Origin of the sequence: Pseudomonas sp. HN11 (genome assembly GCF_021390155.1) — a bacterium.
Taxonomy (GTDB): Bacteria; Pseudomonadota; Gammaproteobacteria; order Pseudomonadales; family Pseudomonadaceae; genus Aquipseudomonas.
The window spans coordinates 1,097,405-1,558,777 of sequence record NZ_CP089985.1 but is presented as its reverse complement, the minus strand read 5'-3'; the positions used below and the strand labels follow the sequence as shown (position 1 = coordinate 1,558,777).

414 protein-coding genes, 1 tRNA gene and 8 pseudogenes (1 of these 423 running past the window's edge) are annotated in these 461,373 nt (G+C 60.1%); 197 read left to right on the top strand and 226 right to left on the bottom strand.

All coding sequences use genetic code 11. The features are described from left to right. Positions 1 to 6: 6 nt before the first annotated feature. A complete protein-coding gene (locus tag LVW35_RS07085; RefSeq protein ID WP_010212198.1) occupies positions 7 to 246 on the bottom strand; it encodes a sulfurtransferase TusA family protein in 240 nt (79 codons plus the stop codon). A 94-nt stretch (positions 247 to 340) separates the two neighbouring features. Between LVW35_RS07085 and LVW35_RS07080 the strand changes: the two genes are divergently transcribed. Next, positions 341 to 1,774 (top strand): M48 family metalloprotease, encoded by a 1,434-nt coding sequence (locus LVW35_RS07080; RefSeq protein ID WP_233894454.1) that lies wholly within the window; start codon positions 341 to 343, stop codon positions 1,772 to 1,774. Positions 1,775 to 1,838: 64 nt separating this feature from the next. On the opposite strand, the gene LVW35_RS07075 is transcribed toward LVW35_RS07080, so the two are convergent. The 4 genes from LVW35_RS07075 to rpoE all read right to left on the bottom strand — a co-directional run bounded on the left by LVW35_RS07075 (position 1,839) and on the right by rpoE (position 5,692). Next, a complete protein-coding gene (locus tag LVW35_RS07075; RefSeq protein WP_233894452.1) occupies positions 1,839 to 3,278 on the bottom strand; it encodes a DegQ family serine endoprotease in 1,440 nt (479 codons plus the stop codon). Positions 3,279 to 3,512: 234 nt separating this feature from the next. Then, complete coding sequence (locus tag LVW35_RS07070; RefSeq protein ID WP_233894450.1) at positions 3,513 to 4,475, bottom strand: MucB/RseB C-terminal domain-containing protein; 963 nt, start codon at positions 4,473 to 4,475, stop codon at positions 3,513 to 3,515. A 15-nt stretch (positions 4,476 to 4,490) separates the two neighbouring features. Further along, complete coding sequence (locus LVW35_RS07065) at positions 4,491 to 5,078, bottom strand: sigma-E factor negative regulatory protein (protein WP_016975168.1); 588 nt, start codon at positions 5,076 to 5,078, stop codon at positions 4,491 to 4,493. A 32-nt stretch (positions 5,079 to 5,110) separates the two neighbouring features. Continuing rightward, positions 5,111 to 5,692: an RNA polymerase sigma factor RpoE gene (gene rpoE / locus LVW35_RS07060; protein WP_003172477.1), complete on the bottom strand. Its 582-nt coding sequence runs from the start codon at positions 5,690 to 5,692 to the stop codon at positions 5,111 to 5,113. Between the two features lie 463 nt (positions 5,693 to 6,155). Here rpoE and nadB point away from each other — a divergent pair, with 463 nt between their 5' ends. Further along, complete coding sequence (nadB, locus tag LVW35_RS07055) at positions 6,156 to 7,772, top strand: L-aspartate oxidase (RefSeq protein ID WP_233894448.1); 1,617 nt, start codon at positions 6,156 to 6,158, stop codon at positions 7,770 to 7,772. Here nadB and LVW35_RS07050 read toward each other — a convergent pair. Together LVW35_RS07050 and LVW35_RS07045 are read right to left on the bottom strand one after the other, a co-directional pair. Beyond that, on the bottom strand, positions 7,741 to 8,190 hold the full coding sequence (locus tag LVW35_RS07050; RefSeq protein WP_233894446.1) for a hypothetical protein: 450 nt from the start codon (positions 8,188 to 8,190) through the stop codon (positions 7,741 to 7,743). The genes nadB and LVW35_RS07050 overlap by 32 nt on opposite strands. After that, positions 8,174 to 8,428 carry an FAD assembly factor SdhE gene (locus LVW35_RS07045; RefSeq protein ID WP_032877270.1) on the bottom strand — a complete coding sequence of 85 codons (255 nt, stop codon included), beginning with the start codon at positions 8,426 to 8,428 and terminating at the stop codon, positions 8,174 to 8,176. Before LVW35_RS07045 ends, LVW35_RS07050 begins: the two co-directional genes overlap by 17 nt. A gap of 140 nt (positions 8,429 to 8,568) precedes the next feature. Here LVW35_RS07045 and ygfZ point away from each other — a divergent pair, with 140 nt between their 5' ends. Beyond that, positions 8,569 to 9,510 carry a CAF17-like 4Fe-4S cluster assembly/insertion protein YgfZ gene (gene ygfZ, locus LVW35_RS07040; RefSeq protein ID WP_233894445.1) on the top strand — a complete coding sequence of 314 codons (942 nt, stop codon included), beginning with the start codon at positions 8,569 to 8,571 and terminating at the stop codon, positions 9,508 to 9,510. 36 nt (positions 9,511 to 9,546) lie between these two features. Further along, positions 9,547 to 10,368: an HDOD domain-containing protein gene (locus LVW35_RS07035; RefSeq protein WP_233894444.1), complete on the top strand. Its 822-nt coding sequence runs from the start codon at positions 9,547 to 9,549 to the stop codon at positions 10,366 to 10,368. On the opposite strand, the gene LVW35_RS07030 is transcribed toward LVW35_RS07035, so the two are convergent. Continuing rightward, complete coding sequence (locus tag LVW35_RS07030; RefSeq protein ID WP_233894443.1) at positions 10,362 to 11,753, bottom strand: sensor histidine kinase; 1,392 nt, start codon at positions 11,751 to 11,753, stop codon at positions 10,362 to 10,364. The two genes, LVW35_RS07035 and LVW35_RS07030, sit on opposite strands and share 7 nt — an antisense overlap. Then, positions 11,746 to 12,417 carry a response regulator gene (locus LVW35_RS07025; RefSeq protein WP_233894442.1) on the bottom strand — a complete coding sequence of 224 codons (672 nt, stop codon included), beginning with the start codon at positions 12,415 to 12,417 and terminating at the stop codon, positions 11,746 to 11,748. The genes LVW35_RS07030 and LVW35_RS07025 overlap by 8 nt, the downstream gene beginning before the upstream one ends. 234 nt (positions 12,418 to 12,651) lie before the next feature. On the opposite strand from LVW35_RS07025, the gene LVW35_RS07020 reads away from it, so the two are divergent. The 7 genes from LVW35_RS07020 (at position 12,652) to LVW35_RS06990 (ending at position 25,341) form a co-directional block, all read left to right on the top strand. Then, complete coding sequence (locus tag LVW35_RS07020) at positions 12,652 to 13,944, top strand: OprD family porin (protein ID WP_233894441.1); 1,293 nt, start codon at positions 12,652 to 12,654, stop codon at positions 13,942 to 13,944. Positions 13,945 to 13,971: 27 nt separating this feature from the next. Beyond that, positions 13,972 to 14,961 (top strand): Bug family tripartite tricarboxylate transporter substrate binding protein, encoded by a 990-nt coding sequence (locus tag LVW35_RS07015; protein WP_233896422.1) that lies wholly within the window; start codon positions 13,972 to 13,974, stop codon positions 14,959 to 14,961. A 59-nt stretch (positions 14,962 to 15,020) separates the two neighbouring features. After that, the gene (locus tag LVW35_RS07010) at positions 15,021 to 15,479 is read left to right on the top strand and encodes a tripartite tricarboxylate transporter TctB family protein (RefSeq protein WP_233894440.1); all 459 of its coding nucleotides are present in this window, start codon (positions 15,021 to 15,023) and stop codon (positions 15,477 to 15,479) included. Between the two features lies 1 nt (position 15,480). Next, complete coding sequence (locus LVW35_RS07005; RefSeq protein WP_012722750.1) at positions 15,481 to 16,995, top strand: tripartite tricarboxylate transporter permease; 1,515 nt, start codon at positions 15,481 to 15,483, stop codon at positions 16,993 to 16,995. Further along, the gene (locus LVW35_RS07000; RefSeq protein WP_233894439.1) at positions 16,988 to 18,016 is read left to right on the top strand and encodes an AbrB family transcriptional regulator; all 1,029 of its coding nucleotides are present in this window, start codon (positions 16,988 to 16,990) and stop codon (positions 18,014 to 18,016) included. The genes LVW35_RS07005 and LVW35_RS07000 overlap by 8 nt, the downstream gene beginning before the upstream one ends. A gap of 125 nt (positions 18,017 to 18,141) precedes the next feature. Then, a complete protein-coding gene (locus tag LVW35_RS06995) occupies positions 18,142 to 21,549 on the top strand; it encodes a YncE family protein (protein WP_233894437.1) in 3,408 nt (1,135 codons plus the stop codon). Positions 21,550 to 21,690: 141 nt separating this feature from the next. Continuing rightward, a complete protein-coding gene (locus tag LVW35_RS06990) occupies positions 21,691 to 25,341 on the top strand; it encodes a YncE family protein (protein WP_233894436.1) in 3,651 nt (1,216 codons plus the stop codon). A gap of 118 nt (positions 25,342 to 25,459) precedes the next feature. On the opposite strand, the pseudogene LVW35_RS06985 reads toward LVW35_RS06990, so the two are convergent. After that, positions 25,460 to 25,747, bottom strand: a pseudogene (locus LVW35_RS06985) (autotransporter outer membrane beta-barrel domain-containing protein); the annotation flags it as partial. A 134-nt stretch (positions 25,748 to 25,881) separates the two neighbouring features. On the opposite strand from LVW35_RS06985, the gene LVW35_RS06980 reads away from it, so the two are divergent. After that, complete coding sequence (locus LVW35_RS06980; protein ID WP_233894434.1) at positions 25,882 to 29,448, top strand: YncE family protein; 3,567 nt, start codon at positions 25,882 to 25,884, stop codon at positions 29,446 to 29,448. A gap of 70 nt (positions 29,449 to 29,518) precedes the next feature. On the opposite strand, the gene LVW35_RS06975 is transcribed toward LVW35_RS06980, so the two are convergent. From LVW35_RS06975 to ung, 5 genes are all read right to left on the bottom strand, one after another. Beyond that, positions 29,519 to 30,741 (bottom strand): IS3 family transposase gene (locus LVW35_RS06975; protein ID WP_233892000.1). Its coding sequence is split into 2 segments (ribosomal slippage): positions 29,519 to 30,390 and positions 30,390 to 30,741, totalling 1,224 coding nucleotides; the frame shifts between segments, so codons are not numbered across the junction. A 106-nt stretch (positions 30,742 to 30,847) separates the two neighbouring features. Next, positions 30,848 to 33,106: an autotransporter outer membrane beta-barrel domain-containing protein gene (locus tag LVW35_RS06970; RefSeq protein WP_233894432.1), complete on the bottom strand. Its 2,259-nt coding sequence runs from the start codon at positions 33,104 to 33,106 to the stop codon at positions 30,848 to 30,850. 251 nt (positions 33,107 to 33,357) lie between these two features. Next, positions 33,358 to 35,430, bottom strand: coding sequence for a hypothetical protein (locus LVW35_RS06965; RefSeq protein WP_233894430.1), 2,073 nt, complete (start codon positions 35,428 to 35,430; stop codon positions 33,358 to 33,360). 199 nt (positions 35,431 to 35,629) lie between these two features. Beyond that, positions 35,630 to 37,633, bottom strand: a complete 2,004-nt coding sequence (locus tag LVW35_RS06960) for a hypothetical protein (protein ID WP_233894428.1) — start codon at positions 37,631 to 37,633, stop codon at positions 35,630 to 35,632. Positions 37,634 to 37,802: 169 nt separating this feature from the next. Beyond that, positions 37,803 to 38,495 carry a uracil-DNA glycosylase gene (ung, locus tag LVW35_RS06955; RefSeq protein ID WP_233894426.1) on the bottom strand — a complete coding sequence of 231 codons (693 nt, stop codon included), beginning with the start codon at positions 38,493 to 38,495 and terminating at the stop codon, positions 37,803 to 37,805. A gap of 137 nt (positions 38,496 to 38,632) precedes the next feature. Here ung and LVW35_RS06950 point away from each other — a divergent pair, with 137 nt between their 5' ends. Next, positions 38,633 to 39,745, top strand: a complete 1,113-nt coding sequence (locus LVW35_RS06950) for an enoyl-CoA hydratase/isomerase family protein (protein ID WP_233894424.1) — start codon at positions 38,633 to 38,635, stop codon at positions 39,743 to 39,745. Between the two features lie 47 nt (positions 39,746 to 39,792). Here LVW35_RS06950 and LVW35_RS06945 read toward each other — a convergent pair whose 3' ends face one another. Continuing rightward, the gene (locus tag LVW35_RS06945) at positions 39,793 to 40,155 is read right to left on the bottom strand and encodes a hypothetical protein (protein ID WP_233894422.1); all 363 of its coding nucleotides are present in this window, start codon (positions 40,153 to 40,155) and stop codon (positions 39,793 to 39,795) included. A 262-nt stretch (positions 40,156 to 40,417) separates the two neighbouring features. Here LVW35_RS06945 and LVW35_RS06940 point away from each other — a divergent pair, with 262 nt between their 5' ends. The 5 genes from LVW35_RS06940 (at position 40,418) to LVW35_RS06920 (ending at position 44,383) form a co-directional block, all read left to right on the top strand. After that, the gene (locus LVW35_RS06940; RefSeq protein ID WP_233894421.1) at positions 40,418 to 42,040 is read left to right on the top strand and encodes a methyl-accepting chemotaxis protein; all 1,623 of its coding nucleotides are present in this window, start codon (positions 40,418 to 40,420) and stop codon (positions 42,038 to 42,040) included. Positions 42,041 to 42,104: 64 nt separating this feature from the next. After that, positions 42,105 to 42,317: a cysteine-rich CWC family protein gene (locus LVW35_RS06935; protein WP_233894420.1), complete on the top strand. Its 213-nt coding sequence runs from the start codon at positions 42,105 to 42,107 to the stop codon at positions 42,315 to 42,317. Continuing rightward, entirely contained in the window at positions 42,317 to 43,009 is a 693-nt protein-coding gene (locus tag LVW35_RS06930; RefSeq protein ID WP_233894419.1) for a 16S rRNA pseudouridine(516) synthase, read from the top strand. The genes LVW35_RS06935 and LVW35_RS06930 overlap by 1 nt, the downstream gene beginning before the upstream one ends. Positions 43,010 to 43,314: 305 nt before the next feature. Beyond that, a complete protein-coding gene (locus LVW35_RS06925; RefSeq protein ID WP_233894418.1) occupies positions 43,315 to 44,199 on the top strand; it encodes an alpha/beta fold hydrolase in 885 nt (294 codons plus the stop codon). Between the two features lie 110 nt (positions 44,200 to 44,309). Then, positions 44,310 to 44,383 (top strand) — tRNA-Gly (locus LVW35_RS06920). 227 nt (positions 44,384 to 44,610) lie between these two features. Here LVW35_RS06920 and LVW35_RS06915 read toward each other — a convergent pair. Beyond that, the gene (locus LVW35_RS06915) at positions 44,611 to 44,850 is read right to left on the bottom strand and encodes a DUF6124 family protein (RefSeq protein WP_095015065.1); all 240 of its coding nucleotides are present in this window, start codon (positions 44,848 to 44,850) and stop codon (positions 44,611 to 44,613) included. Between the two features lie 468 nt (positions 44,851 to 45,318). On the opposite strand from LVW35_RS06915, the gene LVW35_RS06910 reads away from it, so the two are divergent. Together LVW35_RS06910 and LVW35_RS06905 are read left to right on the top strand one after the other, a co-directional pair. Next, on the top strand, positions 45,319 to 45,612 hold the full coding sequence (locus tag LVW35_RS06910) for a type II toxin-antitoxin system RelE/ParE family toxin (RefSeq protein WP_068937614.1): 294 nt from the start codon (positions 45,319 to 45,321) through the stop codon (positions 45,610 to 45,612). Between the two features lie 2 nt (positions 45,613 to 45,614). Then, positions 45,615 to 45,923: an addiction module antidote protein gene (locus LVW35_RS06905; protein ID WP_016975142.1), complete on the top strand. Its 309-nt coding sequence runs from the start codon at positions 45,615 to 45,617 to the stop codon at positions 45,921 to 45,923. Here LVW35_RS06905 and LVW35_RS06900 read toward each other — a convergent pair. Continuing rightward, positions 45,916 to 47,082, bottom strand: coding sequence for an MFS transporter (locus LVW35_RS06900; protein ID WP_233894417.1), 1,167 nt, complete (start codon positions 47,080 to 47,082; stop codon positions 45,916 to 45,918). The two genes, LVW35_RS06905 and LVW35_RS06900, sit on opposite strands and share 8 nt — an antisense overlap. Next, positions 47,079 to 48,242: an MFS transporter gene (locus LVW35_RS06895; RefSeq protein ID WP_233894416.1), complete on the bottom strand. Its 1,164-nt coding sequence runs from the start codon at positions 48,240 to 48,242 to the stop codon at positions 47,079 to 47,081. The genes LVW35_RS06900 and LVW35_RS06895 overlap by 4 nt, the downstream gene beginning before the upstream one ends. Before the next feature lie 95 nt (positions 48,243 to 48,337). Between LVW35_RS06895 and LVW35_RS06890 the strand changes: the two genes are divergently transcribed. The 4 genes from LVW35_RS06890 (at position 48,338) to LVW35_RS06875 (ending at position 50,696) form a co-directional block, all read left to right on the top strand. Beyond that, entirely contained in the window at positions 48,338 to 49,255 is a 918-nt protein-coding gene (locus LVW35_RS06890; protein ID WP_233894414.1) for a LysR family transcriptional regulator, read from the top strand. A gap of 32 nt (positions 49,256 to 49,287) precedes the next feature. Then, the gene (locus tag LVW35_RS06885; protein ID WP_233894413.1) at positions 49,288 to 49,608 is read left to right on the top strand and encodes a hypothetical protein; all 321 of its coding nucleotides are present in this window, start codon (positions 49,288 to 49,290) and stop codon (positions 49,606 to 49,608) included. Between the two features lie 79 nt (positions 49,609 to 49,687). Beyond that, entirely contained in the window at positions 49,688 to 50,188 is a 501-nt protein-coding gene (locus tag LVW35_RS06880; RefSeq protein WP_233894412.1) for a methylated-DNA--[protein]-cysteine S-methyltransferase, read from the top strand. 82 nt (positions 50,189 to 50,270) lie between these two features. Then, positions 50,271 to 50,696 carry a low affinity iron permease family protein gene (locus tag LVW35_RS06875; RefSeq protein ID WP_233894411.1) on the top strand — a complete coding sequence of 142 codons (426 nt, stop codon included), beginning with the start codon at positions 50,271 to 50,273 and terminating at the stop codon, positions 50,694 to 50,696. Between the two features lie 54 nt (positions 50,697 to 50,750). Here LVW35_RS06875 and LVW35_RS06870 read toward each other — a convergent pair whose 3' ends face one another. From LVW35_RS06870 to fos, 3 genes are all read right to left on the bottom strand, one after another. Beyond that, positions 50,751 to 51,278, bottom strand: coding sequence for a DUF4142 domain-containing protein (locus LVW35_RS06870; RefSeq protein WP_233894410.1), 528 nt, complete (start codon positions 51,276 to 51,278; stop codon positions 50,751 to 50,753). Between the two features lie 119 nt (positions 51,279 to 51,397). Beyond that, the gene (locus tag LVW35_RS06865; RefSeq protein WP_233894409.1) at positions 51,398 to 52,039 is read right to left on the bottom strand and encodes a LysE family translocator; all 642 of its coding nucleotides are present in this window, start codon (positions 52,037 to 52,039) and stop codon (positions 51,398 to 51,400) included. Positions 52,040 to 52,092: 53 nt separating this feature from the next. After that, positions 52,093 to 52,503 carry a fosfomycin resistance glutathione transferase gene (fos, locus tag LVW35_RS06860; RefSeq protein WP_233894408.1) on the bottom strand — a complete coding sequence of 137 codons (411 nt, stop codon included), beginning with the start codon at positions 52,501 to 52,503 and terminating at the stop codon, positions 52,093 to 52,095. A 103-nt stretch (positions 52,504 to 52,606) separates the two neighbouring features. On the opposite strand from fos, the pseudogene LVW35_RS06855 reads away from it, so the two are divergent. Together LVW35_RS06855 and LVW35_RS06850 are read left to right on the top strand one after the other, a co-directional pair. After that, positions 52,607 to 52,848 (top strand): annotated as a pseudogene (locus tag LVW35_RS06855) (CopG family ribbon-helix-helix protein). Beyond that, positions 52,838 to 52,933, top strand: a pseudogene (locus LVW35_RS06850) (type II toxin-antitoxin system RelE/ParE family toxin); the annotation flags it as partial. The pseudogenes LVW35_RS06855 and LVW35_RS06850, both read left to right, overlap by 11 nt. A 47-nt stretch (positions 52,934 to 52,980) precedes the next feature. Here LVW35_RS06850 and LVW35_RS06845 read toward each other — a convergent pair. The 6 genes from LVW35_RS06845 to LVW35_RS06820 all read right to left on the bottom strand — a co-directional run bounded on the left by LVW35_RS06845 (position 52,981) and on the right by LVW35_RS06820 (position 59,184). Further along, entirely contained in the window at positions 52,981 to 54,312 is a 1,332-nt protein-coding gene (locus LVW35_RS06845) for an MFS transporter (protein ID WP_233894406.1), read from the bottom strand. 59 nt (positions 54,313 to 54,371) lie between these two features. Further along, positions 54,372 to 55,313, bottom strand: coding sequence for a hydroxymethylglutaryl-CoA lyase (locus LVW35_RS06840; RefSeq protein ID WP_233894405.1), 942 nt, complete (start codon positions 55,311 to 55,313; stop codon positions 54,372 to 54,374). Beyond that, a complete protein-coding gene (locus tag LVW35_RS06835) occupies positions 55,310 to 56,503 on the bottom strand; it encodes a CaiB/BaiF CoA transferase family protein (protein ID WP_233894404.1) in 1,194 nt (397 codons plus the stop codon). Before LVW35_RS06835 ends, LVW35_RS06840 begins: the two co-directional genes overlap by 4 nt. Before the next feature lie 89 nt (positions 56,504 to 56,592). Next, the gene (locus LVW35_RS06830; RefSeq protein ID WP_233894403.1) at positions 56,593 to 57,501 is read right to left on the bottom strand and encodes a LysR family transcriptional regulator; all 909 of its coding nucleotides are present in this window, start codon (positions 57,499 to 57,501) and stop codon (positions 56,593 to 56,595) included. Continuing rightward, positions 57,501 to 58,175: an NAD(P)H-binding protein gene (locus LVW35_RS06825; protein ID WP_233894402.1), complete on the bottom strand. Its 675-nt coding sequence runs from the start codon at positions 58,173 to 58,175 to the stop codon at positions 57,501 to 57,503. The genes LVW35_RS06830 and LVW35_RS06825 overlap by 1 nt, the downstream gene beginning before the upstream one ends. A 601-nt stretch (positions 58,176 to 58,776) precedes the next feature. Next, on the bottom strand, positions 58,777 to 59,184 hold the full coding sequence (locus tag LVW35_RS06820; RefSeq protein ID WP_233894401.1) for a hypothetical protein: 408 nt from the start codon (positions 59,182 to 59,184) through the stop codon (positions 58,777 to 58,779). Here LVW35_RS06820 and LVW35_RS06815 point away from each other — a divergent pair. Next, a complete protein-coding gene (locus LVW35_RS06815; protein WP_233894400.1) occupies positions 59,168 to 60,355 on the top strand; it encodes an MFS transporter in 1,188 nt (395 codons plus the stop codon). The two genes, LVW35_RS06820 and LVW35_RS06815, sit on opposite strands and share 17 nt — an antisense overlap. Here the strand turns inward: LVW35_RS06815 and yiaY are convergent. Then, positions 60,322 to 61,470, bottom strand: coding sequence for an L-threonine dehydrogenase (yiaY, locus tag LVW35_RS06810; RefSeq protein WP_233894398.1), 1,149 nt, complete (start codon positions 61,468 to 61,470; stop codon positions 60,322 to 60,324). The genes LVW35_RS06815 and yiaY overlap by 34 nt on opposite strands. A gap of 123 nt (positions 61,471 to 61,593) precedes the next feature. On the opposite strand from yiaY, the gene LVW35_RS06805 reads away from it, so the two are divergent. After that, complete coding sequence (locus LVW35_RS06805) at positions 61,594 to 62,610, top strand: DUF4917 family protein (RefSeq protein WP_233894396.1); 1,017 nt, start codon at positions 61,594 to 61,596, stop codon at positions 62,608 to 62,610. 43 nt (positions 62,611 to 62,653) lie between these two features. On the opposite strand, the gene LVW35_RS06800 is transcribed toward LVW35_RS06805, so the two are convergent. Continuing rightward, positions 62,654 to 63,181, bottom strand: coding sequence for a helix-turn-helix domain-containing protein (locus LVW35_RS06800; RefSeq protein WP_233894394.1), 528 nt, complete (start codon positions 63,179 to 63,181; stop codon positions 62,654 to 62,656). A 105-nt stretch (positions 63,182 to 63,286) separates the two neighbouring features. Here LVW35_RS06800 and LVW35_RS06795 point away from each other — a divergent pair, with 105 nt between their 5' ends. The 6 genes from LVW35_RS06795 (at position 63,287) to LVW35_RS06770 (ending at position 70,366) form a co-directional block, all read left to right on the top strand. Beyond that, a complete protein-coding gene (locus LVW35_RS06795; RefSeq protein ID WP_233894393.1) occupies positions 63,287 to 64,069 on the top strand; it encodes an aldolase in 783 nt (260 codons plus the stop codon). 27 nt (positions 64,070 to 64,096) lie between these two features. After that, positions 64,097 to 64,969 carry a dihydrodipicolinate synthase family protein gene (locus tag LVW35_RS06790; RefSeq protein WP_233894392.1) on the top strand — a complete coding sequence of 291 codons (873 nt, stop codon included), beginning with the start codon at positions 64,097 to 64,099 and terminating at the stop codon, positions 64,967 to 64,969. Positions 64,970 to 65,171: 202 nt separating this feature from the next. Continuing rightward, positions 65,172 to 65,711, top strand: coding sequence for an RNA polymerase sigma factor (locus LVW35_RS06785; protein WP_233894391.1), 540 nt, complete (start codon positions 65,172 to 65,174; stop codon positions 65,709 to 65,711). Then, positions 65,708 to 66,679, top strand: a complete 972-nt coding sequence (locus LVW35_RS06780) for a FecR family protein (protein WP_233894390.1) — start codon at positions 65,708 to 65,710, stop codon at positions 66,677 to 66,679. Before LVW35_RS06785 ends, LVW35_RS06780 begins: the two co-directional genes overlap by 4 nt. Positions 66,680 to 66,807: 128 nt before the next feature. Then, positions 66,808 to 69,360 (top strand): TonB-dependent receptor, encoded by a 2,553-nt coding sequence (locus LVW35_RS06775; protein ID WP_233894389.1) that lies wholly within the window; start codon positions 66,808 to 66,810, stop codon positions 69,358 to 69,360. 103 nt (positions 69,361 to 69,463) lie between these two features. Continuing rightward, complete coding sequence (locus LVW35_RS06770; RefSeq protein WP_233894388.1) at positions 69,464 to 70,366, top strand: DMT family transporter; 903 nt, start codon at positions 69,464 to 69,466, stop codon at positions 70,364 to 70,366. Here the strand turns inward: LVW35_RS06770 and LVW35_RS06765 are convergent. From LVW35_RS06765 to LVW35_RS06750, 4 genes are all read right to left on the bottom strand, one after another. After that, a complete protein-coding gene (locus LVW35_RS06765) occupies positions 70,354 to 71,556 on the bottom strand; it encodes a class I SAM-dependent methyltransferase (protein WP_233894387.1) in 1,203 nt (400 codons plus the stop codon). The genes LVW35_RS06770 and LVW35_RS06765 overlap by 13 nt on opposite strands. Positions 71,557 to 71,749: 193 nt before the next feature. Beyond that, positions 71,750 to 72,367, bottom strand: a complete 618-nt coding sequence (locus tag LVW35_RS06760) for a TPM domain-containing protein (RefSeq protein ID WP_233894386.1) — start codon at positions 72,365 to 72,367, stop codon at positions 71,750 to 71,752. A gap of 28 nt (positions 72,368 to 72,395) precedes the next feature. Next, entirely contained in the window at positions 72,396 to 73,121 is a 726-nt protein-coding gene (locus LVW35_RS06755; protein WP_233894385.1) for a TPM domain-containing protein, read from the bottom strand. A gap of 18 nt (positions 73,122 to 73,139) precedes the next feature. Continuing rightward, complete coding sequence (locus LVW35_RS06750; RefSeq protein WP_233894384.1) at positions 73,140 to 73,751, bottom strand: LemA family protein; 612 nt, start codon at positions 73,749 to 73,751, stop codon at positions 73,140 to 73,142. Positions 73,752 to 73,989: 238 nt separating this feature from the next. Between LVW35_RS06750 and bglX the strand changes: the two genes are divergently transcribed. Continuing rightward, positions 73,990 to 76,281, top strand: a complete 2,292-nt coding sequence (gene bglX / locus LVW35_RS06745; protein ID WP_233894382.1) for a beta-glucosidase BglX — start codon at positions 73,990 to 73,992, stop codon at positions 76,279 to 76,281. 90 nt (positions 76,282 to 76,371) lie between these two features. Here bglX and LVW35_RS06740 read toward each other — a convergent pair whose 3' ends face one another. The 5 genes from LVW35_RS06740 to LVW35_RS06720 form a co-directional block, all read right to left on the bottom strand. After that, a complete protein-coding gene (locus tag LVW35_RS06740; RefSeq protein ID WP_233894380.1) occupies positions 76,372 to 77,529 on the bottom strand; it encodes a phospholipase D-like domain-containing protein in 1,158 nt (385 codons plus the stop codon). A 1-nt stretch (position 77,530) separates the two neighbouring features. Further along, positions 77,531 to 78,115 (bottom strand): YceI family protein, encoded by a 585-nt coding sequence (locus LVW35_RS06735; RefSeq protein ID WP_233894379.1) that lies wholly within the window; start codon positions 78,113 to 78,115, stop codon positions 77,531 to 77,533. Positions 78,116 to 78,194: 79 nt separating this feature from the next. Then, positions 78,195 to 78,509, bottom strand: coding sequence for an amidase (locus tag LVW35_RS06730; RefSeq protein ID WP_233894377.1), 315 nt, complete (start codon positions 78,507 to 78,509; stop codon positions 78,195 to 78,197). After that, positions 78,506 to 79,579: a serine hydrolase domain-containing protein gene (locus tag LVW35_RS06725; protein ID WP_233894375.1), complete on the bottom strand. Its 1,074-nt coding sequence runs from the start codon at positions 79,577 to 79,579 to the stop codon at positions 78,506 to 78,508. Before LVW35_RS06725 ends, LVW35_RS06730 begins: the two co-directional genes overlap by 4 nt. Before the next feature lie 93 nt (positions 79,580 to 79,672). Next, positions 79,673 to 80,470: a hypothetical protein gene (locus LVW35_RS06720; RefSeq protein WP_233894374.1), complete on the bottom strand. Its 798-nt coding sequence runs from the start codon at positions 80,468 to 80,470 to the stop codon at positions 79,673 to 79,675. A 314-nt stretch (positions 80,471 to 80,784) separates the two neighbouring features. Here LVW35_RS06720 and olsB point away from each other — a divergent pair, with 314 nt between their 5' ends. Together olsB and LVW35_RS06710 are read left to right on the top strand one after the other, a co-directional pair. After that, the gene (gene olsB, locus LVW35_RS06715; RefSeq protein ID WP_003172415.1) at positions 80,785 to 81,540 is read left to right on the top strand and encodes an L-ornithine N(alpha)-acyltransferase; all 756 of its coding nucleotides are present in this window, start codon (positions 80,785 to 80,787) and stop codon (positions 81,538 to 81,540) included. Then, positions 81,540 to 82,331, top strand: coding sequence for a lysophospholipid acyltransferase family protein (locus tag LVW35_RS06710; RefSeq protein WP_233894372.1), 792 nt, complete (start codon positions 81,540 to 81,542; stop codon positions 82,329 to 82,331). Before olsB ends, LVW35_RS06710 begins: the two co-directional genes overlap by 1 nt. An 84-nt stretch (positions 82,332 to 82,415) precedes the next feature. On the opposite strand, the gene LVW35_RS06705 is transcribed toward LVW35_RS06710, so the two are convergent. After that, positions 82,416 to 83,000: an acyl carrier protein phosphodiesterase gene (locus LVW35_RS06705; RefSeq protein ID WP_233894370.1), complete on the bottom strand. Its 585-nt coding sequence runs from the start codon at positions 82,998 to 83,000 to the stop codon at positions 82,416 to 82,418. 154 nt (positions 83,001 to 83,154) lie between these two features. Between LVW35_RS06705 and LVW35_RS06700 the strand changes: the two genes are divergently transcribed. From LVW35_RS06700 to LVW35_RS06690, 3 genes are read left to right on the top strand one after another with little or no spacing between them, the layout of a single operon-like run. After that, complete coding sequence (locus LVW35_RS06700; protein WP_233894368.1) at positions 83,155 to 83,481, top strand: ArsR/SmtB family transcription factor; 327 nt, start codon at positions 83,155 to 83,157, stop codon at positions 83,479 to 83,481. A gap of 13 nt (positions 83,482 to 83,494) precedes the next feature. Next, positions 83,495 to 84,661 carry an MFS transporter gene (locus LVW35_RS06695; RefSeq protein ID WP_233894366.1) on the top strand — a complete coding sequence of 389 codons (1,167 nt, stop codon included), beginning with the start codon at positions 83,495 to 83,497 and terminating at the stop codon, positions 84,659 to 84,661. 29 nt (positions 84,662 to 84,690) lie between these two features. Next, entirely contained in the window at positions 84,691 to 85,746 is a 1,056-nt protein-coding gene (locus tag LVW35_RS06690; protein WP_233894364.1) for an alkene reductase, read from the top strand. Positions 85,747 to 85,979: 233 nt separating this feature from the next. Here the strand turns inward: LVW35_RS06690 and LVW35_RS06685 are convergent, their stop codons facing one another. Further along, entirely contained in the window at positions 85,980 to 86,612 is a 633-nt protein-coding gene (locus LVW35_RS06685) for a TetR family transcriptional regulator (RefSeq protein ID WP_233894362.1), read from the bottom strand. Positions 86,613 to 86,898: 286 nt separating this feature from the next. Here LVW35_RS06685 and LVW35_RS06680 point away from each other — a divergent pair, with 286 nt between their 5' ends. The 5 genes from LVW35_RS06680 to LVW35_RS06660 all read left to right on the top strand — a co-directional run bounded on the left by LVW35_RS06680 (position 86,899) and on the right by LVW35_RS06660 (position 96,254). Further along, complete coding sequence (locus LVW35_RS06680; RefSeq protein ID WP_233894361.1) at positions 86,899 to 88,047, top strand: efflux RND transporter periplasmic adaptor subunit; 1,149 nt, start codon at positions 86,899 to 86,901, stop codon at positions 88,045 to 88,047. 3 nt (positions 88,048 to 88,050) lie between these two features. Then, positions 88,051 to 91,212, top strand: coding sequence for an efflux RND transporter permease subunit (locus LVW35_RS06675; RefSeq protein ID WP_233894359.1), 3,162 nt, complete (start codon positions 88,051 to 88,053; stop codon positions 91,210 to 91,212). Beyond that, complete coding sequence (adeC, locus tag LVW35_RS06670; protein ID WP_233894357.1) at positions 91,209 to 92,666, top strand: AdeC/AdeK/OprM family multidrug efflux complex outer membrane factor; 1,458 nt, start codon at positions 91,209 to 91,211, stop codon at positions 92,664 to 92,666. Before LVW35_RS06675 ends, adeC begins: the two co-directional genes overlap by 4 nt. A gap of 262 nt (positions 92,667 to 92,928) precedes the next feature. Then, a complete protein-coding gene (locus LVW35_RS06665) occupies positions 92,929 to 94,626 on the top strand; it encodes a molecular chaperone HscC (protein ID WP_233894355.1) in 1,698 nt (565 codons plus the stop codon). Between the two features lie 11 nt (positions 94,627 to 94,637). Further along, entirely contained in the window at positions 94,638 to 96,254 is a 1,617-nt protein-coding gene (locus LVW35_RS06660) for a J domain-containing protein (protein ID WP_233894354.1), read from the top strand. Here LVW35_RS06660 and LVW35_RS06655 read toward each other — a convergent pair. Beyond that, positions 96,235 to 96,396: a hypothetical protein gene (locus LVW35_RS06655; protein WP_233894352.1), complete on the bottom strand. Its 162-nt coding sequence runs from the start codon at positions 96,394 to 96,396 to the stop codon at positions 96,235 to 96,237. The two genes, LVW35_RS06660 and LVW35_RS06655, sit on opposite strands and share 20 nt — an antisense overlap. Here LVW35_RS06655 and LVW35_RS06650 point away from each other — a divergent pair. Together LVW35_RS06650 and LVW35_RS06645 are read left to right on the top strand one after the other, a co-directional pair. Then, complete coding sequence (locus tag LVW35_RS06650) at positions 96,395 to 97,645, top strand: OprD family porin (protein WP_233894350.1); 1,251 nt, start codon at positions 96,395 to 96,397, stop codon at positions 97,643 to 97,645. The genes LVW35_RS06655 and LVW35_RS06650 overlap by 2 nt on opposite strands. A gap of 83 nt (positions 97,646 to 97,728) precedes the next feature. Further along, positions 97,729 to 98,628 carry a polysaccharide deacetylase family protein gene (locus tag LVW35_RS06645; RefSeq protein ID WP_233894348.1) on the top strand — a complete coding sequence of 300 codons (900 nt, stop codon included), beginning with the start codon at positions 97,729 to 97,731 and terminating at the stop codon, positions 98,626 to 98,628. A 48-nt stretch (positions 98,629 to 98,676) separates the two neighbouring features. Here LVW35_RS06645 and pcaC read toward each other — a convergent pair whose 3' ends face one another. From pcaC to pcaR, 11 genes are all read right to left on the bottom strand, one after another. Beyond that, entirely contained in the window at positions 98,677 to 99,075 is a 399-nt protein-coding gene (pcaC, locus tag LVW35_RS06640; RefSeq protein WP_003189316.1) for a 4-carboxymuconolactone decarboxylase, read from the bottom strand. 10 nt (positions 99,076 to 99,085) lie between these two features. Further along, positions 99,086 to 99,877, bottom strand: a complete 792-nt coding sequence (gene pcaD, locus LVW35_RS06635; RefSeq protein ID WP_233894346.1) for a 3-oxoadipate enol-lactonase — start codon at positions 99,875 to 99,877, stop codon at positions 99,086 to 99,088. 10 nt (positions 99,878 to 99,887) lie between these two features. Then, positions 99,888 to 101,243, bottom strand: coding sequence for a 3-carboxy-cis,cis-muconate cycloisomerase (locus tag LVW35_RS06630; RefSeq protein WP_233894344.1), 1,356 nt, complete (start codon positions 101,241 to 101,243; stop codon positions 99,888 to 99,890). Between the two features lie 10 nt (positions 101,244 to 101,253). Then, entirely contained in the window at positions 101,254 to 102,549 is a 1,296-nt protein-coding gene (locus tag LVW35_RS06625) for an MFS family transporter (protein ID WP_028619273.1), read from the bottom strand. Positions 102,550 to 102,716: 167 nt separating this feature from the next. Beyond that, a complete protein-coding gene (pcaG, locus tag LVW35_RS06620; protein WP_233894343.1) occupies positions 102,717 to 103,283 on the bottom strand; it encodes a protocatechuate 3,4-dioxygenase subunit alpha in 567 nt (188 codons plus the stop codon). Position 103,284: 1 nt separating this feature from the next. Continuing rightward, positions 103,285 to 103,989: a protocatechuate 3,4-dioxygenase subunit beta gene (gene pcaH, locus LVW35_RS06615; RefSeq protein WP_233894342.1), complete on the bottom strand. Its 705-nt coding sequence runs from the start codon at positions 103,987 to 103,989 to the stop codon at positions 103,285 to 103,287. Positions 103,990 to 104,006: 17 nt separating this feature from the next. Then, a complete protein-coding gene (gene pcaF, locus LVW35_RS06610; RefSeq protein WP_233896420.1) occupies positions 104,007 to 105,209 on the bottom strand; it encodes a 3-oxoadipyl-CoA thiolase in 1,203 nt (400 codons plus the stop codon). Next, positions 105,206 to 105,985 (bottom strand): CoA-transferase subunit beta, encoded by a 780-nt coding sequence (locus LVW35_RS06605; protein WP_233894341.1) that lies wholly within the window; start codon positions 105,983 to 105,985, stop codon positions 105,206 to 105,208. The genes pcaF and LVW35_RS06605 overlap by 4 nt, the downstream gene beginning before the upstream one ends. After that, positions 105,985 to 106,842: a CoA transferase subunit A gene (locus LVW35_RS06600; RefSeq protein WP_010212331.1), complete on the bottom strand. Its 858-nt coding sequence runs from the start codon at positions 106,840 to 106,842 to the stop codon at positions 105,985 to 105,987. Before LVW35_RS06600 ends, LVW35_RS06605 begins: the two co-directional genes overlap by 1 nt. 149 nt (positions 106,843 to 106,991) lie before the next feature. Then, a complete protein-coding gene (locus LVW35_RS06595; protein WP_233894340.1) occupies positions 106,992 to 108,332 on the bottom strand; it encodes an MFS transporter in 1,341 nt (446 codons plus the stop codon). Positions 108,333 to 108,477: 145 nt separating this feature from the next. After that, positions 108,478 to 109,320, bottom strand: coding sequence for a pca regulon transcriptional regulator PcaR (pcaR, locus tag LVW35_RS06590; RefSeq protein WP_233894339.1), 843 nt, complete (start codon positions 109,318 to 109,320; stop codon positions 108,478 to 108,480). A gap of 558 nt (positions 109,321 to 109,878) precedes the next feature. Here pcaR and LVW35_RS06585 point away from each other — a divergent pair. Together LVW35_RS06585 and LVW35_RS06580 are read left to right on the top strand one after the other, a co-directional pair. Then, positions 109,879 to 110,079: a hypothetical protein gene (locus LVW35_RS06585; RefSeq protein WP_003189295.1), complete on the top strand. Its 201-nt coding sequence runs from the start codon at positions 109,879 to 109,881 to the stop codon at positions 110,077 to 110,079. A 312-nt stretch (positions 110,080 to 110,391) separates the two neighbouring features. Beyond that, complete coding sequence (locus LVW35_RS06580; RefSeq protein WP_028619266.1) at positions 110,392 to 111,867, top strand: inorganic phosphate transporter; 1,476 nt, start codon at positions 110,392 to 110,394, stop codon at positions 111,865 to 111,867. Between the two features lie 149 nt (positions 111,868 to 112,016). On the opposite strand, the gene ccoM is transcribed toward LVW35_RS06580, so the two are convergent. Continuing rightward, a complete protein-coding gene (gene ccoM, locus LVW35_RS28955; RefSeq protein ID WP_003172387.1) occupies positions 112,017 to 112,133 on the bottom strand; it encodes a cytochrome c oxidase subunit CcoM in 117 nt (38 codons plus the stop codon). A gap of 143 nt (positions 112,134 to 112,276) precedes the next feature. Then, positions 112,277 to 112,438 (bottom strand): hypothetical protein, encoded by a 162-nt coding sequence (locus LVW35_RS06575; protein WP_095015015.1) that lies wholly within the window; start codon positions 112,436 to 112,438, stop codon positions 112,277 to 112,279. Positions 112,439 to 112,569: 131 nt separating this feature from the next. Here LVW35_RS06575 and LVW35_RS06570 point away from each other — a divergent pair, with 131 nt between their 5' ends. The 3 genes from LVW35_RS06570 (at position 112,570) to LVW35_RS06560 (ending at position 115,175) form a co-directional block, all read left to right on the top strand. Further along, positions 112,570 to 113,436, top strand: coding sequence for a LysR substrate-binding domain-containing protein (locus tag LVW35_RS06570; RefSeq protein WP_233894338.1), 867 nt, complete (start codon positions 112,570 to 112,572; stop codon positions 113,434 to 113,436). 90 nt (positions 113,437 to 113,526) lie between these two features. Continuing rightward, a complete protein-coding gene (locus tag LVW35_RS06565) occupies positions 113,527 to 113,997 on the top strand; it encodes a RidA family protein (RefSeq protein ID WP_233894336.1) in 471 nt (156 codons plus the stop codon). Next, positions 113,994 to 115,175, top strand: a complete 1,182-nt coding sequence (locus LVW35_RS06560; RefSeq protein WP_233894334.1) for an aminotransferase class V-fold PLP-dependent enzyme — start codon at positions 113,994 to 113,996, stop codon at positions 115,173 to 115,175. Before LVW35_RS06565 ends, LVW35_RS06560 begins: the two co-directional genes overlap by 4 nt. Here the strand turns inward: LVW35_RS06560 and LVW35_RS06555 are convergent. Further along, positions 115,172 to 115,513, bottom strand: a complete 342-nt coding sequence (locus LVW35_RS06555; RefSeq protein ID WP_233894332.1) for an aspartate-semialdehyde dehydrogenase — start codon at positions 115,511 to 115,513, stop codon at positions 115,172 to 115,174. The two genes, LVW35_RS06560 and LVW35_RS06555, sit on opposite strands and share 4 nt — an antisense overlap. A gap of 219 nt (positions 115,514 to 115,732) precedes the next feature. On the opposite strand from LVW35_RS06555, the gene rapA reads away from it, so the two are divergent. Continuing rightward, positions 115,733 to 118,579, top strand: a complete 2,847-nt coding sequence (gene rapA / locus LVW35_RS06550; protein WP_233894330.1) for an RNA polymerase-associated protein RapA — start codon at positions 115,733 to 115,735, stop codon at positions 118,577 to 118,579. Between the two features lie 166 nt (positions 118,580 to 118,745). Here rapA and LVW35_RS06545 read toward each other — a convergent pair whose 3' ends face one another. Then, positions 118,746 to 120,092 carry a spinster family MFS transporter gene (locus LVW35_RS06545; RefSeq protein ID WP_233894328.1) on the bottom strand — a complete coding sequence of 449 codons (1,347 nt, stop codon included), beginning with the start codon at positions 120,090 to 120,092 and terminating at the stop codon, positions 118,746 to 118,748. A 251-nt stretch (positions 120,093 to 120,343) separates the two neighbouring features. On the opposite strand from LVW35_RS06545, the gene LVW35_RS06540 reads away from it, so the two are divergent. Both LVW35_RS06540 and LVW35_RS06535 read left to right on the top strand, forming a co-directional pair. Then, entirely contained in the window at positions 120,344 to 120,709 is a 366-nt protein-coding gene (locus tag LVW35_RS06540) for a YkgJ family cysteine cluster protein (protein ID WP_038849758.1), read from the top strand. A 140-nt stretch (positions 120,710 to 120,849) separates the two neighbouring features. Then, complete coding sequence (locus LVW35_RS06535; RefSeq protein WP_233894326.1) at positions 120,850 to 123,114, top strand: putative bifunctional diguanylate cyclase/phosphodiesterase; 2,265 nt, start codon at positions 120,850 to 120,852, stop codon at positions 123,112 to 123,114. 56 nt (positions 123,115 to 123,170) lie between these two features. Here the strand turns inward: LVW35_RS06535 and LVW35_RS06530 are convergent, their stop codons facing one another. Next, positions 123,171 to 124,262 (bottom strand): hypothetical protein, encoded by a 1,092-nt coding sequence (locus tag LVW35_RS06530; RefSeq protein WP_233894324.1) that lies wholly within the window; start codon positions 124,260 to 124,262, stop codon positions 123,171 to 123,173. Positions 124,263 to 124,512: 250 nt separating this feature from the next. Continuing rightward, positions 124,513 to 124,824, bottom strand: coding sequence for a DUF2288 domain-containing protein (locus LVW35_RS06525; protein WP_233894323.1), 312 nt, complete (start codon positions 124,822 to 124,824; stop codon positions 124,513 to 124,515). A 341-nt stretch (positions 124,825 to 125,165) separates the two neighbouring features. Between LVW35_RS06525 and LVW35_RS06520 the strand changes: the two genes are divergently transcribed. From LVW35_RS06520 to LVW35_RS06480, 9 genes are all read left to right on the top strand, one after another. Continuing rightward, positions 125,166 to 126,293 carry a branched-chain amino acid ABC transporter substrate-binding protein gene (locus LVW35_RS06520; protein WP_028619258.1) on the top strand — a complete coding sequence of 376 codons (1,128 nt, stop codon included), beginning with the start codon at positions 125,166 to 125,168 and terminating at the stop codon, positions 126,291 to 126,293. A 227-nt stretch (positions 126,294 to 126,520) separates the two neighbouring features. Then, on the top strand, positions 126,521 to 127,444 hold the full coding sequence (gene livH / locus LVW35_RS06515) for a high-affinity branched-chain amino acid ABC transporter permease LivH (protein WP_028619257.1): 924 nt from the start codon (positions 126,521 to 126,523) through the stop codon (positions 127,442 to 127,444). Further along, positions 127,441 to 128,694, top strand: coding sequence for a high-affinity branched-chain amino acid ABC transporter permease LivM (locus LVW35_RS06510; RefSeq protein WP_233894322.1), 1,254 nt, complete (start codon positions 127,441 to 127,443; stop codon positions 128,692 to 128,694). Before livH ends, LVW35_RS06510 begins: the two co-directional genes overlap by 4 nt. Further along, complete coding sequence (livG, locus tag LVW35_RS06505; protein ID WP_005785832.1) at positions 128,691 to 129,458, top strand: high-affinity branched-chain amino acid ABC transporter ATP-binding protein LivG; 768 nt, start codon at positions 128,691 to 128,693, stop codon at positions 129,456 to 129,458. Before LVW35_RS06510 ends, livG begins: the two co-directional genes overlap by 4 nt. A gap of 1 nt (position 129,459) precedes the next feature. Continuing rightward, positions 129,460 to 130,161 (top strand): ABC transporter ATP-binding protein, encoded by a 702-nt coding sequence (locus tag LVW35_RS06500; protein ID WP_095184030.1) that lies wholly within the window; start codon positions 129,460 to 129,462, stop codon positions 130,159 to 130,161. Between the two features lie 159 nt (positions 130,162 to 130,320). After that, the gene (locus LVW35_RS06495; protein WP_233894321.1) at positions 130,321 to 130,617 is read left to right on the top strand and encodes a BufA1 family periplasmic bufferin-type metallophore; all 297 of its coding nucleotides are present in this window, start codon (positions 130,321 to 130,323) and stop codon (positions 130,615 to 130,617) included. 23 nt (positions 130,618 to 130,640) lie between these two features. Next, the gene (bufB, locus tag LVW35_RS06490; protein WP_233894320.1) at positions 130,641 to 131,519 is read left to right on the top strand and encodes an MNIO family bufferin maturase; all 879 of its coding nucleotides are present in this window, start codon (positions 130,641 to 130,643) and stop codon (positions 131,517 to 131,519) included. Beyond that, positions 131,516 to 132,292, top strand: a complete 777-nt coding sequence (locus LVW35_RS06485) for an HvfC/BufC N-terminal domain-containing protein (protein WP_233894319.1) — start codon at positions 131,516 to 131,518, stop codon at positions 132,290 to 132,292. Before bufB ends, LVW35_RS06485 begins: the two co-directional genes overlap by 4 nt. Then, entirely contained in the window at positions 132,289 to 132,774 is a 486-nt protein-coding gene (locus LVW35_RS06480) for a DoxX family protein (protein WP_233894318.1), read from the top strand. The genes LVW35_RS06485 and LVW35_RS06480 overlap by 4 nt, the downstream gene beginning before the upstream one ends. Here the strand turns inward: LVW35_RS06480 and LVW35_RS06475 are convergent. Beyond that, on the bottom strand, positions 132,771 to 133,679 hold the full coding sequence (locus tag LVW35_RS06475; RefSeq protein ID WP_233894316.1) for a LysR family transcriptional regulator: 909 nt from the start codon (positions 133,677 to 133,679) through the stop codon (positions 132,771 to 132,773). The two genes, LVW35_RS06480 and LVW35_RS06475, sit on opposite strands and share 4 nt — an antisense overlap. Positions 133,680 to 133,784: 105 nt before the next feature. On the opposite strand from LVW35_RS06475, the gene LVW35_RS06470 reads away from it, so the two are divergent. From LVW35_RS06470 to LVW35_RS06460, 3 genes are all read left to right on the top strand, one after another. After that, positions 133,785 to 134,384, top strand: a complete 600-nt coding sequence (locus LVW35_RS06470) for a short chain dehydrogenase (protein ID WP_233894315.1) — start codon at positions 133,785 to 133,787, stop codon at positions 134,382 to 134,384. A 96-nt stretch (positions 134,385 to 134,480) separates the two neighbouring features. Further along, on the top strand, positions 134,481 to 135,152 hold the full coding sequence (locus tag LVW35_RS06465; RefSeq protein ID WP_233894314.1) for a COG3650 family protein: 672 nt from the start codon (positions 134,481 to 134,483) through the stop codon (positions 135,150 to 135,152). A 106-nt stretch (positions 135,153 to 135,258) separates the two neighbouring features. After that, entirely contained in the window at positions 135,259 to 136,872 is a 1,614-nt protein-coding gene (locus LVW35_RS06460) for an NAD(P)/FAD-dependent oxidoreductase (protein ID WP_233894313.1), read from the top strand. A gap of 107 nt (positions 136,873 to 136,979) precedes the next feature. Here the strand turns inward: LVW35_RS06460 and LVW35_RS06455 are convergent, their stop codons facing one another. Next, positions 136,980 to 138,074 carry a PLP-dependent cysteine synthase family protein gene (locus LVW35_RS06455; protein ID WP_233894312.1) on the bottom strand — a complete coding sequence of 365 codons (1,095 nt, stop codon included), beginning with the start codon at positions 138,072 to 138,074 and terminating at the stop codon, positions 136,980 to 136,982. A gap of 216 nt (positions 138,075 to 138,290) precedes the next feature. On the opposite strand from LVW35_RS06455, the gene nhaA reads away from it, so the two are divergent. Then, positions 138,291 to 139,466, top strand: coding sequence for a Na+/H+ antiporter NhaA (nhaA, locus tag LVW35_RS06450; RefSeq protein ID WP_233894311.1), 1,176 nt, complete (start codon positions 138,291 to 138,293; stop codon positions 139,464 to 139,466). Between the two features lie 310 nt (positions 139,467 to 139,776). Here nhaA and LVW35_RS06445 read toward each other — a convergent pair whose 3' ends face one another. From LVW35_RS06445 to dinG, 6 genes are all read right to left on the bottom strand, one after another. Beyond that, a complete protein-coding gene (locus tag LVW35_RS06445) occupies positions 139,777 to 140,241 on the bottom strand; it encodes a glycine zipper 2TM domain-containing protein (RefSeq protein WP_003189251.1) in 465 nt (154 codons plus the stop codon). Positions 140,242 to 140,510: 269 nt separating this feature from the next. Further along, positions 140,511 to 141,158: a pyridoxamine 5'-phosphate oxidase gene (gene pdxH / locus LVW35_RS06440; RefSeq protein ID WP_233894310.1), complete on the bottom strand. Its 648-nt coding sequence runs from the start codon at positions 141,156 to 141,158 to the stop codon at positions 140,511 to 140,513. A gap of 27 nt (positions 141,159 to 141,185) precedes the next feature. Continuing rightward, positions 141,186 to 142,343: an OmpA family protein gene (locus LVW35_RS06435; RefSeq protein WP_233894309.1), complete on the bottom strand. Its 1,158-nt coding sequence runs from the start codon at positions 142,341 to 142,343 to the stop codon at positions 141,186 to 141,188. A gap of 139 nt (positions 142,344 to 142,482) precedes the next feature. Then, a complete protein-coding gene (locus LVW35_RS06430) occupies positions 142,483 to 143,628 on the bottom strand; it encodes a serine hydrolase domain-containing protein (protein ID WP_233894308.1) in 1,146 nt (381 codons plus the stop codon). A gap of 82 nt (positions 143,629 to 143,710) precedes the next feature. Continuing rightward, positions 143,711 to 146,008, bottom strand: coding sequence for a beta-galactosidase (locus LVW35_RS06425; RefSeq protein ID WP_233894306.1), 2,298 nt, complete (start codon positions 146,006 to 146,008; stop codon positions 143,711 to 143,713). An 89-nt stretch (positions 146,009 to 146,097) separates the two neighbouring features. Next, positions 146,098 to 148,242: an ATP-dependent DNA helicase DinG gene (gene dinG / locus LVW35_RS06420; protein WP_028619241.1), complete on the bottom strand. Its 2,145-nt coding sequence runs from the start codon at positions 148,240 to 148,242 to the stop codon at positions 146,098 to 146,100. A 99-nt stretch (positions 148,243 to 148,341) separates the two neighbouring features. On the opposite strand from dinG, the gene LVW35_RS06415 reads away from it, so the two are divergent. Continuing rightward, positions 148,342 to 148,806, top strand: coding sequence for a CopD family protein (locus tag LVW35_RS06415; RefSeq protein ID WP_233894305.1), 465 nt, complete (start codon positions 148,342 to 148,344; stop codon positions 148,804 to 148,806). A gap of 102 nt (positions 148,807 to 148,908) precedes the next feature. On the opposite strand, the gene LVW35_RS06410 is transcribed toward LVW35_RS06415, so the two are convergent. Both LVW35_RS06410 and LVW35_RS06405 read right to left on the bottom strand, forming a co-directional pair. Then, positions 148,909 to 149,667, bottom strand: a complete 759-nt coding sequence (locus tag LVW35_RS06410) for a collagen-like protein (protein WP_233894304.1) — start codon at positions 149,665 to 149,667, stop codon at positions 148,909 to 148,911. Between the two features lie 160 nt (positions 149,668 to 149,827). Beyond that, positions 149,828 to 150,179 (bottom strand): annotated as a pseudogene (locus LVW35_RS06405) (OmpA family protein). Positions 150,180 to 150,369: 190 nt separating this feature from the next. Here LVW35_RS06405 and LVW35_RS06395 point away from each other — a divergent pair. Genes LVW35_RS06395 through LVW35_RS06380 form a run of 4 tightly spaced genes read left to right on the top strand, consistent with a single transcriptional unit; the run spans position 150,370 to position 152,041 of the window. Continuing rightward, the gene (locus LVW35_RS06395; RefSeq protein ID WP_233894302.1) at positions 150,370 to 150,867 is read left to right on the top strand and encodes a DUF6231 family protein; all 498 of its coding nucleotides are present in this window, start codon (positions 150,370 to 150,372) and stop codon (positions 150,865 to 150,867) included. 4 nt (positions 150,868 to 150,871) lie between these two features. After that, a complete protein-coding gene (locus LVW35_RS06390) occupies positions 150,872 to 151,342 on the top strand; it encodes a YchJ family protein (RefSeq protein ID WP_233894301.1) in 471 nt (156 codons plus the stop codon). 19 nt (positions 151,343 to 151,361) lie between these two features. After that, entirely contained in the window at positions 151,362 to 151,844 is a 483-nt protein-coding gene (locus tag LVW35_RS06385) for an LEA type 2 family protein (protein WP_233894300.1), read from the top strand. Further along, positions 151,841 to 152,041 (top strand): SEC-C metal-binding domain-containing protein, encoded by a 201-nt coding sequence (locus LVW35_RS06380; protein WP_003189235.1) that lies wholly within the window; start codon positions 151,841 to 151,843, stop codon positions 152,039 to 152,041. The genes LVW35_RS06385 and LVW35_RS06380 overlap by 4 nt, the downstream gene beginning before the upstream one ends. Positions 152,042 to 152,155: 114 nt before the next feature. Here LVW35_RS06380 and LVW35_RS06375 read toward each other — a convergent pair. Further along, a pseudogene (locus tag LVW35_RS06375) lies at positions 152,156 to 152,794 on the bottom strand (sensor histidine kinase); the annotation flags it as partial. 73 nt (positions 152,795 to 152,867) lie between these two features. Here LVW35_RS06375 and LVW35_RS06370 point away from each other — a divergent pair. The 11 genes from LVW35_RS06370 (at position 152,868) to pdeM (ending at position 166,402) form a co-directional block, all read left to right on the top strand. Further along, complete coding sequence (locus LVW35_RS06370) at positions 152,868 to 153,512, top strand: glutathione S-transferase N-terminal domain-containing protein (RefSeq protein WP_233894298.1); 645 nt, start codon at positions 152,868 to 152,870, stop codon at positions 153,510 to 153,512. 101 nt (positions 153,513 to 153,613) lie between these two features. Further along, complete coding sequence (locus LVW35_RS06365) at positions 153,614 to 156,052, top strand: penicillin acylase family protein (protein WP_233894297.1); 2,439 nt, start codon at positions 153,614 to 153,616, stop codon at positions 156,050 to 156,052. 117 nt (positions 156,053 to 156,169) lie between these two features. Next, positions 156,170 to 157,174 (top strand): ligase-associated DNA damage response exonuclease, encoded by a 1,005-nt coding sequence (locus LVW35_RS06360; protein ID WP_233894295.1) that lies wholly within the window; start codon positions 156,170 to 156,172, stop codon positions 157,172 to 157,174. Beyond that, entirely contained in the window at positions 157,171 to 158,805 is a 1,635-nt protein-coding gene (locus LVW35_RS06355) for an ATP-dependent DNA ligase (RefSeq protein ID WP_233894293.1), read from the top strand. Before LVW35_RS06360 ends, LVW35_RS06355 begins: the two co-directional genes overlap by 4 nt. 230 nt (positions 158,806 to 159,035) lie before the next feature. Beyond that, positions 159,036 to 159,815 carry a transporter substrate-binding domain-containing protein gene (locus tag LVW35_RS06350; protein WP_057723170.1) on the top strand — a complete coding sequence of 260 codons (780 nt, stop codon included), beginning with the start codon at positions 159,036 to 159,038 and terminating at the stop codon, positions 159,813 to 159,815. 57 nt (positions 159,816 to 159,872) lie between these two features. Then, entirely contained in the window at positions 159,873 to 160,601 is a 729-nt protein-coding gene (locus tag LVW35_RS06345) for an ABC transporter permease (RefSeq protein WP_233894291.1), read from the top strand. After that, entirely contained in the window at positions 160,598 to 161,308 is a 711-nt protein-coding gene (locus LVW35_RS06340) for an ABC transporter permease (RefSeq protein WP_078047226.1), read from the top strand. The genes LVW35_RS06345 and LVW35_RS06340 overlap by 4 nt, the downstream gene beginning before the upstream one ends. A 9-nt stretch (positions 161,309 to 161,317) precedes the next feature. Then, positions 161,318 to 162,436 (top strand): succinylglutamate desuccinylase/aspartoacylase family protein, encoded by a 1,119-nt coding sequence (locus LVW35_RS06335; RefSeq protein WP_233894289.1) that lies wholly within the window; start codon positions 161,318 to 161,320, stop codon positions 162,434 to 162,436. A gap of 13 nt (positions 162,437 to 162,449) precedes the next feature. Next, the gene (locus tag LVW35_RS06330) at positions 162,450 to 163,214 is read left to right on the top strand and encodes an ABC transporter ATP-binding protein (RefSeq protein ID WP_233894288.1); all 765 of its coding nucleotides are present in this window, start codon (positions 162,450 to 162,452) and stop codon (positions 163,212 to 163,214) included. 57 nt (positions 163,215 to 163,271) lie between these two features. Beyond that, complete coding sequence (locus tag LVW35_RS06325; protein ID WP_233894287.1) at positions 163,272 to 165,752, top strand: ligase-associated DNA damage response DEXH box helicase; 2,481 nt, start codon at positions 163,272 to 163,274, stop codon at positions 165,750 to 165,752. Continuing rightward, complete coding sequence (pdeM, locus tag LVW35_RS06320) at positions 165,752 to 166,402, top strand: ligase-associated DNA damage response endonuclease PdeM (RefSeq protein ID WP_233894286.1); 651 nt, start codon at positions 165,752 to 165,754, stop codon at positions 166,400 to 166,402. The genes LVW35_RS06325 and pdeM overlap by 1 nt, the downstream gene beginning before the upstream one ends. A 3-nt stretch (positions 166,403 to 166,405) precedes the next feature. On the opposite strand, the gene LVW35_RS06315 is transcribed toward pdeM, so the two are convergent. After that, entirely contained in the window at positions 166,406 to 166,603 is a 198-nt protein-coding gene (locus tag LVW35_RS06315; protein WP_010212420.1) for a hypothetical protein, read from the bottom strand. A gap of 108 nt (positions 166,604 to 166,711) precedes the next feature. Further along, positions 166,712 to 167,278 carry a dCTP deaminase gene (gene dcd, locus LVW35_RS06310; protein ID WP_010212421.1) on the bottom strand — a complete coding sequence of 189 codons (567 nt, stop codon included), beginning with the start codon at positions 167,276 to 167,278 and terminating at the stop codon, positions 166,712 to 166,714. 389 nt (positions 167,279 to 167,667) lie between these two features. Between dcd and LVW35_RS06305 the strand changes: the two genes are divergently transcribed. Continuing rightward, positions 167,668 to 167,877: a cold-shock protein gene (locus tag LVW35_RS06305; protein ID WP_002554837.1), complete on the top strand. Its 210-nt coding sequence runs from the start codon at positions 167,668 to 167,670 to the stop codon at positions 167,875 to 167,877. Positions 167,878 to 168,088: 211 nt separating this feature from the next. Here LVW35_RS06305 and rpoS read toward each other — a convergent pair whose 3' ends face one another. The 8 genes from rpoS to LVW35_RS06265 all read right to left on the bottom strand — a co-directional run bounded on the left by rpoS (position 168,089) and on the right by LVW35_RS06265 (position 175,291). Then, the gene (rpoS, locus tag LVW35_RS06300; protein ID WP_025855149.1) at positions 168,089 to 169,093 is read right to left on the bottom strand and encodes an RNA polymerase sigma factor RpoS; all 1,005 of its coding nucleotides are present in this window, start codon (positions 169,091 to 169,093) and stop codon (positions 168,089 to 168,091) included. A 105-nt stretch (positions 169,094 to 169,198) separates the two neighbouring features. Further along, on the bottom strand, positions 169,199 to 170,035 hold the full coding sequence (locus LVW35_RS06295) for a peptidoglycan DD-metalloendopeptidase family protein (protein ID WP_233896418.1): 837 nt from the start codon (positions 170,033 to 170,035) through the stop codon (positions 169,199 to 169,201). A gap of 209 nt (positions 170,036 to 170,244) precedes the next feature. Beyond that, positions 170,245 to 170,880 (bottom strand): protein-L-isoaspartate(D-aspartate) O-methyltransferase, encoded by a 636-nt coding sequence (locus tag LVW35_RS06290; RefSeq protein ID WP_010212427.1) that lies wholly within the window; start codon positions 170,878 to 170,880, stop codon positions 170,245 to 170,247. Positions 170,881 to 170,921: 41 nt separating this feature from the next. Beyond that, on the bottom strand, positions 170,922 to 171,671 hold the full coding sequence (gene surE, locus LVW35_RS06285) for a 5'/3'-nucleotidase SurE (RefSeq protein WP_233894285.1): 750 nt from the start codon (positions 171,669 to 171,671) through the stop codon (positions 170,922 to 170,924). After that, positions 171,659 to 172,717 carry a tRNA pseudouridine(13) synthase TruD gene (truD, locus tag LVW35_RS06280; protein ID WP_233894284.1) on the bottom strand — a complete coding sequence of 353 codons (1,059 nt, stop codon included), beginning with the start codon at positions 172,715 to 172,717 and terminating at the stop codon, positions 171,659 to 171,661. Before truD ends, surE begins: the two co-directional genes overlap by 13 nt. Next, on the bottom strand, positions 172,714 to 173,187 hold the full coding sequence (gene ispF, locus LVW35_RS06275) for a 2-C-methyl-D-erythritol 2,4-cyclodiphosphate synthase (RefSeq protein ID WP_012722614.1): 474 nt from the start codon (positions 173,185 to 173,187) through the stop codon (positions 172,714 to 172,716). Before ispF ends, truD begins: the two co-directional genes overlap by 4 nt. Before the next feature lie 54 nt (positions 173,188 to 173,241). Beyond that, entirely contained in the window at positions 173,242 to 174,093 is an 852-nt protein-coding gene (fghA, locus tag LVW35_RS06270; RefSeq protein ID WP_233896417.1) for an S-formylglutathione hydrolase, read from the bottom strand. Between the two features lie 85 nt (positions 174,094 to 174,178). After that, the gene (locus LVW35_RS06265) at positions 174,179 to 175,291 is read right to left on the bottom strand and encodes an S-(hydroxymethyl)glutathione dehydrogenase/class III alcohol dehydrogenase (protein ID WP_233894283.1); all 1,113 of its coding nucleotides are present in this window, start codon (positions 175,289 to 175,291) and stop codon (positions 174,179 to 174,181) included. Positions 175,292 to 175,400: 109 nt separating this feature from the next. Here LVW35_RS06265 and LVW35_RS06260 point away from each other — a divergent pair, with 109 nt between their 5' ends. Continuing rightward, positions 175,401 to 176,300 carry a LysR substrate-binding domain-containing protein gene (locus tag LVW35_RS06260; protein ID WP_233894282.1) on the top strand — a complete coding sequence of 300 codons (900 nt, stop codon included), beginning with the start codon at positions 175,401 to 175,403 and terminating at the stop codon, positions 176,298 to 176,300. Here the strand turns inward: LVW35_RS06260 and ispD are convergent. From ispD to rpsB, 23 genes are all read right to left on the bottom strand, one after another. After that, a complete protein-coding gene (gene ispD, locus LVW35_RS06255; protein WP_233894281.1) occupies positions 176,297 to 177,004 on the bottom strand; it encodes a 2-C-methyl-D-erythritol 4-phosphate cytidylyltransferase in 708 nt (235 codons plus the stop codon). The genes LVW35_RS06260 and ispD overlap by 4 nt on opposite strands. Continuing rightward, entirely contained in the window at positions 177,001 to 177,279 is a 279-nt protein-coding gene (ftsB, locus tag LVW35_RS06250) for a cell division protein FtsB (protein ID WP_003231201.1), read from the bottom strand. The genes ispD and ftsB overlap by 4 nt, the downstream gene beginning before the upstream one ends. A 171-nt stretch (positions 177,280 to 177,450) precedes the next feature. Continuing rightward, a complete protein-coding gene (gene eno, locus LVW35_RS06245) occupies positions 177,451 to 178,740 on the bottom strand; it encodes a phosphopyruvate hydratase (protein ID WP_233894280.1) in 1,290 nt (429 codons plus the stop codon). Positions 178,741 to 178,897: 157 nt separating this feature from the next. Next, positions 178,898 to 179,743, bottom strand: a complete 846-nt coding sequence (gene kdsA / locus LVW35_RS06240) for a 3-deoxy-8-phosphooctulonate synthase (protein ID WP_135308366.1) — start codon at positions 179,741 to 179,743, stop codon at positions 178,898 to 178,900. A gap of 5 nt (positions 179,744 to 179,748) precedes the next feature. After that, complete coding sequence (locus LVW35_RS06235) at positions 179,749 to 181,380, bottom strand: CTP synthase (protein ID WP_010212443.1); 1,632 nt, start codon at positions 181,378 to 181,380, stop codon at positions 179,749 to 179,751. A 273-nt stretch (positions 181,381 to 181,653) separates the two neighbouring features. Continuing rightward, on the bottom strand, positions 181,654 to 182,973 hold the full coding sequence (gene tilS / locus LVW35_RS06230) for a tRNA lysidine(34) synthetase TilS (protein ID WP_233894278.1): 1,320 nt from the start codon (positions 182,971 to 182,973) through the stop codon (positions 181,654 to 181,656). A 159-nt stretch (positions 182,974 to 183,132) separates the two neighbouring features. Next, a complete protein-coding gene (locus LVW35_RS06225; RefSeq protein WP_016976871.1) occupies positions 183,133 to 184,080 on the bottom strand; it encodes an acetyl-CoA carboxylase carboxyltransferase subunit alpha in 948 nt (315 codons plus the stop codon). Between the two features lie 138 nt (positions 184,081 to 184,218). Beyond that, positions 184,219 to 187,740: a DNA polymerase III subunit alpha gene (gene dnaE, locus LVW35_RS06220; protein ID WP_233894276.1), complete on the bottom strand. Its 3,522-nt coding sequence runs from the start codon at positions 187,738 to 187,740 to the stop codon at positions 184,219 to 184,221. 72 nt (positions 187,741 to 187,812) lie between these two features. Further along, a complete protein-coding gene (gene rnhB / locus LVW35_RS06215) occupies positions 187,813 to 188,445 on the bottom strand; it encodes a ribonuclease HII (RefSeq protein ID WP_233894274.1) in 633 nt (210 codons plus the stop codon). Next, entirely contained in the window at positions 188,442 to 189,581 is a 1,140-nt protein-coding gene (gene lpxB / locus LVW35_RS06210) for a lipid-A-disaccharide synthase (RefSeq protein ID WP_233894272.1), read from the bottom strand. Before lpxB ends, rnhB begins: the two co-directional genes overlap by 4 nt. A gap of 2 nt (positions 189,582 to 189,583) precedes the next feature. Continuing rightward, entirely contained in the window at positions 189,584 to 190,360 is a 777-nt protein-coding gene (lpxA, locus tag LVW35_RS06205) for an acyl-ACP--UDP-N-acetylglucosamine O-acyltransferase (RefSeq protein WP_233894270.1), read from the bottom strand. Beyond that, entirely contained in the window at positions 190,357 to 190,797 is a 441-nt protein-coding gene (fabZ, locus tag LVW35_RS06200) for a 3-hydroxyacyl-ACP dehydratase FabZ (protein ID WP_016976866.1), read from the bottom strand. The genes lpxA and fabZ overlap by 4 nt, the downstream gene beginning before the upstream one ends. Positions 190,798 to 190,908: 111 nt before the next feature. Continuing rightward, positions 190,909 to 191,964 carry a UDP-3-O-(3-hydroxymyristoyl)glucosamine N-acyltransferase gene (gene lpxD / locus LVW35_RS06195; protein ID WP_233894268.1) on the bottom strand — a complete coding sequence of 352 codons (1,056 nt, stop codon included), beginning with the start codon at positions 191,962 to 191,964 and terminating at the stop codon, positions 190,909 to 190,911. 3 nt (positions 191,965 to 191,967) lie between these two features. Next, positions 191,968 to 192,471: an OmpH family outer membrane protein gene (locus LVW35_RS06190; RefSeq protein WP_003219314.1), complete on the bottom strand. Its 504-nt coding sequence runs from the start codon at positions 192,469 to 192,471 to the stop codon at positions 191,968 to 191,970. A gap of 45 nt (positions 192,472 to 192,516) precedes the next feature. After that, positions 192,517 to 194,904, bottom strand: a complete 2,388-nt coding sequence (gene bamA / locus LVW35_RS06185) for an outer membrane protein assembly factor BamA (RefSeq protein WP_038849191.1) — start codon at positions 194,902 to 194,904, stop codon at positions 192,517 to 192,519. Positions 194,905 to 194,978: 74 nt separating this feature from the next. Next, on the bottom strand, positions 194,979 to 196,331 hold the full coding sequence (gene rseP / locus LVW35_RS06180) for a sigma E protease regulator RseP (RefSeq protein ID WP_233894266.1): 1,353 nt from the start codon (positions 196,329 to 196,331) through the stop codon (positions 194,979 to 194,981). A 40-nt stretch (positions 196,332 to 196,371) separates the two neighbouring features. Further along, complete coding sequence (gene ispC / locus LVW35_RS06175; protein ID WP_233894264.1) at positions 196,372 to 197,562, bottom strand: 1-deoxy-D-xylulose-5-phosphate reductoisomerase; 1,191 nt, start codon at positions 197,560 to 197,562, stop codon at positions 196,372 to 196,374. After that, positions 197,559 to 198,365: a phosphatidate cytidylyltransferase gene (locus LVW35_RS06170; protein WP_233894262.1), complete on the bottom strand. Its 807-nt coding sequence runs from the start codon at positions 198,363 to 198,365 to the stop codon at positions 197,559 to 197,561. The genes ispC and LVW35_RS06170 overlap by 4 nt, the downstream gene beginning before the upstream one ends. Next, complete coding sequence (gene uppS / locus LVW35_RS06165; RefSeq protein WP_056857537.1) at positions 198,366 to 199,121, bottom strand: polyprenyl diphosphate synthase; 756 nt, start codon at positions 199,119 to 199,121, stop codon at positions 198,366 to 198,368. It lies immediately after the preceding gene. A gap of 17 nt (positions 199,122 to 199,138) precedes the next feature. Further along, on the bottom strand, positions 199,139 to 199,696 hold the full coding sequence (gene frr, locus LVW35_RS06160) for a ribosome recycling factor (RefSeq protein WP_034109101.1): 558 nt from the start codon (positions 199,694 to 199,696) through the stop codon (positions 199,139 to 199,141). After that, positions 199,693 to 200,436, bottom strand: coding sequence for a UMP kinase (gene pyrH / locus LVW35_RS06155; RefSeq protein WP_003189161.1), 744 nt, complete (start codon positions 200,434 to 200,436; stop codon positions 199,693 to 199,695). Before pyrH ends, frr begins: the two co-directional genes overlap by 4 nt. Positions 200,437 to 200,647: 211 nt before the next feature. Then, positions 200,648 to 201,511 (bottom strand): translation elongation factor Ts, encoded by an 864-nt coding sequence (tsf, locus tag LVW35_RS06150; protein ID WP_233894260.1) that lies wholly within the window; start codon positions 201,509 to 201,511, stop codon positions 200,648 to 200,650. A 191-nt stretch (positions 201,512 to 201,702) separates the two neighbouring features. Continuing rightward, positions 201,703 to 202,440, bottom strand: coding sequence for a 30S ribosomal protein S2 (gene rpsB, locus LVW35_RS06145; protein WP_003189158.1), 738 nt, complete (start codon positions 202,438 to 202,440; stop codon positions 201,703 to 201,705). Positions 202,441 to 202,827: 387 nt separating this feature from the next. On the opposite strand from rpsB, the gene map reads away from it, so the two are divergent. From map to dapC, 3 genes are all read left to right on the top strand, one after another. Beyond that, positions 202,828 to 203,610, top strand: coding sequence for a type I methionyl aminopeptidase (map, locus tag LVW35_RS06140; RefSeq protein ID WP_012722594.1), 783 nt, complete (start codon positions 202,828 to 202,830; stop codon positions 203,608 to 203,610). A 62-nt stretch (positions 203,611 to 203,672) separates the two neighbouring features. Then, the gene (locus tag LVW35_RS06135; RefSeq protein ID WP_233894258.1) at positions 203,673 to 206,375 is read left to right on the top strand and encodes a [protein-PII] uridylyltransferase; all 2,703 of its coding nucleotides are present in this window, start codon (positions 203,673 to 203,675) and stop codon (positions 206,373 to 206,375) included. A 43-nt stretch (positions 206,376 to 206,418) separates the two neighbouring features. Next, a complete protein-coding gene (gene dapC / locus LVW35_RS06130; RefSeq protein ID WP_233894256.1) occupies positions 206,419 to 207,618 on the top strand; it encodes a succinyldiaminopimelate transaminase in 1,200 nt (399 codons plus the stop codon). Between the two features lie 12 nt (positions 207,619 to 207,630). On the opposite strand, the gene LVW35_RS06125 is transcribed toward dapC, so the two are convergent. Continuing rightward, on the bottom strand, positions 207,631 to 209,274 hold the full coding sequence (locus LVW35_RS06125; RefSeq protein WP_233894254.1) for a Na+/H+ antiporter: 1,644 nt from the start codon (positions 209,272 to 209,274) through the stop codon (positions 207,631 to 207,633). Positions 209,275 to 209,542: 268 nt separating this feature from the next. Here LVW35_RS06125 and LVW35_RS06120 point away from each other — a divergent pair, with 268 nt between their 5' ends. The 4 genes from LVW35_RS06120 to LVW35_RS06105 all read left to right on the top strand — a co-directional run bounded on the left by LVW35_RS06120 (position 209,543) and on the right by LVW35_RS06105 (position 212,599). Beyond that, complete coding sequence (locus tag LVW35_RS06120) at positions 209,543 to 209,851, top strand: arsenate reductase (RefSeq protein ID WP_231501198.1); 309 nt, start codon at positions 209,543 to 209,545, stop codon at positions 209,849 to 209,851. 33 nt (positions 209,852 to 209,884) lie between these two features. After that, positions 209,885 to 210,919, top strand: a complete 1,035-nt coding sequence (gene dapD, locus LVW35_RS06115) for a 2,3,4,5-tetrahydropyridine-2,6-dicarboxylate N-succinyltransferase (RefSeq protein WP_233894253.1) — start codon at positions 209,885 to 209,887, stop codon at positions 210,917 to 210,919. A gap of 64 nt (positions 210,920 to 210,983) precedes the next feature. After that, a complete protein-coding gene (locus tag LVW35_RS06110) occupies positions 210,984 to 212,189 on the top strand; it encodes an aminotransferase class V-fold PLP-dependent enzyme (protein WP_233894251.1) in 1,206 nt (401 codons plus the stop codon). After that, on the top strand, positions 212,186 to 212,599 hold the full coding sequence (locus LVW35_RS06105) for a SufE family protein (RefSeq protein WP_233894250.1): 414 nt from the start codon (positions 212,186 to 212,188) through the stop codon (positions 212,597 to 212,599). Before LVW35_RS06110 ends, LVW35_RS06105 begins: the two co-directional genes overlap by 4 nt. Positions 212,600 to 212,650: 51 nt before the next feature. On the opposite strand, the gene tcdA is transcribed toward LVW35_RS06105, so the two are convergent. Further along, positions 212,651 to 213,460, bottom strand: a complete 810-nt coding sequence (gene tcdA, locus LVW35_RS06100) for a tRNA cyclic N6-threonylcarbamoyladenosine(37) synthase TcdA (RefSeq protein WP_442799609.1) — start codon at positions 213,458 to 213,460, stop codon at positions 212,651 to 212,653. 217 nt (positions 213,461 to 213,677) lie between these two features. Here tcdA and LVW35_RS06095 point away from each other — a divergent pair, with 217 nt between their 5' ends. From LVW35_RS06095 to LVW35_RS06080, 4 genes are all read left to right on the top strand, one after another. Further along, positions 213,678 to 216,269: a glycosyltransferase gene (locus tag LVW35_RS06095; RefSeq protein WP_233894246.1), complete on the top strand. Its 2,592-nt coding sequence runs from the start codon at positions 213,678 to 213,680 to the stop codon at positions 216,267 to 216,269. A gap of 109 nt (positions 216,270 to 216,378) precedes the next feature. Next, positions 216,379 to 217,530, top strand: coding sequence for a succinyl-diaminopimelate desuccinylase (gene dapE / locus LVW35_RS06090; protein WP_122773998.1), 1,152 nt, complete (start codon positions 216,379 to 216,381; stop codon positions 217,528 to 217,530). After that, on the top strand, positions 217,530 to 218,339 hold the full coding sequence (locus tag LVW35_RS06085; RefSeq protein ID WP_233894244.1) for a putative RNA methyltransferase: 810 nt from the start codon (positions 217,530 to 217,532) through the stop codon (positions 218,337 to 218,339). Before dapE ends, LVW35_RS06085 begins: the two co-directional genes overlap by 1 nt. A 54-nt stretch (positions 218,340 to 218,393) precedes the next feature. Further along, positions 218,394 to 218,771 carry a hypothetical protein gene (locus tag LVW35_RS06080; RefSeq protein ID WP_095014947.1) on the top strand — a complete coding sequence of 126 codons (378 nt, stop codon included), beginning with the start codon at positions 218,394 to 218,396 and terminating at the stop codon, positions 218,769 to 218,771. 75 nt (positions 218,772 to 218,846) lie between these two features. Here LVW35_RS06080 and LVW35_RS06075 read toward each other — a convergent pair whose 3' ends face one another. After that, entirely contained in the window at positions 218,847 to 219,056 is a 210-nt protein-coding gene (locus LVW35_RS06075; protein ID WP_003219353.1) for a cold-shock protein, read from the bottom strand. Positions 219,057 to 219,238: 182 nt separating this feature from the next. Between LVW35_RS06075 and plsB the strand changes: the two genes are divergently transcribed. From plsB to LVW35_RS06060, 3 genes are read left to right on the top strand one after another with little or no spacing between them, the layout of a single operon-like run. Next, positions 219,239 to 221,743: a glycerol-3-phosphate 1-O-acyltransferase PlsB gene (plsB, locus tag LVW35_RS06070; protein WP_233894242.1), complete on the top strand. Its 2,505-nt coding sequence runs from the start codon at positions 219,239 to 219,241 to the stop codon at positions 221,741 to 221,743. Between the two features lie 51 nt (positions 221,744 to 221,794). Continuing rightward, entirely contained in the window at positions 221,795 to 222,196 is a 402-nt protein-coding gene (locus LVW35_RS06065; RefSeq protein ID WP_233894240.1) for a YbaY family lipoprotein, read from the top strand. 39 nt (positions 222,197 to 222,235) lie between these two features. Beyond that, complete coding sequence (locus LVW35_RS06060) at positions 222,236 to 222,925, top strand: DUF4197 domain-containing protein (RefSeq protein ID WP_233894239.1); 690 nt, start codon at positions 222,236 to 222,238, stop codon at positions 222,923 to 222,925. 472 nt (positions 222,926 to 223,397) lie between these two features. Here the strand turns inward: LVW35_RS06060 and LVW35_RS06055 are convergent, their stop codons facing one another. From LVW35_RS06055 to LVW35_RS06045, 3 genes are read right to left on the bottom strand one after another with little or no spacing between them, the layout of a single operon-like run. Continuing rightward, a complete protein-coding gene (locus LVW35_RS06055) occupies positions 223,398 to 223,991 on the bottom strand; it encodes a LysE family translocator (protein ID WP_233894237.1) in 594 nt (197 codons plus the stop codon). Between the two features lie 2 nt (positions 223,992 to 223,993). Continuing rightward, positions 223,994 to 227,059 carry an efflux RND transporter permease subunit gene (locus LVW35_RS06050; RefSeq protein ID WP_233894235.1) on the bottom strand — a complete coding sequence of 1,022 codons (3,066 nt, stop codon included), beginning with the start codon at positions 227,057 to 227,059 and terminating at the stop codon, positions 223,994 to 223,996. A 6-nt stretch (positions 227,060 to 227,065) separates the two neighbouring features. After that, positions 227,066 to 228,166, bottom strand: a complete 1,101-nt coding sequence (locus LVW35_RS06045) for an efflux RND transporter periplasmic adaptor subunit (RefSeq protein ID WP_233894233.1) — start codon at positions 228,164 to 228,166, stop codon at positions 227,066 to 227,068. Positions 228,167 to 228,259: 93 nt separating this feature from the next. On the opposite strand from LVW35_RS06045, the gene LVW35_RS06040 reads away from it, so the two are divergent. Further along, positions 228,260 to 228,913: a TetR/AcrR family transcriptional regulator gene (locus LVW35_RS06040; RefSeq protein WP_233894231.1), complete on the top strand. Its 654-nt coding sequence runs from the start codon at positions 228,260 to 228,262 to the stop codon at positions 228,911 to 228,913. 44 nt (positions 228,914 to 228,957) lie between these two features. On the opposite strand, the gene LVW35_RS06035 is transcribed toward LVW35_RS06040, so the two are convergent. Continuing rightward, positions 228,958 to 229,740, bottom strand: a complete 783-nt coding sequence (locus LVW35_RS06035; protein ID WP_233894230.1) for a class I SAM-dependent methyltransferase — start codon at positions 229,738 to 229,740, stop codon at positions 228,958 to 228,960. A gap of 96 nt (positions 229,741 to 229,836) precedes the next feature. Here LVW35_RS06035 and LVW35_RS06030 point away from each other — a divergent pair, with 96 nt between their 5' ends. Continuing rightward, positions 229,837 to 230,457 (top strand): energy transducer TonB, encoded by a 621-nt coding sequence (locus tag LVW35_RS06030; RefSeq protein ID WP_233894229.1) that lies wholly within the window; start codon positions 229,837 to 229,839, stop codon positions 230,455 to 230,457. Between the two features lie 3 nt (positions 230,458 to 230,460). Here LVW35_RS06030 and LVW35_RS06025 read toward each other — a convergent pair whose 3' ends face one another. The 7 genes from LVW35_RS06025 to ppc all read right to left on the bottom strand — a co-directional run bounded on the left by LVW35_RS06025 (position 230,461) and on the right by ppc (position 237,661). After that, the gene (locus LVW35_RS06025; RefSeq protein ID WP_233894228.1) at positions 230,461 to 231,159 is read right to left on the bottom strand and encodes an extensin-like domain-containing protein; all 699 of its coding nucleotides are present in this window, start codon (positions 231,157 to 231,159) and stop codon (positions 230,461 to 230,463) included. A 3-nt stretch (positions 231,160 to 231,162) separates the two neighbouring features. Then, complete coding sequence (locus tag LVW35_RS06020) at positions 231,163 to 231,990, bottom strand: isocitrate lyase/PEP mutase family protein (protein ID WP_233894227.1); 828 nt, start codon at positions 231,988 to 231,990, stop codon at positions 231,163 to 231,165. A gap of 26 nt (positions 231,991 to 232,016) precedes the next feature. Next, positions 232,017 to 232,877, bottom strand: a complete 861-nt coding sequence (locus LVW35_RS06015; protein WP_233894226.1) for a DUF72 domain-containing protein — start codon at positions 232,875 to 232,877, stop codon at positions 232,017 to 232,019. Then, complete coding sequence (locus LVW35_RS06010; RefSeq protein ID WP_233894225.1) at positions 232,877 to 233,167, bottom strand: hypothetical protein; 291 nt, start codon at positions 233,165 to 233,167, stop codon at positions 232,877 to 232,879. The genes LVW35_RS06015 and LVW35_RS06010 overlap by 1 nt, the downstream gene beginning before the upstream one ends. A 160-nt stretch (positions 233,168 to 233,327) precedes the next feature. Continuing rightward, complete coding sequence (tsaB, locus tag LVW35_RS06005; RefSeq protein WP_233894224.1) at positions 233,328 to 234,014, bottom strand: tRNA (adenosine(37)-N6)-threonylcarbamoyltransferase complex dimerization subunit type 1 TsaB; 687 nt, start codon at positions 234,012 to 234,014, stop codon at positions 233,328 to 233,330. Between the two features lie 89 nt (positions 234,015 to 234,103). Then, entirely contained in the window at positions 234,104 to 234,751 is a 648-nt protein-coding gene (gene adk, locus LVW35_RS06000) for an adenylate kinase (protein WP_010212617.1), read from the bottom strand. Positions 234,752 to 235,033: 282 nt separating this feature from the next. Next, positions 235,034 to 237,661 (bottom strand): phosphoenolpyruvate carboxylase, encoded by a 2,628-nt coding sequence (gene ppc / locus LVW35_RS05995; RefSeq protein ID WP_233894223.1) that lies wholly within the window; start codon positions 237,659 to 237,661, stop codon positions 235,034 to 235,036. 185 nt (positions 237,662 to 237,846) lie between these two features. Between ppc and LVW35_RS05990 the strand changes: the two genes are divergently transcribed. The 3 genes from LVW35_RS05990 (at position 237,847) to LVW35_RS05980 (ending at position 239,730) form a co-directional block, all read left to right on the top strand. Next, positions 237,847 to 238,191: a pilin assembly protein gene (locus LVW35_RS05990; protein ID WP_233894222.1), complete on the top strand. Its 345-nt coding sequence runs from the start codon at positions 237,847 to 237,849 to the stop codon at positions 238,189 to 238,191. Positions 238,192 to 238,463: 272 nt separating this feature from the next. Next, the gene (locus tag LVW35_RS05985; RefSeq protein WP_233894220.1) at positions 238,464 to 238,889 is read left to right on the top strand and encodes a DUF4398 domain-containing protein; all 426 of its coding nucleotides are present in this window, start codon (positions 238,464 to 238,466) and stop codon (positions 238,887 to 238,889) included. Between the two features lie 55 nt (positions 238,890 to 238,944). After that, a complete protein-coding gene (locus LVW35_RS05980; RefSeq protein WP_233894218.1) occupies positions 238,945 to 239,730 on the top strand; it encodes an OmpA family protein in 786 nt (261 codons plus the stop codon). Between the two features lie 44 nt (positions 239,731 to 239,774). Here the strand turns inward: LVW35_RS05980 and LVW35_RS05975 are convergent, their stop codons facing one another. The 18 genes and pseudogenes from LVW35_RS05975 to LVW35_RS05890 form a co-directional block, all read right to left on the bottom strand. Continuing rightward, on the bottom strand, positions 239,775 to 240,035 hold the full coding sequence (locus LVW35_RS05975; RefSeq protein ID WP_233894217.1) for a hypothetical protein: 261 nt from the start codon (positions 240,033 to 240,035) through the stop codon (positions 239,775 to 239,777). A 177-nt stretch (positions 240,036 to 240,212) separates the two neighbouring features. After that, positions 240,213 to 240,447 (bottom strand): annotated as a pseudogene (locus LVW35_RS05970) (hypothetical protein). Positions 240,448 to 240,555: 108 nt separating this feature from the next. Continuing rightward, complete coding sequence (locus LVW35_RS05965) at positions 240,556 to 240,738, bottom strand: hypothetical protein (protein WP_233894216.1); 183 nt, start codon at positions 240,736 to 240,738, stop codon at positions 240,556 to 240,558. A gap of 110 nt (positions 240,739 to 240,848) precedes the next feature. Next, positions 240,849 to 241,175, bottom strand: coding sequence for a hypothetical protein (locus LVW35_RS05960; RefSeq protein WP_233894215.1), 327 nt, complete (start codon positions 241,173 to 241,175; stop codon positions 240,849 to 240,851). After that, the gene (locus LVW35_RS05955; RefSeq protein ID WP_233894214.1) at positions 241,172 to 242,077 is read right to left on the bottom strand and encodes an alpha/beta hydrolase; all 906 of its coding nucleotides are present in this window, start codon (positions 242,075 to 242,077) and stop codon (positions 241,172 to 241,174) included. The genes LVW35_RS05960 and LVW35_RS05955 overlap by 4 nt, the downstream gene beginning before the upstream one ends. A gap of 154 nt (positions 242,078 to 242,231) precedes the next feature. Beyond that, positions 242,232 to 243,508 (bottom strand): annotated as a pseudogene (locus LVW35_RS05950) (flavohemoglobin expression-modulating QEGLA motif protein). A gap of 21 nt (positions 243,509 to 243,529) precedes the next feature. After that, a complete protein-coding gene (locus tag LVW35_RS05945) occupies positions 243,530 to 244,078 on the bottom strand; it encodes a hypothetical protein (RefSeq protein WP_233894213.1) in 549 nt (182 codons plus the stop codon). Between the two features lie 16 nt (positions 244,079 to 244,094). Beyond that, complete coding sequence (locus LVW35_RS05940; RefSeq protein ID WP_233894212.1) at positions 244,095 to 244,811, bottom strand: TetR/AcrR family transcriptional regulator; 717 nt, start codon at positions 244,809 to 244,811, stop codon at positions 244,095 to 244,097. Between the two features lie 106 nt (positions 244,812 to 244,917). Beyond that, the gene (gene lysS, locus LVW35_RS05935; RefSeq protein ID WP_233894211.1) at positions 244,918 to 246,417 is read right to left on the bottom strand and encodes a lysine--tRNA ligase; all 1,500 of its coding nucleotides are present in this window, start codon (positions 246,415 to 246,417) and stop codon (positions 244,918 to 244,920) included. Positions 246,418 to 246,479: 62 nt separating this feature from the next. After that, a protein-coding gene (prfB, locus tag LVW35_RS05930; RefSeq protein ID WP_100215725.1) for a peptide chain release factor 2 occupies positions 246,480 to 247,575 on the bottom strand; the annotation gives its coding sequence in 2 pieces (ribosomal slippage) (positions 246,480 to 247,502 and positions 247,504 to 247,575; 1,095 coding nt in all). A 326-nt stretch (positions 247,576 to 247,901) separates the two neighbouring features. Then, the gene (locus tag LVW35_RS05925) at positions 247,902 to 248,903 is read right to left on the bottom strand and encodes a diguanylate cyclase (protein ID WP_233894209.1); all 1,002 of its coding nucleotides are present in this window, start codon (positions 248,901 to 248,903) and stop codon (positions 247,902 to 247,904) included. A gap of 51 nt (positions 248,904 to 248,954) precedes the next feature. Continuing rightward, on the bottom strand, positions 248,955 to 249,965 hold the full coding sequence (locus tag LVW35_RS05920; protein WP_233894208.1) for a chemotaxis response regulator protein-glutamate methylesterase: 1,011 nt from the start codon (positions 249,963 to 249,965) through the stop codon (positions 248,955 to 248,957). Continuing rightward, on the bottom strand, positions 249,962 to 252,226 hold the full coding sequence (locus tag LVW35_RS05915) for a hybrid sensor histidine kinase/response regulator (protein WP_233894206.1): 2,265 nt from the start codon (positions 252,224 to 252,226) through the stop codon (positions 249,962 to 249,964). The genes LVW35_RS05920 and LVW35_RS05915 overlap by 4 nt, the downstream gene beginning before the upstream one ends. Next, on the bottom strand, positions 252,223 to 252,924 hold the full coding sequence (locus LVW35_RS05910; protein ID WP_233894204.1) for a chemotaxis protein CheW: 702 nt from the start codon (positions 252,922 to 252,924) through the stop codon (positions 252,223 to 252,225). Before LVW35_RS05910 ends, LVW35_RS05915 begins: the two co-directional genes overlap by 4 nt. Next, entirely contained in the window at positions 252,921 to 254,180 is a 1,260-nt protein-coding gene (locus LVW35_RS05905) for a CheR family methyltransferase (protein WP_233894202.1), read from the bottom strand. Before LVW35_RS05905 ends, LVW35_RS05910 begins: the two co-directional genes overlap by 4 nt. Further along, positions 254,177 to 254,689: a chemotaxis protein CheW gene (locus tag LVW35_RS05900; protein ID WP_233894200.1), complete on the bottom strand. Its 513-nt coding sequence runs from the start codon at positions 254,687 to 254,689 to the stop codon at positions 254,177 to 254,179. Before LVW35_RS05900 ends, LVW35_RS05905 begins: the two co-directional genes overlap by 4 nt. Further along, positions 254,689 to 256,311, bottom strand: a complete 1,623-nt coding sequence (locus LVW35_RS05895; protein WP_233894199.1) for a methyl-accepting chemotaxis protein — start codon at positions 256,309 to 256,311, stop codon at positions 254,689 to 254,691. The genes LVW35_RS05900 and LVW35_RS05895 overlap by 1 nt, the downstream gene beginning before the upstream one ends. A gap of 145 nt (positions 256,312 to 256,456) precedes the next feature. Next, entirely contained in the window at positions 256,457 to 257,164 is a 708-nt protein-coding gene (locus LVW35_RS05890; RefSeq protein ID WP_233894197.1) for a tellurite resistance TerB family protein, read from the bottom strand. A 191-nt stretch (positions 257,165 to 257,355) separates the two neighbouring features. Between LVW35_RS05890 and LVW35_RS05885 the strand changes: the two genes are divergently transcribed. The 8 genes from LVW35_RS05885 to LVW35_RS05850 all read left to right on the top strand — a co-directional run bounded on the left by LVW35_RS05885 (position 257,356) and on the right by LVW35_RS05850 (position 267,464). After that, positions 257,356 to 258,267: a LysR family transcriptional regulator gene (locus tag LVW35_RS05885; RefSeq protein ID WP_233894195.1), complete on the top strand. Its 912-nt coding sequence runs from the start codon at positions 257,356 to 257,358 to the stop codon at positions 258,265 to 258,267. Between the two features lie 133 nt (positions 258,268 to 258,400). Next, positions 258,401 to 259,858, top strand: a complete 1,458-nt coding sequence (locus LVW35_RS05880) for a gamma-aminobutyraldehyde dehydrogenase (RefSeq protein WP_233894193.1) — start codon at positions 258,401 to 258,403, stop codon at positions 259,856 to 259,858. Positions 259,859 to 260,005: 147 nt separating this feature from the next. Continuing rightward, entirely contained in the window at positions 260,006 to 261,157 is a 1,152-nt protein-coding gene (gene ydcS, locus LVW35_RS05875; protein WP_233894191.1) for a putative ABC transporter substrate-binding protein YdcS, read from the top strand. A gap of 134 nt (positions 261,158 to 261,291) precedes the next feature. After that, a complete protein-coding gene (locus tag LVW35_RS05870) occupies positions 261,292 to 262,326 on the top strand; it encodes an ABC transporter ATP-binding protein (RefSeq protein WP_233894190.1) in 1,035 nt (344 codons plus the stop codon). Between the two features lies 1 nt (position 262,327). Continuing rightward, positions 262,328 to 263,257 carry an ABC transporter permease gene (locus tag LVW35_RS05865; protein ID WP_178925761.1) on the top strand — a complete coding sequence of 310 codons (930 nt, stop codon included), beginning with the start codon at positions 262,328 to 262,330 and terminating at the stop codon, positions 263,255 to 263,257. Next, positions 263,247 to 264,056, top strand: a complete 810-nt coding sequence (locus tag LVW35_RS05860; protein ID WP_233894188.1) for an ABC transporter permease — start codon at positions 263,247 to 263,249, stop codon at positions 264,054 to 264,056. Before LVW35_RS05865 ends, LVW35_RS05860 begins: the two co-directional genes overlap by 11 nt. A gap of 21 nt (positions 264,057 to 264,077) precedes the next feature. Then, positions 264,078 to 265,502 carry a gamma-aminobutyraldehyde dehydrogenase gene (locus LVW35_RS05855; RefSeq protein WP_233894187.1) on the top strand — a complete coding sequence of 475 codons (1,425 nt, stop codon included), beginning with the start codon at positions 264,078 to 264,080 and terminating at the stop codon, positions 265,500 to 265,502. A gap of 336 nt (positions 265,503 to 265,838) precedes the next feature. Continuing rightward, positions 265,839 to 267,464 carry a glucan biosynthesis protein D gene (locus LVW35_RS05850; RefSeq protein WP_233894186.1) on the top strand — a complete coding sequence of 542 codons (1,626 nt, stop codon included), beginning with the start codon at positions 265,839 to 265,841 and terminating at the stop codon, positions 267,462 to 267,464. A 43-nt stretch (positions 267,465 to 267,507) separates the two neighbouring features. Here LVW35_RS05850 and LVW35_RS05845 read toward each other — a convergent pair whose 3' ends face one another. From LVW35_RS05845 to LVW35_RS05835, 3 genes are all read right to left on the bottom strand, one after another. After that, on the bottom strand, positions 267,508 to 267,693 hold the full coding sequence (locus LVW35_RS05845; RefSeq protein WP_233894185.1) for a hypothetical protein: 186 nt from the start codon (positions 267,691 to 267,693) through the stop codon (positions 267,508 to 267,510). Between the two features lie 270 nt (positions 267,694 to 267,963). Continuing rightward, on the bottom strand, positions 267,964 to 269,070 hold the full coding sequence (locus tag LVW35_RS05840; RefSeq protein WP_233894184.1) for an NADH:flavin oxidoreductase/NADH oxidase: 1,107 nt from the start codon (positions 269,068 to 269,070) through the stop codon (positions 267,964 to 267,966). A 127-nt stretch (positions 269,071 to 269,197) separates the two neighbouring features. Next, on the bottom strand, positions 269,198 to 271,099 hold the full coding sequence (locus tag LVW35_RS05835) for a potassium transporter Kup (protein WP_233894183.1): 1,902 nt from the start codon (positions 271,097 to 271,099) through the stop codon (positions 269,198 to 269,200). A gap of 289 nt (positions 271,100 to 271,388) precedes the next feature. On the opposite strand from LVW35_RS05835, the gene rimO reads away from it, so the two are divergent. The 5 genes from rimO to tsaA all read left to right on the top strand — a co-directional run bounded on the left by rimO (position 271,389) and on the right by tsaA (position 275,383). After that, entirely contained in the window at positions 271,389 to 272,729 is a 1,341-nt protein-coding gene (gene rimO, locus LVW35_RS05830) for a 30S ribosomal protein S12 methylthiotransferase RimO (protein ID WP_003231334.1), read from the top strand. 101 nt (positions 272,730 to 272,830) lie between these two features. Continuing rightward, complete coding sequence (locus LVW35_RS05825; protein ID WP_233894182.1) at positions 272,831 to 273,304, top strand: GNAT family N-acetyltransferase; 474 nt, start codon at positions 272,831 to 272,833, stop codon at positions 273,302 to 273,304. 71 nt (positions 273,305 to 273,375) lie between these two features. Next, positions 273,376 to 274,086, top strand: a complete 711-nt coding sequence (locus LVW35_RS05820) for an rRNA pseudouridine synthase (RefSeq protein ID WP_233894181.1) — start codon at positions 273,376 to 273,378, stop codon at positions 274,084 to 274,086. 70 nt (positions 274,087 to 274,156) lie between these two features. Next, the gene (locus LVW35_RS05815; protein WP_010212675.1) at positions 274,157 to 274,618 is read left to right on the top strand and encodes a DUF1456 family protein; all 462 of its coding nucleotides are present in this window, start codon (positions 274,157 to 274,159) and stop codon (positions 274,616 to 274,618) included. A gap of 69 nt (positions 274,619 to 274,687) precedes the next feature. Continuing rightward, positions 274,688 to 275,383, top strand: a complete 696-nt coding sequence (tsaA, locus tag LVW35_RS05810) for a tRNA (N6-threonylcarbamoyladenosine(37)-N6)-methyltransferase TrmO (protein ID WP_233894180.1) — start codon at positions 274,688 to 274,690, stop codon at positions 275,381 to 275,383. 73 nt (positions 275,384 to 275,456) lie between these two features. Here tsaA and LVW35_RS05805 read toward each other — a convergent pair whose 3' ends face one another. Then, a complete protein-coding gene (locus tag LVW35_RS05805; RefSeq protein WP_233894178.1) occupies positions 275,457 to 276,236 on the bottom strand; it encodes a ferredoxin--NADP reductase in 780 nt (259 codons plus the stop codon). Positions 276,237 to 276,359: 123 nt separating this feature from the next. On the opposite strand from LVW35_RS05805, the gene LVW35_RS05800 reads away from it, so the two are divergent. After that, positions 276,360 to 277,286 carry a LysR family transcriptional regulator gene (locus LVW35_RS05800; protein ID WP_010212678.1) on the top strand — a complete coding sequence of 309 codons (927 nt, stop codon included), beginning with the start codon at positions 276,360 to 276,362 and terminating at the stop codon, positions 277,284 to 277,286. A 3-nt stretch (positions 277,287 to 277,289) separates the two neighbouring features. Here the strand turns inward: LVW35_RS05800 and LVW35_RS05795 are convergent, their stop codons facing one another. From LVW35_RS05795 to LVW35_RS05785, 3 genes are all read right to left on the bottom strand, one after another. After that, positions 277,290 to 277,652: a diacylglycerol kinase gene (locus tag LVW35_RS05795; RefSeq protein WP_003172176.1), complete on the bottom strand. Its 363-nt coding sequence runs from the start codon at positions 277,650 to 277,652 to the stop codon at positions 277,290 to 277,292. Between the two features lie 75 nt (positions 277,653 to 277,727). Then, complete coding sequence (erdR, locus tag LVW35_RS05790) at positions 277,728 to 278,378, bottom strand: response regulator transcription factor ErdR (protein ID WP_233894177.1); 651 nt, start codon at positions 278,376 to 278,378, stop codon at positions 277,728 to 277,730. A 138-nt stretch (positions 278,379 to 278,516) separates the two neighbouring features. Continuing rightward, a complete protein-coding gene (locus LVW35_RS05785; RefSeq protein WP_233894176.1) occupies positions 278,517 to 279,236 on the bottom strand; it encodes a tRNA-uridine aminocarboxypropyltransferase in 720 nt (239 codons plus the stop codon). A 179-nt stretch (positions 279,237 to 279,415) separates the two neighbouring features. Between LVW35_RS05785 and LVW35_RS05780 the strand changes: the two genes are divergently transcribed. Further along, complete coding sequence (locus LVW35_RS05780) at positions 279,416 to 279,856, top strand: PA3611 family quorum-sensing-regulated virulence factor (protein ID WP_010212685.1); 441 nt, start codon at positions 279,416 to 279,418, stop codon at positions 279,854 to 279,856. A gap of 277 nt (positions 279,857 to 280,133) precedes the next feature. Then, the gene (locus LVW35_RS05775) at positions 280,134 to 281,246 is read left to right on the top strand and encodes a TIGR00730 family Rossman fold protein (protein WP_233894175.1); all 1,113 of its coding nucleotides are present in this window, start codon (positions 280,134 to 280,136) and stop codon (positions 281,244 to 281,246) included. A gap of 138 nt (positions 281,247 to 281,384) precedes the next feature. Here LVW35_RS05775 and recX read toward each other — a convergent pair whose 3' ends face one another. The 11 genes and pseudogenes from recX to LVW35_RS05720 all read right to left on the bottom strand — a co-directional run bounded on the left by recX (position 281,385) and on the right by LVW35_RS05720 (position 288,632). Beyond that, the gene (gene recX / locus LVW35_RS05770) at positions 281,385 to 281,852 is read right to left on the bottom strand and encodes a recombination regulator RecX (protein ID WP_177005311.1); all 468 of its coding nucleotides are present in this window, start codon (positions 281,850 to 281,852) and stop codon (positions 281,385 to 281,387) included. 8 nt (positions 281,853 to 281,860) lie between these two features. After that, a complete protein-coding gene (gene recA / locus LVW35_RS05765; protein WP_233894174.1) occupies positions 281,861 to 282,919 on the bottom strand; it encodes a recombinase RecA in 1,059 nt (352 codons plus the stop codon). 84 nt (positions 282,920 to 283,003) lie between these two features. Next, complete coding sequence (locus LVW35_RS05760; RefSeq protein WP_078047145.1) at positions 283,004 to 283,504, bottom strand: CinA family protein; 501 nt, start codon at positions 283,502 to 283,504, stop codon at positions 283,004 to 283,006. An 81-nt stretch (positions 283,505 to 283,585) separates the two neighbouring features. Further along, positions 283,586 to 284,047, bottom strand: coding sequence for a lysis system i-spanin subunit Rz (locus LVW35_RS05755; protein ID WP_233894173.1), 462 nt, complete (start codon positions 284,045 to 284,047; stop codon positions 283,586 to 283,588). Beyond that, on the bottom strand, positions 284,035 to 284,592 hold the full coding sequence (locus LVW35_RS05750) for a glycoside hydrolase family 19 protein (protein WP_100491395.1): 558 nt from the start codon (positions 284,590 to 284,592) through the stop codon (positions 284,035 to 284,037). Before LVW35_RS05750 ends, LVW35_RS05755 begins: the two co-directional genes overlap by 13 nt. 58 nt (positions 284,593 to 284,650) lie before the next feature. Then, positions 284,651 to 284,836: pseudogene (locus LVW35_RS05745) on the bottom strand (MFS transporter); the annotation flags it as partial. 388 nt (positions 284,837 to 285,224) lie between these two features. Beyond that, positions 285,225 to 286,187: a hypothetical protein gene (locus tag LVW35_RS05740; protein ID WP_068936980.1), complete on the bottom strand. Its 963-nt coding sequence runs from the start codon at positions 286,185 to 286,187 to the stop codon at positions 285,225 to 285,227. A 38-nt stretch (positions 286,188 to 286,225) separates the two neighbouring features. Next, positions 286,226 to 286,384, bottom strand: coding sequence for a zinc finger domain-containing protein (locus tag LVW35_RS05735; protein WP_080589265.1), 159 nt, complete (start codon positions 286,382 to 286,384; stop codon positions 286,226 to 286,228). Further along, positions 286,378 to 286,935 carry a hypothetical protein gene (locus LVW35_RS05730; RefSeq protein ID WP_233894170.1) on the bottom strand — a complete coding sequence of 186 codons (558 nt, stop codon included), beginning with the start codon at positions 286,933 to 286,935 and terminating at the stop codon, positions 286,378 to 286,380. The genes LVW35_RS05735 and LVW35_RS05730 overlap by 7 nt, the downstream gene beginning before the upstream one ends. Positions 286,936 to 286,956: 21 nt before the next feature. Next, positions 286,957 to 287,301 carry a phage holin family protein gene (locus LVW35_RS05725; protein WP_233894169.1) on the bottom strand — a complete coding sequence of 115 codons (345 nt, stop codon included), beginning with the start codon at positions 287,299 to 287,301 and terminating at the stop codon, positions 286,957 to 286,959. Between the two features lie 596 nt (positions 287,302 to 287,897). Beyond that, positions 287,898 to 288,632, bottom strand: a complete 735-nt coding sequence (locus tag LVW35_RS05720; RefSeq protein WP_233894168.1) for a LexA family transcriptional regulator — start codon at positions 288,630 to 288,632, stop codon at positions 287,898 to 287,900. 267 nt (positions 288,633 to 288,899) lie between these two features. On the opposite strand from LVW35_RS05720, the gene LVW35_RS05715 reads away from it, so the two are divergent. The 5 genes from LVW35_RS05715 to LVW35_RS05695 all read left to right on the top strand — a co-directional run bounded on the left by LVW35_RS05715 (position 288,900) and on the right by LVW35_RS05695 (position 294,324). Beyond that, positions 288,900 to 289,388 carry a Panacea domain-containing protein gene (locus LVW35_RS05715; RefSeq protein ID WP_233894167.1) on the top strand — a complete coding sequence of 163 codons (489 nt, stop codon included), beginning with the start codon at positions 288,900 to 288,902 and terminating at the stop codon, positions 289,386 to 289,388. Continuing rightward, complete coding sequence (locus LVW35_RS05710) at positions 289,381 to 289,752, top strand: hypothetical protein (RefSeq protein WP_046034443.1); 372 nt, start codon at positions 289,381 to 289,383, stop codon at positions 289,750 to 289,752. Before LVW35_RS05715 ends, LVW35_RS05710 begins: the two co-directional genes overlap by 8 nt. Positions 289,753 to 289,920: 168 nt before the next feature. Beyond that, entirely contained in the window at positions 289,921 to 292,512 is a 2,592-nt protein-coding gene (gene mutS, locus LVW35_RS05705; RefSeq protein WP_233896415.1) for a DNA mismatch repair protein MutS, read from the top strand. Between the two features lie 142 nt (positions 292,513 to 292,654). Next, on the top strand, positions 292,655 to 292,978 hold the full coding sequence (fdxA, locus tag LVW35_RS05700; RefSeq protein ID WP_233894166.1) for a ferredoxin FdxA: 324 nt from the start codon (positions 292,655 to 292,657) through the stop codon (positions 292,976 to 292,978). Positions 292,979 to 293,101: 123 nt separating this feature from the next. Next, positions 293,102 to 294,324, top strand: a protein-coding gene (locus LVW35_RS05695) for an IS3 family transposase (protein ID WP_233892000.1) whose coding sequence is annotated in 2 segments (ribosomal slippage) — positions 293,102 to 293,453 and positions 293,453 to 294,324 — 1,224 coding nt in all. Because the reading frame shifts where the segments join, the coding sequence is not laid out codon by codon here. 461 nt (positions 294,325 to 294,785) lie between these two features. Here the strand turns inward: LVW35_RS05695 and apbC are convergent. Then, a complete protein-coding gene (gene apbC / locus LVW35_RS05690) occupies positions 294,786 to 295,880 on the bottom strand; it encodes an iron-sulfur cluster carrier protein ApbC (protein ID WP_233894165.1) in 1,095 nt (364 codons plus the stop codon). A 171-nt stretch (positions 295,881 to 296,051) separates the two neighbouring features. On the opposite strand from apbC, the gene metG reads away from it, so the two are divergent. The 4 genes from metG (at position 296,052) to LVW35_RS05670 (ending at position 300,274) form a co-directional block, all read left to right on the top strand. After that, positions 296,052 to 298,103: a methionine--tRNA ligase gene (gene metG, locus LVW35_RS05685; protein ID WP_233894163.1), complete on the top strand. Its 2,052-nt coding sequence runs from the start codon at positions 296,052 to 296,054 to the stop codon at positions 298,101 to 298,103. A gap of 188 nt (positions 298,104 to 298,291) precedes the next feature. Further along, entirely contained in the window at positions 298,292 to 299,278 is a 987-nt protein-coding gene (gene rsxB, locus LVW35_RS05680) for an electron transport complex subunit RsxB (protein WP_267924881.1), read from the top strand. 67 nt (positions 299,279 to 299,345) lie between these two features. Next, the gene (gene nth / locus LVW35_RS05675) at positions 299,346 to 299,984 is read left to right on the top strand and encodes an endonuclease III (RefSeq protein WP_233894159.1); all 639 of its coding nucleotides are present in this window, start codon (positions 299,346 to 299,348) and stop codon (positions 299,982 to 299,984) included. 107 nt (positions 299,985 to 300,091) lie between these two features. After that, positions 300,092 to 300,274 carry a PA3496 family putative envelope integrity protein gene (locus LVW35_RS05670; protein WP_233894158.1) on the top strand — a complete coding sequence of 61 codons (183 nt, stop codon included), beginning with the start codon at positions 300,092 to 300,094 and terminating at the stop codon, positions 300,272 to 300,274. Between the two features lie 85 nt (positions 300,275 to 300,359). Here LVW35_RS05670 and LVW35_RS05665 read toward each other — a convergent pair whose 3' ends face one another. The 3 genes from LVW35_RS05665 to LVW35_RS05655 form a co-directional block, all read right to left on the bottom strand. Further along, positions 300,360 to 300,992, bottom strand: coding sequence for a response regulator transcription factor (locus LVW35_RS05665; protein WP_010212736.1), 633 nt, complete (start codon positions 300,990 to 300,992; stop codon positions 300,360 to 300,362). A gap of 621 nt (positions 300,993 to 301,613) precedes the next feature. After that, positions 301,614 to 302,831: an argininosuccinate synthase gene (locus tag LVW35_RS05660; RefSeq protein ID WP_012722490.1), complete on the bottom strand. Its 1,218-nt coding sequence runs from the start codon at positions 302,829 to 302,831 to the stop codon at positions 301,614 to 301,616. Between the two features lie 129 nt (positions 302,832 to 302,960). Further along, positions 302,961 to 303,869: a flagellar protein MotY gene (locus tag LVW35_RS05655; protein ID WP_233894156.1), complete on the bottom strand. Its 909-nt coding sequence runs from the start codon at positions 303,867 to 303,869 to the stop codon at positions 302,961 to 302,963. Positions 303,870 to 304,025: 156 nt separating this feature from the next. On the opposite strand from LVW35_RS05655, the gene pyrC reads away from it, so the two are divergent. Together pyrC and rnt are read left to right on the top strand one after the other, a co-directional pair. Further along, the gene (gene pyrC / locus LVW35_RS05650; RefSeq protein WP_233894154.1) at positions 304,026 to 305,072 is read left to right on the top strand and encodes a dihydroorotase; all 1,047 of its coding nucleotides are present in this window, start codon (positions 304,026 to 304,028) and stop codon (positions 305,070 to 305,072) included. Continuing rightward, positions 305,069 to 305,740 carry a ribonuclease T gene (rnt, locus tag LVW35_RS05645; protein WP_233894153.1) on the top strand — a complete coding sequence of 224 codons (672 nt, stop codon included), beginning with the start codon at positions 305,069 to 305,071 and terminating at the stop codon, positions 305,738 to 305,740. Before pyrC ends, rnt begins: the two co-directional genes overlap by 4 nt. Positions 305,741 to 305,804: 64 nt before the next feature. Here the strand turns inward: rnt and LVW35_RS05640 are convergent, their stop codons facing one another. Next, on the bottom strand, positions 305,805 to 306,407 hold the full coding sequence (locus tag LVW35_RS05640; protein WP_233894152.1) for a peroxiredoxin: 603 nt from the start codon (positions 306,405 to 306,407) through the stop codon (positions 305,805 to 305,807). A 244-nt stretch (positions 306,408 to 306,651) separates the two neighbouring features. Between LVW35_RS05640 and LVW35_RS05635 the strand changes: the two genes are divergently transcribed. After that, a complete protein-coding gene (locus tag LVW35_RS05635) occupies positions 306,652 to 306,870 on the top strand; it encodes a bacterioferritin-associated ferredoxin (protein WP_010564137.1) in 219 nt (72 codons plus the stop codon). 201 nt (positions 306,871 to 307,071) lie between these two features. Next, entirely contained in the window at positions 307,072 to 307,542 is a 471-nt protein-coding gene (bfr, locus tag LVW35_RS05630) for a bacterioferritin (protein ID WP_017738288.1), read from the top strand. A 51-nt stretch (positions 307,543 to 307,593) separates the two neighbouring features. On the opposite strand, the gene LVW35_RS05625 is transcribed toward bfr, so the two are convergent. The 3 genes from LVW35_RS05625 to LVW35_RS05615 all read right to left on the bottom strand — a co-directional run bounded on the left by LVW35_RS05625 (position 307,594) and on the right by LVW35_RS05615 (position 311,452). Next, positions 307,594 to 308,816, bottom strand: a protein-coding gene (locus LVW35_RS05625; protein WP_233892000.1) for an IS3 family transposase whose coding sequence is annotated in 2 segments (ribosomal slippage) — positions 307,594 to 308,465 and positions 308,465 to 308,816 — 1,224 coding nt in all. Because the reading frame shifts where the segments join, the coding sequence is not laid out codon by codon here. Positions 308,817 to 308,927: 111 nt separating this feature from the next. After that, positions 308,928 to 309,266, bottom strand: a complete 339-nt coding sequence (gene grxD, locus LVW35_RS05620; protein ID WP_012722486.1) for a Grx4 family monothiol glutaredoxin — start codon at positions 309,264 to 309,266, stop codon at positions 308,928 to 308,930. A gap of 77 nt (positions 309,267 to 309,343) precedes the next feature. Beyond that, complete coding sequence (locus LVW35_RS05615; RefSeq protein WP_233894151.1) at positions 309,344 to 311,452, bottom strand: molybdopterin oxidoreductase family protein; 2,109 nt, start codon at positions 311,450 to 311,452, stop codon at positions 309,344 to 309,346. Between the two features lie 434 nt (positions 311,453 to 311,886). On the opposite strand from LVW35_RS05615, the gene argF reads away from it, so the two are divergent. Continuing rightward, entirely contained in the window at positions 311,887 to 312,807 is a 921-nt protein-coding gene (gene argF / locus LVW35_RS05610) for an ornithine carbamoyltransferase (protein ID WP_233894150.1), read from the top strand. Further along, positions 312,804 to 313,910: an ABC transporter ATP-binding protein gene (locus LVW35_RS05605; protein WP_233894149.1), complete on the top strand. Its 1,107-nt coding sequence runs from the start codon at positions 312,804 to 312,806 to the stop codon at positions 313,908 to 313,910. The genes argF and LVW35_RS05605 overlap by 4 nt, the downstream gene beginning before the upstream one ends. Before the next feature lie 7 nt (positions 313,911 to 313,917). Here LVW35_RS05605 and ybaK read toward each other — a convergent pair whose 3' ends face one another. After that, positions 313,918 to 314,388 (bottom strand): Cys-tRNA(Pro) deacylase, encoded by a 471-nt coding sequence (ybaK, locus tag LVW35_RS05600; RefSeq protein ID WP_233894148.1) that lies wholly within the window; start codon positions 314,386 to 314,388, stop codon positions 313,918 to 313,920. Between the two features lie 327 nt (positions 314,389 to 314,715). Between ybaK and LVW35_RS05595 the strand changes: the two genes are divergently transcribed. The 11 genes from LVW35_RS05595 (at position 314,716) to LVW35_RS05545 (ending at position 326,933) form a co-directional block, all read left to right on the top strand. After that, entirely contained in the window at positions 314,716 to 315,573 is an 858-nt protein-coding gene (locus LVW35_RS05595; protein ID WP_233894147.1) for an MIP/aquaporin family protein, read from the top strand. Between the two features lie 75 nt (positions 315,574 to 315,648). Next, a complete protein-coding gene (gene glpK / locus LVW35_RS05590) occupies positions 315,649 to 317,154 on the top strand; it encodes a glycerol kinase GlpK (protein ID WP_016970742.1) in 1,506 nt (501 codons plus the stop codon). Between the two features lie 83 nt (positions 317,155 to 317,237). Continuing rightward, positions 317,238 to 317,993 (top strand): DeoR/GlpR family transcriptional regulator, encoded by a 756-nt coding sequence (locus tag LVW35_RS05585; protein ID WP_017738297.1) that lies wholly within the window; start codon positions 317,238 to 317,240, stop codon positions 317,991 to 317,993. A gap of 176 nt (positions 317,994 to 318,169) precedes the next feature. After that, positions 318,170 to 319,708, top strand: a complete 1,539-nt coding sequence (glpD, locus tag LVW35_RS05580; RefSeq protein ID WP_233894146.1) for a glycerol-3-phosphate dehydrogenase — start codon at positions 318,170 to 318,172, stop codon at positions 319,706 to 319,708. Positions 319,709 to 320,012: 304 nt separating this feature from the next. Then, positions 320,013 to 320,939 carry a glutamate/aspartate ABC transporter substrate-binding protein gene (locus LVW35_RS05575; protein WP_010212760.1) on the top strand — a complete coding sequence of 309 codons (927 nt, stop codon included), beginning with the start codon at positions 320,013 to 320,015 and terminating at the stop codon, positions 320,937 to 320,939. 193 nt (positions 320,940 to 321,132) lie between these two features. Then, a complete protein-coding gene (locus tag LVW35_RS05570; protein ID WP_071488705.1) occupies positions 321,133 to 321,879 on the top strand; it encodes an amino acid ABC transporter permease in 747 nt (248 codons plus the stop codon). Next, a complete protein-coding gene (locus tag LVW35_RS05565) occupies positions 321,879 to 322,550 on the top strand; it encodes an amino acid ABC transporter permease (protein WP_233894144.1) in 672 nt (223 codons plus the stop codon). Before LVW35_RS05570 ends, LVW35_RS05565 begins: the two co-directional genes overlap by 1 nt. Further along, entirely contained in the window at positions 322,547 to 323,281 is a 735-nt protein-coding gene (locus tag LVW35_RS05560) for an amino acid ABC transporter ATP-binding protein (RefSeq protein ID WP_233894142.1), read from the top strand. Before LVW35_RS05565 ends, LVW35_RS05560 begins: the two co-directional genes overlap by 4 nt. Positions 323,282 to 323,347: 66 nt before the next feature. Continuing rightward, on the top strand, positions 323,348 to 325,249 hold the full coding sequence (locus LVW35_RS05555) for a sensor histidine kinase (protein ID WP_233894140.1): 1,902 nt from the start codon (positions 323,348 to 323,350) through the stop codon (positions 325,247 to 325,249). Then, the gene (locus tag LVW35_RS05550; RefSeq protein WP_267924880.1) at positions 325,246 to 326,595 is read left to right on the top strand and encodes a sigma-54-dependent transcriptional regulator; all 1,350 of its coding nucleotides are present in this window, start codon (positions 325,246 to 325,248) and stop codon (positions 326,593 to 326,595) included. The genes LVW35_RS05555 and LVW35_RS05550 overlap by 4 nt, the downstream gene beginning before the upstream one ends. Next, positions 326,595 to 326,933, top strand: coding sequence for a GlpM family protein (locus tag LVW35_RS05545; RefSeq protein WP_028619050.1), 339 nt, complete (start codon positions 326,595 to 326,597; stop codon positions 326,931 to 326,933). The genes LVW35_RS05550 and LVW35_RS05545 overlap by 1 nt, the downstream gene beginning before the upstream one ends. 120 nt (positions 326,934 to 327,053) lie before the next feature. On the opposite strand, the gene LVW35_RS05540 is transcribed toward LVW35_RS05545, so the two are convergent. The 6 genes from LVW35_RS05540 to LVW35_RS05515 are packed head-to-tail and all read right to left on the bottom strand — an operon-like array spanning position 327,054 to position 334,302. After that, a complete protein-coding gene (locus tag LVW35_RS05540) occupies positions 327,054 to 328,451 on the bottom strand; it encodes a sigma-54-dependent transcriptional regulator (RefSeq protein ID WP_233894139.1) in 1,398 nt (465 codons plus the stop codon). Next, complete coding sequence (locus LVW35_RS05535) at positions 328,441 to 330,210, bottom strand: HAMP domain-containing sensor histidine kinase (RefSeq protein WP_233894138.1); 1,770 nt, start codon at positions 330,208 to 330,210, stop codon at positions 328,441 to 328,443. Before LVW35_RS05535 ends, LVW35_RS05540 begins: the two co-directional genes overlap by 11 nt. Next, complete coding sequence (locus tag LVW35_RS05530) at positions 330,210 to 331,334, bottom strand: GNAT family N-acetyltransferase (protein WP_233894137.1); 1,125 nt, start codon at positions 331,332 to 331,334, stop codon at positions 330,210 to 330,212. Before LVW35_RS05530 ends, LVW35_RS05535 begins: the two co-directional genes overlap by 1 nt. A gap of 16 nt (positions 331,335 to 331,350) precedes the next feature. Beyond that, positions 331,351 to 332,217: an alpha/beta hydrolase gene (locus LVW35_RS05525; RefSeq protein ID WP_233894136.1), complete on the bottom strand. Its 867-nt coding sequence runs from the start codon at positions 332,215 to 332,217 to the stop codon at positions 331,351 to 331,353. Beyond that, complete coding sequence (locus tag LVW35_RS05520; protein ID WP_233894135.1) at positions 332,214 to 333,608, bottom strand: aspartate aminotransferase family protein; 1,395 nt, start codon at positions 333,606 to 333,608, stop codon at positions 332,214 to 332,216. The genes LVW35_RS05525 and LVW35_RS05520 overlap by 4 nt, the downstream gene beginning before the upstream one ends. Beyond that, positions 333,601 to 334,302: an MtnX-like HAD-IB family phosphatase gene (locus tag LVW35_RS05515; protein ID WP_233894134.1), complete on the bottom strand. Its 702-nt coding sequence runs from the start codon at positions 334,300 to 334,302 to the stop codon at positions 333,601 to 333,603. Before LVW35_RS05515 ends, LVW35_RS05520 begins: the two co-directional genes overlap by 8 nt. Positions 334,303 to 334,530: 228 nt before the next feature. Here LVW35_RS05515 and LVW35_RS05510 point away from each other — a divergent pair, with 228 nt between their 5' ends. Then, a complete protein-coding gene (locus LVW35_RS05510; protein WP_233894133.1) occupies positions 334,531 to 335,301 on the top strand; it encodes a MipA/OmpV family protein in 771 nt (256 codons plus the stop codon). 55 nt (positions 335,302 to 335,356) lie between these two features. Beyond that, positions 335,357 to 336,223 (top strand): fatty acid desaturase, encoded by an 867-nt coding sequence (locus LVW35_RS05505; protein WP_233894131.1) that lies wholly within the window; start codon positions 335,357 to 335,359, stop codon positions 336,221 to 336,223. A 94-nt stretch (positions 336,224 to 336,317) separates the two neighbouring features. Here the strand turns inward: LVW35_RS05505 and LVW35_RS05500 are convergent, their stop codons facing one another. From LVW35_RS05500 to LVW35_RS05480, 5 genes are all read right to left on the bottom strand, one after another. Continuing rightward, entirely contained in the window at positions 336,318 to 336,722 is a 405-nt protein-coding gene (locus tag LVW35_RS05500) for an EamA family transporter (RefSeq protein ID WP_233894129.1), read from the bottom strand. Next, complete coding sequence (locus tag LVW35_RS05495) at positions 336,719 to 337,099, bottom strand: transporter (protein ID WP_010212789.1); 381 nt, start codon at positions 337,097 to 337,099, stop codon at positions 336,719 to 336,721. Before LVW35_RS05495 ends, LVW35_RS05500 begins: the two co-directional genes overlap by 4 nt. Further along, positions 337,096 to 338,016, bottom strand: a complete 921-nt coding sequence (locus LVW35_RS05490; protein WP_233894128.1) for an arginase — start codon at positions 338,014 to 338,016, stop codon at positions 337,096 to 337,098. The genes LVW35_RS05495 and LVW35_RS05490 overlap by 4 nt, the downstream gene beginning before the upstream one ends. 96 nt (positions 338,017 to 338,112) lie before the next feature. After that, positions 338,113 to 338,766 carry a DsbA family oxidoreductase gene (locus LVW35_RS05485; protein ID WP_233894127.1) on the bottom strand — a complete coding sequence of 218 codons (654 nt, stop codon included), beginning with the start codon at positions 338,764 to 338,766 and terminating at the stop codon, positions 338,113 to 338,115. 55 nt (positions 338,767 to 338,821) lie between these two features. Beyond that, positions 338,822 to 339,841 (bottom strand): alpha/beta fold hydrolase, encoded by a 1,020-nt coding sequence (locus LVW35_RS05480; protein ID WP_233894126.1) that lies wholly within the window; start codon positions 339,839 to 339,841, stop codon positions 338,822 to 338,824. Between the two features lie 179 nt (positions 339,842 to 340,020). Between LVW35_RS05480 and metR the strand changes: the two genes are divergently transcribed. Continuing rightward, a complete protein-coding gene (gene metR / locus LVW35_RS05475) occupies positions 340,021 to 340,938 on the top strand; it encodes a transcriptional regulator MetR (RefSeq protein WP_233894125.1) in 918 nt (305 codons plus the stop codon). Here metR and LVW35_RS05470 read toward each other — a convergent pair. Genes LVW35_RS05470 through LVW35_RS05460 form a run of 3 tightly spaced genes read right to left on the bottom strand, consistent with a single transcriptional unit; the run spans position 340,935 to position 343,155 of the window. Beyond that, on the bottom strand, positions 340,935 to 341,438 hold the full coding sequence (locus tag LVW35_RS05470) for a GNAT family N-acetyltransferase (RefSeq protein ID WP_233894124.1): 504 nt from the start codon (positions 341,436 to 341,438) through the stop codon (positions 340,935 to 340,937). The two genes, metR and LVW35_RS05470, sit on opposite strands and share 4 nt — an antisense overlap. After that, positions 341,435 to 341,845 (bottom strand): NUDIX hydrolase, encoded by a 411-nt coding sequence (locus LVW35_RS05465; RefSeq protein WP_233894123.1) that lies wholly within the window; start codon positions 341,843 to 341,845, stop codon positions 341,435 to 341,437. Before LVW35_RS05465 ends, LVW35_RS05470 begins: the two co-directional genes overlap by 4 nt. Then, positions 341,842 to 343,155, bottom strand: coding sequence for an HD domain-containing phosphohydrolase (locus LVW35_RS05460; protein ID WP_233894121.1), 1,314 nt, complete (start codon positions 343,153 to 343,155; stop codon positions 341,842 to 341,844). The genes LVW35_RS05465 and LVW35_RS05460 overlap by 4 nt, the downstream gene beginning before the upstream one ends. A gap of 218 nt (positions 343,156 to 343,373) precedes the next feature. Between LVW35_RS05460 and LVW35_RS05455 the strand changes: the two genes are divergently transcribed. The 4 genes from LVW35_RS05455 to LVW35_RS05440 all read left to right on the top strand — a co-directional run bounded on the left by LVW35_RS05455 (position 343,374) and on the right by LVW35_RS05440 (position 349,443). Continuing rightward, positions 343,374 to 345,245 (top strand): putative bifunctional diguanylate cyclase/phosphodiesterase, encoded by a 1,872-nt coding sequence (locus LVW35_RS05455; protein WP_233894120.1) that lies wholly within the window; start codon positions 343,374 to 343,376, stop codon positions 345,243 to 345,245. 67 nt (positions 345,246 to 345,312) lie between these two features. Next, positions 345,313 to 346,242 (top strand): cytochrome-c peroxidase, encoded by a 930-nt coding sequence (locus tag LVW35_RS05450; RefSeq protein ID WP_442799666.1) that lies wholly within the window; start codon positions 345,313 to 345,315, stop codon positions 346,240 to 346,242. A gap of 10 nt (positions 346,243 to 346,252) precedes the next feature. Then, positions 346,253 to 348,067 carry a DAHL domain-containing protein gene (locus LVW35_RS05445; protein ID WP_233894118.1) on the top strand — a complete coding sequence of 605 codons (1,815 nt, stop codon included), beginning with the start codon at positions 346,253 to 346,255 and terminating at the stop codon, positions 348,065 to 348,067. Further along, the gene (locus tag LVW35_RS05440; RefSeq protein ID WP_233894117.1) at positions 348,064 to 349,443 is read left to right on the top strand and encodes an ATP-binding protein; all 1,380 of its coding nucleotides are present in this window, start codon (positions 348,064 to 348,066) and stop codon (positions 349,441 to 349,443) included. Before LVW35_RS05445 ends, LVW35_RS05440 begins: the two co-directional genes overlap by 4 nt. A 20-nt stretch (positions 349,444 to 349,463) precedes the next feature. Here the strand turns inward: LVW35_RS05440 and LVW35_RS05435 are convergent, their stop codons facing one another. The 3 genes from LVW35_RS05435 to LVW35_RS05425 form a co-directional block, all read right to left on the bottom strand. Next, positions 349,464 to 349,736 (bottom strand): type B 50S ribosomal protein L31, encoded by a 273-nt coding sequence (locus LVW35_RS05435; RefSeq protein WP_071488679.1) that lies wholly within the window; start codon positions 349,734 to 349,736, stop codon positions 349,464 to 349,466. A gap of 101 nt (positions 349,737 to 349,837) precedes the next feature. Then, the gene (locus LVW35_RS05430; RefSeq protein WP_233894116.1) at positions 349,838 to 351,163 is read right to left on the bottom strand and encodes an APC family permease; all 1,326 of its coding nucleotides are present in this window, start codon (positions 351,161 to 351,163) and stop codon (positions 349,838 to 349,840) included. 115 nt (positions 351,164 to 351,278) lie between these two features. Next, positions 351,279 to 352,094: a carbon-nitrogen hydrolase family protein gene (locus tag LVW35_RS05425; RefSeq protein WP_233894115.1), complete on the bottom strand. Its 816-nt coding sequence runs from the start codon at positions 352,092 to 352,094 to the stop codon at positions 351,279 to 351,281. A gap of 93 nt (positions 352,095 to 352,187) precedes the next feature. Between LVW35_RS05425 and LVW35_RS05420 the strand changes: the two genes are divergently transcribed. From LVW35_RS05420 to LVW35_RS05405, 4 genes are all read left to right on the top strand, one after another. Next, positions 352,188 to 352,952 carry a helix-turn-helix transcriptional regulator gene (locus LVW35_RS05420; protein WP_233894114.1) on the top strand — a complete coding sequence of 255 codons (765 nt, stop codon included), beginning with the start codon at positions 352,188 to 352,190 and terminating at the stop codon, positions 352,950 to 352,952. Between the two features lie 28 nt (positions 352,953 to 352,980). Beyond that, entirely contained in the window at positions 352,981 to 354,600 is a 1,620-nt protein-coding gene (locus tag LVW35_RS05415; RefSeq protein WP_233894113.1) for an FMN-binding glutamate synthase family protein, read from the top strand. 272 nt (positions 354,601 to 354,872) lie between these two features. Next, on the top strand, positions 354,873 to 356,000 hold the full coding sequence (locus LVW35_RS05410; protein WP_233894112.1) for an OpgC family protein: 1,128 nt from the start codon (positions 354,873 to 354,875) through the stop codon (positions 355,998 to 356,000). 65 nt (positions 356,001 to 356,065) lie between these two features. Then, complete coding sequence (locus LVW35_RS05405; protein ID WP_233894111.1) at positions 356,066 to 362,581, top strand: NEL domain-containing protein; 6,516 nt, start codon at positions 356,066 to 356,068, stop codon at positions 362,579 to 362,581. A gap of 3 nt (positions 362,582 to 362,584) precedes the next feature. Here the strand turns inward: LVW35_RS05405 and LVW35_RS05400 are convergent, their stop codons facing one another. Continuing rightward, on the bottom strand, positions 362,585 to 364,003 hold the full coding sequence (locus tag LVW35_RS05400) for an amino acid permease (protein WP_233894110.1): 1,419 nt from the start codon (positions 364,001 to 364,003) through the stop codon (positions 362,585 to 362,587). A gap of 368 nt (positions 364,004 to 364,371) precedes the next feature. On the opposite strand from LVW35_RS05400, the gene LVW35_RS05395 reads away from it, so the two are divergent. Beyond that, the gene (locus LVW35_RS05395; RefSeq protein ID WP_233894109.1) at positions 364,372 to 367,491 is read left to right on the top strand and encodes a transglycosylase domain-containing protein; all 3,120 of its coding nucleotides are present in this window, start codon (positions 364,372 to 364,374) and stop codon (positions 367,489 to 367,491) included. Here the strand turns inward: LVW35_RS05395 and LVW35_RS05390 are convergent. Then, the gene (locus tag LVW35_RS05390) at positions 367,453 to 372,060 is read right to left on the bottom strand and encodes a hypothetical protein (protein ID WP_233894108.1); all 4,608 of its coding nucleotides are present in this window, start codon (positions 372,058 to 372,060) and stop codon (positions 367,453 to 367,455) included. The two genes, LVW35_RS05395 and LVW35_RS05390, sit on opposite strands and share 39 nt — an antisense overlap. Positions 372,061 to 372,473: 413 nt before the next feature. On the opposite strand from LVW35_RS05390, the gene LVW35_RS05385 reads away from it, so the two are divergent. Continuing rightward, positions 372,474 to 373,001, top strand: coding sequence for a PadR family transcriptional regulator (locus LVW35_RS05385; protein ID WP_233894107.1), 528 nt, complete (start codon positions 372,474 to 372,476; stop codon positions 372,999 to 373,001). Positions 373,002 to 373,003: 2 nt separating this feature from the next. Next, complete coding sequence (locus LVW35_RS05380) at positions 373,004 to 373,771, top strand: siderophore-interacting protein (RefSeq protein WP_233894106.1); 768 nt, start codon at positions 373,004 to 373,006, stop codon at positions 373,769 to 373,771. On the opposite strand, the gene LVW35_RS05375 is transcribed toward LVW35_RS05380, so the two are convergent. Next, positions 373,772 to 374,395, bottom strand: coding sequence for a Pr6Pr family membrane protein (locus LVW35_RS05375; protein WP_233894105.1), 624 nt, complete (start codon positions 374,393 to 374,395; stop codon positions 373,772 to 373,774). It abuts the gene before it with no gap. Between the two features lie 4 nt (positions 374,396 to 374,399). Further along, positions 374,400 to 374,633 (bottom strand): VF530 family DNA-binding protein, encoded by a 234-nt coding sequence (locus LVW35_RS05370; protein WP_012722427.1) that lies wholly within the window; start codon positions 374,631 to 374,633, stop codon positions 374,400 to 374,402. Positions 374,634 to 374,774: 141 nt separating this feature from the next. Here LVW35_RS05370 and LVW35_RS05365 point away from each other — a divergent pair, with 141 nt between their 5' ends. Further along, the gene (locus LVW35_RS05365) at positions 374,775 to 376,793 is read left to right on the top strand and encodes a TonB-dependent receptor (RefSeq protein WP_233894104.1); all 2,019 of its coding nucleotides are present in this window, start codon (positions 374,775 to 374,777) and stop codon (positions 376,791 to 376,793) included. 382 nt (positions 376,794 to 377,175) lie between these two features. Then, positions 377,176 to 379,593 (top strand): glucose/quinate/shikimate family membrane-bound PQQ-dependent dehydrogenase, encoded by a 2,418-nt coding sequence (locus LVW35_RS05360; RefSeq protein WP_233894103.1) that lies wholly within the window; start codon positions 377,176 to 377,178, stop codon positions 379,591 to 379,593. Positions 379,594 to 379,654: 61 nt separating this feature from the next. Here the strand turns inward: LVW35_RS05360 and LVW35_RS05355 are convergent, their stop codons facing one another. Then, entirely contained in the window at positions 379,655 to 382,045 is a 2,391-nt protein-coding gene (locus LVW35_RS05355; RefSeq protein WP_233894102.1) for a putative bifunctional diguanylate cyclase/phosphodiesterase, read from the bottom strand. Between the two features lie 772 nt (positions 382,046 to 382,817). On the opposite strand from LVW35_RS05355, the gene LVW35_RS05350 reads away from it, so the two are divergent. Next, positions 382,818 to 384,077, top strand: coding sequence for an IS256 family transposase (locus LVW35_RS05350; protein ID WP_233891656.1), 1,260 nt, complete (start codon positions 382,818 to 382,820; stop codon positions 384,075 to 384,077). 107 nt (positions 384,078 to 384,184) lie between these two features. On the opposite strand, the gene LVW35_RS05345 is transcribed toward LVW35_RS05350, so the two are convergent. The 8 genes from LVW35_RS05345 to LVW35_RS05310 are packed head-to-tail and all read right to left on the bottom strand — an operon-like array spanning position 384,185 to position 391,765. Then, positions 384,185 to 385,360: an ABC transporter substrate-binding protein gene (locus LVW35_RS05345; RefSeq protein ID WP_233894100.1), complete on the bottom strand. Its 1,176-nt coding sequence runs from the start codon at positions 385,358 to 385,360 to the stop codon at positions 384,185 to 384,187. Further along, complete coding sequence (locus LVW35_RS05340; RefSeq protein WP_233894098.1) at positions 385,357 to 386,331, bottom strand: CobW family GTP-binding protein; 975 nt, start codon at positions 386,329 to 386,331, stop codon at positions 385,357 to 385,359. The genes LVW35_RS05345 and LVW35_RS05340 overlap by 4 nt, the downstream gene beginning before the upstream one ends. Continuing rightward, a complete protein-coding gene (locus LVW35_RS05335; RefSeq protein ID WP_233894096.1) occupies positions 386,328 to 386,627 on the bottom strand; it encodes a hypothetical protein in 300 nt (99 codons plus the stop codon). Before LVW35_RS05335 ends, LVW35_RS05340 begins: the two co-directional genes overlap by 4 nt. 13 nt (positions 386,628 to 386,640) lie before the next feature. Continuing rightward, on the bottom strand, positions 386,641 to 387,390 hold the full coding sequence (locus tag LVW35_RS05330; RefSeq protein WP_233894094.1) for an SDR family NAD(P)-dependent oxidoreductase: 750 nt from the start codon (positions 387,388 to 387,390) through the stop codon (positions 386,641 to 386,643). A gap of 13 nt (positions 387,391 to 387,403) precedes the next feature. Beyond that, entirely contained in the window at positions 387,404 to 388,165 is a 762-nt protein-coding gene (locus LVW35_RS05325; protein ID WP_233894093.1) for an SDR family NAD(P)-dependent oxidoreductase, read from the bottom strand. Positions 388,166 to 388,175: 10 nt separating this feature from the next. Beyond that, on the bottom strand, positions 388,176 to 389,516 hold the full coding sequence (locus LVW35_RS05320) for an MFS transporter (RefSeq protein ID WP_233894092.1): 1,341 nt from the start codon (positions 389,514 to 389,516) through the stop codon (positions 388,176 to 388,178). 36 nt (positions 389,517 to 389,552) lie between these two features. Beyond that, complete coding sequence (locus tag LVW35_RS05315) at positions 389,553 to 390,431, bottom strand: polysaccharide deacetylase family protein (RefSeq protein ID WP_010212857.1); 879 nt, start codon at positions 390,429 to 390,431, stop codon at positions 389,553 to 389,555. Between the two features lie 11 nt (positions 390,432 to 390,442). Next, positions 390,443 to 391,765, bottom strand: coding sequence for an amidase (locus LVW35_RS05310; protein WP_233894091.1), 1,323 nt, complete (start codon positions 391,763 to 391,765; stop codon positions 390,443 to 390,445). 338 nt (positions 391,766 to 392,103) lie between these two features. On the opposite strand from LVW35_RS05310, the gene LVW35_RS05305 reads away from it, so the two are divergent. The 6 genes from LVW35_RS05305 (at position 392,104) to cmoB (ending at position 398,587) form a co-directional block, all read left to right on the top strand. Beyond that, positions 392,104 to 393,093: a GntR family transcriptional regulator gene (locus tag LVW35_RS05305; RefSeq protein ID WP_233894090.1), complete on the top strand. Its 990-nt coding sequence runs from the start codon at positions 392,104 to 392,106 to the stop codon at positions 393,091 to 393,093. 92 nt (positions 393,094 to 393,185) lie between these two features. Next, positions 393,186 to 395,606, top strand: a complete 2,421-nt coding sequence (gene lon, locus LVW35_RS05300) for an endopeptidase La (protein WP_233894089.1) — start codon at positions 393,186 to 393,188, stop codon at positions 395,604 to 395,606. Positions 395,607 to 395,807: 201 nt separating this feature from the next. Further along, positions 395,808 to 396,197: a protease inhibitor I42 family protein gene (locus LVW35_RS05295; RefSeq protein ID WP_233894088.1), complete on the top strand. Its 390-nt coding sequence runs from the start codon at positions 395,808 to 395,810 to the stop codon at positions 396,195 to 396,197. Between the two features lies 1 nt (position 396,198). After that, entirely contained in the window at positions 396,199 to 396,855 is a 657-nt protein-coding gene (locus tag LVW35_RS05290) for a lysoplasmalogenase (protein WP_233894087.1), read from the top strand. A gap of 35 nt (positions 396,856 to 396,890) precedes the next feature. After that, positions 396,891 to 397,634 (top strand): carboxy-S-adenosyl-L-methionine synthase CmoA, encoded by a 744-nt coding sequence (gene cmoA, locus LVW35_RS05285; RefSeq protein WP_233894085.1) that lies wholly within the window; start codon positions 396,891 to 396,893, stop codon positions 397,632 to 397,634. Further along, positions 397,631 to 398,587 (top strand): tRNA 5-methoxyuridine(34)/uridine 5-oxyacetic acid(34) synthase CmoB, encoded by a 957-nt coding sequence (gene cmoB, locus LVW35_RS05280; protein WP_233894083.1) that lies wholly within the window; start codon positions 397,631 to 397,633, stop codon positions 398,585 to 398,587. Before cmoA ends, cmoB begins: the two co-directional genes overlap by 4 nt. Before the next feature lie 3 nt (positions 398,588 to 398,590). On the opposite strand, the gene tadA is transcribed toward cmoB, so the two are convergent. The 10 genes from tadA to lptF all read right to left on the bottom strand — a co-directional run bounded on the left by tadA (position 398,591) and on the right by lptF (position 408,957). Next, a complete protein-coding gene (gene tadA, locus LVW35_RS05275) occupies positions 398,591 to 399,088 on the bottom strand; it encodes a tRNA adenosine(34) deaminase TadA (RefSeq protein ID WP_233894082.1) in 498 nt (165 codons plus the stop codon). Beyond that, a complete protein-coding gene (locus LVW35_RS05270) occupies positions 399,088 to 400,470 on the bottom strand; it encodes a multicopper oxidase family protein (protein WP_233896406.1) in 1,383 nt (460 codons plus the stop codon). Before LVW35_RS05270 ends, tadA begins: the two co-directional genes overlap by 1 nt. Before the next feature lie 103 nt (positions 400,471 to 400,573). Beyond that, positions 400,574 to 401,317, bottom strand: coding sequence for a pyridoxine 5'-phosphate synthase (gene pdxJ, locus LVW35_RS05265; RefSeq protein ID WP_233894080.1), 744 nt, complete (start codon positions 401,315 to 401,317; stop codon positions 400,574 to 400,576). 51 nt (positions 401,318 to 401,368) lie between these two features. Continuing rightward, positions 401,369 to 402,058 carry a DNA repair protein RecO gene (gene recO, locus LVW35_RS05260; RefSeq protein ID WP_233894079.1) on the bottom strand — a complete coding sequence of 230 codons (690 nt, stop codon included), beginning with the start codon at positions 402,056 to 402,058 and terminating at the stop codon, positions 401,369 to 401,371. 162 nt (positions 402,059 to 402,220) lie between these two features. Beyond that, the gene (era, locus tag LVW35_RS05255; RefSeq protein WP_233894078.1) at positions 402,221 to 403,123 is read right to left on the bottom strand and encodes a GTPase Era; all 903 of its coding nucleotides are present in this window, start codon (positions 403,121 to 403,123) and stop codon (positions 402,221 to 402,223) included. Then, the gene (rnc, locus tag LVW35_RS05250; protein ID WP_233894077.1) at positions 403,116 to 403,805 is read right to left on the bottom strand and encodes a ribonuclease III; all 690 of its coding nucleotides are present in this window, start codon (positions 403,803 to 403,805) and stop codon (positions 403,116 to 403,118) included. The genes era and rnc overlap by 8 nt, the downstream gene beginning before the upstream one ends. A gap of 150 nt (positions 403,806 to 403,955) precedes the next feature. Next, on the bottom strand, positions 403,956 to 404,810 hold the full coding sequence (gene lepB, locus LVW35_RS05245; RefSeq protein ID WP_028618987.1) for a signal peptidase I: 855 nt from the start codon (positions 404,808 to 404,810) through the stop codon (positions 403,956 to 403,958). A 5-nt stretch (positions 404,811 to 404,815) separates the two neighbouring features. Beyond that, complete coding sequence (gene lepA, locus LVW35_RS05240; protein ID WP_003188853.1) at positions 404,816 to 406,615, bottom strand: translation elongation factor 4; 1,800 nt, start codon at positions 406,613 to 406,615, stop codon at positions 404,816 to 404,818. A gap of 151 nt (positions 406,616 to 406,766) precedes the next feature. Next, complete coding sequence (lptG, locus tag LVW35_RS05235; protein ID WP_233894076.1) at positions 406,767 to 407,846, bottom strand: LPS export ABC transporter permease LptG; 1,080 nt, start codon at positions 407,844 to 407,846, stop codon at positions 406,767 to 406,769. Beyond that, positions 407,839 to 408,957 carry an LPS export ABC transporter permease LptF gene (gene lptF, locus LVW35_RS05230; RefSeq protein WP_042571699.1) on the bottom strand — a complete coding sequence of 373 codons (1,119 nt, stop codon included), beginning with the start codon at positions 408,955 to 408,957 and terminating at the stop codon, positions 407,839 to 407,841. Before lptF ends, lptG begins: the two co-directional genes overlap by 8 nt. A 283-nt stretch (positions 408,958 to 409,240) precedes the next feature. Between lptF and LVW35_RS05225 the strand changes: the two genes are divergently transcribed. From LVW35_RS05225 to rlmF, 6 genes are all read left to right on the top strand, one after another. After that, positions 409,241 to 410,731: a leucyl aminopeptidase gene (locus LVW35_RS05225; protein WP_233894075.1), complete on the top strand. Its 1,491-nt coding sequence runs from the start codon at positions 409,241 to 409,243 to the stop codon at positions 410,729 to 410,731. Positions 410,732 to 410,785: 54 nt separating this feature from the next. After that, on the top strand, positions 410,786 to 411,214 hold the full coding sequence (locus LVW35_RS05220; protein ID WP_233894074.1) for a DNA polymerase III subunit chi: 429 nt from the start codon (positions 410,786 to 410,788) through the stop codon (positions 411,212 to 411,214). Between the two features lie 7 nt (positions 411,215 to 411,221). After that, positions 411,222 to 411,599, top strand: coding sequence for a DNA polymerase III subunit chi (locus LVW35_RS05215; RefSeq protein ID WP_233894073.1), 378 nt, complete (start codon positions 411,222 to 411,224; stop codon positions 411,597 to 411,599). A 166-nt stretch (positions 411,600 to 411,765) separates the two neighbouring features. After that, positions 411,766 to 412,716, top strand: a complete 951-nt coding sequence (locus LVW35_RS05210; RefSeq protein ID WP_233894071.1) for a hypothetical protein — start codon at positions 411,766 to 411,768, stop codon at positions 412,714 to 412,716. 136 nt (positions 412,717 to 412,852) lie between these two features. Then, positions 412,853 to 415,699, top strand: a complete 2,847-nt coding sequence (locus LVW35_RS05205) for a valine--tRNA ligase (protein ID WP_233894070.1) — start codon at positions 412,853 to 412,855, stop codon at positions 415,697 to 415,699. A 227-nt stretch (positions 415,700 to 415,926) separates the two neighbouring features. After that, the gene (gene rlmF / locus LVW35_RS05200) at positions 415,927 to 416,943 is read left to right on the top strand and encodes a 23S rRNA (adenine(1618)-N(6))-methyltransferase RlmF (protein WP_233894069.1); all 1,017 of its coding nucleotides are present in this window, start codon (positions 415,927 to 415,929) and stop codon (positions 416,941 to 416,943) included. Between the two features lie 67 nt (positions 416,944 to 417,010). On the opposite strand, the gene LVW35_RS05195 is transcribed toward rlmF, so the two are convergent. Next, complete coding sequence (locus LVW35_RS05195) at positions 417,011 to 417,292, bottom strand: HU family DNA-binding protein (RefSeq protein ID WP_003188840.1); 282 nt, start codon at positions 417,290 to 417,292, stop codon at positions 417,011 to 417,013. A gap of 396 nt (positions 417,293 to 417,688) precedes the next feature. Here LVW35_RS05195 and yejK point away from each other — a divergent pair, with 396 nt between their 5' ends. Next, a complete protein-coding gene (gene yejK / locus LVW35_RS05190) occupies positions 417,689 to 418,693 on the top strand; it encodes a nucleoid-associated protein YejK (protein ID WP_010212893.1) in 1,005 nt (334 codons plus the stop codon). Continuing rightward, positions 418,693 to 419,043, top strand: a complete 351-nt coding sequence (locus LVW35_RS05185) for a glutaredoxin family protein (protein ID WP_233894068.1) — start codon at positions 418,693 to 418,695, stop codon at positions 419,041 to 419,043. The genes yejK and LVW35_RS05185 overlap by 1 nt, the downstream gene beginning before the upstream one ends. On the opposite strand, the gene LVW35_RS05180 is transcribed toward LVW35_RS05185, so the two are convergent. The 5 genes from LVW35_RS05180 to LVW35_RS05160 are packed head-to-tail and all read right to left on the bottom strand — an operon-like array spanning position 419,044 to position 422,805. Next, positions 419,044 to 420,021, bottom strand: coding sequence for a FecR family protein (locus LVW35_RS05180; protein WP_233894067.1), 978 nt, complete (start codon positions 420,019 to 420,021; stop codon positions 419,044 to 419,046). Then, the gene (locus tag LVW35_RS05175; protein ID WP_233894066.1) at positions 420,018 to 420,596 is read right to left on the bottom strand and encodes an RNA polymerase sigma factor; all 579 of its coding nucleotides are present in this window, start codon (positions 420,594 to 420,596) and stop codon (positions 420,018 to 420,020) included. Before LVW35_RS05175 ends, LVW35_RS05180 begins: the two co-directional genes overlap by 4 nt. 8 nt (positions 420,597 to 420,604) lie before the next feature. Continuing rightward, a complete protein-coding gene (locus LVW35_RS05170; protein ID WP_233894065.1) occupies positions 420,605 to 420,931 on the bottom strand; it encodes a DUF3325 domain-containing protein in 327 nt (108 codons plus the stop codon). Beyond that, positions 420,932 to 422,506 carry a PepSY-associated TM helix domain-containing protein gene (locus LVW35_RS05165; protein WP_233894064.1) on the bottom strand — a complete coding sequence of 525 codons (1,575 nt, stop codon included), beginning with the start codon at positions 422,504 to 422,506 and terminating at the stop codon, positions 420,932 to 420,934. Beyond that, a complete protein-coding gene (locus tag LVW35_RS05160) occupies positions 422,503 to 422,805 on the bottom strand; it encodes a DUF3649 domain-containing protein (protein WP_233894062.1) in 303 nt (100 codons plus the stop codon). The genes LVW35_RS05165 and LVW35_RS05160 overlap by 4 nt, the downstream gene beginning before the upstream one ends. Positions 422,806 to 422,975: 170 nt before the next feature. On the opposite strand from LVW35_RS05160, the gene LVW35_RS05155 reads away from it, so the two are divergent. The 3 genes from LVW35_RS05155 to fecA all read left to right on the top strand — a co-directional run bounded on the left by LVW35_RS05155 (position 422,976) and on the right by fecA (position 426,830). Then, positions 422,976 to 423,464, top strand: a complete 489-nt coding sequence (locus tag LVW35_RS05155; RefSeq protein ID WP_233894060.1) for a sigma-70 family RNA polymerase sigma factor — start codon at positions 422,976 to 422,978, stop codon at positions 423,462 to 423,464. After that, positions 423,461 to 424,402 carry a FecR domain-containing protein gene (locus LVW35_RS05150; protein WP_233894058.1) on the top strand — a complete coding sequence of 314 codons (942 nt, stop codon included), beginning with the start codon at positions 423,461 to 423,463 and terminating at the stop codon, positions 424,400 to 424,402. The genes LVW35_RS05155 and LVW35_RS05150 overlap by 4 nt, the downstream gene beginning before the upstream one ends. Before the next feature lie 91 nt (positions 424,403 to 424,493). Continuing rightward, on the top strand, positions 424,494 to 426,830 hold the full coding sequence (gene fecA, locus LVW35_RS05145; protein ID WP_233894056.1) for a TonB-dependent Fe(3+) dicitrate receptor FecA: 2,337 nt from the start codon (positions 424,494 to 424,496) through the stop codon (positions 426,828 to 426,830). On the opposite strand, the gene LVW35_RS05140 is transcribed toward fecA, so the two are convergent. Beyond that, complete coding sequence (locus LVW35_RS05140; RefSeq protein WP_233894054.1) at positions 426,831 to 427,703, bottom strand: LysR family transcriptional regulator; 873 nt, start codon at positions 427,701 to 427,703, stop codon at positions 426,831 to 426,833. A gap of 106 nt (positions 427,704 to 427,809) precedes the next feature. On the opposite strand from LVW35_RS05140, the gene LVW35_RS05135 reads away from it, so the two are divergent. After that, positions 427,810 to 429,324, top strand: coding sequence for an MFS transporter (locus LVW35_RS05135; protein WP_233894052.1), 1,515 nt, complete (start codon positions 427,810 to 427,812; stop codon positions 429,322 to 429,324). Positions 429,325 to 429,378: 54 nt separating this feature from the next. On the opposite strand, the gene LVW35_RS05130 is transcribed toward LVW35_RS05135, so the two are convergent. Continuing rightward, positions 429,379 to 429,789, bottom strand: a complete 411-nt coding sequence (locus tag LVW35_RS05130) for an HPF/RaiA family ribosome-associated protein (protein ID WP_016978251.1) — start codon at positions 429,787 to 429,789, stop codon at positions 429,379 to 429,381. 212 nt (positions 429,790 to 430,001) lie between these two features. After that, positions 430,002 to 430,949 (bottom strand): LysR substrate-binding domain-containing protein, encoded by a 948-nt coding sequence (locus tag LVW35_RS05125; protein WP_233894050.1) that lies wholly within the window; start codon positions 430,947 to 430,949, stop codon positions 430,002 to 430,004. Between the two features lie 137 nt (positions 430,950 to 431,086). On the opposite strand from LVW35_RS05125, the gene LVW35_RS05120 reads away from it, so the two are divergent. From LVW35_RS05120 to LVW35_RS05110, 3 genes are all read left to right on the top strand, one after another. After that, complete coding sequence (locus LVW35_RS05120; protein ID WP_233894049.1) at positions 431,087 to 432,463, top strand: L-serine ammonia-lyase; 1,377 nt, start codon at positions 431,087 to 431,089, stop codon at positions 432,461 to 432,463. 62 nt (positions 432,464 to 432,525) lie between these two features. Then, a complete protein-coding gene (locus LVW35_RS05115) occupies positions 432,526 to 433,815 on the top strand; it encodes a serine/threonine transporter (protein ID WP_233894047.1) in 1,290 nt (429 codons plus the stop codon). Between the two features lie 217 nt (positions 433,816 to 434,032). Next, entirely contained in the window at positions 434,033 to 434,347 is a 315-nt protein-coding gene (locus LVW35_RS05110) for a DUF3509 domain-containing protein (RefSeq protein WP_028618965.1), read from the top strand. Here LVW35_RS05110 and LVW35_RS05105 read toward each other — a convergent pair. Further along, entirely contained in the window at positions 434,344 to 434,832 is a 489-nt protein-coding gene (locus LVW35_RS05105; protein ID WP_016978246.1) for a phosphate-starvation-inducible protein PsiE, read from the bottom strand. The genes LVW35_RS05110 and LVW35_RS05105 overlap by 4 nt on opposite strands. A gap of 274 nt (positions 434,833 to 435,106) precedes the next feature. Between LVW35_RS05105 and LVW35_RS05100 the strand changes: the two genes are divergently transcribed. Continuing rightward, the gene (locus tag LVW35_RS05100; protein ID WP_016978245.1) at positions 435,107 to 435,367 is read left to right on the top strand and encodes a YebG family protein; all 261 of its coding nucleotides are present in this window, start codon (positions 435,107 to 435,109) and stop codon (positions 435,365 to 435,367) included. Positions 435,368 to 435,456: 89 nt separating this feature from the next. On the opposite strand, the gene LVW35_RS05095 is transcribed toward LVW35_RS05100, so the two are convergent. Next, entirely contained in the window at positions 435,457 to 436,170 is a 714-nt protein-coding gene (locus tag LVW35_RS05095) for a dienelactone hydrolase family protein (protein WP_233894045.1), read from the bottom strand. A gap of 247 nt (positions 436,171 to 436,417) precedes the next feature. On the opposite strand from LVW35_RS05095, the gene LVW35_RS05090 reads away from it, so the two are divergent. Continuing rightward, positions 436,418 to 437,725, top strand: a complete 1,308-nt coding sequence (locus LVW35_RS05090; RefSeq protein ID WP_233894043.1) for an acetamidase/formamidase family protein — start codon at positions 436,418 to 436,420, stop codon at positions 437,723 to 437,725. Positions 437,726 to 437,733: 8 nt separating this feature from the next. On the opposite strand, the gene LVW35_RS05085 is transcribed toward LVW35_RS05090, so the two are convergent. Then, positions 437,734 to 438,753 carry a Leu/Phe/Val dehydrogenase gene (locus LVW35_RS05085; RefSeq protein ID WP_233894041.1) on the bottom strand — a complete coding sequence of 340 codons (1,020 nt, stop codon included), beginning with the start codon at positions 438,751 to 438,753 and terminating at the stop codon, positions 437,734 to 437,736. A 187-nt stretch (positions 438,754 to 438,940) separates the two neighbouring features. On the opposite strand from LVW35_RS05085, the gene LVW35_RS05080 reads away from it, so the two are divergent. Continuing rightward, positions 438,941 to 439,744, top strand: coding sequence for a SirB1 family protein (locus LVW35_RS05080; protein WP_233894039.1), 804 nt, complete (start codon positions 438,941 to 438,943; stop codon positions 439,742 to 439,744). Here the strand turns inward: LVW35_RS05080 and LVW35_RS05075 are convergent. From LVW35_RS05075 to hmgA, 4 genes are read right to left on the bottom strand one after another with little or no spacing between them, the layout of a single operon-like run. Beyond that, positions 439,741 to 441,108, bottom strand: a complete 1,368-nt coding sequence (locus LVW35_RS05075) for an MFS transporter (RefSeq protein WP_233894038.1) — start codon at positions 441,106 to 441,108, stop codon at positions 439,741 to 439,743. The genes LVW35_RS05080 and LVW35_RS05075 overlap by 4 nt on opposite strands. 38 nt (positions 441,109 to 441,146) lie before the next feature. Beyond that, on the bottom strand, positions 441,147 to 441,788 hold the full coding sequence (maiA, locus tag LVW35_RS05070) for a maleylacetoacetate isomerase (RefSeq protein WP_233894036.1): 642 nt from the start codon (positions 441,786 to 441,788) through the stop codon (positions 441,147 to 441,149). A 12-nt stretch (positions 441,789 to 441,800) separates the two neighbouring features. Then, positions 441,801 to 443,087: a fumarylacetoacetase gene (gene fahA / locus LVW35_RS05065; RefSeq protein WP_233894034.1), complete on the bottom strand. Its 1,287-nt coding sequence runs from the start codon at positions 443,085 to 443,087 to the stop codon at positions 441,801 to 441,803. Between the two features lie 3 nt (positions 443,088 to 443,090). Next, on the bottom strand, positions 443,091 to 444,374 hold the full coding sequence (gene hmgA, locus LVW35_RS05060) for a homogentisate 1,2-dioxygenase (protein WP_233894033.1): 1,284 nt from the start codon (positions 444,372 to 444,374) through the stop codon (positions 443,091 to 443,093). A 120-nt stretch (positions 444,375 to 444,494) separates the two neighbouring features. Here hmgA and LVW35_RS05055 point away from each other — a divergent pair, with 120 nt between their 5' ends. Next, on the top strand, positions 444,495 to 445,274 hold the full coding sequence (locus LVW35_RS05055) for an IclR family transcriptional regulator (RefSeq protein WP_233894032.1): 780 nt from the start codon (positions 444,495 to 444,497) through the stop codon (positions 445,272 to 445,274). A gap of 1 nt (position 445,275) precedes the next feature. Here the strand turns inward: LVW35_RS05055 and dacB are convergent, their stop codons facing one another. The 8 genes from dacB to LVW35_RS05015 all read right to left on the bottom strand — a co-directional run bounded on the left by dacB (position 445,276) and on the right by LVW35_RS05015 (position 453,570). Beyond that, complete coding sequence (dacB, locus tag LVW35_RS05050; protein WP_233894031.1) at positions 445,276 to 446,721, bottom strand: D-alanyl-D-alanine carboxypeptidase/D-alanyl-D-alanine endopeptidase; 1,446 nt, start codon at positions 446,719 to 446,721, stop codon at positions 445,276 to 445,278. Between the two features lie 51 nt (positions 446,722 to 446,772). After that, positions 446,773 to 449,196, bottom strand: a complete 2,424-nt coding sequence (locus tag LVW35_RS05045) for a TonB-dependent siderophore receptor (protein ID WP_233894030.1) — start codon at positions 449,194 to 449,196, stop codon at positions 446,773 to 446,775. An 83-nt stretch (positions 449,197 to 449,279) separates the two neighbouring features. Further along, the gene (locus LVW35_RS05040) at positions 449,280 to 449,570 is read right to left on the bottom strand and encodes a GIY-YIG nuclease family protein (protein ID WP_233894029.1); all 291 of its coding nucleotides are present in this window, start codon (positions 449,568 to 449,570) and stop codon (positions 449,280 to 449,282) included. 37 nt (positions 449,571 to 449,607) lie between these two features. Further along, on the bottom strand, positions 449,608 to 450,078 hold the full coding sequence (locus tag LVW35_RS05035) for a nuclear transport factor 2 family protein (protein ID WP_233894028.1): 471 nt from the start codon (positions 450,076 to 450,078) through the stop codon (positions 449,608 to 449,610). A gap of 107 nt (positions 450,079 to 450,185) precedes the next feature. Then, positions 450,186 to 450,818, bottom strand: a complete 633-nt coding sequence (locus LVW35_RS05030; protein ID WP_233894027.1) for a DUF1120 domain-containing protein — start codon at positions 450,816 to 450,818, stop codon at positions 450,186 to 450,188. A gap of 257 nt (positions 450,819 to 451,075) precedes the next feature. After that, the gene (locus tag LVW35_RS05025; protein WP_233894026.1) at positions 451,076 to 451,699 is read right to left on the bottom strand and encodes a DUF1120 domain-containing protein; all 624 of its coding nucleotides are present in this window, start codon (positions 451,697 to 451,699) and stop codon (positions 451,076 to 451,078) included. Between the two features lie 210 nt (positions 451,700 to 451,909). Beyond that, complete coding sequence (locus tag LVW35_RS05020; protein ID WP_233894024.1) at positions 451,910 to 452,545, bottom strand: response regulator transcription factor; 636 nt, start codon at positions 452,543 to 452,545, stop codon at positions 451,910 to 451,912. A 200-nt stretch (positions 452,546 to 452,745) separates the two neighbouring features. Next, on the bottom strand, positions 452,746 to 453,570 hold the full coding sequence (locus LVW35_RS05015) for a response regulator (RefSeq protein WP_233894022.1): 825 nt from the start codon (positions 453,568 to 453,570) through the stop codon (positions 452,746 to 452,748). Between the two features lie 406 nt (positions 453,571 to 453,976). Here LVW35_RS05015 and LVW35_RS05010 point away from each other — a divergent pair, with 406 nt between their 5' ends. From LVW35_RS05010 to LVW35_RS04975, 8 genes are all read left to right on the top strand, one after another. Then, positions 453,977 to 454,615, top strand: coding sequence for a DUF1120 domain-containing protein (locus LVW35_RS05010; protein ID WP_233894021.1), 639 nt, complete (start codon positions 453,977 to 453,979; stop codon positions 454,613 to 454,615). Between the two features lie 38 nt (positions 454,616 to 454,653). Then, positions 454,654 to 455,277 (top strand): DUF1120 domain-containing protein, encoded by a 624-nt coding sequence (locus tag LVW35_RS05005; protein WP_233894020.1) that lies wholly within the window; start codon positions 454,654 to 454,656, stop codon positions 455,275 to 455,277. A 33-nt stretch (positions 455,278 to 455,310) separates the two neighbouring features. After that, positions 455,311 to 455,934 (top strand): DUF1120 domain-containing protein, encoded by a 624-nt coding sequence (locus LVW35_RS05000; protein WP_233894019.1) that lies wholly within the window; start codon positions 455,311 to 455,313, stop codon positions 455,932 to 455,934. Positions 455,935 to 456,013: 79 nt separating this feature from the next. Further along, positions 456,014 to 456,643, top strand: coding sequence for a DUF1120 domain-containing protein (locus LVW35_RS04995; RefSeq protein WP_233894018.1), 630 nt, complete (start codon positions 456,014 to 456,016; stop codon positions 456,641 to 456,643). Positions 456,644 to 456,645: 2 nt separating this feature from the next. Next, positions 456,646 to 457,383: a fimbria/pilus chaperone family protein gene (locus LVW35_RS04990; protein ID WP_233894017.1), complete on the top strand. Its 738-nt coding sequence runs from the start codon at positions 456,646 to 456,648 to the stop codon at positions 457,381 to 457,383. Positions 457,384 to 457,476: 93 nt separating this feature from the next. Beyond that, entirely contained in the window at positions 457,477 to 459,927 is a 2,451-nt protein-coding gene (locus tag LVW35_RS04985; protein WP_233894016.1) for a fimbria/pilus outer membrane usher protein, read from the top strand. 11 nt (positions 459,928 to 459,938) lie between these two features. After that, positions 459,939 to 461,066 (top strand): DUF1120 domain-containing protein, encoded by a 1,128-nt coding sequence (locus tag LVW35_RS04980; protein WP_442799665.1) that lies wholly within the window; start codon positions 459,939 to 459,941, stop codon positions 461,064 to 461,066. Positions 461,067 to 461,074: 8 nt separating this feature from the next. Further along, positions 461,075 to 461,373, top strand: partial view of a DUF1120 domain-containing protein gene (locus tag LVW35_RS04975; protein ID WP_233894014.1) — the beginning only. Its footprint extends 316 nt past the window's final position; only the first 299 of its 615 coding nucleotides appear in the window; it begins with the start codon at positions 461,075 to 461,077; its stop codon lies off the right edge, out of view.

Here is a 461,373-nt window from a genome sequence, read left to right as displayed (position 1 = left end):
AACGGTTCAGGCCTTGCGCAACCAGTAACGGTATACGCCGGCGGCGTCTTCTTCATGCAACAAAGTATGGCCGGCCAGCTTGGCAAAGGTGCGGAAGTCACGCTGGGAGCCCGCGTCTGTGGCGATCACTTTGAGCACTGCGCCACTGGCCAGACGATTGAGCTCCAACTTGGCCTTGAGCAAGGGCAGCGGGCAATTGAGGCCGCTGGCATCGAGTTCGGCATCAAAGGCGACAGCGTCGGTCATGGCTTACTCCGGACAAGCATTGGGGATGCTTAGAATATCTGGTCCGAAGCTCAGTGTCCGGCTACAGTAAGCTCTTTGTCGAAAGGCCCTGTGCATGACTTTTTTGCGCCCTACCCTGCTGACGCTGGCTTGCCTGCTGGCCTCCCCAGGCTTCGCTGACGACCTGCCGTCACTCGGCGACGCCAGTTCTGCCATTGTCTCGCCACAACAGGAATACCAGTTGGGTCGCGCCTGGCTGGCCTACCTGCGGAGCCAGGTCTCGCAACTCAACGATCCACAGCTCAAGGATTACGTCGAAACCAGCGTCTACAAGCTGGTGGAGACCAGCCAGGTCAACGACCGGCGCCTGGAATTCATCCTGATAAACAGCCCGCAATTGAACGCCTTTGCTGCGCCTGGCGGGATTGTCGGGGTCAACGGCGGCCTGTTTCTCAATGCCCAGACCGAAGGAGAATACGCCTCGGTACTGGCCCACGAATTGGCGCACTTGTCCCAACGCCACTTCGCCCGTGGCGTGGAAGCGCAGCAACGCATGCAGCTCCCGATGATGGCTGCCCTGCTGGGCGGCATCATTGCCGCCGCAGCGGGCGCGGGTGATGCAGGTATTGCCGCAATCGCCGGCACCCAGGCTGCAGCGATCCAGGAGCAGCGCCGCTTCTCGCGCCAGAACGAACAAGAGGCGGACCGTATCGGCATCCTCAACCTGGAAAAAGCCGGTTACGACCCGCGCTCGATGCCAACCATGTTCGAACGCCTGATGCGCCAGTATCGGTTCGATGCCAAGCCACCGGAATTCCTGCTGACGCACCCGGTCACCGAATCACGGATCGCCGACACCCGCAACCGCGCCGAGCAAGCCAAGCCCGGCGGCAAGGAAGACAGCCTGCGCTATCAACTGATCCGCGCGCGGGTGCAGTTGCAGTACGAAGACACCTCAGGCCTGGCCGCCAAACGCTTCCAGGCACAGTTGGACGAGAACCCGAAGAACGATGTGGCGCGCTATGGCCTGGCTATTGCCCAGATCAAAGGTTCTCAGTTCAAGCAAGCGCGGGAGAATCTCACAGCATTACTGGCCAAGGCGCCGAATGACATTACCTACAATTTGGCGCTGATCCAGCTTGAGATAGACAACAACCATCTGCCTGATGCCCAGCAACGTACAGATCGAATGCTGATCCAGTACCCCGGCAACTATCCCCTGAATCAGATCCGGGTCGACCTGCTGCTCAAACAGAACCGCACCGCTGAGGCAGAGAAAGCCCTGGATGGCTTGCTCAAATCCCGCCCTGACGACCCCGACGTCTGGTATCAAGTCGCTGAGACACGCGGACTCTCCGGCAATATCATCGGCCTGCACCAAGCCCGCGCCGAATACTTTGCGTTGGTAGGTGACTTCCAGCAGGCCATCCAGCAGTTGGATTTTGCCAAGCGTCGTGCCGGCAACAACTTCCCATTGTCGTCACGCATCGATGCCCGCCAGCGAGAGCTGATCGAACAGGAACGCCTGGTCAAAGGGATGATGAGCTAAACCGCTCGCCCAAAAAAAGCCCCGCCTTCATTCAACGAAGGCGGGGCTTTTTGTTTCCAACGACTTACTCGGCGAGCTTGAACGTGATGAAGCTTGCACGCCCCTGACGCAGCACGCGCATCGATACCGTACGATTCTTTGGCAACGCCTTGGCGATGTCGGTGAATTGCTTGGTGCTGTCAATGGCCTGGTTGTTCAGGTGGGTGATGACATCACCCGGCTGCAGGCCAATAAGGGACGCAGGACCGTCCTGCACTTCCTTGATTACCACGCCACTCTTGAGGTCGAAGGTTTTCTTCTGCTCATCGGTCAGCTCGGCCACGGCAATACCCAGGCGGTTGCTGCTGCGCTCCGCTCCTGGCTTGGCGTTGCCCAGGGCATCCAGGGTTGCGCCCTCTTCAGGGATGGCACCGACCGTCAGCTCAACGGTCTGGCGCTTGCCTTCACGGATCACTTCCAGCTTGGCTTTGCTGCCAGCCTTGAGTGCGCCCACCAAGTGCGGCAGGTCGGCCGACATGACAATCGGCTGGCCGTTCATGCTCAGGATCACGTCGCCGACTTGCAGGCCGCCTTTGGCTGCCGGGCCGTCGTCCTGGATCTGCGCGACCAGCGCACCGGCCGGCTTGTCGAGGCCGAACGATTCAGCCAGGTCTTTGTTCACTTCCTGGATCACCACCCCCAACCAGCCACGACTGACCTTCCCGCCGCTTTTCAGCTGATTGGAAACGTCCATGGCCACGTCGATCGGGATAGCGAACGACACGCCCATGAAACCGCCGGAACGGGTGTATATCTGCGAGTTGATCCCCACCACTTCACCCGCCAGGTTGAACAGCGGACCACCCGAGTTACCCGGGTTGATCGGCACATCGGTCTGGATGAACGGGACGTAATTTTCGTTCGGCAGGCTGCGACCGATGGCGCTGACGATGCCTTGGGTCACGGTGTGGTCAAAACCAAACGGCGAACCGATGGCAACGACCCACTGTCCGGCTTTGAGGTCCTGGGATTTACCCAGTTTCAACACCGGCAGGTCTTTGCCTTCAATTTTCAGCAGCGCCACGTCGGAACGCGGATCGGTGCCCACCAGTTTGGCTTTCAACTCACTACGGTCAGCCAGGCGCACGAGAATTTCGTCAGCGTCTGCAATCACGTGGTTGTTGGTGAGGATGTAGCCATCCGGCGAGATGATGAAGCCCGAGCCCAGAGACTGAGCCTCACGCTGGCCACCACCGCCTCCACGGGGTGCGCGTGGCTGCGGCATGCCGCGCTCGAAGAACTCGCGCAGCATCGGCGGCAGGCCTTCCAGGTCCGGCATCTGCTGGTTGGAGACTTTGCGATCCGGCAGTTTTTGCGTGGTACTAATGTTCACCACGGCCGGCGAGGCTTGCTCAACCAATTGGGTGAAGTCAGGCAGCTCGACCGCTTGCGCGGGCACGGCCTGACCCAGCACCAACACCGTGGCGACTATGGATAGGTAAGACTTCAAACGTGGTATCGACATACAGCTCCCGTTACGACGAGCAGGGTTGAGCGACAAGGTTCAAGAAACGCCGAAAACTGCGACCGACATCTTTGTTCCGTGAACAAAACAAGGCCAGAGCCAACAAGCCCTGACCTATAAAAAACATAAGAGATTTTTGCAAGTGAAAATGCTGATCCAGACATTTCATGCTCTCGGCAGCCAACCTGGCATGCAAATACAGTGAAACGTCAGGATGAACATAGGATTAACGACTCACGGCTGGGCGGCTGGCTTTTTTTCGCCGCGCACCGACAACGCGATACGTTCTGCGGTGCCAATAGGGAGTTCGCCCACAACGGTCACCATCATTTCGCCATCCACCGTATTAAGGCGACGGGACACAGCAACCGTTGGGCCCAGCTGAGTGCGGGTTTCCGTGACGCTTGCATCGCTGATCGGTTCGAGGAATATCGAAAAGCGCGCCAGACCGTCCCCATACATAAGGCTGTCGACTGTGGCCTTGGTCTGGATGTCTTTGCGGGCGCTGGTATTTATCAATTGAAAGCCCGGCGGCAACCACTCCAAATGCCAGGCCTGGGTCGACTGCACCTCGGGGGCTTTGTCATTGGCGACAGATATAGGTGTGCATTCGCTGCTGGGTTGCAGATCGCGATCATCCGGCACGACCGATGTATTGAGTCGCGTGAACTGGAAGCGCTCCAGCAACTGCCCTTGGTCGTTGAGCAAAAGGGATTTGAGCGGCAGCGCCGTTTCACGATCCAGATGCAGTTCAAAACCGTAGCGGTACTGGTCACGCGGCGTGATCGAGACGATCACCGCATTACGCCCGGCCACGCGAGATTTGCCGATGACGGCCAGTTCATAGAATTGATTGAGTTTTTGCGGATCAAGCGCACGGGACGGTGCATCACGCGAGTTGCCGAGGCCTGCGACAAGGGTGCCGCTGACACATTGGGCCCGGCCATCCAACCGCACGACTTCCTGGGCAGAACCATCGAGCTGCAAGAGCCGCTCACGGACCTGACCATTCCGGGCACGATGCCAGATGTCATGGGTAGAGAAACTGCCGTTACGTTCGTAGACAAACGTACCTTGAAAGCTTTGCTGCTGCTCTGCACGCCCAAGTCGAGTCAGCCAGTCTTGGGCTTCATCGGCATGGGCGGGGAGTGCAAACCAACCACTGAGCAAAAGCGTAAGGAGCGGTATGGCTCGCATAGAGCTCCTTACGGATTAGCGGTTTTCCAGACTGGCCGCGCGAGCGTATGGCAAAGCGGTTTCAGTGCCTTTCAGAGCAGATTCCTGTGCATGCTGGCGCAGGTAGCCCGGAAGACGCTGGTCCTGCCAGCCGGATTGCCCCTGCAGTACACCATTGGCCATCGGACCGGTGGTATCAGAGCTTTCCTTGTAGCCGGCCAGTACCGCTGGGCCTTTGACTTGAGGTCCAGCCATCACCGGCTGCTGAGTCTGCTGGGCCAGTTCGGCACCGGCGATTTCATCCTGGTTGTACAGGCGAACACCGGCCAACACGGCAACAGTCACCGAGGCAGCCACTGCCAGGCGACCCAGGCTACGCCATGGACCACGAGCAGCTTTTGCCGGAACGGCTTCATCAGCCAGCGCGGCAGAAACGGCCGCAGCAATATCCAGACGAGGGATTAGAAGATCCTTGTGCATCACCGCCCGAGCGACTTGGTAACGAGACCAGGTATCACGGGTTTCGGCGTCATCAAATGCGTTGAGCACTCGACGAAGTTCCAGTTCATCCGCTTCGTTATCCATCACTGCGGACAGCGATTCCTGCAGGGCATCACGACTCATGGCGGTTCCTCTCTTGGCTGTCGCCGCTGTCTTTAGTTCTCTTGCAACAACGGTTGCAAGGCTTTATCGATGGCTTCCCGGGCCCGGAAAATCCGTGACCTTACAGTCCCCACCGGACACTGCATGACGCTCGCAATGTCTTCGTAACTCAGACCATCGAATTCACGTAAAGTTAACGCCGTACGCAAATCTTCTGGCAGTTGCTGAATTGTGCGATGGACGGTGCCTTCGATCTCGTCGCGCAGCAATGCACGCTCCGGCGACTCGAGATCCTTGAGGCCGTGATCACCATCGTAAAATTCTGCATCTTCTGAACTTACATCGCTATCCGGTGGGCGGCGTCCGCGAGACACCAGATAGTTCTTCGCCGTGTTAATGGCGATTCGGTATAGCCACGTGTAAAACGCACTGTCACCGCGAAAGTTACCAAGTGCACGGTAAGCCTTGATAAAGGCTTCCTGTGCAACGTCCTGCGCTTCATGGGTGTCGTGCACAAACCGCACGATCAACCCGAGAATTTTGTGCTGGTATTTCAGCACTAGCAGATCAAAAGCTCGCTTATCGCCGCGTTGAACGCGCTCGACCAGCTGCTGATCCTCTTCCTGGGTTAGCATGAACACTCCTCGTTGTACTGAAAGGAGGCTTGCATAACTAAACGATCAGGCTTGCAAACATAGACTCGGTCTTTTCGCAAAAGTTCTCCCCCTTCAAGCAAGTTTCCGGCACGCACTGATTTGGCACACACGAAAAACGCAGTACGGGCATGGCCGACTGCGCGAATAATCTTGTCGTCGGTTTTCTGACGCGTCCAATGCTCCCGACGGGCCAATAAACTCAACGTTTTCCCAGCTTTCGGGCAACCTGCTATTGAGTCGGGGCTTATGCAAAAAGTTCCCATCTCAATAACCTGGCGATTTTACCCCAGCTGTGCACCGTAATCTCACATTGCCACGAATGCCCGGCTATTGTGCCGTTCCACCCCTCTATATACTAGTGGCCCGTGTGACCCTTTGATTCGCCGATCCAGGCGTCCTGTTTGCGCCACCTCTTCGGATCGCTTTTTGCGGAATCCCTCAAATGAGCCAACAGTTTCAACACGATGTCCTGGTGATCGGCAGCGGCGCGGCAGGTTTGAGCCTTGCGCTGACCCTCCCCAGCCACCTGCGCATTGCGGTACTGAGCAAGGGCGACCTGGCCAACGGCTCGACATTCTGGGCCCAGGGCGGTGTCGCCGCCGTGCTGGACGACGCCGACACGGTGCAATCCCACGTCGAAGACACCCTCAACGCCGGTGGTGGCCTGTGCAATGAAGAGGCGGTGCGCTTCACCGTCGAGCACAGCCGCGAAGCCATCCAATGGCTGATCGATCAAGGCGTGCCCTTTACCCGCGACGACCACGCCGGCAGCGACGACGGCGGTTTTGAATTTCACCTGACCCGCGAAGGCGGCCACAGCCACCGCCGCATCATCCACGCCGCAGACGCCACCGGCGCCGCCATCTTCAGGACCCTGCTCGACCAAGCACGCCAGCGCCCCAATATCGAATTACTGGAACAGCGCGTCGCCGTCGACCTGATCACCGAAAAACGCCTGGGCCTGGACGGCGAGCGCTGCCTCGGCGCTTATGTGCTCAACCGCGCCAGCGGCGAAGTCGACACCTACGGCGCGCGCTTCACTATTCTCGCTTCCGGCGGCGCGGCCAAGGTCTACCTCTATACCAGCAACCCCGACGGCGCCTGTGGCGACGGCATCGCCATGGCCTGGCGCTCGGGCTGCCGGGTGGCGAACCTGGAGTTCAACCAGTTCCACCCTACTTGCCTGTATCACCCGCAAGCCAAGAGTTTCCTGATCACCGAAGCCCTGCGTGGTGAAGGCGCCCATCTGAAACTGCCCAACGGCGAACGCTTCATGCAACGCTTCGACCCGCGCGCCGAACTGGCCCCGCGCGATATCGTCGCCCGCGCCATAGACCATGAAATGAAACGCCTGGGCATCGACTGTGTCTACCTGGACATCAGCCACAAGCCCGAAGCTTTCATCAAGACCCATTTCCCGACCGTCTATGAGCGCTGCCTGGCGTTCAACATCGACATCACCAAAGGCCCGATTCCCGTGGTGCCGGCTGCGCACTACACCTGCGGCGGCGTGATGGTCGACAGGCACGGCCGCACCGATGTACCGGGCCTGTATGCCATTGGCGAGACCAGTTTCACCGGCCTGCACGGCGCCAACCGCATGGCCAGCAATTCGTTACTCGAATGCTTCGTCTATGCGCGCTCGGCGGCGACGGACATTCTCGAACAATTGTCACGCATCCCGGTGCCGGCCGCCCTGCCCCGCTGGGACGCCAGCCAAGTGACCGATTCGGATGAAGACGTGATCATTGCCCACAACTGGGACGAGCTGCGCCGTTTCATGTGGGACTATGTGGGGATCGTGCGCACTAATAAACGCCTGCAGCGCGCACAGCATCGGGTGCGCTTGCTACTGGATGAGATCGACGAGTTCTACAGTAACTATAAGGTCAGCCGCGATCTGATCGAACTGCGCAACCTGGCCCAGGTTGCCGAACTGATGATTCGTTCAGCCATGGAGCGCAAGGAAAGTCGCGGCCTGCATTACACCCTCGACTACCCGCAGATGCTGCCCGAGGCGCGCGACACTATCCTGGCGCCAACCACCTACGGCGGCTGAACTTCAGGCGCACCCGCAGGCGCCGATGCACATCGGCTGCCTGCGCATCCGTCGGCACACAGATCGAACGTACCCACCACGTCCCCGGCACCCGATAGCGCAGCACCACGATCAGCGGCAGCGCAAGGCTGTCGGGACGCAGCTGCACACTGTGCCAACCCCGCTCAGCACTGTACAACTGCCAGCCATCCGCATCGCGACGCAGGCCACGAATCGACGAACGGTGAGTCAGCAAGATATGGCGCGGTAAAACCCAGGCGGCATGCGCCAGGCACAACAACATGCCGAGGCTCGAACCAGACAGATCAAGAAACAAAAGCGCACCCAGCGCGAACACCTGGGCAAGCAGATACGCCGCCAGCAACAGCCGTGAGGCCCGCCAGCGGCATTCGAATGAAGGGCTACTTGGGTTGGACACGATCCAGAATCATCCGGACCATGCGCTGCAACTCCGGATCTTCTGACTCCGCGCGCTCCATGAACCAGCCGAACATGTCCTGGTCTTCGCAGGTCAGCAGTCTGACGTAGAGGTCGCGGTCCACCTGATCGAGCGTTGCGTAGACCTCTTTGGTGAAAGGTACCAGCAACACATCCAACTCCAGCATGCCACGACGGCTGTGCCAGTAGAGGCGATTGATTTCTACATCTTCGACCATGGAGCACTCCTCAAATAGGCGACAAGTATACAGGCCCGACGGCACCGGAACAGTCGGCTTTGGTCGCCCCATACGGAAACTATCCATTTGCCGGGCGCCCCTCTATGATGCACCTATGACTTTTTGACCTGCGATGACCCATGGCTGACTCTGCTTTCTTCTGCCCCCTGTCCCACGAAGGCGTTCTTGCCGTCCGCGGCGCCGACGCGGCCAAATTCCTTCAAGGCCAACTCACCTGCAACCTCAATTACCTGAGCGACACCCAGGCCAGCCTCGGTGCGCGCTGCACGCAAAAAGGGCGCATGCAATCGAGCTTTCGCATTCTGCTGCAAAGTGACGGCGTGTTGCTGGCTATGGCCATCGAGCTGCTGGAGCCGCAACTGGCAGACCTGAAAAAATACGCTGTGTTCTCCAAATCCAAACTCGCCGATGAAAGCGCCGCCTGGGTTCGTTTCGGCCTGGCAAATGCCGACAAGGCGCTGTCCGGCCTTGGCCTGGAGCTGCCAGCCGAGACTGACAGCGTCGTCCGCGACGGTGCCTTGATCGCCGTGCGCGTGTCCCCTGGCCGTGCCGAACTCTGGGTGCCCGCCGAGCGGGCCGACGCTGTGCGCAGCCAACTGGCTGGACAGCTACAACAAGCCGACTTGAATGAATGGCTGCTGGGTCAAATCCGCGCAGGCATCGGTCAGGTCATGCCACAGACCCGCGAACTGTTCATCCCGCAGATGCTCAACCTGCAGGCCGTGGGCGGCGTGAGTTTCAAGAAAGGTTGCTACACCGGCCAGGAAATCGTCGCGCGCATGCAGTACCTGGGCAAACTGAAACGTCGGTTGTACCACTTGAGCCTTGATGGGCTTGAAATGCCCGAGCCAGGCACACCGCTGTTTTCCCCCAGCCATAACAGTTCAATCGGCGAAGTGGTGATTGCGGCAAAAGCTGATCGTAGCGTTGAACTTCTGGCCGTATTGCAAGCCGAAGCTGCCGATAGTGGCGATGTGCATGTAGGCACGTTGGAAGGCCCCGGTTTGCACTTGCTTGACCTGCCTTACACGCTCGATCGTGATCGAGAGATCCAGCGCTGATCGCCGTACCTTTTTGCAACACCCTAGAGAGCATGAATGAACAAGCTGGCGGAAAAAGTCCAACAGGCTTTAGTGAGGGCCATCGATAACGATGACCTGGTTCTGCCGACATTGCCGGAAGTGGCCCTGAACATTCGTCAGGCCGCTGAGGATCCGGAAATCAGCATCAGCCACTTGAGCAAGGTGATCGGTCGCGATACCGCGCTGTCGGCGCGCCTGATCAAAGTGGTCAACAGCCCGTTGTTGCGCGCCACCCAGGAAGTCACCGACCTGCACACCGCCATCACCCGGCTGGGCACCAACTACAGCAGCAACTTGGCGATCGGCTTGGTGATGGAACAGATCTTCCATGCCCGCTCCGATGTGGTCGAACAAAAGATGCGTGAGGTATGGCGTCGCAGCCTGGAAGTGGCGGGCGTGAGTTACGCCTTGTGTCGCAGCCACAGCCAGCTCAAGCCAGACCAGGCGGCCCTCGGCGGCCTGGTGCACCAGATCGGCGTATTGCCGATCCTGACGTACGCAGAAGATCACTACGAGCTGCTCGCGGATCCGGTCAGCCTCAACCACGTGATCGAAAGCATCCATCCACTACTGGGTGACAAACTGCTGAGTGGCTGGGACTTTCCGGAAATGCTGGCCAAACTGCCCGGTCAATACCTGGACCTGGAGCGCGATTCGGCGAGCCTCGACTACATCGATCTGGTGCAGGTCGCCGTGCTGTATTGTCATCGCGGCACCGATCACCCTCTGGCGAGCGTTCCAGTCTCCACCTTGCCGGCGATCAAGAAACTGCGGGTCGACCCCTACAGCGACGTACTGCGTGCCGAGCTGGATGAAGCGCGCTCGATGTTCTACTGATCACCCGCGATAAAACTCACCCGCACCTTCAGTCCAGCCTGTTCGCCATCGTGCAGGCTGATCTGCGCCAGGTGTGCCCGGCAGATTTCACCGACAATTGCCAACCCCAGCCCCGAACCCATGCCCTGCTGACTGCGGCGGTAGAAACGTTCGAACACCCGGTCTCGTTCGTCCTGCGGGATGCCTGGACCATCATCTTCCACTTCCAGCACCGCCGGCGCGGTCACCCGCAGGATCACATTGCCCCCCGGTGGCGTGTGGGCCAGGGCATTGTCCACCAGGTTGCTCAGCAACTCATTCAACAGGGTTGGCTCACCACGCAACCACACCGGCTCGTCGGCTTCCAGCGCCAGCGCTACGCCGCGTGCGTGGGCCAGTGGCGCCATCGCCATGCCCAGCTCCCGGGCCAACTGGCTGAGGTCAAGTAACTGCGCGCCACCCTCGGCAATGGCACGGGCACCGTTTTCGATACGTGCCAGTGATAACAGTTGATTAGCCAGATGAGTCAGGCGGTCAGTCCCCTGGGCCGCCGTTTCCAGAGTGCTGCGCCAGGTTGCGGGATCCTCGGCGCGCAAACCCAGTTCCAATCGTGCCTTGAGCGCTGCCAGTGGCGTGCGCAATTCATGGGCTGCATCGGCAATAAACTGCGCCTGCCGTTCGAACTGGCCGCGCAGGCGTTCGGTGAAGTGGTTGAGGGAGCGCACCAGCGGCCCGAACTCATGCTGCACTTCTACCAAAGGCAGCGGGCGCAAGTCGTCAGGCTGACGCTCTTCAACAGCCGTGCGCAGACGCTCCAGCGGCCGCAATGCCGCACTCACGGCAAACCAAACCAGCAACAACGCACCGATGGCGAGCATCCCTAAACGCAGCAAGGTGTCGGCCATCAAGCTGCGCGCCATGCTCACACGCGCTTCATCGGTTTCGGCCACGCGGATTTCCGCCATACCGTTCATGTTCGGTTCGGAAACGGCCTTGAGCAAACTCACCACACGCACTTCCTGACCCTGATACACGGCGTCATAGAAGCGCGCCAGTGCCGGATAGTCATCGGTACGCGGCGTGCCTGGCGGTGGGCCGGGCAGGTTTTCGTAGCCAGAGATCAACTTCTGATCGATGTCATTGACCTGGTAATAAATACGCCCGGCACTGTCGTAGGCGAAGGTATCAAGGGCAACGTAGGGCACGTTGGCGCTCAAGGTGCCGTCCACCTGGGTCAAGCCGGCGGCGATAGTACGCGCCGAGGCCAGCAGCGTGCGGTCGTAGGCGGTGTCGGCGGCCTCGCGCCCATTCCAGTAGGCGCTCATGCCGCTGGCCAACATCAATAACACCAGCAACAACGCCAGGTTCCACAGCAGGCGCCAGCGCAGACTGCTGGGCTTATGCATCACGGGCTTCCAGCAAGTAGCCGAGGCCACGGAACGTCACGATGGCGATGGGCTGGCCATCGAGCTTTTTGCGCAGGCGGTGCACGTAGATTTCAATAGCGTCCGGGCTGGCCTCTTCGTCCAGGCCGAATACCTGGGAGGCCAACTGTTCCTTACTCATGACCCGACCTGGCCGGGCGATCAGCGCTTCCAGCACCGCTTGTTCACGGGAGGTGAGCGTCATCAGCTCGCCGCCCACGGTGAAACGTCGGGTGTCGAGGTCATAGACCAACACGCCACAGGCCTGCTGACGCTCACCGCCCAGCACGCTACGTCGTAGCAAGGCCTTGACCCGCGCTTCCAGCTCCGTCAACTCGAAAGGTTTGGCGAGATAGTCATCAGCCCCCAGATTCAGGCCGTGCACGCGGTCCTTCACATCACTGCGCGCCGTTAGCATCAGCACCGGCAAGTTTTTCCCACGGGCGCGTAAACGTGCGAGCACCTCAAAACCATCCATGCGGGGCAGCCCCACATCGAGGATCGCCGCCGCATATTCCTCGCTGCCGAGGGCCAGGTCCGCCGCCACGCCATCGTGCAGCACGTCGACGGTCAAACCCGTGCTCTTGAGCGCTTGCGCGACACTTTCGGCGAGTTGCAGATGGTCTTCAACCAGCAGGACACGCATGGATTTCTACCTCATTCAGGGGTGGTCGGCGCCACGCTTTGCCGGGCAGTTTACAGGCGCCGCCTGCCCTGTGAAGCCCGAAAACATTGAAAGGCGACTGAAAGGTTAGTGAAAGCTTCGCCCTTTAGCATCCAGCTACGGTGGTCTATGACCGCCGAGCGGCCTCAGTGTCGCGCGCGAAAAACGCCTTGAAGCGTTTTCGACAAAATAAGAACAATAACGGAGTACACAACGATGCTGTCGACACAGCCACAGGCCCTCTCGCCTGTTCGTTTTTCTCGTCTGACCCGGACCGCCCTCGCCAGTGCCGCTACCCTTGCCGGCTTTTCGCCGCTTAGCCAGGCTGCCTTCTTCGAAGACAGTAGCGCGACTCTGGAAACCCGCAACATGTACTTCAACCGCGACTTCCGCGATGGCACCAGTGCCCAGCAATCCAAGCGCGACGAGTGGGCCCAAGGCTTCATGCTCAACCTGCAATCGGGCTACACCGACGGCACCGTCGGCTTTGGCGTGGATGCGCTGGGCATGCTCGGGGTCAAGCTCGACTCCAGCCCCGACCGCACCGGCACCGGCCTGCTGCCCACCCATGACGACGGCCGCGCCGCCGACGAGTACTCCAAGCTGGGCCTGACCGGCAAAGTAAAGATCTCGGCCACTGAGTTGAAAATCGGCTCACTGATCCCCGAATTGCCGATCCTCAAGCCCAATGACGGCCGCATCCTGCCGCAGACCTTCAACGGCGGCCTGATCACCTCCAAGGAATTCAAGAACCTGGTGTTCACCGGGGGCCGTCTGGACAAAGCCAAGGACCGCGACGACAGCAATTACGAAGACATCGCCCTCAACAACAAGAACAGCCGTTTCGTCAGCGGCGCCACCGGCAGGCACTTCAACTTCGGTGGCGCCGACTACAAGTTCGCCGACAAGATCACCGGCAGCTACCACTTCGCCCAACTCGATGACGTATACCGCCAACATTTCCTCGGTCTGGTGGCCGCGCGCCCGATGGGCCCCGGCACCTTCGCCACCGACCTGCGCCTGGCCATCAGTGATGACGCAGGCGCAGCCCGTGGCGGCAAGATCGACAACACCTCCCTCAACGGCCTGTTCAGCTATGCCCTCAATGGCCACAAGCTCAGCGCCGGTTACCAGCACATGTCCGGCGACAGTGCTTTCCCGTATGTGGATGGCAGCGACCCGTACCTGGTCAACTTCGTGCAGATCAACGACTTTGCCGGTGCCGAGGAGCGTTCCTGGCAAGCGCGCTATGACTACGACTTCGCCAAGCTGGGCATTCCCGGCCTGAGTTTCATGAGCCGTTACCTGTCGGGTGACAACATCAAGCTCAAGAACGGCGAGACTGGCAAGGAGTGGGAGCGCAACACCGAGATCAAGTACGTGGTGCAGACCGGCACCTTCAAAGATGTGGCCGTGCGCCTGCGCAACGCCACCTACCGTTCCAACTATTCAGCCCGTGATGCGGATGAAATGCGCCTGCTGGTCAGCTACAGCATCGCGCTCTGGTAGTAGTCACCCATAACAACAAAGACGGAGATCACCATGACCCTTTCACTGCGTAAATTGGCTCTCACCGCCGGCTGCATGCTGTTCGCCGGCCAACTGCTGGCCGCCGACGAACCCAAGCGCCCGGAATGCATCGCCCCGGCTTCGCCTGGCGGTGGTTTTGACCTGACCTGCAAACTGGCGCAGAGCGCGCTGGTCAACGAGAAGCTGCTGAGCAAGCCGATGCGCGTGACCTACATGCCCGGTGGCGTGGGCGCGGTGGCCTACAACGCCGTGGTCGCCCAGCGTCCTGCCGATGCCGGCACGCTGGTGGCCTGGTCCAGCGGTTCGCTGTTGAACCTGGCCCAGGGCAAGTTCGGTCGCTTCGATGAAAGCGCCGTGCGTTGGCTGGCAGCGGTCGGCACCAGCTACGGTGCCATCGCGGTGAAAGCCGACTCGCCCTACAAGACCCTCGACGATCTGGTCAAAGCCCTGAAGAAAGATCCGGGCAGCGTGGTAATTGGTTCCGGCGGCACCGTCGGCAGCCAGGACTGGATGCAAACCGCCCTGATCGCCAAGGCCGCCGGGATCAACCCGCGTGAACTGCGTTACGTGGCCCTTGAAGGCGGCGGCGAAATCGCCACCGCCCTGCTCGGCGGCCATATCCAGGTGGGCAGTACCGACATCTCCGACTCCATGCCGCACATCCTCAGCGGCGACATGCGCCTGCTGGCGGTGTTCTCCGAACAGCGCCTGGATGAGCCGGAAATGAAGGACATTCCGACCGCCAAAGAGCAAGGCTACGACATCGTCTGGCCAGTGGTGCGTGGCTTCTACCTCGGGCCAAAAGTCAGCGATGCCGACTATGCCTGGTGGAAAGAGGCGTTCGACAAACTGCTGGCCTCCGACGAGTTCGCCAAGCTGCGTGACCAGCGCGAGCTGTTCCCGTTCGCCATGACCGGCCCGGAGCTCGACACCTATGTGAAGAAACAGGTGGCTGACTACAAAGTGCTGGCCAAAGAGTTCGGCCTGATCCAGTAATCGTCCCCTGTCGCGCGGCCGCGCCCTTTTGAACGAGGGGCGTGGCCCAGGAGTTCTACATGCTCTTACAACGCATTTTTGCCGCCGTGCTGCTGTTGGCCTGTGCCGGCTTGGCACTGATGGCCTGGCCGTATCAGGCGTCGTTTTCCTACGAGCCGGTGGGGCCTCGCGCCTACCCGCTGCTGATGCTCGGGCTGATGAGCCTGGCACTGATCTACATGCTGTTCCGCCCACAGCCGACCAAGCACACCCAGGAAGAACCCGCGCTGGACCGCGAAACCCTGATCAAGATTGGCGTGTGCGTCGGCCTGTTGATCGTCTTCGCCGGCACCTTTGAACCCCTGGGTTTCATCCTCAGCAGCATGCTGATCGGCATCCCGATGGCGCGCTTGTACGGTGGTCGCTGGTTGCCGAGCGTGGTGATCGTCACGTTGATGGCCATCGGCTTGTACCTGCTATTCGACAAAGCCATGGATGTACCGCTGCCCCTCGGCCTGCTCGACGTTCTGGAGAACTGACATGGATACTTTCGGCTACTTGGGCCAGGGCTTCGGCGTTGCACTGTCCCCTTACAACCTGGTGACCGCGTTGTGCGGCACACTGATCGGCACCGTGGTCGGCCTGTTGCCAGGCCTGGGCCCGATCAACGGCGTTGCGCTGTTGATCCCCATCGCGTTCGCCCTCGGCCTGCCGCCGGAATCGGCGCTGATCCTGCTGGCAGCCGTGTACCTGGGTTGCGAATACGGCGGCCGTATCAGCTCGATCCTGCTGAACATCCCGGGCGAAGCCTCCACCGTGATGACCACCCTTGATGGCTACCCAATGGCCCGCAAAGGCCTGGCCGGTGTGGCACTGTCGTTGTCGGCATGGAGCTCGTTCATCGGCGCGTTTATCGCCACCTGTGGCATGGTGCTGTTTGCGCCGTTGCTGGCCAAATGGGCGATTGCCTTCGGCCCGGCGGAATATTTCGTATTGATGGTGTTCGCGATTGTCTGTCTCGGCGGTATGGCCGGTGACAAGCCGTTGAAGACCTTTGTTGCAGCGCTGATCGGTCTGTTCCTGTCGGCGGTCGGCATCGACGCCAACAGCGGCGTGTACCGCTTTACCGGCGACAACATCCACCTCACCGACGGCATCCAGTTTGTGGTGTTGGTGCTGGGCCTGTTCTCCATCAGCGAAATCCTGTTGCTGCTGGAAAAAACCCACCGTGGCCAGGAAGCGGTAAAAGCCACCGGACGCATGATGTTTAACCTGAAGGAAGCTGGCGCGGTGTTCGTCGTGAATATCCGTTGCGGCCTGCTGGGTTTCATCATGGGCGTGTTGCCGGGTGCTGGCGCGACCTTGGCCTCGGCCGTTGCCTACATGACCGAAAAACGCTTGGCCGGTGCCAGCGGTAAATTCGGCCAAGGCGACATGCGCGGCCTGGCGGCGCCGGAAACCGCCATCGGCGCGTCCGCCTGCGGTGCCCTGGTGCCCATGCTGACCCTCGGCGTACCCGGTTCGGGCACCACGGCGGTGATGATCGGCGCGCTGTCGCTGTACAACATCACCCCGGGTCCGCTGCTGTTCCAACAGCAACCCGACATCGTCTGGGGCCTGATCGCCTCGTTGTTCATCGCCAACATCATGCTGGTGATCCTCAACATCCCGATGATCCGCATCTTCACGCGCATCCTCGCCGTGCCGAACTGGGCGCTGGTGCCGGTGATCGCGATCATTACGGCGATTGGTGTGTACGCGGTTCACGCCACCACCTTCGACCTGTTCCTGATGGTCGGTATCGGCATCTTCGGCTACATCCTGCGCAAGCTCGACTTCCCGCTGTCGCCGGTGCTGCTGGGCTTTATCCTCGGCGGCTTGATGGAGCAGAACCTGCGCCGTGCGCTGTCGATCTCCAACGGTGACCTGCAGATCCTCTGGTCGAGCCCGATCACCTTTGGTGTGTGGGTACTGACCGCGCTGATGCTGGCCTTCCCGCTGATCCGCATCTACCGTAAACGTGCCCTGCAGCGTCGTGCCGTGGCCGATGTCTGAGGTCACCTTTAAACATTGGTGGGGAACACCGCTGGTCGGCCTGGCCGGCGGCTACCTGGCCAGCCTGATCGGCTGGCCTTTGCCGTACATGGTCGGCTCATTGCTGGCGATCATCCTGGTGCGTTGCCTTACGCCGTGGCAATTGGCGGAGATTCCCGGCGGGCGTAAATGCGGCCAATGGGTCATTGGGATTGGGATCGGGCTGCACTTCACCCCGGTGGTGATCGAACAGGTGATGAGCCACTTCGGGCTGATCTTCTTCGGCGCGCTGGTCACCAGTTTGTCGAGCGTGGTTGGCGTGTGGTTGATGCGGCGCAGCGGTGAAGACCGCGCCACGGCGTTTTTCTCCAGCATGCCGGGCGGTTCCGGTGAGATGGTCAATCTCGGCGCGCGCAATGGCGCAGTGCTCAGCCGTGTCGCGGCAGGGCAGAGTCTGCGGGTGCTGGTAGTGGTCTTGTGTGTGCCGGCGATCTTCAAGTATCTGCTGGAAGGCGGTGCGCCGCAGTTTCATCCCGCGCCCGTAAGCTGGCCTTGGTTGCTAGCGCTGTTTCCGCTGGGTGCGCTGGTTGCCTTGGGCTGGCAGCGCTTGCGTCAGCCGAACCCTTGGTTGTTCGGGCCGTTGCTGGTGAGTGCGACGGCCAGTGTCGTGTGGAATTTGCATATCGGCCTGCCCGACGGTGGCAGCCAGATCGGCCAATGGCTGATCGGCAGCGGCTTGGGCTGCCACTTCAACCGGCAGTTCTTTCGCCGCGCGCCTTCGTTCATGGGACGCACGTTGATTGGTACGGCGTTGACCATGGCGCTGGCGACGTTGGCTGCGGTGGGGTTGAGTGCGCTGACCCATCTGGATTTGCGCTCGCTGACCCTGGGCATGATGCCCGGCGGCATTGCCGAGATGAGTCTTACGGCAGAAACCCTGCAACTGTCGGTGCCGTTGGTGACGGCGATGCAGGTGATGCGGTTGTTGTTTGTGTTGTTTTTGGCGGAGCCGTTGTTCAGACACTGGAACAGGCAGCCCTGACCGAGGCTGGCGCGGCTCGCAACGAGCCGCGACCGTCAGTCTGAACTGTCAAATCTCACAGTTGTTCCGCCCCCTCTCCAAGTGTTCTAAATCGTCTCGCGCCTCACCCTCCGGAGATGATCATCATGCGCCCAACGCGAAATGCCCGCCCTCCCGTCGCGCTACTGGCTCCGTATATCCCCGGTTTGAAAGTCCCGGTGGTCGGCTTCGGCGGCGGCGTCAACAGAGCCTTGCTTGAGTCCCATGGCGACGACGGGCTTATCTGCATCCTGAGAAGCTATGCCAGCCAGGCGGAAGGTGACTTCATTGCGCTGATCTGCGCCAACCCCGACATACCGGTCGATTCCCATACAGTCACGGAACAGGAAGCCCGCGAGGAAAAAGCGATTGTCTTGCGCATTCCTTTGGCACGCCTGTCGGATGGCACGGCAGGCCCGGTTTACATGGTCGTCACGCACCTGGATTCGCGCAGCGAAGAAACCCAGCGCCTTACCCTCAAAACAGACCGGGTGGCACCGACCGGTAACGACCCCATCGTGGCACCGCCCTGGGTCAACGAGCGCCTGCCGCGCCCGCAACCCGCCCAGACCCTCATCGATTCAGCGGCAGCCCAGCGGGGTGTTGCCGTGAGCATCGGTTTTTACCCAGTCGATACCACCTTGCCCACCAATACCCACCGCGCAGTGCGTGACCGGATCCGGCTGATCATCGGCAGTGAAATCGTCGAGCATCTCGTCACCGAAGGCCAGACCGGCAATCGAAACCCGATCACGGTGATGGTGAATTACAGCACCTGGCTGAAGATCGGCAGCGGCCGGCATGCCTGCGCTTATGACGTATTGGACGAAGTGGGCAATTACACGCCCGGTCGCTCGCCGTTAGAAATAATTGAGGTACGTCTGAATCCAAACGAGCAATTGCTGGACCCAGGACATATCGTCGAGGCGCCCGGCGGCACACTGGATGCCGACAAGCTTGCAGGTAAAAGCGCAACGTTGCGGTTCCCCATTGCCGGTAAAGGCTGGGCAAGCGGCGACACACTGCGGGCCAGCCTCAGGGGGCGCACCCTGGCCGGGGTGGATGTGGAAAAAATCTACAGCGCCCCTGTTGGTTCAACCGCCGTTCAGTACCTCGATATTGCATGGCCAAACGCAGACCTGAGTCTACTGATTGGCGCCCAGGCTCGGCTCAGTTACGAGCGCCTTCGCTCAAATCAACCTGGCGTGCCTTCGGAAAACGCCTTCATCCAGGTAACGGGTACGCCGGTTGATACCGGGCTGGACGCGCCTCAGGTGCCGGCAGCCAACGGTGGTGTGCTCAACCCGCTGATCGATCCCGTCAGAGTCATAGTCATTTCCTACATGGGCCAGCACCCTGATGATTGCGTGACACTGGTATTGGACGGCAAGTATGCCAATGGCCATGGGTTTTATCAGGAACATCGCCTACCGGCGGGCACGGACGACATCATTTTCGACCTCGCCAACGGCCAGGACGGTGATATTCGCCAGTTGGAAAGCGGCACGCTACGCCTCTATTACTACATCAACCTGCCCGGACAGCGTCCGCCCTCAAAGGACCTGAACCTGCTGATCGGCGAGCCAATGGAGGCGTTACCCAAGGTCCAGGTGCTCCAGGCGCCGGAACCCGACCTGACCTTTGACCCAGACATTTCCCGCACCAATGCCAATGTCACTGTCAGGTGGCACGTCGCATTTGTGCTGGGCGCAACGGTGGTGCTGTACTTCGAAGGCAGCGCACTGGGCGGCAGTGCGCCACCCATGCGGCGGCTGATCACCGACGCTGGGTTCGGCGAGGATTTGAAGTTTGTGGTCCCGCGCGTCTATGTGCTGGCCAACCTCAACCGTTCGGCCCGGATCTACTACAACGTCGAACGGCCCGGGCTACGCACACTGTATTCACAATCGCTGGTGATGAAGGTAGGGAGCGCGTTGCAACTGGACGTGCCACTGATCCTGCAAAGCACGGTCACCGGCCCCGCGACGGCAACGCTCAACCCCTTGCATGTGCTGCCGCCGGCTGCACCGGTGGTCACTCTGCGCGTTCGCTATCCCATGCTGGCGGGGGATGATATTCAGCCGTTCTTCAAGGGCACATTCGGCCTGGGCACTCCGCAGATCGCGCCAAAACCCGCCGACCCGGCGTTGGGTTATGTCGACTTCTCATTCTCCAACCAGGTGATTGCCGCCAATCTCGGCCAGCTAGTCGGGGTGTCCTATATCGTCACGCGGGGCGGCGCGAGCACGTCGTCGCAAATCTTGAGCCTCACAGTAGAAAAACTGCCCGCTCAACTCCTCGACCGGGTCAGCGTGCCGCAGGCGCTGGCGGGTGTGATTGATGTCAGCAAAGCTCACAGCGTGCAGGTGTTGGAGTGGCCCTTCATGCGCAACGGGCAACCGGTGTGGATAGACATCAAAGGCGCCGCCAACCTGCCTTTGCGCGAAGGCACGCCACTGACTGCGGCAGAATTCGCGGCCACGCGCGTGGAACATAGCCTGCCTGCGAGCTATCTGCGTTCCCTGCCCAACCGCAGTACGCTCACCGTGGAAACCCGCATCTCACTCAATGGCAGCTCCCACAAAGACTTCGCGGTCAAGCTGGGCACGGTCAGCTACCGGATCGAGAACACCAAAGGGGTCATGGCCAATATCCGCGCAGCCGGCACTCCCACAAACCTGGCACTCAGTGCCGACGGCACGCGGCTATACCTGACCCAAGCCACCACACCCCGATCCGTGGCGGTGATCGACACACAAAACTACCGGGTCATCCACACGATTACAGGCATAGGCTCACCGCTCTGGTTGGCCTTGCACCCCGACGGCAGCCGCCTGTATGTGCCGGATAACAGCACCGCTGCCAATACACCGGTTCGCGTGATCAGCACGCTGAACTACTCGACGATCCACACACTCACAGGCTTCTCCACCGTACACGGACTCACGCTGAACAAGGCGGGCACGCGCCTTTATGTGGCGGACTACGGCGCGTCAGAGATGGTGATTATCGACACGATCAGCCACAATGTGGTCAGCCGCGTGCCCACCCCCCGACCCAGTGCCATCGCGCTGAGCCCGGACGGAACCCGTGCGCATATCGCCGGCGTGTTTGATTGGCGGGCCTTCAACCTGGCGAACAACGCCCAGCTCAGCCAAGTCAACACCGTCTCGGCACCCCGGCAAATCGCCCACAGCCCGGTGCTGCAACGCGTCTATATCAACCAGCCCGACCGAGGTACCGTGTTGATCGGCAATACCGCAACGCTGCAGATCAGCCAGACCTTGAGCGGTCTGAATCGCCCATACGGCGTAGCCTTTCACCCGAAACTGGAGCGCGCCTATATCACCCAAAGCGGCGCCGACTTGCTGACCCTCGTGGATACACGAGCGCAGAGCGTGATCGGCACTTATGCTGGATTCAGCCAGCCACGAGGCGTGGTGGTATCACCGGACGGCGTCTATGCCTATGTGGCAAATGCACGTAATAACACTGTGTCGGTAGTCGTGCTATGAACCGAGAGAGCCGTTGGTCGGCACTGTCATTTCTCACAGCTAGGCAGAGTGGCAGGGGAGGCGTTGAATCGAGGCTGCGACTCAATTCAACGATGGATTACGGGTCGTGCTCTTGATTAACACTCAGACAGGTATCCCGTCATGACACATGATCAAAATCTCCCGCCAGCCCTGACCTGTGACTGCACATCTACGGAGCCTGCACCCGTTCAAACTACGCTGCCAGCCCTGCCGCATGGTTGCGTGCCCACAGTGCAGCGCAGAAGACCGAGCAAAAAAGCTGGAGGTCGCCTGCCTGACCGGCCAGATGTCGGAGGCTGCCCACCAGGTTTTCACAGGCCCCCTTCAACACGGCTGCCATTCGCGGATCTATACCCTTATATTCCTAACCTGACCCCCATACCTGGCACTGACGGCGCCCTCAATAAAGCCGCCCTGACGGTCAGCGCCCTCGGCGTCATCTACACCCTCCAAGCGTGGTTTGGACAGGCTGAGAATGACTTTGTCTGGGTTGAGCTCAATGGTTTGCAGGTCGCCAGCTACACCGTCTCCGATACTGATGCAGCCATCGGCAAGGACGTTACCCTGAACATTGAGTCCGTCCGGTTTATCGATCAGACGAACAACACGTTGCAAGGCTTCGTCAGGCGCCTTAGTGGCACCACGGATCAGACCGACGCCTTGAGCGTCTGGGTGGACCAAAAGGAGCCAGGGGGCCTCGACCCACAGGCCAGTACACCCACCATCAATGAAAACCTGGCGCGTGTGCGCTTCGAAGATCCAACCATCGAAGCCTTCGGCATCATCACCTCAACGGCCGCTCAACTGGGCATCAAGGTGATCATTGATAAATACCCGGTGAACCCGCTGGTGGATCAGGTCTACCACCGCAAAGAAGGTGATGTGATCTTCATCAGTATTGGCGGTGTGATCGACACCCACATAGTCAGCAATTTTGAGGCCTCCGGCAACGCGCCCATCGTTATCACCATCAACTACGGCATTTGGCTACAGGTGACGCCCGGGGTAAACATTCTTGAATGGTTTGCAAGGGATAAGGCCGGTAATCAGTCCATCGGCTTTTCAGTTCCAAGGCTCATACAAAACAATGTGGGCGGGGGTACCGGTCCGTTGCTGCCTGAGGGACTGGTGGTTGAATCTGATTACGACGCAGGTTCAGACGAAGACTTCATTGACACAGATTCACAATCGAGCGACCTGAACTTTGAAATACAAATCAGAAATCATGGTTGGGTTGCCAACGACGAGGCACTCGTCACCTATCTCGGGCTGACCGCAACAGGCGAGACCTCAAAACACACCGAAACAGTTAACGTTCCACAGCCAAATGCGCTGCGAATTTACGTTCCTCTGCCGTTGATGTTTGCCAAAAAGCTTGCGGGCGGCCGCTTGCTGATTACTTATGAACGCGTGCGGGCGGGTGAAGCGAATACGCCCTCCAATGCCGTCGTTTACAGTATGCGCGGCACACCTGTCGACAACAGTCGGCCGGCCCCTATAGTCAAAGGACTCGTGGGCGGAGTCTTGCCGGTAGATACCGATCCAGTAGAAATTACCGTGCCTTTCTTCGGGCAAGATCCCAGTGACAAGGTCGACCTGATCATCGAAGGCAAAGCCCTCGATAGTACGCCTGTTTATGCGAAATACACTGAGATCGCGGGCACTGGACCGATCGACTACTTCCTGGACTATGCCAGCGTCTTCGCCGTCCTGGAGGGATCCACCTTCACGGCGTATTACGTGGTCAATGGCGACTTCACCCGCCCCTCGAAATCAGTGACCGTCCAGGTGGGTGACATTACGGTGACGCTGCCCCCTCCCACATCAGCAGAAGCACCACCGCCTGACCATGTGTTTGACGAGCTCGTCAGCAAAGGCAACCTGAAGGCACTCGTCCATCCACATTCGAGCATTGCCCTGAACGATGAGGTCAGAATTGTTGCCACTGGCAGCAAACCAGGTGGCAGTACAACCACCGCGTGGCTGAAAGTGACGCCCGCCTGGCATAACTCATCGCTGCCCTTCACGATTGCACGCTTGGTTGTGTTGGCGAACAAAGAAAGCACCATGACACTGCACTGGGAAGTCAGGACGCTGCCTACCGATACACCGCTTAAATCCCTGCCATTGGTCGTCAATGTAGGCGCGAGATTGCAATTGACCGAGTGCCCCAGCCTGCTCGAAAGCACTTACGTGGCGCCTTGTGTCGCGCAACTTAACGCGCTGCACGTCTGGACGCCTTCGCCTCGTATTGTCACGTTCAGGGTCAAGTACCCGATGAACCCCGCAGACCTTGTGACGCTGGTGGTACAGAACAAGCCAGGCGTAGGCATGCCCGCAATTCCTCCCAAACCCGGTATCCCGGATGCCGGCCATGACTACATCACGTTTGCCTATATCAGTGATTTTGTCGCGGCTTACGTGGGTGAGTCCTTCACCGCGCATTTTGAAGTGAAGCGCAACAACGATATTATTGAGTCTGCCAAACTGACCGTTAACGTGGATGCGCTGTCAGAACAAACACTTGATTTGGTGAGCGTTCCTGAAGCGCTAGGAGGGCTGATCGATACCAGCCAGCCTAACCACGTCGAAGCGAAAGCCTGGCCCTTCTTCAAACAGCAGCAACCTGTCTTCATTCACCTGCAGTGCGTGGAGAGTCTGTTTTTGCGTCAAGGCATCAAAGTCAGCGCAGCAGAGTTCACAGCCAGGCGCACGCTTGATCTGATCCCGCAGGACTATCTCGACAAACTCAATGATGGTGGCACCCTGAGGGTGCTTGCCAGCGTATCCATGGATGAGACAGGGCTTGAAAGCAACGCTATCGCGCTGAAACCAGTGTCGTACGGCATTCAGCGCAAGGCTTCCATTGTCAAACACATCCCGGTTGGGCTGGGTCCACACCGGATCGTCATAAGGCCCGATAGCCAAATCGCATTTGTATTGAACATTGGCTCGGGTTCAATCAGCGTCATTGATATTCAAGCCGCCAATGTCGTTCATACGCTTGCAGTGCCCAGGTGCTGGGGGATTGCTTTGAGTGCCGACGGAACAAAACTGCTGGCAAGTTATTACCACGAGATCTTGGTCCCAGGGAGTTACATCCGTGTATTTGACGCCCATACCTATACACTGCTTGCCCATATCCAACTGGGTCGTCGGTTACCTCAGGATATCACGACAACCTCTGGGCAACCCTCCTGGGGGTACGCTGCAATTGCTGAGTGGATCAATTCCTATTACGAACATCGGCTCGTAAAACTCAACCTGCAAAACCATACGGTCCAAGCAGTTTCCCCCACTGCTCCATCGCAAATCTCGAGGGTTTTCATGACCCCCGAGAATATCCTATTTGCTGACTTTGGGGCATTCGGGATGCGTCGGTACGATACTGCCTCCGATTCATGGATCACTTCAGCACCGTTTCCCGGGGCCGTCGCCGATCTTGCTTTTTCGCAAACCGGCGAAAAAGGCTTTTATGTCAAAGGTACCGAATTGGGGGTTTTCAATCGAAAACTCAATACCCTGCTTCTTAAGGTGACGACATTCGACAACGCAAGGATGGTTGCTACGCACCCCATCGCCGAGAAGATTTATGTCGGTGATTTTGATAGCGATGAAGTCACCATTCTCGACACCACAAACGACAAGCCTGAACCCATCAGTGTGTTGCAGGGATTCCACGGCCCTATGGATGCTGAAGTCGCATCCGATGGCAAACATATGCTGGTAGCAAACGGTAAGGCCGACTTCGCGACACTGGTCAAGTTGTAAGTCACGCACGCGCCTCTGAGGGGGCGCTTGTTCTTTCACGAGGTATTCAAGGAGATGGAAAAAAACCGTACTGGCGTACGGTTTTTTTATGCATCATCAGGCGTGCAACTGCATCACCTTAGAAGTCGAAGCGCAACCCCACATTCACCCCCAGCGGCTGCTTGATATTCTGCCCAACGCTGCGCTCCAGATCCGCATGCAGCTTCAGGTTCTGCGATACCGACATCGCCACACCCGCACCCAGTTTCAAGCGCGAACCCGAGAGGTCATTGTTGAACGCATTGTCGTTGACGAGCACCTTGTTGCTCTGGTCGAACTCATGGGCCACTGCGGCTTTCAGGTACGGCTGCACCACACTGCCGCTTTCCAGCTGGAAGTTGCCGCCACCGGTTACACCCAGTTGGGTCGTTACCGTCTGTCGGCACTGTCATTTCTCACAGCTAGGCAGAGTGAGAGGCAGGGCATTGAATTTAGGCTGCGACTCAACGCAGGGGTGATACGAGTCGTGTCCTTAATTAAGACTCAGACAGGTATCCCACCATGACCGACTCTCAATCTCCCGAATCTTCTCTACACGACGGCTGCGAACCAACGGTCGCGCGCATTAAACGTAGCAAGTCATCGTTGGGACGCTTACCTGACAAACCTGCTCCAGACGGATGCGCCCCACCAAGCGGGACTGACGGTCGATACCCCTTTGCTGAATTGACTCCGTACATTCCAAACCTCACCCCTATACCTGACACCGATGGCGCCCTCAACAAGGCAGCACTGACGGTCAGCTCGCTGGGCGTCATTTACATTCTTTATGCCTGGGTTGCACAGGCCGAAGGTGACTACGTCTGGGTGAATCTCAACGATACAGAGGTGGCTCACTATACCGTCAGCAAAGAAGACGCCGAGATCGGCAAAGACGTTTTCCTCACGATAGACAGCGTTAGATTTATCGACCAGGCGAATAATAAACTTCAAGCGTTCGTCAAACGCCTGAGCGGCACCACTGACGAGACTCGGGCATTGAGTATCTGGGTAGATACAAAAGAACCCGCAGGCCTGGACCCTCAGGTAAGCACCCCCATCATTAATGAAAACATGGGGGTCATCAGGTTTGTAGATCCAAGCATCGAAGCCTTTGGGATCATCAGCCAGGCAGCTGCCCAATTAGGTGTCGAGATCCTCATTGATAAATATCCGTTGAATCCGCTGGTGGATCAGGTGTACCACCGCAAAGAAGGCGATGTGATCTACGTGAGTATCGGCGGGAGGATCGTGCCTCACACGGTGAGCAGCCTTGAAGCTTCCGGTACCACGCCCATTGCTATAACCATCTATGACGGCACCTGGCAGCAAGTGACACCCGGCGTGAACATTTTGGAATGGTATGTAAGGGATAAGGCAGGTAATCAGTCCATCGGTTTTTCCGTTCCAAGATTCATACAAAACAATGCAGGTGGTGGATCCAACCCTTACCTGATTGAGGGGCATGTCACTGAGTCCGATTACGATGATGAGTTAAATGAAGAGTTTATCAATGTCGATGCACAAACGAAGGATTTGAACTTCGAGGTACCGATTAGAAACCATGGCTGGCTCGCCAATGACGAACTACTTGTCACCTACACTGGGCTTACCTCGACCGGTGATACGCTGACGCACACCGAACCCTATACAGTGCTGCAGCCCACCCTGATCCGCGCCAACATTGCTCTGCCATTGGGCTTCGTCCAAAAACTGACAGGGGGCCGTTTGCTGGCCGCCTATAAGCGCATTCGGTCGGGAACGACTGATACGCCTTCCCAGGCCGTAATTTACGGCATGAGGGGCACGCCGGTTGACAACCGTCGCTTGCCGCCTGTTGTACATGGCACCGTGGGCGGTGTACTGCCGGTAGATACCAACCCGGTAGAAATAACCGTACGCGGTTTCGGACAGGCTCCCGGAACCAGAATCGACTTGATCATCGAAGGCAGAAGCCTCGTCGGCGTCCCCGTGTATTTGCGGTACACGGAGATCGCAGGCGCCGGAGACACCCATTTCTTCTTGGACTACTGGCCATTCAGCGAATTGGAAGGTTCCTCGTTCGAGGCGTTTTACATCGTCGACAACGACGCCGCCCGCCCTTCACAATCGGTGATCGTACGAGTCGGTAGCATTCAAATCCTGTTACCCGCCCCCAGGTCACAAGAAGCACCACCGCCAGACCATGTATTTGACGAGCTTGTGAGTAAAGGCAATCTCAGAGCCCTTGTCGACCCGCATTCCGCTATTGCCTTGGACGACGAGGTTCGAGTAGTTGCCACGGGCAGCAAGCCGGGCGGCAGCATTACCACCGACTGGCTGAAAGTAACATCGGTTTGGTTTGGCACTGTGCTGCCTTTCACCATTGCGCGCAATATTGTCCTGAACAATAAAAATGGAACCATGACACTGCATTGGGAAGTCAGGAAAAGGCCCACGGACATTCCGCTCAAGTCTCTGCCGCTGATCGTTAACGTAGGGGCAATGTTGCAGTTGAACAAGCACCCAACCCTTCTGGAATCGACGTACTTATCACCCGGCGTGGTGCAGCTCGATACAAACGATGTACTACCGCCACGTCCGAGGATTCTCACATTCCGGGTGGAATATGATACGCAGCCCCAAGACCTTGTAACACTGTTCATACTCGGCAAACCGGGACTTGGAACGCCGAACATTCCGAGCAAACCTGGCATCCCGGATACGGGCCACACCTACATCACATTTACGTGGAGTAGTTCATTGGTGGCTGCGTACCTGGGTGGATCGTTCACAGCTTATTTTGAAGTGCTTCGCAATGGACAACCCTTAGAGTCACCTCCACTCACCGTTAACGTGCTGGCATTATCGAATCAAACGCTGGACGTGGTGAGTGTGCCAGAAGAGAAAGATGGGGTTATTGATGCGAGCCAGTCCGCCAACGTCAGGATCGACGAGTGGCCATTCTTCAATCGGCAGCAAGCGGTTTTCATTCGCCTGAGGAGTTCTTCCGATCTGTTCCTGCGACAAGGCATCAAGGTAAGCGCTGCTGAGTTTGCGGCCAAGCGCACGCTTGACCTTATACCTGAGGCCTATAGGCAAAGTCTGCCCCAAGGCAGTGTGCTGACCGTCGAAGCGAGTGTTTCGATGGATGAACTGGGCGTGGAAAGCAGCGCGATCAAGCTGAAACCGGTTGAGTACGTGGTGGATCGGCAGCCCGTAATTTCTAAACATATTCCTGTGGGTGCGGGCCCGCACCAGATTGTTATAACGCAGAACAGCGTGACGGCGTTTGTGTATAACGCAGGTTCAAAAACCATCAGTGTTATTGATATAAACACAGCCGCCGTCGTAACGACCATAGTCTTGTCGTACTCCAGTGGAATCGCTTTAAGCAATGACGGCAAAAAACTAATAGTCAGCAGGGCCTACCCACATTCCTTTTATTTTTACGACGCGGCCACCTTCGGCTACGTTGGTTATAGCAATACCAGTTATTACTACGCCCAAAACATTACCGCAACTAACGGAACGAACACTTCAGCTTATGCTACAGGCTATTATTATTATAACTCCAGATACACCTACTACCTGCTTAAAGTCAACACTTTGACCCATGCTATCCTCACATACATCTCTTCAGTATCTTCCGCAGGACGACTCTACACATCGCCCGAAAATGTCCTTTACATCAACTCAGGCACAAGCGGCATACGCCGACTGGATACGGCGTCGGACACGTACATAACCGGGGCGCCCTTTAGCAATCCCGTTAACGACATTGCCTTTTCTAATAAAAGTGAAAAAGCCTTCTTTGCAGCCGTTACTAACGTGGGTATGTTTAATCGCCTGCTCAACAACATGACGCACTTGAAATCAGGCTTTACCAATGCTTTGGGAGTGGCAACGCATCCGTCTCAGGAACAACTTTATGTGGCGGACTTCGGTACCGATACAGTCAGAGTTTTGGATGCCTCCACCAACGAACTAAAAGACGTGGCCACGCTGCGAGGGTTCAACGGTCCCAGGGCGCTAAAAGTGACGCCCAATGGCCAGCACCTGTTAGTCTCAAGCGATAGGGCAAACGTCGTTACGCTGGTTGATCTTTAATCCACTCCCTGGCTGCACTCCTCGAGGATAGCCTGTCTAGTCCTGAAATAGGTTTACACCTGTTTCAGTCTCAAAACGCTCGATGCACCGCATCGGGCGTTTTGTATTTCAGGGACATGTGTGGCCTTTCCCCGTTGTAGATCAGCACCGACTCACCCACCATCTTCACTGCATCCGCCAGATTTTTAGGGCGATACAGCAGAAACTCGGTCTTCAAAATGCCGTTTATCCGTTCCGCCAGAGCATTCTGGTAGCAGTCATAGCCGTCGGTCATCGAGCATCTGATGCCATGACTGGCGTGCAAGCGCTGATAAAGCTCAGAGCAGTATTGGGCTCCGCGGTCTGAATGATGGATTAGTGGAAGCGTGGTTTGGCGTTCACCAACTGCCTTTTCCATCGCTTTGATCACCGACTCGGTATGCAAACTCGCATGCACATGATGGCCTACGATCTTGCGCGAGTAAGCGTCTGTCACCAGGCTCACATAAGCCACGCTTTCCTGTGTCGGCAGGTAGGTTATGTCTGCAACCCACACCTGCTCTGGCCTGTTGGGTACGATCTGCTTCTGGCCCGCTTTGAGCAGGTTAGGATGGCGGCGAAAGCGGTGATGGCTGTCCGTCGTTTTGTGGTAAGCCCGTTTGCGCACAACCAGTTCTCGAGCGTTGCGCAGGATGCTGAACAGGCGGTCTCTGCCGACCTGCACTGATGCGCCAAATTCGACGCTCATCAGGTAATGCAGCTTGCGCGTGCCGATCCGTGGCTGGCGTCGGCGCTTTTCAAGAACAAAGTCCATCACCTCTTGATCTTGGCGAGCCCTCGCGTCGAAAGCCCGATTTCGTTGGTAATATGCTTGGCGCGAAATGCCCATGAACAGGCAAGCCCTGGTGATGCTCAGGTCTTGGATTTGCCCTTGCGAGAGGACTTGCCGGGTCGCTTTTTTACGACAGAAACACCGTAGTCATTCTTCAGAACATTCACGACGGCTTCGAAGAACTGCGCTTTCTGGTTGCTTAGCGCCAACTGCTCTTCGAGCTCTTTGATCCGCTGCTCGGGTGTTAGCGGGAGGGGTGGCTCAGTCATGGACCTGCTCCTCGGTTCTCGAATTGAGGCGCCCTGACTCCAGTCCTGCCGGCCGTGCTTGCGCAGCCAGACCAGTACCGTGGACCGGCCCTGAATGCCGTAGCGCCGTTGAGCCTCTTTATAACTCAACTCGCCCTTTTCGACCTGGTCTACGACCGATAATTTAAAGGCTAGCGTGTAGTCACGCTGGCTTCGCCTTTTGCCCGCATCCATTGGCTCCTCCTGAAGATAGGTCAGAAGGTGTAAACCTTATTCAGGACGGGACAGCCAGTGCAAAAAAGCCCCGTACTTAATTCAGTACGGGGCTTTTTTCTACGCGTTAAAAGTCATACCGCAACCCCACATTCACCCCCAGCGGCTGCTTGATATTCTTCCCGGTGCTGTGCTCCAGATCCGCATGCAGCTTCAGGTTCTGCGACACCGACATCGCCACACCCGCACCCAGTTTCAAGCGCGAACCCGACAGGTCATTGTTGAACGCATTGTCGTTGACAAACACCTTATTGCTCTGGTCAAACTCATGGGCCACGGCGGCTTTCAGGTACGGCTGCACCACACTGCCGCTTTCCAGCTGGAAGTTGCGGCCAGCGGTTACACCCAGTTCACCGATCACCGAACTCGAACGATCACCCTTGGCGTGCAGGCCATTGTCGAGGGTGTAGCTCTGCGCCTGAGTGATTACCGCAGCCATCTGGCCGTATGGCTCAACGAAGAAGCCGTCATCCAGCGTGATATGGCGACCCACTTCAGCGGAAGCACCCACAGCATTTTGCGTGTAGTTGCCCTTGGCTTTCTTGCCGTCGCTCATGGCCACGCTGGACTCATTGTGCAAGCGGTTGAACTTGAGCACGCCATCAAAGTAGAAGCCGCTCTCGCTATCCAGCCAGGTCGCGTAGCCACCTACGTAGTAGCTCTTGATATCGGCCTTGCTGCCGCGATCCAGGTCCAGATCCGAGGTGCTGTGACCGGCCATGGCGCCGATCAGCCACTGGCCGTCACCTGCTTGCACCGGAGCATCGGCACCGATGGTAAAACCGCGCTGGGACTGGTTGTAGCCCAGGCCAGTCTTGTCGTTGGACACCTCGTACTTGTTGCCGTAGGCGCGGGTCCACAAGCCAGCGGACTGGCCCTCGCTGAAGCGAAGTTCACCCATGCGGGTACGCAGGTTGGTCATTTCACCCAGCAAAACACTCGGTGCCGCATTGAATAGCGACAGCACGGAGTTGGTACTCGGGCTGATCACTTTGTTGTCCGGGTCCAGGTACCAGTCGTGGTCGGCATTGTCGCCGATCAGGCCGTAGGAATAAGTGCCCACATCAACACGATCACCCAGAAGGCTGAAGGTGGCGCCGCCGTCGGCAGTGTGAACCACATGCAGACGATCATCAGACAAAGGGTCGGCTCCGGTACTGGCGATCAGCAACTTGTGGGCGCCAGACGAAGTGCCGGTCACATTGAGGAAGTCGCCAGTCAACGTAGAGAAATCCGCCTTCATCATGAAGGTACCGCCAGTGCCATTCAGGTTGGTCACATCCAACTGATGAAACGCCTCTGAATCACCGAACTTAACGTAACCGCCATTCATCGACAGCTCCTTAAGCTCCTCCTGGCCATCGACCAGCACCCAAGTGGCATCACTGTTGACGGCCAGCTTGTCGACGTTTTCCAGGCGGCCGGTGAGTACCGCACCGTTGTTCAGACCCACGTTGGCGGTGCCGCCGCTGTTAATGATATCGCCAGTCATGGAGGCGAAATCCAGGTTCAGGTCCAGCGCACTGCCGGCGCCTACCTGAATGTTGCCGGCCAGGTTGCTGTTGTTGACCAATACGTCAGCGGAGCCGCCGTTGATCACCTCCAACATGTTGCCGTTGCCACCCTCCAGCGTGGTGCCATTGACGAGCGTGATTGGCGTAGTACCAACCCCCGGTGAATCCACCACGATGGCGGCACCGGTTTCCCCAACTACCCGGGTGCCCTCAAGGTGAAAGCCGGCGGGTGTAGTCCCATCAGCAGTGCGAAACACATAGAGACCATTGGTGCCGCCGGTGATGCTGCCGCCTTGGGCGGTCAGGTTGCCGTCGATTGCCAGCATGCCAAACTCGCCGCCAATGACATCCGTGTTCGTCATCTGCAGCGTACTTTCCCGCCCCAGATTGACGCCATAGGTGGCGCCTTCTATCCGGCTGTTGGACACCTGGGCGTGACTGCCTACACCATCTTGCTCGCCCACGATCATCCCAATGCCGCTGGCGCTGGAAATTTGAGCATCGCGAATGGTTGCCTGGCTGCCGTACAACCGGACGCCGTGTTCGGAGCCCGCCACAACCTCGCCGCCATTCATTTCAAAGGTCGAATTCTGCGACAGGATGCTGAGAATCGAACCACCGTTGGAGGTCAGTTTGGCACCATCCTTCAGGGTGTAGCGATCAAAGGGGCTACCTGCATCAATGACAAGCTGCTGATCTGCGCCCAGGTCTACGGCGTACACGTGAGTTGCCGCCAGCGAAAAAGGAGCGATCGCCATGATTTTGATCGCGGCAGACAAGCGCGAACGTTTGAAAAGTACGTTGGTATTCATTGGGTAGAACCTCTAGTCGGATGACTGAACAAGCCAATCGATTACAGGACTCATCGACTCGGGCTTCAGAGGCGCAGAGATTACGTACCCGCAGAGGAACTTCATGTAGGCCGAATCTACGACCTTGTAGGACTTTCCTTAATGATGGATGGGCACAGCGTTGACGCGAACCGTCAGGGCAAAACCGATAACCCTTGAGGCATTGACCTCAAGGGTTATCGGGAACGACTCAGTGCATCCGGAACAGCGTTTCAGCCACAAGTACCACCGCCCAGGCGCTTGCGGGTGACGTACAAAATGGAAGGATCGGACTGTCCCGGAGTACCGCCCGCTCCGAGCACTTTGTAGTAAGCCTCGACACGCCCCTCGGTGACGGGAGAGATATAGGTGGTGAAGGGCACCGTAAACTCTTCGCCAGGGTGCCCGGCAAAGTGATCGAGGGTGACGGTCACGGGAGGGAACTCATGGTTGAGCACTTCAACGGTCGAGTAGAAGTCATCAGGCCCATAGAACACCCACACCAGGCTCACTTTGTCACCGATCTTCAACTTGCCTGGGCTGATGATTCTGGTTTTGATACCTGATGCAACGCCATGATCGCAATTCATGAAGCGGGAGCCGTCGCCAATACCGGAATCTATCGAATCTGGGTATTCAAGCGCAGCCAAATCTCCAATCACGAATGCTTTCACATCGATCGCGGTTGGCAAGGAGTCGATGAAGTTATTGTTGGTTCCGTTATTGAGGCTGTAATAGGCATCGTGCACACCGTTACCGGCCAGGGCAATGCCTGCTGCGGGAACCGTAATACTGAACTGTGTAGCCGTCTCGTCCGCCACGGTGACGGTGTAAGGCGGTGTCAGCATGGGCATGCCTTTCAAGTAAATCTGAATTCGATGACCCGCCGCTGCGCCGGTATACACATCAAAAGTAACCGTGGCATTACCCATATCACCCGGGCCGATTTCGTTGGTCAGGCCGCCAGCCGAGGTGAGTGTAAGCAGGCCGAGGTTAGGGTTGACCGGCCCAGGACCGCCCGGATCAGGTATCAGGCCCGGTGCTGAAAGATCCACTGGTACGTCGATTGTGGCGGAATTCGGGGAGGGACTACCGCTTCGAACAACATTGTAAAAGACCGGGGCAGTATAGGGTGCAGCCTCGCCTCCAAACGCCAAATCGAGCCATGGTATTGGAATGTCTTTAGGGAATATGAAGTTGGTTAGCTTGTGATAGAGCAGTCGCCCGTTAAAGCTGACAACGATTTCATCGCCAACTTCAGCATTATCGAAGCCCGTGATTCGAACATAAGCGCGATTCAACTGAGCATCTTCCCGATCCAGCGGCGCTTCAGGCACGACAGGCGGCTGCAGGTTTGAAGGGCTGGGGTCAACGGAAAGCGTTATGTCCGTCAGATAGGGGGGAAAGCTGGTTTCATTACCCGCTCGGTCTTTATAGATGTACGCCATTTGATAGATGCCTGAGGGCTTGCTCAAAATATCCGCAAGGGGCACGGTAACGTCTACCGGTGAATTATTGACGGGCAAATTGCTGACAGTGACAACCGGGGTCGGATCCGTGTAATGCCAGAAAAGCAACAGTTCATCACCCACCTGAGGATCGAGCCGACCGCTGCAGGTAACGGTGAACATGTTGCCCGGCACTGCGAGCAACTCCACTGTTACTTTGCCATCGACCACCCAGGACGGAAGCGCTACCTTCGCAGGCCGAGTCCTGGCGTGTGTGTCGTAACGGTCGATTGTAAAGTTCACCGGCTCTCTCGAACTATTGGTCGCCGGGTTAAAAAACACTTCATAGGTCAGGCTTTTGACACCGTGATCTCCCACTTGGGCTTGAGTGAGGGTATAAGGGCGAGGCCACACCAGGCCGGGAGCATCCAGGTTAGGACCGAGGTCTTCACGGGGCATGATGAGCACATTATTGAGCCTGATTTCCAGTTCGTGACGCGCTGCCGGGCCGCCTCCCCCTATGTTCCATCTGGGGACCGCGAACTGCAATCCGTCCAAGTAAAGCGTCTCGATACTCATCAGATTGGGCTGACCATCGGGTATGGGAGGCAGCGTATTCAACCCTTGGATTGGGTCAAGCGTACCTGCCCGTGGCGCCTTGCGCGTGGATCGAGGCTCTGTCAAAACCGAGCGAACAGCCGTCTTGGCTTTTTTCTTGGCTTTCTCGGCAGCTTTGGGCTCTTTGGGGCTTTTGGTTTTCTTTAAACTTGCCATCTTGGTTGACTCCGGAAGTGTATATAACTCGTCCGCTTCAAAAACAGACATAAGGCCATTTGTATTAAGCGCTCCAAAAAACATTCGCACACCTGTCAACATTGACAGGTGTGCGGTTTAACCAATGAATCTTCGTTAGTTGTATTTCCGCACACATACGCAAATCGCCGAACACAATAAGAATGTGCGCGATTACTTTGATTGGCGCTAATGCTGCATTTGCCGGCCCTGATGTAAACCAACAAGGGGGCCTAAGCCCCCCTTTCATTCAACCTGTTTTCTATTAGGATTTTGATTTTCCAGGCTTCGACTGCTTACCTGCCGGCGGAGCGAGACACGTCGACCCACCAGGCCGGATAAGATCAATCCGCGACGCTGTGAATGCTGACTTGCCAGTTGGGCCCGACGCTTTGTACAGACGGTAGTAAGTCAACCCTGAACCATTGCTTGGAATCAGCCCAGGCACCGTGATCAACGGATCGAAAGGTTCGATGTAGACCTCTACCACGCCGGCAGTTCTGTGGGCCTCCATCAGCTCCACTTCAAACCAGACCTGAGACCCCGGAATAGGCGGTCCGCCACCATTGGTGGTGCTGTGACTGCTCCAGAACAACCTGACCGTATCCCCGACTTCAAAATGAGTCGTGCTCCATGGAATCGCCATGATGACCGCCTCATAAGGCTGGGGGACGGTATCGCAAGTGATCCACTTGCTCGGGTGATTGTTCAGTAGGTTGGGGGCAAGCAGCCCCGTTAACGTGTCCAACTCAACCCGCACTTGGGTGGCAGGGCTACGTTGATAATTGACGCCGTTATAGGTCCAGTAATAAACCTCTACCAGCCCACCACCCGCGACGATCAAGGCCCACGGCACGTACAACTGCACGGTCTGCCCGGCGACATCCCCGGGATCAACCACTTTGATATCGGCAAATGCGGCGTCATTGCCCCAGAAAAGGCGCAGGTTTTCCCCCACCTCCGGATTAAAGAACAAAGGCACCTCGACCAAAACAGGGCCGGGTGAATCTGCCGGTGTAACAACGTTATCCTCAGTGACCCCTTTGACCGTTACAGACGCCAACACCGGGTTGATCGGATCGGGGCTGACCGGGGGCTCACCTGCCACCGTAGCATCGACTTCAATGAAGGTGTCCGGTGAGTTTTTGGTGAGCGATCCCCGCGCAAACTCGTACCAGACCCTTACCGGGTATCGAGCGTCAAACCCGCCGACCAGGAATACCATCCACGTTACATCCACGGGAATGGGCCAGATCTGTGTCGCGCCTACCGTAATCGTCGCCAGAACACGGGTGTTCCAACGCAGAGTAATGATATCTCCAGCAAGCGCCCCTACTATTTCGCGGATAGAGACGCTCACCCCTTGGCGGATATCATCCAGGTCAATCAGCCCATCGGTTTCTGCCCTAGGCACCAAAGGCCGGAGCAAGTCTGGCAAGGAAATCAGATTGATATCGAGTTTGACCGGATCGGAATAAGGCCCGATGTTGCCGACACGGTCCATAAACCTATAGGACGCCCACCTTTCACCACCACCACCGTTGCGAACAAACTCCTCGGGAATCAGGTACAGCAGTGGGTCACCGTCTTCAATGTGGCGCCGTTCAACGATCAAGCTGCCGACATAATTGATATTGGGGAGCGGCCCAAAGTAAAACATGACCACGTCCTCAGTGCGCATGACCAGGTAACGTGGAACTTCACTGGGGATACCTGCGTCAGCGGAGAGTTCGGCATCACTCACACCGTCAAGCGTATCGGCGCTGAATATCAATTCGGCGCCTGGGTTGTCCAGGTTGGGGGGGATATCGTCGACATCAATCAGCGTTCGGTCCGACTCTCCCGTCGGCAACAATACCCCACTGATCTCGTAATACATCTGGCTGATACCGGGCGTATCCAGCAACCACGCCGGTAGCGCTCTGGTGAACGGGAACAGGGCGCCGGGATCATAGGGGCCGAGGATATCCTCAGTCCACACATGGTCGCCCTTCCAGAAGTATCGAATGGTGGTGCGCACGTTAGTGGCTGCGTTATTGGGCGTCCACACGGTTGGAATGGTGACTTTGAAAGGCTGGCCCCGGACTGACAGGGGGATTTTGCGAGCGGCTTCATCCCATAACACTGGAAGGCCGTCTTCCGGCAGTGGGCCCGCCACCGCAAGTGTTGAAGCGACAGGCCCTACCGCAGGTGGCTTCTGTTTTCTTTTGTTGGGGCGGGCTTTTTTGCCGATGGTTTTTTTCTGTTGGCGTACCTTTGAGTCAGTCATCTCATTCTCCCCACGCAACCAAGATATGGCGACCATGGACTACTGCGCTGGCACGAACCCGCCGCCTACGGTCAGGAGAACAGTTAAAGCGTAAATTGCCTGAGTGGATACTGTCAGAACTCACAGGGCTGTATGGCGCAAACCTTGCTTGCGGTGTATCCAAGCGTGCTTAAAGCGGCGGCAAACGCCACTCGATCGGCGTCTCGCCATTCTGCTCAAGAAACTTGTTGGCCCGGCTGAAATGCCCACACCCCAGAAACCCGCGATACGCCGACAACGGCGACGGATGTACCGACGTCAGCACCAGGTGCTTGGTGGCATCGATCAGCTTCTGCTTGCCCTGGGCATGGGCGCCCCACAGCAGAAACACCAGGTGCGGCTGATGCTCGCTGACCACCTCGATAATCCGATCGGTAAAGAACTGCCAGCCCTTGCCCGCATGGGCGTTGGCGTTGGCACGCTCCACGGTCATGGTGGTGTTGAGCATCAACACGCCTTGGTCGGCCCAGCTTTGCAGGTAACCGTGGTTGGGGATGTCGATGTTCAAGTCGCGCTTGAGCTCTTTATAGATATTGACCAGCGACGGCGGCGCCGGCACGCCGGGCTGTACCGAAAAGCACAGCCCGTGGGCCTGGCCGGGGCCGTGGTACGGGTCCTGGCCGAGGATGACCACTTTGACCTTATCCAACGGTGTGGAGTTGAGCGCGTTGAAAATCAGCGGGCCGGGCGGATAGATCTCTTTGCCGGCGGCATGTTCCTGGCGCAGGAACTCGCGCAACTGAGCCATGTAGGGCTTCTCGAACTCATCGCGCAGGGCGTGTTTCCAGCTGGGTTCGAGTTTGATACGGTCGCTGTCGGTCATAGTTGAATTGTCTTGTAAAAAAAGAATGAGGCGAACCCTAGGAAAGCCGACCCTGCTTGTCAATTGATCTGACACACCACCGGCACTTCCCCACGAAGGGATCATACTCATCCTTCACCTTATCGATTGAGGTCACGATGAACCTGCACTTCGAAGAGCTGACCGGCAGCAACGGTGCCCGCATCGGCATCGCCAGCCTCGACGCTGAAAAATCCCTCAATGCCCTTTCCCTGCCGATGATCCTGGCCCTGTCCGAACGCCTGGACGCCTGGGCCAAAGACCCGAACATCGTCTGCGTGCTACTGCGTGGCAACGGACCCAAGGCATTCTGCGCCGGCGGTGAAGTGCGCAGCCTGGCACAGGCCTGTCGGGAACAGCCAGGCGCAGTGCCAGCCCTGGCGGCGCAATTTTTTGCGGCGGAATACCGTTTGGATTATCGCCTGCACACCTACCCGAAACCAGTGATTTGCTGGGGCCACGGCTATGTGCTGGGTGGCGGCATGGGCCTGCTGCAAAGTGCCGCAGTGCGTATCGTGACACCCAGCAGCCGGTTGGCCATGCCGGAGGTCAGCATCGGCTTGTACCCGGACGTTGGCGCCAGTTGGTTCCTGTCGCGCCTGCCGGGCAAACTGGGGCTGTTCCTGGGCCTTACCGGCGCCCATATCAATGGCCGCGATGCTCTGGACCTGGGCCTGGCCGACCGCTTCCTGCGCGACGATCAACAAGACGAACTGCTCGATGGCTTGCTGCAATTGAACTGGCAGGAGCAGACCGCGATGCAACTCAACAGCCTGCTCAAAGCGCTGGCCCAGGAAGCCGTCGACCAGCGACCCGAAGCGCAGTGGCTGCCGCGACGGGCACAGATCGATGAATGGCTGGATGTGGGTGATGTGCGGTGTGCCTGGCGCGCGTTAAGCCAACTGCGTGAGCACGCCGATCCCCTCTTCAGCCGTGCCGGCAAGACGCTGAGCGAAGGCTGCCCGCTGACTGCCCATCTGGTGTGGGAACAGATCCAGCGCGCCCGGCATCTGTCCCTGGCGCAGGTGTTCCAGATGGAATACACCCTGAGCCTCAATTGCTGCCGTCACCCGGAATTCAGCGAAGGGGTACGCGCGCGGTTGATCGACAAGGATCAGTCGCCGCATTGGCATTGGCCCGATATCAATACGATCCCAGAGGCGGTGGTGCAGGCGCATTTCAACAAGGCGTGGGAAGGCCGTCATCCGTTGGCCGACTTGTCGGATTACTAACGCCCATAAAAAGCGGCGCTTCATGCGCCGCTGGCAATACAGGCCTGTCAACGGTGACCGCCGCGGCCACCTCCGTGGTCCGAGCCGCGTCCATGCCCACCATTCCCCCAACGCTCGCCACCCCAGCCTTGGTTCGGATAAGGCCGGTAACCGGCACGCGGCCCATAGTAACGCGGGGCCGGCTGGTAATAACGCGGCGCCGGGTAATAACGCGGTTGTGGCGCGTAATAGCGCGGCGCGGGGTAATAGTCGCGGCGGTACGGGTACGCCGAGCCCCCACCGTAGTAGTAAACCGGCGCCGGTGAGGTGTAGACCTGCGAACGGTAATAACTCTGGCCGCCATCGTAATAGGGCACACAAGCGGAAAGGGTCAGACCGAGTAAAGCGCTGAGCAGCAGTCGTCGATACATGGCGGCCTCCTGGACCGCGGAAGAGCACCTCCAGCGACGCTGGAGGGCGGCATTCGGCTTTCACCGAATGACGAAATATCTGACATCAAAAACTGAATCTGGTGCGCTTTCGTAACGACTTGATACATCTGTTCGAGCTTTATCGATTCAGTAAATTTCTCTGGCTCGCAACCTTTCCAATTGCGATGATGTCACTATGACATTACACCACGCTAAAGAGTCTCTTGCGTGCGCCCTTCGCTACTATCGTCGGATTCGAGCCATGAAAATATCAACCAAGCTGCTGCTTTCATTCTTAATGTGTGCGTTGGTCACCCTCGGGGTCGGCCTGTTGGGGATCAAAGGGGTGGTTCGCCTCTCTACGGCACTGGAGCTGACGTTCTCCAACAACCTTGTTTCCGTGAGCAATACAGCCGCCACTCTCAACGGTCTTGTCGCCCATAACCGCGGACTGTACCGGTTGATGGATGCAAGCAACGGCAACGTGGCCCAACAAGACCGCGATCGCGTGCGTCAGGACATCGCCCAGGAACTCAAGCGCAGTCAGGGCGCCTACGCGACCTATCGCGCGACGCCGTTGGAAGATGACGAACGGGCAGCAGGAGACAAGCTGGACCAGATCTGGCCCACCTACATCAGCAGTTCCGAACACATCATGGCGCTGCTTGACGGCGGTCAGGTCGAGCAGGCCCGCACTCAACTGAACACCACCAACAATGAACTGTTCCGCCAGGCGCGCGAGTTGATCCGCGTGATGATCGAGTCCAATAACCGCCAGATCAAGGAAGGTGCCGTCGCCGCCGATGAGCTGCGTGCCAGCGCGTTGGCCTGGATGATCAGCGGTATTGTCCTGGCGTTCATCATTGCGATCACGGTGGGTGTATTGATCACCCGCCTGATCACCCGCCCCATCGCCCAGGCCGTGGAGAGCGCGCAACGCATTGCCAAGGGCGATCTGACCCAGGCTATCGTCACCGAACGCACCGACGAAGCCGGACAACTGCTGATGGCGCTGTCGGACATGCAGGGCGGTTTGAAAAGCACCCTGGTGGAAATCGCCAACGCCTCCGACCAGCTGGCTTCGGCCGCCGAAGAACTGAGCGCCGTCACCGATGAAAGCAGCCGTGGCCTGACCCGGCAAAATGATGAAATTCAACAAGCCGCCACCGCCGTCAACCAGATGACCGCCGCCGTGGACGAAGTCGCGAGCAATGCCGTCTCCACCTCGGAAGCTTCGCGCCAAGCCACCACCGAGGCCGAGGACGGACGCCAACAAGTCGAACAAGCCGTGTCCGGCATGCGTTCGATGGTGGGTGAGATCAACGATTCCACTCAGTCGGTTGCAGACCTTGCCGGCCAGGTACGGGAAATCGGCAAGGTGATCGATGTGATCCGTGGGATCGCCGACCAGACCAACCTGCTGGCCCTGAATGCGGCCATCGAGGCGGCTCGTGCGGGTGAGCAAGGTCGTGGCTTCGCAGTGGTCGCCGATGAAGTGCGGGCACTGGCCCACCGCACTCAAATCTCGACCGTCGATATTGAAAAGATGATTGGCGAAGTCCAGACCGGCGCCGATGATGCGGTCGCGGCAATGAACAAGAGCCTGACCTGGGCCAACAACACCCAAACCCTGGCGCAGAACGCTGGTGAAGCGCTGCAACGGATCACCGCCAGCGTGGCGAAGATCAATGAACGCAACCTGGTCATCGCGTCCGCCTCGGAAGAGCAGGCACAGGTGGCCCGCGAAGTGGACCGCAACCTGCTGAACATCCAGGATTTGTCTACCCAAACGGCCGCCGGTGCTCACCAGACCAATGCGTCCAGCCAGGACCTGTCGCGTTTGGCCACTTCGTTCAACGTACTGGTCAGCAAGTTCCAGCTCTAAGTAGCCTGCACCTGGTGGGCCCTGTATCGTGCAGGGCACACCGGAACCTTGCCCGAACCTGCCCATGACCACGCCAACCCTTTGCCCTGCCTGCGGCGCCCGCAACGATTGCACACTGGCAGACCCACGTACTGTCGACCATGCATGCTGGTGCTACGGCGTCACCATCGACCCGGCCGTGCTTGAGGCCCTGCCTTTGGAAGTGCGCAACAAGGCTTGTCTGTGTCCACGCTGCGCTCAGGTGGATGAGCAATTGCGCGGGGCTGAGCTGAAGTAATGCGAGTTGATCGCTTCCTCAGTAACCTGCCACGTTTCAATCGTAAGCAAGTGCGCCTGCTACTGGTTGAGCGGCGCGTGTCGGTGAATGGCATGGCCATCAGCGATCCCCATTATGAGGTGCGGGAGTTCAGTCGCGTGTGTGTTGACGATGAAGTGCTGCAGGCGGGCAAACCGGCCCGCTACTTCATGTTGCACAAACCCCAGGGGTACGTGAGCGCCACGGCGGACATGCAGCATCCAACCGTGCTGGATTTACTCGATGAGCCGGACAGACATGAGCTGCACATTGCCGGTCGTCTGGACTTCAACACCACCGGTCTGATGCTGATCACCAATGACGGCCAATGGTCGCGGCGACTGACGCAGCCACAGACCAAACTCCCCAAGGTCTACCTTGTGGAGACCGAACAGGTCATTGGCCCCGAATATGCGACGACCTTTGCCAAAGGCCTGTATTTCGCCTTCGAAGACCTCACCACCCAACCCGCCGAACTGCAATTGCTGGGGCCGACCACCGCACGGCTGAGCATCGTCGAAGGCCGCTACCACCAGGTGAAACGCATGTTCGGGCACTTTGATAACAAGGTGATCGGCCTGCATCGCGAGCGAATGGGCCCTTTAGTGCTGGATGCGGCCCTTACGCCGGGCCAGTACCGGGCGCTGACCGACGATGAAATCCGAATGGTCTGACGACCGTTCAGCCGGTGATGGCAAAAAACCGCCTCACCGCCTTGCAGGGTCGCACCTCTGCTGCTTGACTCAGGATCACCCGTTTAAATATGACTGGCGAGTCGCCTATAACCTCCAAGAAACAACTTGCCCCGCCCGCTCTTGATCTACGGGCCTCTCAGGCATACAGCCCACCATAACGACACCCATCGGCCAGCCGTCATCGGGCCGACATGGGCCCTCCCTTTCCAGGCGTATGCCTACCTGTCACAAAGCTCGTGCAGAGTGATCTGCGCGCCCTACCCGCTTGCCAGGAGTCTTACGACATGAGGCCAGAAATCGCTGTGTTGGATATACAGGGTCAGTATCGGGTTTACACGGAGTTCTATCGCGCGGATGCTGCTGCAAAGACCATCATCCTGGTCAACGGCTCCATGGCCACCACGGCATCCTTCGCCCAAACCGTGAAAAGCCTGTACCCGCAATTCAATGTGGTTTTGTACGACCAGCCCTACGCTGGCCGCTCCAAAATCCATAACCGCCATGAGCAGATGCTGACGAAGGAAGTCGAAGGCCAGATCCTGCTGGAGCTCATCGATCACTTCGCCGCCGAACACGTACTGTCTTTTTCCTGGGGCGGTGCCGCTGCGCTGGTCGCCCTCGCCCACCGCCCCCGCCGCGTGGAAAAGGCCGTGATCAGTTCGTTCTCGCCAGTGATCAACGCACCGATGCGCGACTACCTCGAACGCGGTGTCGACTACCTCGGCAACCTCGACCGCGACCGCGTCGGCCACCTGGTCAACAGCACCCTCGGCAAACACCTGCCATCACTGTTCAAGCGCTTCAACTACAAGCACGTGAGCAGCCTGGCCGAACATGAGTATGGGCAGATGCACTTTCACATCAGCCATGTGCTCAACAGTGATCGCCTGTGCTACCTCAAGGCGGCCAGGCAGATCGACATTCCGGTGTTATTCCTCAACGGCGAATGGGACGAATACACCAGCGCCCAAGACGCCAAGCTATTTAGCCAGCATGTGGCGAACAGCAGCTTCAGTACCATCCAGGCGACAGGGCATTTCCTGGACATGGAACACAAGGCGGCGTGCCGGGACAGCCGGGATGCGGTGGTGGGCTTCTTGAAACCGGAGCGACAGGTCAGCCGGCCGCGCTATCACCAGGGCCAGACACAGCATGCCTTTGCGATTTGAAATGAAGATTTATTGTGGCGAGCAAGCTTGCTCGCCACATGTAAGCCACACATTTTTGAAGAAAAACTTCAAATCCCAGCGAACATCTGGTACAAAGTCAGCCGCTCTGAGCGGGTATAGTTTAATGGTAGAACAGTAGCTTCCCAAGCTTCCGACGAGGGTTCGATTCCCTCTACCCGCTCCACTTAAATTCTCGTTTCGCGTCAGGTTGGCTTTTGACGGGAAATGCCTAAAAAACCGGTCCTTGATGGCCGGTTTTTTTATGGCTGCGATGTGCGGGAAGGACCGATCGGCGCATTGCGCATTCCGTTTACGCTGGCCTCGTCCCTGTAGCATCTGGAATTTTTTGGCTCCCCTCCCCCTTGGTATGGGCGGCCTGGGAAGGCAAGCCTATTCAGTGCGCCAAGTGACCTAGGCGACTTGATCCACGCGGTCCTGCGCCGCCTCCACCAGCATCAGCCCCAACTCGATCATTTGCTGAATCGCAAGGGCCAGGTAGCGCTGTTGGGAAGGCAGGGTTTCGGCGAACTCATTGGTCATGGCTCCCGCGCCGGCGATGGTTTCGTAGGCGTTGGCGAGCAGTGCTTCGGTGTTGGCTTCGGGACGGACGCTGAACAGTTTTACGGATGGATTACATGAGTCATTACACATCTGTTGATCCTCGGTAAGGACCACCACCCAATGGGTTAGGGTGGCAGCTGTACGCAGGTTAGTAGACCGGGAAAATTCATCCGAAAAAACCGGCGCGCCCGAAGACGCCCTACGTACAGCTACCAATAAGCACAGGCATGAAAGTGCCTGACGGTAAGGACAGCCGTACGCCGGATAAATTTTCAACGGGCTACTAAACCCGACCGCTGATGGGCAGCGGCAGACGAACCTTAAAGAGGTCGCCCAAGACGCACAACTCGGACGATTCTGATGGTTGTGTAGGCAATGCCGCAAGGTTCGAATACAGCCTCTATCCCCGAACTGCCACTGCAAATTTTGGCAACAGGAAAACCTTCAAGAACGTTTGAAACCGAAGCGCTCCCCACGCATCCTCCCCAGCCTTCGCCATCTGCCATTCCTATTGCCAGCAAGTATCCACTTGGATACAGTTAGGCCACGCGAGGTCCTGTGAGCTATTTGATCCAGCAAACCCAAGCCTTCATTAACTGGCGTTCAGAAGTACGCGACCTACGAGCAAAGATCGCAATAGGTCGACGTATCGAAAGAGCCAGCATGGGTAACCTGGGCGATATCAAGACACTAGGTAACGGCATCTCAGAAATGCGGATAGACGTTGGTTCGGGTTATCGAATTTATTTCACTTTGCGAGGTAAGGTGATCGTCATCTTGCTGGTAGGCGGTGACAAGTCTTCCCAGGACACTGATATCCGTAGAGCAAAAAAATTGGCAAAAGAGGTTTGATCATGAAACAAACGCTGACGACATTTGATATGGCCGAACTGCTCGACAGCGACGAGGCCATCAGTGAATACCTCTCTCAGGTTCTGGCCGACGGCGACAATCAAGAATTTCTTCGCGCCATCGGCTACGTGGCTAAAGCCCGAGGAATGACAAAGATCGCTGCCGAAGCGGGCATGGGTCGTGAGAGCCTTTACAAGGCATTCGCCCCTGGCGCAAAACCTCGCTTCGAAACTGTACTCAAAGTACTCCACTCCCTCGGTATCGATCTATTTGCGCGGGCTGGACATCCGGTCGACCGCTCGATTATTTGAGCTCGAAGCCCCGCCGCACCACCCACGCCAACGGCAACGTCACTAGCAACACCCCCGCCAATACCATCACCGCCACCGACACGCCCAACGCATCCCCCACCCCGCCGAACACCACCGGCGCCAGCGCACCACCACCGATGGTGCCAGTGTAGAACACCGCAAACGCCTGCTCTCGCTTCCCCGCGCCCGCCAGTTCAGGCACGGCACCGTACAGCACCGAAGACGTACCGTTGAGCACCAGGCCCAGTAACGGCAGCATCGCCATCAACCCGCTCAGTGACAAATACACGGCGGCAACAATCAGCAACGCGGTGCTGGTTTCCGTCAGCCACACGGTTTTCATCATGCCGATGCGCGCCCCCAGGTAACCGCAGAGCAATTTGCCGAATGCGCCACCGATAAACAACAGCGTCAGGGCCAGGCCGATACCGGCAGTGCCCGCGCCTTTCGCTTGCAGCAGAAATGGCAGGAAGGTCAGAAAACCCATACGCACGGCACTGTCGAGGGTGCCGGTGAGAATCAAGGCGCGCAGGCCGGTGACAGAGCCACTTCCGCCGAAGGATTTGGTGTTTTTTGTAGAGGTGGATTTGGACACCTGCGTGGGAACCAACCACCACAGCAGCCCCGCCGCCGCCAAGCCGAGCAACCCCAGCAACGTCGCGCTGGCACGCCAGCTGATGACGGTGAGCAGCAGACCAACCAAACCCGGAATCAGGGTTTTGCCGATATCGCCGGAAAAGTTGTACTGGGACAGTGCCTGCTTGATTCCGCCACCGCCCTCGTAGGCGTCGCTGATCATCGAAGAGGCCAGCGGGTGCTGGGTGCTGGCGCCCAAGCCACCTAACAGAAGTCCCAGCAGTAACATCAACAGCCCAGTGGCTTGGCCCACCAGCAAGAACGCCATACCGGCAAGTGCTGTGCCGCCCACCAGCATCGATACACGGCCCCAGCGTTTCGCGGCGCGACTGGCTATGAGTTGGAACACTGCCATCATCCCGGAATAAGCACCGCGTAACAGTCCGAGCTGGGCGTAGGACAGCGCGAACTGCGCCTGCCAGATCGGCAATAACACGTAGATGACATCGGTAAGACCATCATGCACGGCATGGGCGCTGCAGCCGGCGATCAAGGTACGGCGGCGGTTTGAGGTGTCGTTCATGACGTCGGGATCAGTTGAGGTTTAACGGGCTTCCAGCCAGTGAGCGCGATAAACAAGGTCAACACCTGTAAGGCGATAATCAGCACCACACACCCGGCCCAGCCCCAACGCTCCCAGATCAACGCAGGGACAATCGCACCGCAACTGCCGCCCAGGTAGTAACAGGTGAGGTACACGCCCACGGCGCCTGCTTTGTTGTCACCTGCGGTCGCGGTGGTGAATGCGTTGGCCGCCGCCTGGGCCAGGAACACGCCAGTCGAACTGAGCGAAAGGCCTGCAACAATGCACCACAAAGAGGGCAACAGCGTCAGCGCGGAACCGGCAATACCCAGCACCGCAGCCACGCTCAGCAGTTCAGCATGTGGCCGGGCCTTGCTGAGGCGGCCAGCGATAGGGATCACGATCAGCGCCAGCAGGAACACCATGTACAGCGTGCCCAACGCAGCAGGCCCCATGCTGAAAGGCGGTAATCCGAGATACAAACCTGCGTAGGTAAACACCGCTACCTGGGAAAACAGCACGCAAAAGCCTACCGCATAGGCGGCCAATAAAGGTTTGCGAAAAACCGTCGAGAACGAAGTCTCTACCCTTACGGGTCGTGCGCGGCTGACCGGCAACAAGAACTGAATAAAACCACCCACCATCAGACTCAGCACCGCGAGCAATTCAAAGGATTCGCGCCAGCCCACGTACTCCGTGATCACACCCGTGACGAAGCGCCCGGCAAACCCACCCAACACCGTCCCAGCCACGTAAAGGCTGGTGACCTCCGTGACCGTTCCGCCGCTCCAGCGGTCGCCGATATACGCCACGCTGGTGGCAAACACCATCGGAATCAACATGCCTTCGACAAACCGCCACACCAGCACCTCGGCAAAGCTGTCGGCATAGGCGGTCATCAACGCCGGCACCGCCAGCAACAACGCCGCCACGCTGATCACCGTGCGTTGCTCGAAGCGTCCGGTCAGTCGGCTGACAAAGGGCGCAGTGATCGCCACGGCCAAGGTCGTCACCGTAATACTCCACCCCGCTGCCTTGGCGCTGATCTGAAACTGCGCAGCAAAGGTCTGCAGGATGCTCTGGGTGGCGTACAGGTTGAGAAACGCCGCGCAACCACACAGGAACAGGGCAAGACGGGCACAATGCAGGCGCGGTTTCATGAAACCTCTCGTTTTATTTTGTGAGGTCTTTATAGAATGGCCGGCAGGTCTAAAACCAATACCGATTTCGGACCGATCAATACCCAAGGACCAGGATGTTCGACCTACGCAAGCTGCGTTACTTTCTGACGGTCGCCGAAGAACTGCACTTCGGCCGCGCGGCCATTCGCCTGCACCTCGCGCAGCCACCGCTGACCCGGCAAATATCGGCGCTGGAAACCGAGCTGGGCTTCAAGTTGTTCGATCGCACCAGCCGTACGGTCACCCTCACCGCGCAAGGCCGGTCGTTCCTGCCCTACGCCCGTGGTGTGCTGGAACAGGTGGAGTTGGCACAAGTGATCGCCGGCAAACTGGCGGCGGGCACCGCAGGACAACTGACGTTGGGGTATGTGAGTTCGATCGCGCTGTCGGACCTGTTCAGCCAGGCGATCCAGGCATTTGCCCAGCGCTTCCCTGATGTGCAGTTGACCCTGGTGGAATGCTCCTCCGGCAGTCTGGGCGCGCAGGTGGCGGATGGGCGGCTGGATATCGGCTTGAGTCGCCTGTTGCCGCAAGACGAAGCGGTGCAAGCACTGTCCCTGGGCGAAGAAAGGCTGGTGGCCGCCGTGCCCAGTGAGAGCCCATTGGCGGGTCAGCCAAGCGTCAACCTGGCGCAACTCAGTACCTACCCGTTGATCCTGTTTCCGGCGGATTATGGGTCGGGGCTCAACCAGTCCATCGAGCAGCTTTACCGACACCATGGCCAGCCTTTACGCCCGGGCCCGACCGGGCGGCAGATCACGTCTATCATTGCGCTGGTGGCCGCCGGGCAAGGTGTGGCATTGGTGCCGGAATGTACGCAGAGTCTGATGAATAAAGGTGTGACGTACCGGCCGCTGGCGGAAGTGGATGCGCGTGCGCAATTGTTGTTACTGATTCGCCCCCCAGAGCGGCGTAGCCCGTTAGTGGACGCGTTTACGTCAGTGATTAAGCAAATGCCGACTGCATATCCACAAACGGATAACGGATTGTAAAGCCATCTAATGCTCACTCAGGAACGCCTCAGATGCTCATAGTCAAACCCAGCTACTCAAGGCACCCCACCTACAAGGTGATCGGCCTGGTACTGATCCTGCCGCTGATGATCTCGTTGATGAGGCTGGGGGGGACGGGTGTGCTATTAGCCCTTGCGACTTCAGCCTATGGCGCCTGGTTCGCAGTTCGGTACGCCAGTACAAGGCTGAAGGTGACGGCGGTACTGGTCACGTTGCTCAATCTCCTCGCGACGGTGTTGCTATCAACCCCCTCGGTGTTGATGGCCCTCGGTTACATCGCGTGGTTATACGCTTATCCAGCGCTCTCGGAGTGGCTTTACTGGCAGCGTTGAATTTGACCGCAAGAAACGTGGTTTACCCATAGGCTCGCCGCTCTAAACTCCCACCACACCCACCTTCAGGAGCCCGCTCATGCCCTACGAATACACGCTCATGCCCTCCCCTGTCGGCCAACTGACCCTGGTGGCGCGTAACGGCAAACTCAGCGCCATCCTGTGGGAAACGGAGCGCGCCAACCGTGTGCGCCTGGGCGAATTGTATGAAGCGCCTGAAAACCCGGTGCTGCGGGAAACCGAACGTCAGTTGCAGGAGTACTTCGCCGGTACTCGCAACCAATTCGATCTGGAACTGGACTTCGCCGGCACTGACTTCCAGAAACAAGTCTGGCAGGCCTTGCTGACCATTCCCTTTGGCGAAACCCGCAGCTACAGCCAGATCGCCCAGCAGATCGGCAACCCGAAAGCCGTGCGCGCGGTGGGCGCGGCCAACGGGCGCAACCCCATCTCGATCATTGCGCCGTGCCATCGGGTGATCGGCGCATCGGGCGGACTGACCGGCTTTGCAGGTGGATTGCAAGCCAAGCAGTATTTGCTGGCTTTGGAAGGTACTGGCCAGGTCGAACTGACGTTCTAACAACGCAAATCAAATGTAAAAAGAAATTTCAAAGAATCCCTGCGGTCCATTACTTCATCACCCCCTTCCAAGGAAAACGGTCATGAAATTCTCCGCAGTCTCCCAATCCCTGTCCCGCTGGGCCGGCAGCCCACGCACGTTCTACGCGGCGGTGGCGTTGATCCTGGCGTGGAGCCTGAGCGGGCCGTATTTCCATTACAACGACACCTGGCAACTGATCATCAACACCTCGACCACCATCATCACCTTCCTGATGGTGTTCCTGATCCAGAACACGCAGAACCGCGACAACGACATCTTGCACATCAAGATCGATGAACTGCTGCGTGTGTCCAAGGACGCCCAAAATGCTGTGCTCAGCCTGGATGGCCTGGACCGCAAAGAACTGGAAAAACTGCGCCAGGAATACCGCAGCCTCGGCAACACGGGGACCGTCAGTTTGAACAGCAGCTGTGGCCAGGCTGCCGACGATGCGGCGCCGACCAAAACCGATTTGAACCAGGCGTAAAAAAACGGCGGTTGGAGGGCATCCAACCGCCGCTGTTCATTTCAAATGAAGCAATCAACCGTCGCCTTGATGGCCTTTGGCATAGTTCGATGCCAATGCACGGGCCTTCTGCAGACGCTCTTCCAACTTGGGCAGCGTCTCATCCACCAACGCTTTTATTTCCGGCACATCCGAGGCCGCACCTTCGCGTTTGAACAGCGCAATGGCGTCCTCGTTTTCCTTCACTTGCTGCGCGGTGTAGGCCGCATCGAATGAATCGCCATCCTTGAGTTCAGGCATCAGGGTTTCTGCCTTATCAACGATTTTCTCGCGTGGTGCTACCGGCAAGTCGAGCTTCTTGGCGATGGCCGCCAGGTGCTGATTGGCCAGGGTTCGCTCGTTGATCACCTCAATGGTGTAGTCCTTGATTTCCTGGGACGAGGTCTTGGCGTGGGCCATGCGACTGGTTTCGATATCGGCCATACCTTTAGCCGAAGCCTGCTCGATGAATTCAGCAGGCGACTGGGCGAAAGCATTGCTGGCGCCGAGGCCCAGCAGCATCGCGAAACTGGCGGTGCGTAACCGGATAGCCATGCGGCTCATGATGGGTTCCTCCAGGGTAAAAATAAGGGCGGGAGAACACACTCCGCCCTCAATTCGAATTTTCAGGGCGGCAAAGGTTTAGAAAAAACTCGCCAGTGCGACGAACGGTCATCATCAAATCAGGCGGATTTGCTGCCAAACAAGCCAGGCAATGCGTGCGCCAGCGCGTTGATGGCGAAACCGATAAACATCACGCCGCAGAGTCTGGTGATCAGGATTTCATGGCGCTGATACACCGTGCGCACCCGCTGGGCGCCCACCACCCCGATCAGAATTGCGTAGGCCAGCAGGCCGCCGACGAAGCTCAGGAGGATCAGAGACGGCAGCATCGACCAGGTCAGCAACTCGGCACGACTGGACAACAATGCCGTAAAGGTTGCCACGGCGACCGGGTACGCCTTGGGGTTGGTCAGGCCAAACAGAATGCCGTGCCAGAATGGATGCCGCGCCGCGCCCTGAGGCGCATCGCTGCTGCGACGCTGGGTACGAATCGCGCGCCAGCCCAGCCAAAACAGGTACAGGCCACTGAGCACGCCGAGCACATCAAAGGCGCTGCTGCCCACTTCCCGCGCGCCAACGATGGCGACCAGTGCAGTGGAGCACCACACCACATCCCCCAGCAGATGCCCGCACAAGAAACCCGCTCCCGCACGGCGACCACGGGCGGCGCCGATGCCAAACACGGCCAGTACGCCCGGGCCGGGTGTAATACCGTAGATGAAACCCGAAGCGAGGACGGCGAGCAGCAAGGATGGGGTCATGGGCGCAACTCAAACTGAGGGTTGGAGGTGGAGGGATTCTGCACGTTCCCGCACTAGGGGTAAAACTTCATTCCCGCATAGGGCTTGGCGCGACAGGCTTGCAGCCGCGAGTCCAGGTCGCCGACATGGGCTTCGAGCTTGTGCCCATCGGGGTCGAGAAAATAGAACGAGGCACCCTCACTGCGGTTGTCGCGCCACTCTTCTACTTTTGCCGCTCGCAGACGCTCTACAAACTCGATGAAATCAGTCCCAGCCACTGTAAATGCGTAATGCGTGTAATCAGCCGCCGGCTTCGAGCCACGCAGTGGATCGAGCGATAAACATAACCAGAGCCCCGGCAGCGAGAGATAGGCGCCGGCATCCCAGGTAGCGTCGAGGTGAAGTTGCAGCTGCTCATGGTAGAAGTGGATGCTGCGCGGCAAGTCGGTGACGGCCAGGGTCAGGTGGTTGAAACCGGTGAGCATTGATACTCCTTTCACAATCAGAGCGCCCCAGACGAACGGGGGAAACCAGGGACGCGGTGACAATGTAGTATGTTGCACTACATGTCACTACAACGAGGTCGTCATGTCTGTCATGTCCCTACGTATGCCGGAAGATGTCGCTGATACGCTTGCCAGTCTCGCCAAGGCCACCGGGCGCAGCAAATCCTTTCTGGCGGTTGACGCATTACGCGAATACCTCACGCGCGAAGCCTGGCAGATTGAGGAAATTCAAAAAAAGCACTGAAAGAAGCGGATGCGGGTGATTTCGCTACCGCTGCCGAGGTAAAAGCTGTCGCTGACAAATGGCGCACGCGTGCAGGCTGAGTGGCTGAAGGCAGCCCTCAGGAACCTTGACGATGAAGCCGCTTATATTGCCGAAGAAAATCCAAAAGCTGCACACGAATTTGTCCTCAGTTCAGCGCCACTCGGGCCCGCGCGTTGGCAACCGCAGGCTGATCAGCCCTTATCGAGGGTGCGCAATTTTTGCGGCAAGCCCCACAACAGCAACGCCGCCGCCAACAATGCGCACACCCCGATCACATACAGCGCCGGCGTGGTGCTGCCAGTGAGGTCCTTGATCCGCCCGACCATCACCGGGCTGACGATGCCACCGAACTGACCGAGGGTATTGATCACCGCAATACCACCCGCCGCGCCAGCACCGGCACCGGCCAGCAACTTGGGCGGCAGGGTCCAGAAGGTCGGGATCGAGGCGATGATGCCCGCGCCCAACATGCCCAGGGCGATGATCAGGAAGGTGGTGTGGTCGGCAAAAATGCCAGCACTGAAGAAGCCCACCGCCCCGAGCACCACCAGGCCGCAGACAAACTTGCGCCGTTCACCCGTGGCGTCCGACAGCCGCCCGATCACCACCATGCTGATGGCGCCACACACATAAGGAATCGCTGTGAGCAGGCCGATCATCACCGGGCTCTGGGTGCCGGCACTGCGGATCAGTTGTGGCGCCCAGAAGTTGAGCCCGTAGGACGCCACCTGAATCAGGAAGTAGATAAAGCCAAGCATCAGGAACCCAGGAATACGGATTGCCGACAGCAGCGACCCACCGTGCTGGTTAGGTTCATGCTTGGCGATGCGGCTCGACAACAACGTTTTCTCCGCCGCCGTCAGCCAATGGGCGTCTTCGATACGGTCTTTGAGCAACGTCAGCACCAGAAAGCCCAGACCAATACACGGCAAACCGCCGAGCAGGAAAAGCCAATGCCAGCCGCGCATCTGCAAGACACCGTCGAGGTGTTCCAGCACCAACCCGGAAAACGGCGCGCCCACCAGACCGGCAAAGGCCGACGCCAGGAACAGCATCGACGTGATGCGCCCACGGAAATGCTGCGGGAACCACAGCGTCAGGTAATACAGCACGCCAGGGGCAAAGCCAGCCTCCATCGCACCGATGATGAAGCGCAGCCCATAGAACTGCCATTCGGCGGTGACAAACACCATGGCCGCCGTCGCCAGGCCCCATGACATCATGATCCGCGCAATCCACCGCCGCGCGCCGACCTTGTACAACATCATGTTGCTCGGCACTTCGAATATCACATACCCCACCACAAACAACCCGGCACCCAGGCCATAAGCGGTGTCGCTCAGGCTCAGGTCCGCCTGCAGTTGGAACTTGGCGAAGCTGATGTTGATGCGGTCAAAAAACGCGAACAGGTAGCACACCATGATCAGCGGCATCAGGCGCCAGGCGACCTTGCTGACCAGGGCTTTTTCGGCATCGATTTCAGCGGCCGGGCGCGCGCCGACCTCCAACGTATTAGTGCTCATGGTTTCTCTCCAGCGGGCTGCTCACAGGCGCCCGATTGTTTTTGTTGTCTGGTACGGTGCTACAGCGTGGCGATATAGGCCGGCGGCGGATGCAGGTCGCCATTGCGCCCGGCCTTGGCCACCTGGCCGGGCAGTTCGTGGCCTAACAGCGCCGGCAAGCGGCGGGACATCTGCAACAAATGCGGCAGGTCGATGCCGGTGGGAATCCCGACCTCTTCGCACAGGTTGACCAAATCTTCGGTGCAGATATTGCCCGACGCCCCCGGTGCAAACGGGCAACCGCCCAAGCCACCGAGCGCCGCGTCAAAACGACGGGCGCCGGCCTCATAAGCGGCCAGCACATTGCACAACCCCAAACCGCGGGTGTTATGGAAGTGCAGGGTCAGATCGTTGGCGGATACGCGCTCCAGTACGCGTCTGACCAGGCGCTCTACTTGACGCGGATTGGCCATGCCCGTGGTGTCGGCCAGGCTGATGCCCTGGATGCCCAGTGCCTGATATGCCTCGACAATCTGCAGCACGCGGTCTTCATCGATCTTGCCTTCAAACGGGCAACCGAAGGTGGTGGCGATACTGCCGTTGAGCTTCACCGGGTGGTCGGCGGCAAAGCGTGTGATATCGTCAAACGCCGCCAATGATGCCTCGCAACGCATACGCATATTGGCCAGATTGTGGGTCTGGCTGGCGGACATCACCAGGTTCAATTCATCGGCGCGGGACTCGATGGCGCGCTGCGCGCCTTTGAGGTTGGGGATCAGCGCTACGTAAATCACACCCGCTTTACGTTCGATGCCTTGGAACACTTGCTCGCCATCACGCAAGGCAGGAATGGCTTTGGGCGAGACAAATGAACCGGCCTCGATGCGCGAAAACCCGGCTAGAGAAAGCTGATCGATCAAGGCGATTTTGTCGGCCGTCTCAACCCAGGTCGGTTCGATTTGCAAGCCATCGCGCGGGGACACTTCCTGCACGACCAGCGCGTCGGAATAATCGGTGATCATTGCACCACTCCCGAGGTTTTCAGGCGTTGGATATCAGCAACTGTAAGGCCAAGGCTGCCGAGAATATCGTCGGTGTGCTGACCGAGCGTCGGGCCCTGCCAATTCACGCCGCCAGGCGTTTCCGAGAGCTTGGGCACGATGCCCGGCATCTTCACCGACACACCGCCGGGCAACTCGGCATTGAGCAGCATGTCACGTGCCTGGTAGTGCGGGTCACTGACGATATCGGCCACGGAGTAGATTCGCCCCGCCGGCACTTCGGCAGCTTCCAAGGCGCTAAGCACCTCCTCGATAGGCAGACTGCTGGTCCAGTGGGTGATCGCGGCGTCGAGCAAACCGCTTTTGGCGGCGCGCCCATCGTTGTGGGCAAACTCGGGCTCTTCGGCCAGGTCGGCGCGGCCGATGGTGTGCATCAGGCGCTTGTAGATCGGGTCGCTGTTGCCGGCGATCACCACATAGGCGCCATCGGCGGTCAGGTAGGTGTTGGACGGTGCAATACCCGGCAAGGCGCCGCCGCTGCGTTCGCGCACATGCCCAAGCATGTCGTATTCGGGCACCAGGCTTTCCATCAGGTTGAACACGCTTTCCGCCAGCGACACATCTACAACTTGCCCATCACCCTGTCCCGTCTTGACTCGCAGCAGCGACATCAACGCGCCGATCACGCCGTGCAACGAAGCAAGAGAATCGCCCAGGCTCACGCCAACCCGTGCAGGTGGTGAGTCCGGGTTGCCGGTGGTGTAGCGGATGCCACCCATGGCCTCGCCGATGGCACCGAAGCCCGGGCGGTCGCGATAGGGACCAGTCTGGCCATAGCCAGAGATACGCACCAGGGTCAGCTTGGGGTTGAGAGCGTGCAGCACGTCCCAGCCGAGACCGATTTTTTCCAGGCCGCCGGGGCGCAGGTTTTCAATGAGCACGTCGGCGTCGCCGAGCAGTTGCTTGATCAGGTCCAGCCCTTGCGGCGACTTGAGATCCAGCGCCAGGGACTTCTTGTTGCGCGATTGCAGGTACCACCACAACGACGTGCCTTCGTGCAGCTTTCGCCATTTGCGAAGCGGATCGCCCTGGCCCATGGCTTCGATCTTGATCACCTCCGCGCCAAACTCGGCCATCAGCCGGGCGGCGAACGGCGCTGCAATCAGGGTGCCGATCTCAATCACCTTGATACCGCTCAGGGGAGCCGTCATGGGGTGTACCTCTTGTTCTTGGAATGTGATGCCAAGACTAGAGGGCAGGTGCAGGGGAAATCCAACCGTCAGTTGGCAAGGAGCGTTCGTTAAACGCGAACGCTTAGGTGATCAAACAGCAACCGACTAACCGGTGACAGCTGTGTTTCATCGCGCACGACCAGGATCAGGCTGCGATCCGACCATGTATCTATCAGTGGCACGGCATGCAAACCCAATGCGCGGCCAAATAGTTCATAAGCCTTCTGCGGCAGGATTCCAATGCCCATATTGGCCTGGACCATCCGGCACATCGCATCAAACCCCGGCACATGAATGCGCAGGCGCAGCACCTTGCCCGCCTCGCGCGCGGCGGCGTGGGTGCGCATGTTGATGGAACTGGCGGCGTGCAGGCCGACGTAGTCGCTGCCCAGGGTTTCGCTGAAGGCCAGGGTTTCACGCACTGCCAGCGGATGATCCGCCGGCATCAGCACCACCAGTTTGTCGTGGCGATAGGTCACGCTGGGCAGGCCTTTGGTGTCGGTGTCACTGGAGCAGATGCCCAGGTCCGCCACACCATCCAGTACGCCTTGCACCACGCCATTGCTGGGACGCTCTTCCAGGTCGGTTTTCACTTCAGGGTGCAGCTCGGAAAAATCCCGCAGGTCTTCCGGAAGAAACTGAATGATTGCCGACAGGTTGGCCAGCATCCGCACATAGCCACGCACACCGTGGCTGTGTTCGCCCAGCTCCAGGCCCATTTTCTCGACGTTGAACAACATCTGCCGCGCATGGTGCAACAGGGTTTCGCCAGCGGCCGTCAGGTCCATGCCCTTGGCTCGCCGCACGAACAGGCTGACGCCCAACACCTGCTCCAGCTCCATCAAACGCTTGCTGGCGGCCGACACGGCAATGGCTTCGCGGTTGGCGGCACGGGTCAGCGTGCCTTCCTCAAACACCGCAACAAACAACTGCAGCGTGATCAGGTCCAGCCGACGCACCAGGCTCTTGTGCAACATCAGCGACGCTCGCTGGCCAATCGATTGATCTCGCCCTGCTCCACCACCGGCCGCGGCGCACCGTGGCTGGCCGCCTGCAACATCGCTCGGCCCACCGTCTCGGTACTCACTACCCAGCCCGGTTTCAGCCGTCGCACACACGACAATAACGGCCCAAGCACAGAGTAGAAGGACTGGTACAACGGCGTCTTCGAACGCACGCCATGCAATGGCTGAATCACACCCGGCCGAAACAGATACACCGCCTTGAACGGCAGGCGCAGCAACGCGTTCTCGGTCTTGCCCTTGACCCGCGCCCACATCGACTTGCCCGCTTCGGAACTGTCGGTGCCCGCGCCGGACACATAGATGAATGTCATCTGTGGATTGAGCCGCGCCAAGGTGCTGGCGGCGACCAGAGTGAGATCATAAGTGAGGTGCGTGTACTTGGCTTCATTCATCCCAGCCGACGAGACGCCAAGGCAGAAGAAACACGCATCGAAGCCTTGCAGCAGGTTTTCCAGCGGCTGGAAATCCAGCATGTCGCTGTGCAACACCTGGTGCAGCTTGCCGTGTTCCTGGGTCAGGGGCGTGCGGCCGACTGCGACGACTTCCTGCACGTCGGCAGCCAGCAGGCACTCACGCAGCACGCCCTGGCCGACCATGCCGGTGGCACCGAATAACAGAACTCTCATCAACTACTCCCTTCATCCCGCTGGTTTTGACTACTTGAGAGACTGGCCTTGGGGGGCTGTCGTCACATTAGGTCCCTGCGCTACTACCTTACTCAATATAATGAAAGGCGACCTCAATGAATTACACAACGCCCTTGGTTGCAGCTCGAAATCCCACGATAAAAGCGCCTTGATCTCATTGCGAAGTCGGCAAGGCCGACAACTCTCAGTTGAATCTCGCAGGAAGTTTCACACAAAAAAAATATCCGCCGAGTGTCATCCCTACAGGAAAGATCTGACTTAACTTTCAAAAATATTCCCATTAATGTTCTTGCTCTCCATCGTCAAGGACAGAAAAATGGAAACCCCAAGGTCGACCAATAGATTCTCAAACTATAAAAAAACCATCCAAACCTCTAACGAAGACTGGGAATCGGCCAAAGAACGACTAATTTGCGAACTTAATGTAACTATTAAAAGCACCAACTTCCTTATCGATCAATACGGCCGCCAACTTCAACACTTTTGCACCACCTCATATCTTGGCCTTGATTACAACCAGCAAATATTGGATGGCGCCATTGAAGGAATACTTAAGGCCAAGACCCTTCGAGTTGCAAACTCAAAAAACCGATGCAAACATCCAGTTATTTGACAGACTAATCGCAACTGAGCAGTACGGCACGAGCACTGCAATCCGTTTGGTGCCCTGCGAAGAGGCGGAAAAAGCGAACACGATCGCAGCACAACTCGCCGACAGTGGCTTCTTCACTTCAGCCGTATTTTTTCCTGTTGTGCCCATAGGAAAGGCGGCAATTCGTATAACGCTGCGAGCAGACATGTCCCATGAAACAGTACTTTCATTTTGCTCAAGGCTCATGAGTCTGATAGAAGAAAACCAATGCTGCCATTGAGTTGCAGACTTTCCAAAAATCAAGAGTTTGAAACGACACGGTTTATATAACTCGACTTTCGATGATTTGTTCGGAACTCGCGCTGGCGGATCCCTTTTCTTGAAAAATACGACCACTCTTGTCATAGCCTGCAGTGCCGCCTTCCTCGCCCAGGTTGGCATCAGCAGTTACCTGCCAGCCGTACCAGCCATTGCGCGCGCCCTCCCCGCCGCCGAAGACCATGTCGCCTTGGCTCTGGCGATCTACTTGGTCGGCATGGCTTTGCCGATGCTGCTGTGGGGCAGCCTGGGTGAGCGTTTTGGGCGCAAGCCCGTTCTGCTGGCTGCACTCGCCGTGTATGCGCTGGCCAGTGCAGCAATCCCTCTGGCGTTCAACGTTGAAACCTTTCTGTCATTGCGGCTGATTCAAGGCTTGGGCGCGGGCGGCGTTTCCGTGATGGCGCGGGTGTTGGTGCGCGACAGTTTCAGGAGTGCGCTGTTGGCGAAAGGTTTGTCGTGGCTGGGCATGACCTTCGTGGTCGCCTTGGGTATCGGGCAATTCGCTGGTTCGCTGTTACAGGTAGTTTTCGGCTGGGAGGCGATCTTCTATGGGTTGGCGATTGGCGCAGTTGGGTTGATGCTGGTGTTGCAAAGGGTGACGTTCCCTACGCTGGTGAAAGTCGACTCGCAGGTCCGCGCCTGGCGCATCTACGCCACGATCGTGCGGCACCCGCCGTTTCTGCACGCCGCTTTGGCCGGTGGTCTGGGTTATGGGGTGATCATCGCGTTCAACACTTGCGCGCCGCTGATCCTGCAGGGCCGTTTCGAGTGGAGCGCGGCGCAATATGGTTGGCTGGGCTGGCCGATCAGCGCGGCGTATCTCGCGGGGGCGTTGATGGTCAATCGCTTCGTTGCACACGCGGGTCGGTTACGAATGATGGGCTGGGGCGTCGGCCTGGTATTGGTGGGAACGGCGATGATGCTGCACGGCAGTCTGTTCGCCAGCGGGCTCGCCATCTTGCTGTGGATGCCTTATTGCCTGGCGGTGTTCGGGCAATCGATGAGTTATCCGATCAGCCTGTCCGTGGCCAATGATGAAGCGCCAGTGAGCGGGTCCTACGCCATGGCCTTGAGCGGATTCATGCATCAGCTGATGGCCGCGTTGATCGGCGGTGTGGCAAGCCTGCTGGTGAGTCAGCAGGCGTGGCCGTTGGCAGTTCTATGCTTGGTGTTGGCGGGCGCCGCAGGCGTGTGCGTCGCCCGCTGCCACGCGGATCAAAACGCGCTGCGAAAGATCTCCTCGATCTGACGCTGATCCGCCCGCCGAGGGTTGGTCAGACCACATGCATCCTTCAGCGCATTGGACGCCAACAGAGGAATGTCCTGCAACTTGGCACCCAACTCGCGCAATCCGGCCGGAATCTCAACATCATGGGCCAGGCTGCGAATCGCTGCGATGGCGGCCTGAGCACCCTCTTCGTCGGTGACGCCCTTGATATCGGCGCCCAGCGCACGGCCCACGTCGCTCAGGCGTTTGGCGCTGACACTGGCGTTGAAGCTTTGTACGTGGGGCAACAATACCGCGTTGCACACGCCGTGGGGCAGGTCGTAGAAACCGCCCAACTGGTGTGCCATGGCGTGCACGAAACCCAGGGACGCATTGTTGAACGCCATGCCGGCTAGGAATTGTGCATAGGCCATATTTTCCCGCGCGGCCGTGTCGCTGCCATCGCGTACCGCCAGGCGCAGGTTGGCGCTGATCAGTTCGATGGCCTTGATCGCGCAGGCGTCGGTGATCGGGTTGGCGGCGGTGGACACGTAGGCTTCGATGGCATGGGTCAGCGCGTCCATACCAGTGGCGGCGGTGAGGCCCTTGGGCATGCCGACCATCAGCGCCGGGTCGTTGACCGACAGCAGTGGCGTGACGTTGCGATCGACAATGGCCATTTTCACATGGCGGCTTTCGTCGGTGATGATGCAGAAGCGGGTCATCTCGCTGGCGGTGCCGGCGGTGGTGTTGATGGCCACCAGCGGCAGTTGTGGTTTGCTCGATTGGTCGACGCCTTCGTAGTCGCCGATTTGCCCGCCGTTGGTGGCGCACAGGGCAATGCCCTTGGCGCAGTCATGGGGCGATCCACCGCCCAGGGACACCACGAAATCGCAGGCGCTGTCCTGCAACAGAGCCAGGCCTTTCTCGACGTTTTCCACCGTGGGGTTGGGCTTGGCGCCGTCGTAGACCACCGAGTCGATGTCCTGCATCGCCAGTTTCTCTGCGATCATGGCCGCGATGCCCGCCTTGGCCAGGCCGGCGTCGGTGACGATCAGCGCCTTGTGAAAACCATAGTTGCGGATGGCGGTCATGGCTTCGTCGAGGCAGTCGATGCCCATGATGTTGACGGCGGGGATGAAAAAGGTGCTGCTCATGGTCAATCCTCAGAGGCTTTATGCCTACAGCATCAACCTGCGCCACCCTCCGCATCTTGATCAGGATCAACGCCGACCCGTGATAAAGTCGCCTACCAGCCGATTTCGAGTAGACCCGCCGCAATGAAGGATTTCCAGAATATTGACGCCCACCTTGAAGACTGGAGCGCCCTGCGCAGCAGCACCGACTTCAGCGGGATTCTGATCGGCAACGGCGCCAGCCGTGCCATTTGGGAAGACTTTGCCTACGACTCGCTGTTCGAAAACGCACGCACCGTCGAAGAAAAACCCCTGAGCCAATCTGAACTCAGCGTGTTCGACGCGCTGCACACCCGCAGCTTCGAGCAGGCCCTGGGCGCGTTGAAGACCACCAGCCGGGTCAACAAGGCCCTGGCGGTCAGCTCGGCGGCGCCGCGTAATCGCTATTACGCGATCAAGGAAGCCTTGATCAATACCATCCACGCGGTACATATCCCGTGGCGTCTGGTGCAGCCGTCGACGCTGGCGACGATCAACGATGAGCTGAAGAATTACGCCACCGTGTTCACCAGCAACTACGACCTGCTCAACTACTGGGCCATTGTGCACACACCGGGCATCGACGACCTGTTCCACAGCGTCGATGCCAGCTTTGACCTGCGCAATACTCGTACTGAGTCCACGCGCATTCTCTACCTGCACGGCGGCTTGCACCTGGTGCGCAACCTGGATGGTACCGCACGCAAATTGCCGACCACTGACAGTACCCTACTCAGCAGTTTTGCGATCAACAACACCATCAAGACCCTCGATGATGTGCCGCTGTTTGTCAGCGAGGGCAAGGTTGAGGAGAAGCTCAAGACCATCCGCAGTTCGGATTACTTGTCGTTCTGCTATGAGCAGTTGCTGAGCCACGAAGGTGCGCTGTGTATCTTCGGGCACGAGTTGGGCCCGCAGGATAAACACCTGGTGGACGCGATTCGCCAGGCCAAGTTGACGACGCTGGCGATCTCGGTTTCAGGGCGCAGTGATGGGTTTATTCGCCAGCAGAAGCGCCGGTATTCGGAGTTGTTCGATGGGACAGGCGTGGCACTGAAGTTCTTTGCGGCGCGCACGCATCCACTGGGCAACCCCGCATTGTCCGTCCCTGTCGAACACTGATCTACATGTGGGAGCGGGCCCCTATTTCAATCCTGCATCGTGGTCATTCTTGCGCGCTGTGCACCACCACCAATAACTGTGCCTGCACCGGCCCCACCGAGCGTAACCGGTGGGGCTTCTGTGCATTGAAGTGCAGGGCATCGCCGCGCTCCAGGATCACCCGCTCATTCATGAAGTCCACTTCCACCTGGCCTTCATGCACGAATAGAAACTCCTCCCCCAAGTGCTCCTTGAAGGTCTTGTCGGTGAACTCCGCTGGCGGGTAGATGATGAACGGCAGCAGGCTGCGCTCGCTGACTTGGTGGGCCAACACCGCATAACCCGGTGACGTATCCGGCCGCTCGTGGCTGCGCACCAGGCTGTAGCTGTCGAGGCTGACGCTGTCTTCGCTGAACAACTCTTCGACCTTCACATTCAGCGCCTTGGCCAGTTTCAACGCAGCAGCAATCGACGGCGTGTTGAGCCCGCGCTCCACCTTGGACAGGTAACTCTTGGTCATCCCGGACTTTTCAGCCAGGTCCTCCAAGGTAACGCCAAGTTTTTTTCTCAATAATTTCAAACGGATAGACATGCGCTGCGATTAATCCATGCAGTAAGCGATGAGTCGTGCTTGCCAATGACACAAAGTGTCATATAGCATCATTAGTGTCATTTGCAGCCACCGAGGGCACCCGATATGGCCAAGACATTAGCACTCCCGAAAGACCAACTGGTCAAGCAAGCACTGGTCCAGATGCAAAACACCCTGGCGGATAATACGTGGACCGACCGGCAAAAGCTGGCGCTCACGTGTCGCATCCTGTTCGAGAACGGCCACGACTCCGGCCTGGCCGGGCAGATCACTGCGCGCGGACCGGAACCAGGCACCTATTACACGCAGCAATTGGGCCTGGGTTTTGATGAAATCACCGCCAGCAACCTCTTGCTGGTGAACGAGGATCTTGAAGTACTGGAAGGCCACGGCATCCCGAACCCGGCCAACCGTTTTCACAGCTGGGTATACCGGGGACGACCGGATGTGAACTGCATCATCCACACCCACCCCACCCACATCGCTGCACTATCGATGCTGGAAGTGCCGCTGCAGGTGTCCCATATGGACCTGTGCCCGCTGTACGAAGACTGCGCCTTCCTGGAGGCTTGGCCGGGTGTACCGGTAGGCAATGAAGAAGGGGAAATCATTACCACGGCATTGGGTGAAAAACGCGCGATCCTGCTTTCGCACCACGGTCAGTTGTCCACCGGGGCGAGCATCGAGGAAGCCTGCGTGATCGCACAGTTGATCGAACGCGCAGCCAAGTTGCAGTTGCTGGCGATGGCGGCCGGCACCATCAAGCCGATCCTGCCGGAGTTGGGGCGCGAAGCCCATGACTGGATCTCCCGGCCCAAGCGCCATGGCGCCGCGTTCAATTACTACGCCCGGCAGAACCTGCGTCAACACGCCGATTGCCTGAACTGACCTGCCCTTTTAGACCGGAGACTTTCCATGCCCAACCCGAACATTCACGGCATCATCGGCTACACCATCACCCCGTTCAGCGCCGACGGCCAACGCATTGACCTCGACGCCCTGGGCCGCTCCATCGACCGCCTGATCGACGGTGGCGTGCATGCCATCGCGCCATTGGGCAGCACCGGTGAAGGCGCCTATTTGAGCGACGCCGAGTGGGATGAAGTCAGCGCCTACAGCCTGGCCAAGATCGCCCGTCGCGTACCGACCATCGTCAGCGTGTCCGACCTCACCACCGCCAAAGCCGTACGCCGCGCCCGCTACGCCGAGGCCAATGGCGCCGATGGGGTGATGGTGCTGCCGACGTCCTACTGGAAACTCAGCGAAGCGGAAATCATCGCTCACTACGCCGCGATCGGCGATAGCATTGGCGTGCCGATCATGCTCTACAACAATCCGGCTACCAGTGGCACGGACATGTCGGTGAACCTGATCCTGCGCATCATCAAGCAGGTCGCCAACGTGACCATGGTCAAGGAAAGCACCGGGGACATCCAGCGCATGCACCAGCTGCATCGCCACAGCGACGTGCCGTTCTACAACGGTTGTAACCCACTGGCGCTGGAAGCTTTCGCGGCGGGCGCCAAGGGTTGGTGCACGGCAGCGCCGAACCTGATTCCACAGCTCAACCTGGATTTGTATGAGGCAATATTGGCCAATGACTTGATCAAGGCGCGGGAACTGTTTTATCACCAGTTGCCGTTGCTGGAGTTCATTCTCAAAGGTGGGTTGCCGGCGACGATCAAGGCGGGGTTGCGTTTGACGGGGCTGGAAGCGGGTGATCCTCGGTTGCCGGTTTTCCCGCTGGGCGAAGTGGGAATCGAACAACTGAAAACATTACTGCGCTAACCCACGATCCCCCTGTGGGAGCGGGTTTGCTCGAGAATGCAGTGCGTCAGTCAATGGATAAACCGACTGACACACCGCTTTCGCGAGCAAGTCCGCTCCCACATTTTTTGCTGTGTACATCCGTAAAATAGAGACAAATGACAATGGTTCTCGATACCATTCACGACTTTCTCCACGTCGTGCTTCGTCAAGAAGGATACCCATGTCTCGTCCCAAGCCCGACCCGTTGTCGGCCGATGCCTTTCGCGGATTCTATACAGACATTCTGTATTTCCTGCGCAAACGCACGGACAACGCCAGCGACGCGGCGGACATGACCCAGGATGTGTTCACCCAGTGGCTGGACTACCGCGACCGGGCCAAGGTCGAGCAGCCACGGGCGTTTCTGTTCCAGATGGCGCGCAACCTGCTGCGTGATCACTGGCGCAAACAGAAGGTACGGCACACCGTTCACTCTGATCAGGCCGAAATGGACATGGACCCTGCCACCGACGAGCAAAACGATCCCATGGCCGCCGTGCAACGCTTGCAACGCCTGGAACAGTTGAAAGAAGTCCTCGCCGAACTCTCGCCCCGCAGGCGAGAAGCCCTTATGCTGCACCGCTTCGAAGGCTTGAGCCAGGCGCAGATCGCCGAGCGCATGGGCATTTCCACCAGCATGGTGGAAAAGCACATCGCTTTTGCCCTGCTGCAGTGCAAGCGACGCCTTCAACACGAACCCGGCACGGAGCAGCCAGAATGAACCGCTTGAGCGACCACGACGCCCTGGACATCGAAGACAGCGATGCCATCGATGCCCAAGCCGCCAGCTGGTTTGCCCGCAACCGCAATAATGACGCGGGGCGTGCCGAGCGCAAGGCCTTTGCCGCCTGGCAGGCCGAACCCGCCCATGCCCGCGCCTATGCCGAATTCGAGCAACTATGGGCAGACCTGGCCCAGTTGCAGCAATTGAACAAACTCGTGGCGCGGCCCCAGCGCAAACCCTCCGTCTGGCGCCCGGCCTTGGCCGTGGCCGCCGCCTTGTTGTGCGCGGTAATGGCCACCCATATCGGCGCACCGCGCGAGCTGTATCACACCCAAATAACCGCCCACGCCAAAGGCATGCGCACGCTGAACCTGCCCGATGGCAGCACCTTGTATGTGAATGCTAACACCCGCGTGCGCGTGGATTTCACCGCGCACCAGCGCATCGTGCACCTGGACAAAGGCCAGCTGTACATCGAAGTAGCCGCCGACAAGGAACGGCCACTGTTCGTGCAAGCCGGCGAGGCCAATGTACGCGTGGTCGGCACCGGCTTCGATGTGCGGCGCAGTCAGCGGCAGCTCGTGGTCAGCGTCGCCCATGGTCAGGTGGCCTTTGAGCCGGATGCGAAAAGCCCGGTCACCTTGCTGGGTGCCCAGCAACGCGCGATCTTCAGCTACGCCAAGGGCACATTGCAGCAGCAGACCCTCAACGCCGAGGAAGTTGCCGACTGGCGCAGCGGTCACCTGTCGTTTCGCAACCGTGAGCTGGCCAGCCTGATCGATGAGCTGAGTCTGTATCGCCCCCAGGCGCCGTTGCAGGTCAGTGATGCCGTGGCGCACTTGAAAGTGTCAGGCAATCTGGATGTGAATGATCCGGACGCGCTGCTCAACGCCCTGCCCGCCCTGCTGCCGGTGAAAACCGTGGTGTCGACCGACGGCATCTTGAGGATCGAACCGAGCAAATAATCTCACAAGATTCTTATTTGAGAATATTTTGCATTTGAAGGTGTGGATTTTTTCAGCTGCCCCGTCTTCCTCCGGTCTGAGTTCGATACGCACACCTTTTCGGCCATTTGGCCACACCGGGGGATTTCATGTTTCGCGCGCCTTGCCACGCTTCGCACCTGTTTCTTCGACCGACCCTCATCGCCACCTGCCTGGCATACAGCCTCAGTGCCCAGGCCGAGACATTCAAGCTGCCCGCCCAGGCACTGGCCACGTCTTTGAGCCAGGTGGCACAGCAGGCACAGATCCAGCTGTTGTTCGACGAAGAGCTGCTCAAGAACGTGCAGGCGCCCGCGCTTAACGGCGACTTTACGCCGGAAGCGGCGATTCGCACCCTGCTGAAAAACGGCGAGTTCACCCTGATCAAGGTTGGCAGCACCTATGTCGTGCGCCCCGATGAGGGCAAGACCACCAACAGCGGCGCAATCCAACTGGACGCCCTGAGCGTGATCGGCACGGGTACCGAGGTCGACTCCAGCACCGTCGGCCGCTCGACCCTGAGCCAGGAAGACATCGACCGCTACCAGTCCAACAACATCCCCAGCCTGTTGCAGACCCTGCCCGGCGTCAGCCAGGGCGGCTCGCTGAAGCCTGGCGGCCAGACCATCAATATCCGCGGGTTCGGTGATGCCGAAGATGTCCCGCTGACCGTCGATGGCGCCACCAAGAGCGGCTTTGAGCGCTATCAGCAAGGCACGGTGTTTATCGAGCCCGAGCTGATCAAAAGCATCGAGGTGGAGAAAGGCCCCAACTCGCCCTTCACCGGCAACGGTGGGTTTGGCGGTACGGTCAACATGACCACCAAGGATGCCCCCGACCTGCTCAAGGACGGTCGCAACAGTGGCGCGATGCTCAAATACGGTTATTCCAGCAACGACCACGAGCAGGTCTACAGCAGCGCCGTGTATGGTCGCACCGACGACGGACGCTTTGATGCCTTGGCTTACCTGACCCAACGCGACGGCGACGACATGAAGGTGGCCGCCAAATTACCCAACGAGAACAACCAATACCCGATCAACCCCCAGCGCCTGCCGAACTCCGCCCAGAATGTCGACGGCAAGCTGTTCAAGCTCAACGCCCACTTCACCGAAGAGCACGCCGTTGGCTTGTCCTACTCGCGTTCACACAGCGACCGCTGGACACCGTTCTCTGCGGCCAGCTACCCGACGCCGCCCACCCAGGCCAACATTGACCGCTATGGCTACGAAGCGGCATTGAAGCGTTTTCTGGCCCATCGTGACACCGTCGACACCACCTGGTCGGGCAAGTACGAATACACGCCACTGGACAACCCGCTGGTGGACCTGACCGTCAAATACTCCCAGTCCAACACCGAGCAGACCGACGAACGCGACGCCACGGCATTTTTCCAACTGGCCACCGGCGGGCGCAAAATGGACACTGCCTACACCGACAAGAATCTCGACGTGCGCAACGTCAGCCTGTTTGACACCGGCCCGTTGCAGCATGCCGTCACCGTGGGCGGACAAATCCGCAAGCACATCCGCGAGACCGAGATGTGGATGCCGGGCACTACCTACAACACCCCGCGCTACAACTACGGGCATTTCCAGCCGGGCTTCATGCCCCATGGCAAAGTCGATACCAACAGCTTCTTCGTGCAGGATGCGGTGACCCTGGGCGACGTCACCATCACCCCATCGATGCGCTACGACCATGTGCGCAACCGTGGTGAAGCTAACGATGCGCCGTACTACAGCAACTCCGACCCGTCCGTCGGCCACGATTACAGCGACCGCACCTACACCGGCTGGTCGCCGCGCCTGGCGCTGTTCTGGACCGTCAACCCGAACCTCGGGCTGTTCGCCAACTGGAGCAAGACCTGGCGGGCGCCGGTGATCGACGAACAGTACGAAGTCCAAGGCCTGGGCAACCGCACCGCCACCAGCGTCAACCTCCACCCGGAACGCATCACGTCTATCAGCGTGGGCAGCGTCAGCAGCTTCGACAACCTGATCACCCACGACGACAACCTGCAACTGCGCACCACCTTTTTCCACAACAAGGTCGAAAACGAAATCTTCAAAGCCACGGGCGTCGGCTGCCAGAACCAGGCCATCAACGGCGGCAGCATCTCCACCGCGTGCCCGCCGGGCGCCATGTCCAACTACCGCAACATCGGCGGCCTGACCATCAAGGGCTTCGAGCTTGAATCCTTCTACAACTCCACTTACCTGTTCGGCTCGGTGTCGTTCGCCTATGCCAAGGGTGACCATGAAGGCGCCTACACCAACCCCTGGGGTCCGGATGTCGCGGCATGGGATATCCCGCCGACCAAATGGGTACTGGTGCTCGGTACCAACATGCCGGCCTGGGATGCCCAGGTCGGCTGGACAGGCCAATTCATCGGCGCGACCTCCCGTTTACCCAGCGACAAATATTCCGGCGGCCCCGGCAGCAGCGTGGGCGACCTGTTCTACGACCAGTACGACAACAAGCGCTACAACACCCAGGGCCTGTTCGCCAAATGGAAACCCCGGCAAGCCTACCTGAAAGGCACCGAGGTGAACTTCACCGTGGACAACCTCTTCAACAACAACTTCCGGCCAGCCCTGAGCGGCGACCGTGCCTACACCAAAGGCCGTGATGCCAAGATCAGCATCACGCGCTTCTTCTGAAAAACTGTACGGATAAATCCGCACCCAGCTGTAGGCCCGCAATCGGCGGGGGATGTGGCTAGATGGGCTTCCCTTGAAGCCCTCTGGATTTCGGTTCTCCCCCATGAGCTCGCGCGAAAACACCGGCATGGCCCTCGGCCTGCTGGGCGTCATTATCTTCAGTCTGACCCTGCCCTTCACCCGCATCGTGGTGCAGGAAATCCACCCGTTGCTCAACGGCCTCGGCCGTGCCTTGTTCGCGGCGGTCCCGGCGGCGGCGCTGTTGCTGTGGCGCCGTGAGCGCTGGCCGACCTGGCGCCAGGTACGTGGGTTGTGCCTGGTGATCGCCGGCGTGATCCTCGGTTTCCCCGTACTGTCGGCCTGGGCCATGCAGACGTTGCCGGCGTCCCATGGCGCGCTGGTCAATGGTTTGCAACCGCTGTGCGTGGCGCTGTACGCGGCGTGGCTGTCCCATGAACGGCCGTCGAAGGCCTTCTGGGCCTGTGCGGCACTGGGCAGTGCCTTGGTGTTGAGTTACGCGTTGATCACCGGAGCCGGCAGTATCCAGGCCGGTGATCTGCTGATGCTGGGTGCGATTGCCATGGGCGGCCTGGGTTATGCCGAAGGCGGCCGACTGGCCAAGGAGATGGGCGGCTGGCAGGTGATCTGCTGGGCGCTGGTGCTGTCGACGCCCGTATTGATCGGCCCGGTGTGGTACCTGGCGGCGCAGCATCAAGGGGCGATTTCCATCCGCGCGTGGTGGGCGTTTGGTTATGTGTCGCTGTTCTCACAGTTTTTGGGGTTCTTCGCCTGGTATGCCGGGTTAGCCATGGGTGGGATTGCGCGGGTCAGCCAGATCCAGCTGTTGCAGATTTTCTTCACCATCGCGTTCTCGGCGCTGTTCTTTGGCGAACACATCGAGCCGATTACCTGGCTGTTTGCCTGTGGGGTGATCGTGACGGTGATGCTGGGGCGCAAGACGGCGGTGCAGCCTGCGCCCGTGGCAGTGGCCGATCAGGCCAGGTAACCATCCGCGCGCAGCAGGGTTTCCAGGCAGTGTTCGGTGATGTGGTAGAACGCCTTGAGCGCCTGGATTTTCTCCAGCAACTGCGCGTTGTCCAACGGCTCGGCGCGCTTGACCGCAAGAATCATCTTGTTCTTGTTGGTGTGCTCCAGTGAGATGAACTCGAACACTTTGGTTTCATAACCACAGGCTTCTAGGAACAACGCACGCAAGCTGTCGGTGACCATTTCCGCCTGCTGGCCCAGATGCAGGCCGTATTGCAGCATCGGCTTGAGCAGCAGCGGGCTCTGGATCTGCAGGCGGATCTGCTTGTGGCAGCACGGCGAGCACATGATGATCGACGCGCCGGAACGGATGCCGGTGTGGATCGCGTAGTCCGTGGCAATGTCGCAGGCATGCAGGGCGATCATCACGTCCAGCTCGCTGGGCGCCACGCTGCGCACATCGCCGCATTTGAACACCAGCCCCGGATGCTCCAGGCGGGCGGCGGCGGTGTTGCACAGGGTCACCATGTCTTCGCGCAGCTCCACGCCGGTCACCTCGCCTTCGGCCTTGAGGGTGTTGCGCAGGTAATCGTGGATGGCGAACGTCAGATAGCCCTTGCCCGAACCGAAGTCAGCGACACGCACCGGCTGATCCAGTTTCAAAGGTGAAGAGGTCAGCGCATGACTGAACACTTCGATGAACTTGTTGATCTGCTTCCACTTGCGCGACATCGACGGGATCAGCGCCTGCTTGGCGTCGGTCACGCCCAGGTCGGCGAGAAACGGGCGGCTCAGGTCGAGGAAGCGATTCTTCTCGCGGTTATGCTCGGCAGACGGCGCTTCTCGCAGTTGCTGCGGCTTGCTTTTGAACAGCGAGCTTTTGTTCTTCTTGCTGTATTCCAGCTGAGCTTCGTCGGTCAGCGACAGCAGGTGCGCGTTCTTGAACTGCGCCGGCAGCAGCTCGGCAATCGCTGCCACACCTTCCGCCAGCGGGAAGTTCTTGGTGATGTCACGGGTCTTGTAGCGGTAGACGAACGACAGGCACGCCTGCTCCTTGACCATTACCGGCTTGATGATCAACCGCTGCAACGCGGCTTCCTCACCAACGTACTTGGCCAGCACCAGCTTGATAAAGGCGTTCTGCGCGAGGTTAGCGTTGAGCAGTTCGATGAACTGGGCGTGATGATCCGGTTGAACAGTGACAGACATGAACAAAAACGCCTCAGGCAGGGAATGCCGGGCATTTTAGGGGGGATGGGGAATTAGGGCACTGGGTAATTTGATCAACGGTCAGTGTATTGGCGGACGCAAAACCAAATGTGGGGCTTGCTCGCGAATACGCAGTGTCAGTCAATACATCCGTCGACTGATACACCGCATTCGCGAGCAAGCCCACACATTTTTATTCGAGTACGACCAGGCGATTCGGTAGTTCGTTACGGGTGTGGGTCACCGGCACATGCACCTTCAGTAACTCGCCACAGGCTTCAATGCAACTGATAAACCCCGCCAACGTCTGCCCCTGTTTCACCTGCTGGGTAAACGCCTTGACGATCACATCCCAGCTGTTGTCGTCCAGCCGCTCGGAAATGCCGTCATCCACCAGTATCTCCACGTACCGCTCCGCCTCACTGACAAAAATCAGCACGCCGGTACTGCCCAGCGTGTGGTGCAGGTTCTGCTCCAGGAACTGCCGCCGCGCCAGGTTGGATGCGCGCCAGTGGCGCACCGAGCGCGGGATCAACCGCGTGGTGACCTTGGGCAGGCGGAACACCAGGCACAACACGATGAACGTCGCCCATTGCGCCAGCAACAAGGTGTACATCGTCAGGTAGCCCGACAGGTAATGCACCACACCGGGCACCACCAACGCGATCAGGCTGGCCCACAGCAGCGGGATGTAAGCGTAGTCATCGGCGCGGGCGGCCAGTACGGTCACCAGCTCCGCATCGGTGGTCTTCTCGACGCGGGCGATCGCTTCCGCGACTTGGCGCTGCTCATGTTCAGTCAGTAATGCCATGGTTGTCGTTGCTCTCTCATTATTATCATCACCAGCCGCCTGAAGCCCCGCCGCCGCCGAAGCCACCACCGCCGCCCCGGAAACCACCACCGCCTCCCCCGCCGCCGCCACGGCCACTGCTGCTGAGAATTGCCAGCAGGATCGCGCCCACCGGCAGCCCCATGCGATTGCACAGCCACAACACGCCGATCAGCAAAACGAACAGGCCGATGGAGAGACCAGGATTATCCTTGGCAAAGTTGGCATCCGCCACATGCGACGGCACGGCCAGCGGTTCGCCGCCCACCACTTGTACCATCGCGGCCACGCCGTCGCTGATGCCTTTGCTGTAGTTACCGGCCTTGAAAGCCGGCGCAATCACCTGGTTGATGATCACCCACGACTGCGCATCGGTCAGCACACCTTCCAGGCCATAACCGACTTCGATGCGCAATTTGTGCTCATCGCGGGCGACGATCAACAGCGCGCCGTTGTCCTTGCCCTTCTGGCCGATGCCCCACTGGCGGCCCAATTGATAACCAAAGTCTTCAATGGGAACGCCTTGCAGATCAGGCACGGTGACCACCACGATCTGGTCACCGGACGTCTGCTCCAGCGCCAGCAACTGTTGAGTCAGCTGCTGGCGCGTGGCCGCGTCGATCATCTGGGCGTTATCCACCACCCGCCCGGTCAGCGCCGGGAAGGTCAGCGCCGCCTGGGCCGCACCGACGCAGGCCAACAGCCACAACGCCAGGCCTATCCGTAATAAACGCATCGACACCTCAGTGCAGCTTTATTTGAACTTCACTTGCGGCGCTTTATCGGCATCGGCACTGGTGGCTTCAAACGTGGCGCGGACCGGCAAATCGCTGTACATCACGCTGTGCCACAGGCGGCCCGGGAAGGTGCGGATCTCGGTGTTGTAGGCCTGCACCGCCTGGATAAAGTCGCGGCGCGCCACGGCGATACGGTTTTCGGTGCCCTCAAGCTGGGATTGCAGGGCCAGGAAGTTTTGATTGGCCTTCAGGTCCGGGTAGCGCTCGGACACCACCATCAAGCGGCTCAGTGCGCCGCTCAAACCGTCCTGGGCCTGCTGGAACTGCTTGAGTTTTTCCGGATTGTCGAGGGTGCTCGCATCCACCTGGATCGAGGTGGCCTTGGCCCGCGCTTCAATCACGGCGGTGAGGGTGTCTTGCTCATGGGCAGCGTAGCCCTTGACCACTTCCACCAGGTTGGGGATCAGATCAGCGCGGCGTTGGTACTGGTTCTGCACCTGGCCCCAGGCGGCCTTGGCCTGTTCATCCAGCGTGGGAATGTTGTTGATGCCGCAACCGCTCAGCACCGTGCTGATCAATAGCAGAGCCGCGGCTTTCAAGCCCCAGCGGTAACCTTGTGCTGCTTGCATGGTGTTTCTCCTGCCCAATCTTGATGGAATGTCACGACTAACCCTATACACCGCGCGCTTGGGGCATAATTCGCCACCACTGGATTGCATCGAGCCAATCAGCTACAAAGATGCCCAGCGCGAAAAAGAGTTCAGAGTGTGCTGCATTTATCTGAACAACACCCGAACAACAATAGACGCTCCCCACATTTTGGCCGATCAGCATTTACGCTGTGCAGCGAGCCGAAAAAGGATATTCATGAAGAAGCTGTGTTTGCTCGGCCTTGTTGCCACTCTGGCCAGTCACCCCGTATGGGCAGAAACAAAGCCTGCTGCGCTTAAGGACAAGGACGCGTTCGTCAGCGACCTGCTCAAGCAGATGACCCTGGATGAAAAGATCGGCCAGTTGCGCCTGATCAGCATCGGCCCCGAAATGCCCCGCGAGCTGATCCGCAAGGAAATCGCCGCCGGCCGCATCGGTGGTACGTTCAACTCCATCACCCGCCCGGAAAACCGTCCGATGCAGGACGCGGCCATGCGCAGCCGCTTGAAGATCCCGATGTTCTTCGCCTACGACGTGATCCACGGCCACCGCACCATCTTCCCGATCAGCCTGGCGCTGGCCTCCAGCTGGGACCTGGCCGCCATCGGCCGCTCCGGGCGCATCGCCGCCCAGGAAGCCGCCGCCGACAGCCTCGACATCACTTTCGCGCCGATGGTCGACATCTCCCGCGACCCGCGCTGGGGCCGCACGTCAGAAGGCTTCGGTGAAGACACCTACCTCGTCTCGCGCATCGCCGAAGTGATGGTCAAGGCGTTCCAGGGCGTCAGCCCCGCGAATGCCGACAGCATCATGGCCAGCGTCAAGCACTTCGCCCTCTATGGCGCGGTGGAAGGCGGCCGCGACTACAACGTGGTCGATATGAGCCCGGTCAAGATGTACCAGGACTACCTGCCGCCGTACCACGCGGCGATCAAGGCCGGTTCCGGCGGCGTGATGGTCGCGCTGAACTCGATCAACGGCGTGCCCGCTACCGCCAACACCTGGCTGATGAATGACCTGCTGCGCAAAGACTGGGGCTTCAAGGGCCTGGCCGTCAGCGACCATGGCGCGATCTTCGAGCTGATCAAGCACGGCGTGGCCAAGGACGGGCGTGAAGCCGCCAAGCTGGCGATCAAGGCCGGCATCGACATGAGCATGAACGACACGCTATACGGCAAGGAATTGCCGGGGCTGCTCAAGTCCGGCGAGATTGAACAGAGCGACATCGACAACGCCGTGCGCGAGGTGCTCGGCGCCAAGTACGACATGGGCCTGTTCAAGGACCCGTACCTGCGCATCGGCAAGGCTGAGGATGACCCGGCCGACACTTACGCCGAGAGCCGCCTGCACCGCGCCGAAGCCCGCGACATTGCCCGCCGCAGCCTGGTGCTGCTGAAAAACCGGAACAACACCCTGCCGTTGAATAAATCCGCGACCATCGCCCTGGTCGGTCCGCTGGCCAAGGCACCGATCGACATGATGGGCAGTTGGGCCGCTGCCGGCAAACCCGAGCAATCGGTGACCCTGCTCGACGGCATGAACGCGGTGATCGGCGAAAAAGGCAAGATCATCTATGCCCGTGGCGCCAACATCACCAACGACAAGGCCGTGGTCGACTACCTGAACTTCCTCAACTTCGATGCCCCGGAAGTGGTGGATGACACCCGTCCTGCCCAGGCGATGATCGACGAGGCCGTCAAAGCCGCCAAGGATGCCGATGTCGTAGTCGCTGCCGTGGGCGAGTCCCGTGGCATGTCCCACGAGTCCTCCAGCCGCACCGACCTGAACATCCCGCAAAGCCAGCGCGACCTGATCAAGGCCCTGAAGGCCACCGGCAAGCCGCTGGTGCTGGTGCTGATGAACGGCCGCCCGCTGTCGATTCTCGAAGAGAACCAACAGGCCGACGCGATCCTGGAAACCTGGTTCGCCGGCACCGAAGGCGGCAATGCCATCGCCGACGTGCTGTTTGGTGACTACAACCCGTCGGGCAAGCTGCCGATCACCTTCCCACGTTCGGTGGGGCAGATTCCGACCTACTACAACCACCTGACCATCGGCCGGCCGTTCACCCCAGGCAAGCCGGGCAACTACACCTCGCAGTACTTCGATGACACCACAGGACCGCTGTTTCCGTTTGGTTATGGCCTGAGCTACACCACGTTCGGCCTGTCGGACATGGCGCTGTCGTCCACCACCCTGAACAAGACCGGCAAGCTCGATGCGAGTGTCACCGTGAAAAACACCGGCAAAGTGGACGGTGAAACCGTGGTGCAATTGTATATTCAGGACGTGGCCGGCTCGATGATCCGCCCGATCAAGGAGCTGAAGAACTTCCAGAAGGTCATGCTCAAGGCGGGTGAAGAGCGCACGTTGCACTTCACCATCACCGAAGAAGACTTGAAGTTCTACAACACCCAGCTCAAGTTCGCGGCGGAACCGGGTGAGTTCAATGTGCAGATCGGGTTGGATTCCCAGGATGTGCAGCAACAAACCTTCGAGCTGTTGTAAGAGATAGCTTCAAGTTGCAAGCTGCAAGCGGCAAGGAAAAGCAGTTCTGCTTTTAACTTGCAGCTTGCAGCTTGTAGCTTGCAGCTGTTTTCACCCCCTTCTGTCCAGAAGGTTCACCACCAACCGATCAATCCACCCCCACACCCGCTGCTTCACTCGTCGCCAAAGCGGCCGCGCCTTCCATGCCTCCAGGCTCACTGCCTGGCTCTGCTCGAAATCCCGCTCAAAACTGCCCGCCACTGCCAACGTCAACTCAGGGTCCAACGCTTCCAGGTTGGCTTCCAGGTTGAAACGCAAATTCCAATGATCGAAGTTGCACGAGCCGATGCTTACCCAATCGTCCACCAGCACCATCTTCAGGTGCAGGAAACACGGCTGGTATTCAAAGATCTTCACCCCCGAACGCAGCAACCTCGGGTAATAGCGATGCCCGGCGTAGCGCACGGACGGGTGATCAGTGCGCGGGCCGGTCAGCAGTAATCTCACGTCCACACCGCGCCCGGCGGCACGGCGCAACGCACGGCGCACGCTCCAGGTCGGCAGAAAATACGGGGTCGCCAGCCAGATGCGCTGCTGGCTGCTGTTCAAGGCACGGATCAGTGACTGCAGGATATCTCGATGTTGACGGGCGTCGGCATAGGCAACACGACCCAGTCCAGGGCCAGTCGCCGGGAGCTTGGGCAAACGCGGCAAACCAAAGTGGGTAGCGGGTTTCCACTCGCGGCGGGCAGCGTTGGCGTGCCATTGGCGGTCGAACAGTGCCTGCCAGTCCTGCACCAACGGGCCGCTGATTTGCACCATTACTTCATGCCAGTCGGCGCCGTTGTCACCCGGCGTCCAGAACTCATCGGTCACGCCGGTGCCGCCGACGAAGGCAATACGCTGGTCGATCAATAATAATTTGCGATGGTCGCGGTACAGGTTGCGCATCCAGCGGCGCCAGCGCAGGCGATTGTAGAACCGCAACTCCACCCCGGCGTCGGTCAGGCGTTTGCGCAGCCCGAGAGTAAACGCCAGGCTGCCGTAATCATCGAACAGGCAACGCAACCGCACCCCCCGCTCGGCGGCTTGCACCAGAGCCTTCACCATGGCTTCGGCGCAGGCTCCGGCTTCGACCAAGTACAACTCCAGGTCAACCTGGCGCTCCGCCCGGGCAATGCCCACCAGCATCTGCGGGAAAAAATTCGGACCGTCGATCAGCAACTCGAACCGATTGGCGCTGCGCCACGGGAACACTGCGCCGCTCACGTCAGCGCGCCGTAAAAATCAGCACCGCACCCACCGGCACCGACAGACTGATCGACTTGAGCCCGGCCGCCTTGCGCAACGCCGCCACACCCGGTGCCAGATCGAAATCCTCGGCATGCATCACCACTGGTTCCAGGGTCACCACCTGGAAACGTCGGTCATCCAGGCGCGTGGCCAACAGCTCGGCACTGTAGGTTTGGGTCTTGCCGTGCAGGGTCACGGTTAACGGCAGGCGCAACTCCAATTGAGCGCCGGGTGCAAGGTCGTTGATCGGTTGCAGGTTGATTTGCGCATTGATCAGCGCGTCGGGGAACGTCTTGATCTCGAACAACTGGTTGCGCATGCGCTCGTCGCGCAGCGGAATGCCACTGTTGACCGACTCCAGCTCCACCTCCAGTTGCGCCGCGCCCTTGCTGTCGACCTTGCCGTGCAGCACCAGGAAGCGCTGCACTTCGGCGATTTCGGTGTTCTTGGTGGTGACGAAAGACAGGCGCGAGGACTCGTTATCCAGATACCAATCGGCATGGGCAGGCACGGCAGCGGCGCAGGTCAACAGGGTGAAGGCCAGTGGTTTGACATTGAACATAAAGACTCATGAGGCAAAAAACCTGCACGAACCTTAACTGTGCCGTGTGCCGGGCGCAATGGAATGGGTTGGTGGTGTGTCAGGGATTGAGGCGGCAACCCTGCCGCTCTCCCAACCACCGCGCCGTGTGTGTACGCCCCAACCCACTCGCCGTTACCTCACTACGCTCCGGATTATCCCTGAACGCACTCGTCGGCACGTACTGCTTCACATAGCCCCGGCAATACTCGGCCGGGTTGTTCGCCACATACCGACACGAGCAGTACTCCTTGGCGGTGTACGCCGCGATGATGTCGGGGAAGGCTTGCAGGTTGACGCGTTCGTGCCAGATCCACCCCAGCAAGGCGAGCAACAACAGCAGAAACAGACTGGTGAACGGCCGGCGACGGATCATGGTTGCACCGCCGCGAGCACGCGTTTGAGCAGTTCGTTGTGGCGGTAGCTGCCGTCGCGATCATCGCCGTAGCGCACGATCACCAGGTGTTCGTCAGGCATTACAAACAATGCCTGGCCCCAGTGACCGAGGGCGGCGAAGGTGTCGGCGGGGGCATCGGGCCAAGGCTTGGACACGCCCGTGTTGAGCCACCACTGGCCGCCAGGGACAGCTTCATCCTGGCCGCTTTTGTATTTGTCGAACGGCTGGCGGTTGAAGGCCACCCATTCTTTAGGCAGCAACTGTTGCTCGCCCCAACGCCCGTCCCGTGCCATCAGTAGCCCGACACGCGCCAAGTCCCTGGCGGTGAGGTAAGCGTAGGACGAGGCGACGAAGGTTTCATCGGCATCGGTTTCCCAGGTCGCATTGCGAATGCCCAGCGGCTTGAACAGTACATCCCACGGATAGCTCATATACGCCTTGTGGCCGAGCATGCCTTTGAGGGCCGCAGACAAGATGTTGCTGTCGCCACTGGAATAACGAAAAGCCTGGCCCGGTGCAGCAGCGGCGTCGGTATCGGCGGCAAACTCGGCCATATCGCCACGCCCACGGGTATAGAGCATCGCCACCACCGAGGACTTCAACGGCGCGTACTCGTAGTCTTCCTGCCAGTCCAGGCCCGAGGCCCAGTGCAGCAGATCGGCCATGGTCACCTTGGGGTGCTGTTTCATCGGCGGGTAGAAACGCGCAACGGGGTCGCTCAGCTTGAAACGGTTTTCGCCGTAGGCCACGCCGAGCACGGTGGCCATCAGGCTTTTGCTCACCGACCAAGTCAGGTGCGGTGTGCTGGCGGTAGTCGGCGCGGCGTAGCGTTCGTAGATGATTTCACCGTCACGAATGACCAGCAACGCGTCGGTGCGAATGCCTTTGCGGGTAGTGTCGTCGCGGGGCGCAAAGGCGTAAACATCCAGGGCATCGACAGCGGAACCAACGAGTGGCGTGCCCAATACCCAATCCTTTTCGGGCCAGGTTTCAGCACGGGCGGTAACGGTGACGAACAGCAGAGCAACGCATAACAGGCCTCGGACCATAGACGCAAACTCAAGGGGCATTCAAGCCCGCAAGCCTAACCAGGGAAGATGACGGATTAGCGACAGTCCCTGCCATGGCAGTCCTGAATTCCTTTATGTTTTCTTGAATGCATAAGCATAAATATTCTCACCCGTGGGTGATGCACCTCCTCGATTGCCCCATCGCTCTTCTTTCCCGCCAACCGACACAGAAGTATGGGTACCGTCCTTACCATTGTCGCCGTGAAAAGCACCCAATCGGCCACCCGCCAAGTCTTCGGGTGCGACCATTTCAATCTGGTCCAATAACCCAAGCCGCTCAAATGCCAACGGAATGGCATCTGGACGGTTCATCACTGTCAACGCTTCGCCGTAACTGACGCCTGGTCGCTTCTGCCGTTCTACCTCGGCCATAACGGCGAATATGAAGTTGGCCGAGGTGATCGCCCGAGGGTCCTCCCCTTTGAACTTTGCCGCGAACGCGGCCATTTCAAGCTCATCTTGGGTAAGGTAAATCGTTTGGTTATTTCTTAGCGTGACCTGGAAGCCATGCGCTATCTCTCGCACTTCTTTGAACACGTCGGTTGGCTGCTCTCCAAACTGCATCATCGCCATCTTTATTGCCGCCACGCTGACACAATTATCATTGTCCCATTGGCTGAACCCGCCAAAGATATCCTCGGGTTTTTTCCCCTGACTATGCTGTTCAGGTTTGTATACAAACAAGTGCATGCCCGAAGCCATGACCCTATGGTTAACCGGTTCACCGTAAGTCCGACCGTCCTGTCTACGGATGCCGCTGTAACGATTGGTTATTATTTCTACCTGCGGTGGCTCAGAACTCGAACTTTTTTCATGATTGTCAACCTGCCACCAGGCTGGCCCGTTATTCAAAACCTGCGAAATCGTCATACGTTCTTAATCCACAACGGACATTTTCAAAAATATCTTAAGGGTATAAGGCGCGCGCTACGCGCGCTCACAGTCACCTAGGTGGCGGTGCCGATAATCCAGTTCCCTTTGATATGTAATCTTCCTACCGAACCAGCAGCAGGAAAAAATACCATCCTGTAGTTCCTCTATCTCAAAAGGTGGCTCAAGCGTCTCAAGCGCCTGTCATCCAAGCGTCACCATAACTTCATGGAGATGACACCGAGCCTACATAGCCTGACTTTGGACAACAAAGTCGACCGGCCGAAATCGTGGCTGGCACTCGGAGATTCGCCATGACTCAGATCGCCCGCATCAGCGACACCGGCAATGAACGCCGTCTGCAAGCCGAACGCCTGGTTGGCGCGCAGGCATTGCAGGAAGCCCAGGCCCTGCGGTTCAACGTGTTCAGCGGCGAGTTCAACGCCAAGCTGAAAGGCGCGGAACTGGGCCTGGACATGGATGACTATGATGTTCACTGCAGCCACATCGGCGTGCGGGACTTGAACAGCGGTCGACTGGTGGCCACCACCCGTTTGCTCGACCACCAGGCGGCCAGCACCCTGGGCCGGTTCTACAGTGAAGAAGAATTCAGCCTGCATGGCCTGCTGCACCTGCAAGGCCCGATCCTGGAGATCGGCCGTACCTGCGTCGACCCGGCCTACCGCAACGGCGGCACCATCGCGGTGTTGTGGGGCGAATTGGCCGAAGTGCTCAACCAGGGCGGCTACAGCTACCTGATGGGTTGCGCGAGCATCCCGATGCACGACGGCGGCATCCAGGCCCACGCGATCATGCAGCGCCTGCGCGAGCGCTACCTGTGCAACGAACACCTGCGCGCCGAACCGAAAAAACCATTGCCGGCGCTGGACCTGCCATCCAACGTCATCGCCGAAATGCCGCCGTTGCTCAAGGCTTACATGCGCCTGGGTGCGAAAATCTGCGGCGAGCCGTGCTGGGATGAAGATTTCCAGGTCGCCGACGTATTCATCCTGCTCAAGCGCGATGAGCTATGCCCGCGTTACGCCCGCCACTTCAAGGCGGCCATGTAATGAGCCGCCTGCGCGTGTACGGGCGCGTTGCCCGGGTACTGCTGGTGGTGGCGCTGGGCTTGAGCATGGCCAGTGTGTTTGGGGTTTTCGAGCGCATGGGCATCGCCAACTCGATGGTGCGCCGCCAGCGTTGGTCGCGGTTCTTCATGGCGCGCCTGACTAACGCCCTGCCCTTTCGCGTGACGGTGCACGGCGACTTGCCGACACAGCCGATGCTGTGGGTGAGTAATCACGTGTCGTGGACCGATATTCCGCTGCTCGGCGCCGTGGCGCCGATGTCATTTTTGTCCAAGGCCGAGGTGCGCACCTGGCCGGTGGCCGGTTGGCTGGCGGCTAAAGCGGGCAGCCTGTTTATACGCAGGGGTTCGGGTGACAGTCAGTTGATCCGCAAGCAGATGACCCGTCACTTGGAGCAACAGCATCCTTTGCTGATGTTCCCGGAAGGCACTACGACCGACGGGCGCAGCCTGCGCACCTTCCACGGGCGCTTGCTGGCCAGTGCGATCGATGCGGACGTATCACTGCAACCGGTGGCGATCCGTTATCTGCGTGACGGCCAAGTTGACCCGCTGGCACCTTTTATTGGCGACGATGATTTGCTCTCGCACCTGATGCGTTTGTTTGCCAACGACCAGGGCGATGTGGAAATCCATGTGCTCAAGCCGATTGCCTGTGCCGGGCAGGAACGTGCGGCACTGGCGTATCAGGCGCAGCAAGCGGTGCAGAAGGCGTTGTTTGGGCCGGTGCCGGAGGCTGAGCAAGTGGATGCTCGGCCTGCATTCGCAGCCTGAAGCGGGTACGGTTAAACATGTGGGAGCGTTGCTGGCTCTGGAAAAATGGTTTGAAGAAAACCATCAAGACAGGTGCTCCCACATTTAGACCTCAGCAGTCAGGTGTTTTAGGGCGAAGGCTTGCAGTTCGGGGTAGAACACCCGGAAGTCTTCACTCAACGGCTCATACAACTCACGTAATTCCTGCATTGCAAATCTCAATGCCTCCGGCTGCGTCAGCCGCCGCGAGATCCCGCGCAGCACCTGCTCCATAACTGCAAACTCGCGGTACGAACCCAACCAATCATCCGCCGCCATAGACGGCGCAATCTGCGCCAGCCGCCCCGGCAATTGCGGCTCTGCCGCCAGCACGCGGTACACCTGTGACGTGAAACGCTCCAGGGGCTGGTCGGCATACAAAGTCCAGTCCCGCGCCAGGCAATGATCGAAAAACACATCGAGGATGATCCCGGCATAGCGCCGGCGAGTAAGGCTGAAGCGCGACAAAGCCGTATCGACCAACGGATGGCTGTCGGTAAAACGGTCAATCGAGCGATGCAACTGGATCGCCGATTCGATTTGCGGACTGAACTGGCCCTGCAGGCGGCCTTTGACGAAGTCGCCATAAAGGCTGCCCAGCAGTTGCGCAGGAAGTTGGCCGCCCAGATGCAGATGTGCGAGATAATTCATGGCGCGCAGTCTACCACTGCCTTCAACGTATCGTTATAACCCGATATACCGAATGAGCCTAGACTCAGAGCAAAATCATATTGGTCTATCGGGATAGACCGATATAAAGTTCGCCTCATCGCGATATAACGCTGTACGACACCGAGCCCCTGCCATGTCCATCGACCTCGACGAAATAATAAAAGCCCTGGCGCATCCAGTACGACGAGACATCCTCACCTGGCTGAAAGACCCGAAAGTGCAATTCCCCGAACAATTGCATAACCACCAGTACGGCATCTGCGCCGGGCAGATCGACCAGCGCTGCGGCTTGTCCCAGTCGACCGTGTCGGCGCATCTGGCCACCCTGCAACGCGCCGGGTTGATCAGCAGCCAGAAAGCCGGCCAGTGGCACTTTTTCAGACGCAACGAGGACACCATCCAGGCCTTTCTCGCGGCGCTCACTACTGAACTCAGTGCTGACGACAACGCAGCACTGTAACAAGGAAACCCTAATGCCCCTCTCGCTACTCATATTGGCCCTCAGCGCCTTCGCCATCGGCACCACCGAGTTCGTCATCATGGGTTTGCTGCCCGATGTGGCGGCGGACCTGGGCGTGTCGATTCCCGGCGCCGGCTGGCTGGTAACCGGCTACGCGCTGGGCGTGGCCATCGGCGCGCCTTTCATGGCACTGGCCACCGCCAAGCTGCCACGCAAGGCGGCGCTGGTAGCGTTGATGGGTATCTTCATTATCGGCAACCTGCTCTGCGCCCTGGCCAGTGATTACAACGTGCTGATGTTTGCCCGTGTCGTCACTGCCCTGTGCCACGGCGCTTTCTTTGGGATTGGTTCAGTGGTAGCGGCCAACCTGGTGCCCGCCAACAAACGCGCTTCGGCCGTCGCCTTGATGTTCACCGGCCTGACCCTGGCCAACGTGCTCGGCGTACCGCTGGGCACCGCATTGGGCCAGGAAGCCGGCTGGCGCTCGACCTTCTGGGCAGTGACGGTGATTGGTGTGGTGGCGTTGATCGGCCTGATCCGCTTCCTGCCGGCCAAGCGCGATGAAGAGAAACTCGACATGCGCGCCGAACTGGCCGCCCTCAAGGGAACCGGCATCTGGCTGTCGCTGAGCATGACCGCGCTGTTTGCCGCGTCCATGTTCACTCTCTTCACCTACGTCGCGCCGCTGCTGGGCGATGTCACCGGCGTGTCGCCCAAAGGCGTGACCTGGACCCTGCTGCTGATCGGCCTGGGCCTCACCGTCGGCAACATCATCGGCGGCAAGCTGGCGGACAAACGCCTGGCAGCCACCCTGATCGGCGTGTTCATCAGCATGGCGGTGGTCTCCACGGCACTGACCTGGACCAGCGTCGCCGTGATCCCGACCGAAATCACCCTGTTCCTGTGGGCCACAGCGTCGTTTGCCGCAGTGCCTGCGCTGCAGATCAACGTGGTGACCTTCGGCAAGGCTGCACCGAACCTGGTGTCCACCTTGAACATCGGCGCTTTCAATATCGGCAATGCCCTCGGCGCCTGGGTGGGCGGCAGTGTGATTGCCCACGGTTTCGGCCTGACCCGCGTGCCCTTGGCCGCGGCGGCCCTGGCGATCCTCGCGCTGTTGGTGACCCTGATTACTTTCCGTCAGACCGGCAGTGCCGACCTGGCCCCTGCGACCCACTGATCCATTTCAAAGACAAAGGTGTTTTCCCCATGACGACTATTTTCGATCCAATCAAACTGGGCGACCTGGAACTGGCGAACCGCATCATCATGGCGCCGTTGACCCGCTGCCGTGCCGACGCCGGCCGCGTGCCCAACGCGCTGATGGCCGAGTACTACGTGCAACGCGCCTCCGCCGGCCTGATCCTCAGCGAAGCCACCTCCGTGACACCGCTGGGCGTGGGTTACCCGGACACCCCAGGCATCTGGTCCAACGACCAGGTGCGCGGCTGGGCCAACGTCACCAAAGCGGTGCATGGCGCGGGTGGCAAGATCTTCCTGCAACTGTGGCACGTCGGCCGTATTTCCCATGAGTCTTACCTGAACGGCGAAACCCCGGTAGCGCCAAGTGCGATCCAGCCCAAAGGCCACGTCAGCCTGGTGCGCCCATTGGCCGACTACCCGACACCCCGCGCCCTGGAAACCGCTGAAATCGCCGACATCGTCGACGCCTACCGCACCGGTGCCGAGAACGCCAAGGCCGCCGGTTTCGACGGCGTTGAAATCCACGGTGCCAACGGCTACCTGCTCGACCAATTCCTGCAGAGCAGCACCAATAAGCGCACTGATCAGTACGGCGGCTCTCTGGAAAACCGTGCACGCCTGCTGCTGGAAGTGACCGACGCGGCCATCGAAGTCTGGGGCGCCGGCCGTGTGGGTGTGCACCTGGCACCGCGCGCCGACTCTCATGACATGGGCGATGACAACCTGGCAGAAACCTTCACCTACGTCGCCAGCGAACTAGGCAAGCGTGGCATCGCGTTCATCTGCTCTCGTGAGAAAGAAGCCGGCGACAGCCTCGGCCCACAACTGAAGAAAGCCTTCGGCGGCACCTACATCGCCAACGAACGTTTCACCAAGGACAGCGCCAACGCCTGGCTGGCCGAAGGTAAAGCGGATGCCGTGGCCTGGGGCGTGCCGTTCATTGCCAACCCGGACCTGCCAGCTCGCTTGAAAGCTGGCGCGCCGCTGAATGAAGCACGCCCGGATACGTTCTATAGCAAAGGCCCGGTCGGCTACATCGACTACCCGACGCTGGCGCTGTGATGTAAAAAGCCGAAACGAAAAAGCCCGGTTCGCAGGAACCGGGGCTTTTTCGTGGGCACTGGGTAACAATCCTTCACAGCACTGCAACAAAATCACTACAAAATACTTAGGCGGCTACCTATCAACTGCCCGCCGGCCCGTATATAAAGTCACCCCACCAATCAGGCAGAAGGACGATTGACTGTCCTTGGGCTTTACTGTTGACACAACCTGATGCAATTACGCATTTTGTCTTAATTGCGCAGGCTGGGGCTCCAGCGCAGCATGTCCAGCCCGGCATCCACCCAGCGTTCGGCTTCCTGATGTAACTGGAAGCTGTCGGGCACCAGCAGCCACTGGCCGATCAGCCCGTTGATATAGGCGTGGATGCACACCGCGCCACGGGTTGTATCAAGATTTTCCGGAAGTTGCCCGCGATGGACCGCGTTACGCAATGTCAGGCCGATGCGCAGGTTGCATTCCAGGCTGTGGGTCTGACGCTGGCGGCGCATGTCGCACATTTCATCGGTGAATTCGCACTTATGGAACAAGATCTCGTTGATGCGCCGGGTTTTCGGGTCCAGGGCTACTTGATGGAACAAATGAATCAACAGCTTGCGCATACAGCCCAACGGATCGAGTTCATCCTCGCTTTCACTGGCCCTGGCCAACTCGTCCAGTGGTTCATGCAGCGTGTCGAGCAGCGCCTGCAGCAAGTCGGACTTATTGCTGAAATGCCAGTAGATAGCACCCCGCGTCACACCGGCCAACGCGGCGATGTCCGCCAACGTGGTCCGCGCGACGCCGCGCTCATAAAAGGCTTGCTCAGCGGCTTCGAGAATCTGGCTGCGCGTTTCCTGAGCTTCCTCTTTGGTGCGACGAACCATGGCAGTAAAACCTCAATCAGGGTACTGGGGACTATCGTTAACGTAGAATTAATAGCTGTTAACGATCATCTGAATAATTGTGGGACGACACCGTCATGGGCACCGAACGTACTAAAATCGAGGCTTTGGGCGTTGCTTTGTCAACATTCCGCGAAGCCTGTCAAGAGTTTACAAACAACCATGAACGTAAGTATATTGCGTAGCAAGCTACTTATCCACTCACAGCTTGTTTTTTACCCTTCCACACTTCTTGTGCGCACTCTGCGCGCCTGACCCGAGGATCTTCATGCAACTTAAGCCAGCTGTTACCGCTCTGGTCACTGCCGTCGCCCTGGCATCGCTGCTCAGCGGATGTAAAAAGGAAGAAGCGGCTCCGCCCGCTCAAACCCCTCAGGTCGGCGTGGTCACCATTCAACCGCAAGCCTATACCCTGACGTCCGAGCTTCCAGGCCGCACCACCGCCTACCGCATCGCGGAAGTTCGCCCACAGGTCAACGGCATCATTCTCAAGCGTCTGTTCAAGGAAGGCGCGGATGTGAAGGAAGGGCAACAGCTCTACCAAATCGACCCGTCGGTGTATGACGCCACCCTGAAAAGCGCGCAAGCCAGCCTGACCCAGGCCAAGTCCATCTCCGACCGCTACAAGCAGTTGGTTGATGAGCAAGCCGTCAGCCGCCAGGAATACGACACCGCCGTCGCCAATCGCATGACTGCGGAAGCAAACGTTCAAACGGCCCAGATCAACGTGCGTTACACCAAAGTGTTCGCGCCGATCTCCGGGCGTATCGGCCGTTCTTCAGTGACCGAAGGCGCGCTGGTCAGCAACGGCCAAACCGATGCCATGGCCGTGATCCAGCAACTGGACCCGATCTACGTCGACGTCACGCAGTCTTCGGCTGAAATGCTGAAACTGCGCCGCGACCTGGAAAGCGGCCAGCTGGAAAAAGCCGGCGCCAACGCGGCCAAGGTCAAGCTCACCCTGGAAGACGGCAGCGACTACGGTCAGGACGGCAAGCTGGAATTCTCCGAAGTCTCGGTTGACCAGACCACCGGTTCCGTGACCCTGCGCGCCGTGTTCCCCAACCCTGACCACACCCTGCTGCCGGGCATGTTCGTACACGCCCAGCTGCAAGCCGGTGTGAACAGCAAGGCCATCCTGGCACCGCAACAAGGCGTGACCCGCGATATCAAAGGTATCCCGACCGCCATGGTGGTGAACAAGGACAACAAGGTCGAGCAGCGTCAACTGGTGGCCAACCGCACTGCCGGCGCCTACTGGCTGGTGGAAAAGGGCCTGAACGCCGGTGACCGCGTGATCACCGAAGGCCTGCAATTCATCAAGCCGGGCGTCGAAGTCAAGGTCAAGGACGCCGACAACGCCAAGCCTGCCGGTTCTGCTCCAGCTCCTGCTGCCGCTGCTGGCCAGGGGGAGTAACCCATGTCGAAATTTTTTATCGACCGTCCCATTTTCGCCTGGGTAATTGCCCTGGTGATCATGCTGGTCGGGGCACTGTCGATCCTGAAGTTGCCCATCAACCAATACCCGGCCATCGCGCCCACCGCCATCGACATCCAGGTGACCTACCCAGGCGCGTCTGCACAAACCGTGCAGGACACCGTGGTACAAGTGATCGAGCAACAGCTCAACGGTATCGACAACCTGCGTTATGTGGCCTCGGACAGTAACTCCGACGGCAGCATGACCATCACCGCAACGTTCAACCAGGGTACCAACCCGGACATCGCCCAGGTTCAGGTGCAGAACAAGCTGAACCTGGCGACCCCATTGCTGCCGCAAGAAGTGCAGCAGCAGGGTATCCGCGTGACCAAGTCGGTGAAGAACTTCCTGATGGTGATCGGTCTGGTGTCGGAAGACGGCAGCATGACCAAGGACGACTTGTCCAACTACATCGTGTCCAACATCCAGGACCCGATCTCGCGTACCGCGGGCGTCGGTGACTTCCAGGTGTTCGGTTCGCAGTACGCCATGCGTATCTGGCTCGACCCGGCCAAGCTGAACAACTACCAGTTGACCCCGGTAGACGTCAGCGCCGCCATCTCGGCACAGAACGTCCAGGTGGCGACCGGTCAATTGGGCGGTTTGCCTGCCCTGCCCGGCACCCAGTTGAACGCGACCATTATCGGCAAGACCCGCCTGCAGACGGCCGAAGAGTTCGGCAAGATTCTCATGAAGGTGAATGCCGACGGCTCGCAGGTGCGCCTGCGTGACGTCGCGCGTATCGAGCTCGGCGGCCAGAACTACAGCATCAGTGCACAGTTCAACGGCAAGCCGGCGTCCGGTATGGCGATCAAGCTCGCGTCGGGTGCAAACGCCCTGGACACCGCCAAGGCCATCCGTGCCACCGTGGCGTCCCTGGAACCGTTCTTCCCACCTGGCATGAAGGCAGTGGTGCCGTATGACACCACGCCTGTGGTGACCGAATCGATCTCCGGTGTGGTGCACACTCTGGTCGAAGCGATCGTGCTGGTGTTCCTGGTGATGTTCCTGTTCCTGCAGAACTTCCGCGCCACCATCATCACCACCATGACGGTGCCAGTGGTATTGCTGGGTACCTTCGGCATCCTGGCCGCGTTCGGCTTTACCATCAACACCCTGACCATGTTCGGCATGATCCTGGCCATCGGTTTGCTGGTGGACGATGCCATCGTGGTAGTGGAAAACGTCGAGCGGGTAATGGCCGAGGAGCACCTGTCGCCTAAAGAAGCGACGGTGAAATCCATGGGCCAGATCCAGGGCGCCCTGGTGGGCATTGCCCTGGTACTGTCGGCGGTACTGCTGCCAATGGCCTTCTTCGGCGGCTCCACCGGCGTGATCTACAAACAGTTCTCCATCACCATCGTTTCGGCCATGGCGTTGTCGGTACTGGTTGCCCTGATCTTCACTCCGGCTTTGTGCGCCACCATGCTCAAGCCGATAGACCCTGAGAAACACGGCCAACCCAAGCGTGGTTTCTTCGGCTGGTTCAATCGCACCTTCGACCGTGGCGTACTGAGCTACGAACGCGGCGTGGGCAACATGATCAAGCACAAATTCCCGGCGTTTTTCGTGTACTTGGTCATCTTCCTCGGCATGATCTGGCTGTTCACCCGTATTCCAAGCGCATTCTTGCCGGAAGAAGACCAGGGCGTGATCTTTGCCCAGGTACAGACCCCGGTCGGCTCTTCGGCTGAACGTACGCAGAAAGTCGTCGACGACATGCGGGCCTTCCTGCTCAACGACAAGGAAGGCGAGCCGGGCGAAGGCAAGGCCGTGAAGTCGGTATTTACCGTAAACGGCTTCAACTTCGCCGGCCGTGGCCAGAGTTCGGGCCTGGCATTCGTAATGCTCAAGCCGTGGGATGAGCGCGATTCGTCCATGTCGGTATTCGAAGTGGCCAAGCGTGCCCAGGGTTACTTCTTCGGGGCCTTCAAGGACGCCATGGTATTCGCCATCGTGCCACCTTCGGTTCTGGAGCTGGGTAACGCCACCGGTTTCGACGTGTTCCTGCAAGACCAGGGCGGTGTCGGCCACGAAAAACTGATGGAAGCGCGTAACCAGTTCCTCGGTGCCGCCGCACAAAGCAAGATCCTGGCGGGTGTGCGCCCCAACGGTGTGAACGATGAGCCGCAATACGAGCTGACCGTCGATGACGAGAAGGCCAGTGCCCAGGGCATTACGCTGTCGAGCATCAACCAGACCCTGGCGATTGCGCTGGGCGGCAGCTACGTCAACGACTTCATCGACCGTGGTCGAGTGAAGAAAGTGTACGTGCAAGGCGAAGCCGCGGGCCGGATGTCCCCGGAAGACCTGGACAAATGGTACGTGCGCAGCGACTCCGGAAAAATGGTGCCAATGTCGGCCATTTCCTCGGGCAAGTGGATCTACGGTTCGCCGAAGCTCTCGCGGTATAACGGTGTAGCGGCGATGGAAATCCTCGGTACCCCGGCACCGGGCTACAGTACCGGTGACGCCATGGCCGAAGTCGAACGCATCGCCAAGCAATTGCCGGCGGGTGTGGGCTTTGCCTGGACCGGCCTGTCGTACGAAGAACGTCTGTCCGGCTCCCAGGCGCCTGCGCTGTACGCCTTGTCGCTGCTGGTGGTGTTCCTGTGCCTCGCGGCACTGTACGAAAGCTGGTCGATCCCGATCGCAGTGGTACTGGTAGTACCGCTGGGTGTGGTGGGTGCGTTGATCGCCACCAGCATGCGTGGCTTGTCCAACGACGTGTTCTTCCAGGTGGGCCTTTTGGTGACGGTGGGCCTGGCGGCGAAAAACGCCATCCTGATCGTGGAGTTCGCCAAGGAGCTCCACGAACAGGGCAAAGGCATCGTCGAGGCGGCCATCGAGGCGTCCCGCATGCGTCTGCGCCCGATCATCATGACCTCCATGGCGTTCATCCTAGGCGTACTGCCGCTGGCGATCTCCTCGGGCGCCGGCTCAGGTAGCCAGCACGCCATCGGTACCGGCGTCATTGGCGGTATGATCACGGCCACTGTGCTGGCGATCTTCTGGGTACCATTGTTCTTCGCAACCGTATCCGCCGCTGGCGAACGTAAAAAGACCGACACAACTGAAACCCCTAAAGAGGCTGGCCAATGAGCAAGTCGCTACTTTCCCTAGCTGTCACGGCATTCGTGCTCAGTGGCTGCTCGCTGATACCTGACTATCAGCGCCCCGAAGCGCCGGTGGCCGCACAGTTCCCGCAGGGGCCGGCGTATTCGTCGGCCCAGGCACCGAGCCAGGCCGCTGCCGAGCAGGGCTGGAAGCAGTTTTTCCATGACCCTGCACTGCAACAGCTGATCCAGACTGCGCTGGTGAACAACCGCGACCTGCGCGTCGCGGCCCTGAACATCGACGCCTATGCCGCGCAGTACCGTATCCAGCGTGCCGACCTGTTCCCGGCCGTGTCGGCCACGGGCAACGGGAGCCGCTCGCGTACCCCGGCTCGCCTGTCGCAGACCGGCGAATCGACCATCAGCAGTCAGTACTCGGTAGGGCTGGGCATCAGCTCCTATGAGCTGGACCTGTTTGGCCGCGTGCGCAGCTTGAGTGAAGAGGCCCTGCAAAAGTACTTCGCCACTGAAGAAGCACGGCGCAGCACCCAGATCAGCCTGGTAGCCAGCGTGGCCAACGCCTACCTGACCTGGCAGGCGGACAAGGAACTGCTCAAGTTGACCCAGGACACCCTGGGCGCATTCGAACAGAGCTTCAAGCTCACCTCGCGCAGCAACGAAGTCGGTGTGGCCTCGGCCCTCGACCTGAGCCAGGCGCGCACCTCGGTGGAAAACGCCCGCGTGCAGCTTGCCCGGTATACGCGTCAGGTGGCCCAGGACGAAAACAGCCTGACCCTGCTGCTGGGCACCGGCCTGCCGGCGAATATCACCAGCAAGCCGCTGTCGGATGACCTGCTCAGCGAAGTGCCAGCCGGGTTGCCCTCGGACCTGTTGCAACGTCGCCCCGACATTGTGCAAGCCGAGTACAACCTCAAGGCCGCCAACGCCAATATCGGCGCGGCCCGTGCAGCATTCTTCCCGAGCATCAGCCTGACGGCCAGCGCCGGTACCGCGAGCCCTAACCTGGGCGGCTTGTTCAAAGGCGGTTCGGGCACCTGGTCGTTCGCCCCGCAGATCAACATCCCGATCTTCAACGCCGGCAGCCTGCGCGCCAGCCTGGACTACTCGAAGATCCAGAAAGAGATCAACGTGGCGAACTACGAGAAGGCCATCCAGACCGGCTTCCAGGAAGTCTCCGACGGACTTGCCGCACGTGAAACCTACAAGCAGCAGTTGGATGCACAGCGCGGCTTCGTCGCGGCCAACCAGGATTACTACCGCCTGGCCGAGCGTCGCTACCGCATTGGTGTCGACAGCAACCTGACGTTCCTCGACGCCCAGCGCCAGCTGTTCAGTGCCCAGCAATCGCTGATCACCGACCGCCTGGCGCAGCTGACCAGCGAGGTCAACCTGTACAAGGCCCTCGGCGGCGGCTGGAACGAGCAGACCGCGAAGAACGAGCCGTTGAAAGAAGAAGCACCGGCGTTGAAGTTGTTCTGATCGCGCTGTTGTAAACAAAAAAACCGCCTCCCTCACCGGTGGCGGTTTTTTTATGCCTGCCCTTTAATACCTCCGACCTACCGTAGGAGCTGGCTTGCCAGCGATAGCGGTGTGTCAGCCTCCACGCACTCACTGACACACCGCTCTCCCTGGCAAGCCTTTTCCTACTAACCCGCAAGGCTTTACCGCCTTGCTTTCTCTTCAACCTTTCAGGCTAAAATTGGTAACAGATTCTTACAGACCACAGAGGGAGCTTGTCGTAATGATCGTAGGAATCGACCTGGGAACCACCAACAGTCTCGCTGCAGTCTGGCGCGGTGATGCAGCCGAATTGGTACCCAATGCCCTTGGCCAGTTGCTGACCCCAAGCGTGGTCGGGCTGGATGACCAAGGCCGTGTCCTGGTAGGCCAGGCTGCCAAAGAGCGCCTGCACACCCACCCGCACCTGACCACTTCGCTGTTCAAGCGGTTCATGGGCAGTGTCACCGAAGTGCGCCTGGGCGACCGCTCGTTCCGTCCGGAAGAACTCTCCGCGCTGGTGCTCAAAAGCCTGAAGGAAGACATCGAGCGCACTTACGGCCACACCGTTACCGAAGCCGTGATCAGCGTGCCCGCGTATTTCAGCGACGGCCAACGCAAGGCCACGCGCATTGCCGGTGAGCTGGCGGGGCTCAACGTTGAAAAACTGATCAACGAACCCACCGCCGCCGCCCTCGCCTACGGCCTGCATCAGCGCGACAAAGAAACCTCGTTCCTGGTCTTCGACCTCGGCGGCGGCACCTTCGACGTGTCGATCATCGAGCTGTTCGACGGCGTGATGGAAGTCCGCGCCAGCGCCGGCGACAACTTCCTTGGCGGCGAAGACTTCGACACCCTGTTGCTCGAACACTTCGTCGACAGCCAGCGCAACGCCCAAGGCTTCCCGCCCACCAGCAGCGTGCTGCAAGCCCTGCGCCGCGAAGCCGAACGGGTGCGCAAAGCCCTGGGCCAGGACGACAGTGCCGAATTCGCCCTGCGTGTCGACGGCCAGCAATGGGTAAAAACCATCACTCAGCAGGAACTGGCCAAGCTCTACACACCGCTGCTGGAACGCCTGCGCGCGCCGATTGAACGGGCCCTGCGTGATGCACGGATTCGTGTCGGCGACCTGGATGAAATCCTGTTGGTGGGCGGCACCACGCGCATGCCATTGGTGCGCAAACTCGCCGCCGGTCTGTTCGGTCGCTTCCCGTCCATCAGCCTCGACCCGGACCAGGTGGTCGCCCATGGCGCCGCGATCCAGGCGGCACTCAAGGCGCGCTCTGCGGCACTGGAAGAAGTGGTGCTGACCGATGTGTGCCCTTACACCCTCGGTATCGAAACCTCGAACCAGTACGGTGGCCATATCGAAAGCGGGCACTATTTGCCGCTGATCGAGCGCAACAGCAGTGTGCCGGTGAGCCGCGTCAAAAGCGTGGTCACCCTGCACGACGACCAGACCCGCGTACTGCTCAAGATCTACCAAGGCGAAAGCCGCCTGGTCAAAGACAACATCGAACTGGGCCAACTGGACATCCCGGTGCCCAAGCGCAAGGCCGGTGAAGTCTCGCTGGATGTGCGCTTCACCTACGACAACAATGGCCTGCTGGAAGCCCAGGTGAGCATCCCGCTGACCGGCGAACAGCACTCGCTGGTGATCGAGAACAACCCAGGTGTGCTCAGCCCGGAGGAGATCCAGCAACGCCTGCAAGCCCTGGCGCAGTTGAAAATTCATCCGCGCGACCAACAGGTCAACACCGTACTCACTGCGCGCCTCGAGCGTCTCTACCAGGAAAACCTCGGCGAACTGCGCGAGCAACTCGGGCATTGGGCCGCGCAGTTCCAGCAAGTACTCGACACCCAGGACGAGCGCCGCATCCGTGAGGCCCGCAGCGAACTGGCCCGTCAACTTGAGCAGCTCGACAACGGGTTCTGGCGCTGAGGAAACACGACATGGAGTGTTGGACCGTACTGCGACTGCCGGAAGACGCCGACGAGCGCACCATCAAGCGCACCTATGCGCGGCTGCTGAAAAGCTGCCGGCCGGATGACGATGCTGCCGGCTTCCAGCGACTGCGCGAAGCCTATGAAGAGGCACTGGCCTACGCACGCTGGCGGGCTGACGCCGAAGAAGAGCAAGAGAGCGTCCAGGCGCCGTTGGCCGAAGCAACTTACGGCAACCTGAATGACCTGGCCGAACTGATGAATATCAGCCCGGTCCGCCCTGCGCTTTTCGAGACGCCTGCACCGGACCCGGCCCAGGCGCTGCTCGACGGCCTTAACGCGCACAACCTCGACCAACGCTGGGCCCAGGCCCGGCAACAGGGTTGTACCGATACGTTCCAGGCCGGCCTGTTGCGTCATTGTTTCGAAGCGCCGGGCGAGCGCAGCGCCATCGCCGGTTGGGCGGTGCAACACCTGGAATGGCTGACGCCCTGGCAACAAGTGGCCATGACGCCATGGCAGCACGAAGCGCTGGCCGGCGAACTGCTGCAGGACTACCGCCGCACCCTGCAGGAACGGCTGGAGCAAAAGGCCGAGCGCGAGTTCGTCACCCAGCTCACGCACTACAACAACCAGCCGTGGCTGCGGGTGTTCGACCTGCAACAGCAGTGGCAACGCATCCTCCTGCACCTGCTCCACGAAACCACTTGGAGCGTGCCGTTGTTCGAGCGGGTGTGCCAGGTGTTCGGCTGGGACGACCAGAAAGGTGTGTTCCCGGAGCCGGCGTGGATGTGGCGCGAACTGGTGTCGCGCTGTGAACAGGAAAGCTTCTACACCCACTTGCAGGAGAAGGCCCAGGACCCGCGACGCACCTCAGCCGATGCCCTGGCGGCGCGCTTGTTACTGACGCCCATGACCGCCACCCAACACAAACGCATGATCGACGGGTTTGGCGAAAACGAGTGGAATGCCTGCCAGCACCTGGCCGAAACCCTGACCTGGCGTTATCCGAAACTGGTCGAGCGCCTACCCAGGACCGACCTGTTCTTCTGGCGCAAATACGTACCCCGGCCGATCTACACCCAGGTGTTCATCCGGCTGTGGGCCGTTTTCGCCCTGGGGCTTGGCCTGAGCATCGCCCACGACAAACCCGACCGGATGGATGGGATGTCGCTGGTGATTTTCATGCTGATGGCGTTCGTGCCAGCGGCCATTGGTTTTCGCGTCACTCAACTGTGGGCCGCAATGAGCTCTACCTATCGGGTTGTGGATGTGTGGCTGAGCGAGTACCTGATCCCCAAGCGGCTCAACCCCAACGACTACTGGCTGGTGATTCGCCACGGCGTGCCACAGTTGGTCATGCTGGGAGCCTGCGGTTTGATGCTTGGCGTGCTGGGCATGGTCACCTATGCCGGCATGGTCCTGATCAACCTGCTGCACAAAAAACGCATCGGTCACATGAGCGTTAAATTCAGCCAAGGCTACCCGTGGCTGAATGGCTTGCACTGGGCCTTCTGGAGCCCGTTGCAAGCGGTGTTCCTGGTGGTGATGGTGGCGCTGATCGTGGCGGCGCAGCACTACTTGCCACAAGTGCCCTGGACCCACTTCAACCTGCCCAAGCGCTAATCCCCTGCCGGGCCCGAGCGCCCGGCAACTTGCGTTCGATCATCGCCCACAACCCGTCCGCCCCCACTTTCATCGCCCCCGCACCGCCGCGCACCATGGCCGCCACCTGCATAAACCCAATAACAACAGGTCCTTTCGCCATGAGCACTTTCCACCCGCGCCGGCTCTTGCTGGCAACCGCTGTCGCCAGTCTTGCCTTCCCCGTCGTCGCCGAGGAACACGGTTTTCTCGAAGACGCGAGCGCCAACCTCAACCTGCGAAACTTCTTTTTCAACCGCAACTACACCAACCCCACCAAGACCCAGGGCGGCGCGCAGGAGTGGACGCAGAGTTTCATCCTCGACGCCAAGTCCGGCTTCACCCAGGGCACCGTGGGTTTTGGCGTGGATGTGCTGGGGTTGTATTCGTTGAAACTGGATGGCGGACGCGGCACCGGGGGCACCCAACTGTTGCCGTTGGACCGTGATGGCCGCCCGGCGGATGAATTCGGGCGTCTAGGGGTGGCGTTCAAAGCGCGTATTTCCAAGACGGAAGTGAAGGTCGGCGAGTGGATGCCGGTGCTGCCGATCCTGCGCTCGGACGACGGCCGCTCCCTCCCGCAAACCCTGCGTGGCGGGCAAATCACCTCGAAAGAAATCGATGGCCTGACCCTCTACGGCGGTCAGTTCCGCGCCAACAGCCCGCGGGACGACAGCAGCATGACCGACCTGTCGATGTTCGGTAAAACCGCATTCACGTCCGACCGTTTCAACTTCCAGGGCGCCGAGTATGCGTTCAACGAAAAGCGCACCCAGATCGGCCTGTGGAACGCGCAACTCAAGGACATCTACAGCCAGCAGTTCATCAACCTGATTCACAGCCAGCCCATCGGCGACTGGACCCTGGGCGCCAATCTTGGCTTTTTCTACGGCAAGGACGACGGCAGCGCCCGCGCCGGCGAGCTGGACAACAAGACCTGGTCCGGCCTCTTCTCCGCCAAATACGGCGGTAATACCTTTTACGTCGGCCTGCAAAAACTCACGGGCAACAGCGCCTGGATGCGCGTCAACGGCACCAGCGGCGGCACCCTGGCCAACGATAGCTATAACGCCAGCTACGACAACGCCCAGGAGAAATCCTGGCAAGTGCGCCACGACTACAACTTCGCCGCCCTCGGCGTGCCCGGCCTGACCCTGATGAACCGCTACATCAGCGGCAGCAACGTGCACACCGGCACCATCACCGATGGCAAGGAATGGGGCCGCGAAAGTGAACTGGGCTACACCGTGCAAAGCGGCAGCCTGAAAAACCTCACCGTGCGCCTGCGCAATTCCAGCATGCGCCGCGACTACAGCAACAACGAGTTCGACGAGAATCGGTTGATCGTCAGTTACCCGATCAGTTTGCTGTAAACCAGCGCCACACTTACTGTATGGTGCGCGCCTGCCGCTGCTGATCCGCCCAGCAGCGGCCTCTATTCGAGCCCGCGCCCACCATGAAATCCTTCGCCATCGCATCAGCCGTGCTTGCTCTGGCCCTGAGCCTCAGCGGCTGCATTGGTTCGCCCATCGCGCTGACGCCACAGACCGAACAACGCCTGCAAGCCCAGGCGCCGATCCGTTTTCTGCTGACGTTCGATGACGGCCCCAGCGCCTCCGGCTATAACAACCCGAGCCGGTCGGTGGTGGCCGACCTGGCGCAGAACCCGGTGCTGCCGGGGATCAAGGCGGTGTTCTTCTTGCAGACCGAAGCTGCCCGTTCCGGCGGCAGCGCACGGGGTCGCAAGACCATGGAGCGCGAGTATGCGGCGGGCCATATCCTGGCGTTTCATACGGCCACAGGCTTTCATACCAACCACCGCTGGCTGAACGACGCAGAACTGGAAAGCACCCTCAGCCAAGGCGCTGCCGATATTGCCGCTATCACCGGCAGCCCGCCTGTACTGGTACGCCCGCCGTTCTGGAATTACGACCGACGCACCTTTGCCGCCTACCAGCGCCACGGCCTGCACGTGTTGCTGACGGACCTGAGCGCCAATGACGGCAAGATCTGGGGTTTCAACGGCAGCCCGCGACGCCGGGCGAATTTGTACCGGCAATTGTCGGTGGTGCGCGAGCGCATAGCGCTGGGAGAACTGCCAACGGTGGACGGCGTGATTCCGGTGGTGGTGACCTTCCACGACATCAACCGCTACACCGCACGACACATGCAGGAATACCTGCAGATCCTGCTGGACAGCGCCCGGATCAACGGCATGAAGACTGCCGCCGAACCCTTCTACACCGACACCGCCCAGGTTCAGCGCGCGGCGCTGGCGCGTACGGTCAAGGATGTGAGTGAAGAAGTGCATCTGCCGGGGGTGTGGAATTGGGTATGGGATGCCGATTCCCACTGACACCACGGGTAAATGAGCTTTTTTGTGGGAGCTGATCGCATTTCAGGTTCAGTCTTGCTGGCGCGACTCTACGCCCAATTCATCCCACACCGACTCCGCCAAATGGAACGTCGCATTCGCCGCCGGAATTCCGCAGTAGATCGCGCTCTGCATCAGCACTTCCTTGATCTCGGCGCGGGTCACGCCATTGCTCGCGGCGGCGCGCAGGTGCAGCTTGAGTTCTTCACTGCGGTTCATGCCGATCAGCATGGCGATGGTGATCAGGCTGCGGGTGTGCCGCGGCAAACCGGGCCGGGTCCAGATGTCACCCCAAGCATGGCGGGTGATCATTTCCTGGAACTCGCTGTTGAACTCGGTCAGGGCATTGAGGCTGCGGTCGACATGAGCATCGCCCAGCACTTCGCGGCGCACTTGCAGGCCTTCGGCATAACGTTGTTTCTCGTCCACAAAAAGCTCCTCAGCGGGCCAGCAAGAATTCAATGACGCAGTTGCTGAACGCCGCACCGGCCTGCACATTGGACAAGTGCGCCGCATAGAACTCGGCGTACTCGGCGCCCTGTACATGGTTCTGGATAAAGTGGCCGCCGGCAGGCGGTGTGACGGCATCTTCAGTGCCGGCAATGACCAGGGTCGGCACCTTGATCGAAGCTAGCTGCCCACGAAAATCCGCATCACGCACCGCCGCACAGTTGGCGGCATAACCTTCGGGCGATGTAGCCGCCAGCATGTCGGTAATCTGCTTGGCCTGGTGTGGGTTGGCCGCCGCAAAGTCCGCGGTGAACCAGCGCGCAATCGATGCATCGCGCAGCGCCACCATCGCCGCTGCACCATCGCGCAACACCATCTCGATGCGCGGGTTCCACACCTCGGGTGTGCCGATCTTGGCGGCGGTGTTGCACACCACCAGACGCTGCAAGCGCTCGCGCGCGTTGATGCCCAGCCATTGGCCGATCAGCCCCCCCATGGACAGCCCGCAGAAATGTGCACGCTGGATATCCAGGGCATCCAGCAGCGCGATCACATCGTGACCGAGTTGCTCGATGCTGTAGGGCCCTGGGGTCACCAAGGATTTGCCATGGCCACGGGTGTCAAAACGCAGCACACGAAAATGCTCGGTGAAGGCCGGGATCTGGATGTCCCACATGTGCAGGTCTGTGCCCAACGAGTTGGAGAGCACCAGCACCGGCGCATCCACTGGCCCGTCCAATTGGTAATGCAGTTCGCCCTCGGCGAGTTGTACAAATGCCACGGTGGTCTCCTCAAGCAAAGTGTTCGGCTACGGCGCGGGTAACCCAGGTGCGAGCCTGGCCCAGGTAGTGGGCGGGATCGAGCAATCGGTCCAGCTCAGCCGCCGACAATTCGGCGGTGACTTGCGGTTCGTCCGCCAACACCTCGCGTAAATGGCGTCCCTCTGCAACAGCACGTTTGCAGCACTGCTCCAGCAAATGGTGCGCGGTGTCACGGCCCAGGCGCTGGGCGAGCACGATGCTGACGGCCTCGGCCAGCACCAGGCCTTGGGTCAGGTCGAGGTTTTGCGCCATGCGCTGCGGGTCGACCTCCAAGCCTTCGCTGATCAGCAGGGCCTGTTGCAAAGCCCCCGAAACCAAGCGGCAAATCTCCGGCAGGGTTTCCCATTCGGCATGCCACAGGCCCAGGCTGCGTTCATGTTCCTGGGGCATAGCGCTGAACATTGTCGATACCAGCCCCGGCACGCGGGTGGCGGCGCTGATCAGCACGGCCGCGCCCACGGGGTTGCGCTTGTGCGGCATGGTCGACGAACCGCCTTTGCCCGGCGCCGAAGGTTCAAAGACTTCCGCCGCATCGGTCTGCATCAGCAGGCTGATATCGCGACCCACTTTGCCGAGGCTGCCGGCGATCAGGCCAAGCACGCTGGCGAACTCCACCAGGCGATCCCGCTGGGTGTGCCAGGGTTGTTCGGGCAAGGTCAGTTGCAACTCAGATGCCAGCGCTTCGGCCACCGGCATGGCCTGTTCACCGAGCGCTGCCAGGGTTCCGGATGCGCCGCCCAATTGCAGCACCAGCAGGCGCGGCTTCAGCTCAGTCAGACGCTGGCGACTGCGCGTTATCGCTCCCAGCCAGCCCGCTATTTTCATCCCCAGCGTGACCGGCGTCGCATGTTGCAACCACGTGCGCCCGGCCAATGGCACGCCGGCATGGCGCTGGGCCTGTGCGGCAAGCATGTCGCCCAGGCGTGCAAGGTCCGCCTCGATCAATTCCAACGCCCGCCGCAGTTGCAGCACCAGGCCGGTGTCCATCACATCCTGGCTGGTCGCGCCCAGATGCACGTAGCGCTCGGCTCCGGCATCTTCACTGGCAATTAACTTGCCCAGCGCCTTCACCAACGGAATCGCCGAATTCCCCGCCGTGGCAATTGCCACGCCGAGGGCATCCACGTCGTACAGCGAGGCCAGGCACGCCTGGGCAATCGGTGCCACGGCGGCCTGGGGAATCAACCCGACCTGAGCCTGGGCCCGGGCCAAGCCCGCTTCAAAATCCAGCATGCCCTGCAAGCGCCCTTGATCGCAGAACACCTCGGCCATGCTATCCGCCGTGAAGTAAGCGTCGAACAATTGATTGCTCGTGCGCAGTGTCATAGCTCATCCCTTACAGATCGTGGTGCAGGTACTCCGCCTGTTTCGGCAGACGCAAGCTGAACAGGAAGGCCACCGCCATCATGCCGGTGACGTACCAGTAAAAGGTGTTTTCCATGCCCATGGATTTGAGGCCCAGTGCCACGTATTCCGCCGAGCCACCGAAAATCGCATTGGCCACCGCATAGGCCAGGCCTACACCCAGGGCACGCACGTGAGGCGGGAACATTTCCGCTTTCACCAAGCCGCTGATGGAAGTGTAGAAACTGACAATGGCCAAGGCCAGGGAGATCAGCACAAAGGCCAGGAACGGGTTGGTCACGGTTTTCAGGGTCAGCAGGATCGGCACGGTGCACAGGGTGCCGAGGGCGCCGAACCAGAGCATCGAGTTACGACGGCCGATCTTGTCCGAGAGCATGCCGAACAGCGGCTGCATGCACATGTACAGGAACAGTGCACCGGTCATGATGTAGCTGGCGGTCTTGGCGTGCATCCCGGCGGTGTTAACCAGGTATTTCTGCATGTAGGTGGTGAACGTATAGAAAATCAGCGAACCGCCGGCGGTGTAACCGAGCACGGTGATAAACGCTGCTTTGTGGTTGCGGAACAAGGCAGCCACGCTGCCGGCATCCTTGTCCTGGCGCATCTCCTTGCTGGTGGTTTCCTTGAGGGTGCGACGCAGCAACAGAGAGATCACCGCGGCAATGGCGCCGATCACGAATGGAATCCGCCAGCCCCAGGCACGCAATTCTTCTTCGGTGAGGATCTGTTGCAGGATCACTACCACCAGCACCGCCAGCAGTTGCCCGCCGATCAGCGTCACGTACTGGAACGACGCGAAGAAACCGCGCTGCCCCTTCAGGGCGACTTCACTCATGTAGGTCGCCGTGGTGCCGTATTCGCCACCCACCGACAAACCCTGGAACAACCGCGCCACCAACAGCAACGCCGGTGCCCAGGCGCCGATGTCTTTGTAGGTAGGCAGGAAAGCGATGACCAGGGAACCGGCGCACATCATCAGCACCGAGATCATCATCGAGTTCTTGCGCCCGTGCTTGTCGGCCACCCGGCCAAACAGCCAGCCGCCGATCGGGCGCATCAGGAAGCCGGCGGCGAACACACCGGCGGTGTTGAGCAGTTGGACCGTGGGGTCGTCCGACGGGAAGAATGCCGGGGCAAAGTAAATGGCGCAGAAGGCATAGACATAGAAGTCGAACCATTCGACGAGATTGCCGGAGGAGGCCCCGACGATCGCAAAAATCCGTTTGCTGCGTTCTTCTCCGGTGTAGTGACTCGTTGTTGTTGTCATGTTTTTTTCACTCAGTGGGAACGGTTGTAGCGTAGACATACTTTGCAACAACCATGTCATGCAAGTAGGGCTGTCACAAGTTTCAAGCCACAAGCTGCAAGAGAAGAGTCACCGTGATCACTGCTTTTCCTTGTGGCTCGCCGCTTGAAGCTTGCCGCTGCTACTCATCAATAATCGAAGAACACCGTTTCCTTATCCGTCCCCTGCAACACCACATTCCACTGATACCCCCCCGCCGTATCCTGCTGGGCAATCAAGGTACTGCGACGCCCTGCTGGCACACACGCCAGCAACTGGTCATCCCCATTCAGCGCCTCGCCATCAAAATAAATCCGCGTCAGCAAGTGCTTCACCAAACCACGGGCAAACACCAGTACCACCAAGTGCGGCGCCTGGGTCGTGCCCTTCAAGCCCGGCACGGCACCCGGCTTGATGGTGGTAAAGCGAAACCGCCCTTCCCCATCCACTGGCACACGACCGAACCCTTCGAAGTTCGGGTCGATTGCCTTGTCCTGCTCATCTTCCGGATGGTCGTACTTGCCGGCGGCGTTGGCCTGCCACACTTCGAGCATGGCGTCATTGACGACATCGCCATTGCCATCCACCACTTGCCCGCTGATCGCCACGCGCTCGCCTAGGGTGGCGGCCACGGTCAGGTCTTCGCGGTTCAGCCAAGTCAGGCCGATGTGGTAATACGGCCCGACGGTGTGGGACGTGGTCGCGTTGAGTGTCATCTCATTTCTCCATCGGCGTGGCGTCGCGGCCGCGCAGGACGATGTCCCAGCGGTAGCCGAGGGCATAGGAAGGAATGGTTTTTTCCAGGTCGAAGCGGGCGATCAAGCGTTCCTTGGCCGAGGTGTCCGGCACGCAGTTGTAGATCGGGTCGTAGGCCAGCAACGGATCGCCGGGGAAGTACATCTGCGTGACCAGTCGTGTCAGCACGCTCGGGCCGAACAGCGAAAAGTGGATATGCGCCGGACGCCACGCATTATGGTGGTTGCCCCACGGGTAGGCGCCGGGCTTGATGGTCTGGAACTGGTACCAGCCATTGGCGTCGGTGACGGTGCGGCCGGTGCCGGTGAAGTTCGGGTCCAGCGGCGCGTCGTGCAAATCGCGCTTGTGGTTGTAGCGGCCGGCGGCGTTGGCCTGCCAGATTTCAATCAGGATACCTGGCACCGGCAGGCCGTTTTCGTCCAGCACGCGGCCGTGGATGATGATGCGCTCGCCCTGGGGCTCGCCGTCATGCTGGGCAGTCAGGTCGTTGTCCTTCTCATTGACGCGCTCGGCGCCGATGGTCGGGCCGGTGATTTCCGACAAGGAATGGGGCAGAAACACCAAGGGCTGCGACGGCGAACGCAGGTTCGTCGACTGGTAGGCCGGGTGCAGGTAATCAGGTTGAGTGCCCGCTTGCGGGCGCCGGTATCCGGGCTTGTCACTCATGGTGCAGTCCTCTGTTATTAGACGCGTTCAATCGCCAGGGCCAAGCCTTGGCCGACGCCCACGCACATGGTCGCCAGGCCTTTACTGCCGCCGGTTTTTTCCAGTTGATGCAATGCCGTCAGTACCAGGCGCGCACCGCTCATGCCCAGTGGGTGGCCGAGGGCGATGGCGCCACCGTTCGGGTTGACCTGCGGCGCGTCGTCGGCGATGCCCAGTTCACGCAGCACCGCCAGGCCTTGGCTGGCGAAGGCTTCGTTGAGCTCGATCACGTCAAAGTCGGTGACGGCCAGGCCAAGACGCTCGACCAGTTTGCGCACCGCCGGCACTGGGCCAATGCCCATCACTCGCGGTGCGACCCCGGCGCTGGCCATGCCCAAGACGCGGGCACGGGCGGTCAGGCCGTGTTTCTTGACGGCTTCGGCGCAGGCCAGGATCAGTGCCGCAGCGCCGTCGTTCACACCCGAGGCGTTGCCGGCGGTCACCGTTTTGTCCGGGCCGTTCACGGGCTTGAGCTTGGCCAGAGCTTCCAGCGTGGTGTCGCGTGGATGCTCATCCTGTTCCACCACGGTTTCGCCTTTTTTGTGGGCGACGCGCACCGGCACGATTTCTTCAGCGAAATACCCCGCGGCCTGAGCCGCGGCCGTGCGTTGCTGGCTGCGCAAGGCAAAAGCGTCCTGGTCGGCACGGGACACCTTGTAATCGTCGGCCACATTGTCGGCCGTCTGCGGCATCGCATCCACGCCGTACTGGGCCTTCATCAGCGGGTTGATAAAGCGCCAGCCGATGGTGGTGTCTTCCAGCTTCATGTTGCGCGAGAACGCGGCATCGGCCTTGCCCATCACGAACGGCGCGCGGGACATCGACTCGACGCCACCGGCAATCGCCAGCTCCATTTCGCCGCTGGCAATCGCGCGGAAGGCAGTGCCGATCGCGTCCATGCCCGAGGCACACAAGCGGTTGAGCGTCACACCCGGAATGCTTTCCGGCAGGCCCGCCAGCAACAGCGCCATGCGCGCCACGTTGCGATTGTCTTCACCGGCCTGGTTGGCGCAGCCGAGGAATACCTCGTCGACGGCAGTCCAATCCACCGACGGGTTGCGTTCTATCAGTGCCTTGATCGGCAGCGCGGCCAGATCGTCGGCCCGCACGCTGGACAGGCCACCGCCAAAACGGCCGATGGGGGTACGAATGGCATCACAGATAAATACGTCGCGCATCAGGCTTCTCCCGGTGCTTGGCCATGGGCAGCCGCGGTGCGTGCTTCAAGGTCGCGCAGGGCGGTCAGCTCTACGTCTGTCGGTTCGGCGGTGGTGTCGACCTGCTCGGCAAACCGAATCGCCCAACCGGTGGCGGCCACCACTTGCTCACGGGTCACGCCCGGGTGCAGCGCGGTGACCACGAACTCATTCGTGCCGGCTTCCGGCTCCATGATGCACAGGTCGGTAATAATCCCTACAGGACCAGCTCCCGGCAGGCCCAGGCGTTTACGCGAGTCGCCGCCTTCGCCGTGGCCGACCGAGGTGATGAAATCGAGCTTGTCGACAAACGAGCGCGCCGACTGTTTGAGGATGATCAGCACGCTCTTGGCCGAACCGGCAATTTCCGGCGCGCCACCGGCACCCGGCAGGCGTACTTTGGGCTGGTGGTAGTCACCGACCACGGTGGTGTTGATATTGCCGAAGCGGTCGACCTGGGCCGCGCCGAGGAAACCCACGTCGATGCGCCCGCCCTGCAGCCAGTAGCGGAAGATCTCGCCGGTCGGCACCACGGTGTCAGCGGTTTCCGCCAGCTCGCCATCACCGATGGACAGCGGCAGCACCGACGGCTTGGCGCCAATCGGGCCGGATTCGTAGATCAATACCACGTCCGGCGACGAGGTCAGGCGCGCCAGGTTGGCCGCCTTGGACGGCAGACCGATGCCGACGAAGCACACGGAGCCGTTCTTGAGGCGGCGCGCGGCGGCGACGGTCATCATTTCATTGGTCGAGTAAGCCATTACTTGGCCTCCTGCGCGGTGGCCAGTTTGGCCTGGAATTCGGTGAAGTCGGCAGTACCGTGGATGTATTCGTTGATCCAGGCAGTAAAGGTCCCACGGTCACGGGCGATCGGGTCCCACGCCTGGTAGAAGCGATTATCACGCTCGTTATAGCCATGGGCGTAGGACGGATGCGCCCCACCCGGCACATGGCACACCGCAGTCAGGGCCCAGGTCGGTAGTACACAGCTATTCATCGGTGCATTCAGGTCATCGACAATTTCTTCGACGGTGACAATGCAGCGCTTGGCCGCCAGGGCAGCTTCTTTCTGCACACCGAGGATGCCCCACAGCAACACGTTGCCCTTGCGGTCGGCCTTTTGTGCGTGGATCACGGTGACGTCCGGACGCACCGACGGCACCGCCGCCAGCACTTCGCCGGTGAACGGGCAGGTGACGGTCTTGATCAGCGGGTTGACCTTGGGCAGGTCGGAGCCGGCATAGGCACGCAGCACCGCAAAGGGCAAACCCGAGGCGCCGGCGACGTAGGCATTGGCCAGGTCGGCATGGCTGTGTTCTTCGATTTCGAGCGGTTGCGGCCATTGCTTCTCGACCGCGTCGCGCAGGCGATGCAGGGAGCCCACCCCCGGGTTGCCACCCCAGGAGAAAATCAGCTTGCGGGCGCAGCCGGCACCAATCAACTGGTCGTAGATCAGGTCAGGCGTCATACGCACCAGCGTCAGGTCTTTCTTGCCCTGACGAATGATTTCATGACCCGCTGCCGTAGGGATCAGATGGGTGAAGCCTTCCAGAGCAACGGTGTCGCCGTCGTTCACAAATTGCTTCACCGCGTCACGCAGCGCGAGGATTTCAGCCATGGGGTTCGGGCTCCCGGTGTGGATCGAAAAAGGCGCTCAGGTGGCGCCGAAGTGGCTTGAAGATTAAGCCGGAGAAATGGGCCAAACAATCCGATAATCGACTCAGCGTTCGATTATCGAACGGATTGTTGGCGAGCTATCGATCAACCTCAGGTGGCATCTGCATGGCTGACCATGCCCTTGATCACCACGGCAGCGGTGGCCAATGCAGCCGGGATCACCAGGGCGGTGAGCACTTGTTCGAAGTTCCAGCCCAGGCCCAGCAGGGTTGCACCCATCCAGGCGCCGAGGATCGCGCCGAAGCGACCGATACCCAGCATCCACGACACGCCAGTCGCGCGGCCTTGGGTCGGATAGAAACGTGCGGCCAGTGAAGGCATTGCCGACTGCGCCCCGTTGACGCACATCCCGGCAATCAGCACCAAGGTCGCCAGAAGGGTGATATTGCCAAGGCTCTGGCCTACGGCGTAGGCAAACACCCCGGCCAGCAGGTAGAAGATGCCGATGACCTTGTGCGGATTGAACCGGTCCATCGCCCAGCCCACGCCCACCGCGCTGAGCACGCCACCAAACTGGAACAAGGCGCCGATGAATGCGGCCTGTTCCAGGCTGGCGCCGCTGTCACGCATCAGGGTCGGCAACCAACTGGTGAGCAGGTAAACGATCACCAGGCCCATGAAGTAGATGAGCCAGAGCAGTAACGTGCCGGCGCTGTAGGTGCCGGAGAAGATCACCGCAAACACATTGCGCGCCTTGACGGTTTTTTGCTCGGGCACGCTGAAGCTGGTGGCTTGGGCGACGACGCTGGGTTCGATGGGTGAGAGGGTTTTGCGCACCTTGTCGGTGCCCCGATTGCGCACTACCAGATAGCGTGCCGACTCCGGCAGCCACAGCATCAGCACCACAACAAGCATCAATGGCAGGATGCCGCCGATCAGCAACAAGGCATGCCAGCCGAACGCCGGGATCAATTTGGCCGAGATAAACCCGCCACCGGCCATGCCCAGGTTGAAGCCGCAGAACATACTGGTCACCAACAAAGACTTGTGGCGTTCGGGGGTGTATTCGGACAATAAAGTAGTGGCATTCGGCATGCCTGCACCCAGGCCCAATCCCGTGAGAAACCGCAACACCAGCAACTGATCGACGTTGCTGCTGTAGGCGGACGCCAAACTGAACGCGCCAAACACCAGCACCGCGCCCACCAGCACCACTTTACGGCCAAAACGGTCTGCCAGCGGGCCGGAGCCCAGTGCACCGAAGACCATGCCTATCAACGCGGCGCTCATCACCGGGCCGAGGCTCGCGCGGTCGATGCCCCAGTCCTGGGACAGCGCAGGCGCAATAAAGCCCATGGCGGCGGTGTCGAGGCCATCGAGGAAAACAATCAGGAAACACAGGATCACCACACGCCACTGATAACGTGACAGTGGCTGGGCGTTGATGAATGACTGGACGTCCAAAGTGGAACCGACAGAAGGCTGATTCATTGTTTTTATTTCCACACCGATGGCGGGCTGACGACCTGGGATCGTCGTTATTATTGAAGCGCTTCAACAGCGCTGCCGCACATTAATAAGCCGGGGGAAACACCGTCAATTGAGCAAACCGGGATCTGTGCGATGACCGAACAGCTTAGGCAAACAGTTGCGCACTCAACTCACGGCTGGCGCTGAGCATGCTCGGCAGGAAGCGCTGTTCCAGCTCACTGCGGCTGACGCGTCCGGCATGGGTGCTGACGTTCAGCGCGGCCAGCACCTGGCCCGACGCGTCATACACCGGAACGGCAATGGAACGCAGGCCTTGCTCCAGTTCCTGGTCGACAATGCACCAGCCCTGCTGACGCACTTGTTGCAGGCATTCGAACAGCGCTTCGGGGGTGGTCAGGGTGCGGCTGGTCTTGGTCTGCAGGTCGGCGTGGTCGAGGTAATCCTGCAGCGAGGCGTCGTCCAGCGCGGCAAGCAGGATGCGCCCCATGGAGGTGCAATAGGCTGGCAGGCGCCCACCCACCGACAGGTCCACGGAGATCAGACGCTGAGTGGTAGCGGAACGGGCAATGTAGAGGATGTCGTCGCCTTCGAGGGTCGCCATGTTGCAGGCTTCATGGAGCTGCTCGCTCATGCGGTCCAGATAGGGCTGGGCCGACACCGCCAACGGTGTGGACGACAGGTACGCATGGCCCAGGGTCAGCACCTTGGGCAGCAGCGAATAGGTACGCCCGTCGGTGGTGGCGTAGCCGAGCTTGATCAACGTATGCAGGCAACGGCGCACGGCGGCGCGGGGGATTTCGGTGCGATGGCTGATCTGGGCGATGGTGAGGTGGCGCTTTCGTTCCTGGAACGCCTGCACCACCGCCAGACCGCGGGCCAGGGAAGTCATGAAGTCCGGATCGCCGGTAAACGCCTGGATACGCTTGGCCGCAGAGGCAACGATCGGCGGCGCCACTGACGCGAAAGAGTTGCGCAATTGATCGTTCATGACAGGATCCTTTCTCTTATTTGTCTACCGCAGGGGAGGTTTGGCTGCTATTACAAGCCCCGCCGGCCGGGATGCACAAGGCAGGGCCGACAACATTGTGCGATTATCGGACGATCATTCGATTATCGCAATTTGCTGTTACTCCCCTTGGCCCACCTGCCCCAAAGTAAATTAACCGGCGCTTAATAACGTCTGAATATGGTTTGAGTGTATGACGGCACCCATTCACGCACTTTCCGACATGTCCGCGTAACAAAACGCTCACACAACGTTGACGGCTTTTAACTTTATGCTGATAGTGTTATTCAGATGCATCGCTATAATGCACCTTGTGCGCAGGTTCACCCGGCTTAATGATCGGGACCGGGGCTCGCCAGGTAATGCACACGCCCTGCATTGTCGATTCCAACTACCTGCTTGAATGACTGCATTTAACAAGTGGCAGCCCGTGCCTGTTCCAGAGTTGACCGCTGCCAAGCGTTCAACCTGAAACAACCCAAGGGCGCATTCAGGCATAAAACTGCAACGTATTTATACTCAACTCAATTAGGTAACGATGTGACGAAAGATGAACTGCGCGCGGAACTTGAGCGCCAGGAGCAACGTTACAAGGACGTTTACGGCGGGGAAGTCACCACTTACGCCGCCCAGCCTGAACCTGAACGCAAACCATGGCGCAAGCGAGCCAGCCTGCTCGACCAGGCATTTGCCCAGGAAATCCAGAAGATTGAACAGGAACTCAAAACCGAAGAGCCCTAGGCGATTCGGTTTGCCCCAAGATGTTGATCTCAAGAGATGGCGCATGGCTAGCACCTAGCCACCTTGGATCCCACCACGATCAGTAAAATTTCATACAAATGTTTCAGGCGTGACGATTTTGTGACAACCCCCCACCCGGAGCACCCTCTGCTTTATAAATCAAAGACTTGCCAAAGCCCCGAAAATCCTGGGATGCACGCCTTTTGCAGGTTTTTTTACAGGGAAGTTTGTTACCGATGAGCAGCTAGTGCATCGATTACTGAGGTTTTCTGGCATAATCGCGCCCCCTTACGACCGGGTCAGAAAACCTTCATGATCGATTTATTCAGCGGACTGGATGCTTGGGTTCTAGTGAGCCTGTTGCTCGCCCTGGCCTTTGTCCTCGCCTTCGAGTTCATCAATGGCTTTCATGACACCGCTAACGCGGTGGCCACAGTCATCTACACCAAAGCCATGCCGCCACACCTGGCCGTGTTCTTCTCCGGGGTGTTCAATTTCCTCGGCGTGTTGCTCGGTGGTGTCGGTGTCGCCTACGCCATCGTGCACTTGCTGCCGGTGGAGTTGCTGATCAATGTGAACACCGGCCATGGTTTGGCGATGGTCTTCTCTTTATTAGCGGCGGCAATCACCTGGAACCTGGGCACCTGGTACTTCGGTATCCCGGCTTCCAGCTCCCACACGCTGATCGGCTCGATCCTTGGTGTCGGCCTAGCTAACGCCCTGATCAACGACATCCCCCTGGCTGACGGTGTGAACTGGCAGAAGGCGATCGATATTGGCGCCTCTCTGGTGTTCTCGCCGATGGCCGGCTTCCTGGTCGCAGCCCTGGTGCTGATCGGCCTGAAATGGTGGCGCCCGCTGTCGAAGATGCATAAGACCCCGGACCAGCGCCGCAAGCTCGACGACAAGAAACACCCGCCGTTCTGGAATCGCCTGGTGCTGGTGATTTCCGCCATGGCCGTGAGTTTCGTGCACGGCTCCAACGACGGTCAGAAAGGCATCGGCCTGATCATGCTGGTGCTGATCGGTATCGTGCCGGCGCAGTTCGTCCTCGACCTGGGCAGCACCACTTACCAGATCGAACGTACCCGCGATGCGACCGTGCATCTGAGCCAGTTCTACCAGCGTAACAACGCCACGCTCGGCGAGTTCCTGGCCCTGGGCAAAAGCGTGAAGAATGACCTGCCGGGCAAGTTCCAATGCAACCCGCAACAGACCGAGCCCACCATCAACGCGCTGGTTGACACCTTGAAAGGCGTCTCCGACTATCACTCGCTGACTTCTGACCAGCGTATTGAAGTGCGTCGTTATTTGCTCTGCCTGGATGACACCGCGAAAAAAGTCGGCAAGTTGCCAGGCTTGGATGCCCGTGAGAAGTCCGACCTCGACAAGCTGCGCAAAGACCTGACCGCCACCACCGAGTATGCCCCGTTCTGGGTCATCCTCGCCGTTGCACTGGCCTTGGGCCTGGGTACTATGGTGGGCTGGAAGCGCGTGGTACTGACCATCGGCGAGAAGATCGGCAAGCAGGGTATGACCTATGCCCAAGGCATGTCGGCGCAGATCACCACCGCGACCATGATTGGTTTTGCCAACATCTTCGCGCTGCCGGTTTCCACCACTCACGTGCTGTCTTCCGGCGTGGCCGGCACCATGGTCGCGAACAAAAGTGGCCTGCAAGGTGGCACTGTGAAGACCATCCTGATGGCTTGGGTGCTGACCCTGCCAGCGACCGTAGGCCTGTCGGCCGGGTTGTTCTGGCTGGCGTCCAAGGCGCTGGGTAGTTGATAACCCAGCCGCAATAAAAAAGGTGCGATCCGTGAGGGTCGCACCTTTTTTTATGTTCGTATTTCTATAGAAGCCGACTCAAACAACAGAAAAAAAAGGCGACCGAAGTCGCCCAAAATGCCTTGCGTGCTCATGTAACCTGGAAAAACCTATGGTTTTTTACGCTTGTTCGCGTCTTTCCAGATAAAAATTCCAAACCCTACAAAAAACAGCACCATGAGGCTTACAGTCAGCACTCCGGCAAATACCACATTATCGATAAACATGACCGGCCTCCCGTGCTTGCCCTGTTGCGATAGGGCTAAGTTAATGGAGAAGGCGGATTGGAAAATTGACCGGGATCAATGTCGCCCGCGACGGGGCGTAAAGAAGGGCAATAACTGACCTGCATCAAGGGATGCAGGTTGTTTCAACGCTTTTTTGGCTTGTTTTTCGGTTTTTTCTTAACTTTGCCGAGTGGCATTGCATGTTCAAACGCTTGGCGGACTTCATTCAGGCGCTTGTCATTGAGGTCATGCACACGCTTGGCGCGTTCGGCATTCAGGTCAATCAGCTTATCGTCTTCACTCATGGCTTGGCTTACGTCGTGGAAGGGGATGGCCCAATAATGCGGCCTCCCCCGCTCAACGGCAAATACGCGAGCGACAAAAGGCAGGCCATCGCACAAAATCGGCACTTTCCCCGACTAGGAGATACATTCAGGTGGCACTGCACAAGGACCTTCCTCCATTGCTGGCACTGCGTGCCTTCGAAGCCGTGGCGCGGCATTTGAGCTTTATCAAAGCCGCCAGCGAGTTATCAGTGACCCAGAGTGCCCTGAGTCACCAGGTGCAAAAACTTGAGCAGCACTTGGGCAAACCCCTGTTCATCCGACGCACCCGCGCGATCGACCTGACCGCCGACGGCCAACAGTACTACGACGAAATCCGCCCTGCCCTCGATGCCATCGCCGCCGCCACTCGCGCACAACGGGTTGCGCCGAGCGCCACCGTGTTGCGCATCGGTTTGCTGGCGTCCTTTGCGACGCTGTGGTTGGCGCCGCGTCTGGCCGGGTTTCTGAACCGCTACCCGCATATCCAGGTAGAGTTGTTGCCGGCGATCCAACTGGCCGACGTCGCGGGCGCCGAAGTTGACCTGGCGATCCGCTACGGCAAGGGCGATTGGCCGGATGTGCAGGCCACGCGGCTGATGCCGGAAATCATCTCCCCAGTGTGCAGCCCGACGTTCAAAGCACTGCAGGATAGCCCGTTGCTGATGGCCACTTCCCACCGCCCCTTCGAATGGACCGACTGGTCCGAGCACTACCACGTCGATCTCACCCACCACCCTCGCGTGATGCTGCACGACTACAACATCGTGGTCGAAGCCGCAGTGGCCGGCCAAGGCATCGCCATGGGCCGCCATCGCATGATCGAGCGGCGTCTGCAGGACGGCAGCCTGGTGGAAGCGTTCGACTGGCCGCCCTACCACAGCGAGATCGGCTATTGGCTCATCGCGCCCGAAGGCCCCGCCACTGAAGCGGCTGCGTGTTTCAGCCGATGGTTGAAGGAAGCCTGCTCCGACGCGTGATTTTTTTAGATACGTCGCGTGAGATCTATCCGTTTGTCGTCCATAGATGCAACCAACATGCTGAACCCTCCCAACTCAAGAGGATTCATCATGAGCGACTCCCTCCGCCAGCGCGTGCAAGCCCTGGGCCTCACACTGCCCACGCCCAGCCAGCCGATTGCCAACTACATCAACCACGTCATCAGCCAGAACCACCTGTTCGTCTCCGGGCAAATTCCCCTGATAGACGGAAAACCCGCGTACATCGGCCGCTTGGGCGAAACCCTCAGCGATGAAGAAGGCGCACAGGCAGCGGAACTGGCGGCCTTGGGCCTGTTGGGACAATTGAGCAACGCCTTGGGTGATGATCTGTCACGCCTGGTGCGCACCGTGCGCCTGGGGGTGTTCATCGCCAGCAGCGGCGAGTTCAAACAACAAAGCGTGGTCGCCAATGGTGCATCCAACCTGCTGGTCAACGCTCTCGGCGAAAAAGGCCGACATGTGCGCACCGCCGTAGGTGTTTCAAGCCTGCCGGCCGGCGTGGCAGTGGAGGTAGATGCCATTTTCGAGTTGCGCCCGTGAGCCCGCTCGAAATCCAGCACCTGCGGGATGACACGCCAGGCTGCCAATCCGGCATCGTGCATTTCAACCCTGCCGGCGCTTCCTTGCCCAGCCAGGCGACGCTCGACGCCATTATCGAACAACTGCAACGCGAGGCTCGCGACGGCCCGATGGAAGCCGGTGAACATGGCGCCGTGCTGGTGGAAAAAGCCCGCCGCGCCGCCGCGCAACTGCTTAATGCCCCTGCCGCTTCGATTGCCTTTGCCAGCAGCGGCTCGACCGCCTGGAGCCTGGCGTTCCAAGCCTTGGCGCCTTGGCAGCCGGGCGATCGCATTCTGGTGGGCCGCCACGAATGGGGCGGCAACCTGGCGAGCATGGAGTTGGCAGTCAAAGCGGGCGCACGGGTGGAAATCATTCCCTGCGATGACACCGGCGCAGCCTGCCCGGTGGCACTGGAGTCGATGATCGATACACACGTCCGGTTGATCGACCTCACCTGGCTCCCGGCCAATGGCGGCCTGATCAACCCCGCCCAGGCCATCGGTGAAGTGGCGAGGCGGCATGCCATCCCCTACTTCATCGATGCTGGCCAAGCCGTCGGCCAGGTGCCGGTGGATGTGCAAGCGTTGCAGTGCGACGTGCTCAAGTCGGCCGGACGCAAACACCTGCGTGGCCCTCGTGGCACTGCGCTGTTGTATGTGCGACCGGATTTTCTTGAACGCTTGAACCCGGCTCAGCGTGACGTGTTTTCAGCACCATGGACTGCCAAGGGTTTTGACCTGCGCAATGACGCCCGGCGCTTTGAAACCAGCGAGGCCTCTTTCGCTTTGCTGGCAGGCTTGGGCAACGCATTGCAGGAGATCAATCGCCTGGGCATCGAGCGCGTCTGGGAAAGGGTGTCGCAAACCGCCGAGCGAATCCGCGATGCGTTGCGTGGGATGACGGGCATTACTCTGCATGACCTGGGCACCCATCAATCAGGCTTGATCGCCTTCAACCTGGCGGGCTGGGATGCATTCGAACTGAAGCGGCGCCTGGGCTTGAAGCGCATCAATATCGGCGCCAATGGCGTGGCCTACACACCGCTGGATATGCAGGCGCGGGGCCTGGAAAGCGTGGCGCGGATCTCGGTCAGCCCGCTCAACACCGAGCACGATATCGAGTTGCTGATGGCCGCCCTGCGCGAGTTGCGCGACTAGACCTCGACGTCCACCCACAGGCCCTGGCGCGGCGCGTCTTCGATCAGTGCAATTACCGGCACGGTGTTGTCTGCGTTGAGTTCATCCCCCGGAATGGCCAGGTGCTGTTCCGGGTCTTCATCGGCCTCGCGCCGGCGTTTTTGTTGTTCCTGCTGGCGGCGTTGTTCTTCGCGCAGCAAAAAAGTCGACGTCTCGGCGTCGCCTTTTTTCAGGTCGATGGTGCTCTCGTTGGAGCCTGGTTGAACGGGCACCACGGGCGGGATATCCGGCTTCTGTCGCACCGGATCGAGTTGTGACGTCACCGGTACAACGCTGACGGGCAGCATGGGTGGCAGCATAGTGATTATTCTCCTGATCAACAGGCTGTCGGCGGGTCGCAGGGCGACTTGAGCGCAGGCTCGCCAACCTGTGACCCAGTCCACACTCCCAAGTGCCCGCCACCCGTCGATTCGGCTTCCGATACGCTGCACCAAGGGCGTAGTTTTTCTCAGAGTCCTTGGGCGTAGGGGCTTGTTCCGTTAAGATAGTCGGCTTTTTCACGGCGGGAGTCAGGCAGCATGGCGCAGCAGTATCAACCGGGGCAACGCTGGATTAGTGACAGCGAAGCAGAGCTGGGGTTAGGCACCGTTCTGGCACAGGACGGCCGCTTGTTGACCGTGCTCTATCCGGCCACTGGCGACACTCGCCAGTATGCGCTACGGAATGCGCCCCTTACTCGCGTGAGGTTTTCGCCGGGTGACAGCATCACCCATTTCGAAGGCTGGAAAATGACCGTACAGGAAGTCGACGACGTCGACGGCCTGCTGGTGTACCACGGCCTCAATGGGCAGAACGAGCAGGTCACCCTGCCGGAAACCCAACTCTCCAACTTCATCCAGTTCCGCCTGGCCAGCGACCGCCTGTTCGCCGGGCAGATCGACCCGCTGGCGTGGTTCTCGCTGCGCTACCACACCCTGGAACACACCAGCCGCCAATTGCAGTCCTCGCTGTGGGGCCTGGGTGGCGTGCGGGCGCAACCTATTGCTCACCAATTGCACATCGCTCGTGAAGTCGCCGACCGCATCGCGCCACGGGTATTGCTGGCCGACGAAGTGGGCCTGGGCAAGACCATCGAAGCTGGCCTGGTGATCCATCGTCAACTGCTGTCGGGCCGCGCCAACCGCGTGTTGATCCTGGTCCCGGAAAACCTGCAGCACCAATGGCTGGTGGAAATGCGCCGCCGTTTCAACCTACAGGTTGCGCTGTTCGACGAAGAACGCTTTATCGAAAGCGATGCCACCAACCCGTTCGAAGACACCCAGCTTGCGCTGGTTGCGCTGGAATGGCTGGTGGACGACGAGAAGGCCCAGGACGCGCTGTTCGCCGCTGGCTGGGACCTGTTGGTCGTCGATGAAGCTCACCACTTGGTCTGGCACGAAGAAAAAGCCAGCCCGGAGTACGCACTGGTCGAGCAATTGGCCGAAGTGATTCCTGGCGTGCTGCTGCTCACCGCCACTCCGGAACAACTGGGCCAGGACAGTCACTTTGCACGGCTGCGCCTGCTGGACCCGAACCGTTTCCATGACCTGCAAGCCTTCCGCGCCGAGAGCGAGAACTATCGCCCGGTCGCCGAAGCCGTGCAGGAACTGTTGGACAAGGGGCGTCTCTCCCCTGCCGCGCACAAAACCATCCAGGGTTTCCTCGGTAACGAAGGGGAGGCGCTGCTCACCGCCGTCAACGATGGCGACACCGAGGCCAGCGCACGCCTGGTGCGCGAGCTGCTCGACCGCCACGGCACCGGCCGCGTGCTGTTCCGCAACACCCGCGCCGCGGTGCAAGGTTTCCCCGAGCGCAAGCTGCACGCCTACCCGCTGCCGAACCCGGACGAATACCTCGAGTTGCCGCTGGGCGAACACGCCGAGTTGTACCCGGAAGTCAGCTTCCAGTCGCAGCCGGACATCGAAGAAGAGAACCGCTGGTGGCGCTTCGACCCACGGGTCGAGTGGCTGATCGACCAACTGAAAATGCTCAAGCGCACCAAGGTCCTGGTAATCTGCGCCCACGCCGAAACCGCCATGGACCTGGAAGACGCCCTGCGCGTGCGCTCCGGCATTCCGGCCACCGTGTTCCACGAAGGCATGAACATCCTCGAACGTGACCGCGCCGCCGCCTACTTCGCCGATGAAGAGTTTGGCGCCCAGGTGCTGATCTGTTCCGAGATCGGCAGTGAAGGTCGCAACTTCCAGTTCTCCCACCATCTGGTGCTGTTCGACCTGCCGTCCCACCCCGATTTGCTGGAACAGCGCATCGGCCGTCTGGACCGGATCGGCCAGAAGCACGTGATCGAACTGCACGTGCCGTACCTGGAAACCAGCCCGCAAGAGCGCCTGTTCCAGTGGTACCACGAAGCGCTCAACGCCTTCCTCAACACCTGCCCGACCGGCAACGCCTTGCAGCATCAATTCGGTCCACGCCTGCTGCCGCTGCTGGAAAACGCCGACGATGCTGAGTGGCAAGCCCTGATCGACGAGGCCCGTGCCGAGCGAGAGCGCCTGGAACAAGAGCTGCACACCGGTCGCGACCGCTTGCTGGAACTCAACTCCGGCGGCGCGGGTGATGGCGATGCACTGGTGGAAGAGATTCTTGAGCAAGACGACCAGTTCGCCCTGCCGATCTATATGGAAACCCTGTTCGACGCGTTTGGCATCGACAGCGAAGACCATTCGGAAAACGCGCTGATCTTGAAGCCCAGCGAAAAAATGCTCGACGCCAGCTTTCCCCTGGGCGACGACGAAGGTGTGACCATCACCTACGACCGTAACCAGGCACTGTCGCGCGAAGACATGCAGTTCATCACCTGGGAACACCCGATGGTGCAAGGCGGTATGGATCTGGTGCTGTCCGGCTCCATGGGCAACACCGCCGTGGCGCTGATCAAGAACAAGGCGCTCAAGCCTGGCACCGTGTTGCTGGAACTGCTCTACGTCAGCGAAGTGGTCGCGCCGCGCTCACTGCAACTGGGCCGTTACCTGCCCCCGGCTGCCCTGCGCTGCCTGCTGGATGCCAATGGCAACGACCTGTCGAGCCGTGTGTCATTCGTGACCCTCAACGATCAGTTGGAAAGCGTGCCACGGGCCAGCGCCAACAAGTTCATCCAGGCCCAGCGCGACCAGCTGACGCCACGGATCAACGCCGGTGAAGAGAAGATCGCCCCGCAACATGCCGAGCGCGTGGCCGAGGCCAAGCGTCGCCTGGCGGCGGACACCGACGAAGAACTGGCGCGCCTGACCGCATTGCAAGCGGTCAACCCGACTGTGCGTGACAGTGAGTTGGTCGCCCTGCGTACCCAGCGCGAACAAGGCCTTGCGATGCTGGATAAGGCGGCGCTGCGACTGGAAGCGATTCGAGTGCTGGTAGCGGGTTGACTACTACCCTTGCCCGCTAAAAAGAAGGCCCGCGCAATACGGGCCTTTTTTATTCACTTTAGAATACCGGTGTCAGTCATTGCCTCTTCGCGAGCAAGCCCGCTTCCACATTTGGAATGCGGTCCCCTGTGGGAGCGGGCTTGCTCGCGAAGCGGTCACCTCGGTTTCAAGCCGTAGCCGCAGCCGCCGGGACCTCAACTCCACTCAACCCCTCCTTCATCTTCTTGGCATCGCGCACAAAACTTCGCGACGCCTGGAACAGAAACAGCATGGTCAAAAACAGCGCCACCGGGATCAGGTACATAGCGTCATGCAACCCCACCGCTTTATAAGCTTCGGTCATTTGTTCCGCCCCCGCCGCATACATCGCCGAATGGGCAAAATGATCGGAGAGCCCGCCCACTACAATCGGGCCCATCCCGCCACCCAGCAAATACAACCCGGCAAAAAACAGCGCCATCGCCGTGGCCCGCAGGCGCGGTTCGACCACGTCCTGAATTGCCGTGTATACGCAGGTGTAGAAGTTATAGGCAAACAACCAGCCCACGCTGAACAGCGCCACAAACACGCCAATCTCGATGCGCCCGGCGTGCAATGCGCAGGCGGTGGTCACGGTAGAAATGATCAGGCTGAACGCCGCAAACAACAGACGACCATTGGCAACCCGCTGGTGGATTTTGTCGGCGACCCAGCCACCCAACGTCAGACCCACCAGGCCGGTCAAGCCGACAATCACGCCAGTGGCGACGGCAGCTTCCTGCAACGGCATCAGGAAGTAGCGCTGCAGCATCGGTACCAGGAACGAGTTGCAAGCGTACGTTGCGAAGTTGAAGCACAACCCGGCCAGCACCAGCCACAGGAAGGTCGGCACCGCCAGCACGCGGCGGATCGGGCGGTCGACGCGTTCTTGGGAGACTTGTACGGTTTCGGCGGCGCCGCGCTTGGGTTCCTTGATATAGAACATGAACACCGCCAGGATGATGCCCGGCACCGCCGCTATAAAGAACGGTGCGCGCCAGCTGTCGAACGCCTTGACCATCCAGCCGATGGTAAAGAACGCCAGCAACAGCCCCAGCGGCAAGCCCAGCATGAAAATGCCCATGGCCCGCGCGCGACGGTGCGCCGGGAACAGGTCGCCAATCAGCGAATTGGCAGCGGGCGCATAGCTGGCTTCGCCAATGCCGATGCCCATGCGCACCAGCAGAAACGTCCAGAAACTGCCGACCATGCCGTTGACCGCCGTCAGCCCGCTCCAGGCAAACAGACCCCAGCCCATCAGTTTGCTGCGCGAGCCGGTATCGGCCAGGCGCCCGAGGGGCAAGCCGGCAATGGCGTAGACGATAGTGAAGGCGGTGCCGATGATGCCGAGCTGGAAGTCGCTCAGGTGCCACTCCATGCGGATTGGTTCAATGATGATTGCCGGAATCGTGCGATCGAAAAAGTTGAACAGGTTGGCGAGGAACAGCAGGAACAGAATGCGCCAGGCATTCGCCGCTTGGGTCGAGTTCTGCATGGGTCCGTCTCTTTATTGTTATGAGAGCTGCGATGCCCGATGCATCCTGCCCGGTACCTGCAACATAGTCAGGCGGGGCCCGGTTGTCTGTAATGATTCGTAAAGCTGATAGGGCATGATTTCGTCCCCTATCACGGGACTTCACCTACAAAAATATAAGTTCATGCCCCCCTTCCCAACGGCCATGGCACGGATAGAATGGCGAGCCTTCCGTAACACCTCCAATCCTACTTTTCTTATCGATGACGCCCATGTCCGAAGCCAGTCCGTGTCTGAATTGCGGTGCCTGCTGTTCACACTTTCGTGTGTCTTTCTTCTGGGGTGAGTGCGCCTCATCGGGGGGCACGGTGCCCGATGACTTGGTGGTGCAGATCAACCCCACCCGCGTGGCAATGATCGGCACCGACCAGAAACCCGCGCGCTGCTGCAGCCTTGAAGGAGAAGTGGGCCAAGGCACCCGCTGCACGATTTACGATCAGCGTTCCAGTGTGTGCCGTGAATTCGAGTCCTCCTGGTATGAGGGCGTGCACAACGCCGATTGCGATGCAGCCCGCGCCGCATTTGGCCTCGCGCCTTTGGAAGCACCGTTCGAATTGGACCTGCCCATCAGCGCTTAGCATCAAACGCTATGGATGGCATGCCAAAATTGTAGAAAATCAAAGTGCCATTACTCCTTGGCGAATTCTCCTACGCGTCTACACTGGTCCTCATAGGTCATCGCCGTAGGCAGTGACGTGACGCTATGACGGGACATGCTATGGAATGGCTGGGTCTGCATTTTTTTACCGCGCTTCCAGAGAGCGGGCACTTATTACTCAATTGCAGTCATAACCCCTTCCTGGTGTTACTTGCCTATCTGGTCGCGTGCGCGGCGGGTTTTGGCACGCTGGACATGGCCGAACGCGTCGGACACGTCGAAGACCCTACCGCGCGGCGCCACTGGCGATGGCTAGGTGCCGGTTGTCTGGCAGGCGGGATCTGGTCCACCCACTTCATCAGCATGCTGGCCTTCCAGGCCCCGATCGCCATCCACTACGACCTGTTGATGACGTTCGCATCCTTACTGATCGCGCTGATCGCGTCGTTGATCGCCATGCAAACCCTCAGTCACTCCAACCTGCGTTTCCACCAGTATTTACTGGCGTCGGTGTGGATGGGCATCGGTATCGCCTTGATGCATTACATCGGCATGTCGGCGATGCGGTCACAGGCTCAGCTGTACTTTGACTCGGGACTGTTCCTGGCTTCGGTGGGCATCGCCATGGGCGCCAGCCTGGCTGCGTTGTTGCTGTCGAGCTATTTGCGCACGGGATCGGGCGTGTTTCACCAACTGCTCAAATATGCCGCCAGCCTGGTATTGGGTGCCGGAATATTGAGCATGCATTTTACGGGTATGGCCGCCCTGCAATTGATCGTGCCTACCGGGGCCGACCTGTCGTTGTCTGCGGACAACAACCCGATTCAACTTGGCCTGTCGGTGGCCGTCATCACCCTGCTGGTGATCGGCAGCAGCATCAGCGCTGCCCTGGCCGACAAGAAGCTGCAGCACAAGGAACGTGACCTGCGCCGGGTCAATGCCCTGCTCAGCGAACTCGATCAAGCACGTGCCTCGCTGCAACAGGTGGCCCACTACGATGCCCTGACCAGCCTGCTCAACCGCCGGGGTTTCAACCAGATCTTTGCCGAGAAGCTCGCCGAAAAAACCGCCTCCCATGGCATGATGGCGGTGATCTTTCTGGATATAGACCACTTCAAACGCATCAATGACAGCCTCGGGCATGACGCCGGCGACCAATTGCTCACCGTGCTGGCCGGACACATCAAGGGCTCGGTGCGCAGTCACGCCGACGTGGTCGCGCGGTTTGGCGGCGATGAGTTCTGCATCCTGATCAGCATCCACCACCGCGACGAAGCCCGGCACCTGGCCCAGCGGATCATGCAACAGATGAAAGAGCCCATCGAACTGGCCGGACGGCGCATGGTGATGACCACCAGCATTGGTATCAGCCTGTTCCCCGATGACGGCCTGACCTGCGAAGAGCTGTTGAAAACCGCCGACCTGGCGCTGTATCAGTCCAAGGATGCCGGGCGAAACAGCCTGAATTTCTTTAGTTCCAACCTGAAAACCCGCGCCTTCCTCGAATTGCAATTGGAAGAGGAACTACGCGCAGCGCTGCGCACCCATAACCAACTGGTGCTGTTCTATCAACCGATCTTCGACATGAAATTGGGCAAGGTCACACGGCTGGAAGCGCTGGTGCGCTGGCAACATCCACAGCACGGCTTACTGGCCCCGGACCGGTTTATCGGGATCGCCGAAAGCAACGGGCTGATTGCCGAATTGGACCACTGGGTATTGCGCCAAGCCTGTCATGATCTGAGCCTGCTGTCTGAACGGGGTTATACCGACCTGACCATGACGGTGAACTGCTCGGCCCTGAATCTGGCGCGCGATGAGTTGGCGGACGAAATCGAAGACGCGTTGCGCTTCAGCGGGATCGGCGCCAACCGACTGGAGTTGGAAGTGACCGAAAACGCGCTGATGGGCAACATCAGCAGCACCCTGGCGTTGCTGCGGCAGATTCGCGCGCTGGGCGTGTCGCTGGCCATCGACGACTTCGGCACCGGCTACTCGTCACTCGCTTACCTCAAGCGCTTGCCCCTCAACACCCTGAAAATCGACCGCTCGTTTATCCAGGACATTCCCAAGTCCATCGCCGATATCGAGATCGTCCAGGCGGTGATCGGCATGGCTCACACCCTCCATTTGCAGGTGGTAACCGAAGGCGTGGAAACCCAGGCCCAATTCGAGGTCCTGCTCAGACATGGCTGCGATTTCGTACAGGGTTACCTGTTAAGCCCGGCGGTGCCAGCCAGTGACATCATCGGTGTGATGCAAGGCATCAACCAGCGCAACCCGATCCCCCCGCATAGAGAGGCGGGCAACCAGGACAGCAGTCCGCCGAAAGACGCCTCCCCAAACCGTGGAGGCTCCGCGTCCATCGTCAGGCCAATTCGCTGACGCCGACATCCTGGCATTTAGCCGTCATTCCAAAAATAACTCTGCCACCCGCTGCCTCAATAGGCTCTTCGTTGTTGCAAGTAGGCGATGATGGCCTGCTCGTCTGCCGCTTTGGCAGGCCGAGGCAGTTGCTTAGGCCAGGCGGATGCTTGCGTACCGAAGAACTTATTCTGTTCAGCCTCATCCCAGCCACGGATCTCACGCGAGGCCGACTCCCACCAACCTTGTCGACACACCTGGTAATAGGGGTGCTCAGGTGCCGCGCTGCCGTAAAGCAAATCGCGCCCCACCCTCTTCACATGCTTGCGCTGATTGCGCAGTTTCCATTTGATGCGCAATCGCTGCCAGGCCGAGGGCATGGGCTTGACCTGCGGTACGTCAAGGCAACGCGCGACCAGCTCAGGGCTGAAGGCTTCACCGTGAAGGCTGAAGAAACGCGCCTGCATGGCATGGAAGAAGCGTTTGTCGGCGTAATAGTGATGAACGAACTTCCTGGCCTCGCGCACCGTGTTGCCACGCATTGCGAAGGAAATCGCGACTTGCTCGATGGTGTGGATATCGAATGAGTCCTGGGTCCACTCGTCGATCAGGCGGATCGAGGTTTCAAGCAGCGACGCATCCGTATCACGGACACCGCACAGGCCACTATTGTAGAGCTTGAAGCTGTTGCCGGCAGACACACCATGGGTGTGCAGGTGCTTGCCCAGCTTGAGGTAATCCGGCCGTTCGCAGACGTAGCTCCAGTCGTACTCGAACTCGTCCATCACATACTGGCCAGGCTCGATCAGTTCGAACACGCGATGGGGAGACTTGAGGAACACCGTGTCGGTGTCGACAAACAGGGTCTTGTCCGCCAGCGTCAACCCTTGGGCGATCGCACAGGCTTTGCGTCGGTGAAGGTAGCCGTTTCCACCCTGCCATTGGATCAGGGTCTGCTCGTCGAGCTCGATGGTTTCCACCGGCCAACCGATGAAGTCCTGAGGACGGTCGGTCATGACCCGGATGCACAGCGACTCGCCCTGCTTGAGCTGTGACAAGGCGCTGAGAATGCTGAACTTGGCTTCGCGCCGATAAACATCCTGTTTACCGTAGATCAGATAAAGCAACTGGTGCGAGGGTTTCGCTGAGAGGGGCAGCGTTGACAGCATGACGAACTCCGGATGGCAGGCGGCGAACTTTACCGGACTTCACCTTTTCCTACGTCGGAATCTGACAACTAACAGGCTTTATTCACACTAAGAAACAATTCTCCCGCGCTTTGGGCGACGGGAAAACTGTTCCCATAACGTGCGCGTCACCCTGGGCTGTGACCTTTCTTCACGGCAAGATGCCATCACCCCGCCAGCAGTTACCCCGCTACACACTTTCAAAGCAGAAAATCACGCCCCTTTTTGGTGCCTAGCTCGAAGACACTGCCCTTTCCTGGATCAGGATCCAAGGCGAAACCACCACCGCCCACAGCTTCGGATCGCGCTCCACCAGGTCCAGCGCCCGCGTCGCAGACACCTCGGCCAGGCTGCCAGAGGCCAGCCAGGCAGCGACTTTGTCGCGGTTGTCTTCGGCCATTGCTTCGGCGGCTTCGATCAAATCCAGCCCGGCGTCGACCCACAATAGGGCACCCTTGGCGAAGAACGGCTCAAGCTCTTTCCAGGATATTTCGGCGGTTTCACCGAGCAGCTTGGCATAGAGGGTGCTAGGTTCTTGCGTCATGGGAATTCACCTGAGTAAAAAAACGGCGCAATCATAACGTCGTGGCTCTGGTAGAAAAACCCAGTTGCAAATGAGTCACCGAGAGAAAGTGTCAGTAAAGCCAAGGATTGCCCGAAACTCTGGCATTACCCCGCCGCGATTCTGTCTTTTTCTTTCATTTAAGCGACACACCCGGGTTTTGCCCCCAGCAGCCAGCTTTTCAAGCGATGAACCGGCGCTCTACACTGTACCGGTACAGTTGCCAGGGCACTGCCGGGGGGATATCCGAGATATCTGATCCGGTTCTGCAGCTCACAAGGCCGCTAGAACTATAAAAAATACAACAGTAAGAGTGGAGCACTATGAATAAGGCTACTAAGCAGATTTCCAAACTGTTTGCCGCTATGGTCCTGGCTGGGGTTGCCGGCCATTCGTTCGCAGCCGACACCATCAAGATCGGTATCGCAGGTCCTAAAACCGGTCCAGTGACACAATACGGCGACATGCAATTCATGGGTGCCAAGCAAGCCATCGCTGACATCAACGCCAAAGGTGGCGTCGACGGTAAAATGCTTGAAGCCAAGGAATACGACGACGCTTGCGATCCTAAACAAGCCGTTGCCGTCGCGAACAAAGTGGTCAACGACGGCGTCAAGTTCGTGGTCGGTCACCTCTGCTCCAGCTCCACTCAGCCAGCCTCCGACATCTATGAAGATGAAGGCGTGATCATGATTACCCCGGCTGCCACCAGCCCGGAAATCACCGCCCGTGGCTACAAGCTGATCTTCCGCACCATCGGCCTGGACAGCGCCCAGGGCCCAGCCGCCGGCAACTACATCGCCGACCACGTGAAGCCGAAGATCGTCGCCGTACTGCACGACAAACAGCAATACGGTGAGGGCATCGCCACCGCCGTGAAACAGACCCTCGAGAAAAAAGGCACCAAGGTTGCCGTCTTCGAAGGCCTGAACGCCGGCGACAAAGATTTCTCCTCGATCATCCAGAAACTCAAGCAAGCCAACGTCGACTTCGTCTACTACGGCGGCTACCACCCTGAGCTGGGCCTGATCCTGCGCCAGGCCAAGGAAAAAGGCCTGAACGCCAAGTTCATGGGTCCAGAAGGCGTCGGCAACGATTCCATCTCGCAAATCGCCCAGGGCGCTTCCGAAGGCCTGCTGGTGACCCTGCCTAAGTCCTTCGACACCGATCCGGCCAACAAAGCCATCGTTGAAGAGTTCGCCAAGAACAAGCAGGACCCAACTGGTCCGTTCGTGTTCCCAGCCTACTCGGCCATTGAAGTGATCGCCGGCGGTATTACCGCTGCGAAGAGCGAAGACACCGCCAAAGTGGCCGCCGCCATCCACGCGGGCACTTTCAAGACGCCTACCGGCGACCTGAGCTTCGATGCCAAGGGCGACTTGAAGGACTTCAAATTCGTGGTCTACGAATGGCACTTCGGTAAACCAAAAACCGAAGTTTCCCCTCAGTAAGCCGGGCGTTACTGGTCCAACAAGCCCACTGTGAGAGCAGTGGGCTTTGTTTTACGAGGTTTATGGGCCTGTCACCCGCGATCCGGGCGCTGGCTCACCTGAAAATCTTAAAACCGTCACCAGCGGTTCGCTGGCAAACGCTTTGTGCAACCTGGTCACAGAACAGGGCACCGAGCCGGAAATGACTCCACCAGTGAAATGCGTATCGGGTTTTTAGGAGCGCTGTAATGCCTGAGATCTATCATTTTTTCCAACAGCTGGTTAATGGCCTGACCATTGGCAGCACCTATGCCTTGATAGCCATTGGCTACACAATGGTTTACGGCATCATTGGAATGATCAACTTCGCCCATGGCGAGGTGTACATGATTGGTTCCTACGTGGCCTTTATCGCCCTTGCCGGGTTGGCCATGATGGGTATCCACTCCCTGCCGCTGTTGATGACCGCCGCGTTCCTGGCGTCGATCGTCGTGACCAGTGCCTATGGCTACAGTATCGAGCGCGTTGCCTACCGCCCCTTGCGTGGCAGCAACCGTTTGATTCCACTGATTTCCGCCATCGGCATGTCGATTTTCCTGCAGAACACCGTATTGCTGTCCCAGGACTCGAAGGACAAGTCCATTCCCAACCTGATCCCGGGGAGCATCTCCTTCGGCCCAGGCGGCGCACAAGAAGTGCTGATTTCGTACATGCAGATTCTGGTCTTCGTCGTCACCCTGGTGGCGATGCTCGGTCTGACCCTGTTCATCTCCCGCTCCCGTCTGGGACGCGCCTGCCGGGCCTGCGCCGAAGACATCAAGATGGCCAACCTGTTGGGCATCAACACCAACAACATCATCGCCCTGACCTTCGTGATCGGTGCCGCACTGGCCGCCGTTGCGGCGGTGCTGCTGAGCATGCAGTACGGCGTGATCAACCCCAACGCCGGTTTCCTGGTAGGCCTCAAGGCCTTCACCGCGGCGGTATTGGGCGGCATCGGCAGTATCCCGGGCGCGATGCTCGGTGGCCTGGTGCTGGGTGTGGCCGAAGCCTTTGGCGCCGATATCTTCGGCGACCAATACAAGGACGTGGTGGCGTTCGGCTTGTTGGTTCTGGTGCTGTTGTTCCGTCCGACCGGCATTTTGGGCCGCCCGGAGGTTGAGAAAGTATGAGCAGATATCTTAAATCGGCGTTTTTCAGCGCGCTGTTGGTTTGGGCGGTTGCGTTCCCCGTACTCGGCCTCAAGCTGAGCATTGTCGGCATCAACCTGGAAGTGCATGGCACCGGTCCCGTGACCCTGACCATCATCGCCCTGTGCTCGGTGCTGATGTTCCTGCGCGTACTGTTCACCCAACAGGTCGGTGCCTTGTTCAAAGGCAACCGTGGTCCGTTGGTGTCGCCCAAGGTCAGCCAATTCCTGACCCTGCCGCGCACACAGCGGTACATCATCATTGCCCTGATCATCGTTGCGCTGATCTGGCCGTTCTTCGGCTCGCGCGGCGCGGTCGACATCGCCACCCTGATCCTGATCTACGTGTTGCTGGGCCTTGGTCTTAACATCGTGGTAGGCCTGGCCGGCTTGCTCGACCTGGGTTATGTGGGCTTCTACGCCGTGGGTGCCTACACCTACGCACTGCTTTCGCACTACCTGGGTTGGGGCTTCTGGATCTGCCTGCCCCTGGCGGGCATGGCGGCGGCCACGTTCGGCTTCCTGCTGGGCTTTCCGGTACTGCGCCTGCGCGGTGACTACCTGGCGATCGTAACCCTGGGCTTCGGTGAAATCATCCGTCTGTTCCTGCGTAACCTGACCGATATCACCGGCGGTCCCAACGGTATCAGCAGCATCCCCAAGCCGACCTTCTTCGGGCTGACGTTCGACCGCAGCGCCGCAGAAGGCATGCAGACCTTCCACGAATACTTCGGGATCGACTACAACCCGGTGAGCAAAGTAGTGTTCCTGTACCTGGTAGCGCTGCTGCTGGCACTGGCCGCCCTGTTCGTGATCAACCGCCTGCTGCGCATGCCCATCGGTCGCGCGTGGGAAGCGCTGCGCGAAGATGAAATCGCCTGCCGCGCACTGGGCCTGAACCCGACCATCATCAAACTCTCCGCCTTTACCCTGGGTGCTGCGTTCGCCGGTTTCGCCGGCAGCTTCTTCGCCGCTCGCCAAGGCCTGGTGACCCCGGAGTCGTTCACCTTTATCGAGTCGGCGATCATCCTCGCCATCGTGGTACTGGGCGGCATGGGCTCGCAACTGGGCGTGATCCTGGCGGCGATCGTGATGATCCTGCTGCCGGAGATGATGCGTGAGTTCAGCGAATACCGCATGTTGATGTTCGGCGCCATGATGGTGCTGATGATGATCTGGCGCCCTCAAGGCCTGCTGCCCATGCAACGTCCACACATGGAGCTGCGCAAATGAGCCGCGAGATCCTGAAAGTCGAAAATCTGAGCATGCGCTTCGGCGGCTTGCTGGCGGTCAACGGCGTGGCCCTCACCGTCAAAGAAAAACAAGTGGTCGCGTTGATCGGTCCGAACGGCGCCGGCAAGACCACGGTGTTCAACTGCCTCACCGGCTTCTATAAGCCGAGCGGCGGCAGCATCCTACTGGATGGCCAGCCAATCCAGGGTTTGGCCGGTCACGAGATCGCCCGCAAGGGCGTGGTGCGGACCTTCCAGAACGTGCGGTTGTTCAAGGACATGACGGCGGTCGAGAACCTTTTGATTGCCCAGCACCGTCACCTGAACACCAACTTCTTTGCAGGCCTGTTCAAGACCCCGGCGTTCCGCAAGAGCGAACGCGAGGCCATGGAATACGCCGCGTACTGGCTGGACAAGGTCAACCTCACCGAGTTTGCCAACCGTCCTGCCGGCACCCTGGCCTATGGTCAGCAACGTCGTCTGGAAATCGCCCGCTGCATGATGACCCGCCCGCGGATCCTTATGCTCGACGAACCGGCCGCCGGCCTGAACCCCAAGGAAACCGAAGACCTCAAGGCGCTGATCAGCGTGTTGCGTGAAGAAAACAACGCCACGGTGCTGTTGATCGAACACGACATGAAACTGGTCATGAGCATTTCCGATCACATCGTGGTGATCAACCAGGGCACGCCTTTGGCCGACGGGACGCCGGAGCAGATCCGCGACAATCCTGAAGTGATCAAAGCCTATTTGGGGGAAGCGTAAAATGCTGCAATTCGAAAACGTTTCCACTTTCTACGGCAAGATCCAGGCCCTGCACAGCGTCAACGTGGAAGTGCGCCAGGGTGAGATCGTCACGCTGATCGGCGCCAACGGCGCCGGCAAGTCGACCCTGCTGATGACCCTGTGCGGGTCACCTCAGGCCCACAGCGGCAGCATCCGCTACATGGGTGAAGAACTGGTGGGCCTGCAGTCATCGCAAATCATGCGCAAGAGCATTGCGGTGGTACCGGAAGGCCGCCGCGTGTTCTCGCGCCTGACCGTGGAAGAGAACCTGGCCATGGGTGGGTTCTTCACCGACAAGGGCGACTATCAGGAGCAGATGGACAAGGTGCTGCACCTGTTCCCGCGACTCAAGGAGCGCTTCAGCCAGCGCGGCGGCACCATGTCCGGCGGCGAACAGCAAATGCTCGCCATCGGCCGGGCGTTGATGAGCAAACCCAAGCTGTTGCTGCTGGACGAACCATCCCTCGGCCTGGCGCCGATCATCATCCAGCAGATCTTCGACATCATCGAACAACTGCGCAAGGACGGTGTGACGGTGTTCCTGGTGGAGCAGAACGCCAACCAGGCGCTGAAAATCGCTGACCGTGCCTATGTGCTGGAAAACGGTCGTGTGGTGATGCAGGGCACGGGCGAGCAATTGCTGACGGATCCGAAAGTACGCGAGGCCTACCTGGGCGGCTGAAACGCCCATGGTTGCTGGACACAAGGGGAGCCGGGAAACCGCCTCCCCTTTTTATTCAAAGTTTTTTCAGCTGGCTTGTAACGAATTCCCACCCACCCTCTCTAGTGGTACAAGCAGGCATTCAAACCTGCCCCCCCAACCCACTGCTGGAGATACACCATGACTACCAAACTGTCCGCCGCCACCCTCGTCCTGGCCCTCGGTTCCGCCCTGAGCCTGAGCGCCCTGACCAGCACCGCCCACGCTGCCGACGACATGCAAAAATGCTTCGGCGTGGCTGAAGCCGGCAAGAACGACTGCGCCGCTGGCGCCGGCACTTCCTGCGCCGGCACCTCGAAAACCAAGGATCAAGCCAACGCCTGGAAACTGGTCCCAGCCGGCACCTGTCTCAAAACCCCTAGCTCCACCTCGCCAACCGGTTTCGGCCAGGAAGCTGCCTTCACCGCCAAGTCCTGAAACCGCGCAAAACCTGAGTACTGATGATGACTCATTCATCCCTGCAAGCCATCTCCCAGGCTCAGGCGCCCGGCCTCCCACGCCGGGCCGGGCTGGGGCTCAAGCGTGAGCACTTCATTGAAGTGCTCGAGACCTCACCCGACATCGGTTTTTTTGAAGTGCACGCCGAGAACTACATGGTGGCCGGCGGCCCGTTTCATCATTACCTGGGGTTGATCCGCGAACAGTACCCGCTGTCATTGCACGGCGTCGGCCTGTCTATCGGCGGCGAAGGCCCGCTGGACCGTGAGCACCTGGCACGGTTGGCCACGCTGATCGAACGCTATCAACCCCACTCTTTTTCCGAACACCTGGCCTGGTCAAGCCACGGCCCTGTGTTCCTCAATGACCTGCTGCCCCTGGCCTACGACAGTGCGACCCTGCAACGGGTGTGCGAACACGTTGACCAGGTACAAAGCACCCTCAAACGCCCGATGCTGCTGGAAAATCCGTCTACCTACCTGCAATTCCAGCGTTCAACCCTGGACGAGACCGACTTCATCAGCGAAGTCATCCGCCGCACCGGCTGTGGTTTGCTGCTGGATGTAAACAACGTCTACGTGTCGTGCATCAACCATCAGCGTGACCCTCTTGCCTACATCGACGCGTTGCCATTGCACGCAGTGGGTGAGATGCATCTGGCCGGTTTTGCCGAAGACACTGACAGCCTCGGTGATCGTTTGCTGATTGATGATCATGGAGCCGCTATCGATCACGCCGTGTGGCAGCTGTACGAAAAGGTACTGGCGCAGGTGGGCCCGATGGCAACACTGATCGAGCGGGATAACCAGGTACCGGCGTTTGACGTACTGCTGGCCGAGGCTCGACAGGCCGAATGGCATCTGTCGCGGGTGGCCCCATGAGCCTGCATGACGATTTCGCCGAGGCATTATTGGCGCCGGACCAGGCCTGCCCCGATGGCTTGTTCAGCAGCAATGGCGCCGACCCCGCCAGCCGCTTTGTGGTGTATCGCAACAATGTGCACAGCTCGTTGATCAACGCACTGGCAACGGCTTACCCCGTGACATTGCAACTGGTGGGCGAGGAATTCTTTCGCGCCATGGCTGGCCTGTTCGTTCAGGCTTGCCCACCCGCCAGCCCGTTGATCAGCGAGTACGGGAGTGCGTTCGCGGCGTTTATCCAGGACTTCGAGCCTGCCGCCAGCGTGCCCTACCTGGCCGATGTCGCGCGGCTGGAACGCCTGCGCGTGCGTGCGTATCACGCAGCAGATACCCGATCTCTGGACCAGCAGACGGTTCTCCAAGCACTACAAGGCCAGTCAGACCTTGGAAAATTGCGCGTGCAGCTGCATCCCTCCCTTGTCACCTTGAATTCAGCCTACGCGGTGGTGGCCATCTGGGCCGCGCACCAGACCGAGGGCGGTTTGGCCACGTTGAATCCCTGGTACGCCCAGGGTGCGCTGATCATGCGTCAGGGCCTGGAGGTCCAGGTCTTTGCGATCGACCATGGCTCAGTCGCATTTATCGACGGCCTGGCCCATGGCACCCCCTTGGGAAAAGCCGTGGAGCTGGCGCTTGAAGCGTCAGCCGAGTTCGACTTGCACCAATGCCTGACGCTGCTGATCAGCCACAACGTCATCACTCATTTGCATCCAGCACAAAAGGTATCGCCATGAACACTCCTCCGTCCTGCCTGATCAAACGGGTCATCGCGCTTTTCGCACAAATCCCCTACAGCCTGATCGCCTTTCTCGCACGCTTTTCCGTGGCCGCCGTGTTCTGGAAGTCCGGGCAAACCAAAGTCGAAGGCTTCGCTATTGATTTGATCAGCGGCACCTTCCAAATCGGCGAACCAAAACTGGCCGCCTCGACGCTGCCGCTGTTTCGCAGCGAGTACCACGTGCCGTTGCTGTCGCCGGAAGTGGCGGCGCATATGGCCGCATTTGCCGAACACTTTTTCCCGGTGCTGATCCTGGTGGGGCTCGCTACGCGCTTCTCGGCTCTAGCCCTGATCGGCATGACCCTGGTGATTCAACTGTTCGTTTACCCGGACGCCTACCCGACCCATGGCACCTGGATTGCGCTGCTGTTGCTGCTCGTAGCAAAAGGGCCGGGGCGTCTGTCCATCGATCAACTGATCGCCCGTCGCTATGCTTAAAGCCGGTCCAACACCTCGCCGCTGCGCTTGAACCAATCCACCAGATAGTCGGCCAACACTTGGGTGCGACGCGGCAGGCCGCCCTGGTAGGGATGTACCAGGTACATCGGCATGCTGCGCGTCTGATAATCACGCAGGAGCCAGTGTAAGCGGCCGTCAGCCAATTCTGCGGGCAGAACATAGGACGGCAGGCGCGCAATACCGGCGCCCACCAACGCGGCTTTTTTCAACAGGTTGTAGTGATTAGACGCAAAAGTGCCACTGACTCGCACCCGCTGCAGTTCGTGCTGTTGGTGATACAGCCATTCTTCACGGCCGCTGTAGTGGCTGTTGAGCAGGCAAATGTGAGTGGCCAGGTCGGCCGGCGTTTGCGGCTCGCCATGTCTCTCAAGGTATGCCGGACTGGCGCAGGTCATCTCACGCCAGGCGAGCAGAGACTTGGCCACCAGGCGCTCGTTCTCGATCGTGCCTGAGCGCACCCCCAGGTCAAAACCATCCCGCGCCAGATCGCGGTAGTTGTTGTTGAGTTCCAACTCGATCTGCACCTGGGGGTACTGTTTAGAAAACTCCAGCAACAAACCGTCGAAGAACGTCTCGCCAAGGGACACCGGCACCGTCATACGCACAGGTCCAGCCAAGTCATCCTTGAGCCGAGCCAATGCCTGGCGGGCACGATCCACCTGCGCCACCAAGGCCTGAGCCTGGGGCAGCAACGCCGCACCGGCGGCGGTAAGGCTCAACTTGCGTGTGGTGCGGTGCAGCAACACCACCGAATACTGTGCCTCCAACTGGCTGATGCGCTTGGACAACTGCCCCTTGCTGCAGCCCAGTTGCTCCGCCGCCACGGTAAAACTGCCGGCTTCGATCAGCACGGCGAAGGCGGCCAAGTCATCCATTTCGCTCATGGATTGTTTCCAATTGAAAACCAAAAGTTGCCTATTAGTGCGTTTATCCACCAGAAAAGCCACTCTAGACTGAACCTTCACTTAAACCCCTGGAGGAACAGCACCATGAAAATCCTATTGATTGGCGCCAGCGGCACCGTCGGTTCGGCGGTCAAGGCGCAACTGGCTCAACGTCACGACGTGATCAGCATCGGCCGCAACAGCGGCGACTTTCAGGTGGATATCAGCGACAGCGCGTCGATCCGCAAGCTGTTCGAACAGACCGGCAAGTTCGACGCGCTGGTTTGTGCGGCGGGTAGCGTGAACTTCGTGGCGCTGGGCGACATGAGCGAAAGTGATTTCGAGCTGGGCCTGCGTGACAAACTGATGGGCCAGGTCAACCTGCTGCTGATCGGCCGTGAGTACGCCAACGATGGCGCCTCGTTCACCTTCACCAGTGGCATTCTGAACCGCGACCCGATCCGCACCGGTGCCTCTGCCTCGTTGGTCAACGGTGCCATCGACGCGTTTGTAAAAGCAGCGGCAATCGAATTGCCACGCGGCCTGCGGGTCAACTCCGTCAGCCCGACAGTCCTGCTCGAAGCCATGGACAGCTACGCGCCGTACTTCCGTGGCTACAAGCCCGCTCCAGCTGCTGACGTGGCATTGGCCTACGCCAAGAGCGTGGAAGGCTTGCAAACCGGCCAGACCTTTATCGTGGGCTGACCTGCACGTCTGTCAGAAACGCCTGAAACTGGCGGCCGGGGTTGTGATGCGCCGCCAGCCTGCGTAACGTGGCGGCACCTGTCTGGAGACCCGATAATGCGTGCCGCCCGTACCCTCGCTCTGTTTGCCCTGCTTCCCCTGTTCGCCGCCTGCCAGATGTTCGAGAGCGAGCCGGCCAAGCCGTCTCTCGCCGGGCTGACGCGTATGCAAGGCGAACTCACCGCGGTCGGCGGTAAACTGCTGTTCCAGCCGTGCAACAACAAACGCAACTACGTGGTCAACGACACAGGCGGCACCAGCATCCTGCAGGAAGCGGCCTCCCTGGCCGGCCAGCAAGGCGCGTTGTTTGCCGACCTGCGTGGCAAGTTCTCCGGCGTTGCCAGCGGCACCCAAGGCAGTGTCGACCTGCAACAACTCTATCGCGTCGAGCGCTCGACCTCGGCCTGCGATGACCCGGACTTCAAGCGCATGATCCTGCGCGCCAACGGCCACAAGCCGACCTGGGTGATGAATGTCACAGCGAAGGGCCTGGTGCTGGAGCGCGAAGGCCAGCCGCCACTGGCGGTGCCCTATGTGGAGGAGCAAATCGGTGACGGCCGCTTCAACCTGATGACCGAGGCCAATAATCAGCACGTGGAGTTGTGGGTGGCTCCGCAGCGTTGCGTTGACCCGGTCAGCGGCAGCCTGCAACACATGACCGCCGAATTGCGCGTCAACGGCCAGGTGCAGCGCGGTTGCGCGTCGTTCGGTGGCTCGCGCGACGACTGACGCGACCCCGCGCTGTTTTAACATGACGGGAAACCGCCATTGGGGCTTATAATCGCCGGTTTGCAAAACAGCCGGCCTCCGAGCCCGCCGCCTACCGGATCCTGTCATGTTACGAATCACCGAACTCAAGCTGCCCATCGACCATCCCGAAGAAGACCTGCGGCCTGCCATCGTGCAGCGCCTAGGCATCGCCAGTGATGACCTGCTCGATTTCACTCTGTTCAAACGCAGCTACGACGCCCGCAAGAAATCGTCGGAGCTGTGCTTCATCTACACCATCGACTTGAATGTGAAGGGCGAAGCCGCCCTGCTGCTCAAGTTTGCCGATGATCGCAACATCAACCCGGCGCCGGATGTCAGCTACAACGTTGTTGGCCAAGCGCCGGAAGGCTTGACAGAGCGTCCGATCGTGGTCGGCTTCGGCCCGTGCGGGATATTCGCAGGTCTGTTGCTGGCGCAGATGGGCTTCAAGCCGATTATCCTTGAACGCGGCAAAGAAGTGCGCCAGCGCACCAAGGATACCTGGGGTCTGTGGCGTAAAAGTGTGCTGAACCCAGAGTCCAACGTGCAGTTCGGCGAAGGCGGCGCCGGGACCTTTTCTGACGGCAAACTGTACAGCCAGATCAAGGACCCGAAATTCCACGGCCGTAAAGTCCTGCACGAATTCGTCAAGGCCGGTGCGCCGGAAGAAATCCTCTACGTCAGCAAGCCGCACATCGGTACGTTCCGCCTGACCGGCGTGGTAGAGAACATGCGCGAACAGATCATCGCCCTGGGCGGTGAAGTACGCTTCGAGCAGCGCGTGACCGACGTGCTCATCGAAGACGGCCAGTTGAACGGCGTGGTCGTCGATGGCGGCGAGCGGATCCTGTCCAAGCATGTGATCCTGGCCCTGGGCCACAGCGCCCGCGATACTTTCCGCATGCTCCACAGCCGTGGCGTGTACATGGAAGCCAAGCCGTTCTCGGTGGGTTTCCGTATCGAGCATCCGCAATCGCTGATCGACGCCGCACGCCTGGGCAAATACGCCGGGCATCCGAAACTCGGCGCCGCCGACTACAAGCTGGTGCACCACGCCAAGAACGGTCGCTCGGTCTACAGCTTCTGCATGTGCCCGGGCGGCACCGTGGTTGCCGCAACCTCCGAGCCGGGCCGTGTCGTCACCAACGGCATGAGCCAGTACTCGCGTAATGAGCGCAACGCCAACTCCGGCATCGTGGTCGGCATCACGCCTGAGGTGGACTACCCGGGCGGCCCGCTGGCGGGTATCGAGTTGCAGGAACGTCTGGAATCCCACGCTTATGTCCTCGGCGGCAGCAACTACGAGGCACCGGCGCAGTTGGTGGGTGATTTCATTGCCGGCAAACCCTCCACGGCGATCGGCAGTGTGGAACCGTCCTACAAACCTGGCGTATCCCTGGGTGACTTGGCGCTGGCCTTGCCGGAGTTTGCCATCGACGCGATTCGTGAAGCCCTGCCGGCGTTCGAAAAGCAAATCAAGGGTTACTCGCTGCACGACGCGGTGTTGACGGGTATCGAGACGCGCACCTCGTCGCCGCTGCGGATTACCCGTAACGACTCGATGCAGAGCCTGAACGTGAAAGGCCTGTTCCCGGCCGGCGAAGGCGCCGGTTATGCCGGAGGGATTCTGTCGGCGGGCGTGGATGGGATTCGGATTGCCGAGGCGTTGGCGCGGGATATGTTGGCCAGCCTGGGCTGAAGCTTCGAGTTGCAAGCTTCGAGTTGCAAGCCTCAAGCTGCAAGCTAAAAGCGGATAGGTCACCTGCTTTTTCTTGTAGCTTGGAGCTTACAACTTGCCGCTGCGTCTTAGATATTGGCGCGCAGGATGCTGTCCGGCAACGGCTCGCCCCGCTCGACACTGGCCGCAACGGCCTCAATCAGCCCGTCCAGCGCATACCCCTGCCCTGCCAGCCAGGCCTGGTCGTAGTAGGTGGTGGCATAGCGTTCACCGCCATCACACAAGATCGCCACGATCGAGCCCGATTCCCCCGCCGCTTTCATTTGCTGCGCCGCCACCAAAGCGCCAACCAGGTTGGTCCCGCTCGAGCCACCCACACGCCGGCCCAGCCGCTCAGCCAGGTAGTGCATGGCCGCCAGCGACAGCGCATCCGGCACCTTGACCATCGCATCGATCACCTTGGGCAGAAACGACGCCTCGACCCGTGGCCGGCCAATGCCTTCGATGCGTGAGCCGCAGTCCAGGCGCAAGCTGGCGTCGCCACTCTGATAGAAATCAAAGAACACTGAACGCTCGGCATCGGCACACAATACGCGGGTGCAATGCTGGCGATAACGCACATAACGACCAAGCGTCGCAGTAGTGCCGCCGGTGCCGGGGCTGGAGATCAACCAGCTCGGTTCCGGATGTCGCTCAAACCGCATCTGCTGGAAGATCGACTCGGCAATGTTGTTGTTCGCCCGCCAGTCAGTGGCGCGCTCGGCGTAGGTGAACTGATCCATGAAGTGACCGCCGCTTTCCCGTGCCAGGCGTTCGGATTCGGCGTAGATCTGCGTGGGGTCTTGCACCAGATGGCTCTTGCCACCGTAGAACGCAATCTGCGCGATTTTTTCCTGAGAAGTAGTGGCCGGCATCACCGCAATGAACGGCAAGCCAAGCAGGCGCGCGAAGTAGGCTTCGGAGATCGCCGTCGAGCCACTGGAGGCCTCGATCACCGGCGCGCCCGGCTTGAGCCAGCCATTGCACAACGCATACAGGAACAACGAGCGGGCCAGTCGGTGCTTGAGGCTGCCCGTGGGGTGGCTGGACTCGTCCTTGAAGTACAACGCGATACCCGGCAAGCCCGGCAACGGCAGGGGGATCAGGTGTGTGTCAGCGCTGCGCTGGAAGTCTGCTTCAATAATGCGAATGGCTTCGCGGGCCCAGGGACGATGGTCGCTCATGGTGAGTTTCTCAAAAGGTTTCGAACCCAATTTTAAGGAGTTTCCTACAGGCCACACAGATACAGTACCGACTCAATCGGACACACAATTGCTAGGCTTCGCCGCAACCTCACCCCAAGCAGCCCTTTATAACAAATAAGAATATAACTTTTGTTTTAACAACTAACGGTACGGGTTAGGGTACCCACCTATTGAACCTGGATTGGAGAGCATCCCTTGCCTCTGCGTAGCACTTTCACCCGTTTCTTCCAGCTGGAAGCCGCCAGCGGCCTGTTGCTGATCGCAGCTGCCGCCCTGGCGCTGATCATCAACAATTCACCTTTGTCGCACCTGTACGCTGCATTTCTCGACGTACCGGTGGTGGCGCAGATCGGCGCGTTGAAAATCGCCAAGCCGGCCTTGTTGTGGATCAACGATGGCCTGATGGCCCTCTTCTTCCTGCTGATCGGCCTGGAGGTCAAGCGTGAATTGCTCGACGGCCACCTTTCGAAGCCCTCGCAAGTGGTTCTGCCAGGCGCAGCCGCTATCGGCGGCATGGTCGTGCCGGCGCTGATCTACTGGGCGATCAACAAGGACTACCCGGCCGCACTCTCCGGCTGGGCGATCCCCATGGCCACCGACATCGCCTTCGCCCTGGGTGTGCTGGCCTTGTTGGGCAAGCGCGTGCCAGTGTCGCTGAAGCTGTTCCTGATGACCCTGGCGATCATTGACGACCTGGGCGCAATCATCGTGATTGCCGTGTTCTATTCCGCCGACCTGTCCGGTGCTGCTCTTGCTGGCGCTGGTGCCTGCTTGATTGCGTTGATTGCGATGAACCGCCTGGGCGTGATCAAACTCGGGCCGTACCTGATCGTTGGGTTGATCCTATGGGTGTGCGTGCTCAAGAGTGGCGTGCACGCGACGCTTGCCGGTGTGACATTGGCATTTTGCATCCCTATGCGCACCAAGAACGCCGAGCCCTCGCCGCTGCTAACGCTGGAACACGCCCTGCACCCATGGGTGGCCTACGGCATCCTGCCGCTGTTTGCCTTCGCCAACGCCGGCGTATCCCTGACTGGCGTCAGCCTTGAAAGCTTCACCCACCATGTGCCCATGGGCATCGCTGCCGGCTTGTTGATCGGCAAGACCGTGGGTGTGTTTGGCCTCACCTGGCTGGCCATCAAGACCGGCCTTGCCGCCCTGCCCGGCGGCGCAAACTGGGGCCAGGTGTTTGGTGTGGCGATCCTCTGTGGCATCGGCTTTACCATGAGCCTGTTTGTCGGTTCGCTGGCGTTTGTGCCGGGTGCCAGTGAGTTTGCGGGTGAGGACCGGATGGGGATTTTGACGGGATCGATTCTGGCGGCCTGTATTGGTTATGCGGTGACGGCGATGGCGAGTCGTAAGAAGGCCTGACTCGCCACAATCACTGTGGGGCGGGAGCAAGCTCCCTCGCCACAGGCCGTGCAAACTTCGACATACTCGGCCCCATTTCGTTGGGCCTACCTCCAGCACACTTACCGAAACACGTGGCCTTTGGATGCAGGTCAATGCATCTTTGAGTCGCATCCCCAGCCGATAGTTGGGTATGCAATAAAAAACCGCCCTACTAAGGCGGTTTTTTATTGCCTGCGTTTTTTGCATCGCCACCCAAAAAACGCCCGCCCATAAAACGAAAAACCCCAACCAGTCACCCGGTTGAGGTTTGTGTTTCTAAAACCCGTGCTTAGCGAGTAACGCGGCTGGTGCCATCAACGGTCATGATGCGCACACGGTCACCAATGCGGAAAATTTCATTTTCCTGCACGGCCTGCACGTAGGCACGCATGCTGCCGTCGTCTTCGCGGACGGTGATTTCCACACCTTGGGTGCGGGTCAGGCCTTCTTCGGTAGCCGAACCCAGCAGGCCGCCAGCGACGGCACCGATCACGGCGGTCACGATGCTGCCACGGCCGCCGCCGATGGCGCTGCCGCCAACGCCGCCGATGACTGCGCCAGCCGCGCCGCCAATTGGGGTTTTGGTGCCTTCGATTTTCACCGGGCGCAGGGATTCGATGGTCCCCATGCGCACGGTCTGCACACGACGCGCTTCGTCACGGGAATACGAGTCGCCGGTCAGACTCGAGGCGCAGCCGCCCAGCAGCAACGACAGGGTGGTAAAGCAGGCAACCAGTAAAACGGACTTACGCATAGCATCAACTCCAAAGGACAGGTGGTCATTAAACGCTGCAGCTTGCCGCCTGTCACGGCAAGCACCGCAGAAAATTGCTTTCATTCAGCCTTAGTACAGACTGCCCACACCAGAAAACTCGACGAACGGTAGTTCAACCTTCAAGGAGTACTTTGATTGTAGTCGCAATGGTCCCCGAGAACTCGGCGCGGCAGTAAACGTGCGAAGTCTCTGGAATAGAGACTTCACAATGACGGGCTGCATTCAAGGGAAGTGACGAAAGGTGTAGCTCAGGGCGCCAGGCGTTCGCGGGTCCACTCGGCCCCTTGCAGACGGTAGTTCAGACGATCGTGCAGGCGGCTGGCACGACCTTGCCAGAACTCGATGCGCTCGGGCAGCAAACGATAGCCACCCCAGTGTTCCGGACAGTCGGGTTGGGTATCGCTGAAACGCTGCTCGGTGGCCTTGAGTAGCTCCTGCAGTTCCTCGCGATCACGAATGACCTGGCTCTGCGGAGACGCCCAGGCGCCCAGACGACTGCCCAATGGGCGGACCTGATAATAAGCGTCCGACTCCTCAGGCGAGACTTTCACCACTCGCCCTTCGATGCGCACCTGGCGCTCCAGGGTCGGCCAGAAAAACGTCATGGCCGCAAACGGCCGCGCTGCGAGCTGTTGGCCCTTGGCACTCTGATAATTGGTGAAGAAGGTAAAGCCCTGCGCATCCAGGCCCTTGAGCAACAGGATGCGACAGTGAGGGCGACCCTCCTGGTCGACCGTAGCCAGGGTCATGGCATTGGCTTCCACTGGTGGCTGCTCGGTTTTCACCGCATCCGCAAACCACTGGTGGAACAAGGCAAACGGCTCGCTCGGGGCCTGGGCCTCGCTCAAACCCTCCCGTGTGTAATCACGGCGCATATCGGCCAGTGCCTGGGTCATGCGGCTTTATCCTTCTGGTTCAGCAGATCAGTTTTTCGCCTGGTCGTTTGCCGGTGCAGCGGCCTTCGCCTTGGCTGGTGCCGGCTTCTTCGCAGCAGGCTTGGCCGGGGCTTTTTTAGCGGCTGGCTTGGCGGCAGCTTTTTTCGCGGCGGGCGCTTTCTTGGCCGCAGCTTTGGCGGCCGGGGCCGGAGCGGGAACGTTCTGTACCGCAACCATCTCAGCCACAGGCGGGGTTTTGCCCGACTGGTACTTGCTCAAAAGCGCCAGCATGGTGGTGCGCTGGGTGAACATGATCTCCATGCGACGGTTCAGGGCACGGCCCTGGTTGCTGTCGTTGGCGGCACGTGGCATCAGGTCGCCCATACCACGCAGCATCAGGCGGTCTTGCTTCAGGCCACTGAGGCTGAAGATCGAAGCAATGGATTGCGCACGTTCCTTGGTCAGCGCCTGGCTGGCTGGGGCGGTGCCAGTTGCGTCGACGTGACCCAGTACCAGTACGGCGGTCTTCGGATCGGCTTCAACGGCCTTGGCGACGCGGGTGAACGGGCCCAGAGTGACCGGCAGCAGCATGGCCGGACGTTTCGGGTTGTATGAACCGTCAACCGGCGCAATCACGACGAGCACGTTGTCGCGACGCTCCAGTTGCAGGTTGCTGTCCTTGATGGCCGCACGCAGGCGTGGCTCATAGTCGTCCAACCAGGCCTGGGTGATCTTCGGGTCAGGCATCGGCACGTTGGTCACGTCGACCTTGGCCAGTGGCTTGGGCTTGCTCTCGAACGGCCACCACCAGTGGGTTTCGGTGTCGGTCTTGGCGACTGTCGGGGCAGGCTCCGCCGCCTTCAGGTCCGCTTTCAGGTCGGCCTTGGCATCTGCGGCCTTTTCGTCAGCGCTCTTGGAAGAAAACGGCCACCAGCTGGAACCGGTGTCAGCCTTGGCGGCTGGGGCTGGGGCTGGGGCTGGTGCGGCAGCAGCGGCTTCCAGAGCGGCAGGCTTGGCGCCGGCAGCGGGCTTGGCGTCCGGTTTAGCCTCCGGCTTGGCATCGGTTTGGGTCACAGCATCCTTGGTCGCGGCCTTGTCAGAACCAAATGACCACCAATGCCCGCCCTCGGCATCATTTTGTGGAGTTTGTGCGCAACCGGTAATAGTGAGACATAGCGCCAGTGCCAAGGACTTGTTCGATAACATGAGATATCCACAAAATGAGAAAAAATCAGGGATCTGAATGATCCGTTAAACAGATGCTTGCAGAGCAAAGTTAAAACTTTTCCTACAACATCTTCTTATAATTGCCTTTGTAACAAAAAAATGTGAAACAGCAAGGGGTTTACAGACAACCGGCCAATATTCTGACCAACTTCTGTGCCCGCGGGTCCATAAGTACGTAAGGGCCCAATGTATTGGTCACAAAACCAAATGCTACATCATGCTCAGGATCGGCAAATCCCACCGAGCCACCTGCACCGGGATGCCCGAACGCACGTGGGCCCAGGCCGAAGGTGGCATTGGGCAACTGCGGTTGATCCAGCATGCAACCCAGGCCAAAACGGGTTTGTGTCAATAACGTTTTATCCGGCCCGATACTGTGTTCGCGGGTCAATTGTTCGAGCATGTCGGCTTCCAGCAAACTACCGTCCAACAATCCGCTATAAAAACCCGCCAGGCTGCGCGCATTACCGTGACCATTTGCCGCCGGCTGCTGCATGCGGCGCCATTCAGGTTTATTAGTGCTGGTCAGAATCGACGGTGGATTGGCAAATGCACGTGTCGTCATGGCCGTGGGTTCACGCATCATTACTTGAAGTAACCGTTGTGCGGCTTCATCACCCATATTGCCTTTGCTACGCGCTATATGTGCGACGCGATAAAATTCTTCATCCGCCAGGCCTACATGAAAGTCCAGCTCCAGTGGCCGTGCAACCCGCGCCACGATTGACTCTCCGGGTCCGCGCCCATCGGCGCGACGCAGCAACTCGCCCACCAACCAACCGTAGGTAATCGCCTCGTAGCCATGGCCTTGGCCGGGCGTCCACCACGGGGCTTCGGCGGCCAAAGTGTCGACCATCAGTTGCCAGTCGTACAGCGCCTCGGTCGGCAGCATTTCGCGGATCGCAGGCAGACCGGCCTGGTGGCAGAGCAACTGACGCAGGGTAATATTTTCTTTCCCCGCCGCCGCAAATTCCGGCCAGTAATTGGCAACGGGGGCGTCCAGTTGCAACTTGCCTTCAGCCACCAATTGCAGGGCCGTCACGGCAGTGAAGGTCTTGGTGCAGGAGAACAGGTTAACGATGGTATCGCTGTGCCAGGCTTCGGTGCCGTCCTTGTCGGCGGTGCCGGCCCACAGGTCGACGACGGTTTCGCCAGCGATCTGGATGCAGAGCCCGGCACCACGCTCCTGCGGGTCATCAAACAACGCGGCAAACGCTTCACGTACCGCTTCGAACTGGAGTTCGTAATGACCCTGAATCTGCACCTGAGCACCCTCGGACAACACAGCAAAAAGTGGCCGACATTGTTCCAGCCCTTGTGGGTTTTGTGAACCCGTCAGCACTCAATCAATGACCATTCCCAGAGTGCCCGCCCGCATGTCCGACGCCCTGCCCCGGGCCTTTGCCTTCGTGCCCGGCCCGGCCACCCTCGCTTTCACGGACGGCGCCCGCCGCCTTGGCCTTTTGCGCTTCCTTGCCCAGTTGATCGAGTGCCGCCAGGTTGCTTTTGCGTACGCTCTCGACAAAACCCTGGAACGGTACGTCGGTGATGCCCACCAAGCCGAAGTGGCCGTTCTCACCGTCCAGCAAACGCCCGGTTACCGGCTGGTCCAGGTACTGGAACCAATGCACGCCGACAATCGACGGTTCGGCCATGGCCTGCTTCAGGAAGTTGCCATAGGCCGCGCCGCGATCTTCCTCCCGGGCCAACTGCGTCACGCCCCCCCAGAACGGACCACGATCGGCCGAGCCAAAGTTGAATTCGGTGATCAACACAGGCTTGTCCAACGCACGCAGGGCGGCAAAGTCATAACCGTCCTGCGGCTTGAGGGTGTACATGTTGAAGCTCAGCACATCGCAATATTGGGCGCAGGACGCCACGGCTTCCGGCGTGCTTACCGCAAAACGACCGCCCAGCAGCAATTGATTGGGCGCATGCCATTTCAACGAGTCGGAAATGGTCTTGAAGTAAGCATCGGCGAAGGTCTTCTGGAAATACTTGAAGTCCGCTTCGATTTCCGGGTGCTCGGGGTTGGGCATCGGCGGTTCGAACCCTGGGTCTTCCATCAACTCCCAGCCCTTCAATTCAATGCCCCAGGCTTTCGACAGGCCCTCTTCATTACGATATTTGTCGCGCAGTTGCTTGAGAAATGCGCGTTTGGCCGGCACATCGGTAGTCATGCGCAACGTGCCGTAAGCCAAGGCGTAGCGGGATTTAGGATCATCACCAGGGCCGGCCCAGGCCAACTCGTTGTCGGCAAAGAAACCGACCAGCCACGGGTCGTCACGGTGATCGCGGGCGGCAATCGCCACGGCGCGCTCGGTGGCCATGGCGAAGCGCGGATCAAAGGGGTCGGGCATGCCGCCCCACCAGTCAGAGCCGGTGCTGATGCTGGTGTAGTCGCCGACGATGGACAACGGCAAGGTGTAGGGCACGCGATCAGCCGTGGCCAAATCCTCGTCACTCCAGTTGCCGACGGTATTGAACCCCCAGGCTTGCAGGCGATCGAGGGTGTGGGTCACCCAGCGTTTCTGGTCAAAACCGTCACCGCCATAGGTGCGTTGCAAGTTGGCGCCGTAAAAGTCATACCAACGCCCGGCGCCAAAACTGCGCCCTTCACCTGCGCCGTTGCCGGTGCGGTTGTCGCCGCTGCCGTAGTACTTGTCGAAGGGTTCACCGCCTTTAGGCAATGCTCCAAACATCCATTCACGGCCGGCCACGTAGGTCTGACTGTTATCCGGGGCGACGGTATTGACGCCCAGGGAGTAAAACGGATGCCCTTGCGGCGTCACCAAATACCAGCGCCCGTCGCGCTTTTCGGTGCGGAAAAACCCGCTGGCGTCGAACGTAGGGCCTTTGCTCCAGCCACCGTATTGATCCAGGGCGGACTTGTCGCGGGTGGCCAGCCAACCCTGAAGTTGCTGTTGTTCCTTGGCTGCAGCAGCTTTGAGTTGCTCGTCACTGCTGACTTTTTCCGGCCAGCGCGCACGGGTGGATTGACCATAGGCATCCACCAACTCGCTGTAGGCTGCCTTCAACACAGGCGCGTTGTCTTGTACGCCGAAGCGCTCGAGCAGGATGCTTTGGGCGGCGTTGGGTTTGATCATCGACAAGGTCACCGAGACCACTTGGCTGCGGTCGATCTCGCCCGCACTGCTGGCGAGCAATACGCGTTGCCCGTCCACGGTGATCGGCATCGGCGGGCCGGCTTTCATGCCTTGGCTCAGTGGAGAATTGGCTTGCAACGGAATTAACAAGGTCTGCGCCGGGCCGGCCGGCAGGTCGATACGACTGACCAGCGTGCGGCCATCGCTGCTCTGCACCTTGACATAGAGCGTCAGCGCCCAGTCCATTGCACTCTGGATGCGCAGGCTCATGGCGCCCGACTGCGACCAGTCCCAGGCACCGGTTTGCGGGCTGAGCACCAGGCTAGGTTCAGCGGCTGGGTTGAAGGTAATGCGGCGCAGCACCTCGCCCTCAGGCGTTTGTTCGGCATTGTATTGCGGCAGGCTGGCGTCCCGGGTCGCCACCTTGACCACATCGGCAGGCCGGACGAAGTTAAACAAGGTCTGTTGCCCCGCAGGCGCGGCCAACAAGGGCGCGGTGAACAGCAGGGCAAAAAGAGCGGGCAGCGTGCGAATCATACGAGCAAGGTTCTCCCAGACGGCCGATTAATGGCCTGATGAAATACAGTGAGATAGACCACGAAGTGGGCGAATCCGCCCACGGTGGCTTAAGAAATTTCGCGCCTGAACGGCGGCAAGGCATTAAGGATAGCCTTGCCATAGCGCTGGGTGACCAATCGGCGGTCGAGCAAGGTGATGGTGCCCCGGTCCTCTTCAGTACGCAGCAAGCGCCCGCAGGCCTGGACCAGCTTCAGGGAAGCATCCGGCACCGAGATTTCCATGAACGGGTTACCGCCACGCGCTTCAATCCATTCGGCCAAGGCCGCTTCAACCGGATCATCCGGCACCGAGAACGGAATCTTGGCGATCACCACGTGTTCACAATAGGCACCCGGCAAGTCCACGCCTTCGGCAAAGCTCGCCAAGCCGAACAGCACGCTGGAATCACCACCATCCACCCGCGCCTTGTGCTTGTTCAGGGTTTCCTGCTTGGACAGGTTGCCCTGGATAAACACCTGCTTGCGCCAGTCACGGTCGAGGCCGTCGAACACGTCCTGCATCTGTTTGCGCGACGAGAACAGCACCAGCGTACCGCGTGAACCCTCTACCAGTTCCGGCAGGTCGCGGATGATCGCAGCGGTGTGGGCTGCCGCGTCGCGTGGGTCGGCCTTGAGGTCCGGCACCCGCAGCACGCCAGCGTCGGCGTGATGGAACGGGCTCGGCACCACGGCGGTGACAGCTTTTTTGGGCAGGCCGGCACGCATGCGGAAGCGGTCGAACGTGCCCAACGCAGTCAGCGTGGCCGAGGTCACCAGGCAGCCGTAGGCTACGTTCCACAAGTTGCGGCGCAGCATTTCGGCGGCGAGGATCGGGCTGGCGTTGACCTCGATGTCGAACAGCGCGCCGCTTTCCGACAGCGTCAGCCAGCGCGCCATCGGCGGGTTGTCTTCCGGGTCTTCGACGGTGAAGGCGGTCCACAACTCCCAGTTGCCCTGGGAACGGGACAGCAGGCTGCCGAATAGCGGGTACCATTCCTCGGCCTGGTTACTGGCGATGCCAATGTTGACCTCGCCGTCCATGCCTTCTTTAAGCAGGTCGGTGAGGCGGGTGAACAAGTCGGTCAGGCGTGAGAAACCCTTCTTCAGCTCGATGCCCATTTCGCGCATGTGTTCGGGGATCAACCCGCCGACAAACCGGTGACGCGGCCGCTCACGGCCCTCGACGTCTTCGCCGGGTTTGAAATCCGCCACCTGCTCACAGGCGCTGAACATGAATTGCTGCTGGGTCTTGATCTCCCGCGCCAGCTCCGGCACCTGTTCGATCAACTTGCCCAGGTCGCCGGGCAGTGGGTGCTGGGCCAGCAACTTGGTGAGGTTCTTCGCAGTGGTTTCCAGCCAGTCGGCAGTGGAGCGCAGCCGCGTGTAGTGGGCGAAGTGGCCGATGGCCTTGTCGGGAAGGTGATGGCCTTCGTCGAAGACATAGAGGGTGTCACGCGGGTCCGGCAATACCGCGCCGCCGCCCAGGGCCAGGTCAGCCAGGACCATATCGTGGTTGGTGACGATCACGTCGACCTTGCCCATGCCTTCGCGGGCCTTGTAGAAGGCGCACTGGCCGAAGTTGGGGCAATGACGGTTGGTGCACTGGCTGTGGTCGGTGGTCAGGCGCGCCCAGTCGGAATCTTCCAGGGCAGTGGGCCAGCTGTCGCGGTCGCCGTCCCACTTATTGCCGGCCAACTTCTCGATCATGCTGGTGAAGAGCTTCTGGCTGGCCTCATCGACTTCGATCTTGAAGCCTTCTTCTTCGAACAGCTGGGCAGTGGCGGTCTGCGCGTGGCCTTCCTGCAGCAACACGTCGAGCTTGGACAGGCACATGTAGCGGCCACGGCCCTTCGCCAGGGCGAAGGTGAAGTTCAGGCCGCTGTTGCGCATCAGGTCAGGCAAGTCTTTGTAGACAATCTGCTCTTGCAGGGCGACGGTGGCGGTGGCGATCACCAGGCGCTTGCCGGCGGCCTTGGCGGTGGGGATCGCGGCCAGGCTGTAGGCCACGGTCTTGCCGGTACCGGTGCCGGCCTCGACGGCCACGACCGCGGGCTCACCCTCGCGGCGACCTTCATCGTCGGTGTCGATATCCCCGAGGACCTTGGCCACTTCGGCGATCATCAGGCGTTGGCCGTAGCGCGGTTTCAAGCTCTTGGCTTCGAGAAAACGCGAGTAGGCGCCCTGGATCGTGGTTTTGAGTTCAGTGCTGATCATGGATAGTCGGGCGCAAAAAACGCTGGATAAATTTTCAGTGGTTCGGATCGGCGGCTATCATACCCCGCTAATGAATCCCGCGCAGAACGGAGTACCACAATGACCGCGTTTAGCCTTGCTTACACCCTGCATGTATTGGCCGCCCTGGTATGGGTCGGCGGTATGTTTTTCGCCTGGATGATCCTGCGCCCCGCCGCTGTGGCGGCACTTGAGGGCCCTGCCCGGCTCAAGCTTTGGGCGAATGTGTTTCAACGTTTTTTCGTGTGGGTGTGGGTCGCGGTGGCGATTTTGCCGATCAGCGGCATTGGCCTGCTGCAATTGCGCTTCAACGGGTTTGAGACCGCACCACGTTATGTGCAGGTGATGATGGGGTTGTACTTGGTGATGACGGCGCTGTTTATCCGTATCCAGGCTTTGAAATTCCCGGAACTGCGCACCGCAGTGGCGGCCGAGGATTGGCCGGCGGGAGCTGCGGTGCTGGGGCAGATTCGCCGGTTGGTGGGGATCAATTTGATCGTGGGACTGCTTGTGGTAGCCATTGCGTCGGCTCGGCCGATGTTCTGAAGCGACCCTGGCACCGCTTTCGCGAGCAAGCCCGCGCCCACATTTGAAATGCATTCCAAGTGTGGGCGCGGGCTTGCTCGCGAAAACGTCAGGCCAGGCGATTCAAAGCCGCTGAATGGTCACAGTGCCCGCAGGCCCAGCCGGCCCCGGCTGCCCTTCCAACCCTGGGCGGCCCTTCTCGCCGCCATCGGCGCGGTACACCACGCAGCCCTTGGACTGACCACCCTTGCCAGGCTTGCCCGCCGTACCGGCAAGACCACCGGCACCGCCATCCACCCAGACCTTGATTTGCTCAGCCGGGAAGTCCTGCGGCAACTCTACCCGCACCTGCGCGCCCGCCGCGCCGGGCAAACCGTCACCGCCGTTATCCCCATTGGCGCCGCGACCGGCCGAGCCCCAGGTGCAACCCGGATCTTCGCCATTGGCGCCATCCAGCCCGGCATAACCTTGGGCACCGGCGCCGCCTCGGGCGTCCACCGAGAGTTCTTCTGCTGCCAGGGAATTGATGCGCAAGGTCAGGTCGCGGCCAGCCTTGGCCGGTTTTTCGTGAGTGCCAGGAGCCCCGCGTGAGGTGATCTGGCTGCCGTGGTCCAACTGCGCATGGCGCACCTGCAATTGCAGCGCGGTGTTGCCCGGCACAATGGCGATGCGGGCGTCGCGGCCCAGGTGCAGTTCATCCACCGTGACCTGGCTGATAGTGGCGGGAATCAGCAAGGTGCCATAGTCCGCTACGTCCAGGCGCTCTAGTTGCAACACGCTGGTGCTGCTGGGCAGGCGCATCAACGAGTTGGTTTCCACACTGACGCTTTGAGCCAGGGCAACGGGGCTGACCAACAGGGCCAGCAGTAAAACCTTACGCATCGTGGAGCTCCCCTGAATTTTTTCAAAAAATATTTCTAGTTTTTCTTTGGATGCACAGTAACGACTTCCACGGGCGCTTTGCCAGTGAAGGATCAAAAAAGTTAATAAAGAGGGAGGATTGGCAGCAATGCCCCTGTGGATCCCACAGGGGCAAGGACCGTCAGCGGTTGATCTGGATTTCCGTGCAGCGGTTCAAGGCGCGGCCTTCAGCGGTTTTGTTGTCGGCTACCGGCTGGCTTTCGCCCGCGCCGGTCACCGAGACAAAGTTGCTGCGCGGTACGCCGGCGCCGGTCAGGTGTTCGTGACCGGGTGAGCGCATTTTCCGACAGTTCTGGTTGTAGGCATCTTTGTCGACGCTGTCGGTGTGGCCACTGACCCGCAACTGGCCGCTCAGGGCTTCAACCATGGCCGGTAGCAGCGCAGGTGGGCCACTTGGTTTTTTGCAAACCTGCGCAACCTGTCAATACTCCGGTTAGCAGAACCAAGGGTAGAGCTGTCCGCACGATGCTCATCTGATTTCTCCTGAGGGGATCGGCCGGGGCCGATGGGTGGGGTAAAGACGGCTCTTTTCATCGGCGCCACTACGCCGCGCCCCTTTATTCATTGAGGATCGCCGCATCTGTAGGACTTTTCGCGCTCACCCGCTCTAGGCCCGCACGCTCAGCCGCGCTAGTCTTTAGGGTCCTGATGTGAGGATCTCTGATGATCGCTGGTATTTCTGCCCGTACCCCCCAGCAAGCCTTGGCTGCCTTGCTCGACCTGCACCAGCCCAAACGCCTGTTGCTGTTGGGCGCCAGCCAGTTCCCGGCGCTGGAAGCTTTTCAAAAAGCGCACCCGGATACCCAAGTGGCCGTCGCGGCACCAGGCGCGTTGCCCACGGAGCTTGCCGCACAGCGTTTTGACCTGGCGCTGGTAGTGGACTGCCTGGAGCACCTGTCAAAACCGCAAGGCCTGACCCTGCTCGGCGGCATCCGTAACCTGAATGCCAGCCGCATCGCGGTGCTGGTGGACCTGGGCGCCTGCGACTGGAAGGACACCGACTTTTTCTCCCTGGCCTTGCAAGCCAGCGAGCGTTTCCAGCGCGATGAACAGGTTTTGACACTGTTTACCTACGATCTGCTTGACTATAAACAAGTGCCGGACTGGCTCAACGCCCGCTTCTGGGCCAACCCGGAAAACTTTGGAAAGTATTGGTGGTAAACCGATGAGTACATCCATTTGCCCCTGCGGCAGTGGCAACCTGCTGGATAACTGCTGCGGTCATTATCACGCCGGGCACCCGGCTCCCTGCGCCACCGCGTTAATGCGCTCGCGCTACACCGCCTATGTACTGGGCCTGGTGGACTACCTGGTCGCAACCACCCTGCCCGCACAACAGGCGGGTCTGGACCGCAATGCCATCGCCGCTTGGAGTGCCCAGAGCACGTGGCTCGGCCTTGAGGTGGAAAGCTCCGAGGTGTTCGGCGGCCAGCCAGAGCATGCGTTCGTGACCTTCACCGCGCGTTGGCATGACAGCACCGGCGAACATAGCCACCGCGAGCAGTCTTCTTTCGTACAGAATGACGGGCGCTGGTACTTCATCGATCCAACGGTGGAAGTGAAGGCCGGGCGCAACGATGCCTGCCTGTGCGGCAGCGGGCAGAAATTCAAGAAATGCTGTTCCAGCTATCTCTAGCCACCAAAGGACTAACGCCATGCTCCGGATGTACAGCTTGATGCTGGCGTTAACCCTTGGTCTAACCGGCTGCGCGTCGTGGTTTGAAGACGACTGCCCCCCGCCCCACGTGTCGCTGGTGAAAGTCGAAGTGGTGCGCGCCAAGCTGCTGGAGCAGAAATTCAAGCTGTACTTTCGCGTGGACAACCGCGACGACGCCGACCTGACCGTGCGCGGCCTGATCTACAAGGTGACCCTGGATGACTTTGTGCTGACCGAGGGTGAGTCCAACGAATGGCTCACCGTACCGCCACACAGTCATAAGTTTTTCCGGGTGTCGGTGCGCACCAACCTCTGGCCGCAGATCCGCGACGTGGTACAGATGCTGAAAAATCCCGACCGGCCTGTGCCGTATCGCCTGGAAGGTGAGCTGAAAACCGGATTATTCATCGGTTATGACGTGCAGGTGAACCACAATGGCGAGATAATCCCCGGCGATTTTATTCCGGAGCGACATCGATGACTCAGCAACCCCATGTCCATGGTCCTGATTGCAACCACGATCATGATCACCATGATCACGACCACGGCCATGTCCACGGCCCGAACTGCGGCCACGCTCATCAGGAGCCAGTACGTAATGCCTTGAAGGACGTGGGTCGCAATGATCCTTGCCCGTGCGGCAGCGAGAAGAAATTCAAGAAGTGTCACGGGGCGTAAAGCCCAAATGTGAGCGGGCTTGCTCGCGAAGGCGGTGTATCAGAAACACATTCAGTGACTGACGCTCCGTATTCGCGAGCAAGCCCGCTCCCACATTTAGACAGCACTTCAAATTCAGAATCTGCGTAGAAATCGCAGCTCCACTTCAAGCCCTCCGCCCTCCCGATTACGCAAATTCGACCGCCCGCCATGCGCCTTGGCGATGGTGTGAGCAATGCTCAAGCCCAAGCCATACCCGCCGGTCTGCGCATTACGTGAGCCCTCTACGCGATAAAACGGCTCCATCACCTGCTCCAGTTGTTCCTGGGGAATCCCCGGCCCTCGGTCGCTGATGACAACTTTTAAGCTATCCATCTGGTCCTCGACCCGCACCGTCACATCGCTGCCATAACGCACCGCGTTTTCCAGCAGGTTCTGCGCACAACGCTTGAGGCTGCGGGCGTACCCTGGGAGTGGCTGTTTTGCCCGGCCTTCGATCACCACCTTCTCACCCACATCCTGCAGATCCGCCTGCAAGCTTTGCAGCAAGGCATTGATGTCGATGTTCTGCCGCGCCTCGTTGTTTTCGCCACTGCTGACAAAATCCAGCGTACTGGCCACCATCTGTTCCATTTCCTCCAAGTCGCTGCGAAAACGTTCCTTGGTGCGGTTGTCCTCGAGCATCTCGGTGCGCAGACGCAGGCGTGTGATCGGTGAACGCAGGTCGTGGGAAATAGCCGCGAGAAACCGCGTGCGCTCGGCGATATTGGCGATCTAGAGCGCTTGTAACTTGGCGCTTGAAACTTGTAGCTTGTTGCTTCCCAATCCCCCAGCGTTGGAGCACCCGATGATCGACCTGTATTACTGGACGACCCCTAACGGTCACAAAGTATCGCTGTTCCTGGAAGAAGCCGGGCTGCCCTACAAAGTGCACCCGATCAACATCGGCCAGGGCGACCAGTTCAAGCCTGACTTCCTGAAGATCGCTCCCAACAATCGCATTCCGGCCATCGTCGATCAGCACCCGACCGACGGCGGCGCGCCGATTTCGCTATTTGAATCCGGCGCGATCCTGCTGTACCTCGCGGAAAAAACCGGCCAGTTCATTCCAAAAGACCTGCGCGGTCGTCAGGAAGCGCTGCAATGGTTGTTCTGGCAAATGGGTGGCCTGGGCCCTATGGCCGGTCAGAATCATCACTTCAGCCAGTTCGCGCCGGAAAAAATTCCGTATGCGATCAAGCGTTATGTGGATGAAACCGCCCGTCTTTACGGCGTGCTGGATCGACGGTTGGCGGATCGTGCATTCGTGGCGGGTGAGGACTACAGCATCGCGGACATGGCGATCTACCCGTGGATCGTTTCCCACAAGTGGCAGAGCCAGCGCCTGGAAGATTTCCCACACCTGCACCGCTGGTTCAACAGCATCAAGGAGCGGCCGGCGACGGTCCGCGCGTATGAGCTGGTGCAGAAAGTGAACCCGCCCAAGTCTTGATACGCAATTCCTGAAAATAAGGCATAGCTCCTGCTTGCGTCGTTTCGCCGCGCTCACTAACGTAGCGCCTTTACTGACGCTACCCCCGCAGGAGCTTTGCCATGGCCTCGCCAGCCCTCTCACATTTTCTTCCCCGGTTCGGCGTTGCCGCGGCAGTGGCCAGTGCGTTAAGCCTGGCCGGTTGCCAGCTCCAGAGCACCCAGGACACCCTGCCCCCCGTGGCCGGCGTACAACCGATCAAAGGCCTCGCGCAAAATGTGTCCGTACGCCGCAATGCCCAGGGCATGCCGCTGATCGAAAGCAACACCTTCCATGACGCACTGTTCAGCCTTGGTTATGTGCATGCCAGTGACCGCATCACCCAGATGGTCACCCTGCGCCTGCTCGCCCAGGGCCGCCTGGCGGAAATGTCCGGGCCCGAGGTGCTGGATGTCGACCGGTTCATGCGCGCGGTCAACCTGAAGAAAAGCGCCGGCGAGCTGTATAACGCCTCAAGTCCGCGCCTCAAGCGTTTCTTCGAAGTGTATGCGCGAGGCGTCAACGCCTACCTGTTCCGCTACCGCGACAAGCTGCCGCCGGACCTGGCCCAGACCGGCTACATGCCCGAGTACTGGAAGCCGGAAGATTCGGCACTGTTGTTCTGCCTGCTGAATTTCAGCGAGTCGGCCAACCTGCAGGAAGAAATTGCCTCCCTGCTGCTGGCGCAGAAAGTCGGCGTCGACAAACTTGCCTGGCTCACCCCGAGCGCGCCGGATGAAGCTATCCCGCTGGCCGAAGCCGAAAAACTCAAGGGCGTGAACCTGAGCCAGATCACCGGCTTGGCCGGGCTGGACGCGGTCAGCCAGCAACTGAGCAGCCTCAACTCCCTGGCAGTCACTACTTCGAGCAACTGGGCCATCGGCCCACAACGCAGCCGCAGCGGTAAAAGCCTGCTGGCCGGCGACCTCGCCGCCCAACCGCAAGCGCCATCGCCGTGGAGCTACGTGCAGATCCGTGCACCGAAATACCAGGCCGTGGGCGCCTCGATTGCCGGCCTGCCGACGCTGTTGTCCGGTTTCAACGGCAAAGTCGCTTGGAGCATGAGCACGGTCAAGGGCGACACCCAGGACCTGTTCCTGGAAAAAGTCCGACGCCAGGGCAACGCGTTGTACTACGAGAACAACGGCAAATGGCTACCCGCCGGTGTGCGTAACGAAACTTTCTTCGTCAAAGGCCAGCGCTCGATTCGCGAAGTGGTGTACGAAACCCGACACGGTGCCCTGCTCAACAGCAGCCAGGCGCTGACCACCGGTTTGGGCCTGGCGTTGCAAACCGCCGACTTCAAGGACGATAAGAGCCTGGATGCGTTCTTCGACCTGTCCCGCGCGCAAAACGCCGGCAAGGCCTCGGACGCCACCCGCGAGATCCGCGCCATCGCGCTTAACATGGTCTTCGCCGACGCCAGCAACATTGGCTGGCAAGTCACCGGGCGCTTCCCCAACCGTCGCGAAGGCGAAGGCCTGCTGCCGTCGCCGGGCTGGGATACGCGGTTCGACTGGGACGGTTACGCCGACGCGATGCTGCACCCCTATGACCAGGACCCGGCCCAAGGCTGGATCGGCACCGCCAACCAGCGCACCGCGCCGCGCGGTTATGGCATGCAGTTGTCCAACTCGTGGGACGCCCCGGAGCGCAGCGAGCGCCTGGCGCAATTGGCCAACGCAGGCAAGCATGACAGTCGCAGCGTGATCGCCATGCAATACGACCAGACCACCACCTTCGCCGCCAAGCTCAAGACCATGTTCCAGGCGCCGGGCATGGCCCAGCCGTTGAAACAGGCAATCGACGCATTACCAGCGACTGAACAGGCCAAGGCGCGGGAAACATTGAGTCACCTGATGGCTTTCGACGGTCGCCTGGTGTCCACCTCCGCCGACGCGGCGATATATGAACTGTTCCTGCAGGAAAGCACCAAGCAGATCTTTCTCGACGAACTCGGCCCGGAAAACAGTGCGAGCTGGAAGGCGTTTGTCAGCAATGCCAGCCTGTCCTATGCAGCGCAAGCCGACCACTTGCTGGGCCGTGAAGACAGCCCGTTCTGGGATGACGTGCGCACCCCGCAGAAAGAAGACAAACCGGCGATCCTCGCCCGCAGCCTGGCCGCCGCGATCAGCGCCGGTGACAGCCTGGGCGCCGATCACAAAGCCTGGCAATGGGGCAAACTGCACACCACTACCTGGAAAAACACCAATGGCCAGGTGATTCGCGGTCCGCTGGCCTCCGGTGGCGACCACAATACCCTGAACCCTGCGCCCTACAACTGGGGCCAGGACTTCACCACCACTCAGGTGCCGGCGCTGCGCATGATCGTCGATTTCGGCCAGGTGGAACCGATGATGGGCCAGGGCGGCATCGGCCAATCCGGCAACCCGGCCAGCCCGAACTATGCCAATGGCATCGACCCATCGCTCAAGGCGCAATACCTGAGCTTTCCGATGCAGCCGCAGAACTTCGAGAAGGCGTATGGGAAAACCCGGTTGACCCTGACCCCCGGTAAATAGCCTGATCAATGTGTGGGGGGTGGCTTGCTGTGGTGAGCCCCCCCCACAAATAGTTAATCGAACTTCTCCCCGCCCGCCCGCCTCCTACCTGATAAGCCCACTGCCCCCGGCACGCCCATGGACCTTGTCATCGCCCGCCCCGAAGGCCTCTATTGCCCCGCCGGAGATTTCTACATCGACCCGTGGCGCCCGGTGGAGCGTTCAGTCATCACCCACGCCCACGGCGACCACGCCCGCACAGGTAATCAGCACTATCTGGCGGCGGCTCCCGGCGAAGGCATACTGCGTTCGCGCCTGGGACAGGACATTAATCTGCAGACCCTGGCCTACGGCGAGCAACTCGTCCACCACGGTGTCACCCTGAGTTTTCACCCGGCGGGGCATGTGCTCGGTTCAGCCCAGGTACGCCTGGAATACCAGGGCGAAGTCTGGGTCGCGTCCGGCGACTACAAGGTCGAGCCCGACGGCACCTGCGCGCCATTCGAACCGGTGCGTTGCCACACCTTTATTACCGAATCCACCTTTGGCCTGCCGATCTACCGCTGGCAGCCCCAGGCGCAGATCTTCGCCGGGATCAATGATTGGTGGCAGGCGAACATCGCGGCGGGTAAGGCCAGCGTGTTGTTCTGTTATTCCTTCGGCAAGGCCCAGCGCATCCTGCATGGCATCGACGCCAGCATCGGTCCGATCCTCAGCCATGGCGCGGTCGAACCGTTGAACCGGGTGTACCGCGAGGCCGGCATCTATATCCCAGAAACGCTTTACGCCGGTGACTTCAAAAAGACCGACCCGCTGTTGCGCCAAGCCTTGATTATCGCCCCACCTTCCGCCGGCGGCAGCAGTTGGATAAAACGCTTTGGCGATTACAGCGACGCCTTCGCCAGCGGTTGGATGCGCCTGCGCGGCACACGACGGCGGCGCGTGGTTGACCGCGGTTTTGTACTGTCGGACCACGCCGACTGGCCCGGCCTGTTGTGGGCCATCGAGCAAACCGGCGCTGAGCGGGTGATGGTTACCCACGGGTCTGTCGGTGTTCTGGTGCGTCATCTGCGGGAAAAAGGCCTGGATGCCCAGGGCTTCACGACTGAATACGGTGATGACGAAGAAGAGGCCAGCGCATGAAAGCCTTTGCCGAGTTGTACGCGAACCTTGACGCCACCACGTCCAGCAACGCCAAGCTTGCCGCGCTGCAAGCCTACTTCCGCGAGGCCGCGCCGGAAGATGCGGCCTGGGCCGTGTATTTCCTGTCTGGTGGGCGACCTCGGCAACTGGTGCCGACGCGCCTGCTGCGCGATATGGCCACCGAAGCGTCGGGCATCGAGCCGTGGCTGTTCGAAGAAAGCTACCAATCGGTGGGCGACTTGGCAGAGACTATTTCCCTGTTGTTACCGGAGTCTGCCTACACCTCGGAGGACGGCCTGGCGGTGTGGCTGGAAGAAAAACTCCTCCCTCTACGTGGCCTGCCGCCGCAGGAATTAGCCGAACGTCTACCGGCGCTATGGACGCAACTGGATCAGCCCAGCCTGATGGTGTGCATCAAGTTGATCACCGGCAGCTTTCGTGTGGGCGTGTCCAAGCTACTGGTGACCCGAGCCCTCGCCGCGCTGGCCAATCTGGACAGCAAGCGCGTGGCGCAGAGGCTGGTGGGCTACACCGATTTATCCAATCGTCCGACAGCTGAGGGCTACCTCAAGCTGATCGCCGCCGAATCATCCGACGAACATGCGCAACGCGGCGGGCAACCTTACCCGTTTTTTCTCGCCCATGGCTTGGCGCAACCGGTGGAGCAATTTAACAATTTGCTCGGTTCTCCCGCCAACTGGCAAGTGGAGTGGAAGTGGGATGGCATCCGTGCACAACTGGTGAAACGTGACGGCCGCCTGTGGATCTGGTCCCGTGGCGAAGAGTTGGTGACCGAGCGTTTCCCCGAATTTCATAGCCTGGTGAGCGGCCTGCCCGATGGCACGGTGATCGATGGTGAAATCGTGGTGTGGAAAGACGCGGTGCAACCTTTCGCCCTGCTGCAACAACGGATCGGCCGAAAGACCCTGAGCAAAAAGGTGCTGGAGGATGCCCCGGTCGCGGTGCTCGCATACGACCTGCTGGAACACCAGGGCGACGACTGGCGCAACCACACCCAGGCAGAGCGTCGCACGCAACTTGAGCAGGTGATCGCCCAGTGCAACCAGCCGGTATTACTGGCATCTCCACTGTTGACCGGCGCAACCTGGGAGGAGCTGGCCGAGCAACGCGAAGCCTCTCGCAGCCTCGGCGTGGAAGGCATGATGCTCAAGGCACGCGATGGCTTCTACGGCGTCGGCCGCACCAAGGACATGGGCGTGTGGTGGAAGTGGAAGGTCGATCCGTTCAGCGTCGACGCAGTATTGATCTACGCCCAGCGCGGCCACGGCCGGCGCGCAAGCCTCTATAGCGACTACACCTTCGCCGTGTGGGACGGCCCGGCCGGCAGCGAGCGCACCCTGGTGCCGTTTGCCAAGGCCTACTCCGGCCTGACCGACGAAGAAATGCGCAAGGTCGATGCGATTGTGCGCAAGACCACGGTGGAAAAATTCGGCCCGGTCAGCAGCGTGACACCGAGCATGGTGTTTGAGCTGGGTTTCGAGGGCATTGCCCTGTCCAAGCGGCACAAGAGCGGGATTGCGGTGCGGTTTCCACGGATGTTGCGCTGGCGACAGGATAAGAACGTCGAGGAAGCCGACAATCTCGCCACCCTGCAAGACCTCCTGACCTGAATACAAGCCAGCTGCCACACATTTGATATGCGTCCGCTCCAACGTGGTGCGCTGAATTCTTGATGCCCATTTTCGGGCACCGTCTACTCTCAGACTTCCCTTATCACACCTTTTAAAACGTTCATTCGGAACTATGGTGCAGAAATTGCTACCTGTGATCCGTCTGATACCGCTCAGTAACAGTCCTAAACGCGCCACAAGCGCTTATCTTGGTTTCCAGGGATTACATAATGAAAAAAGCATTGCTGACCCTTTCTGCACTGGCTCTGTGCATGGCCGCAGGTGTAGCCACGGCCAAGGAATACAAGGAATTGCGTTTTGGTGTCGATCCGTCCTACGCACCGTTCGAATCCAAGGCCGCCGACGGCAGCCTGGTGGGCTTTGATATCGACCTGGGCAATGCGATCTGCGCCGAGCTGAAAGTGAAGTGCAAGTGGGTCGAAAGTGACTTCGACGGCATGATTCCAGGCCTCAAAGCCAACAAGTTCGATGGCGTAATTTCGTCCATGACCGTGACTCCAGTGCGGGAAAAGGCCATCGACTTCTCCAACGAACTGTTCTCCGGCCCTACTTCGCTGGTGTTCAAGAAAGGCGCAGGCTACTCGACGCCCGAGTCCCTCAAGGGCAAGTCCGTGGGCTACGAGCAAGGCACCATCCAGGAAGCCTATGCCAAGGCCGTACTGGACAAAGCCGGCGTGACCACCAAGGCCTACGCCAACCAGGACCAGGTGTATGCCGACCTGACGTCCGGCCGTCTCGACGCGTCCGTGCAGGACATGCTGCAAGCCGAGCTGGGCTTCCTGAAATCGCCGGCCGGTGCCGGTTATGAGGTCAGCGCAGCCATCGACGACCCACTGTTGCCGTCGAAAACCGCCATCGGTATCAAAAAAGGTAACACTGAACTGAAGGCGCTTTTGGATAAAGGTATCAAAGCGTTACACGATGATGGCACCTACGCCACCATCCAGAAGAAACACTTTGGCGATCTGAACCTGTACAGCGGCAAATAATGCCTGGAGCGCCCTTCCCCTGGAGGGGCGCTTTTTTATCGCCATAGGTCCTGATTTATGTTCGAAGAATTGTTGCAAACCCTCGGGTTGAGCGCGCTCAGCCTGAAGGGTTTCGGCCCGCTGTTGCTACAAGGCACCTGGATGACCATCAAGTTGTCGGTACTGTCACTGGCCGTCAGCGTGTTGCTGGGCCTGCTTGGCGCCAGTGCCAAATTGTCCAGCCTGCCCTTCCTGCGTATCCCCGCCCAGCTCTACACCACGTTGATCCGCGGTGTGCCCGACCTGGTGCTGATGCTGCTGATTTTCTACAGCCTGCAAACCTGGCTGACCGGTTTGACCGACTTCATGGAATGGGAATACATCGAGATCGACCCCTTCAGCGCCGGGGTTATCACCCTGGGCTTTATCTACGGTGCCTACTTTACCGAGACTTTTCGCGGTGCGATCCTGGCGGTGCCCCGTGGCCAACTGGAAGCCGCCACGGCCTACGGCCTCAAGCGTGGCCAGCGGTTTCGCTACGTGACCTTCCCGCAGATGATGCGCTTTGCCCTGCCGGGTATCGGCAATAACTGGATGGTGATGCTCAAGGCCACGGCTCTGGTGTCGATCATCGGCCTGGCCGATCTGGTCAAGGCTGCCCAGGATGCCGGCAAGAGCACCTATCAGCTGTTTTACTTTCTGGTACTCGCGGCATTGATCTACCTGTTGATCACCAGCGCGTCCAACTTCGTCCTGCGCCGCCTTGAACATCGTTACTCCGCGGGTGCCCGGGAGGCCGTGCGATGATCGAACTCTTGCAGGAATACTGGCGTCCCTTCCTTTATAGCGACGGCCAGCACATTACCGGCCTCGCCATGACCATGTGGTTGCTCACCGCCGCCCTGGTCATCGGCTTCCTGGTGTCGATCCCGTTGTCCATCGCCCGCGTGTCGCGCAAGCGCCTGGTGCGTTGGCCGGTGCAGTTCTACACCTACCTGTTCCGGGGCACGCCGCTCTATATCCAGCTGCTGATCTGCTACACCGGCATCTACAGCATCGCCGCGGTGCGCGAACAACCGCTGCTGGATGCGTTCTTTCGCGATGCGATGAACTGCACCATCCTGGCCTTCGCTCTCAACACCTGCGCCTACACAACGGAGATTTTTGCCGGGGCGATCCGCAGCATGGCCCATGGCGAAGTCGAAGCGGCCAAGGCTTACGGCCTGAGTGGCTGGAAGCTGTACGCCTACGTGATCATGCCGTCGGCGTTGCGTCGCTCGCTGCCCTACTACAGCAATGAAGTGATCCTGATGCTGCACTCGACCACAGTGGCTTTCACCGCGACGATCCCCGACATCCTCAAAGTGGCGCGGGATGCCAACTCGGCCACCTTCATGACCTTTCAATCATTCGGTATCGCTGCGCTGATCTACCTGACCGTGACCTTTGCCCTGGTCGGTCTGTTCCGGTTGGCGGAGCGTCGCTGGCTGGCGTTCCTCGGGCCGAGTCATTAAGGAGTGTGTATGCGTCATCAGGTTCATGAACTGATCGCGCCAGTGCCAGGTACGGCGCGGCAGATTCACAGTTTTCACTTTGGCCCGGAGCAGGCTGAGGGCAAGATCTACATTCAGTCTTCGCTGCATGCCGACGAGTTGCCGGGCATGCTGGTGGCCTGGCACCTCAAGCTGCGCCTGGCTGAATTGGCGGCTGCCGGCCGCCTGCGCAGCGAGATCGTGCTGGTGCCCATCGCCAATCCGGTCGGCCTGGAACAGGTGTTGATGGATATTCCGCTGGGCCGCTACGAGCTGGAGAGCGGGCAGAACTTCAATCGCCTGTTTGTCGATCTCAGCGAAGAAGTGGGTAACCAGATCGAGGATTTACTCGGCGATGCTCCCGAAGACAACGTCAAATTGATCCGCTCGGCGCTGTCCAATGCCCTCGCCGCACAACGCGCCGAGACCCAGTTGCAATCCCAGCGCCTGGTGCTGCAACGCCTGGCGTGTGATGCCGACATGGTGCTGGACCTGCATTGCGACTTCGAAGCCGTGGCGCACTTGTACACCACGCCCGAGGCCTGGGCGCAGGTGGAGCCGCTAGCATGTTACATCGGTTCGGAGGCGAATCTGCTGGCGACCGACTCCGGCGGGCAGTCCTTCGATGAGTGTTTCACCCTGGTGTGGTGGCAGTTGCAGCAACGCTTCGGCGAGCGCTTCCCGATCCCCATGGGCAGCTTTTCGGTCACCGTCGAGCTGCGTGGGCAGGGCGACGTCAACCACGGCCTGGCCAGCCTCGACTGCCAGGCGATCATCGATTACCTGATTCACTTCGGCGCCATCACCGGGGAAGTGGCACCCCTCCCCGACCTGCCCTACCCGGCCACGCCGTTGGCCGGCGTTGAACCCGTGGCTACGCCTGTAGGTGGCCTGCTGGTATTCCGCGCCCTGCCCGGTGAATACCTGGAGGCCGGGCAACTGATCGCTGAAATCATCGACCCCATTACCGACCGCGTAACGCCCGTGCATTGTCGCAATGCCGGCCTGCTTTACGCCCGCTCGCTACGCCGCATGGCCACTGCCGGGATGGTCATCGGCCATGTCGCCGGCAGCCAGGCCTACCGCAGCGGCTATCTACTTTCGCCTTAAGGATGCACGCCCCATGTACAAATTGACCGTTGAAGGCCTGCATAAAAGCTATGGCGACAATGAGGTGCTCAAAGGTGTTTCGCTCAAGGCCAAGACCGGGGACGTGATCAGCCTGATCGGCGCCAGCGGCTCCGGCAAGAGCACCTTTTTGCGCTGCATCAACTTCCTGGAAACCCCCAACGACGGCGCCATGACCCTCGACGGCCAGCCAATCCGCATGGTCAGTGACCGCCACGGCATGCGCGTGGCCGACGACGCCGAATTACAACGCCTGCGTACGCGGCTGGCGATGGTGTTCCAGCACTTCAACCTGTGGAGCCACATGAGCGTGCTGGAAAACATCACCATGGCCCCGCGCCGGGTGCTGGGTTGCAGCAAGAAGGACGCCGAGGACCGTGCCCGTCGCTACCTGGACAAGGTGGGTTTGCCGGGGCGCGTGGCCGATCAATACCCGGCGTTCCTGTCCGGCGGCCAGCAGCAACGCGTCGCCATCGCCCGCGCCTTGGCGATGGAACCGGAGGTCATGCTGTTCGACGAACCCACCTCGGCCCTCGACCCGGAGTTGGTGGGAGAAGTATTGAAGGTCATCCAAGGCCTGGCCGAGGAAGGCCGCACCATGATCATGGTGACCCACGAAATGAGCTTTGCACGCAAGGTGTCGAGCCAGGTGTTGTTCCTGCACCAGGGCCTGGTGGAAGAGCAAGGCGCGCCGGAGGAGGTGCTGGGCAACCCGAAGAGTGACCGTTTGCAGCAGTTCTTAAGTGGCAACTTGAAGTAAACCTTTGGCCGCTCTGGAGGGTCTGTGGAATAGGCCTTCCAGAGTGTCAGCCGCCCCATGGCAAAACCCACCGACTTCGCCAAACGCTGGTTTACCGCCAAAGGCTGGAAGCCGTTTGCCTTTCAGAAAGAGGTATGGACGGCGGTCAAGCGCGGCCAATCGGGGTTGCTGCATGCCAGCACCGGCGCGGGTAAAACCTACGCACTGTGGTTCGCCGCCCTCAATCGCTTCGCCATGACTCGCCCGCCCGCTACAGGTAAACGCAAACCACCCGCTGAGCCGCTGACGCTACTGTGGATCACGCCTATGCGTGCCCTCGCAGCCGACACCGCTCGCGCCCTTGAAGCGCCTCTGGAAGGATTGCAGATTCCTTGGAGTGTCGGCCTGCGCACCGGTGACACCAGCAGCAGCGAGCGCGCGCGCCAGACCCGGCGTCAGCCCACCGCGTTGATCACCACACCGGAAAGCCTGACCCTGATGCTGGCGCGCGCTGACAGCGAAACGAGCCTTGCACACTTACGCATGGTGGTCGTAGACGAATGGCATGAACTGATCGGCAACAAGCGCGGCGTGCAGTTGCAACTGGCATTGGCGCGTTTGAGGCGTTGGCATCCCGGGCTGATGGTGTGGGGGATTTCCGCGACATTGGGCAATCAGTCCCACGCCCTGGAAGTCTTGGTCCCACACGGCGACGGGATAAATGTACAGGGGCAAACGGCTAAGCGTCTGGAAGTCGACACCTTGCTGCCGCCGCTCGCCGAACGGTTTCCCTGGGCTGGGCATATCGGCTTGAAAATGTTGCCCCAAGTGGTGGCGGAGGTGGACAGCAGCAACAGTTGCCTGGTGTTCACCAACACGCGGGCCCAGTCGGAAATCTGGTATCAGGCGTTGCTGGAAGCCCGTCCCGATTGGGCCGGGCTTATTGCCCTGCACCATGGTTCTCTGTCGCGTGAAACCCGCGACTGGGTGGAACGAGCGTTGAAAGACGGCCAACTCAAAGCCGTGGTGTGTACGTCAAGCCTGGACTTGGGGGTGGATTTCCTACCGGTGGAACGGGTGCTGCAGATCGGCTCGGCCAAAGGCGTGGCGCGCCTGATGCAACGCGCCGGGCGTTCGGGGCATGCACCCGGGCGACCCTCGCGGGTAACGCTGGTGCCGACCCACAGCCTGGAGCTGGTGGAAGCCGCAGCGGCCCAGGATGCGATTGCCCAGCGGCGCATTGAAGCGCGGGAATCGCCGCACAAGCCATTGGATGTGCTCGTACAGCACTTGGTCAGCATGGCGCTGGGCGGCGGCTTTACGCCCGATGCGTTACTGGCCGAGGTGCGCGGCGCCTGGGCTTATCGCGACCTGACAGACGAAGACTGGGCTTGGGCCCTGGGTTTTGTGCGCCACGGCGGTCTGTCGCTGACCGCCTATCCGGATTACCGCCGCGTGGAACCGGACGAGCACGGCGTCTGGCGTGTCCCGGATGCGCGGTTGGCACGGCGCCATAGGATGAGCGTGGGTACGATCGTCAGTGACGCGAGCATCCATCTGAAATTCTGGAGCAAGGGCGGTGGCGGCAAGAACCTGGGGAGTGTCGAGGAAGGCTTTATCGCGCGGCTCAAGCCCGGTGACGGTTTTCTGTTTGCCGGGCGTTTGCTGGAACTGGTGCGGGTGGAAGACATGACCGCCTATGTACGCCGCAGCACCGCGAAAAAAGCCGCTGTGCCACGCTGGAATGGTGGGCGCATGCCGCTTTCCAACGAGCTGGCCCAGGCCGTGGTGGAGCGCTTCGATGCCGCGGCTCACGGGCACTTTGAAGGCCCGGAGATGCAGGCGGTACGGCCTCTTTTGCAGACGCAGTTGCGCTGGTCCGGTCTGCCGACGCGCGAACATTTGCTGGCCGAAGCGCTGAAGTCGCGGGAGGGATGGCACCTGTTTCTCTATCCGTTCGCCGGGCGCCAGGTGCACCTGGGCCTGGCGAGTCTGCTGGCGTGGCGGGTGAGTCAACGGCAGGCGGTGACTTTTTCGATTGCCGTCAATGATTACGGACTGGAGCTGTTGAGCGCCACAGCAGTGGATTGGCCGATGCTATTGAATGACACGCTGTTGAGTCCTGAACATTTGCTCGAAGACGTGGTGGCCAGCCTGAATGCCGGGGAACTGGCCCTGCGCCGCTTTCGCGAAATCGCACGCATCGCCGGGCTGGTGTTTGCCGGTTATCCAGGGGCGCCTAAGAGTACGCGGCAGGTACAAGCATCCAGCGGCCTGTTCTTTGAGGTGTTCAAGCAATATGACCCACAGAACCTGCTGCTGACCCAGGCCGGGGAAGAAGTCCTGCGCGATGAACTGGATATTCGTCGGCTGGAAGCGACCTTGCGGCATCTTTCGGCGCTGAAACGGGACCTGCATCTGATCGAACGGCCTACGCCCCTGGCCTTTCCGTTGCTGGTGGAGCGGATGCGCGAAAGCATGAGTTCGGAAAAACTCTCGGAGCGCATCGCACGCATGGTCAAGGACCTGGAAAAAGTCGCGGATAACGGGAAGCGCTGATGGGGTGCACGGTGACGCTGGAGGGTGAGGAACTGTGGTTGCTGGCAGACAAGGCTGTCTACTGGCCCGCTCGCCAATGCTTGATGATTGCCGATGCGCATTTTGGCAAGGCCTCGGCATATCGCAGCCTGGGGCAACCGGTGCCGCAAGGTACTACGACCGAGAACTTGCAGCGCCTGGACCGGTTGCTATCGGCGCTGCCCTGTGCGCAGGTGATCTTTCTCGGGGACTTCCTGCACGGTCCGGGATCGCACTCCAGCGGCACGCTGGGTGCATTGAGAAACTGGCGAGCCCTCAAGCCTGACCTGCACATGACCTTGATTCGTGGCAATCACGATAAACGTGCGGGCGACCCACCCGAGGACTTGAGGATAGATATGGTCACGGAGCCGCTGCTGATGGGCCCTTTCGCCCTACAGCACGAACCAGATGCCCACCCCAGCCACCACGTGCTGGCGGGGCATGTGCATCCTGTGTATCGGTTACGCGGCAAAGGCCGGCAGAGCCTACGGCTGCCGTGCTTTATGATCGGTGTCCGAGTCAGCCTGCTGCCGGCGTTCGGCGCATTTACCGGGGGGCATGCGGTGGAACAGGACGATGACCGCCGAATCTACGTGATTGGCGATCATGAGGTCTGGCCGGTGGGCTAGGGCTCAGGCAACAGGCGCGGGTGGTGGCTCGTCCGGCAGGGTCGGCTCACCGGGCTCGGTGGGTTGCGGATAATCCGGCTCGGGTTGACCGGGGATGCCGCCCGCATAAGCAGGATCGGCCATCAGGGACCAGGCCAGAACGCCAATCTGATTGGGTTCAAGCCGGGCAAGTTCTGCACTGATTCGCGGGTCGATCTTCATAGGGTACTCCTCAAGCGTGGCTCGGCGCGTTTCACACGCGCCGAGGCAGTACACCTAGATAGAGTCACTTTATGCAGACTAATTCCCTTTACGCGTAGGAGCTTTCGATCAAGCGCGTGGGAGTGTGACGCCGCGCTGGCCCTGATACTTGCCTGCACGGTCTTTGTAGGACACTTCACAGGCCTCGTCGGACTGCAGGAACAGCATCTGTGCCACACCTTCATTGGCATAGATTTTCGCCGGCAGCGTGGTGGTGTTGGAGAACTCCAGGGTCACATGGCCTTCCCACTCCGGCTCGAGCGGCGTCACGTTGACGATGATGCCGCAACGCGCGTAGGTGCTTTTACCCAGGCAGATGGTCAGCACATCGCGGGGAATGCGGAAGAATTCCACGGTGCGCGCCAGGGCGAAGGAGTTCGGCGGGATGATGCACACGTCGCTCTTGACGTCGACGAAGCTCTTTTCGTCGAAGTTCTTTGGATCGACGATCGCCGAATTGATGTTGGTGAACACCTTGAACTCATCGGCGCAGCGCACATCGTAGCCGTAGCTGGAAACGCCGTAGGAGATCACCGGGGCATCGCCTTGGCCACGGATCTGGCGCTCGACGAACGGTTCGATCATGCCGTGTTCCTGCGCCATGCGGCGAATCCACTTGTCCGATTTGATGCTCATGGCGGGTGTCCTGAATAGCGAGGTGGAAAAATTCTGTGGGGCATCTTACCGGGGCCGGCGTTGGGGTTCAAAGGCCACAAGGCTTTTCTTGACGAATGTGCCTGCTCCTATAAGCCACAGCCAGCGGGGCCGGGACCCGTATTGCCATGCACGGGGAGCGGAAATACCACCGCCAGTCACGAAAATGGAGAAACCTTCGGAAATATCATTGGCACGTCCCGGAAAAAGGGTTAAGGTGGCGCCACTGTGCTGCTTGTGTCACTGAGAATCTCTACACGATATGTTGAATTTCGATCCAACCATCTCCAAGAATTTTTCCTGCTCTTTGCACTCAGTCTCGGCCAGGGCTTTTCCTGAGTCGCAGTTAACTTTGTCCAAGGAGATACACCATGTCTAATCGCCAAACTGGTACCGTTAAGTGGTTCAACGATGAAAAAGGCTTCGGCTTCATCACTCCACAATCCGGTGACGACCTGTTCGTTCACTTCAAAGCTATCCAATCCGACGGCTTCAAAAGCCTGAAAGAAGGCCAACAGGTTTCTTTCATCGCTACCCGCGGTCAGAAAGGCATGCAAGCTGAAGAAGTTCAAGTTATCTAACTTGTACTGACTTAGTCGAAAAGACCCTGCCCTTAAAAGCGGGGTTTTTTTATGCCTGTTATTTGGTGCTACCAGCAAGGTAGGGGCCAGCCAGGTACAAAAAAATGTGGGAGCGGGCTTGCTCGCGAATGCGGTGCATCAGTTGACAGAAGTACTGACTGATCCACCGCTTTCGCGAGCAAGCCCGCTCCCACATGGGGTCCTGCAGCGCTTATTGAAACAACGACTCACTCGACAAGCCATTCTTCTCGAGGATCTCGCGCAAGCGCTTGAGCCCCTCCACCTGGATCTGCCGCACCCGTTCACGAGTCAGGCCGATCTCCAAGCCTACGTCCTCCAGGGTGCTGCTCTCGTGACCACGCAGGCCGAAGCGGCGAATCACCACCTCACGCTGCTTGTCCGTGAGCTCCGATAACCACTGGTCAATGCTTTGGGAAAGATCATCGTCCTGCAACAGCTCGCAAGGATCTGTGGGACGATCATCCGTCAGGGTGTCCAACAGGGTTTTATCCGAATCCGGACCCAGCGAGACATCAACCGAAGACACACGCTCATTGAGACCCAGCATACGCTTGACCTCTCCTACCGGCTTCTCCAGCAGGTTGGCGATTTCTTCGGGCGAAGGTTCATGATCGAGTTTCTGGGTAAGCTCACGCGCTGCCCGCAGGTAGACGTTGAGCTCCTTGACCACATGGATCGGCAACCGGATCGTGCGAGTCTGATTCATGATCGCCCGTTCGATGGTCTGACGAATCCACCAGGTGGCATAGGTCGAAAAGCGGAAGCCCCGCTCAGGATCGAACTTCTCCACAGCCCGGATCAAGCCCAGGTTGCCCTCCTCGATCAGGTCCAACAGGGACAGCCCACGATTGACGTAGCGTCGGGCGATTTTCACCACCAATCGCAGGTTGCTTTCAATCATGCGCTTGCGCCCGGCCGGATCGCCCTTTTGCGACAAGCGCGCAAAGTGAACTTCTTCTTCGGGGGTCAGCAGAGGGGAAAAGCCGATTTCATTGAGATACAGCTGGGTCGCATCGAGCGCCCGTGTGTAGTCAATGTACTTGTGTTGCTTTAATGCGGTGGAGTTCTTGGATTTGGTGCGAACTGAAGGTACAGCAGGTCCCTCATTCGACATCGATTCCGTAGCGATACCGGTCTCCATAAGGAGAACCTCATCGTCGATGTCAAACTCCGGCGCTTCTTTACTGAGAGCCATTGTTATAGTCCTTTGGTGAGTTCGACCTCAAGCTCAAGCGGCGCCTTTATCCTTGGCAACGCTGGAGCCTGTTCCTTCTACGTGAGGAACAGGCTGTGCAACACATCAACGACGGGGTAGGAATTGCAACGGATCTACAGGCTTACCCTGGCGGCGAATCTCAAAGTGCAGTTTCACCCGGTCCGTACCCGTTGACCCCATTTCGGCAATTGTCTGTCCGACCTTGACCTGCTGCCCCTCCCGAACCAACAGCCTACGGTTGTGGCCGTAAGCACTGACGTAGGTATCGCTGTGTTTGATGATGACCAGCTCGCCGTAGCCCCGTAAACCACTCCCGGCGTACACCACTGTCCCATCAGACGCAGCTAAAACAGGCTGTCCCAAATCCCCGGCGATATCAATGCCTTTATTCAAACTACCGTTTGAAGAGAATTTTCCAATCAACACTCCATTTGAGGGCCATCCCCAACCAGTCGGCGCGGGCCCGGCAGGCGGCAACGGCGCGGGTGCAGGCTTGGCCGCAGGCGCCGGTGTGACGCTGCCTGCAGGCCGGGTGATAAGGGTGGTTTTGCTCGAAGACGACGGCGAAGATCCGGTGTTTGTCACAACTGCCGTAGGGGTTGAACCGGTACGGCCGTCGAAGCGAATCGTCTGACCCGGATGTATCGTGTAGGGCACGGGAATATTGTTACGAGCTGCAAGCGCCTTGTAATCCCAGCCATACCGGAAGGCAATCGAAAACAGGGTGTCCCCCTTTCGTACCACATATTGTCCCGTGGTCACCGTCGGTTTTTGCGGGGCAGCATTATTACGGTCAACCACCCGGGCGCCGCTGCTTGGCGAGCTGGAGCATCCTACCAACACGGAACTGAAGACGAGGCCAAGCACCAGTCGATGAAAGCTTGATTTACTCATACGCTGCGCAAGACCTGTGAGACTCACCCGCCGCTCCCTTTGTGGTGGCTGAACATAGATGCCTGTATCAGGCTTGAAATATGACGCAAGTATAACTGGGCGTTGGTTTTTTACCGGCACACGACTGAAACGAAACATTCAGTGCGTTTAATACCGACGCCCGATCATGTTGATTCGATAGACCCCGCCGTAAGACACATCACCGCCAACAGAATTCACTGCGTGCGAACAAATGATCAGGCCAGCGGGCCATTGAGCAATGGCACGAAGCGCACCGCGCCCAGTACATGCCGGGAAAAGCCTTCTTCCTCACGGATAATGAGCATCAATTGTTGCACTTCGCCGGAGCCCACCGGGATGACCAGCCGCCCGCCCGGAGCGAGTTGATCGAGCAACGCCTGGGGCACATCGGTCGCCACGGCGGTCACGATGATGCCGTTGTACGGCGCCAGCGCCGGCCAGCCTTCCCAGCCATCCCCCCAACGGAACACCACGTTGCGCAGGTTCAACTCTACCAGGCGTTCCTTGGCGCGGTCTTGCAGCACCTTGATGCGCTCGACCGAGAACACCCGCTCCACCAGCTGCGCCAGCACGGCGGTCTGGTAGCCGGAACCAGTGCCGATTTCCAGCACCTTGTCCAAAGGCCCTGCCGCCAGCAGCAGCTCGCTCATGCGCGCCACCATGTACGGCTGGGAGATAGTCTGGTTGTGGCCGATAGGCAGCGCGGTGTCTTCATAGGCACGGTGCGCCAGGGCCTCATCGACAAACAGATGCCGAGGCGTGCGCCGGATCACTTCCAATACCTGGGCGTTGGACAAGCCCTCTTCGTACAAGCGCTGGATCAAGCGTTCGCGGGTACGCTGGGACGTCATCCCAATCCCACGGCGCAACAAATCGTCTTGTTCACGGCCCATCAGCGCAGCCCCTCCAGCCAGCCATCGAGACCACTGAAGGCATCACTGAAGGTGCGATCGAATTGCAACGGAGTAATCGACACATAGCCTTGCATCACTGCATGAAAGTCCGTGCCCTCCCCGCCATCTTCGGCATCACCCGCGGCGGCAATCCAATAACCTTCCTTGCCACGCGGGTCGACCACCTTCAACGGTGGCGCCGCACGGGCACGATGGCCCAGGCGTGTCAGCTGGATGCCGCGAATATGGTCGAGGGGCAAGTTGGGAATATTGACGTTGAGCACCGTGCGCGGTGGCAGGTTCAGGGAGCCATGGGCTTGCACCAGCTTGCGCGCGAAGTACGCAGCGGTCGGCAAGTTATCCAGTTGCCGCGAAGCAAACGAAAAGGCGAACGCCGTACGCCCCAGGAAGCGCCCTTCGAGCGCCGCCGCCACGGTGCCGGAATACAGCACGTCATCGCCCAGGTTGGCACCGAGGTTGATGCCCGACACCACCAGGTCCGGCTCTCGATCCAGCAAGCTATTGATCGCCAGGTGGACGCAGTCAGTGGGGGTGCCGTTCACGCTGATAAAGCCGTTGGCGAGCACGTGCGGATGCAGCGGACGGTCGAGCGTCAGCGAACTGCTGGCGCCGCTCTTGTCCTGGTCGGGGGCAACCACCACGCACTCGGCGTAATCTTCCAGCGCAGCATAGAGCGCGGCAAGGCCAGGTGCGGTGGCACCGTCATCGTTTGATATCAGAATACGCATGGGTTGTCCGTCTGCCCCACCGGCACCAGATCAACAAGCTCGCGCACCAAGACAGTGGCGAAGCATCCGGCCGGCAGGACGAATTCCAATTGCAGAATGTCCAGCGAGGGATAATGCCACGTCAAACCGCCAATGGGCAGTCGCAGAATACGACGTTCCTGGCTCATGCCGGCATTCACCAGCCAATCACGCAGGTCGGCTTCCTGGGCGGCAATCGCCTGTTCAAGCTCAAAGGTTGCACCACTGGCCGGCGAATCGCCTTCGCCCCACTGCGGCCCGGTCGGGTGCAGGTCCAGGATCGCCAGGCGCGGGTCGTTGCATTCCGCCTCCCCCGCCGGGAAAAAACTGCGGCTATCGGTAAAGGCCAGCAAGTCGCCGACCTGGGCACGCTGCCACGAGCCATCAGCCACACGCGCCGCCAACACTTTGTTAAACAAAAAACTGCGCGCGGTGGAAAGCAACCTCGATCGCACGTTGCGCTGCTCCGGCAAGGCCTTGCGCGCGGCCCATTCACGGGCGTCCACCACGTTGCCGCCATTGTGGCCAAAACGCTGAGCGCCGAAGTAGTTCGGAATGCCATGTTGTGCAATCAGTTGCAACCGCGCATCGATGGCAGCGGTATCGCCGGCCAACTGCGTCAGGCGCAAAGTAAAACCGTTGGCTGAGTGCGCGCCCCGCTGCAGCTTGCGCTTGTGGCGGGCGGTCTTGAGGATCTTGAGCGTGTCGTTCTGCGCCGCACTCATGTCCGGATCGGCCTTGCCGGGCAGTTGCACGCTGAACCATTGGCGAGTCAACGCCTGGCGGTCCTTGAGGCCGGCATAGCTGACCGTGCGCAACGGCACGCCGGCCGCCTTGGCGATCCGCCGCGCGGCCTCCTCGGTGTTAAGACCGCGTTTTTCCACCCACAACCACAGGTGCTCACCTTCGCCGGTCAGTGGAATATCCAGCACCTCGTCGACCTGGAAGTCTTCGGCCGTTGCCTTCAGTACCGCGCTGCCCAAGGCCTCGCCATAGGCCCGTGGCCCCAACAGTTGCAAGTCATTCATGCGCGCAGCAACAAGGCAACGGAATGCACGGCGATGCCCTCTTCACGACCGGTGAAGCCGAGCTTTTCGGTGGTGGTGGCTTTCACGTTCACTTGATCCAGTTCAATTTGAAGATCCGCGGCAATCAAGGCACGCATCGATTCAATATGGGGGGCCATCTTCGGCGCCTGGGCCACGATGGTGTTGTCGACATTGCCGACCTTCCAGCCTTTGGCATGGATCAGGCCGACCACATGGCGCAGCAGTACACGACTGTCGGCGCCCTTGAAGGTCGGGTCGGTGTCCGGAAAGTGCTTGCCGATATCGCCCAACGCAGCCGCGCCGAGCAAAGCATCGCTCAAGGCATGCAACACAACGTCGCCGTCGGAATGAGCCAGCAACCCGTGGTGGTGTGCAATGCGCACGCCGCCCAGGGTGATGAAATCGCCTTCAGCGAAACGGTGCACATCGTAGCCGTGGCCAATACGCATAAAAAAACGCCCCGATTTAATTCAGGGCGTGATTCTACCTACTTTTGCCTCACATTAACCGAGCAAAGCACGGCCATGGTGTCGCAAATGATCTTCGATGAAGCTGGCGATAAAGAAGTAGCTGTGGTCGTAGCCGGGTTGCAGGCGCATTTCCAGCGGATGGTTGGCCGCCTTGGCCGCTTGCTGCAAGGCTTCAGGCTTGAGTTGCACGGCGAGGAAATCGTCGCGGTCGCCTTGGTCCACCAGCAACGGCAGCTTTTCCGTGGCTTCGCTGATCAGCACGCAGGCGTCCCATTCGCGCCACTTAGAGCGCTCTTCGCCCAGGTAGCGGGAGAACGCTTTCTGCCCCCACGGGCAATCCATCGGGTTGTTGATCGGCGAAAAGGCCGACACCGACAGGTAACGCCCCGGGTTGCGCAATGCACACACCAGCGCCCCGTGGCCGCCCATGGAGTGACCACTGATGCCGCGCTTGTCCGATGCTGGGAAATGCGCTTCAACCAATGCAGGTAATTCCTGCACCACGTAGTCATGCATCCGATAGTGCTTGGCCCAGGGTTCCTGGGTGGCGTTCAGGTAGAAGCCGGCGCCGAGGCCAAAATCCCAGGCGTTGTCCGGGTCGCCCGGCACACCCGGTCCGCGCGGGCTGGTGTCCGGCGCGACGATAATCAACCCAAGCTCGGCAGCCATGCGCTGGGCACCGGCCTTCTGCATGAAGTTCTCGTCCGTGCAGGTGAGGCCGGACAGCCAGTACAGCACCGGCAATTTGCCGCCCTCCTCCGCTTGCGGCGGCAGGTAGACGGCGAAGGTCATGTCGCAACCGAGTACGTGGGAGCTGTGCTTATAGCGTTTGTGCCAGCCACCAAAACTCTTCTGGCACGAGATATTTTCCAGGGACATGGGGATGCTCCCAGCTGCAAGTTTCAAGCCTCAAGCGGCAAGTCAGGCGTACACCCCACTTGCAGCTTGCAGCTCGTAGCTTGCCGCTGCTTCAAAAATGAATGACGGTACGAATACTCTTGCCTTCATGCATCAGGTCAAACGCTTTGTTGATGTCTTCCAGGCCCATGGTGTGGGTAATGAAGGTATCCAACGGGATCTCGCCGGCCTGAGCCATTTCTACGTAGCTTGGCAACTCGCTGCGGCCGCGCACGCCACCGAAGGCCGACCCGCGCCAGACGCGCCCGGTCACCAGTTGGAACGGACGGGTGGCGATTTCCTGGCCGGCACCGGCGACGCCGATGATCACCGACTCGCCCCAACCTTTATGGCAGCACTCAAGGGCGGCGCGCATCAGTTGCACGTTGCCGATGCATTCGAAGGAGAAGTCCACGCCACCGTCGGTGAGGTCGACGATCACGTCCTGGATCGGCCGATCGTAGTCTTTCGGGTTGATGCAGTCGGTGGCGCCCAGTTGCTTGGCAATTTCGAACTTGGCCGGGTTGATATCGATGGCAATGATGCGGCCAGCCTTGGCCTTGACCGCGCCAATCACCGCCGACAGGCCGATACCGCCGAGGCCGAAGATGGCCACGGTGTCGCCTGGCTTGACCTTGGCGGTGTTGATCACCGCACCGATGCCGGTGGTGACGCCACAGCCGAGCAGGCAGACTTTTTCCAACGGCGCCTCTTTAGGAATCTTGGCCACCGAAATTTCCGGCAGCACGGTGTACTCGGAGAAGGTCGAGGTGCCCATGTAGTGGAAAATCGGCTGGCCTTTGTAGGAGAAACGCGTGGTGCCGTCTGGCATCAGGCCTTTGCCCTGAGTGGAGCGGATGGCCTGGCACAGGTTGGTCTTGCCCGACAGGCAGAACTTGCACTTGCCGCATTCCGGGGTGTACAGCGGGATCACATGGTCGCCAACCGCTACCGACGTCACGCCCTCGCCAATCGCCTCAACCACGGCACCGCCTTCGTGACCGAGGATAGACGGGAAGATACCTTCCGGGTCGGCGCCCGACAGGGTGTAGGCATCGGTATGGCACACGCCGGAAGCGACCACGCGCAACAGCACCTCGCCAGCCTTGGGCATAGCGACATCCACTTCAACGATCTCAAGGGGCTTCTTGGCTTCGAAGGCGACGGCGGCGCGGGACTTTATCATCCGGGTTTCTCCAGGCGGTTAAAAATTGAGACGGTGAGTGTAAAACACGACCGACTGATGAATAATCCGGGTAAAAGCAAAACTTTATTGCTGTACAGGGATAATCACAATGTTGGAAAACCGCTGGGAAGGCATCGATGAATTCGTCGCTGTCGCCGAATGCAACCAGTTCACGGCAGCGGCGGAGCGCCTGGGGGTGTCGTCTTCGCATATCAGCCGGCAGGTGGCGTGCCTGGAGGAACGCCTGCAAACGCGGCTGCTGTATCGCAGTACGCGCAAAGTGACCCTGACCGAAGCAGGCCAGACCTTCCTGCAACATTGCCAGCGCCTGCAGGACGGTCGCGAAGAAGCCCTGCGCGCGGTGGGCGACCTCACCAGCGAGCCCAAGGGCATGTTGCGCATGACCTGCGCCGTGGCTTATGGCGAGCGCTTTATCGTGCCGCTGGTCACGCGGTTCATGGGGCTCTATCCGCAATTGCGGGTGGATATCGAGCTGAGCAACCGTCAGTTGGACCTGGTGCACGAAGGCCTCGACTTGGCGATCCGCCTGGGGCGCTTGCAGGATTCGCGCATGGTGGCAAGCCGACTGGCGCCTAGGCGCATGTACTTGTGCGCGTCGCCGTCCTACCTGGCGCGATATGGACGGCCCCATAGCTTGTCGGAATTGAGTCGGCATAACTGCTTGATTGGCAGTTCTGATATCTGGCAACTGGCCCAGGACGGGCGGGAATTTTCCCAACGTGTGCAGGGAAACTGGCGCTGTAACAGTGGGCAGGCGGTGCTGGATGCGACGCTGCAGGGCGTGGGGTTATGCCAGTTGCCGGACTATTACGTGCTGGAACACCTGCACAGTGGCGCATTGGTGTCTTTGCTGGAGGCGCATCAACCGCCGAATACGGCAGTGTGGGCGCTCTATCCACAGCAGCGGCATTTGTCGCCGAAGGTCAGGAAGTTGGTGGATTTCTTGAAAACCGGGCTGGCTGAAAGACCCGAGTATGGTGAGGCTTAACGCCGATTGGCCCACCGCGACCGCAACCACTCCAGGTCTTCCGGCCGGGTCACCTTGATATTGTCCGAGCGTCCTTCGATCAGGCGCGGCGCCTGACCGGACCACTCCATGGCCGACGCTTCGTCGGTGATGACGGCATCCGCTACCAGGCTGTCGGCCAACGCGCGATGCAAGGCACCCAGGCGGAACATCTGTGGTGTGTAGGCTTGCCAGATCAGGCTACGGTCGACGGTCTCGACCACGCGCCCCTGCTTGTCGATGCGCTTGAGCGTGTCACGGGCCGGAACGGCCAGCAGGCCGCCGACCGGGTCGTCCGCCAGCTCAGCCAGTAGCTTGTCGAGGTCATCACGACTCAGGTTCGGCCGCGCCGCATCGTGTACCAGTACCCAGTCCTCATCGCCGGCGCCCAGGGCATTCAGGTGCAACAGTGCATTGAGTACCGAGCCCGAACGCTCAGAACCGCCGTCCGCACGCTGGATACGAGGGTCAGCCGCACACGCCAAGGTGGGCCAATAAGGATCATCGGAAGCCAGACTGACCACCAAGCCCTTGAGCGATGGATGATCGAGAAAACAGCCAAGGCTGTGTTCGAGAATAGTGCGCCCGCCCAGTTGCAGGTATTGCTTGGGACGGTCCGCGGCCATGCGGGCACCGACGCCCGCGGCAGGAATCACGGCCCAGAAGGCCGGCAAACCGTGGTTCATTGGGCCAACTGGTAGAGGGTTTCGCCCTCCTTGACCATGCCCAGTTCATGACGTGCCCGCTCTTCAACGGTCTCCGTACCTTTTTTCAGCTCAAGCACTTCGGCATCGAGGACGCGGTTGCGCTCCAGCAAGATCTCGTTTTCGGCGTGCTGTGCAGCAATTTGCTCGGTCAGGTCTTTTACCTGCGCAAAACTGCCATTACCCACCCATAGGCGGTACTGCAGGCCAGCCAGCAACAAGAGCAAGACGAGGAACAACCAATTGGGACTGCGCATCGAATATCGGGTATCCAGTGAAAAAAGACAGCCATGCAAAACTTTTGAAGCAACTGATAGCACGAAGCCTGGAAGACCCAGGCTTGTGCTTGATAGCCATCAGATTAGCGTCGAAATACACACTGTCGTGAATTTTCCGATGCAATCGGCTGACTTTTTACCACTTACTGATCAGCCGCGAAACTCGTCGCGACCGTTGTACTTGGCCTTACCTGCCAGTTGCTCTTCGATACGCAGCAATTGGTTGTACTTGGAAACGCGATCGGAACGGCACAGGGAACCGGTCTTGATCTGGCCCGCGGAGGTGCCCACAGCCAGGTCGGCGATGGTCGAATCTTCGGTTTCGCCGGAGCGGTGCGAGATCACGGCGGTGTAGCCCGCGGCCTTGGCCATCTGGATGGCTTCCAGGGTTTCGGTCAGGGTGCCGATCTGGTTGAACTTGATCAGGATCGAGTTGGCGATCGACTTGTCGATGCCTTCTTTCAGGATTTTGGTGTTGGTCACGAACAGATCGTCGCCCACCAGTTGGATCTTCTTGCCGATCTTGTGGGTGAGGATTTTCCAACCGTCCCAATCGGACTCGTCCAGGCCGTCTTCGATCGAGATGATCGGGTAGCGCTCGGTCAAGCCTTTGAGGTAGTCGGCAAAGCCTTCGGAGTTGAACACCTGGCCTTCGCCGGACAGGTTGTACTTGCCGTCTTCATAGAACTCGCTGGCGGCGCAGTCCAAGGCCAGGGTCACGTCAGTGCCCAGTTTGTAGCCAGCGTTGGCCACGGCTTCGGAGATCACTTTCAGTGCATCTTCGTTGGACGCCAGGTTCGGCGCGAAGCCACCTTCGTCACCCACAGCAGTGCTCAGGCCACGGGCCTTCAGTACGGCCTTGAGGTGATGGAAAATCTCGGTGCCCATGCGCAGGCCTTCGGAGAAGGACTTGGCGCCCACCGGCTGCACCATGAATTCCTGGATGTCGACGTTGTTATCGGCGTGCTCGCCACCGTTGATGATGTTCATCATCGGCACCGGCATCGAGTACACACCCGGAGTACCGTTCAGGTTGGCAATGTGCGCGTAAAGCGGCAGGTCCTGGTCCTGGGCAGCGGCCTTGGCAGCGGCCAGGGACACGGCGAGGATGGCGTTGGCGCCCAGGCTGCCTTTGTTTTCGGTGCCGTCGAGCTTGATCATCGCGTGGTCCAGGGCTTTCTGGTCCAGCGGGTCCTTGCCCAGCAACAGGTCACGGATCGGGCCGTTGATGTTGGCTACCGCCTTGAGTACACCCTTGCCCAGATAACGGCTCTTGTCGCCATCACGCAGTTCCAGCGCTTCGCGCGAACCGGTAGAAGCACCGGACGGCGCGCAGGCGCTGCCGATGATGCCGTTATCGAGAAGCACGTCGGCTTCGACGGTGGGGTTGCCACGGGAGTCGAGAACTTCACGACCTTTGATGTCGACGATTTTTGCCATTGTTGTAAACACTCCAAAGTTGACGAAAACGACGCAGCTGAAGGGAATCTTTTGACCGACCGCAAGGGTGGAACAACGGGGCAGGCTTGCAGGCGACAAGGCTCAGGCCCGCAGGCCTGAGCGTAAAGCGTGAGAAAGTCTACCGGAGAAACGACGTTTACGCGGTCTCTACCGTCGGAAAACTCTTGACCAGTTCGTCCAACTGCTTGAGCTGGACCAGGAATGGCTCCAGCTTATCCAGGCGCAGGGCGCATGGGCCGTCGCATTTGGCGTTATCCGGGTCCGGGTGGGCTTCCAGGAACAGGCCCGCCAGGGACTGACTGATGCCGGCCTTGGCCAGGTCCAGCACCTGGGCACGACGCCCGCCTGCGGAGTCGGCGCGACCACCGGGCATTTGCAGCGCATGGGTCACGTCGAAGAACACCGGGTATTCGAACTGTTTCATGATGCCGAAACCGAGCATGTCCACCACGAGGTTGTTGTAGCCGAAGCTTGAACCGCGCTCGCAGAGGATCAACTGGTCGTTACCCGCTTCCACGCACTTGTTCAGGATGTGTTTCATCTCCTGGGGCGCGAGGAACTGGGCTTTCTTGATATTGATCACTGCGCCGGTCTTGGCCATCGCCACGACCAGGTCGGTCTGGCGCGACAGAAAGGCCGGCAGCTGGATGATGTCGCACACCTCGGCGACCACGGCAGCCTGTTCAGGCTCGTGGACGTCGGTGATGATCGGCACGCCGAAGGCTTGCTTGATGTCCTGGAAGATCCGCATGCCTTCTTCAAGGCCAGGGCCGCGATAAGAGGTCACGGACGAACGGTTGGCCTTGTCGAAGCTGGCCTTGAACACGTAAGGGATACCGAGCTTCTCGGTAACCTTGACGTACTCTTCACAGACCTGCATCGCCATGTCGCGGCTTTCCAGCACGTTCATGCCGCCGAACAGCACCATGGGCTTGTCGTTGGCAATCTCGATGTCGCCTACGCGAATGATCTTCTGGGCCATCAGGGTTACGCCTTCTTCTGATGTTGCGTCAGTGCTGCTTTGACGAAGCCGCTGAACAACGGGTGACCGTCGCGCGGCGTCGAGGTGAACTCAGGGTGGAACTGGCAGGCCACGAACCACGGATGATCCGGCGCCTCGACCACTTCAACCAGCGCACCGTCACCGGAGCGACCGGAAATTTTCAGGCCAGCCTCTTTGATCTGCGGCAGCAGGTTGTTGTTCACTTCGTAGCGGTGACGGTGACGCTCGACGATCACGTCCTTGCCGTAGCAGTCGTGAACCAGCGAGCCCGGCTCCAGCAGGCAATCCTGTGCGCCGAGGCGCATGGTGCCGCCCAGGTCGGAGGCTTCGGTACGGGTTTCGACCGCGCCGGTAGCATCTTCCCACTCGGTGATCAGGCCCACGACCGGATGGCCGCTCTTGCTGTCGAACTCGGTGGAGTTGGCGTCTTTCCAGCCCAGCACGTTACGGGCGAACTCGATGACGGCCACTTGCATGCCCAGGCAGATACCCAGGTACGGCACCTTGTTCTCGCGAGCATATTGAACTGCCGTGATCTTGCCTTCCACGCCACGCAGGCCGAAACCGCCGGGAACGAGGATCGCGTCCACACCTTCGAGCAAGGCAGTGCCTTGGTTCTCGATGTCTTCGGAATCGATATAGCGCAGGTTGACCTTGGTGCGGTTGCTGATACCAGCGTGGCTCATCGCCTCGATCAGCGACTTGTAAGCGTCCAGCAGCTCCATGTACTTGCCGACCATGGCGATGGTGACTTCGTGCTCAGGGTTGAGCTTGGCGTCGACCACGGCTTCCCACTCGGACAGATCCGCGCCGTTGCATTGCAGGCCGAAACGCTCGACCACAAAATCGTCCAGGCCTTGGGAATGCAGGATGCCCGGGATCTTGTAGATAGTGTCGGCGTCTTCCAGCGCGATCACCGCACGTTCTTCAACGTTGGTGAATTGCGCGATCTTGCGACGCGAGGAAATATCGATCGGGTGATCGGAGCGGCAAACCAGCACATCCGGCTGCAGGCCGATGGAACGCAGTTCCTTGACCGAGTGCTGGGTAGGCTTGGTTTTGGTTTCGCCGGCAGTGGCGATGTACGGCACCAACGTCAGGTGCATCAGCATCGCGCGCTTGGCGCCGACTTCGAAACGCAGCTGGCGGATGGCTTCGAGGAACGGTTGGGACTCGATGTCACCGACGGTGCCACCAATTTCGACCATTGCCACGTCGGCATCGCCTGCACCCTTGATGATGCGGCGCTTGATTTCATCGGTGATGTGCGGGATCACCTGGATGGTTGCACCCAGGTAGTCACCACGGCGCTCTTTGCGCAGCACGTGTTCGTAGACACGGCCAGTGGTGAAATTGTTGTTCTGGGTCATGGTCGTGCGGATGAACCGCTCGTAGTGGCCCAGGTCCAGGTCGGTCTCGGCGCCGTCGTGGGTGACGAACACTTCACCGTGCTGGAACGGGCTCATGGTGCCCGGGTCAACGTTGATGTACGGGTCCAGCTTGAGCATGGTGACCTTAAGTCCCCGCGCCTCCAGGATGGCCGCCAATGAAGCGGAGGCAATGCCTTTCCCCAATGAAGAAACAACACCGCCCGTGACGAATATGTAGCGCGTCATGAAAAACCCTAGAAGTCTGCGTTAAAGCGGTCCGAGCCGCCGGGGAAAGCGAAGAGAGGCCGAAGCCCCCGATCACCTGCATTAATCACAGTGCACCTTTCAAAAAAACCGCCGCGTGGTGACAGACCAGCAATGAAACACCGGTACGTTGATCGCTACACATTTTTTGGAATCGCCCAGCAAAGACTGCTTGGTAATCGGCAACTGCTGCGATTCAGTCGAATCCACAGAAGTTGTATCAAGAAGGGAGCGTAGTCTACCGGAAAGGCTCTATCAGCTCAAACCTTGATCGCAGGTCTGTGGCAACCAATGTAATTGCCATTCATCACTCGGTGCCGGCCAGAGTCCCGCGAGGCTAGGCGCGCCTAGCAATTGCTCGCCCCGGTAGAGCAGCGGCAATCTGCCACGGACGCAACCCGGCAGGCCACTTTCGTTAAGCAGGCGCTTCAAGTCGCGCCGGCCTCGACCGGACACCTCAACAATTTCACCGCCCCGGCGGTAGCGGATCGCCAATGGACCTCCAGGCACCTTGCCCGCCAGTTTCACCTGGCCATTGCCGGGTAACTCTAGTGGGTTTTGCGGATCGGGCCAGCTCACCGACATGTCGGAAAATTCCGACCAAGTGGAGGGCAACCACCAGATGCGCTCACCGCTGCGGTGTAGATCACCGTCCGCCAGTCGCCACAAAGGCCGTGCGTCGCCTTTGGCATCCCGTAGGGATAACCAGCTGGCCCAGTGGTCGCTGGCAGGTAACCGGGTCAGAGGGGTTAGCCAGTGGCGCAGGGCATTGCGCTGACGGGCATCGGAGAGCTCGCGCAGCGGCGTAAGCACCAACGAAGGCAAGTGCAACCAGGGAAACGGCGAAGGTTGATCGGCCGCTTGCAGATCCTGCCGCGCCAGCTCATCCAGCAGGCCCTGGGCTTCACTCAGGTGTTCGGCGGCGCGCGCCAGGCTCGAGGCTGCCTGGGGCCAACGCTCCGCCAGTATCGGAAGCACGCGGTGACGCAGGTAATTTCGGGAGAATTGCGAGTCCGCGTTGGAAGGATCCTCGATCCAGTTGAGCTGATGCACCCCGGCATAGGCTTCCAACTCTGCCCGCGAGATATCCAACAAAGGCCGCACAAGGTAGCCAGTCGCCAATGGGCGCTGTGCTGGCATTCCCGCCCCCCCCCGCACCCCCGCCCCACGCAGGAGGCGGAACAACAGGGTTTCCGCCTGATCGTCGCGATGCTGACCCGTCAGTAGCACCTCTCCTGCACCGGTCACCTCGATAAACGCCTGGTAACGCGCCTCGCGGGCAGCACGCTCAAGACTGGCGCCGGGGTGTACCTGGACGCGCTTAACGCGCAGGGAAACACCCAGATCGTCGCAAATCGACTGACAGTGAGCGGGCCACGCATCAGCGGCAGCTTGCAAGCCATGATGAACATGGACAGCGCTGATGGGCGGTAGGGTGTCGGTATTGGCCAGACTGGCCAGGAGATGCAGCAGGACGGTGGAATCAAGTCCACCCGAGAATGCGACGTGCCAGGCCGGAGCATTGCGCCAGGGTGACAGAACGTGCAGGAGCTTGGCGGCTAAGGAAGGCTTCATGGAAAGTACCGCCACTCTCTGGAATGCAATAACTCAGCATACACAAGGCAAATGTGGCAGCGGGCTTGCTCGCGAAGGCGGTGTATTGGTCAACCTCTTCAGTGACTGACACTCTGCCTTCGCGAGCAAGCCCGCCCCCACATTTAATCCTGCGTAGCCTTACAGACCGTAGCTCATCAGACGCTCATAACGACGGGCCAGCAGCGCTTCGTTATCGAGCTTCTTGAGCATCGCCAGTTGCGAGCCCAGTTCAGCGCGGATGGTCGCAGCAGCGGCAGCCGGGTCGCGATGGGCGCCGCCCAATGGCTCCGCGATCACTTTGTCGACGATACCCAGGCCTTTGAGGCGATCGGCGGTGATACCCATGGCTTCGGCAGCGTCCGGCGCTTTTTCGGCGGTTTTCCACAGGATCGAAGCGCAACCTTCCGGCGAAATCACCGCGTAGGTCGAGTATTGCAGCATGTTCAGCTGGTCGCAGACGCCGATGGCCAGAGCGCCGCCGGAACCACCTTCACCAATCACAGTGGCAATGATCGGGGTTTTCAGGCGGGCCATGACGCGCAGATTCCAGGCGATCGCCTCGCTCTGGTTGCGCTCTTCTGCGTCAATACCTGGGTAAGCACCCGGGGTGTCGATGAACGTCAGGATCGGCATCTTGAAGCGCTCGGCCATTTCCATCAGGCGGCAAGCCTTGCGGTAGCCTTCAGGACGCGGCATGCCGAAGTTGCGACGCACTTTCTCGCGCACTTCACGGCCTTTCTGGTGACCGATCACCATTACCGGCTGGTCGTCCAGGCGAGCGATACCGCCCACGATGGCCGCGTCGTCGGAGAAATGGCGGTCGCCGTGCAGTTCGTCGAACTCAGTGAAAATGTGCTGAATGTAGTCCAGGGTGTACGGACGGCGCGGGTGGCGGGCCAGGCGCGCGATCTGCCAGCTGGTCAGCTTGCCGAAGATGTCTTCGGTGAGCGTGCTGCTCTTGTCTTGCAGGCGAGCGATCTCATCGCCGATATTCAGCGAATTGTCATTGCCGACCAGGCGCAGTTCTTCGATCTTGGCTTGCAGGTCAGCGATCGGCTGTTCGAAATCAAGAAAATTCGGGTTCATAAGCGTCCGTCTTGGGTCGACGGCCAGGGAGTGCCTGGCCAGCCGGTTGTCTATTCGCGCCCTACCTTAAGGGAGAGGCGCGTTTAGGTCGAGATTAAATGTTCAGTCGAGATCAGGCTATGCAGGGCTACCTGACCGTCAACGGTATTGGAGGAAGACGTTGTCACGGCCGAACTGGTCACGCAATGCTTGAATCAAGCCGTCAGCCGGATCAATTCGCCAAGTCTCGCCAAACTGCAACATGGCCTTGGCGTCACAGCCGGTGTACTCCATGGTCACCGGGCACGCGCCACGGTGGCGTTTGAGCAAGTCACCCAACCAGCGTAGCTGATCGCCTTTAAGCGCTTCAGTTTTCACCTTCAAGCGCAGGCTTTCGGCCAGATTGGTGCGCGCATCTTCCATGCTCATCACCCGCTTGATCCGCAGGCGCAGGCCGCCGGAGAAGTCATCGTTGCTCACCTCCCCTTCCACCACCACCATGGCATCGGTCTGCAACAGCGACTGCGCAGAGTGGAATGCGTCGGCAAACAGCGAGGCTTCGATACGCCCGGAACGGTCGTCGAGGGTGATAAAGCCCATCTTGTCGCCCTTTTTGTTCTTCATCACCCGCAGGGCGATGATCATGCCAGCGACAGTCTGGGTGTCCCGCGCGGGTTTCAGGTCGATGATGCGCTGACGGGCGAAACGGCGGATTTCACCTTCGTATTCGTCAATCGGATGGCCGGTGAGGTACAGGCCGAGGGTGTCTTTCTCACCCTTGAGGCGCTCTTTTAGCGTCAGTTCCTTGGCTTTACGGTGGTTTGCGTACACATCCGCGTCTTCTTCAACGAACAATCCGCCAAACAGGTCGGCATGGCCGCTGTCATGGGTGCGGGCGGTCTGTTCGGCAGCCTTGATCGCTTCTTCCATAGCCGCAAGCAGCACCGCACGGTTGCGGTCGATATTCGCCTGGTAGGCTTTGGGCTCATCATGGAAATACGGGCCGAGACGGTCGAGCGCGCCGCTGCGGATCAGGCCATCGAGGGTCCGTTTGTTGATGCGCTTGAGGTCGACCCGCGCGCAGAAGTCGAACAGGTCCTTGAACGGCCCGTCCTCGCGCGCTTCGGTGATGGCTTCCACCGGGCCTTCACCCACGCCCTTGATCGCGCCCAAACCATAAATGATGCGACCTTCGTCGTTCACCGTGAACTTGAACTCCGAGGCGTTCACGTCCGGCGCGTCGAGGCGCAGCTTCATGGTGCGCACTTCCTCGATCAAGGTCACAACCTTATCGGTGTTGTGCATATCCGCCGAGAGTACCGCCGCCATGAACGGCGCCGGGTAGTGGGCTTTCAGCCAGGCAGTCTGGTACGACACCAGGCCGTAGGCGGCGGAGTGGGATTTGTTGAAGCCATAACCGGCGAATTTCTCTACCAGGTCGAAGATGTTACCCGCCAGGTCCGCGTCGATATTGTTGGTGGCGCAACCTTCAATGAAACCGCCACGCTGCTTGGCCATTTCCTCGGGTTTTTTCTTACCCATGGCGCGACGCAGCATGTCCGCGCCGCCGAGGGTGTAACCGGCCATCACCTGGGCGATCTGCATCACCTGTTCCTGGTACAGGATGATGCCGTAGGTCGGCGCCAATACCGGCTTGAGGCCTTCGTATTGGTAATCCGAGTGCGGGTACGCCAACTCGGCGCGACCGTGCTTACGGTTGATGAAGTCGTCTACCATGCCCGATTGCAGCGGGCCCGGACGGAACAGGGCCACCAGTGCGATCAAGTCTTCCAGGCAGTCGGGCTTGAGCTTTTTGATCAGCTCTTTCATACCGCGCGATTCAAGCTGGAACACCGCCGTGGTCTCGGCTTTTTGCAGCAGGGTGTACGTCGGCTTGTCGTCCAGCGGGATGAAGGCAATATCCAGCGGTTCCTCGCCCACCTTGGCGCGGTCGCGGTTGATGGTCTTGAGCGCCCAGTCAATGATGGTCAGGGTCCGCAGGCCGAGGAAGTCGAACTTCACCAGACCGGCCGCCTCCACGTCGTCCTTGTCGAACTGGGTGACCAGGCCGTCGCCTTCTTCATCGCAATAGATCGGCGAAAAGTCGGTGAGCTTTGTAGGCGCAATAACCACGCCACCGGCGTGCTTGCCGACGTTACGCACCACGCCCTCAAGCTTGCGGGCCATCTCCCAGATTTCGGCCGCTTCTTCATCGACCTTGATGAAGTCGCGCAGGATTTCTTCCTGCTCGTAGGCCTTTTCCAGAGTCATGCCGACTTCGAACGGGATCATCTTCGACAGGCGATCCGCCAGGCCGTAGGACTTGCCCTGCACCCGGGCCACGTCGCGGATTACCGCTTTCGCCGCCATGGAACCGAAGGTGATGATCTGGCTCACCGCGTTGCGACCGTACTTCTCGGCCACGTAATCGATCACGCGGTCACGGCCGTCCATGCAGAAGTCGACGTCGAAGTCGGGCATGGAAACCCGTTCCGGGTTCAGGAACCGTTCGAACAGCAGGTCATATTCCAGCGGATCGAGGTCGGTAATCTTCTGCACATAGGCCACCAGCGAGCCAGCACCTGACCCCCGGCCAGGCCCTACCGGCACGCCGTTATTCTTGGCCCACTGGATAAAGTCCATCACGATCAGGAAGTAACCGGGGAACCCCATCTGGATGATGATATCCAGCTCGAAATTCAGCCGATCGACGTAGACCTGGCGCTTGGCGTCATAGTCTTCGGTGGTGTCCTTGGGCAGCAGAACAGACAACCGCTCCTCAAGGCCGTCGAACGAGACCTTGCGAAAGTACTCATCGATGGTCATCCCATCCGGAATCGGGAAGTTGGGCAGGAAGTGTTTGCCCAACTTGACTTCGATGTTGCAGCGCTTGGCGATTTCGACCGAGTTTTCCAGGGCCTCGGGCAGGTCGCTGAACAACTCGGCCATCTCGTCGGCGCTTTTGAGGTACTGCTCTTCGCTGTAGTTCTTAGAGCGACGCGGGTCATCCAGGGCCCGGCCTTCACCGATGCACACGCGGGTTTCGTGGGCCTCGAAGTCTTCTTTCTTGATGAAACGCACATCGTTGGTGGCGACCAGCGGCGCACCCAGCTTGTCGGCCAGGGCCACCGCGGCGTGCAGGTGTTCTTCATCGTTGGGGCGATTGGTGCGCTGGACTTCCAGGTAGAAACGGTCAGGGAAAACCTGCATCCACTCCTTGGCCAGTACTTCGGCTTCCTGCGGGTTGCCGCCCAGCAACGCGATACCGATCTCGCCTTCTTTGGCGGCCGACAACATGATCAGGCCTTCGCTGGCCTCGGCGACCCATTCGCGCTCGATGATGATCGAGCCGTTGCGCTGGCCGTCGATGAAACCACGGGAAATCAGTTCGGTGAGGTTGCGATAACCCACGCCGTTCATCGCCAACAGGCTTATGCGGCTCAGGGGGTTATCGGGGTCTTTGTTGGACAGCCACAGGTCAGCACCGCAGATCGGTTTGATGCCGGCACCCATGGCGTTCTTGTAGAACTTGACCAGGGAACACATGTTGTTCTGATCGGTCACCGCCACCGCAGGCATGTTCATGCCCACCAGGGTCTTGACCAGTGGTTTGATCCGTACCAGGCCGTCGACCAGGGAGTATTCAGTGTGCAGGCGTAGGTGAACGAATGAAGCCGGCATAGTGATCTCTTATACGTGGAAACAACAAGGCCCGGATTGTACCGGGCCTTGAGCAAAACATCAGCCTCGCGACTACACCTCGCTGAGACTCTCGCGCAACTCATAAGCCTGGCGCACCGGGGCGAACGAGCGGCGATGGATCGGCGTCGGGCCCAGGCGAGCCAGGGCTTCCAGATGAACGGGCGTCGGATAGCCTTTATGCCCGCCAATGCCGTAGCCGGGGTAGATCAATTCGAATGCGGCCATTTCACGATCACGGCTGACTTTGGCCAGGATCGAGGCGGCTGCGATGGCAGGTACCTTGCTATCACCCTTCACCACCGCCTCAGAAGGCATGGCCAGCTTCGGGCAACGGTTACCATCGATCATCGCCATTTTTGGCGTGATGTGCAGGCCTTCAACCGCACGCTGCATCGCGAGCATGGTGGCGTGGAGAATGTTCAGTTCGTCGATTTCTTCGACTTCAGCCCGGGCTATGTGCCAGCTCAGGGCTTTTTCGACGATCTCGTCGTAGAGCTTTTCGCGGCGCGCCTCAGTGAGTTTCTTCGAGTCGTTGAGGCCGAGGATCGGGCGGTTCGGATCGAGGATCACCGCCGCCGTGACCACGGCACCGCACAAAGGCCCACGCCCGACTTCGTCGACACCAGCGACCAGTTCGTGGGCTTCGGCAACCAGGCTGAAATCCAGGCCCATTTGCGTCGTCATAAGACTTCCTGTTTCTGGCCGATCAAGGTCAACACGGCGTCCGCCGCTTGGTTCGAGGCATCACGGCGCAGTATGCGATGGATATCGTCGAAACCTCGGGTCTGTTCTTCGCCGCCGTCGATCAAGGGTAGTAGAGTTTGCGCGAGGGCCTCAGGCGTTGCATCGTCCTGCAACAACTCTGGCACCAGCAGGCGCTGGGCCAGCAAGTTCGGCAGGGAGATGTAAGGGCTTTTGACCATGCGCTTGAGAATCCAGAATGTCAGCGGCGCGAGGCGGTAGGCCACGACCATCGGGCGCTTGTACAACAAGGCCTCCAGGGTCGCCGTGCCAGAAGCGATCAGCACGGCATCACACGCCGCAAGGGCCAAGTGTGATTGGCCGTCGAGCAGGGTCAACGGCAGGTTGTGGCCCTCCAGCATCGCTTCGATCTGCGCGCGACGCTGCGGGCTCGCGCAAGGCAGCACGAAACGTATGCCTGGCTTGAACGCTTGCAGACGCTCGGCGGCATCAAAGAATACAGAGGCCAGGCGGCCGACTTCACCACCACGACTGCCGGGCATCAGCGCGACCAACGGGCCGTCGGGCAAGCCGAGTTCGGCACGCGCGGCGGCGCGGTCAGCCTGCAACGGAATGGTGTCGGCCAGGGTATGCCCGACAAACCGTACCGGCACGCCTTTCTCTTCGTAGAACCTGGCCTCGAACGGCAGCAAGGTCAGCATCAGGTCGCAGCCCTCGCGAATCTTGAGCACGCGCTTCTGCCGCCATGCCCACACGGACGGGCTGACGTAGTGCACAGTCTTGATGCCGGCCTGGCGCAGTTTGAGTTCGATATTGAGGGTGAAGTCCGGCGCATCGATGCCGATGAACACATCGGGCTTTTCTTCGATCAGGGTCTGGATCAGCAGTTTGCGGCGGGCCAGCAGCTCTCGCAAACGACCCAGCACCTCGACCAACCCCATGACCGACAAACGCTCCATGGGGAAGTAGGAAGTGAGCCCTTCAGCCTGCATCAGCGGGCCGCCGACACCAATAAATTCAATCGCCGGATGCTGGGCCTTGAGGGCCCGCATGAGACCTGCGCCCAGTATGTCGCCGGAAGCTTCCCCGGCCACCAGCGCGATACGCAGATTGGCCATGATCAGCGGGTGATGCCGCGAGTCGACGCCTGGATCGAGTCACGGAACACCGCGACTTCCGGGAACAACGCTGCCGGCTCGGACAATTGGGTCAAGGCCTGCTCTACCGTGAGCCCCTGGCGGTAAACCACCTTGTAGGCGCGGCGTAGGGCATGGATGGCGTCTTCGCTGAAACCGCGTCGGCGCATGCCTTCGAAGTTCATGCTGCGCGCTTCAGCCGGGTTGCCGAAAACCGTGACGAACGCCGGAACATCCTTGCCAATGGCGGTACCCATGCCGGAAAAGCTGTGAGCGCCGATATGGCAGTACTGATGCACCAGGGTGAAACCGGACAGGATCGCCCAATCGTCAACGTGCACATGCCCGGCCAACGCAGTGTTGTTGACCAGGATGCAATGGTTGCCGATGACGCTGTCGTGGCCGATGTGCGCGTAGGCCATGACCAGGTTGTGATCACCCAGGGTGGTCTCGGCCCGGTCCTGCACCGTGCCACGGTGAATGGTCACGCCTTCACGGATGATGTTGTGATCACCGATTACCAGGCGCGTCTCTTCACCCTTGTACTTCATGTCCGGGGTGTCTTCGCCTACCGATGAGAACTGGTAGATGCGATTGTGTTTGCCAATGCGGGTCGGACCTTTGAGGATCACGTGCGGCCCGATGACAGTCCCCTCGCCGATTTCCACACCTGCGCCGATGATCGACCAAGGGCCGACCTCAACGTCGGCGGCCAGAACGGCCGACGGATCGATGATTGCGCGAGGGTCAATCAAACTCATAGTTTGCGTTCCGCACAGATGATCTCGGCGGAGCACACCGGCTTGCCGTCGACCGAGGCCTGGCATTCGAACTTCCAGATCTGACGCTTGCAGCTGATGAACTTGGCTTCCAGGATCAACTGGTCACCCGGGGTGACCGGGTTGCGGAAACGCAACTTGTCGGAACCCACGAAATAGTAGAGCGTGCCGTCGGCAGGCTTGAGGTCGAGCATTTTGAAACCAAGGATACCGGCAGCCTGGGCCATTGCTTCAATGATCAACACGCCCGGCATGATGGGATGCGCGGGAAAGTGACCGTTGAAGAACGGTTCGTTGATGCTGACATTCTTGTAGGCACGAATGCGCTTTTCCTCGATGTTGAGGTCCACTACGCGATCCACCAGCAGGAACGGGTAACGGTGAGGCAGGTATTCGCGAATCTCGTTGATGTCCATCATTTCGGGGGGAAGCCTGTAATAAAGATTGGGGGCGGGCGAACTAAGCGCACGCCCCGCTAGCAAATCAAGGAGGCAGTCTAGCGGCTGTGCACACTTGATATGGAAATGGTATCAGCCTTCTGATGAAGCATTACCGCCAGGGGTCACGTCCCCAACACGCTTTTCCAGCTGTTTGAGGCGTCGAGCCATGTCGTCAAGCTGCCTCAATCGTGCTGCACTCTTGCGCCACTCGGCCGCGGGCTGCATGGCGGTACCGGAAGAATAGGCCCCTGGCTCGGTGATCGAGTGGGTGACCATGGTCATGCCGGTGATGAAGACGTTGTCGCAAATATCGATATGCCCCACCAGCCCGACGCCCCCGGCGAGCATGCAATGCTTGCCGATCTTGGTGCTGCCGGAGATACCCACACAGGCCGCCATGGCGGTGTGATCGCCAATCTGTACGTTGTGGGCGATCTGGATCTGGTTGTCGAGCTTCACGCCGTTGCCGATCACGGTATCGGCCAGGGCCCCGCGATCGACAGCGGTGTTCACGCCGATTTCCACATCGTCACCGATCAATACGCCGCCGACCTGGGCAATCTTGTTCCAGATGCCCTTGGCGTTGGCAAAGCCGAAGCCTTCCCCCCCGATCACGGCACCCGATTGGATGACCACACGCTCACCGATACGCACATCGTGGTAAAGGGTCACGCGAGGCGCGAGCCAACCGTCGGCGCCGATTTCGCAGCGTGCACCGACAAAGCAATGAGCACCGATCGTTACACCGGCCGCAATGCGTGCACCACTCTCGATCACCGCAAAAGGACCGACGCTGGCCGCAGGATCAACCTGGGCATCATCGGCGATCACCGCCGACGGGTGAACACCGCTGGCAGCCTTGGGTTTCGGATCGAACAGGTGCGACGCTTTCGCGTACGAGAGGTACGGATCGGCCACCACCAACGCATCCCCCGCATACCCCTCGGCATCATCGGCCTTCAGCAATACGGCTGCGGCCTGGCAATCGATCAGGTATTTACGGTATTGGGGGTTTGCGAGGAAGCTCAACTGAGCTGGGCCAGCCTCCTGCAAGGTGGCTAGCCCAGTGATTTCTTTCTCCGGGGAGCCACGTAAAGTGGCCCCCAGGAACTCGGCCAACTCGCCGAGCCTGATAGTCGCGGTCATGGCTTACTTCAGCTGGTTCATGCGCTCGATCACCTGACGGGTGATGTCGTATTGAGGCTTGACGTCGATCACAGCGCCACGCTCGAACACCAGGTCAAAGGCACCTTTCTTGATGACTTCTTCCACAGCGCTGTCGAGTTTCGGCTTCAGTTGTTTCAGCATTTCACGGTCAGCAACAGCCTTGGCTTCGTTCAATTCCTTGGACTGGAACTGGTAGTCACGGGCCTTTTGCTTGAATTCAAGCTCCAGACGCTCGCGCTCGCCTTGCTGCATCTTGTCGCCACCGGCTACCAGACGATCCTGGATGCCCTTGGCGCTGCTTTCCAGGGTCTTGAGCTTGGTCAGTTGCGGACCGAATTTCTTCTCGGCATCCACGGCATACTTCTTGGCCGCGTCGGATTCCAGCAGGGCCATCTGATAGTTCAGCACGGCAATTTTCATTTCGGCGAAGGCCGGGGTCGCTACCAGCACGGTTGCCAGCAGTACCAATTGAGTCAACTTACGCACGATGTACTCCTACAGAATCCGTTGTCGTTATCTTAGGTCAGACGCTTAGAACGTCTGGCCGAGGGAGAATTGGAAAATCTGGGTTTCAGCGTTATCCGGTTTCTTGATCGGCATGGCCAGAGCAAAGCTCAATGGGCCAAGCGCAGTCACCCAGGTCACACCCACACCCACGGAGCTTGCCAGGTTGCTCAGGCTCACGTCGTTGCACTGGGTGTTGGACTTCACGCCGCTCGGGTTACGAATCTGCTCGCACTTGGAGTCGAACACGTTACCCACATCCCAGAAGACCGAAGTCCGCAGAGAACGCTGATCTTTCACGAATGGCAGCGGGAACAGGATCTCCGCACCACCCTGGATCAACACGTTACCACCGAACGGCAGCGGATCGTCATCGGAGTCCACTACAGTGCCCTGGTTACCGGTAACGCCAACACCACGGCTTGGAGTACCACGTGGGCCCAAGGTGCTGTCTTTGAAACCACGTACGGAGTTGAAGCCACCCGCGTAGTAGTTCTCGTAGAACGGTAGACCATTGGTGGAGCCATAACCATCGCCGTAACCCAGCTCAGTGTGCAGGCGCATGGTGTAGTTGTCGCTCAAAGGCGTGAACAACTGACCACGGTAGTCGAGTTTGAAGAACGACAGGTCACTGCCCGGCGTGGTGGTTTCCAGGGTCAGGCTCTGGGAATGTCCCCGGGTCGCCAACACACCTTTGTTCAGGGTCGACTCGGACCAGCCGGCAGACGCCTTGAAGTTCAGGAACTTGTCACCTTCGCGACGGGTAAAGTCAAAGATTTCGTCCACGGTGTACACACCGGTCTTGATCTCATCCTGTTGCGCAGTCAAGCCGAACGTCAGACGCGAAGTCTCGCTGATCGGGTAACCGATGTTCACACCGGCGCCGAGGCTGTCGATCGCATAGCTTGCAACGTCTACGTCGAGGTCTTTGTAGTCGGTGGTGCGGTAGAAGGCGTTGTAGCCCAGGCTCACACCGTCAGCAGTCCAGTAGGGGTCGGTATAACCGAAGTTGTATCGGCTCTGGTATTCGCTTCGGGTCAGGCCAATGGAAACGCGGTTACCAGTACCCAGGAAGTTGTTCTGGGTGATCGAACCACCGAGGATCAGACCGGCGCTCTGAGCGAAGCCGACACTGGCGGTGATGGAGCCCGATGCTTGTTCTTCCACGGCATAGTTCACGTCAACCTGATCATCCACACCCGGTACGGCCGGGGTTTCGACGTTGACTTCCTTGAAGAAGCCCAGACGCTCAAGACGGGTCTTGGACTGGTCGATCAGGTAAGTCGACGCCCAGCCACCTTCCATCTGACGCATTTCGCGACGCAGCACTTCGTCCGCAGACTTGGTGTTGCCACGGAAGTTGATACGGTTCACGTAGGCACGCTTGCCTGGATCGACCACAAAGGTGATGTCCACGGTGTGGTCATCATCATGGGGAGTTGGCACGCCATTGACGTTGGCGAAGGTGTAGCCTTCGTTACCCAGGCGGCGGGTGATCAGTTCGGAAGTAGTGGTCATCAGCTTGCGCGAGAACACTTGGTCCTTCTGCACCAGCAACAGCGCCTTGACCTGGTCTTCAGGCACTTTCAGGTCGCCGCTCAGCTTCACGTCACGAACCTTGTACTTCTCGCCTTCGTTGACGTTGACGGTGATGTAGACGTGCTTCTTGTCCGGGGTGATGGACACCTGGGTCGAAGCGATATCCATATTGATATAGCCACGGTCCAGGTAGTAGGAACGCAGGCGCTCCAGGTCACCGGACAGCTTTTCACGGGCGTATTTGTCATCGTTCTTGAAGAACGACAACCAGTTGGTTGTCTTGAGTTCGAACAGGTCGATAAGGTCATCATCGGCGAACTTGGTGTTACCCACCACGTTGATGTGCTGAATCGCCGCCACAGTGCCTTCATTGATGTTGACCTTGAGGCCGACACGGTTACGCGGCTGCGGCACCACTTCCGTTTCCACGGTCGCGGAGTAGCGGCCCTGGGCAACGTACTGGCGCTGCAGCTCATTACGCACGCCTTCAAGGGTGGCACGCTGGAAGATCTCGCCCTCAGCAAGGCCGGATTGCTTCAGCCCCTTCATCAAGTCTTCAGTCGAGATCGCCTTGTTGCCTTCGATCTCGATGCTGGCGACGGAAGGTCGCTCGACGACGGTGATGACCAGGACGTTGCCTTCGCGACCCAGTTGGATGTCTTGAAAGAAACCGGTTTTGAACAGCGCACGAGTGGATTCCACCAGGCGACGGTCATCAGCCTGTTCACCGACGTTCAACGGTAAGGCACCAAAGACGCTACCCGCGGAAACCCGCTGGAGGCCATTGACGCGAATATCGGAGATGGTGAAGGACTCGGCGTGAACTTCGGCGATCATCAATACGGTGAGAACCGCAGTTAGCAGCAGACGTTTCATGAAGTCCTTTCTTATTCCAACTGGCAATAAACAAACTGCCGCAAAATGCGGCAGATTCGCAATTCAGCGAAGCGTTACAGTCGACCCAGATCGTTGACCAGGGCTAATAACATCACCCCGACCACCAAACTGATACCGATCTGTATCCCCCAACCCTGCACCCGATCCGACAAGGGGCGACCACGCGCCCACTCGACCAGATAAAACAACAGATGCCCCCCATCCAATACTGGAATGGGCAGCAAATTCAGAACACCCAGGCTGATACTCAGATAAGCCAGGAAATTCAGGAAATCCGCGACACCCGACTGGGCAGAAGCGCCCGCCACTTTAGCAATGGTTATCGGTCCACTCAAGTTTTTTACCGAGAGCTCGCCGAACAACATTTTCTTGAGGGATTCGAGGGTCAGCACACTCATGGTCCAAGTGCGTTTTGCACCCTCACCAATCGCTGCCAACGGCCCGAAGCTCACCTCGCGAAGCATCGATGGCGGCCAATCGACACCTTTAACCCCGGCCCCCAGGTAACCCCCGGCCGCCTTGGCTTCCCCGCGAACGGACAGGGCCACGGGAACGTCGATTTGAGCACCGTCGCGCTCAACTTTCAGCACAATTTTGGTATCAGGGCGTACACGTACCAGGTCGACCACTTGCTGCCAGTCGCCCAGCGCCTGGCCGTCGAGGGCCAGCAGACGATCACCGGTTTTCAGACCAGCAGCCTGGGCCGGACCTTTCGGGTCCAGCTCGGCGAGCACCGGCGGCAGGGCCGGACGCCATGGACGTATGCCCAGGGACTTGATCGGATCAGGCTCGTCGGCACCCTTGAGCCAATGGTCAAGGGCAAGCTCACGCGGGGTCTCGGTGCTGGAATCCTGCTCGCGCACCACCATATTGACGATGCCGCTTTCACCCAGGCGACGCACCAACTGCAAATTGACCGCGCCCCAACCTGTGGTGGGTTCGCCATCAATGGAAACAATTTCCTGCCCGGCGACCAGTCCGGCCTTGGCCGCAATACTTTCCGACTCGACGGCGCCGATGACCGGACGCACCTGCTGGCTGCCCAGCATGGCCAAGACCCAGAAAAACACCATCGCCAACAGAAAGTTGGCGATCGGTCCGGCGGCGACGATGGCGATACGCTGACGAACGGTCTTGCGGTTGAATGACTGATCCAACTGATCCGCCGGAACTTCGCCTTCACGCTCATCGAGCATCTTGACGTAGCCACCCAGCGGGATTGCCGCAATCACGAACTCGGTGCCGCGGCGATCGTGCCAACGTACCAGCGGCATGCCGAAACCGACCGAAAAGCGCAATACCTTGACGCCGCAACGACGCGCCACCCAGAAGTGGCCGAATTCGTGGAAGGTAACCAGCACACCCAGAGCAACCAGGGTGCCGACAATCATGTAAAGCGCACTCATCTAATTTCTCCGCATTCCAATCCAGTGCCTGAAGATCAGGCTAACGCGCGTTGCGGTTCAACCATTGTTCCGCCAGGGCCCGAGCCTTGGTATCGGCTTCGAATACCGCCCCCAGATCATTCACCGCCACGACCGGCTCAAGCGTCAGGACGTCCTCAATGATACTCGCGATCTGCGGAAAGCGGATGCGCCGTTCGAGAAACGCCGCCACAGCCACTTCATTGGCCGCATTCAGCATCGCCGGCGCGCTGTTGCCCGCCTCGGCAGCTTGCCGCGCCAGGCGCAGACAAGGAAAACGCTGCTCGTCCGGCGCTTCAAAGTCCAAGCGGGCTACAGCGAACAGATCCAACGGCGCTACGCCGGAATCGATCCGCTCCGGCCAGGCAAGGGCATTGGCGATCGGGGTGCGCATATCGGGGTTGCCCAACTGAGCCAAAACCGACCCATCCACGTAGTCGACCAGAGAATGAATCACACTTTGCGGGTGAATCACTACCTCGACCTGATCCGGACGCGCATCGAACAACCAACATGCCTCAATCAACTCAAGCCCTTTGTTCATCATGCTTGCCGAATCCACGGAAATCTTGCGCCCCATGGACCAGTTGGGGTGAGCGCACGCCTGGTCGGGCGATACGTGCTCAAGCTCAGCCAAGGGAGTTTGCCGGAACGGACCGCCGGAGGCAGTCAGCAGAATCCGGCGCACGCCCACCTGGCTCAGGCCACGCGCATAGTCACTGGGCATGCACTGGAAGATCGCGTTGTGCTCACTGTCCAGCGGCAGCAGTACCGCACCACTTTTACGTACCGCCTGCATGAAGAGCGCACCGGACATGACCAGCGCTTCTTTATTGGCCAGCAGGATCTTCTTGCCTGCATCGACGGCGGACAGGGTCGGACGCAAACCCGCAGCGCCAACGATAGCGGCGACCACGGTATCCACCTCGGCGTCGGCCGAGACCTGGCACAACCCCTCCTCCCCCACCAATACCTGAGTGGCAAGCCCGGCCGCCCGCAGATCATCCTGCAAGCCCCGAGCCGCAACGGCTTCAGGCACCACGGCGAAGCGTGGCGTATGACGCACGCAGAGCGCCAGCAGCTCACTCAGCCGGCTGAACCCGGTGAGCGCGAAGACTTGATAGCGATCAGGGTGACGAGCAATCACGTCCAGGGTACTCAACCCCACGGAGCCGGTTGCACCCAGCACGGTGACTTGTTGCAGGCGGCTCACGAAGCAGTCATCCACAGCAGCACAGCGAAGATCGGGATGGCCGCAGTCAGGCTGTCGATACGGTCCAGCACGCCGCCATGACCCGGCAGCAGGTTGCTGCTGTCCTTGATCCCGGCCTGACGCTTGAACATGCTCTCGGTAAGGTCACCCACCACCGAGATGAATACGACAATGGCCGTGGCCAGCAGCGCGAGGAAGATTTCCTTCACCGACCAGCCACGCACAACGCCGACGACCAGTGCGATCACCAGGGTCAACGCCAGGCCACCATATACGCCCTCCCAACTCTTGCCGGGGCTGACCGCGGGTGCCAGCTTACGCTTGCCGAAGGCTCTGCCTGCGAAGTAGGCGCCGATATCAGCACCCCAGACCAGCACCATGACCGCCAGGATCAGCCAGTTACCCATGGGGTAACGCTTGATTTCCACCAACCCCTGCCACGCCGGCAGCAGGATCAACAAACCAATCACCAGCTTGCAGGCCACACTGGACCACTTGCCGCTGGTGCCCGGATAGGTCAACACCAGGAATGTCGCCAGCGCCCACCACAACACCGCCGCCCCCAACACCCAGGGTGCTATGTCCGGCAGGATGTACAGGAGGAACGCCAAGGCAGCCACGACAGCGGCATACACCACACGCGGCAATTGCGCGCTGAAACCCGCCAGGCGCGCCCATTCCCAGGCACCCAGGGTGACGACCAGGCCGATAAACAGCGCAAAACCGGAACCCTCGAGCAGGAAAAACCCACACAAGGCGATCGGCAACAGGATCAGTGCTGTGATGATTCGTTGTTTAAGCATTTAAACCCGGGCTCCAGCTTCGATCTGCTCGCTCGTTTTACCGAAGCGACGCTGACGGGAAGCGAAATCGGCCAGTGCGTTACGCATGGCATCGTGTTTGAAGTCCGGCCAGAACAGGTCGGAGAAGTACAGCTCGGTGTAGGCCAGCTGCCACAACAGGAAATTGCTGATGCGGTGCTCACCACCGGTACGGATGCACAAGTCAGGCAACGGCAGGTCGCCGGTCACCAGGCAGGTTTGCAACAGTTCAGGCGTGATGTCGTCAGGCCGCAGATGACCGGCCTGCACTTCACGCGCCAGGCGTTGCGCGGCCTGAGCGATATCCCACTGGCCACCGTAGTTGGCGGCGATCTGCAGCACAAAACGGTCGCTACCAGCGGTAATGGCTTCGGCTTCGCGCATGGCGGCCTGCAGTTCGGGATGGAAGCGTGAGCGATCGCCGATGATGCGCAGGCTGATGTTGTTGTCATTGAGGCGCTTGGCCTCACGACGCAAGGCCTTGAAGAACAGGTCCATCAAGGCACTGACTTCTTCGGCGGGCCGCTGCCAGTTCTCACTGGAGAAGGCAAACAAGGTCAACACCTCGACCTTGGCCTCGGCGCACACCTCGATCACAGCCCGTACCGCATCGACACCCGCTTTATGCCCGGCAACACCCGGCATGAAGCGCTTCTTCGCCCAGCGATTATTCCCATCCATGATGATCGCGACATGGCGCGGCACCACAGAGGGTACAGTCTGCTTGGTCTTTTCCATGAAGGCGTCCTGACCCCTTATACGGCCATCAGGTCCTTTTCTTTTTCTTCCGTGGCCTTGGTGATCTGGGCCTCAGCATCTTTGGTCAGCTTGTCGATATCAGCAGTGGCGCGACGCTCTTCGTCTTCGCTGATTTCCTTGTCCTTGACCAGCTTCTTCAAGTCACCCAAAGCATCGCGGCGGATGTTGCGCACGGCAACACGTGCATCTTCGGCTGCGCTGCGTGCCTGCTTGGTGAAGCCCTTGCGGGTTTCTTCAGTCAGGGCCGGCATGGAGATCAGCAGCAACTCACCCAGGTTGGTCGGGTTGAGGTTCAGGCCGGCGCTCTGGATGGCCTTGTCGACAGCCGCGAGCATATTGCGCTCAAAGGCCACGACCTGCAGGGTGCGCGAGTCTTTCACGGTGACGTTGGCCACGCTGCTCAGCGGGGTGTCGGAACCGTAGTACGGCACCATCACGCTGCCCAGGATGCTCGGGTGCGCCTTGCCGGTACGAATCTGGCCGAATGCGTGGCTCAGGGATTCCAGGGATTTTTGCATACGCGCTTGGGCGTCTTTCTTGATTTCGTTGATCATTGTTGGCCTTCCTCGATCAGAGTCCCTTCTGCGCCGCCGTGTACGATATTCAGCAGGGCGCCGGGCTTGTTCATGTTAAATACGCGCAGCGGCATCTTATGGTCGCGGCACAGGCAGATAGCCGTCAGGTCCATCACCCCCAGCTTGCGATCCAGTACTTCATCGTAGGTCAGATGATCGAACTTCTCGGCATGCGGGTCTTTGAATGGATCGGCAGTGTATACGCCATCCACCTTGGTCGCCTTCAGCACAACATCAGCGTCGATTTCGATGGCGCGCAGGCAGGCTGCGGAGTCGGTGGTGAAGAACGGGTTACCCGTGCCGGCGGCAAAGATCACCACTTCCTTGGAGTTGAGGTGGCGCATGGCCTTGCGGCGATCGTAGTGATCGGTCACGCCGACCATGGAAATGGCCGACATCACGATAGCCGAGATGTTGGCACGTTCCAGGGCGTCACGCATGGCCAGGGCGTTCATCACAGTGGCCAGCATGCCCATGTGGTCACCCGTGACCCGATCCATGCCAGCGGCGCTCAGTGCCGCCCCGCGGAACAGGTTGCCACCGCCGATCACCAGGCCGACCTGTACGCCGATGCCGACCAGTTGGCCGACTTCCAGCGCCATGCGGTCGAGCACCTTGGGATCGATCCCGAACTCTTCCGAGCCCATCAGAGCCTCGCCGCTAAGCTTGAGTAGAATGCGTTTATAGCGAGCCTGATAACCACTGCCCTGCTGAGCCATTGCGAATCTCTCCTGCGGCGTATTTTTTAAAAATTCTTGGCGAGCCGTTTACGGCTTGCGTTCACTCTAGCTGGACGCTGCTACAGCGCCATCGGAACATGGCTTTGTAAGCCAGTTCCAAAGGGAAGCCAATTAAAATCGGCCATCCCATTTGAAAAGAGGCTGCGCGCGTGAGCGGGCAGCCTCTCTTGGGCGACAGTTGAAAACTGTCTTATTGCTTGGCGGCAGCCAGCTGGGCAGCAACTTCTTCAGCGAAGTTGTCGACCGGCTTCTCGATGCCTTCGCCTACTTTGTAGTAGGTGAAGGAAACGATTTCAGCACCGGCCTTCTTGGCCAGTTCGCCAACCTTGATTTCAGGGTTCTTGACGAACGCCTGCTCAACCAGGCTTGCTTCGGCCAGGAACTTGCTGATACGGCCCTTGACCATATTCTCAACAATGTTTTCTGGCTTGCCTTTGATTTTTTCTTCGTTCAACTGCAGGAACACCGCTTTTTCACGCTCGATCGCTTCATCAGAAACTTCCGAAGGCAGCAGGAACTCAGGGTTGCTAGCAGCAACGTGCATAGCGATGTCTTTGGCCAGCTCGACGTCGCCGCCTTTCAGAACAACCGCTACACCGATCTTGTTGCCGTGCAGGTAACCACCGACAACATCACCTTCAACGCGGGTCAGGCGACGGATGTTGACGTTTTCGCCAACCTTGCCCACCAGTACCAGGCGATCAGCTTCCTGAGCTTCGATCAGAGGCTCAACAGTAGTCAGCTTCTCGTCGAATGCTTTCTTGACGCTGGCAGCAACGAATGCCTTGAAGTCGTCTTGCAGAGCCAGGAAGTCCGTCTGCGAGTTCACTTCCAGCAGAACGGCGGCTTTACCGTCTTCAACCAGAGCGATCGCGCCTTCAGCAGCGACGTTGCCGGCTTTCTTGGCGGCCTTGATAGCGCCCGAGGCACGCATGTCGTCGATGGCTTTTTCGATGTCGCCGCCGGCCTTGGTCAAGGCCTTTTTGCAATCCATCATGCCTTCGCCGGTACGCTCACGCAGTTCTTTAACCAACGCTGCAGTAATCTCTGCCATTTCAAAATCCTCTTGGATAGGTTTTCAACCATTCCACCCGATCAAACGGGCGATCAATTCTTCCCGAATCTCCGTTGTAGGCCGCTGCACGTTACAGAAGATGTAGCTGCGCTGCATACAAACGGTTTTCGAGGTGGCAAAAAGGGGGCCAAGCCCCCTTTTTGCTTACTGAGTCAACGCCAGGGCGTCAATTACTCAGCGGCAGCTACCGGAGCTTCTTCTACGAACTGCTCGGTACCACCAGCAACGTGGTTGCGACCACGGATTACAGCGTCAGCCATCGAACCCATGTACAGCTGGATAGCGCGGATTGCGTCATCGTTGCCTGGGATGATGTAGTCAACGCCTTCCGGGCTGCTGTTGGTATCGACTACGCCGATAACAGGGATGCCCAGCTTGTTGGCTTCGGTGATCGCGATGCGCTCGTGATCAACGTCGATAACGAACAGTGCGTCAGGCAGACCGCCCATGTCCTTGATACCACCCAGGGAACGATCGAGCTTTTCCAGGTCACGGGAGCGCATCAGCGCTTCTTTCTTGGTCAGCTTGGCGAAAGTACCGTCTTCGGCTTGTACTTCAAGGTCACGCAGACGCTTGATGGAAGCACGGATGGTTTTGAAGTTGGTCAGCATGCCACCCAACCAGCGGTGATCGACGTACGGCGAACCGCAACGTGCTGCTTCTTCAGCAACGATCTTGCCAGCGGAACGCTTGGTGCCGACGAACAGAATCTTGTTTTTGCCCTGGGCCAGACGCTCTACGAAAGTCAGCGCTTCGTTGAACATTGGCAGGGTTTTTTCAAGGTTGATAATGTGGATCTTGTTACGCGCGCCGAAAATGTATTTACCCATTTTCGGGTTCCAGTAACGGGTCTGGTGACCGAAGTGCACACCGGCCTTCAGCATATCGCGCATGTTGACTTGGGACATGATAGTTCCTTGATAAGTCGGGTTTGGCCTCCACGTATCCCAATGACCAACCAGCGGCATCAAGGCCTCCGGCACCCAGGTCATCGTGTCGACACGTGTGTGGATTTAAGCTTTGCGGGGCATCCCCGGAAAGCGGCGCATTTTATACCACAGCATCGGCAAAAACGGAACACGCAATCACCTTTGCCGCAGTCCGCTTTCGTGTAACCCCTTGAATAGAGCCCACATAGCCTTACCTTATAGAGAGAAGCGATCATCAGAGGCTCATGATTTGAGGCCATCGTCTGTTAGAATCGCGTTTTTTGTGGCTTGTGCGAATTCTGTAACCTTTTGTCGCACGCCCGTAAACCGTATTGATTTCAGCGCGTCGCGCTAGAGAGAGCCTGTATGACCGTTAGCTTGAAAACCGCCGAAGACATCGCTGGCATGCGCATCGCCGGCAAACTGGCTGCCGACGTGCTGGAAATGATCGCCGAACACGTCAAGCCCGGCGTCACCACCGAAACCCTGAACCAGATCTGCCACGACTATATAGTCAACGTACAGGGCGCCATCCCTGCGCCGCTGAACTACAAGGGCTTCCCCAAGTCGATCTGCACCTCGGTCAACCACGTAGTCTGCCACGGGATTCCCGGTGACAAGCCATTGAAGGACGGCGATACCCTGAACATCGACGTCACCGTGATCAAAGACCGCTACTTCGGCGATACCAGCCGCATGTTCCACGTCGGCACCGTGCCGGTCTGGGCCGAGCGCCTGTCCCAGGTGACCCAGGAATGCATGTACAAGGCCATCGAAATCGTCAAGCCTGGCTGCCGACTGGGCGACATCGGTGAAGTGATCCAGAAGCACGCTGAAAAGAATGGTTTCTCGGTGGTGCGCGAGTTCTGCGGCCACGGTATCGGCACCGTGTTCCACGAAGAGCCGCAGATCCTGCACTACGGCCGCGCCGGCACCGGCATGGAGCTGAAAGCGGGCATGACCTTCACCATCGAGCCGATGATCAATCAGGGTAAGGCCGACACCAAGGTGCTGGGCGACGGCTGGACCGCCATCACCAAGGACCGCAAGCTTTCGGCGCAGTGGGAACACACCCTGCTGGTCACCGAAACCGGCTATGAGATCTTCACCTTGCGCGCTGACGACACGATCCCGCGCGTTTCAGCGTAAAGGCTGATCAGGTTTTCCCAACGGTGTAATGACTGACTGACAGATAGAAGGAAAGCCGATCGATGCCCCAGGTGGATCCCGAACTCTTCGACCGTGGCCAGTTCCAGGCCGAACTGGCCCTGAAGGCGAGCCCTATCGCCGCGTTCAAGAAGGCCATCCGCCAGGCCCGCGAGGTGCTCGACGAGCGCTTTCGCAGCGGCCGGGACATTCGCCGGCTGATCGAGGACCGCGCCTGGTTCGTCGATAACATCCTGCAAAAGGCTTGGGAGCAGTTCAACTGGAGTGAAGACGCCGATATCGCCCTGGTGGCGGTCGGCGGCTACGGGCGCGGCGAACTGCACCCCTATTCCGACATTGACCTGCTGATCCTGCTGGACAGCGCCGACCATGAGATCTTTCGCGATTCCATCGAGCGTTTTCTGACACTGTTGTGGGACATCGGCCTGGAAGTCGGCCAAAGCGTGCGCTCGGTCGACGAGTGCGCCGAAGAGGCCCGCGCCGATCTCACCGTCATCACCAACCTCATGGAAAGTCGCACCATTGCCGGCCCCGAGCGCCTGCGCCAGCGCATGCTCGAAGTCACCAGCACCGCGCACATGTGGCCGAGCAAGGACTTCTTCCTGGCCAAGCGCGCCGAGCAGAAGGCCCGGCACCACAAGTACAACGACACTGAATACAACCTGGAACCCAACGTCAAAGGCTCGCCTGGCGGCCTGCGGGATATCCAGACGATTTTGTGGGTTGCCCGTCGCCAGTACGGCACCCTGAACCTGCGCGCCCTGGCCGGCGAGGGGTTCCTGGTGGAGAGTGAAAACGCCCTGCTGGCCTCGTCCCAGGAATTCCTCTGGAAGGTACGCTACGCCCTGCACATGCTCGCCGGGCGCTCCGAGGATCGCCTGCTGTTCGACCACCAGCGCTCCATCGCCACCCTGCTGGGCTTTGAAGGCGAAGACGCGAAGACCAGCATCGAAAGCTTCATGCAGCAGTACTACCGGGTGGTCATGAGCATTGCCCAGCTCAGCGACCTGATCATCCAGCACTTCGAAGAGGTGATCCTGGCCCCCGAAGACGAAGCACCGCCGCAGCCGATCAACGCACGCTTCCAACTGCATGACGGCTATATCGAGGCGCGCAACGACAACGTGTTCCGCCGCACGCCGTTCGCCATGCTGGAAATCTTCGTGCTGATGGCCCAGCAGCCGGAAATCAAAGGCGTGCGCGCCGACACCATCCGCCTGCTGCGGGAAAACCGTCATCTGATCGACGACGATTTCCGCAACGATATCCGCAACACCAGCCTGTTCATCGAGCTGTTCAAGTGCAAGATCGGTATCCACCGCAACCTGCGTCGGATGAACCGTTACGGCATCCTCGGGCGCTACCTGCCGGAATTCGGCTTTATCGTCGGGCAGATGCAGCACGACCTGTTCCACATCTATACCGTGGACGCCCACACCCTGAACCTGATCAAGCACCTGCGCAAGTTGCAGTACACCCAGGTGTCAGAGAAATTTCCGCTGGCCAGCAAGCTCATGGCCAAATTGCCCAAACCCGAGCTGATTTACCTGGCGGGTCTGTATCACGACATTGGCAAGGGTCGACATGGCGACCACTCGGAAGTCGGCGCGGTTGACGCCGAAGCCTTCTGCCAGCGCCACCAACTGCCCATCTGGGACAGCCGCCTGATCGTCTGGCTGGTACAGAACCACTTGGTGATGTCGACCACCGCCCAGCGCAAGGATTTGTCCGACCCGCAGGTGATCCACGATTTCGCGCAGACTGTCGGCGATGAAACCCACCTCGACTACCTCTACGTGTTGACCGTTTCCGACATCAACGCCACCAACCCGACCCTGTGGAACTCGTGGCGCGCTAGCCTGTTGCGCCAGCTCTACACCGAGACCAAGCGCGCCTTGCGCCGTGGCCTGGAAAACCCGGTGGACCGCGAAGAGCAGATCCGCCGCACCCAGAGCGCCGCTCTGGATATCCTGGTGCGCGGCGGTAACGACCCGGACGATGTCGAGCAACTGTGGTCGCAACTGGGTGACGATTATTTCCTGCGCCACACTGCTGGCGACGTGGCCTGGCACACCGACGCGATCCTGCAACAGCCCGCCGATGGCGGCCCGCTGGTGCTGATCAAGGAAACCACCCAGCGCGAATTCGAAGGCGGCACGCAGATCTTCATCTACGCGCCGGACCAGCACGACTTCTTCGCCGTGACCGTGGCGGCCATGGACCAGCTCAACCTGAACATCCATGACGCACGGGTCATCACCTCCAGCAGCCAGTTCACCCTCGACACCTATATCGTGCTCGACACCGATGGCGACTCGATTGGTGACAACCCGGCACGGGTGAAAAAGATCCGCGAAGGCCTGACCGAGGCCCTGCGCAACCCTGACGACTACCCGACCATCATCCAGCGTCGAGTGCCGCGCCAACTCAAGCACTTTGCGTTTGCGCCCCAGGTGACCATTTCCAACGACGCCCAGCGGCCGGTGACGGTGCTGGAACTGAGCGCCCCGGACCGTCCAGGTCTGTTGGCCCGTATCGGCGGGATTTTCCTGGAGTTCGACCTGTCGTTGCAGAACGCCAAGATTGCGACCCTCGGCGAGCGCGTGGAAGACGTATTTTTCATCACCGATGCCGACAACCAGCCGCTGTCCGACCCGGAACTGTGCCTGCGGTTGCAGGAAGCCATCGTCCAGCAGTTGAGCGTCACCCAGGAACCCGGCGTCGAGCTGACACGCCTGACCATTTGAAAAGCGCCGCCCCAGTTTTTAACGCCTTGCACGAGATCCACCGATGAACAACGCCCTGAACCAGCTACAGCCCTACCCGTTCGAGAAACTGCGCGCCCTGCTGGGCAGCGTCACGCCGAATCCGGATAAACGCCCAATCGCGCTGTCCATCGGCGAGCCTAAGCACAAATCCCCGACGTTCGTGGCCGAAGCGTTGAGCAACAACCTCGACCAGATGGCCGTTTACCCGACCACCCTGGGCATCCCGGCCCTGCGCGAAGCCATCGGCGCCTGGTGTGAACGTCGCTTCAACGTGCCCAAGGGCTGGCTCGACCCGGCGCGCAATATCCTGCCGGTCAACGGCACCCGCGAAGCGCTGTTCGCCTTCACCCAGACCGTGGTCAACCGTGGCGACGACGCGCTGGTGGTGAGCCCGAACCCGTTCTACCAGATCTACGAAGGCGCCGCGTTCCTGGCCGGGGCCAAGCCGCACTACCTCCCGTGCCTGGATGACAACGGCTTCAACCCGGATTTCGACGCAGTGTCGCCGGACATCTGGAAGCGCTGCCAGATCCTGTTCCTGTGCTCCCCGGGCAACCCGACCGGCGCACTGATCCCGATCGACACCCTGAAAAAACTCGTCGCCCTGGCCGACGAATATGACTTCGTCATCGCCGCAGACGAGTGCTACAGCGAGCTGTACTTCGACGAACAAACCCCGCCGCCCGGCCTGCTGAGCGCCTGTGTCGAACTGGGTCGCCAGGACTTCAAGCGTTGCGTGGTGTTCCACAGCCTGTCCAAGCGTTCAAACCTGCCCGGCCTGCGCTCGGGCTTTGTGGCCGGCGACGCGGACATCCTCAAGGCGTTCCTGCTGTACCGCACCTACCACGGCTGTGCGATGCCGGTGCAAACCCAGCTGGCGAGCATCGCTGCCTGGCAGGACGAAGCCCACGTGCACGCCAACCGTGACCTGTATCGCGAGAAATTCGAGGCGGTGCTGGCGATTCTCAAGCCGGTGCTGGATGTGCAGAGCCCGGACGGCGGCTTCTACCTGTGGCCGAATGTGAACGGCGACGATGCCGCGTTTTGCCGCGATCTGTTCGTGGAAGAACACGTGACGGTGGTGCCGGGCTCGTATCTGTCGCGGGAAGTGGATGGCGTCAACCCCGGCGCCGGACGCGTGCGTATGGCGCTGGTTGCGCCACTGGCCGAGTGTGTGGAAGCGGCTGAGCGGATTCGCGATTTTATTCAGCGTCGCCGCTAACGGGCTTGAGGGTCATTTCACCTGACCCAGATTCGCCTCACTCATATCCAGATCCGCCAACACCTCTCTCAACACGTCATCACCAATCTGGTGATGACGGCTCAGGCTATACAACTCAAGGCGCTGCGCCCGCAGGGCCTTGAGGCGCAATTTGCGCTCAAGCAGGTCCATCTGCCGCGCCAGCGCCTGGGCTTCGGCCGAATCGTTGAACACCTCCAATTGATGGCGATATTCCGACATCAGCCGTGCCTTAAGCTCAGTGGCAAGTGCGGCCTGGGCGGCGTCCTGGCTTTCGGGTTCAGCGGGCTCTTCTGTTTCCAGCGCATGGATCGCAGCGACGGCCGTTTTTTTCCAGGCCTCGCGGACCTCTTTATGGCGTTTCTCGTCCGGACCCTTTTCAATCCCGCGCAACAACAACGGTAGGGCGATGCACGCGGCGATCAGCGACAGCAGGATCACGCCTGCCGCGATGAATATCAGCAGGTCGCGCTCGGGAAAGTCCTGGCCCGGCGCCAGCAGCAAAGGCACCGACATGACACCGGCCAACGTCACCGCACCGCGTACGCCGCCAACAGTCAGCAGCCAGCAGGAACGGGCGGTCGGCACCAGCGTCAGCTCGCTTTTCCCACGAAGTCTGCGTAACAGGCCTGACAGCCGCCAGATGCTCTGCACCCAGATAAAACGCAGCACCACCAACACCAGGAAGATCGCAATCACATCCAGACAGCGATAAAACAGGGTCGGCCATAGCGTTGTCTCGTGACTGACCACGGCCTTGATGATGTCCGGCAGTTGCAGGCCCAGCAGCAGGAAGATCAGGCCGTTGAAGGCAAACTCCAGCAGCGACCAGACGCTGCGGTTGAGCAAGCGCGTGCTGGTCTGGCGTGGCAGCAGATCAAGCCAGCTTTGCATCATGCCTGCGGCGACCGCCGACAGAATGCCCGAGGCGCCCAGGCGCTCGGCCAGTACATAGGCGGCAAATGGCAGCAACAACATGAACACCACATGGGTTGCCGGGTCATCCCAGCCACGGGCGATCATCCAGGCGCGCAGTCGGCCGACCAGCCAGCTCAGGGCCACGCCAACGGCCAAGCCACCGACAGCGACCAACACAAAGGTCAAGCTGGCATCGGCCAGGGAAAACACTCCGGTCAACGCCGCCGCCAAGGCAAATTTGAACGTCACCAGGCCCGACGCATCGTTCATCAAGGCCTCGCCCTGGAGCATATGCATCAAGGGCGTCGGGAGACGATTCTGGGAAATCGCCGATACCGCCACAGCATCCGTCGGTGACAAAACGGCTGCCAAGGCGAAGGCAACCGGCAGCGGGATCGTAGGCAATATCCAATGGATGAAATAACCAGCCCCCACCACCGTGAACAGCACCAGCCCCACCGCCAAGGTCAGGATCGGACCACGCAGGCGCCACAATTCGCGCTTGGGCATGCGCCAACCATCGGAGAACAGCAGCGGCGGCAGGAACAGAAACAGGAACAACTCCGGGTCCAGCGCCACATGCAGCCCCAGCGTGGGCCAGGCCAGCAAGGCGCCGGCGGCAATCTGCACCAAGGGCAACGGCAGGGGAATCACACGCCCGACGAGACGCGATACGCTGACCAGCATCAGCAGGATAAGAACGGTGTAGGCGGTTTGCATAAAACGGGATTCCCGGACAATCGACTCGCAACGACACACATGGGGCAACAACTGGCCGTTGAAGTGCCATATTACCCGGCTATGTTACTCACCTATGCTGCCGGGTGGCTTTTGCACATAAGTCGCACGCCAGCATGACGAGGGGCAACAGCCCGCTGGTCATGGCATAATCCGTGACCTTTCGTTTCCACTTGGTCCAAAAGGGGGCAATTCCTTGACCGTTTCAAGCAAAACGTTGCACCTTTTCGGCATCAAAGCCTGCGACACCATGAAAAAGGCGCGCACCTGGCTCGATGAGCACGGCGTCAACTATGAGTTCCACGATTACAAAACGGCCGGTATCGACCGCGAACACTTGACCCAATGGTGCAACGAGCACGGTTGGCAGGTGGTTTTGAACCGTGCGGGCACCACCTTTCGCAAACTCGAAGACGAACGCAAAGCCGATCTCGATCAGTCGAAAGCCATTGAATTGATGCTCGCACAACCTTCGATGATCAAGCGCCCGGTGCTTGATCTCGGCGACAGAACCCTGATTGGCTTCAAGCCAGATAGTTATTCGGCGGCCCTCAAGTAGGCCAGCCCTTACCATTTTTGTAGAGGTAACAGCATGTCCCATTCCCTGTTCAGCCTGGGCTTCGGCGTCGGCACTCAGAACCGCCAAGGTGCTTGGCTGGAAGTGTTTTACGCACAACCGTTGCTTAACCCATCGGCTGAAATCGTCGCGGCGATCGCACCGATCCTGGGTTATACCGAAGGCAACCAGGCGATCACCTTTACCATCAGCCAAGCGCTGCAACTGGCTGATGCGCTCAAGAATGTCGACGCGACCCAAGCCGCGCTGCTCAATCGCCTGGCCGAAAGCCACACGCCGCTGGTCGCCACCCTGCTGGCCGAAGACGCCGCACTGACCTCCACGCCTGAGGCCTACCTCAAGCTGCACCTGCTGTCCCATCGACTGGTCAAGCCGCATGGCCTGAGCCTGGCCGGCGTGTTTCCACAATTGCCGAACGTGGCCTGGACCAGCCAGGGCGCGATCGACATCAACGAACTGGCCGAGCGCCAATTGGAAGCCCGCCTGCGTGGCGAGCTGCTGGAAGTGTTCTCGGTGGACAAGTTCCCGAAAATGACCGACTACGTGGTACCGAGCGGCGTGCGTATCGCTGACGCCGCGCGTCTGCGCCTGGGTGCGTATGTAGGCGAAGGCACCACCGTGATGCACGAAGGTTTCGTCAATTTCAACGCCGGTACCGAAGGCCCGGGCATGATCGAAGGCCGTGTGTCGGCGGGCGTGTTCGTCGGCAAGGGCTCGGACCTGGGCGGCGGTTGCTCCACCATGGGCACCCTGTCGGGCGGCGGCAACATCGTGATCAAGGTCGGCGAAGGCTGCCTGATCGGCGCCAACGCCGGTATCGGCATCCCGTTGGGCGACCGCAACACCGTGGAGTCGGGCCTGTACGTCACCGCCGGCACCAAGGTCGCACTGCTGGACGAGCAGAACCAACTGGTCAAGGTGGTCAAGGCGCGTGAGCTGGCCGGCCAGCCGGACCTGCTGTTCCGCCGCAACTCCGAGACCGGTGCCGTGGAGTGCAAAACCCACAAATCGGCCATCGAACTGAACGAAGCGCTGCACGCTCACAACTAAGCAGCCACTCGATGCCACTAGCGGGCCCCGACCCTGGGGCTCGCTTATACGAGTCTTGAACACCATGCTAGTGCCCTCCCCCTGGCGCGCCGACTTTCCGGCCATCGCCACCCTGCAACGGCAAGACCAGACGTACCTGGACAACGCCGCCACCACGCAAAAACCCCAGGCCTTGCTGGATGCCATCAGCCATTACTACGCCAACGGCGCAGCCAATGTGCACCGTGCCCAGCATTTGCCAGGCGCCCATGCGACCCAGGCGTTTGAAGACAGCCGCAGCAAGGTCGCGCAGTGGTTGAATGCAGGCGACAGCGGGCAGATCGTGTTCACCCATGGCGCGACGTCTGCGCTGAACCTCCTGGCCTATGGCCTTGAGCACTTATTCAATGCGGGCGATGAGATTGTCATCAGCGCCCTGGAACACCACGCCAACCTGTTGCCGTGGCAGCAGTTGGCCAAACGTCGCTCGTTGACCCTGGTGGTACTGCCACTTGGCGGGGAAGGCGTGATCGACCTGCAAGCCGCCGCCGAGTTGATCGGCCCACGCACGCGCCTGCTGGCAGTGAGCCAGCTGTCCAACGTGCTCGGGGCCTGGCAGCCGCTGGAGGCTCTGCTCGCGCTGGCCCAGCCACACGGTGCCCTGACCGTGGTCGACGGCGCCCAAGGCATCGTCCATGGCCGGCACGACGTGCAGGCCATGGGCTGCGACTTCTATGTATTTTCCAGCCACAAACTGTACGGCCCGGACGGCGTCGGCGTGCTGTTTGGGCGCAATGACGCCCTGCATCACTTGCGCCACTGGCAGTTTGGCGGCGAGATGGTGCAACAGGCTGACTACCAGAGCGCCAGTTTCCGCCCGGCGCCATTAGGTTTTGAAGCGGGTACACCGCCGATTGCGAGCGTGATCGGCCTGGGTGCCAGCCTGGATTACTTGAGCTCGCTGGATCAGAACGCGGTCGTCGCCCATGAAACGGCGCTGCATGACTACCTGTTGCGTGGGCTCAAGGCACGCAACGGCGTGCGGGTGCTGGGTTCGCCGCAGGTGGCGCTGGCCAGTTTTGTGGTCGAAGGCGTGCATAACGCCGACCTTGCGCACCTGCTCGCCGAGCAAGGCATTGCCGTGCGCGCCGGGCATCACTGCGCCATGCCGTTGCTCAAGGCGATGCATCTGTCGGGGGCGATTCGTGTGTCCCTGGCGCTGTATAACGACTCCGATGACCTGGAGCGCTTCTTCGAAGCGCTGGACCAGGCCTTGGATATGTTGCGATGAGCCTGCCGGTGGATGCAGTCGCCGCGCTTGACGCCTTCCAGGCCGTCGGCGGTTGGGAGCAGCGCGCGCGGATGCTGATGCAATGGGGCGAGCGTCTGCCCGCCCTGTCCGATGAGGATAAAGTCGACGCCAATCTCGTACAGGGCTGCGAAAGCCTGGTGTGGCTGGTCGGGCAATTGCACGATGGGCACTGGCAGTTCGCCGCCAGCAGTGATGCACGGATGATTCGTGGGTTGGTGGCGTTGCTGCTGGCGCGGGTCAATGGGTTGTCGGCAGCTGAGTTGCAGGCGGTGGACTTGCCGGATTGGTTCGCGCAGTTGGGGCTTTCCCGCCAACTGTCACCGTCGCGCAGCAATGGCCTGAATGCGGTCTTGCAGCGCATGCGGCAACTAAGCCGTTCGCAGAACTAAATGTGGGAGCGCGCTTGCTCCCACATTTCGATCTATGTTCAGCAGTGAAATTTAAGTGGGTTTGGCGCGCTCCGACGGCCTGCGCACCCCAGCCACAATCTTGTCCACCGCCTTGGTCGCCGCGACCATGCCGAACGTGGCCGTGACCATCATCACCGCGCCAAACCCGCCCGCGCAGTCCAGCTTCACGCCATCCCCGACAAAACTCTTCTGCAAACAAATGCTGCCGTCCGGCTTGGGATAGCGCAGCTGTTCGGTGGAGAACACACACGGCACGCTGTAATGGCGGGTCACGGTGCGCGAGAAGTTGTAGTCGCGGCGCAGGGTGGAACGCACTTTCGACGCCAGGGGGTCATTGAACGTGCGGTTCAGGTCGCAGACCTGGATCAGCGTCGGGTCGATCTGCCCGCCGGCGCCGCCGGTGGTGATGATCTGGATCTTGCGGCGCTTGCACCAGGCGATCAGCGCGGCCTTGGCGTTGACCGCGTCGATGCAGTCAATCACGCAGTCGATGTCCGGCGTGATGTATTCGGCCATGGTGTCGCGGGTCACAAAATCGGCCACTGCATGAACGGTGCAATCCGGGTTGATGCCGCGCAGGCGATCCGCCATCACCTCGACCTTGGGCTTGCCCACGGTGCTGTCCAGGGCGTGCAACTGGCGGTTGCTGTTGCTGACGCAGACGTCGTCCAGGTCAAACAGCGAAATCTCACCCACCCCGCAACGGGTCATGGCTTCCGCCGCCCACGAGCCCACGCCGCCAACGCCGACGATCGCCACATGGGCTGCTTTCAAGCGTTCCAGGCCTTCAATGCCATACAAGCGGGCGACGCCTGCAAACCGCGGATCTTCTGTGCTCATGACCATTACCCCAAAAACCGGCGCGCATTATGGACTACGTAGCGACAAGTTCGAAGCGACAAGCTACAAGTAAAGAACTTAGATGGTCTTTCACGGACTAATGTCCGGTTTTTCTCTGCTTGCTGTACGGTCAGGGAAGGGCCGGTGTAGGATGCGCGCCGTTCGGCGCAGGCCGACACCTCTTTTCGTTCCACACCCTTTGGAACCCGAAATAGCCATGGCATCGCGTAAATTTGGACTCAACCTGGTGATCGTGCTGGCAATCGCCGCGCTGTTCACCGGCTTCTGGGCGCTGATCAACCGCCCGGTCACCACCCCCAACTGGCCTGAACAGATCTCCGGCTTTTCCTACTCGCCATTCCAGCAGGGCCAGTACCCGCAGAAAGACCAGTACCCGACCGACGACCAGATGCGTCGCGACCTCGAGATCATGAGCAAGCTGACGGACAACATCCGTACCTACTCGGTCGACGGCACCCTGGGGGATATCCCCAAGCTGGCGGAAGAGTTCGGCCTGCGCGTGACGCTGGGGATCTGGATCAGCCCGGACCTTGAGCGCAACGAGCGGGAAATCCAGCGCGCCATCGAAATCGCCAACAGCTCGCGCAGTGTCGTGCGGGTGGTGGTCGGTAACGAAGCGCTGTTCCGTGAAGAAATCACCCCTGAAGCCCTGATGGTGCTCCTGGACCGCGTGCGCGGCGCCGTGAAAGTGCCGGTGACCACCTCCGAGCAATGGCACATCTGGGAAAAGAACCCGCAACTGGCCAAGCACGTCGATCTGATCGCCGCGCACATCCTGCCGTTCTGGGAATACATCCCGATGGATAAGGCCGGCCAGTACGTACTCGATCGCGCCCGTGACCTGAAGAAACTGTTCCCGAAAAAGCCCCTGCTGCTGTCGGAAGTGGGCTGGCCGAGCAACGGCCGCATGCGCGGTGGTAACGAAACTTCCCCGGCTGACCAGGCGATTTACCTGCGTACGCTGGTGAACAAGCTGAACCGCCAGGGCTTCAACTACTTCGTGATCGAGGCCTTCGACCAGCCGTGGAAAGTCAGCGACGAAGGCTCGGCGGGCGCTTACTGGGGCGTGTACAACGCCGCACGCCAGCAGAAATTCAACTTTGAAGGGCCGGTGGTCGCGATCCCGCAATGGCGCGTGCTGGCCATCGGTTCGGTGGTGCTTGCGCTGTTGTCCCTGACCCTGTTGATGATCGACGGCTCGGCCCTGCGCCAGCGTGGCCGCACCTTCCTGACCTTTATCGCGTTTCTCTGCGGTTCGGTGCTGGTATGGATCGGCTACGACTACAGCCAGCAATACAGCACCTGGTTCAGTGTCACCGTGGGCATCCTTCTCGCCCTCGGCGCCCTGGGTGTGTTTATCGTGTTGCTGACCGAAGCCCACGAACTGGCGGAAGCGGTGTGGACCCACAAGCGTCGACGTGAATTCCTGCCGGTTGAAGGGGATTCGGACTACCGCCCGAAAGTGTCGATCCACGTGCCGTGCTACAACGAGCCACCTGAGATGGTCAAACAGACCCTCGATGCCCTGGCCGCCCTCGATTACCCGGACTACGAAGTCCTGATCATCGACAACAACACCAAGGATCCGGCCGTGTGGGAACCGGTGCGCGATTACTGCGAAACCCTAGGCCCGCGCTTCAAGTTCTTCCACGTCGCGCCCCTGGCCGGTTTCAAGGGTGGCGCGCTGAACTACCTGATCCCGCACACCGCCAAGGATGCCGAAGTGATCGCGGTGATCGACTCCGACTACTGCGTATCGCCTAACTGGCTCAAGCACATGGTGCCGCACTTCGCCGACCCGAAAATCGCCGTGGTGCAGTCGCCGCAGGATTATCGCGACCAGAACGAAAGCACCTTCAAAAAGCTCTGCTATGCGGAATACAAGGGCTTCTTCCATATCGGCATGGTCACCCGCAACGACCGTGACGCGATCATCCAGCACGGCACCATGACCATGACCCGTCGCTCGGTGCTCGAAGAACTGGGCTGGGCCGACTGGTGCATCTGCGAAGACGCTGAATTGGGCCTACGGGTATTCGAGAAAGGCCTGTCGGCGGCGTACTACCACGACAGCTACGGCAAAGGCCTGATGCCGGATACCTTCATTGACTTCAAGAAACAGCGTTTCCGCTGGGCCTATGGCGCGATCCAGATCATCAAGCGTCACACTGCCAGCCTGCTGCGCGGCAAGGACACCGAGCTGACCCGTGGTCAGCGCTACCACTTCCTCGCGGGCTGGTTACCGTGGGTGGCCGATGGCATGAACATCTTCTTCACCGTGGGCGCGCTGTTGTGGTCGGCGGCGATGATCATCGTGCCGACGCGGGTTGACCCGCCCCTGCTGATTTTCGCGATCCCGCCGTTGGCGTTGTTTGTGTTCAAGGTGGGCAAGATCATCTTCCTCTACCGTCGCGCGGTAGGCGTGAATTTGAAAGATGCGTTCTGTGCGGCCCTGGCCGGTCTGGCGTTGTCGCATACCATCGCCAAGGCGGTGCTGTATGGCTTCTTCACCACCAGTATTCCGTTCTTTCGTACACCGAAAAACGCGGATAACCACGGCTTCTGGGTCGCAATTTCCGAAGCCCGCGAAGAGATGTTCATCATGTTGCTGTTGTGGGGCGCGGCGCTGGGGATCTACCTGGTGCAGGGCCTGCCGAGCAATGACATCCGCTTCTGGGTGGTGATGCTGCTGGTGCAGTCGCTGCCGTACGTGGCGGCGCTGATCATGGCGTTCCTGTCTTCGCTGCCGAAACCGTCGGCAGCAGCGGAACCCGCACCGGCTGCGTAAAAACTCGCGCAATGCACTAAACGGCGGCCTCTGGCCGCCGTTTTGCTATAAGATAACGGCCGTTTTGTGTGCCTTGCCTGCTCATTTATAAAAGCTCCGGAGTTCCCCCATGACGGCCCATGCCGACCTTTCGCCGACCCTTCAACTTGCCATCGACCTGATCCGTCGCCCGTCGGTCACGCCGATCGACGCCGACTGCCAGAAGCTGATGATGCAGCGCCTGGGCGACGCCGGGTTTGCGCTGGAGCCGATGCGCATCGAAGACGTGGACAACTTCTGGGCCACCCACGGCAAGCATGACGGTCCCGTGCTGTGTTTTGCCGGCCACACCGACGTGGTGCCGACCGGCCCGGTGCAGGCCTGGCAGAACGACCCGTTCGACGCGTTGATCGATGAAAACGGCATGCTCTGCGGCCGTGGCGCGGCGGACATGAAAGGCAGCCTGGCGGCGATGCTGGTGGCGTCGGAGCGTTTTGTCACCGACTACCCAGATCACAAGGGCTCGGTAGCCTTCCTGATCACCAGCGATGAAGAAGGTCCGGCGCACCACGGCACCAAGGCCGTGATCGAACGCCTGGCCGCGCGCAAGGAGCGCCTGGACTGGTGCATCGTCGGCGAACCGTCGAGCACCACCCTGGTGGGCGACGTGGTCAAGAACGGCCGCCGCGGCTCCCTCGGCGCCACCCTGACCGTGCGCGGCGTACAAGGCCACGTGGCCTACCCGCACCTGGCGAAGAATCCGATCCACTTGGCTGCGCCGGCCCTGGCCGAATTAGCCGCTGAGCACTGGGACGACGGCAACACCTTCTTCCCGCCGACCAGTTTCCAGATATCCAACCTCAATTCCGGCACCGGCGCGACCAATGTGATCCCCGGTGACCTGACGGCGGTGTTCAACTTCCGCTTCTCCACCGAGTCCACCGTCGAAGGCCTGCAGCAGCGCGTTGCGGCGATCCTCGATAAACACGGCCTGGACTGGCACGTGGAGTGGGCGTTGTCGGGCCTGCCGTTCCTCACCGAACCGGGCGCGTTGCTGGATGCGGTCTCGGCCAGCATCAAGGCGATCACCGGTCGCGAGACCCAGGCGTCCACCAGCGGTGGTACTTCCGATGGGCGTTTCATCGCCACATTGGGTACCCAAGTGGTCGAGCTGGGCCCGGTCAACGCGACGATCCACCAGGTCAACGAGCGCATCCTCGCCAGCGACCTCGATGTGCTGACCGAAATCTACTACCAGACCCTGATCAAGTTGCTCGCCTGATGCTCGCCTGCCCCCTTTGCAGCGCCCCGCTGAACGCGGTGGACAATGGCGTGGCGTGCCCGGCCGGACACCGTTTCGACCGCGCACGCCAGGGCTACCTGAACCTGTTGCCGGTGCAGCACAAGAACAGCCGCGACCCGGGCGATAACCTGGCGATGGTGGAAGCGCGCCGCGACTTCCTCAACGCCGGGCACTACGCCCCAGTGGCCAAGCGCCTGGCCGAACTGGCCGCAGAACGTGCCCCGGCGCACTGGGTCGACATCGGCTGTGGCGAAGGTTACTACACCGCGCAGATCGCCGACGCCCTGCCCCACGCCGATGGCTACGCGCTGGATATCTCCAAGGAAGCAGTCAAGCGTGCCTGCAAGCGCACTCCGGCGCTGACCTGGCTGATCGCGAGCATGGCCCGTGTGCCGTTGTCGTCAGGCAGCTGCCAGTTTCTCTCCAGCGTGTTCAGCCCATTGGACTGGGAAGAGGCCAAGCGCCTGCTCAGCCCCGGCGGTGGGTTAATGAAAGTCGGCCCGACCAGCGGCCACCTCATGGAGCTGCGCGAGCGCTTGTACGACGAAGTGCGCGAGTACACCGACGACAAGCACCTGGCCCTGGTGCCGGACGGCATGAGCCTGGCGCACAGCGAGACGCTGGCGTTCAGCCTGAGCCTGGCCGAGCCCCAAGACCGCGCCAACCTGCTGGCCATGACACCCCACGGCTGGCGCGCCAGTGCCGAGCGCCGTGCACAGGTGATCGAGGCGGCCGAGCCGCTGGTGGTCACTGTGTCGATGCGCTACGACTATTTCGTGCTTCAATAACTGACTGTCCAGTATCCGCGAATGGATTTTCGAATCCCGCAACGAGGAACATCCATGCGCCAACCCGATATCGAGATTTACCTGAAGGACGCCGACGTCGACCACAAGGCCATCGCCGCCTGGCTGGGCGCCGCCCTGGGTCCGTGCAGCGACTGGGTCCAGAAAGGCCAGACCTACAAGTGCAAGGCCGGCAATGTGCCCGTCACCTGGCTGCCGAAAGCCGTAGGAAAATGGAACAGCCTGTACCTGGAAAGTGACCAGACCCCGTGGGACGACGACATCGCCTGCGCCCGCGCCGCGTTTGCCGCGCTGAACGTGGAAGTGCGGTGTGCACCGGGGACTTGGGTTGAGGAAGAAGGCGAAGAAAGCGCCGACACCTGGATTCGGATCAGCGAAGACGGTGAAGAGCAGATCACCTGGAAAACAGCTTAAGGCAGCGGCAAGTTTCAAGCTGCAAGCTACAAGTGTTTGACTTGCAGCTTGCCGCTTGCAGCTTGCAGCTCGACCTCACAGACCGACCACATCCTCCGCCTGCAACCCCTTCTCGCCGGTCACCACGGCGTATTCTACCTGCTGGCCCTCGGCCAAAGAACGATGGCCCTCACCGCGAATGGCGCGGTAGTGCACAAACACATCCTTGCCGTCTTCGCGCTGGATAAACCCATAGCCCTTTGCATCGTTGAACCACTTCACATTACCGGTTTCACGCGTTGCCATCTGTCTAACTCCCACATGCATTTTTATTGTTGAGTCGCTCGCATTGAACTGCCGAGTATAAGACAGGCTCAAAAACGATCAACTCAAGTTTACATCGCTGCTTTTTTGCCGATTTTCGGCGAATACGGCACACTACCCGCCCGAGCGCCTGCTCGGTTTTTTCCACTTGAAGCAGCACGCCTATGACCCGCTCCCCGTTCCGCCGTCTAGTGTTCGGCACCTTGCGCCGACTGTTGTACCTCTGGGTTCGCTCGGAGACGATCAACCAGTCGTCCCTGACCCTTAACCTGGACCGCAGCCGGCCGGTGTTCTACGTCCTGCAATCGCCCTCCCTCACCGAATTGGCCGTGGTCGACGCCGAGTGCACCAAGGCTGGCCTGCCGCGCCCGGTGCTGCCGGTATCGGTCGGCCCGTTGATGGAGCCTGCGGCGTTCTTCTACCTGACGCCGGAGCCGGACTGGCTTGGCCGCCAGGACAAGCGCGGCGCGCCGCCCACACTGACCCGACTGGTCCACGCCCTCAGCGAGCACGCCGAAGAGCATGCACAAATCATTCCCGTGAGCGTGTTCTGGGGCCAATCCCCCGAGAGTGAGTCCAGCCCGTGGAAGCTGTTATTTGCCGACAGTTGGGCGGTCACCGGGCGTCTGCGCCGCCTGTTGAGCATCCTGATCCTCGGTCGCAAGACCCGGGTGCAATTCTCTGCGCCTATCAACCTGCGTGAATTGATCGAGCACAATAAAGGCCACGAACGCACCGTGCGCATGGCCCAACGCATCCTGCGCGTGCACTTTCGTAACCTGAAGACGGCAGTCATCGGTCCCGATCTGTCACACCGCCGCAACCTGGTGAAGGGACTGGTCAACATGCCGCTGGTGCGCCAGGCCATCGCCGATGAGGCCGAACGGGAAAAAATCAGCCCAGAGAAAGCCAAAGCCCAGGCCCTGCGCTACGGCAATGAGATCGCCTCGGATTACACTTACACCGCAATTCGCTTCCTCGAGGTGGTGCTCAGCTGGTTCTGGAACAAGATCTACGACGGCATCAAGGTCAACAACATCGAAGGTGTGCAAAAAGTTGCCCAAGGTTACGAGGTGATCTACGTGCCTTGCCACCGCAGTCACATCGACTACCTGCTGCTGTCCTACCTGCTGTTTAAAAATGGCCTGACCCCACCGCACATCGCCGCCGGGATCAACTTGAACATGCCGGTCATCGGTAGCCTGCTGCGCCGTGGCGGTGCGTTTTTCATGCGCCGCACCTTCAAGGGCAACCCGCTGTACACCTCAGTGTTCAACGAATACCTGCATACCTTGTTTACCAAGGGCTTCCCGGTGGAGTATTTCGTCGAAGGCGGACGCTCGCGCACCGGGCGCATGCTGCAACCGAAGACCGGGATGCTCGCGATTACCCTGCGCAGTTTCCTGCGTTCTTCGCGCATGCCGATCGTGTTTGTGCCGGTGTATATCGGCTATGAGCGCGTACTCGAAGGCCGCACTTACCTCGGCGAGCTGCGCGGCGCGAGCAAGAAGAAAGAGTCGATTTTCGATATTTTCAAAGTGGTCGGCGCGCTCAAGCAGCGTTTTGGCCAGGTCGCGGTCAACTTCGGCGAGCCGATCAAGCTGGCCGAATTCCTCGACAGCGAACAGCCTGGCTGGCGCACACAGGAACTGGGTCCGAATTACAAGCCGGCCTGGCTCAACGAAACCACCAACCGTCTCGGCGAACAGGTGGCGCGCCACTTGAACGAAGCGGCGGCGGTAAACCCGGTGAACCTGGTGGCCCTGGCACTGTTGTCCACCACCCGCCTGGCCTTGGATGAACAAGCCATGGCGCGCCAGCTGGACCTGTACCTGGCGTTGCTGCGCCGCGTGCCCTATTCACCTCACACCACGCTACCCGAAGGCGATGGTCTGTCGCTGATCAAGCACGTCAAGGACATGGACCTGCTGTCGGAACAGAGTGATGCACTCGGCAAGATTTTGTACCTGGACGAGCAGAACGCCGTCCTGATGACCTATTACCGCAACAACGTGCTGCACATCTTTGCCCTGCCGGCGCTGCTGGCGAGCTTCTTTCAGAGCAGCTCTCGGATGAGCCGCGACCAGATCCTGCGCTATACCCACGCGCTGTATCCGTACCTGCAATCGGAGCTGTTCATTCGCTGGTCGCTGGAGGAGCTGGACACGGTGATCGACCAATGGCTGGAGGCCTTTGTCGAGCAAGGGCTGCTGCGCTTTGAAAACAACGTGTACCTGCGCCCGGCGCCAAGCTCGCGGCACTTTGTGTTGCTGACGCTGCTGTCCAAGAGCATCGCCCAGACCCTGCAACGCTTCTACATGGCGATTTCGCTGCTGCTCAACAGCGGCCAGAACAGCATCAGCGCCGAAGAGCTGGAAGACCTGTGCACGATCATGGCCCAGCGCCTGTCGATCCTGCATGGCCTCAATGCCCCGGAATTCTTCGACAAAAGCCTTTTCCGACATTTCATCCAGACATTGCTGGAGCAAGATGTGCTGCGCCGCGATGAGGCCGGCAAGCTGAGCTACCACGACCTGCTCGGTGAGCTGGCCGAAGGCGCGGCCAAGCGTGTGTTACCGGCGGATATCCGCCTGTCGATCCGGCAAGTAGCGTTGCATCGGGTTGATGGGGCAGCAGAAGCACCGGTTGAACCAGAAGAAACCCGCTAGATTTAAGAAGGCGCCGGTGGGATGTCGGCGCCGTTGAAAAGGAGCAACACCATGAAAAAGATCATCCTCCTGGGCCTCACTGCCCTGCTCGGAGCCTGCCAATCCATGAGCCCCACGCCCAAGGCCAGCCTCGATGGTGAGGTGTTCTACTTGCAACGTATCGCCCTGCCACCGACCGCGACCTTGAGCGTCACCCTGCAAGATGTGTCGTTGATGGACGCCCCGGCCGTCACCCTGGCCGAACAGAAAGGCCCGGTCAAAGGGCAGGTGCCGCTGCCGTTCCACCTGAGCTACGATCCGGCGCAAGTCAAACCCGGCCACAGTTATTCGGTGAGTGCTCGCATCGAACTGGATGGCAAGCTACTGTTTATTACCACTGAACGGCACGCTGTGCAGCTCAATGGTCAAGACCCGCAACCCTTGCGCCTGCGCGTTGATGCCGCGGCCCACTAATCGCCTCTAGAACATAAGCCCGATCAAAAGGAAGCGCCCATGCTCCGTAACTCCCTTCGCTTTACTGCCCTGTGTGCCGGCCTGGTATTCGGTGCCCACGCCATGGCCCTGGACCTCAGCAGCCTGTCTCAGGGCGACGCCAGTGGCGGCCTCAAGGATGCCCTGACCCAAGGCGCGCAGATCGCTGTGAAGCAACTGGGTGTACCCGGTGGTTTCAGCAACAACCCGGAAGTGAAGATCGGCCTGCCTGGCAAGCTGGGCAAAGTCGCCGACAAACTGAAAATGTTTGGCATGGGTGACCAGGTCACCCAGCTGGAAACCAGCATGAACAAGGCCGCCGAAACTGCCGTGACCCAGGCTCAGCCAATCCTCGTAAATGCCGTGAAAAACATGAGCGTGACAGACGCCAAGGGCATCCTCAGCGGTGGCCAGGACTCGGCCACCCAGTACCTGAACAAAAGCAGTCGCGAGCAAATCCGCGCCAAGTTCCTGCCGATCGTCAAAGCGGCTACCGACAAGGTCGGCGTAGCCCAGCAATACAACGCCCTGGCCGGCAAGGCCGCAGCCTTTGGCGCAGTGGACGCCAAGAGCGCCAACGTCGAGAACTACGTGACCGAACAAGCGCTGGACGGTTTGTTCAAGATGATTGCGAAGCAGGAAGAGACCATTCGCGAGAACCCGGCGGCGGCGGCCACCAGTTTGGCGAAAAAAGTGTTTGGTGCGCTGTAAGCCCTCACAGGTGCACCCTTGAACCACTGCGCCAAAGTCGCTTTTCAGGCACTTTGGCGCAGTCGTCCTACGCTAGTCCTTTAGCGCTGCATCGTAAACAAAGGCCTACTCGGTAACGGATACTCGTATCGCGTATGGGAATACGTGTGGGAATGGGGACGACCGTGGACGGGCTTGAAAGGCCGGAAATTGCCAAAAGCCGGCCGATGTGAATCGACAGTCTGCTGCGGTCGCGCGGGCCAAGTTCCACCGCTAGTGGGGTTATTGCCAAAAAGAGCTTCGAAAATCCCACGCTTAAACTCCAGGATGGCGGAAAAAATAGACATCTGACACTCCATACGTTGATTGAAATGAGTACGACCCGCGCAGCCGCGAAGCCGTACGCCTGTCTATCAGGCAAATCTGAGTGGAGTGAAAACTACAGACGTTCCCTACGCCCCGGCGCTCATTTACCTCCGCGTGTAAATTATGGTCAGTGAAAAACCGAATCCACCCACCGCCCCATCATGAGTGTGGCAAAACAGCAGATGACCACGGAAGTTGCCCGGTTGATCTTAAGGGGCGTCAGCCAGGCCTTTTGAATCCCCTCGAATCGACTGCCCAATAAGATCCACGCAGACCCGACCGGTATCACTACCAATGCCAGTGTGGCCATGAATTCGGCATACCCCTTTAACGAAGCAAATGCCGTCATCGGCGCGATAAACGAAACAATCAGCAAGCCCTTGGGATTCATGACCGTCAACCAGAAGAAATACACGCCGGAAAATCGGTCGCCCTCGCGGTCAGCGACGCTGTTCTTGGACTGCCAAAGTGTGTACGAGACATGCAACAGGTAACACGCCGCTACCAACTGCGTAGCCTTGAGCGCCCACGGTGAATACGTGGCCAAATACAACAACGCCACGCCCCACGCAGAGACCTGCAACAGGTAAGCCAGGCACTCGATAAACGCCAGCATCCAGGACGCCCGAAAGCCGAACAACACCCCGGAGCGAAACAGCAGGGTGTTGGTCGGACCTGGGGCAAGCAACAACAACATCAGGGCTGAAACGGTGGCCAGCATGATTACGCGACGTCCTTCCTCACTCGGAACCACGAAGCATACAGGGCCGGCAAGAACAATAGGGTCAGCGCCGTCGCCACAATCAACCCGCCCATGATCGCCACGGCCATCGGGCCGAAAAACACACTGCGTGACAACGGGATCATCGCCAGCACAGCGGCAAGGGCTGTCAGCACGATCGGGCGGAAGCGTCGGACCGTGGCTTCGATAATCGCCTGCCAGGGCGCCAGACCTGCCTTGATGTCCTGCTCGATCTGGTCCACCAGGATCACCGAGTTACGCATGATCATCCCCGACAGTGCAATGGTCCCCAGCATGGCCACGAAACCGAAGGGCTGGCGGAAGACCAGCAGGAACAGCGTCACACCAATCAAGCCCAGCGGCGCCGTCAGAAACACCATGGCGGTGCGTGAGAAACTGCGCAGTTGCAGCATGAGTAACGTTAACACCACCACGATAAACAGCGGCACGCCGGCTTTTACCGAGTTCTGGCCACGGGTTGAGTCCTCGACAGTACCGCCCACGTCCAGCAGGTAGCCATCCGGCAGCTCGGCGCGCACGCCTTCAAGGGTCGGCAGAATCTGCTGGACCAGCGTCGCCGGCTGATCCTTGCCATAAATGTCGGCGCGGACGGTCACCGTGGGTAGACGGTTACGGTGCCAGATGATGCCCTCCTCGAAACCGTACTCAAGGGTGGCGATCTGCGATAACGCTACGCTTTTGCCATTGTCCGTAGGCACTGCCAGGCTGGGCAGCAACGACAGCTCAGTGCGCTCATGCACCGTTCCGCGCAGGAGGATCTCGATCAACTCGTTGTCCTCGCGGTATTGGCTGACACTGGAACCGGTCAACGAGCGCTGCAGGAATTTCGACAGATTGGCCGTGCTCACGCCGAGCGCGCGGGCGCGGTCCTGATCGATATTGAGGTAGACGATCTTGCTCGGCTCCTCCCAATCCAGATGCACGTTGACCACGTGGGTATTTTCGCGAACCTTGGCCGCCACTTTCCGTGCGAGGGCGCGGACTTCTTCGATGTGTTCGCCCGTCACGCGGAACTGCACCGGATAGCCCACAGGCGGGCCGTTTTCCAGGCGGGTCACCCTCGAGCGCAAATCAGGGAATTGTTCGTTGAGGGTTTCGATCAGCCAGGTGCGCAGGCTTTCGCGTTCCTTGATGGTGTTGGCCAGGACAACAAACTGCGCGAAGCTGGCAGCCGGCAGTTGCTGATCCAGAGGAAGATAGAAACGCGGCGAACCGGTGCCGACATAGGCCACATAGTTGTCGATACCCGCATGCTCCTTGAGCAAGGCCTCCAGACGCTTGACCTGGTCGGCGGTGTTGCTCAACGACGCACCTTCTGCCAGCTTCAGATCCACCATCAGCTCCAGGCGGCCGGAAGCCGGAAAGAACTGTTGCGGCACAAAACGGAACAGCGCCACCGAGCCGATAAACAGCAGCAAGGTCAAGACGATCACCGTTTTACGCCGACGCACACACCACTCCACTAAGCGTCTTACGCGCAGGTAGAAGGGTGTGCCGTAGGGATCAGGCCCATCGGTGCCGTGCTTGGCAGCATGAATTTTCGCCAGGTCCGGCAGGAGCTTTTCCCCCAGGTAGGGCACGAACACCACCGCAGCCACCCAGGAGGCGAGTAACGCAATGGTCACCACTTGAAAGATCGACCGGGTGTATTCACCGGTACTCGATTGCGCCGTGGCAATCGGCAAGAAGCCTGCTGCGGTGATCAGCGTACCGGTGAGCATCGGGAACGCGGTGCTGGTCCAGGCAAAACTGGCGGCCTTGAGCCGATCGTAGCCCTGCTCCATTTTGATCGCCATCATTTCCACGGCGATGATCGCGTCGTCCACCAGCAGGCCCAGGGCCAGAACCAAGGCGCCAAGAGAAATCTTATGCAGACCAATGCCGAGGTAATACATGGAGGCAAACGTCATCGCCAGCACCAGCGGAATTGCCAAGGCCACCACCATGCCGGTACGCACACCGAGGGAGAAGAAACTCACCAGCAACACGATGGCCAGTGCTTCGGCCAGTACCTGTACGAATTCGCCGACGCTGGTTTTCACCGCCGCCGGTTGGTCCGACACCTTGCGCAGCTCCATGCCGGCCGGAAGGTTCTTCTGCAGGCGTGCGAACTCACCTTCCAGGGCTTTGCCCAATACCAAGATATCGCCGCCATCCCGCATGGCCACGGCCAGGCCGATCGCATCCTCACCCATGTAGCGCATGCGTGGTGCCGGCGGGTCGTTGAAGCCACGGTGGATGTCGGCTACGTCGCCGATGCGGAAGGTACGGTCTCCCACGCGTATCGGGAAGTTGCGGATCTCTTCCACGGTCTTGAAGTTACCCGACACCCGCAATTGCACGCGCTCGCTCGGCGTTTCAAAGAAGCCGGCGGTGGAGACCGCGTTCTGTTCCTGCAACGCCTGCTGCACCGCTGCCAAAGGCAGGCCAAGAGTGGCCAGCTTGAGGTTGGACAGTTCTATCCAGACTTTCTCATCCTGTTGGCCAAGCAACTCGACCTTGCCCACGTCCGTCACGCGCTGCAGCTGAATCTGGATACGATCGGCGTAGTCCTTGAGCACGGCGTAATCAAAACCGTCGCCGGTCAGGGCGTAGATGTTGCCGAAGGTGGTGCCGAATTCATCGTTGAAAAACGGCCCCTGGATATCCGGCGGCAAGGTCTGGCGGATATCGCTGATCTTCTTGCGCACCTGATACCACAGCTCAGGAATTTGCGCCGAATGCATGGAATCTCGGGCCATGAAGGTGACCTGGGATTCGCCGGGGCGCGAGAACGAGACGATGCGTTCGTACTCACCGGTCTCCATGAGTTTTTTCTCAATGCGTTCGGTGACTTGCCGCGATACTTCCTGGGCCGTGGCGCCGGGCCAGTTGGTCTTGATCACCATGGCCTTGAAGGTGAACGGCGGGTCTTCGCTTTGTCCCAGTTTGGAGTAGGACAAGGTGCCAACCACTGCCAGCAGGATCATCAGGAACAGGACGATCTGGCGATTACGCAACGCCCATTCGGAAAGATTGAAACCCATCGGGGACTACTCCTTGGCCGCCAGATTCACCACACGGTTGGAGCGATCCACCGGGCGCACTTGCTGGCCCTCGTGAAGCACATGCACACCCGCAGCGATGACCCAGTCGGTCGGGTTCAAACCTTCCAGTACCGGGACGGTTTTTTCACCAAAAGCGCCAATCCTGACGGGTGTGCGTTTGAGGGTGTTGTTCGGCTGTACACGCCAGACGTAGGACGCACCATTCTCCGCACTGAGGGCAGACAACGGTACCGACAGTGGAATAAGCCCATCGGCTTGTATGAATACACGAGCGCTCTGGCCCAGTTCGGCCGGGACCTTGCCGCCGGTGAACGCCACACGAGCCGCGAACGTGCGAGATTTCGGATCGGCTGCCGGTGACAGTTCACGAATACGCCCGCTGAAGCGCTGATCGGGCTGGCTCCACAACTCAACCGACACCGGCTGACCGATCTTGAAGCGGCCAAAGCCCTGCTCCGGCAGGCTGATGAGCACTTCGCGCTCGCCATCTGTGGCCAGGGTGAATACGGTCTGGCCGGCAGATACCACCTGGCCGACTTCCACCGCACGCTTGGCCACCACACCGTCGTGGGGCGCACGCAACACGGCATAACCGGCCTGGTTGCTGGCCACGTCGAACTCGGCCTTGATTTGTTTAAGACGTGCTTCGCCGGACCGGTAGAGGTTTTCGGAATTATCGTACTGGGAGCGGCTGACCATCTGACGGTCCATCAGGGTCTTGTAGCGATCCCGCTCGGCACGCACCAGGCTCAAGTTGGCCTCGGCGGCGGCAACTTGGGCGCGGGTGGCTTCCAATTGCAGGCGCACGTCCTGGGGGTCAAGTTCGGCGAGTGGCTGGTTGGCCTTGACCCGCTCGCCCTCCTCCACGAGGCGCTTGCTGACTTTGCCTGCGATGCGAAAGGCCAGGTCAGGTTCATAGCGGGCGCGCACTTCACCGGGGTAGCTGTCTGCCGACTGCGACGACAGCTGTGGCTGCACCACCATGGCCGGACGAATGGTCGTCTGCGCCGCTTCTTCATGGCCGCAGGCGGCTAATAGGAAGACCAGGCTGAGAGGCAACGCAAAGGGCAGGAAAGTGCTGCGCATGCTGTAGGACCTTTCGCAAATAGAGCTAGGAATAATTATACTGGTGGGTATGTTATTAATACCAAACTCACCAGTCCAGTATTAAAGGTGAAAATGTCCGACAATCCTGTAATCACCAATAGCCCCGGGCGTCCAAAGGACATGGCAAAACGCCAGGCGATCCTCGAAGCAGCAAAAATTCTGTTTTTGAGCAACGGCTACGCCAGTACCAGCATGGACGCGGTGGCACTGGAAGCCGGCGTGTCGAAGCTGACCGTCTACAGCCACTTCAACGACAAAGAGACGTTATTCACCGCCGCCGTGGTGGCCAAGTGCGAAGAACAGTTGCCGGTGATGTACTTCGAGCTGCCCGCAGGTATGCCTGTGCAGACGGTGTTGCTGAACATCGCGCGGGGGTTTCATCGCCTGATCAACAGCGAAGAGTCGGTCAACCTGCATCGCCTGATGATGACGACCGGCAATCAGGACGTGAAACTCTCGCAGATCTTCTTCGAGGCAGGGCCCATGCGCATGCTGCAAGGCATGGAGCGCCTGCTCGGCAAGATCGACCAGAGCGGCGCGCTGAGCATCGACAAACCCTTTACGGCCGCCGAACACTTCTTTTGCCTGCTCAAGGGCACGGCGAATTTCTGCTTGCTGTACGGCTGCGGCGGGCAACTGAGTGAAGAAGCCGCCGAAGAACATGTGCAGGAGGTGGTGGGGTTGTTTATGCGGGCGTATAGGAGGGAGGCAGCGGCAAGTGGTTAGCGGCAAGCTGCAAGTTGAAAGCGCTTTTGCTTGCAGCTTGCAGCTTAAAACTTGAGCGCTTTTTTCGGATAGATGTCATAGCGACTGGATTTGCCATCCAGCGCATGGCTCGGCTTGGGCCCTTCAATGCACGGCGCCTTGCGCGGGCGCTTGACCACCACGCGGTGACTGGCCAGGGCCAGGGCGGCGGCCAGCAGCGCCGGCGCGTCTGGATCATCCCCCACCAGCGGCCGGAACAGGCGCATTTCCTTCTTCACCAAGGCGGTTTTCTCACGGTGAGGGAACATCGGGTCAAGATAGATCACCTGGGGCGGCTCGCCCTCCCAGTTGCGCATCACGTCGATGGAGTTGCCTTTGAGCAACTGCATGCGCGCCACGATCGGTGCCACCTCGAAATCATCCGCGCCACGCGCCAACCCATCTTCAAGCAAGGCGCCGATCAGCGGCTGGCGCTCGATCAGGCTCATCTCGCAGCCCAGGCTGGCCAGTACGAAGGCATCCTTGCCCAACCCGGCCGTAGCGTCCAACACCCGTGGGCGCACGCCTTGGGCAATACCCACGGCCTTGGCGATCATCTGCCCGCTACCACCGCCATACAAACGCCGATGCGCCGCGCCACCTTCGACAAAGTCCACTCGCACCGGCCCAGGCGCATCAGGCCCGAGCTGTTGCAGCTGTAGGCCATGTTCCCCGACTTGCAGGGAAAAGTCCGCATCCGCCACCTGCAACGGCAGCCCCAACAGAGACGCCCACTGCTCGGCACGGTCCTTGAAACCGTCGCCCAAGGCCTCGACCTGGATGCGGCAGGCCGCTGGTTGTTCGCTCATCAATCGCTACGCTCAAAAATATTAAGGATCGGCAAATACCGGCCGATAAAAACAACAGTCAGGTATTTTGCCAGAGCTGAGCGTCGACCGAGAAAAATGTCAGACATTCTTCCCCTAACCATCGGTGTACTGCCGACCCACAACCACTACGGCCTGCGCAACACCCAAGCGCTGGCCGGGGTGAGTCATGTGTGGCAGGACTTCTTCGCCCGTGCATTGGCCGAGCAGCTCGGCGATACGCCGGACGCGCTCGCCGTGCAGGCGCAGGCACCGGCGGACCCAGCGGTGGAGCCCAGCGCCGGCGCCGACCTGCTGTCGCAGATCCTCACCCAGCGTGAGTGCGACGTGAAAGACACCGAAATCGCCCCGCCGGAACCGCTGTTCCTGCCAATCGCCGAGTTCGAAACCGAGCTGCTGCCACCGGCCGCCACGCCGTTCCCGGAAGAAGAAATCGTCGCCCAGCAACGCCAGCAGAACTTCGAAAGCGGTTGGGTCCGCCCGATTGTGCTCACCGCCGGCCAACCGTTGCCAGAGCCTGGCCCGGCGCCGGAGCCACGTCCTCTGCACCTGCCCATCGCCGAATTCGAACTGGACCTGCTGCCGCCAGCCGCCACGCCGTACCCGACCGAAGAGCTGGTCGCGCAGCAAAAAGCACTCGATTTCGACTACTACTGGGCGCGCCCGCTGGTCACCCAGAACCTGCGCCTGGCCGCCTGATACTCAGCGACACACCCACCAACGCCCCATATCCAGATGGAAATGGTTGCGGTGCGCGGCGTTGTAGTCCGGGCTCAGCACCACGTTGAAATCATCGCAGGCACTGTCGCGGACCTGACGCAGGAACCGCGCCTTATCGCCCTCTCCCGGCCAATCCTTGAGCACGCTGATACTGCGCCCGTCCGCCAGGCGGAAACCGGCGACGTCCAGCGCATTGGCCGACGCATGCTGGCTGAGTCGCCCCTCGGCACGGTTATAGACATTGCGACAGGCAAAGCTACCCAGGTGATCGACCCGTGTCACCGCCTGGCCGAATACCGCCCGGGCCGCCGGTTGCAGGCTGTGACGTTCAAAGAGGGCAAACGCCACCGCCAGTGGGCAACTGGCGAGAAAACTGCTGCTCAGCCCAACCGCCGCCCCCTGAACGCGCAAAGTATTGCGTAGCGGACACGGGGCATCGGCGGGCGTATCGGCTTGGTGGCTGACACGCAGGCCTGAGGTTTCCAGCACCTGGTCGCACAGCGCTGGATCATCCTGCAGGCGGCCCAGCTTGTAGCGCGTCAACAGGTTCGGACTGGCGCGCACATCCAACGGGGCCCACGGGTTCCAATCGGCCGGCAGCGGCACCCAACCACGCCAGACGCCAAAGGCACAGGCGCCGGCCAGGATCAGCAGCACGCTTGTTACTTTGAAAAAACGCACCCCTTAATCCTTGAAGAACTGGTTGGCCTGGCTGAATGGCATCTTGCGCTCGGTAAAGGTGAAGGTGCCCAGTTCATACACTTCCTGTGCCGCGCGATAGAACTCGCCATAGGCGGCCAACGCCAGGGCCGAACCGACGCTGATCCGCCGCACGCCCATCGCACTGAGCTGCACGACACTAAGGTTCAAGCCACCAGACATCAACACGTTCACCGGCTTGGGCGCCACCGCCTTGACCACCGCCAGCACTTCCTCGGCACTGCGCAGTGCTGGCGCATACAACACGTCGGCACCGGCTTCGGCGTAGGCTTGCAGGCGGCGGATGGTGTCGGGCAAATCCAGGCGACCATGCAGGAGATTTTCCGCGCGGGCCGTCAGGGTGAACGGGAATGGCAGGCTGCGCGCGGCAGCCACCGCGGCTTCGACGCGTTCGACGGACAGGTCGAAGGGATAGATCGGGTCAGCGCCAATGCCCGTGGCGTCTTCGATGGAGCCGCCGACGATACCCGTGGCGGCGGCACGCAAGATGGTCTGGGCGCAGCCTTCAGGGGTGTCGCTGAAACCGTTTTCCAGGTCAGCTGCTACCGGCAACGCCGTGGCCTTGGCAATCATGCCGGCGTTGATCAAGGTGTCTTCCAGGGACAACGCCCCTTCCGCATCCGGGCGCGCCAGGCTGAACGCATAGCCCGCACTGGTGGTGGCGAGGGCTTCAAACCCCAGGCTGGCCAACATCACAGCGGAGCCGGCATCCCACGGGTTGGGCATCACGAATGCGCGGTCCCGCTCGTGCAAGGCCTTGAAGGTTTTGGCGCGAAGGGTTTGGGCATCCATGTCAGGCTCCTGGCGGAAAAAGAGTCCTAGAGTAACCCCAGTTGCTCCACGGCGGGGGCACGATCCAACACAGGCAATGGGGGCAGGCCCGGTAGACGCGCCATCAACTGATCGTGAAAACGCAGCGCCAGCTGCGCGGCCAGGCGATTATCCGAGGTGTGCAGGAACACGTAGGGGGTGCGGCCTTCTTCGATCCAACCGGCGACTTTTTCCACCCACGGCGCCAGGAACGGGTCGTTGGCTTGCAGTTCGGGATGACCGATAAAACGCACTTGGGGAAACTGCGTCAACGCCGCTGGCCGCGGTGGCACCTTGGGCTTTTTCGATTGGGCGTGCAGTACGGCGGCCGATGTCGACGTGCAACTGAACAACGCACGCGGGTCCAGGCAGATACGCTCCACACCCCGGTCGCGTAACAAGCGGTTAAGCATGCGCTCGGCGTCGCCTTTGGCGAAGAACTCCGAATGACGCACTTCCACCGCCATGGGCCGCTCCAAACCATCAATGAAGCCTGCCAACTCCCCCAGCCGCTGCGGCGTGAACGTCGCGGGCAACTGCAACCACAGCGGCGATACGCGTGCCCCCAAGGGACTCATCAGTCCCACGAAGCTTTCTGCTGCCGGTAGCTGCTCAATCAGGTTGCCGCTGTGGCTGATATCACCGGGAAACTTGGCCGTGAAACGGAAATCGTCAGGCATGATTTCAGCCCAGCGTTGCACCGTGGCGGCCGAAGGTCGGGCATAGAACGTGGTGTTGCCTTCAACGGCGTTGAAGACCTGGGAGTAGAGCGCGAGGTAATCGCTGGAACGGGCATCGGCGGGGTACAGGTACTCGCGCCAGGCGTTTTCGCTCCAGGACGGGCAACCGAGGTAGTAAGGCAGACGCATCAGATGTGGATGTCGAGACCCAACACTTCCATATCCCATTCGACAAAACCGGCGGTGGTCAGGTAGCTGGCCAAGGCGGTGGCAACGCTTTTGCTCATGGAGCGTGGGAAGACCATGTCTTGCTGACGGGCGGGAAGACCACTGATACGTGCTTGAGCGTTGGCCTGCGCGTCGGACTGGACCTCGATGAAGTCCGGCGAATCCTCGACGGACCCGTCTACCGTGACGTTTGCCTTACGCGGCTTGCGCTTGATTGGGTAGGACTGTGAGGAAAAGCCATCGATACGCATAGGCGCGAACTCGCTATCAGTAATGGCATTTTGGCAGCATCATCCGTGGTGCGCAAATGCTCTGGTGATAACTAGAACACATAATTTGAAAAAGGTTTAAAACCGGGGCCAAATTCTGACGATTGGTGAATTTAGCCCCAAATTGCCATCACTTTTGACGTCAAATAATCCCGCGTTCGGCCTTGGTCTGCGCGACTTTATCGCGTAGGTAGACAGGTGCTGCTTGGTCTGCAGCAATCGCCTCTCCCCGTTCGAATGCGAAGCGCGCGAGGGCCAACAGGTCTTCAGCATGCGGCAACATCGCAGCATCCTGGCCAATCAACGGCACAGCGATGCGCTTGCCATACCCCCAACCGGTGCCAGCACCGAACCAATCACCGCTGACATCGTCCGGCAACACCGATGACTCCGGCGGTTGCACAGCTTCCACGCCCACCAGGCGCATCTCGCCTGCCGTTTCGCGGTAGCAACCCCAATACACTTCATCCATGCGCGCATCGATGGCTGCCGCAACCTGACGGGCACCGTGCTCACGCAAGGCGCGCTGGGCCAGCACAGCCAGGTTGGACACCGGCAATACCGGGCGCTCCAACGCAAATGCCAATCCCTGCACCACACCAATGGCAATGCGTACACCGGTGAACGCACCCGGCCCACGGCCAAACGCGATGGCATCCACCGCTGCCAGCGTAGTGCCGGCGTCTTCCAGCAGTTGCTTGATCATCGGCAACAGCTTCTGCGCATGCAGGCGCGGGATCACCTCGTAGTGGCTCGTTACCTTGCCATCGTGCAGCAGGGCAACGGAGCAAGCTTCAGTCGCGGTGTCCAGGGCCAGCAGGGTGCTCATCGGTGTGGGTGTCCAGTCGAAAAAAAGTGCGCCAGTATAAACAACAACGGCCCGCAAGCGGGCCGTTATCCGTGAAGCCCGTCGAGGGATCAGCTCAGTGCTTGCAGCACTTTGGCGGTGATCGCTTCAACCGAGCCGACGCCAGGAATGTGGCTGTATTTCGGCTTGCCCTGGGCAGCGGACAGCTTCTGGTAGAAATCCACCAGCGGCTTGGTCTGGGAATGATAGACCGACAGGCGATGACGCACGGTTTCTTCGGTGTCGTCTTTACGCTGCACCAGGTCTTCGCCCGTCACATCGTCCTTGCCTTCCACTTTGGGTGGGTTGTAGACGGTGTGGTACACGCGGCCGGAGGCTTCGTGAACGCGACGACCGGCAATGCGCTGGACGATTTCTTCATCCTCCACCGCAATTTCCACCACGGCGTCGAGCTCAACGCCGGCCTTCACCAGGGCTTCAGCCTGGGGAATGGTGCGTGGGAAGCCGTCGAACAGGAAACCGTTCTTGCAGTCTTCCTGGCTGATGCGTTCCTTGACCAGGTTGATGATCAAGTCATCGGAAACCAGGCCACCGCTGTCCATCACGCTCTTGGCGATCAGGCCCAGCTCGGTGCCGGCCTTGACGGCCGCACGCAACATGTCGCCGGTGGAGATTTGTGGAATGCCGAATTTTTCAGTGATGAACTTTGCCTGAGTACCTTTACCGGCCCCGGGAGCTCCCAGCAGAATGACGCGCATCGATGTGCTCCTCAATTTTTTATATAGAGATGACGCTCGGATTCGCCGCGGGGGGCCAATCGCGTAAAAATAGAATTCGGGCCGCCCAAACGGCCAAAGGCTGATCAAGATACACAGCAGGCCTTAACCACACAAGCCGCCAAAAGTCGCAGGAACCCGCGCAGCGCTTACGTCATAGGTAGGGATGTGCCTGAGTGCAACCCAGCCCCGTAAACGCCGACCGCCCTTTTCAGGGCGGCCGGTGCGGTTTATCCGCAAGCCATTGAGAACACGCAAAAAATCTTAGCCGGTGTTGCGCAGACCGGCGGCAATACCGGCCACGGAGACCAGCAGCGCCTGTTCCAGAGGGCTGTCCTGTGCCGCTTCCTGCTGGCGTGAGCGCGCCAGCAACTCGGCTTGCAGCAGGTGCAAGGGGTCGAGGTAGGTGTTACGCAGGCGGATGAACTCCAGAGTGTCTGGGCTGTGAGCCAGCAGTTGCGACTGCCCGGTCAGGCCAAGCACCACGCTGCACGCCTGCGACAATAGGTCGCGCAAGTGCTTACCCAATGGCAGCAGGTCAGGCTGCACCAGGCGCTCGTCATATAGGCGGGCGATATCGGCATCGGCCTTGGCCAGCACCATCTCCAGCATATCGATGCGGGTACGGAAGAACGGCCACTGCTCGCGCATCTGCCCCAGCAATTCGCCTTCGCCGCGCTCCAGGGCCTTGCTCAGCGCCGCTTCCCAGCCGAGCCAGGCCGGCAACATCAGGCGAGTCTGGGTCCAGCCGAAAATCCACGGAATAGCACGCAGACTTTCTATTCCTCCCGCGCGACGCTTGGCCGGTCGACTGCCCAGGGGCAAGCGACCCAGCTCCTGTTCCGGGGTGGACTGGCGGAAATACTCGACGAACTGCGGATTTTCCCGCACCACTGCGCGGTAAGCGCTGACACCATCTGCCGCCAATTCATCCATCAAATGGCGCCAGGCCGGCTCGGGCGGCGGCGGTGGCAACAGGGTCGCTTCCAATACCGCAGCCAGATAGAGATTGAGGTTCTGCTCGGCGATATCCGGCAGGCCGAACTTGAAGCGGATCATCTCGCCCTGTTCGGTGGTGCGGAACCGCCCCGCCACCGAGCCCGGTGGCTGCGACAGGATCGCCGCGTGAGCCGGGCCGCCGCCACGGCCGACGGTGCCACCGCGACCGTGGAACAACAACAGTTCCACCTGTTGCTCGCGGCAGATATCCACCAAGCGTTCCTGCGCCCGGTACTGCGCCCAGGCAGCGGCGGTGGTGCCGGCATCCTTGGCCGAATCCGAGTAGCCGATCATCACTTCCTGCGGACCCTGCAAACGCGCGCGATAGCCCGGCAACAGCAACAGCTGCTCGATCACAGGGCCGGCGTTGTCCAGGTCGGCGAGGGTTTCGAACAGCGGCACTACACGCATCGGCCGCTGTACGCCCGACTCTTTAAGCAACAGCTGCACCGCCAGCACGTCCGACGCAGCACCGGCCATGGAGATGACATACGAACCCAGGGATGCGGCGGGTGCAGCGGCGACTTCCTTACAGGTGTTGAGCACCTCGGCCGTGTCCGCCGACGGTTTGAAATAGCCCGGCAGCAGCGGTCGACGACTGGCCAGCTCGTTCATCAGGAAGCTGATGCGCGCCTCTTCGTCCCAATCCTCGTAACGCCCCAGGCCCAGGTAGTCGGTGATTTCAGTCATGGCCGCCGAATGGCGACTGGAGTCCTGGCGAACATCCAGCCGTACCAGGAACAAACCGAAGGTCACCGCCCGACGCAGGCAGTCGAGCAACGGGCCATCGGCGATCACGCCCATGCCGCATTCGTGCAACGACTGGTAACACAGCTCCAGCGGCTCCAGCAGATCGCGGTTGTTCTGCAACACCTCGGCCGACGCCGGTGTGTTGCTGCTCAACGCGGTGTGTGCCCATTGGCGAGTGGCCCGCAGGCGTTCGCGTAGCTGCTTGAGCAAGGCGCGATAAGGCTCGACGCTATCACCGACCTTGGCCTGCAACGCCGGGCTGGCTTGCTGCATCGACAGCTCGGAGGCCAGTTGGTCGATATCGCGAAGGTAGAGGTCGGCGGCCATCCAACGCGCCAACAACAGCACTTCACGGGTGACCGGCGCGGTGACATTCGGGTTGCCGTCACGGTCGCCGCCCATCCACGACGCAAAGCGGATCGGCGCCGCTTCCAGGGGCAAGCGCAAGCCGGTGGCGGCGTGCAGCGCCTGGTCAGCCTTGCGCAGATAATTAGGGATTGCGTGCCACAGCGAGTGCTCGATCACCGCAAAGCCCCACTTGGCTTCGTCCACCGGCGTGGGCCGGGTGCGGCGTATTTCCTCAGTGTGCCAGGCTTCGGCGATCAGGCGTTGCAGCCGCTGGCGGATCTGCTCGCGTTCTGCGGTAGTGAGGTCGCGGTGATCCTGCGCCGCCAATTGGGCAGCGATGGCATCGTATTTCTGAATCAAGGTGCGGCGCGCCACCTCAGTGGGGTGGGCGGTGAGGACCAGTTCGATCTCCAGGCGCCCCAACTGGCGGGCCAGGGATTCGTTGCTGTGGCCTTCGCTTTGAAGGCGCGCCAGCAACTCGGGCAATACGCGGGACTCGAACGGTGCCGGCTGCGACTCATCGCGCCGGTGGATCAGTTGGTACTGCTCGGCAATATTGGCCAGGTTGAGGAACTGATTGAAGGCTCGGGCCACAGGCAGCAGTTCGTTTTCCTGCAACTGATTCAGACTAGTGCTCAGCTCATCCCCAGCACCCCGTCGGTCAGCCTTGGCGCCTTTGCGGATCTGCTCGATCTTATCGAGGAAATCATCGCCGTACTGCTCTCGAATGGTGTTGCCCAACAGCTCACCCAGCAGGTGAACATCCTCACGCAAGCGTGCATCGATATCACTCATCAGCCAATCTCCAGCCAGAAATCCGGGACGCGCAGGTTTGCCAGAGTGCCGCCAGCGCCCATTTATGACAAGACTTTAAACCTTGTGAGTTGCAGCTAGTCTCAACAGTGAGTCGCCTGTGTTTATCCATGCGCGCGACTGGACACTCATCATCGCCTGCCATCGCGGGCTTCATTGAGGCTGCCATGAAAATTCGAGAACTGGCCCAGCATTGGGAAGAGAACGCCAAGGGTCGCTTGACCAAGACCGAGTACGCCATCCACTTGGATATGGAGTCCGCCGCGCGGCTGGCGGCCATTACCGAAATGTATCCGAAACGCCACCCCGAAGAATTGCTCGGTGAGTTGATCGGCGCAGCCCTGGAAGAGCTGGAAGCCAGCTTCCCCTACATCAAGGGACAACAGGTGATTGCGACCGATGAAGAAGGCGATCCGCTGTACGAAGATGTGGGACCCACCCCACGCTTCCTGACGCTGTCGCGCCGCTATCTGCATGATTTATCAACCAGCGGCGACGAACAGAAACACTGACATCTTCCACCCAAGTCCCGTATTCCGGGCCCTTTTATGGGCCCGGCGTACCGCTGCGCAACGCAGAAGTTCCAACTTTTTAAACTGACCAACCAGTCAGATATTTTTTTAGGCAAATCGCCATCTTCTCTGAACTTTTGAAAAAAGCCTCCGGTCACAGCCAGTAAGCCATCACTTGGAACGGTCGTTTTAAAGGGCAATTTGTGCATCAGTGCCAAGCCCGCCGCCGCAGACCAGTGACATGGATTTTGATGTTTTTCAGGAGTTATCCAATGGAGTTGAAGACGATGAAGACCAGCACTGCCAAATCCTCGTTTAACCACCTGCGCGGGCTCAAATTGGCCGCGCTGGCAATCGGCACCAGCTTCGTTCTGGCGGGCTGCGCCGGCAATCCTCCGACCGAGCAGTACGCGGTCACCCAGTCCGCAGTCAACAGCGCGGTCAGCGCCGGCGGTACTGAGTACGCAGCGGTGGAAATGAAGGCGGCGCAAGACAAGCTCAAAGAAGCCGAAATTGCCATGCACGACAAGAACTACGACAAAGCTCGCCAGTTGGCTGAACAAGCCGAGTGGGACGCTCGCGTCGCAGAGCGCAAGGCTCAGGCCGCCAAGGCTCAACAGGCTGTGAAGGACTCCCAGAAAGCCGTTGAAGAGCTGCGTAAGGAAGGCATGCGTCCGGCTGCTATCCAGCAGAAGTAAGACGCTTCCTGTGACTGCAACGCACCTGATATCGAATTGAAAGGACGACACGACTATGCGTAAACAATTGATGATCCCTGCCCTGCTGGCGATGAGCGTTGCCCTGGCGGCCTGCTCCACCCCGCCGAACGCGAACCTGGAAAACGCACGGACCAACTTCTCGGCCCTGCAAACCAACCCGCAAGCCACCAAGCTGGCGGCACTGGAAACCAAGGACGCCAGCGAATGGCTGGACAAGGCTGACAAGGCCTATCGCGACAAAGAAGACGAGAAGAAAGTCGACCAGCTGGCCTACCTGACCAACCAGCGCGTTGAAGTGGCCAAAGACACTATCGTGCTGCGCGAATCCGAAGCCAAGCTGAAAAACGCCGGCGACGAACGTGCCCGCGCCCTGCTGGACGCCCGTGATGCACAGATCAAGCAACTGCAGGACAGCCTGAACGCCAAGCAGACTGATCGCGGCACCCTGGTAACGTTTGGTGACGTGCTGTTCGCTACTAACAAGTCCGACCTGAAATCCAGCGGCCTGGTGAACATCACCAAACTGGCTCAGTTCCTGCGCGACAACCCGGACCGTAAAGTAATCGTTGAAGGCTACACCGACAGCACCGGTTCCGATTCGTACAACCAGAGCCTGTCCGAGCGCCGTGCGGCTTCCGTACAACGCGCACTGGCTCAACAAGGTGTGGATATCTCGCGCATCGTGACCCAGGGTTACGGCAAGGAATACCCGGTTGCCGACAACGGCAGCGTCTCGGGCCGTGCGATGAACCGCCGCGTTGAAGTGACTATCTCCAACGACAATCAGCCGGTCAAGCCACGGTCTTCCATGGCTAACTGATTGATGCTGCATAAAAAAACCCACCTTTCGGTGGGTTTTTTCGATCAGGAGAAGAAGATCTGACGGCCGATGTCGTCGTCGATGCCCGGCACCTTCCCCGAGCCGTTGAGACCGATATTACTGAGGTCTATAGCACGATTAGACTCGGCGCCTTGCATAGCCATATCCATGATCTTCTTCGCCTCTTCCTCTTTTACCTGGCCGCCTTGCTGACCCTCCTCTCCACCCTGGCCCAGCTTTTGTGCGCTCTGGGTCATTTCCCCCCAGCTGGAGCTTGGGGCAATTCCACCCGTTATTGTAGACATATTCATACTCCCAAAATCGATACAGGTAAGTTGTCTGCCAGCAACACACTGACGAGTCATTCAGTGGCTTCCTACGCAAAACCGTTCCAAATATTTCTGGAGCTGGACGATTTTTTTTGAGAAGGAACTCTCGCGCAGTTTTGGCGTTTCCTGCCCCATGCAGCGAACAGCCTGCTTTTAGGTATTCACCAATACGCCGCTCAAGCCTTTGTATTCGGTACCAAACATCACCAGCACACCCTCGACACACTGCGCCACCTGGGCAGCCGGGGTCAGTGACACCTTGTAGTCTTCGCCCAGCACGGTCTTGAGCAGAGTGAAGTCGCTGTAACAGCGTATCTTCGGGTTTGGCAAAGTGCAGGTAGCCGTAGTACCACAGGCAGCCGACAGTGCCGATGCCGGTGAGGATCAGCCGGTCAAACCACGGTTGTCCGTAGCTAACTGATCGAATGGAGTGCCCCCCGCCTCGATAGGCGGTGTTTTTTCGTTGTGACCCTCAGAAACGGTGGTGTTTTCAAATTTAGTATTCGATCGGAGACTCGTCGCTTTCGAAACCTGCATATCCAGGCTTTTCTTTGCGCGGCTCCTTCAGGTCCTTTTGTGCAAGCTCGGCGGCGCCCTCGTCAAGCGCTTCAACCAGCCTCTGCGTCCTGCACATTTTCACCCACCTCTCTATCGCACTTATCTCATCCAACTTGACCATAAGTCTCCCCTGGTTGGCGGTTCGCACCTACCCACCACGAACGCTGACAAACCATTGAGTGGCCTGTTAAGCAAAGCGGTTCCAAATATTTCACACGCGGTGCATTCGGATTACTGCTGGAGCTGTGACGTTTCCTGGCCCACGCACCGCACCGCCTGTTTTTTGTTATCCACCAGCACACCGCTCAAGCCTTTCTGCTCGGTGTCGAACATCACCAGCACGCCATCCACGCACTGCGCCACTTGTGCGGCCGGCGTCAGGGAGATCTTGTAGTCTTCTCCCGGTACCGTCTTGAGCAGGGTGAAATCGCTGAGCAACAGCGCATCTTCCGGCTTGGCGAAGTGCAGGTAACCGTAGTACCACAGGCAACCGACGGTACCGATGATAGTGCCGATGCCGGTGAGGATCAGCGGGATCATGTTGCGTTCTTCGCTCATTGCGGGCTCTCTGATGAATCAACGTGAGGAGTGGGGTAGTTCGGAATTTCGCCCAACCGCCGCAGGCCGTTGAAGTGCTGCGGGTCATCCAGGTAGCGCAGCATCACGGTTTGCCAGGTCTTGTCGGCAAAGGTCTGCACGTGGCCGCCTCGGGTCAACTGCAGCACCTTGGGCGGCGGTGCGGCCTGGTACAGGCGAATGCCATTGGCCACGGGCACGATCGGGTCATCCAGGCTGTGGAACAACAGCTTCGGCACGCTAGTCAGCTGAGGCATGGCATAGATCGCACTGTCGCCGTCCGGCACCAGCCAGGACAGGGGCACCTGGAATGGCCATGTTAACCAGGAGGTGCTCAGGGCGAATTGTCCTACATCACGATAACTGGCGGGCACGCCATCCAGCACCAATGCTTTGAGCTGGGATTGGCGCTCTGGGTGGGCGGCCAGGTAGTGGACGGCCAGCGCACCACCCAGGCTTTGGCCCAGCACAATCAATGGCTGGCCCTGGGTTTCGGGCGCCTTGTCGATCCAACTGAACGCCGCGTCCACATCCTGGTAGATCGCCGGCAACGACGGTTTGCCTTCCGACAAGCCATAACCGCGATAGTCCAGCAGCAACACTTGGTAGCCCTGTTCGGGCAGCCACCAACTGCCGCCCAGGTGCCAGGCCAGGTTGCCGCCGTTACCGTGCAAATGCAGCACCGTGCCTTTGAGCGGCACGCCGGCCTTGGCCGGCAACCACCAGGCGTGGAGCTTTACGCCGTCTGCGGTGGTCAAGGTGACGTCGCGGTACTGCAGGCGCGCTTTCTGCGGGGTGAACGGCAGGCCGGGCTCGGGGTAAAACAGCAGTGAGCTGCAACCGTTCAATGTGAGTAGCAGGCACAGAATGCCGAGGATTCTCATCCGTTGAAGCCTCGCTATTATTCGCAGTTTTAAGTTTTCAGAGACTCACATGTGGGCCGGGCTTGCTTGCGAAAGCAGTGAGTCAGTCAACTTATGTCTATCTGATCTACCGCTTTCGCGAGCAAGCCCGCTCCCACAGGTTAATCCGGTTTCGTCAAAGGATATTGGAGTAATCCGCCTCGATCCGATCCAGACTCAAGTGATTGAGGAAGTTGGAGAAGCACATCCATGCCGCCAATGCGTTCATGTCGCGGAACTGCTCGGGCAGGTACTTGGGCGGCACCACCAGGCCTTCGTCGACCAGTTGGCGCAGAGTGCGCATGTCTTCCAGGGTGGTCTTGCCGCAGAACAGCAAGGGCACTTGTTCCAGTTTGCCTTTGCGCACGGCCAGTTGGATGTAGTTGTAGACCATGATAAAGCCCTTGAGGTAGGACAGGTCTTTGGTAAACGGCAGACCGGTCGGCACCGACCCTCGGAATACGCGACTGGCATTGCCGTAGCTTTCGGCCATCTCAAAGCCTTGCTCGCGGAAGAACTCGAACACCTGCAGGAAGTCGGCCCCTCCTCCACCATATGGATGGCGCGCGTGCGGTTGGTCAGCTTGCGCAGGCGACTCGGGTAGGAGGCAAACGTGATGATTTCCATCAGGATCGCCAAGCCTTCCTGGGTCACGGTGGACGACGGCGGGCCCTTGGACAGGAAGGTGCAGATGGGTTGGTTCTGGCCGTTGAGGGTGGTGCCTACGTGCACCAGGCCTTCATGCACTTCCAGGGCGCGCACGTCGCGGTCGTTGAACATCGCGTCGGCGCGGATCTTGATGTAGTCCGCGCCCGCCGCCGCGTCGGCGACAATACCGTCGGACTCGAACACGCGGATGGTTTCTTCAGCCTCGCCGAATACTTTATTCAGGCGTGTTTGCAACAGAGCGACGGCGTCCTTGGCGGTGAGCGTCTTGGCTTCATCCTTCAAGTCGCCACGGCCATCGATGTTGTTCAGATAGTCCGACAGCATCAGGCCCAGGTCGGCCAGGGTCGGGTCGCCGGCATGGAACGCATCGGAGGCGGCGCCGTAGAGTTCCTGGGAGATCAGGCCGAAATCCTCGGTACCGCGCGCTTCAAGCATGCGCACCACCATGCGGTACTCCTTGCACATGCGGCGCATGATCTGCCCCACCGGGCTGAACTGGCCAAGGCGACGGGTGATGTCGCGCTCGATGTTCTGGAATTCCAGCTTCACCGCGCTGGAGTCGAATGACAGTGGCCGGTTGAGGTAGTAATCGCGGTCTACTGCAGGCATTTCCCTGCCCTTGGCCTTGAGGAATCCCTGGCGAATGTTCTCGTCCCACTTCACGGCGTCGAGTACGCGAATCGGTGTTTGCGCCAGCACAATGCGATCAGACAAGGTGCGTATCGTCTGCTGGTAATCGTCCACCCGGTGCTTCCTCTTTAAACGTTATTTGCCCGCGCGCTGGTAGCGCACGACTTCCACGAATACATCGGCGTTGGCAGGGTCATCCAGGTAGGCAAACACCTGGTCCAAGGAGCTGTCCACCAATACGCCAGCACCTTCGACGGTTTCCACCGTACTGCCGTGCAACGCCTTTTGGCCCATGGCTTGATGGATCTGTTCAAGGTCGAGGCTGTAGACCACCAGTTCGCCTTTTTTGTCGAACTCAAATCCGGCAAGTATGAAGTTGCCACCCAGTTTGGCCGGCAGTGGCGCCGACAGATACCAACGGTTGCCATGGCGCGAAACAGTAAACAGGTACTCATCACGCTGGCCCGGCTTGGCTGTAGGGTAGCTCACGGCTTTGTAACGGTGTTCACCGACGACGGTAATATGCAGGTTGAGCGGTTCGCCCCAGGCATTTTTGCTCGACCATTGGCCCAGCAGCGCCTGTGGCGCGGCGTCATGGGCCGGCAGCGGGTCCTTGAAGGTCACCAGGCAACCGCTGAGCAGCAGGAACGACAAAGCGGTTACCACCACACGCCAGGTTTTCATTGGACATCCCCCGGTGTCAGACCGAGGCCAACACCAAATGCATGTAACGCTTGAGGATCTCAAGCATCTCTTCACCGGTCAGAGGCTCTGCGCCGCCCAGCAGGCCCTGATATTCCATCCGACTGATTATCGCCGTCAACACTTTGGCATCCTGTCGTGGCTCACGGGAGCCCAGCACCTGGAAAAACTGCCCCGTGCCCTGCAACAGAATCTGCTGGTGGGAACGCACCAACTCGGCCAGGCGCGGGTTGAGCAAGGCTTCCTGACGAAACGCCTGCTCGGCCATCAGGTGTTCACGACGGTTGGTCAGTTGGCGCAAGACGTAATCAGCGGTCAGCCGCGCAATGTCATCGGCCAGTTGCGAGCGTGACTGCGGGCTGCCGTCACCGTAGGCGACCATCTCGCGCAGCAGGCCTTCGTTGCGCACCCACAGCTTGCCCATGAACGCGGCGCTTCGCTCGACGTATTGGGCGAAGGTGTCGGTGAGTAGATCATCGATGTCTTTGAAATAGTAGGTGGTGGCCGACAATGGCACCCCAGCCTCCGCCGCCACCGCGCGATGGCGCACGGCTCGTACGCCATCGCGAACCACAATGCGCATGGCTGCATCGAGAATGTCTTGCCTGCGCTGCTCGCTGCCCCGACGACTGGCCTTGCGGCCCTGGTACTGGACGCTTTCAGCCACGGCAGCGGCAACGCCGGCGGCGCCTTCTTGAGCGGTTACGCGGTTCACGACACACATCCTTGAATAGATCAAAACCTGGCGCTGTTTGCTTGACGCTTAAAGACGCCACATAAAAAAGCCGCCTTATAAAAGGCGGCTCTGGATTTCGCTACGGTTACGCTTGTGGCCGCATGTGCGGAAACAAGATCACGTCGCGGATCGACGGCGAGTCTGTCAACAACATCACCAGGCGGTCGATGCCGATACCTTCACCGGCCGTCGGCGGCATGCCGTATTCCAGGGCACGCACGAAGTCTGCGTCGTAGTGCATGGCTTCGTCGTCGCCGGCGTCTTTGTCGGCCACCTGGGCCATGAAGCGCTCGGCCTGGTCTTGCGCGTCGTTCAACTCGGAGTAGGCGTTGGCGATTTCGCGGCCACCGATGAACAGCTCGAAACGGTCGGTGACGTTCGGGTTGTCGTCGTTGCGACGGGCCAGCGGCGACACTTCGAACGGGTACTGGGTAATGAAGTGTGGCTGCTCCAGCTTGTGCTCAACCAGCTCCTCGAAAATCATCACCTGCAGTTTGCCCAGGCCTTCGAAACCCAGCACCTTGGCGCCGGCTTTCTTGGCGATGGCGCGGGCCTTGTCGATGTCGTTCAGGTCATCGGCGGTCAGCTCGGGGTTGTACTTGAGGATCGAGTCGAACACCGACAGACGCACGAATGGCTCGCCGAAGTGGAATACCTTGTCGCCGTACGGCACGTCAGTGCTGCCCAGGACCAACTGCGCCAGTTCGCGGAACAGTTCTTCGGTCAGGTCCATGTTGTCTTCGTAGTCGGCGTAGGCCTGGTAGAACTCCAACATGGTGAATTCTGGATTGTGACGCGTCGAAACGCCTTCGTTACGGAAGTTGCGGTTGATCTCGAACACTTTTTCGAAGCCGCCAACCACCAGGCGCTTGAGGTACAGCTCCGGCGCGATACGCAGGAACATTTCCATGTCCAGCGCGTTATGGTGGGTTTCGAACGGCTTGGCTGCGGCGCCGCCAGGAATGGTCTGCAGCATCGGCGTTTCGACTTCAAGGAAGTCGCGCTGCATCAGGAAGCTGCGGATGTGTGCGATCACTTGCGAGCGCACACGGAAAGTGTGGCGCACCTCTTCGTTGACGATAAGGTCAACGTAGCGCTGGCGGTAGCGCTGTTCAGTGTCGGTCAGGCCGTGGTGCTTGTCCGGCAGCGGGCGCAGCGACTTGGTCAGCAGGCGCACGTTGGTCATCTCGACGTACAGGTCACCCTTGCCGGAACGGGCCAGGGTGCCTTCGGCGGCGATGATGTCGCCCATGTCCCAGGTTTTCACCGAGGCCAGGGTTTCTTCAGGCAAGGTCTTGCGGTTGACGTAGACCTGGATGCGACCGGTCATGTCCTGGATCACCATGAACGAGCCACGGTTGAGCATGATGCGACCTGCCACCTTGACCGGGATCGCAGCCTCTGCCAGCTCTTCCTTGGTCTTGTCCGCGTACTGTTTCTGCAAGGCATCGCAGTAGTTTTCGCGGCGAAAGTCGTTGGGAAAGGCATTGCCCTTGGCGCGCTCGGCAGCAAGCTTTTCCTTGCGCAGGGCGATCAGGGAGTTTTCTTCCTGTTGCAGGGCCTGGTCGGGTTGTTGGTCGCTCATGTCTTTAAATTTTCCATCAGGTTCGTTGTCCCAGGCTCAGGCCGGGGATCGCCGGCAAGGGATTACAGGCCGGATTTCAGGCTGGCTTCCAGGTATTCGTCGATATCACCGTCGAGTACCTTGTCACAGTCACTGCGTTCGATGTTAGTGCGCAGATCCTTGATCCGCGACGCATCGAGCACATAAGAGCGGATCTGATGACCCCAGCCGATATCCGACTTGGTGTCTTCCAGCGCCTGGGACGCGGCATTGCGCTTCTGCATTTCCTGCTCGTACAACTTGGCCCGCAGCATTTTCATGGCGGTGTCCTTGTTGGCGTGCTGGGAACGTTCGTTCTGGCAGCTGACCACGGTGTTGGTCGGTACGTGGGTAATACGTACGGCCGAGTCGGTGGTGTTTACGTGCTGACCACCGGCACCGGAGGAGCGGTAGGTGTCGATGCGCAGGTCGGCCGGGTTGATTTCGATTTCCACCTTGTCGTCGATCTCTGGCGAGACGAAAACGGCGGAGAACGAGGTGTGGCGACGGTTGCCGGAGTCGAACGGGCTCTTGCGTACCAGGCGGTGCACGCCGATCTCGGTGCGCAACCAGCCAAAGGCATATTCACCCTTGATGTGCACGGTCGCGCCCTTGATACCGGCGACTTCACCGGCGGACAGTTCCATGATGGTCGCTTCGAAACCGCGTTTGTCCGCCCAGCGCAGGTACATGCGCAGCAGGATGTTGGCCCAGTCCTGGGCCTCGGTGCCGCCGGAGCCGGCCTGGATGTCCAGGTAGGCGTTGTTCGGGTCCATCTCGTGGCTGAACATGCGGCGGAATTCGAGTTTGGCGAGGTTTTCCTCGAGACGGGCCAGCTCGGCGACGACATCGCCCACTGCGCCTTCGTCGTTTTCTTCGACGGCCATGTCCAGCAGGTCACGGCAATCGGCCAGACCGGTGTTCAGTTCGTCGAGGGTATCGACGATCTGCGCCAGCGCAGCGCGCTCGCGGCCCAGCTCCTGGGCGTATTCAGGTTTGTTCCAGACAGCAGGATCTTCAAGCTCGCGATTGACTTCGGTCAGGCGCTCGTGCTTTTGATCGTAGTCAAAGATACCCCCGAATAGTTTCGGAGCGCTCGGACAGGTCCTTGATGGTGTTAAGGATCGGGTTGATTTCCATGGCGGGCAGCACTCGTTGGCGAACTTTTGAAAGCCGGCGAGTATAACGGGAAATGGGGGGGAGCGGCAGTCCGCTGGGCGAAAAGGCGTGGGGTTGGTGGGGGGCATATCCGTTATGCAGGTAACGGCCACTTATGGTCCCGCCCTTACGGCGGGTCACTTTCGAAAAAGCGCGAAAGTAACCAAAGCGCTCTTGCCCCAACACTTGGCACCTCGCCTAGGCTCGGTATGCCCGTAATCCGACATGGATTTGGGGGGCCGCCGTAAGGGCGGACCCATAAGCGGCTATAACCTAAGTAATGGATATGTACTAAGCAGCGCCAAGCCCTACTCAATCCCAACCTGATTGCGCCCATTATGCTTGGCCGTATACAACCCCTTATCCGCCGCCAGGATCACCTGCCGGTAATCCGTCCCCTGCACCGGCGTCATGGTCGACAGCCCAATGCTGACGGTCAGGCTGGAACCCTCTGTCGGCGCGTTATGCGGAATTTTCAGCGCAGCCACCGCCATCCGCAGCTTCTCGGCCACCAACCGCGCCCCGCCTGGCGACGTATTCGGTAAGACCAACGCAAACTCCTCACCACCATAGCGCGCCGGCAAATCCGAAGGCCGACTGCTGGCCTCACGAATGGTCGCTGCAACCTTGCGCAACGCCTCATCGCCCTCGACATGCCCAAAGCTATCGTTATAGGTTTTGAAGAAATCCACATCAATCATCAACAACGACAACTGGGTCTGGTCACGCATGGCACGCCGCCACTCCAACTCCAGGTACTCATCGAAGTGGCGACGGTTGGACAGCCCGGTCAGGCCATCGGAGTTCATCAATCGCTGCAGCACCAGATTGGTGTCCAGCAACTGCTGTTGGCTGACCCGCAGCGCACGATAAGCCGCATCCCGCTGCAACAAGGTCATGTACGAGCGCGAGTGATAGCGAATGCGCGCCACCAGTTCGATATTGTCCGGCAGCTTGACCAGATAATCATTGGCCCCGGCAGAAAACGCCGCGCTCTTGATCAGTGGGTCTTCCTTGGTCGAAAGCACAATGATCGGGATGTTCTGCGTGGCCGGGTGATTACGGTATTCGCGCACCAAGGTCAGTCCGTCGAGGCCAGGCATCACCAGATCCTGCAGGATAACGGTCGGCTTGATGCGGATCGCCTGGGCAATCGCCTGATGAGGATCGGCGCAGAAGTGGAAGTCGATATTTTCTTCATGGGCCAGGCCACGCCGCACGGCTTCGCCGATCATGGCCTGGTCGTCGACCAGCAACACCATGGCGGCATTTTCGTCGGTCTTGATGTCGTCGATCTGTAAATCATTCATGTGCAGTCACCTGAATTACTACCTGCAAGCCAGCACCGCGGGAGGCCATGTTCATTTTGCAAAGACCTCCAGCAATCGGGGCGCAATTCTATCCAGTGGGCGAATTTCAACAGCAGCATCAATCGCCGCCGCCGCTTTGGGCATGCCATACACCGCCGAGCTGTGCTGATCCTGGGCGATGGTCAAATAACCTTGTTCACGCAATAACTTGAGGCCCTGGGCGCCATCGCGCCCCATGCCGGTCAACAGCACGCCGACAGCATCGCCATTCCAATGACTGGCCACGCTTTCGAAAAACACGTCGATCGAAGGTCGGTAAATCTCGTTCACTGGCTCTGCGGTATAGGCTAGCGTGCCATTCTTCAATAAACGAATGTGATGGTTAGTGCCGGCCAGCAGCACTACGCCACTTTGTGGCGGTTCGCCTTCGCGGGCCAGGCGCACCGGCAGGCCGGAGGCGCTGCTCAGCCACTCGGCCATGCCGGCGGCGAACACCTGGTCCACATGTTGCACCAGTACAATGGCGGCGGGAAAGTCCCGCGGCAAGCCCTTGAGCAGGATTTCCAGGGCGGCCGGACCACCTGCCGACGAACCGATGGCCACCAGGCTCTGGCGTTTGCCGGTGATCCGCGGGGCAACGGTTTCGGCGCGCACGCGGCTGCCGCGCTGGCCGATCAACCAGCCAATATTGAGGATCTTGCGCAGCAGCGGCGCCGCCGCATCCTTGGGGTTGCCCACGCCCAGAGGCGGCGTGTCCACCACATCCAGGGCGCCATGGCCCATGGCTTCGAATACCCGGCTGACGTTGGCCTGGCGGTCGACGGTCACGATAACGATGGCGCAGGGCGTCTCGGCCATGATCCGGCGGGTGGCTTCCACACCGTCCATCACCGGCATGATCAGGTCCATCAGGATCAGGTCCGGTGTCAGTTCGGCGCAGCGCTGCACCGCTTCCAGGCCATTGGTGGCCACCCAGACAACTTGATGCGCGGGCTCGAAGCTCAAGGCGCGGCGCAAGGCCTCCACCGCCAAGGGCATGTCATTGACGATCGCAATCCTCATGCCCGCGCGCCTCCGATCAGTTCCACCACGGCGTCCAGCAGGGCGTCATCGTGGAAACTGGCTTTGGCTAAATAATAGTCGGCGCCGGCGTCCAGTCCACGACGTCGGTCTTCTTCGCGATCCTTGTAGGACACCACCATCACCGGCAACGATTGCAGGCGGGTGTCACGGCGCAAGAGTGTGACCAATTCAATACCGTCCATACGAGGCATATCAATATCAGTGATCAACAGGTCAAAGTCTTCGGAGCGCAAGGCGTTCCAGCCGTCCATGCCATCGACCGCCACGGCCACTTCATAACCACGATTAAGTAATAATTTGCGTTGCAGCTCGCGCACGGTCAGCGAGTCATCCACCACCAACACCCGTTTACGCGGTGCCTCGGTGGCTTGTTGACTGCGCCGGGCAATCCGTTCCAATCGGCCGGTGTTCAGCAGCTTGTCCACCGAACGCAGCATGTCTTCAACGTCGACGATCAACACCACCGAGCCGTCATCCAGCAACGCGCCGGCGGAAATATCCTGGACCTTGCCCAGGCGATCATCCAGCGGCAGCACCACCAGCGTACGCTCGCCGATAAAACGCTCCACGGCAATCCCGTACACGGCATCGCGCTCGCGAATCACCACGACTTTCAAGGTGTCCGACTGATTCTGCCCTGCAGGGCGCTGCAGCAACTGGCTGGCGGCGACCAGGCCCACGTGCCGGCCCTCGTGCCAGAAATGCTGGCGACCTTCCAGTTGCACGATGTCGTCCGGCGCCAGGTCGCACATGCGCTCGATATGAGCCAGTGGGAATGCGTAGGCCTCTTCGCCGACTTCCACCACCAGGCTGCGCACCACCGACAGGGTCAATGGCACTTCCAGGTGAAAACGACTGCCCTGCCCCGCCGTCTGCTCCAGCACCACTGCGCCGCGCAGTTGGCGGACCATATGCTGCACTGCATCCAGGCCGACCCCGCGCCCGGACACTTGCGTGACCTTGTCGCGCAGGCTGAACCCCGGCAGGAACAGGAACGTCAGCAGTTCTTCTTCGCTCAGGCGCAGGGCCGTTTCCAGCGGCGACAAATGCCGGTCGACGATGGTGCCGCGCAGGCGCTCCAGGTCGACACCGTTGCCGTCATCGCTCAATTCCAGCACCAGCAAACCCGCCTGATGGGACGCGCGCAAGCGAATCAGGCCCTCCGCCGGTTTGCCCGCCAGCAAGCGTTGCTCAGGCATTTCGATGCCGTGGTCGACGGCGTTGCGCAACAAATGGGTCAACGGGGCTTCGAGTTTCTCCAGCACGTCGCGGTCGACCTGGGTCTTTTCGCCCTCGATCTCCAGCCGCACCTGCTTGCCGAGACTGCGCCCGAGGTCGCGCACCATGCGCACTTGCCCGGCCAGCACATCGGCAAACGGGCGCATGCGGCACGCCAGCGCGGTGTCGTAAAGCACTTGGGCACGCTGCCCGGCCTGCCAGCCGAACTCATCCAGCTCTGCGGTTTTTTCTGCCAGCAAGGCTTGCGCTTCGCTGAGCAGACGGCGGGTGTCGGCCAGTGCCTCCTGGGCTTCAAGATTCAGGTTTTGGGTCTTGAGTTGCCCGTCCAACGTATCCAGGGCCCGTACGCTCTGGCTTTGAATGCGCTTGAGGCGTTGCAGGCTGGCCAGGTACGGCTTGAGCCGCTGGGTTTCCACCAGGGATTTGCTCGACAGGTCCAGCAGGCTGTTCAAACGCTCGGCGGTCACCCGCAGTACGCGTTCGCCGCCTTCGGTCATGCGTTTGCTCTGGCGTGGCGGCTCGGCGGCCACCGGCGGCGCGGGCTCGGGTTCCGGCGGCAGTTCTTCAACAATGGGCGCGGGCGGCGGCGGTGCCATTTTGACCGGTGCCTGGGACGGGTCCAGCAAGCGCTCCATCAAGGCCACGTAGGCTTCGATGTCCGTCGGCCCGACGTCGTTGCCCGGCGTGGCGATGCGCATCAGCAGGTCGGTGCCTTGCAGCAACGCATCAATATGTTCGGGCTGCAGGTACAGGCGGCTTTCCTGGGCGCTGACCAGACAATCTTCCATCACATGGGAGACGCTGACCCCGGCGTCCACCCCGACGATGCGTGCCGCACCCTTGAGCGAGTGAGCGGCGCGCATGCAGGCTTCGAGCTGATCAGCCTGGGTGGGGTTGCGCTCCAGGGCCAGCAGGCCCGCGCTCAGTACCTGGGTCTGCGCATCGGCTTCCAGGCTGAAAAGTTCCAGCAGCGAGGCATCACGCATCTGGTCGGGGGTCATGTGAGGCTCCGAGTCACGGCGGACAACAATTGCGCCTCGTCCAACCAACGCAGGCTGCGGCCTTTCCACTGCAACACGCCTTGGGTGTAGCGCGCGCTGGCCTGGGTACCCGAGGCCGATGCCGCCTTCAAGGTACGCTCATCGATGGCATGGATACCATCGACTTCATCCACCGGCACCACCACCGGGCCATCCCCTGCGGTGATGATCAACATGCGCGGCATGATGCGCCCACCGCTGGGGCCATGGCTGGTGACGTCCAGGCCCAACAGTTCCACCAGCGACAGGCACGCCACCAGCGCGCCGCGCACATTGGCTACGCCGAGCAAAGCGCGCGAGCGCTGGTGCGGCAGGGAATGAATCGGTTGCAGCGGCGCCACTTCCACCAGGCAGCGGGTGGCAATACCCAGCCATTCCTCGCCGAGACGGAACATCAACAGCGAACGGGTGACCACGTCTTCGCCCAACTCGACGGCGGCGTGTGGGCGATGCTCGTCCTGCTGCAAGGCGTAACGGTCCAGCAAACGCGTGGCGGCCGCCGAGTACACCGAACAGTTGCGGCAATGGATATGGTCCGTCAGCAACGGGCAAGACTTGTCGCCATGAATGCCGATGCGATTCCAGCAGTCGTCGATGGCTTGGGTATCGGCCAGGGTCAGGTCCAGGCCGGCGGTGTCGAGCGCCTCGGTGTTACTCATCGTTTGGACTCACTGTCAGCTCGCTCGCTACGGGCGGCCCGCGCCTGCAAACGGCGCGCCCCCGCACTGTCGCCCTGGGACTCGAGCAACGCGGCCAGGTGCATCAAGGCCTGCGGGTGCTGGGGTTCCAGGTACAAGGCTTTTCGATAATAACCCTGGGCTTCCAAGGCACTGCCCGCCACATCGCTGAGCAGCCCCAGCCAATAGAACACCTGGGCGACCGGCGGGTGGTTGCTCAAATACTGTTCGCATGCGGCGCGGGCTTCGGCGCTTTTGCCTTCGTTCGCCAAGGTGGCGATGCGGCTGAGCAGGTCGCCCGCATCGGTGTGCGGCGTCTTGATCGGCACCACCTGCGCACTCACAGTGCTGAATGGTCGTGGTTTGGTCGAAATCGGTGCCGCACTGCGCGCTGGGATGGGCATAGCCTTGGGCATAAACGCAGGCCCAGGCTTGACCGGCTCGGCATGCCGACTGAACGCGAACGACTGCGGCACGCCAATCGAGCGCATGCCATGGCGCCCCAGCAGGCTGCCCTCGGCTGGGCCGATAAACAGCACGCCTTCCACGTGGGTCAGGCCCTTGAGCACGTCGAAGACTTGCTTCTGGGTCGGTTGGTCGAAGTAGATCAGCAGGTTGCGGCAGAACACGAAGTCGTAGCTCGCTTCATTTGCCAACAGGCCAGGATCGAGCAGGTTGCCTACTTGCAGGCGCACCTGTTCGCGTACGCGGTCGGCTATGTGATAGCCGTCGCCGTATTCGATGAAATGGCGGTCGCGAAAGGCTATATCACCACCACGGAAAGAATTCTTGCCATACACCCCGCGCCGCGCGCGCTCCACCGACAGCGGGCTGACATCCAGGCCCAGCACCTTGAACTGGTGCGGCGCCAGGCCAGCATCCAGTAAGGCCATGGCAATCGAATAAGGTTCTTCGCCGGTGGAGCACGGCAGGCTGAGGATGCGCAGGGCGCGCATCTGCTTGATCTCGGCCAGGCGCGCCTTGGCGAGGCGGGCCAGGGTCGCAAAGGATTCGGGATAACGAAAAAACCAGGTTTCGGGAACGATCACCGCTTCGATCAGCGCCTGTTGCTCATCGTTGGAACTTTGCAGGTGCTGCCAGTAATCGTCGGCCGTTTGCGCATTGACGGCCTGGCTGCGCTGACGCAACGCGCGCTCGATGATGGCTTCGCCCACCGACGCGACATCCAGGCCGATGCGCTCTTTAAGGAAGGCAAAGAAACGCGGGTCGTGGCTCATACCCGTAGCTCGGCAGAAAACAGCATGGCGCGCACGTCATCGGTGAGCAGTTCGTTGACGCCGATCCACTGCATCAAGCCCAGGGCATCCTCACGGACCAGCCCCAGGTACGGCGCCTCGCGGTTGTCCAAGCCGTAGGGCTTGAACTCCCCCAGGTCACAACGCAGGGTGTCGGTGGCTTGCTCCAGGATCAGTCCCAGCCAGCGGGCTTCAACCCAAGGCTGCGGCTGGTAATTGACCAGCACCAGGCGCGTACTGGTACGAGCCTGGGCCGGTTTGCCGAACGTCAGGGTGCTGAGGTCGATCACTGGCACCAGCGCGCCACGGTGAGCAAAGATGCCCGCCACCCACGTCGGCGCATGGGCAATGGGGGTGAGCGGCAGGCGCGGCAGCACCTCGGCCACTTCGGTGGCCTTGAGGGCGTAACGTTCGTCGCCGATGTGGAACACCAGGAACAACGCCTTTTTCGCTGCCGGGACGGCGCCGCGTCTAGCCACGAGGTCGCTCATCAGACTTTGAAACGCGACACGCCGCTGCGCAGACCGACCGCCACCTGGCTCAGCTCATCAATGGCAAAGCTGGCCTGGCGCAGGGACTCGACAGTCTGGCTGCTGGCATCGCCCAGTTGCACCAGGGCATGGTTGATCTGCTCGGCGCCGGTGGCCTGGGCCTGCATGCCTTCGTTGACCATCAACACCCGCGGCGCCAGCGCCTGCACCTGATGGATAATCTGCGACAACTGCTCACCGACTTGCTGCACTTCAAACATGCCGCGACGCACTTCTTCGGAGAATTTGTCCATGCCCATCACGCCGGCAGATACCGCCGACTGGATCTCACGCACCATCTGTTCGATGTCGTAGGTGGCCACGGCGGTCTGGTCGGCCAAACGACGCACTTCAGTGGCAACCACGGCAAAACCGCGGCCATATTCACCGGCCTTCTCGGCCTCGATGGCGGCGTTGAGCGACAGCAGGTTGGTCTGGTCGGCGACCTTGACGATAGTCACTACCACCTGGTTGATGTTGCCGGCCTTCTCATTGAGGATCGCCAGCTTGGCGTTGACCAGGTCGGCGGCGCCCATCACCGAGTGCATGGTTTCTTCCATGCGCGCCAGGCCTTGCTGGCCGGAACCGGCGGCGACCGAGGCCTGATCGGCGGCGGTGGAAACTTCGGTCATGGTGCGCACCAGGTCCTTGGACGTGGCCGCGATCTCACGGGAGGTGGCGCCGATTTCGGTGGTGGTCGCGGCGGTTTCAGTGGCGGTGGCCTGTTGCTGCTTGGAGGTGGCGGCAATTTCGGTGACCGAGGTGGTCACCTGCACCGACGAGCGCTGGGCCTGGGACACCAGAGCGGTCAGCTCGGTCATCATGTCGTTGAAGCCGGTTTCCACTGCGCCAAACTCGTCCTTGCGCTCCAGGTTCAAGCGCTTGCTCAGGTCGCCGTCGCGCATGGTTTCTAGGATGGCGACGATGCGCTGCATCGGCGCCATGATCGCGCGCATCAGCAGCAGACCGCACAGGCCAGCGGCAAGGATCGCCACGACCAGAGACACGAACATGCTGATTTTCGCGGCGGATACCGCGTCATCGATCGCGTTGGTTGCACGGTCGGCGACGTTCTTGTTCTCGGTGATGATGTCGTTGAGCTTCATGCGGCCTGCGGTCCAGGTCGGCGTCAACTGGGCGTCGAACTCTTTACGCGCGGTGGCCAGGTCACCGCGTTGCAAGCTGTCGAGCACGGTGGACAGGCTCTTGTTGTAGGCCTGGTGCAGGGTTTCGAATTTGTCGAACTCGGACCGATCGTCACCGCCGGAGATGGTTTTTTCGTAGTTATCCATCTGCTGCAGGATGCGTGCTTCGAAGGACTTGAACTCGGCACGGTCGGCGTCGCTCAACTGCTTGTTTTCACGCAGGCCAAGTAATTCGAGGGTTTGCAGGTAGCTGTCGACCCACGCGCTGCGGATCATGGAACTGAGGTAAACCCCCGGCACCGCATCATCGCGCACCGCGACTTCGCTGGTTTCGATCTTCAGCAACCGTGAATAGGAGACCACAACCATTAACAGCATGATGGCGATAATGACCGCAAAGCTTGCCAAGATCCGTTGGCGCAAGGTCCAGTTCTTCACAGTAATTCCTCGAAGGGCCGATCAAATGCGGGGGAGTATAGCTGAGCAGAAGCCCTCATTTATCAACGGGTTTTAATGTAGCGCTCACAGAATGCAAATGTGGGAGCAAGTCCGCTCCCACATTTTGATCGTCTCAGGCCCGAGCCTATTGATTCAGCCGAACCTGTTTTTCCAGTTCCAGCTTCAAACCCGGCTCCAGTTTCAGTTGCCGCGCCAGTTCATCGAGGTAAGCCTTCTCCATAAAGTTTTCTTCGTCCACCAACATCACGCTGGCGATGTACATCTCGGCGGCCATTTCCGGGGTGCCAGCAGCCCGTGCCACATCGGCCGGGTCGAGAGGTTTGTTGAGTTCAGCGTGCAGCCAGCTTTGCAATTCGCGGTCGTTATCCAGCTTGGTGAATTCGCCTTCGATCAGCGCGCGCTCGCGTTCGTCCACATGGCCGTCAGCCTTGGCGGCGGCGACCAGTGCCTTGAGGATGCCCTGGCTGTGTTGCTCAACCTGGGCCGGTGGCAGGCGGTCGATGGTTTGCGGCTCGCCCTGGGGTGCGCTTGCCTGATTGGCCTGCCAGTTGCCGTAGGCTTTGTAGGCGATGACGCCCAAGGCTGCCAGACCGCCGTAGGTCAGGGCCTTGCCGCCGAATTTGCGCGCCTTCTTGTTACCCAGCAGCAGGCCCATGGCACCGGCTGCCAGGGCGCCGCCGCCTGCACCACCGAGCAGGCTGCCAAGGCCACCGCCGCCGAGCAAGCCACCCAATGCGCCTTTATCGTCCTGTTTACGCTGGCCGCCAGCCTTGTTTTGCAGCATGTCCTGGCCGGACTTGAGCAACTGATCGAGCAATCCACGGGTATTCATTCGTAGCCTCCAGACACTAGGGTTCATAGGACCAATAGGCCCTCAGCGTAAAACTAAGTGCCAAAAAGCCCCGATCTAGAGTGCTTCCAGATGTAACGCAACGCTTGCGGCTTGAAGCTTGCTGCTGCCCTTCACTTAAATCGATATACACTCGAAAAAATCTATAAAAACACCCCACTGGTAATTCCAGCATGATGACCTTGCGTCAAATCCGGCATTTTATCGCCGTGGCCGAGACCGGCTCGATCTCCGCTGCCGCGCAAACAGCGTTCATTTCCCAATCGACCCTGACCCTGGCGATCCAGCAACTGGAGCAGGAGATCGGCGTCAATCTGTTCAATCGTCACGCCAAGGGCATGACCCTGACCCACCAGGGCCATCAATTCCTGCGCCAGGCGCACCTGATCCTCGCCACTGTCGACAACGCCAAGCGCAGCCTGCAGCAGAGCACCGACCAGGTCGCCGGGCAGTTGATCATTGGCGTAACGAGCCTGGTGGCCGGTTATTACCTCGCCGACCTGCTGACCCGCTTCCAGCGCGCCTATCCCAATGTGGAAATCCGCGTGATGGAGGACGAGCGCCCGTACATCGAGCATTTACTGGTCAGCGGCGAAATCGACGTCGGCGTGTTGATCCTCTCCAACCTGGAGGACCGACACGCACTGCAAACCGAAGTGCTTACCCATTCGCCCCACCGCTTATGGCTACCCGCACAACACCCCCTGCTGGAAAACGACAGCATCAACCTGGCCGACGTGGCACGCGAACCGTTGATCCAGCTGAACGTGGACGAAATGGGCCACAACGCCCAGCGCATGTGGACTGGCGCAGGCCTGCAACCGCGCGTGACCTTGCGCACCGCCTCCACCGAAGCCGTGCGAAGCCTGGTGGCAGCGGGCCTGGGCGTATCGATCCAACCGGACATGACCTATCGGCCCTGGTCGCTTGAGGGCGACATTATCGAAGCCCGGCCGATTGCCGACCTCAGCCAGACCCTCGACGTAGGCCTGGCCTGGCGCCGTGGCACCGCACGGCCTGCGCTGGTCGACCCGTTCCTGACTGTCGCCCGTGAACAACCACACCCGCGCAAGCCATCTATTTAATCGAATGCTGCATTCAGTATTTAGTATTTGTTGACCTCGCGCCTAACCTCTAGTCTCTCTACATCCCATAAGAGAAGGTCAGGCGCCTTGTAAGAGAACGCCCATGGCCACACAAGAAAAGAGATCGCGAAAAATGTCCGGTGCGCCCACCCCGCTGCTCACTGCGTTGCTGATCGACGGCGAACTGGTCCAGGGCCAGGGGTTCGCCGAGCCGATCCTCAACCCGGCCACCGGTGAAGTGCTCACCCAGATCGCCGAAGCCAGCGCCGAGCAGGTCGAAACCGCGATCATTGCCGCCCACAGCGCCTTCGCCGGCTGGTCGCGCACTACGCCCCAGCAGCGTTCAAACATCCTGTTGGGCATTGCCGACGCCATCGAAAAACAAGCCGACTACCTGGCACGTCTGGAATCCCTGAACTGCGGCAAGCCTTTGCATCTGGCGCGTCAGGATGACTTGAGCGCCACCGTGGATGTGTTCCGCTTCTTCGCCGGGGCCGTGCGCTGCCAGACCGGTCAACTGAGCGGTGAATACCTGCCGGGCTATACCAGCATGGTGCGTCGCGATCCGATTGGCGTGGTGGCATCCATCGCGCCGTGGAACTACCCGCTGATGATGGCCGCGTGGAAAATCGCTCCGGCCCTGGCCGCCGGCAATACGTTGGTGTTCAAACCCTCGGAACACACGCCGCTGTCGATCCTCGCCCTGGCCCCGGTGCTTAAGGAGCTGTTGCCTCGCGGCGTGATCAACATTCTGTGTGGCGGCGGCGAAGGCGTCGGCAGTCACTTGGTCAGCCATCCCAAGGTGCGCATGGTCTCGTTGACTGGGGATATCGTCACCGGGCAAAAGATTCTGCAAGCCGCGTCCAAGACGTTGAAACGCACGCACCTGGAACTGGGTGGCAAGGCGCCAGTGATCGTGTGCAACGACGCAGACCTGCAAGCCGTGGTCGAAGGCGTGCGTGCCTACGGTTATTACAATGCCGGCCAGGACTGCACTGCCGCGTGCCGCATCTACGCCCAGGCCGGCATTCACGACAAATTGGTAGCCGAGCTTGGCGCGGCGGTCAGCAGCCTGCGGTTTGCCGGTAAACGCGATGCCGATAATGAGCTCGGCCCGCTGATCAGCACGCGCCAGCGCGATCGGGTGGCCAGTTTTGTCGAGCGCGCCCTCGGCCAGCCGCATATAGAACGTATCACCGGCGCTGCCGTGCATTCCGGGGCCGGGTTCTATTACCAACCCACCCTGCTCGCCGGCTGTAAACAAAACGATGAAATCGTACAGCGCGAAGTATTCGGGCCGGTAGTCACCGTGACCCGCTTCGATGAACTGGAACAGGTGGTGGACTGGGCCAACGACTCCGAATACGGCCTGGCCTCCTCCGTGTGGACTCAGAACCTGGACAAGGCCATGCAAGTGGCGGCGCGCCTGCAATATGGCTGCACCTGGATCAACAGCCATTTCATGCTGGTCAGCGAAATGCCCCACGGCGGCTTGAAACGCTCGGGGTATGGGAAAGATCTGTCGAGTGATTCATTGCAGGACTATAGCGTTGTCAGGCACATCATGGCCCGGCACGGAAATGCACTTTAGCCGCAAGACTCAAGCTGCAAGCTACAAGTAAATACGGATGCGTTTTTTCTTGCGGCTTGCGGCTTGAAGCCAAGAGCTACGCTAAAAAAAACAACACGTACAACTGCTTTTACTGCCCCGACCATAATTAAAGAAGAGGGAACCCCCATGTCTGCGCACAAGACCGCAATGCTCAGTGCCCTGACCACCGCGCTGCTGGCCAGCGCCAGCCTCCAGGCCGCCGAACCGCTCAAGACGGTGGGTGCTGGTGAAGGCCAGCTGGATATCGTCGCCTGGCCCGGCTATATCGAACGTGGCGAAAGCGACAAGGCCTACGACTGGGTCACCGGTTTCGAGAAGGAAACCGGTTGCAAGGTCAATGTGAAAACCGCCGCCACCTCGGACGAAATGGTCAGCCTGATGGCCAAGGGCGGGTATGACCTGGTCACCGCATCGGGTGATGCGTCGTTGCGGTTAATCGTCGGCAAGCGGGTGCAGCCGATCAACACCTCGCTGATCCCCAACTGGAAGAACATCGACCCACGTCTCAAGGACGCGCCATGGTACGTGGTCGGCCAGCAAACCTACGGCACCCCGTACCAGTGGGGCCCGAACGTGCTGATGTACAACACCAACGTGTTCAAGACCGCGCCCACCAGTTGGAACGTGCTGTTCGACGCGCAGAACCTGCCGGACGGCAAGCCGAACAAAGGCCGCGTGCAAGCCTATGATGGCCCGATCTACATGGCCGACGCGGCGCTGTACCTCAAGTCGACCAAGCCGGAGCTGGGCATCCAGAACCCGTATGAACTGACTGAAACCCAATACAAGGCCGTGCTCGACCTGTTGCGCGCACAACAGCCGCTGATCCACCGCTACTGGCACGACACCACCGTGCAAATGAGTGACTTCAAGAACGAAGGCGTGGTGGCCTCCAGCGCCTGGCCGTATCAGGTCAACGGCCTGCAGAACGAAAAACAGCCGATTGCCTCGACCATTCCGAAGGAAGGTGCCACCGGTTGGGCCGACACCACCATGTTGCACAGCGAGGCCAAGCACCCGAATTGCGCCTACAAATGGATGGACTGGTCGTTGCAGCCGAAGGTCCAGGGTGACGTTGCCGCCTGGTTCGGTTCGCTGCCGGCGGTGCCTGCGGCCTGTAAGGAAAGCGAGTTGCTCGGTGCCGAAGGGTGCAAGACCAATGGTTTCGACCAATTCGACAAGATCGCCTTCTGGAAAACACCGCAGGCTGAAGGCGGCAAGTTCGTGCCGTACAGCCGCTGGACCCAGGATTACATTGCGATCATGGGCGGCAGGTAAGGCCTTCCTGACAACACGGGACCAACGCAGGAGCGGGCTTGTGTGGGACCGAGCCAAATTCAATACCGCATTGTTTTTTCAGAAGTCCAGGCCGGGCCGCTGCGACGACCCGCGCCTTTTTGGAGCACCGCACCATGACGCTTGCAGTCCAATTCACCCACGTTTCCCGTCAGTTCGGCGAAGTGAAAGCCGTTGACCGGGTTTCCATCGATATCCAGGACGGCGAGTTCTTTTCCATGCTCGGCCCTTCCGGCTCGGGCAAGACCACCTGCCTGCGCCTGATTGCCGGGTTCGAGCAGCCGAGCGCCGGCTCGATACGTATTCATGGCGAGGAAGCCGCGGGCTTACCGCCCTATCAGCGCGATGTAAACACTGTATTCCAGGATTACGCGCTGTTCCCCCATATGAATGTGCGCGACAACGTGGCCTACGGCCTCAAGGTCAAGGGGGTCGGCAAGGCAGAACGCCTGAACCGTGCAGAAGAGGCCCTGGCCATGGTCGCCCTCGGTGGTTATGGCGACCGCAAGCCCGTACAGCTTTCCGGTGGCCAACGCCAACGCGTCGCCCTGGCCCGCGCCCTGGTCAATCGTCCACGGGTGCTGCTGCTGGACGAACCGCTGGGCGCCCTCGACCTCAAGCTGCGCGAACAGATGCAAAGCGAGTTGAAGAAGCTGCAACGCCAGCTGGGCATCACCTTTATCTTCGTGACCCACGACCAGACCGAAGCGCTGTCGATGTCCGACCGCGTGGCGGTGTTCAACAAAGGCCGCATCGAACAGGTCGACACCCCGCGCAATCTCTATATGAAACCGGCCACGTCGTTCGTCGCCGAGTTCGTCGGCACCTCCAATGTGATCCGCGGCGACTTGGCCCAGTGCCTCAGCGGCACTGCGCAACCCTTCTCGATCCGCCCGGAACACGTACGCTTCGCCGATGGCCCGCTGGGCGCTGGCGAAGTGGAAATCAGCGGCTTGCTCCACGATATCCAATACCAGGGCAGCGCCACCCGCTATGAGTTGAAACTGGAAAACGGCCAGGCGCTGAATATCAGCCGCGCCAACAACCAGTGGCTGGACACCAGCGCTGGTCACCAGGTCGGCCAGACCCTCACCGCGCGCTGGGCCCGTGAAGCCATGGTGCCGTTGACCGATATCGCAGGCGAGGTGTGACATGAGCCTGGCCCTATCCCAACCACCGATGCGCAGGTTTTCCAACCTGCTGTATCGCAAGCCCAACCTCTATCTGGCGATGCTGCTGGTGCCGCCGCTGATCTGGTTCGGCGCGATCTATCTTGGCTCGCTGCTGACCCTGCTCTGGCAAGGCTTCTATACGTTTGACGACTTCACCATGGCGGTCACCCCGGACCTGACCCTGGCCAACTTCGCCGCGCTGTTCCAGCCGTCGAACTTCGACATCATCGTGCGCACCCTGAGCATGGCGATTGTGGTGTCGATCGCCAGCGCCATCGTCGCCTTCCCGATCGCCTACTACATGGCGCGCTACACCACGGGCAAGACCAAGGCGTTCTTCTACATCGCGGTCATGATGCCAATGTGGGCCAGCTACATCGTCAAGGCCTATGCCTGGACCTTGCTGCTGGCCAAGGGCGGCGTGGCGCAGTGGTTCGTGCAACACCTGGGCCTGGAGCCGGTGTTGCAGTTCGTGCTGGGCATTCCCGGCGTAGGCGGCAGCACCTTGAGCACCTCGCACCTGGGGCGCTTCATGGTGTTCGTCTACATCTGGCTGCCGTTCATGATTCTGCCGATCCAGGCGTCCCTGGAACGTTTGCCGCCGTCGTTGCTGCAAGCCTCGGCGGATCTTGGCGCCAAGCCGCGCCAGACGTTCATGCAGGTGATCCTGCCGCTGTCGGTGCCGGGGATTGCCGCCGGTTCCATCTTCACCTTCTCGCTGACTCTGGGCGATTTCATCGTGCCGCAGCTCGTAGGGCCACCGGGTTACTTCGTCGGCGGCATGGTCTACGCCCAGCAAGGCGCCATCGGCAACATGCCCATGGCGGCGGCGTTCACCCTGGTGCCGATTGTGCTGATCGCGGTTTACCTGTCTATCGTCAAACGTCTGGGGGCCTTCGATGCACTCTGAGAAATCTTCGCTGGGTCTCAGGATCGCAGCCTGGGGCGGACTGGTGTTTTTGCACTTTCCGATCCTGATTATCTTCCTCTACGCCTTCAACACTGAAGAAGCCGCGTTCAGCTTTCCGCCTCAGGGCTTCACGTTGAAGTGGTTCAGCGTGGCCTTCGCCCGGCCGGACGTGCTGGAAGCCATCAAGCTGTCGTTGCAGATTGCGGCGATCGCCACCCTGATCGCCATGGTGCTTGGCACTCTGGCCTCGGCGGCGCTGTATCGCCGTGAGTTCTTCGGCAAGCAAGGGGTGTCATTGATGCTGATCCTGCCGATTGCGCTGCCGGGGATCATCACCGGTATCGCGTTGCTGGCGACCTTCAAGACACTGGGCATCGAACCGGGGATGTTCACCATCATCGTCGGCCATGCGACCTTCTGCGTGGTGATCGTCTACAACAACGTCATTGCCCGCTTACGTCGCACATCCCACAGCCTGATCGAAGCCTCGATGGACCTCGGTGCCGACGGCTGGCAGACCTTCCGCTACATCATCATGCCCAACCTGGGCTCGGCGCTGCTGGTCGGCGGCATGCTCGCCTTTGCGCTGTCGTTTGACGAAATCATCGTCACCACCTTCACCGCCGGCCACGAGCGCACCTTGCCGTTGTGGCTGCTCAACCAACTGAGCCGCCCACGGGATGTACCGGTGACCAACGTGGTCGCGATGCTGGTGATGCTGGTGACGATGTTCCCGATTCTGGGTGCCTATTACCTGACGCGCGGCGGTGAAAGCGTGGCCGGTAGTGGCGGTAAATAATTGTTTGAAGAGGACATGGCGATGCAAACCAAACTGCTGATCAACGGCCAATTGGTCGAAGGCGAAGGCTCGGCTCAAGCCGTATTCAACCCGGCGCTCGGCCGCGTGCTGGTGGAAATCAACGAAGCCAGCGAAGCCCAGGTGGACGCCGCCGTGCGCGCGGCGGATGCAGCCTTCGAAGGCTGGTCGCAAACCGCGCCCAAGGACCGCTCGCTATTATTGCTGAAACTGGCGAACGTGATCGAAGCCCACGGCGAAGAGTTGGCCAAGCTGGAATCGGACAACTGCGGCAAGCCCTATAGCGCCGCCCTGAACGATGAGATCCCGGCGATTGCCGATGTGTTCCGCTTCTTTGCCGGCGCCAGCCGTTGCATGAGCGGCTCGGCGGGTGGTGAGTATTTGCCCGGCCACACCTCAATGATCCGCCGCGACCCGGTGGGCGTGATTGCCTCCATCGCACCGTGGAACTACCCATTGATGATGGTCGCCTGGAAAATCGCCCCGGCCCTCGCCGCCGGTAATACCGTAGTGCTCAAGCCGTCGGAACAAACCCCGTTGACCGCCCTGCGCATGGTCGAACTGGCCGCTGAAATCTTCCCGGCCGGTGTGCTCAACCTGGTGTTCGGCCGTGGGCCAACCGTCGGCGGCCCGCTGGTAAACCACCCGAAAGTACGCATGGTGTCGCTGACCGGCTCCATCGCCACGGGTGCAAATATCATCTCCAGCACCGCCGACAGCGTGAAACGCATGCACATGGAGCTGGGTGGCAAGGCGCCAGTGGTCATCTTCAACGACGCGGACATCGACGCCGCCGTGGAAGGCATCCGCACCTTCGGCTTCTACAACGCCGGCCAGGATTGCACCGCGGCGTGCCGGATTTATGCGCAGGCAGAGATCTACGAGAAGTTTGTCGAAAAACTCGGCGCGGCGGTCGCCAGTATCAAGTATGGCCTGCAGGATGATCCAGCCACCGAGCTGGGCCCATTGATTACCGCGCAGCACCGCGACCGTGTCGCGGGTTTCGTCGAGCGCGCCGTGGCGCAGTCGCACATTCGCCTGGTCACCGGCGGCAAGGCGGTGGACGGTAATGGCTTCTTCTTTGAGCCGACCGTACTGGCCGACGCGCAGCAGGACGATGAGATCGTGCGCCGCGAAGTGTTCGGACCGGTGGTGTCAGTGACCCAATTCACTGATGAAGCGCAGGTGCTGGGCTGGGCTAACGATTCGGACTACGGCCTGGCGTCGTCCGTATGGACCGCCGATGTAGGACGTGCCCACCGCTTGGCCGCACGCCTGCAATATGGCTGCACCTGGGTGAATACCCACTTCATGCTCGTCAGCGAAATGCCTCACGGCGGTCAGAAACTGTCCGGGTATGGCAAGGACATGTCCATGTACGGGTTGGAGGACTACACCACCGTGCGCCATGTGATGTTCAAGCACTGACCCGTGCCCTCTGTGGGAGGGGGCTTGCTCGCGAATACGGTGGGTCAGTTGATGCATGTGCAAGCTGATACCACGCATTCGCGAGCAAGCCCGCTCCCACATTTGATCATCATAGGGTCCGATCAAGGTGTTCGGCCACAGCGCTAGAAATGTCTTGTCGCATTTGCAACGCCATCACCCCGCCATCAATCAATTTTCCTACGTCATCGAACCGCTTAAGCTATCCGGCGTCTGTTTAATGTCCGTTGCGTTTGGTCGAAGGCATGTCCGAACCGTAATTTCTGATCCGCTACGTGCCAGGAAAGGCGCGGGATTTGCTCACGACAGGTTGTCTCTATGCACCGCAGGAATTTGCTCAAAGCGTCCATGGCCATTGCGGCTTACACCGGTCTGTCGGCCAGCGGCCTACTCGCCGCCCAGGCCTGGGCCGGGAACCGTGCCGCCGATGGCAAGGCCGTGGCGTTCGATTTCGAAACGCTCAAGGCCCAGGCCAAACAACTCGCCGGGACCGCTTACAAGGACACCAAACAGGTACTGCCGCCAACCCTGGCGACCATGACCCCGCAGAATTTCAACGCCATCGGCTACGACGGCAACCATTCGCTGTGGAAGGAATTGAACGGCCAGCTGGACGTTCAGTTCTTCCACGTCGGCATGGGCTTCAAGACGCCGGTGCGCATGCACAGCGTCGACCCCAACACCCGCGAAGCGCGCGAAGTGCATTTCCGCCCGTCACTGTTCAACTATGAAAAAACCACGGTCGATACCAAGCAACTGACCGGCGACCTGGGGTTTTCCGGGTTCAAGCTGTTCAAGGCGCCGGAGCTGGACCGTCATGACGTGCTGTCGTTCCTCGGCGCCAGCTACTTTCGCGCGGTGGACAGCACCGGGCAGTACGGCCTCTCCGCCCGTGGCCTGGCCATCGATACCTACGCGAAAAAACGCGAAGAGTTCCCCGATTTCACGCAGTTCTGGTTTGAAACCCCGGACAGGAACGCCACCCGCTTCGTGGTGTACGCCCTGCTCGACTCGCCGAGCGCTACCGGTGCCTATCGCTTCGATATCGACTGCCAGGCCAACCAGGTGGTGATGGCGATCGACGCGCATATCAATGCACGCACCACCATCGAACAACTGGGCATTGCGCCGATGACCAGCATGTTCAGTTGCGGCACCCACGAACGCCGTATGTGCGACACCATCCACCCGCAAATTCATGACTCAGACCGCCTGGCCATGTGGCGCGGCAACGGCGAGTGGATCTGCCGCCCGCTGAACAATCCGGCCAAGCTGCAATTCAACGCGTTCGCCGACAAAGACCCGAAAGGTTTCGGCCTGGTGCAGACCGACCATGAGTTCGCCAGCTACCAGGACACCGTGGACTGGTACAGCAAGCGTCCGAGCCTGTGGGTCGAACCGACCACGGCATGGGGCGAAGGCTCGATCGACCTGCTGGAGATTCCTACCACCGGCGAAACCCTCGATAACATCGTCGCCTTCTGGACCCCGAAAAAGCCCGTGGCCGCCGGCGACTCGCTCAACTACGGCTACAAGCTGTACTGGAGTGCCCTGCCACCGGTGAGCACGCCGCTGGCCCAGGTCGATGCCACCCGCTCCGGCATGGGTGGCTTTGTCGAAGGCTGGGCACCGGGTGAACACTACCCACCGGTGTGGGCGCGCCGTTTTGCCGTGGACTTCAAGGGCGGCGGCCTGGATCGCCTGCCACCGGGCACCGGGATAGAGCCGGTGGTAACTTGCTCCCACGGCCAGGTCAAGGATTTCAGCGTGCTGGTGCTGGATAACATCAAGGGCTACCGCATCCTGTTTGACTGGTACCCGACCAGCGACAGCGTGGAACCGGTGGAGCTGCGTTTGTTTATCCGTACCCAGGACCGCACCTTGAGTGAAACCTGGCTGTATCAGTATTTCCCGCCGGCACCGGACCAGCGTAAGTACACCTGATGCACTGCGTTCCCACGCTTGCGTGGGAACGCCCCCCTGCGGCTCAGAACCGCGACACACTCTTCATCGCCCCAATCAAATAACGCATCGCCACCTGATCGTTCTCGGTCAGGGCGCGGTATTGCGCCAGCAATTCCACTTCATCCGAACTCAGCCTTCGGCCACCTAAAGACACCCGGCGGGCCAAAAAGGACGCCACCACACCCGCTACACCATAGGACTTGGCCATGGACTGCTTCTCCTGATATCCATCAAATACTCCCATTGCCCATCACCCGCCTCTCATGAAGCGCAATGCCTCAGTTAGCAAACCGACTGACTTCCTGGGCCAGAAACCAGACTTACCTTAAGCGTAGAAACCTTATTGCCGAGTGTGCGATTTTTTTAGAGTAATCACTTAAATAATTGTCTCGGTAACAAAGACCTACAGGCTTATCCCACCCTTTCATCCAAAAAAACCCACCGGGTCAGGGTGGGTTCTGGTGAAGCGTGCAGCCGTTCAATCTCGCAAATCAGACTCATGGATCGGCTGATCACGGTGCGTGGCGCGTTGGTACTGCGCCGGCCAGATTGCCTTGCGTCCACCCAGGTCATCGTCGGCATGCAGCGGCCAGTACGGATCACGCAACAGCTCACGGGCCAGGAAGATGATATCGGCCTGGCAGGTGCGCAGGATGTGCTCGGCCTGAGCCGGCTCAGTGATCATGCCAACGGTGCCCGTGGCGATGCCCGACTCTTTGCGCACACGTTCGGCGAAGCGGGTCTGGTAACCGGGGCCGGTCGGGATCTCGGCATTGGCGGCGGTGCCACCGGAGGACACGTCGATCAGGTCGACGCCCAAGTCTTTCAGGCGGCGCGCCAGCTCCACGGTTTCATCCGGGTTCCAGCCGTCCTCCACCCAGTCGGTAGCCGACACCCGCACAAACAGCGGCAGCTCCTGCGGCCAGACATCACGCACGGCCTTGGTGACCTGCTGCACCAAACGTATACGGTTTTCAAACGAGCCACCGTACTGGTCCTGACGCTGGTTGCTGATAGGTGAGAGAAATTGATGCAGCAGGTAACCATGCGCCGCGTGGATTTCCACCACTTCAAAACCGGCGGTCAACGCGCGCTTGGCGGCGGCGACGAAATCGGCGATCACTTGCTGGATCTGCCCTTCGCCCAGCTGTTTGGGTTGGGTGTGCTGAGGGTCGAAGGCAATCGGCGATGGCCCCACCGGGGTCCAGCCGCCCTCCTCCACTTTGACGCTGCCATGCTTGCCGATCCATGGCCGATGGGTGCTGGCCTTGCGCCCGGCGTGGGCCAGCTGAATGCCGGCCACCGCGCCCTGGGCCGCGATGAAACGTGTGATGCGTTGCAGCGGTTCGATCTGTGCGTCGTTCCACAGGCCCAGGTCCTGGGCGGTGATGCGGCCGTCGGCAGTCACGGCGGTGGCTTCGGTGAAAATCAACCCGGCGCCACCGACGGCACGGCTGCCAAGGTGGACGAGATGCCAGTCATTGGCCAGACCATCGACGCTTGAGTATTGGCACATGGGCGAAACCGCGATGCGGTTGAGCAGGGTCAATTGGCGCAGGGTATAGGGTTCGAGCAGCTGACTCATGGCGCACCTCTTCTGGGTTCTGTGGGCACTATTCAAACAGTGCTTAGAGCCTAGTCGACAACGCTGGAATGCACAGGGTTCAGAACCGAAAACGGGAGCCGATTGCCGACCCCCGTGTTGCAACAGCCTACATTTCGACCTGGGTGCCCAGCTCGATCACCCGGTTTACCGGGAGCTTGAAGAAGCGCAGGTTGCCGTTGGCGTTCTTCAACATAAAGGCGAACAAAGCTTCGCGCCAACGCGCCATGCCCTTGATCCGCGAGGCGATGACCGTTTCGCGGCTGAGGAAATAGGTAGTGCGCATCGGGCTGAAGTCCAGGTCATCCAGATGGCACAACTTCAGCGCTTGCGGTACATCCGGCTCATCGGTGAAACCAAAGTGCAGGATCACACGGAAGAAGCCTTCGCCGTAGGCATCCACCTCAAACCGCCGCGCGGCAGGGACGCGGGGAATATCCTCGTAGACCACGGTCAGCAGCACCACTTGCTCATGCAACACTTGGTTATGCAGCAGGTTGTGCAACAGCGCATGGGGCACGGCGTCCGGGCGAGCGGTGAGGAACACGGCGGTGCCCTGCACCCGATGGGGCGGCTGCACGCGGATACTGCTGATAAAGATCGGCAGCGGCAAGCCGCCTTCGTCGAGGCGCTCCACCAGCAATTGCTTGCCGCGCTTCCAGGTGGTCATCAGCACGAACAACACGATCCCCGCCAATACCGGAAAGGCGCCGCCCTGGATGATCTTCGGCACGTTGGCCGCGAAATACAGACCGTCCACCAACAGGCAGCACACCAGGACCGGCACCGCCAGGATCGGAGGCCACTTCCACAGCAGCAGCATCACCGCCGATACCAGGATGGTGGTCATCAGCATGGTGCCAGTCACTGCCACGCCGTAAGCCGATGCCAAAGCGTTGGACGATTCAAAGCCCAGCACCAGCAGGATCACCCCCACCATCAGCGACCAGTTCACCGCACCGATGTAGATCTGCCCCTGTTCGGCACTGGACGTGTGCTGTATGTGCATGCGCGGGATGTAGCCCAACTGGATCGCCTGACGGGTTAACGAGAACGCGCCGGAAATCACCGCCTGGGATGCAATCACCGTGGCCAGGGTGGACAACACCACCAGCGGGATCAGCGCCCAGCTCGGGGCCAGCAGGTAGAACGGGTTGCGCGCGGCTTCCGGGTCGCCGAGCAACATCGCGCCCTGGCCGAAATAATTGAGGACCAACGCCGGCAATACCAGGATGAACCAGGCGCGGGCGATGGGTTTGCGGCCGAAGTGGCCCATGTCGGCGTAGAGTGCTTCGGCGCCGGTCAATGCCAGCACCACCGCGCCGAGGATCGCCACGCCAATGCCGGGGTGAGCCTCGAAGAAACGCACGGCCCACATCGGGTTCATCGCACTGAGCACTTCAGGGTGCAGAGTGATGCCGTACACGCCCAGCCCGCCCAGCACCAGGAACCAGGTCACCATGACCGGCCCGAACAGCTTGCCGATGTGATCGGTGCCATGTTTCTGGATCAGGAACAGCGCCACCAACACCACCAGGGCGATGGGCACGACCCATTTTTCCAGGCCGTCGAACGCCAGTTCCAGGCCTTCAACCGCGGACAGTACGGAAATCGCCGGAGTGATCATGCTGTCGCCGTAGAACAGTGCCGCGCCACAGAGGCCGCACACCACCAGGAAACTGCGCAACTTCTTGCGCTCCCCGGCCGCCCGCCGTGCCAGTGCCGTGAGCGCCATGATGCCGCCCTCGCCCTGGTTATCGGCGCGCAACACGAACAGCATGTACTTGATCGACACCACCCAGATCAGCGACCAGAAGATCAGCGCCAGGATCCCCAGCACGCCGTCATGGTTGACCTGAACCCCATAACCGCCGTTGAACACCTCTTTAAGGGTGTAGAGCGGGCTGGTCCCGATATCGCCGTAAACCACCCCGACCGCTGCCACCAGCATGCCGATCGGCTTGGCGTTTGACTGCTCGGCACCTGCTGCCTGACTACTCGCGTGACCCATCAACCACTCCTGCCCTTTGACCTGAGGTCTTTTATAAATAACGCGTCTAAGCTGACCGTAGCATGCGCTGTTTTACTTCTCGTAACAGACGTTTTATTGACCCAGGGGTTTTACCTGTGTGCAACGGCGCGAAGCATAGCGCAGCACTCGTCGCATTTCCCTGCATAAAGCTGGTCAAGTGCGTTGCCCGTCGCTAGAATTGCGCACTTTTTGATCAGAGGCGCACCCAGCGCCCGTCCGCAGCCCTGTCGTGCCCGACTGGCGGCGTCATTCAATACCGAGGTTAGACATGTCCACCACCATCGCAAAAGCCAACCCCAAGGTTGGCTTTGTTTCCCTGGGTTGCCCGAAGGCTCTGGTCGACTCCGAGCGCATCCTCACGCAACTGCGTATGGAAGGCTATGACGTTGTGTCCACTTACCAGGACGCCGACGTGGTGGTGGTCAATACCTGCGGCTTCATCGATTCGGCCAAGGCGGAATCCCTGGAAGTGATCGGCGAAGCGATCAAGGAAAACGGCAAGGTCATCGTGACCGGCTGCATGGGCGTGGAAGAAGGCAATATCCGCAATGTGCACCCGAGCGTGCTGGCGGTGACCGGCCCGCAGCAGTACGAGCAGGTGGTCAACGCCGTGCACGAAGTGGTCCCCCCGCGTCAGGACCACAACCCGCTGATCGACCTGGTGCCGCCGCAAGGCATCAAGCTGACCCCGCGCCACTACGCGTACCTGAAAATTTCCGAAGGCTGCAACCACAGCTGCAGCTTCTGCATCATCCCGTCGATGCGCGGCAAGCTGGTCAGCCGTCCGGTCGGCGACGTATTGGACGAGGCCCAGCGCCTGGTCAAATCCGGCGTGAAAGAGCTGTTGGTGATCTCCCAGGACACCAGCGCCTACGGCGTCGACGTGAAATACCGCACCGGTTTCTGGAACGGCGCGCCGGTGAAAACCCGCATGACCGAACTGTGCGAAGCCTTGAGCAGCCTGGGTGTGTGGGTGCGCCTGCACTACGTTTACCCGTACCCACACGTGGACGAGCTGATCCCGCTGATGGCGGCCGGCAAGATCCTGCCGTACCTGGACATCCCGTTCCAGCACGCCAGCCCGAAGGTGCTCAAGGCCATGAAACGCCCGGCCTTCGAAGACAAGACCCTGGCGCGCATCAAGAACTGGCGCGAGATCTGCCCGGAACTGATCATCCGTTCGACCTTTATCGTCGGCTTCCCCGGCGAAACCGAAGAAGACTTCCAGTACCTGCTGGACTGGTTGACCGAAGCCCAACTGGACCGCGTCGGTTGCTTCCAGTACTCGCCGGTTGAAGGCGCCCCGGCCAACCTGCTGGACCTGGCCGTAGTGCCGGACGACGTCAAGCAGGACCGTTGGGAGCGTTTCATGGCGCACCAGCAGGCCATCAGCTCGGCGCGCCTGCAGCTGCGCATCGGCAAGGAAATCGAAGTGCTGATCGACGAAGTCGACGAGCAAGGCGCGGTCGGCCGCTGCTTCTTCGATGCGCCAGAAATCGACGGTAACGTGTTTATCGATGATGCCAGCGGTTTGAAGCCGGGCGACAAGGTCTGGTGCACCGTGACCGATGCTGACGAATACGACCTGTGGGCTGAAAAGCGCGACTGATTCGTCAATAAACTGAAAAAGCCCCGTCTCTGGAGAAGATACGGGGCTTTTTTAGGTCTATCGTTTTGCCCATCAGTGCCAATCGGCAAGGGGCAGCGGGCATGCGTCAGCATTCGGTTATCCACACACCTAAAACCAGCGATTACATCCAACTGGCGCAGATCTGGGAAGACTCGGTGCGGGCGACGCATGATTTCCTGCCGGACAGTTACATCGTGCTGCTGAAAAACCTGGTACTGACGCGCTATCTGGACGCTGTGATGTTGATTTGCACCAAGGATCCGCGCCAGCGTATCACCGGGTTTGCCGGCATCGCCGCGGGCAAGGTGGAGATGCTGTTTATTGCTCCGCAGCACCGGGGCCAGGGCCTTGGCCGGCACCTGCTACGGTATGCGATCGAACACATGAATGCCGACGAATTGGACGTGAACGAGCAAAATCCCCAGGCACTGGGTTTTTATTTCAAACAGGGCTTCGAGGTGATCGGACGCACGGAGCACGATGGCCTGGGTCAGCCGTATCCGTTGCTGCACATGCGTTTGCGCGAGGTGCAGCCGCAAGCGCGTCAAGGCTAAATGAAATGGGGCCGGGATTAACCGCGCCCACACAGGTACAATAGCCGCCCCCTTTTGTTACGGCCCTTGTCATGACTGACCCCATACGCCTCTCCAAACGCCTTATCGAACTGGTCGGTTGCTCCCGTCGGGAGGCTGAGCTGTTTATCGAAGGCGGCTGGGTCTCGGTGGACGGTGAAGTGATCGACGAGCCGCAGTTCAAGGTCACCACACAGAAGGTCGAGCTGGACCCGGAGGCCAAGGCCACCGCGCCCGAGCCGGTGACCATCCTGTTGCACGCCCCGGCCGGCGTGGATGCCGAGACGGCCATGGCGTCGATCAGCGCCGACACCCTCTCGCAAGAACACCGCTTCGGCAAGCGCCCGCTCAAGGGCCACTTCCTGCGCCTCACCGCCAGCGCCGACCTGCAAGCCAAGGCCAGCGGCCTGCTGGTGTTCACCCAGGACTGGAAGATCCTGCGCAAATTGACCGCCGATGCCGCCAAGATCGAGCAGGAATACGTGGTGGAAGTGGAAGGCGACATGGTTGCCCACGGCCTCAACCGCCTGAACCACGGCCTGACCTATAAAGGCAAAGAACTGCCCGCCGTCAAAGCCAGCTGGCAGAACGAGAACCGCCTGCGCTTTGCGATGAAAAACCCCCAGCCAGGCGTGATCGCGCTGTTCTGCGAAGCGGTTGGCCTCAAAGTCATCGCCATTCGCCGTATCCGCATCGGCGGCGTTTCCATCGGCAAGGTGCCGGTCGGCCAATGGCGTTATCTGTCTGGCAAAGAGAAGTTCTAAGCCGCTACCCTTTTTCCCGACACCGCCTCCTTTGCGCGGTGTCCTCAGTTGAATACCAGGATTGCCCACCATGATTCACAACGACGTACTGCGCAGCGTGCGCTACATGCTCGACATCAGCGACAACAAGATGGTCGAGATCATCAAGCTCGGCGGCATGGACGTGACCAAGGACGACCTGCTGACCTACCTCAAGAAAGATGAGGAAGAAGGCTTTGTGTTCTGCCCGGATGAAGTCATGGCGCACTTCCTCGACGGTTTGGTGATTTTCAAACGTGGCAAGGACGAAAGCCGTCCGCCACAGCCGATCGAAACCCCGGTGACCAACAACATCATCCTCAAGAAGCTGCGCGTGGCCTTCGAACTGAAGGAAGATGACATGCACGCCATCCTCAAGGCCGCCGAGTTCCCGGTGTCCAAGCCTGAGCTGAGCGCGCTGTTCCGCAAGTTCGGCCACACCAACTATCGCCCGTGCGGCGACCAGTTGCTGCGCAATTTCCTGAAGGGCCTGACGCTGCGCGTCAGAGCTTAAAGCAGCTATAAGCTTCACGCTGCAAGTTAAAAGCTTGTGGCTTGTAGCTTGCAACTTGAGGCTCCAGCAATGGCCTACAACGTCTCGCCCGTCGGCTTCGTGCGCTCCTGCTTCAAGGAGAAGTTCGCCATCCCACGCCAACCGCAGCTGGCACCGGCCGCCCGGGGCGTGCTGGAGCTGGTGGCGCCGTTCGACGGCGGCGAGGCCGTACAGGGCCTGGAGCAGGTCAGCCATGTATGGTTGCTGTTCCTGTTTCACCAGGCGCTGGAAGACAAACCCCGCCTGAAAGTGCGCCCACCGCGCCTGGGCGGCAACACCTCCATGGGCGTGTTCGCCACCCGCGCTACCCACCGGCCCAATGGCATTGGCCAGTCAGTGGTGAAACTGGACAAGGTCGAGCCGGGGCGGCTGTGGATTTCCGGGATTGATCTGCTGGACGGCACGCCAGTGCTGGATATCAAGCCGTATGTGCCGTATGCCGACATTGTCGACACGGCCACCAACTGTATCGCCAGCGCCGCACCGCAGCTGATTCCGGTGCAGTGGCTCAAGACCGCCCTGCAACAGGCACAAGCCCATGCCCAGTGCCTGGGCGAGCCACTGGTGGAGCTGATTGATCAGTGTCTGGCGCAGGATCCACGGCCGGCGTATCAAACACCGGGGCCGGAGCGGGAATACGGGGCGCGGTTCTGGGATGTGGATGTGCATTGGCACTATCCGGAGGCTGGGATGATTTGTGTGCTGGAAGTGCTTCCAGCCACCTGAAGAAAACGGAAACAAAATGTGGGAGCAAGCCCGCTCCCACATTTTTTTGATCTGTGTTTTTACTAACCCCGGATCACTTCTCGACGAACGCACGCTCGATCAAGTAATCACCCGGCTCACGCATCCGTGGCGAAACTTTCAGGCCGAAGTTGTTCAACACTTCGCTGGTTTCGTCCAGCATGCTTGGGCTGCCGCACAGCATGGCGCGATCGTCCTCTGGGTTGATCGGCGGCAGGCCGATGTCGCTGAACAGCTTGCCGCTGCGCATCAGGTCGGTCAGGCGGCCTTCGTTTTCGAACGGCTCGCGGGTCACGGTCGGGTAGTAGATCAATTTGTCACGCAGGGCCTCGCCGAAGAATTCGTTCTGCGGCAGGTGCTCGGTGATGAATTCGCGGTAGGCGACTTCGTTGACGTAACGCACGCCGTGGCACAGGATCACTTTTTCGAAACGCTCGTAGGTTTCCGGGTCCTGGATCACGCTCATGAACGGCGCCAGGCCAGTGCCGGTGCTGAGCAGGTACAGGTGTTTGCCCGGCTTCAAATCATCAAGCACCAAGGTGCCTGTCGGTTTTTTGCTGATGATGATCTCGTCGCCTTCCTTCAAGTGTTGCAACTGGGAAGTCAGCGGGCCATCCGGCACCTTGATGCTGAAGAACTCCAGATGCTCTTCCCAGTTCGGGCTGGCAATGGAGTAAGCGCGCATGAGCGGGCGGCCGTTGGGCTGTTGCAGGCCGATCATCACGAACTGACCGTTCTCGAAGCGCAGGCCCGGATCGCGGGTGCACTTGAAGCTGAACAGAGTGTCGTTCCAGTGATGAACACTGAGGACACGCTCGTGGTTCATGTTGCTCATGTACGGGGGACTCCTGGAAATGGGTCTGCGCCAAATGTAGTTGCGCAATTGCACAGCATTCTAATGGCGGCGACAATATCTGTTAACTGGATTATTAAGATAAGGGTTATCGGTTATATCGATATGCGATTTACTCTCCGTCAACTGCAAGTCTTCGTCGCCGTCGCCCAGCAGGAAAGCGTCTCGCGCGCTGCTGGCCTTCTGGCCTTATCTCAATCCGCCGCCAGCACCTCGATTACCGAGCTGGAGCGCCAATCCAGCTGCCAATTATTCGACCGCGCGGGAAAGCGCCTGAGCCTCAACGCCCTCGGCCATCAGTTGTTGCCCCAGGCGGTGGCGCTGCTGGACCAGGCCAAGGAGATCGAGGATCTGCTCAACGGCAAGTCCGGTTTCGGCTCCCTGGCGGTCGGCGCCACCCTCACCATCGGTAATTACCTGGCCACGCTGTTGATCGGCAGCTTCATGCAGCAACACCCCGAGAGCCAGGTAAAGCTACATGTGCAAAACACTGCCCATATCGTGCATCAGGTGGCGCACTACGAAATTGACCTGGGTCTAATCGAAGGCGACTGCAGCCACCCGGACATCGAGGTGCAAACCTGGGTGGAAGATGAACTGGTGGTGTTTTGCGCGCCGCAGCATCACCTGGCCAAACGTGGCGTGGCGAGCATGGACGAGTTGACCCATGAGGCATGGATCCTGCGGGAACAAGGCTCAGGCACGCGCCTGACCTTTGACCAAGCCATGCGCCATCACCGTAGTGCGCTGAATATCCGCCTCGAGCTGGAGCATACCGAGGCAATCAAGCGGGCGGTGGAATCTGGATTGGGGATTGGCTGCATTTCTCGGCTGGCACTGCGCGACGCGTTCCGCCGTGGCAGCCTGGTACCGGTGGAAACCCCGGATCTGGACCTGGCCCGGCAGTTCTACTTCATCTGGCATAAACAGAAGTACCAGACCTCGGCAATGCGCGAATTCCTGGAACTGTGCCGCGCTTTCACCGCTGGGGTTCAACGCAGCGACGAGATCGTGCTGCCGAGCATTGCCTGAGGGTCAGATCAGGATCACGGCCCACACCAGGGTGATCATGGTCAGCGCGACGAATTGCGCGGCGCTGCCCATGTCCTTGGCATTTTTCGACAGCGGGTGGCGATCCAGGGAGATGCGGTCGATCGCCGCTTCCACCGCAGAATTGAGCAACTCGACGATCAACGCCAGCAGGCACACCGCGATGAGCAAGGCGCGCTCGACCCGGCTGACATTCAGGAAAAAGCTCAGCGGGATCAGAATCACGTTGAGCAACACCAACTGGCGGAACGCCGCCTCGCCGGTGAACGCCGCACGCAGACCATCCAGGGAATAGCCCCCAGCATTGAAGATACGTTTGATACCGGTTTGACCCTTGAAAGGCGACATAGACGTAGGCAACTGAACCAAAGGAGTGGGGAAACTAGATCACGCAAAGTCAAAAAAGCGTGAATAGGTAACAGCTTAATGTTGCGAAATTGACTCAAGTTGTTGCAAGAGCAGCGCTGCCTGGGTGCGCGTACGCACGCCCAGCTTACGGAAGATCGCCGTAACGTGGGCCTTGATGGTGGCTTCCGACACATTCAGCTCGTAGGCAATCTGCTTGTTCAACAAGCCTTCGCAGACCATGGTCAGCACCCGGAATTGCTGCGGTGTCAGGCTGGCAAGGCCATCACGGGCAGCCTTGGCTTCGTCGGACACGTTGATTTCTTCGAACGCTTGCGGCGGCCAGGACACATCCCCATCCAACACAGTACGTACGGCTTTCTGGATATCTTCCATACCGCTGGACTTGGGGATGAAACCACTGGCGCCAAACTCCTTGGAGCGCACCACCACGTCAGCTTCTTCCTGGGCCGAAACCATCACTACGGGGATCTGCGGGTATTGACCGCGCAACAACACCAATCCGGAGAAGCCATAGGCGCCGGGCATGTTCAGGTCGAGCAGCACCAGGTCCCAGTCGGATTTTTCGGTGAGACGGGCTTCCAGCTCAGCAATGCTGGCCACTTCGACCAGACGCACGTCAGGGCCGAGGCCCAATGTCACTGCTTGATGCAGCGCGCTGCGAAACAACGGGTGGTCATCGGCTATCAGGATGTCGTATGTGGCCATTGATTAAATGATCCTGTTTTCAGGGGGCCCCTGATCGGCGCCCAGCATGCCCAGCGTAGCCTGGAGGGTCAAGCGCTACGCCCGTGGGCATTTTAGCGGGTTGCGGGTTCGTGGTGCCATCATGCAAACGTCGTCTGGTTATACCGTCGGAAGATAAGGAGCAAGGCGCGTATGAACAGTGTCCGTCGGATCCAGCGGCAGCTGGAACTTGGCGGCCAGGTAATGGGTGCTGAATACATCGAGGTAGGCGTCCAGGACTTCACTGGCTACCCGATCATCCGCCAATTCAAGACACAGCGCGGCGACTTCGGCGGTGCAGAAGTGATCGTCGCGCTTGGAACGACGCAACTTGTAGCGCGACAGCTGTTCCGGCGCCAGGCTGAGCACCGGCAAATGCTCCAGGTAGGGGCTTTTGCGGAACATCTTGCGCGCTTCACTCCAAGTGCCGTCCAGCAGGATGAACAGCGGGCGCTTGCCCTCCTCCACCTTTACTTCACTGACAACACGCTCCGGCGCGACGAATTCGCCGGGGAACACAATATAAGGCTGCCACTGAGGGTCGGCCAGCAAGGTCAGCAGGTCAGGATCGACTTCGGTGCGCGACCAGGCGAACGCCGTGGTGTCATCAATTACATCAGCGATCAGCCAGCCGGTATTACTGGGTTTCATGGGTTCCACGTCATGCATGAGCAGGCACATCGCTGAGGTTGCGGCGACTTTGGGCCGCCAGCCACACAGGCAGTACTCAGGAATGACCCGGCAGCCGGGGCAGCGTTCGGCACGCGAGCCACGATTCAGGAACGGACGGACGGCACGGGCCAGGCGCTGGGTGCGCAGGCGGGAAACAGCGTGGCTCATCGGATGCGGCGGTGGGACGGGTAAATCGACACGGTGAAAACTCGTGGACGGCTGAAGTGGCGGCAGTTTACCAGCGATACGCCTGGCTGTAGTGGCCAGGGCTCACCTATAATTGCGCGCCACTGAACGCACAGCGCAGTGGCTGGTCTATGCACCAGTAACCGAATCAGGAGAGTTTCATGCTGCGTTCCATGCTGCGCCTTGTCGCCCCATCCGTCGCCCTCGCGCTGGTACTGCCCGTGTGCGCCCAGGCGGCCTCGCTGCTGGAGGCCCAAATGAACCGGAAGCTGCAAAGCGTCGCGGCTGAAAGCAACAAGGACCTGCCACGGGAAATCGACGAAAAGACCCTGGAAGTGGCCTACACCGTCGAAGGCATGCAACTGATCGATCACCTGAGCGTCTTGCCGGATCGCGCCGAACAGATGCGCGCCAATCCTAAGGCCGTGTATTTCCAGCTCGGCCAGAGTGTATGCCTGAACAAGGGCTACCGCGAGCTGATGGCCAAGGGCGCGGTGATGCGTTACGAAATCACCGAGAACAAGACCAACCGTCCTGTGGCCTCGGTAAAGTTCGTGGAAGCGGATTGCCCGGCACCCGCTGCGGCAAAAAAGAAAAAGTAACGCCTTGGCCTTCGCGCGCTGCCGTTCGGCGGCGCGCACTCCTCCCCGCGTCAAGTCCTCGCTGGCAGCTAGACTCCGTACTGAGTGACCAATAAGTGGTTGCCAGCCAAGGGTTTTCCGGCCCATGATCAAGTCATCCCGATCTTTCATTCACAGCGTTTTTCATGCTGCTCTGTAACATTTTCAGGGCAAAAGAAAGTTGCCCCCCTGCGGCAAACAGCGACACAAGCAGTGTCGTGACCTCCGGCGAAGGTGCCCTGCAAGAAGGAGAAGTTGAATGCCCTATGAACCGAATGACCGCCTGCTCCGACATTTTGAACAACACGGCACCGACCTCACGCAGCAGGTCGACGCACAACTCCAGCTGATCGCCCCCAACAGCCCGAATATCCCCTTATATCGCGACATGATCCTCACTGTGCTGCGCATGGCCCAGGACGACCGCAACCGCTGGAACGCCAAGATCACCCTGCAAGCCATTCGCGAGTTGGACAACGCCTTTCGCGTGCTTGAACAATTCAAGGGTCGTCGCAAGGTAACGGTATTCGGCTCGGCCCGCACTCCGGTGGAAAGCCCGCTGTATGCGTTGGCCCGCGAAGTCGGCGCGGCGCTGGCGCGCTCGGACCTCATGGTGATCACCGGCGGCGGTGGCGGCATCATGGCCGCCGCCCACGAAGGCGCGGGCCTGGAACACAGCTTGGGGTTCAACATCACCCTGCCGTTTGAACAGCATGCCAACCCAACGATTGATGGCACTGAAAACCTGCTGTCCTTCCACTTCTTCTTTACTCGCAAGCTGTTCTTCGTCAAGGAAGCCGATGCCCTGGTGCTATGCCCAGGCGGCTTCGGCACCTTGGATGAAGCATTGGAAGTGCTGACCCTGATTCAGACCGGCAAGAGCCCGTTGGTCCCGGTGGTGCTGCTGGACGCGCCGGGTGGCGGGTTCTGGCAAGGCGCGCTGGACTTTATCCGTAGCCAGCTGGAGGCCAATCGCTACATCCTGCCTACCGACCTTAAGCTGATACGCCTGGTGTACAGCGCCGAAGAGGCGGTGGAAGAGATCAACCAGTTTTATGCCAACTTCCACTCTACCCGCTGGCTGAAACGCGAGTTTGTGGTGCGCATGAACCATCCCCTTAGTGAAAGAGCATTGGCCCACTTACAGAGTGAGTTTGCCAGCCTGCGACTAAGTGGAGAGTTCCAGCAACTCGCGTATACCGGCGAGGAACATGATGAACCGAGGTTCAGCCATTTAACGCGGCTGGTGTTCAACTTCAATGGGCGCGATCAGGGTCGGCTGCGGGAATTGGTGGATTACATCAATTTGCCGGAGAACTGGGCACAGGCTCAGGGTAAGGCACAGCAGCGGGTGGCGCCGGAGCCGGCGTGATTTTTTGAGGGCAAAAAAAAAGACCCACTATTTTCATAGTGGGTCTTTTAGGTGACGTCTCGGGTGAAGTTGTGGTGACGCAATTGGGGCTGCTGCGCAGCCCCGCGCGAGACAAACCCGCTTACTACAACAGCTCGTTCAGTCGTCCATGTCTCGGCCGCTCAATAAGCGGCTGATCATCTCCATTGAGAACCCGCGATAGCTGAGGAATCGCCCCTGCTTCGCCCGTTCCTTGGCATCAATCGGCAGATGGCCAGAGAACTTGCGCCGCCAGGTATCTTCCAACTGCGCCTGCCAACTGATCCCGCACTCGCGCAAGGCAAGGTCAATATCCGCGCGTTGCAGGCCACGCTGGCTCAGTTCCTCGCGAATCCGCGCCGGGCCGTAGCCGGAGCGGGCTCGGTAGGAAACAAAACTTTCGAGGTATCGGGCTTCGGAAAGCAGCCCCTCTTCCGTCAAGCGGTCGAGGGCCGTTTCGATCATTTCGGGCTCCGCACCGCGCTGACGCAACTTGCGCGTCAGCTCGACTCGACCATGCTCGCGGCGAGCGAGCAGGTCCATTGCAGTGCGCCGAACGGCGACGAGTGTATCCAGTACAACTGTCATCGTTTGCTTCAGATGTCAGTGTCAGCTTCTTCCACTTCTTCAACCGGATCGCGGTTGGCGGCAGCTTTCACGTCTGGAGCGGCGGTCAGCAGCTTGTCGCGAATCTGCTTTTCAAGCGTAGCAGCAATGTCCGGATTGTCCGCCAGGAACTTGGCCGAGTTGGCCTTGCCTTGGCCGATCTTGCTGCCGTTGTAGGCATACCATGCACCGGATTTCTCGACGAAACCGTGCAACACGCCCAAGTCGATCATCTCGCCGTTCAGGTAGATACCCTTGCCGTAGAGAATCTGGAACTCGGCCTGACGGAAAGGCGGGGCCACTTTGTTCTTCACGACTTTAACGCGGGTTTCGCTACCCACAACCTCGTCACCTTCTTTCACCGCGCCAGTACGGCGGATATCCAGACGGACCGAAGCGTAGAACTTCAGCGCGTTACCGCCGGTGGTGGTTTCCGGGCTGCCGAACATCACGCCGATCTTCATACGGATCTGGTTGATGAAGATCACCAGGCAATTGGCGTTCTTGATGTTACCGGTAATTTTACGCAGCGCCTGGGACATCAGACGGGCTTGCAGGCCCACGTGCATATCACCCATTTCGCCTTCGATTTCAGCCTTGGGCACCAGGGCAGCCACGGAATCGACCACGATCACGTCGATGGCGTTGGAGCGCACCAACATGTCGGTGATTTCCAGGGCTTGCTCACCGGTGTCCGGCTGGGAAACCAGCAGGTCGTCAACGTTGACGCCCAGCTTGCCGGCATATTCAGGGTCCAGGGCGTGCTCGGCGTCGACGAACGCACAGGTGGCGCCCATTTTTTGCGCCTGGGCAATCACCGACAGGGTCAGGGTAGTCTTACCGGAAGATTCAGGACCGTAGATTTCGACAATACGGCCTTTTGGCAGGCCACCAATGCCGAGCGCGATGTCCAGACCCAGAGAGCCAGTGGAAATAGCCGGGATCGCCTGACGGTCGTGATCGCCCATACGCATTACGGCACCCTTGCCGAATTGACGTTCGATCTGACCCAGGGCCGCAGCCAAGGCTTTCTTCTTGTTGTCGTCCATTAAAGTCCTCACGTAATCAATAAGGCCTGGTCGGCCAACACCTGTATAAGTAGACAGTATTGTTCCACAAAGATCAGAGATCGCCTACCCCTGATTTTCTATTTCTGCTGCAGCTCGTCGCAACAAGCCCTCTAGCGCGGCCTTTACCGTTTGTCGGCGGACCTCATCGCGGTTGCCGGTGAAGTGCTCAAGCTCGGCCGTTATCTCTTCGCCCACGCCAAACGCCAGCCATACGGTGCCGACCGGTTTGTCTGGCGAACCACCGTCCGGCCCTGCCACACCACTGACGGCGACAGCAAACCGCGCCAGGCTTTTTTCCTGGGCGCCACGGACCATTGCCTCCACCACTTCCTGGCTGACCGCCCCCACTTTTGGAAACAACGTTTCCGGCACATTCAACTGCCGGGTCTTCTGGCGGTTGGAATAGGTGACGTAACCCGCCTCGAACCAGGCCGAGCTTCCCGGGATCCGCGTGATGGCTTCCGCGATACCACCGCCGGTACAGGACTCGGCCGTGGTGACGTGAGCATTGAGCACCTGTAAACGGCGACCCAGTTCAGCAGCCAGTTGAGTGATTTCCTTCACGGTCGTCTCCAGATGTGGGTGGGGATTTGCCTACCCTACAGGAGCAAATCGCCCATGCAAGCGACAGACTGGAACAAGAGATTAACGGGCGACAGCGCGCACGTAGGCCTGGCAGGCACGCAAGGCAATCAGGGCGCTGTCGCCGTCGTCGGTGATGCGGATAATTCGCTGAGCATGCGCCGGGTCAAGTCGGGCTCGCGAGGTTGCATGAACCACGCCGCCGGCGGCGGTGGCGGCTGGCATTGGGCAGCCACTGGAAGCGTCGAGAAGGACTGACAACCGCACATCAGCAGTGGCAATGCGGTCACGCAAAGCTGCTTGAGTACGTTGGGCATCGCTCAACTCCCGGGCATGTTGTTGGTCGATGGCACTGAGCTGTTGCTCAAGGGCCAGCCGCTTGTCTTGTTCGGCCTGCTGTTGCTGCAGGGCTGCCTGGGTCTGTATTGCTGACAAGTGTTCAATCTGCGCCCCGTACCGCCACGCCTGCACCTGCCAGACAACAGCCAACAGCACGCATACGCCAAGCACACCTAGGAAACGCATAGCACCGCCTTGGCCCGCGCCCACAACTGCAAACGGTCCTCCAGGCCATTGAGCCCGCCGTTGATACGCCGGGTGATGGTGGTGAACTGGTCCTTGTCGGCGAGTTCATTCAAGCCATTGCTTTGCCAGAACCAGGCGGCGGATTCACAAGCCCATTGCGGTTGCTCCAGTAATTCGGGTTGTCGCAGCAAGCGATCATCACCGAACAGCGCCTCGCTGCAGGCCAGGTAGTTGCGGCGACCGGTGATCTGGATCAGCCCCCGGCCCCTGTACTTCTGGCCGTCGCCGTCCGCTTCAGGGGTGTTGCCCAGGCGTGCGGCCAGGGTGCCGGTGTCGTACTTGCTCAAATAAGTATCGCTGCCGAGTTCGCGCACGTAGCGCAGTTCGCCGGACTCGTGACCGATCTGCGCGAGAAAAGCAGCAGCGCGCAGTACGCTGTTGATTTCGTACCGAACAAAAGTCGCATTCAGCGCGGTTGAAAAAAGGCCCGCCATACGGCGAGCGCCTGGCATGATTTGAATCAATTGAGGCTGCGTTATCAACACCACAGTCACCTTGAAAGCCCCCCTAGGTAGACAAACCAACGTCCGTGTTGGAACTGCGATAGGCACTGACCATTCCAGCCAGGTGCAACGAACTCGCGCCCCCAGTGATTAAGAAGATCACCCAGGTACGCCAATTCGCCAGGTCGTCCTTGTGCCACCAACTGGCGATCACCGCCCCAACGAGGCCCGCAATCAACAATTCGAACCTGTCGATCTTGTCGAGCAGGCGCTGTAAATACTCCATGCGCTCGACTCCGTGGAGCATGACTTGAATTGGAACGGCCCCAGCAGCACTCCCAGCTCGGAGCAATGGGTGTGGTGGAGCCGAAAACGAAAAGGCCCCGATCATGTCGAGGCCCTGAACAGGTGCGTGGTCTTTCCCGCAGTCAGCCAAAGATCAGCCCAGCGTCGACGCCCCAATGCATCGATCTCGCCAATACAGTCTCGCGCCACTCTGGAAGTCTGGTGTGAACAGAGCGCACGGGCTGCCGGTTTTTTTCCGTAGCGCTGCACTACCGGCTTATCAGCGTCCAGGCATCCCCCGAAGGGCCACCCTGGCTGTGGCGAGCCTGAATCAGAAATGAAAAAGCCCAGCGCGACGGCTGGGCTCTATTACGCAGAGAGGTAGAAGATCATGGAGTCCAGTAAGCAATCTTGCCACCTGCACCAACAGCTACAAAATTGCCATTGCCGTAGGCGACGCTCCGGATATCGGTTCCTGCGAAAGTGTTGGCTTGCTGAACCCAGCCGATCCCATCCTCGGAAACGGCTGTCTTGCCGCCGTCGCCGACAGCTACATACTTGCCATTACCGTAAGCAATGTCGCGGATGATGGTTCCACCGAAACTGGTATCTGCAACAGCAGTCCAGTTAAGCCCATCGGGTGAATATGCCATCTTGCCATCCGCACCAACGATAAACATTTTCCCGTTGCAAAGCTTCATGGAAAGGATGGTGCTAGTGCCGAAGGTGCTGGTTCTGGTCGAGAATGATTGCGAATCACCCGTCGCCATCTTCACAGCGCTAAGCAGCTTCCCATTCGATCCCGCAACCAACACAAAAACGCCAATGACGTTGACGCAGTGCACAGTCTCGCCAGAAGTGAAGGTCGTAGTGCGCTCCACCTGGCCTGACCAATCGCCATAACGGGAAAAGACTTTACCGTTAGACCCAACCAGTATCCAGGTCGCGTCGCTGCCGGAAATTGGCTGATAATACACAATGCCTTGCAAGTCTCCGGACACGCGAACAGTTGCCGTAATGTTTGTCCAAGCCCTTTCAGGGCGTGCTGTGCTGCCGTAGACCACATTGCCGGATTGAGAAAGGGCTTGAAGCTGTGTCCCAAGACCGTTCCAGTACAGATCGTTGAGGACCTTTCCGCTATCAGAGGTGACGACGTCCTTAAGCGTGGTCCACGCTGTACCAGTCGCGCCTCCGCTGACAAGCTGAGTGGTTGTGGGAAGACCGTTGCCACCAGCCGCATAAAACTTGCCATCCCCAAAAACCACGCGCCTAAGCATGCCGGTGTTATCCACCGGTTGCACTTGGGTCCAAAGATCTTGCAAGGTTTGAGACGCCGAATTTGCGTTTTCCATTTTAAACTCCGTTACTTAGCTGATTTAAGTTCAGGCCTCTATATTGGGCGTATGGCGCTCATCGGCGATTGCTCGAGGCTCGCGGCCTTCACATGATTCAGCGTCCCACATCGGGAACATTTGATCTGGAGCTCTGTAAACCCACCCGTGCGGGCGAGAAGTCGGTTGCAGTTACCGCATCTGAATTCTTTCAACATCTGCAAATTCCTTTTACTGAACCACCTTTTCCGTGTGATTGAGTAGGAAGCGGCGTTACATTCGCCGCCCTCTCACACCCACCTACACACAGGTCCGTAGACGGCGGCATGCCTGCGGGATCTTTGAGCAGAGACAGTCCGAGGTAGAAGTTCTGGGTGAAGGAAACAATCCAAGTGTCATAGTCCGTTTCCGCACTGCTGAGCACGGAAGGGGCCGCGACAATCGCAGTGGGCAAGTCGCATTGCTCGGGCGGCAAGCCCCAGCGGTTATCCAGGGCCAAATCCATCAGTCGGCTGGCCAGGTCGCAGGCGTCAAAGGGCGTCGAGCCACTGACGACCGTGGCCTTGAGTGAAACCGACAAGACATGCGCCTTGCGCCCGGCAAGGGAGCGAACGCCCGGGCCATTGCGCTCCACGCTGATCAAAATGCCGGTTTTGTCGCCCGTGTCGGAGAAGTCATGGTGATTACCGACCCGTAGTTGTGGGAACGCGCGCTTCAGCGCGTCCCCAATCACCCTAGGCAGTTGGGACGGTTTTTCGAGAAGTGTCATCTGCTTGCATCCTTGCAGCGGTTACTGCTGATCCGGGCGGGAGTTCGAGGCCTGGTTGACCCCGATGCGCTTGGCCGCCCAGCGTTCATAAAGGCCGATGGCCACGTCCGCACCGGCCATGGCGGTCAGGCAGCCAATGGCGCCGGCTGTCCAGATCGACATGCCGGCGGCGTAGCACAGCATCAAGGCCGAGACCCCGCAGACCATGCACGCCCCGGACCGCAGGGCCAGGCGCCGGACCAGCGACCAACCGCGGGCGCCCTCTTTGTCGGCGCGCCACATTTCGCCGGACACCCCGCCAATCAGGGCTAGTACGATCACCAGCCAGATAGGCATTTCCGCTAACGCTTGCTGCTCGTTTGTCATGTCACGCCTCCTGGCTGAGCACTACCGGCACAGGGCCGGCTCTTGGTAAATCCATGTGTAGGTAGGCATTCCAAAAAGCCCGGTTACCCGGGCTTTTCAGTAATACGGTCCATATCCGATCCTTCGGCGCTACTGGCGCGGTACGGATCTTTCCTCGATGTTTTTCCGACCACGATCCCTGTCTGCCGGATAACTGCTTCTGGTGCTTTACGCTGCACACCCGGGTCAGTTGCCAACCCTCTGAACCGTTAAGGCCGGTTCATCGCTGCCTGTTCTTGTAAAGCGGTGTAACTAAAGAGCGTCGGCATCCTTGCCGGTGTTGCTGGCGTCCTTGCCATCGCTCGGATGGCGTCCTTGCCGGTGTTGCGTGCCTTCCTTGTCTTCCTGGCAGCATCCTTGCCGCCTCCACCAGACCTTTGTTGGCTGGCTTGAGATGAAGAATATGCATGTATGCATATACAGTCAATGCACAAATGCATTTATTTTTACTTTGACAATGCATGGATGCATCCCAACCTTACAGGCAAAGGGTTTGGTGGGTTTTCACAGGCGAAAAAAAGCCCGCTCGTTGGCGGGCTTTGTCTTACAGAAGAAGGTTAACGAGCGTACATACCCCACCAAAACACATGACCGAGGATGCTGATCTGCTCATCCTGGATGTCCTGGAAACTGTAGTCCTCATCCGGGTGCTCATCGCGATTGAAGCTGCGCAGGCGAATCCCGGAAGGCAGGCGATAGAGTTGTTTCACCCGCAATTGGCCGTTGTGATTGATGGCATACAAGTCACCATCGACGATGTCACCAATGCCACTCTTGCCCGCATTCACCCCAACCGTCGCGCCGTCGCGCAGTACCGGCAACATACTGTTGCCACGCACCGTCACGCACTTGGCCTGGTCAAACTGCACACCATTATGCCGCAGGCTGCGCTTACCGAATCGCAGGCTGGCTTTCTCGCTTTCCTCGATGACGAATCTTCCTGATCCAGCAGCCAATTCAACCTCTCGCAGAAAGGGGATCGACACCTCGTCGTCATTCACGGGGGTGTCATCGTCCCACAGGCTTATGTCCTTGAGTTCCGAATGCATCGGGTCGCGCCTCTCCTCCCGCGAAGCGCCCACCGCTACGCGCCCGCGCAGTTGGTCGGTGCTCACGCGAAAATACTCTGCGATGCGTGAAATATGTTTATCCGACGGATCAACGATCTTGCCGCTGAGGATCCGGGACAGCGTGGATTGAGGCACGCCGGTACGCCGGTGCAGCTCCGTGGGGGAGATCCGGTCGCGATCCAGCAGTTCGCGTAAGACGATAGATACATTGCGTTTTTGCATATCAGAGATAATGGCGGGAGATTTTTGCGTTGGCAAATGCTAATTTGCATAACCTATGCATTTATCAATATTTCACTGAAGCCCGTTACACAATACTGTCTATGCAAACAGTAAACCGCCCACTATTATCCGCCACGCTTGATCCAAGTTTTCGACCCAGGCTGGGAAACAACGCGGCGCCCGTCAGCGGACGCCATTGCTTGTCGACAATCCCGAGCCTATATATGAAACTCTATAACAACGTAGCCTGCCATTGCGGAGGTGCTCATGGCTTATTCAGCGCTAGCTGTTGCTAACGCCTTCATTGAACGCGCAAAAGAAGGCAAGCTTTCAGGCTTGACGCCAATGAAGCTTCAAAAGCTGCTGTTCTATACCCAGTCCTGGCATCTGCGTGAAAGGGAACTCCCCCTTATGGATGACCACTTTGCCCGCTGGCAATACGGCCCGGTCATTCCATCGCTCTATCATGAGTTGAAATCCTACGGCAGCCGCCCTGTGACATCGCTGCTCAGTAACCTTAAGCCCGACGTCGAGGACATCGTCTTCGTAACCCCGAGAATTCCTGAAAGCGATACCTACGCCCATCGCTTGATTGACCGCATTATCAATAAGTACGGCAAGTGGTCGGGCACCCAACTGTCCAATCTTTCCCACGAGGAAGGTACCGCCTGGGCACTGAGGGGCGCGGACGGTTCCGCCATTGACTGGAAGGAAATGGCAGAGCTCATTCACCCAAAGAGCCGCAACCGTGAGTGAGGAACTCGACAACCTGGAACTGACCCTTCCCCCCGCATCCGGGCCCGACCAGGACTCCCAACCTGGGGGCGAGCAGGCAGTTGGCGCTGACGATGAAAGAAACCAGAACCTGAAAGATCAGAAGGCTGAAAGGCAGTTGCGCAAGAAGTATGCGGGGCGTGCTTTCTGGTTTGCGGCCTGCGGCGTGATCTTTTGGGCGGTTTTGCTTGTGTGGAATGGGTGGTCAACATACTACTCTGGCAAAGCCCCCTTTTCCGACAACGTATTGATCGCTATCACCACCGCAACCTCAATCAACTTGTTTGCCGCTTTCCTCGGGGTCATCCGAGGCTTGTTCCCCGCCAGTGGCCGCAGGGCAAAATAGCGACTCATACGGCCTGCTCTCCAGCTCTGGCTTTCGTCCTGCGTTTACCTATCCGTTTGCGACCTGCGAAGCCTCGACCTCGCGTGTTAACCTTGCGCCCATCGCAAAATCGCAGGGCGGAATGCCCCACCTTTGCCCCACTCCTTCAACGAATTTGCCTACGACCCAATGAGTAAAACCACTTCAGACCTGTCCTCCCACACTCCAATGATGCAGCAGTACTGGCGCCTCAAGAACCAGCACCCTGATCAGTTGATGTTCTACCGCATGGGCGACTTCTACGAGATCTTCTACGAAGACGCGAAGAAGGCCGCCAAGTTGCTGGACATCACGCTGACCGCGCGCGGGCAGTCCGCGGGGCAGTCGATTCCGATGTGTGGGATTCCTTACCATTCGTTGGAGGGTTACCTGGTCAAGCTGGTGAAGCTGGGCGAGTCGGTGGTGATCTGTGAGCAGATCGGCGACCCGGCAACCAGCAAGGGGCCGGTGGAACGTCAGGTGGTGCGCATTATTACGCCGGGGACGGTGAGTGATGAGGCGCTGCTGGATGAGCGTCGTGACAACCTGATTGCAGCAGTGTTGGGCGATGAGCGTCTGTTCGGCCTGTCGGTGCTGGATATCACCAGCGGCAACTTCACGGTGCTGGAGATCAAGGGCTGGGAGAACCTGCTGGCGGAGCTGGAGCGCATCAATCCGGTGGAGTTGTTGATCCCGGATGATTGGCCGAAGGATCTGCCGGCAGAAAAACGCCGTGGGGCCAAGCGCCGTGCACCGTGGGATTTCGAGCGCGATTCGGCGCTGAAAAGTCTGTGCCAGCAGTTCTCGGTACAGGACCTCAAAGGCTTTGGGTGCGAAACCCTGACCCTGGCCATCGGCGCCGCCGGTTGCCTATTGGGCTACGCCAAGGAAACCCAGCGCACCGCCCTGCCGCACTTGCGCAGCCTGCGCCATGAGCGTCTGGACGATACCGTGGTGCTTGATGGCGCCAGCCGTCGCAACCTGGAGCTGGACACCAACCTGGCCGGCGGTCGCGATAACACCTTGCAATCGGTGGTCGATCGTTGCCAGACCGCCATGGGCAGTCGCTTGCTGACCCGCTGGCTGAACCGTCCGTTGCGCGACCTGGCTGTGCTGCAAGCGCGGCAGTCTTCAATTACCTGTCTGCTGGATGGCTATCGCTTTGAAAAGCTGCAGCCACAGTTGAAGGAAATCGGCGATATCGAGCGCATCCTGGCGCGGATCGGCCTGCGTAACGCACGACCCCGTGACCTGGCGCGCCTGCGCGATGCCCTCGGTGCCCTGCCGCAACTGCAGGTGGCGATGACCGAGCTGGATACGCCGCACCTGCAACAGCTTGCAACTACAGCCGGGACTTACCCGGAACTGGCAGCCTTGCTGGAAAAAGCCATCATCGACAACCCGCCGGCGATCATCCGTGACGGGGGCGTACTCAAGACCGGCTACGACAGCGAACTGGACGAGCTGCAATCCCTGAGCGAAAACGCCGGGCAGTTCTTGATCGATCTGGAAGCTCGCGAAAAAGCCCGCACCGGCCTGGCCAACTTGAAGGTCGGCTACAACCGCGTGCATGGCTACTTTATTGAGTTGCCGAGCAAACAGGCGGAGTCGGCGCCGATCGATTATCAGCGCCGCCAGACCCTCAAAGGTGCCGAGCGCTTTATCACCCCGGAACTGAAAGAGTTCGAAGACAAGGCACTGTCGGCCAAGAGCCGCGCCCTGGCTCGGGAAAAGATGCTCTATGAAAACCTGCTTGAAGACCTGATCAGTCAGTTGGCGCCGCTGCAGGACACCGCCGCCGCCCTGGCCGAACTGGATGTGCTGAGCAACCTGGCCGAACGTGCGCTGAACCTTGACCTGAACTGCCCGCGCTTTGTCAGCGAACCGTGCATGCGCATCGTGCAAGGTCGTCACCCGGTTGTAGAACAGGTGCTGACCACGCCGTTCGTTGCCAACGACCTGTCCCTGGACGACGATACCCGCATGCTGGTCATCACCGGTCCGAACATGGGCGGTAAATCCACCTACATGCGCCAGACCGCTTTGATCGTGCTGTTGGCGCACATCGGCAGCTTTGTGCCGGCGGCCAGTTGCGAGCTGTCCCTGGTGGACCGCATTTTCACCCGGATCGGTTCCAGCGACGACCTGGCCGGTGGCCGTTCGACCTTTATGGTAGAAATGAGCGAGACCGCCAACATCCTGCACAACGCCACCGAGCGCAGCCTGGTGCTGATGGACGAAGTGGGCCGCGGCACCAGCACCTTCGACGGGCTGTCCCTGGCTTGGGCAGCAGCCGAGCGCCTGGCGCATCTGCGCGCCTACACGCTGTTTGCCACTCACTATTTCGAGCTAACCGTACTGCCGGAAAGCGAACCGCTGGTGGCCAACGTGCACCTGAACGCCACCGAGCACAACGAGCGGATCGTGTTCCTACACCACGTGCTGCCGGGGCCGGCCAGCCAGAGTTACGGCCTGGCCGTGGCACAATTGGCCGGCGTGCCAAACGACGTGATCACTCGCGCCCGTGAGCACCTCAGCCGCCTGGAAACTACGGCCCTGCCCCATGAAACCGTAGTCGCCAGCCCAGCCAAAACCTCCAGCAAACCGGCCACGCCGCATCAGAGCGACATGTTCGCCAGCCTGCCCCATCCGGTGCTGGATGAGTTGGCAAAGCTTGACCTGGATGACTTGACGCCGCGAAAAGCGCTCGAAATGTTATATGCACTGAAGACTCGGATATAACGCTGACGCTTGCAAGCTGGTAGACTCTCGCGCGGTTTGGGATGCTGCAGGCTATTAGCCTGGCCTGCAGACTATCGCTCCCGAACCTCGCGAGCCCTGCCACAAAGGGTTTCGCTGCCGCCGCCTGAGGAGAGAATTAGAAATGACCTTCGTCGTCACCGACAACTGCATCAAGTGCAAGTACACCGACTGCGTGGAAGTATGTCCGGTGGACTGCTTCTACGAAGGCCCGAACTTCCTGGTCATCCACCCGGACGAGTGCATTGATTGCGCCCTGTGTGAACCTGAATGCCCGGCCGTCGCTATTTTCTCCGAGGATGAGGTCCCGGCAGGTATGGAGCAGTTCATTCAGCTGAACGTTGAGCTGGCTGAAATCTGGCCGAATATCACTGAGCGCAAAGACCCGATGCCGGATGCCGCGGAATGGGATGGCAAGACAGGTAAAATTGCCGTCCTCGAACGCTGATAGCGTCGCTTCACAAAAGGCCCCTTGCGGGCCTTTTTGCGTTCTGGACGGGCGGCTTCACTTTCCTATATGTCCCGTCCTGAATAAGGTTTACACCTTCTGACCTATCTTCAGGAGGAGCCAATGGATGCGGGCAAAAGGCGAAGCCAGCGTGACTACACGCTAGCCTTTAAATTATCGGTCGTAGACCAGGTCGAAAAGGGCGAGTTGAGTTATAAAGAGGCTCAACGGCGCTACGGCATTCAGGGCCGGTCCACGGTACTGGTCTGGCTGCGCAAGCACGGCCGGCAGGACTGGAGTCAGGGCGCCTCAATTCGAGAACCGAGGAGCAGGTCCATGACTGAGCCACCCCTCCCGCTAACACCCGAGCAGCGGATCAAAGAGCTCGAAGAGCAGTTGGCGCTAAGCAACCAGAAAGCGCAGTTCTTCGAAGCCGTCGTGAATGTTCTGAAGAATGACTACGGTGTTTCTGTCGTAAAAAAGCGACCCGGCAAGTCCTCTCGCAAGGGCAAATCCAAGACCTGAGCATCACCAGGGCTTGCCTGTTCATGGGCATTTCGCGCCAAGCATATTACCAACGAAATCGGGCTTTCGACGCGAGGGCTCGCCAAGATCAAGAGGTGATGGACTTTGTTCTTGAAAAGCGCCGACGCCAGCCACGGATCGGCACGCGCAAGCTGCATTACCTGATGAGCGTCGAATTTGGCGCATCAGTGCAGGTCGGCAGAGACCGCCTGTTCAGCATCCTGCGCAACGCTCGAGAACTGGTTGTGCGCAAACGGGCTTACCACAAAACGACGGACAGCCATCACCGCTTTCGCCGCCATCCTAACCTGCTCAAAGCGGGCCAGAAGCAGATCGTACCCAACAGACCAGAGCAGGTGTGGGTTGCAGACATAACCTACCTGCCGACACAGGAAAGCGTGGCTTATGTGAGCCTGGTGACAGACGCTTACTCGCGCAAGATCGTAGGCCATCATGTGCATGCGAGTTTGCATACCGAGTCGGTGATCAAAGCGATGGAAAAGGCAGTTGGTGAACGCCAAACCACGCTTCCACTAATCCATCATTCAGACCGCGGAGCCCAATACTGCTCTGAGCTTTATCAGCGCTTGCACGCCAGTCATGGCATCAGATGCTCGATGACCGACGGCTATGACTGCTACCAGAATGCTCTGGCGGAACGGATAAACGGCATTTTGAAGACCGAGTTTCTGCTGTATCGCCCTAAAAATCTGGCGGATGCAGTGAAGATGGTGGGTGAGTCGGTGCTGATCTACAACGGGGAAAGGCCACACATGTCCCTGAAATACAAAACGCCCGATGCGGTGCATCGAGCGTTTTGAGACTGAAACAGGTGTAAACCTATTTCAGGACTAGACAATAGGCAAAAAAAAGGGGCGGTATGACCCGCCCACATTTTTTCCCTAGTCCCTATATTCCTTTTCATCATCCTGATGAATCGCATCCTGCGACGTTCCTTAACCATCGTTCCTTGATGGCTGTGCCAATCCGTGGACACAGGGCTGATGTTAGAGAGTTCCAAAGGAAGTTCAACAGGATGCAACCGAAGGGCTAGCCGCCGTTTATCGCAAATACAGAATAAATAGTTGTTATATTTCATACAGATAGAAATTGCTGTCGTAGTTTCGGGACACGTATGATGAGTAAAAAAACCAATCGCTTACGGAAAAGTAAGTGAATGCTTACACGCCCGAGTGCGTAAAAGCTTAACTCGCGTGCCTTGACCCTCCACCGGACATCAAACAGCCCCGACACGGTCGAGGCTTTTTCCCTTCACACTCCTTCAGTCGTCGCTGACGGTGATGGTCGGCATAGCGGGCGCTGCCGCTTCCTGCAGGACAATTCGTGCCCCGACATGACGCGCCAGTTCCTGGTAGATCATGGCAATCTGACTATCCGGCTCAGCCATCACGGTGGGCTTGCCGCTATCAGCCTGCTCACGAATCACCATCGACAGCGGCAATGAGGCCAGCAGTTCCACACCGTACTGAGTAGCCAGCTTCTCGCCGCCGCCTTCGCCGAACAGGTGCTCGGCATGGCCGCAGTTGGAGCAGATGTGCACCGCCATGTTCTCGACCACGCCCAGCACCGGGATATTGACCTTGCGGAACATCTCCACGCCTTTCTTTGCGTCCAGCAGTGCCAGGTCCTGGGGGGTGGTGACAATCACCGAGCCGGCCACCGGGACTTTCTGCGCCAGGGTCAGCTGGATATCACCGGTGCCTGGTGGCATGTCGATCACCAGGTAATCCAGGTCGCCCCACGCAGTCTGGGTGACCAGTTGCAGCAACGCGCCGGAGACCATCGGCCCGCGCCAGACCATCGGCGTGTTGTCGTCGGTGAGGAAAGCCATGGACATCACTTCCACGCCCATAGACTCGATCGGCACGAACCACTTCTGGTCCTTCACCTTCGGCCGTGTACCTTCGGCGATGCCAAACATCACACCTTGGCTCGGCCCGTAGATATCGGCGTCGAGAATACCTACGCGCGCACCTTCACGCGCCAGCGCCAGGGCCAGGTTGGCCGCTGTGGTGGATTTACCCACACCGCCCTTGCCGGATGCCACGGCTACCACGTTCTTGACGTTGACCAAGCCTGGGATCTGCGCCTGAGCCTTGTGCGGGGCAATCACACAGTGGATATCGACTTTGGCTGAACCCACGCCGTCCAAGCCCTCGATGGCCATTTGCAACATCTGCGCCCAACCGCTCTTGAACAGGCCGGCCGCGTAGCCGAGCTCCAACTGGACCGACACGTGGTCATCCTGGATGTCGATGACTCGCACACAGCCGGCACTGACTGGGTCCTGGTTCAAATAGGGGTCGGTGTACTGGCGAAGCACGGCTTCCACCGCTGCGCGATTGACGGCGCTCATGGGCTACTCCCGAAAAAGACTGACTGAAACAGGCGGCTATCCTAACCGTTCCAGCAGCGTTACGGCGTGCTTTCGCAGGTTCGGAAGATTCTGAAACAGCGCCACGGGGTGAAATATATCTCCTGGCGCTTTATAGTGGCCGACCTCCGTTTCATCAAGTAGCCGAGCCCCATGTCCGAGCCACGCAAGATCCTCGTCACCAGCGCCCTGCCCTATGCCAATGGTTCCATCCATCTTGGCCATATGCTTGAGTACATCCAGACCGATATGTGGGTGCGCTTCCAGAAGCATCGCGGCAATCAATGCATTTATGTCTGCGCGGACGACGCCCACGGCTCGGCCATCATGTTGCGTGCCGAAAAGGAAGGCATCACCCCGGAACAACTGATCGCCAATGTGCAGGCTGAACACAGCGCCGACTTTGCCGAGTTCCTGGTGGATTTCGACAACTTCCACTCGACCCATTCCGACGAAAACCGTGAGCTTTCGAGCCAGATCTACCTGCGGTTGAAGGACGCCGGGCACATCGACCAGCGTTCGGTGACCCAGTACTTCGACCCGGAAAAGAAAATGTTCCTGGCCGACCGCTTCATCAAGGGCACCTGCCCGAAATGCGGCACTGAAGACCAGTACGGCGACAACTGCGAGAAATGCGGCGCGACCTACGCCCCTACTGACTTGAAGGATCCCAAGTCGGCGATCTCCGGCGCCACCCCGGTGCTCAAGGACTCCCAGCACTTTTTCTTCAAGCTCCCGGATTTTCAGCAAATGCTGCAAACCTGGACCCGCAGCGGCACCCTGCAGGACGCCGTGGCCAACAAACTCTCCGAATGGCTCGACAGCGGCCTGCAGCAGTGGGACATCTCCCGCGATGCGCCGTACTTCGGCTTCGAGATCCCGGGCGAGCCAGGCAAGTATTTCTACGTGTGGCTGGATGCGCCAATCGGCTACATGGCCAGCTTCAAAAACCTGTGCGACCGCACGCCGGAGCTGGACTTCGACGCATTCTGGGGCAAGGACTCCACCGCCGAGCTGTACCACTTCATCGGCAAGGACATCGTCAATTTCCATGCGCTGTTCTGGCCGGCAATGCTGGAAGGTTCGGGTTACCGCAAGCCAACCGGTATCGCGGTGCACGGCTACCTGACGGTCAACGGCCAGAAGATGTCCAAGTCCCGTGGCACCTTCATCAAGGCGCGCACTTACCTGGACCACCTGCCACCGGAATACCTGCGCTACTACTACGCTTCCAAACTGGGCCGTGGCGTCGATGACCTGGACCTGAACCTGGAAGACTTCGTACAGAAGGTCAACTCGGACCTGGTCGGCAAAGTCGTCAATATCGCCAGCCGTTGCGCCGGGTTCATCCACAAGGGCAACGCCGGTGTATTGGTGGCCGAGAACGCCGCGCCGGAACTGACCGACGCCTTCCTGGCCGCTGCGCCAAGCATCGCTGACGCCTATGAGGCCCGCGACTTCGCCCGCGCCATGCGCGAGATCATGGGCCTGGCCGACCGTGCCAACGCCTGGATCGCCGACAAGGCGCCATGGTCGCTGAACAAGCAGGAAGGCAAGCAGGCGCAAGTCCAGGCGATTTGCGCCACGGGCGTCAACCTGTTCCGCCAACTGGTGATATTCCTCAAGCCGGTGCTGCCACTGCTGGCCGCCGATGCCGAGGCATTCCTCAATGTTGCGCCGCTGACCTGGAACGATCACGCCACCTTGCTCGGCAACCATCAACTGAACGAGTTCAAGCCGCTGATGACGCGTATAGACCCGCTGAAAGTCCAGGCCATGACCGATGCTTCGAAAGAAGACCTGGTCGCCAGCCAGACTGACACCGGCGAATCGGCACCGGCTGGCAATGGCGAGTTATCCAAGGACCCAATCTCTCCGGAAATCGAGTTCGACGCCTTTGCAGCCGTGGACCTGCGTGTCGCGCTGATCGTCAAGGCCGAAGCCGTGGAGGGTGCCGACAAGCTGCTGCGCCTGACCCTGGATCTCGGCGGCGAGCAACGCAACGTGTTCTCCGGGATCAAGAGCGCTTATCCGGACCCGTCCAAACTCGATGGTCGCCTGACCATGATGATCGCCAACCTCAAGCCACGGAAAATGAAGTTCGGTATTTCCGAAGGCATGGTGATGGCGGCCGGCCCTGGCGGCGAAGAGATTTACCTGTTAAGCCCTGACAGCGGCGCCAAACCGGGTCAACGCATCAAGTAAGCCTGCAGGGACTGTGGGTGTGGTTGTGGTGAGCGGGCTTGCCCCGCGCTGGGTCGCGAAGCGGCCCCATCATTGCCACTGCGGTCTTTACAGATAGGACCGGGTACCTTGTTTTAGGACTGCTTCGCAGCCCAGCGCGGGGCAAGCTCCCTTCCCACAAGAAAGCCCAACCCCCCATTAACCCAAGCTTGCTTAACCGGCATGCCCATGATCCCAGCATGAACCTGATTCAACGTATCGACGCGCTACTGCCCCAGACGCAATGCGGCAAATGCGGGCATCCCGGCTGCAAACCGTACGCCGAGGGCATAGCTCAAGGCGAAGCGATCAACAAGTGCCCGCCCGGTGGCCAGGAAACCATCGCCGGTCTTGCACAATTGCTGCACGTGCCGGTCGTGGAACTGGATATCAGCCGCGGGGAAGCTCCAGCCCAGATCGCTTATATCCGCGAGGCAGAGTGCATCGGCTGCACCAAGTGCATACAGGCCTGCCCGGTGGACGCCATTGTCGGCGCAGCCAAGTTGATGCACACAGTGATCATCGACGAGTGCACCGGCTGTGACCTCTGCGTCGCGCCCTGCCCCGTAGACTGCATTGAAATGCGCCCAACGGCCACTGTATTGCCGATTGTGGGTGGCTTGGCCCCCAATGATCAGCAACGCCATGAACGCGGTCTCAAGCGCGACCGCGCAAGACGGCGTTTTGAACAACGTAATGCACGGTTGCAACGGGAGGAGGCACAGAAACAGGCCGAGCGTCTGGCTCGGGCCAAACGTTCAGTGCCGGTTTTACCTGTGTTGGCCAGCACCGCGCAGGATGCAGTGATCAAGAAAGCCAAAATCACCGTTGCAATGAGTCGCGCTCAACTGCATAAATCCTTGAAGGCGTTCGGTCACCCGCCCACCTTTGAACAGCAGTCGCAGTTGATCGTCCTGCAGCAGCAGTTCGAAGCAGCAGAACAGGCGCTGGCGACGCTGGAACTGGACAGCACGCCGAGGACAATTGCTGCGACCAGTAATACTGCCGACCTCAAACGCGCCAAAATCCAGCTGGCGATGCGCCGCGCGGCATTGAAAAAAGCCCAGGACTCGAATGCCGACCCGCAGCAACTGGCCGAGGCACAACACAATGTCGACGAGGCGCAGCGCCAGGTGGATGCCCACGGCAACGTCTGATGTGCAAAAAAACCGCTGTGCGTATTGCTACAATTCCGCCGACCGACTGCTAGGAACTCCCCGTCCGATGAACGCCGCAAAACGCCTGGAAATTTTCCGCAGGCTCCACGAAGACAATCCTGAGCCCAAGACCGAGCTGGCTTACACCACGCCGTTCGAATTGCTGATTGCGGTCATCCTGTCGGCCCAATCCACGGACGTTGGCGTCAATAAGGCCACGGCCAAGCTGTATCCCGTGGCCAACACACCGGAGGCGATTTATGCCCTGGGTGTGGATGGGTTATCGGAATACATCAAGACCATCGGCCTGTACAACAGCAAGGCCAAGAACGTTATAGAGACCTGCCGCCGACTGCTTGAACTGCATGATGGCGAAGTGCCACAAACCCGCGAAGCCCTAGAAGCCCTGCCGGGTGTCGGCCGTAAAACCGCCAACGTGGTGCTCAACACTGCGTTCCGACAACTGACCATGGCCGTGGACACCCATATCTTCCGCGTCAGCAACCGCACCGGCATTGCCCGTGGAAAGAACGTGGTGGAGGTGGAAAAGCAGCTGATGAAGTTTGTCCCCAAGCCTTATCTGCTGGACTCCCACCATTGGCTGATCCTTCATGGGCGCTACGTTTGCCAGGCCCGAAAGCCACGCTGCGGTAGCTGTCGTATCGAAGACCTTTGCGAATACAAGGACAAGACGTCCGACGATTGAGGGATCATTGGTCTTCTCGATCAATCGATTGAAAAAATCTTTTTTACCGGACCATGGATTATCGTTATAAGGGGCGCCAACGGCAGTCTTAGTCCGGAGTGAACCTTATGAGCGCTGGCAAAGAACAACTGGAAGTGGAAGACGACCTCGTTGAGTCGGATGAGGATGAGGCAGAGGCCCCCGTGGCTGAGGTTGCCAAGACCAATTTGAGTAAACGCCGCACAATCGACAATCTTCTGGAAGAACGACGCTTGCAAAAACAACTGGCCGATTACGACTTTGACCTCTGATCAAGCAGTCGATGGCCGGAAGCCTCCCTCACGGAGGCTTTTTTCTGCCGGTTACCCAAGCAATGCGTAGTGGTGAACCCTCTTCTTATACCAAGCCGTTACGTTGGGCCAGTTCGATCAGGTCTACGAGGGAGCGGGCGTTGAGCTTGAGCAGCAAACGCGTCTTGTAGGTACTGACGGTCTTGTTGCTGAGAAACATGCCGTCGGCAATCTCCTTGTTGGTCCTGCCTCGAGCCAATTGCTGCAGTACCATCATTTCCCGCCCCGAAAGACGCTCGACCATATCCGCCTCACTGGCATTCCCCATGGTGGAGCGTACCGAATTGAGCGCCTGGTTGGGGAAGTAGCTGTAGCCTGACAACACCGCCTTGATCGCACTCAGCAACTCGGTGAGGTCCTGTTGCTTGCATACGTAGCCGGCAGCCCCCGCTTGCATGCAGCGCATGGAAAAATGGCCAGGGGCCTGTGACGTAAGCACCAGCACCTTGAACGGTGCGGGTTGTTTGGTCGAAGACAGCCGGCAGATAACTTCCAGGCCATCAAGCTTGGGAATCCCAATATCCAATATGACAATGTCCGGCATATGCTCCCGTGCAAGTTGCAACGCATCGACACCGTTATCGGTCTCGGCAACGACCTCATAACCATGACGCTCCATTAGCATACGCACAGCAAGACGAATGACGGGATGATCATCCACGATCAGCACTTTATTCATGAGAAAGTCCAATTTCGCTGTTCGAATTATTTAGAGCACGCACAATAGCCTAGTCGTTTCCTAGTTGGCATAGCGCTCCCCCCCAAGCAACAGCAAGCAGAGACCCACCCCACAACGATAAAGGAATTAGCCTACAAAAAAACACCGGCTCGGAGGTTTCCAGTTTTATGGATCCTTTCAGACCTTTCCGGAGGCTTACATGTTTTGAATGAAATATCCTGAGCCTTTGAGGGGCGCGGTAAACGTACCGTACGCAACTCTCAGGAAATACCCCTTGCTTCGCGTTTGCAGCCGGACGGAGGGGCGCGGAAAACCCAGTTGTTTTAGTTCCTTTTAACATATCCATTTACACCCTTGATTCCTACAGGCTGTTCAGCGACTCACATATTCGCTGCACCTTCATGAGTGAATTTTCTGTAAGACTAGTTCCTAAAAAACGTTAAAAACTCATTCCCCCTACAAACTTTAAACACCAAATCATTCAACTCATCACGCGGAAAGCCATTTTTTAAAGTCATCAACGCATGTTTAACGAACTATAAACATCACCCGCGCCTAAAAACCCAGGCAAAAAAAATGGCCCCTTTTAATAAGGGGCCACTCTTCACAGCGGGTGCGAACTTAGAACAACGAGCGACCTTTGTTGGCAGCAATGCGCATGCGCAACGCGTTCAACTTGATAAAGCCTGCTGCGTCCGCCTGGTTGTAGGCACCGCCGTCTTCTTCGAAGGTGGCGATGTTGGCGTCGAACAGCGAGTCGTCGGACTTGCGACCGGTGACGATCACATTGCCTTTGTAGAGCTTCAGGCGCACAACGCCGTTCACGTGGGCCTGGGAGGCGTCGATCATCTGTTGCAGCATCAGACGCTCTGGGCTCCACCAGTAGCCGGTGTAGATCAGACTGGCGTACTTGGGCATCAGCTCGTCTTTGAGGTGAGCCACTTCGCGGTCAAGGGTGATGGACTCGATGGCGCGGTGGGCGCGCAGCATGATGGTGCCACCCGGTGTCTCATAGCAGCCACGGGACTTCATGCCCACGTAGCGGTTCTCGACGATGTCGAGACGGCCGATACCGTGTTCGCCACCGATACGGTTCAGGGTCGCCAGCACGGTGGCCGGGGTCATTTCGACGCCGTCCAGCGCGACGATATCGCCGTTGCGGTAAGTCAGTTCCAGGTATTGCGGCTTGTCGGGCGCGTTCTCCGGGGAGACGGTCCACTTCCACATGTCTTCTTCGTGCTCGGTCCAGGTGTCCTCCAGCACGCCGCCTTCATAAGAGATGTGCAGCAGGTTGGCATCCATCGAATACGGGGACTTCTTCTTGCCGTGACGCTCGATCGGGATTGCGTGCTTTTCAGCGTAATCCATCAGCTTTTCACGGGACAGCAGGTCCCATTCACGCCAAGGAGCAATCACTTTCACGCCTGGCTTGAGCGCGTAGGCACCCAGTTCGAAACGCACCTGGTCGTTGCCCTTGCCGGTAGCACCATGGGAAATGGCGTCGGCGCCGGTTTCGTTGGCGATTTCGATCAGGCGCTTGGCGATCAGCGGACGTGCGATGGAAGTACCCAGCAGATACTCGCCTTCGTAGACGGTGTTGGCGCGAAACATCGGGAAAACGAAATCACGGACGAACTCTTCGCGCAGGTCGTCAATGTAGATCTCTTTCACGCCCATGGCTTGCGCCTTGGCACGTGCAGGTTCGACCTCTTCGCCCTGACCCAGGTCAGCGGTGAAGGTCACCACTTCACAGTTATAAGTATCCTGCAGCCACTTGAGGATCACCGAAGTGTCCAGGCCGCCGGAATACGCGAGAACGACCTTGTTTACGTCGGCCATGCCATCACTCCACGGGGTTGTACGGAAAGGCGTCGATTCTACCGACCAAAACCGCGAATTTACAGGGGCGCGACAGCAAATGAAGATAAAGCGACAGATTATGTCGAGCGGGCGACCGATGGTCGCACCTTATGATGTGTGTGCAGGGTTGCTCGGGCCCGTGGCCGTGGGTGCAGGTTTCTCGGGGGCTGCCACGCGTTCGAGCTGGATATTCACGCGGCGGTTGCGCGCCCGGTTGGCCGCATTGGTGTTGGGCGCCAGTGGGTAGCTTTCGCCGTGAAAACGCAGGGTGATCTGCGATTCAGGGATCCCGTTGGCCTTGAAGTAGTCCATGACTGCCAGGCCGCGACGGCGTGAAACGTCGCGGTTGGTGAGGCGGTTACCGCTGTTGTCCGAATGACCGTTCAGCTCGATGTGGTTGACGGTGGGGTCAGCCTTCATGAACGCGAGAATCACGTCGAGTTTCTTCTTGGCGGCCGCATCCAATTCGATTCCGCCACCAGGGAAGCCGACTTCTGTCTGTTTGACCTGATCGTAATTCATCGGCAACAGCTTGGCAGTACACAGTTGGTAATCGTTGTAGGCCTTGTTGAATTTGACCGGCAGCAGGCGGATTTCCGAGTAGCCGCCTTCACGCCCATAGTGCCGCACGGTCGGGCTACGCCCTTCCAGCAAGCCATTGAACAGGCGCCCGGCCTGGGCTTGGGAGCTGTTGAACAACACATCACCACTGCCAGCGCGCACGGCACCGAGGTTGATATCACCTCGCCCTGGCTGCCACGGTGCAGCGGCGGCCAGCAACGTAGCCGAACCTGCTCCCAGCGAGCCGCTGTAGGCTTTCAGACGAAACGTCGCCTGCTCGCCGGCCCGGCGCACGAACTCACCCGAACCGAAGTCGGTGATCGGCTGGGTCAGGCGGCACTCGAACGGGTCGCCTTCTACCTTCCACTCAATATTCTCCAGACGTGTCTGGAACGTGAGGGCCATCGCAGGCAGGCTGGCGAACACACTGAGCAGGGCTAGATATTGCTGGCGCACGGGAGGCTCCACTGGTTTCTACAACACTTCAAAGCGTCATACATCGATAAGGCATACCCAAGGCTATCGGTTGCATCCTGCAAAACTTGATAGCGAGTGCCTGCAAGAGTCTTTTCCGGTAGCATTCCCACCAGATTGACCCGCCTGGAATCCCCAATGTCCGACCGCCTGACCCTGCTGCGTCCCGACGACTGGCATATTCATCTTCGCGATGGTGCTGCGTTACCCCACACCGTGGCCGATGTAGCGCGCACGTTTGGCCGCGCCATCATCATGCCTAACCTGGTACCTCCGGTGCGTAACGCCGAGCAAGCCGATGCCTATCGCCAGCGTATCCTCGCTGCACGACCGGCCGGCAGCCGCTTCGAACCGTTGATGGTGCTCTACCTCACCGACCGCACGCAGCCCGAAGAAATTCGCGAGGCCAAGGCCAGTGGTTTCGTGCACGCCGCCAAGCTGTACCCGGCCGGCGCGACCACCAATTCCGACTCCGGCGTGACCAGTATCGACAAGATCCTGCCGGCCATCGAAGCCATGGCCGAAGTCGGCATGCCGCTGTTGATCCACGGTGAAGTCACCCGTGGCGACGTCGACGTGTTCGACCGCGAGAAGATCTTCATCGACGAGCACATGCGCCGCGTGGTCGAGTTGTTCCCGACCCTCAAGGTGGTGTTCGAGCACATTACCACCGGCGATGCCGTGCAGTTCGTCACCGAGGCCTCGGCCAACGTTGGCGCCACCATCACCGCGCACCACCTGCTGTACAACCGCAACCACATGCTGGTGGGCGGGATCCGGCCGCACTTCTATTGCTTGCCGATCCTCAAGCGCAATACCCACCAGGTTGCCTTGCTGGATGCGGCGACCAGCGGCAACCCGAAGTTCTTTCTCGGCACCGACTCCGCCCCCCACGCCCAGCACGCAAAAGAAGCCGCGTGCGGCTGTGCCGGTTGCTACACAGCCTACGCCGCAATCGAGCTGTACGCCGAAGCGTTCGAACAACGCAACGCCTTGGACAAGCTAGAAGGTTTCGCCAGCCTGAACGGCCCGCGCTTCTATGGGCTGCCGGCGAATACTGACCGCATCACCCTGGTTCGTGAAGACTGGACCGCCCCTGCCAGCCTGCCGTTTGGCGAGCTGACTGTTATCCCGCTGCGCGCCGGTGAAACACTGCGCTGGCGCCTGCTGGAGGAAAGCAAGTGAGTGAAGACCATTACGACGACGAACACGAGCATAGCGGTGGCGGTTCCCGTCACCCGATGGCCGAGCGTTTTCGCGGCTATCTGCCGGTTGTCATCGACGTAGAAACCGGTGGTTTCAACTGCGCCACCGACGCATTGCTGGAAATCGCCGCAACCACCATCGGTATGGATGAGCAGGGTTTTGTGTTCCCGGAACACACTCACTTCTTCCGTGTGGAGCCATTCGAAGGCGCGAATATCGAAGCCGCCGCTTTGGAATTTACCGGGATCAAGCTCGATCACCCACTGCGCATGGCGGTGAGTGAAGAAGCGGCATTGACCGATATCTTCCGTGGCGTGCGCAAGGCGTTGAAGGCCAATGGTTGCAAACGCGCGATCCTGGTCGGCCACAACAGCAGCTTCGACCTGGGCTTCCTGAACGCCGCCGTGGCGCGGTTGGACATGAAGCGCAACCCGTTCCACCCATTCTCCAGCTTCGACACGGCCACACTCGCCGGCCTGGCGTATGGCCAGACCGTACTGGCGAAGGCCTGCCAGGCCGCCGGCATCGACTTTGACGGCCGTGAGGCCCACTCGGCTCGCTACGATACCGAGAAGACCGCCGAACTGTTTTGCGGCATCGTCAACCGCTGGAAAGACATGGGCGGGTGGCAAGACTTCAACGATTGAAGTCATAGCCCATGCATAAAAAAACCGGCCTTCTCAGGCCGGTTTTTTGTACCTCGATTCTGGCTTACAGCTTGCCAGCGTTCTCGGTCAGGTAAGCCGCAACGCCTTCTGGCGAAGCGTTCATGCCTTTGTCGCCTTTTTTCCAGTTGGCAGGGCAGACTTCGCCGTGCTCTTCGTGGAATTGCAGGGCGTCGACCAGGCGGATCAGCTCTTCCATGTTACGGCCCAGTGGCAGATCGTTGATGATCTGGGAGCGGACAACGCCCTTGTCATCGATCAGGAACGCACCACGGAACGCCACGCCGCCTTCGGACTCAACGTCGTAGGCCTTGGCGATGTCGTGCTTCATGTCGGCAGCCATGGTGTATTTGACTTTGCCGATGCCGCCATCATTGATGGGGGTGTTGCGCCAGGCGTTGTGGGTGAAATGGGAGTCGATGGAAACGGCTACCACTTCGACGTTGCGCGCCTTGAAATCGTCCATGCGGTGGTCCAGAGCGATCAGCTCCGAAGGGCAGACGAAGGTGAAGTCCAGCGGGTAGAAGAACACCAGGCCGTATTTGCCTTTAATGGCTTCAGACAGTTTGAAGCTGTCTACGATTTCGCCATTGCCGAGGACGGCTGGGACGTCGAAATCCGGGGCTTGCTTGCCGACGAGTACGCTCATTGGGTATCTCCTGAGGTGAGGGTGACGATTGAAGTAAAAGGACCGGCCCTGAGTCTGCCGTTTATTGGCGACAACCCTGTGACGCAGTCACGCTTCGTGAAGACCAACCATCATACACTGAAAAAACCGTTCGTCAGTGTGGGCGCTATGCCAGCAAATACGCTACGAATCTACTTTGACAATCATTCTCGTTAACATTAAGATCCATCGCACTTAAGCCTTAAACCCGCGACGGTTCTCCCTTATGTATGTGTGCCTCTGTACTGGCGTCACCGACGGACAAATCCGCGAAGCAATCTATGAAGGTTGCTGCAGCTACAAGGAAGTGCGTGAAACCACAGGCGTTGCCAGCCAGTGCGGTAAATGTGCTTGCCTCGCCAAGCAAGTGGTACGGGAAACCCTGACGCAGCTGCAGACAGCCCAGGCCGCGCTCCCCTATTCAGCAGAATTTACACACGCCTGATTTGGCGTGTTTTAAAGAGCCGGACTTAGTGTCCGGTTTTTTTATGCCAGTAATTCAATAAGTTAGCGCTAAGACGCGGAACACAAACATTCTTATTCCGATTAATTTTCATTTATTATTCAATAACTTAGGTTTGACACTCGGGATTTCGCCGCTCAAACTCCGCCCTATACACAGCTACTACAGGGCAGGACCCCAGTCATGAAAGGCGACATCTCAGTCATCCAGCAACTCAACAAAATCCTTGCCAATGAACTGGTCGCGATCAATCAGTACTTTCTGCATGCACGCATGTATGACGATTGGGGCCTGGAAAAGCTGGGCAAGCGTGAGTACAAAGAATCCATCAAGGCCATGAAAGACGCGGACGCGCTGATCAAGCGCATCCTGTTCCTGGAAGGCCTGCCGAACGTGCAGGACCTGGGCAAGCTGAACATCGGCGAGCACACCCAGGAAATGATCAGCAGTGACCTGAAGTTCGAACAGAAGAGCCACAGCGACCTCAAGGCCGCCATCGCCCACTGCGAAACCAAGGGTGACTTCGGCAGTCGTGAGCTGCTGGAAGACATCCTCGAAGATCAGGAAGAGCATATTGATTGGCTGGAAACCCAACTGGGCCTGATCGACAAAGTCAGCCTGGAAAACTACCTGCAATCGCAGATGGGTGAATAAGCTCTCGACACACATGTCTAGTCCTGAAATAGGTTTACACCTGTTTCAGTCTCAAAACGCTCGATGCACCGCATCGGGCGTTTTGTATTTCAGGGACATGTGTGGCCTTTCCCCGTTGTAGATCAGCACCGACTCACCCACCATCTTCACTGCATCCGCCAGATTTTTAGGGCGATACAGCAGAAACTCGGTCTTCAAAATGCCGTTTATCCGTTCCGCCAGAGCATTCTGGTAGCAGTCATAGCCGTCGGTCATCGAGCATCTGATGCCATGACTGGCGTGCAAGCGCTGATAAAGCTCAGAGCAGTATTGGGCTCCGCGGTCTGAATGATGGATTAGTGGAAGCGTGGTTTGGCGTTCACCAACTGCCTTTTCCATCGCTTTGATCACCGACTCGGTATGCAAACTCGCATGCACATGATGGCCTACGATCTTGCGCGAGTAAGCGTCTGTCACCAGGCTCACATAAGCCACGCTTTCCTGTGTCGGCAGGTAGGTTATGTCTGCAACCCACACCTGCTCTGGTCTGTTGGGTACGATCTGCTTCTGGCCCGCTTTGAGCAGGTTAGGATGGCGGCGAAAGCGGTGATGGCTGTCCGTCGTTTTGTGGTAAGCCCGTTTGCGCACAACCAGTTCTCGAGCGTTGCGCAGGATGCTGAACAGGCGGTCTCTGCCGACCTGCACTGATGCGCCAAATTCGACGCTCATCAGGTAATGCAGCTTGCGCGTGCCGATCCGTGGCTGGCGTCGGCGCTTTTCAAGAACAAAGTCCATCACCTCTTGATCTTGGCGAGCCCTCGCGTCGAAAGCCCGATTTCGTTGGTAATATGCTTGGCGCGAAATGCCCATGAACAGGCAAGCCCTGGTGATGCTCAGGTCTTGGATTTGCCCTTGCGAGAGGACTTGCCGGGTCGCTTTTTTACGACAGAAACACCGTAGTCATTCTTCAGAACATTCACGACGGCTTCGAAGAACTGCGCTTTCTGGTTGCTTAGCGCCAACTGCTCTTCGAGCTCTTTGATCCGCTGCTCGGGTGTTAGCGGGAGGGGTGGCTCAGTCATGGACCTGCTCCTCGGTTCTCGAATTGAGGCGCCCTGACTCCAGTCCTGCCGGCCGTGCTTGCGCAGCCAGACCAGTACCGTGGACCGGCCCTGAATGCCGTAGCGCCGTTGAGCCTCTTTATAACTCAACTCGCCCTTTTCGACCTGGTCTACGACCGATAATTTAAAGGCTAGCGTGTAGTCACGCTGGCTTCGCCTTTTGCCCGCATCCATTGGCTCCTCCTGAAGATAGGTCAGAAGGTGTAAACCTTATTCAGGACGGGACAACAGGTATAAAAAAGCCCCACTCTCTTATGAGAAGTGGGGCTTTTTACTGCCGGCAAATCAAGCGTTGGTCTTGGCCGCCGCGTTTGCTGCGGCTTCTTTGACCAGCGTTTGCAGCGAGCCATCAGCCGCCATCTCAACGATGATGTCGCTACCGCCGACCAGCTCACCGGCAACCCACAGCTGTGGGAAGGTCGGCCAGTTGGCGTACTTCGGCAGGTTGGCGCGGATTTCCGGGTTTTGCAGGATATCCACGTAAGCGAATTTCTCGCCACACGCCATGATGGCCTGGGACGCCTTCGCGGAGAAACCGCACTGAGGAGCGTTTGGCGCGCCCTTCATGTAAAGCAGAATGGTGTTGTTGGCAATCTGCTCTTTGATCGTTTCGATGATATCCATGGAACACCTCGGCTGGAACTTTGCGACTCACAGGTCGGCACGGTGGCGCATTGTAACGCAAAATTCCAGCGCAGTGCTCAGGCGGCTTCTACCTGCACGGGAACGCCATTCAAGGCCGCATTGCCAGATAGCTCGTCCAACTGCCGTTCGTCGGTCAAGTCATTGGCACTGGCGCCTGGCTGCCCGCTGGCGATCGTCATCTGCACGCCAGGGCGTCCGTGGCCCCAGCCGTGGGGCAGACTGACCACACCGGGCATCATGTCCAGGCTGGCCACCACTTCCACTTCAATCATGCCGATGCGCGAACTGACACGCACGCGCTGGCCATCGCTCAATTGCCGACTGGCCAGGTCATCCGGATGCATCAGCAATTGATGACGCGGCTTACCCTTCACCAGCCGGTGATAATTATGCATCCAGGAATTGTTGCTGCGCACATGACGACGACCGATCAGCAGCAGTTCGTCGGCCACAGGCACCGGTTGAGCGGCAAAACGCACCAAGTCAGCGAGGATCACCGCCGGCGCCGCTTGCACTTTGCCGTCAGCGGTTTTCAACCGCGCGGCAAGGTTGGGTTGCAGCGGCCCAAGGTCCACGCCGTGGGGATGATCCGCCAGCATGGCCACGGATAACTTGTGGCTGGATGCATCACCGTAGACACCCGCGCGCAGGCCGAAATCAATCATCTGCGCCGGAGGCAGGGTCGGTTTGAGCGCAATTCCATTATGAGCTGAGAAGGCTTTGGCCAGACCAACGAAAATCTCCCAGTCATGCAACGCGCCTGCGGGCTTGGGCAGAATCGCGCGATTGAACCGGGTGACATTACGCACCGCGAACATATTGAAGGTAGTGTCGTAATGATCGTTTTCCAGTGCCGAAGTGGAGGGCAGGATCAGGTCCGCATAGCGCGTGGTTTCGTTGATATAGAGGTCGATGCTGACCATGAACTCCAGACCATCAAGGGCCCGTTCCAATTGCCGGCCGTTCGGCGTCGACAACACCGGATTGCCCGCCACCGTGACCAATGCACGGATTTGCCCTTCACCTTCGGTTAGCATTTCCTCAGCCAATGCCGACACAGGCAGCTCGCCACCGTACTCCGGACGCCCGGAAACCCGACTCTGCCAGCGATTGAAATGCCCACCACCGGTCGACGCCACCAGGTCTACGGCCGGCGTGGTACACAGTGCGCCCCCTACGCGGTCCAGATTGCCAGTCACCACGTTGATCAACTGCACCAGCCAATGACACAACGTGCCGAATGCCTGGGTCGAAACGCCCATGCGCCCATAGCACACCGCTTTGTCCGCCGCAGCAAAGTCCCGCGCCAATTGACGTATCTGTTCGGCAGGCACCGCACATTGACGGCTCATGGCGTCGGCGGTAAATCCGGCGATGGCACGACGAACGTCCTCAAGGCCTTCAATCGGCAGATGGCTGTCGCGGGTCAGGTTCTCGGCAAACAAAGTGTTGAGCATCCCGAACAACAAGGCCGCATCACCACCTGGGCGCACAAACAGGTGCTGATCGGCCATTGCCGCCGTCTCGCTGCGCCGAGGGTCGACCACCACCACTTTGCCACCCCGTGCCTGGATCGCCTTGAGACGTTTCTCCACGTCGGGCACGGTCATGATGCTGCCGTTGGACACCAGCGGGTTGCCACCCAGGATCAGCATGAAGTCGGTGTGATCAATGTCCGGGATCGGCAGCAACAGGCCGTGGCCGTACATGAGATAGCTGGTGAGATGATGAGGTAGTTGGTCCACGGAGGTGGCGGAAAACCGATTGCGCGTCTTCAGTTGGCCCAGGAAGTAGTTGCTGTGGGTCATCAGCCCATAGTTGTGCACGCTGGGATTGCCCTGGTACACGGCCACCGCGTTCTGCCCGTGCCGCGTCTGAATAGCTGACAGCCGTTCGGCTACAAGCGCAAAGGCGTCTTCCCACGCAACCGGCTGCCATTCGCTGCCGACCCGCAACATGGGTTGGTGCAGGCGGTCGGGATCGTTCTGGATATCTTGCAACGCGACGGCCTTGGGGCAGATATGCCCACGGCTGAACGTATCCAGCGCATCACCCTTGATTGAAGTGATCGCCAGGGTGCCGTCCTCGGCTTGGGTGGTTTCAAGGGTCAGGCCACAAATGGCTTCACACAGATGGCAGGCACGGTGGTGGAGAGTCTTGGTCATGGCCAGTCTCTTTATCAGGGCTTTGATCCCACTATGAGCTGCGACCGGTGCACGCGCTACTAACGTCAGTCTCGTGAATCGACAAGCATCAAGCCAGGCCATGGGCAAGCGTGAGCAAATGTTTCAGACCCCACCGCACGCCCTTTGAAACCGACGCGGCCTGGCCTGCGCCCGCCTCCGCGCATTGCCAAAGGTCTCGACGCCAGTGTACAAATGGCCCGCTGCTGTCTGGAAATTGTCTTCAAAAGCGCTCCGGCGCCCTTCTTGAACACCCTTAAAAACCGTAGCCCTATTGGTAAGACGCGACATTTAATTATAAGATCGCGCCTTCCCCTATTTCGTCGCCCCGTGCGGCTTTCGCCGCAGGTCTCGCCCGTTGTCACAATAAACAAGGCTTTGAGTATCTGCGGTCTGTTGCAAAAAGGTAGTTAATGATGAGCGCAAGGCACTTTCTCTCCCTGATGGATTGCACGCCCGAAGAGCTGGTCAGCGTGATCCGTCGAGGCATTGAGCTTAAAGACCTGCGTAACCGCGGCGTACTGTTCGAGCCTTTGAAAAACCGCGTGCTCGGCATGATCTTCGAGAAGTCGTCGACCCGCACCCGTGTGTCGTTTGAAGCCGGCATGATCCAACTGGGTGGCCAAGCCATCTTTTTGTCTTCGCGCGACACCCAACTGGGTCGTGGCGAGCCGATCGCCGACAGCGCGAAGGTGATGTCGAGCATGCTCGACGCCGTGATGATCCGTACCTTTGCCCACAGCACCGTGACCGAATTTTCCGCCAACTCCCGCGTACCGGTGATCAACGGCCTCTCCGATGATCTGCACCCGTGCCAGTTGCTGGCTGACATGCAAACCTTCCTCGAGCACCGTGGCTCGATCCAGGGCAAGACCGTGGCCTGGATCGGCGACGGCAACAACATGTGCAACAGCTATATAGAAGCGGCAATCCAGTTCGACTTCCAACTGCGCGTTGCCTGTCCGGAAGGCTACGAGCCTGACGCGCGCTTTCTGGCACAGGCCGGTGACCGCGTGACGTTGTTACGTGACCCGCATGAGGCCGTGATCGGCGCACACCTGGTGAGCACCGACGTCTGGACCTCCATGGGCCAAGAAGACGAAACAGCCAAGCGCCTGGCCCTGTTCGCCCCGTACCAAGTGACCCGTGCCCTGCTCGACCTGGCCGCGTCCGACGTGCTGTTTATGCATTGCCTGCCGGCCCACCGTGGCGAAGAGATCAGTACAGACCTGCTCGACGACCCACGCTCGGTCGCTTGGGACCAGGCTGAAAACCGCCTGCATGCGCAAAAGGCCCTGCTCGAATTTCTCGTTCCCCCGTCGTACCACCACGCATGAGTCATTCATTACTGCTGAACCTGCGCAATATGGCATGCGGCTACCAAGATCAACGGGTGGTGCAGAACCTCAATCTGCACCTCAATGCCGGCGACATCGGCTGCCTGCTGGGCTCTTCGGGTTGCGGCAAGACCACCACGCTACGAGCGATTGCCGGGTTTGAGCCGGTGCACGAAGGTGAAATCAGCCTGGCCGGTGAAGTGATCTCCAGCGCCGGGTTCACCCTGGCACCGGAGAAACGTCGTATCGGCATGGTGTTCCAAGACTACGCGCTGTTTCCTCACTTGAGCGTGGCCGACAACATCGCTTTCGGCATTCGCAAGCATCCGCAGAAAGACCGTGTGGTGGCTGAGTTGCTGGAGCTGGTCAACCTGAAAAACCTGGGCAAGCGTTTCCCCCACGAACTTTCCGGCGGCCAGCAACAACGCGTCGCCCTCGCCCGCGCGTTGGCGCCGGAGCCGGCCCTGTTGTTGCTGGATGAACCCTTCTCCAACCTGGATGGCGAACTTCGCCGCAAGCTCAGCCACGAAGTGCGCGATATCCTCAAGGCGCGTGGCACCAGTGCGATCCTGGTTACCCATGACCAGGAAGAAGCTTTCGCCGTCAGCGACCAGGTCGGTGTGTTCAAGGAAGGTCGTCTGGAGCAGTGGGACACGCCCTACAACCTCTATCACGAACCGCAGACGCCTTACGTCGCCAGCTTCATCGGCCAGGGTTACTTCATCCGTGGCCAATTGAGTTCGCCAGAGTCGGTCGGTACCGAACTGGGTGAGCTGCGCGGCAATCGCGCCTACACCTGGCCTACGGGCGGTGCGGTGGATGTGTTGCTGCGCCCGGATGATATCGTCTATGCACCGGACAGCGCGTTGAAAGCGCGGATCATCGGCAAGACCTTCCTCGGCGCGTCGACCTTGTACCGCCTGCAACTGCCGACCGGCGCGCAATTGGAGTCGATTTTCCCGAGCCATGCCGACCATCAGGTCGGCGCGGATGTGGGGATCCGTGTGGCCGCCGAACACCTGGTGCTGTTCCAGGCCTCAGGCAGCACCGCCGCGCAGATCCCTCAAGTCGAATCCGGCGTGAGACGCTACAGCCCGGTATAACGCCCGGTCATGCCCGGCCAATTTCTGCGAATTTGGCCTGGGTATGTTCAGCCAGCACAGTCGCCGGCAATTCAACTTCCAAGCCCCTTCTCCCCGCACTCACAAAAATCGTCGCAAATGGCTGCGCCGTCACATCGATAAACGTGCGCAAACGCTTCTTCTGCCCCAACGGGCTGATGCCGCCCAACAGATACCCGGTTGAACGCTGGGCCGCCGCCGGGTCGGCCATTTCGACTTTCTTGACGCCTGCAGCCTGAGCCAGCGCCTTCAAGTCCAGACTTCCGACGACCGGCACCACTGCCACCAACAATTCGCCCTTCTCGCTGCTCGCCAACAAGGTCTTGAACACCTGCGCCGGGTCGAGGCCCAACTTTTCCGCGGCCTCCAGCCCATAGGACGCCGCCTTCGGGTCGTGTTCATAACTGTGGATGCGATGTTCGGCGCGAACTTTTTTCAACAGGTCCAATGCGGGGGTCATGACGTATCCGGGCGTGGCAAACAGATGGCCAATTCTAGGCCAAGCCCACACAAAACGCTCTAGTCCGCCCACTTTTAAGGTGCAGGCGCAACGTGACAAGCGTGATCATTCACCAGACCAATAGTTTGAAAGTGACTGACAGTTCACTTTCGACCTTTGACAGCCGTCATTCTTGTCTATATTTTTTCGTTTCCGAATGCCGTAGGAATAGATCCACAGTATTGAAGCAGTAAGCCGTGACCGGGATGGGGATCCTTGCCACGGTGAAAATCGCGCAACAATCCGTTGAGGTTGTGTGCCAGACAAGAACAACAACTGAGGTTTTCCATGACAACTGCTCTTCAACAGCCTTCACTTTCGAGCCAATGCATGGCCGAATTCCTGGGGACTGCGCTTCTGATCTTCTTCGGTACAGGATGTGTCGCTGCGCTCAAAGTCGCGGGTGCCAGCTTTGGCTTGTGGGAAATCAGTATCATCTGGGGGATCGGCGTCAGCATGGCGATTTACCTGAGCGCCGGGATTTCCGGGGCTCACCTTAACCCGGCCGTCAGTATTGCGCTGTGTATTTTCGCTGATTTCGACAAGCGCAAACTGCCCTTCTATATCCTCGCCCAGATCGCCGGTGCCTTTTGCTCGGCAGCCTTGGTCTACACGCTCTACAGCAACCTCTTTTTCGATTACGAACAAACCCACCACATGGTACGCGGCACCCAGGCCAGCCTGGAATTGGCGTCGGTGTTCTCCACCTACCCCCATGCGCTGCTGAGCACCGCCCAAGCGTTCCTGGTGGAAATGGTCATCACCGCCATCCTGATGGGCGTGATCATGGCCCTTACCGATGACAACAACGGTCTGCCCCGTGGGCCCCTGGCCCCGTTGCTGATCGGCCTGCTGATTGCAGTGATCGGCAGTGCCATGGGCCCGTTGACCGGCTTTGCGATGAACCCGGCGCGGGATTTCGGGCCCAAGCTGATGACCTTTTTCGCGGGCTGGGGTGAAATGGCCTTTACCGGTGGCCGCGATATTCCTTACTTCCTGGTGCCGATCTTCGCGCCGATCGTCGGCGCATGCCTGGGTGCTGCGGCCTACCGCGGGCTGATTGCCCGTCATCTGCCGAGTGCGGCACCTGCTATAGATGAAGAAACACCTGACACGGCTGTCAACGGCAAGACCCGTATTTCCTGATAGCGCCAGCCTGGACCACCTGCCCTTTTGCGGCCCAGCTGATTACTGATTTTCTTATTTTCCAAGGCATTCGACATGACCGATATTCAGAATAAGAACTACATCATTGCCCTTGACCAAGGCACCACCAGTTCCCGGGCAATCATCTTTGATCGCGACGCCAACGTGGTCTGCACCGCCCAGCGTGAGTTCACTCAGCATTACCCGCAAGCCGGCTGGGTCGAACATGACCCGATGGAAATCTTCGCCACCCAGAGCGCGGTCATGGTCGAGGCACTCGCCCAGGCTGGCCTGCACCATGACCAGGTCGCCGCCATCGGCATCACCAACCAGCGTGAAACCACCGTAGTGTGGGACAAGGTCACCGGTCGTCCGATCTACAACGCGATCGTCTGGCAGTGCCGCCGTAGCACCGAGATCTGCCAGCAGCTCAAGCGCGACGGCCACGAGCAATACATCAATGACACCACCGGCCTGGTCACCGATCCGTACTTTTCCGGCACCAAGCTCAAGTGGATCCTCGACAACGTCGAAGGCAGCCGTGAACGTGCGCGCAACGGCGAACTGCTGTTCGGCACCATCGACAGCTGGCTGATCTGGAAATTTACCGGCGGCAAGACCCACGTCACCGACTACACCAACGCCTCGCGCACCATGCTCTTCAACATCCACACCCTGGAGTGGGATGCGAAGATGCTGGAGATTCTCGACGTGCCGCGTGAAATGCTGCCGGAAGTGAAGTCGTCGTCGGAAATCTACGGCCGCACCAAAAGCGGCATCGCCATCGGCGGTATTGCCGGCGACCAACAGGCGGCGCTGTTCGGCCAGATGTGCGTGGAAGCCGGCCAAGCCAAAAACACCTATGGCACCGGCTGTTTCCTGCTGATGAACACCGGCGACAAAGCCGTGAAGTCCAAACACGGCATGCTCACCACTATCGCTTGTGGTCCACGTGGTGAAGTGGCCTATGCCCTGGAAGGAGCAGTCTTCAACGGTGGCTCTACCGTGCAATGGCTGCGTGACGAACTGAAAATCATCGCCGACGCCACCGACACCGAATACTTCGCCGGCAAGGTCAAGGACAGCAACGGCGTGTACCTGGTCCCAGCCTTCACCGGTCTGGGCGCTCCCTACTGGGACCCGTATGCCCGTGGCGCACTGTTCGGCCTGACCCGTGGCGTACGCGTGGATCACATTATTCGTGCAGCCCTGGAATCGATTGCCTACCAGACCCGCGACGTACTCGACGCCATGCAACAAGACTCGGGCGAACGCCTCAAAGCCCTGCGTGTGGACGGCGGCGCGGTGGCCAACAACTTCCTGATGCAATTCCAGGCCGACATCCTCGGCACCCAGGTCGAACGCCCGCAAATGCGCGAGACCACGGCATTGGGCGCAGCCTACCTGGCCGGCCTGGCGTGCGGTTTCTGGGGCAGCCTGGAAGAGTTGCGCGGCAAGGCGGTGATCGAGCGCGAATTCGAACCGCAGCTGGACGAGGCCGCCAAAGAGAAGCTCTATGCGGGCTGGCAAAAAGCCGTCAGCCGTACCCGTGACTGGGAACCGCACGAAGGCGCTGAATAAGCCATCGTCCGGTTGTAACTGGCAGGGAGCGGATTCCTGCGTCATCATGGGCCACTTTTGTATGGCAGCCCAAAGGACGCCCCATGAATCTGCCTCCCCGCCAACAACAAATCCTCGAACTGGTCCGCGAGCGCGGCTACGTCAGCATCGAGGAAATGGCGCAGCTATTCGTTGTCACCCCGCAAACCATCCGCCGCGATATCAACCAACTGGCGGACGCTAATCTGCTGCGCCGCTACCACGGCGGCGCGGCCTATGACTCCAGTGTCGAAAACACCGCCTACGCTATGCGGGCCGACCAGATGCGCGACGAGAAACAGCGCATCGGCGAAGCCATCGCTGCGCAGATCCCCGATCACGCCTCGCTGTTCATCAATATCGGCACCACCACCGAATCCATCGCCCGTGCATTGCTCAACCACAACCACCTGAAAATCATCACCAACAACCTCAACGTCGCCACCATGCTCAGTGCCAAGGACGACTTCGACGTGCTGCTGACCGGCGGCAACGTGCGCCGTGACGGTGGCGTGGTGGGCCAGGCGAGCGTGGACTTCATCAACCAGTTCAAGGTCGACTTTGCCTTGGTGGGCATCAGCGGCATCGATGAAGACGGCAGCCTGTTGGACTTTGACTATCAGGAAGTACGGGTTTCCCAGGCGATCATCGCCAATGCACGCCAAGTGATCCTGGCGGCGGACTCCAGCAAATTCGGGCGTAATGCCATGATTCGCCTGGGTCCGATCAGCCTGGTGGATTGCCTGGTGACGGATCAGCAGCCAGTGCCGGCTTTGGTGCAGCTGCTGAGCGAGCACAAGGTTCGACTGGAAGTGGTTTAACCCTTCCTTCTAGGGGGGGAAATTTCCCCCTCATGTTCACAAATTTTCCTTTCCCCGCCCTTCGATGAGTTTTTTTAATCGAAGTCGGCTGGCTGCGCGCGCGTTTATCAGCTACCATTTTCGCAAATGAACATTAATGTTCGAATTCAAAGACGAATAAATCGCGAGGCCAGCCAATGAACCCTTCCACCTTGCCTGCTCAACCGCTTGCCGAAGTCTATGACGTTGCCGTTATCGGCGGCGGGATCAATGGCGTCGGCATTGCAGCAGACGCGGCCGGTCGCGGTTTGTCGGTATTCCTTTGTGAAAAGGATGACTTGGCCAGCCACACCTCATCCGCCAGCAGCAAGCTGATCCACGGTGGCCTGCGTTACCTCGAGCATTACGAATTCCGCTTGGTGCGCGAAGCCCTGGCCGAACGTGAAGTGCTGCTGGCCAAGGCCCCGCACATCGTCAAGCAGATGCGCTTCGTGTTGCCGCATCGCCCGCACCTGCGCCCGGCGTGGATGATCCGAGCCGGCCTGTTCCTCTACGACAACCTCGGCAAGCGCGAAAAGCTGGCAGGTTCGAAAAGCCTCAAGTTCGGCCCCGACAGCCCGCTGAAAAGCGAAATAACCAAAGGCTTCGAATATTCCGACTGTTGGGTGGATGATGCCCGCCTTGTCGTGCTGAACGCCATGGCCGCTCGCGAAAAAGGTGCGCATATCCACACCCAGACCCGCTGCATCAGCGCACACCGCAGCAACGGCATGTGGGAAATGAACATGGAACGCGCCGACGGCAGCCTGTTCTCGATCCGGGCCCGCGCGCTGGTAAACGCAGCCGGCCCATGGGTCGCCAAGTTCATCAGGGACGACCTGAAGCTGGATTCGCCCTACGGTATCCGCCTGATCCAGGGCAGCCACCTGATCGTGCCGAAACTGTACGAAGGTGCCCACGCCCATATCCTCCAGAACGAAGACCAGCGCATCGTCTTCACGATTCCGTACCTGAACCACCTGACTATCATTGGAACCACCGACCGCGAATACACCGGTGACCCGGCAAAAGTCGCCATTACCGAAGGTGAAACTGACTACATGCTCAAGGTGGTCAACGCTCACTTCAAGAAACAACTGAGCCGCGACGATATCGTCCACACCTACTCCGGCGTGCGCCCGCTGTGCAACGACGAGTCGGACAACCCGTCGGCCATCACCCGCGACTACACCCTGGCGCTGTCCGGCGGCACCGGCGAGGCGCCGATCCTGTCGGTGTTCGGCGGCAAGCTGACCACGTACCGCAAGCTCGCCGAGTCGGCGATGGCACAACTGGCGCCGTATTTCACCCAGATGCGCCCAAGCTGGACCGCCAAGGCCAGCCTGCCTGGCGGCGAAGACATGACCACGCCGCAAGCCCTGGCCGAAGCCATTCGCGGCAAATTCGACTGGGTGCCGAATGAAATCGCGCGTCGCTGGTCCACCACCTATGGGAGTCGCACCTGGCGCCTGTTGGAAGGCGTGCAATCGCTGGCTGATTTGGGCGAGCACCTGGGTGGCGGCCTGTACACACGCGAGGTTGATTACCTGTGCGCCGAAGAATGGGCGACCCAACCTCAGGACGTGCTGTGGCGCCGTACCAAGCTCGGCCTGTTCACCACCCCGGAAGAACAGGCCAATGTACAGCGTTACCTGTCCACCGTTGAGCTGAACCGTAGCAAAATCGAAGCCGCCTGACGGATCGGTACCACAAAAGCCCCTGCGCCGAACGGCTCAGGGGCTTTTTTTCGCATTCGGTTTTCCGAACACCTCAGTGCCATCAATTCGGTTTGCCGGATTAAAGGCCTGAAAAAAAGTCGTCATATAAAGTTAATTTTCTTATAAAACAATCGGTTAACCTTTTATATCGAGCCTGGCACGACTCATGCTCTACACTCTTGGACGATTGCCTGGGACGCCTCAGGAGCCGCCACGGGCATTCGCTGTACAAGAGAGCCGTTTAGCCGGCTTCATAAAAAAAACAAATGTCGAGGAAGTATTGATGCGCATCGTTCCCCATATCCTGGGCGCAGCTATCGCTGCTGCTCTGATCAGCACTCCAGTTTTCGCCGCCGAACTCACCGGCACGCTGAAGAAGATCAACGACTCCGGCACCATCACTCTCGCTCACCGCGACAGCTCCATTCCGTTTTCCTATATCGCGGATGGTTCGGGCAAACCCGTGGGCTACTCCCACGACATCCAGTTGGCCGTCGTCGAGCAACTGAAAAAAGACCTGAATAAACCCGACCTCAAAGCCAAGTACAACCTGGTGACCTCGCAAACTCGTATCCCGCTGATCCAGAACGGCACCGCGGACCTCGAGTGCGGCTCCACCACCAACAACGCCGAACGCGCGCAACAAGTTGATTTCACCGTCAACATCTTCGAAATCGGCACCCGTCTGCTGGTCAAGAAAGACAAGGATGGCAAGCCGTCCTACGCTGACTTTGCCGACCTGAAAGGCAAGAACGTCGTGACCACCGCCGGCACCACGTCCGAGCGCATCATCAAAGCGATGAACGCCGACAAGCAAATGGGCATGAACGTCATCTCCGCCAAGGACCATGGCGAATCCTTCCAGATGCTGGAAAGCGGCCGTGCCGTTGCCTTCATGATGGACGACGCCCTGCTGGCCGGTGAAGAGGCCAAGGCCAAGAAGCCGGACGACTGGGTCATCACCGGTACTCCGCAGTCCTTCGAAGCCTACGCTTGCATGGTTCGTAAAGATGACCCAGCCTTCAAGAAAGCGGTCGATGACGCCATCGTTGCCCTGTACAAATCCGGCGAAATCAACAAGATCTACAGCAAGTGGTTCGAGAGCCCGATCCCACCAAAAGGCCTGAACCTGAACTTCCCGATGAGCGACAAGGTAAAGGAGCTGATCGCCAACCCAAGCGACAAGCCAGCGCCTGACGTAAAAATCTGATACCTGACTAAGCTTATCTCCTGAGGGAGCCAACCTCCCTCAGGCGTCTGTTACTACCTGCTGGCTTTACTTTGGAACACTCGACCTGGCGGTTTTCGAGCCGATCGCGTGTGCCTGGCGTTCATCGCCAGGCGGGAATGGATTTTCCCCAAGCGGGTGCTTGTACATCGATCGATCTCGAGGGGAGACCCTAATGAATTACAACTGGGACTGGGGCGTGTTCTTCAAGTCCACTGGCGTGGGCAGCGAGACTTATCTCGACTGGTACATCGCCGGCTTGGGCTGGACCATCGCCATCGCTGTCGTGGCATGGATTATCGCCTTGCTGCTGGGGTCCATTCTGGGCGTCATGCGCACCGTGCCAAACCGCATCGTAGCGGGCATCGCGACCTGCTACGTGGAACTGTTTCGTAACGTGCCGCTGCTGGTTCAACTGTTCATCTGGTACTTCCTGGTACCCGACATGCTGCCGCAGAACCTGCAGGACTGGTACAAACAGGACCTCAACCCGACCACCTCGGCCTACCTGAGCGTTGTCGTGTGCCTGGGCCTGTTCACCGCCGCTCGTGTGTGTGAGCAAGTGCGTACCGGTATCCAGGCGCTGCCACGCGGCCAGGAATCCGCCGCACGCGCCATGGGCTTCAAGCTGCCGCAGATCTACTGGAACGTGCTGCTGCCCCAGGCCTATCGGATCATCATCCCGCCGCTCACCTCGGAATTCCTCAACGTCTTCAAGAACTCCTCCGTGGCGTCCTTGATCGGCCTGATGGAACTGCTGGCGCAAACCAAACAGACCGCCGAGTTCTCGGCCAACCTGTTTGAAGCCTTCACCCTGGCCACGCTGATCTACTTCACCCTGAACATGAGCCTGATGTTGCTGATGCGCGTGGTCGAGAAGAAAGTCGCGGTGCCCGGCCTGATCTCCGTGGGGGGTAAATAATGGACTTCGATTTCAGCGGCATCATCCCCGCCATCCCGGGCCTGTGGAACGGCATGGTCATGACCTTGCAGTTGATGGTCATGGGTGTGATCGGCGGCATTGCGCTGGGTACGGTCCTGGCGCTGATGCGCCTGTCGTCCAGCAAACTGCTGTCCCGCGTGGCCGGCGCTTATGTGAACTACTTCCGCTCGATCCCGCTGCTGCTGGTGATCACCTGGTTCTACCTGGCGGTGCCGTTCGTGTTGCGCTGGATCACAGGCGAAGACACCCCGATCGGTGCGTTCACCTCGTGCGTCGTGGCCTTCATGATGTTCGAAGCCGCGTACTTCTGTGAAATCGTACGGGCCGGCGTGCAGTCGATTCCTAAAGGCCAGATGGCGGCGGCACAGGCAATGGGCATGACCTATGGCCAGACCATGCGCCTGATCATCCTGCCCCAGGCGTTCCGCAAGATGACCCCGTTGCTGCTGCAACAGTCGATCATCCTGTTCCAGGACACCTCCCTGGTCTACACCGTGGGCCTGGTGGACTTCCTCAACTCCGCCCGCTCCAACGGCGACATCATCGGCCGCTCCAATGAGTTCCTGATCTTCGCCGGTGTCGTCTACTTCATCATCAGCTTTTCCGCCTCGCTGCTGGTCAAGCGTCTGCAAAAAAGGTTTGCCGTATGATCTCTATCAAGAACATCAACAAGTGGTATGGCGACTTCCAGGTGCTGACCGATTGCAGCACCGAGGTTAAAAAAGGCGAAGTGATCGTGGTGTGCGGGCCGTCGGGCTCGGGCAAATCCACCCTGATCAAGTGCGTCAACGCGCTGGAACCGTTCCAGAAAGGCGACGTGGTCGTGGACGGCACCTCGATTGCCGACCCTAAGACCGACCTGCCGAAACTGCGTTCGCGCGTGGGCATGGTGTTCCAGCATTTCGAGCTGTTCCCGCACCTGACCATCACCGAGAACCTGACCATCGCGCAGATCAAGGTGCTCGGCCGCAGCAAGGAAGAAGCCACCAAGAAAGGCCTGCAACTGCTCGAGCGCGTCGGCCTGTCGGCGCACGCCCACAAGCACCCCGGCCAGCTCTCCGGCGGTCAGCAACAACGTGTGGCAATCGCCCGCGCTCTAGCCATGGACCCGATCGTCATGCTGTTCGACGAACCGACCTCGGCGCTGGACCCGGAAATGGTCAACGAAGTGCTCGACGTGATGGTGCAACTGGCCCACGAAGGCATGACCATGATGTGCGTGACCCACGAAATGGGCTTCGCCCGCAAAGTGGCCGACCGCGTGATCTTCATGGACGCCGGCAAGATCATCGAAGACTGCCCGAAAGAAGAGTTTTTCGGCGATATCAGCGCCCGCTCCGAACGCGCGCAGCACTTCCTTGAGAAAATCCTGCAGCACTAAGCACTGCCCAGTTGTGGTGAAGGGCCAATCCCCTTCACCACGACTGGTTGACCCAAGGCATCTGTGATGAAATGCGACCCCAACCAATTTCGCGCCGCACCGCCATCACTTGCCGTGAAACCACGCCTGATCCGCCAACTCTTCCTGCCGCCGTTGATCATCGCCCTGATGATCGGCCTGGGTTTTATCGGCTTCTGGGTCAGTGAGTACTACGGCATCCGCACGCTCAGCGATACCGGCGAGCGCCAGCTGGAATTGCATGCCCGCACCGTCGAAAGCGAACTGAGCAAATACACCTACCTGCCCAGCCTGCTGGAACTGGAGTCCAGCGTCTCCACGTTGCTGGCCGACCCGAGCCAGGAAACCCGCAAAACCGTCAACGATTACCTCGAAGGCCTGAACCGACGCAGTCGCAGTCGGGCCATCTACGTGATGGACACCACCGGCCGCGTGCTGGCCACCAGTAACTGGCGCGATGCCGACAGTTACCAGGGTGAAGACCTGTCCTTCCGCGCCTATTTCCAGAACGCCGTGCGAGGCCAGCCCGGCCGTTTCTATGGCATCGGCAGCACCAACGGCGAACCCGGTTACTACCTGGCCCATGGCTTGGAAGAGCACGGCAAGATCATCGGCGTCGCCGTGGTCAAGGTGCGCCTTGAGGCACTTGAAGAACGCTGGCAACGCGCGCGCCTCGAAGCCTTTGTGAGCGACGAGAACGGCATCATCATCCTCTCCAGCGACCCGGCCCGCCGCCTCAAGGCCGTGCGCCCGCTGAGCGACGAAACCAAGGACCGCCTGGCCCACAGCCTGCAATATTACTGGGCCACGCTGAACGAACTGGAACCCCTCGCCCGCGAGCGCCTCAACGAAGGCACCGAGAAACTTACCTTCCCGGCCAACAGCGAAGTGGTCAACGACGAGCATGAAGTCAGCTACCTGGCGCAAACCCGGCCGCTGAATGACACGCCGTGGAATTTCACCCTGCTCACCCCGCTCAACGATCTGCGCCGTGCCGCAATCAACCAAGGCATCCTGGTGGCCGTCGCGTTTGGTCTGGTTGCGTTTTTGCTGATTGCCTGGAACGAACGACGTAAAGTCATCGCCACCCGCCTCGCCGCCCGTGAAGCCTTGCAGGAAGCCAACAGCCAGCTGGAACGGCGGATTGCCGAACGCACCGCTGACCTGCGCGCCAGCAACGAACGGCTCAAGGGCCAGATCCGCGAACGACGCCAGGCCGAAGAAACGCTGCGCCGTGCCCAGGATGAGTTGGTGCAGGCGGGCAAACTGGCCGCCATCGGCCAGATGTCCACCAGCATTGCCCATGAATTGAACCAACCCCTGGCGGCGCTGCGAACCCTGTCCGGCAACACCGTACGTTTCCTTGAACGTGGCGCCCTGGACACCGCCAGCGCCAACCTCAAGACCATCAACGAACTGATCGATCGCATGGGCCGCATCACCGCCAGCCTGCGCTCCTTTGCCCGGCGCGGCGATGACCAGGGCGAAGCCAACCTCACTAAAGCCGTGGATGCCGCGTTCCAGGTACTCGGTGAACGCCTGGACAGACTGCCGCTGATCTTGCACCGCGACTTTTCCCACGCCCAACTGCAAATCGACCAGACGCGCCTGGAGCAGATCCTGGTCAACCTGATCGGCAACGCCCTCGACGCCATGCAAGCCCAACCGGCCCCCGAGCTGTGGCTGGAAGGCAGCAACGCCGAGGGCAAATACCGCCTGCAGGTGCGCGACAATGGCCACGGTATAGACCCCGAGGCGCGCAAACATTTATTCGAACCGTTCTTCACCACTAAACCCGGCGAGCAAGGCCTGGGCCTGGGCTTGACCCTGTCCGCCAGCCTCGCCGCGGCCACTGGCGGCAACCTTGCCGTGGAACATCCGACCAGTGGTGGAACGGCCTTTGTCTTGTGCCTGCCGTTGGCGGGCGCTCAAAAAGCTGAGTCGACATGAATACAGACGCTAAAGCCATTAAAGACGAGCTCACGGTGCTGATTGTCGAAGACGATCCCCATGTGCTGCTCGGCTGCCAGCAGGCGCTGGCCCTGGAAGACATTCCCAGCGTCGGCGTGGGCAGTGCCGAGGAGGCGTTGAAGCGCATCGGCGAGAACTTCGCGGGCATTGTGATCAGCGATATCCGCCTGCCGGGCATCGACGGTCTTGAGTTGCTCACCCGCCTCAAGGCCCTGGATAAAAGCTTGCCGGTAGTGCTGATCACCGGACATGGCGATATCTCCATGGCCGTCGGCGCCATGCGCAACGGCGCCTATGACTTCATGGAAAAACCCTTCTCCCCTGAGCGCCTGGTGGACGTGGCCCGCCGCGCCCTGGAGCAGCGAGGGCTGGCACGGGAAGTCTGGTCATTGCGCCGCCAATTGGCCGAGCGCGACTCCCTCGAAGGCCGTATCATCGGCCGCTCGCCCGCCATGCAGAAACTGCGCGAGCTGATCGCCAACGTCGCCGACACCTCGGCCAACGTGCTGATCGAAGGCGAGACCGGTACCGGCAAGGAACTGGTCGCGCGCTGCCTGCATGATTTCAGCCGGCGCCATTCCCATCAGTTCGTCGCTCTGAACTGCGGCGGCCTGCCGGAAAATCTCTTCGAAAGCGAGATTTTCGGCCACGAAGCCAACGCCTTTACCGGCGCCGGAAAGCGTCGCATCGGCAAGATCGAACACGCCCACGAAGGCACGCTGTTCCTCGATGAAGTGGAAAGCATGCCGATCAACCTGCAGATCAAGCTGCTGCGGGTGTTGCAGGAGCGCACCCTGGAGCGCCTGGGTTCGAACCAGAGCGTGGCAGTAGATTGCCGGGTGATCGCCGCCACCAAGTCGGACCTGGACGAGCTGAGCCGCGCCAATCAGTTCCGCAGCGACCTGTATTACCGCCTCAATGTGGTTACCCTGGAACTGCCGCCCCTGCGCGAGCGCCGCGAAGACATCCTGCAACTGTTCGAACACTTCCTGCAGCAGTCGTCACTGCGTTTTGACCGCAGCGTGCCGGAGCTGGACAACCAGACCCTGTCGAGCCTGATGAGCCACGACTGGCCGGGCAATGTGCGTGAACTGCGCAACGTCGCCGAACGCTTCGCCCTCGGCCTGCCCGCCTTCAAGAAAAGCGGTGCCAGCAGTGGCAGCCACGGCCTGGCCTTCACTGAGGCGGTGGAAGCTTTCGAGCGCAACCTCCTCAACGACGCCTTGCAACGCAGCGGCGGCAACCTGACCCAGGCCAGCCAGGAACTGGGGATGGCCAAGACCACACTGTTCGACAAAGTCAAAAAATACGGGTTGAGCCACTGATGGATCTTGTATTGAAGGCCGCCCTGGGTGCGGCGGTGGTGTTGATTCTGGCGGCGCTGGCCAAGACCAAGAACTATTACATCGCAGGTCTGGTACCGCTGTTTCCGACCTTTGCGTTGATCGCCCACTACATCGTCGGCAAGGGCCGTTCGGTGGACGACTTAAAGACCACGATCCTGTTCGGGATGTGGTCGATCATTCCGTACTTCGTGTACCTGGCGACGTTGTATGTCATGGTGGATCGGATGCGCTTGGAGGCGTCACTCGCTGTGGCAGCGGTGGCGTGGTTGATGGCCGCGACGATATTGGTCAGCATCTGGGTCCGCGTTCACGCCTGACCCAACACGGTCAAAACTGTGGGAGCGGGCTTGCTCGAATGCGGTGGTTCAGTTGGAACATATTTGACTGACACATCGCTTTCGCGAGCAAGCCCGCTCCCACATTTGAACCTCAGGGTATCAGCGGACGATCTTGTCGACCTGGATCCCCAGCTTCTTCAGGCGATACCAGAAGCTGCGCTCGGAAATCCCTATCTTCGCCGCCGCCGCAGCCTGCACGCCATTGCTCTCCTGCAACGCCGCGAGTATGTAGGCCTTCTCTACTTCTGCCAGCGCCGCATCGAGGTCCTGGGGAATCCCCGGCCCGTCACTGAGGATCGCTGTCACGTCGCCCTCGCTTGGCTTGGAGGCAAACAGGTAACCCGGCAAATCGATATCCTCGATCACCGGCGATGCCGCCACGATGGTCGCGCGCTCTACACAGTTCTGCAGTTCTCGGATATTGCCTGGCCAGTGATAAGCCGCCATGGCCTGCAACGCCTCAGGGCTGAAGCCGGTGATGCGCTTGCCTGCCGTGGCGCTGAGGGTCTGGGCGAAGTGACGGGCCAAGGGCGCAATGTCTTCCACCCGCTCGCGCAGGGCCGGCAACGGGATCGGAAACACGTTGAGGCGGTAATACAAGTCTTCGCGAAACTCCTTGTTGGCCACCGCTTCCAGCAGGTTCTTGTTGGTGGCGGCGATCACCCGTACATCCACCTTACGCTCGCGGGGATCGCCCACCGGTTCAATCACCCGTTCCTGCAATGCGCGCAGGATCTTGGCCTGCAATGCCAGGGGCATGTCGCCCACTTCATCGAGAAACAGCGTGCCCTTGTCGGCCTGTTGAAAGCGCCCTACCCGGTCCGCCACGGCGCCGGTAAACGCGCCTTTGCGATGGCCGAACATTTCGCTCTCCAGCAGCCCTTCCGGGATGGCCGCGCAGTTGACCGCCACGAAAGGTTTGTCGGCACGGCTGCCGTGCTTATGGATGGCACGGGCGACCATTTCCTTGCCGGTGCCGCTTTCGCCGGTCAGCAAGATGGTGGCGCTGCTGTCGCGCACCGAGTCCACCGCTTGCAGCACTTTGCGAAACGCCGGGCTGTCGCCCACCAGGCTGTCGAACTGCGCGTGTTCGTCCAGCTCGGCACGCAAGCGCGCGTTGTCGCGCATGATGTCGCGAAACTGCAGGGCCTTGGCCACGGTGATGTCCAGTTCGTCGATATCGAACGGCTTGGCGATGTAGTCGTAGGCGCCGTTGCGCATCGACTGCACGGCGTTTTTCACCGTGCTGTAGGCGGTCATCACGATCACCGGCACATGGGGGTAGCGCACCTTGATTTCGGCCAGTAGCGCCGGCCCGTCCATGCCCGGCATGCGCCAGTCGCTGATCACCAGGTCAATGTCTTCCTGTTCCAGTACCTTGAGCGCGTGCAGGCCATTGCCGGCGATAAACACCTGCACCTCGTTCTGACCCAGGGCCGATGCCAGCAGGTCGCAGAGCTTGGGCTCGTCGTCGACTACCAGAATGTTATGCGTCATGACTGTCCTCGTCGTCTTCGCCAATCGCCGGAATGTACAGGCTGAAAGTGGCGCCGGCATCTTTCTCGCTGGCGCATTCGATGCTGGCGTCGTGACTTTCCATGATCGAATAGACTTTGGCCAGGCCCAGGCCGGTGCCGGACGCCTTGGTAGTGACGAATGGCGTGAAGATACGCTCGATCATGTCCGCCGGAATCCCCTGGCCGGTGTCGGCGATGCTGATCACCGTGTTCTCGCCTTCTGCGCGAATACCCAGGGTCAGGCGCCCGCCTTCGGGCATTGCGTCGATGGCGTTGAGAATCAGGTTGAGGCACGCCTGCTTGAGCTGCTTGGCATCCGCATAGATCGTCGCTCCCGGTGCCTGGTCGTCGATGTGCGCGTCGATAGTATGAGTGGCCAACTCCGGGGCACAGAAGCCGAGGATTTCCTCCACCAACGGGCGCGCAGGCTGCAACACGCGCAGCGGCGGGTTGGGCTTGGCGAAGTCGAGGAACTCAGTGATCAGATCGTTGATGCGGCTGACTTCACTGATCACGTATTCCAAGTGACGCTTGTCGGAGTCCGGCAGGTCGGCGCGGCGGTGCAACAGCTGCGTCGCAGTCTTGATGATACCCAGTGGGTTGCGGATCTCATGGGCCAGGCCCATGGCGACCTCACCCAGCGCGTGCAGGCGATCACGTCGACGTAGCTGGGCTTCAAGATGATGCAACTCGCCCAGGCGCTCGGTCATATGATTGAAGGTGCTGCTCAACTGCGCCAGCTCGTCGCCACCACTGACCACCACGCGGTGCGCGTAATCGCCGCTGATCACCGCACTCACGCCTTGGGACAAGTCCCGCAGCGGCTTGGTCAGGCGTCGTGACACCAACACCCCGGCCGCCAGCGAAAGCGCCGAACTGAGCAGGAAAATCAGCACGAACAGGTTGCTCTGGTTCACCAGTCCCACCAGGCTGGTATGGCGCAGCAAGCCACTGAAGATCACACCCTGCAAGTCACCGCCATCGTTGAAGATCGGCCAGTACAACCCGCTGTAGTTATTGGTGAACTGCTCGCTGGGCTGTTTGGTGGCGCGCATCGCGGTTTCGACGCTCTTGGGAATGCGCGAGGGATGATCCTCGAAGCGCTGGGTCGAGAATATCTCGGAAAAACCGTCGGGGTTGGCCAGGTACAGGCGCAGGTCGAGGGAATGCACATCAGCCACACTGGTGAGAAAACTGCTGTCCAAATAAGTCCCGACCAGCAACTCGTAATCCACGCCGTCCTGGGAGGTTTCGAAAGTCGAGACGACGATACCGGTGGACACACCCGCCACCTGCACGGTCTGCAACACGGTATTTTTGGCGAGGCTGATCTGCTTGACGATGTCGTCGGAGGCAGTACTGAACACGACTTTTTGGTCACTGGTGCGGATCAGAGCCACCACGTCGATATCGGTGGCGTCGGCAATATCGGCGGTCAAGCGGTCGTGCTTGGCCGCTTGCCGGCTGGAAGGCGGGCTGGTGTAGCGCAGGAACAACTTGGCCATGCGCGCGTTGTCGTGGAGGATGTCGCCGATCTCGTCCTTGACGATCTTGGTCGACTCCTGCAGCCAGATGCGCACGTTGCTGTCGAAGATCTGCGACAGCGTGGTGGCGGCCAGTTCGGCAGCGATCATGGTGGGGATCACGCTGACCAACCAGAACGCGAGCACCAGCTTGCGCTGGACGCTCCAGCGCGAAATGGCAAAGGGGCGGGCTTTCTGGCGGGTCTTGGTGATCATCAGGTTTCGCTTATCGCAGCAGCCATGGCAGGGTCGGAACGGTCCGGTCGAATAAACAGTTTTACAAGCATGAGCAGGCCGTTGACCAGCCGGTTGCGGTGGCGGAAAAACACGCTGTTGCCCTGGAACTCGCAACCCAGGCGCAGCTTACTGGCATACCCGGCCTGACCGCACTCATACACGGCGATATTGTGCTGAATACAGTAGTCGACATTGGTCAGCCAGCTGCGGAAGTACAGGTTGTAGTCGCGGGTGAACTCAACGTCATGCCCAAAAAACTTGTCCACCAGCCGGTGTTCGTCCACCAGGATCAGGTTGAACGCCACCAGTTGCTCGTCCACCCAGTAAAGAACACAGACCGCACGCTCATCAAGGCGTTCGAGCACACTTGTGAAGTAGCCGGCGGGCAGCCGCTCGAACTGCAACTCGGCACGCGTGAGCGTGGCTTCGTACAGGCGCATGACTTCCGGCAGCACGTCGTCGATATTGCGCCGCCACTCCACCCGTGGCCCCGGCGCGCGCAGTTTGCGGCGCAGGTCCTTGCGCGTGGATTTTCCCAGGGAGCCCAGGTAAGCGTCCACCGAGCCGTACGGCAGCGGCAACACGCCCGTGGGCAGGCTCGGCATGCTCTGGAAGCCGGCAGCCCGGCAACTTTCGACCCAATGCGCGTCTTTGCTCGGCGCATCCTTGACCGCCACCAGGCCGATACCAAAGTCATCGGCATCCTGGCGCGCAGCTGCCAGCAGGTGCTTGAGCAGCAGCGGGCGGCGCGCATCCGCCACACCACTGGCAAAACCGACGTCGCAGCGCTCCGCCACCGGGGAACCGATGGCATACAGCCCCAGTTGCAAAAGCCCCGGCCACAGGCGCTCCACACGTTCGGTCAAACGCTTGCCGGCACCCGACACCGTGGTGTCGAGGCGATAATGAGTGATGAACGCCGCAGCCACAGCCGCCAGCGTTCCATCTTCGTAAACCGCCAGGTAACGCCACTGGAAATCATCGATGGCGGCATTTTCCACGGCGACGTAATAGTCCCAGTCCTCCAGGGCCCCCGGGAAACAGTCGTTCCAGGCACTGCGCTGGAGGGCCCGGATGGTCGGGAAGGCTTGGGCGGTAATCACATCGTTTCCTTAAGGCTCAGGCCCGCTGTCGATAATCTTGAGGGGCCGCAATAGCCTCGGCATGTTGCCCGACAAACTCCGCGCTCAACTCGATCACCCGGCGGTATTGCAGGTCGACGGTGATCATGTGGTAGCAGTTGTCCAGCAGGATCTTGGTCACCGGCCCGCCGAGGTGGCGTTCCACATAGTCCGCGTTCCAGCGGCTGGTGATGTCGTCCTCGATGGAGTGCAGCACCAACGCCGGCACGTTGATCGACGGCATGCGTTTTTTGACCTCGGCGTTCATCCAGTGCAATTCACGTACGGTCACGCCTTCCATCGTCAACAAGCCTGCCTCGCTGCTTTCACCTTCCTTCATCTGCCGTTCAACGATGGCGCGCAGGCGTTCATTCTTGATGCCGTAGGGCGGTTTCTCGGTAAACCGGAACAGGCGCACGCCGAACGGAATACGGATCAGCAATGGCGTGATGAACGCCATTTTGTTGATGCTCCAGCCGTCGTACTTAAGGGTGGTGGAGTACATCAGTAAGCCGGCGACCTGGCCCGGATGCTCCGAGGCCAGGTACATCGACATCACCGCGCCCATGGACAAGCCACCGACAAACACCTGCGTGTGGCGCTGTTTCACACAGACGAAGGTCTTGCGCACACCCTCGTACCAGTCGCGCCAGCCGGTGGCCTGCAGGTCGCTGTTATCACCGCAGTGTCCGGCCAGGGTGGGCACGTACACCGTGCAGTTACCCACCTTGGCCAGGCCCTTGGCGACCTGGCGCAATTCCGTCGGGGTGCCGGTCAGGCCGTGGATCAACAGGATCCCGACCGGACCATCACCGAGAACGAAGCCGGCATCACCTTCACCGAGGTCGATCTCTGCCTGGCTCACCGATTGGTCGCCCGCACTAGCAGTTGTTCGAGCAGCTTCAGGCCCAGTTCGATTTCCGGGTAGCTGATTTCCAGGGAAGGTGCCAGGGTGATCACGTTTTTGTAGTAACCGCCCACGTCGAGGATCAGGCCGAGTTTCTGGCCGTCCACCAGCATGTCGCCCTTCATGCCTTCCTCGACCATGTAGTCCAGGGTCGCCTTGTCCGGGGTGAAGCCATCGGGGCCGCAGATTTCGCAGCGCAGGGCCAGGCCCAGGCCATCGACGTCGCCGATGATCGGGAAACGTTTCTGCAGGTCTTGCAGGCCTTCGAGGAAGAACTTGCCCTTGGCCATGACCATCGCGCCGTAGTCGACTTCGTTGGTCATTTTGAACATTTCCAGGCCCACCGCCGTGCCCAACGGGTTGGAGGCGAAGGTGGAGTGGGTCGAGCCTGGCGGGAAGATCTTCGGGTTGATCAACTCTTCACGGGCCCAGATGCCGCCCAGTGGGTTGAGGCCGTTGGTCAGCGCCTTGCCGAACACGATCACGTCCGGCTGTACGTCGAAGTGCTCGATCGACCACAGTTTGCCGGTGCGGTAGAAGCCCATCTGGATCTCGTCGGAGACCATCAGGATGCCGTGCTGATCCAGCACCTGCTTCAATTCACGGTAGAAGTTCATCGGCGGAATCACGTAACCGCCGGTGCCCTGGATCGGCTCGACGTAGAACGCGGCGTATTCGCTGGAACCGACTTTGGGGTCCCACACACCGTTGTACTCGGTCTCGAACAGTCGAGCGAATTGCTGCACGCAGTGGCTGCCGTATTCTTCCTTGGTCATGCCTTTAGGGCCACGGAAGTGGTACGGGAACGGGATGAACTGCGCCCGCTCGCCGAAGTGGCCGTACCGGCGACGGTAGCGGTAGCTGGAGGTGATCGACGAAGCGCCGAGGGTACGCCCGTGGTAGCCGCCTTCGAAGGCGAACATCAGGCTCTTGCCGTTGGTGGCGTTACGCACAACCTTCAGGGAGTCTTCGATGGACTGCGAACCGCCGACGTTGAAGTGCACGCGACCGTCGAGGCCGAACTTCTTCTTGGCGTCGACCGCGATCATTTCCGACAGCTCGATCTTGCCCTTGTGCAGGTACTGGCTGGCGATCTGCGGCAAGGTGTCGATCTGCTGTTTCAGCGCATTGTTCAGACGCGGGTTGGCGTAGCCGAAGTTGACGGCCGAGTACCACATTTGCAGGTCGAGGTAGGCCTGGTCTTCGGTGTCCCACACGTAGGAGCCTTCGCAACGACTGAAAATACGCGGCGGCTCGATGTAGTGGACGGTGTCGCCGTAGGAGCAGTATTTGGCTTCTTTATCCAGAAGGATCTGGTCTTCGGCAGTAGCGATACGGATATCAGACATGGTGGAAGAGTTCCTGATTGTCGGCAGCAGTAAAGGAGGTGGCGTTGGCGGCGATGCCTTGTGGCAGTAGAGCCAGCAGCGCAGGCACTTCGGCAAAGGTGTCGAAGCGCGCATGAGGGATCTGGTTGGCCACGCAGTAGTCGGCGAGGCTGCCCTTGGCGAACACGAAGTCGGCGGTGGAGGCCACGCACATGTCCGACTTGCCATCGCCGATCACCAGCACGCGCTTGTTGCGCGGGGTGGACTTGCACTTGCAGTTGCCGGAGGCAGCGCGGCAGGCATCGCTGGCATATGGGAAGTCGATGCGCCAGCTGTTCTGATCGACCTGGCGCAGGCGGTTGGCGAGGATCGGCAGCAAGGTCACGTAGTTGCGCGACAGGATCCGCGCGATGCCCTGCTCGATGCCGTCGCTGACCACTTCGATGGACGCCCCCAGGCCGATCACGTGATCGACGAAGTCGGGGAAGTCCGGGTCGATCTCGACGCTGTCGAAATACGCCAGCAGTTCGGAGGGGGTGGCCTTGATCAGTGCCAGTTGGCGGCTCAGGCATTCGCGTGAACCGATATGCCCATCCAGCCATTCCTGTTCGATGGTTTCCCACTCGGGGCCGGCGAAGCGTTGGAGGACGTTGTCGATGACATCGGTGGGGGTGATGGTCCCGTCGAAGTCACACACGATATGCCAGTGGATCATCGTTGTTTACCTTGGAGGAGCGCGCTGTGTGCGCTTGCAACAAGGGGTAGAGCAGGGAGTGTGCCAACTGGCCAGCGCCCAGCGGGGCTGGGGGTTTGTTCGATTCACAACGGGATCTGTGTCGCGGGAGCTACAATTTTTGTAGCTTGCTACAAACAAGATGAGTGCTTGCGCACCAGCGCCCCTTCGCGCGTTCATGCGCACGTATTCAATCAAGGAACCGTGACCATGTTCAGGATCACATGCGCTGCATTCGTTGGTTTGCTTGGCCTGTGGAGCTTTTCAAACGCTGCCGTGGCCGAAGGCATCACCGGCGAAGTGGGCGCAGGCATCAGCTACCAGCCTCATGACCCTACCGGCAGCCACTACGAAACGCGGCCCGTTCCCTATTTCGACCTGGACTGGGGCGATGTCAGCCTGAGCACCGATGACGGCTTGACCTGGAGCGCGCTCAATACCCAGGGGCTGACCGCCGGCCCCTATATCAATTACCTGTCGGGGCGTACGTCCAATGGCGATCTCCAGGGCCTGCGCAATGTGTCGGACATGGCGGAAATCGGTGGTTTCATCCAATACGCCCCGGCTGATTTCTGGCGGGTGTACGCGCAACTGGGGCAAGCCGTGGGCGGTGGGCATTCGCAAAGCGGTGCCTTGGGCAAAGTCGGCGGCGAACTGGGCTATCCCCTGGGTGGCGGGATTATCGGCAGCAGCGGCCTGGTCGCGCATTTTGCCGACGCACGCCAGACCAACACGTTTTTCGGCGTGGATGACAACGAGGCCGCCGCCACGGGCTTTCGCCCCTACCACGCCAGCGGCGGCTTCCAGAACCTGACGCTGACTCAGAGTTTCGAGTTTCCCCTGGCGGCCAAATGGTCATTGCTGACCAGCGCCAGTTGGGTTCACCTCGTCGGCTCGGCGGCCGACAGCAGCATCGTCCGGCAGACCGGCGAAGTGAACCAGGGCCAGGTGCAGACGGCTATCAGCTACAAGTTCGACTAGGTTGGTCTGGGGTTTGCAATGACGTCTTGGAATCCATTTTTCCAGGACATTCTTCATGGCTCGCCCCGCTTACCGCCTGTTGCATCACTCGCTCTGGGACCTGGTGCCCATCGCCTTGGGCCTGGTGCACTTTGTCTTTGTCGTCTGGCTGGTTGCTGCCTTCAATAGCCTGAGCTGGTGGGCGCTGGTGCCCCTGGCGCTGGTCTATGCGATCAGCCTGTCGTGGAGCATCAACAGCATCTCCCACAACCAGATCCACAATGCCTACTTCAGCCTGCGTGCGATGAACCGGGCGTTCGACCTGCTGCTGTCGGTGACCATCGGCTTTTCCCAGACGCTCTACCGCGACATCCACAACCGCCATCACCGTGGCAACGCCGACCTGCCAGGGCCGGACGGTAAAACCATCGACCCGTTGTCGATCTACCAACGCGGGAAGGATGGCCAGCCGGAAAATCCCTGGGCCTATACCTTCCTGAGCTTTTTCCGCGACGACCCCAAGCCGTTCTATGACGAGATGAAGCGCAAACGCCCGGCGGACGCGCGCTGGGTCAAGGTCGAGATCGGGGTGACCGTGGCGTTCTATATCGCGCTGGCGTTCTACAACTGGCAGGCGGTGCTGTGGCTGTTGCCGTTCTGGTACCTGGGCCAGTGCCTGTCATCGCTCAATGGCTACTACGAACACTTCGGCGGCAACCCGGACCAGCCGATTGCCTGGGGCGTAAGTTCCTACAGCGTGCTGTACAACCTGATCTGGATGAACAACGGCTATCACGCCGAGCACCACTACCGACCGAAGATGCACTGGACCAAAGTGAAGGCATTTCATCGGGAGATTGCCGAGCAACAGCGTGAGGCGGGGGTGAAGGAGATTTCGGTGTCCCATGGTCTAGGTTTTTTGGTGGCGCACCGCAAACCCTGACCTGCCCCCACTCCTTGTGGTGAGCAGGCTTGCCCTGCGCGGGCGATGCGGCGACCCGACAAGCCCGCTCACCACAAAAACCAGGCCAGAGTGATCAGTTCTCTTCGCCTTCGGCCAGCAGCGCAATACCGCCGATAATCACCGCCACCCCCACCCAGTGCAGCGGGCTGATATGTTCCCCCAGCCCCAGCCACGACCCCAGCAGCACCACCACAAACACCAGTGAACTCAGCGGAAACGCCAGGGACAGGCTGCTGCGCCGCAGGATCAGCATCCATACGAAAAAAGCGCCGATGTAGCTGGCGATGGCCGCCAGAATGCCAGGGTTGCGCGCCACGTCAGCCAGCCACTGCCAGCTCAAGTCCATCTGCCCCAGTTGGTCGCCGGCCACTTTGGTAAACAGCTGGCCGGCGCTTTCGGTACAGATCAACAAAGCCCACAGCACCACCGTGCCGAAGCGCCCGTGCAGCCATCCGTTATTCAAGGTTTGCGTACTCATGCCTGACTCCCCGCAATGGCTACCAACATCACGCCCAAGGTGATTACCAGCGTCCCCAGCCAACGGCGGCGGCTGACGGTTTCGCCCAGCACCACCTTGCCCGCCAGCACTACACCGCAATAGGCCAGCGCCGCGGCCGGGAACAGCAGGCTCAGCGGCGCACGGGACAGGGCTTCGAGCCACACGAAGAACTCAATGGCATAGGCACCGATCCCGGCCCACAGCAACGGCGCATTGAAGACCTGGCCCCAGAATGCATTCAGGCGGAAACCACCGTCCAACTCGGGCAACCGGTCCAGGCCGATCTTGAAACACAGTTGGCCGATCACGTCGAGCACAATGGAAAACGCCACCAGCAACACCACGGTCAACGTCACGGGAACAGCTCCTCAAACAGGTCGATCAGGGCTTCATTGGTGGCCGCGTTGCGCTGCAAATCTTCCGCGCTCCAGCGCTCGGGTGGCGGCTGGTCGGACTTGGCTTCCCAACGCTTGAAGGCATTGCTGAAGGCGGGCGTGGCGAACTCACCACACACGTCAATGCCGATGATGCGTTTGCGCGCTGCCAAGGCCCGCAAGGCTTGCAGCAGGTGGGTCAGGCGCATGCCGCCCTGGTCCCAGTTGGTGGCCGCGTCCTCACTGGCGAGCACGTCTTTGTCGATAGTGATCCAGATAGCCTCGGTGGGCAGGCTGGTGATCAGCTGATCGAGAAACGCCGCCCAATCCAGCTCGGCCAGGTTGCGCCAATACAGGTGGTTTTCCTGCTGCTGGTGACCGGCGCCGTCCCCGACCCGGCCCCAGACTTTCGACGGCGGATGCTGCCAGGGAAACAGTTGCAAGTGCCCGCGTTTGAGGGCACCGAGGTTGCCGCCGCGCAGTTGCGGGTTGTGCAGGTCGTCGCTGCACGGGCCGAGGGTGACGATGCGTTTGATCGCCGGCATCTTCAACGCGCGGTTGACCCACGAACCACAGTGACGCTTGGGCGCAAAGCGCACCCAGTCGGGGTGATTATCGAAGTGGATCAGGCTGATGGGCTCCTTCAGGTCGGCAAGAAAAGCCGGTGTGAGGTGGTGATAGTCGCCGGAGCCGACAAACAGGATTTCCGGTCGCGCGTCCGTCGGCCGAGGCCGTTGGGCCAGGCGTTCGGCGAAGCGCTTCCAGGTTTTTTCGGTGGACCACAGGCGCAGTTTCGGGCCCAGGTCCAACAGGTCGATACGCGTGGCACGGCCGCTGGCCAAACGCCGGGCGATCGGTGCCTGGCCGGTGAGGCTGTGGTCGAGGTCGAGAATGTTCAAGGCAGTGTCCCCTAAGGCTTTAGGGGGTCAATGCAAGGGACGGGCCAGCACCACTCTTGAAGACGGTGACTGGCTAATGTGGGAGCGTGATCGGCTTTAGTTTTTCGCGTCGTTGATGATCTGGCGGATCGCCCCTACAAAGGCTTCCGCCGGCTGGCCGCCGCTGACGGCGTACTGATCGTTGAACACGATGGTCGGCACCGAGGTCACGCCACGGGAGATCCACAGCTGCTCTTGTTCACGGACTTCGGCGGCGTATTCATCGCAGGCAAGAATCTCGGCCGCACGCTGGATATCCAGGCCGACGCTTTCGGCGATGATCGCCAGGGTGGCGTGGTCGGACGGATCCTGGCCATCGGTGAAGTACGCCTTGAACAACGCTTCCTTGAGGTTGTACTGCAAGCCTTCCAGCCCGGCCCAATGCAGCAGGCGGTGGGCGTCGAAGGTGTTGTAGATGCGACTCTGGCCATCGGTACGAAAGGCAAAGCCCAGCTCGGCGCCCATGTCGCGGATACGCGCACGGTTGGCCTGGGATTCTTCGGCAGTGGAGCCGTATTTTTCGGTGATGTGCTCGACGATGTTCTGCCCCTCGGCGGGCATGTTCGGGTTCAGTTCGAACGGCTGGAAATGGATCTCGGCCTGTACTTCGGCGCCAAGCTGATCAAGGGCTTCGGTCAGGCCGCGCAGGCCGATGATGCACCAGGGGCAGGACACGTCACTGACGAAATCGATTTTCAGGGGAGTACTCATGGTGGGCAACCTCGCAGGCACAAATGGGCCACAAAGGTTGCACGATACACCAATGTCACAGCACCTTCGAAGGCTCGCCCAGGTCAATCTGCGCCCAGTGCGCCGCATCTTCGCGATGGGCTTGCAGGTACGGCAACACTGCCGTCAGCAAGGGCGCCTTGAACGCTTCCTGGAAACGATGGGCCATGCCGGGGATCAGCTTCAACTGGCTACCCTGGATATGCGCCGCCAGGTGCACGCCGTGCATCACCGGCAACAGCGGGTCGGCGGTACCGTGCACGACTAATGTAGGCACGCGCAGTTGGTTGAGCAACGGCACTCGGCTCGGTTCTGCGAGGATCGCCATGATCTGACGCTTCACGCCGTCCGGGTTGAAGGCTCGGTCGTAGGACAGCGCCGCCTGGTGCAACAGCGCCTGGCGATCATCCGTCACGTTCGGACTGCCCAACGCCGCCAGCAAATCCGCTTGCTGTTCCAGGGCCACTTCACGATTGGGCGCGCTGCGCCGCGACAACAGTTGCACCAACGCCGCGTTCGGCGCCGGCAAGCCTTCGGCGCCGGAGCTGGTCATGATCAGCGTAAGGCTCTCCACCCGCTGTGGCGCCATGGCTGCCAGGTGCTGGGCGATCATGCCGCCCATGCTCGCGCCCAGCACGTGGAATTGCTGGATCTGCAACGCGTCCATCAGGCCGATGGCGTCATCGGCCATGTCGGTCAACGTGTAGGGCGCCGCCACTGGCAGGCCAAGCTTGTAGCGCAGTACTTCAAAGGTCAGGTTGGCATTGGCCGGTGTCTGGCGCCAAGTCGACAGGCCAACGTCACGGTTGTCGTAGCGGATCACCCGAAAACCTTGTTGGCACAGGGCGACGACGACTTCGTCGGGCCAGTGGATCAACTGCCCGCCCAGGCCCATCACCAGCAGCAAGGCAGGGTCGGACGCGCTGCCGATACTCTGGTAGGCGATGCTCACCTGAGCCAGGTCGACCGTTTGGGTCGGGACATTGACGTCACATCGAGAAGCCGCAAAAGACGGCAGGCCGAACAAGAGAGCGGCCAGTAAAAGCAACACACGCATGAAAACACCGAAACGCAGAACCCCAGTAGAGCGCGAGTCTGATGAAGTTTGTTCAAGCGCGCTGCCACAGTTGCATGACAGTTTGATGAAGAGTGCCCAATGGTCAGTCGACAGGCACGACAACATGAGACAAACTCACGCCATTCCAACTCCTCACAAATTTTATTCATGGAGAACCCATGCTCGAGATCCGCCACCTCAAGACCCTGCACGCGCTGCGCGAAGCCGACAGCCTGGTGGAAGCCGCCGAGCGCCTGCACCTGACGCAGTCGGCGCTGTCTCACCAGTTCAAGGAGCTGGAAGAGCGCCTGGGTATGCCATTGTTCGTGCGCAAGACCAAGCCGCTGCGCTTCACCAGCGCCGGCCTGCGTCTGCTGCAACTGGCCGACGCCACCCTGCCACTGCTGCGCGGCGCCGAGCGTGACATTGCACGATTGGCCGGCGGCACCGCCGGGCGCCTGCATATGGCAATCGAATGCCACAGTTGCTTCCAGTGGCTGATGCCGACCATCGACCAGTTCCGCGATGCGTGGCCGGAAGTCGAGCTGGACCTGGCCTCCGGCTTCGCCTTTGCCCCGCTGCCGGCGCTGGCCCGTGGCGACCTGGACCTGGTGGTCACGTCCGACCCGCTGGAGCTGCCGGGTATCACCTATGTACCGCTGTTCACCTATGAAGCCATGCTAGCCGTGGCTAACCAGCATCCGCTGGCGAACAAAGCGTACATCGTGCCGGAAGACTTGCTGACCGAAACCCTCATCACCTACCCCGTCGAACGCGACCGCCTGGACATCTTCACGCGCTTCCTCGAACCCGCCGACGTGGAACCAGCCCAGGTGCGTACGTCCGAGCTGTCGGTGATGATGATGCAACTGGTGGCCAGCGGCCGTGGTGTGTGCGGCATGCCCCATTGGGCATTGCATGAGTACAGCTCGCGTGGTTATGTGAAGGCCAAGCGCCTGGGTGAGAAAGGTTTGTTTGCCACCTTGTATGCGGGGATTCGTGCGGACATGCTGGATGCACCCTACATGCGCGACTTCCTGCTGACGGCCAAGGACACATCGTTTTCCACCCTGGATGGGGTCAGCGCAGTGCGCTAGAGCGCAAGCTCGCGCCACATGTGGATCTTATCGAAGTAATCCACACCGACCCGCACCGCCAGCGGCTCCAGGCCGTACTGGATGAAGCCGCAGCGTTGGTACAGGCCAAAGGCCGGGTCATTGCCGGCGGTGACCGTCAGTTGGATCACTTTGAGGCGCGGCTGTTTGCGCGCTTCGTCCAACGCGGCCTCGACCAACCGGCGCCCCAGGCCCTGTTGCTGATGGGCCGTATTCACGTACATGCCGAACAGCGTCACCTTGTGCCGCGCTTTCTCTCGCGGCTCAAACGCCAGGCCGACAATACCGGCCAGCTCGTCATCAACAAAAACACCGAGCAAGCAATCCAACGGGCTGCTCAAGCGTTTTTCCCACCAACTGAGCGGCATTGCCGCACGCTCCGCCACGCTGGAGGTGAACGCCTGGGGATAGGCGCCATACGCCTCCAGCATCAACGCCCGATACGCCTCGGCGTCGCTGGCCCCCAGCGTGCGAATGATCATGCCGTGAGCGAGGCGCGATAAAACGGCAGGATCAGATCCCGTGTCAGTGGGGCCAATTGCAGGCCGCCGTCACCGGCCGGGTCGATCCAGCGCACTTCTTCAATCTCGGCGGCAGGCATGACCGCCACATCGATCTGCACCTGGAACAACTCGGCTTCCACGGTGAAACCGGGCTCGTTGACGGCCGGCGCAGAAAATTTTCCCAGGTAGACCGCTGCGCTTGGCTCGATACGCAGGTTCAGCTCTTCGTGCAGCTCACGGGCCAGGGCCTCGGCAGGCTGCTCGCCGGCGTCGATCTTGCCGCCGGGTTGCATGAAGGCCCGGGTGCCACGCTTGCGCACCACCAGGGTCTGGCCGTCAGCGCCGATCAGGAGGGCCGCGGCGATGCGGATAGTAGAATGGCTCATGAAAGGTTCGCTGTCTCTTCAGGTAGTTTGATGAATATGGTGTATTTCGCGCCCTCCATCGCCTCAAACGCAATCAGCTTGTCCACCAGCGGCAGGTTCAGCACTTTACCGGCGTTGAGCAGCAGCATGCCGTTATCGGCGTTGAGATTGCGCGCCAGGACCATGCCAGCTTCCAGTTCACGGGTCGTCAAAGCCTTGACCGAGGGATCACCCAGTGTCACATCACTGAGAAACGCGGCACAGGCCAGGACAAAGTCTTCGACCAGCTCCGGATCATAGAGGCGCCCGGCATACTTTCGGATGTACAGCAGGGCTTCGTCGCTGTTCATCTGCCGCTCAAGGATCAGGCCTTTTTGCAGTTCGATAAAGTCCACCGCCAACTTCAGCAGTCGCGAACCGAAGGGTATCGCATCGCCCTTGAGGTGATCGGGAAAACCGCTGCCATCCCAGCGTTCCTGGTGATGACGGATGATCCGCGCCGCATCCTTCATCGGCTCCAGCGTCATCAGCAGGGATTCGCTCTGGCTCGGATAGCCTCTGTATTGTTCACGGTCGCTGCTGTGCAACTTATCGGCTGCGGCAACCAACAGGCTGTCGCTCCAACTGAGCTTGCCGATGTTGTAGAGCGCGGCCGCCATGGTCAGGTCGCGCGTAGTGGCTTCGTCCATGGACTGTGCAGCGCAATAGACGCGGACCAACTCGATCAATTGACGGTTGGTCTGCTTGTTCTTGGGCAGGCGCAGGTTGGCCAGCAACGAGAAGACCTCGGTGCCTGTCACGTAGCTGCGTTTGAGTTCTTCGTAGGCCAGGTCGAGCATGTCGGCGGTTTGCTGCAACTCGGAGGTGCGCGCCGCCACGCGCTTTTCCAATGAGGCATTCAATACCTTGAGCTGATCGTTCTGCACACGGGTCAGGCGTTCGAGCCGTTGGTGCTCAAGGGCCTGCTGCAGGATCAACTTGAGTTCGTCGTCATTCCAGGGCTTGCCGATGTAGCGGTGGATCTGCCCTTCGTTGATCGCCTTGATGATCGTCGGCAAGTCGGCATAACCGGTCAGCAGGATGCGGCTGGTGGTGGGGTACAGGCGGTGGACCTCGGCCAGTAACTGCGCCCCGTCCATACCCGGCATGCGCGCATCGCTCATGATCAGGTCGACGGGCTGCGCCGCCATTATTTCCAGCGCCTGGGCGCCACTGTCGGCCAGCACCACATCAAAGTTCTGGCCGCGTAGCAAGCGGCGCAGGCTGTTGAGGATCGACGCTTCATCGTCGACCAGCAAAACGGTGGGTCTTGTCGCGATATGTTCATCCATGCCTGCTGCGCCTTCAAATTAAACAAAATCGAGCTAAATTCAACCTTTGTGCCAAGCCGTCTTCCCTTGCTCAACGCGCGGGGTCGATTTGACGCCAACTGGCCCCCGATATCAAGGGCGCTCGACTATGCTGTCACAGTAGGCTGTATCCGCCTCAGCAGTGGAATCAGGGAAGGAGTCGTTATGCCGTCGGACCTTTTACCGGTACGGAGCACCCCATGAGTGCGGACTCGGCACGGGCCAACCGTCGCATTCTGATCGTCGATGACACGGCTTCGATCCACCAGGACTTTCGCAAGATCCTCTGCGCCGATGCCAATGGCGAACCGTCGCTGGAGAGCCTGGAAGAAACCCTGTTCGGCACCGCCACCAAAGCGCGCCAGGCCTTCGAGCTGGACTCCGCCTACCAGGGCCAGGAAGCCTTGGCCCTGGTGAATAAAGCGCTGGCCGATCAGGCGCCATATGCCCTGGCCTTCATCGATATGCGCATGCCACCTGGCTGGGACGGCCTGCAAACCATCGAACAGTTGTGGGAGGTCGATCCCCGCCTGCAGATCGCGCTGTGCACGGCCTACTCCGATTACTCATTCGAGGCCATCGAAGCGCGGCTCAAATACAACGACCAACTGCTGATCCTGAAAAAGCCCTTCGATCACCTGGAAATTCGCCAGATGGCCAGCGCCCTGACCTGGAAATGGCAACTCGCCCAGGACATTGCGTTTAAAGTCATTGGCCTGGAACGAACCATCGAGGAGCGCGTGCAGGAGCTGCTCAAGGTCTCGCACCTGCTCCAGTATGACGCGTTGACAGAACTGCCCAACAGCACGCTGCTCGGCGACCGGCTGACCCAGGCCATTGCCCTGAGCCGACGGCATGACACCCAGTTGGCGGTGATATTCATTGGGTTGGATCGTTTCAAGCGCATCAACAATGCCTTGGGTTATCCAGTCGGCGATGAGGTGCTGCAGCAGGTCAGCCAAAGCCTGGTCGCGACTGTGCGGGAGTCGGACTCGGTCTTTCGCTACGGCTCCGACGAGTTTGTGGTCCTGCTGCAGGATGTGGTGCACCCTCAGCAAACCCAGCACGTTGCTCAAAAAATACTCAACACCCTCCGCGCCACCCGCCATGTCGCGGGGCATGACCTGAACATCACCGCCAGCCTGGGTATCAGTATTTACCCCAATGACAGCGGCACAGCGGTGGAGCTGATCAAACACGCTGAAACCGCCATGCACACCCGTAAAGAGCGCGGCCCGGATGATTTCAGTTTTTACACCGAAGACATGAACCACCGCGCCCTGCATCAACAAAACCTGGAAAGCGCGATACGCCTGGCCCTGGAGCGCGATGAATTTGTGCTGCATTACCAACCGAAGCTGGACTTGAAATCCGGGCGAATCGTCGGTGCGGAGGCCCTGATTCGCTGGTTCCAGCCGCGCTCGGGCTGGATCAGCCCGGCCGACTTCATCCCGGTCGCCGAAGACAGTGGCCTGATTGTGCGCCTGACCCAATGGGTGCTGCGCCAGGCCTGTGAACAGGCACAAGCCTGGCGCGCCATGGGGCTGGCGCCGCTGTGCATATCGGTGAACATCTCGGCCATCGACTTCCGCCAGCGCAATTTCGTCGACAATCTTGCCACCCTCCTCAAGCAAACCGGTCTGCCGCCGACACAGTTGGAACTGGAGATCACCGAAAGCGTGCTGATGCAGAATGTCGACGAAACGGTTGAGATCCTTAATAGAATCAAGGCCATGGGCGTGCGTCTGGCCCTGGATGATTTCGGTACGGGTTATTCCAGCCTGAGTTATTTGCGCCGTTTTCCCATCGATGTGCTGAAAATCGACCAGTCATTCGTTCACGGCCTGAAGGTCAATAGCCAGGACGAACAACTGATCAGCGCTATCATCGGCATGGGCAAGAGCCTGGACCTGAATATCATCGCCGAAGGCGTGGAAACCGTCGAACAACTGAAGTTCCTGCAAACCCAGCTGTGTGAAGAGGGCCAGGGCTATCTGTTCAGCAAGGCCGTGCCGTCGAAGGATTTCGCCCAGTTGCTGCAAGCGGGTAGCGCCACTCTGATGCCCGACTAATAGCCTTATGCTTGCAAGGAGTGCTCGCTTGAGCGAAGTCTTGACCTGCCGTTTCGGCGTCGCCTTCATGTTGTGCCTGGGCTTGGGCATGCCTTTGATGGCCGCGCCGTTGGACGAAGCACTGAAACCTCTGCCCGCAGTTCCGATGTTGGACCCGGCCAAGGTTGAGCTGGGGCGCCAGCTGTTCAACGAGCCGCGTCTGTCGGTCAATAACACGCTGTCCTGCGCCAGCTGCCATCGCCTGGAATCGGGAGGTGCCGACAACAAGCCGTTTTCCATTGGCTTCGATGGCAAGCCAGTGGACATCAACACCCCGTCTGTCTTCAACGCCAGCCTGAACTTCAAGCAGTTCTGGAATGGCCGCGTCGATACGCTGGAGGCACAGATCCGACAGGTAGTCATCAGCCCGGTGGAAATGGGCAGCGACTGGAAAAGCGTGGTGCATAACCTTTCCGCCCTGCCCGCTTACCAAGCGGCGTTCCAGCAGGCCTACCCCGATGGCGTCACCGCCGCCAACGTACAAAACGCCCTGGCCAATTATGAACGTACATTGCTGACGCCCAATTCGCGGTTCGACCAGTACCTGCTTGGCAACACCGAAATTCTCACGATCCAGGAAAAATACGGCTACCAGCGCTTCAAGGACTACGGCTGCATCGCCTGCCACCAAGGCATCAATATCGGCGGCAATATGTTCCAGAAGTTCGGAGTGATGGGCGACTACTTCAAGACGCGTGGCAACCCGGTCGAGTCGGACCTGGGCCGCTATCTGCTGACCCAGGACGAAGAGGACCGACATGTGTTCAAGGTGCCCAGCCTGCGCAACGTCGCCGCGACCGCGCCGTACTTCCACGATGCCTCGGCCAAGACCCTGGAGGAAGCGGTCGACGTCATGTTCAAGTACCAGCTGGGGCGCAATCCGTCCCAGGAGGACAAGGACCTGATCATCCAGTTTCTCAAGACCCTGACCGGCGAATGGGCGGGCAAGCCTTTATGAGCATACCGTCATGACCCTTTCCCGCCGCCGTGCCGGCCAAGTGTTGCTGGGCCTGATGACCCTGCTGCTGGCGTCCACCCTGGTGTTTCTGTACCTCAAGTCTTCCCGTGACCAGACGGCCACCTATACCCAATCGAGGGACCTGATCCGCCAGCTCCAGCAGCTCAATGCCCAATGGGACAGTGAAGTACTCAAGGCCAGGATCGCCCTCACCCACAACTACGATCCCCTGGTGGCACCGCTGCAGGCGATGACCCGGATCTGGGCCGAGCTGGAAAACCGCGACTCCTACCACGACCCTGCCGACCTGCCTGGTTGGCAAGCCAATCGGGATGCCTACCAGGCCGCGATCCAGGAAAAAGCCCGGTTGGTGGAACAGTTCAAATCCCACAACGCCGTACTGCGCAACTCCCTGGCGTTTCTGCCGACCGCCGAAGATGACATCCAGGCCCAGTTCAATCGCTACGACGATGAAGGCCGCCTGCAACTGCACGATGTCGCCACCGATACCTACGACCTGTTGCTCAGCAGCCTGGAATTCGCCCAGGTCACCAGTGACGACCGCGCCGCCGATATCCTGGTAGGCCTGGGCAAACTGGCGATCAACAAGGAGCGCTTGCCCCCCGAGTTCCAGGGGCCTGTCGATATCCTCAGCAACCATATTTCGCTGATCCTGCGCGAGCAGCCGGTGGTCAACGGCCTGCTCGACCGGATTGCCGCCGTGCCGGTCGCCGAGCGCCTGGACGACTTGACGACCCACCTCAACCAGGATCAGCAAGCCGCCGACCTTGTCGATCACCAATACCACCGCTACCTGCTGATTTTCTCCACCCTGCTGGTGGGTTTGCTGCTTTACCTGGCGGCGCGCCTGCTGCGCAGTTTCGCCGAGATCAACCGGGTCAACCGTGCCTTGCAAGCGGCGAACGAAACCCTGGAGCAACGGGTGGAACGCCGCACCCAACAACTCAAGGATGCCCAGAGCGAACTGCTCGACAGTGCTCGCCAGGCGGGCATGGCGGAGATCGCCACCAACGTGCTGCACAACGTGGGCAACGTACTCAACAGCTTGAATATCTCCGCCGATCTGGTCACTCGAAAGCTGCGCAGCAGCAAGGCACTGGGCTTGGGCCGGGCCATGCAGTTGATCAACGAGCGCCAAGGTGACCTGGGCACCTTCTTCACCGAGGATGAAAAGGGCAAGCTGTTGCCGGGTTACTTGAATCAACTGGTGGAGGCCATCGCGCTGGAACAACAAGGCATGGCTGATGAACTCGCGCAATTGAGCAAAAGCGTCGACCACATCAAGGACATCGTCTCCACCCAACAATCCTATGCCGGTGCATCCACGCTGCTGGAGCCGGTGCAGATCGACGTGTTGATGGAAGATGCCTTGCGCATGAACGCGGGGGCGCTGAGCCGGCACAATGTGACGGTGGTCAAGCACTATGCCCAGGTGCCGGAAATCCTGGCGGATAAACACCGGCTGCTGCTGATCATGGTCAACCTGATCAGCAACGCCAAATACGCCATGTCCAACCTCGTCGACCGGCCGCGACAAATGACCCTTACGGTCCAACCACGCGATGACGCAACCTTGCAGATCAGCGTGAAAGACGACGGCGAAGGCATACCGGCAGAAAACATGACCCGGATCTTCACCCACGGCTTCACCACCCGCAAGGAGGGTCACGGCTTCGGCCTGCACAGTTGCGCCCTGGCCGCCGTGGAAATGAATGGCCAGCTCAGCGCTCACAGCGACGGGCCGGGCCTGGGCGCGGTGTTTACCTTGACGATCCCTCTCACCCCTGCCGGAAGCCCCCCATGAACCAACCTCCCAACCGGCGCATCCTGCTGATCGACGACACGCCATCGATTCATGACGATTTTCGCAAGATCCTGGTGCCGACCGTTGAATCAAACCCACTGCTGGATGACATGGAGTCGGCGCTGTTCGGCGCCACGGCCAAAGTCCAGGCCCCGGTGTTCGAACTGCATTCGGCCTATGGCGGAGAAGAAGGCCTGCAACTGCTCGTCACGGCCATGGAGCGCAAACAGCCGTATGCCCTGGCCTTTGTCGACATGCGCATGCCCCAAGGCTGGGACGGCGCGAAAACCATAGAAGAACTGTGGAAAGTCGCCCCTGACCTGCAAGTGGTGATCTGTACTGCGTACTCAGACTACTCCTGGGAAGACCTGCTGGAGCGGCTGCACGCCCATGATCGGTTACTGATCCTGAAAAAACCCTTCGACAACATCGAAGTCCAGCAGATGGCCAACACCCTGGCCAACAAATGGGACATGGCCCGCCGCGCCTCGCTGCAAACCACCCACCTGGAGCAGTTGGTGGAACAGCGCACCCAAGCGCTGCAAATGGAGATCGACGAACGCAAACACTTGGAAAGCCAATTGGTGCAGTCGGAGAAACTTGCGTCGCTGGGGCAGCTGGCGGCCGGTGTGGCCCATGAGATCAATAACCCGGTGGGGTTTATCTCGTCCAACCTCAGCACCCTGGAGGGTTACTTCAACCAATTGCAACAGATGCTGGATGCCTATCAACGGGCTGAAGCGCTGATGACGCCAGCGGAACAAAGCGAGCAGCTCAAGGCCATGCGCGTCGGCCTGGAACTGGACTTTCTCAAGGAAGACATTCCGGTCCTGATCAAGGAGTCCAAGGAAGGCATTGATCGCGTGGTGCAGATCGTCAAGGACCTGAAAAACTTCTCGCGTGTGGACAACGAGCAGACCTGGCAATTTGCCAACCTGCAACAGGGCATCGATTCGACATTGAACATCGTCGCCAGCGAACTCAAGTACAAAGCCGATGTAGTCAAACACTACAGCGCATTGCCAGAAATCGAATGCCTGGCCTCACAGCTCAACCAAGTGGTGATGAATCTGGTGATCAACGCGGCGCAAGCAATGGGACCAGAGCGCGGCACCATTACCATCAGCAATGGTGTGGACGGCGAGAACGTGTGGCTGGAAGTGGCGGACAACGGCTGCGGGATCGCGCCGCAAACCCTGCAGAAAATTTTCGATCCGTTCTTTACCACCAAACCAGTGGGCGAAGGGACAGGATTGGGGCTTTCGCTCTCCTACGGCATCGTGAAGAAACACCGTGGCGACATCTCCGTCAGCAGCGAGCTGGGCAAAGGGACAACGTTTCGAGTGGTGTTGCCGATTCGGCAAACGGCGGCGTAGGACACGCCGCCGAGTCGTGCTCATGCTTCGGCTTTTTTCGGGCTCGAACCAAACGAAGCGAAACGCTTGTTGAAGCCGGCGATCCGGCCTTCGGCCTGGGTCTTGCGTTGTTGGCCGGTGTAGATGGGGTGCGAGGCGCTGGACACGTCCAGCGGGATGTAGGGGTAAGTGTTGCCATCGCTGTGCTTGTGGGTGCGGTCGCTGTCGGCAGTGGAACCGATAAGGAAGAACACGTCGGCGGCAGTGTCGTGGAACAGCACGGTGCGGTAGTCAGGATGGATACCAGCTTTCATAAGGCCTCCGGGGCGTCTGGGTGCATTTGATGCGTTATACAGTAACACAAAATCACGCACCCAAACGAGAACCGATTGCAATAAGCATAGGCCCGCAGCTTCTATGCGGCTTCCTGGAAGTCCATTTCCGGAGGCTGTCGTGAAAACCCGCGCGTGAGCACGCCCAGGTAAACCACGCCGATCGCCAACCACACCAGGCCCAGGTAGATCGCCAAATGATCGAGGCTGACCATCAACCACAGGTCCGCCAGCAGGCCGATGAACGGGAATAGCAGGAACAGGATCAACTCACGCAGCCCACGCCGCTTGGCGCCGATCCAGTAGTGGAAGATCACCGAGAGGTTGACCAGGCTGAACGCCAGGAACGCACCGAAGTTGATGAACGACGTGGAAGTGGTCACGTCCAGCTTCAACGCCAGCAGCGCCACCACCGCGCACAACAGAATGCTGTTGACCGGTGTGCCGAAGCGCGCATGCAAGGTGCCGAAGAACGACTTGGGCAATACACCGTCGCGGCCCATGGCGAACAACAAACGCGAGCCGCTGGCCTGGGCCGACAACCCCGAGGCGAATTGGCCGACAATCAGACCGATCAGGAAGATCGACACAAACAGGTCGCCACCGATATTGCGCGCGATTTCATACGCAGCTGAATCCACATTAGTGAACTCGAATGACGGATGGGCCACCTGCACAAAGTAGGACACCGCCACGAAGATCAGCCCGCCGATCAAGGTGATCAACATGATCGCCCATGGGATGGTACGGCGTGGGTCGCGGGTTTCTTCGGTGAGCGTACTGACTGCATCAAAACCCAGGAACGAATAGCAGGCGATGGCTGCACCGCTCATGATCAACGGCATGTGCATCTGGCCGTTGAAGAATGGGGCGATGGTCCACAGCGGCTTGCTCGCGTCACCACCGATGTAATGGATGCACAGCGCCACAAAGGCAATCAGTACCAGAAATTGCACCAGCATCAGCAACGCATTGATGCCATTGGCCAGCTTGAGGCCGACGATGTTGATGGCGCTGGTGATGCCGATAAATGCCAGCACCCAGACCCATTGCGGCAGCGCCGGGAAGGCTGAGTTCAGATAAGCCGCACCGATCAGCCAGATGGCCATGGGCAGGAACAGATAGTCGAGCAACACCGCCCAACCGGCGATAAAGCCCAGCTTGGGGCTGATGGCCTTGCGCACGTAGCTGTAGGCGGAACCGGCCACCGGAAAGGCCGAAGCCATTCGCCCGTAACTCATGGCGGTGAAAAACATCGCCACCAAGGCGGCCAGGTAAGCGGCGGGGACCATTCCCGCAGTGGATTGCGCCAGGATGCCGAAGGTGCCGAGCACAATGATCGGCGTCATATAAGCGATGCCAAACAGCACCACCGACCCTAACGACAGGGTGCGTTGCAAACGAGCCATGGGTGATTCTCCGCGCAATTATTAGATTTATGGCAGAACTGAAGTCGGTGAAGCAGGTGTCGTTTTTCTTATGTTGACTGTAGTGAACGGGCTCTCCCGCTCACTACAGGCCTAACTAAGGGATCAGCAGTTCGCGCGTGCCGTCAGTGTGCTCAATCACCTCCCCCGGCAATTTCATGCGCTGATCATCCAGGTAGCGGTAGTCCTGGCGCGCCGCTGCCAGTTGGCCGAGAACCAGCTCGACCGCGAATTGCCCCTCCTCACGGCCCGCTTCGAACAACAGGGTGCCAAACGGGTCCACCAATGCACTGCCGCCGGCAAACAGCAGATCGCCATCGCCCTCTTCCACACGGTTGACCATCAGCGCAAAAGCTTGATTTTCCTGGGCGCGGGCCATGATCGCGGTGCGATGGGTCGGACCGTACGGATCCATGTTGCCGTTGGTGACAATCAGCAATTCGGCACCCAATTGCGCCAGGGCGCGGGCGGTTTCCGGGAACTCGATGTCGTAGCAGATCAACAGGCCGACGCGCAGGCCGTTCCACACACACGTGGAGTAACGGTCGCCGGGATTGAAGACGCCTCGCTCCAACGGCCACAAGTGGGTCTTGCGATAGCGCAGGGCGATGCCTTCAGGGGTGATCAGCAAGGTGGCATTGTAGAACTGGCCGCCATCGTTTTCGGCGATGCCGATAACCACAGCGACGTTGTGCGCACGGGCGGCCTGGATAATCGCCTGCACAGTGGGGCCATCCAGCGGTTCGGCGATGGCCGCGACGGTCTCAGCCGTGGGGAAACCGGTCAGGTGGGTTTCCGGAAATATGATCAGTTGCGTATCGTCGGCACAGGCAGCAATTGCCGCCAAAGCGCGCTCAAGGTTGTAAGCTGTGTCGTTATCACGACCGGCCAACTGGGCGAATTCGACCTTCATGGGTATTCCTTGTTCTTTATCCGTGCCGCAGTATGCGCAGCCACAACCCACCAGGGAATCACGCGGCGGGGGTAACCCGATAGGGGTAGATCAATGACCATGTCGCTGCAAGATATCGCCTGGCACCGTGCGGTGGGGCAAATGATAGACGCGCTGGACCAGCCCAATTTCTGGGCCCAGCTTGTCCGCTTGCTGGACCAGTACGTGCCGTCCGACAGCTGGGTGGTGTTGCTGTTCAGCAGTGAGCACCGCCCGCTGGTATTCGCCGAATGCCCGGGCGCCGACGGCACGCCGGACCCTCTGTTCCAGGACTACCTCAACGGCCTGTACCTGCTCGATCCCTTCTACATCGCCAGCCGCGAACAGGCGCGCACCGGGCTTTTGCGTCTGGCCGAAGTCGCACCCGAGCACTTCGAACTCACCGAGTACTACCAGCGCTACTTCCGCCTGAACGTGGTGGCCGATGAAATCCAGTTCAATTGCCACCTGCCGGATGGGCGTACCCTGTGCCTGTCTCTGGGCTCGAAGCAGCGCTTTGACCCGCAGCAGATTGCCCTGCTGTCGTTGATCCAACCCTGGGTCGTGAGCCTGCTGCGCCAGCGCCTGCCCCATGAACTCAACCAGGTGAGCACCCCGCAACCGCCGATCCAGAATGATGACTGGGGCGCGCAACTCACTGCCCGTGAGCTGGATGTGGGCCGTTTGATGCTCAGTGGTTGCTCCAGCAAGGAAATCGCTCGTAAGCTGGAAATCTCTGTTGAAACCGTGAAAGTCCATAAGAAACACATCTACAGCAAGCTAGGGATCAAATCCCAGTCAGAGCTGTTCTCGATCTTTCTACAGGCGCAAAACGCCTAGCCGATGAGTCCGAACCCAGGAAAACCGTATGAGCCTGTCGTTACTAAGCCGTTACGCCTTCTTTGCCGTGTGCGTCATTTTCACCCTCGCCAGCCTCCCCTTCATCGAACACGAATGGCTGTGGCCGATCACACTGGTCACGGGCGTGTTGAGCCTGATCGGTATTTTCGACCTGCTGCAAAGCCCCCACGCCGTGCGCCGCAACTACCCGATCCTGGGCAATATCCGTTACCTGGTGGAAGCCATCCGCCCGGAGATCCGCCAGTACCTGCTGGAGTCCGACAGCGACGCGCTGCCCTTCTCCCGGGCCCAGCGCTCGCTGGTGTATTCGCGCGCCAAGAATGAAACCGCCGACAAACCCTTCGGCACCCTGATCGACGTGTACCAGTCGGGTTTCGAATTCATTGGCCACTCCATGCGCCCGGCGCCGCTCAGCGACCCCAGCGCATTTCGCGTGATGGTCGGCGGCCCGCAATGCACCCAGCCGTACTCGGCATCGGTATTCAATATTTCAGCGATGAGCTTTGGTTCGTTGAGCGCCAACGCGATTCGCGCACTCAACCAGGGCGCCAAGCTGGGCAACTTCGCCCATGACACCGGTGAAGGCAGCATCAGCCCATATCACCGTGAAAACGGCGGCGACCTGACCTGGGAACTGGGCAGCGGCTACTTCGGCTGCCGCACCAGCGACGGCCGCTTCGACCCGGAACGCTTCGCCGTGCAGGCGCAGAACCCGCAAGTGCGCATGATCGAAATCAAGATGAGCCAGGGCGCCAAACCCGGCCACGGCGGCATCCTGCCCAAGCACAAAGTCACCCAGGAAATCGCTGACACCCGCGGCATCATGATGGGCGAAGACTGCATCTCGCCGTCACGCCACAGCGCGTTTTCCACGCCGCTGGAACTGATGCACTTTATCGCCCAACTGCGTGAGCTGTCCGGTGGCAAACCGGTGGGCTTCAAGTTCTGCCTCGGTCACCCGTGGGAATTCATGGGCATCGCCAAGGCCATGCTCGAAACCGGCATCCTCCCTGACTTCATCGTGGTCGACGGCAAGGAAGGCGGCACCGGCGCCGCGCCCGTAGAGTTCACCGACCATATCGGCGTGCCGCTGCGTGAAGGCTTGCTGTTTGTGCACAACACTCTGGTGGGCCTGAACCTGCGCGACAAGATCAAACTGGGCGCCAGCGGCAAGATCGTCAGCGCCTTCGACATCGCCAGCGTCCTGGCCATTGGTGCCGACTGGGCCAACTCGGCGCGGGGCTTCATGTTTGCCATCGGCTGCATTCAGTCCCAAAGCTGCCACACCAACAAATGCCCGACCGGCGTCGCAACTCAAGACCCGCTGCGCCAGCGCGCCCTGGTAGTGCCAGACAAGGCCCAGCGCGTGTTCAACTTCCACCGCAACACCCTCAAGGCCCTGGCGGAAATGCTCGCCGCCGCCGGCCTGGATCACCCGTCGCAACTGTCGGCCAAACACTTGGTACGACGTATGTCGGCGACTGAGATCAAGTTGTTCTCGCAGTTGCATGTGTTTCTCAAACCCGGTGAATTGCTGACCGGTGAAGTGAACGGCGAGTTTTACTCGCGCATGTGGCAAATGGCGCGGGCAGACAGTTTTGAACCCCATGAAGTCGCAGTGGCATAAAGGTCAGAACGACCCTGGACACTTTATCTTCGTCGAAGAATGGCCCCACCAGGCTGCACTGGATGCCCACTGAACCGCGCCACCCGTAGCATCGTTGGAACACGGAAGTTCAACTGCCATGGGTGTCGTTGCGCAGTCTCAAAACATTCAGTAATACCCAACCTTTGCAATTGCTTACAAATACCGCCAACCTGCGCCCGCCCGACGTGCGGCGTAGACAACGCCCTCGCCCACCTGTCCTTGTTAAACTCATTGTTCAAGAGCCCGTAGCCATGCCTAACGGACGCGACCCACGCATCGATTTTTTTCGGGGCCTGGCGTTGATCTTCATTTTCTGGGATCACGTCCCCCACAACCCCCTCGGCCAGATCACCCTGCGCAATGTCGGTTTCAGCGATGCAGCGGAGGTGTTTGTATTCCTCGCCGGTTTCGCCGCCGTCCTCGCCTACGGCAAGATCATGCAACGCGACGGCTACTGGATGGCCTGCCTGAAAATCCTGCGCCGGGCGTGGGTGTTGTATGTCGTGCATATCTTCTTGCTGGCCTTGCTGATGGGCATCGTGTTCTTCGCCAACAGCCATGTGGAAACCCGCGACCTGGTCACGGAGATGGGCCTGACGCATTTTGTCACCCACCCGCAACAGGCCCTCACCGATGAACTGCTGCTGCGCTTCAAGCCCAACCTGATGGACCCGCTACCGCTGTACATCGTACTGCTGGCGGGATTGTCGCTGGTACTGCCGCTGATGGTGCGCAAGACAGCGGTAGTGGTGGCCGTGTCACTGGCAATCTACCTGCTGGCGCCCTGGATGGGCTGGAACCTGCGGGCGATTGCCGACGGTGTGTGGTACTTCAACCCGGTCACCTGGCAGTTGCTGTTTGTGCTCGGTGGCGCGGCGGCGATGCACAGCCAACGGCCAAAGCCGGTCGAGACCCGGCCGCTGTCACGTCAGCCATTGTTTGTGGCTTCGGCAATCTACGTGCTGTGCGCCGCAGTACTCACCTTGTCGTGGCGCTGGCCCGAGGCTCACGATGCGCTGATGCCGTCGGCGCTAAGTGATCTGCTCTACCCCATCAGCAAGACCGATTTATCACCGGTGCGCCTGGTGCACTTCCTCGCCCTGGCGTATGTCACCGCCAAGTTGTTGCCCGGCCGTGGTTGGACCGAAAACAGGCTGGCGCAACACACCTGCCGCATGGGCCGCTATTCCCTGGAAGTGTTTTGCCTGGGGGTGGTACTCGCCCCGTTGGCGGACATGATCAACGCCCTGGCCAACGATGCCGTCGTCATGCAGTTGACCACCGCTGCCGTTGGCGCGCTATTGATGGCTGGCCTCGCCGCCTGGCTGGATCTGATCAAGCGCCTGGACCAGCAACCTCGGCCCGCGTTACATACCTAGCGCCCGGCACCGCCGGGCGAGTGCTTCCATTGTCCTTCCACTTACCCCGTGAAAGGAAATGGCCCATGCCTACCGATCAACTGCTCAATGGTTTGTCGGGCAACCTGCAATCCAGTGATTCCTGGGCCCGCCAACAAGCCCTGACCATGATCCGCGATACCCTGACGCGAACCATGAGCAGCCTGACCGAACAACAGCAACGTGATTACGTCAGGCTGCAACGCGAAGCCCACCAGGCACTCCAGGCGGTGGAGCGTGAAAACGCCACCATCCGCCAAGCCTTCAAGACAGATGGCCTTGCAAAGCTACGCAGCAAGCTCGGCGGGCTGGACCCGGAGGCGCTGTACCTCAACACTCGCTATTTAGAAAAGCTGGAACCGCCACTGCCCTGGGAGCCCCGCACCAGCGAGCCTCTGCGAAACTCAATCAACCGGCGTTTGCGCCGTGCCTACGACGAATGGAAGTACCGTGCCCATGAGTCCCGCTTGTCACTCTGGGACGCCGCCTGCCTGAATTTCGACTTCGCCACGGCCAACCCCCAATCGTCTGGGCACTCGTTTGTCGACGCTTCCTACCTCAGCGGTGCCGAGAATCTGCCACTGACGGTAGAACGATTCATCGAGATCGTGCGGGAGCTGGACCTGGGTGGCCAACTCCAGACGCGCCTGCAAGCCAGCCTTGAAGACGGAGGAAAACTTCACTCGCTGTTGCAAGCCAGTACCCGCGCATGCCTTTTGTTCGAAGCACTGGAGGCCTACCGCAATCGCACGACAACCGGCGTAAGCCAGGCGCATTACCAAAGGGTGGTTGACGCCGTAAATGGCAAGGGTGAGCCGCTGGGTTTCGACACGCTGGGCATGAACACCGGGATCACACTGTTGCCGACAGAAACGATCGGGCTCAACCAAGACACTATCCCCATACCGCTGCTGTTGATCCACGTAGCCAGCCTGGGGGTATTGTCCTATTTTCCGTTCCGCCCCGGCGGCGCCTTGCGTTACCACACCGACGCACGCCAGGCCAATGCAGACTTCGTCCAGCAACTCAAAGACAGCCATCGCCAGGGTGACCTGGGCTGGTTTGCCCTTCAATTGCCGATGACTGAAATGCAGAGTTTCAAACAGCTGCTCAAGGAGCAACCTCGCCCGGCCGGTCTGAGCGCGGCGGCGGGATTTCTGTATGACGCCTTTCACCGGTTGTTCCCGCAACGTTCCCTCGACAGCCTGCGGTTCACGCCGGACAACAGCCGCAACCACAAGAAAGACCTGGTACACACCTGCGCCAATTATCAGGTCCTTCGCTATGAGGCAAACCTCGCTGTGCTCGCCACCAGCCGCTCGGCACGCGACCGGCAGGCGTTGATCGACGGTGCTGCCGCGATCGCCCAGGAAATACTGGAGATGCTGATGATTCCGGTGCCCGGTGGCGTCACCGGTTTGAACCGCATCATGCAAGTGGCCGTGTTTGGTAGTCTGGCCCACAGCCTGGTGGTGGGCATCAATCAGGCGGCCCGTGGTGAGGCCAGCGAATTTGCCGCAGCCATGGCGGACGCCGCGGACCTGGCCATCAACGGCCTGCTGATCACCACCGCAGGACGCGTGCATACCCGACGCATGCATCAGTTGTTCCAGCGCCTGGGCAGCCCACGCAAAGTGACTGACAGCAACGGCGAACACCGCCTCTGGACACCGGCGATCACACCCTATGCCATCGTCGACCAGCACTTGCTCGACGGCCAGATCGCCAATGCCCAAGGCGTCTACCAGATCGATGGCAGGCACTATGCCTGGCTGCAGGCCGGCGAAGAGCGCCAAGTGGTTGAAGTCAGCTACGACGTGAAAACCATGCGCTTTGTGCTCAAGCTTGAATACGGCGGCCAGTTCGCTGCGCCGATCGTGTTCGACCCGACCGTGCAGGCCTGGGTCCTGGATTTGCATAACGCCCATACCCTTTCGGATATCCAATTGGCCGAGCGCATGCTTCCCGATGGCTCGAGCACCGTGCCCAGGGCCGAGATGGAAAACATGCTGCGCAGCACCGCCGCCGACCGCGCGACCCTCGACAGCATCTGGGCGGGCAACCCTTCACCGATCAACCTCACCGAAGGGGTACGCCGCCTGCAGGCAGACCGGGTGATCGAGCAGTTGATCAACGACTTCCACCGACGCGGCCACATGCCTGCGCATGCCGACGGCGCCGTACTGTGCCTGCTGCCCTACGTGCCAGCCTGGCCCGCCGAGGCTCGCATCAACGTGCACAATCAGCAAGGCAGCCTGATCGAAACCTACGCTGCCCGTGAGTCTGGGCTCACCTACACCCTTGACCTGATGCGAAGGGATGACGGTACCTACGGCCGCCTGACCGACCCGATCACCAGCGTGCCGACTCAAGAGCAACTGTTCGAATTGATCTTCAGCCAGCAACCCACACACTCGCTGTTGGGCAAAGAGGGAAGCCCACTGTTGTCCCAAGACCAGCGCATCGCCAGGGTCCGCCTGCAAATCAGCGAGCTGGCGCGAACGCAGCGGCACGAGCTTTTCTCCGCCATGACCCGCTACAACGGCTACGCCCGGGGCGAGGTGCCGGCCGATATCGATGCGCGACAACTGCTGCCGATCAAAGTCGCGCCGCCGCTGGTTGAAGTCACTCCGCTGCTGAAAAAACTGCGCGGGCTCTACCCGCCACTGACCCCGGCCAACCTGGAGCAACTGCTCCTGACGACACCGCTGAGCAACACCGAACAGGCGACATTTCTGCGCGACGCCAGCCTGCCCCCGGCGGTGCACGAGAACCTCGAGCACCACCGCACGGCGCTGCGCCTGGATGCGATCATCGACGGCCTCTACTCCGCCAGGAAGTACGATCCGGACACCGATCTGTGGGCCCGTGAATTCACTACCAGCCTGTTGCTCAATACGCTCAATCGACACTGCGTGATCACCGACATGAGCAGCGGCACACCGACCAACCGCTATGTATCCAGCGGCCCCGATGACACCACCGTTGAACTGCTGTACTACGGCCAGGGCCGCTATGAGGCCTACGATATGCGCAACGCGGGCCCCATCCCGGTATCGCCGGCCGTGGACAGTTTCTACCTGGCCGTGGGCTCAGTGCTGCAACCCGGTGAGCGGCAGCAACTGGGGATGAAAACCGCCAGTGATGCCAAGGGTCTGCGCAAGACCCTGGGTGACCTGATGAGCGCTCAACGCGGCTCCGAAGGCCACGTCAGCCTACTCGACCAATCCCTCGGGCAATACGAGCAAAGCGCGGTCCTGCCCCATGACCTCAAGCCCGACGCTACCGGGATTTACGAATGGCAGGGTGAGCAACTGCTGCCGCTTTATGGCTCGTTGTACCCGATTACCTTCGATAAGCGCGTGCGCAAATGGCGCCTCAAGCACCCCAAAAAAGTCGGTGTAGACACCCCCCTGCTGGAGCACAACCGTCAAGGCGCCTGGCGCCTGGCCAGTGAAAACCCGATGGCCTGGGACGATCACCGGCTGTTCTATCGCCTGGGGTCTGAAGACTTCAACGTCGACCAGTCCACGGCGTCGCAGATCATGCGCCTCACTGACACCCCCGCCCGTGCGTTACGCGAAGTACACAGCAGCGGCCTGCCGCCGCCACCGCTGCTGCACGACACCAGCAAACGCTTTCGCATCGAACGCGAGATCCTGCAGTTCATCAAGGCCATGAGCGTCTATTCCGCCACCCGCAACGCACGTCCGTCCCTGCAATTGCAGTTGATCAGCAGCCTGCCGGCCTGGCCCGCCACCCACGCACTGGAAATCGTCGACAGCCAGGGCCGTGTGATTCGACGCTATCCGAGTAAACACGCGGCTAATGCCGAGGCTGTCCGCCTGACGGAAGCAGAGAGCCGCAGCCTGGAACCGCTGAAAAATATCGCCCTGAACGATCAGCTCTGCCGCGTGCTGCTGGGTGAGTTGCCCACCTCCCAAGAAGAGCGACTGTTCAAACTGTCGAAGAAAATCGCTGAATATGCCTGGCGTGAACGCGCACAGCTGTTCGATATCCTCTACGCCCAGAGCGAGCGCGGCACGACATCACTGGAGCGCCGCCTGCAAGTGCACTACCCGCAATTGCCCCTCAGCGCCATCACCGCCATTCTCGAGCAGTCGAGCCCCAAGGAGATCAAGCAACTGCACACCCAGGACCAGGTCGGCCTGCGCCTGGCCGAGCAGGCGCGGCTCACCGCCGACGACGCACGCTTGAACCGGGCCTATGAAGGTCTCTACTTGAGCACCCTGGCGAACCCTGACAGCGAAAAGATCATGGTGCACCTACTCAAGGATATACCTGGCTGGCCGTTGAGCCTGCGCCTGGATATCCGCGATGCCAGCGCCACCGGCCCGCTGTTGACACACGCCGGTCAAACCAGTGGCACCGACCGGCGTACCCTGGTGAAAATCGATGGGGGTTACCAGAGCCATGACCGTGAGGGTCGCCTGCTCAATGAGCCGGACGACAGCACCCTCGACTTGCTTAGCGCCGTGGTGCTGATACTGGACAAGACCGAACGCGGAAACCTGGGCCTGGATGACAACGCCGATCCGGCTGCGCTGCGCCATGCCATTGCCGAACTGGCCCTGAACCAACGCGTGGCGATCAAATCGCTGCTGGGGCTGACGCATATCCCGCCGTGGTTGCAACCGCCAATGAACGTCAACAGTTCTTTCCAGGCTTATCCGTTCTCTCTGCGCAGCCTGTGGCCGTTCAATGGTCACCAGCCGGTGGACCTGGTCGCCAAAGTAAAGGACATCTACCCCAGATTCAGCACGGCGCAGGCCAACGACCTGCTCGAATCGCTGAACATGAGCGAACCTGCTGCGCTGATCGAACTGCAACGGCGTGAAGCCGAATACCGGACGTTGGCATTCGAACTGGATCGCTGGGTCGAAACAGCGCAGCCTGTGGACGACCCCGACACAGACCCGGTGGGCTGGAACTATGGCGTACGCACCGGCCTGAAAAACCACATTCTGGCGGCATGGCGTCGGGAAACCCATATGGCCTACGACAGTGCCTCAGGGCTGTTCGACAGCCACCAATTGATATTGCGCCTGGATGGCAATAGCTTGCCCGACCCTGCGTTCATGCTGGGCACCCGCGGCTTCGAGCATATTGAATTTCTAATGATCCAGGGCGATACCTTCCCGGCGACCGGCAACGACTTTCTCGGTAAATTCCCCGGGCTCATCAAATTGCAGATCGACTGCATGCTCAACGAGCTGCCCACTAACCTGACCAGCATGCGACAGCTTCAGCATCTGGCCCTGAACGACAATGCCATTGTGCTGACAAGCGAATCGCGCGAGCGCCTGGCCGGGATGACACAGCTTGACGAAATCCATCTGGACGGCAACCCCTTGGGCCTGACACCGGACGTTTCGCGCATGACGCGCCTTAGAGTGCTGTCGCTGCGCCAGACCAACATTGAACACTGGCCCATCGGCGCCGAAGGACGCAGCAGCCTGCGCAGTCTGCGATTGCAGGAAAACCGCCTGACGACCGTGCCCGAAGCCGTGTTTTCCGATATCCGCATGGGGCCGACCAACCGCAATACCATCCTGCATGACAACCCGCTGAGCGATGAAACGCTGGGCAGGATCCGCGACTACCGCAATCGTACCGGCATTGTTCTGGGAGGGGCATTGCCCGGCATTCTGCACCAGCAGGCGATGGCGATTGATGTAAGCCGCTGGCTGGTTGGCGTACCCTCGGCACAACACACGCAACGCCAGAACTTGTGGAAGCAGTTGCAGAACAGCGATGGCGCCAGACCGGATGACACCTTCAGGGTGCTGCGTGACCTGACCCAGTCATTCGCCTACCGGCGCAACGCCGCCACCCAGCAAGCATTGACCCAACGCGTCTGGCACCTGCTGGATGCCATGGGCGAGTCCACTGAACTGCGCAATCAGGTATTCCTCAACACCTATGTCGCGGGTACCTGCGGCGATGGCGCGATCCTGGCATTTATCAACATGGAGCTTCAACACCAGGTTCATCAGGCACGGTCACAGGCGGGCAGCAATCAGGCTGACCGTGAACTGCTGGCCTTGGCCAAGGGCCTGTTTTACCTGCGCCAGGTGGATGAGTTGGCCGATGCGCACATCGCACGGCTGCGTGCCAACGAGGGGCAGCCGGATGATGCCGAGATCACACTCTATTACCGGCTCAAATTCCGCGATGCCTACAACCTGCCGATCCGGCGCGAAGAGATGCTCTACTCCGTAGAGGACTGGGTGAGTGAGCAGGACATCACCGATGCGCACACTACCCTTGCAGCCCTGAGTCAGACCCAGGCGGCGCAGAACTCATTGTTGATGGAGGACTTCTGGATCGAATACCTGGCCCGCAGTTATCCGGAACCTTTCTCGACCATCAACAACGTCATCCGCCACCAATTGAATGTACTGGACCAGGAGGTGCCCGACAGGCGCTCGGATGTCTATCTGGAACGTCGCCAATCCCTGGCGGAACTGGAAATCGCCGAGCGCAACCGCCTGGTGCGCCAGTTGACCGAAGCGGCGCAACTGGCTCAGCAGGTGAGTTGATATTTACGCCGAACGCGCTGCGCTCTGGGCAGTGTTCAATGGCTGCAACTTGAACACGTAGAACAACACGGTCAGCAGCACCAGGAACACCGGACCTACGTACAGCGCCACGCGGGTGTCGGGGAAATACGCCATCAGCCCGACCACCAGCAACAGGAACGCCAGGGCCAGGTACGAGCTGACCGGATACAACCACATGCGGTACTTGAGCCCTGCCCGTTCGGCCGGGCTCAGGCTTTTACGGAACTTGAGTTGGGCCAACAGGATCATCAGCCATGTCCAGATCGCACCGAAAGTGGCGATGGATGTCACCCATACAAAGACTTTTTCCGGCACCAGGTAGTTGAGCAACACGCCCAGCAGCAAGGCGAAGATCGACAGCAGCAGCGCCTTGCGCGGTACACCGTTACTCGACGTGGTGCCGAAGGTCGCCGGCGCCTGGCCGTTCTGCGCCAGGCTGTAGAGCATGCGCCCGGTGCTGAAGATGCCGCCGTTGCAGGAGGACAACGCAGCGGTGATCACTACAAAGTTGATGATGCCGGCGGCGGTCTTGATGCCCAGGCGCTCGAACGTCATCACGAATGGGCTGCCCTGGGTGCCGATTTCATTCCACGGGTAAATCGACAGAATCACGAACAGCGCCCCTACGTAGAACAGCAGGATGCGCCAGAACACCGAGCCGATGGCACTGGGGATGGTCTTCTGCGGGTTCTTCGCCTCACCGGCGGTGAGGCCGATCATCTCCACGCCCAGATAGGCGAACATCACCATCTGCAAGGACATCAACACGCCTTGCACGCCATTTGGCATGAAGCCGCCGTGGGCCCACAGGTTGGAAATCCCCAATGCCACCCCGTCGTTGCCAAAGCCGAAAGCGATGATGCCGACGCCACCGATCACCATGGCAATGATGGTGACGATCTTGATCAGGGCGAACCAGAATTCGAATTCCCCGAAAGCCTTGACCGCGATCAAGTTGATGGTGCCCATGCTGATCAGGGCGGCCAGGGCCCAGATCCAGCGCGGCGTGTCGGGGAACCAGACCCCCATGTACACCGCCACCGCGGTGATTTCGGCCACGCAGGTCACCAGCCACAGGAACCAGTAGTTCCAGCCGGTGAGAAAGCCCGCCAACGGGCCAAGGTAATCTTGCGCATAACGGCTGAATGAACCGGCAACCGGGTTATGCACGGCCATCTCGCCGAGGGCGCGCATGATCACCAGGATCGCCAGGCCGCCGATGATGTAGGAGAGCATGATCGCCGGGCCAGCCATTTCGATGGCCTTGGCCGAGCCGAGGAACAGGCCGACACCGATACAGGCGCCGAGGGCCATGAGGCGAATGTGCCGTTCACCAAGTTCGCGTTTGAGCGGGCCGCCTTGAGCGGTCTCGCCATGGGGCAGTGGGTTGCCGACTGGCATAGGGGTACAACCTCATTTTGTTATTGGATTGTCCGTCGAGTCTCCAGGGCGCAAGCCGATAGGCCTGGGCCCTTGCCGAAACCGGGACCGCCTCATGGACGAGCCCTTCTTGCCGGGCAAGATCAGCGGGGCGTGCAGTATAAAAAGCCAGGAGCAGGTTCTTTCACTATAAAAGAGGGGCAATTTAGTGAAAGTGCCCGCCTGAATGCAACTTTACAGGAGCATCTATCCTGCACCGAGCGGCAAATCGCCGCAGCGTGCCTCTCCTGATCTGCCTGACAAACAGTTTCACTATTTCCTCACGACCAGCGCTCAGCGACTAAGCTTTCAGCAAGTCCGATCAATCTGCGTGAAGGGATCAATCGACGATGGGCGCACTGTGGCAAACCGACTCGACCAAGGCTGCGAAAGTACAAGGCAGTTCGGACCCAGCGCCGTCACCCGAAAACACCCCCAGGCCCCGCTACGGGCGCCGCCTGTTCTGGTTGATCGTGCTGATGGCACTGATCGCCCTGGGGCTTGCTGCCGCCAGGGAAATGCGCACCTCGCGCCTGCAAGCCCAAGAACTCAGCCGACTGGCGCAAGACCTCACCTATCAGGTCAAGCCAGGCCCCAGCGACGCCATCACGTATCCCGGCGCCGGCCCGTTCGACCGACGCCTGGGCTACAGTGACCTTGATACCTTCCTGCCGCGATTGCTCAAGCGCGGCTACGTAATCGAGGCCCAGGCGCGGTTTTCCCCGGCATTGATCGACTACAGCGCCAAGGGGCTGTTTGTGCCCTATGCGGAAAAGATCCAGGCCGGACTGTCTATCACCGACTGCCGCGCTGTACCGCTGTATCAGTACAACTACCCACAGCAACTGTACGCGAGCTTTGCCAGCATCCCGCCACTGGTGACCAACAGTCTGTTGTTCATCGAAGACCGCGACCTGCTCGACCCCGCTCAACCCCAGGCGAACCCCGCCGTGGACTGGCCGCGATTCGCCAGGGCAGCCTGGTCGCAAGTGGCCAAGCTGCTGCATCTGCCGGGCCAGAGCGCGGGCGGCAGCACCCTGGCGACGCAATTGGAAAAATACCGCCACTCGCCAGACGGTCTGACCCTTTCGGGAGGAGAAAAACTGCGGCAGATGTTTTCTGCCGCCGTGCGCGCCTATCACGGCGGGCCCGAGACCTTGCCCGCGCGGCAGAATATCTTGCGTGACTACCTCAATAGCGTGCCGCTGTCGGCGGTGCCTGGCCATGGTGAAGTACACGGCATGGCCGAGGGGTTGCGGGTGTGGTACGGCGCGGATTTCAACCAGGTCAACCAGGCCTTGCTCGGCGCAGTGAGTGCCGAGCAAGGCCTGGCGTTGCGGCAGGTGTTGTCATTGATCATCGCCCAACGTCGCCCTTCCCATTACCTGGCCAAAGGTCGTGAAGAACTGGCGCAACTCACCGACAGCCACCTTCGCTTGCTCGCCCAGCACGGCGTGATCGAACCGGCATTGCTGAAAGTGGCCCTGGCCGCCAGGGTCACTTACCGCGACTGGGTGCAACAACCCACGGTGCAACCGATTGAAACCAACAAAGGCATCAGCGTGGCCCGCAGCCGTCTCGCCGCCCTGCTCGACCGGCCGCTGTACGACCTGGACCGCCTTGACCTGTCGGCCACCAGTACGTTGCAGGTGCAATTGCAGGACCGGGTCAGCGACTACCTCAAGCACCTTGCCGATCCGGAGTATGCCCGCCAGATCGGCCTGCTCGGTGAGCGCCTGCTCACCCCCGCCACCACCGCGCAGGTGCGCTACAGCTTCACCCTGTTCGAACTGACCCCCGACGGTTCGCGGGTGCGCGTGCAAACCGACAACACCGACCAGCCCTTCGACATCAATGAAGGCAGCAAGCTCGAACTGGGGTCCACCGCCAAGTTGCGCGTGCTCACTACCTACCTGCAAATCATCGCCGAACTGCACGACAAATACGCCGCCCAGGCCCCTGCCGCGTTGAAGAAGATCACCGTGGATGACCAGGACCGACTGAGTCGCTGGGCCCTCGACTACCTGATCCAGACCCCGGATAAATCCCTGGCCCAGATGCTTGAAGCCGCCCTTGACCGCACCTACTCAGCCAGCCCTGGCGAGCGTTTTTTCACCGGCGGCGGACTGCATACCTTCCATAACTTTCGCAGCCAGGACAACGGCCGCAGCCCCACGCTGCGCGATGCGTTGCGCGAATCGATCAACCTGCCGTTCATTCGGCTGATGCGCGATGTAGTTCGCTACAGCATCTACTCCGGCGAGAACAACAGCGCGCAGTTACTCAAGGACGACAACGACCCGCGCCGCCAGGAATATCTCGCCGACTTTGCCGACCGCGAAGGCACTACCTTCCTGCGCAAGTTCTGGCGCAAGTACCAGAAGAAAGACACCCAGGCACGCCTCGAAACCTTCCTCGATGGCCTGCGCCCCACGCCGATCCGGCTGGCCGCCGTGCACCGTTACCTGCTGCCCAATGCCAGCCAGGCGAGCTTCAACCTGTTCGTGCGCTCGCACCTGACCGGGGTCAAAACCAACGAAAAGCTCACCGACGAACGCCTGCGAAAACTCTACGTCGCCTACGGTCCCGGCACCTATGACCTGCCCGATCAAGGCTATATCGCCAAGGTGCATCCGCTGGATCTGTGGCTGCTCGGCTACCTGCTCAATCATCCCGAAGCGAGCTTCGGCGACGTGGTCAAGGCCAGCCAGTTCGAACGTCAGGAAGTCTACAGCTGGTTGTTCAAGAGCCGTCATCAACGTGCACGGGACAGCCGTATCCGCACCATGCTGGAAATCGAGGCCTTCCTGGATATCCAGCAGCGCTGGCGAGCGGTGGGCTACCCCTTCGACCATCTGGTGCCGTCACTGGCTACTGCGATCGGCAGTTCCGGCGACCGCCCGGCCGCCCTGGCGGAACTGATGGGGATCATTCTCAATGACGGCGTACGTCCTAAAGTGCTGCGCATCGACAGCCTGCACTTTGCTGCCGGCACGCCCTATGAAACCAAGGTGGTCAACGACCCTGCGCCGGGCAAACAAGTGATCCCGGTTGAAGTTGCGCAAGCACTGCGCGGCGCACTGTCCCAGGTGGTGGACGCCGGCACCGCCAAACGCGTGGCCGGCAGTTTCAAGCTGGCCGACGGCACCCCGCTGGCCATGGGCGGCAAGACCGGCACGGGCGACAACCGCATCGAAGCCATCGGCGCCGGCGGACGGATTCTCAGTTCCAAATCCATCAACCGTACCGCCACCTTTGTGTTCTACCTGGGCGAGCATCACTTCGGCACGCTGACCGCCTTCGTGCCAGGCCAATCCGCCGAACACTTCACCTTTACCTCGGCCCTGCCGGTGCAGGTCCTCAAGGGCATGGCGCCGATCCTGCTGCCGTATTTGCAGCCTGGCACTCATACGCTGTGCGCACCGCTGGTTTCAATCAACGCTGAAGAACAGCCGCCGGGCTTGCCGTAGCTCAATGGTGGCCCGGTGAATTTCCAGGGTCTGTTGCGCTCGGCCGGTCTGGCCGAGTCTCATGCGCGCAAAGGCATCCGCCTCGACTTGAGCCTGGGCCTGACGCCCTTTGCGCTCTTGCTCGGGGGTCTTGAGGTGGCCGGCGGTGTAGTGATCGTCCGGTCCCTGGGTGCGCGGGTAGTGAAAGTGGGCGAAACACAGTGGTTTGTCGTCATGCACATTGAGCACGGCGTAAACCTGCAGAAAATCGCCAGGGGCGCCGCGCAATGCAACTCGCCCGCCCTGCCTGACGATACGCACCTCGCCTTGGCCGTGAAGGAACGCCACGTCGTTGGCGGTCATCGTCCGGTTACGGGTGGCCCGAATGCGCGCCGCCAGCCCAGCTGCCTGCAAACGTAAAACCGCCGCACGCAATTGGCCCTCCAAAGCGCGTGCGTTGGCCTGCTGGACGGCCGCCAGGCGCACATCGCCGGCCCCCTGCAATTTGCGTTGAATATCGTCAGCCAGCCATTCCCGACTGCGCGCCTGCGCCTCCAGCAATTCCTGCAACGAAGCCGGATCGTTAGCGCGTGCGACCATGGCGTCCACACTGGCGATCGCCCTATCGACCTCGCCCAGCAGTTGCCGCGCCTTGCTCATCAAACTCCCTAACGCCGGATCAGGTCGCGGCGTCTCAGGTTGCGTCAGGTCCCACACCCCGTCCTCCGCCTGGGTGAATGAGCCGACGGGCCCGGCGCTGGCGTCGCCGACTTCGGCGATCTCACGCTGTTGATGTTCCGACGGCGGGCTCATACGCGCCACAAACAGGTCGCGATTACGGGTACGGATGATTTTCCTGCGCCGCGGGCCGCTGTCGCGCGCGGAGGCCGGCGGGCCATACGCTGGCTCAGCCTCAGCCGTTGGCTGCACCAGCCCACTCAGTTGCCGTTCCGTCCGTTGATGTAACTGGCCCAGCAATTCCTGAAGTTTCTGCAGGTACACCAAGTCGAACTTATTGGGTTCCATGGTACGCCAAAACTCAATCTGGTCATCGGTCAGGGACAGTACGTGATCAACGCTTTCCAACAGTTCGATACGTTCAGCGGTGTCGCTGCGCAATTGATCCATTTCCGCCAGCGAGCGGCTGGCCCAACGGGCGCGGTTGATGGTGTCGCTCATGCCGGCGAAAAACTCATCGTCCAGTGGCTGGCCGTCTACATCGATGGAAATGCCCCACAAGGTCGTGAGTTGCAAGGCTTGCAGATCCAGCACCGAAGGGCGCGCGTGCAAGCCGTCGGTTAAGGCGCGAGCACGGTCGCGCCCCAATTTCGGGACCTGAGTCAATTCTTCCAGGTAGCGTTCTTCCAGGGCTCGCCAGTGGATGGCCTGATCATGCACCGTCGCCAGCTCGCGCATACCCTGGCGTAATTGATCATGGGCCTGGCGATTGATATCGGCCCCGGCCTCGTCTGCATCTTCGTGACTCAGGCTGTCCAGCAGTGGACGTATCCTGAGGTTGATGGCAACCATTTGTGCGCGCATCTGTGTGTCAAGCAACTGCGCCGTCAGGATAATCGTCTCCAGCACCTCACTCAGGTCTTCTTCATAGTGCGGCCGAGGTTTGAACGCGCGTAAGCGTTTGAGGGCAAGCAGCTCCTCCTGCGAATGCTTGACCTTGTTGCCCATCTCCCGCACGTAGCTGTCCCATGCCTGGCTGCGCTGTTGCTCACTGATCGCCCCAGGCGGTTTGCGGGTCAGGCTACGGGCCAGTTCCATGGCGCGACTGGCCCTCATGCGCAGTGAAATCGCCTGAGTGTGCGCGTCCTCCAGGGGTTTGAGCCGATTTTCCTGATCGGTTGCTGTACCGATGTGGTCGGCACTGCCACCGCGCAGACGCAACCCAAGGTCGAAATCCCACTGCCCAGCGCCCGAGGGTTTAAGCCAGGGTCCTAGCATCCGGCCATCAGCGCTGATCACACGCACCCGATCCTGACCCACCCTGACCCGAAACAGCTGCCCCCGTACCAGCGCCTGCCATTGCGGCTCAGCGGGGTCGGTGTCGCGCAGCAAGCCTTGCCAGGGGCCAGTGCGCTCGGCGTTAGGCAGCGCGGTAGGCCAGGGTTCGGAGTAGGTCATCACGCTCAACGGGTTGATGCGTGCCTGTAAGTCGGGGGTCATCACATCGCGCGCGTTCGCCCAGCCACCTGGGGCCGTATACGCGACAGGCGCCGGGATGCGTTGCGGTGTTCGGGTGGTCGGTGGCACTTTCGCAAGCGGCGCAAACACGGGATGCTCCAGCGCCAACGAGTGCAGTGGATTCTGCGGCGCAGCCTGATGCGCCAGTACCGCCATCAGATTGACCAGCAGGTCCAGCAGAGCGGCACTGCGGGCCTGCGTGTCTTCGCCGGCCAGGTTTTCGACGTCGTGCTGCACACTGTCGGTCAGTTGCAGCAACCAGCCGCCGAGCGCCAAGGGCGCGGGGAAGTACGGCAACACTGTGCCCAGCAGCAGCCAGCCGACCTGCTTCAAACACGCCCAGCGCTGTTCGGCATTCGATACCGCCTGCCGGTCGGCAAGACTGACCAGGGCGTTGGCGACCGCACCGAACACGTGGTCGGCCGGGTCCCCCCCGAACAGGAGTTTAGCCAACTGCGCAGGCGCAGGTTTTGTATAAACGGTGAACTCATCCGAGGGCAGGAAATGCCGAATATGCGGCTCATGAAAACCACCCTGGGCGTATACGGCCTGGCGCGAAGGAGCGATCCAGGCCAGCACCGAATCCTGTAACTCACCCGGCGCCTTGATCGCATCGAATAGCCCGTCAAGGCTCGGATACTCCCGCAGCATCGGCTCGAACAAGGGTTGGTACAACACGTGCGGCCCTCCCACGTCGTGTTGTGGACCGATGATGAAAAAGCCCTCGATAACGTCGGGTTCTGCGTCGACACTGGCCTTGAACGCCAATGGCCACAGGGCCATTGATTCTCGTTCGGCAGGTGTGGCTTGCACGGCCAAATGGATGCGCTGGTAGCCCTCAGAGGTCAGCCCCTGCTGGCCCTGAATCTTCAACGACAGAGCGAGCATGGGCAATTGCACCCGCCACGCCCGGCAGAACAATTGGCGACGACGGCTCGCCTGACCGGCATCGTCGATCAGGTTTTTCTTGAGCAGGGCCGGATAGGCCTGGCCGACATTCGCTTCGCGTATACAGACCTTAAGCAGGTCATAGGTCAGCCAACCGGGAGCCGCTGCACCTTTGACCTTGATGACCTTGGCCGTGTGGGGAAAGCCCGCCAGATTCTCCAGCGCCAGCTCAGGCAGGGTCACGGTGACCGGGTCGACCTCACCCGCGATAAAACCGCCCTGCACCGGGACGGCGGCGGCGATCACCCGATCGAAGGTGATACGGATATCACCAGGTTCAAGCGCCTTGGCCCTGGGTTCGCGTGCCAGGCACGCCTGCAACGTCTGGACGGCAAATTGACGCAGCGTCGCAATGCCGTCCATGAAATGCGCAGCGCCCTGTTGCTCGCGCACCTGAACCAGCGAATGCAGCAAGCGCGCATAGGCAAGGCTGTCATCGACGCTCGCGTGCAGCAGCCACCTCGGCAGTGCTTCGCGCAGTTGTTGCTGCTGTGGGCTCAGGCGGTCGGCAAACCAGCGTCGTGGGTCGGTGATGTAATCCAGCAGCCCCAGTACCTGCTCTGGAGTGCGTTCGACGGTGCGGTCGATGGCGTCGAGATCGCGCAGTTGGCAGGCCAGGTAGCTGGCCGCCAGGGTATCGAATGGATCGCCCTGGACCTCCAAGGCAAACCAGCGATCCTGGTTGGCGTCGCAGGCGTGCAACCACGGACCGACATCCTCCAGATGTTGCAGCTCATGGATGCCGCTGGCGGGACGGAACACGATCTGCTGCTCGCGCCCGCGGATAGGTGGAGGGGTGAGGATCAACAACGGCGCCGTTAACGCTTGCTGGTCCGACTGACCTACGCTGCGCAGGTGCACAGTGTGCACCCGTACCGCACCGTGCAAGCGCCAATGCGGATCGGGACGACGTGGGGGTAGCACGTGTTTTGGAAACCACTGAGCGATATCGCCCGGGGCCATACCTGGCGGGGGCGGCGAATCGTAGAGCAAAGCCAGCAACCCATCGGACAGCGCCGCCCAGCGGCTGCCAAAGCCATTGACCGGCTCACGCCACCAGGCCTGCAAACGCTGCGCATAAGCCTCCAACAACCGCGCACCACACTGATTGATCAACCGCTCAAGCTCCTCCAGGCTCGGCCCGCTCAAGGCATACACTTCGCGCACGCGACGCATCACCACATGGTAGCCCTCTACCAACGCCATCGGTCGGGCCTGGGCGACTCGCTGCACCAGCAATTCAGTGAGCGATTGGTAACGGTAATCGCCGGCAGTCGGCGTCGCCAGATAGATCAACCGGGCCGACAGATTCCAGGCCAGCAGATAGTGATCCAGGTAGTCCTGTGCGCACTGCAACGCCACGACCGGTAATGAAGGTCGCGATAGAAACAGGTCTTGCAGACGGTCGACATGGGATTGACGCAGTGATGCAACGGCAGCACACATATGGGGCTCCAGGTAGCTCAAACCCGTCACGCTACGCCCCGTCCCCCTGCCGCACGCGTTAGACAGTTACTACCGCCACAGAGCGACGTCGCCGATGGCCCCCAGACCTCGGCATCCCAGACCACGGTGGCCGTACCGGAACGGTCAAAGCGCGGGGCCAAGCGGTTTACCGGGTTGCCAGCGTTGTCATAAAGACTTGCCGGCCACTTCGGACGGCAGTTGATGGCCGGTGTCATTTGGCCCGTTGGAACTCGCCGTCAACGCACCGGTGCAAAGGGTGAAAATGCCCATCTGCTTGCATCGCTCATTTTTGAATGCCCCCTGGGGAGAGTCAGTGCCGTTCGTCGGAGGTGCTTGCGCACGCAATAAGATATATCTTACGTTACATCTCAAGACATACAGGAGAAACTACGATGAGAGACCACTCACACACTGACCGCGATGGCTTCGACAAACGCAGAGGCCGTGAAGGCGGCGGCCGAGGCCCACGGGTGTTCGCGCCCGGCGACTTGAAACTGCTGCTGCCGGCGCTGATCGCTGAACAACCGTGCCATGGCTATGACCTTATTCGCCAGATCGAAAAGCTCTTCGACGGCGCCTACAGCCCGAGCCCAGGCGTGATCTACCCGACCCTGACTTTCCTGGAAGAGAGCGACTTGATAGTCGGTGACACTGAAAGCGGAAAAAAACGCTACACAATCACCGACGCCGGTCGTCTCTTCTTAAGCGAGCAAGCCGTTGCCCTGGATGGCGTGCGCATGCGCCTGGATGTGAGCAAACGTTCGCTGCGCGGTCACGACCGTCCACCGCAGATTCACGAGGCGGTGCATAACCTGCGTCATGCCTTGCATTCGCACCACGGGCGCTGGAGCCCGGAAGAAATCGTACGTGTCGCCGCGCTGCTCAACAGCACCGCACAAGCCATTGCCGACGGGAAATAACCATGAATACCCAAGCCATCCACCGCGTTACCCACGAAATCAAACGCCGCCGTCTGCAAGTGTTGCGGGTGATCGATATCACCCCACGCATGCGTCGCATCACCCTGGGCGGGCCGGAGTTGGCGGGGTTTGTCAGCCCGGGTGCCGACGATCACATCAAGCTGCTGTTCCCGCAGAACGCCGCTGAACAGGCTGCGTTGGAAAGCCCGACCTTCACCATCAAGGGCGACGGCCCGCAACCGGCCATGCGCGACTACACGCCACGGCGTTTCGACCTGAGCATCGGCGAACTGGATATCGACTTCGTGCTGCACGGCGATGGCCCCGCGTCCACCTGGGCCGAGCAGGTGCAGGTCGGCCAGCACCTGTACATCGGCGGGCCACGGGGCTCGTTGATCGTGCCGGATATCTTCGACAGTTACTTGTTGATCGGTGACGAAACTGCCCTGCCCGCCATTGCACGGCGCCTTGAAGAGTTGTCGGCGGGGCGCAAGGCGCTGGCGGTGATTGAGATCGCCAATGCAGCAGAAAAACAGACACTGCAAAGCGCTGCCGACGTCGAAGTGATTTGGGTGATCCGTGGTCAGGACGACCTGCTTGAAACCGTGCAACAACTGACGTTACCGAAGGGCTCGCTGTACAGCTTCGTCGCCACCGAAACCAAGCTGTCGCGCCGGGTACGCCGTGTGCTGCTGGACACGCACCAGATCAATGAGGGCTCCCTCAAGGCCGTAGGTTACTGGCGTGCCGACGGCAGCGAAGAAGCGTGATCAGGGCCGGGGCTTGATCCATTTATCCAGCCCCACCACTGCCAACGCAATCAGCACAAAACCGACCAAAATCCCCCCGGCATTCACGAACACCTGTGGATAGCCGAGGGTGCTCACGTCAATGAACGGGTACTGATACTGCCCCAGCAGATCCCCACGCAGCAGCACATAAGCGAAGTACACCAACGGGTAAATGACCCAGCCGCCGATGTATTTCAAGCGTAAATCGCCCTTGGGCACACACCGCCACCAGTAGATAAAAAACAGCACCGGCATCACGTCGTGCAGCAACTCGTCAGCGATGAACTGGAAACCTTCGGGCTGCCACAAATGCCGCAGCAGCAGGTTGTAGGCGAGGCCCACCACCACGATGCTCACGGTGATACCACTGCTGGTTCCCGGCGCGAGGAAAAACCGCTTCGCGGGGGAGTCGCGCGTCACCAGCGCATAGCTCAACACCACCACCGCCAGGGTGTTGGTGAGCACAGTGAAGAAGCTGAAAAAGTTGATCAACCCGCCCATCAGGCTGGCGCCAGACTCCCAGCGCGAATAGAAAATCAGGTACTGCTGAATCGCCAACCCTGCCCAACCGGCTAAGGCTGCTGCTGCCAAAAACCGCTTCATCGAGTCAATCCAGCGGGCGTTTGGTGCGCATCAGCTTTACGTATAACCCTTCGACCTTTTCCCGTGCCCAGGGGGTCTTGCGCAGGAAGGTCAAGCTCGACTTGATGCTCGGATCGCTCTTGAAGCAGCGGATATCAATGCGCTCGGCCAAGCCTTCCCATTCGTAGTGCTCCACCAAAGTGGTGAGGACGTGCTGCAAGGTCACGCCGTGGAGTGGGTCGTTGCTTGTCGCGGTCATGCCGGGCCTTTTGCGAAAAGTAGAAATACGGCCGATTACTTTAGCACGAACAAAAAAGTTCCCGTTCTCAACGAAAAAGAGATGTTATATTGTAACTATACCTTTCAACTCTATCAGTCGTTTTGCCAAGGAATGTGTCTGATGTCCTTCTCTTCTCTCTGGCGCCTGTCCCCGCTCGCCGCCGCCCTGTTGATCGGCTCCGAAGCCCACGCCCTTGAACTGCAACCCCAAGTCATCACCGGTAATCCGCTGGGCAGCGAACAACTCGCCTCGCCCACCACTGTGCTGGAAGGCGATGACCTGACCCTGCAACAAAAAGGCAGCCTCGGCGAAACCCTGAACAAGCAACCGGGTGTGTCATCCTCGTACTTCGGCCCAGGTGCCAGCCGGCCGATCATCCGTGGTCAGGATGGCGACCGTATTCGCATTCTGCGCAATGGGGTGGGCGCGCTGGATGCATCATCGCTGTCCTACGACCACGCGGTGCCGCTGGACCCAGTCAATATCGAGCGCGTTGAAATCGTGCGTGGCCCGGCGGCCTTGTTATACGGCGGCAGCGCCATTGGTGGCGTGGTCAATACCTTTGACAACCGCATCCCTACCGAGGCCATCGAAGGCATCCACGGTGCCGGTGAACTGCGCTACGGCGGCGCCGACACTACTCGCAGCAGCGCGGGCAAACTGGAAGCTGGCAACGGCACCTTTGCCCTGCACCTGGACGCCAACGCGCGGGAATTCAATGACCTGAAAATCCCCGGCCAGGCCCGCAGCCGCCACGCGCCGGAGACCGAAGACGCACCCGGCAAAAACGGCCGCCTGGGCAATAGCGACGGGCGCCAGGACGGCGGCGCCGTGGGTGGTTCCTACACCTGGGACGACGGTTACGCAGGGCTGTCCTACAGCAATTACGACGCCAATTACGGCTCGCCCGCCGAGCAGGACGTGCGCATCCGCATGAAGCAGGATCACTACGCCTTCGCCTCGGAGATCCGCAACCTGCAAGGCCCGTTTACCTCGGTGAAACTCGACGCCGGTTACACCGATTACGAACACCGCGAGATCGAAGGCGGCGAAACCGGCACGGTCTTCAAGAACAAGGGTTACGAGGCACGCGTTGAAGCCCGTCACCAACCCATCGGCCCCTTCGATGGCGTAGTCGGTGCCCAAGTGACCCGCAACGAATTTTCGGCCCTCGGTGAAGAAGCCTTCGTACCGCAAACCGATACCAATGCTGGCGCGCTGTTCATCCTCGAAGAAATGCAGGCCACCGAACGCCTGAAACTCAGCCTCGGCGGGCGCCTGGAACACACCCGTGTCGACCCGGACGCCAAAGGCAACGCACGTTTTGCCGGCGCCGACAAATCCACCGATTTCACCGCCGGCAGCCTGTCGTCCGGTGCGGTCTACACCCTCACGCCGGTCTGGTCCCTGGCCGCCACCCTCGGCTACACCGAACGCGCCCCGACGTTCTACGAGTTATATGCCAATGGTGCCCACGTCGCCACCGGCACCTACGAGTTGGGCGATGCCAACTTGAAGAAAGAAAAAGCGGTGTCCAGCGACCTGGCGCTGCGCTTTGACAACGGCACTCACAAGGGCAGCTTCGGCGTGTTCTACAGCCGCTTCTCCAATTACATCGGCCTGCTGGGCAGCGGTCGCACGCTGAACGATGAAGGTGAAGAAGACGCAGGCGGCATCCCCGAGTACGAATACTCCGGCGTGCGTGCGCGTTTTGCCGGCTTCGAAGCCCAGGATCACTGGAAACTGGGCGAAAGCGCCTACGGTAAGTTCGCGTTGGAGCTGTCGGGCGACTACACCCGCGCCACCAACCTGGACACCGGTGAAGCCTTGCCGCGCATTGCACCGCTGCGCTTGAACAGCGGCTTGCTATGGGAACTGGACCGCTGGCAGGCGCGCATCGACGTGGAACATGCAGCGGGCCAAGGCCGTGTGCCGGATAACGAGAGCGGCACTGATGGCTACACCACATTGGGCGCCAGCGCGGGTTATCACTTCAATGTCGGTGGCAGCCAGTGGCTGGCGTTCGTCAATGGCGAGAACCTGACCAACCAGACTGTGCGGTATGCCAGCTCGATCCTGCGCGATATCGCGCCGACGCCAGGCAGAAGCGTGCAATTCGGAGTCCGCACCACCTTCTGACCCACATCGCATCTCCCCTGTGGGAACGGGCTTGCTCGCTCCCACATTATTTTGCAGCGACACTGGGTCACTGTTACCAATTCAGAAATGATGCATATCGCGATTCGTCCTTTCTCTCCAAGACAACTCCCTTTATCCTTGCCCGCAACAAACTGAAACGCTTCACTTCCGCGGTCGACCCCATCTTGTTGAAATTCCCCTCCTCCCAAGACAGCGCTGTCTTAAACCGACCTGCGCCTGAGGATAAATCGCCCGCCTGTGGATAACCCGGTTATCCACAGAAAAAACCAAAAATAACGATGAACCAAGCCTGCGCCGAATCGTCATCTAAAGTGAGTGAAGCACGGGGTTACATAATTCCAACGTAACGGAGAAACACACTATGAGCACTGATGGTGCTTCAAGCCCAAGCCGCCTGCTGCCCAGGTTGCTTGGCGTCTTGCTGCTGATCATGGGCCTGGCCTTGCTGGCCGGGGGTATCAAGCTGACGATGCTCGGCGGGTCGCTGTACTACCTGCTCGCCGGTATCGGCATCACCCTGACCGGCATCCTGCTGCTGGCCACCCGCCGCGCCGCGCTGGGTCTGTATGCACTGGTGCTGTTTGCCAGCACCGTGTGGGCACTGTGGGAAGTCGGCCTGGATTGGTGGCAGTTGGTGCCGCGCCTGGCACTGCTGTTCGCCCTGGGCATCGTCATGCTGCTTCCGTGGTTTCGCCGTCCGTTGCTGCGTGGTCAACCTGCCCCGATGGGCACTGGCGCGCTGAGCGTGGCCGTGGTGCTGGCGGGTGCTACCGCCCTGGCCAGCCAATTCACCAACCCGGGTGAAATGGTCAAGACCGGCCAACTGGACCGCGATGCAGTGCCTGGCATGGCCAGCGCTGCACCGGCCCAGGCTGATGGTGACTGGAACTCCTACGGCCGTTCAGCCTACGGCGATCGCTACTCACCACTGGCGCAGATCACCCCGGAAAACGCTCACAAGCTGGTGCCGGCGTGGACGTATCGCACCGGCGACATCCCTGGCCCGAATGATCCAGGCGAGACCACCGCAGAAAACACCCCGCTGAAAGTCAACGGCATGCTCTACGTGTGTACGCCGCACAGCCAGGTGATTGCGCTGGACCCGGACACCGGCAAGGAAATCTGGCGCTTCGATCCGAAGATCAGCAGTCAGGGTGCCGAGAACTTCAAGGGTTGGGCGCACATGACCTGCCGTGGCGTGTCGTATCACGATGACGCCGCCTACGCCTCCGAGCAGAGCCCGACCGGCAGCCCCAGCCCGGCTGCTGTACCGAACGCCTGCCCGAAACGCATCTTCGTGCCGACCGCCGACACCCGTCTGATCGCCCTCAACGCCGACACCGGCAAGATGTGCGAAGACTTTGGTGACAAAGGCCAGGTCGACCTGCGCGCCAACATCGGCAGCTTCGCCCCAGGCGGCTACTACTCCACCTCGCCACCGGCCGTGACCAAGAACCTGGTCGTGATCGGCGGTCACGTGACCGATAACGTCTCCACCGACGAGCCAAGCGGCGTGATCCGCGCGTTCGACGTGCACACCGGCAAACTGGTGTGGAATTGGGACAGCGGCAACCCGGACGACACCACCCCGTTGGCCGAAGGCAAGACCTACACCCGCAACTCGCCGAACATGTGGTCCATGTTCGCCGTGGATGAAAAACTCGGCATGCTCTACTTGCCGATGGGCAACCAGATGCCCGATCAATACGGCGGCGACCGTACCGATGAATCCGAGAAGTACGCCGCAGGCTTGACCGCGCTGGACATCGACAGCGGCCACGTGAAGTGGACCTTCCAGTTCACCCACCATGACCTATGGGACATGGACGTGGGCGGCCAGCCGTCGCTGATCGACATCAAGACCGCCGACGGCGTGAAGCAAGCAGTGATGGCGTCGACCAAGCAAGGCAGCATCTACGTGCTGGACCGTGCGACCGGCCAGCCTGTGGTGCCAATCCACGAAGTGGCTGTACCGCAGGGCGCCGTCGCAGGCGACCGCACCTCGCCCACCCAACCGAAGTCCGACCTGAACTTCATGCCGCCGCCGCTCAAAGAGCGTGACATGTGGGGCGTGACCCCGTTCGACCAGATGCTGTGCCGCATTGATTTCAAATCCATGCGCTACGACGGTGCTTTCACGCCACCTTCGCTGCAAGGTTCGATCGTTTATCCAGGTAACTTCGGTGTGTTCGACTGGGGTGGTATTTCTGTCGACCCGGTGCGCCAGATTGCCTTCGTGAACCCAAGCTACATGGCGTTCAAATCCAAGTTGATCCCGGCTGCCGACATCGCCAAGCAAGGCCCACGCGTCAGTGAAACCGAAGGTGTGCAGCCAAACAAAGGCGCGCCGTACGGTGTGATCCTCGAAGCCATGCTGTCGCCAATGGGCCTGCCGTGCCAGGCACCGGCGTGGGGTTATGTGGCCGCGGTCGACCTGACCACCCACAAAACCATCTGGATGCACAAGAACGGCACCGTGCGTGACAGCTCGCCGGTTCCGATTCCACTGAGCATGGGCGTGCCTAGCCTGGGCGGCACCTTCACCACCGCCGGTGGCGTGGCGTTCCTCAGCGGTACGCTCGACCAGTACCTGCGTGCCTATGACGTGAAAAACGGCAAGCAACTGTGGGAAGGTCGCCTGCCAGCGGGCGCGCAAACCACACCGATGACCTACACCGGTAAGGACGGCAAGCAGTACGTGTTGGTCATGGCCGGCGGTCACGGCTCCCTGGGTACCAAACAGGGTGACTACGTGATGGCGTTCAAACTGCCGGAATAAGCTTTACCGGCGGTAAAACAAAGGCGGCTACCTGTGAAGGTAGCCGCCTTTTTGATGCCCGTTAAAGCGGCACCCGCTCCCGGCGCATCCACATCTCGAACGCCATCGCATTCAACGGCCGGCTGATCAGATAGCCCTGGGCAGTGTCGCAGTTCCACTGTTTGAGCAGCTTCAGGCTAGGGGCGAATTCCACGCCTTCGGCCACTACCTTGAGCCCCAGGTTGTGGCTCATCTCAATGGTGGAGCGCACGATCACCGCGTCGCCACTGGTGTCGTTGAGGTTACGTATGAAGGACTGGTCGATCTTCAACTCCTGCACCGGCAAACGCTGCAATTGCGCGAGCGATGAATAGCCGGTGCCGAAGTCATCCACCGACAGGCTGATGCCGCAGCCGCGCAGTTGCTCCAAAACACTGAGGGCCTGTCGCGGGTTGTGCATGATCGCGCTTTCGGTGATTTCAAAGGTCAGTTGCTCGGCTTCCACGTGGTACTGCATCAACAGCGCCGTGACGCGAATCGCCAGGTCATCATCGGCCAGGTCGTCCACCGAGATATTCACCGCCAGCTGAATCAGTATGCCGCGCTGCGCCCACTCGGCGATCTGGCGGATGGCTTCTTCGATCACCCAAAGGGTCAGGCTGCTCATGCTGCCGGTGCGTTCGGCGAGCGGGATGAATTCGGCGGGAGACACTTGGCCCAGGGTCGGATGCTGCCAGCGCAACAAGGCTTCGGCCTGGCGTACATGGCCGTGCTTGAGGTCGAGTTTGGGCTGGTAGCACAGGAACAATTCGCCCTCGATGGCGGCACGGCGCAGGTCACGGATCAGCGTGATCTGGCGCTGGTGCGCCAGGTCGCGGTCCTGCTGGTAGATCTGCAAATGCCCGGGCAGGCTGGCCGCGTCATGCCGGGCGATGGCGGCGCGGCCGATCAGCTCTTCCACCTGCTGGCCGTCAGCCGGGTAGGCGGCGATGCCGATGCTCACTTCGTGGCGCAGTTCGTCATTGCCAATGCGCTGGGGTTCGGTGAGCAGCGCATAGAGGCGATCGGCACGGGCCACGGCGCGGTCGACTTCAGTGTTTTCCAGCAACAGCAAAAACTCACTGCCGGCGATGCGCGCCGCCGTGTCACTGGCCAGCAGGCTCATGGACAGACAACGGCTGGCTTCGCGCAGCATTTCTTCGACGCCCTCGGGGCCGAAACCTTCGTTGATCACCCGGTAATTCTCGATGCCCACATACAGCAATACCACCGGCCGCCGTGCACTGATCGCACTGCCCAGGCGCTCCATGGCCAACGCGCGATTCGGCAGGCCAGTCAGTGGGTCGTGCAAAGCATTGTGCGCCAGTTGCCGCTCGCGCACGGCGATGCCGCTTTGCATGGCGTTGAAGGCACGAGCCAACAAGCCGAACTCATCGTGGCTACGCACCCGCACCGGCGTGTGGTAATCACCGGCTCCGATACGTTCGGCCGCCTGCACCAGGGCATTGAGCGGGCGCGAAACCCGTCGCGCCAGAAACAGCGCACCGGCCAACGACACCAGCAGCACCGCCAGGGCAATACCGAGAAACTGCCGGTCCAATGGCGCAAAGGATTCCAAGGCGTGATCCAGCGGGCTTTGCAGCAGTACCCGCACTTCATTGCCATCGTCGGTGTTGGCGAGCGGCAACACCTGGCTGAGCACACGCTGACCGTAGAACACGTGAATTTTCGGCTCGGGGTCGACAAGCTCTTCGCGTAACCGGTTGAGGATGGCCGCCTGGTAAGCATCCGGTTGAGTGCTGAGCAACGGGCCGGGCGTGCCGTTTTGCACGCTGAGGAATGACACCTCCAGGTTGCTCATGGAGCGCAGCTCACTGGCGAACAGCTTGTCCATGGGAAAGCCCATGACGATACGCGCGATGGGCAACTCGTCGAGCACTTCATCCTGCACCAGCAGATACGGCCGCCCATCCAGGGCCACGATCAGCATTTGCAGGCCTGTGCGCCGCGCATGGCGCAGGGCGTCGTCATAGGGAAAGAACTGCCCGCGGGTGAGGATCGGCAAGGTGCTGACCATGACCTTGCCGTCCAGGCCCAGCACAAATACTTCGCTGGAACGGGTGCCCGTACCATGACGGCGCAACGCGGCCAGAATCGGCACGGTCTTGCCTTCGGCCACAGCTTGCTTGAATGGGAGATCGGCGGTCAGCCAGTCCAGGCCGTACTGCAAGCGACGCCCGCGCAGGTCAAGCAAACGTTCGAACACTTGGCTGCCGGTTTGTAATTGGACTTGCGCCTGGTTTTGCACGGCGCGGGTGGTGGCGGTCTTGACGGCGAAATAGGTGGCGCCAACCACCACCAGCAGTAATAACGCCAGCACCCCGGCGATGCGGGTTTGGAACGTATGGCGCCACCTCGTTGCAGAGCCCTTTGGCAACGTTCGCCTCTCTCTGCCACTACGTCCCCTTGTCATGTGCATTCCCTGCGACTGCTGACCTGGCGTCAAAAAAATATCCATTTTTATTGAATATTGGGTCTTTGGAGATTAGCTGGGACTTGGGTTAAGTGCACCCAATAAAGTCTGGGAATTTGGTGGCGGTTTTTTGGCGACAATGGGTTGGCTGGGGCTTGAGTTGAGTACATATCCGTTATTTAGGTAACGGCTACTTACGGTTCCGCTCTTACAGCGGGTCACTTTTGGAAGAGCGCCAAAAGTAACCAAAAACGCTTCGCCCCAACACTCGGCACCTCGCCTAGGCTCGGTGTGCCCGAACGAAGGCTTGAATCCGTGGGCCGCCGCGTTTATCCAGATGTACTTCCGTCATCGTTGAAGACCATCGCCGGCAAGCCGGCTCCTACAGGACCGCGTTTGATTTTGCCTTTGCTTCACACCACTCAAGCCGGCTGTCAGGCCGCTGTGCTTTTGCTTTTGATTTTGATCTTAGGCGCCCCGTTAAACACGCTGGCCGGAATTCGACAGGGATTTGGGGGGTAAACCGGCAGGGATGCCGGTTTAGCCGCCCCGCGCCATGGATGGCGCGTGGCGGCGGCCCCCCAAATCACTGTCGGATTACGGGCACACCGAGCCTAAGCGAGGTGCCGAGTGTTGGGGCAAGAGCCCTTTTGGTTACTTTTGGGGCTCTTTTCCAAAAGTGACCCGCTGTAAGAGCGGAACCATAAGTAGCCGTTACCGGGACTGTCATAAATTTTGTGTTCGGGCATAACATGTTGCTAGAGGTGCATGTATGCCGACAAAAAAGAAACCGGCCCGTGAGGCCACGCGAGACCTTCCATCCATTCCCAAAGAGCTGATCGACCAGTTCGTCAGCGGTCCGATGAGTGCCGAAGCCATTCAGGACGCCTCGATGGCGTTCAAAAAGGCGCTGATCGAGCGAGCTCTTGGTGCCGAGTTGGGCCACCATCTTGGCTATCCTCAGGGCGCGGAGCGCCCTGAGGATTCGAGCAACCAACGCAATGGCAAGAGTGGCAAAACGGTGCTGACCGATGACGGCCCTTTGCGTCTGGATATTCCCAGAGATCGCGATGGAAGTTTTGCCCCGATCTTGATCCCTAAGCATGAGCGCCGTTTTACAGGCTTTGATGACAAGATCATCGCGATGTATGCCCGAGGTATGACGGTTCGCGAAATCAGGGCGTTTCTCTCGGAACAGTACGGAACAGAAGTCTCCCACGACTTTATCAGTTCCGTCACTGACGCCGTTTTGGAGGAGGTTGCCGCCTGGCAACAGCGACCGCTTGAACCGATGTACCCGGTAATTTTCTTCGATGCATTGCGAGTCAAAATTCGTGACGAAGGCCTGGTGCGCAACAAAGCGATTTACCTGGCACTGGGCGTATTGCCGGACGGAACCCGAGATATCCTGGGCATTTGGATTGAAACAACCGAAGGCGCCAAGTTTTGGATGAAGGTCTTCAACGACCTGAAAACGCGAGGCGTCGAGGACGTCTTGATCGCCGTAACTGACGGTCTCAAAGGCATGCCCGAAGCGCTGAGTGCTGTGTTTCCTGAGACGACGTTGCAGACCTGCATCGTCCATCTGATCCGCAACAGCCTCGATTACGCAGGCTGGGACAAGCGCCGTGAGCTGGCCAAGGCATTGAAGCCGATCTATCAAGCGCTCAATGCTGACCTCGCCGAGCAAGCGCTGCTGGCCTTCGAAGCCGGGCCTTGGGGCAAGCAATATCCCACGGTTGTGGCGGCTTGGAAGCGCGCTTGGGATCGGGTTATCCCGTTCTTCGTGTTTCCCCCGGCGATACGCAAAGTGATCTACACAACCAACGCCATCGAGAGCATCAATGCTCAGTTGCGCAAGATCATCAAGACGCGAGGCCACTTCCCAACGGACGATGCCGCGACGAAGCTGATTTGGCTGGGTTTACGCAATATCACCGCGAACTGGGGCAGTGCAGCCCATGACTGGAAGAGCGCGATGAATCAATTTGCGATCCTGTACGCAGATCGATTTATCAGGCCGACCTGGTAAAGCTAGGGCCTGCCTGACGGCAGGCCGTTACCGGCCCGCACACAAAAAATCTGACACTCTCCCGTTACCGAAGAAACGGATATGTACTCAATCAATCAAGAAATCAATTAAAAACACCGAGCCCGCATAAAATCCCCCCACCGCCGCACCAGATAATTATGCTCATCCATCACCGAATTCCACACCGCAATATGCCCCATGCGCTGCTCATAAGATCCCCCATCCCGCACCTCCCCCACATCGATCAACGGCAACCCATCACTGCCCAGCAACTCCTCTCGAGCAGCCTTACCGGCATACCAGTAATCCCACTCCGCATCGCTCAAGTGATCCCGAGTACGCGCCGGGTTGCCAATGTAGTAACCCTGGCGTGCCATCACCGACCCAGGCCACCCCGACAACCACCAATTCAAATACGCATAGGCCGCATCCAACACCGCTCCCTTGGCATAACGCGACAATGACAACCCACCAAACCACGCGCGATACCCCTCGCGCGGCACCGCCAGGCGATATTTCACCCCGGCGCGGTGCAGCCGCATCAACGTCGGCGACCACAGGCTCTGGATATCGATACTCGGGCTGAGCATCAACTGCGCCGCCTCTTCATCATCAGACCAGAACGCCGCAAAGTGCCCCTCCTTCTGCTTGCGCACCAAAATGTCGGCCAGCACGTCGATCTCTTCGATGCTCATGTTGCCGATGTCCCTGAAACTGGCCAGCCCGGCACCCTGCACCGCCAACGCAGCATCCAGCGCACCGATGGCGGCATCACTCTGCAAGGCTGTGCGCGCACGCCAAGCGGGGTCCAACAGCCAGCCCCAGCTTTCGTTACCGTGGCAAAAACCTTCGGGCAACCGTTCGGGTCGGTAGGCGAAACTGTCGGCGTTGTGGGTCAGAGGCAACATGCTGATGCGCTCGGTGACCGTGCTGCCAAGGCTGCCATCGTGCTGCACGAACAACCGTTCGCTGGGCACACTGCCGCTGCCCAGGCGGTCATCCGGTGACAGGCGACCACGCTTGGGCAGATCATTGATTTCGTGCCACAGCGCGATGCGCCGGGTGTCGATGGGCTGGATCGCCCGGGCCGGCCACACGAAGTCGACGTTGTGGAACCACTGGTCGTACAGGTCGTAGCTGTCGGGTTGCATCACCGCGATACGCTGGGCCTGCTCGACGTCATGCACCTGATAGACCAGGCGAATACCCAGCTCCTGTTCGGCGCGTACGCGCAGGCATTCAAGCAGGGTGACGGAGGTACCAAGCACGCGCAGTGTGATCATGCCGCGAACCGCCGCGAGAAGACTTCAAACGAGCGCCTGAGCAGTGCAGGGTCAAGCCCACGCAGGATAAACACCAGGCGCGATTGCCGGTCGCTGCCTGGCCATGCAGGCAAATGCACCGGCGCATGCAGGCAATGCTGCACGCCATGAATGACGATGGGGGCGTTACTGGCGTTCACGTTGAGCAGTCCTTTGACACGAAGGATTCGTTCGCCGTGGCATCTTAACAGCATCGACAACCACACCCCGAACCCGACCCAGTCCAGGGGCTGGTCGAAGGTCAGGCTGCACACTTGCGCAGAACCGTGGGTGGCCGTGGTGGTGCGATGCAGCTGCCAACGACTGACCTCCATGGCAGGTTCAGCGCTGCGCAGGCCTTCGCCGAGCAACAGTTGGTCGCCGCTGTGGATATCATGGGTATCGAGGATCGGCGTACCCGCATTCAGCGCCTGCAAGTGCTCACGCAGAGCTGCACAGTCGCCCGCGAGATCGGTCTTGCTCAGCAGCAAGCGGTCCGCCGCAGCGACCTGGGCCAGCCATTCCGGGTGCAGGCGCTCTTGCAAAGAGGCGTGGCTGGCGTCGACAAGGGTAATCACCAGGCCGATATGAAAACGCCCGCGCAGTTGCACGTCGTTGCTCAGGGTGGCAAGAATCGGCGCCGGGTCGGCCAAGCCGGTGGTTTCCAGAATCACCCGTTTGAAAGCCGGGATTTCACCGCGCTCGCGGCGTTGCAGCAGGCCGAGCAGCGCGTCCTTCAATTCGCCACGGATCGAGCAGCACACGCAGCCGCTGGGGAGCAGCACGGTGTCCGGCGCCACCTCTTCCACCAGCAGATGGTCGATGCCGACATCACCGAACTCGTTGATCAGCAGCGCGGTGTCGCCCAGGCTTTCACCTTGCAGCAGGCGCTTGAGCAAGGTGGTCTTGCCGCTGCCAAGGAAGCCGGTAATGACGTTGAGGGCGATGCTCATACGGATGACTCCAGATGATCCAGCAAGCGCGGCTCGAGAGGGTCCAGCGGACGGCCGAGCATAACCTCGGCCGCCTGCCAGAGTTGATCCAGGCCGCTGGCCAGTGCCTGTTTGCCGGTGGCGCCCAACAGCAGGTAGGACGCGCCCTGAAAGTCTTCGACCTTGAGCCGGAACACCGCCAGCACCTGATTGATGGCGGCGATTCGGCGCAGGCGTTCGCGGCGTCGGGGCAGTTCGTCGCCCAAAGGATCGCTCCAGTGCAGGTCTTCGCCGAGCAAGCCGCAGAGTCCGCACATGGCTATACCGCGCTCATGGCATGACATCGCCGGAGTTCGGGCCCAGGGTCTGGCCGACGAACAGGTTGCCACCGGGTTCGCTGGCCAGCAGCACCGCAACCGGCGCCACTTCATCCGCCAGGCCGAAGCGACCCAGGGGCAATTCTGCCGCCTTGGCGCGCTTCCATGCTTCGCTGATACCGCTTACCAATGGTGTTTCGATGGGCCCCGGCGCGATGGCGTTGACCAGCACATTGTCCTTGGCCACTTCCAGGGCAAGCGACTTGGTGAAACCGATCACCCCCGCCTTGGCCGCAGCGTAATGGGTCAGCTCGGCGCCGCCCTTGATGCCCAGTTGCGAGGCGACGTTGATGATTCGCCCCCAACGTTGCGCGAGCATGTGCGGCAAGGCGCGCTGGCTGGCGACGAACACGCTGGTGAGGTCGACGCGCAGCATGTCGTTCCACATCTCGATAGAGAGGTCGACGCAGCGCGACTGCGTGAGCATGCCGGCGTTATTGACCAGGATGTCGATGCCGCCGAAGTGCTCGACGCAACGGTCGACACTCGCCTGCGCACCTTCGACGGTGCCGACATCGGCCAGGCATTCGAACACCTCGGCACCGAGGTTGCGGCAGGTGATCGCCGTTTCCGCGAGGCTGGCGGCGTTGCGATCGGCCAGCACCAGGCGTGCGCCTTCAGCAGCGTAGGCACGGGCAATGGCGGCACCGATGCCGCTGCCGGCGCCGGTGATCACGGCGCGGCGGTTTTCCAGTTGTTTCATGTTCACTCCTCAATCAGTCCGGCCAGCGCACGGTCAGGCCGCCGTCGATGACGATGCTTTGCCCGGTCAGGTAGCTCGACGCCTCACTGGTCAAAAACTGCACCAGCGACGCCACTTCATCCGCCCGCCCTACCCGGCCCAGCGGTATCGCCCGCGCCGCTTTCGCCAACCCCTGCGGCCCCAGCGAGTTCTTCGCATCCAGCGACTGCGGCGTCTCGATCAGCCCCGGAATCACTGCATTGCAACGAATCCCCCGCGGCGCCAACTCCACCGCCAGCGACCGGCACAACCCCGGCACGCCGGCCTTGGCCGCCGCGTAATGGCTATGTTCCTGCCAGCCATACACGCCGCCGGCAATCGACGAAATCGCCACGAGCGCACCGCCTTCATGCATATGCCGGGTCGCCGCGCGAAAGGTGCGCATCACCCCCGTAAGGTCGACATTGAGCATTTCGTCCCACAGCGCGTCGGACATCTCCAGCAACGGTGCGCGGCGCAGCAGGCCGGCGTTGGCCACGGCGTAATCCAGTCGGCCGAAATGCTGGATGGCTTGCGCGGCCAGTGCATCGACTGAAGCGGTGTCGCCCACGTCCAACGGCAGCATCAGGCATTCTCCGCCCGCCTCTTCGACCAGGCTGATGGTGGTCTGCGGGTCATGGGGATCGGCCGGGTAATACCCGCCGACCACCGCCACGCCATTACGGGCATAGGCCACGGCGAGGGCTTGGCCGATGCCGCTGGCGGCACCGGTAATCAAGGCTACTTTACGGCTCATCAAACACTCCTTACTGAACGGTTTCCGGACGCACGTGGCGTGCGGCAAACATCAGGGCGCCGGACAGGAAGCACGGCAATGCGCCGAACCACAGCGCGGCGGTTTGCCAGTCGCTGCCGGCGGACAACACCTGGGTCGCACCAAAACCTGCGACCACCGCGCCGATCGGGCCCATGGCATGGATGATTGCGCCACCGGTGGCACGGATGCTGGTGGGGAAGCTCTCACTGATAAAGAACAACGCTGCCGAGTACGGCCCGATCAGGAAGAACAGACCCAGGCTGTACAGCCCGACCACCATCGGCATATTGCTCGGCCCGAACAGCATCCCGGCGAACGACAGGCCGCCAAGCATCCAGCCCAGGCCGATCACGTTGCGACGGCCGATCTTGTCGCCCATCCAACCGTGGCTGAGGTAGCCGCAATAGCCCACCAGGTTCGACAGCACCAGGATGATCAGCGAGTTCTCGAACGAGATGTGATGCACGCTGACGATCACCGACGTACCCAGCACGCTGAACACCTGGATGGCCGCCCAGTTGAGCAACAGTGCCGCGCCGATCACTAGAGTGGCGCGACGCGCCGGGCCACGGAACGCGGCTTTGAGGCCGGCCTTGCTGTGTTCGTCGTAGTCCACGCCGTAAGTCATGGCGACGTTTTGCGCTTGCGTCACGGCGCCGCTTTTACGCAATTGGCTGATGCGCTGGTGGATCTGAAACTGCGGGCTCTCCTTGAGCTTGCGCGCCATGATCGCGATCACAATCGCCGGGATCGCGGCGAAGATGAAGCAGCCCTGCCAGCCAATGATCGGCAGCAGCAGCGCGGTCAAACCGGCGGCAATCAAAGCCCCCACCGGCCAGCCGCCTTGCACCAGGCTGTAGATAAAGCCACGACGCTTGGTCAGTCGCGGATCTTCCGAGGCGCCATACAACTCACTCAAATAAGTGGCGTTGACGGTTTCTTCGGCATAACCCAGACCGCCCAACGAACGGATCAGAATCAGCGGCGACTTGCCCCACGCGCCGCCGATCGCGGTCAGTGCCGAGCACAGCGCGGAACCGGCCACGGTGAAGATGATGCCGGTGCGTCGCCCCAGTTTGTCCACGACCGGGCCAATGGCAAACGCGACCACCGCCGTGCCGACCGCTACCCACGTCGCGATTTCAGCTTGCTCCACTTCACCCCAGCCGAAATGCCGGCCGATTTCCGGCAGCAAAGTGCCGAACAGGATGAAGTCATACACCGCAAACACCCAGGCGAAAAACGCGATCCAGGTGGCGAAACGTACCTCCTTGGACGTCAGTTGCCGGGGTTTCCAGCCAGTCAGGTCAAGCTTGTTGTAGATGGACATGGGTCGCGCCTCAGGGGTGGGGGCCGTTTATTAGAGTCAGGTACGGGGTTGGCGTCGGATAAAGTCGTCGGCGATTTCGTCGAAGGTGACGAAGCGCACGCCGGCATGGCTCTGGATGTGTTCGATCAGGCGCTCGAGCATCAGCAGCACTTGCGGGCGGCCGGAGACGTCGGGGTGGATGGTCATGGTGAACACCGCGTGTTCGTGTTCGCGATAGACCCAGTCGAACTGGTCACGCCACATTTCTTCGAGGTGGCGCGGGTTGACGAAGCCATGGCTGTTGGGGGCTTTCTTGATGAACATCATCGGCGGCAGGTCATCGAGGTACCAGTTGGCCGGGATCTCCACCAGGTCGGTTTCTTCGCCACGCACCAGGGGCTTCATCCACGTGTCGGGGTGCTGGCTGTAGTCGATCTTGGTCCAGCTGTCGCCCTTGCGCACGTAGTAAGGGTGGAAGTCGTTGTGCATCAGGCTGTGGTCGTACTTGATGCCTTTTTTCAGCAGGAGTTCGTTGGTGACCTTGCTGAATTCCCACCACGGCGCCACATAGCCCGTCGGGCGTTTGCCGGTGACCTGAGTGATCAGCTCGATGGATTTATCCAGGACGATTTCTTCCTGTTCGGCCGTCATGGCGATGGGGTTTTCGTGGCTGTAGCCGTGCACGCCGATTTCGTGACCTGCGTCGGCCACGGCCTTCATCTGCTCAGGGAAGGTTTCCATCGAGTGGCCGGGAATAAACCAGGTGGTGCGCAGGCCGTAGCGTTCGAACAGTTTGAGCAGGCGCGGCGCGCCGACTTCACCGGCGAACAGGCCACGGGAGATGTCGTCCGGCGAGTCTTCGCCGCCGTAGGAACCGAGCCAGCCGGCGACGGCGTCAACGTCGACGCCGAATGCACAGAGGATGTCTTTAGCCATGATGTGTCTCCTTAAACGTTGAGTACGGATTCGACGGACAACGCTGCGCGCAACAGGCGAGCGTCTTCCCCCGTCGGGGCGCTGAGCAGCAGCCCGGTGGGCAGGCCCAGGGCATCGCAGCCGCTGGGCAAGGTCACGCCAGGCATGTCGAGCAAACTGCCGGGCATGGTCAGGCGCAGGGTGGCGAGGTTGGTTTTCACGAACAGGTTGTCGTCGGCTTCCAGCGGTGCCAACGCCGGGGCGACGTGGGCGACGGTCGGGGTGATCAGGATGGCGCCGTCGAGGTCGTCGACCAGTTGCTGTTGCAGGCGGCAGCGGGCGTCAACCAGATGCAGCAGTTGGCTGGCCGGCAGCGTGCGCGCGGCTTCAAGGCGGCGTCGTACACGAGGGTCGAGTTGTTCGGCGTCGGGGCTGTCGAGCAGGGCTTCGTGCAGGGCGTAAGCTTCGAAGGAACCGAGCCAGCCGTGATGCTTGATCAAGTCCAAGGTAGCCTGGAACGTCAGGCACTCGCGCTCTTCGATCAGGGCGCCGTGGGCCTTGAGTTGCTCCACTGCACGCAGCAGGTTGTTGCGCACGGCGGGCTCGACATCGTGTTGCGCCAGCGCAAAACGCTGGCCCTCAAGGCTGCGGGCGGTGTGCGTTTGGCGGCGGCCATGCAGCAGGTCGTCGATGGCCAGCGCATCGCGCACGCTGCGGGTCAGCGGGCCCAGGCTGTCGAGGGTGTGGGCGAGCGGGAACACCCCGTCGCGGCTGTAGCGTCGGCTGCTGCTGCGGTAACCCACCAAGCCATTGAATGCCGACGGGATGCGGATGGAACCGGCGGTGTCGGTGCCCATGGCGATGGGCACAATGCCGGCGGCGACGGCTACCGCTGAACCCGAAGACGATCCGCCAGGAATGCGTGGCTGGTCAGTCCCATGGGGATTGTGTGGCGTGCCGAAATGCGGGTTCAGGCCCAAGCCGGAATAGGCCAGTTCGCTGAGGTTGGTCTTGCCCACGCTGACCATCCCGGCGCGGCACAACAGGCCGACAGTGGGGGCGTCGATCAAGGCGGTGGGCGCGGCGCGGCGATAGGCGGCGCCCGCTGTAGTAACGCTGCCGGCCACGTCGAACAAGTCTTTCCAGGCCAACGGCACACCATCCAACACGCTCAATGGCTGGCCAGCGCGCCAACGGGCTGCGGCGGCTTCGGCTTCACGGCGGGCGCGTTCGGCAGTCAGACTGATAAAGACGGCAGGCGTGTGGCTGGCCTTTTCGAGAGCCTGTTCGAGGGCTTGCACTGGGTCGCTGCGACCGCTGGCGAAATCCTCGGCCATTGAAGTGGCGTCTGACATGAGAATGACTCCCGCAAAAACGTACATATTAATAAAATGTACATTTTACAAAGGCAGCTTTCGTGCCAGTCTTGATTGAGCTGTTTCTTCGCGATGAGGGAATCCCGCCTAGAGCTACGGGATAGATGGCTTTAAAGAGTATGAAAAATTCTTGCACACATGCCGAAAAGCACCTTCAATGAAATAATGTATCTTTTATTAATAAGTACATTTTGGTGCAAAAAAGTAACATTCCTACATATCCAGCCCCAATAAAGTGCCACTGCTGTGGCGCAGGGTGACAGGCGCAACTTATGAGAGAATCCCCGGCCACCGTCCTACAAGCCTCAGAGAAAGCGATGAAAGCAGTGTCCGCCTCGGCCTCCCGTTACGCGATGATTCATCAGGTATTGCGTGATGCGATCGTCAACGGCACCGCGCGCCACGGTCTGGTCTTGCTGGAGGCACCGCTGGCGGAATTGTTCGGCACCAGCCGTGTGCCGGTACGCCGAGCCCTGGACCTGCTGCATGAAGAAGGACTGATCTGCCGCTTCAATGGCCGGGGTTATCTGATCAACCCCGAAGGCCTGGCGATGGAGCCGCTGCGCTTGCCCTTGAGCCATGCGCACTTGGGCCTCAACGGCGAAGATGAGTTGGTGGACACACGGCCGTTGGGCGAGCGCATCGTCGAGGAAATTGGCGCGGCGTTATCCACCTGCATTGCCTTCGGCCACTACCGTTTGGACGAGCAAGCCGCCGCCGACCACTACGGCGTCAGCCGCGCGGTGGTGCGTGAAGCGCTGATGCGCCTGCGCGACCGGGGGTTGGTGGAAAAAGAGCCCTACTCCCAATGGCTGGCCGGCCCCTTGACCGCCCGTGAAGTCACCGAAGACTACGAGCTGCGCGCCTGCCTGGAACCCGAAGCCCTGCGCCAAAGCGCCCCAGACCTCGATCGCGAATTACTGGAAGCCATGTTGCAACGTGTACGGGACGCCCAGGGCAGCCCCCACTGCAGCCTGGAGGCCATCGAGCAGATCGAGGAGGACTTGCACCAGCGCTGTCTCGCCGGCCTGCAGAATCGCAAGATCGCGGCGTTGATCCGCCAAGGGCAGAGCCCGATGATCATCAGCCGGATTTTTTACCGTCTGCTGGGTATCGGCGCCGATCCAGCCATGCTGGCCGAACATCGTCTGATTCTGGAGTTGTTATTACATGGCGCATTTGACGCAGCAGCGTTAAACCTGCGCGAGCATTTGCAACGCGCACGGCAGCGCATGCTGCAACGATTGAAAGTATTGTCAGTGTTGCCGGAGCAGCCCTTGCCGAGTTACCTGCACAAGATCAGCTGAATTTATGCAATTTGTTGCTAACTGCACGCGACCATTGAAACCACCGCTACCCCGCCCCATCTAACCTGCATACTTCCTGATGCAGGTGCCCCATGAGCGACCAGCAAGAATTCCCTGATTACGATCTCAACGATTACGCCGACCCCGAAAACGCTGAATCCGCCTCGTCCAACACCGGCCTGACCCTGCCTGGGCAAAACTTGCCGGACAAGGTCTACATCATCCCGATCCACAATCGGCCCTTCTTCCCGGCGCAAGTGCTGCCGGTGATCGTCAACGAAGAGCCGTGGGCCGAGACCCTGGAACTGGTGAGCAAATCCGACCACCACTCCCTGGCCCTGTTCTTCATGGACACGCCGCCGGAAGACCCACGCCATTTCGACACCTCCAGCCTGCCGTTGTACGGCACCCTGGTGAAGGTGCACCACGCCAGCCGCGAAAACGGCAAGCTGCAATTCGTCGCCCAGGGCCTGACCCGCGTACGCATCAAGACCTGGCTCAAGCACCACCGCCCACCGTACCTGGTGGAAGTCGAATACCCGCACCAGCCAAGCGAGCCGACCGATGAGGTCAAGGCGTACGGCATGGCGCTGATCAATGCGATCAAGGAACTGTTGCCGCTCAACCCGCTGTACAGCGAAGAACTGAAGAACTACCTCAACCGCTTCAGCCCCAACGACCCGTCGCCACTGACCGACTTTGCCGCTGCGTTGACGTCGGCCACGGGTAACGAGTTGCAGGAAGTGCTGGACTGCGTGCCCATGCTCAAACGCATGGAAAAAGTGCTGCCGATGCTGCGTAAAGAGGTCGAAGTCGCGCGCCTGCAAAAAGAACTGTCCGCCGAGGTAAACCGCAAGATCGGCGAGCACCAGCGCGAGTTCTTCCTCAAGGAACAACTCAAGGTCATCCAGCAGGAACTGGGCCTGACCAAGGACGATCGCAGCGCGGATGTCGAGCAGTTCGAGCAACGCCTGGAAGGCAAGGTGTTGCCTGCCCAGGCGAAAAAACGCATCGATGAAGAACTGAACAAACTGTCGATCCTAGAGACCGGTTCGCCGGAATACGCGGTGACGCGCAACTACCTGGACTGGGCCACCTCGGTGCCGTGGGGCGTGTACGGCGAGGACAAACTCGACCTCAAACACGCGCGCAAGGTGTTGGACAAGCATCACGCGGGCCTGGATGACATCAAGAGTCGCATCCTCGAATTTCTCGCGGTGGGCGCTTATAAAGGCGAAGTCGCCGGCTCCATCGTGCTGCTGGTCGGCCCGCCGGGCGTGGGCAAGACCAGTGTGGGCAAATCCATCGCCGAGTCCCTGGGCCGGCCGTTCTACCGTTTCAGCGTGGGCGGCATGCGTGACGAAGCCGAGATCAAGGGCCATCGCCGCACCTACATCGGCGCGCTGCCAGGCAAGCTGGTGCAAGCGCTCAAGGATGTGGAAGTGATGAACCCGGTGATCATGCTCGACGAGATCGACAAGATGGGCCAAAGCTTCCAGGGCGACCCGGCCTCGGCGCTGCTGGAAACCCTCGACCCGGAACAGAACGTCGAATTCCTCGACCATTATCTGGACCTGCGCCTGGACCTGTCCAAAGTGCTGTTCGTGTGCACCGCCAACACCCTGGATTCGATCCCCGGCCCGTTGCTGGACCGCATGGAAGTGATTCGCCTGTCGGGCTATATCACCGAAGAAAAAGTCGCCATCGCCAAGCGCCACCTGTGGCCAAAACAGCTGGAAAAAGCCGGCGTGTCGAAAAACAACCTGACCATCAGCGACGGCGCCCTGCGCGCGTTGATCGACGGCTATGCACGGGAAGCCGGGGTGCGTCAGCTGGAGAAACAGCTGGGCAAACTGGTGCGCAAGGCCGTGGTCAAGCTGCTGGATGAGCCGGACTCGGTGATCAAGATCGGCAACAAGGACCTGGAAAGCTCGCTGGGCATACCGGTGTTCCGCAACGAGCAAGTGTTGTCCGGTACCGGTGTGATCACAGGCTTAGCCTGGACCAGCATGGGCGGCGCGACCCTGCCGATTGAGGCGACGCGCATCCATACACTCAACCGCGGTTTCAAGCTCACCGGGCAGTTGGGTGAAGTGATGAAGGAATCTGCGGAAATTGCCTACAGCTACATCAGCTCGAACCTGAAGTCGTTCGGCGGCGATCCGAAGTTCTTCGACGAAGCCTTCGTGCACTTGCACGTGCCGGAAGGCGCCACGCCGAAGGACGGCCCGAGCGCCGGGGTGACCATGGCCAGTGCGCTGCTGTCGCTGGCGCGTAACCAACCGCCGAAGAAAGGCGTGGCGATGACCGGTGAGCTGACGTTGACCGGGCATGTGCTGCCGATTGGCGGGGTGCGCGAAAAAGTGATCGCGGCGCGGCGCCAGAAGATCCATGAGCTGATCCTGCCGGAGCCCAATCGCGGCAGTTTTGAAGAGTTGCCGGAATACTTGAAGGAAGGCATGACCGTGCACTTTGCCAAGCGCTTTGCGGATGTAGCGAAGGTGCTCTTCTAACAGATCTCTATCGGCTTTAATGGCCTCTTCGCGAGCAAGCCCGCACACATTTTGACCGAGTACACCCTTTGGAATGCGGTCAAAATGTGGGAGCGGGCCTGCTCGCGAAAGCGCCGGCCCAGTCACCACAAATCCCCTCCTGTCACACCTTGTCTCATCTTCGGTTATGCTCGCCCTTCGTCGTGAATCAACGGAGCCCCCATGACCGCTGCCCGCCTGCTTCTCCCCTTGAGCCTTGCCCTGCTGGCCGCGTGCGCCAGCGCCCCGAAGCAAAATGTGACCGTGGACAACCAGAGCGCCTGCCCGCTCCAGCTTAAAACAGGGCAGAACCTGATCCTCACCCTGCCCAGCAACCCCACCACCGGTTACCGCTGGGCCATTCAGGACTCCGCAGGCGGCGTATTGCGCGCATTGAGCCCCGAGGTCTACAGCAGTTCGGAATCCGGCGTGATCGGCGGCGGTGGCCAGTCGACCTGGCGCTTCCAGGCTTTCACCACCGGCCAGGGCCGTTTGCGCCTGACCTCCCAGCAACCCTGGGAGCCGGAAGCCGAGCCTGTCGAAACCTTTGACTGCGCCATTACGGTGAACTGATATGCCATGGCTGATTCTTGCGCTGATGGGCGCCGGCACCTTTATCTACGGCCTGACCACCCATGCCACCTTGTTGTGCCTGCTGGTCAAGCCACTGCCGGTGCTGGCGCTTCTGGGCTGGTTGCATGACGCGCCGCCCACCGACTATCGACGCTGGATCAGCCTGGGCCTGATTTTTTCCCTGGTGGGCGATGTGCTGCTGGCCTGGCCAGGCGACCTGTTTATCTTTGGCCTGGGGGCGTTCCTGTTTGCGCACCTGGCCTACCTCAAGGCCTATTTCAGTGACTGCCGCCGCCTGGCGCTGCTGCCGCTGGTATTGGCGCTGGGGATGGGGGCTGTGCTACTGAGCATCCTGATCTCCCACGGCCTCGGTGATTTGCTGATCCCCGTGGTGATTTACGCCGCCGTGATCAGTGCGATGCTCTGGCGAGCGTTGGCACGCCTGGGCAGCGAAGTGCCAAAACGCTCGGCTCTGCTGGCGGCGGCGGGTGCGATGTCGTTTGTGTTTTCCGACACGCTGATTGGCATCAACCGGTTTGTGGCGGCGTTCGAGGCGGCCCCGTATTTGCTGATCATCACGTATTGGCTCGGCCAGTGGGGTATCACCGCCTCGGCTTTCCATCAGACAACCCGCGCACATGAGGGCCAAGTTGGCTAAAATGCCGGCCTTTCCCCATCGTCGCCGGAACAACCGTGAGCAAAGAACCCGATCGCCTATTCGCCCAGCCCCTGCCACAGGTGCCGGACTTCGCCTTTAACGAAGACGTGGTGCGGGTGTTCCCGGACATGATCAAGCGCTCGGTGCCGGGCTATCCGACCATCGTCGAGAACCTCGGCGTACTCGCCGCGCAGTTCGCCCAACCCAATAGCGTGCTGTATGACCTGGGCTCATCCCTCGGCGCAGTGACTCAGGCCCTGCGCCGCCATGTGCGCACCGACGGTTGCCGTGTGATCGCGGTGGATAACTCGGCCGCGATGGTCGAGCGTTGCCGTGAATACCTTAATGGCCAGGACTCGATGTTCCAGGAGTTGCTGCCGGTTGAAGTGATCGAGGGCGATATCCTCGCACTGCAATTCCAACCAGCCTCAGTGGTGGCGCTGAACTTCACCCTGCAATTCATCGCGCCCGAGGAGCGCCTCGCGCTGCTCACGCGCATCCGCCAATCGCTGCTGCCGGGCGGTGCGCTGATCCTCTCGGAGAAGCTGCGGTTCAACGATGCGCAAGAACACGCACTGCTCACCGACCTGCACATCGCGTTCAAACGCGCCAACGGCTACAGCGAACTGGAAATCGCCCAGAAGCGGAGCGCCATCGAAAACGTCATGAAGCCCGACAGCCTCGAAGAACACCGCGAACGCCTGCTGGCGGCCGGGTTCTCGACAGTCGTGCCGTGGTTCCAATGTCTTAACTTTGCCTCGTTGATTGCCTTGCCATGATTGATCTGTCCCCTCTCGCCCGCCACTTGGTCGGCACTCCCCTGGCCGTCTGGGCCCAGGGCCTGCAAGCACAACTCGATAGCAAGATGGAAAAGGGCCATGGCGACCTGGAGCGTTGGCAGAGTGCGCTCGACGCGCTGCCGAAGATCCTGCCCAGCGAAGTGGATTTGCTCAACGGCCTGACCCTCGATACCGATTGCGACGACGATACCCGTGCGCAAATGCACACTGCACTGATGGGCCTGAGCCCCTGGCGCAAGGGGCCGTTCCACCTGTTCGGGGTGCATGTGGACACAGAATGGCGCTCGGACTGGAAGTGGTCCCGTGTTGCGCCGCATTTGAACTTGAAGGGCAAGCGCATCCTCGACGTGGGCTGCGGCAACGGTTACTACATGTGGCGCATGCTCGGTGCCGGCGCCGACAGCGTGATTGGCGTTGATCCGAACTGGCTGTTCTTCTGTCAGTTCCAGGCGGTGCAGCGTTACCTGTCCGAGCCTAAGGCCTGGCACCTGCCGTTCCCGTTCGAAGACCTGCCGTCGAACCTCGAAGGGTTCGACACGGTGTTTTCCATGGGAGTGTTTTATCACCGCCGTTCGCCGATCGAGCATTTGCTGGCGTTGAAGGACACCCTGGTCAAGGGCGGTGAACTGGTGCTGGAAACCCTGGTGGTCGAAGGCGATCAGCAGCAGGTACTGGTGCCGGAAGACCGTTACGCACAGATGCGCAACGTGTGGTTCCTGCCGTCGGTGCCGGCGTTGATGCTGTGGTTGCGCCGTGCGGGCTTCAACGACGTGCGCTGTGTGGATGTGAGCGTGACCACCGTCGAGGAACAGCGTGGGACGCAGTGGATGAAGTATCAGTCGCTGAGTGACTTCCTCGATCCGCAAGATCACAGCAAGACCATTGAAGGGCTGCCGGCACCGATGCGGGCGGTGATCATCGCTCGCAAATAAATTTTAAAGGGACGGTTTGGTTCTTCGCGCCTTGAAAAACTCACTCAAGACCGTCCCGCACTCCTCGGCCAACACCCCCCCTTCGAACAGCACCTTATGATTGAGAAAGCCCTGGGTAAAAAACTGCCCCTGGCTTTGCACAATCCCCGCCTTGGGTTCCAGCGCGCCGTACACCACCCGCGCAATCCGCGAATGCACGATCAAGCCCGCGCACATGCTGCACGGCTCCAGGGTCACATACAGCGTGCTGCCCACCAGGCGGTAGTTGCTGATGGCTTGCGCGGCGGCGCGGATGGCGACCATTTCAGCATGGGCGCTGGGGTCGTTGCCGCTGATGGGGCAGTTGAAGCCACGGCCGATGATTTCACCGTCCTGTACCAGCACTGCACCGACGGGCACTTCGCCCAATGCCGCACCTTGGGCGGCAAGGGCCAGGGCCTCGCGCATGAAGTCCTGGTCGCGGCTGCGGTCGATGATCGCGGTAGGGCGAATCTGACGCATCACGCCACCTCGATGGCGGCCATCAGGCCGGTTTCCATGTGGTCGATCACGTGGCAGTGGAACATCCACACCCCTGGGTTATCCGCCACCAACGCCACGCGAGCGCGTTCGTTCTTGCCCAACAGGTAGGTGTCGGTGAAGTACGGGATCACCTTGTGGCGGTTTGAGGCGATCACCTTGAAGCTCATGCCATGCAGGTGGATCGGGTGCTGGTACTGAGTCATGTTCTTCAATTCAAAAATGTAGCTCTTGCCTTTTTCCAGCCTGGCGATCGGGCGGTCGGCGCAGGTCTTGTCGGTGATGTCCCAGGCCTTGCCGTTGATCTGCCATAGGCTGGGCGGTTTGCCGTTGTCGGTATTGACCGAGACCGAACCGACCCACTCGAAATTGAAGTTGAGTTTCTCGGCATTGGCCAGGTCCGGCTCGGCAATCGGGTTGGCGGGCAGCGCTGGCGGCCATTCGGTCGGCGCGTCGGTGTTGGCCACCGAACGGAAGGTGCCCAAGCGCACCGGGCCATTGCGGATCGACAATTCTTCGCCGGCCGGCGGTGCCTTGATCGCCAGGCAGATACGCATGCCCGGGCCCAGCCAGTATTCCTTGCCCAACGGGCGCGGCTCGATAGGGTTACCGTCCAGTGCGTAGATCTGCGCTTCAACGTCGGGAATATTGATGCGATAGGTCAAGGTGTTGTCGAGGTTGAGCAGCCGCACGCGGGTAATCTGCCCGGCCGGCAAATCGATCACGGCCTGGGACACGCCGTTGATCGTCGACAACCGCCCTGCGGTGCCGCCACGTGCCGCTTCACGGGGGATGCTGAAGGCGACAAAGGCGCCCTCTTCGTCCACGTGCCAGCTTTTCAGGCTGAGGGTGCGCTCATGTTTGAAACCGGTGGGTTCGCGCTCTTCGATGATCAGCGGGCCGACCAGGCCACGGCCGAGTTCTTCGCTGCTGTTCACGTGGGGGTGATACCAGTAGCTGCCGGCGTCGGGCACACGGAATTTGTAATCGAAATACTCACCGGGCAGTACCGGCAATTGAGAAACGTAGGGCACACCATCCATTTCCAGCGGCAGGCGGATGCCGTGCCAGTGGATGGTGGTGGCGACCGGCAGGTGGTTGATAAAGCGCACCCGCAGCCATTCGCCCTGGCGCACCCGCAGCTCGGTACCCGGCGCCGACGGGCCGAACGCCCAGGCTTCGGTCTTGTGACCCGGCACCAGTTCCACATCCAAAGGAGCGGCGATCAGCTCGTAGTCATGTCCCGCCTCGGCCTCGGCGACTTTCCCTAGCCAGTAGCGGTAGGCGCCACCGGCACCCGCCCCCACTACGGCCAAGCCTGCAAGACCACCCAGGATTTGTCGACGGGAAAAGGATCGGGACACAACAACCTCACGTATCTGCCACAGGCGCAGGGCCTGCAAAGGGCGGATACGATACACCTGCCCCGCCTAAACAGTAAGGCTTCGCATTGCCGCAGTCAGCGAATCAGGCTTTGGCGGCCGCCAGGATCAGGGCTTTCATCTCGGCCACGGCGCCTTTGAAACCGACGAACAGCGCGTGGGCCACCAGCGCATGGCCGATGTTCAGCTCGTTGATGCCCTTGATCGCGGCCACGGCTTCGACGTTGTGATAGTGCAGGCCGTGGCCGGCGTTGACGATCAAGCCTTCCTTGAGGCCGCAGCTCACGCCGTCGATGATGCGTTGCAACTCGTCGGCTACTTCGGTGGGTGTGGTTGCATCAGCGTAACGGCCAGTGTGCAGCTCGATCGCTGGAGCACCGACACGGCGCGACGCTTCGATCTGGCGCTCGTCGGCGTCGATGAACAGCGAGACTTCGCTGCCGATCTTCGACAGCCGCTCCACCGCGGCCTTGATCCGCGCTTCCTGGCCGGCCACGTCAAGGCCGCCTTCGGTAGTCAGTTCCTGGCGGGTTTCCGGGACCAGGCAGATGTGCGCCGGGCGGATGCGCTCGGCGAACTGCATCATTTCTTCGGTGACGCCCATCTCGAAGTTCATGCGGGTTTGCAGCACGTCCTTGAGCAGCAGCACATCGCGCTCCTGGATGTGGCGGCGGTCTTCGCGCAGGTGCACGGTGATGCCGTCGGCGCCCGCTTCTTCGGCGTCCAGCGCAGCCTTGACCGGGTCAGGGTAACGGGTGCCCCGGGCCTGGCGCAGGGTAGCGACGTGGTCGATGTTGACGCCAAGAAGAATGCGATTGCTGGTGGTCACGGAAGCGCTCCTGAAAAGGGAAAGAAACGCTGCACAGCATACACGGGGTTGTCAGGGCTTTCGAAACAACTCGCGACTGACCAGCGGCCGTCCACCCAGATGCACGGCCAGGGCTTGGCGCATCAAGCGTTTGGCAGCGGACAAGGCGCCGGGAGCCGTCCAATCCGCCTCGCTCATGGCGAGCAACTCAGCGCCCTGGAACAAGCCGGGTTGCAGCAGGTAGACGCGCTCAAGGCCAGCGTCCACTTGCAGGCGATACATGCCGTCGGCGGCGATGGGGTCGCCGTGCAGGTCGTTATTCAATTCGAAGCCATACCCCAGGTCGTCGAGCAGGCGCCACTCAAAAGCGCGCAGCAGCGGCTCCAGGGGACGGCCTTCGGCCAGGGCCAGCAAGGTGGCGGCGTAGTGATCAAAGACGCCAGGGTGCGGGTCTTCGGCGGGAAGCAGACGGATCAACAGTTCATTGAGGTAGAGACCGCTGAACAGGGCCTCGCCATTGAGCCAGGCGCAGGTGCCGACGCTTTCCAGGCGACCGACGTTTTTCAGTTCACCCTTGCCGCGAAACTCCACGTCCAGGGCCACGAAAGGCCGCGCCAACGTGCCCGCCTTGCCCCGCGCGCTGCGCAACACCGCGCGCAGGCGGCCTTGGGGCGTGAGGAAGTCCACCAGGGCGCTGGTCTCGCGGTAGGCGCGGCTGTGTAGGACGTAGGCGAGTTGGCTGGGGGGCGAGGATGGGGACATGGGGGTCTCGTTGACAAGCACGGTCTAGAAACTGCGACTATCCAATGTTGGAGCGGGCTTGCTCGCGAAGGCGGAGTGTCAGTCGATACATTCATCACTGATAGACCGTATTCGCGAGCAAGCCCGCTCCCACATTTGACTTGCGGCGTTACCGAAGGCCGCTTACAGGTCGCCGTAGCCCAGGGAGCGCAATGCACGCTCATCATCGGACCAGCCACCCTTCACCTTCACCCACAGGTTGAGCATGATCTTGGAGTCGAACAGCAACTCCATGTCCTTGCGCGCCTCGGTGCCGATGCGCTTGATGCGTTCGCCCTTGTCGCCAATGATGATTTTCTTCTGGCCGTCACGTTCGACAAGGATCAGCGCATGGATGTGCAAGGTCTTGCCCTGCTGTTTGAACTCTTCGATCTCGACGGTGATCTGGTACGGCAGCTCGGCGCCCATCTGGCGCATGATTTTCTCGCGCACCAGTTCGGCGGCAAGGAAACGGCTGCTGCGGTCGGTGATCTGGTCTTCCGGGAAGAAGTGCTCGTTATGCGGCAGGTGCTCGGCGATCACACGCTCCAGGGCATCCAGGTTGTGGCCGTGCTGAGCCGAGATCGGCATGATCTGGGCGTTCGGCAGTTGTTCCTGCAGCCAGCTCAGGTGCGGCATCAGCTCGGCTTTGTCTTCGATGCGGTCGGTCTTGTTCAGCGCGACGATCAATGGGCCGGTGACGTACTGCACACGCTCCAGGACCATCTGGTCTTCGTCGGTCCATTTGGTGCGGTCGACCACGAAGATCACCACGTCGACGTCTTTCAACGCGGCCGACGCGGTCTTGTTCATGTAGCGGTTGAGGGCTTTCTCGCCGCCTTTGTGCATGCCCGGGGTATCGACGTAGACCGCTTGCACGGTGCCTTCGGTCTTGATGCCCAGCATGTTGTGGCGGGTGGTCTGCGGCTTGCGCGAGGTGATCGCGAGCTTTTGGCCGAGGATGTGGTTCAGCAGCGTGGACTTGCCCACGTTCGGGCGGCCGACGATAGCGACATAGCCACAGCGTGTTGCGGTTGAATCAGTCATGGCCATTCTCCACACCCAGGGCAATCAGTGCTGCGGCGGCCGCTACCTGTTCGGCAATACGACGGCTCACACCCTGACCTCGGCTTTTTTCGTTCAGTAAGGTGATTTCACATTCCACGAAGAACACGCGGCAATGCGGCTCACCCTGGATATCCACCACTTCGTAGCGTGGCAGTTCGCAACCGCGCGACTGCAGGAATTCCTGCAGGCGGGTCTTGGGGTCTTTGTTGGTGTCGACCAGCGTGAGGCTTTCGATCTCGGAGGTCAGCCATGCGGTGACGCGCTCCTTGGCCGCTTCCATGCCTGCATCAAGGTAGATCGCACCGATCAGTGCTTCTAGGGCATCGGCCAGGATCGACTCGCGACGGAAACCACCGCTCTTCAATTCACCGGACCCCAGGCGCAGGTACTCGCCCAAGCCGAAACCACGGGCCAACACGGCCAGGGTCTCACCTTTCACCAGGCGTGCACGCAAACGCGACAGCTGGCCTTCGCGAGCTTGGGGGAAGCGCTCGAACAGCGCTTCACCGGCGACGAAATTGAGGATTGCATCACCGAGGAACTCCAGGCGCTCGTTATTGCGCCCTGCAAAGCTGCGGTGTGTAAGGGCAAGGATCATCAACTCCTGATCCTTGAAGGTGTAGCCGAGCTGGCGCTCGAGACGACTTAGAGAAACGCTCACGGTTTACCCATATCTATTTGGTGGCACCGGCGGCCATCGACGATTGACGCAGTGTTCAAATTCAAATCCTGGTTGGTGCAGCATGAGGCAGGACAGATTTGTCCCCACCCCAGAAAAGCATTCGGCGCTGTGTTCACAGCGCCGCCTGTATTACTTGATCAGCCCGACCCGCGAGAAATTCGGCAGGTGGCTGAGTTTGGGTTCCGGCCAGCTCATCCAGACCGCGAAGGCCTTGCCGACGATATTCTGGTCGGGAACCATGCCCAGCAGGTCCTTGGGAATGTTGGGGTCATCCCAGTACCGGCTGTCATTGGAGTTGTCGCGGTTGTCGCCCATCATGAAGTAATGCCCGGCAGGCACTGTCCACTGGCCGTCAGGCTGGGCACGATAGCGGCTCATTTCCTTGCGGATTTCGTGCTCCACCGTGCCGAGTTTTTCCTGGTACAGCTCGGCGCTGCCCAGGCTGTTCGGCTCGGAACCGATCAGTTTCTCGGCCACCGACTCACCATTGATAAGCAGGCGCTTGTCGCTGGTGTAGCGGATCACGTCGCCCGGCAAGCCGACTACACGCTTGATGTAGTTGACGTTCGGGTCGCTCGGATAGCGAAATACCATCACATCGCCGCGCTGCGGATCACCGACTTCGATGACCTTCTTGTCGATCACCGGCAGGCGGATCCCGTAGGAAAACTTGTTCACCAGGATGAAGTCGCCGACGTCCAGGGTAGGCTTCATCGACCCCGACGGGATCTGAAACGGTTCCACCAGGAACGAACGCAGCACCAGCACGATGAACAACACCGGGAAGAACGACTTGCCGTATTCAACCAGCAGGGGCTCTTTGTTCAGCTTCTCGATCACCACGCCATCGGGCTGGCTGACGCTGCCCTGATAGGACGCGATAGCCGCCCTCCGACGCGGGGCGAAAAACACCAGATCGAGCAACGCCAAGAGACCGCAAACGGCAACGGCGATGACCAGCAACAGCGGGAAATTTAGTGACATAGGACCTAACTATCCAACCTGAGCACCGCAAGGAAGGCTTCTTGTGGAACTTCCACATTACCTACTTGCTTCATGCGTTTTTTACCGGCCTTTTGCTTCTCAAGCAGCTTGCGCTTACGGCTTACGTCACCGCCGTAGCATTTGGCCAGTACGTTCTTTCTGAGTGCCTTGACGGAGGTCCGCGCAATGATCTGCCCGCCGATGGCGGCCTGGATCGCGACGTCGAACATCTGGCGCGGAATCAGTTCTTTCATCTTCTCGGTCAACTGGCGACCTTTGTAGTGCGCGTTGTCCTTGTGCACGATAAGTGCCAGGGCATCAACCTTGTCGCCGTTGATCAACACATCCAATTTCACCAGATTAGCCGATTGGTAACGGTCGAAATGGTAATCCAGCGAAGCATAGCCGCGGCTGGTGGATTTGAGGCGGTCGAAGAAGTCCAGTACCACTTCGTTCATCGGCATGTCATAGGTCACTTGGACCTGCGTGCCGAGGAACAGCATGTCGCGCTGTACGCCACGCTTTTCGATACACAGCGTAATGACGTTGCCCAGGTGCTCCTGCGGTACCAGGATATTAGCCCGCACGATAGGCTCGCGCATGTCTTCGATTGCCGAGAGATCCGGGAGCTTGGACGGGTTGTCGACGTAAATCGTTTCACCGGTTTTCAGCAACAGCTCGAAAATAACGGTTGGCGCGGTAGTGATCAGGTCCAGGTCGTATTCGCGCTCGAGGCGCTCCTGGATGATTTCCATGTGCAGCATACCCAGGAAGCCACAGCGGAAGCCAAAGCCCAGGGCGTCGGAGCTTTCCGGGGTGTACTGCAACGACGAGTCGTTGAGGGTCAGTTTCTGCAGGGCTTCGCGGAAGTCTTCGAAGTCGTCGGAGCTGACCGGGAACAGACCGGCGTAGACCTGCGGCTGGATGCGCTTGAAGCCTGGCAGCACATCGACGTCCGGCGTGGAGCTCAGGGTCAGGGTGTCACCCACCGGCGCGCCGTGGATGTCCTTGATACCGGCGATGATGAAACCCACTTCACCGGCTTTCAGATCAACGGTCGCGGTGTGCTTGGGGTTGAATACACCCACGCTGTCCACCAGGTGGATCTTGCCGGTGGACTTGACCAGGATCTTGTCGCCCTTCTTCACGCGGCCGTGACGCACGCGCACCAGCGAAACAACGCCCAGGTAGTTGTCGAACCATGAGTCGATGATCAACGCTTGCAGCGGATCTTCGTAGTTGCCGGTCGGCGCAGGAATAGTGTGCACCAGGCGCTCGAGCACTTCGTCGACACCCAGGCCGGTCTTGGCACTGCAGGTGACGGCGTCGGTGGCGTCGATGCCGATGATCTTCTCGATCTCTTCCTTGACGCGCTCAGGCTCAGCCTGGGGCAGGTCGATCTTGTTCAGCACGGGCATGACTTCCAGGCCCTGCTCGATCGCGGTGTAGCAGTTGGCAACCGACTGCGCCTCGACGCCCTGGCCGGCGTCGACCACCAGCAAGGCACCTTCACAGGCCGCCAGGGAACGGCTGACTTCATAGGTGAAGTCGACGTGGCCCGGGGTGTCAATGAAGTTCAGCTGGTAGGTGATGCCGTCTTTGGCCTTGTAATACAAGGTAACGCTGTGGGCCTTGATGGTGATCCCGCGCTCACGTTCGAGATCCATGGAGTCCAGGACCTGGGCTTCCATTTCACGCTCGGCGAGGCCGCCGCACATCTGGATGAATCGATCGGCCAGCGTCGACTTGCCATGGTCAATGTGGGCGATGATGGAGAAATTGCGGATATGACTCAAATCACTCACGGATCAACACTCAAAAAGGCTGCAGGCAGATTGCCCGCTGAAAAATAGCCGGGAATTGTACCTGATGCTCAGGCCAGACGTCATCTTTGCTGACCAGAACAAAAATGCCCCGATCTCTCGACCGGGGCATTTTTTGTTCATAAGCACGCAATCAACCGGCCCGGCGCAGCAGCCAGAAGCCGGCCAGGGCGCAAATGGCCGTGGGCACCAACACCGCAAACAGCGGCGAGAAGCCAAATACCAGGCTCGACGGGCCGAGCAGGTCCTGGGCGATACGGAAGGTGAAGCCCACCAGCACGCCTGTGAACACGCGCTGACCCAGGGTCACCGAACGCAACGGGCCGAAGATGAACGAGATCGCCATCAGCACCAGCGCGGCGGTCACCACCGGCTGCAACACTTTGACCCAGAATGCCAGCCAGTAGCGGCCATTGTTCAGGCCTTGATCCTTCAGGTAATGGATGTATCCCCACAGCCCGGAGATCGGCAAGCTCTCAGGGATCATCACCACGGTATTCAACAGTTCCGGCTTGAGGGCGATATCCCACTCCTGGCTCGGCACATTGATCACTTCAGTGCTGGCCTTGGTGCCTTGACCGATATTACGGAAGTACGTAGTGGTAACGTCGCTGAGTTGCCATTTTTCGCCGCTGTACTGCGCACGTTTGGCAAAGCTGGACTCCAGCAGGTGACGTTCTTTGTCGAACGTGTAGCGGGTCACACCGATCAACAGGCCGCCGGGTTGCACGGCGTTGATATGGATGAATTCATCGCCCTGGCGGTGCCACAGACCATGCTTGGCGCTTTGCGCATCGCCCGAGCCCTGGGCCAGGGCTCGATTGGCCTGGGCAGTGGATTCCGCAGGCGGCGCAACGTACTCGCCGATCAGCACGCTGCACGCCATCAGCAGCAGCATGGGTTTCATGACGGCCCAGACGATACGAGCGATGGACACCCCGGCGGCGCGCATGATGGTCAATTCGCTGTTGCTGGCCAGGCTACCCAGGCCGATCAGGCAGCCGATCAAGGCGGCCATCGGCATCATGTCGTAGAGGCGACGCGGTGCGGTGAGGGCCACGTAGCTCAGCACGTCCCACACGGTGTAGGTGTCACTGACGTTGCCCACTTCATCGATAAAGGCGAACAACGACGCCAAGCCAAGGATGATGCCCAATACCGCCAGGATGGCGATCAGTACGCTGTTACCAATGTAGCGATCGAGCTTAGCCACGAGCCAACTCCTTCTGGCCACGACGGCTCTTCATTTTCAAACGGATCGGTTCCCAGTAGAGCAGCCCCAGGCCGATCACCAGGAAGATCCCGTGCACCCACCACAGGCCCAGGGTCGGCGACAGCTTGCCTTTCTCCAGGGAGCCACGGGCGGAAATCAGGATGGTCAGGTAAGCCATGTACAGCAGAATTGCCGGCAACAGCTTGAGGAAACGGCCTTGGCGCGGGTTCACGCGCGACAGCGGCACGGCCATCAAGGTCACGATGAACACCAGCAGTGGCAGGGAAATACGCCATTGCAACTCGGCGATCGAACGCAGTTCTTTACTGCCGAACAGCTCGGTGGTCGGGATGGCGTCGCGGTCGGTGACCTCGTCGCTGATATCCGGACGCGCCAGCATCACACCATAGGTGTCGTACTTGATTGCTCGGTAATCGGCCATGCCCGGGCTGCCATCGTAGCGATAGCCATTTTCCAGGATCAGGTAGCGGCTGCCGTCAGGACGCACTTCCTGGCGACCCGAATCGGCCACCAGCACGGAAATGCCACGGTCTTTTTTGTCTTGGCCCAGACGTTTTTCGGAGATGAACACACCGCCCAGGTTGGCGCGGTCGTCGGTCATGGTTTCGGTGTAGGTCACCCGCGAACCGTCATTGAGCGCTTGGAAGCGACCCGGTTCGAGGGTATCGAACTCGGTCATCGCGTCCTGTTTATTCAGTACCAGCTGGAACTGCATGGCGCCCTGTGGGGCCAGGCTCAGGCTCAGCCAGGCCACGATCAACGCAACGCCGGCGGCCGGGATCATGGTCATGCCCAGCAGGCGCTGTTGGCTCATGCCGGTGGCCGAGAGCACGGTCATTTCGCTTTCGAGGTACAGGCGGCCGTAGGCCAGCAGGATCCCGAGGAACAGGCCCAACGGCAGGATCAGCTGCAGGAAGCCCGGCAGGCGAAAGCCCATGATCAGGAACAGCGAGCCTGGGTCCAAAGCGCCGGAGGCAGCCTGGGCCAGGTATTTAACGAAACGACCACTCATGATGATGACCAGCAACACCGCACTCACGGCACTCAGGGTCAACAGGACTTCGCGGGACAGATAACGGAAGACGATCAAACCAGACACTCCAGGGTTGTCAGGCTAAGGCGGCCAAACAAGCAAGCATACCGAGTCAGCCCGTTTGCACGGGCCGGCTAAAAAGATGGCGCATTATCCTGTGATTGACCGCGCCTGTCACTGCGCAACCTCATGCGCATGCACAAAGCGGGTGACAAGGGTTGTCAGGCTCCGCCGGCGAGGTTCAAACTGCGGCCTTTGTCGCCGGCGGTTTACACAGCTGCCTAGTATTAAAGCCGGAGTACAGACTCCTGGCTAACCGACCTTTATAAGGGACCCGAAAATGGAATTGGTTGTAAAAAGCGTTAGCCCCGAAACGTTGAAAACCGCCACCCTCGTGGTCGCCATTGGCGAAGGCCGCAAGCTCGGCGTTGCCGCCAAGCAACTCGACGAACTCAGCGGCGGCGCCATCAGCGCAGTGCTCAAGCGCGGCGACCTGGCCGGCAAAGTCGGCCAGAGCCTGCTGCTGCAGAGCCTGCCCAACCTGAAAGCCGACCGCGTATTGCTGGTGGGCGTGGGCAAGGACGCTGAACTGGGCGACCGTCCGTTCCGCAAAATCATCAGCGGCATCCTCACTACCCTCAAGGGCCTGGGCGGCACTGACGCCACGCTGGCACTCGATGAAGTCGTGGTCAAAGGTCGTGACAGTTACGGCAAGACCCGCCTGCTGGCCGAGAGCCTGGTGGACGGCGGCTACATTTTCGACCAGTTCAAGAGCACCAAGGCCGAACCCCGCGCTCTGAAGAAAATCACCCTGCTGACCATCAAGGCCGCCCAGGCTGAAGTCCAGCGCGCCGTGACCCACGCGACTGCAATCGCCAACGGCATGTCCTTCACCCGTGACCTGGGCAACCTGCCGCCGAACATCTGCCACCCGACTTTCCTCGGCGAACAGGCCAAGGCGCTGGGCAAAGAGTTCAAAGGCTTGAAAGTCGAAGTGCTGGACGAGAAGAAGATCAAGGAACTGGGCATGGGCTCGTTCTATGCCGTGGGCCAGGGCAGCGACCAGCCGCCACGCCTGATCGTGATGCAATACAACGGCGGCAAGAAGTCCGAAAAGCCCTATGCCCTGGTCGGTAAAGGCATCACCTTCGACACCGGCGGCATCAGCCTCAAGCCAGGCCTGGGCATGGACGAAATGAAGTACGACATGGGCGGCGCCGCCAGTGTATTCGGTACCCTGCGCGCCGTGCTGGAACTCAAGCTGCCGATCAACCTGGTGTGCATCCTGGCCTGCGCCGAGAACATGCCGAGCGGCGGCGCGACCCGTCCGGGCGACATCGTCACCACCCTGAGCGGCCAGACCGTCGAAATCCTCAACACCGACGCCGAAGGCCGCCTGGTGCTGTGCGATGCACTGACCTACGCCGAACGCTTCAAGCCACAGGCCGTGATCGACATCGCCACCCTGACCGGCGCCTGCATCGTCGCTCTGGGTTCCCACACCTCGGGCCTGCTGGGCAACAGCGACGAGCTGATCGAGCAACTGCTCAGCGCTGGCAAGGCGGCCGACGACCGTGCCTGGCAACTGCCGCTGTTCGATGAGTACCAGGAACAGCTGGACAGCCCGTTCGCCGACATCGCCAACATCGGCGGCCCGAAAGCCGGCACCATCACTGCCGCTTGCTTCTTGTCGCGCTTCGCCAAGAACTTCAACTGGGCGCACCTGGACATCGCCGGTACGGCCTGGACCAGCGGCGGCAAGGACAAGGGCGCCACCGGCCGTCCGGTTCCCCTGCTGACCCAGTACCTGCTGGATCGCGCCAAGGCCTGAAGCTGAAGACGCCGGGGCGATGATTGCACCACCGCCCCGGTCTCAGGAACTGCAATGACCCAAGTCGACTTCTATATATTGCCCAGCGCCGACCCGTTCGCGCGCCTGGACTTTGCCTGTAAACTCACCGAAAAAGCCTGGCGCATGGGCCACCGCATCTACCTGCATTGCAGCGATGCCGCCCAACGCGACGAGCTTGATGCCCGCCTGTGGCGCTTCAAGGGTGAAAGCTTCGTGCCCCACGGCCCCGCCGAGTCTGAACCCGACAGCCTGGTTGTCCTGGGTTTAGGGGACAGTTGTGGCGACCATAAGGACCTGCTGGTCAACCTGGACCTGAAAGTACCGCCTTTCGCCAAGGCATTCGCCCGTGTGGCGGAGGTCGTGGTGGAAGATCCGGCTATTCGTCAGGCCGCGCGGGAGAGTTTCCGTTTCTACCGCGAACAGGGCTATCCTCTGCAAGATCACCGGCTTCAACGACTTTGAGCACATGATGGACACTCCCAACCCTCTGAAAAAAGACGATCACCTGCTGGACGACCTTGAGTCGATCCGCCAGTTGCTGGGTGATGATGATTTGCAGCCGCCGCTGTTGACCGAATCGGTCGAGGGCGAGGTACAGATTCCGCTGTTGTTCGACATGGTGGGCGGCAAGCCGGTCGAGCCGGCGCCGGTGGTCGAGGCCGCCGCGCCTGCCGCTGTCGAAAAAGGTCCCGACGCCCTGCTGCTGCACCTGGACAACGAACTGCGCGCCGCTGCGCAGTTGATCATGCAAGACGTGATCGACGACTTTGCCCCGCATATCGAGACTGAGATCAAGCGTCGGTTGGATGCGCGGATGGAACGGTTGTTGAGTCAATATCAGTCATGAAAGCGAACAACTGACGATTCTCGCCAGCAATGTGTCTTCCTGCCTCATACGTGTCATTCAGGAGTTCATTAACAGTACCATTGGTCACAACTGTAATTTCTGACAGTAGATAAAGCCGGGGGACTTCGTGAAAGGTTGCCAGACAACCTCTAACTGGAGAAACACCATGCCCTCGCTACCCTCCGGCAGCGCTCCCGCGCTCACCAGCTCAACAACCATCAACTCCCGCCAGCCACTGCTACAAGGCATGGCCGCGCCATACGCGATAGTCCATGTCTTCCTCGCAGGCGGAAGCGTGAATTACGGTTCGGCCAGAGCCGATCAATTCGGCAACTGGAGTCTTACCCCCAACCAACCATTGGCAACCGACGCCTATGGCAAAGTCAGCATCGCCCTGGCCGAATTCGACACTGCTGGTCAGCAACGCTCCCCCTGGACGGGCGCCAACTTGATCCTCAGCACCAGCGCAGGAGGCGGTGGCACGACCCCGGGCGGTGCGATCCTGCCGCCAGGAAGCCCTCCAGTGCTCACCAGCTCAACGACCATCAACTCGCGCCAGCCACTGCTACAAGGCGTGGCCGCGCCATACGCGATAGTCCAAGTCCTCCTCGCAGGCGGAAGCGTGAATTACGGTTCGGCCAGAGCCGATCAATTCGGCAACTGGAGCCTTACCCCCAACCAACCATTGGCAACCGACGCCTACGGCAACGTCAGCATCGCCCTGGCCGAATTCAACACTGCTGGTCAGCAGCTCTCCCCTTGGACGGGCGCCAACTTGATCCTCAGCACCGGCGCAGGAGGCGGTGGCACCACGCCAGGTAATACGCCCCGCCCGGCCGGAAGTGCGCCCGTGCTGACCAGTTCAACTACAGTCAGTGCCTCCCATCCCTTCTTGCAAGGCCTGGCAACGCCCTACTCGACCATTTGGTTCTATAACGCCAGCGGCAGTATTTTTCATGGCCAGGCTCAAGCAAATGCATCAGGCAATTGGAGCCTGATACTCCATCCACCGCTGCAGCCCGACGCTCAAGGCAATGCCTTGATCCAGTTTGCCGAGTACAGCACTGCGAACCAGCCTGTCTCCGGTTGGGCTACCTACACATTGAAGGTCGTCTAGACCCCCTGTACCCACCTTACTAACGAGACGAGTCAACTTTCCGACTCGCCTCGTCACCTCGCTCTACGCGCAAAGGCTTATCCCCGTTATACTTGTCGGCTTTCCTGAATAAATGCCAACTAGGGTCCCGCCGCGCATGGATAAGACCTACCAGCCGCACGCCATCGAAACTTCCTGGTACAACACCTGGGAATCCGAGAATTATTTCGCCCCGCAAGGCGCGGGCGATGCCTACACCATCATGATTCCGCCACCGAACGTCACTGGCAGCCTGCACATGGGCCATGGCTTCAACAATGCGATCATGGATGCGTTGATCCGTTTCCGCCGCATGCAGGGCCGCAACACCCTGTGGCAGCCGGGCACCGACCACGCCGGCATCGCCACCCAGATGCTGGTGGAACGCCAACTCGAAGCCACCGGCCAGAGCCGTCACGACCTGGGTCGCGAGAAATTCCTGGAAAAGATCTGGGAATGGAAGGACCAGTCCGGGGGCAACATCAGCCGTCAGATCCGTCGCCTGGGTTCGTCCGTGGACTGGAGCCGCGAGCGCTTCACCATGGACGACGGACTGTCGGAAGCCGTGAAAGAAGCTTTCGTGCGCCTGCATGAAGACGGCCTGATCTACCGCGGCAAGCGCCTGGTCAACTGGGACACCAAGCTGCACACGGCGATCTCCGACCTCGAAGTGGAAAACCACGACGAGAAAGGCTTCCTGTGGAACCTCAAGTACCCGCTCGCCGATGGCGCCAAGACCGCTGAAGGCAACGACTACCTGATCGTTGCCACCACTCGCCCAGAAACCATGCTCGGCGACGCCGCCGTCGCGGTTAACCCGAACGATGAGCGCTACCAGGCCCTGATCGGCAAGTTCGTCGAACTGCCATTGGTCGGCCGTCGCATCCCGATCATCGCGGACGACTACTGCGACCCTGAATTCGGCACCGGCTGCGTGAAAATCACCCCGGCTCACGATTTCAACGACTACGAAGTCGGCAAGCGCCACAACCTGCCGCTGCTCAATATCTTCGACAAAAACGCTGCCGTGCTGCCGGCCTGCCAGGTGTTCAACCTGGACGGCACGCTGAACGACAGCATCGACGGCAAGATCCCGGCCGAATACGCCGGCCTCGACCGTTTCGAAGCGCGCAAGCAGATCGTTGCCGCCTTCGACGCCGCCGGTTTGCTGGTGAGCGTCGACGACCACGGCCTGAAAGTGCCGAAGGGCGACCGCTCCGGTACCGTGATCGAGCCGTGGCTGACCGACCAGTGGTACGTCTCCACCAAGCCGTTGGCAGAACCTGCCATCGCCGCCGTGGAAGATGGCCGCATCCAGTTCGTGCCGAAACAGTACGAAAACATGTACTTCTCGTGGATGCGCGACATCCAGGATTGGTGCATCAGCCGTCAGCTGTGGTGGGGTCACCGCATTCCGGCCTGGTACGACGAGTCGGGCAAGGTCTATGTAGGCCGCGACGAAGCCGAAGTGCGTGCCAAGCACAACCTCGGTGCCGACATCGCGCTGCAACAGGACAACGACGTACTGGACACCTGGTTCAGCTCGGGCCTGTGGACCTTCTCCACCCTGGGCTGGCCGCAGCAGACCGAATTCCTCAAGAAATTCCATTCCACCGACGTGCTGGTCACCGGTTTCGACATCATTTTCTTCTGGGTTGCCCGGATGATCATGCTGACCATGCACCTGGTGAAGAACGAGGATGGCACGCCACAGGTTCCGTTCAAGACCGTGTACGTGCACGGCCTGGTGCGTGATGGCCAGGGCCAGAAGATGTCCAAGTCCAAGGGCAACGTCCTGGACCCGCTGGACATCATCGACGGCATCGACCTGGAAACCCTGGTGCAGAAACGCACCTCGGGCCTGATGCAGCCGAAACTGGCGAAGAAGATCGAGAAGCAGACCCGCGACGAATTCGCCGACGGCATTGCCAGCTACGGCACCGACGCCCTGCGCTTCACCTTCTGCTCGCTGGCGTCCACCGGTCGCGACATCAAGTTCGACATGGGCCGCGTCGAAGGCTATCGCAACTTCTGCAACAAGATCTGGAACGCTGCGCGCTACGTGCTGGATAAAGGCGAAGACTGCGGCCAGAACGGCGAAGCCTATGAGCTGAGCCTGGCCGACCGCTGGATCATTTCGCAACTGCAGCGCACCGAAGCCGAAGTAACCCGCCAACTCGACCAGTTCCGTTTCGACCTGGCCGCACAGGCCTTGTACGAGTTCATCTGGAACCAGTACTGCGACTGGTACCTGGAACTGTCCAAGCCGGTATTGTGGGATGAAAACGCGCCGGTAGAACGCCAGCGCGGCACCCGTCGCACCCTGGTGCGCGTACTGGAAGTGGCGCTGCGCCTGGCTCACCCGTTCATGCCATTCATCACCGAAGAAATCTGGCAACGCCTGGCGCCACTGGCCGGTATCGAAGGCAAGACCATCATGCTGCAACCTTGGCCGGTGGCCAACGAAGCGCGCATCGATGAGGCGGCCGAAAGCGATATCGAATGGCTCAAGACCTTGATGATGGGCACGCGTAATATTCGTGCCGAGATGAACATCGGGCCGGGTAAGCCATTGGCGGTGTTTGTGAAGAACGCCAGTGTACAAGACCAGCGTCGTCTCAACGAGAACGATGCGCTGCTCAAGAAGCTGGCGAAGCTGGAGTCGATCACCGTATTGGCGGCCGACGCAGAAGCACCGCTGTCCGCCACCGCATTGGTTGGCGAGATGGAAGTGTTGGTGCCGATGGCCGGCCTGATCGACAAGGGCGCCGAACTGGTCCGCCTCGACAAGGAAATCGGCCGCCTGCAAGGCGAAGTACAACGTGTGGGCGGCAAGCTGTCCAACGCGGCCTTCGTCGACAAGGCACCGGCTGAAGTGATCGAGAAGGAACGTGCCAAGCTGGCCGAGGCTGAACAGGCCCTGGGCAAGTTGGCAGAGCAACATGCGCGGATCTCCAGCCTGTAAGGCTTGATTCGAGTAAAAAAGAGACCTTCGGGTCTCTTTTTTTTGACTTGAAAACCCAGTCAATGTGGGCGCGGGCTTGCTCGCAAAAGTGGTGGATCAGTCAGCGTCAATGTTTGCTGGGCCGACGTCTTCGCGAGCAAGCCCGCTCCCACATTTAACCGAGGGCAACTTCGGAATGTGTGACAATAGGCGCCACTTTTGAAACAACCCCAGAATCGACGCAGCCCATGACCGCCCCCAGCACGCCCAAGCCTCCACGCAAGAAGCCTAAAACCGCCGCCACGGCCAAGCCCGTCGCCCCGCGTAAAGAGGCCACCCTGCACCCGCGCAACCGCCATACGGGCCGTTACGACTTCCCGGCGCTGATCAAGACCACGCCGGAACTGGCGAAATTCGTGATCATCAACCCGTACGGCAAGGAAAGTATCGACTTTGCCAGCCCGGAAGCGGTGCGGGTGTTCAATCGAGCGCTGCTGAAAGCCTTCTATGGCATCCAGCACTGGGACATCCCCGCCGACTACCTTTGCCCACCCGTGCCGGGCCGTGCCGACTACGTGCACTTCCTCGCCGACCTGCTGGCCAGTGCCAACGACGGCAAAATCCCGCGCGGCTCTATCGTCAAGGTGCTGGACATCGGCATGGGTGCGAACTGCGTCTACCCACTGATTGGCTACATGGAATACCGCTGGAACTTCCTGGGCTCGGAAGTCGACCCTATCGCTGTCGCCGCAGCCAAGGCCATCGTGCAGTCCAACGACCTGAGCAAGGTCATCCAGTTGCGCCAGCAACCCAACCCCAAGCAGATCCTGCTGGGCCTGCTGGAGCCGGGCGAGCGTTTTGACCTGACGATGTGCAACCCGCCGTTCCATGCGTCCATGGATGAAGCTACCAAGGGTAGCGAACGTAAGTGGCGCGCCCTGGGCAAGGCCGATCCGAAGCGCAAGTTGCCGGTGCTGAACTTTGGCGGCCAATCGGCCGAGTTGTGGTGTGAAGGCGGTGAAGCGCGCTTTATAACGCAGTTGATCGCCGAAAGTGCGCACTTTGCCCACAAGGTGCTGTGGTTCAGCACCCTGGTGTCAAAAGCGTCGAACTTGCCCGCGATCGAGACAGCCCTGAAAAAGGCCGGTGTTCTGGAAAGCCAGGTCGTGGAAATGTCCCAAGGCCAGAAGCAGAGCCGTTTTGTGGCCTGGACGTTCCAAACCAAGAACGAGCAACAAATCTGGCGTCAGCGCTGGGTGCGTTAAGCACAAATCGCAGGCAACAAAAAACCGTGCCCGGATCGCTCCGAGGCACGGTTTTTTTTGCTGCGACTTACTTGTTAACAGCGTCAGTCAGGCCTTTGGCCACAACCAGCTTGATAACTTTCTTGGCAGCGATTTCGATGGCAGCGCCAGTCGAAGGGTTACGGCCAGTACGGGCAGGACGCTCGGTCACTTTCAGTTTGCCAACGCCTGGCAGAGTGATTTCGCCGCCGTTTTCCAGCTGGTCAGCAACAACTTGGCTCAGTTGGTCCAGCAGGGCGCGCACGGTGGTTTTCGGTGCGTCTACTGCTTCAGCCAGGTCAGCGATCAGTTGGTCTTTAGTAATAGCCATTGTGGTGTTCCTTCCCTATCAAATTCATATGGATTGCAGAGTGCAGTGTCAGCCGTCGAGCCCGACCGTCTAGGCCTGGCACCCCCGGCTATAACCACGGAGATCGGGGTTATAGATGCTTGAAACGGGGATTGGTTCGACCTGACAGATGCTGAATGCACGCTTATCGCCGAGACTTGGCGTAAGACGGGGCAAAACTAGCACAGAGACGGGGAAATATCCGCTTCTACCTACCCATTTGGTCAGCTTTATCGCTCTAAACCGTGAAAAAAAGGCATATGGTCCGTCGGAGGGTGCCCAAAACACCCTTCAAAGCACGTCTTGCCCAAGGGTGCGGTACACTTGGCGACTTTTCGGGGAGGCCAACCGCTCCCCGCTCAACCAGCCGAGAAGCCTATGCCGATCCGTCATTGCATCGTCCACCTGATCGACAAAAAACCCGACGGCACACCTGCAGTTCTCCACGCCCGTGACTCCGAGCTCGCCGAGTCAGCCGCCATCGAGAACATGCTCGCCGACCTCAACGAGAGCTACAACGCCAAACAAGGCAAGGCCTGGGGTTTTTTCCATGCCGAGTCCGGCGCGCACCCGTTCAGCGGCTGGTTGAAGGAGTATTTCGATGGTGGCCAGGATTTCACCACCTTTAGCCGCACCGCTGTCGAGCATCTGCAAAAGCTGATGGAAGAGTCCAACCTCTCCACCGGCGGCCACGTATTGTTTGCCCACTATCAACAAGGCATGACCGACTACCTGGCCATCGCCCTGCTGCACCACAGCGAGGGCGTGGCGGTGACCGACGAGCTGGACGTGACCCCGTCACGTCACCTGGACCTCGGCCAACTGCACTTGGCGGCACGTATCAACGTGTCCGAGTGGCAGAACAACAAGCAGTCCAAGCAATACATCTCCTTTATCAAAGGCAAGAACGGTAAGAAGGTCTCGGAGTATTTCCGTGACTTCATCGGCTGCCAGGAAGGCGTCGACGGTCCAGGCGAGACCCGCACCCTGCTCAAGGCCTTCAGTGACTTCGTGGAAAGCGAAGACCTGCCGGACGAATCAGCCCGCGAGAAAACCAAGACCCTGGTGGATTACGCCAGCAGCCAGGCCAAGCTCGGCGAGCCGATGGGCCTGGAAGAACTCTCCGGATTGATCGATGAAGATCGACCAAAAGCGTTCTACGACCATATCCGCAACAAGGACTACGGCCTGTCGCCGGAAATCCCGGCGGATAAGCGCACCCTCAACCAGTTCCGCCGCTTCACTGGTCGTGCCGAGGGCTTGTCCATTAGCTTTGAAGCGCACCTGCTGGGCGACAAGATCGAGTACGACGAAGCCGCCGGCACCTTGATCATCAAGGGCCTGCCGACCCAACTGACCGATCAGCTCAAGCGCCGTAACTGATGCTTGGCGGGGTTTTCAAGAAAGTCCTGCTGGTGTTGCTGGTCGTCGTGGTGATCCAGAACTGGGGCAAGATCGAGCGGGTGTTCAACCCGTCCGAAGTGGTTTCGCAGCAGACACGCGCCAATGCGCGCGTGGTGCTCTACGCCACAGAGTGGTGCGGGTACTGCAAGCAGATTCGCCGCTTTCTGGACCAGAAAGGTATTCCCTACCAGGCGTTCGATATCGAGAAGGACGCACAGGCGCGCAAGGCGTATGAGGCGTTGGGGGGCGGCGGGATTCCGTTCGTGGACGTGAACGGCACGCTGATTCGCGAATACAGCCCTGAAAAGATCATGGCGGCGCTGAAATAGTCAGCGCACCACGATCATCCGTCCCAATACCGTGTGCTGTTCAAAACCAAGCACGGCTTGCAGGGCATTCAGCACCGCCTGCGGGTCCTTGCTCGGGAAACTGCCGCTGACGCGCCTGGCGCCCATTTCTTTATTGAGCAACAGAATACGACCTGGGTAGTAACGCTCGAGGTCTTTGACCACGTCCGCCAACGGCGCCTTGTAGTAGTTGAGCCAGCCGTCGCGCCAGGCCAGGCGTGATTCGCTGTCGACCCCCTGCATCTGATCGGCAATGCCATCGGTGTAGGCCACTTGCTGGCCTGCCGTCAGAATCTGCTGCAGGCCCTGTTTGTACGGCGTTACGCCGACCCGCCCGGACAACACGGTCACCTGGGCGCCTGCCGGTTGCAGGCGCACCTCGAACTGCGTGCCCAGCACCCGTGCTTCCCCACTGCCCGCCTCCACGACGAACGATTCACCGGTGTGGGTCACGCTGAAAAAAGCGGCCCCTCGACGCAGTTGGATGTGCCGCTCGCCATGGTTGAAATCCACGGCAATGGCGCTGTCGGCATCGAGGGTGACTTGGGATTTGTCGGTCAGGGTGACGGTTTTGATTTCGCCGGGCGCCGTCACGTAGTCAGCGCCAAAGTCATTGACCCAGCGCGACGGCTGCCAGCCGGCGCCCATGGACACCATCACCACCAGGCATGCGGCCATGGCCAGCGCTCCGGACCAACGCATCACCCGCGAACGTTTCGAGGTGTTCATAGCGTTGAGGTAGCCCTGCAGTGTGAGCGCCTCTTCGTCTGCGAGCTTGCGCGCCGGCACTTCGCTCAACTCCCACAGCACCTGGGCCTGGGAATAGGCCTCGACGTGTGCAGGGTCGGCCCGCAGCCACTGGCTGAACGTGGCCTGGTCGCCACTGCTGGGCTGGTCGTGCAGCAGGCTCAACCAGGCCAGTGCGGCTTGTTGCTGGGCGGGCGTGGGCGTGACGTTCACGGTGCTTTCCCTGGCGTGCGTGGGGATGAGGGCTCGCGAAGGCTGGCTTTGCAGGCTTGGAGGGCACGCATCATATGTTTTTCCACGGCACTTTGGGACAGGCCCATGGCCTTGGCGATTTCCGCGTACTTGCGCCCGTGGATACGGTTAAGCAGGAAAATCTGCCGCGTGCGCTCGGGCAGGCTGCGCAAGGCGGCCTCGACGTGACGCAGATCGTTTCCGGCTTCCAGTGCCGCCTGGAGTTCGGAGCCTTGATTGTCTTGCTGTCCGGGCAGCCAGCCTTCACTGCTACGTACCCGCGCGCCTTCGCTGCGCAGGTGGTCGATGGCAATGTTGCCGGCGCAGCGCAGCAGGTAGGTGCTGAGTTCTTCGACCTGCACCAACGGCCGGCGCCAGAAACGCAGGAACAGGTCCTGCACCAGGTCGGCGGCCGTGGCGCGACAGCCCACGCGGCGACTCACCAAGGCTTCCATCTGTGAACGCTGGGACAAAAACACCTGCAGGAAATGCGCACGTCCACCCGCCGCGTCAGCGGGCTGGCTGTCCTGGGATTCGGGTGGCGTGCTGATCATCATGGGCGGGCTCAGAGGGTGGCGAAGGCTGCAACAGGGCTGGCGAGCAGGCCGACGCCCGCCAGGATCAGGGCCAGCCTTGGCCGGTACGGCAACAACAGCACCAGCAGCAATGCGCTGAGCATCAGCACGGCGCACCACTCCACCAGGCCTTTTCCCCAACCGGCGACGTACACCGCAGGCCAGATCGATACCACCAGCAACAACCAGCCGATCCCCCGTAAACCCAGGCGTCGACGGGGCGAGGGTTTGCTGTGCAGCAACTCGCCGTGGTGACGGTCAGTGGACAGGCAGAGTGAGGTGAACCCGACGTAGCACATCAGCAACGCGAGCAGCATTCAGTTCGCCTCCTGCTTTAGCGTCAACGAGCGTGCGCGTTCAGCCTTCGGTGCAGGCGCGGCGCGACGCTGCATCTTCCAGGCGACCCAGCCAAGGAATACACCGCCGGCCAGGCAGGTCAGATCGAAGCCGGCCATGGCCCAGTCGCCGGTTGCCAGCGAAATGCCGAGGTGGTGCGATGTGGTCAGCGCATTAAGCAGCGGGATGGCGACAAACAGCAGCGCGCCAACGCTCAGTTGTTCGACCCAGCCCTGGCGGCCGCGACGCAGGATCGCGTGCAACAGGCTCAGCCCCCAGGCGATGAAGAAGGTCTGCACCTCCCAGTCGGAACGCTCGGCGAAGCTCAGCGGCAACAAACGGTTGGCCCAGAAAAACGCCGCGATGGCGATCATCAGCCCGGACATGCTGGCGATGTTCAACACTTCCACCAAGCGCAACTCAAAGGGCATCACGGCAGCTTTAGCGTGCTTGAGCTGGCGCTTGCCGAGCCAGATCACCAGCCCGGTGCCGATCATCGCCGTGCCCGCCAGGCCGCAGATAAAGTACAGCCAGCGCAGCACCGGCCCGGCGAAATGGCCCATGTGCAGGCCGTAGAAAGTGCCGCCGACGGCCGCCGGCAGCGATTGCCCGCTACTGACCCGCAACAGCTCACCAGTGCTGCCGTTGAAGGAAACGGTGCTGCCAAAATCATGCACCACGCTGTCGGCACCCGCGCGGAATACGTTGACCGAGGCGTTCACATCGCCGGGGTTGTTCACGGCGATGCGCCCTACATGGCCACCGTCCCATTGCGCCCGTGCCTGCTCGTACAACGGCATCAGCGGCAGCAATGTGCCGGGCTGGCCCAGTGCCGGTGCGTTGTTGGTATTCGGGAACACATCGCTGAAGAAGGCTCGGGTGTCATTGCCGTAGGAAGCAAGGATCGGTGCCGGCATCACCATGCTCATGAAGATCACCAGACTGCTGTAGGTAATCATCAGATGAAACGGCAACACCAGCACACCCACCGCGTTGTGCCCATCGAGCCACGAACGCTGACCCTTGCGGGGGCGGAAGGTGAAGAAGTCCTTGAAGATTTTCTTGTGGGTGATGATGCCGGTGATCAAGGCGACGAACATCACCATCGCGGCGATGGTCGACAGCCAGCGGCCCCAGGGATGGGGCATTTGCAGCTGGAAATGGAAGCGATAGAAGAATTCGCCGCCCATGCTTTCGCGGGCTTCCACAGCCTGGCCGGTGACGGGATCGAGGGTTTTCTGGATGAAGTTGCCGCGTTTTCCGGGGTCGACCTTGTCTTGCCACATCACCGACAGGCCGGGGTCGCGGCTGTCCGGCAGGGTGATAAACCAGCGCGCGGCGGTCGGCGCGACTTGCTGCAGGTAGGTCTGGGCCACCGTCAGGCTGCGCGCGTCGTCCAGGGGCCGGGCCTGTACTTCAGGCTGCATCCAATGGCTGATCTCATCTTTGAAATACGCCAAGGTGCCTGTCAGGAAAATCGCAAACAGCAACCAGCCAAAGATCAGCCCGGCCCACGTGTGCAGCCAGGCCATGGCCTGGCGGAAACCCTCTTTCATGTGCGTGCCATCCAAAAGCCCACACCCGCCAAGGTGGCAAATGCCGCGCACGGCAACATCACACCAAACCAGGCGCGTGCGGCGCTGCGACAGGCGAAACACCAGAGCACGGCCAGCAGATAGAACACGAATGAACTCATCATCCCGGTGATCACCGCGTCGGCGCGCGACGTCGGCATCCACAGCGCCAGGCAGATACTGGCCAGGGAAGCCATCAGATAACCGCCTACCACGGCAGCCAGCACGCGCGAGGTGACGGCGAGACGATAGGAGACAGGCAGCGAGGTTTTGCTTTTCATGCGGGAGGCGCCAGGTTCATCAGGCCGCAATATTAATGATAAATATTCTCATAAGCAAAACAGAACGGATGAAAGAACCGGGCTGACCGATTGCCGAAGCCAGTCACGGGCCCTACAATGCGAACAATTCTTGTTCTCTAAAGCATGGCGATGCTTGTGGAGTGTCCGCGTTGAGCCCGTCCAATACCGTCGAAGTGTTGTACAACGACCATCACCACTGGCTCACCGGCTGGTTGCGACGCAAGCTCGGCTGCCCGGAGAGTGCCGCCGACCTGGCCCAGGACACCTTCATTCGTGTGCTCACCGCACGGGAAACACCCACGCTGATCGAGCCGCGCGCGTTCCTCACCACCGTCGCCAAGCGTGTGCTGTTCAACTTCTACCGCCGCCAGGACCTGGAACGCGCCTATCTCGACGCCTTGGCGCAGATGCCCGAGCACGTGGCACCGTCGGAAGAAGAACGCGCAATCATCCTGCAAACCCTGATTGAACTGGACCAGTTGCTCGACGGCCTGCCTATTCAGGTCAAGCGTGCATTCCTGCTGGCCCAACTCGATGGCCTGACCTACGCGCAAATCGGCGCTGAACTGGGCATTTCCATCGCCACCGTCAAACGCCACCTGAGCAAGGCGGCCATGCGCTGCTATTTCACCCTATGAACTTCTCCACCCAAGTCGCCGAACAAGCCGTGCATTGGCTGATGGAAATGCAGCAAGGCGCCCTCAACCCACGCCAGCAAGCCGCCTGGCAACACTGGTTGAACGCCCACAGCGAACACCAGCGCGCCTGGGACCATATGCAGCGCGTCAACCAGCGCCTGCGCGGCATGCCCTCGCCGCTGGTCCATGCGGCGCTGAATGCGCCAACCTCCACCAGCCGTCGCCAGGCGTTGAAGTTGCTGTTGATCCTCGGCGCCGGTTCCGCTGCCGCCTGGAGCCTGCGCCAGCAACATATCCTGCCGCCGCTGACCGCCGACTACCGCAGCCCCGTTGGTCAGCGACACAACGTGCAATTGGCCGACGGCAGCCAGATGCAGCTCAATACCGGCAGCGCGGTGGATGTGCATTTTGATGGCCGGCAGCGGCTGATCCACCTGCTTGAAGGCGAGATTCTGTTGACCGGTATCGCAGGCAACACACCACTGCAAGTGCTGACAGGCCAGGGTCTGCTCACCAGCCAAGCGGCGCGCCTGAATGTGCGGCAGTTCAATGATCACACCCAACTGGCGGTGCTCGACGGTCACGTCGACGTCATGCCCAACACCTATACCGGCCTGCCGCTGAGCGTCCAGGCCGCGCACCAAGTCAATTTCACCCGCAAAGGCTGGGACACCCCACGCCCCACCGACGCCAACAGCGGCGCCTGGGCCGACGGCATGCTGGTCGCGGCACACATGCGCCTGGACGACTTCCTCGGTGAACTCAGCCGTTATCGTCGTGGCCAGGTCAACTGCGACCCGCAGGTGGCCAATCTGCTGATCTCCGGCAGCTACCCACTGGATAACAGCGAACGCATTCTCGACCTGCTGGAAGTGAGCCTGCCGGTGAAAGTTCGGCGCTTTACCCGCTATTGGGTGACCGTACAGGCGCGCGTCTGAAATTAACTCAAAAAACGGTGAGCCGTTTTCCACCCCTCGCGTGACAGAGCAGGAAAGCCACCTTGATCCTTCCTTCTCAGGACCGCTCTTCATGCCCCAGCAACCGACGCTTCTCGCGCGCACCTTGCGCCAACTCCTACTCGGCGCCAGCCTCAGTCTGACAATGCTGCCCCCGGTGATGGCGGCCGACGCCAAGCCTTATCACATCGCCCCAACGTCGCTGGAAGCTGCACTGAATCAGTTTGGCCGTGAAGCCGGGGTGTTGATCTCTTTCGGTTCCGAAGTCACGGCTGGCATGCAGAGCCGTGGGTTGTCCGGCAGCCATGGTGCGGCGGACGGCTTGCAAAAACTGCTGGAAGGCACCGGCCTGCAAGCCCGCGCCGAAGGCGACAATGCCTACAGCCTGCAACTGGCCACTGCACCGGCCAGCATCGAGCTGGGCACCTCAAGCGTGGTCGGTGACTGGCTCGGCGACGCGGCGCAGACCAATGTATTCGAACACCCCGGCGCCCGTGATGTGATCCGTCGCGAAGAATTCGAACGTCAGGGCGCCACCCAGGCCAAGGACGTGCTCAACCGCATTCCTGGCGTCAACGCTCCGGACAACAACGGCACTGGCAGCCACGACATGGCGCTGAACTTCGGCATTCGTGGCCTCAACCCGCGCCTGGCATCGCGCTCCACGGTGCTGATGGATGGCATCCCGGTGCCGTTCGCACCTTACGGCCAGCCACAGCTTTCATTTGCGCCGATCAGCATGGGCAACATGGACGCAGTCGATGTCGTTCGCGGCGGCGGCGCGGTGCGCTACGGCCCGCAGAACGTCGGCGGCGTGGTCAACTTCGTAACACGCGCGATCCCGGATGCACCCACAGTCAAAGGCGGCTTGCAGACCGAAACCAGCCCATCCTCCAGCCACGACGGCTTCAAGACCACCGGCAACCTGCTCGCCGGCGGCACCGCCGACAATGGCCTGGGTGGCGCGATTCTGTACTCCGGCACCCGTGGCGGCGATTGGCGCGAAAACAGCGACACGCGCATCGACGACCTGATCCTCAAAGGTAAATACCAACTGGATGACGCCAACAGCTTCAACGCCATGGCGCAGTACTACGAAGGCCAGGCCGATATGCCGGGTGGTTTGAACGTCGCGGACTACAAGGCAGATCCCTACCAGTCCACTCGCCCCTACGACAAATTCTGGGGCCGCCGGACGATGTTCAACGTCGGCTATCGCTATGAACAAGACCGCCGCGAATTCACCGTGAACAGCTTCTTTACCAAGACCTTGCGCAGCGGTTACCTGGACCAGGGCACGTTCCTCTCGTTGTCCCCGCGTGAATACTGGGTACGAGGCATCGAGACCCGCTTTGCCCAAGGCTTTGACCTGGGCCCGACCAGCCATGAAGTGGGCGTCGGTTACCGCTACATCAACGAAGCCGGCCATGAACTGCGTTACCGCACACCGATTGCCGCCAACCAGCAGATCCCCACCACCGACAGCCGCAACGACCGCGACACCCGCGGCGGCACCCAAGCCAATGCGTTCTTCATCGATGACCGGATTGATATCGGCAAGTGGACCATCACCCCGGGCATTCGCTACGAGATGATCGAGTCGCAGCAGACCAACAACCTGACCAACGTCACATATAAGGGCGACTACAACACCGCGCTGCCGGCGCTGAACGTGCTTTACCACCTCACCGACAGCTGGAACCTCTACGCCAACACCGAAGGTTCGTTCGGCAGCGTGCAGTACAGCCAAATGCCGAATCGCGTGACCAGCGGCGAAGTGAAACCGGAAAAAGCCCGCACCTGGGAATTGGGTACCCGCTACGACGACGGCACCTTGCGTGCGGAAATCGGCGCGTTTCTGATCAACTTCGACAACCAATACGAAAGCAACCAGACCAATGACTCGGTGATTGCCCGTGGCGAAACTCGCCACCAGGGTATCGAGACCAGCATCAATTACGCGCTCGACGGTTTGAGCCCGGCGCTGGCGGGGTTCGATGTGTACGCCAGCTACGCCTATGTCGACGCCACCATCCGCGAAGACGGCCCGAACAAAGGCAACCGCGTGCCCTTCTCGTCCAAGCATAAGGGCACCCTGGGCATGGGTTACACCGAAGGCCGTTGGAAACTCAATCTGGACAGCAGCTACCAGAGCAGCCAGTTCGCCGACAACGCCAACACCAAGAAAGAAACGGCCAACGGGGCCAACGGACGCATCCCCGGCTACATGCTGTTCAGCAGTCGCGCGGCCTATGACTTCGGCCCACAGCTGTCGGACTTGAACGTGGCAGTAGGTGTGAAAAACATCTTTAACACCCAGTACTTCACCCGCTCGTTCGACGATAACAACAAGGGCAAATACGTGGGCGAGCCGCGCACGCTGTATGTACAGACGTCCATCGCGTTCTGATCAACTGCCCGCCAGGCACGACGGGGTGCCGGCGACCAACGCGTCGATTGCACACCGCGTCTTGGCCGGCATGTGCGTGGCCGTCGGCCAGATGACGTGGATCGGTGCAGGTTGCTCACGATAGTCAGGCAGCACTGCCTGCAATTGCCCGCGCAGCACATAGTGGGCAATCAACCAACTCGGCAACCAGGCCAGGCCCACGCCCGCGATGGCGGCATCGGCCACGGCCTGCAGGTCATCCATCATCAGTGGTGAAGCCACTCGATTGCGATGCGGGGTGTTGTTGCGGTAGGCGATGCCGCGATGGCCGGCAAGGTCTTCGATGCATGCAATCGGCCCGACGCGCTGCAAGTACGCCGGTGACGCCGCCAGCCCTACCGACTGCTCGCCCAGGCGCCGTGCGCTGAGGCGGTCGGTATCGGGTAACGGGCCGATCCGCACGGCGATATCGAAGCCCTCCTGGGCCAGGTCCACCAACCGGTCGGCAAAGCTGATTTCGATCTCCAACTCCGGATAACGCGCCATCAAGCCCCACAACGCGGGCGCCGCATAATGGTGCCCGAAAGCCAGCGGCAGGCTTGCCCGCAAACGTCCGCGAGGCAGTTGTCGGCCGCTTTCCAGTACCGATTCGGCGGCCTCCAACTCAGCCAGTGCGCGAAGGCAATGTTCGTAGTAAGCCTGGCCGTCCTCGGTCAACCGCTGGCGCCGGGTAGAACGCTGCAACAGGCAGGTGCCCAAGCGCGCCTCGAGTCGCGCCAGGCCCTTGCCTACGGCGGAGCGCGTCAGGTTAAGCCGTTCGGCGGCTTCGGTAAGGTTGCCGCTTTCGACGATCTGCAGAAAGAGTTCGATACCGTCAAAACGTGGTGTGGTCATGGCGCAAATTGTCGCCCCTGGTTCCCTTATGAGTGGAAAACTTATCACGAATAAAGAACCGCATTCCCCTGAAAATAGTCCGATACCCTATCGACTGGAGAGTCCCATGCCACCCGCCGTCACGTTATCGGTCGCCAATACCCGGCGCACTGCCAGAAACGGCCTTGCGCTGACCGCTGTGTGCCTTGTCGCCCTGATGTTCGGCCTGGAAATTTCCAGCGTGCCGGTCATCCTGCCGACACTTGAACAGCAATTGGGCACAGGATTCCAGGACGCCCAATGGATCATGAATGCCTACACCCTGGCTTGCACCAGCGTACTGATGGCTGCCGGCACATTGGCCGATCGCTTCGGCCGCCGCCGCATGCTGGTGCTATGCCTGTGGGTGTTCGGGTTGGCCTCCCTGGCCTGTGGGCTGGCGGACAATGCCATCACACTGATCGCGGCGCGCTTCGTCCAAGGCATCGGCGCCGGGGCGATGATGATCTGCCAGTTCGCGATTCTGTCGCACCTGTTTCGCGACCCGGCGGCGCGGGCGCGGGCGTTCGCGATATGGGGTGTGATCGCCGGCGTGGGCCTGGGCTTTGGGCCAATCGTGGGGGCGTTGATCCTGGCGGTCGCAGACTGGCGCTGGGTGTTCCTGGTACATGTACCGCTGACCCTGTTCACGCTGGTGCTGCTGCGGATCAGTGTGCAGGAATCGCGGGATCCCGCTGCCCATCGCCTCGATATCGCGGGCATGCTAACCCTGACGCTGTCAGTGTTTGCACTGGTCTATTTCATCACCCAGGGTACTGAAAAAGGCTTTGGCACACCGGCCATGCTCGGCTGCGCGGGCTTGGCGGTAGCCGGGCTGCTGCTGTTCATTGTTGTCGAGCGGCGTAGTGCCCACCCCATGTTCGATTTCTCGGTGTTCCGCATCCAGCGCTTCAACGGCGCACTGATGGGTTCGATCGGCATGAACTTCAGTTTTTGGCCGTTCATGATCTACTTGCCCCTGTATTTCCAAGCCGGGCTGGGGTACGACACCGTGACCACTGGTGGCGCCTTGCTCGCCTACACCTTGCCCACTTTGCTGGTTCCTCCCTTGGCCGAGCGCCTGGCCCTGCGTTACGGTGCCGAGCGCGTCATCCCGTGTGGACTGGGCTTGATGGGCGCAGGCTTCCTGAGCATGGCCGCAGCCAATGCGGTGGCGCAACCGAGCATCGTGCTGGTGCTGATCAGTTGCATCATTGCAGGGGTGGGATTGGCGCTGACCAACTCCCCCACCACCAATACCACCACCGGCGCAGTCTCGGCCGACCGGGCGGGCATGGCGTCGGGCATCGACCTCAGCGCACGGTTGATTACCCTCGCACTCAACATCGCGTTGATGGGGTTTGTGCTGCTGCTGGGGATCAGCCATCAGTTGGCGGCTGTACTGCCCGACAACTCCGTGCTGGAGTGGCCGACCATCAGCCAGAACATCGCGGCGGGCAAGCTGGGGTCATCGGTGGGGCTGGCATTCACCGATGCGCAGGCGGCCCTGCGACATGGCATCGGTTGGGCGATGCTTTTCGCGGGCCTGGGTGCAGGTGGGTTGGCGTGGTTGAGCAGGTATTTCTTCCGACGCAGCCAGTAAACGAAAACGGGCCTGCGATTGCAGGCCCGTTTTTAGTGGAGCGTGAGAAAACTTTCAGCCGTTGAACACGGCGCGTTCTTTTTCCAGAAACTCCTGCTCAAGCTCATCTTCGTTGACTTTGGTGGTCGGCTGGTTTTTCCCGGCAGCGCGCGGCTTGCCTTGCAGTTTGCCGAACAGATGTTCCAACGCATGGTCCAGCTTGGTGGCCGCACCGTCGATCGCCTGTTCCAGTGTATCGGCCTTGTGCAGCACGGACAGCGGTTGATGACCTTTTGGCCGCGCTTCCAGGCGGCAACTCAAATCATGGGGACCGGGCTTGTCGCCGTTCTCATCCCGCAGGTAGACCTCCACTCGGGTCAGGTCTTCTTCGTAACGTTCGAGCGTGCTCTCAATGGTAGTACGTACCCACTCCTCCAGTCGGATGCTGCTTTCAATATGGTTATCGCTATTGACTTGGATTTGCATAGTTCTTCCCTTATTTCAGCTAGCTCGCGAGAGGTCACAACTGCGGCACCGGGGCGGTGAAACCATGACCTCTTGCTTACACAATTGAGCAGTCAGAAGAACATTTCAACCCCTTTGCAAAGATAAATCCCACATTACAAATTAAGCCTGACGACGAGCAAAAACGCTGTTAGGGTGGGGAGTTGGTTACATATTCTTACCTCCAACAGATCTCACAATTGCCCCTCTCCCAACGGGTGCAGTCCGCGGAAAATCCCCGCTTCTTCAACCAACCAATCATGCACCGCGCGTACGCCCGGATGGCTCAGTGCGCCTGGCGCATACAACAACACGTAACGCTTGTGGTTAGGCACGGCCATGCCGAAAGGTACGATCAAGGTGCCTCGCTCCAGCTCATCGTTGAGCAACGTGCGCCGCGCAATGGCCACCCCCATACCGGCGATGGCGGCTTCGATGGTCAGGTGGTTGCGGTTGAAGGTGTGGCCACGGCGCACATCGGCACCGTGATAGCCGATAGCATTCAGGTAAAACTCCCACTCGGCATACTCATAACTCCCACGCCAGGCGGTGATGTCGTGCAGCAGTGGGAAATGCACCAGGTCGGCAGGACCATGCAGCGGAGGCCGGCCGCGCAGCAGGCTCGGGGCACAGACGGGGAAAATCTGTTCGTCCAGCAGGGCTGTGGATAACAGGCCAGGATAGCTGCCGTCGTTCAAGTCGATGGCCAGGTCGAAGTCGCCCTCATGCAGGGCGATGTTGCTGTCTTCGGCAACCATGCGCAGTTGGATATCCGGAAAGCGCTGCTGCAAACGCGGTAACCGAGGGGTCAGCCACTTGCCGAGAAACGAGGGGATCGAGCGCAGGCGCAAAGTCCCGCTGATCATCCCTGCATCCAGGCGCTGCAACTCCGCGTCGATGCTGCCGTAGGCCTCACCCACCGTTGTCGCCAATCGCTGGCCCTCGGCACTCAGCTCCACCCCACGCGCGCGCCGATGAAACAAGCGGAAACCCAATCGTTCCTCCAACTGGCGGATCTGCTGGCTCACTGCGCCCGGCGTGATGTGCAGTTCCTCGGCGCAGCGGGTGAACGACAAATGCCGCGCAGCACAGGAAAAAACGTGCAGCCAGACATACGTCTGGCCATGAAGGGGCCGGGCCATAGTGTTTAGTCCTGCTAAAGGGTGTCTTAGGATAATTCGTTGGTCAGTGCCGATCCAGAGGCTCAGTATCGCGCCAATTCCGCTCGCTCTACAAAACATGGCAGCGACTTCTACTCCATTGCTTGTAAGGCTTTAGCATGGCTATCAGTGTTTTCGATCTATTCAAGGTGGGTATTGGCCCCTCCAGCTCCCATACCGTCGGCCCCATGCGGGCAGCAGCGACCTTTGCCCGAGCCCTGACCGACCAACAATTACTCAGCCAGACCCGCCGCGTGGAGGTGCGCCTGTATGGCTCGCTGTCCGCCACCGGCGTCGGCCACGCCACCGACCGTGCCTGCGTGATGGGGCTGATGGGCGAATGGCCGGACCAGGTCGACCCCACCTCGATCAACGCCCGCATCCAGCAATTGCGCGAATCCGGCCGACTGCTGCTCGCAGGCCAGCAAGACATTGCCTTCAACTGGCAACAGGATCTCCTACTGCTGGACGAAAGCCTGCCCTACCACCCCAACGCCATGTCCCTGCACGCCTACGGCGAAAACGGTTTGTTGAACGAGCAGACCTACTACTCGGTGGGCGGCGGTTTCATCATCGAAGCGGCGGAAGCGGCCTCGGGTATTGCGCCGACCAGCGATGTTGAGTTGCCCTACGACTTTTCCAGCGCCGTGGAACTGCTGGCCTTGTGCAACAAGCATGGCCTGCGGGTTTCCGAGCTGATGATGGCCAACGAACGCGCCTGGCGCAGCGACGCCGACATCCGCAGTGGCCTGTTGCATATCTGGTCGGTGATGCGCGAATGCGTGGAACAAGGTCTGCGCGATGAAGGCACCTTGCCGGGCGGCCTGGACGTGCCCCGTCGCGCGGCGAAATTGCACCGCAGCCTGTTGGAAATCGGCAAACCGAATGTCATCACCTCGACCTTGTCGGCCATGGAATGGGTCAACCTGTTCGCGCTGGCCGTCAACGAAGAAAACGCGGCCGGTGGGCGCATGGTCACCGCACCGACCAACGGTGCGGCGGGGATCATCCCGGCGGTGCTGCATTACTACATGAAATTCAACGCGGACGCGTCTGACGATGACGTGGTCAATTTCTTTTTGGCCGCTGCCGCCGTCGGCATCCTCTGCAAGAAAAACGCCTCCATCTCCGGTGCCGAAGTCGGCTGCCAGGGCGAAGTCGGTTCGGCGTGCGCCATGGCCGCCGCGGGCTTGGCCGACATCCTTGGCGCCACCCCCGAGCAACTGGAAAACGCCGCCGAAATCGGCCTGGAACACAACCTCGGCCTGACCTGCGACCCGGTCGGCGGCCTGGTTCAGGTGCCATGCATCGAGCGCAATGCCATCGCCGCCGTCAAGGCGATCAACGCCACGCAGATGGCCCTGCGCGGTGATGGCAAGCACTTCATCTCGCTCGACCGGGTGATCCGCACCATGCGTGATACCGGCGCCGATATGCATGACAAATACAAAGAAACTTCAAGGGGCGGCCTGGCGGTCAGCTGGGTGGAGTGCTGACCGGAGCACTGCTACCCGTCCCCTACGTGAGCCCGCGCAAAAATAATAACGAGGCAATACCGATGATCGATGTACGTACACCTGCTGCTGAAAATCCTGCTGCTACAGCAACAACCGTGACCACCGGCTGGACCAGACACGACACCACCTGGATGCTGGGCCTCTACGGCACCGCCATCGGTGCCGGCACGTTGTTTCTGCCGATCAACGCCGGCGTCGGCGGCTTCTGGCCGTTGATCGTACTGGCTCTGCTGGCCTTCCCGATGACCTTCTTCGCCCACCGTGGGCTGACGCGCTTTGTGCTGTCAGGCAGATCTGGCGACATCACCGAAGTGGTCGAAGAGCACTTTGGCGTCGGTGCGGGCAAGCTGATCACCCTGCTGTATTTCTTCGCCATCTTCCCGATCCTGCTGGTGTACAGCGTGGCGCTGACCAACACCCTGGGCAGTTTCATGGAACACCAACTGCACATGACCCCACCGCCTCGGGCGATTCTGTCGCTGGTGCTGATTCTTGGCCTGATGGCCATCGTGCGCTGCGGCCAGGGCGTGATCGTCAAGGCCATGAGCGTGCTGGTGTATCCCTTCGTCGCGGCCCTGCTGTTGCTGGCCGTCAGCCTGATCCCCAACTGGAACGGCGCGTTCTTCGCCTCCGCCGGTGATGGCATGCCCATGCCGCTGTTCTTCAAAACCCTATGGCTGGCGATTCCGGTGATGGTGTTTTCCTTCAACCACTCGCCGATCATCTCCGCCTTCGCCGTCGACCAGAAACGCGTGTACGGCGCGCAGGCCGAGCGCAAAAGCAGCGGCATCCTGGCCACCGCCCACGGCATGATGGTGCTGACCGTGATGTTCTTCTGCTTCAGCTGCGTACTGGCACTGTCGCCAGCCGACCTGGCAGCGGCCAAGGCGCAGAACATCTCGATCCTGTCGTACCTGGCCAACCACTTCCAGACCCCGGTGATCGCCTACGCGGCGCCGTTGATCGCGCTGGTGGCCATCACCAAGTCCTTCCTCGGCCACTACATTGGCGCCAGCGAAGGGTTCCAGGGTTTGATCGTCAAATCCCTGCGTGGGCGTAACCGCTCGATGTCGGTTAAATGGCTGGAACGTTGCACCGCGCTATTCATGGTGCTGACCTGCTGGGCAGTGGCCACCTTCAACCCGAGCATTTTGCGCATGATCGAAACCATGGGCGGGCCGATCATCGCGTGCCTGCTGTTCCTGATGCCGATGTATGGGATTCGCCGCGTGCCATCTCTGCGCCAGTATTCGGGCCAGGTGTCGAATGTGTTTGTGGTGGTGGTTGGACTGATTGCGCTGTCTGCGATCGTTTTCTCCGTACTGCCCTGAAATAGATCACCCAGCAAAAAGGCGAACCCCGGTTCGCCTTTTTTTTGCCTGCAATAACGGCTCGGCGCCTTATGCGGCACGGCCTTTGCTGTACAGCCAGGGAGGGAAACGGACCTTGTGAAAACCTCAGCGACGGAGTGGCCGATGGTCAGGAGACGCGAACTAATCCCGACACCGGTCGTCAATGACTGCATGTTCTTATCAGGCGGTACGCACCATGGACAATCCTTTTCAGATCATCACCGACACGTTCACCCCTGAATACCGCGTCAACTTGAGCATACAACGGCTGGACGGCAGCATCATGCTGACCCTCTCCAACGAACAAGGCGTAGTGGCCAAGCGCATGATCAGCGCCGAACAGCGCAATGATCCAGAGCGCCTCAAACGCCTGGTGCAAAGTATCCAGTTCGGTATTGCCATCGAGCAGGGCCACAGCGCCATGGAGATCCTGGCGGTGATGACGGATGGCGATCACAAGGTCCTGCAGCGACCGCCCACCCGCGCCCTGCCGTTCAGCGTCGGGCTTTAAAGTTCGCCCTTCTCGGTTTCCAGGCTCGCCTCGCCCTTGCGACGCGGGCCTTCGACCTTCACCGAGGGGAACGCCGAGGAGGCATAACGCACCACCAGAATCGCGAACGCCAACAGCAGAATCCCACCACACAGGTAGATGATTCCCACGTCCGGCGGGTTGTGGTGCGACACGTTGGAGATCAATAGGCGCGTCAGAGCGGTGATCGCCACGTAGATCAGGAACCGCACCGGCATGTGGTTGGTCTTGAAGTAAATCCCGACCATTGCGCCTAATTCCAAGTAAATGAACAGCAGCAAGATGTCATCGATCTTGATGTGTCCGTTCTCCAACATCCCCAGAAACTCCATCACCGCCGCCCAGGCCGTCACCGCGCCAATGGCAAACAGCGCCAGGTAGTGGAACGACTCGACGAACAGATTCCCCAGGGACTCGGCCAGCCCGTGCACTTGCTGGCGTAGCCTTTCGGCCCAATTGATCTTCACGATGATGCTTCCTTAGGTCGACTCGACCGGATAATGCGGGTTGGACGTGACGGTTGTTCTGCATGCAGAAAAAAGGCCAGGGGCAGGTATAAGATGATGGCGGGGTGACATGAGGCACTCAAAACCTGTATTTACGGGCTACATTGAAAAACTGCTACCCAAAACCGACGGTTTGGCTTACCCTTTTTACTGTATATAAATACAGCATCTCAGTAACACCCGAACACAAGGGCTACTCCCCTTCACTACTGCACCCTGATGACGAGGCCAAAAAATGGCTGTTGAAACCCTGTATCGCAGTACCCGCGACTTGGAGACTACATTCGTGGATCGCAAACTTGCCGACGCACACGACCAGATGCTTGAACTGGCAGAGTCTCTGATGGATGTCCTGTTGAAAAACGTGGAAGGCTTGACTGAAAAGCAGGCAGAAGACGCCGGTATTTTCATGGCCAAGAACCGCGCCGCCTTTGCAGCAGCGTTCAAGAACAACGCCAGCGCCCTGGCCGAGATCGGGCAGCCAGAGGCAGAGTAAGGAGGCCGGCCCGCCTCCGTTGATTCAGGGTGAACCAACAGGTTCAGGCAGACCGGCAACTCATCGTTTTACCGAAGGCTATTTGCGCCTTACGCCTGCCACAGGGTTTTGCCGAAGAAGGTCAACGTGCGGTCCCACGCCAATTGCGACCTTGCGGCGTCGTATTGCGTGTCGGGTATGCGGCCGTTGCCGATCGCTGTTTCGTTGGCAAAGGCATGGCGCGCCAGGTAACGGTAGAAGGTCGCGTCCACACCTGCCGCGTGCAGCGTTGACTCCAGCTCCGCGACGGTTTCGATATTGAAAAAAGCATCCTGTGTGCCCCAATGGCCAATCAGCGGTGCTTTGATTTTTGCCGCATCCAGATATTCAAGCGGTGGAAAGCCATACCAGACCACACCTGCGGCCAGCTCCGGAATCGCGTTAAGCGCCAACAGTGTCAATGCCCCGCCCATGCAGTAGCCGGTCACGCCCACTTTTTTCGAGTCGGTCTGCAGATAGCGCACTGCGCCCTTGATGTCTTGGGACACTGCATCGCCAAAATCCAGGCTGTCCATCAGGTGATGGGCTTCTTCCTCTTCCACGGTCGAGGCGCCGCGATAAAGGTCCGGCACCAGCACCCGGTAACCGCAGGCGGCAAGGCGAATGGCCACGCCCTTGATCTGCTCGTTAAGCCCCCACCACTCTTGAATCAATACGATGGCCGGCGCCCCTTCCAGCACAGCCGGGCTGGCCAGGTAACCATTGACCTCGGCGCCGTCTGGACGCTTGAACGTTACGTAATGCGCTGTTGCTTGATTGGACATGAATATTCTCCGCGGCAAGTAGGAAAACGATAGCTGAGCAAGCACCTCAAAGCGCCAGTCCACAGAACCCTATCAGGATTTTTGCAGTTACAAACCTTCCTCTCCCATCGTTATGTACCACTGTGTATTAGCGCACCCGCGCGACATATTCGGGATACAAAACACCGGTCTACTGGGCCTGCCTGAACCTTCCCTGAGCAATACGCCGTGACCGAAGGTTCAATCACATAGGACCCGGAGAATAAAAATGCACAACTCAACACCGGTTGATCGCCTGAGCGTCAACACCTATACCAACGGCCTCATCGGCCCCAGCCAGAAGATGCTCGGCCCGCTCGCCGATGGCGGCACGCTCATCACCGGTACGCCGCCGGGGTGTTGGGGCCCAATGATCACGCCCGCATTTGAGGGTGGCCATGAGGTGACTCAACCCGTATTCATCGCCGGCGCAGAGGTCGGTGACGCCGTGGCCCTGAAGATCAAACGCATGCGCGTGACGTCACTGGCCACTTCGTCAGGTGTCATGCGTTTTGTTGAGGGGCGTTATCATGGCGATCCCTTTGTCGCCAAGTTCTGTTCCAACTGTGGGCAGGAGCATCCCGCCAGCCATGTCGACGGCATCGGCGCAGACGCTATTCGCTGCAATGCCTGCGGTGCAGAAGTCAGCGCGTTTCGTTTCAGCCATGGCTACGTCATTGTGTTCGACGCAGAGCATCAGGTGAGCCTGACCGTCAACCAATCGGTAGCCGACCGTCTCGCCGGCCAGGCGCCGGAGATGGCGGCGTTGCCAGAGTTGTCCGCCCAGCATTCCATTCTCTCCCTGGCCCGCGCTGACATCCCTGGCCTTGCGGCTCATATGCGGCCGTTCCTGGGCAATATCGGCACCACCCCTTCAAGGGATCTGCCGGATTCCCACAACTGCGCCGACTTCGGCCAGTACCTGGTCGGCGCGCCCCACCGCTACGGCATGACCCATGAGCAACTGCACGCCGCGAAAACCGACGGGCACATGGACACTAACTCTGTCCGCGAAGGTTGCATCCTGATTTGCCCAGTGAGAGTCCCCGGCGCCGGGGTTTACATGGGCGATATGCACGCTCAGCAAGGCAATGGTGAAATTGCCGGGCATGCCACCGATGTGTCGGGTGAAACCGAACTCACTGCCCACGTGATCAAGGGGCTGACCCTTGACGGCCCGATCCTGCTGCAAAACCTTGATGACCTGCCGCCCATGGCTCGCCCGATGACGGCCGAACAACGGCTGCGAGTCAAAGCACTGGGCGAGCGCTGGGGGCAGTTCGAGATTGAAGACAACGGCCCTATTACCTTTATCGGCAGTGGCGCCGACCTCAACCTTGCGACGGAAAATGGCCTGGAGCGCGCGGCGGCGGTCACGGGACTGTCTATGGATGAGGTGCGCAACCGCGCAACCCTCAACGGTTCGATTGACATCAGCCGGTTGCCGGGAACCGTTCGCGTCACGATCCTGTGCCCGATGCACATTCTAGATCGTATGGGCGTCGGCTCACTGGTGCGTGAGAAATATCAGCTCTGACCGGTCTATCAGCGGTACAGCAAGCGCTCGGCCAGCTCATCCGCCACCCGTGCGGGTGAGCGTTTTTCCGCCTGGGCGTGAGCGAAGATTTCGGTGAGGCGCGTGCCGATGTTGGACAGGTGCGCGGTGATGGTCGGCAGTTGCGCTCCACTGTGCTTGAGTGCAACGTAGATCAAACCACCGGAGTTGATCACGTAGTCGGGCGCGTAGAGGATGCCGCGCCCCTCCAGTTGGTCGGCGACCTGCAAGTTGGTCAATTGCGCACTGGCGGAGCCGGCCACAGCGGCGCAGCGCAGTTGGCCGACGCTCTGGCGGTTGAGCACGGCGCCGAGGCCGCAAGGCGCGAGGATGTCGCACGGCGTGCTCAGCAAGGCATCGTTGGCGATGGGGTGCGCGCCCAGTTGTTCCATGGCCAGTTGTACCTTGCCGTGGTCGATATCGCTGACCAGCAGCTCAGCACCGGCGGCGTGCAGTTGTTCGGCCAGGGCGAAGCCGACGTTGCCCAGGCCTTGGATCGCCACGCGCAGACCTTCGAGGTTATCACTGCCCAGGCGCGCCATCGCGGTGGTGCGGATGCCGGCAAACACGCCCATCGCCGCATGGGGCGAAGGGTCGCCCGCGGCGGTGGTACTGGTGACGTAGCGGGTGTGCTGGGCGATGCAATCCATGTCGGCCACCGAGGTACCGCTGTCGGTGGCGGTAATGTAGCGCCCGTCGAGTTGTTCGATGCAACGGCCGAAGGCTTCAAACAAAGCCGCGCGGTTTTCCACGTGTCCGGGACGCAGGATCACTGCGGTGCCACCGCCCACCGGCAAACCGGCCAGGGCGGCCTTGTAGCTCATGCCTTGGGCCAGGCGCGCGGCATCCGCCACGGCACTTTCGTCGTCGGGGTAGGAAAGGTAGCGACAGCCACCGAGGGCAGGCCCCAGGCGGCTGTTATGGATGGCGATGACCGCCTTCAGCCCGGTGGCCGGGTCGACGCTCAAGTGCAGCGATTCAAGGCGGGTGCTGTGCATGAGAGCAAACATCGTCAAGCTCCCGAATCACATCTGGTAGTGGGCCAAGTATAGGCTTGCGGCAGAAAACTGCCGGACTACGCTGGAATAAGACACCCGTTTTTGCAGGACTTGCGACATAAGCGCGCAGGATATTTTCTAAGCCACTGGACGAAAATTCCCAGCAAGGCTAAAACGGGGGCATCCGCCGGAGAATGCAATGAATCCCCGCAAAGCCTTTTTCGCCTGCCTGGAACGCTCTCCACCCGCGCTGTTTGAAGCGGCGCTGTGGATTGCTGCCGAGCATGACCCAGCCGTTCAGCCGTTGTTGATCCTGCAGGAGTTGAGCGTGCTGCAACAACAGGTGAGCCTGGGCATGCCGATGCTGCCGGCGGACGAATTGGGTCAGCCGCTATTGCGGCGCCTGAATGACCTGGGGTTTGCCCAGGATGAATTTACCCCTTTGCGCCCCGCCGCCGCCCTGCTGGACAAGGTCTTGCAGCGCAAACGTGGACAACCCCTGGCCATGGGCCTGATTGCACTTGAGCTGGCGCGCCGCCTGGAGATCCCCATGGTCGGCGTGAACTTCCCCGGCCATTTCCTGTTGCGGGTTCCCGGCGCCGATCACCTGCTCGACCCCTGCGGTGGCCGGCGCTTGTACCCCAACGATTGCCGCGACCTGCTACAACGCCAATACGGCCCCAACCTTAAGTTGCAGGCCGATCACTTGCACACCGCCGACCCGCGTTCAATCCTGCAACGGTTGTCCCGCAACCTTCGGCAACTGCATCTTTCCAACGACGTCCCGCTCCAGGCCTTGATCGATGCCGAACGCGTGCTGGAACTGGGCAACGCCAGCGCCGCCGACTACCTGGCGCGGGCCAGCTTGTATCAACGCCTGGACTGCCCCAACGCCGAACGCTTCGACCTGGAACACGCGCTGATGCTCAGCGAAGACCCGATCCAGCGCCTGCGCCTGACCGAACGCCTGGGGCACCTGCCGCCCAATTCAGTGGTGCATTAAGCCTGCGGCGCCTTGAGGACATTCCTAGGCTGCGAGCTCTTCGGTCCTTCAGCGCCAGGCGAACGCACCTGAATGATCAACAGCGCCGCAGTCACCGCCGGTATCGCGCAGAAGAAGAAAATCTGCTCCACCGGGATATGCATCGCCAGCAACAGGCTGCCAAACAACGGCCCGAGGATTGAACCAAAACGCCCCACGCCCAATGCCCACCCCGTACCGGTGGCGCGCACATGTGCCGGGTAGAAGTTACTGGCAAAGGCGTTGAGGGTCAGTTGACCACCAATGATGCAAAACCCGGCGGCAAACACGCAGACCACCAGGTAGCGTGGGTTGTCATGGTTCAGGCCGAGCAGAAGGGTGCACACCGCAGCCGCCGCCAGCACGCCGGACAACAGTCGCACTTTGCTTTTCAGGCGGTCGGCGAACCAGGCCATGCCGATGGCACCCAAGGTGCCGGCGAACAGGAACATCGAAGTCACCAGGTTGGCCTCTTTCAACGCCAAGCCACTGTCCAGCAACAGCGACGGCAACCAGCTGATCATGAAATACAGCAGGATCAGGCTCACAAAAAAGGTCGCCCAAATCAGCAGCGTCGGCCGCGCGTAGCCGTTACGGAACAGCTCCACCACCGTCAGTTTGCTGCCCTGCTCCTGTTGGCTTTCGGCCTCGCTCGCCAGCGGCGGTTGCCAGCCCGGCAGCATGCGTGACGTCACTTTCTGCAACCGCACATAGGGCGGTGTATCACGCAGCAAACGCGGCAAGGATTCCGGCAACAGCCGCACCAGAAACGGGAACAACAGCAGCGGCGTCACGCCTCCCGCCAAAAAAACCGCCTGCCACCCGAAGCCTTCGATAAACCCTGCCGCCACAAACCCACCCGCTGCCCCACCGAACGAAAAGCCACAGGCCGCCAAGGTCACCATCAACGTGCGCAGGCGTGGGGGGGAGTATTCCGACATCAATGCCATCGCACTCGGCATCGCGCCGCCCATACCGATGCCGCAGATAAAACGCGCGGCCATCAGCGTGGTCAGCGAGTTGGCGAACACCATCAGTACGGTAAGCGTGGCGTAGATCAGCACACAGCCAAGCAGGATGCGCCGCACGCCGAATCGATCCGCCAACGGCGTGACCAACAACGACCCGAGCGTCAGCCCTAGCAAGTTGGCGCTGAACACCGGGCCAAATGCGGCCTTCTCCAAGCCCCAATCCTGGGCCAGCGCCGGCACCACGTAACCCAACACCTGCGCGTCATAGCCGTCGGTCACCAGCAGCAGTGCCAGCAACAGGAGAATCAACCACTGATAACGCGACACCGGACGGGCGTCGAGTGCCGCGCGAAAGCTGGCAATCTGATTGTGCATCGCAAGTACCTATTTTTATTGTTATGGAACAGCAAGCATCAAGCGGCGGGTGTATCCGGCTGGTTGGCCGGGTGTGCCTGCACAAATGCCGGGTGCTGCGCCGCCAACGCCGCCACCCGCCCAATACGAGGGTAAGCGGCCAACGGCACCTTGAAACGCTCGGCCGCATACAGTTGCGGGACCAGGAACGTATCGGCCAATCCCGGCTGCTCGCCGAAGCAAAAGCCATGGTCGCCGATCAGCTGTTCTACCGCGCTCAAGCCTTGGCTGATCCAATGCCCGATCCACTCCAGCACCTTTGCCTCGTCATGCCCCCATTGGCGCAGCAGATTCTGGGTACTGGAGTTATGCAACGGATGGATATCGCAGCCGATGATCGAGGCCACCGCACGCTCATGGGCGCGGGTGGCCAGGTCCTTGGAAAGCAACGGCGCCTGTGGATAACGTTCATTCAGGTATTCGATAATCGCCAGCGACTGAATCAACAGCTCGCCCTCGTCGGTACGCACGGCCGGGACGCGACCCTGCGGGTTGATCGCCAGGTATTCGGGCTGACGGTTGGCGCCACCCGCCGGCACCAGCAGGTTGACCGGCACGGCGGTGAAATTCAGGCCCTTGAGCGCCAATGCGATGCGTACCCGATACGACGCGGTGGAACGGTAGTAGGTGTAGAGTTCCATCGCCCTGCCCTCCTAGCGCGCCGCGATCACGGTGCCACGGCATTCGCCGAAGCCGATGGAGGCAAAGCCTTCACGGTTGCAGCGCGCACGCAGAATGATTTCATCACCGTCTTCAAGGAACTTGCGTACTTCTCCGGACGGTAATTCGACAGCCTTTTTGCCGCCTTCGGTCATTTCCAGCAGGCTCCCGAACTGACCGGCTTGCGGGCCGGACAAAGTGCCCGAACCAAACAGATCGCCCGCCTGCAACTGGCAACCGTTGACGCTGTGGTGCGCCACCAATTGCGCGACAGTCCAGTACATGTGCAGGCTGTTGCTCAGGGCCAGGCGATGGGCCGGCAGGTTCTGCTCGCGCATAGTGGCGGTGGTGAGCAGCACTTCCAGCTCGATATCCAGGGCACCTGCGGCCTGGTCATGTTCATCCAGCAGGTACGACAGCGGCTGCGGATCGCCTTCGGGGCGTGCCGGTTGCGCTTTGCGGAATGGTTCCAGAGCCTCAGCCGTCACCACCCAGGGTGAAATGGTGGTGATGAAGCTTTTCGACAGGAACGGCCCCAACGGCTGGTATTCCCAAGCCTGGATATCCCGCGCAGACCAGTCATTGAGCAGACAGAAACCGGCGATGTGATCGGCCGCATCACCAATGGCAATCGAGTCACCCATCTCATTGCCCTGGCCGATCCAGATGCCCAACTCCAGTTCGTAGTCCAGGCGTGCGCAAGGTCCGAAGGTCGGTTCGGTCTGCCCGGCCGGCAGGGTCTGGCCTTTGGGGCGGCGCACGTCAGCGCCCGAGGTACGAATGGTCGAAGCACGGCCGTGGTAACCAATCGGCACGTACTTATAGTTGGGCAGCAGAGGGTTATCAGGGCGGAAGAGTTTGCCAACGTTTTGCGCGTGCTCGATGCCGACATAGAAGTCGGTGTAGTCATTGATCCGCGCCGGAACGTGCATCTGGCAATCGGCAGCGCGGTGCAACACTTGCGCTTCACGGGTGTGCAGCTTGCTGCCTTCGGCCAGCAACTCTAATAGACGCTCGCGCAACGCCACGCGCGGGCCGCGGCCCAGTTCAAAAAACGCGTTCAGTTGGCCACCGGCGGTCGCTTCGACGGCGCGACGGGCTTCACCGTCGAATTCATCGATGGCGGCGTGCAGATCCAGGATCGAGTCGCCAATCGCCACGCCAGCGCGTGGTGCCGAGCCGTTGACGCTGAACACGCCAAGCGGCAGGTTCTGCAGGGGAAAATCGGTGTGACCATTGGCGGAGGCCACCCAACTGCGGGTAAGTGTGGACTGAGTCATGGGTTATCTCCGGTTCGGGTTGAAGGTGGCGGGCAGCGAGGCCCAGCACGCGTCGTAAGTGTCTTGCAGTTGCGGGCAATCCAAAGCGAACTGTGTAGGACGCAGCACTTGGCTGGTCTCGAACATGAAGGCCATGGTGTTGTCGATCTTGTGCGGCGCCAGGTCCACGTTGATAGCCTTGGTGCAGGTCTCGCCGTCCGGGCCGTGGGCACTCATGCAGCTGTGCAGCGATGCGCCACCGGGCAGGAAGCCTTCGGCCTTGGCGTCGTAGGCGCCCTGGATCAGGCCCATGTATTCGTTCATCAGGTTGCGGTGGAACCACGGCGGGCGGAAGGTGTTCTCCGCCACCATCCAGCGCGGCGGGAAGATCACGAAGTCGAGATTGGCCAGGCCGTGGGTACTGGTGGGCGAGGTCAATACGGTGAAGATCGACGGGTCCGGGTGATCGAAACTCACGGTGCCGAGGGTATTGAACCGGCGCAGGTCGTATTTGTACGGCACGTTGTTGCCGTGCCAGGCGACTACGTTCAGTGGCGAATAGCCCAGCTCACACGCCCAGAGTTCGCCGAGGAATTTCTGCACCAGCGTTGTAGGTTTCTTCACATCTTCGTAGTGCGCAACCGGCGTCAGGAAATCACGCGGATTGGCCAGGCCGTTGCTGCCGATGGGGCCCAGGTCCGGCAGGCGCAACGGCGCGCCATGGTTCTCGGCGACGTAACCGCGCGCTTGCGCATCCAGCAGTTCGACGCGGAATTTCAGGCCACGTGGCAACACGACGATGTCCAGCGGCTCCACTTCCAGCACGCCCAATTCGGTGGCGATGCGCAGGCGACCTTGCTCGGGGACGATCAACAACTCGCCATCCGCGTTGAAGAACACCCGCTCCATGGAACGGTTGGCGCGGTAGTTGTAAATGCTGATACCAGCGGGGTTTTCCGTCGCAGAGTTAGCGACCATGCCGACCAGCCCATCGATGAAGTCCGTCGGTTCGCTTGGTATATCCAACGGGCTCCACCGCAAGCGATTGGGGGTCACCGCCCCCAACGGCCCACCTGCCAACTGCCGCTCTAGCTTGATAAATGCGGGGTGATTAGCCGACGGCTGAATGCGGTACAGCCAGGTGCGCCGGGCTTCACTGCGCACCATGGTAAACGCGGTGCCGGAGAACAGTTCGGTGTACAGCCCGTAGGGCGCTTTTTGCGGGGAGTTCTGGCCGACCGGCAGTGCGCCGGGCAGGGCTTCGCTGGCAAATTCATTGCCGAAGCCCGACAGGTATTCGAGGTTCATGGATCGTCCTCTGTAGGTCAGTTATTTTTATCGTAATCAAGTTACGCATAACGTAATTTGATCACTATCGACCGTCAAGCTATAAAGACGCCCATTCATCTCTTGGATTCTCGCTCCTCCATGGAAAAGCCCCGCGACACCGGTAAACAGAAAGTCCGCTCGGCCGAAGTGGGCACCGATATCCTCAAGGCCCTGGCCGAACTGTCCCCGGCCACTTCACTGTCGCGCCTGGCCGAACACGTGCAGATGCCGGCCAGCAAGGTGCACCGCTACCTGCAGGCGCTGATCGCCTCGGGTTTCGCCGAACAGAATACCGCCACCAACCACTATGGGCTGGGCCGCGAAGCGTTGCGCGTGGGCCTGGCGGCGCTGGGCAGCATGGATGTATTGAAAGTCGGCGCGATGCCCTTGGCGGAACTGCGCGATGAGCTGAATGAAACCTGCTTCCTGGCGGTATGGGGCAACCAGGGCGCGACCGTGGTGCAGATCGAACCCGCCGTGCGCGCCGTCACGGTGGTGACGCAACTGGGTTCGGTGCTGCCGTTGCTCAGCTCGTCCACCGGGCTGGTGTTCAGCGCCTACCTGCCGTCGCGGGAAACCGTGGAACTGCGTCAACGCGAGATCCAGGCGGGCATCGCCCATGCCCTGGCAGATGACCAGGCCTACGCCACCACCTGCGAGCAGATCCGCAGCCGTGGCCTGCATTTTGTGCATGGTTTGCTGATGCCCGGCGTCGATGCATTATCCGCGCCGGTCTTCAACGCCATCGGCCAAGTGGCGGCAGTGATGACGGTGGTCGGCCCCACCTCGTTGTTCCATGCCGATGAGGATGGCCCGGCGGCACAGCACTTGCTGTCGGCGACCCGGGCCGTGAGTTGGCGCATGGGCTATCAGCCCTGAACTAGTCGTGCCACTGCACCAGGGCCAGTGCCACGCGGTTTTCCAGGGCGCGGATCGGTGCGGCGGGGCTCAGGTAGTTGTTGCTGATCATTGAAAACACCAAGCGCCGGTCCTTGGCGTCAGTAATGTAGCCGCTCAACGACGACACGCCCGCCATGGAGCCGGTCTTGGCGTGCAGGTTGTTTTCCGCCGCCGTCCCGCGCAGGCGATAACGCAGGCTACCGCCGCTCATGCGATCGGCGTTACCAGCGATCGGCAAAGCGTTGTACCAGGCCTCGAACCAAGGTTGTCTGGCCGTCGCGAGCAGCAGATCGGTGAGGTTCTGCGACGACACCAGATTGCGCCGTGACAAGCCCGAACCATCCACCTGGCTCAGCGTCATCGGGTCCAAACCCTGGCGGCGCATGAAGTCCGCCACGGCCGCGACACCGGCCTGCGCCGTCCCCGCATTGGACGCCTTGCGACCCATGGCCTTGAGCAAGGCTTCGGACATATTGTTATTCGACAGTTTGAGCAGCGGCGTGATCAGGTCCTGCAGCGGCGCCGATTGATGCTCGGCCAGCACCTTGGCCGTTGCAGGGCTTGCGCCGCCGATCACGCGTCGCCCAAGAACCTGGATGCCCTGCTGCGCCAACGCCTGCTCGAACAGATTGGCCACCAGTTGCGTCGGCTCCCACACACTCACCCACTGTCGACTTTGCTTGCCCGGCGCCAGCGCGCCGATCAGTTGCAACAGGTTGGTGCCGTGCTGGCGGGTAATGCCGTAGCTATTGCCGGGGCCGCTGACAGCGCGATTACTCAGTTGCACATAGTCGGTGGAGGGGCTCACCACCACACTCACCGGCTGACCCATCGTTATCGGCGCTTTCGCCGTCACCAGCAACGTGCCCGCGTCAAAATCCGTATTGGGTGACACGGTCAACGCTGAAATCTGCGCGCCGTAATAGGTACTTTCATCATCGTGGGCCCAGTCCACGCCCAGGCGCTCGGCGTCAAAAAAGGTATCGTCAAATACCAAGTCGCCCTGGATCAGGCGCACGCCCTGGCCCGCAAGCTGTGCCGCCAATGTCTGGTAATCAGCGAATTGCGTGGTCGGATCGCCCAGGCCTTTGAGGTACAGATTGCCGGCGAGGCGCTCACCTTGCTGCGTGCCGTTGCTCAGCAGTTGCGTGGAGAAGCGGTATTGCGGCCCCAGTACATCCATCGCCGCTGCGGTGGTGAGCAACTTGAGATTGGAGGCGGGAATCAGGCGGGTTCGCGGGTTGTGTTGATAGAGCGTGTTACCACTACGGGCATCACGCACCATCAGGGAAACAGTGGCGCCGTTGAGGGCCGGATCAGCCAGGAGTTGCTCCAGGCTTGCCGGGGTGGAAGTCGGTGAGACACTCGCGCAACCACCCAGCAAAAAGCTCAAGCACAGCAGATGTAGCCATCGTCCAAAATGCATCAGTATCTTTTCCGCCAAGACATCAATGGCGGCAACGCTACCACAAACCCTTTAGAACTCCAGGGTACTGGACACCGACACCTGGCGCGCATCGCCCATGGACACAAACAAGCGGCTGGCCGCCGAGGTGTAGTAGACGCGGTCGAACAGGTTCTTCACGTTGAGCTGGAACTTGACCTTTTGCCCGTCGATCTTGGTGTCGTAGGTGGCGAACGCATCCGCCACGGTGTAACCCGGCAAGGTGAAATCGTTGGCCGCATCGCCTGCGCGTTCACCGACATAACGTGCACCAGTGCCCACTCGCAACTGGTCACCACCAAAAATATTGCCGAAATCATAGGCCACCGCCAGCGAGCCGGTGTGCTTGGCGACGTTTTGCAGACGGTTGCCTTCGAGGGTCGGGTCCTTGTCCTTGATGTCCAGCGCATCGGTGTAGGCATAGCTGCCGATCAGGCTGACCTTGTCGGTCAGCTGTCCGGTGGCGTCGAGTTCCAGGCCACGGGAGCGCACCTGGCCGGCAATGCTGTAGACGGTATTCGCGCCGGAGCCGACGGAGACCAGCACGTTGCGCTTGTCGATAGTGAACAGCGCCGCGCTGGCGGTGATGCGTCCCGGAATGTCGAGCTTGGCCCCCAGTTCCCAGGACTTGGCTTCTTCGGGCGTGAGGTCGCCGGTCAAGGTGCTGCCATCGGCCAAGGCGGCGATGGTGGAGTTGGGCTTGAACGATTCGGTGTAGCTGCCGTAGAACGACAATTCATCGGTGTAACGATACACCAGGCCCGCACGCGGCACCCAGGCCTGGCCGTTGCCATTGGTATTGGCCTTGAACGGTACGCCTTTGCCGGCGTATTGGTCATACATCTGGTAGCGCGCGCCGGCGACAAAAATCCACTGTTCGTTCAGGTGGATGGCGTCCTGGAAGAACAACGAATCGCTGCGCAGCAAGTCGGTCTGGGCACTGTCGGCAGGGCTGACGGTAGTGCCCGCCACTTCGTTGCCGTACACCGGATTGTTGTAGTTGAAGGTGCCACGCGAGTTCTGGCGGATCAGGTCGGCGCGGTAGATCTTGCGGTATTCGTCATCCAGGCCGAACACCAGATCATGCTGCAAGCCGAACACATTGACCTTGCCTTCCAGGCTCGCCGTGGCGAAGCGATCCGTGGTGATCGCGCCTTTGGTGCCATCCATCTTGCGGGTCAGGGTGCCGTTGGTGTTCACCGCGCTGACGCGCACCTGGCTGGCGTCGTAGGTCTCGCGGTTCCAGCTGTAGCCGAAATGGGCTTTCCAGTCATCGTTCAGGTCATGATCGGCTTCGAAGCGGTACAGGTCGGAACGGCCCTCCATGTTGTTGAAGGGTTCGTCCAGACGCCGCGTTGCGGGGATATCCAGCGGATGATTGGTTTGGGGGTCGATGGCCGTACCACGATCGAAAGGCGTGAGAAATTCGCGGTGTTCGTAGGCAAACAGCAATTGGGTACTGTCGCCATACCAGGCCAGGGACGGTGCGATCAGGCTCTCACGGTGAGTACCGAAGTTACGCCAGTAGTCTTCGTCTTCATGGTCGACGATCAGCCGGTAGGCCAAGCCGCTGTCGCCAATCGGGCCGGTGGTGTCGAGGCTGCCGCCGCTGCCGTTCTTGCCGTCGCCGAAGGTGGAGCCGCGTACGGTCAGGGCGGTGGACTGCACCCACTCAGGCTTTTTGCTGACGATGTTCACCACGCCGCCCGGATCCTGAATGCCGTACAGCAGAGACGACGGGCCCTTGAGCACTTCGACGCGCTCGGCCGTGGCATTCAAAGCGCGCCCCTGCACGATAGGCATGCCGTCGCGCATGATCGAACCGTTACGGTTGTCGCCGAAACCGCGCAGCATCACGGCGTCCTGGGTGCTGGCCAGTGTATTGGCCTGGGTGATGCCGCTGATGTTGGCCAGGGCGTCATCCAGATTACGGGGGGTCTGATCGCGCAGTACTTGGGCGGGAACAACATTGACGGTTTGCGGGGTTTCCAGCAGCAACGCGTGGGAGCGCGTCACCGAACTGACGGGCGGCGGCTGGTAGCTGGTACTGTCTTGGACTTGCTGGCCAATGCCACTGATGGTGGTGGTGCCGAGGTTGACCGCGCCTTCGGTCGGCGTCGGTTCCAGGACCAAGGTGCGTGCGTCAATCTGACGGAAGGTGAAGCCGGTGTTGCTCAGCAAGCGTTGCAGTGCCTGAGTCGCACTCATTTGCCCGCTGACGACTGGGGCCTTGAGACCGTAAGGCGCTTCGTCGGTGTAGATCACACTGATCCCGGTGACCCGGCTGAAGTCGCTCAAGGCCTGGGGCAGCGGTTTGGCCGCCAGGGCGAAGTTGAACTGGGCGCTCTGCTGCTCTTGCGCCTTGACCACGCTCAAGGGCAGAAACGCCAGCCCAGACACCATCCATACCGAGGCTCCCAGCCACTGTTTAATCCAACCGCCCGCCGTCGACTTCATGCTGTGAGAACCCGTGTAAAAAACGCTGTTAATGCGAATTGATCGCAGTTTCAAGCATTACACGGATGAGCAGTGGTTTTACCTCATCCTTCTTTGAGAAATAATGTTGAACCACTCGCCGCCAGACACTCTTTCGCGCGCTTTTTGAGCTTCTTGATCAGCCGCTCCTGGCGCAGGGCCTCGCCTTTGCTCGCGCATTGCTCGGTGTACACCAGTGCCACCGCCGGGCTGGAAAGGAAAAACCGTGCGCCCTTGCCACGCTGGTGAGTGGCAAACCGGCGCACCGGATCATTGCTGATGCCGCAATACAGCGAACCATTGGCTGCGCGCACCAGGTAGACGAACCAGGGTTTGGGTTCAGAAAGATCAGTCACGGGAAGCGTCGGCAAAACCAGAAGAGCACCCAGCTTATCAGCGCCCGGCTTGAAATGCCTTCAAACCGCGCAACGCTTGGGCACGCACGGCGTTTTTCACCAACGGCGTCCAACCCAGCAGCAGGCCTTTGAGACCCAGCGCCTGCCGTGACCAACGCCATAGGTCAAAGCTGTCGTAATGCTCGCAGATCTTGCCATCGCGAAACACAAAGCGTGCCTGGATATCGTTGATCACGGTATTGCCGGTGGCGCTGAACAGGTAAGTCGCCACCCAATGCGCACTGCCGTTGCGATCATCACTGCGTACATTGTCGAAGGTGAGGGAAAAGTCTTTGGCGCGGGTGGTGAGCATGCGCCACATATCACCGGCATCGCGCCCCCGCAGTTCGCCGAAGGCCGAGTCGCTGAACACCACGTCATCGGTATAACAGGCGGCCATGGCTTCGGCGTCCAGGCGTTGGAATGCTTGGTAGAATCCGGTGATCAGGGCGGTGTGGGCATCACTCATAGGCGAGGTTCCATCGGAATCGGCAGGTGTGCAGCACAATAATCCGCCTGCACGGGGAAAGCCATGGTCATTCGCCTGCCGAATAAGTGATGCTCACGCGCAGCGGGTTACAGGTAGACCACATCCAGGGTGGCGTTACCGTCGATCGCGAACTCCTCGGTGAGGGGTAGCTCGCGCTTGTAGTTCAGCACGGTTGAAATCACGACATCGGATCTGAAACGTTGCATCGGCACCGGATTGAGCTCCGCGCCGGACGCCAGGCTGCGCATCCAGTCCGGCTGCCAAATCGTCCCGGCAGGCGCATCGAACCACGTGCTGCCATCAACGGACTCAATCACCGTACGCGGCGTATCGTCCGCCGTTGCATTGATCATGGTCAGGGCATACCAGCCGACTTTCTTGCCAGCGGCCAGACCCAGGCCAAACGTAGAGCTACCTCCTCCCCATTGCGAAGAAGTGCCCGCACGATTGTCCGTGCTCTTAATGGCGACAAGGGTCGACGCTTCGCAATCGATGGTCAGCTGTACGGTGACATCGGGCAGTTTTGTCTCCAGGCTCGGATGAAGGTCTTGGACCGCAATCTTGCCATGGTCCACGATTCCTCCGCCAGACAACGTAGGTGTACAGGCAGAGGGCGTTATAAGACCTTTTACAGTCAGATCAACACTGGACGCCGCAAACGTTGTAGAAACGCCAGACAGTGTCAGGGCAGCTGCCAGGACAGTCAGAGAATACTTCATTATAAAACTCACGCTGAGAGCAGGACCGAAACTAAAGCGGCGCGCGTACGGTGACGCGAAACGGCTGATTGCCGGCCAACTCGATTATAAGGACTAGAGTGCAATACTTCAGCCGGGGAATACCGAAGTATTAACTAATTATAAGACGCCCACCCACCCCATTAAATACAAGTATTACGAATCAGCAAATTAGTTCGCAATAAAAGTGTCATGTAAAGTTTAAATTCCATCTACCGTTCGGTGTTGAGGGCGCCTTGTCACAAATAAACAATATCCAACGTCGCATTGCCGTCCAGTTGAATTTCTTGGGTAATCGGCAATGTACTTTTGTCATTGATCGATGCCATGACGACGACTTCGGTCTGCAAAACCTGAACGGGTAACGGGAATGGTGACGAATCCGAACCGCCATTGAGCGTTCGCATCCAGTTTGCCTGCCACTGCATCCCGTCCGCCGGCATCCAGCCATTTGAATGTGCGGAGGATTCGATCATGGCACGGGCAATCCCATCGCCAGTGGCGTTCTCCGTCAACAGGTAGTACGAGCCGATTCGCTTGCCACCTGGCGCAAGACCCAAACCGAAAACCGACGCCAAGGAAGTTCCGGCACGGTTATCCAACACATTGACCGCCATGATCGTCACGGCCTCACAGTTCACCGTAAGTTGTAGCCTGGCCGGCGGCAATCGGGTGCTGCCTGTGGCCGCCAGATCCCCCGCCGATATTTTCCCGTAGTCCACCAGACCGCCCCCGGACAGGGTCGGCGTACAAGCGGCAGGGGTGATAACACCCCGCACGCTTAAATCGACGCTGGAGGCGGCCTGCCCGTTGGAAATGCCGACCAAAACCATCGCGGCCAGCGCGCTCAATAAGTGCTTCATCAGTAATACTCACTCTGGAATGGGAAAACGATAGGCAGCGCAAGGCGCTCAGTCACGAGCGTCTCGTTATTATCGGAAACAACGCATTATGCAGCCGACACTCAAGGTCACTGCATTCGATTAAACTAATGCTGTTATGACAATCACTAAATACAAATTATACGAATCATCGCGCCGACTACTCTCAACTCAATGAATAGCGTGTCGCACTTAGGGCACCATGCCGCTTTCCCGAGCATAGGCATATAAATCAACGTCAGTGGAAATACACAGACGCAACATTGCCGTGCTCTTCTGTTTACTGATGGTGGAAATACTGCGATTGACCTGAGCGGCAATTTGGCTGACGGTCATGCCGCTGGCCAACATACGTACCACTTCACGCTCCTTGCCGGACAATTGCGGCGTCTCTTCGCTACGGCTGTTTCCAGCCATATCCATTTGCGTGCGCAGGCATTCACTGACAAAGGTTCGCCCATTGACCACCGCCTTCAACGCCAATGGCAACTCCCGCGCCGATGCGCTCTTGGCCACAATCGCCTTGGCGCCATGGCTGAACGCGGACCGCAGCGTTGCCACGTTGGCAAACATGGTCACCAGGATGACCGGCAGTGTCGGGTACTGGCGCTGCAACAGTCCGAGCAAACCATAACCGTCGGCCTGCTGGTCACCGGGCATAGCGAAATCGGTAACGATCACGTCGCACGGCGTAGTCGCCACCAATGTCAGAAGTTGATCGGGACCATTGGCTTCCCCCACGACTTTGCATGTACCACTGGCTTCAATGACTACCTTTTGTCCAACACGAACAATGGGGTGATCGTCGGCAATAATTATCCGAAACATTGTATTTTCCATGATGGCAATTTGAGTATTTGCAAAATACATCGGCAGGCCTGCTACAACAACCGGTGTTCATGGCGCGGTTTGGCGCCCTGCGCCTTTATTTATGCAAGGAGGATTTATACCCACACGATAAAAAGATCAGACCTACAGAAATGTCTTACATTACAGAGGGGAAACTTCTTGCAGCTTCATGTAAGAAATTATAGTGAGGACAAGTACGACAAATACCGCTCAATCTCTTTCACAAGTTGATCGAGCAATGATTTGTTCGCGGCAATCCCGGTATGCTGGACGCGCGTGATGAGCTCTATAGCGCGCTGCTCCAATCCCGTATCTCCCAAAAACGCCACGCTACCGACCAACCGGTGCAAACGCTCACAGGTCGAGCGCACGTCCAGGCCGTTGCGCGCCTGTTCAAGTGCCATCAGGTCATCGTGGGCTTCCTGGATCAGGCTGAACAACAGCGGCTCGACCGCCTCCCAAAAACCAAACGTGGCGATAAGACTGGCGCGTGTGGGAAATCGGCTATGCATGCGTGTGACATTCGTAGGGGGTCGTGCCTGCCGCGTACCAGAGGCAGCCCCAGGCAACCAATACAGCAGCACGTCGCGCAACTGCTCCAGGGTGATGGGTTTAAGCATCCAGTCATCCATGCCACACGCCACGCAACGCTGTATTTGCGCAAGGTCCAGACCCGCCGTCAGGGCGATAACCGGTATCCGCGCGCTTCCCGCCTCGGTTTCGCGCCGACGCAGTTCGCGCGTCATGGCGTAGCCGTCCATCCTGGGCATGCGACAGTCACTGATCACCAGATGAAAAGGCTTGGCCGCCATGGCTTCAAGCGCCGCTTGCCCATCGTTGACGGACTCGTGCGCCAGCCCCAGCGTGCGCAGGAACGAACCTATCAACAAGCGATAGGCGCGATGGTCATCTGCCAGCAACACACGAACCTGCTGCCAGTGGAAGGGTACGGACGGCGCCGGGTGCGAGCGTCGTGGACTACAGCCTGCAGTGGAGTCCTGCATAGCTACCTCGTGCTGAATGATCAGCGCGTCAACCCAGCCGGGACAACGATTGCCGACCTGTCGGTCGACCTCACTCGATTTTTTCGCGCAAGGGCCTGCACTGCCAGCCAAATAACTGCATAGCGGTGATTGAAAGGCGCGAAAAGTATCCGAATGCGTTTTAAGGAGCGATACAACAACTACGACAAAGCAGGTTTTCCTACAAGCACAGAGCGACTTTCTGGGTCTTAACAGCGCGACGAACACTATCGTAATTGTTGCATTCACCCGCACAGGCGCTGTCGCTAAAGTCGCCGTCGCTCAGCCCAAGAAGGCGCGAAGAGGTCCTGCAACAACTGCCCGCCCCGTCAGCGCACTGCCAGAGCGTCCCCCGTATCCCTTGTTCTATGCCTAGGAGCCCCATTCAATGAAAGCGTCGATCGCCACCCTGGTGGCTTTTACACTGCTCGGTACCACGTCTTGCGTACTGGCCGCCAGCAGCGTGGACTTGAGCGTCACAGGCAGCATCACACCCAGTGCGTGCACACCCAGTCTGTCCCAGGGCGGAGCAGTGGACTACGGAAAAATCGCAGCAACAGACCTGAACGTCGACAACCCCACCGAGCTACCCACTGTCACCCTTCAGCTCAATGTGAACTGTGACGCCCCGACCCTGTTCGCCTTGCATACTCAAGACAACCGCCAGGGTTCGTCCAACTACGTTCATCCACGCAACTATGGCCTGGGCCTGATCAATGGCGACCAGAAACTGGGGAGCTATCAGATTGATGTGTTCAACCCGGTCGCCGACACGACGGTCTCGCCCCTGTTCTCCGCGGATAAAGGCGCGACGTGGATCAGCAACCCCACCGGTACCTACTTCGAACCGGGCGCCTGGGTTGCGTTCGGGGATCCGTCCAGCGGGGCCCCCTTTATGCCAAAGGCTCTGCTCAGCGTAACGGCCGACCTGCCGATCACCGCAAGTATCGCCCCCACCAGCGGCCTGACACTGATCGAAGAAGTGCCTCTGGATGGCAGCGCCACATTGGAAGTGCTGTACCTCTGACCCTCTGCGCTTCGACACTTTCACAAGGATTCGTGCACATGCAAAGAACCACCTCAGCCACCTTTGCCATCCTGATGGCGGCCTCCACAACGGGCGCCTTTGCCGCGAGCAATACGGATTTGAGCGTCACCGGGATTATCACGCCGGCCTCGTGCACGCCCGCGCTCTCCGACGGGGGCGTGATCGACCACGGCAAGTTGACGGCCAAGGACCTGCACCCGGAGTTCCCTACCAGCCTGCAAGCCGGGGAAATGCAACTGCAGGTGCAGTGTGAGGGCGCTACCTTTTTCACCTTGACCACCGTGGACAACCGCGCCGGCAGCTCGGCGATCAACCCTGCGCACCATGGCCTGGGCATGGTCAACGATGACCAGAAACTCGGCAGCGTGGCCTTCGGCGTGTTCGATCCGGTGGCCGACAGCGCGCCAGTCCAGACCATCCAGTCCCGGGACGGCGGCGCCAGCTGGCAGCCGTCTTCGTACCTGGGACACGCGGCCTTGACCTCGTTTGCCCCGCCCGCAGGCCCCAACACACCGATGGCCCTGCAAACCCTCAGCGCACGTCTGCGAGCCTTCACCGTGATCGTGCCCGCCAGCGATCTGACCTTGCTCGACGAAGTGCCCATTGATGGCCAGGCCACGCTGCAAATCAAGTACTGGTAACCCTTTTTCTTAATCTCTACTTGGAGCCTCATTATGAACACCGCACTCAAATCCATCGCCGTCGCCCTGCTGGTCGCCAGTAGTGCCCCTGCGTTTGCCGCCTCCAGCGTCGACCTGACGGTCAAGGGCCTGATCACCCCAAGCGCCTGCACACCGGCCCTGTCCAACGGCGGGACTGTGGACTACGGCAAGATCTCGGCCAAGGACCTGAACCTCGACCAGGTAACCTATCTTGCCGAACAGTCCCTGCAACTCACCGTCACGTGCGACGCGGCAACCCTGATTGCCCTTGACGCCGACGACAACCGGGCAGGATCGAACCACGGCAACGACATGATGGAGTTCGGCCTGGGCTTGATCAACGACAGCGAAAAACTCGGCGCCATGACCTTGCGATTGCTCTCACCAGTGGCCGATGGCGTGGCGGTCAAGGCCATTGGTTCCGAGGACGGCGGTGTCACCTGGTTCACTGAGCGCTACCTGATGCCCGAAAACCTGATCTCGGTCGCCGATACCAGTGCCGATGCACCGATTCCGGTTCAGGTGCTTACCTCGCAAATGCGTGTAGGCGCCAAGATCGCCCCAGCCAGTGGCTTGACCCTGACCAACGAAGCTGCCATCGACGGCTCGGTGACCGTCACCGTGCGTTACCTGTAACTCCTGAAGCGCGCGACGGTCCCCCTCCTGCCGTTGCGGCGCCCTGCCCTCTGAACCAGGCAACCGGTGAACCTCCTCCATGAAGTACGTCCCTTCACGCCTTCTTGCCCTGTTTTATCTGCTCGGTGTCGGCTCGTCGGTACTGGCCGCCTCCAGTACCGAACTGAACGTCACGGGGATGATCACGCCCAGTGCTTGTTCCCCCAGTTTGTCGGCCGATGGCATTGTCGACCACGGCATGGTGCCGGCGCGCAGTCTCAATCAATACGAGTACAGCGCCCTACCAACCCAGGTTCTGGACCTGTCAGTGAGTTGCAACGAGCCGGTGCTGTTCGTGCTGGTCGGCATAGACAACCGCGCAGACTCATCGCTGGGGCCGGGTTTCTACTACGGCCTTGGCACCAACATCCATGCCCCCACCGAACGACTGGGCACGGTGTCCCTGACGTTTCGCGAGGTGATGGGGGATGGCGAGCGCGTGCTGGTGCTGGCGTCCAGCAACCAGGGCCTGACCTGGTTTCCGGAAACCAACGCCTACCCGAACAATTACATGGGCTTTGCTCCCCCCGGCACGCTGGTGCCGGAGCCACACCGGCTGCTCACCGCCACATTGCAAGTCAACACGTCCATCAACGCCGCCGCCTATCTGACCCTCAAGCAGGAGGTGCCTCTGGACGGCTCCATCGTGCTTGACCTGAGGTATCTGTAGCCATGACTCCCCTGCCCTTTTTTACACGACTGTTCACGTACCTGCGTTATGCCGGCCTTTATCTCGGCGCACTCGCCCTGGCATCAGGCACGCCTGCGTTGGTACTCGCCGATGGCATGGTACCCGACACCTCGGTGGTGATCGTTAACGAGGCCGATGGCGAAGCCTCGGTGACGGTCACCAACACCGACGGAAAACTGGCCTTGCTGCACGTCACCCTGGAAGATATTCCCGAGGACAAGGCCTCGCTGCTGTTCGTCACGCCTCCTTTGGCACGGGTCGAGCCGGCCAAGAGCCAATTGATCCGTTTCATCTTGCAATCGTCCGAGCCTCTGACCACCCAGCGCTTGAAACGGGTGATCTTCGAAGGCATGCCCCAAGGGCGCTCCGCCGCCCAGGCCGGACATGCGCGGGTGGGCGTCACCGTGCGCCAGAACCTGCCTGTGATTCTGCACCCCAAAGGCTTGGCCCCCAACCGCACGCCCTGGACCGGACTGCAGTGGCGCTTGAGCAGCGACCAACTGAGCGTGAGCAATCCGACGCCCTACGTAGTCCGCCTGGCCCAGGAATTGAAGCTATTGCCGAGTGGCGGTTCGGCGTTGCTGCCTCGCACCTACGTACTGCCCGGTGAAACCCTGAAGGTGACCGCCAGCGGCGGCGGTGCAAGCCGTGTGCAGCTACAGCCGGCCACGGTGTACGGCTTTGCCGTGGCGCCCTACGAAGCACCGATCAGCCTATAAAAAAGAGCGGCCTGCCAAGGCTGCCAAAAGGCTCGACTGAACGACAGATTCAGCGGGCCGCCAACAGTTGAGTATGACCTTGTGAGCACAGCAATGACTGACCGCGACGGCGGCGCCGTGCCTGGCGTTTCACCACGCCCGACACCTTTTATTCTGGCGGGATTGGCCCTGGCGTTGGGCAGTGCGCTGCCCACGGGACAGGCGCTGGCCAACGGCGACCTGATCGCCGGTTCATTCGACCCCCAAACCCTGTCCCGGCGCGGTATCGATCCGGAACTGGCCAACCTGCTGCTGGAGGCGCCGCGTTTTGCCGCAGGCCGGCACGCCGTCAATCTGAGCGTCAATGGCCAGCGGCGTGGCCGGGTGGATGTGACGTTCGAGCAACAAGGTGGGCTGTGTTTCAACCGGGTACTGCTGGATGCCGCCAACCTGATCGTGCCCGATGACGACGGCAACCCTGCCTGCCATCGCTTCACCGAGCGTTTTCCACAGACCGTGATCGAGCAAGACACCGCCAGCCTGAGCCTGGCGCTGGTGGTACCGACCGACGCCCTGCGCCCCGCGCAACAGGATATTTCCGGCTACCAGACCGGTGGCTTCGCCGGCCTGCTCAATTATGACCTGACGGGGCTGTACAACGAGTTCGGCGACGACACCAGCCGCTTCGGCTCGGCCAACACCGAAGTGGGTTTCAACGCCGGGGATTGGATCGTGCGCAGCCGCCAGGTGAAGACCTGGCAGGACAGCCGATCGCGCACCACTCACCTGGACGCTTACGCCCAACGCACTTTCGCCGAGCAGCAGGCGGTGTTGCAGGCGGGTCAGATCAGCCTCTACAACCCGGTGCTGGCAGGTACGCAGATCACCGGCGCCCAGGTACTGACCGAAACGGCGCTGCAGGACCAGAACCAGGGGGCAACCATCACCGGTATCGCCAACAGCCCAGCGCAGGTAGAGGTACGCCAGAACGGCGCACTGATCCACTCGACCGTGGTACCCGCCGGCCCATTCGCCCTGACCGATGTGCGACGCTTGAACAGCCGCTCCGACGTGGAAGTCACGGTCAAGGAAACGACCGGCGAGGAGCGCCGCTTCATCGTGCCCGCCGGCATGCTCGGCCTGGGCTTGCCGGCGTCGGGCTATTCGGTGGCAGCCGGCCGTGTACGCCAGATCGGCGACAGCGGCGGCAAGGAACCCTGGGTGGTCAGTGCCGGCTGGAGCGGCACGGTGCACCCGCAAGTCAGCGTGGGCGGTGGCGTGCTAATGGCCGATGCGTATCGTGCCATTGGCGTGAATCTGGGTTGGCTTCCCTGGCAGGACAGCCAATTGCAGTTCACCACCCAGGCCGCCGAGGCCAGCCGTGAAGGGCGTGACCGCGGGGTGCAGAGCGACCTGTCCTGGTCTCAGCGCCTGAGCGACAGTTGGTCGGTGAGTACCGCCGCCTCCTGGCGCTCCCAGGGCTATCGCGACCTGGAAGACTCCACCTACGTCGGCAACAACCGTGACCAGCAGCGCTCACGTTACCGTGATCAGCAAAGCTTTACCGCGTCCTGGGCGCATCCGACCTTGGGAGCGTTCAGTGCAGGTGTCTCGCGGACCGCGTCGTACAACGCAGAGAGCAGCAGCCGTGCGCTGGCCTCCTGGGGTACCAGCTTTGGCCGGGTGTCCGTGTCGGCCAGCGCCGAATGGCAGGTGGGCGGTCGCCAGCAGAACGACAACAGTGTCTACCTGAACCTGAGTGTGCCGTTGGGCGAAAGCCGTAGGGGTCGTGCCTGGGCTCGCCGCACCGGCGGTGAGCATCGCCTTGGCGTGGGGGTGAGTGAACAACTCAACGACCAACTCAGTTATCGGGTGGGCGTGGAGCGCGACAGCCGTAACCGCGAGGTGGAATCGTCGGTAGGCGTATCGGCGTTGCCCTGGTACAGCCAGTTGGACTTCAACTACACCCGATCCGACGACGAACGCTCCAGCTACCAAGGCGGCGTCCGTGGCGGTGTGGTGGTGCATGGCGACGGCGTGACCTTTTCACCCTACCCGGTGCGAGACACCTTCGCCGTGATGTCGGTGGGCCAGATGGCCGGCGTCAAGGTCAGCACCCCCAGCGGTCCGGTCTGGACCGATTGGCAAGGCCAGGCCGTGGTGCCGCAGGTCAGCGCCTATGGCCGCAGCCCGGTGGAAGTGCAGACCCGCTCGCTACCGCGCAATGCCGATATCCATAACGGCCTGGCCGTCATCGCCGCCGGGCGAGGGGCGGTGGACAAGGTGCAATTTGGCGTGGCACTCACCCGCCGTGCGTTGCTCAATGTCACCACCGACAACGGCCAGCCGTTGCCACGGGGCGCCACCGTCAGTACCGCCGAGGGTGAATTCGTCACCTTGGTGCAGGAAGGCAGCCAGGTGTTCCTGCCCGATGTGCTTGACCCGCGTCCGCTCTGGGTCAAGGCGCCTGGACAACCCCGCTGCCGCCTGGAGTTCCAGCTACCGGAAGACGCCGACCCCGAGGTGTATTTCGAAACCGCACCCGCCCGGTGCCGCCCGTCATGAGGTCTTTCACCATGGGTTTCCAATACCTGCTGTATCCCTTGGGCGTTCTGCTGTGTGCCGGTGCCTGGGGCGCAGACGAATGCCAGCTCAACCTCAGCCAGACACAGCTGGACTTCGGCCTGATGAACCGCGCCACGGCCGTGATCCCGGCGGCGGAGCGATTGCTGGGAGAGCGGCGGATCAGCCTCACACTGAACTGCCCGCACCCCACCGACCTGAGCCTGTTCTATCGCGGGCCTGGCGCGGGGCCCGAGCGGTTCCGCTTTACCGAGCACGGCACGTACAGTTTACGGGTCAACGATGCGGTGCTGGACGGCCAGGCAGTGGAGCTCGGCCAGATTGCGGGCCAGGGCCAGGCGCCCTCCACCAGCGGCGCGCAACTGCTCTGGCGACCGGACCATGGCATCGTGCCGATGCGTGGTGGTGTCGTGGTGACAGGGCGCAACTTGTCATTGCAGATAGACGCCAGCGCCTGGGCCAGCGAAGCGGCCACACAGGTGCGCGACGCCGTAACCTGGGACACCGCCGGGTTATTCGACGCCTTAGCCGCCGGGCGCTCGCGGGAGCTACGTCTAGAAGCACGGTTTGCGCCTGCTGCCTGTACGCCCACCCTGTCCAATGGCGGCCATGTGGAACTGGGCAAGCTGTCGGTCAGCGACTTGAACCTGGACAAGGACACCGCCCTGACGCCAAGGCCGCTCTCCCTCAGTGTCACCTGCGATGGGCCGACCGCATTCGCCGTGCGCATGCAGGACAACCGCCAGGGCTCGGCCACCGGTGTCGCCGATGAAAGTACCTACGGGCTGGGCCTGGATGCCCGCCAGCAGAAAATTGGTCGCTACCGGCTGCTGTTCGATCCGACCCGGATCACGGCCGACAGCTTCGGCCAGGTTTTTTCCACAGACTCCACGACCGGCGGCCTGCCCTGGAGTAATGCCAGCGCGCGCATCGCGGCAGTCGGTGCCAACCGCTACCTGGGCTTCAGCGCCACCTCCGGCAGTAGCAGCGGTCCCAACGCGATTCAGAGCCTCAACGCCACGCTGAGCCTGGAGGCCGTCGTCGCGCCCCTGAACTCGCTGGACCTGGGCAATGAAGTGCGGCTGGACGGCTCAGGCACCCTCGAAATCATCTACTTATAGGTCCCCTCATGAAACCCTTGCTGCTCTCTCTCGCGGTCTTTACCTGGATCAACGTTGCCCAGGCAGCCTCCGGCATTGACCTTACCGTCACCGGGCTGATCACTCCCAGTGCGTGCGAACCCAGCCTGTCCAGCGGTGGCGTATACGACTTGGGCAAAATTGCGGCCAGAGACTTGAACGTCGATCAGCCCACCCAGTTGCCGACGCACACCCTGCAATTGTCGATCACCTGCGATGCGCCGACATTATTGGCCTTGGAGCCCAGGGATAACCGCCTCGGTTCCGGCGGTGAGGTGGGATCGGTACG

Excerpts from the sequence above, each read along its gene's own strand:
- LVW35_RS06925 (WP_233894418.1), top strand. The coding sequence starts at position 43,315 with ATGAGGCCAGAAATCGCTGTGTTGGATATACAGGGTCAGTATCGGGTT.
- LVW35_RS06830 (WP_233894403.1), bottom strand. The coding sequence starts at position 57,501 with ATGTTGCACAAGAGCCTGGTGCGTCGGCTGGACCTGATCACGCTGCAG.
- LVW35_RS06655 (WP_233894352.1), bottom strand. The coding sequence starts at position 96,396 with ATGGCGAAAGGACCTGTTGTTATTGGGTTTATGCAGGTGGCGGCCATG.
- LVW35_RS06790 (WP_233894392.1), top strand. The coding sequence starts at position 64,097 with ATGCCCAACCCGAACATTCACGGCATCATCGGCTACACCATCACCCCG.
- LVW35_RS06595 (WP_233894340.1), bottom strand. The coding sequence starts at position 108,332 with ATGAATCAGCCTTCTGTCGGTTCCACTTTGGACGTCCAGTCATTCATC.
- LVW35_RS07020 (WP_233894441.1), top strand. The coding sequence starts at position 12,652 with ATGCTGTCGACACAGCCACAGGCCCTCTCGCCTGTTCGTTTTTCTCGT.
- yejK (WP_010212893.1), top strand. The coding sequence starts at position 417,689 with ATGCCGATCCGTCATTGCATCGTCCACCTGATCGACAAAAAACCCGAC.
- LVW35_RS06385 (WP_233894300.1), top strand. The coding sequence starts at position 151,362 with ATGCTCCGGATGTACAGCTTGATGCTGGCGTTAACCCTTGGTCTAACC.
- LVW35_RS05310 (WP_233894091.1), bottom strand. The coding sequence starts at position 391,765 with ATGTCAGACGCCACTTCAATGGCCGAGGATTTCGCCAGCGGTCGCAGC.
- LVW35_RS05725 (WP_233894169.1), bottom strand. The coding sequence starts at position 287,301 with ATGACAAACGAGCAGCAAGCGTTAGCGGAAATGCCTATCTGGCTGGTG.
- LVW35_RS05120 (WP_233894049.1), top strand. The coding sequence starts at position 431,087 with ATGGCTATCAGTGTTTTCGATCTATTCAAGGTGGGTATTGGCCCCTCC.
- LVW35_RS06105 (WP_233894250.1), top strand. The coding sequence starts at position 212,186 with ATGAGCCTGCCGGTGGATGCAGTCGCCGCGCTTGACGCCTTCCAGGCC.
- LVW35_RS05215 (WP_233894073.1), top strand. The coding sequence starts at position 411,222 with ATGGACACTCCCAACCCTCTGAAAAAAGACGATCACCTGCTGGACGAC.
- LVW35_RS05800 (WP_010212678.1), top strand. The coding sequence starts at position 276,360 with ATGCGATTTACTCTCCGTCAACTGCAAGTCTTCGTCGCCGTCGCCCAG.
- LVW35_RS05540 (WP_233894139.1), bottom strand. The coding sequence starts at position 328,451 with ATGACGCATAACATTCTGGTAGTCGACGACGAGCCCAAGCTCTGCGAC.
- dinG (WP_028619241.1), bottom strand. The coding sequence starts at position 148,242 with ATGATCAGCACTGAACTCAAAACCACGATCCAGGGCGCCTACTCGCGT.
- LVW35_RS07065 (WP_016975168.1), bottom strand. The coding sequence starts at position 5,078 with ATGAGTCGTGATGCCCTGCAGGAATCGCTGTCCGCAGTGATGGATAAC.
- LVW35_RS04990 (WP_233894017.1), top strand. The coding sequence starts at position 456,646 with ATGACTCCCCTGCCCTTTTTTACACGACTGTTCACGTACCTGCGTTAT.
- metG (WP_233894163.1), top strand. The coding sequence starts at position 296,052 with ATGTCCGAGCCACGCAAGATCCTCGTCACCAGCGCCCTGCCCTATGCC.
- LVW35_RS06970 (WP_233894432.1), bottom strand. The coding sequence starts at position 33,106 with ATGAATACCAACGTACTTTTCAAACGTTCGCGCTTGTCTGCCGCGATC.
- LVW35_RS05840 (WP_233894184.1), bottom strand. The coding sequence starts at position 269,070 with ATGAGTCAGCTGCTCGAACCCTATACCCTGCGCCAATTGACCCTGCTC.
- LVW35_RS06605 (WP_233894341.1), bottom strand. The coding sequence starts at position 105,985 with ATGGCTTACTCGACCAATGAAATGATGACCGTCGCCGCCGCGCGCCGC.
- LVW35_RS06675 (WP_233894359.1), top strand. The coding sequence starts at position 88,051 with ATGTCGAAATTTTTTATCGACCGTCCCATTTTCGCCTGGGTAATTGCC.
- LVW35_RS05855 (WP_233894187.1), top strand. The coding sequence starts at position 264,078 with ATGCAAACCAAACTGCTGATCAACGGCCAATTGGTCGAAGGCGAAGGC.
- LVW35_RS05140 (WP_233894054.1), bottom strand. The coding sequence starts at position 427,703 with ATGACCACACCACGTTTTGACGGTATCGAACTCTTTCTGCAGATCGTC.
- LVW35_RS06370 (WP_233894298.1), top strand. The coding sequence starts at position 152,868 with ATGATCGACCTGTATTACTGGACGACCCCTAACGGTCACAAAGTATCG.
- LVW35_RS05715 (WP_233894167.1), top strand. The coding sequence starts at position 288,900 with ATGGCTTATTCAGCGCTAGCTGTTGCTAACGCCTTCATTGAACGCGCA.
- LVW35_RS06355 (WP_233894293.1), top strand. The coding sequence starts at position 157,171 with ATGAAAGCCTTTGCCGAGTTGTACGCGAACCTTGACGCCACCACGTCC.
- LVW35_RS06880 (WP_233894412.1), top strand. The coding sequence starts at position 49,688 with ATGCCCTACGAATACACGCTCATGCCCTCCCCTGTCGGCCAACTGACC.
- LVW35_RS05960 (WP_233894215.1), bottom strand. The coding sequence starts at position 241,175 with ATGAGCGAAGAACGCAACATGATCCCGCTGATCCTCACCGGCATCGGC.
- LVW35_RS06965 (WP_233894430.1), bottom strand. The coding sequence starts at position 35,430 with ATGTTTTTTGGAGCGCTTAATACAAATGGCCTTATGTCTGTTTTTGAA.
- LVW35_RS05605 (WP_233894149.1), top strand. The coding sequence starts at position 312,804 with ATGAGTCATTCATTACTGCTGAACCTGCGCAATATGGCATGCGGCTAC.
- LVW35_RS05890 (WP_233894197.1), bottom strand. The coding sequence starts at position 257,164 with ATGAATACCCGTGGATTGCTCGATCAGTTGCTCAAGTCCGGCCAGGAC.
- LVW35_RS06545 (WP_233894328.1), bottom strand. The coding sequence starts at position 120,092 with ATGCAGAACTCGACCCAAGCGGCGAATGCCTGGCGCATTCTGTTCCTG.
- ispF (WP_012722614.1), bottom strand. The coding sequence starts at position 173,187 with ATGCGTATTGGCCACGGCTACGATGTGCACCGTTTCGCTGAAGGCGAT.
- LVW35_RS06940 (WP_233894421.1), top strand. The coding sequence starts at position 40,418 with ATGAAAATATCAACCAAGCTGCTGCTTTCATTCTTAATGTGTGCGTTG.
- LVW35_RS06685 (WP_233894362.1), bottom strand. The coding sequence starts at position 86,612 with ATGGTTCGTCGCACCAAAGAGGAAGCTCAGGAAACGCGCAGCCAGATT.
- lpxD (WP_233894268.1), bottom strand. The coding sequence starts at position 191,964 with ATGACCGCGACTATCAGGCTCGGCGAGTTGGCCGAGTTCCTGGGGGCC.
- LVW35_RS06525 (WP_233894323.1), bottom strand. The coding sequence starts at position 124,824 with ATGACGCAAGAACCTAGCACCCTCTATGCCAAGCTGCTCGGTGAAACC.
- tsaB (WP_233894224.1), bottom strand. The coding sequence starts at position 234,014 with ATGAGCACCCTGCTGGCCCTGGACACCGCGACTGAAGCTTGCTCCGTT.
- LVW35_RS05435 (WP_071488679.1), bottom strand. The coding sequence starts at position 349,736 with ATGAAAGCTGGTATCCATCCTGACTACCGCACCGTGCTGTTCCACGAC.
- tcdA (WP_442799609.1), bottom strand. The coding sequence starts at position 213,460 with ATGAGCACAGAAGATCCGCGGTTTGCAGGCGTCGCCCGCTTGTATGGC.
- LVW35_RS06725 (WP_233894375.1), bottom strand. The coding sequence starts at position 79,579 with ATGGTCCGAGGCCTGTTATGCGTTGCTCTGCTGTTCGTCACCGTTACC.
- glpK (WP_016970742.1), top strand. The coding sequence starts at position 315,649 with ATGACCGATATTCAGAATAAGAACTACATCATTGCCCTTGACCAAGGC.
- LVW35_RS05735 (WP_080589265.1), bottom strand. The coding sequence starts at position 286,384 with ATGTTGAAAGAATTCAGATGCGGTAACTGCAACCGACTTCTCGCCCGC.
- LVW35_RS06390 (WP_233894301.1), top strand. The coding sequence starts at position 150,872 with ATGAGTACATCCATTTGCCCCTGCGGCAGTGGCAACCTGCTGGATAAC.
- LVW35_RS06840 (WP_233894405.1), bottom strand. The coding sequence starts at position 55,313 with ATGATCACCGATTATTCCGACGCGCTGGTCGTGCAGGAAGTGTCCCCG.
- LVW35_RS06530 (WP_233894324.1), bottom strand. The coding sequence starts at position 124,262 with ATGCTGTCAACGCTGCCCCTCTCAGCGAAACCCTCGCACCAGTTGCTT.
- LVW35_RS06480 (WP_233894318.1), top strand. The coding sequence starts at position 132,289 with ATGAACACTCCTCCGTCCTGCCTGATCAAACGGGTCATCGCGCTTTTC.
- LVW35_RS05510 (WP_233894133.1), top strand. The coding sequence starts at position 334,531 with ATGTTCAGGATCACATGCGCTGCATTCGTTGGTTTGCTTGGCCTGTGG.
- LVW35_RS05720 (WP_233894168.1), bottom strand. The coding sequence starts at position 288,632 with ATGCAAAAACGCAATGTATCTATCGTCTTACGCGAACTGCTGGATCGC.
- LVW35_RS05565 (WP_233894144.1), top strand. The coding sequence starts at position 321,879 with ATGGACTTCGATTTCAGCGGCATCATCCCCGCCATCCCGGGCCTGTGG.
- LVW35_RS06665 (WP_233894355.1), top strand. The coding sequence starts at position 92,929 with ATGATCGTAGGAATCGACCTGGGAACCACCAACAGTCTCGCTGCAGTC.
- LVW35_RS05990 (WP_233894222.1), top strand. The coding sequence starts at position 237,847 with ATGAAAATTCGAGAACTGGCCCAGCATTGGGAAGAGAACGCCAAGGGT.
- LVW35_RS05330 (WP_233894094.1), bottom strand. The coding sequence starts at position 387,390 with ATGAAACAACTGGAAAACCGCCGCGCCGTGATCACCGGCGCCGGCAGC.
- pyrH (WP_003189161.1), bottom strand. The coding sequence starts at position 200,436 with ATGGCTCAGCAGGGCAGTGGTTATCAGGCTCGCTATAAACGCATTCTA.
- bglX (WP_233894382.1), top strand. The coding sequence starts at position 73,990 with ATGAAGAAGCTGTGTTTGCTCGGCCTTGTTGCCACTCTGGCCAGTCAC.
- LVW35_RS05450 (WP_442799666.1), top strand. The coding sequence starts at position 345,313 with ATGTTGTGCCTGGGCTTGGGCATGCCTTTGATGGCCGCGCCGTTGGAC.
- LVW35_RS05585 (WP_017738297.1), top strand. The coding sequence starts at position 317,238 with ATGAATCTGCCTCCCCGCCAACAACAAATCCTCGAACTGGTCCGCGAG.
- metR (WP_233894125.1), top strand. The coding sequence starts at position 340,021 with ATGCTCGAGATCCGCCACCTCAAGACCCTGCACGCGCTGCGCGAAGCC.
- LVW35_RS05900 (WP_233894200.1), bottom strand. The coding sequence starts at position 254,689 with ATGAGCGACCTCGTGGCTAGACGCGGCGCCGTCCCGGCAGCGAAAAAG.
- LVW35_RS04980 (WP_442799665.1), top strand. The coding sequence starts at position 459,939 with ATGGGTTTCCAATACCTGCTGTATCCCTTGGGCGTTCTGCTGTGTGCC.
- LVW35_RS05885 (WP_233894195.1), top strand. The coding sequence starts at position 257,356 with ATGATGACCTTGCGTCAAATCCGGCATTTTATCGCCGTGGCCGAGACC.
- LVW35_RS06795 (WP_233894393.1), top strand. The coding sequence starts at position 63,287 with ATGGCCAAGACATTAGCACTCCCGAAAGACCAACTGGTCAAGCAAGCA.
- bfr (WP_017738288.1), top strand. The coding sequence starts at position 307,072 with ATGAAAGGCGACATCTCAGTCATCCAGCAACTCAACAAAATCCTTGCC.
- LVW35_RS05175 (WP_233894066.1), bottom strand. The coding sequence starts at position 420,596 with ATGATGATCAGCACGCCACCCGAATCCCAGGACAGCCAGCCCGCTGAC.
- LVW35_RS05915 (WP_233894206.1), bottom strand. The coding sequence starts at position 252,226 with ATGACCCCCGACCAGATGCGTGATGCCTCGCTGCTGGAACTTTTCAGC.
- LVW35_RS07010 (WP_233894440.1), top strand. The coding sequence starts at position 15,021 with ATGCTCTTACAACGCATTTTTGCCGCCGTGCTGCTGTTGGCCTGTGCC.
- LVW35_RS07025 (WP_233894442.1), bottom strand. The coding sequence starts at position 12,417 with ATGCGTGTCCTGCTGGTTGAAGACCATCTGCAACTCGCCGAAAGTGTC.
- LVW35_RS05400 (WP_233894110.1), bottom strand. The coding sequence starts at position 364,003 with ATGCCAGTCGGCAACCCACTGCCCCATGGCGAGACCGCTCAAGGCGGC.
- LVW35_RS05615 (WP_233894151.1), bottom strand. The coding sequence starts at position 311,452 with ATGACCAAGACTCTCCACCACCGTGCCTGCCATCTGTGTGAAGCCATT.
- recA (WP_233894174.1), bottom strand. The coding sequence starts at position 282,919 with ATGGACGACAACAAGAAGAAAGCCTTGGCTGCGGCCCTGGGTCAGATC.
- LVW35_RS06110 (WP_233894251.1), top strand. The coding sequence starts at position 210,984 with ATGCTAGTGCCCTCCCCCTGGCGCGCCGACTTTCCGGCCATCGCCACC.
- LVW35_RS06380 (WP_003189235.1), top strand. The coding sequence starts at position 151,841 with ATGACTCAGCAACCCCATGTCCATGGTCCTGATTGCAACCACGATCAT.
- LVW35_RS05520 (WP_233894135.1), bottom strand. The coding sequence starts at position 333,608 with ATGTCTGATATCCGTATCGCTACTGCCGAAGACCAGATCCTTCTGGAT.
- adk (WP_010212617.1), bottom strand. The coding sequence starts at position 234,751 with ATGCGCGTCATTCTGCTGGGAGCTCCCGGGGCCGGTAAAGGTACTCAG.
- LVW35_RS06035 (WP_233894230.1), bottom strand. The coding sequence starts at position 229,740 with ATGAGCGAACAACCAGCGGCCTGCCGCATCCAGGTCGAGGCCTTGGGC.
- LVW35_RS05820 (WP_233894181.1), top strand. The coding sequence starts at position 273,376 with ATGACTGACCCCATACGCCTCTCCAAACGCCTTATCGAACTGGTCGGT.
- LVW35_RS05130 (WP_016978251.1), bottom strand. The coding sequence starts at position 429,789 with ATGCAAATCCAAGTCAATAGCGATAACCATATTGAAAGCAGCATCCGA.
- LVW35_RS06895 (WP_233894416.1), bottom strand. The coding sequence starts at position 48,242 with ATGAAACCGCGCCTGCATTGTGCCCGTCTTGCCCTGTTCCTGTGTGGT.
- LVW35_RS05315 (WP_010212857.1), bottom strand. The coding sequence starts at position 390,431 with ATGGCTAAAGACATCCTCTGTGCATTCGGCGTCGACGTTGACGCCGTC.
- LVW35_RS06835 (WP_233894404.1), bottom strand. The coding sequence starts at position 56,503 with ATGACGGCTCCCCTGAGCGGTATCAAGGTGATTGAGATCGGCACCCTG.
- LVW35_RS06935 (WP_233894420.1), top strand. The coding sequence starts at position 42,105 with ATGACCACGCCAACCCTTTGCCCTGCCTGCGGCGCCCGCAACGATTGC.
- LVW35_RS06045 (WP_233894233.1), bottom strand. The coding sequence starts at position 228,166 with ATGCGCAGCACTTTCCTGCCCTTTGCGTTGCCTCTCAGCCTGGTCTTC.
- dacB (WP_233894031.1), bottom strand. The coding sequence starts at position 446,721 with ATGCATTTTGGACGATGGCTACATCTGCTGTGCTTGAGCTTTTTGCTG.
- LVW35_RS05355 (WP_233894102.1), bottom strand. The coding sequence starts at position 382,045 with ATGACAAGGGGACGTAGTGGCAGAGAGAGGCGAACGTTGCCAAAGGGC.
- LVW35_RS05045 (WP_233894030.1), bottom strand. The coding sequence starts at position 449,196 with ATGAAGTCGACGGCGGGCGGTTGGATTAAACAGTGGCTGGGAGCCTCG.
- pcaR (WP_233894339.1), bottom strand. The coding sequence starts at position 109,320 with ATGAACGATCAATTGCGCAACTCTTTCGCGTCAGTGGCGCCGCCGATC.
- maiA (WP_233894036.1), bottom strand. The coding sequence starts at position 441,788 with ATGGAACTCTACACCTACTACCGTTCCACCGCGTCGTATCGGGTACGC.
- LVW35_RS05595 (WP_233894147.1), top strand. The coding sequence starts at position 314,716 with ATGACAACTGCTCTTCAACAGCCTTCACTTTCGAGCCAATGCATGGCC.
- ybaK (WP_233894148.1), bottom strand. The coding sequence starts at position 314,388 with ATGACCCCCGCATTGGACCTGTTGAAAAAAGTTCGCGCCGAACATCGC.
- LVW35_RS06085 (WP_233894244.1), top strand. The coding sequence starts at position 217,530 with ATGCTCGCCTGCCCCCTTTGCAGCGCCCCGCTGAACGCGGTGGACAAT.
- LVW35_RS05205 (WP_233894070.1), top strand. The coding sequence starts at position 412,853 with ATGGATAAGACCTACCAGCCGCACGCCATCGAAACTTCCTGGTACAAC.
- rnhB (WP_233894274.1), bottom strand. The coding sequence starts at position 188,445 with ATGACGACGCAAATGGGCCTGGATTTCAGCCTGGTTGCCGAAGCCCAC.
- fahA (WP_233894034.1), bottom strand. The coding sequence starts at position 443,087 with ATGACTCAGTCCACACTTACCCGCAGTTGGGTGGCCTCCGCCAATGGT.
- LVW35_RS05220 (WP_233894074.1), top strand. The coding sequence starts at position 410,786 with ATGACCCAAGTCGACTTCTATATATTGCCCAGCGCCGACCCGTTCGCG.
- LVW35_RS05845 (WP_233894185.1), bottom strand. The coding sequence starts at position 267,693 with ATGGCCAAGTCCTATGGTGTAGCGGGTGTGGTGGCGTCCTTTTTGGCC.
- LVW35_RS05405 (WP_233894111.1), top strand. The coding sequence starts at position 356,066 with ATGCCTACCGATCAACTGCTCAATGGTTTGTCGGGCAACCTGCAATCC.
- plsB (WP_233894242.1), top strand. The coding sequence starts at position 219,239 with ATGACCCGCTCCCCGTTCCGCCGTCTAGTGTTCGGCACCTTGCGCCGA.
- LVW35_RS06235 (WP_010212443.1), bottom strand. The coding sequence starts at position 181,380 with ATGACGCGCTACATATTCGTCACGGGCGGTGTTGTTTCTTCATTGGGG.
- LVW35_RS05910 (WP_233894204.1), bottom strand. The coding sequence starts at position 252,924 with ATGAGTAACACCGAGGCGCTCGACACCGCCGGCCTGGACCTGACCCTG.
- LVW35_RS05975 (WP_233894217.1), bottom strand. The coding sequence starts at position 240,035 with ATGTCTACAATAACGGGTGGAATTGCCCCAAGCTCCAGCTGGGGGGAA.
- LVW35_RS05115 (WP_233894047.1), top strand. The coding sequence starts at position 432,526 with ATGATCGATGTACGTACACCTGCTGCTGAAAATCCTGCTGCTACAGCA.
- LVW35_RS05015 (WP_233894022.1), bottom strand. The coding sequence starts at position 453,570 with ATGCAGGACTCCACTGCAGGCTGTAGTCCACGACGCTCGCACCCGGCG.
- olsB (WP_003172415.1), top strand. The coding sequence starts at position 80,785 with ATGACTCAGATCGCCCGCATCAGCGACACCGGCAATGAACGCCGTCTG.
- rpsB (WP_003189158.1), bottom strand. The coding sequence starts at position 202,440 with ATGTCCCAAGTCAACATGCGCGATATGCTGAAGGCCGGTGTGCACTTC.
- LVW35_RS05110 (WP_028618965.1), top strand. The coding sequence starts at position 434,033 with ATGGACAATCCTTTTCAGATCATCACCGACACGTTCACCCCTGAATAC.
- LVW35_RS06990 (WP_233894436.1), top strand. The coding sequence starts at position 21,691 with ATGACACATGATCAAAATCTCCCGCCAGCCCTGACCTGTGACTGCACA.
- LVW35_RS05785 (WP_233894176.1), bottom strand. The coding sequence starts at position 279,236 with ATGAGCCACGCTGTTTCCCGCCTGCGCACCCAGCGCCTGGCCCGTGCC.
- LVW35_RS05575 (WP_010212760.1), top strand. The coding sequence starts at position 320,013 with ATGCGCATCGTTCCCCATATCCTGGGCGCAGCTATCGCTGCTGCTCTG.
- LVW35_RS06565 (WP_233894336.1), top strand. The coding sequence starts at position 113,527 with ATGAGCGACTCCCTCCGCCAGCGCGTGCAAGCCCTGGGCCTCACACTG.
- LVW35_RS06050 (WP_233894235.1), bottom strand. The coding sequence starts at position 227,059 with ATGGGTTTCAATCTTTCCGAATGGGCGTTGCGTAATCGCCAGATCGTC.
- lepB (WP_028618987.1), bottom strand. The coding sequence starts at position 404,810 with ATGTCACTAAATTTCCCGCTGTTGCTGGTCATCGCCGTTGCCGTTTGC.
- LVW35_RS06475 (WP_233894316.1), bottom strand. The coding sequence starts at position 133,679 with ATGAGCGAAATGGATGACTTGGCCGCCTTCGCCGTGCTGATCGAAGCC.
- LVW35_RS06500 (WP_095184030.1), top strand. The coding sequence starts at position 129,460 with ATGCTGCAATTCGAAAACGTTTCCACTTTCTACGGCAAGATCCAGGCC.
- LVW35_RS05395 (WP_233894109.1), top strand. The coding sequence starts at position 364,372 with ATGGGCGCACTGTGGCAAACCGACTCGACCAAGGCTGCGAAAGTACAA.
- LVW35_RS05325 (WP_233894093.1), bottom strand. The coding sequence starts at position 388,165 with ATGAGCCGTAAAGTAGCCTTGATTACCGGTGCCGCCAGCGGCATCGGC.
- LVW35_RS05470 (WP_233894124.1), bottom strand. The coding sequence starts at position 341,438 with ATGATCATTCGCACGCTGGGGGCCAGCGACGCCGAGGCGTATCGGGCG.
- LVW35_RS05085 (WP_233894041.1), bottom strand. The coding sequence starts at position 438,753 with ATGTTTGCTCTCATGCACAGCACCCGCCTTGAATCGCTGCACTTGAGC.
- LVW35_RS06465 (WP_233894314.1), top strand. The coding sequence starts at position 134,481 with ATGCGTGCCGCCCGTACCCTCGCTCTGTTTGCCCTGCTTCCCCTGTTC.
- LVW35_RS05415 (WP_233894113.1), top strand. The coding sequence starts at position 352,981 with ATGAGCCTGTCGTTACTAAGCCGTTACGCCTTCTTTGCCGTGTGCGTC.
- pdxH (WP_233894310.1), bottom strand. The coding sequence starts at position 141,158 with ATGACCCAGGCACTGGCCGATATGCGCCGTGATTACACACGGGAGGGT.
- LVW35_RS05485 (WP_233894127.1), bottom strand. The coding sequence starts at position 338,766 with ATGAGTACTCCCCTGAAAATCGATTTCGTCAGTGACGTGTCCTGCCCC.
- LVW35_RS06010 (WP_233894225.1), bottom strand. The coding sequence starts at position 233,167 with ATGCGTATCGATGGCTTTTCCTCACAGTCCTACCCAATCAAGCGCAAG.
- ftsB (WP_003231201.1), bottom strand. The coding sequence starts at position 177,279 with ATGCGCAGTCCCAATTGGTTGTTCCTCGTCTTGCTCTTGTTGCTGGCT.
- kdsA (WP_135308366.1), bottom strand. The coding sequence starts at position 179,743 with ATGGCCCAGAAGATCATTCGCGTAGGCGACATCGAGATTGCCAACGAC.
- LVW35_RS06930 (WP_233894419.1), top strand. The coding sequence starts at position 42,317 with ATGCGAGTTGATCGCTTCCTCAGTAACCTGCCACGTTTCAATCGTAAG.
- LVW35_RS06335 (WP_233894289.1), top strand. The coding sequence starts at position 161,318 with ATGCGTCATCAGGTTCATGAACTGATCGCGCCAGTGCCAGGTACGGCG.
- LVW35_RS06900 (WP_233894417.1), bottom strand. The coding sequence starts at position 47,082 with ATGAACGACACCTCAAACCGCCGCCGTACCTTGATCGCCGGCTGCAGC.
- LVW35_RS05560 (WP_233894142.1), top strand. The coding sequence starts at position 322,547 with ATGATCTCTATCAAGAACATCAACAAGTGGTATGGCGACTTCCAGGTG.
- rlmF (WP_233894069.1), top strand. The coding sequence starts at position 415,927 with ATGACCGCCCCCAGCACGCCCAAGCCTCCACGCAAGAAGCCTAAAACC.
- LVW35_RS05075 (WP_233894038.1), bottom strand. The coding sequence starts at position 441,108 with ATGCACAATCAGATTGCCAGCTTTCGCGCGGCACTCGACGCCCGTCCG.
- LVW35_RS07045 (WP_032877270.1), bottom strand. The coding sequence starts at position 8,428 with ATGGTCGAAGATGTAGAAATCAATCGCCTCTACTGGCACAGCCGTCGT.
- recX (WP_177005311.1), bottom strand. The coding sequence starts at position 281,852 with ATGACAGTTGTACTGGATACACTCGTCGCCGTTCGGCGCACTGCAATG.
- LVW35_RS05090 (WP_233894043.1), top strand. The coding sequence starts at position 436,418 with ATGCACAACTCAACACCGGTTGATCGCCTGAGCGTCAACACCTATACC.
- erdR (WP_233894177.1), bottom strand. The coding sequence starts at position 278,378 with ATGGCCACATACGACATCCTGATAGCCGATGACCACCCGTTGTTTCGC.
- LVW35_RS06890 (WP_233894414.1), top strand. The coding sequence starts at position 48,338 with ATGTTCGACCTACGCAAGCTGCGTTACTTTCTGACGGTCGCCGAAGAA.
- LVW35_RS05920 (WP_233894208.1), bottom strand. The coding sequence starts at position 249,965 with ATGAGGATTGCGATCGTCAATGACATGCCCTTGGCGGTGGAGGCCTTG.
- LVW35_RS05360 (WP_233894103.1), top strand. The coding sequence starts at position 377,176 with ATGAGCACTGATGGTGCTTCAAGCCCAAGCCGCCTGCTGCCCAGGTTG.
- LVW35_RS05350 (WP_233891656.1), top strand. The coding sequence starts at position 382,818 with ATGCCGACAAAAAAGAAACCGGCCCGTGAGGCCACGCGAGACCTTCCA.
- lpxB (WP_233894272.1), bottom strand. The coding sequence starts at position 189,581 with ATGGCCAATCTGCGTATCGCGCTGGTGGCCGGGGAAGCTTCCGGCGAC.
- cmoB (WP_233894083.1), top strand. The coding sequence starts at position 397,631 with ATGATTGATCTGTCCCCTCTCGCCCGCCACTTGGTCGGCACTCCCCTG.
- ppc (WP_233894223.1), bottom strand. The coding sequence starts at position 237,661 with ATGAGTGATATCGATGCACGCTTGCGTGAGGATGTTCACCTGCTGGGT.
- LVW35_RS06540 (WP_038849758.1), top strand. The coding sequence starts at position 120,344 with ATGTCCGAAGCCAGTCCGTGTCTGAATTGCGGTGCCTGCTGTTCACAC.
- LVW35_RS05295 (WP_233894088.1), top strand. The coding sequence starts at position 395,808 with ATGACCGCTGCCCGCCTGCTTCTCCCCTTGAGCCTTGCCCTGCTGGCC.
- LVW35_RS05570 (WP_071488705.1), top strand. The coding sequence starts at position 321,133 with ATGAATTACAACTGGGACTGGGGCGTGTTCTTCAAGTCCACTGGCGTG.
- LVW35_RS06055 (WP_233894237.1), bottom strand. The coding sequence starts at position 223,991 with ATGCTGGCCACCGTTTCAGCCCTGATGTTGTTGTTGCTTGCCCCAGGT.
- LVW35_RS06865 (WP_233894409.1), bottom strand. The coding sequence starts at position 52,039 with ATGACCCCATCCTTGCTGCTCGCCGTCCTCGCTTCGGGTTTCATCTAC.
- LVW35_RS05375 (WP_233894105.1), bottom strand. The coding sequence starts at position 374,395 with ATGAAGCGGTTTTTGGCAGCAGCAGCCTTAGCCGGTTGGGCAGGGTTG.
- LVW35_RS05660 (WP_012722490.1), bottom strand. The coding sequence starts at position 302,831 with ATGGCCGACGTAAACAAGGTCGTTCTCGCGTATTCCGGCGGCCTGGAC.
- dnaE (WP_233894276.1), bottom strand. The coding sequence starts at position 187,740 with ATGCCGGCTTCATTCGTTCACCTACGCCTGCACACTGAATACTCCCTG.
- LVW35_RS06455 (WP_233894312.1), bottom strand. The coding sequence starts at position 138,074 with ATGAGCGACCATCGTCCCTGGGCCCGCGAAGCCATTCGCATTATTGAA.
- nadB (WP_233894448.1), top strand. The coding sequence starts at position 6,156 with ATGAGCCAACAGTTTCAACACGATGTCCTGGTGATCGGCAGCGGCGCG.
- LVW35_RS06805 (WP_233894396.1), top strand. The coding sequence starts at position 61,594 with ATGAAGGATTTCCAGAATATTGACGCCCACCTTGAAGACTGGAGCGCC.
- LVW35_RS05160 (WP_233894062.1), bottom strand. The coding sequence starts at position 422,805 with ATGAAAAGCAAAACCTCGCTGCCTGTCTCCTATCGTCTCGCCGTCACC.
- LVW35_RS06015 (WP_233894226.1), bottom strand. The coding sequence starts at position 232,877 with ATGCGTCTGCCTTACTACCTCGGTTGCCCGTCCTGGAGCGAAAACGCC.
- LVW35_RS06415 (WP_233894305.1), top strand. The coding sequence starts at position 148,342 with ATGACCGCGTTTAGCCTTGCTTACACCCTGCATGTATTGGCCGCCCTG.
- LVW35_RS06945 (WP_233894422.1), bottom strand. The coding sequence starts at position 40,155 with ATGTATCGACGACTGCTGCTCAGCGCTTTACTCGGTCTGACCCTTTCC.
- LVW35_RS05035 (WP_233894028.1), bottom strand. The coding sequence starts at position 450,078 with ATGAGTGATGCCCACACCGCCCTGATCACCGGATTCTACCAAGCATTC.
- LVW35_RS05080 (WP_233894039.1), top strand. The coding sequence starts at position 438,941 with ATGAATCCCCGCAAAGCCTTTTTCGCCTGCCTGGAACGCTCTCCACCC.
- LVW35_RS06365 (WP_233894297.1), top strand. The coding sequence starts at position 153,614 with ATGGCCTCGCCAGCCCTCTCACATTTTCTTCCCCGGTTCGGCGTTGCC.
- era (WP_233894078.1), bottom strand. The coding sequence starts at position 403,123 with ATGACTGATTCAACCGCAACACGCTGTGGCTATGTCGCTATCGTCGGC.
- surE (WP_233894285.1), bottom strand. The coding sequence starts at position 171,671 with ATGCGTATTCTGATATCAAACGATGACGGTGCCACCGCACCTGGCCTT.
- LVW35_RS05165 (WP_233894064.1), bottom strand. The coding sequence starts at position 422,506 with ATGAAAGAGGGTTTCCGCCAGGCCATGGCCTGGCTGCACACGTGGGCC.
- rapA (WP_233894330.1), top strand. The coding sequence starts at position 115,733 with ATGGCGCAGCAGTATCAACCGGGGCAACGCTGGATTAGTGACAGCGAA.
- LVW35_RS06510 (WP_233894322.1), top strand. The coding sequence starts at position 127,441 with ATGAGCAGATATCTTAAATCGGCGTTTTTCAGCGCGCTGTTGGTTTGG.
- LVW35_RS06290 (WP_010212427.1), bottom strand. The coding sequence starts at position 170,880 with ATGACGTCCCAGCGTACCCGCGAACGCTTGATCCAGCGCTTGTACGAA.
- LVW35_RS05805 (WP_233894178.1), bottom strand. The coding sequence starts at position 276,236 with ATGAGCAACATGAACCACGAGCGTGTCCTCAGTGTTCATCACTGGAAC.
- LVW35_RS06265 (WP_233894283.1), bottom strand. The coding sequence starts at position 175,291 with ATGATAAAGTCCCGCGCCGCCGTCGCCTTCGAAGCCAAGAAGCCCCTT.
- LVW35_RS06905 (WP_016975142.1), top strand. The coding sequence starts at position 45,615 with ATGAAACAAACGCTGACGACATTTGATATGGCCGAACTGCTCGACAGC.
- LVW35_RS05460 (WP_233894121.1), bottom strand. The coding sequence starts at position 343,155 with ATGGATGAACATATCGCGACAAGACCCACCGTTTTGCTGGTCGACGAT.
- LVW35_RS06065 (WP_233894240.1), top strand. The coding sequence starts at position 221,795 with ATGAAAAAGATCATCCTCCTGGGCCTCACTGCCCTGCTCGGAGCCTGC.
- LVW35_RS05305 (WP_233894090.1), top strand. The coding sequence starts at position 392,104 with ATGAAAGCAGTGTCCGCCTCGGCCTCCCGTTACGCGATGATTCATCAG.
- LVW35_RS06020 (WP_233894227.1), bottom strand. The coding sequence starts at position 231,990 with ATGGATGCCCAAACCCTTCGCGCCAAAACCTTCAAGGCCTTGCACGAG.
- LVW35_RS05730 (WP_233894170.1), bottom strand. The coding sequence starts at position 286,935 with ATGACACTTCTCGAAAAACCGTCCCAACTGCCTAGGGTGATTGGGGAC.
- ccoM (WP_003172387.1), bottom strand. The coding sequence starts at position 112,133 with ATGTTTATCGATAATGTGGTATTTGCCGGAGTGCTGACTGTAAGCCTC.
- LVW35_RS05905 (WP_233894202.1), bottom strand. The coding sequence starts at position 254,180 with ATGAGCCACGACCCGCGTTTCTTTGCCTTCCTTAAAGAGCGCATCGGC.
- LVW35_RS05555 (WP_233894140.1), top strand. The coding sequence starts at position 323,348 with ATGAAATGCGACCCCAACCAATTTCGCGCCGCACCGCCATCACTTGCC.
- LVW35_RS06360 (WP_233894295.1), top strand. The coding sequence starts at position 156,170 with ATGGACCTTGTCATCGCCCGCCCCGAAGGCCTCTATTGCCCCGCCGGA.
- LVW35_RS06695 (WP_233894366.1), top strand. The coding sequence starts at position 83,495 with ATGCCCCTCTCGCTACTCATATTGGCCCTCAGCGCCTTCGCCATCGGC.
- glpD (WP_233894146.1), top strand. The coding sequence starts at position 318,170 with ATGAACCCTTCCACCTTGCCTGCTCAACCGCTTGCCGAAGTCTATGAC.
- LVW35_RS06630 (WP_233894344.1), bottom strand. The coding sequence starts at position 101,243 with ATGACACTGCGCACGAGCAATCAATTGTTCGACGCTTACTTCACGGCG.
- LVW35_RS06825 (WP_233894402.1), bottom strand. The coding sequence starts at position 58,175 with ATGAGAGTTCTGTTATTCGGTGCCACCGGCATGGTCGGCCAGGGCGTG.
- LVW35_RS06125 (WP_233894254.1), bottom strand. The coding sequence starts at position 209,274 with ATGCAAACCGCCTACACCGTTCTTATCCTGCTGATGCTGGTCAGCGTA.
- LVW35_RS05815 (WP_010212675.1), top strand. The coding sequence starts at position 274,157 with ATGATTCACAACGACGTACTGCGCAGCGTGCGCTACATGCTCGACATC.
- LVW35_RS05125 (WP_233894050.1), bottom strand. The coding sequence starts at position 430,949 with ATGGCCCGGCCCCTTCATGGCCAGACGTATGTCTGGCTGCACGTTTTT.
- LVW35_RS05505 (WP_233894131.1), top strand. The coding sequence starts at position 335,357 with ATGGCTCGCCCCGCTTACCGCCTGTTGCATCACTCGCTCTGGGACCTG.
- LVW35_RS06435 (WP_233894309.1), bottom strand. The coding sequence starts at position 142,343 with ATGTTATCGAACAAGTCCTTGGCACTGGCGCTATGTCTCACTATTACC.
- LVW35_RS05195 (WP_003188840.1), bottom strand. The coding sequence starts at position 417,292 with ATGGCTATTACTAAAGACCAACTGATCGCTGACCTGGCTGAAGCAGTA.
- LVW35_RS05880 (WP_233894193.1), top strand. The coding sequence starts at position 258,401 with ATGTCCGGTGCGCCCACCCCGCTGCTCACTGCGTTGCTGATCGACGGC.
- LVW35_RS05480 (WP_233894126.1), bottom strand. The coding sequence starts at position 339,841 with ATGCGTGTGTTGCTTTTACTGGCCGCTCTCTTGTTCGGCCTGCCGTCT.
- LVW35_RS05290 (WP_233894087.1), top strand. The coding sequence starts at position 396,199 with ATGCCATGGCTGATTCTTGCGCTGATGGGCGCCGGCACCTTTATCTAC.
- LVW35_RS05965 (WP_233894216.1), bottom strand. The coding sequence starts at position 240,738 with ATGGTCAAGTTGGATGAGATAAGTGCGATAGAGAGGTGGGTGAAAATG.
- LVW35_RS06870 (WP_233894410.1), bottom strand. The coding sequence starts at position 51,278 with ATGAGCCGCATGGCTATCCGGTTACGCACCGCCAGTTTCGCGATGCTG.
- LVW35_RS06765 (WP_233894387.1), bottom strand. The coding sequence starts at position 71,556 with ATGTCTGTCACTGTTCAACCGGATCATCACGCCCAGTTCATCGAACTG.
- LVW35_RS06650 (WP_233894350.1), top strand. The coding sequence starts at position 96,395 with ATGAGCACTTTCCACCCGCGCCGGCTCTTGCTGGCAACCGCTGTCGCC.
- LVW35_RS06520 (WP_028619258.1), top strand. The coding sequence starts at position 125,166 with ATGAATAAGGCTACTAAGCAGATTTCCAAACTGTTTGCCGCTATGGTC.
- fdxA (WP_233894166.1), top strand. The coding sequence starts at position 292,655 with ATGACCTTCGTCGTCACCGACAACTGCATCAAGTGCAAGTACACCGAC.
- LVW35_RS06395 (WP_233894302.1), top strand. The coding sequence starts at position 150,370 with ATGATCGCTGGTATTTCTGCCCGTACCCCCCAGCAAGCCTTGGCTGCC.
- truD (WP_233894284.1), bottom strand. The coding sequence starts at position 172,717 with ATGAATGACTTGCAACTGTTGGGGCCACGGGCCTATGGCGAGGCCTTG.
- LVW35_RS05755 (WP_233894173.1), bottom strand. The coding sequence starts at position 284,047 with ATGCGTTTCCTAGGTGTGCTTGGCGTATGCGTGCTGTTGGCTGTTGTC.
- LVW35_RS05670 (WP_233894158.1), top strand. The coding sequence starts at position 300,092 with ATGAGCGCTGGCAAAGAACAACTGGAAGTGGAAGACGACCTCGTTGAG.
- LVW35_RS06040 (WP_233894231.1), top strand. The coding sequence starts at position 228,260 with ATGTCCGACAATCCTGTAATCACCAATAGCCCCGGGCGTCCAAAGGAC.
- LVW35_RS05320 (WP_233894092.1), bottom strand. The coding sequence starts at position 389,516 with ATGTCCATCTACAACAAGCTTGACCTGACTGGCTGGAAACCCCGGCAA.
- LVW35_RS07035 (WP_233894444.1), top strand. The coding sequence starts at position 9,547 with ATGAACAAGCTGGCGGAAAAAGTCCAACAGGCTTTAGTGAGGGCCATC.
- LVW35_RS06410 (WP_233894304.1), bottom strand. The coding sequence starts at position 149,667 with ATGCGTAAGGTTTTACTGCTGGCCCTGTTGGTCAGCCCCGTTGCCCTG.
- LVW35_RS05185 (WP_233894068.1), top strand. The coding sequence starts at position 418,693 with ATGCTTGGCGGGGTTTTCAAGAAAGTCCTGCTGGTGTTGCTGGTCGTC.
- LVW35_RS06720 (WP_233894374.1), bottom strand. The coding sequence starts at position 80,470 with ATGACGATTTCGCAGGTTTTGAATAACGGGCCAGCCTGGTGGCAGGTT.
- adeC (WP_233894357.1), top strand. The coding sequence starts at position 91,209 with ATGAGCAAGTCGCTACTTTCCCTAGCTGTCACGGCATTCGTGCTCAGT.
- LVW35_RS07005 (WP_012722750.1), top strand. The coding sequence starts at position 15,481 with ATGGATACTTTCGGCTACTTGGGCCAGGGCTTCGGCGTTGCACTGTCC.
- LVW35_RS05985 (WP_233894220.1), top strand. The coding sequence starts at position 238,464 with ATGGAGTTGAAGACGATGAAGACCAGCACTGCCAAATCCTCGTTTAAC.
- LVW35_RS06135 (WP_233894258.1), top strand. The coding sequence starts at position 203,673 with ATGCCCCAGGTGGATCCCGAACTCTTCGACCGTGGCCAGTTCCAGGCC.
- LVW35_RS05020 (WP_233894024.1), bottom strand. The coding sequence starts at position 452,545 with ATGTTTCGGATAATTATTGCCGACGATCACCCCATTGTTCGTGTTGGA.
- LVW35_RS06785 (WP_233894391.1), top strand. The coding sequence starts at position 65,172 with ATGTCTCGTCCCAAGCCCGACCCGTTGTCGGCCGATGCCTTTCGCGGA.
- map (WP_012722594.1), top strand. The coding sequence starts at position 202,828 with ATGACCGTTAGCTTGAAAACCGCCGAAGACATCGCTGGCATGCGCATC.
- LVW35_RS06315 (WP_010212420.1), bottom strand. The coding sequence starts at position 166,603 with ATGAAGATCGACCCGCGAATCAGTGCAGAACTTGCCCGGCTTGAACCC.
- LVW35_RS06760 (WP_233894386.1), bottom strand. The coding sequence starts at position 72,367 with ATGGCATTACTGACTGAACATGAGCAGCGCCAAGTCGCGGAAGCGATC.
- LVW35_RS06995 (WP_233894437.1), top strand. The coding sequence starts at position 18,142 with ATGCGCCCAACGCGAAATGCCCGCCCTCCCGTCGCGCTACTGGCTCCG.
- LVW35_RS06710 (WP_233894372.1), top strand. The coding sequence starts at position 81,540 with ATGAGCCGCCTGCGCGTGTACGGGCGCGTTGCCCGGGTACTGCTGGTG.
- LVW35_RS05335 (WP_233894096.1), bottom strand. The coding sequence starts at position 386,627 with ATGTGCGGACTCTGCGGCTTGCTCGGCGAAGACCTGCACTGGAGCGAT.
- tsaA (WP_233894180.1), top strand. The coding sequence starts at position 274,688 with ATGGCCTACAACGTCTCGCCCGTCGGCTTCGTGCGCTCCTGCTTCAAG.
- LVW35_RS06575 (WP_095015015.1), bottom strand. The coding sequence starts at position 112,438 with ATGAGTGAAGACGATAAGCTGATTGACCTGAATGCCGAACGCGCCAAG.
- dcd (WP_010212421.1), bottom strand. The coding sequence starts at position 167,278 with ATGAGCATCAAATCGGACAAGTGGATTCGCCGCATGGCGCAGGAACAC.
- LVW35_RS06170 (WP_233894262.1), bottom strand. The coding sequence starts at position 198,365 with ATGCTTAAACAACGAATCATCACAGCACTGATCCTGTTGCCGATCGCC.
- LVW35_RS06075 (WP_003219353.1), bottom strand. The coding sequence starts at position 219,056 with ATGGCAACGCGTGAAACCGGTAATGTGAAGTGGTTCAACGATGCAAAG.
- livH (WP_028619257.1), top strand. The coding sequence starts at position 126,521 with ATGCCTGAGATCTATCATTTTTTCCAACAGCTGGTTAATGGCCTGACC.
- LVW35_RS07000 (WP_233894439.1), top strand. The coding sequence starts at position 16,988 with ATGTCTGAGGTCACCTTTAAACATTGGTGGGGAACACCGCTGGTCGGC.
- LVW35_RS05465 (WP_233894123.1), bottom strand. The coding sequence starts at position 341,845 with ATGAGCCATTCTACTATCCGCATCGCCGCGGCCCTCCTGATCGGCGCT.
- LVW35_RS06950 (WP_233894424.1), top strand. The coding sequence starts at position 38,633 with ATGAACCTGCACTTCGAAGAGCTGACCGGCAGCAACGGTGCCCGCATC.
- LVW35_RS06425 (WP_233894306.1), bottom strand. The coding sequence starts at position 146,008 with ATGATTCGCACGCTGCCCGCTCTTTTTGCCCTGCTGTTCACCGCGCCC.
- LVW35_RS06770 (WP_233894388.1), top strand. The coding sequence starts at position 69,464 with ATGAGCTCGCGCGAAAACACCGGCATGGCCCTCGGCCTGCTGGGCGTC.
- LVW35_RS06800 (WP_233894394.1), bottom strand. The coding sequence starts at position 63,181 with ATGTCTATCCGTTTGAAATTATTGAGAAAAAAACTTGGCGTTACCTTG.
- LVW35_RS05665 (WP_010212736.1), bottom strand. The coding sequence starts at position 300,992 with ATGAATAAAGTGCTGATCGTGGATGATCATCCCGTCATTCGTCTTGCT.
- pdeM (WP_233894286.1), top strand. The coding sequence starts at position 165,752 with ATGGGGTGCACGGTGACGCTGGAGGGTGAGGAACTGTGGTTGCTGGCA.
- LVW35_RS07085 (WP_010212198.1), bottom strand. The coding sequence starts at position 246 with ATGACCGACGCTGTCGCCTTTGATGCCGAACTCGATGCCAGCGGCCTC.
- LVW35_RS05955 (WP_233894214.1), bottom strand. The coding sequence starts at position 242,077 with ATGAGAATCCTCGGCATTCTGTGCCTGCTACTCACATTGAACGGTTGC.
- LVW35_RS05420 (WP_233894114.1), top strand. The coding sequence starts at position 352,188 with ATGACCATGTCGCTGCAAGATATCGCCTGGCACCGTGCGGTGGGGCAA.
- pyrC (WP_233894154.1), top strand. The coding sequence starts at position 304,026 with ATGTCCGACCGCCTGACCCTGCTGCGTCCCGACGACTGGCATATTCAT.
- LVW35_RS05545 (WP_028619050.1), top strand. The coding sequence starts at position 326,595 with ATGGATCTTGTATTGAAGGCCGCCCTGGGTGCGGCGGTGGTGTTGATT.
- argF (WP_233894150.1), top strand. The coding sequence starts at position 311,887 with ATGAGCGCAAGGCACTTTCTCTCCCTGATGGATTGCACGCCCGAAGAG.
- rimO (WP_003231334.1), top strand. The coding sequence starts at position 271,389 with ATGTCCACCACCATCGCAAAAGCCAACCCCAAGGTTGGCTTTGTTTCC.
- LVW35_RS05865 (WP_178925761.1), top strand. The coding sequence starts at position 262,328 with ATGAGCCTGGCCCTATCCCAACCACCGATGCGCAGGTTTTCCAACCTG.
- LVW35_RS05850 (WP_233894186.1), top strand. The coding sequence starts at position 265,839 with ATGCACCGCAGGAATTTGCTCAAAGCGTCCATGGCCATTGCGGCTTAC.
- LVW35_RS07030 (WP_233894443.1), bottom strand. The coding sequence starts at position 11,753 with ATGCATAAGCCCAGCAGTCTGCGCTGGCGCCTGCTGTGGAACCTGGCG.
- LVW35_RS05795 (WP_003172176.1), bottom strand. The coding sequence starts at position 277,652 with ATGTCGCCTTTCAAGGGTCAAACCGGTATCAAACGTATCTTCAATGCT.
- LVW35_RS05860 (WP_233894188.1), top strand. The coding sequence starts at position 263,247 with ATGCACTCTGAGAAATCTTCGCTGGGTCTCAGGATCGCAGCCTGGGGC.
- lpxA (WP_233894270.1), bottom strand. The coding sequence starts at position 190,360 with ATGAGTTTGATTGACCCTCGCGCAATCATCGATCCGTCGGCCGTTCTG.
- LVW35_RS06325 (WP_233894287.1), top strand. The coding sequence starts at position 163,272 with ATGGCAAAACCCACCGACTTCGCCAAACGCTGGTTTACCGCCAAAGGC.
- LVW35_RS05980 (WP_233894218.1), top strand. The coding sequence starts at position 238,945 with ATGCGTAAACAATTGATGATCCCTGCCCTGCTGGCGATGAGCGTTGCC.
- LVW35_RS06680 (WP_233894361.1), top strand. The coding sequence starts at position 86,899 with ATGCAACTTAAGCCAGCTGTTACCGCTCTGGTCACTGCCGTCGCCCTG.
- rpoE (WP_003172477.1), bottom strand. The coding sequence starts at position 5,692 with ATGCTAACCCAGGAAGAGGATCAGCAGCTGGTCGAGCGCGTTCAACGC.
- LVW35_RS06535 (WP_233894326.1), top strand. The coding sequence starts at position 120,850 with ATGGAATGGCTGGGTCTGCATTTTTTTACCGCGCTTCCAGAGAGCGGG.
- fecA (WP_233894056.1), top strand. The coding sequence starts at position 424,494 with ATGCCCCAGCAACCGACGCTTCTCGCGCGCACCTTGCGCCAACTCCTA.
- LVW35_RS05135 (WP_233894052.1), top strand. The coding sequence starts at position 427,810 with ATGCCACCCGCCGTCACGTTATCGGTCGCCAATACCCGGCGCACTGCC.
- ispD (WP_233894281.1), bottom strand. The coding sequence starts at position 177,004 with ATGAACCACGGTTTGCCGGCCTTCTGGGCCGTGATTCCTGCCGCGGGC.
- yiaY (WP_233894398.1), bottom strand. The coding sequence starts at position 61,470 with ATGAGCAGCACCTTTTTCATCCCCGCCGTCAACATCATGGGCATCGAC.
- LVW35_RS06225 (WP_016976871.1), bottom strand. The coding sequence starts at position 184,080 with ATGAACCCGAATTTTCTTGATTTCGAACAGCCGATCGCTGACCTGCAA.
- recO (WP_233894079.1), bottom strand. The coding sequence starts at position 402,058 with ATGTCCCCATCCTCGCCCCCCAGCCAACTCGCCTACGTCCTACACAGC.
- rseP (WP_233894266.1), bottom strand. The coding sequence starts at position 196,331 with ATGAGTGCGCTTTACATGATTGTCGGCACCCTGGTTGCTCTGGGTGTG.
- bufB (WP_233894320.1), top strand. The coding sequence starts at position 130,641 with ATGATGACTCATTCATCCCTGCAAGCCATCTCCCAGGCTCAGGCGCCC.
- hmgA (WP_233894033.1), bottom strand. The coding sequence starts at position 444,374 with ATGAACCTCGAATACCTGTCGGGCTTCGGCAATGAATTTGCCAGCGAA.
- LVW35_RS06580 (WP_028619266.1), top strand. The coding sequence starts at position 110,392 with ATGATCGATTTATTCAGCGGACTGGATGCTTGGGTTCTAGTGAGCCTG.
- LVW35_RS05925 (WP_233894209.1), bottom strand. The coding sequence starts at position 248,903 with ATGAATGATTTACAGATCGACGACATCAAGACCGACGAAAATGCCGCC.
- grxD (WP_012722486.1), bottom strand. The coding sequence starts at position 309,266 with ATGGATATCATCGAAACGATCAAAGAGCAGATTGCCAACAACACCATT.
- LVW35_RS06885 (WP_233894413.1), top strand. The coding sequence starts at position 49,288 with ATGCTCATAGTCAAACCCAGCTACTCAAGGCACCCCACCTACAAGGTG.
- LVW35_RS07070 (WP_233894450.1), bottom strand. The coding sequence starts at position 4,475 with ATGCGAGCCATACCGCTCCTTACGCTTTTGCTCAGTGGTTGGTTTGCA.
- LVW35_RS04985 (WP_233894016.1), top strand. The coding sequence starts at position 457,477 with ATGACTGACCGCGACGGCGGCGCCGTGCCTGGCGTTTCACCACGCCCG.
- frr (WP_034109101.1), bottom strand. The coding sequence starts at position 199,696 with ATGATCAACGAAATCAAGAAAGACGCCCAAGCGCGTATGCAAAAATCC.
- LVW35_RS05210 (WP_233894071.1), top strand. The coding sequence starts at position 411,766 with ATGCCCTCGCTACCCTCCGGCAGCGCTCCCGCGCTCACCAGCTCAACA.
- LVW35_RS05740 (WP_068936980.1), bottom strand. The coding sequence starts at position 286,187 with ATGGAAAACGCAAATTCGGCGTCTCAAACCTTGCAAGATCTTTGGACC.
- LVW35_RS06350 (WP_057723170.1), top strand. The coding sequence starts at position 159,036 with ATGAAAAAAGCATTGCTGACCCTTTCTGCACTGGCTCTGTGCATGGCC.
- ygfZ (WP_233894445.1), top strand. The coding sequence starts at position 8,569 with ATGGCTGACTCTGCTTTCTTCTGCCCCCTGTCCCACGAAGGCGTTCTT.
- LVW35_RS06555 (WP_233894332.1), bottom strand. The coding sequence starts at position 115,513 with ATGCTGCCACCCATGCTGCCCGTCAGCGTTGTACCGGTGACGTCACAA.
- LVW35_RS05345 (WP_233894100.1), bottom strand. The coding sequence starts at position 385,360 with ATGATCACACTGCGCGTGCTTGGTACCTCCGTCACCCTGCTTGAATGC.
- LVW35_RS06095 (WP_233894246.1), top strand. The coding sequence starts at position 213,678 with ATGGCATCGCGTAAATTTGGACTCAACCTGGTGATCGTGCTGGCAATC.
- LVW35_RS06060 (WP_233894239.1), top strand. The coding sequence starts at position 222,236 with ATGCTCCGTAACTCCCTTCGCTTTACTGCCCTGTGTGCCGGCCTGGTA.
- apbC (WP_233894165.1), bottom strand. The coding sequence starts at position 295,880 with ATGAGCGCCGTCAATCGCGCAGCGGTGGAAGCCGTGCTTCGCCAGTAC.
- LVW35_RS05030 (WP_233894027.1), bottom strand. The coding sequence starts at position 450,818 with ATGAAGTATTCTCTGACTGTCCTGGCAGCTGCCCTGACACTGTCTGGC.
- uppS (WP_056857537.1), bottom strand. The coding sequence starts at position 199,121 with ATGGAAAAGACCAAGCAGACTGTACCCTCTGTGGTGCCGCGCCATGTC.
- LVW35_RS07075 (WP_233894452.1), bottom strand. The coding sequence starts at position 3,278 with ATGTCGATACCACGTTTGAAGTCTTACCTATCCATAGTCGCCACGGTG.
- LVW35_RS06080 (WP_095014947.1), top strand. The coding sequence starts at position 218,394 with ATGCGCCAACCCGATATCGAGATTTACCTGAAGGACGCCGACGTCGAC.
- LVW35_RS05775 (WP_233894175.1), top strand. The coding sequence starts at position 280,134 with ATGCCCTATGAACCGAATGACCGCCTGCTCCGACATTTTGAACAACAC.
- rpoS (WP_025855149.1), bottom strand. The coding sequence starts at position 169,093 with ATGGCTCTCAGTAAAGAAGCGCCGGAGTTTGACATCGACGATGAGGTT.
- LVW35_RS05380 (WP_233894106.1), top strand. The coding sequence starts at position 373,004 with ATGAATACCCAAGCCATCCACCGCGTTACCCACGAAATCAAACGCCGC.
- LVW35_RS06780 (WP_233894390.1), top strand. The coding sequence starts at position 65,708 with ATGAACCGCTTGAGCGACCACGACGCCCTGGACATCGAAGACAGCGAT.
- LVW35_RS06485 (WP_233894319.1), top strand. The coding sequence starts at position 131,516 with ATGAGCCTGCATGACGATTTCGCCGAGGCATTATTGGCGCCGGACCAG.
- LVW35_RS06030 (WP_233894229.1), top strand. The coding sequence starts at position 229,837 with ATGTCAGACATTCTTCCCCTAACCATCGGTGTACTGCCGACCCACAAC.
- LVW35_RS05455 (WP_233894120.1), top strand. The coding sequence starts at position 343,374 with ATGAGTGCGGACTCGGCACGGGCCAACCGTCGCATTCTGATCGTCGAT.
- LVW35_RS05055 (WP_233894032.1), top strand. The coding sequence starts at position 444,495 with ATGGAAAAGCCCCGCGACACCGGTAAACAGAAAGTCCGCTCGGCCGAA.
- LVW35_RS05370 (WP_012722427.1), bottom strand. The coding sequence starts at position 374,633 with ATGACCGCGACAAGCAACGACCCACTCCACGGCGTGACCTTGCAGCAC.
- LVW35_RS05825 (WP_233894182.1), top strand. The coding sequence starts at position 272,831 with ATGCGTCAGCATTCGGTTATCCACACACCTAAAACCAGCGATTACATC.
- LVW35_RS05385 (WP_233894107.1), top strand. The coding sequence starts at position 372,474 with ATGAGAGACCACTCACACACTGACCGCGATGGCTTCGACAAACGCAGA.
- LVW35_RS05425 (WP_233894115.1), bottom strand. The coding sequence starts at position 352,094 with ATGAAGGTCGAATTCGCCCAGTTGGCCGGTCGTGATAACGACACAGCT.
- LVW35_RS06645 (WP_233894348.1), top strand. The coding sequence starts at position 97,729 with ATGAAATCCTTCGCCATCGCATCAGCCGTGCTTGCTCTGGCCCTGAGC.
- LVW35_RS06445 (WP_003189251.1), bottom strand. The coding sequence starts at position 140,241 with ATGCGTAAGTCCGTTTTACTGGTTGCCTGCTTTACCACCCTGTCGTTG.
- pcaH (WP_233894342.1), bottom strand. The coding sequence starts at position 103,989 with ATGAGTGACAAGCCCGGATACCGGCGCCCGCAAGCGGGCACTCAACCT.
- LVW35_RS05550 (WP_267924880.1), top strand. The coding sequence starts at position 325,246 with ATGAATACAGACGCTAAAGCCATTAAAGACGAGCTCACGGTGCTGATT.
- lon (WP_233894089.1), top strand. The coding sequence starts at position 393,186 with ATGAGCGACCAGCAAGAATTCCCTGATTACGATCTCAACGATTACGCC.
- LVW35_RS06735 (WP_233894379.1), bottom strand. The coding sequence starts at position 78,115 with ATGTTCAATGTCAAACCACTGGCCTTCACCCTGTTGACCTGCGCCGCT.
- LVW35_RS06700 (WP_233894368.1), top strand. The coding sequence starts at position 83,155 with ATGTCCATCGACCTCGACGAAATAATAAAAGCCCTGGCGCATCCAGTA.
- LVW35_RS06845 (WP_233894406.1), bottom strand. The coding sequence starts at position 54,312 with ATGAGCACTAATACGTTGGAGGTCGGCGCGCGCCCGGCCGCTGAAATC.
- LVW35_RS05025 (WP_233894026.1), bottom strand. The coding sequence starts at position 451,699 with ATGAAGCACTTATTGAGCGCGCTGGCCGCGATGGTTTTGGTCGGCATT.
- LVW35_RS05365 (WP_233894104.1), top strand. The coding sequence starts at position 374,775 with ATGTCCTTCTCTTCTCTCTGGCGCCTGTCCCCGCTCGCCGCCGCCCTG.
- LVW35_RS05640 (WP_233894152.1), bottom strand. The coding sequence starts at position 306,407 with ATGAGCGTACTCGTCGGCAAGCAAGCCCCGGATTTCGACGTCCCAGCC.
- LVW35_RS06625 (WP_028619273.1), bottom strand. The coding sequence starts at position 102,549 with ATGACAACAACAACGAGTCACTACACCGGAGAAGAACGCAGCAAACGG.
- tsf (WP_233894260.1), bottom strand. The coding sequence starts at position 201,511 with ATGGCAGAGATTACTGCAGCGTTGGTTAAAGAACTGCGTGAGCGTACC.
- pcaG (WP_233894343.1), bottom strand. The coding sequence starts at position 103,283 with ATGACACTCAACGCGACCACGTCCCACACCGTCGGGCCGTATTACCAC.
- bamA (WP_038849191.1), bottom strand. The coding sequence starts at position 194,904 with ATGAAACGTCTGCTGCTAACTGCGGTTCTCACCGTATTGATGATCGCC.
- LVW35_RS05150 (WP_233894058.1), top strand. The coding sequence starts at position 423,461 with ATGAACTTCTCCACCCAAGTCGCCGAACAAGCCGTGCATTGGCTGATG.
- LVW35_RS06120 (WP_231501198.1), top strand. The coding sequence starts at position 209,543 with ATGAAAAAGGCGCGCACCTGGCTCGATGAGCACGGCGTCAACTATGAG.
- LVW35_RS07080 (WP_233894454.1), top strand. The coding sequence starts at position 341 with ATGACTTTTTTGCGCCCTACCCTGCTGACGCTGGCTTGCCTGCTGGCC.
- LVW35_RS06345 (WP_233894291.1), top strand. The coding sequence starts at position 159,873 with ATGTTCGAAGAATTGTTGCAAACCCTCGGGTTGAGCGCGCTCAGCCTG.
- LVW35_RS05430 (WP_233894116.1), bottom strand. The coding sequence starts at position 351,163 with ATGGCTCGTTTGCAACGCACCCTGTCGTTAGGGTCGGTGGTGCTGTTT.
- LVW35_RS05225 (WP_233894075.1), top strand. The coding sequence starts at position 409,241 with ATGGAATTGGTTGTAAAAAGCGTTAGCCCCGAAACGTTGAAAACCGCC.
- LVW35_RS05340 (WP_233894098.1), bottom strand. The coding sequence starts at position 386,331 with ATGAGCATCGCCCTCAACGTCATTACCGGCTTCCTTGGCAGCGGCAAG.
- LVW35_RS05870 (WP_233894190.1), top strand. The coding sequence starts at position 261,292 with ATGACGCTTGCAGTCCAATTCACCCACGTTTCCCGTCAGTTCGGCGAA.
- tilS (WP_233894278.1), bottom strand. The coding sequence starts at position 182,973 with ATGAAGCCTTCCTTAGCCGCCAAGCTCCTGCACGTTCTGTCACCCTGG.
- LVW35_RS05515 (WP_233894134.1), bottom strand. The coding sequence starts at position 334,302 with ATGATCCACTGGCATATCGTGTGTGACTTCGACGGGACCATCACCCCC.
- LVW35_RS06470 (WP_233894315.1), top strand. The coding sequence starts at position 133,785 with ATGAAAATCCTATTGATTGGCGCCAGCGGCACCGTCGGTTCGGCGGTC.
- LVW35_RS06980 (WP_233894434.1), top strand. The coding sequence starts at position 25,882 with ATGACCGACTCTCAATCTCCCGAATCTTCTCTACACGACGGCTGCGAA.
- fabZ (WP_016976866.1), bottom strand. The coding sequence starts at position 190,797 with ATGATGGACATCAACGAGATTCGCGAATACCTGCCTCACCGTTACCCG.
- LVW35_RS05410 (WP_233894112.1), top strand. The coding sequence starts at position 354,873 with ATGCCTAACGGACGCGACCCACGCATCGATTTTTTTCGGGGCCTGGCG.
- LVW35_RS06460 (WP_233894313.1), top strand. The coding sequence starts at position 135,259 with ATGTTACGAATCACCGAACTCAAGCTGCCCATCGACCATCCCGAAGAA.
- eno (WP_233894280.1), bottom strand. The coding sequence starts at position 178,740 with ATGGCAAAAATCGTCGACATCAAAGGTCGTGAAGTTCTCGACTCCCGT.
- LVW35_RS05945 (WP_233894213.1), bottom strand. The coding sequence starts at position 244,078 with ATGAAAACCTGGCGTGTGGTGGTAACCGCTTTGTCGTTCCTGCTGCTC.
- LVW35_RS06705 (WP_233894370.1), bottom strand. The coding sequence starts at position 83,000 with ATGAATTATCTCGCACATCTGCATCTGGGCGGCCAACTTCCTGCGCAA.
- LVW35_RS05535 (WP_233894138.1), bottom strand. The coding sequence starts at position 330,210 with ATGATCACCAAGACCCGCCAGAAAGCCCGCCCCTTTGCCATTTCGCGC.
- LVW35_RS05000 (WP_233894019.1), top strand. The coding sequence starts at position 455,311 with ATGAACACCGCACTCAAATCCATCGCCGTCGCCCTGCTGGTCGCCAGT.
- LVW35_RS06775 (WP_233894389.1), top strand. The coding sequence starts at position 66,808 with ATGTTTCGCGCGCCTTGCCACGCTTCGCACCTGTTTCTTCGACCGACC.
- dapE (WP_122773998.1), top strand. The coding sequence starts at position 216,379 with ATGACGGCCCATGCCGACCTTTCGCCGACCCTTCAACTTGCCATCGAC.
- LVW35_RS06660 (WP_233894354.1), top strand. The coding sequence starts at position 94,638 with ATGGAGTGTTGGACCGTACTGCGACTGCCGGAAGACGCCGACGAGCGC.
- dapD (WP_233894253.1), top strand. The coding sequence starts at position 209,885 with ATGTCCCATTCCCTGTTCAGCCTGGGCTTCGGCGTCGGCACTCAGAAC.
- LVW35_RS05440 (WP_233894117.1), top strand. The coding sequence starts at position 348,064 with ATGAACCAACCTCCCAACCGGCGCATCCTGCTGATCGACGACACGCCA.
- LVW35_RS05100 (WP_016978245.1), top strand. The coding sequence starts at position 435,107 with ATGGCTGTTGAAACCCTGTATCGCAGTACCCGCGACTTGGAGACTACA.
- LVW35_RS06730 (WP_233894377.1), bottom strand. The coding sequence starts at position 78,509 with ATGATCCGTCGCCGGCCGTTCACCAGTCTGTTTCTGCTGTTGTTGCTC.
- LVW35_RS04995 (WP_233894018.1), top strand. The coding sequence starts at position 456,014 with ATGAAGTACGTCCCTTCACGCCTTCTTGCCCTGTTTTATCTGCTCGGT.
- mutS (WP_233896415.1), top strand. The coding sequence starts at position 289,921 with ATGAGTAAAACCACTTCAGACCTGTCCTCCCACACTCCAATGATGCAG.
- LVW35_RS05170 (WP_233894065.1), bottom strand. The coding sequence starts at position 420,931 with ATGCTGCTCGCGTTGCTGATGTGCTACGTCGGGTTCACCTCACTCTGC.
- LVW35_RS06875 (WP_233894411.1), top strand. The coding sequence starts at position 50,271 with ATGAAATTCTCCGCAGTCTCCCAATCCCTGTCCCGCTGGGCCGGCAGC.
- LVW35_RS06330 (WP_233894288.1), top strand. The coding sequence starts at position 162,450 with ATGTACAAATTGACCGTTGAAGGCCTGCATAAAAGCTATGGCGACAAT.
- ung (WP_233894426.1), bottom strand. The coding sequence starts at position 38,495 with ATGACCGACAGCGACCGTATCAAACTCGAACCCAGCTGGAAACACGCC.
- LVW35_RS05780 (WP_010212685.1), top strand. The coding sequence starts at position 279,416 with ATGCTGCGTTCCATGCTGCGCCTTGTCGCCCCATCCGTCGCCCTCGCG.
- livG (WP_005785832.1), top strand. The coding sequence starts at position 128,691 with ATGAGCCGCGAGATCCTGAAAGTCGAAAATCTGAGCATGCGCTTCGGC.
- LVW35_RS05095 (WP_233894045.1), bottom strand. The coding sequence starts at position 436,170 with ATGTCCAATCAAGCAACAGCGCATTACGTAACGTTCAAGCGTCCAGAC.
- LVW35_RS05635 (WP_010564137.1), top strand. The coding sequence starts at position 306,652 with ATGTATGTGTGCCTCTGTACTGGCGTCACCGACGGACAAATCCGCGAA.
- fos (WP_233894408.1), bottom strand. The coding sequence starts at position 52,503 with ATGCTCACCGGTTTCAACCACCTGACCCTGGCCGTCACCGACTTGCCG.
- LVW35_RS06755 (WP_233894385.1), bottom strand. The coding sequence starts at position 73,121 with ATGCGTTTATTACGGATAGGCCTGGCGTTGTGGCTGTTGGCCTGCGTC.
- LVW35_RS06690 (WP_233894364.1), top strand. The coding sequence starts at position 84,691 with ATGACGACTATTTTCGATCCAATCAAACTGGGCGACCTGGAACTGGCG.
- LVW35_RS06260 (WP_233894282.1), top strand. The coding sequence starts at position 175,401 with ATGTTGGAAAACCGCTGGGAAGGCATCGATGAATTCGTCGCTGTCGCC.
- lysS (WP_233894211.1), bottom strand. The coding sequence starts at position 246,417 with ATGAGCGACCAACAACCCGACCAGGCCCTGCAACAGGAAGAAAACTCC.
- LVW35_RS06495 (WP_233894321.1), top strand. The coding sequence starts at position 130,321 with ATGACTACCAAACTGTCCGCCGCCACCCTCGTCCTGGCCCTCGGTTCC.
- LVW35_RS05005 (WP_233894020.1), top strand. The coding sequence starts at position 454,654 with ATGCAAAGAACCACCTCAGCCACCTTTGCCATCCTGATGGCGGCCTCC.
- ydcS (WP_233894191.1), top strand. The coding sequence starts at position 260,006 with ATGTCTGCGCACAAGACCGCAATGCTCAGTGCCCTGACCACCGCGCTG.
- LVW35_RS06750 (WP_233894384.1), bottom strand. The coding sequence starts at position 73,751 with ATGCAAGCAGCACAAGGTTACCGCTGGGGCTTGAAAGCCGCGGCTCTG.
- LVW35_RS06340 (WP_078047226.1), top strand. The coding sequence starts at position 160,598 with ATGATCGAACTCTTGCAGGAATACTGGCGTCCCTTCCTTTATAGCGAC.
- nth (WP_233894159.1), top strand. The coding sequence starts at position 299,346 with ATGAACGCCGCAAAACGCCTGGAAATTTTCCGCAGGCTCCACGAAGAC.
- LVW35_RS06305 (WP_002554837.1), top strand. The coding sequence starts at position 167,668 with ATGTCTAATCGCCAAACTGGTACCGTTAAGTGGTTCAACGATGAAAAA.
- LVW35_RS05390 (WP_233894108.1), bottom strand. The coding sequence starts at position 372,060 with ATGTGTGCTGCCGTTGCATCACTGCGTCAATCCCATGTCGACCGTCTG.
- LVW35_RS05010 (WP_233894021.1), top strand. The coding sequence starts at position 453,977 with ATGAAAGCGTCGATCGCCACCCTGGTGGCTTTTACACTGCTCGGTACC.
- LVW35_RS05500 (WP_233894129.1), bottom strand. The coding sequence starts at position 336,722 with ATGAGTACGCAAACCTTGAATAACGGATGGCTGCACGGGCGCTTCGGC.
- LVW35_RS06915 (WP_095015065.1), bottom strand. The coding sequence starts at position 44,850 with ATGTGTAATGACTCATGTAATCCATCCGTAAAACTGTTCAGCGTCCGT.
- tadA (WP_233894082.1), bottom strand. The coding sequence starts at position 399,088 with ATGCGTCAGATTCGCCCTACCGCGATCATCGACCGCAGCCGCGACCAG.
- LVW35_RS05835 (WP_233894183.1), bottom strand. The coding sequence starts at position 271,099 with ATGGGTCACGCGAGTAGTCAGGCAGCAGGTGCCGAGCAGTCAAACGCC.
- LVW35_RS06960 (WP_233894428.1), bottom strand. The coding sequence starts at position 37,633 with ATGACTGACTCAAAGGTACGCCAACAGAAAAAAACCATCGGCAAAAAA.
- LVW35_RS06600 (WP_010212331.1), bottom strand. The coding sequence starts at position 106,842 with ATGGCTGAAATCCTCGCGCTGCGTGACGCGGTGAAGCAATTTGTGAAC.
- LVW35_RS05445 (WP_233894118.1), top strand. The coding sequence starts at position 346,253 with ATGACCCTTTCCCGCCGCCGTGCCGGCCAAGTGTTGCTGGGCCTGATG.
- dapC (WP_233894256.1), top strand. The coding sequence starts at position 206,419 with ATGAACAACGCCCTGAACCAGCTACAGCCCTACCCGTTCGAGAAACTG.